Annotated in this window: 427 protein-coding genes, 4 tRNA genes, 1 other RNA gene, 3 pseudogenes, 2 riboswitches and 4 other annotated features (2 of these 441 only partly in view); of the genes and pseudogenes, 73 read left to right on the top strand and 362 right to left on the bottom strand. The window is 35.4% G+C overall.

The window, feature by feature from the left end; genetic code table 11:
* The 4 genes from AC4BB5_RS13090 to AC4BB5_RS13105 all read left to right on the top strand — a co-directional run.
* On the top strand, positions 1–327 hold the 3' end of the coding sequence (locus tag AC4BB5_RS13090; RefSeq protein ID WP_490456560.1) for a replication-associated recombination protein A. Its footprint begins 963 nt before the window's first position; 327 of the gene's 1,290 nt are visible here — the last part of the coding sequence; its start codon lies beyond the left edge, outside the window; it ends in the stop codon at positions 325–327.
* A gap of 62 nt (positions 328–389) precedes the next feature.
* A non-coding RNA gene (gene ssrS, locus AC4BB5_RS13095) (6S RNA) lies at positions 390–583 on the top strand.
* Between the two features lie 69 nt (positions 584–652).
* Positions 653–931, top strand: coding sequence for a hypothetical protein (locus AC4BB5_RS13100; RefSeq protein ID WP_490456561.1), 279 nt, complete (start codon positions 653–655; stop codon positions 929–931).
* Positions 932–1,029: 98 nt separating this feature from the next.
* The gene (locus tag AC4BB5_RS13105; protein ID WP_490456562.1) at positions 1,030–1,506 is read left to right on the top strand and encodes a universal stress protein; all 477 of its coding nucleotides are present in this window, start codon (positions 1,030–1,032) and stop codon (positions 1,504–1,506) included.
* Between the two features lie 55 nt (positions 1,507–1,561).
* Here the strand turns inward: AC4BB5_RS13105 and AC4BB5_RS13110 are convergent, their stop codons facing one another.
* From AC4BB5_RS13110 to ulaG, 17 genes are all read right to left on the bottom strand, one after another.
* Positions 1,562–2,749, bottom strand: a complete 1,188-nt coding sequence (locus AC4BB5_RS13110; protein WP_490456563.1) for an acetate kinase — start codon at positions 2,747–2,749, stop codon at positions 1,562–1,564.
* Between the two features lie 26 nt (positions 2,750–2,775).
* Entirely contained in the window at positions 2,776–3,783 is a 1,008-nt protein-coding gene (locus AC4BB5_RS13115) for a class I SAM-dependent methyltransferase (protein WP_490459070.1), read from the bottom strand.
* Between the two features lie 270 nt (positions 3,784–4,053).
* On the bottom strand, positions 4,054–4,386 hold the full coding sequence (gene comGG, locus AC4BB5_RS13120) for a competence type IV pilus minor pilin ComGG (RefSeq protein WP_490456564.1): 333 nt from the start codon (positions 4,384–4,386) through the stop codon (positions 4,054–4,056).
* Positions 4,379–4,852: a competence type IV pilus minor pilin ComGF gene (gene comGF / locus AC4BB5_RS13125; protein ID WP_490456565.1), complete on the bottom strand. Its 474-nt coding sequence runs from the start codon at positions 4,850–4,852 to the stop codon at positions 4,379–4,381. The genes comGG and comGF overlap by 8 nt, the downstream gene beginning before the upstream one ends.
* A complete protein-coding gene (comGE, locus tag AC4BB5_RS13130) occupies positions 4,818–5,141 on the bottom strand; it encodes a competence type IV pilus minor pilin ComGE (protein WP_490456566.1) in 324 nt (107 codons plus the stop codon). Before comGE ends, comGF begins: the two co-directional genes overlap by 35 nt.
* On the bottom strand, positions 5,116–5,568 hold the full coding sequence (gene comGD, locus AC4BB5_RS13135; protein WP_490456567.1) for a competence type IV pilus minor pilin ComGD: 453 nt from the start codon (positions 5,566–5,568) through the stop codon (positions 5,116–5,118). The genes comGE and comGD overlap by 26 nt, the downstream gene beginning before the upstream one ends.
* Positions 5,565–5,849, bottom strand: coding sequence for a competence type IV pilus major pilin ComGC (gene comGC / locus AC4BB5_RS13140; protein ID WP_490456568.1), 285 nt, complete (start codon positions 5,847–5,849; stop codon positions 5,565–5,567). The genes comGD and comGC overlap by 4 nt, the downstream gene beginning before the upstream one ends.
* Complete coding sequence (gene comGB, locus AC4BB5_RS13145) at positions 5,846–6,892, bottom strand: competence type IV pilus assembly protein ComGB (RefSeq protein WP_490456569.1); 1,047 nt, start codon at positions 6,890–6,892, stop codon at positions 5,846–5,848. The genes comGC and comGB overlap by 4 nt, the downstream gene beginning before the upstream one ends.
* On the bottom strand, positions 6,846–7,808 hold the full coding sequence (gene comGA / locus AC4BB5_RS13150) for a competence type IV pilus ATPase ComGA (protein WP_490456570.1): 963 nt from the start codon (positions 7,806–7,808) through the stop codon (positions 6,846–6,848). Before comGA ends, comGB begins: the two co-directional genes overlap by 47 nt.
* 560 nt (positions 7,809–8,368) lie before the next feature.
* Complete coding sequence (locus tag AC4BB5_RS13155; protein ID WP_490456571.1) at positions 8,369–9,700, bottom strand: APC family permease; 1,332 nt, start codon at positions 9,698–9,700, stop codon at positions 8,369–8,371.
* 141 nt (positions 9,701–9,841) lie between these two features.
* Complete coding sequence (locus AC4BB5_RS13160) at positions 9,842–10,552, bottom strand: L-ribulose-5-phosphate 4-epimerase (RefSeq protein WP_490456572.1); 711 nt, start codon at positions 10,550–10,552, stop codon at positions 9,842–9,844.
* On the bottom strand, positions 10,542–11,402 hold the full coding sequence (locus AC4BB5_RS13165; RefSeq protein WP_490456573.1) for an L-ribulose-5-phosphate 3-epimerase: 861 nt from the start codon (positions 11,400–11,402) through the stop codon (positions 10,542–10,544). The genes AC4BB5_RS13160 and AC4BB5_RS13165 overlap by 11 nt, the downstream gene beginning before the upstream one ends.
* A gap of 5 nt (positions 11,403–11,407) precedes the next feature.
* Entirely contained in the window at positions 11,408–12,046 is a 639-nt protein-coding gene (locus AC4BB5_RS13170) for a 3-keto-L-gulonate-6-phosphate decarboxylase UlaD (RefSeq protein WP_490456574.1), read from the bottom strand.
* Positions 12,047–12,119: 73 nt separating this feature from the next.
* On the bottom strand, positions 12,120–12,419 hold the full coding sequence (locus tag AC4BB5_RS13175) for a PTS sugar transporter subunit IIB (RefSeq protein WP_490456575.1): 300 nt from the start codon (positions 12,417–12,419) through the stop codon (positions 12,120–12,122).
* Positions 12,420–12,535: 116 nt separating this feature from the next.
* Entirely contained in the window at positions 12,536–14,014 is a 1,479-nt protein-coding gene (ulaA, locus tag AC4BB5_RS13180) for a PTS ascorbate transporter subunit IIC (RefSeq protein WP_490456576.1), read from the bottom strand.
* Positions 14,015–14,029: 15 nt separating this feature from the next.
* Entirely contained in the window at positions 14,030–14,488 is a 459-nt protein-coding gene (locus tag AC4BB5_RS13185) for a PTS sugar transporter subunit IIA (protein ID WP_490456577.1), read from the bottom strand.
* 15 nt (positions 14,489–14,503) lie between these two features.
* A complete protein-coding gene (gene ulaG, locus AC4BB5_RS13190) occupies positions 14,504–15,568 on the bottom strand; it encodes an L-ascorbate 6-phosphate lactonase (protein WP_490456578.1) in 1,065 nt (354 codons plus the stop codon).
* Positions 15,569–15,765: 197 nt separating this feature from the next.
* Here ulaG and AC4BB5_RS13195 point away from each other — a divergent pair, with 197 nt between their 5' ends.
* The 3 genes from AC4BB5_RS13195 (at position 15,766) to AC4BB5_RS13205 (ending at position 18,410) form a co-directional block, all read left to right on the top strand.
* A complete protein-coding gene (locus tag AC4BB5_RS13195) occupies positions 15,766–16,545 on the top strand; it encodes a hypothetical protein (RefSeq protein ID WP_490456579.1) in 780 nt (259 codons plus the stop codon).
* Positions 16,546–17,313, top strand: coding sequence for a DeoR/GlpR family DNA-binding transcription regulator (locus AC4BB5_RS13200; protein WP_490456580.1), 768 nt, complete (start codon positions 16,546–16,548; stop codon positions 17,311–17,313). It abuts the gene before it with no gap.
* Between the two features lie 152 nt (positions 17,314–17,465).
* Positions 17,466–18,410: a LysR family transcriptional regulator gene (locus tag AC4BB5_RS13205; RefSeq protein WP_490456581.1), complete on the top strand. Its 945-nt coding sequence runs from the start codon at positions 17,466–17,468 to the stop codon at positions 18,408–18,410.
* A gap of 146 nt (positions 18,411–18,556) precedes the next feature.
* Here the strand turns inward: AC4BB5_RS13205 and rlmN are convergent, their stop codons facing one another.
* The 8 genes from rlmN to AC4BB5_RS13245 all read right to left on the bottom strand — a co-directional run bounded on the left by rlmN (position 18,557) and on the right by AC4BB5_RS13245 (position 30,089).
* Complete coding sequence (gene rlmN / locus AC4BB5_RS13210) at positions 18,557–19,639, bottom strand: dual-specificity RNA methyltransferase RlmN (RefSeq protein ID WP_490456582.1); 1,083 nt, start codon at positions 19,637–19,639, stop codon at positions 18,557–18,559.
* 465 nt (positions 19,640–20,104) lie between these two features.
* Positions 20,105–21,928: an FtsX-like permease family protein gene (locus tag AC4BB5_RS13215; RefSeq protein WP_490456583.1), complete on the bottom strand. Its 1,824-nt coding sequence runs from the start codon at positions 21,926–21,928 to the stop codon at positions 20,105–20,107.
* On the bottom strand, positions 21,918–22,667 hold the full coding sequence (locus AC4BB5_RS13220; protein WP_490456584.1) for an ABC transporter ATP-binding protein: 750 nt from the start codon (positions 22,665–22,667) through the stop codon (positions 21,918–21,920). Before AC4BB5_RS13220 ends, AC4BB5_RS13215 begins: the two co-directional genes overlap by 11 nt.
* A gap of 108 nt (positions 22,668–22,775) precedes the next feature.
* Complete coding sequence (locus tag AC4BB5_RS13225; RefSeq protein WP_490456585.1) at positions 22,776–23,477, bottom strand: GntR family transcriptional regulator; 702 nt, start codon at positions 23,475–23,477, stop codon at positions 22,776–22,778.
* Between the two features lie 266 nt (positions 23,478–23,743).
* A complete protein-coding gene (locus AC4BB5_RS13230; RefSeq protein WP_490456586.1) occupies positions 23,744–26,113 on the bottom strand; it encodes a DNA translocase FtsK in 2,370 nt (789 codons plus the stop codon).
* Between the two features lie 111 nt (positions 26,114–26,224).
* Positions 26,225–27,613: a Na+/H+ antiporter NhaC gene (gene nhaC, locus AC4BB5_RS13235; protein ID WP_490456587.1), complete on the bottom strand. Its 1,389-nt coding sequence runs from the start codon at positions 27,611–27,613 to the stop codon at positions 26,225–26,227.
* Positions 27,614–27,942: 329 nt separating this feature from the next.
* Positions 27,943–29,154 (bottom strand): NAD(P)/FAD-dependent oxidoreductase, encoded by a 1,212-nt coding sequence (locus tag AC4BB5_RS13240; protein WP_490456588.1) that lies wholly within the window; start codon positions 29,152–29,154, stop codon positions 27,943–27,945.
* A 29-nt stretch (positions 29,155–29,183) separates the two neighbouring features.
* Positions 29,184–30,089: a prenyltransferase gene (locus tag AC4BB5_RS13245; protein WP_490456589.1), complete on the bottom strand. Its 906-nt coding sequence runs from the start codon at positions 30,087–30,089 to the stop codon at positions 29,184–29,186.
* 119 nt (positions 30,090–30,208) lie between these two features.
* Here AC4BB5_RS13245 and AC4BB5_RS13250 point away from each other — a divergent pair, with 119 nt between their 5' ends.
* Complete coding sequence (locus AC4BB5_RS13250) at positions 30,209–31,189, top strand: polyprenyl synthetase family protein (protein WP_490456590.1); 981 nt, start codon at positions 30,209–30,211, stop codon at positions 31,187–31,189.
* 94 nt (positions 31,190–31,283) lie between these two features.
* Here AC4BB5_RS13250 and cydC read toward each other — a convergent pair whose 3' ends face one another.
* The 7 genes from cydC to AC4BB5_RS13285 form a co-directional block, all read right to left on the bottom strand.
* Positions 31,284–33,044 carry a thiol reductant ABC exporter subunit CydC gene (gene cydC / locus AC4BB5_RS13255; protein ID WP_490456591.1) on the bottom strand — a complete coding sequence of 587 codons (1,761 nt, stop codon included), beginning with the start codon at positions 33,042–33,044 and terminating at the stop codon, positions 31,284–31,286.
* A complete protein-coding gene (gene cydD, locus AC4BB5_RS13260) occupies positions 33,044–34,774 on the bottom strand; it encodes a thiol reductant ABC exporter subunit CydD (RefSeq protein ID WP_490456592.1) in 1,731 nt (576 codons plus the stop codon). The genes cydC and cydD overlap by 1 nt, the downstream gene beginning before the upstream one ends.
* Positions 34,771–35,796, bottom strand: coding sequence for a cytochrome d ubiquinol oxidase subunit II (gene cydB / locus AC4BB5_RS13265; RefSeq protein WP_490456593.1), 1,026 nt, complete (start codon positions 35,794–35,796; stop codon positions 34,771–34,773). The genes cydD and cydB overlap by 4 nt, the downstream gene beginning before the upstream one ends.
* Positions 35,793–37,208: a cytochrome ubiquinol oxidase subunit I gene (locus AC4BB5_RS13270; RefSeq protein WP_490456594.1), complete on the bottom strand. Its 1,416-nt coding sequence runs from the start codon at positions 37,206–37,208 to the stop codon at positions 35,793–35,795. Before AC4BB5_RS13270 ends, cydB begins: the two co-directional genes overlap by 4 nt.
* Positions 37,209–37,593: 385 nt before the next feature.
* Positions 37,594–37,893, bottom strand: coding sequence for a nucleoside triphosphate pyrophosphohydrolase family protein (locus AC4BB5_RS13275; RefSeq protein WP_490456595.1), 300 nt, complete (start codon positions 37,891–37,893; stop codon positions 37,594–37,596).
* A 33-nt stretch (positions 37,894–37,926) separates the two neighbouring features.
* The gene (locus AC4BB5_RS13280) at positions 37,927–38,403 is read right to left on the bottom strand and encodes a nucleoside deaminase (protein ID WP_490456596.1); all 477 of its coding nucleotides are present in this window, start codon (positions 38,401–38,403) and stop codon (positions 37,927–37,929) included.
* A gap of 126 nt (positions 38,404–38,529) precedes the next feature.
* Positions 38,530–40,611, bottom strand: coding sequence for a DNA topoisomerase III (locus AC4BB5_RS13285; RefSeq protein WP_490456597.1), 2,082 nt, complete (start codon positions 40,609–40,611; stop codon positions 38,530–38,532).
* Positions 40,612–40,800: 189 nt separating this feature from the next.
* On the opposite strand from AC4BB5_RS13285, the gene AC4BB5_RS13290 reads away from it, so the two are divergent.
* Positions 40,801–41,514: a DsbA family oxidoreductase gene (locus tag AC4BB5_RS13290; protein ID WP_490456598.1), complete on the top strand. Its 714-nt coding sequence runs from the start codon at positions 40,801–40,803 to the stop codon at positions 41,512–41,514.
* Between the two features lie 59 nt (positions 41,515–41,573).
* Here AC4BB5_RS13290 and AC4BB5_RS13295 read toward each other — a convergent pair whose 3' ends face one another.
* Complete coding sequence (locus AC4BB5_RS13295) at positions 41,574–41,939, bottom strand: DUF1033 family protein (protein WP_490456599.1); 366 nt, start codon at positions 41,937–41,939, stop codon at positions 41,574–41,576.
* Between the two features lie 225 nt (positions 41,940–42,164).
* On the opposite strand from AC4BB5_RS13295, the gene AC4BB5_RS13300 reads away from it, so the two are divergent.
* On the top strand, positions 42,165–42,557 hold the full coding sequence (locus AC4BB5_RS13300; RefSeq protein ID WP_490456600.1) for a hypothetical protein: 393 nt from the start codon (positions 42,165–42,167) through the stop codon (positions 42,555–42,557).
* A 23-nt stretch (positions 42,558–42,580) separates the two neighbouring features.
* Here AC4BB5_RS13300 and mnmA read toward each other — a convergent pair whose 3' ends face one another.
* The 5 genes from mnmA to AC4BB5_RS13325 all read right to left on the bottom strand — a co-directional run bounded on the left by mnmA (position 42,581) and on the right by AC4BB5_RS13325 (position 47,705).
* A complete protein-coding gene (gene mnmA / locus AC4BB5_RS13305) occupies positions 42,581–43,705 on the bottom strand; it encodes a tRNA 2-thiouridine(34) synthase MnmA (RefSeq protein WP_490456601.1) in 1,125 nt (374 codons plus the stop codon).
* 350 nt (positions 43,706–44,055) lie between these two features.
* Positions 44,056–44,397, bottom strand: a complete 342-nt coding sequence (locus AC4BB5_RS13310) for a DUF1831 domain-containing protein (protein WP_490456602.1) — start codon at positions 44,395–44,397, stop codon at positions 44,056–44,058.
* An 82-nt stretch (positions 44,398–44,479) separates the two neighbouring features.
* Positions 44,480–45,625 carry a cysteine desulfurase family protein gene (locus AC4BB5_RS13315; protein WP_490456603.1) on the bottom strand — a complete coding sequence of 382 codons (1,146 nt, stop codon included), beginning with the start codon at positions 45,623–45,625 and terminating at the stop codon, positions 44,480–44,482.
* Positions 45,626–45,709: 84 nt separating this feature from the next.
* A complete protein-coding gene (gene rarD, locus AC4BB5_RS13320) occupies positions 45,710–46,606 on the bottom strand; it encodes an EamA family transporter RarD (protein ID WP_490456604.1) in 897 nt (298 codons plus the stop codon).
* 133 nt (positions 46,607–46,739) lie between these two features.
* Positions 46,740–47,705, bottom strand: coding sequence for a ribose-phosphate diphosphokinase (locus AC4BB5_RS13325; protein WP_490456605.1), 966 nt, complete (start codon positions 47,703–47,705; stop codon positions 46,740–46,742).
* Between the two features lie 243 nt (positions 47,706–47,948).
* Between AC4BB5_RS13325 and AC4BB5_RS13330 the strand changes: the two genes are divergently transcribed.
* From AC4BB5_RS13330 to efaA, 4 genes are all read left to right on the top strand, one after another.
* Positions 47,949–49,145 carry a serine hydrolase domain-containing protein gene (locus tag AC4BB5_RS13330; protein WP_490456606.1) on the top strand — a complete coding sequence of 399 codons (1,197 nt, stop codon included), beginning with the start codon at positions 47,949–47,951 and terminating at the stop codon, positions 49,143–49,145.
* Positions 49,146–49,285: 140 nt separating this feature from the next.
* Entirely contained in the window at positions 49,286–50,041 is a 756-nt protein-coding gene (locus AC4BB5_RS13335) for a metal ABC transporter ATP-binding protein (RefSeq protein ID WP_490456607.1), read from the top strand.
* On the top strand, positions 50,038–50,895 hold the full coding sequence (locus AC4BB5_RS13340; protein WP_490456608.1) for a metal ABC transporter permease: 858 nt from the start codon (positions 50,038–50,040) through the stop codon (positions 50,893–50,895). Before AC4BB5_RS13335 ends, AC4BB5_RS13340 begins: the two co-directional genes overlap by 4 nt.
* The gene (efaA, locus tag AC4BB5_RS13345) at positions 50,892–51,821 is read left to right on the top strand and encodes an Mn/Fe ABC transporter substrate-binding lipoprotein EfaA (protein WP_490456609.1); all 930 of its coding nucleotides are present in this window, start codon (positions 50,892–50,894) and stop codon (positions 51,819–51,821) included. The genes AC4BB5_RS13340 and efaA overlap by 4 nt, the downstream gene beginning before the upstream one ends.
* A gap of 52 nt (positions 51,822–51,873) precedes the next feature.
* Here the strand turns inward: efaA and AC4BB5_RS13350 are convergent.
* From AC4BB5_RS13350 to AC4BB5_RS13385, 8 genes and pseudogenes are all read right to left on the bottom strand, one after another.
* Positions 51,874–51,993, bottom strand: a pseudogene (locus tag AC4BB5_RS13350) (DUF3788 family protein); the annotation flags it as partial.
* A 7-nt stretch (positions 51,994–52,000) separates the two neighbouring features.
* Positions 52,001–53,539, bottom strand: a complete 1,539-nt coding sequence (locus AC4BB5_RS13355) for an ABC-F family ATP-binding cassette domain-containing protein (protein WP_490456610.1) — start codon at positions 53,537–53,539, stop codon at positions 52,001–52,003.
* A 649-nt stretch (positions 53,540–54,188) separates the two neighbouring features.
* Complete coding sequence (locus AC4BB5_RS13360) at positions 54,189–55,385, bottom strand: amidohydrolase (RefSeq protein WP_490456611.1); 1,197 nt, start codon at positions 55,383–55,385, stop codon at positions 54,189–54,191.
* Positions 55,386–55,400: 15 nt separating this feature from the next.
* A complete protein-coding gene (locus AC4BB5_RS13365) occupies positions 55,401–56,234 on the bottom strand; it encodes a MetQ/NlpA family ABC transporter substrate-binding protein (RefSeq protein ID WP_490456612.1) in 834 nt (277 codons plus the stop codon).
* 26 nt (positions 56,235–56,260) lie between these two features.
* On the bottom strand, positions 56,261–56,941 hold the full coding sequence (locus AC4BB5_RS13370; protein WP_490456613.1) for a methionine ABC transporter permease: 681 nt from the start codon (positions 56,939–56,941) through the stop codon (positions 56,261–56,263).
* Between the two features lie 16 nt (positions 56,942–56,957).
* Positions 56,958–58,028: a methionine ABC transporter ATP-binding protein gene (locus tag AC4BB5_RS13375; RefSeq protein WP_490456614.1), complete on the bottom strand. Its 1,071-nt coding sequence runs from the start codon at positions 58,026–58,028 to the stop codon at positions 56,958–56,960.
* Positions 58,025–58,873, bottom strand: a complete 849-nt coding sequence (locus AC4BB5_RS13380; protein WP_490456615.1) for a MetQ/NlpA family ABC transporter substrate-binding protein — start codon at positions 58,871–58,873, stop codon at positions 58,025–58,027. The genes AC4BB5_RS13375 and AC4BB5_RS13380 overlap by 4 nt, the downstream gene beginning before the upstream one ends.
* A gap of 68 nt (positions 58,874–58,941) precedes the next feature.
* Positions 58,942–59,193 (bottom strand) — a binding site (T-box leader).
* Positions 59,194–59,282: 89 nt separating this feature from the next.
* Positions 59,283–59,518, bottom strand: a binding site (T-box leader).
* Between the two features lie 66 nt (positions 59,519–59,584).
* Positions 59,585–59,845: a zinc-ribbon domain-containing protein gene (locus AC4BB5_RS13385; protein ID WP_490456616.1), complete on the bottom strand. Its 261-nt coding sequence runs from the start codon at positions 59,843–59,845 to the stop codon at positions 59,585–59,587.
* Positions 59,846–60,036: 191 nt separating this feature from the next.
* Here AC4BB5_RS13385 and AC4BB5_RS13390 point away from each other — a divergent pair.
* Positions 60,037–60,109 (top strand) — tRNA-Thr (locus AC4BB5_RS13390).
* A gap of 85 nt (positions 60,110–60,194) precedes the next feature.
* Entirely contained in the window at positions 60,195–60,689 is a 495-nt protein-coding gene (locus tag AC4BB5_RS13395; RefSeq protein WP_490456617.1) for a GNAT family N-acetyltransferase, read from the top strand.
* A gap of 65 nt (positions 60,690–60,754) precedes the next feature.
* Here the strand turns inward: AC4BB5_RS13395 and rpoN are convergent, their stop codons facing one another.
* A complete protein-coding gene (gene rpoN / locus AC4BB5_RS13400) occupies positions 60,755–62,077 on the bottom strand; it encodes an RNA polymerase factor sigma-54 (protein WP_490456618.1) in 1,323 nt (440 codons plus the stop codon).
* Between the two features lie 59 nt (positions 62,078–62,136).
* On the opposite strand from rpoN, the gene AC4BB5_RS13405 reads away from it, so the two are divergent.
* Positions 62,137–62,208 (top strand) — tRNA-Arg (locus AC4BB5_RS13405).
* A 1,320-nt stretch (positions 62,209–63,528) separates the two neighbouring features.
* Here AC4BB5_RS13405 and AC4BB5_RS13410 read toward each other — a convergent pair.
* The 6 genes and pseudogenes from AC4BB5_RS13410 to AC4BB5_RS13435 form a co-directional block, all read right to left on the bottom strand.
* A pseudogene (locus tag AC4BB5_RS13410) lies at positions 63,529–64,931 on the bottom strand (IS3 family transposase).
* 79 nt (positions 64,932–65,010) lie between these two features.
* Complete coding sequence (locus AC4BB5_RS13415; protein WP_490456619.1) at positions 65,011–65,988, bottom strand: tetratricopeptide repeat protein; 978 nt, start codon at positions 65,986–65,988, stop codon at positions 65,011–65,013.
* Positions 65,989–66,121: 133 nt separating this feature from the next.
* Positions 66,122–66,412 (bottom strand): hypothetical protein, encoded by a 291-nt coding sequence (locus tag AC4BB5_RS13420; RefSeq protein ID WP_490456620.1) that lies wholly within the window; start codon positions 66,410–66,412, stop codon positions 66,122–66,124.
* 269 nt (positions 66,413–66,681) lie between these two features.
* Entirely contained in the window at positions 66,682–67,353 is a 672-nt protein-coding gene (locus tag AC4BB5_RS13425; protein ID WP_490456621.1) for an ABC transporter ATP-binding protein, read from the bottom strand.
* A gap of 3 nt (positions 67,354–67,356) precedes the next feature.
* Positions 67,357–68,448, bottom strand: a complete 1,092-nt coding sequence (locus AC4BB5_RS13430) for an ABC transporter permease (RefSeq protein WP_490456622.1) — start codon at positions 68,446–68,448, stop codon at positions 67,357–67,359.
* 144 nt (positions 68,449–68,592) lie between these two features.
* Complete coding sequence (locus AC4BB5_RS13435; protein WP_490456623.1) at positions 68,593–69,174, bottom strand: TetR/AcrR family transcriptional regulator; 582 nt, start codon at positions 69,172–69,174, stop codon at positions 68,593–68,595.
* A gap of 387 nt (positions 69,175–69,561) precedes the next feature.
* Here AC4BB5_RS13435 and AC4BB5_RS13440 point away from each other — a divergent pair, with 387 nt between their 5' ends.
* The gene (locus AC4BB5_RS13440; RefSeq protein ID WP_490456624.1) at positions 69,562–70,455 is read left to right on the top strand and encodes a C40 family peptidase; all 894 of its coding nucleotides are present in this window, start codon (positions 69,562–69,564) and stop codon (positions 70,453–70,455) included.
* Positions 70,456–70,696: 241 nt separating this feature from the next.
* Here the strand turns inward: AC4BB5_RS13440 and AC4BB5_RS13445 are convergent, their stop codons facing one another.
* Positions 70,697–71,035, bottom strand: coding sequence for a hypothetical protein (locus tag AC4BB5_RS13445; RefSeq protein WP_490456625.1), 339 nt, complete (start codon positions 71,033–71,035; stop codon positions 70,697–70,699).
* Between the two features lie 127 nt (positions 71,036–71,162).
* Here AC4BB5_RS13445 and AC4BB5_RS13450 point away from each other — a divergent pair, with 127 nt between their 5' ends.
* Positions 71,163–71,861: a response regulator transcription factor gene (locus tag AC4BB5_RS13450; RefSeq protein WP_490456626.1), complete on the top strand. Its 699-nt coding sequence runs from the start codon at positions 71,163–71,165 to the stop codon at positions 71,859–71,861.
* On the top strand, positions 71,851–73,362 hold the full coding sequence (locus AC4BB5_RS13455) for a HAMP domain-containing sensor histidine kinase (protein ID WP_490456627.1): 1,512 nt from the start codon (positions 71,851–71,853) through the stop codon (positions 73,360–73,362). The genes AC4BB5_RS13450 and AC4BB5_RS13455 overlap by 11 nt, the downstream gene beginning before the upstream one ends.
* A gap of 72 nt (positions 73,363–73,434) precedes the next feature.
* On the opposite strand, the gene glmS is transcribed toward AC4BB5_RS13455, so the two are convergent.
* The 51 genes from glmS to map form a co-directional block, all read right to left on the bottom strand.
* Positions 73,435–75,246, bottom strand: a complete 1,812-nt coding sequence (gene glmS / locus AC4BB5_RS13460) for a glutamine--fructose-6-phosphate transaminase (isomerizing) (RefSeq protein WP_490456628.1) — start codon at positions 75,244–75,246, stop codon at positions 73,435–73,437.
* Between the two features lie 557 nt (positions 75,247–75,803).
* Positions 75,804–76,637 (bottom strand): energy-coupling factor transporter transmembrane component T family protein, encoded by an 834-nt coding sequence (locus AC4BB5_RS13465; protein ID WP_490456629.1) that lies wholly within the window; start codon positions 76,635–76,637, stop codon positions 75,804–75,806.
* Positions 76,634–78,343: an ABC transporter ATP-binding protein gene (locus AC4BB5_RS13470; protein WP_490456630.1), complete on the bottom strand. Its 1,710-nt coding sequence runs from the start codon at positions 78,341–78,343 to the stop codon at positions 76,634–76,636. Before AC4BB5_RS13470 ends, AC4BB5_RS13465 begins: the two co-directional genes overlap by 4 nt.
* Positions 78,344–78,475: 132 nt before the next feature.
* A complete protein-coding gene (locus AC4BB5_RS13475; protein WP_490456631.1) occupies positions 78,476–79,027 on the bottom strand; it encodes an ECF-type riboflavin transporter substrate-binding protein in 552 nt (183 codons plus the stop codon).
* Positions 79,028–79,039: 12 nt separating this feature from the next.
* Positions 79,040–79,897: an SAM hydrolase/SAM-dependent halogenase family protein gene (locus tag AC4BB5_RS13480; protein ID WP_490456632.1), complete on the bottom strand. Its 858-nt coding sequence runs from the start codon at positions 79,895–79,897 to the stop codon at positions 79,040–79,042.
* 217 nt (positions 79,898–80,114) lie between these two features.
* Entirely contained in the window at positions 80,115–81,470 is a 1,356-nt protein-coding gene (gene glmM, locus AC4BB5_RS13485; RefSeq protein WP_490459071.1) for a phosphoglucosamine mutase, read from the bottom strand.
* A gap of 86 nt (positions 81,471–81,556) precedes the next feature.
* Complete coding sequence (locus AC4BB5_RS13490) at positions 81,557–82,705, bottom strand: CdaR family protein (RefSeq protein WP_490456633.1); 1,149 nt, start codon at positions 82,703–82,705, stop codon at positions 81,557–81,559.
* Positions 82,702–83,589: a diadenylate cyclase CdaA gene (gene cdaA, locus AC4BB5_RS13495; RefSeq protein ID WP_490459072.1), complete on the bottom strand. Its 888-nt coding sequence runs from the start codon at positions 83,587–83,589 to the stop codon at positions 82,702–82,704. The genes AC4BB5_RS13490 and cdaA overlap by 4 nt, the downstream gene beginning before the upstream one ends.
* Positions 83,590–83,746: 157 nt before the next feature.
* Positions 83,747–87,424 (bottom strand): pyruvate:ferredoxin (flavodoxin) oxidoreductase, encoded by a 3,678-nt coding sequence (gene nifJ / locus AC4BB5_RS13500; protein WP_490456634.1) that lies wholly within the window; start codon positions 87,422–87,424, stop codon positions 83,747–83,749.
* Positions 87,425–87,640: 216 nt separating this feature from the next.
* On the bottom strand, positions 87,641–88,642 hold the full coding sequence (locus tag AC4BB5_RS13505) for a DUF3114 domain-containing protein (protein WP_490456635.1): 1,002 nt from the start codon (positions 88,640–88,642) through the stop codon (positions 87,641–87,643).
* A 142-nt stretch (positions 88,643–88,784) separates the two neighbouring features.
* Positions 88,785–89,093, bottom strand: coding sequence for an antibiotic biosynthesis monooxygenase family protein (locus AC4BB5_RS13510; RefSeq protein ID WP_490456636.1), 309 nt, complete (start codon positions 89,091–89,093; stop codon positions 88,785–88,787).
* Between the two features lie 128 nt (positions 89,094–89,221).
* On the bottom strand, positions 89,222–90,562 hold the full coding sequence (gene glnA / locus AC4BB5_RS13515; RefSeq protein ID WP_490456637.1) for a type I glutamate--ammonia ligase: 1,341 nt from the start codon (positions 90,560–90,562) through the stop codon (positions 89,222–89,224).
* Positions 90,563–90,606: 44 nt separating this feature from the next.
* On the bottom strand, positions 90,607–90,990 hold the full coding sequence (locus tag AC4BB5_RS13520) for a MerR family transcriptional regulator (RefSeq protein ID WP_010764139.1): 384 nt from the start codon (positions 90,988–90,990) through the stop codon (positions 90,607–90,609).
* Positions 90,991–91,248: 258 nt separating this feature from the next.
* The gene (hflX, locus tag AC4BB5_RS13525) at positions 91,249–92,490 is read right to left on the bottom strand and encodes a GTPase HflX (protein WP_490456638.1); all 1,242 of its coding nucleotides are present in this window, start codon (positions 92,488–92,490) and stop codon (positions 91,249–91,251) included.
* A 3-nt stretch (positions 92,491–92,493) separates the two neighbouring features.
* Positions 92,494–93,414 (bottom strand): tRNA (adenosine(37)-N6)-dimethylallyltransferase MiaA, encoded by a 921-nt coding sequence (gene miaA / locus AC4BB5_RS13530; RefSeq protein WP_490456639.1) that lies wholly within the window; start codon positions 93,412–93,414, stop codon positions 92,494–92,496.
* Between the two features lie 5 nt (positions 93,415–93,419).
* Complete coding sequence (locus tag AC4BB5_RS13535) at positions 93,420–94,160, bottom strand: glycerophosphodiester phosphodiesterase (protein WP_490456640.1); 741 nt, start codon at positions 94,158–94,160, stop codon at positions 93,420–93,422.
* Positions 94,161–94,296: 136 nt separating this feature from the next.
* Positions 94,297–95,271 (bottom strand): NAD-dependent epimerase/dehydratase family protein, encoded by a 975-nt coding sequence (locus tag AC4BB5_RS13540; protein ID WP_490456641.1) that lies wholly within the window; start codon positions 95,269–95,271, stop codon positions 94,297–94,299.
* Positions 95,272–95,440: 169 nt separating this feature from the next.
* Positions 95,441–95,956 (bottom strand): hypothetical protein, encoded by a 516-nt coding sequence (locus tag AC4BB5_RS13545; RefSeq protein WP_490456642.1) that lies wholly within the window; start codon positions 95,954–95,956, stop codon positions 95,441–95,443.
* A 15-nt stretch (positions 95,957–95,971) separates the two neighbouring features.
* Entirely contained in the window at positions 95,972–98,368 is a 2,397-nt protein-coding gene (locus AC4BB5_RS13550) for a C39 family peptidase (protein ID WP_490456643.1), read from the bottom strand.
* A 187-nt stretch (positions 98,369–98,555) separates the two neighbouring features.
* Positions 98,556–99,980, bottom strand: a complete 1,425-nt coding sequence (locus AC4BB5_RS13555; protein ID WP_490456644.1) for a lipopolysaccharide biosynthesis protein — start codon at positions 99,978–99,980, stop codon at positions 98,556–98,558.
* A 98-nt stretch (positions 99,981–100,078) separates the two neighbouring features.
* Positions 100,079–100,993, bottom strand: a complete 915-nt coding sequence (locus AC4BB5_RS13560) for a WaaS/CpsH family glycosyltransferase (RefSeq protein ID WP_490456645.1) — start codon at positions 100,991–100,993, stop codon at positions 100,079–100,081.
* A gap of 23 nt (positions 100,994–101,016) precedes the next feature.
* Positions 101,017–101,841: a LicD family protein gene (locus tag AC4BB5_RS13565; protein WP_490456646.1), complete on the bottom strand. Its 825-nt coding sequence runs from the start codon at positions 101,839–101,841 to the stop codon at positions 101,017–101,019.
* On the bottom strand, positions 101,822–103,207 hold the full coding sequence (locus AC4BB5_RS13570) for an O-antigen ligase family protein (RefSeq protein ID WP_490456647.1): 1,386 nt from the start codon (positions 103,205–103,207) through the stop codon (positions 101,822–101,824). The genes AC4BB5_RS13565 and AC4BB5_RS13570 overlap by 20 nt, the downstream gene beginning before the upstream one ends.
* A gap of 15 nt (positions 103,208–103,222) precedes the next feature.
* A complete protein-coding gene (locus AC4BB5_RS13575) occupies positions 103,223–104,203 on the bottom strand; it encodes a glycosyltransferase family 2 protein (RefSeq protein WP_490456648.1) in 981 nt (326 codons plus the stop codon).
* A 5-nt stretch (positions 104,204–104,208) separates the two neighbouring features.
* A complete protein-coding gene (locus tag AC4BB5_RS13580; protein ID WP_490456649.1) occupies positions 104,209–105,261 on the bottom strand; it encodes an NAD-dependent epimerase/dehydratase family protein in 1,053 nt (350 codons plus the stop codon).
* 11 nt (positions 105,262–105,272) lie between these two features.
* Positions 105,273–105,977 carry an IspD/TarI family cytidylyltransferase gene (locus tag AC4BB5_RS13585; protein WP_490456650.1) on the bottom strand — a complete coding sequence of 235 codons (705 nt, stop codon included), beginning with the start codon at positions 105,975–105,977 and terminating at the stop codon, positions 105,273–105,275.
* The gene (locus AC4BB5_RS13590; RefSeq protein ID WP_490456651.1) at positions 105,978–106,862 is read right to left on the bottom strand and encodes a LicD family protein; all 885 of its coding nucleotides are present in this window, start codon (positions 106,860–106,862) and stop codon (positions 105,978–105,980) included.
* Positions 106,863–107,157: 295 nt separating this feature from the next.
* Complete coding sequence (locus tag AC4BB5_RS13595; RefSeq protein ID WP_490456652.1) at positions 107,158–108,402, bottom strand: ArnT family glycosyltransferase; 1,245 nt, start codon at positions 108,400–108,402, stop codon at positions 107,158–107,160.
* A 548-nt stretch (positions 108,403–108,950) separates the two neighbouring features.
* Positions 108,951–111,206 carry a GW domain-containing glycosaminoglycan-binding protein gene (locus AC4BB5_RS13600; RefSeq protein ID WP_490456653.1) on the bottom strand — a complete coding sequence of 752 codons (2,256 nt, stop codon included), beginning with the start codon at positions 111,204–111,206 and terminating at the stop codon, positions 108,951–108,953.
* A gap of 487 nt (positions 111,207–111,693) precedes the next feature.
* Positions 111,694–112,518: a glycosyltransferase gene (locus AC4BB5_RS13605; RefSeq protein ID WP_490456654.1), complete on the bottom strand. Its 825-nt coding sequence runs from the start codon at positions 112,516–112,518 to the stop codon at positions 111,694–111,696.
* 14 nt (positions 112,519–112,532) lie between these two features.
* Entirely contained in the window at positions 112,533–113,927 is a 1,395-nt protein-coding gene (locus AC4BB5_RS13610; protein WP_490456655.1) for a sugar transferase, read from the bottom strand.
* 154 nt (positions 113,928–114,081) lie between these two features.
* On the bottom strand, positions 114,082–115,236 hold the full coding sequence (locus AC4BB5_RS13615; protein ID WP_490456656.1) for an EpaQ family protein: 1,155 nt from the start codon (positions 115,234–115,236) through the stop codon (positions 114,082–114,084).
* Between the two features lie 26 nt (positions 115,237–115,262).
* Positions 115,263–117,218: a DUF7657 domain-containing protein gene (locus AC4BB5_RS13620; RefSeq protein WP_490456657.1), complete on the bottom strand. Its 1,956-nt coding sequence runs from the start codon at positions 117,216–117,218 to the stop codon at positions 115,263–115,265.
* Between the two features lie 44 nt (positions 117,219–117,262).
* Positions 117,263–119,407 carry a glycosyltransferase family 2 protein gene (locus tag AC4BB5_RS13625; RefSeq protein ID WP_490456658.1) on the bottom strand — a complete coding sequence of 715 codons (2,145 nt, stop codon included), beginning with the start codon at positions 119,405–119,407 and terminating at the stop codon, positions 117,263–117,265.
* A gap of 32 nt (positions 119,408–119,439) precedes the next feature.
* Positions 119,440–122,583, bottom strand: coding sequence for a glycosyltransferase (locus AC4BB5_RS13630; RefSeq protein WP_490456659.1), 3,144 nt, complete (start codon positions 122,581–122,583; stop codon positions 119,440–119,442).
* On the bottom strand, positions 122,573–123,790 hold the full coding sequence (locus AC4BB5_RS13635) for an ABC transporter ATP-binding protein (RefSeq protein ID WP_490456660.1): 1,218 nt from the start codon (positions 123,788–123,790) through the stop codon (positions 122,573–122,575). The genes AC4BB5_RS13630 and AC4BB5_RS13635 overlap by 11 nt, the downstream gene beginning before the upstream one ends.
* Positions 123,791–123,808: 18 nt before the next feature.
* The gene (locus tag AC4BB5_RS13640) at positions 123,809–124,603 is read right to left on the bottom strand and encodes an ABC transporter permease (protein WP_490456661.1); all 795 of its coding nucleotides are present in this window, start codon (positions 124,601–124,603) and stop codon (positions 123,809–123,811) included.
* 152 nt (positions 124,604–124,755) lie between these two features.
* The gene (locus tag AC4BB5_RS13645; RefSeq protein ID WP_086313945.1) at positions 124,756–125,100 is read right to left on the bottom strand and encodes a hypothetical protein; all 345 of its coding nucleotides are present in this window, start codon (positions 125,098–125,100) and stop codon (positions 124,756–124,758) included.
* Positions 125,100–125,441 carry a DUF2304 domain-containing protein gene (locus AC4BB5_RS13650; RefSeq protein WP_490456662.1) on the bottom strand — a complete coding sequence of 114 codons (342 nt, stop codon included), beginning with the start codon at positions 125,439–125,441 and terminating at the stop codon, positions 125,100–125,102. Before AC4BB5_RS13650 ends, AC4BB5_RS13645 begins: the two co-directional genes overlap by 1 nt.
* Positions 125,441–126,169 carry a glycosyltransferase family 2 protein gene (locus AC4BB5_RS13655; protein ID WP_490456663.1) on the bottom strand — a complete coding sequence of 243 codons (729 nt, stop codon included), beginning with the start codon at positions 126,167–126,169 and terminating at the stop codon, positions 125,441–125,443. Before AC4BB5_RS13655 ends, AC4BB5_RS13650 begins: the two co-directional genes overlap by 1 nt.
* A gap of 30 nt (positions 126,170–126,199) precedes the next feature.
* Complete coding sequence (locus AC4BB5_RS13660; protein WP_490456664.1) at positions 126,200–128,083, bottom strand: DUF2142 domain-containing protein; 1,884 nt, start codon at positions 128,081–128,083, stop codon at positions 126,200–126,202.
* A 107-nt stretch (positions 128,084–128,190) separates the two neighbouring features.
* The gene (rfbD, locus tag AC4BB5_RS13665; protein ID WP_490456665.1) at positions 128,191–129,033 is read right to left on the bottom strand and encodes a dTDP-4-dehydrorhamnose reductase; all 843 of its coding nucleotides are present in this window, start codon (positions 129,031–129,033) and stop codon (positions 128,191–128,193) included.
* Positions 129,034–129,232: 199 nt separating this feature from the next.
* Complete coding sequence (gene rfbB / locus AC4BB5_RS13670) at positions 129,233–130,261, bottom strand: dTDP-glucose 4,6-dehydratase (RefSeq protein WP_490456666.1); 1,029 nt, start codon at positions 130,259–130,261, stop codon at positions 129,233–129,235.
* A 23-nt stretch (positions 130,262–130,284) separates the two neighbouring features.
* Complete coding sequence (rfbC, locus tag AC4BB5_RS13675) at positions 130,285–130,857, bottom strand: dTDP-4-dehydrorhamnose 3,5-epimerase (protein WP_490456667.1); 573 nt, start codon at positions 130,855–130,857, stop codon at positions 130,285–130,287.
* Between the two features lie 13 nt (positions 130,858–130,870).
* Positions 130,871–131,740 carry a glucose-1-phosphate thymidylyltransferase RfbA gene (gene rfbA, locus AC4BB5_RS13680; RefSeq protein WP_490456668.1) on the bottom strand — a complete coding sequence of 290 codons (870 nt, stop codon included), beginning with the start codon at positions 131,738–131,740 and terminating at the stop codon, positions 130,871–130,873.
* A gap of 123 nt (positions 131,741–131,863) precedes the next feature.
* Positions 131,864–132,577 (bottom strand): glycosyltransferase family 2 protein, encoded by a 714-nt coding sequence (locus AC4BB5_RS13685; RefSeq protein ID WP_490456669.1) that lies wholly within the window; start codon positions 132,575–132,577, stop codon positions 131,864–131,866.
* Positions 132,578–133,411 (bottom strand): glycosyltransferase, encoded by an 834-nt coding sequence (locus tag AC4BB5_RS13690; RefSeq protein ID WP_490456670.1) that lies wholly within the window; start codon positions 133,409–133,411, stop codon positions 132,578–132,580.
* Positions 133,411–134,193, bottom strand: coding sequence for a glycosyltransferase family 2 protein (locus tag AC4BB5_RS13695; RefSeq protein ID WP_490456671.1), 783 nt, complete (start codon positions 134,191–134,193; stop codon positions 133,411–133,413). Before AC4BB5_RS13695 ends, AC4BB5_RS13690 begins: the two co-directional genes overlap by 1 nt.
* 291 nt (positions 134,194–134,484) lie before the next feature.
* Complete coding sequence (locus AC4BB5_RS13700) at positions 134,485–135,621, bottom strand: glycosyltransferase family 4 protein (RefSeq protein ID WP_490456672.1); 1,137 nt, start codon at positions 135,619–135,621, stop codon at positions 134,485–134,487.
* Positions 135,622–135,752: 131 nt separating this feature from the next.
* The gene (locus AC4BB5_RS13705) at positions 135,753–136,667 is read right to left on the bottom strand and encodes a YihY/virulence factor BrkB family protein (protein WP_490456673.1); all 915 of its coding nucleotides are present in this window, start codon (positions 136,665–136,667) and stop codon (positions 135,753–135,755) included.
* An 18-nt stretch (positions 136,668–136,685) separates the two neighbouring features.
* Positions 136,686–137,450: a type I methionyl aminopeptidase gene (map, locus tag AC4BB5_RS13710; RefSeq protein WP_490456674.1), complete on the bottom strand. Its 765-nt coding sequence runs from the start codon at positions 137,448–137,450 to the stop codon at positions 136,686–136,688.
* A 485-nt stretch (positions 137,451–137,935) separates the two neighbouring features.
* On the opposite strand from map, the gene AC4BB5_RS13715 reads away from it, so the two are divergent.
* Positions 137,936–138,379, top strand: a complete 444-nt coding sequence (locus AC4BB5_RS13715) for a flavodoxin (RefSeq protein WP_490456675.1) — start codon at positions 137,936–137,938, stop codon at positions 138,377–138,379.
* Between the two features lie 69 nt (positions 138,380–138,448).
* On the opposite strand, the gene AC4BB5_RS13720 is transcribed toward AC4BB5_RS13715, so the two are convergent.
* A complete protein-coding gene (locus tag AC4BB5_RS13720; protein ID WP_490456676.1) occupies positions 138,449–139,021 on the bottom strand; it encodes a TetR/AcrR family transcriptional regulator in 573 nt (190 codons plus the stop codon).
* Between the two features lie 255 nt (positions 139,022–139,276).
* Between AC4BB5_RS13720 and AC4BB5_RS13725 the strand changes: the two genes are divergently transcribed.
* A complete protein-coding gene (locus AC4BB5_RS13725) occupies positions 139,277–140,515 on the top strand; it encodes an aminopeptidase (RefSeq protein ID WP_490456677.1) in 1,239 nt (412 codons plus the stop codon).
* 64 nt (positions 140,516–140,579) lie between these two features.
* Positions 140,580–141,239 (top strand): uracil-DNA glycosylase, encoded by a 660-nt coding sequence (locus AC4BB5_RS13730; RefSeq protein WP_490456678.1) that lies wholly within the window; start codon positions 140,580–140,582, stop codon positions 141,237–141,239.
* Positions 141,240–141,275: 36 nt separating this feature from the next.
* On the opposite strand, the gene AC4BB5_RS13735 is transcribed toward AC4BB5_RS13730, so the two are convergent.
* Complete coding sequence (locus AC4BB5_RS13735; protein ID WP_490456679.1) at positions 141,276–142,136, bottom strand: hypothetical protein; 861 nt, start codon at positions 142,134–142,136, stop codon at positions 141,276–141,278.
* A gap of 306 nt (positions 142,137–142,442) precedes the next feature.
* Between AC4BB5_RS13735 and AC4BB5_RS13740 the strand changes: the two genes are divergently transcribed.
* Positions 142,443–143,486, top strand: a complete 1,044-nt coding sequence (locus tag AC4BB5_RS13740) for an acyltransferase (protein ID WP_490456680.1) — start codon at positions 142,443–142,445, stop codon at positions 143,484–143,486.
* A 277-nt stretch (positions 143,487–143,763) separates the two neighbouring features.
* Here the strand turns inward: AC4BB5_RS13740 and AC4BB5_RS13745 are convergent.
* The 12 genes from AC4BB5_RS13745 to sfsA form a co-directional block, all read right to left on the bottom strand.
* Positions 143,764–143,837: transfer RNA gene (locus AC4BB5_RS13745), tRNA-Arg, on the bottom strand.
* 411 nt (positions 143,838–144,248) lie between these two features.
* Positions 144,249–145,439, bottom strand: coding sequence for a GNAT family N-acetyltransferase (locus tag AC4BB5_RS13750; RefSeq protein ID WP_490456681.1), 1,191 nt, complete (start codon positions 145,437–145,439; stop codon positions 144,249–144,251).
* Positions 145,440–145,663: 224 nt separating this feature from the next.
* A complete protein-coding gene (locus AC4BB5_RS13755; RefSeq protein ID WP_490456682.1) occupies positions 145,664–146,077 on the bottom strand; it encodes a DUF3284 domain-containing protein in 414 nt (137 codons plus the stop codon).
* The gene (locus AC4BB5_RS13760; protein ID WP_490456683.1) at positions 146,077–146,277 is read right to left on the bottom strand and encodes a DUF3188 domain-containing protein; all 201 of its coding nucleotides are present in this window, start codon (positions 146,275–146,277) and stop codon (positions 146,077–146,079) included. Before AC4BB5_RS13760 ends, AC4BB5_RS13755 begins: the two co-directional genes overlap by 1 nt.
* A gap of 21 nt (positions 146,278–146,298) precedes the next feature.
* Entirely contained in the window at positions 146,299–146,517 is a 219-nt protein-coding gene (locus tag AC4BB5_RS13765; protein WP_430602168.1) for a hypothetical protein, read from the bottom strand.
* Between the two features lie 73 nt (positions 146,518–146,590).
* Positions 146,591–148,045: a PTS sugar transporter subunit IIC gene (locus AC4BB5_RS13770; RefSeq protein WP_490456684.1), complete on the bottom strand. Its 1,455-nt coding sequence runs from the start codon at positions 148,043–148,045 to the stop codon at positions 146,591–146,593.
* A gap of 133 nt (positions 148,046–148,178) precedes the next feature.
* Positions 148,179–148,499, bottom strand: coding sequence for a PTS lactose/cellobiose transporter subunit IIA (locus AC4BB5_RS13775; protein WP_010764086.1), 321 nt, complete (start codon positions 148,497–148,499; stop codon positions 148,179–148,181).
* Positions 148,500–148,534: 35 nt separating this feature from the next.
* Entirely contained in the window at positions 148,535–148,855 is a 321-nt protein-coding gene (locus AC4BB5_RS13780) for a PTS sugar transporter subunit IIB (protein ID WP_010764085.1), read from the bottom strand.
* A 150-nt stretch (positions 148,856–149,005) separates the two neighbouring features.
* On the bottom strand, positions 149,006–151,720 hold the full coding sequence (locus AC4BB5_RS13785; RefSeq protein WP_490456685.1) for a sigma-54-dependent transcriptional regulator: 2,715 nt from the start codon (positions 151,718–151,720) through the stop codon (positions 149,006–149,008).
* 41 nt (positions 151,721–151,761) lie between these two features.
* Positions 151,762–153,042, bottom strand: a complete 1,281-nt coding sequence (locus AC4BB5_RS13790) for a DEAD/DEAH box helicase (RefSeq protein ID WP_490456686.1) — start codon at positions 153,040–153,042, stop codon at positions 151,762–151,764.
* Between the two features lie 16 nt (positions 153,043–153,058).
* Positions 153,059–154,069, bottom strand: coding sequence for a Gfo/Idh/MocA family protein (locus AC4BB5_RS13795; RefSeq protein WP_490456687.1), 1,011 nt, complete (start codon positions 154,067–154,069; stop codon positions 153,059–153,061).
* Positions 154,070–154,077: 8 nt separating this feature from the next.
* The gene (gene sfsA / locus AC4BB5_RS13800) at positions 154,078–154,815 is read right to left on the bottom strand and encodes a DNA/RNA nuclease SfsA (protein WP_490459073.1); all 738 of its coding nucleotides are present in this window, start codon (positions 154,813–154,815) and stop codon (positions 154,078–154,080) included.
* Positions 154,816–155,036: 221 nt separating this feature from the next.
* Between sfsA and AC4BB5_RS13805 the strand changes: the two genes are divergently transcribed.
* Positions 155,037–155,435, top strand: a complete 399-nt coding sequence (locus AC4BB5_RS13805) for a DUF4828 domain-containing protein (protein ID WP_490456688.1) — start codon at positions 155,037–155,039, stop codon at positions 155,433–155,435.
* Between the two features lie 56 nt (positions 155,436–155,491).
* Here the strand turns inward: AC4BB5_RS13805 and hisE are convergent, their stop codons facing one another.
* The 11 genes from hisE to AC4BB5_RS13860 all read right to left on the bottom strand — a co-directional run bounded on the left by hisE (position 155,492) and on the right by AC4BB5_RS13860 (position 164,104).
* Positions 155,492–155,803 carry a phosphoribosyl-ATP diphosphatase gene (gene hisE / locus AC4BB5_RS13810; protein WP_490456689.1) on the bottom strand — a complete coding sequence of 104 codons (312 nt, stop codon included), beginning with the start codon at positions 155,801–155,803 and terminating at the stop codon, positions 155,492–155,494.
* A gap of 18 nt (positions 155,804–155,821) precedes the next feature.
* A complete protein-coding gene (hisI, locus tag AC4BB5_RS13815; RefSeq protein ID WP_490456690.1) occupies positions 155,822–156,127 on the bottom strand; it encodes a phosphoribosyl-AMP cyclohydrolase in 306 nt (101 codons plus the stop codon).
* Entirely contained in the window at positions 156,124–156,879 is a 756-nt protein-coding gene (hisF, locus tag AC4BB5_RS13820) for an imidazole glycerol phosphate synthase subunit HisF (RefSeq protein WP_490456691.1), read from the bottom strand. The genes hisI and hisF overlap by 4 nt, the downstream gene beginning before the upstream one ends.
* Complete coding sequence (hisA, locus tag AC4BB5_RS13825) at positions 156,869–157,594, bottom strand: 1-(5-phosphoribosyl)-5-[(5-phosphoribosylamino)methylideneamino]imidazole-4-carboxamide isomerase (protein ID WP_490456692.1); 726 nt, start codon at positions 157,592–157,594, stop codon at positions 156,869–156,871. The genes hisF and hisA overlap by 11 nt, the downstream gene beginning before the upstream one ends.
* Positions 157,572–158,198 (bottom strand): imidazole glycerol phosphate synthase subunit HisH, encoded by a 627-nt coding sequence (gene hisH / locus AC4BB5_RS13830; RefSeq protein ID WP_490456693.1) that lies wholly within the window; start codon positions 158,196–158,198, stop codon positions 157,572–157,574. The genes hisA and hisH overlap by 23 nt, the downstream gene beginning before the upstream one ends.
* Positions 158,199–158,783, bottom strand: a complete 585-nt coding sequence (hisB, locus tag AC4BB5_RS13835; protein WP_490456694.1) for an imidazoleglycerol-phosphate dehydratase HisB — start codon at positions 158,781–158,783, stop codon at positions 158,199–158,201.
* Between the two features lie 102 nt (positions 158,784–158,885).
* Entirely contained in the window at positions 158,886–160,166 is a 1,281-nt protein-coding gene (gene hisD, locus AC4BB5_RS13840; RefSeq protein WP_490456695.1) for a histidinol dehydrogenase, read from the bottom strand.
* A 2-nt stretch (positions 160,167–160,168) separates the two neighbouring features.
* Entirely contained in the window at positions 160,169–160,804 is a 636-nt protein-coding gene (gene hisG / locus AC4BB5_RS13845; protein WP_490459074.1) for an ATP phosphoribosyltransferase, read from the bottom strand.
* Entirely contained in the window at positions 160,801–161,991 is a 1,191-nt protein-coding gene (gene hisZ / locus AC4BB5_RS13850) for an ATP phosphoribosyltransferase regulatory subunit (protein WP_490456696.1), read from the bottom strand. Before hisZ ends, hisG begins: the two co-directional genes overlap by 4 nt.
* A 71-nt stretch (positions 161,992–162,062) precedes the next feature.
* Positions 162,063–162,337 (bottom strand) — a binding site (T-box leader).
* A 290-nt stretch (positions 162,338–162,627) separates the two neighbouring features.
* Entirely contained in the window at positions 162,628–163,428 is an 801-nt protein-coding gene (locus AC4BB5_RS13855; RefSeq protein WP_490456697.1) for a MerR family transcriptional regulator, read from the bottom strand.
* Between the two features lie 208 nt (positions 163,429–163,636).
* Positions 163,637–164,104, bottom strand: a complete 468-nt coding sequence (locus AC4BB5_RS13860) for a hypothetical protein (protein ID WP_490456698.1) — start codon at positions 164,102–164,104, stop codon at positions 163,637–163,639.
* A gap of 153 nt (positions 164,105–164,257) precedes the next feature.
* On the opposite strand from AC4BB5_RS13860, the gene AC4BB5_RS13865 reads away from it, so the two are divergent.
* Positions 164,258–165,091 carry a dihydrodipicolinate synthase family protein gene (locus AC4BB5_RS13865; protein WP_490456699.1) on the top strand — a complete coding sequence of 278 codons (834 nt, stop codon included), beginning with the start codon at positions 164,258–164,260 and terminating at the stop codon, positions 165,089–165,091.
* A 254-nt stretch (positions 165,092–165,345) separates the two neighbouring features.
* Here AC4BB5_RS13865 and AC4BB5_RS13870 read toward each other — a convergent pair whose 3' ends face one another.
* The 4 genes from AC4BB5_RS13870 to glpK form a co-directional block, all read right to left on the bottom strand.
* Positions 165,346–165,708, bottom strand: coding sequence for an MmcQ/YjbR family DNA-binding protein (locus AC4BB5_RS13870; RefSeq protein ID WP_490456700.1), 363 nt, complete (start codon positions 165,706–165,708; stop codon positions 165,346–165,348).
* Positions 165,709–165,808: 100 nt separating this feature from the next.
* Positions 165,809–166,186, bottom strand: coding sequence for a VOC family protein (locus tag AC4BB5_RS13875; RefSeq protein ID WP_490456701.1), 378 nt, complete (start codon positions 166,184–166,186; stop codon positions 165,809–165,811).
* Positions 166,187–166,227: 41 nt separating this feature from the next.
* On the bottom strand, positions 166,228–167,007 hold the full coding sequence (locus AC4BB5_RS13880; RefSeq protein ID WP_490456702.1) for a DUF6597 domain-containing transcriptional factor: 780 nt from the start codon (positions 167,005–167,007) through the stop codon (positions 166,228–166,230).
* A 35-nt stretch (positions 167,008–167,042) separates the two neighbouring features.
* Complete coding sequence (gene glpK, locus AC4BB5_RS13885; protein ID WP_490456703.1) at positions 167,043–168,548, bottom strand: glycerol kinase GlpK; 1,506 nt, start codon at positions 168,546–168,548, stop codon at positions 167,043–167,045.
* A gap of 377 nt (positions 168,549–168,925) precedes the next feature.
* Between glpK and efaR the strand changes: the two genes are divergently transcribed.
* From efaR to AC4BB5_RS13900, 3 genes are all read left to right on the top strand, one after another.
* Positions 168,926–169,573 (top strand): transcriptional regulator EfaR, encoded by a 648-nt coding sequence (gene efaR / locus AC4BB5_RS13890; RefSeq protein WP_490456704.1) that lies wholly within the window; start codon positions 168,926–168,928, stop codon positions 169,571–169,573.
* A gap of 73 nt (positions 169,574–169,646) precedes the next feature.
* Complete coding sequence (gene zwf, locus AC4BB5_RS13895) at positions 169,647–171,164, top strand: glucose-6-phosphate dehydrogenase (protein WP_490456705.1); 1,518 nt, start codon at positions 169,647–169,649, stop codon at positions 171,162–171,164.
* A gap of 17 nt (positions 171,165–171,181) precedes the next feature.
* Positions 171,182–173,365, top strand: coding sequence for a GH25 family lysozyme (locus AC4BB5_RS13900; RefSeq protein WP_490456706.1), 2,184 nt, complete (start codon positions 171,182–171,184; stop codon positions 173,363–173,365).
* A 110-nt stretch (positions 173,366–173,475) separates the two neighbouring features.
* Here the strand turns inward: AC4BB5_RS13900 and ileS are convergent, their stop codons facing one another.
* The 17 genes from ileS to AC4BB5_RS13985 form a co-directional block, all read right to left on the bottom strand.
* Positions 173,476–176,265: an isoleucine--tRNA ligase gene (gene ileS, locus AC4BB5_RS13905; RefSeq protein ID WP_490456707.1), complete on the bottom strand. Its 2,790-nt coding sequence runs from the start codon at positions 176,263–176,265 to the stop codon at positions 173,476–173,478.
* A 349-nt stretch (positions 176,266–176,614) separates the two neighbouring features.
* Positions 176,615–177,319, bottom strand: coding sequence for a DivIVA domain-containing protein (locus tag AC4BB5_RS13910; RefSeq protein ID WP_490456708.1), 705 nt, complete (start codon positions 177,317–177,319; stop codon positions 176,615–176,617).
* 19 nt (positions 177,320–177,338) lie between these two features.
* Positions 177,339–178,121: a YlmH family RNA-binding protein gene (locus AC4BB5_RS13915; protein WP_490456709.1), complete on the bottom strand. Its 783-nt coding sequence runs from the start codon at positions 178,119–178,121 to the stop codon at positions 177,339–177,341.
* Between the two features lie 26 nt (positions 178,122–178,147).
* Positions 178,148–178,417, bottom strand: a complete 270-nt coding sequence (locus AC4BB5_RS13920; protein WP_490456710.1) for a YggT family protein — start codon at positions 178,415–178,417, stop codon at positions 178,148–178,150.
* 10 nt (positions 178,418–178,427) lie between these two features.
* Positions 178,428–179,036: a cell division protein SepF gene (locus tag AC4BB5_RS13925; RefSeq protein WP_490456711.1), complete on the bottom strand. Its 609-nt coding sequence runs from the start codon at positions 179,034–179,036 to the stop codon at positions 178,428–178,430.
* 13 nt (positions 179,037–179,049) lie between these two features.
* A complete protein-coding gene (locus AC4BB5_RS13930; RefSeq protein ID WP_490459075.1) occupies positions 179,050–179,727 on the bottom strand; it encodes a YggS family pyridoxal phosphate-dependent enzyme in 678 nt (225 codons plus the stop codon).
* Between the two features lie 15 nt (positions 179,728–179,742).
* Positions 179,743–180,993: a cell division protein FtsZ gene (gene ftsZ / locus AC4BB5_RS13935; RefSeq protein WP_086314004.1), complete on the bottom strand. Its 1,251-nt coding sequence runs from the start codon at positions 180,991–180,993 to the stop codon at positions 179,743–179,745.
* 26 nt (positions 180,994–181,019) lie between these two features.
* Positions 181,020–182,342 carry a cell division protein FtsA gene (ftsA, locus tag AC4BB5_RS13940; RefSeq protein WP_490456712.1) on the bottom strand — a complete coding sequence of 441 codons (1,323 nt, stop codon included), beginning with the start codon at positions 182,340–182,342 and terminating at the stop codon, positions 181,020–181,022.
* Positions 182,343–182,504: 162 nt separating this feature from the next.
* Complete coding sequence (locus AC4BB5_RS13945; RefSeq protein WP_490456713.1) at positions 182,505–183,503, bottom strand: cell division protein FtsQ/DivIB; 999 nt, start codon at positions 183,501–183,503, stop codon at positions 182,505–182,507.
* A 60-nt stretch (positions 183,504–183,563) separates the two neighbouring features.
* Positions 183,564–184,655, bottom strand: coding sequence for an undecaprenyldiphospho-muramoylpentapeptide beta-N-acetylglucosaminyltransferase (murG, locus tag AC4BB5_RS13950; RefSeq protein WP_490456714.1), 1,092 nt, complete (start codon positions 184,653–184,655; stop codon positions 183,564–183,566).
* 7 nt (positions 184,656–184,662) lie between these two features.
* A complete protein-coding gene (gene murD / locus AC4BB5_RS13955) occupies positions 184,663–186,033 on the bottom strand; it encodes a UDP-N-acetylmuramoyl-L-alanine--D-glutamate ligase (RefSeq protein ID WP_490456715.1) in 1,371 nt (456 codons plus the stop codon).
* A gap of 196 nt (positions 186,034–186,229) precedes the next feature.
* Positions 186,230–187,195 (bottom strand): phospho-N-acetylmuramoyl-pentapeptide-transferase, encoded by a 966-nt coding sequence (gene mraY / locus AC4BB5_RS13960; protein WP_490456716.1) that lies wholly within the window; start codon positions 187,193–187,195, stop codon positions 186,230–186,232.
* A gap of 44 nt (positions 187,196–187,239) precedes the next feature.
* Positions 187,240–189,111, bottom strand: a complete 1,872-nt coding sequence (locus AC4BB5_RS13965) for a peptidoglycan D,D-transpeptidase FtsI family protein (RefSeq protein ID WP_490456717.1) — start codon at positions 189,109–189,111, stop codon at positions 187,240–187,242.
* The gene (ftsL, locus tag AC4BB5_RS13970; RefSeq protein WP_490456718.1) at positions 189,112–189,513 is read right to left on the bottom strand and encodes a cell division protein FtsL; all 402 of its coding nucleotides are present in this window, start codon (positions 189,511–189,513) and stop codon (positions 189,112–189,114) included.
* A gap of 16 nt (positions 189,514–189,529) precedes the next feature.
* Complete coding sequence (gene rsmH / locus AC4BB5_RS13975; protein ID WP_490456719.1) at positions 189,530–190,489, bottom strand: 16S rRNA (cytosine(1402)-N(4))-methyltransferase RsmH; 960 nt, start codon at positions 190,487–190,489, stop codon at positions 189,530–189,532.
* A 13-nt stretch (positions 190,490–190,502) separates the two neighbouring features.
* Positions 190,503–190,934, bottom strand: coding sequence for a division/cell wall cluster transcriptional repressor MraZ (mraZ, locus tag AC4BB5_RS13980; protein ID WP_010762855.1), 432 nt, complete (start codon positions 190,932–190,934; stop codon positions 190,503–190,505).
* A gap of 281 nt (positions 190,935–191,215) precedes the next feature.
* Positions 191,216–191,587 (bottom strand): DUF3397 domain-containing protein, encoded by a 372-nt coding sequence (locus AC4BB5_RS13985; RefSeq protein ID WP_206842886.1) that lies wholly within the window; start codon positions 191,585–191,587, stop codon positions 191,216–191,218.
* Between the two features lie 183 nt (positions 191,588–191,770).
* Between AC4BB5_RS13985 and AC4BB5_RS13990 the strand changes: the two genes are divergently transcribed.
* Positions 191,771–192,727 (top strand): magnesium transporter CorA family protein, encoded by a 957-nt coding sequence (locus AC4BB5_RS13990; RefSeq protein ID WP_490456720.1) that lies wholly within the window; start codon positions 191,771–191,773, stop codon positions 192,725–192,727.
* A gap of 71 nt (positions 192,728–192,798) precedes the next feature.
* On the top strand, positions 192,799–192,912 hold the full coding sequence (locus tag AC4BB5_RS13995) for a DUF4044 domain-containing protein (protein ID WP_490456721.1): 114 nt from the start codon (positions 192,799–192,801) through the stop codon (positions 192,910–192,912).
* 143 nt (positions 192,913–193,055) lie between these two features.
* Here the strand turns inward: AC4BB5_RS13995 and recN are convergent, their stop codons facing one another.
* The 10 genes from recN to AC4BB5_RS14045 all read right to left on the bottom strand — a co-directional run bounded on the left by recN (position 193,056) and on the right by AC4BB5_RS14045 (position 202,097).
* Entirely contained in the window at positions 193,056–194,747 is a 1,692-nt protein-coding gene (recN, locus tag AC4BB5_RS14000; RefSeq protein ID WP_490456722.1) for a DNA repair protein RecN, read from the bottom strand.
* A gap of 17 nt (positions 194,748–194,764) precedes the next feature.
* Entirely contained in the window at positions 194,765–195,214 is a 450-nt protein-coding gene (locus tag AC4BB5_RS14005) for an arginine repressor (protein ID WP_490456723.1), read from the bottom strand.
* 252 nt (positions 195,215–195,466) lie between these two features.
* Positions 195,467–196,282, bottom strand: a complete 816-nt coding sequence (locus tag AC4BB5_RS14010) for a TlyA family RNA methyltransferase (protein WP_490456724.1) — start codon at positions 196,280–196,282, stop codon at positions 195,467–195,469.
* A gap of 16 nt (positions 196,283–196,298) precedes the next feature.
* The gene (locus AC4BB5_RS14015) at positions 196,299–197,186 is read right to left on the bottom strand and encodes a polyprenyl synthetase family protein (protein WP_490456725.1); all 888 of its coding nucleotides are present in this window, start codon (positions 197,184–197,186) and stop codon (positions 196,299–196,301) included.
* Positions 197,186–197,425, bottom strand: coding sequence for an exodeoxyribonuclease VII small subunit (locus tag AC4BB5_RS14020; protein ID WP_490456726.1), 240 nt, complete (start codon positions 197,423–197,425; stop codon positions 197,186–197,188). Before AC4BB5_RS14020 ends, AC4BB5_RS14015 begins: the two co-directional genes overlap by 1 nt.
* Before the next feature lie 4 nt (positions 197,426–197,429).
* Positions 197,430–198,773 (bottom strand): exodeoxyribonuclease VII large subunit, encoded by a 1,344-nt coding sequence (gene xseA / locus AC4BB5_RS14025; protein WP_490456727.1) that lies wholly within the window; start codon positions 198,771–198,773, stop codon positions 197,430–197,432.
* Between the two features lie 9 nt (positions 198,774–198,782).
* Positions 198,783–199,628, bottom strand: coding sequence for a bifunctional methylenetetrahydrofolate dehydrogenase/methenyltetrahydrofolate cyclohydrolase (locus AC4BB5_RS14030; RefSeq protein WP_490456728.1), 846 nt, complete (start codon positions 199,626–199,628; stop codon positions 198,783–198,785).
* 252 nt (positions 199,629–199,880) lie between these two features.
* Positions 199,881–200,330, bottom strand: a complete 450-nt coding sequence (nusB, locus tag AC4BB5_RS14035; protein WP_490456729.1) for a transcription antitermination factor NusB — start codon at positions 200,328–200,330, stop codon at positions 199,881–199,883.
* The gene (locus tag AC4BB5_RS14040) at positions 200,323–200,748 is read right to left on the bottom strand and encodes an Asp23/Gls24 family envelope stress response protein (protein WP_010771224.1); all 426 of its coding nucleotides are present in this window, start codon (positions 200,746–200,748) and stop codon (positions 200,323–200,325) included. Before AC4BB5_RS14040 ends, nusB begins: the two co-directional genes overlap by 8 nt.
* 284 nt (positions 200,749–201,032) lie before the next feature.
* Complete coding sequence (locus tag AC4BB5_RS14045) at positions 201,033–202,097, bottom strand: M24 family metallopeptidase (protein ID WP_490456730.1); 1,065 nt, start codon at positions 202,095–202,097, stop codon at positions 201,033–201,035.
* A 174-nt stretch (positions 202,098–202,271) separates the two neighbouring features.
* Here AC4BB5_RS14045 and AC4BB5_RS14050 point away from each other — a divergent pair, with 174 nt between their 5' ends.
* Positions 202,272–203,081 carry a metallophosphoesterase gene (locus tag AC4BB5_RS14050; protein ID WP_490456731.1) on the top strand — a complete coding sequence of 270 codons (810 nt, stop codon included), beginning with the start codon at positions 202,272–202,274 and terminating at the stop codon, positions 203,079–203,081.
* Between the two features lie 68 nt (positions 203,082–203,149).
* On the opposite strand, the gene AC4BB5_RS14055 is transcribed toward AC4BB5_RS14050, so the two are convergent.
* From AC4BB5_RS14055 to rplU, 6 genes are all read right to left on the bottom strand, one after another.
* Complete coding sequence (locus AC4BB5_RS14055) at positions 203,150–203,296, bottom strand: hypothetical protein (protein WP_490456732.1); 147 nt, start codon at positions 203,294–203,296, stop codon at positions 203,150–203,152.
* Between the two features lie 414 nt (positions 203,297–203,710).
* Positions 203,711–204,115: a pyridoxamine 5'-phosphate oxidase family protein gene (locus AC4BB5_RS14060; protein ID WP_490456733.1), complete on the bottom strand. Its 405-nt coding sequence runs from the start codon at positions 204,113–204,115 to the stop codon at positions 203,711–203,713.
* 164 nt (positions 204,116–204,279) lie between these two features.
* A complete protein-coding gene (locus AC4BB5_RS14065; protein WP_490456734.1) occupies positions 204,280–204,747 on the bottom strand; it encodes a DUF2798 domain-containing protein in 468 nt (155 codons plus the stop codon).
* A gap of 395 nt (positions 204,748–205,142) precedes the next feature.
* A complete protein-coding gene (rpmA, locus tag AC4BB5_RS14070) occupies positions 205,143–205,430 on the bottom strand; it encodes a 50S ribosomal protein L27 (RefSeq protein WP_010762831.1) in 288 nt (95 codons plus the stop codon).
* Positions 205,431–205,442: 12 nt separating this feature from the next.
* Positions 205,443–205,787: a ribosomal-processing cysteine protease Prp gene (locus AC4BB5_RS14075; RefSeq protein WP_490456735.1), complete on the bottom strand. Its 345-nt coding sequence runs from the start codon at positions 205,785–205,787 to the stop codon at positions 205,443–205,445.
* Positions 205,788–205,821: 34 nt separating this feature from the next.
* Positions 205,822–206,130, bottom strand: a complete 309-nt coding sequence (gene rplU / locus AC4BB5_RS14080) for a 50S ribosomal protein L21 (protein ID WP_069634416.1) — start codon at positions 206,128–206,130, stop codon at positions 205,822–205,824.
* 19 nt (positions 206,131–206,149) lie between these two features.
* Positions 206,150–206,227, bottom strand: a sequence feature (ribosomal protein L21 leader region).
* A gap of 172 nt (positions 206,228–206,399) precedes the next feature.
* Between rplU and AC4BB5_RS14085 the strand changes: the two genes are divergently transcribed.
* Positions 206,400–206,473: transfer RNA gene (locus AC4BB5_RS14085), tRNA-Arg, on the top strand.
* A gap of 62 nt (positions 206,474–206,535) precedes the next feature.
* On the opposite strand, the gene AC4BB5_RS14090 is transcribed toward AC4BB5_RS14085, so the two are convergent.
* The 3 genes from AC4BB5_RS14090 to AC4BB5_RS14100 are packed head-to-tail and all read right to left on the bottom strand — an operon-like array spanning position 206,536 to position 210,615.
* On the bottom strand, positions 206,536–208,425 hold the full coding sequence (locus AC4BB5_RS14090) for an ABC transporter ATP-binding protein (protein WP_490456736.1): 1,890 nt from the start codon (positions 208,423–208,425) through the stop codon (positions 206,536–206,538).
* The gene (locus AC4BB5_RS14095; RefSeq protein WP_490456737.1) at positions 208,418–210,154 is read right to left on the bottom strand and encodes an ABC transporter ATP-binding protein; all 1,737 of its coding nucleotides are present in this window, start codon (positions 210,152–210,154) and stop codon (positions 208,418–208,420) included. The genes AC4BB5_RS14090 and AC4BB5_RS14095 overlap by 8 nt, the downstream gene beginning before the upstream one ends.
* Positions 210,151–210,615 (bottom strand): MarR family winged helix-turn-helix transcriptional regulator, encoded by a 465-nt coding sequence (locus AC4BB5_RS14100; protein WP_490456738.1) that lies wholly within the window; start codon positions 210,613–210,615, stop codon positions 210,151–210,153. The genes AC4BB5_RS14095 and AC4BB5_RS14100 overlap by 4 nt, the downstream gene beginning before the upstream one ends.
* A 390-nt stretch (positions 210,616–211,005) precedes the next feature.
* Between AC4BB5_RS14100 and AC4BB5_RS14105 the strand changes: the two genes are divergently transcribed.
* Positions 211,006–211,506 (top strand): GNAT family N-acetyltransferase, encoded by a 501-nt coding sequence (locus tag AC4BB5_RS14105; protein WP_490456739.1) that lies wholly within the window; start codon positions 211,006–211,008, stop codon positions 211,504–211,506.
* 170 nt (positions 211,507–211,676) lie between these two features.
* Positions 211,677–212,429, top strand: coding sequence for a MurR/RpiR family transcriptional regulator (locus tag AC4BB5_RS14110; protein ID WP_490456740.1), 753 nt, complete (start codon positions 211,677–211,679; stop codon positions 212,427–212,429).
* 24 nt (positions 212,430–212,453) lie between these two features.
* Here the strand turns inward: AC4BB5_RS14110 and AC4BB5_RS14115 are convergent, their stop codons facing one another.
* The 4 genes from AC4BB5_RS14115 to AC4BB5_RS14130 form a co-directional block, all read right to left on the bottom strand.
* Positions 212,454–213,782: a 6-phospho-beta-glucosidase gene (locus AC4BB5_RS14115; RefSeq protein WP_490456741.1), complete on the bottom strand. Its 1,329-nt coding sequence runs from the start codon at positions 213,780–213,782 to the stop codon at positions 212,454–212,456.
* Positions 213,783–213,956: 174 nt separating this feature from the next.
* Positions 213,957–215,273, bottom strand: a complete 1,317-nt coding sequence (locus AC4BB5_RS14120) for a MucBP domain-containing protein (RefSeq protein ID WP_490456742.1) — start codon at positions 215,271–215,273, stop codon at positions 213,957–213,959.
* Between the two features lie 199 nt (positions 215,274–215,472).
* Complete coding sequence (locus AC4BB5_RS14125; RefSeq protein WP_490456743.1) at positions 215,473–217,104, bottom strand: Ig-like domain-containing protein; 1,632 nt, start codon at positions 217,102–217,104, stop codon at positions 215,473–215,475.
* Between the two features lie 24 nt (positions 217,105–217,128).
* Positions 217,129–218,886 (bottom strand): Ig-like domain-containing protein, encoded by a 1,758-nt coding sequence (locus AC4BB5_RS14130; protein ID WP_490456744.1) that lies wholly within the window; start codon positions 218,884–218,886, stop codon positions 217,129–217,131.
* A gap of 326 nt (positions 218,887–219,212) precedes the next feature.
* Between AC4BB5_RS14130 and AC4BB5_RS14135 the strand changes: the two genes are divergently transcribed.
* Positions 219,213–219,905: a Crp/Fnr family transcriptional regulator gene (locus AC4BB5_RS14135; RefSeq protein WP_490456745.1), complete on the top strand. Its 693-nt coding sequence runs from the start codon at positions 219,213–219,215 to the stop codon at positions 219,903–219,905.
* Between the two features lie 108 nt (positions 219,906–220,013).
* Here the strand turns inward: AC4BB5_RS14135 and AC4BB5_RS14140 are convergent, their stop codons facing one another.
* The 4 genes from AC4BB5_RS14140 to AC4BB5_RS14155 form a co-directional block, all read right to left on the bottom strand.
* Complete coding sequence (locus tag AC4BB5_RS14140; protein WP_490456746.1) at positions 220,014–220,538, bottom strand: GNAT family N-acetyltransferase; 525 nt, start codon at positions 220,536–220,538, stop codon at positions 220,014–220,016.
* On the bottom strand, positions 220,535–221,008 hold the full coding sequence (gene tsaE / locus AC4BB5_RS14145; protein ID WP_490456747.1) for a tRNA (adenosine(37)-N6)-threonylcarbamoyltransferase complex ATPase subunit type 1 TsaE: 474 nt from the start codon (positions 221,006–221,008) through the stop codon (positions 220,535–220,537). The genes AC4BB5_RS14140 and tsaE overlap by 4 nt, the downstream gene beginning before the upstream one ends.
* Before the next feature lie 126 nt (positions 221,009–221,134).
* Positions 221,135–222,115: a phosphate acetyltransferase gene (pta, locus tag AC4BB5_RS14150; protein WP_490456748.1), complete on the bottom strand. Its 981-nt coding sequence runs from the start codon at positions 222,113–222,115 to the stop codon at positions 221,135–221,137.
* Positions 222,116–222,267: 152 nt separating this feature from the next.
* Positions 222,268–222,951, bottom strand: a complete 684-nt coding sequence (locus AC4BB5_RS14155) for a uracil-DNA glycosylase (RefSeq protein WP_490456749.1) — start codon at positions 222,949–222,951, stop codon at positions 222,268–222,270.
* A gap of 197 nt (positions 222,952–223,148) precedes the next feature.
* Between AC4BB5_RS14155 and AC4BB5_RS14160 the strand changes: the two genes are divergently transcribed.
* Positions 223,149–224,018 carry a Cof-type HAD-IIB family hydrolase gene (locus AC4BB5_RS14160; protein WP_490456750.1) on the top strand — a complete coding sequence of 290 codons (870 nt, stop codon included), beginning with the start codon at positions 223,149–223,151 and terminating at the stop codon, positions 224,016–224,018.
* A gap of 42 nt (positions 224,019–224,060) precedes the next feature.
* Positions 224,061–224,576, top strand: a complete 516-nt coding sequence (locus tag AC4BB5_RS14165) for an LURP-one-related/scramblase family protein (RefSeq protein ID WP_490459076.1) — start codon at positions 224,061–224,063, stop codon at positions 224,574–224,576.
* Positions 224,577–224,594: 18 nt separating this feature from the next.
* On the opposite strand, the gene AC4BB5_RS14170 is transcribed toward AC4BB5_RS14165, so the two are convergent.
* From AC4BB5_RS14170 to AC4BB5_RS14180, 3 genes are all read right to left on the bottom strand, one after another.
* Positions 224,595–225,164, bottom strand: coding sequence for a GNAT family N-acetyltransferase (locus AC4BB5_RS14170; protein WP_490456751.1), 570 nt, complete (start codon positions 225,162–225,164; stop codon positions 224,595–224,597).
* 196 nt (positions 225,165–225,360) lie between these two features.
* Positions 225,361–226,530, bottom strand: a complete 1,170-nt coding sequence (locus tag AC4BB5_RS14175; protein WP_490456752.1) for a 3D domain-containing protein — start codon at positions 226,528–226,530, stop codon at positions 225,361–225,363.
* 228 nt (positions 226,531–226,758) lie between these two features.
* Positions 226,759–227,604: a putative ABC transporter permease gene (locus tag AC4BB5_RS14180; RefSeq protein WP_490456753.1), complete on the bottom strand. Its 846-nt coding sequence runs from the start codon at positions 227,602–227,604 to the stop codon at positions 226,759–226,761.
* A 207-nt stretch (positions 227,605–227,811) separates the two neighbouring features.
* Here AC4BB5_RS14180 and AC4BB5_RS14185 point away from each other — a divergent pair, with 207 nt between their 5' ends.
* Both AC4BB5_RS14185 and AC4BB5_RS14190 read left to right on the top strand, forming a co-directional pair.
* Positions 227,812–229,536, top strand: a complete 1,725-nt coding sequence (locus AC4BB5_RS14185; protein WP_490456754.1) for an ABC transporter ATP-binding protein — start codon at positions 227,812–227,814, stop codon at positions 229,534–229,536.
* Complete coding sequence (locus AC4BB5_RS14190) at positions 229,533–231,296, top strand: ABC transporter ATP-binding protein (RefSeq protein ID WP_490456755.1); 1,764 nt, start codon at positions 229,533–229,535, stop codon at positions 231,294–231,296. The genes AC4BB5_RS14185 and AC4BB5_RS14190 overlap by 4 nt, the downstream gene beginning before the upstream one ends.
* A gap of 62 nt (positions 231,297–231,358) precedes the next feature.
* Here AC4BB5_RS14190 and AC4BB5_RS14195 read toward each other — a convergent pair whose 3' ends face one another.
* Both AC4BB5_RS14195 and mgsA read right to left on the bottom strand, forming a co-directional pair.
* Positions 231,359–231,895, bottom strand: coding sequence for a folate family ECF transporter S component (locus tag AC4BB5_RS14195; protein ID WP_490456756.1), 537 nt, complete (start codon positions 231,893–231,895; stop codon positions 231,359–231,361).
* A gap of 151 nt (positions 231,896–232,046) precedes the next feature.
* Positions 232,047–232,148, bottom strand: a riboswitch (THF riboswitch).
* Between the two features lie 73 nt (positions 232,149–232,221).
* Positions 232,222–232,644 carry a methylglyoxal synthase gene (gene mgsA / locus AC4BB5_RS14200; RefSeq protein WP_490456757.1) on the bottom strand — a complete coding sequence of 141 codons (423 nt, stop codon included), beginning with the start codon at positions 232,642–232,644 and terminating at the stop codon, positions 232,222–232,224.
* A 185-nt stretch (positions 232,645–232,829) separates the two neighbouring features.
* On the opposite strand from mgsA, the gene AC4BB5_RS14205 reads away from it, so the two are divergent.
* Positions 232,830–233,939 carry an ABC transporter ATP-binding protein gene (locus AC4BB5_RS14205; protein WP_490456758.1) on the top strand — a complete coding sequence of 370 codons (1,110 nt, stop codon included), beginning with the start codon at positions 232,830–232,832 and terminating at the stop codon, positions 233,937–233,939.
* Positions 233,940–233,989: 50 nt separating this feature from the next.
* Here the strand turns inward: AC4BB5_RS14205 and AC4BB5_RS14210 are convergent, their stop codons facing one another.
* The 22 genes from AC4BB5_RS14210 to AC4BB5_RS14315 all read right to left on the bottom strand — a co-directional run bounded on the left by AC4BB5_RS14210 (position 233,990) and on the right by AC4BB5_RS14315 (position 258,928).
* Positions 233,990–234,622: a hypothetical protein gene (locus AC4BB5_RS14210; protein WP_490456759.1), complete on the bottom strand. Its 633-nt coding sequence runs from the start codon at positions 234,620–234,622 to the stop codon at positions 233,990–233,992.
* A gap of 114 nt (positions 234,623–234,736) precedes the next feature.
* Positions 234,737–235,432 (bottom strand): winged helix-turn-helix domain-containing protein, encoded by a 696-nt coding sequence (locus tag AC4BB5_RS14215; RefSeq protein WP_490456760.1) that lies wholly within the window; start codon positions 235,430–235,432, stop codon positions 234,737–234,739.
* Between the two features lie 22 nt (positions 235,433–235,454).
* On the bottom strand, positions 235,455–236,072 hold the full coding sequence (gene lepB, locus AC4BB5_RS14220; RefSeq protein ID WP_490456761.1) for a signal peptidase I: 618 nt from the start codon (positions 236,070–236,072) through the stop codon (positions 235,455–235,457).
* Between the two features lie 13 nt (positions 236,073–236,085).
* The gene (locus tag AC4BB5_RS14225; protein WP_490456762.1) at positions 236,086–236,763 is read right to left on the bottom strand and encodes a hypothetical protein; all 678 of its coding nucleotides are present in this window, start codon (positions 236,761–236,763) and stop codon (positions 236,086–236,088) included.
* Positions 236,764–236,777: 14 nt separating this feature from the next.
* Entirely contained in the window at positions 236,778–237,872 is a 1,095-nt protein-coding gene (locus AC4BB5_RS14230) for a WxLIP family cell surface protein (protein ID WP_490456763.1), read from the bottom strand.
* Between the two features lie 132 nt (positions 237,873–238,004).
* The gene (locus tag AC4BB5_RS14235; protein ID WP_490456764.1) at positions 238,005–238,841 is read right to left on the bottom strand and encodes a WxL domain-containing protein; all 837 of its coding nucleotides are present in this window, start codon (positions 238,839–238,841) and stop codon (positions 238,005–238,007) included.
* Positions 238,842–238,909: 68 nt separating this feature from the next.
* Positions 238,910–239,719 (bottom strand): WxL domain-containing protein, encoded by an 810-nt coding sequence (locus AC4BB5_RS14240; protein ID WP_490456765.1) that lies wholly within the window; start codon positions 239,717–239,719, stop codon positions 238,910–238,912.
* The gene (locus AC4BB5_RS14245) at positions 239,716–240,072 is read right to left on the bottom strand and encodes an EF2685/EF0750 family sortase-dependent surface protein (RefSeq protein ID WP_490456766.1); all 357 of its coding nucleotides are present in this window, start codon (positions 240,070–240,072) and stop codon (positions 239,716–239,718) included. The genes AC4BB5_RS14240 and AC4BB5_RS14245 overlap by 4 nt, the downstream gene beginning before the upstream one ends.
* Before the next feature lie 16 nt (positions 240,073–240,088).
* A complete protein-coding gene (locus tag AC4BB5_RS14250) occupies positions 240,089–242,551 on the bottom strand; it encodes a MucBP domain-containing protein (RefSeq protein ID WP_490456767.1) in 2,463 nt (820 codons plus the stop codon).
* Positions 242,552–243,149: 598 nt separating this feature from the next.
* Entirely contained in the window at positions 243,150–244,250 is a 1,101-nt protein-coding gene (locus tag AC4BB5_RS14255; RefSeq protein WP_490456768.1) for a tyrosine-type recombinase/integrase, read from the bottom strand.
* 633 nt (positions 244,251–244,883) lie between these two features.
* The gene (locus tag AC4BB5_RS14260; RefSeq protein WP_490456769.1) at positions 244,884–246,548 is read right to left on the bottom strand and encodes a formate--tetrahydrofolate ligase; all 1,665 of its coding nucleotides are present in this window, start codon (positions 246,546–246,548) and stop codon (positions 244,884–244,886) included.
* Positions 246,549–246,574: 26 nt separating this feature from the next.
* The gene (locus tag AC4BB5_RS14265; RefSeq protein ID WP_490456770.1) at positions 246,575–247,762 is read right to left on the bottom strand and encodes a M20 metallopeptidase family protein; all 1,188 of its coding nucleotides are present in this window, start codon (positions 247,760–247,762) and stop codon (positions 246,575–246,577) included.
* Positions 247,763–247,899: 137 nt separating this feature from the next.
* A complete protein-coding gene (lpdA, locus tag AC4BB5_RS14270) occupies positions 247,900–249,282 on the bottom strand; it encodes a dihydrolipoyl dehydrogenase (RefSeq protein ID WP_490456771.1) in 1,383 nt (460 codons plus the stop codon).
* Between the two features lie 391 nt (positions 249,283–249,673).
* Positions 249,674–251,122, bottom strand: coding sequence for an aminomethyl-transferring glycine dehydrogenase subunit GcvPB (gcvPB, locus tag AC4BB5_RS14275; RefSeq protein WP_490456772.1), 1,449 nt, complete (start codon positions 251,120–251,122; stop codon positions 249,674–249,676).
* The gene (gene gcvPA, locus AC4BB5_RS14280; protein ID WP_490456773.1) at positions 251,119–252,435 is read right to left on the bottom strand and encodes an aminomethyl-transferring glycine dehydrogenase subunit GcvPA; all 1,317 of its coding nucleotides are present in this window, start codon (positions 252,433–252,435) and stop codon (positions 251,119–251,121) included. Before gcvPA ends, gcvPB begins: the two co-directional genes overlap by 4 nt.
* A gap of 3 nt (positions 252,436–252,438) precedes the next feature.
* The gene (gene gcvH / locus AC4BB5_RS14285; RefSeq protein WP_490456774.1) at positions 252,439–252,822 is read right to left on the bottom strand and encodes a glycine cleavage system protein GcvH; all 384 of its coding nucleotides are present in this window, start codon (positions 252,820–252,822) and stop codon (positions 252,439–252,441) included.
* Between the two features lie 24 nt (positions 252,823–252,846).
* The gene (gene gcvT, locus AC4BB5_RS14290; RefSeq protein ID WP_490456775.1) at positions 252,847–253,932 is read right to left on the bottom strand and encodes a glycine cleavage system aminomethyltransferase GcvT; all 1,086 of its coding nucleotides are present in this window, start codon (positions 253,930–253,932) and stop codon (positions 252,847–252,849) included.
* A 185-nt stretch (positions 253,933–254,117) separates the two neighbouring features.
* A riboswitch (glycine riboswitch) is annotated at positions 254,118–254,221 on the bottom strand.
* Positions 254,222–254,247: 26 nt separating this feature from the next.
* Positions 254,248–255,240, bottom strand: coding sequence for a linear amide C-N hydrolase (locus tag AC4BB5_RS14295; RefSeq protein ID WP_490456776.1), 993 nt, complete (start codon positions 255,238–255,240; stop codon positions 254,248–254,250).
* 42 nt (positions 255,241–255,282) lie between these two features.
* Positions 255,283–256,476 carry an MFS transporter gene (locus AC4BB5_RS14300; protein WP_490456777.1) on the bottom strand — a complete coding sequence of 398 codons (1,194 nt, stop codon included), beginning with the start codon at positions 256,474–256,476 and terminating at the stop codon, positions 255,283–255,285.
* Between the two features lie 210 nt (positions 256,477–256,686).
* Positions 256,687–257,568 (bottom strand): 16S rRNA (adenine(1518)-N(6)/adenine(1519)-N(6))-dimethyltransferase RsmA, encoded by an 882-nt coding sequence (gene rsmA / locus AC4BB5_RS14305; RefSeq protein WP_490456778.1) that lies wholly within the window; start codon positions 257,566–257,568, stop codon positions 256,687–256,689.
* Positions 257,565–258,161, bottom strand: coding sequence for a ribonuclease M5 (rnmV, locus tag AC4BB5_RS14310; protein ID WP_490456779.1), 597 nt, complete (start codon positions 258,159–258,161; stop codon positions 257,565–257,567). The genes rsmA and rnmV overlap by 4 nt, the downstream gene beginning before the upstream one ends.
* Entirely contained in the window at positions 258,158–258,928 is a 771-nt protein-coding gene (locus tag AC4BB5_RS14315; protein WP_490456780.1) for a TatD family hydrolase, read from the bottom strand. Before AC4BB5_RS14315 ends, rnmV begins: the two co-directional genes overlap by 4 nt.
* 152 nt (positions 258,929–259,080) lie before the next feature.
* On the opposite strand from AC4BB5_RS14315, the gene AC4BB5_RS14320 reads away from it, so the two are divergent.
* Entirely contained in the window at positions 259,081–261,243 is a 2,163-nt protein-coding gene (locus AC4BB5_RS14320) for a HelD family protein (protein ID WP_490456781.1), read from the top strand.
* 175 nt (positions 261,244–261,418) lie between these two features.
* Positions 261,419–262,009 carry a hypothetical protein gene (locus AC4BB5_RS14325; RefSeq protein ID WP_490456782.1) on the top strand — a complete coding sequence of 197 codons (591 nt, stop codon included), beginning with the start codon at positions 261,419–261,421 and terminating at the stop codon, positions 262,007–262,009.
* A 71-nt stretch (positions 262,010–262,080) separates the two neighbouring features.
* Here AC4BB5_RS14325 and AC4BB5_RS14330 read toward each other — a convergent pair whose 3' ends face one another.
* From AC4BB5_RS14330 to AC4BB5_RS14375, 10 genes are all read right to left on the bottom strand, one after another.
* Positions 262,081–262,584 carry a GNAT family N-acetyltransferase gene (locus tag AC4BB5_RS14330; RefSeq protein WP_490456783.1) on the bottom strand — a complete coding sequence of 168 codons (504 nt, stop codon included), beginning with the start codon at positions 262,582–262,584 and terminating at the stop codon, positions 262,081–262,083.
* Between the two features lie 306 nt (positions 262,585–262,890).
* Positions 262,891–264,123, bottom strand: a complete 1,233-nt coding sequence (locus AC4BB5_RS14335; protein ID WP_490456784.1) for a hypothetical protein — start codon at positions 264,121–264,123, stop codon at positions 262,891–262,893.
* Positions 264,124–264,300: 177 nt separating this feature from the next.
* Positions 264,301–266,310, bottom strand: coding sequence for a methionine--tRNA ligase (metG, locus tag AC4BB5_RS14340; RefSeq protein ID WP_490456785.1), 2,010 nt, complete (start codon positions 266,308–266,310; stop codon positions 264,301–264,303).
* A 160-nt stretch (positions 266,311–266,470) separates the two neighbouring features.
* Positions 266,471–267,649: an NAD(P)-dependent malic enzyme gene (locus AC4BB5_RS14345; protein WP_490456786.1), complete on the bottom strand. Its 1,179-nt coding sequence runs from the start codon at positions 267,647–267,649 to the stop codon at positions 266,471–266,473.
* Between the two features lie 32 nt (positions 267,650–267,681).
* The gene (fumC, locus tag AC4BB5_RS14350) at positions 267,682–269,046 is read right to left on the bottom strand and encodes a class II fumarate hydratase (RefSeq protein ID WP_490456787.1); all 1,365 of its coding nucleotides are present in this window, start codon (positions 269,044–269,046) and stop codon (positions 267,682–267,684) included.
* Between the two features lie 135 nt (positions 269,047–269,181).
* On the bottom strand, positions 269,182–270,570 hold the full coding sequence (locus AC4BB5_RS14355) for an amino acid permease (protein WP_490456788.1): 1,389 nt from the start codon (positions 270,568–270,570) through the stop codon (positions 269,182–269,184).
* 83 nt (positions 270,571–270,653) lie between these two features.
* On the bottom strand, positions 270,654–271,517 hold the full coding sequence (locus AC4BB5_RS14360; protein WP_490456789.1) for a GRP family sugar transporter: 864 nt from the start codon (positions 271,515–271,517) through the stop codon (positions 270,654–270,656).
* 152 nt (positions 271,518–271,669) lie between these two features.
* Positions 271,670–271,987, bottom strand: a complete 318-nt coding sequence (locus AC4BB5_RS14365) for a hypothetical protein (protein WP_490456790.1) — start codon at positions 271,985–271,987, stop codon at positions 271,670–271,672.
* A gap of 17 nt (positions 271,988–272,004) precedes the next feature.
* The gene (locus tag AC4BB5_RS14370) at positions 272,005–272,631 is read right to left on the bottom strand and encodes a hypothetical protein (protein ID WP_490456791.1); all 627 of its coding nucleotides are present in this window, start codon (positions 272,629–272,631) and stop codon (positions 272,005–272,007) included.
* A 104-nt stretch (positions 272,632–272,735) separates the two neighbouring features.
* Positions 272,736–272,903: a hypothetical protein gene (locus AC4BB5_RS14375; RefSeq protein WP_490456792.1), complete on the bottom strand. Its 168-nt coding sequence runs from the start codon at positions 272,901–272,903 to the stop codon at positions 272,736–272,738.
* A 329-nt stretch (positions 272,904–273,232) separates the two neighbouring features.
* Here AC4BB5_RS14375 and AC4BB5_RS14380 point away from each other — a divergent pair.
* Positions 273,233–273,495 (top strand): annotated as a pseudogene (locus tag AC4BB5_RS14380) (tyrosine-type recombinase/integrase); the annotation flags it as partial.
* 114 nt (positions 273,496–273,609) lie between these two features.
* Here AC4BB5_RS14380 and AC4BB5_RS14385 read toward each other — a convergent pair.
* The 18 genes from AC4BB5_RS14385 to AC4BB5_RS14470 all read right to left on the bottom strand — a co-directional run bounded on the left by AC4BB5_RS14385 (position 273,610) and on the right by AC4BB5_RS14470 (position 289,042).
* A complete protein-coding gene (locus tag AC4BB5_RS14385) occupies positions 273,610–274,140 on the bottom strand; it encodes an amidase domain-containing protein (RefSeq protein ID WP_490456793.1) in 531 nt (176 codons plus the stop codon).
* Between the two features lie 65 nt (positions 274,141–274,205).
* A complete protein-coding gene (locus tag AC4BB5_RS14390) occupies positions 274,206–274,568 on the bottom strand; it encodes a hypothetical protein (RefSeq protein WP_490456794.1) in 363 nt (120 codons plus the stop codon).
* A gap of 27 nt (positions 274,569–274,595) precedes the next feature.
* Positions 274,596–274,871, bottom strand: a complete 276-nt coding sequence (locus AC4BB5_RS14395) for a YjcN family protein (protein WP_490456795.1) — start codon at positions 274,869–274,871, stop codon at positions 274,596–274,598.
* Between the two features lie 520 nt (positions 274,872–275,391).
* Complete coding sequence (locus AC4BB5_RS14400; RefSeq protein ID WP_490456796.1) at positions 275,392–277,107, bottom strand: AIPR family protein; 1,716 nt, start codon at positions 277,105–277,107, stop codon at positions 275,392–275,394.
* Positions 277,108–277,550: 443 nt separating this feature from the next.
* The gene (gene sapS / locus AC4BB5_RS14405; RefSeq protein WP_490456797.1) at positions 277,551–278,576 is read right to left on the bottom strand and encodes a two-component system sensor histidine kinase SapS; all 1,026 of its coding nucleotides are present in this window, start codon (positions 278,574–278,576) and stop codon (positions 277,551–277,553) included.
* 13 nt (positions 278,577–278,589) lie between these two features.
* Positions 278,590–279,264 (bottom strand): two-component system response regulator SapR, encoded by a 675-nt coding sequence (gene sapR, locus AC4BB5_RS14410; protein WP_490456798.1) that lies wholly within the window; start codon positions 279,262–279,264, stop codon positions 278,590–278,592.
* 219 nt (positions 279,265–279,483) lie between these two features.
* Positions 279,484–279,693 carry a hypothetical protein gene (locus AC4BB5_RS14415; protein ID WP_490456799.1) on the bottom strand — a complete coding sequence of 70 codons (210 nt, stop codon included), beginning with the start codon at positions 279,691–279,693 and terminating at the stop codon, positions 279,484–279,486.
* A gap of 1,074 nt (positions 279,694–280,767) precedes the next feature.
* Positions 280,768–281,256, bottom strand: a complete 489-nt coding sequence (locus AC4BB5_RS14420; RefSeq protein ID WP_490456800.1) for a MepB family protein — start codon at positions 281,254–281,256, stop codon at positions 280,768–280,770.
* A 184-nt stretch (positions 281,257–281,440) separates the two neighbouring features.
* Positions 281,441–281,860 carry a PTS sugar transporter subunit IIA gene (locus AC4BB5_RS14425; protein ID WP_490456801.1) on the bottom strand — a complete coding sequence of 140 codons (420 nt, stop codon included), beginning with the start codon at positions 281,858–281,860 and terminating at the stop codon, positions 281,441–281,443.
* A gap of 14 nt (positions 281,861–281,874) precedes the next feature.
* Positions 281,875–282,783, bottom strand: a complete 909-nt coding sequence (murQ, locus tag AC4BB5_RS14430; RefSeq protein WP_490456802.1) for an N-acetylmuramic acid 6-phosphate etherase — start codon at positions 282,781–282,783, stop codon at positions 281,875–281,877.
* A gap of 9 nt (positions 282,784–282,792) precedes the next feature.
* A complete protein-coding gene (locus AC4BB5_RS14435; RefSeq protein WP_490456803.1) occupies positions 282,793–283,644 on the bottom strand; it encodes a MurR/RpiR family transcriptional regulator in 852 nt (283 codons plus the stop codon).
* A gap of 19 nt (positions 283,645–283,663) precedes the next feature.
* Positions 283,664–284,140 carry a PTS sugar transporter subunit IIB gene (locus AC4BB5_RS14440; RefSeq protein ID WP_490456804.1) on the bottom strand — a complete coding sequence of 159 codons (477 nt, stop codon included), beginning with the start codon at positions 284,138–284,140 and terminating at the stop codon, positions 283,664–283,666.
* 32 nt (positions 284,141–284,172) lie between these two features.
* The gene (locus AC4BB5_RS14445; protein ID WP_490456805.1) at positions 284,173–284,991 is read right to left on the bottom strand and encodes a PTS system mannose/fructose/sorbose family transporter subunit IID; all 819 of its coding nucleotides are present in this window, start codon (positions 284,989–284,991) and stop codon (positions 284,173–284,175) included.
* Positions 284,984–285,787 carry a PTS mannose/fructose/sorbose/N-acetylgalactosamine transporter subunit IIC gene (locus tag AC4BB5_RS14450; protein ID WP_490456806.1) on the bottom strand — a complete coding sequence of 268 codons (804 nt, stop codon included), beginning with the start codon at positions 285,785–285,787 and terminating at the stop codon, positions 284,984–284,986. Before AC4BB5_RS14450 ends, AC4BB5_RS14445 begins: the two co-directional genes overlap by 8 nt.
* Positions 285,788–286,029: 242 nt before the next feature.
* On the bottom strand, positions 286,030–286,914 hold the full coding sequence (locus AC4BB5_RS14455; RefSeq protein WP_490459046.1) for an IS3 family transposase: 885 nt from the start codon (positions 286,912–286,914) through the stop codon (positions 286,030–286,032).
* Positions 286,911–287,441 carry a transposase gene (locus AC4BB5_RS14460; protein ID WP_490456441.1) on the bottom strand — a complete coding sequence of 177 codons (531 nt, stop codon included), beginning with the start codon at positions 287,439–287,441 and terminating at the stop codon, positions 286,911–286,913. The genes AC4BB5_RS14455 and AC4BB5_RS14460 overlap by 4 nt, the downstream gene beginning before the upstream one ends.
* A 204-nt stretch (positions 287,442–287,645) precedes the next feature.
* Positions 287,646–288,002, bottom strand: coding sequence for a DUF7006 family protein (locus AC4BB5_RS14465; protein ID WP_490456807.1), 357 nt, complete (start codon positions 288,000–288,002; stop codon positions 287,646–287,648).
* 215 nt (positions 288,003–288,217) lie between these two features.
* Positions 288,218–289,042 carry a LysR substrate-binding domain-containing protein gene (locus tag AC4BB5_RS14470; protein WP_490456808.1) on the bottom strand — a complete coding sequence of 275 codons (825 nt, stop codon included), beginning with the start codon at positions 289,040–289,042 and terminating at the stop codon, positions 288,218–288,220.
* A 161-nt stretch (positions 289,043–289,203) separates the two neighbouring features.
* Between AC4BB5_RS14470 and AC4BB5_RS14475 the strand changes: the two genes are divergently transcribed.
* Positions 289,204–290,196 (top strand): YeiH family protein, encoded by a 993-nt coding sequence (locus AC4BB5_RS14475; protein WP_490459077.1) that lies wholly within the window; start codon positions 289,204–289,206, stop codon positions 290,194–290,196.
* A 57-nt stretch (positions 290,197–290,253) separates the two neighbouring features.
* Here the strand turns inward: AC4BB5_RS14475 and psiE are convergent, their stop codons facing one another.
* Positions 290,254–290,706 (bottom strand): phosphate-starvation-inducible protein PsiE, encoded by a 453-nt coding sequence (gene psiE / locus AC4BB5_RS14480; protein WP_490456809.1) that lies wholly within the window; start codon positions 290,704–290,706, stop codon positions 290,254–290,256.
* Positions 290,707–291,108: 402 nt separating this feature from the next.
* On the opposite strand from psiE, the gene celB reads away from it, so the two are divergent.
* Positions 291,109–292,431 carry a PTS cellobiose transporter subunit IIC gene (celB, locus tag AC4BB5_RS14485; protein ID WP_490456810.1) on the top strand — a complete coding sequence of 441 codons (1,323 nt, stop codon included), beginning with the start codon at positions 291,109–291,111 and terminating at the stop codon, positions 292,429–292,431.
* Positions 292,432–292,534: 103 nt separating this feature from the next.
* Here the strand turns inward: celB and AC4BB5_RS14490 are convergent, their stop codons facing one another.
* The 18 genes from AC4BB5_RS14490 to opp1B form a co-directional block, all read right to left on the bottom strand.
* A complete protein-coding gene (locus tag AC4BB5_RS14490) occupies positions 292,535–293,545 on the bottom strand; it encodes a glycosyltransferase family 2 protein (protein ID WP_490456811.1) in 1,011 nt (336 codons plus the stop codon).
* Positions 293,546–293,547: 2 nt separating this feature from the next.
* Positions 293,548–294,057 carry a GtrA family protein gene (locus tag AC4BB5_RS14495; protein ID WP_490456812.1) on the bottom strand — a complete coding sequence of 170 codons (510 nt, stop codon included), beginning with the start codon at positions 294,055–294,057 and terminating at the stop codon, positions 293,548–293,550.
* Positions 294,041–296,494 (bottom strand): beta-glucosidase family protein, encoded by a 2,454-nt coding sequence (locus AC4BB5_RS14500; RefSeq protein WP_490456813.1) that lies wholly within the window; start codon positions 296,492–296,494, stop codon positions 294,041–294,043. The genes AC4BB5_RS14495 and AC4BB5_RS14500 overlap by 17 nt, the downstream gene beginning before the upstream one ends.
* 124 nt (positions 296,495–296,618) lie before the next feature.
* Positions 296,619–297,932 (bottom strand): ATP-binding protein, encoded by a 1,314-nt coding sequence (locus tag AC4BB5_RS14505; RefSeq protein ID WP_490456814.1) that lies wholly within the window; start codon positions 297,930–297,932, stop codon positions 296,619–296,621.
* Positions 297,929–298,636, bottom strand: coding sequence for a LytR/AlgR family response regulator transcription factor (locus tag AC4BB5_RS14510; RefSeq protein ID WP_490456815.1), 708 nt, complete (start codon positions 298,634–298,636; stop codon positions 297,929–297,931). The genes AC4BB5_RS14505 and AC4BB5_RS14510 overlap by 4 nt, the downstream gene beginning before the upstream one ends.
* 20 nt (positions 298,637–298,656) lie before the next feature.
* Positions 298,657–299,778, bottom strand: coding sequence for a UDP-galactopyranose mutase (gene glf, locus AC4BB5_RS14515; RefSeq protein WP_490456816.1), 1,122 nt, complete (start codon positions 299,776–299,778; stop codon positions 298,657–298,659).
* Between the two features lie 194 nt (positions 299,779–299,972).
* Positions 299,973–302,900 (bottom strand): glycoside hydrolase family 3 C-terminal domain-containing protein, encoded by a 2,928-nt coding sequence (locus AC4BB5_RS14520; protein WP_490456817.1) that lies wholly within the window; start codon positions 302,898–302,900, stop codon positions 299,973–299,975.
* Positions 302,901–303,132: 232 nt separating this feature from the next.
* A complete protein-coding gene (locus AC4BB5_RS14525; RefSeq protein WP_490456818.1) occupies positions 303,133–303,774 on the bottom strand; it encodes a CatA-like O-acetyltransferase in 642 nt (213 codons plus the stop codon).
* A gap of 333 nt (positions 303,775–304,107) precedes the next feature.
* A complete protein-coding gene (gene rplT / locus AC4BB5_RS14530; RefSeq protein ID WP_069639337.1) occupies positions 304,108–304,467 on the bottom strand; it encodes a 50S ribosomal protein L20 in 360 nt (119 codons plus the stop codon).
* A 78-nt stretch (positions 304,468–304,545) separates the two neighbouring features.
* Positions 304,546–304,746 carry a 50S ribosomal protein L35 gene (rpmI, locus tag AC4BB5_RS14535; RefSeq protein WP_010771140.1) on the bottom strand — a complete coding sequence of 67 codons (201 nt, stop codon included), beginning with the start codon at positions 304,744–304,746 and terminating at the stop codon, positions 304,546–304,548.
* Positions 304,747–304,857: 111 nt separating this feature from the next.
* A complete protein-coding gene (gene infC, locus AC4BB5_RS14540; RefSeq protein ID WP_010762696.1) occupies positions 304,858–305,379 on the bottom strand; it encodes a translation initiation factor IF-3 in 522 nt (173 codons plus the stop codon).
* Positions 305,380–305,688: 309 nt separating this feature from the next.
* Complete coding sequence (locus AC4BB5_RS14545; RefSeq protein WP_490456819.1) at positions 305,689–306,489, bottom strand: Cof-type HAD-IIB family hydrolase; 801 nt, start codon at positions 306,487–306,489, stop codon at positions 305,689–305,691.
* Positions 306,486–307,289 carry a Cof-type HAD-IIB family hydrolase gene (locus AC4BB5_RS14550; RefSeq protein WP_490456820.1) on the bottom strand — a complete coding sequence of 268 codons (804 nt, stop codon included), beginning with the start codon at positions 307,287–307,289 and terminating at the stop codon, positions 306,486–306,488. The genes AC4BB5_RS14545 and AC4BB5_RS14550 overlap by 4 nt, the downstream gene beginning before the upstream one ends.
* Before the next feature lie 271 nt (positions 307,290–307,560).
* Positions 307,561–308,685 carry an RNA-guided endonuclease TnpB family protein gene (locus AC4BB5_RS14555; protein WP_490456821.1) on the bottom strand — a complete coding sequence of 375 codons (1,125 nt, stop codon included), beginning with the start codon at positions 308,683–308,685 and terminating at the stop codon, positions 307,561–307,563.
* 357 nt (positions 308,686–309,042) lie between these two features.
* Positions 309,043–310,002, bottom strand: a complete 960-nt coding sequence (locus AC4BB5_RS14560) for an ABC transporter ATP-binding protein (RefSeq protein WP_490456822.1) — start codon at positions 310,000–310,002, stop codon at positions 309,043–309,045.
* Positions 310,002–311,063 (bottom strand): oligopeptide ABC transporter ATP-binding protein Opp1D, encoded by a 1,062-nt coding sequence (gene opp1D / locus AC4BB5_RS14565; protein WP_010771135.1) that lies wholly within the window; start codon positions 311,061–311,063, stop codon positions 310,002–310,004. Before opp1D ends, AC4BB5_RS14560 begins: the two co-directional genes overlap by 1 nt.
* 5 nt (positions 311,064–311,068) lie before the next feature.
* Positions 311,069–312,121, bottom strand: a complete 1,053-nt coding sequence (opp3C, locus tag AC4BB5_RS14570; protein ID WP_490456823.1) for an oligopeptide ABC transporter permease — start codon at positions 312,119–312,121, stop codon at positions 311,069–311,071.
* Positions 312,121–313,062 (bottom strand): oligopeptide ABC transporter permease Opp1B, encoded by a 942-nt coding sequence (gene opp1B / locus AC4BB5_RS14575; RefSeq protein WP_010763955.1) that lies wholly within the window; start codon positions 313,060–313,062, stop codon positions 312,121–312,123. The genes opp3C and opp1B overlap by 1 nt, the downstream gene beginning before the upstream one ends.
* 81 nt (positions 313,063–313,143) lie before the next feature.
* Between opp1B and AC4BB5_RS14580 the strand changes: the two genes are divergently transcribed.
* On the top strand, positions 313,144–313,491 hold the full coding sequence (locus tag AC4BB5_RS14580; RefSeq protein WP_490456824.1) for a DUF3899 domain-containing protein: 348 nt from the start codon (positions 313,144–313,146) through the stop codon (positions 313,489–313,491).
* 78 nt (positions 313,492–313,569) lie between these two features.
* Here the strand turns inward: AC4BB5_RS14580 and AC4BB5_RS14585 are convergent, their stop codons facing one another.
* On the bottom strand, positions 313,570–315,246 hold the full coding sequence (locus tag AC4BB5_RS14585) for a peptide ABC transporter substrate-binding protein (RefSeq protein ID WP_490456825.1): 1,677 nt from the start codon (positions 315,244–315,246) through the stop codon (positions 313,570–313,572).
* Positions 315,247–315,713: 467 nt separating this feature from the next.
* Here AC4BB5_RS14585 and AC4BB5_RS14590 point away from each other — a divergent pair, with 467 nt between their 5' ends.
* From AC4BB5_RS14590 to fni, 6 genes are all read left to right on the top strand, one after another.
* On the top strand, positions 315,714–316,772 hold the full coding sequence (locus AC4BB5_RS14590) for an FUSC family protein (RefSeq protein ID WP_490456826.1): 1,059 nt from the start codon (positions 315,714–315,716) through the stop codon (positions 316,770–316,772).
* Positions 316,773–316,803: 31 nt separating this feature from the next.
* Complete coding sequence (locus tag AC4BB5_RS14595; RefSeq protein WP_490456827.1) at positions 316,804–317,439, top strand: pentapeptide repeat-containing protein; 636 nt, start codon at positions 316,804–316,806, stop codon at positions 317,437–317,439.
* A 421-nt stretch (positions 317,440–317,860) separates the two neighbouring features.
* Entirely contained in the window at positions 317,861–318,805 is a 945-nt protein-coding gene (gene mvk / locus AC4BB5_RS14600; RefSeq protein WP_490456828.1) for a mevalonate kinase, read from the top strand.
* A complete protein-coding gene (gene mvaD / locus AC4BB5_RS14605) occupies positions 318,805–319,803 on the top strand; it encodes a diphosphomevalonate decarboxylase (RefSeq protein WP_490456829.1) in 999 nt (332 codons plus the stop codon). Before mvk ends, mvaD begins: the two co-directional genes overlap by 1 nt.
* Positions 319,800–320,897, top strand: a complete 1,098-nt coding sequence (locus AC4BB5_RS14610) for a phosphomevalonate kinase (RefSeq protein WP_490456830.1) — start codon at positions 319,800–319,802, stop codon at positions 320,895–320,897. The genes mvaD and AC4BB5_RS14610 overlap by 4 nt, the downstream gene beginning before the upstream one ends.
* Positions 320,881–321,927 carry a type 2 isopentenyl-diphosphate Delta-isomerase gene (gene fni, locus AC4BB5_RS14615; RefSeq protein ID WP_490456831.1) on the top strand — a complete coding sequence of 349 codons (1,047 nt, stop codon included), beginning with the start codon at positions 320,881–320,883 and terminating at the stop codon, positions 321,925–321,927. Before AC4BB5_RS14610 ends, fni begins: the two co-directional genes overlap by 17 nt.
* A gap of 39 nt (positions 321,928–321,966) precedes the next feature.
* Here the strand turns inward: fni and AC4BB5_RS14620 are convergent, their stop codons facing one another.
* The 10 genes from AC4BB5_RS14620 to AC4BB5_RS14665 form a co-directional block, all read right to left on the bottom strand.
* Positions 321,967–322,827 (bottom strand): VOC family protein, encoded by an 861-nt coding sequence (locus AC4BB5_RS14620; protein ID WP_490456832.1) that lies wholly within the window; start codon positions 322,825–322,827, stop codon positions 321,967–321,969.
* A gap of 103 nt (positions 322,828–322,930) precedes the next feature.
* On the bottom strand, positions 322,931–323,449 hold the full coding sequence (locus AC4BB5_RS14625) for a GNAT family N-acetyltransferase (protein WP_490456833.1): 519 nt from the start codon (positions 323,447–323,449) through the stop codon (positions 322,931–322,933).
* Positions 323,450–323,470: 21 nt separating this feature from the next.
* Positions 323,471–324,646 (bottom strand): RtcB family protein, encoded by a 1,176-nt coding sequence (locus AC4BB5_RS14630; protein WP_490456834.1) that lies wholly within the window; start codon positions 324,644–324,646, stop codon positions 323,471–323,473.
* A gap of 164 nt (positions 324,647–324,810) precedes the next feature.
* A complete protein-coding gene (locus AC4BB5_RS14635; RefSeq protein ID WP_490456835.1) occupies positions 324,811–324,939 on the bottom strand; it encodes a hypothetical protein in 129 nt (42 codons plus the stop codon).
* A 102-nt stretch (positions 324,940–325,041) separates the two neighbouring features.
* Positions 325,042–325,473, bottom strand: a complete 432-nt coding sequence (locus AC4BB5_RS14640) for a GNAT family N-acetyltransferase (protein ID WP_490456836.1) — start codon at positions 325,471–325,473, stop codon at positions 325,042–325,044.
* 90 nt (positions 325,474–325,563) lie between these two features.
* Positions 325,564–328,161, bottom strand: a complete 2,598-nt coding sequence (gene adhE, locus AC4BB5_RS14645) for a bifunctional acetaldehyde-CoA/alcohol dehydrogenase (RefSeq protein WP_490456837.1) — start codon at positions 328,159–328,161, stop codon at positions 325,564–325,566.
* Between the two features lie 190 nt (positions 328,162–328,351).
* Complete coding sequence (locus AC4BB5_RS14650; protein WP_490459078.1) at positions 328,352–328,636, bottom strand: post-transcriptional regulator; 285 nt, start codon at positions 328,634–328,636, stop codon at positions 328,352–328,354.
* Between the two features lie 78 nt (positions 328,637–328,714).
* On the bottom strand, positions 328,715–329,077 hold the full coding sequence (gene yajC / locus AC4BB5_RS14655) for a preprotein translocase subunit YajC (RefSeq protein WP_490456838.1): 363 nt from the start codon (positions 329,075–329,077) through the stop codon (positions 328,715–328,717).
* A gap of 82 nt (positions 329,078–329,159) precedes the next feature.
* Positions 329,160–330,305, bottom strand: coding sequence for a tRNA guanosine(34) transglycosylase Tgt (gene tgt / locus AC4BB5_RS14660; RefSeq protein WP_010771116.1), 1,146 nt, complete (start codon positions 330,303–330,305; stop codon positions 329,160–329,162).
* A 161-nt stretch (positions 330,306–330,466) separates the two neighbouring features.
* The gene (locus tag AC4BB5_RS14665; protein WP_490456839.1) at positions 330,467–331,555 is read right to left on the bottom strand and encodes an iron-containing alcohol dehydrogenase family protein; all 1,089 of its coding nucleotides are present in this window, start codon (positions 331,553–331,555) and stop codon (positions 330,467–330,469) included.
* A 223-nt stretch (positions 331,556–331,778) separates the two neighbouring features.
* Between AC4BB5_RS14665 and AC4BB5_RS14670 the strand changes: the two genes are divergently transcribed.
* The 3 genes from AC4BB5_RS14670 (at position 331,779) to AC4BB5_RS14680 (ending at position 335,207) form a co-directional block, all read left to right on the top strand.
* Positions 331,779–333,242 carry an ABC transporter substrate-binding protein/permease gene (locus AC4BB5_RS14670; protein WP_490456840.1) on the top strand — a complete coding sequence of 488 codons (1,464 nt, stop codon included), beginning with the start codon at positions 331,779–331,781 and terminating at the stop codon, positions 333,240–333,242.
* The gene (locus AC4BB5_RS14675; protein WP_490456841.1) at positions 333,235–333,957 is read left to right on the top strand and encodes an amino acid ABC transporter ATP-binding protein; all 723 of its coding nucleotides are present in this window, start codon (positions 333,235–333,237) and stop codon (positions 333,955–333,957) included. Before AC4BB5_RS14670 ends, AC4BB5_RS14675 begins: the two co-directional genes overlap by 8 nt.
* A gap of 98 nt (positions 333,958–334,055) precedes the next feature.
* Positions 334,056–335,207, top strand: a complete 1,152-nt coding sequence (locus AC4BB5_RS14680; RefSeq protein ID WP_490456842.1) for a pyridoxal phosphate-dependent aminotransferase — start codon at positions 334,056–334,058, stop codon at positions 335,205–335,207.
* 74 nt (positions 335,208–335,281) lie between these two features.
* On the opposite strand, the gene AC4BB5_RS14685 is transcribed toward AC4BB5_RS14680, so the two are convergent.
* The 11 genes from AC4BB5_RS14685 to AC4BB5_RS14735 all read right to left on the bottom strand — a co-directional run bounded on the left by AC4BB5_RS14685 (position 335,282) and on the right by AC4BB5_RS14735 (position 349,002).
* The gene (locus tag AC4BB5_RS14685) at positions 335,282–335,989 is read right to left on the bottom strand and encodes a recombinase family protein (protein ID WP_490456843.1); all 708 of its coding nucleotides are present in this window, start codon (positions 335,987–335,989) and stop codon (positions 335,282–335,284) included.
* Positions 335,990–336,325: 336 nt separating this feature from the next.
* On the bottom strand, positions 336,326–338,758 hold the full coding sequence (locus AC4BB5_RS14690; RefSeq protein WP_490456844.1) for a C-type lectin-like domain-containing protein: 2,433 nt from the start codon (positions 338,756–338,758) through the stop codon (positions 336,326–336,328).
* 144 nt (positions 338,759–338,902) lie between these two features.
* A complete protein-coding gene (locus AC4BB5_RS14695; RefSeq protein ID WP_490456845.1) occupies positions 338,903–339,523 on the bottom strand; it encodes a hypothetical protein in 621 nt (206 codons plus the stop codon).
* Positions 339,524–339,536: 13 nt separating this feature from the next.
* Positions 339,537–340,379 (bottom strand): BsaA family SipW-dependent biofilm matrix protein, encoded by an 843-nt coding sequence (locus AC4BB5_RS14700; RefSeq protein ID WP_490456846.1) that lies wholly within the window; start codon positions 340,377–340,379, stop codon positions 339,537–339,539.
* Positions 340,380–340,395: 16 nt separating this feature from the next.
* On the bottom strand, positions 340,396–341,130 hold the full coding sequence (locus AC4BB5_RS14705) for an LPXTG cell wall anchor domain-containing protein (protein WP_490456847.1): 735 nt from the start codon (positions 341,128–341,130) through the stop codon (positions 340,396–340,398).
* 40 nt (positions 341,131–341,170) lie between these two features.
* Positions 341,171–342,418 carry a hypothetical protein gene (locus tag AC4BB5_RS14710; RefSeq protein WP_490456848.1) on the bottom strand — a complete coding sequence of 416 codons (1,248 nt, stop codon included), beginning with the start codon at positions 342,416–342,418 and terminating at the stop codon, positions 341,171–341,173.
* Positions 342,419–342,501: 83 nt separating this feature from the next.
* Entirely contained in the window at positions 342,502–343,401 is a 900-nt protein-coding gene (locus tag AC4BB5_RS14715) for a signal peptidase I (protein WP_490456849.1), read from the bottom strand.
* Between the two features lie 622 nt (positions 343,402–344,023).
* Positions 344,024–344,887 (bottom strand): methylenetetrahydrofolate reductase [NAD(P)H], encoded by an 864-nt coding sequence (gene metF, locus AC4BB5_RS14720; RefSeq protein WP_490456850.1) that lies wholly within the window; start codon positions 344,885–344,887, stop codon positions 344,024–344,026.
* Positions 344,888–347,152 (bottom strand): 5-methyltetrahydropteroyltriglutamate--homocysteine S-methyltransferase, encoded by a 2,265-nt coding sequence (gene metE / locus AC4BB5_RS14725; RefSeq protein WP_490456851.1) that lies wholly within the window; start codon positions 347,150–347,152, stop codon positions 344,888–344,890.
* A 167-nt stretch (positions 347,153–347,319) separates the two neighbouring features.
* Complete coding sequence (locus tag AC4BB5_RS14730; RefSeq protein WP_490456852.1) at positions 347,320–348,045, bottom strand: epoxyqueuosine reductase QueH; 726 nt, start codon at positions 348,043–348,045, stop codon at positions 347,320–347,322.
* 39 nt (positions 348,046–348,084) lie between these two features.
* Positions 348,085–349,002 (bottom strand): L-lactate dehydrogenase, encoded by a 918-nt coding sequence (locus AC4BB5_RS14735; RefSeq protein ID WP_490456853.1) that lies wholly within the window; start codon positions 349,000–349,002, stop codon positions 348,085–348,087.
* A 169-nt stretch (positions 349,003–349,171) separates the two neighbouring features.
* Here AC4BB5_RS14735 and AC4BB5_RS14740 point away from each other — a divergent pair, with 169 nt between their 5' ends.
* Positions 349,172–349,747 carry an NADPH-dependent F420 reductase gene (locus AC4BB5_RS14740; RefSeq protein WP_490456854.1) on the top strand — a complete coding sequence of 192 codons (576 nt, stop codon included), beginning with the start codon at positions 349,172–349,174 and terminating at the stop codon, positions 349,745–349,747.
* Between the two features lie 102 nt (positions 349,748–349,849).
* Here the strand turns inward: AC4BB5_RS14740 and AC4BB5_RS14745 are convergent, their stop codons facing one another.
* The 9 genes from AC4BB5_RS14745 to AC4BB5_RS14785 form a co-directional block, all read right to left on the bottom strand.
* Positions 349,850–351,148 (bottom strand): hemolysin family protein, encoded by a 1,299-nt coding sequence (locus AC4BB5_RS14745; RefSeq protein WP_490456855.1) that lies wholly within the window; start codon positions 351,146–351,148, stop codon positions 349,850–349,852.
* Positions 351,149–351,527: 379 nt separating this feature from the next.
* Positions 351,528–352,022, bottom strand: coding sequence for a signal peptidase I (lepB, locus tag AC4BB5_RS14750; RefSeq protein WP_490456856.1), 495 nt, complete (start codon positions 352,020–352,022; stop codon positions 351,528–351,530).
* A 147-nt stretch (positions 352,023–352,169) separates the two neighbouring features.
* Positions 352,170–352,838 carry a hypothetical protein gene (locus AC4BB5_RS14755; protein WP_490456857.1) on the bottom strand — a complete coding sequence of 223 codons (669 nt, stop codon included), beginning with the start codon at positions 352,836–352,838 and terminating at the stop codon, positions 352,170–352,172.
* Between the two features lie 22 nt (positions 352,839–352,860).
* A complete protein-coding gene (locus AC4BB5_RS14760) occupies positions 352,861–354,009 on the bottom strand; it encodes a WxLIP family cell surface protein (protein WP_490456858.1) in 1,149 nt (382 codons plus the stop codon).
* Positions 354,010–354,097: 88 nt separating this feature from the next.
* A complete protein-coding gene (locus AC4BB5_RS14765) occupies positions 354,098–354,883 on the bottom strand; it encodes a WxL domain-containing protein (RefSeq protein ID WP_490456859.1) in 786 nt (261 codons plus the stop codon).
* Between the two features lie 31 nt (positions 354,884–354,914).
* Positions 354,915–355,721 (bottom strand): WxL domain-containing protein, encoded by an 807-nt coding sequence (locus tag AC4BB5_RS14770; protein WP_490456860.1) that lies wholly within the window; start codon positions 355,719–355,721, stop codon positions 354,915–354,917.
* Positions 355,718–356,044 (bottom strand): LPXTG cell wall anchor domain-containing protein, encoded by a 327-nt coding sequence (locus AC4BB5_RS14775; protein WP_490456861.1) that lies wholly within the window; start codon positions 356,042–356,044, stop codon positions 355,718–355,720. The genes AC4BB5_RS14770 and AC4BB5_RS14775 overlap by 4 nt, the downstream gene beginning before the upstream one ends.
* Positions 356,045–356,058: 14 nt before the next feature.
* Positions 356,059–359,751: a pectate lyase-like adhesive domain-containing protein gene (locus tag AC4BB5_RS14780; protein WP_490456862.1), complete on the bottom strand. Its 3,693-nt coding sequence runs from the start codon at positions 359,749–359,751 to the stop codon at positions 356,059–356,061.
* 108 nt (positions 359,752–359,859) lie between these two features.
* Complete coding sequence (locus tag AC4BB5_RS14785) at positions 359,860–360,555, bottom strand: response regulator transcription factor (RefSeq protein WP_490456863.1); 696 nt, start codon at positions 360,553–360,555, stop codon at positions 359,860–359,862.
* A 793-nt stretch (positions 360,556–361,348) separates the two neighbouring features.
* On the opposite strand from AC4BB5_RS14785, the gene AC4BB5_RS14790 reads away from it, so the two are divergent.
* Positions 361,349–362,851 carry a helix-turn-helix domain-containing protein gene (locus AC4BB5_RS14790; RefSeq protein WP_490456864.1) on the top strand — a complete coding sequence of 501 codons (1,503 nt, stop codon included), beginning with the start codon at positions 361,349–361,351 and terminating at the stop codon, positions 362,849–362,851.
* Positions 362,852–363,122: 271 nt separating this feature from the next.
* Here AC4BB5_RS14790 and AC4BB5_RS14795 read toward each other — a convergent pair whose 3' ends face one another.
* Positions 363,123–365,132, bottom strand: coding sequence for a KUP/HAK/KT family potassium transporter (locus AC4BB5_RS14795; protein WP_490456865.1), 2,010 nt, complete (start codon positions 365,130–365,132; stop codon positions 363,123–363,125).
* A gap of 630 nt (positions 365,133–365,762) precedes the next feature.
* Entirely contained in the window at positions 365,763–368,399 is a 2,637-nt protein-coding gene (locus tag AC4BB5_RS14800) for a cation-translocating P-type ATPase (protein ID WP_490456866.1), read from the bottom strand.
* A gap of 709 nt (positions 368,400–369,108) precedes the next feature.
* On the opposite strand from AC4BB5_RS14800, the gene AC4BB5_RS14805 reads away from it, so the two are divergent.
* Positions 369,109–369,363, top strand: coding sequence for a helix-turn-helix transcriptional regulator (locus tag AC4BB5_RS14805; protein WP_010762625.1), 255 nt, complete (start codon positions 369,109–369,111; stop codon positions 369,361–369,363).
* A 19-nt stretch (positions 369,364–369,382) separates the two neighbouring features.
* Complete coding sequence (locus tag AC4BB5_RS14810) at positions 369,383–369,715, top strand: hypothetical protein (RefSeq protein WP_490456867.1); 333 nt, start codon at positions 369,383–369,385, stop codon at positions 369,713–369,715.
* A 62-nt stretch (positions 369,716–369,777) separates the two neighbouring features.
* On the opposite strand, the gene AC4BB5_RS14815 is transcribed toward AC4BB5_RS14810, so the two are convergent.
* The 5 genes from AC4BB5_RS14815 to AC4BB5_RS14835 all read right to left on the bottom strand — a co-directional run bounded on the left by AC4BB5_RS14815 (position 369,778) and on the right by AC4BB5_RS14835 (position 375,577).
* Positions 369,778–369,951, bottom strand: a complete 174-nt coding sequence (locus AC4BB5_RS14815) for a hypothetical protein (RefSeq protein WP_490456868.1) — start codon at positions 369,949–369,951, stop codon at positions 369,778–369,780.
* An 81-nt stretch (positions 369,952–370,032) separates the two neighbouring features.
* Positions 370,033–372,927: a type 2 lanthipeptide synthetase LanM gene (lanM, locus tag AC4BB5_RS14820; RefSeq protein WP_490456869.1), complete on the bottom strand. Its 2,895-nt coding sequence runs from the start codon at positions 372,925–372,927 to the stop codon at positions 370,033–370,035.
* 287 nt (positions 372,928–373,214) lie between these two features.
* Positions 373,215–374,219, bottom strand: a complete 1,005-nt coding sequence (locus AC4BB5_RS14825) for an alpha/beta hydrolase (RefSeq protein WP_490456870.1) — start codon at positions 374,217–374,219, stop codon at positions 373,215–373,217.
* Complete coding sequence (locus AC4BB5_RS14830) at positions 374,206–374,832, bottom strand: GNAT family N-acetyltransferase (RefSeq protein ID WP_490456871.1); 627 nt, start codon at positions 374,830–374,832, stop codon at positions 374,206–374,208. The genes AC4BB5_RS14825 and AC4BB5_RS14830 overlap by 14 nt, the downstream gene beginning before the upstream one ends.
* A 7-nt stretch (positions 374,833–374,839) precedes the next feature.
* Positions 374,840–375,577 carry a MerR family transcriptional regulator gene (locus tag AC4BB5_RS14835; protein ID WP_490456872.1) on the bottom strand — a complete coding sequence of 246 codons (738 nt, stop codon included), beginning with the start codon at positions 375,575–375,577 and terminating at the stop codon, positions 374,840–374,842.
* Between the two features lie 460 nt (positions 375,578–376,037).
* Here AC4BB5_RS14835 and spxA point away from each other — a divergent pair, with 460 nt between their 5' ends.
* Positions 376,038–376,436, top strand: a complete 399-nt coding sequence (gene spxA / locus AC4BB5_RS14840) for a transcriptional regulator SpxA (protein WP_490456873.1) — start codon at positions 376,038–376,040, stop codon at positions 376,434–376,436.
* Positions 376,437–376,589: 153 nt separating this feature from the next.
* Here spxA and queA read toward each other — a convergent pair whose 3' ends face one another.
* Positions 376,590–377,621 (bottom strand): tRNA preQ1(34) S-adenosylmethionine ribosyltransferase-isomerase QueA, encoded by a 1,032-nt coding sequence (gene queA / locus AC4BB5_RS14845; protein WP_490456874.1) that lies wholly within the window; start codon positions 377,619–377,621, stop codon positions 376,590–376,592.
* Between the two features lie 161 nt (positions 377,622–377,782).
* Between queA and AC4BB5_RS14850 the strand changes: the two genes are divergently transcribed.
* The gene (locus AC4BB5_RS14850) at positions 377,783–378,673 is read left to right on the top strand and encodes a VOC family protein (protein ID WP_490456875.1); all 891 of its coding nucleotides are present in this window, start codon (positions 377,783–377,785) and stop codon (positions 378,671–378,673) included.
* Between the two features lie 883 nt (positions 378,674–379,556).
* Here the strand turns inward: AC4BB5_RS14850 and AC4BB5_RS14855 are convergent.
* From AC4BB5_RS14855 to AC4BB5_RS14880, 6 genes are all read right to left on the bottom strand, one after another.
* Positions 379,557–380,069, bottom strand: a complete 513-nt coding sequence (locus tag AC4BB5_RS14855) for a hypothetical protein (protein WP_490456876.1) — start codon at positions 380,067–380,069, stop codon at positions 379,557–379,559.
* 235 nt (positions 380,070–380,304) lie between these two features.
* The gene (locus tag AC4BB5_RS14860; RefSeq protein ID WP_490459079.1) at positions 380,305–381,852 is read right to left on the bottom strand and encodes a DUF4097 family beta strand repeat-containing protein; all 1,548 of its coding nucleotides are present in this window, start codon (positions 381,850–381,852) and stop codon (positions 380,305–380,307) included.
* 8 nt (positions 381,853–381,860) lie between these two features.
* On the bottom strand, positions 381,861–382,178 hold the full coding sequence (locus AC4BB5_RS14865; RefSeq protein ID WP_490456877.1) for a PadR family transcriptional regulator: 318 nt from the start codon (positions 382,176–382,178) through the stop codon (positions 381,861–381,863).
* Between the two features lie 196 nt (positions 382,179–382,374).
* Entirely contained in the window at positions 382,375–382,911 is a 537-nt protein-coding gene (locus tag AC4BB5_RS14870) for a hypothetical protein (protein WP_490456878.1), read from the bottom strand.
* Positions 382,912–382,949: 38 nt separating this feature from the next.
* Positions 382,950–383,639 (bottom strand): hypothetical protein, encoded by a 690-nt coding sequence (locus tag AC4BB5_RS14875; protein WP_490456879.1) that lies wholly within the window; start codon positions 383,637–383,639, stop codon positions 382,950–382,952.
* An 18-nt stretch (positions 383,640–383,657) separates the two neighbouring features.
* On the bottom strand, positions 383,658–385,646 hold the full coding sequence (locus AC4BB5_RS14880) for a glycosyltransferase family 2 protein (RefSeq protein WP_490456880.1): 1,989 nt from the start codon (positions 385,644–385,646) through the stop codon (positions 383,658–383,660).
* Between the two features lie 290 nt (positions 385,647–385,936).
* Between AC4BB5_RS14880 and AC4BB5_RS14885 the strand changes: the two genes are divergently transcribed.
* Genes AC4BB5_RS14885 through AC4BB5_RS14900 form a run of 4 tightly spaced genes read left to right on the top strand, consistent with a single transcriptional unit; the run spans position 385,937 to position 389,380 of the window.
* Entirely contained in the window at positions 385,937–387,130 is a 1,194-nt protein-coding gene (locus AC4BB5_RS14885) for a betaine/proline/choline family ABC transporter ATP-binding protein (RefSeq protein ID WP_490456881.1), read from the top strand.
* A 5-nt stretch (positions 387,131–387,135) separates the two neighbouring features.
* On the top strand, positions 387,136–387,771 hold the full coding sequence (locus AC4BB5_RS14890; protein WP_490456882.1) for an ABC transporter permease: 636 nt from the start codon (positions 387,136–387,138) through the stop codon (positions 387,769–387,771).
* Positions 387,772–387,773: 2 nt separating this feature from the next.
* A complete protein-coding gene (locus tag AC4BB5_RS14895; RefSeq protein ID WP_490456883.1) occupies positions 387,774–388,706 on the top strand; it encodes an osmoprotectant ABC transporter substrate-binding protein in 933 nt (310 codons plus the stop codon).
* Positions 388,706–389,380 (top strand): ABC transporter permease, encoded by a 675-nt coding sequence (locus AC4BB5_RS14900; RefSeq protein WP_490456884.1) that lies wholly within the window; start codon positions 388,706–388,708, stop codon positions 389,378–389,380. The genes AC4BB5_RS14895 and AC4BB5_RS14900 overlap by 1 nt, the downstream gene beginning before the upstream one ends.
* A gap of 1,030 nt (positions 389,381–390,410) precedes the next feature.
* On the opposite strand, the gene AC4BB5_RS14905 is transcribed toward AC4BB5_RS14900, so the two are convergent.
* A complete protein-coding gene (locus AC4BB5_RS14905; RefSeq protein WP_490456885.1) occupies positions 390,411–390,614 on the bottom strand; it encodes a hypothetical protein in 204 nt (67 codons plus the stop codon).
* 207 nt (positions 390,615–390,821) lie between these two features.
* Here AC4BB5_RS14905 and AC4BB5_RS14910 point away from each other — a divergent pair, with 207 nt between their 5' ends.
* Entirely contained in the window at positions 390,822–391,349 is a 528-nt protein-coding gene (locus AC4BB5_RS14910) for a helix-turn-helix domain-containing protein (RefSeq protein ID WP_490456886.1), read from the top strand.
* Here the strand turns inward: AC4BB5_RS14910 and AC4BB5_RS14915 are convergent.
* From AC4BB5_RS14915 to AC4BB5_RS14950, 8 genes are all read right to left on the bottom strand, one after another.
* Positions 391,346–391,813 (bottom strand): DUF5626 family protein, encoded by a 468-nt coding sequence (locus tag AC4BB5_RS14915; RefSeq protein WP_490456887.1) that lies wholly within the window; start codon positions 391,811–391,813, stop codon positions 391,346–391,348. The genes AC4BB5_RS14910 and AC4BB5_RS14915 overlap by 4 nt on opposite strands.
* A gap of 430 nt (positions 391,814–392,243) precedes the next feature.
* On the bottom strand, positions 392,244–392,708 hold the full coding sequence (locus AC4BB5_RS14920) for a DUF536 domain-containing protein (RefSeq protein ID WP_490456888.1): 465 nt from the start codon (positions 392,706–392,708) through the stop codon (positions 392,244–392,246).
* A complete protein-coding gene (locus AC4BB5_RS14925; RefSeq protein ID WP_490456889.1) occupies positions 392,701–393,180 on the bottom strand; it encodes a hypothetical protein in 480 nt (159 codons plus the stop codon). The genes AC4BB5_RS14920 and AC4BB5_RS14925 overlap by 8 nt, the downstream gene beginning before the upstream one ends.
* Positions 393,181–394,095: 915 nt before the next feature.
* On the bottom strand, positions 394,096–395,148 hold the full coding sequence (locus AC4BB5_RS14930; RefSeq protein WP_490456890.1) for a hypothetical protein: 1,053 nt from the start codon (positions 395,146–395,148) through the stop codon (positions 394,096–394,098).
* 303 nt (positions 395,149–395,451) lie between these two features.
* Positions 395,452–396,096 carry an ABC transporter ATP-binding protein gene (locus AC4BB5_RS14935; protein WP_490456891.1) on the bottom strand — a complete coding sequence of 215 codons (645 nt, stop codon included), beginning with the start codon at positions 396,094–396,096 and terminating at the stop codon, positions 395,452–395,454.
* Position 396,097: 1 nt separating this feature from the next.
* Entirely contained in the window at positions 396,098–397,390 is a 1,293-nt protein-coding gene (locus AC4BB5_RS14940; RefSeq protein WP_490456892.1) for a hypothetical protein, read from the bottom strand.
* The gene (locus AC4BB5_RS14945) at positions 397,374–398,303 is read right to left on the bottom strand and encodes a hypothetical protein (protein WP_490456893.1); all 930 of its coding nucleotides are present in this window, start codon (positions 398,301–398,303) and stop codon (positions 397,374–397,376) included. Before AC4BB5_RS14945 ends, AC4BB5_RS14940 begins: the two co-directional genes overlap by 17 nt.
* Before the next feature lie 88 nt (positions 398,304–398,391).
* Positions 398,392–398,790, bottom strand: a complete 399-nt coding sequence (locus tag AC4BB5_RS14950) for a hypothetical protein (RefSeq protein ID WP_490456894.1) — start codon at positions 398,788–398,790, stop codon at positions 398,392–398,394.
* A 207-nt stretch (positions 398,791–398,997) separates the two neighbouring features.
* On the opposite strand from AC4BB5_RS14950, the gene AC4BB5_RS14955 reads away from it, so the two are divergent.
* Positions 398,998–399,525 (top strand): helix-turn-helix domain-containing protein, encoded by a 528-nt coding sequence (locus AC4BB5_RS14955; protein ID WP_490456895.1) that lies wholly within the window; start codon positions 398,998–399,000, stop codon positions 399,523–399,525.
* On the opposite strand, the gene AC4BB5_RS14960 is transcribed toward AC4BB5_RS14955, so the two are convergent.
* The 5 genes from AC4BB5_RS14960 to AC4BB5_RS14980 form a co-directional block, all read right to left on the bottom strand.
* Positions 399,522–399,989 (bottom strand): DUF5626 family protein, encoded by a 468-nt coding sequence (locus tag AC4BB5_RS14960; protein WP_490456887.1) that lies wholly within the window; start codon positions 399,987–399,989, stop codon positions 399,522–399,524. The two genes, AC4BB5_RS14955 and AC4BB5_RS14960, sit on opposite strands and share 4 nt — an antisense overlap.
* A 430-nt stretch (positions 399,990–400,419) precedes the next feature.
* On the bottom strand, positions 400,420–400,740 hold the full coding sequence (locus AC4BB5_RS14965; protein ID WP_490459080.1) for a DUF536 domain-containing protein: 321 nt from the start codon (positions 400,738–400,740) through the stop codon (positions 400,420–400,422).
* 97 nt (positions 400,741–400,837) lie between these two features.
* On the bottom strand, positions 400,838–401,044 hold the full coding sequence (locus AC4BB5_RS14970) for a hypothetical protein (RefSeq protein WP_490456896.1): 207 nt from the start codon (positions 401,042–401,044) through the stop codon (positions 400,838–400,840).
* A gap of 125 nt (positions 401,045–401,169) precedes the next feature.
* Positions 401,170–401,469 (bottom strand): hypothetical protein, encoded by a 300-nt coding sequence (locus AC4BB5_RS14975; RefSeq protein ID WP_490456897.1) that lies wholly within the window; start codon positions 401,467–401,469, stop codon positions 401,170–401,172.
* Positions 401,470–401,488: 19 nt separating this feature from the next.
* Positions 401,489–402,106: a hypothetical protein gene (locus AC4BB5_RS14980; protein WP_490456898.1), complete on the bottom strand. Its 618-nt coding sequence runs from the start codon at positions 402,104–402,106 to the stop codon at positions 401,489–401,491.
* 203 nt (positions 402,107–402,309) lie between these two features.
* Between AC4BB5_RS14980 and AC4BB5_RS14985 the strand changes: the two genes are divergently transcribed.
* The gene (locus tag AC4BB5_RS14985) at positions 402,310–402,837 is read left to right on the top strand and encodes a helix-turn-helix domain-containing protein (RefSeq protein ID WP_490456899.1); all 528 of its coding nucleotides are present in this window, start codon (positions 402,310–402,312) and stop codon (positions 402,835–402,837) included.
* On the opposite strand, the gene AC4BB5_RS14990 is transcribed toward AC4BB5_RS14985, so the two are convergent.
* From AC4BB5_RS14990 to AC4BB5_RS15030, 9 genes are all read right to left on the bottom strand, one after another.
* Positions 402,834–403,382: a DUF5626 family protein gene (locus AC4BB5_RS14990; protein WP_490456900.1), complete on the bottom strand. Its 549-nt coding sequence runs from the start codon at positions 403,380–403,382 to the stop codon at positions 402,834–402,836. The two genes, AC4BB5_RS14985 and AC4BB5_RS14990, sit on opposite strands and share 4 nt — an antisense overlap.
* Before the next feature lie 48 nt (positions 403,383–403,430).
* Positions 403,431–404,330 carry a prenyltransferase gene (locus AC4BB5_RS14995; protein WP_490456901.1) on the bottom strand — a complete coding sequence of 300 codons (900 nt, stop codon included), beginning with the start codon at positions 404,328–404,330 and terminating at the stop codon, positions 403,431–403,433.
* A 177-nt stretch (positions 404,331–404,507) separates the two neighbouring features.
* Positions 404,508–406,331, bottom strand: coding sequence for an APC family permease (locus tag AC4BB5_RS15000; protein ID WP_490456902.1), 1,824 nt, complete (start codon positions 406,329–406,331; stop codon positions 404,508–404,510).
* A 252-nt stretch (positions 406,332–406,583) separates the two neighbouring features.
* A complete protein-coding gene (locus AC4BB5_RS15005; protein ID WP_490456903.1) occupies positions 406,584–408,245 on the bottom strand; it encodes a MutS-related protein in 1,662 nt (553 codons plus the stop codon).
* Between the two features lie 114 nt (positions 408,246–408,359).
* Positions 408,360–408,695: a hypothetical protein gene (locus AC4BB5_RS15010; protein WP_490456904.1), complete on the bottom strand. Its 336-nt coding sequence runs from the start codon at positions 408,693–408,695 to the stop codon at positions 408,360–408,362.
* Between the two features lie 147 nt (positions 408,696–408,842).
* Positions 408,843–410,006 (bottom strand): cation diffusion facilitator family transporter, encoded by a 1,164-nt coding sequence (locus AC4BB5_RS15015; protein ID WP_490459081.1) that lies wholly within the window; start codon positions 410,004–410,006, stop codon positions 408,843–408,845.
* Between the two features lie 667 nt (positions 410,007–410,673).
* Positions 410,674–413,340, bottom strand: a complete 2,667-nt coding sequence (locus tag AC4BB5_RS15020) for a YhgE/Pip domain-containing protein (protein WP_490456905.1) — start codon at positions 413,338–413,340, stop codon at positions 410,674–410,676.
* Positions 413,341–413,595: 255 nt separating this feature from the next.
* Positions 413,596–413,823 (bottom strand): hypothetical protein, encoded by a 228-nt coding sequence (locus tag AC4BB5_RS15025; RefSeq protein ID WP_069646395.1) that lies wholly within the window; start codon positions 413,821–413,823, stop codon positions 413,596–413,598.
* 231 nt (positions 413,824–414,054) lie between these two features.
* A complete protein-coding gene (locus AC4BB5_RS15030) occupies positions 414,055–415,398 on the bottom strand; it encodes an FAD-dependent oxidoreductase (RefSeq protein ID WP_490456906.1) in 1,344 nt (447 codons plus the stop codon).
* 181 nt (positions 415,399–415,579) lie between these two features.
* On the opposite strand from AC4BB5_RS15030, the gene AC4BB5_RS15035 reads away from it, so the two are divergent.
* Positions 415,580–417,061: an AcpB/EbpR/MafR family transcriptional regulator gene (locus AC4BB5_RS15035; RefSeq protein ID WP_490456907.1), complete on the top strand. Its 1,482-nt coding sequence runs from the start codon at positions 415,580–415,582 to the stop codon at positions 417,059–417,061.
* A 224-nt stretch (positions 417,062–417,285) separates the two neighbouring features.
* Here the strand turns inward: AC4BB5_RS15035 and lepB (AC4BB5_RS15040) are convergent, their stop codons facing one another.
* From lepB (AC4BB5_RS15040) to udk, 34 genes are all read right to left on the bottom strand, one after another.
* The gene (lepB, locus tag AC4BB5_RS15040) at positions 417,286–418,134 is read right to left on the bottom strand and encodes a signal peptidase I (RefSeq protein WP_490456908.1); all 849 of its coding nucleotides are present in this window, start codon (positions 418,132–418,134) and stop codon (positions 417,286–417,288) included.
* Between the two features lie 289 nt (positions 418,135–418,423).
* The gene (locus AC4BB5_RS15045) at positions 418,424–418,810 is read right to left on the bottom strand and encodes a LysM peptidoglycan-binding domain-containing protein (protein ID WP_490456909.1); all 387 of its coding nucleotides are present in this window, start codon (positions 418,808–418,810) and stop codon (positions 418,424–418,426) included.
* Positions 418,811–418,842: 32 nt separating this feature from the next.
* A complete protein-coding gene (locus AC4BB5_RS15050) occupies positions 418,843–420,195 on the bottom strand; it encodes a hypothetical protein (RefSeq protein ID WP_490456910.1) in 1,353 nt (450 codons plus the stop codon).
* Positions 420,196–420,227: 32 nt separating this feature from the next.
* The gene (locus tag AC4BB5_RS15055) at positions 420,228–420,929 is read right to left on the bottom strand and encodes a hypothetical protein (protein ID WP_490456911.1); all 702 of its coding nucleotides are present in this window, start codon (positions 420,927–420,929) and stop codon (positions 420,228–420,230) included.
* 409 nt (positions 420,930–421,338) lie between these two features.
* Positions 421,339–421,719 (bottom strand): type II toxin-antitoxin system PemK/MazF family toxin, encoded by a 381-nt coding sequence (locus AC4BB5_RS15060; RefSeq protein WP_010762593.1) that lies wholly within the window; start codon positions 421,717–421,719, stop codon positions 421,339–421,341.
* 15 nt (positions 421,720–421,734) lie between these two features.
* On the bottom strand, positions 421,735–422,853 hold the full coding sequence (gene alr, locus AC4BB5_RS15065) for an alanine racemase (protein ID WP_490456912.1): 1,119 nt from the start codon (positions 422,851–422,853) through the stop codon (positions 421,735–421,737).
* Positions 422,854–422,997: 144 nt separating this feature from the next.
* Positions 422,998–423,351, bottom strand: a complete 354-nt coding sequence (gene acpS, locus AC4BB5_RS15070) for a holo-ACP synthase (RefSeq protein WP_490456913.1) — start codon at positions 423,349–423,351, stop codon at positions 422,998–423,000.
* Between the two features lie 463 nt (positions 423,352–423,814).
* On the bottom strand, positions 423,815–425,356 hold the full coding sequence (cshA, locus tag AC4BB5_RS15075; protein WP_490456914.1) for a degradosome RNA helicase CshA: 1,542 nt from the start codon (positions 425,354–425,356) through the stop codon (positions 423,815–423,817).
* A 334-nt stretch (positions 425,357–425,690) separates the two neighbouring features.
* A complete protein-coding gene (locus AC4BB5_RS15080; protein WP_490456915.1) occupies positions 425,691–427,058 on the bottom strand; it encodes a UDP-N-acetylmuramoyl-tripeptide--D-alanyl-D-alanine ligase in 1,368 nt (455 codons plus the stop codon).
* A 124-nt stretch (positions 427,059–427,182) separates the two neighbouring features.
* Complete coding sequence (locus tag AC4BB5_RS15085) at positions 427,183–428,259, bottom strand: D-alanine--D-alanine ligase (protein WP_490456916.1); 1,077 nt, start codon at positions 428,257–428,259, stop codon at positions 427,183–427,185.
* Between the two features lie 400 nt (positions 428,260–428,659).
* Positions 428,660–429,124, bottom strand: a complete 465-nt coding sequence (locus AC4BB5_RS15090; RefSeq protein WP_490456917.1) for a YaiI/YqxD family protein — start codon at positions 429,122–429,124, stop codon at positions 428,660–428,662.
* A gap of 26 nt (positions 429,125–429,150) precedes the next feature.
* On the bottom strand, positions 429,151–430,161 hold the full coding sequence (locus tag AC4BB5_RS15095) for a DNA topoisomerase IV subunit B family protein (protein WP_490456918.1): 1,011 nt from the start codon (positions 430,159–430,161) through the stop codon (positions 429,151–429,153).
* A gap of 192 nt (positions 430,162–430,353) precedes the next feature.
* Positions 430,354–431,364, bottom strand: coding sequence for a sugar kinase (locus AC4BB5_RS15100; RefSeq protein ID WP_490456919.1), 1,011 nt, complete (start codon positions 431,362–431,364; stop codon positions 430,354–430,356).
* A gap of 375 nt (positions 431,365–431,739) precedes the next feature.
* A complete protein-coding gene (dagF, locus tag AC4BB5_RS15105; protein WP_490456920.1) occupies positions 431,740–432,483 on the bottom strand; it encodes a 2-dehydro-3-deoxy-phosphogluconate aldolase in 744 nt (247 codons plus the stop codon).
* Positions 432,484–432,511: 28 nt separating this feature from the next.
* Entirely contained in the window at positions 432,512–433,606 is a 1,095-nt protein-coding gene (locus AC4BB5_RS15110; RefSeq protein WP_490456921.1) for a DgaE family pyridoxal phosphate-dependent ammonia lyase, read from the bottom strand.
* Positions 433,596–434,705: an amidohydrolase/deacetylase family metallohydrolase gene (locus AC4BB5_RS15115; RefSeq protein ID WP_490456922.1), complete on the bottom strand. Its 1,110-nt coding sequence runs from the start codon at positions 434,703–434,705 to the stop codon at positions 433,596–433,598. Before AC4BB5_RS15115 ends, AC4BB5_RS15110 begins: the two co-directional genes overlap by 11 nt.
* Positions 434,706–434,713: 8 nt before the next feature.
* Complete coding sequence (locus AC4BB5_RS15120; protein WP_490456923.1) at positions 434,714–435,802, bottom strand: DUF871 domain-containing protein; 1,089 nt, start codon at positions 435,800–435,802, stop codon at positions 434,714–434,716.
* A 312-nt stretch (positions 435,803–436,114) separates the two neighbouring features.
* Positions 436,115–437,434, bottom strand: a complete 1,320-nt coding sequence (locus tag AC4BB5_RS15125; protein ID WP_490456924.1) for a PTS sugar transporter subunit IIC — start codon at positions 437,432–437,434, stop codon at positions 436,115–436,117.
* A gap of 124 nt (positions 437,435–437,558) precedes the next feature.
* A complete protein-coding gene (locus AC4BB5_RS15130) occupies positions 437,559–438,221 on the bottom strand; it encodes a DUF4310 family protein (protein ID WP_010762578.1) in 663 nt (220 codons plus the stop codon).
* Positions 438,222–438,245: 24 nt separating this feature from the next.
* On the bottom strand, positions 438,246–439,028 hold the full coding sequence (locus AC4BB5_RS15135) for a DUF4311 domain-containing protein (protein WP_490456925.1): 783 nt from the start codon (positions 439,026–439,028) through the stop codon (positions 438,246–438,248).
* A complete protein-coding gene (locus AC4BB5_RS15140; protein ID WP_490456926.1) occupies positions 439,029–439,403 on the bottom strand; it encodes a DUF4312 family protein in 375 nt (124 codons plus the stop codon). It abuts the gene before it with no gap.
* 195 nt (positions 439,404–439,598) lie between these two features.
* Complete coding sequence (locus AC4BB5_RS15145; protein WP_010771052.1) at positions 439,599–439,952, bottom strand: glycine-rich SFCGS family protein; 354 nt, start codon at positions 439,950–439,952, stop codon at positions 439,599–439,601.
* A gap of 59 nt (positions 439,953–440,011) precedes the next feature.
* A complete protein-coding gene (locus AC4BB5_RS15150) occupies positions 440,012–440,350 on the bottom strand; it encodes a PRD domain-containing protein (protein ID WP_490456927.1) in 339 nt (112 codons plus the stop codon).
* Between the two features lie 5 nt (positions 440,351–440,355).
* The gene (locus AC4BB5_RS15155; RefSeq protein ID WP_490456928.1) at positions 440,356–442,224 is read right to left on the bottom strand and encodes a BglG family transcription antiterminator; all 1,869 of its coding nucleotides are present in this window, start codon (positions 442,222–442,224) and stop codon (positions 440,356–440,358) included.
* A 659-nt stretch (positions 442,225–442,883) separates the two neighbouring features.
* A complete protein-coding gene (locus AC4BB5_RS15160) occupies positions 442,884–443,858 on the bottom strand; it encodes a Gfo/Idh/MocA family protein (protein WP_490456929.1) in 975 nt (324 codons plus the stop codon).
* A gap of 292 nt (positions 443,859–444,150) precedes the next feature.
* Positions 444,151–444,492, bottom strand: coding sequence for a type II toxin-antitoxin system PemK/MazF family toxin (locus tag AC4BB5_RS15165; RefSeq protein ID WP_025873157.1), 342 nt, complete (start codon positions 444,490–444,492; stop codon positions 444,151–444,153).
* 523 nt (positions 444,493–445,015) lie between these two features.
* Positions 445,016–446,524 carry a PASTA domain-containing protein gene (locus tag AC4BB5_RS15170; RefSeq protein WP_490456930.1) on the bottom strand — a complete coding sequence of 503 codons (1,509 nt, stop codon included), beginning with the start codon at positions 446,522–446,524 and terminating at the stop codon, positions 445,016–445,018.
* Complete coding sequence (locus AC4BB5_RS15175; protein WP_207110865.1) at positions 446,517–447,191, bottom strand: ABC transporter ATP-binding protein; 675 nt, start codon at positions 447,189–447,191, stop codon at positions 446,517–446,519. The genes AC4BB5_RS15170 and AC4BB5_RS15175 overlap by 8 nt, the downstream gene beginning before the upstream one ends.
* A gap of 12 nt (positions 447,192–447,203) precedes the next feature.
* Positions 447,204–448,688, bottom strand: coding sequence for an FtsX-like permease family protein (locus tag AC4BB5_RS15180; RefSeq protein ID WP_490456931.1), 1,485 nt, complete (start codon positions 448,686–448,688; stop codon positions 447,204–447,206).
* A gap of 94 nt (positions 448,689–448,782) precedes the next feature.
* Positions 448,783–449,460 (bottom strand): ATP-binding cassette domain-containing protein, encoded by a 678-nt coding sequence (locus AC4BB5_RS15185; RefSeq protein WP_490456932.1) that lies wholly within the window; start codon positions 449,458–449,460, stop codon positions 448,783–448,785.
* A complete protein-coding gene (locus AC4BB5_RS15190) occupies positions 449,457–450,797 on the bottom strand; it encodes an ABC transporter permease (RefSeq protein WP_490456933.1) in 1,341 nt (446 codons plus the stop codon). The genes AC4BB5_RS15185 and AC4BB5_RS15190 overlap by 4 nt, the downstream gene beginning before the upstream one ends.
* A 57-nt stretch (positions 450,798–450,854) precedes the next feature.
* Positions 450,855–451,946 carry a sensor histidine kinase gene (locus tag AC4BB5_RS15195; RefSeq protein WP_490456934.1) on the bottom strand — a complete coding sequence of 364 codons (1,092 nt, stop codon included), beginning with the start codon at positions 451,944–451,946 and terminating at the stop codon, positions 450,855–450,857.
* A complete protein-coding gene (locus AC4BB5_RS15200; protein WP_490459082.1) occupies positions 451,937–452,605 on the bottom strand; it encodes a response regulator transcription factor in 669 nt (222 codons plus the stop codon). Before AC4BB5_RS15200 ends, AC4BB5_RS15195 begins: the two co-directional genes overlap by 10 nt.
* Before the next feature lie 179 nt (positions 452,606–452,784).
* Positions 452,785–453,414 carry a uridine kinase gene (gene udk, locus AC4BB5_RS15205; RefSeq protein WP_490456935.1) on the bottom strand — a complete coding sequence of 210 codons (630 nt, stop codon included), beginning with the start codon at positions 453,412–453,414 and terminating at the stop codon, positions 452,785–452,787.
* A 145-nt stretch (positions 453,415–453,559) separates the two neighbouring features.
* On the opposite strand from udk, the gene AC4BB5_RS15210 reads away from it, so the two are divergent.
* The gene (locus AC4BB5_RS15210) at positions 453,560–454,012 is read left to right on the top strand and encodes a GNAT family N-acetyltransferase (RefSeq protein WP_490456936.1); all 453 of its coding nucleotides are present in this window, start codon (positions 453,560–453,562) and stop codon (positions 454,010–454,012) included.
* Between the two features lie 50 nt (positions 454,013–454,062).
* Here AC4BB5_RS15210 and AC4BB5_RS15215 read toward each other — a convergent pair whose 3' ends face one another.
* Entirely contained in the window at positions 454,063–454,749 is a 687-nt protein-coding gene (locus AC4BB5_RS15215; protein ID WP_490456937.1) for a YjjG family noncanonical pyrimidine nucleotidase, read from the bottom strand.
* Positions 454,739–455,494: a 16S rRNA pseudouridine(516) synthase gene (locus AC4BB5_RS15220; RefSeq protein ID WP_490456938.1), complete on the bottom strand. Its 756-nt coding sequence runs from the start codon at positions 455,492–455,494 to the stop codon at positions 454,739–454,741. Before AC4BB5_RS15220 ends, AC4BB5_RS15215 begins: the two co-directional genes overlap by 11 nt.
* A 509-nt stretch (positions 455,495–456,003) precedes the next feature.
* On the opposite strand from AC4BB5_RS15220, the gene AC4BB5_RS15225 reads away from it, so the two are divergent.
* Both AC4BB5_RS15225 and AC4BB5_RS15230 read left to right on the top strand, forming a co-directional pair.
* The gene (locus AC4BB5_RS15225) at positions 456,004–456,615 is read left to right on the top strand and encodes a 50S ribosomal protein L25/general stress protein Ctc (protein WP_490456939.1); all 612 of its coding nucleotides are present in this window, start codon (positions 456,004–456,006) and stop codon (positions 456,613–456,615) included.
* 181 nt (positions 456,616–456,796) lie between these two features.
* Positions 456,797–457,117, top strand: coding sequence for a DUF960 domain-containing protein (locus AC4BB5_RS15230; protein ID WP_490456940.1), 321 nt, complete (start codon positions 456,797–456,799; stop codon positions 457,115–457,117).
* A 67-nt stretch (positions 457,118–457,184) separates the two neighbouring features.
* On the opposite strand, the gene AC4BB5_RS15235 is transcribed toward AC4BB5_RS15230, so the two are convergent.
* The 6 genes from AC4BB5_RS15235 to AC4BB5_RS15260 form a co-directional block, all read right to left on the bottom strand.
* Positions 457,185–457,433 carry a GlsB/YeaQ/YmgE family stress response membrane protein gene (locus AC4BB5_RS15235; protein ID WP_490456941.1) on the bottom strand — a complete coding sequence of 83 codons (249 nt, stop codon included), beginning with the start codon at positions 457,431–457,433 and terminating at the stop codon, positions 457,185–457,187.
* Between the two features lie 35 nt (positions 457,434–457,468).
* Complete coding sequence (locus AC4BB5_RS15240; RefSeq protein ID WP_490456942.1) at positions 457,469–457,939, bottom strand: Asp23/Gls24 family envelope stress response protein; 471 nt, start codon at positions 457,937–457,939, stop codon at positions 457,469–457,471.
* Positions 457,940–457,977: 38 nt separating this feature from the next.
* A complete protein-coding gene (locus AC4BB5_RS15245) occupies positions 457,978–458,193 on the bottom strand; it encodes a DUF2273 domain-containing protein (RefSeq protein WP_490456943.1) in 216 nt (71 codons plus the stop codon).
* 13 nt (positions 458,194–458,206) lie between these two features.
* Positions 458,207–458,770: an alkaline shock response membrane anchor protein AmaP gene (gene amaP / locus AC4BB5_RS15250; RefSeq protein ID WP_490456944.1), complete on the bottom strand. Its 564-nt coding sequence runs from the start codon at positions 458,768–458,770 to the stop codon at positions 458,207–458,209.
* A 255-nt stretch (positions 458,771–459,025) separates the two neighbouring features.
* Positions 459,026–460,669, bottom strand: coding sequence for a peptide ABC transporter substrate-binding protein (locus AC4BB5_RS15255; protein WP_490456945.1), 1,644 nt, complete (start codon positions 460,667–460,669; stop codon positions 459,026–459,028).
* Positions 460,670–460,807: 138 nt separating this feature from the next.
* On the bottom strand, positions 460,808–461,373 hold the 3' portion of the coding sequence (locus AC4BB5_RS15260; RefSeq protein ID WP_490456946.1) for a gamma-glutamyl-gamma-aminobutyrate hydrolase family protein. 157 nt of this gene lie beyond the right edge of the window; 566 of the gene's 723 nt are visible here — the last part of the coding sequence; the start codon falls outside the window, past its right edge; the stop codon is at positions 460,808–460,810.

Here is a 461,373-nt window from a genome sequence, read left to right on the forward strand (position 1 = left end):
ATTGATTTATGCCTGTCACCAAAATCAAACTCAGCCATCAGTGCTATTGATGCGGCCTTAGCTGATATTCGTGAAGGAAAAGCTGGAGACGTTCCTGATCATTTACGTGATAGTCATTATTCTGGTGCTAAAGAGTTGAATCGTGGAATCGGCTATCAGTATCCTCATAACTTTGAAAACGCTTGGGTAGATCAGCAATATCTCCCAGATAAGATAAAAAATGCTCGTTATTATGAACCAATCGATACTGGAAAGTATGAACAAGCATTACACCAGCAATATCAGAGAATACAAGACTGGAAAAAGGGAAAGAAAAAGAAAAAATAATTCGCTTTCAAATCAAAGCGCTCTCGTTGCTGTTTGCTTTATGTTGTGCTATTATAAAGATGGTAAATCTGTGATGTACGCGTTGTCTTTTTTGTGTGTTGACCGAACATTTTATTGATATCTAGGGATCCTTCTGGTACCTAAGCTGGTAACATGCCTTATCATTTGGTAGTTCAAAGCTGTCAGTCGTGGAACCCACCTGCTTTGTTTGCGGGTTCAATACTATAGGACGAATAACGGCATCGACGGATTTTACCATTTTTATTTAGATTACCGAACAATTTGCGAAGTGCAAATTGTTTTTTATTTGATGGAGGTTCAATACATGATTCGCACACTTATTTTTGTTTCTGTAGCATTATTAGTAATAATTGGTTTTTATCTATTAAAGAAAGCAACTGTTTTTCTACCAATCATGCACAACGGTGAACCTGATGAAAACAAACAATTTTTACGACAGTTTGGTGTTTTTTATCTGATTTTAGCTGCTATTGGTATCTTGGTTGGTATCTTTAATTTAAAGTTTTTTTCATTGTTTTATATTTTTAGTTTACTTGTGATTTCTGCTGTGTTTAGCGTTATGTTTGCCAAGAAGATTCTATAACAGTATCTTCTTTTTTATTTTCCTTTTTTCCAGTTTTGTTCTACAATTAAACTATCAAGAATGATTTATTTTAACCTATTTGAAAAGGAGTGGTCACAATGTTACAAAATTATCGTAAAATCATGGTTGCTGTTGACGGGTCATCTGAGGCAGAATTAGCTTTTCAAAAAGCAATGAATGTCGCTATGAGAAATGACGCAGAATTGCTACTAGCTCACGTTATTGATACACGGGCGTTTCAATCCGTTTCTTCATTTGATGGTGTTTTGGCTGAACAAGCAACAGAAATGGCAAAACAAACACTTGATGGATACAAAAAACAAGCTAAAGAACATGGCTGTGAAAAAGTATCTAGCATCATTGAATATGGTTCTCCAAAACCGTTGATTGCAAAACAGCTGCCACAAGACCATGAAGTTGATTTGATTATGTTAGGTGCAACAGGTTTAAATGCTGTTGAACGATTATTCATTGGATCTGTTTCTGAATATGTTATCCGTAATGCCGCTTGCGATGTATTAGTCGTTCGAACCGATTTAAATAATAAAATTCCTGTTGAAAAAGAGGAACAATAACTTATTAAATAAAAAAGCAACCCGATTTTTATCGAGTTGCTTCTTTTTTTAATCTTTATTTTCTTAAACGCTCAACATCACGAGCAATCATTAATTCTTCATCCGTTGGAATTAATAATACTTTAACTTTAGAATCATCTGTAGAAATCACTGATTCTTTTCCACGAACATTATTTTTCTCATCATCTAGTTCACAACCAAACCAAGTCATGCCTTTGATTACTTCACTACGAACATGTGAGTCGTTTTCACCGATTCCGGCAGTAAAGACGATTGCATCCACACCGTTTAAAACAGTTACGTAACTACCGATGTATTTACGAATGCGGTCTGTAAAGATATCGTAAGCTACTTGAACAGCTTCTTTATCCATGTTTGCTTCTAAGTCACGCATATCACTAGAAATACCAGTTAAACCAAGTAAACCTGATTTTTTATTTAAAATGTCAATCATGTCTTTGATATCAGTTAGTTCAAGCTTTTCCATTAGGTAAGCAAGTAAAGAAGGATCAATATCTCCAGAACGAGTTCCCATTGTTACACCAGCAAGCGGTGTGAAGCCCATTGATGTATCTACAGATTTACCACCATCAACTGCTGTGATCGATGCTCCATTACCCAAATGACAAGTAATGATTTTTAATTCTTCGATTGGACGACCAAGCATTTCTGCTGCACGATCCGCAACATATTTGTGGCTTGTTCCATGTGCACCATATTTACGAGCTGCATATTTATCATAGTATTCAGTTGGGATACTATATAAAAAGTTGTGTTTTGGCATTGTTGTGTGGAAAGCTGTATCGAAAACAGCAACACTGATAATATTAGGTAAGATTTTTTTGAATGCTTTGATCCCCATTGCATTTGCTGGATTGTGTAATGGTGCAAGATCTGCTAATTTTTCGATTTTTGTTAAAACTTCGTCATCAATAACAACAGAATCTTTAAAGTCTTCTCCACCCGCAACTACACGGTGACCAACACCTGTAATTTCATCGTAAGAAGCTAAGATATTTAATTCAGTTAATTTATCTAACAACATTTTCACAGCAACATCATGATCGTTGATATCAATGATTTCTTCATATTTTTCGTCATTACCATACTTGATTGTAAAGATTGAATCATTTAAACCAATACGTTCAACGATTCCTTTAGCGATAACTTCTTCAGTTGGCATTTGATATAACTGCCATTTTAAACTTGAACTTCCAGCATTAATTGCAATTGTTTTAGACATAATACTCTCCTCTTTTATCAGTTGTTTTATTTTAAATTTGAAGACTTCCAAGCCTCAAATTGTTGAAAAAATTGTGTAACCTTCACAGGATCTTTTAATGAGCCTAATTTTGCAACAAGCACTTCTTTTGCTTGCTCACTATGCTCACCTTTATTTTGTACAAACAAGATACTTTTTCTTGACTGTACTGATTTAAACAACTCATCTGGCAACTGGATCATGCCTTGTAGATAAACATTTTTTTTCAGCCAATTTTTGAAGAACAAGCTCTGTTCTGTCTCTAAAATATTGGTTGGTATCAAAAATAGTCCATAGCCATCAGGTTGAACAAATTTCATCGCCTGTTCCATCAACAAGTGATGGGCATAACTGTGACCTTCTTCTGCTGCTGAATCAAATTCTTTGGCTTTTTCATCGTTTGGATAGTAACCAATCGGTAAATCACTGATTGCTACATCAACAGGGTCGACAAGTAAATCCTGTAATCCATCTTGATGGAATAATTGGATAGCAGCCTTAGTCCACTCGTTATTTGTGGCTGATACTGCAAGCAGTGTATCATCGATATCTACGCCAAAGCCTTGAACCGAATACTTCGCAATGTTCAAGTTAAGGACAGTTGTTAACAAAAGATTCCCCATACCTGAAGCTATATCTAATATCTTTAGCGATTGCTCTGGTCTGTATAGTTGCTCAATCAAATAAACAAATAAGAAGCCTATACTATCTGGTGTTAGTTGATGATTTGCCTGTAAGGACTCAGTCTTATTCCCTTTAAGTAAAATCAACTGTGACAAACGTCTAATTTCTTCTGGTTCCAATTCGATTGCTTGTAGTTGTTGATAAATGGTTTTAAGTTTTTGAACAGTTTGCTCATCGGGTACTCCATCTAACACACGTACTTGGTAATTATCAATAATATTTTCACCATTTTCAGTATATGCATCTAGAAAAGAAGTATCTAAAGATCGTTTAAGTAATCCGATAGCCTGCTCCATTAAACCGAAAGCCTTTTCTATTTTCTCAGGGAACAAAAGAAACACCTCAATTTCCATCTATAGTATAACAATTTTCATACCTGTTCTATTTTAACGAAAAACTAGACAATAATCAATCAATTTCCTAATAATATTTGTAAATCAATGAACGCCTCTTAGTTGCATCTAAATAATAAACTGATTATCATAATTTTTATATAAAAAACGAAGCTCTGTATTAGTTTTTTTTATTTTAGTTTGATACACGTTTCACAAATTTTTAATTATCGTTATTTTGCTTTTCAATTACTTCCATTAAATGCTCACTTAATTCTTTGTCTCTTTCTGATAGACTTCTTGAAATTTGTAAGTTGTCTGATTTACATGAACGATAAAATTTATTGTTGACTGATCATATTCATACTGTAATAAACCTGTTGAATAACTTAACTGACAATTTTTTTCAAGCGTTCGCAGTTCTTGTTTAACATCAGAAAGAAACATACTCACCATTGTTTTAGCGACATAGTAATCTCTAGTCTTTTTCGTAAATCGTTGCGTTAGTTGAAAATCTTCCAAAACTAACATAAAAATAAAACTGAATAAAAAAACAAACAGTAATGCCGTAAATAAAACTCCACCTTTATACCTTCTATTCATGTTCATGCTCCTGTGTAATAATCCATTTAGCCATAACCTTCAAGTTATTTTCAAGAGTTACATTTATTACGATAGACTTACCTTTCTCAATAAAATGGACCTGTTTTACTCCAACCAGAAGAGGATGATAGCCACCATTTTCAACTTTTACAATTTTACCTAATTTATGTTCAATCCAGACGCTTTTGTTATTCTTTTTATTTCTAAGAATAATTTTATTTTCTTGTGTTTTTTCATACTGACAATTCTTCAACTCGTTTTCTAATTGAATCACAAATACGTGCCATTCTTTTCCCCATTCATTTTTTAAATGATTGGTTACCACAGTAGCATTCTTAATTGAGGTGGAAAAAAGCATACATATCATGGATAGTAAAAATAATGCAATCAAACATTCTATTAACGTAAATCCTAAAAATTGGTTTTGTGTGTCACTCCTTTTTAATTGTAAATTTCTCTTTTCCATTTATAATTTCCACCTCAACCATCTTATTACCAATTTTATTAAAACGTAGTTGATATATCTTATTTTCAAAATGTACAGCCCTAACCACCGGCCCTCCATGATTTTCGTAATATTTCATCTCTTCATATAACACTCTTTGAAGTAATAATTGATCAGATGCTTGTTTATTTTTTTTTAATAAAAACGTGTTTAATGAAATATGACTTCCGATTACTAAACAAATAACACCTAGTGCAATAAGGCTTTCAAGCAAAATATAACCATTATAATAACTTGATTTTTTTAACATAACGACCACTCCCCAATTGAAATTGGAATTCGATCAACCGTTTTTTTTCTGCCCATGAAAAAGAAAATTTTGATAGTTTCCCATTATTTCCAGATCCATTTTTGAAGGTGATCTTATCTGGCCCAACTGCCTTTAGTGCTACCGGGATGTCCACTATTGTTTCTTCCATAATACTTTCATTTTTAGGAATCAAAAAATTGAGTTGTTGGCTATGCTCATAAAAAATGACTTGTGTATCTATCGCACTTACAACAGCCATTTGCTGTGTAAGGAGTATTTTCTTTTCAAAAGAGGCTAAAAACTGCTCAACTTCCAACATCTTTTTCCAGTTTCTTATGGTTAATGTTGGAAGCATTATAAAAATCGTACAAATAAATACAACTAGCAAAGATTCTATTAAAGTAAATCCTTTCATATTCATTATCATTTTTTACTTTCTTGATATTTGTCATATTGTTCTTGCGTAATATATTCTTCATTCAGCAATTGATCAACAGTAGGTGTTTGATTTTTTTCCATAATATAAAGATCGATTTGTGTCTCGACTATTTTTGCAATCGCATCATTTCCTTTTTTATCAACACCTTCTTTATGTTTTGAAAGATTTGGTACAAATAACAGAATTAAGACAGAAATTATCAGCAGTACGACAAGCATTTCCAGTAAGGTAAACCCATTATAATTTATTCTTTGTTTTTTCTTTTTCACAAAAATTCCTCCATTCCACCGTAAATTGGTAATAACATTGCTGCATAAATACTAACCACCAACAACGCAACCACTAAGAAAATAATTGGTTGGATCCATTGAATCATTTTTTCCATTCGCTTAAAAAAACGTTGCCAACAGAGTTCACTGTACAAAATCAGCTCTTTTCCTAAGTTCCCTTTGACTTGTCCTTGTTGAATAATCAAAGATAGCTCAGGGGAAAAGAAAGAAAACTTTGGTAATTGTTCATAAAATGTTTGTCCTAGCATCGATTGTTCCTCAATCACTTTAGCTAATTCACTTATCAATGATCGCTGACCTGTTGTCTGCATCAATTGAATGATCATTTTGATTTCCAAACCTTGAGAAAATAACTTGCCCCATTCAAGCGCAAAAAAAGCTGAATTATATTCTTTATAAAAATTCCCTAAAAAAGGTAGCCTAGCAATAAACATTGCTCTTTGTAAAAAAGTTTTTCTGCTCAGATACATACGAAGTACTACAATAGAGACTACTAAACCAACTATAAATGTCAGGATAAAATAAGGGCTTTGCTGAATAAAGCGAATACCTATATTATCTGCTTGAATCGTTCCATTTGTCATCAATTGAGGTAAAAGTATTTGGCGAATACTGATCAAAACAACCGTCAAAAAAAGTAATAGCAGTACAGGATAACTGATAACTTTGTAAAAGTTTTGCTGTTGTTTATCAACAATTTTCATGTGTTCCTTAATCTTATTTAGTGTTCCAGCTATATCTCCATGTGTTTGAGCAAATTCAATTTGAGTAATAATCGTTGTCTTAAAACCAATTTGAGCTAAACCGTCATTTAAAGACTCTCCTCTTTCCATAGCTGTAATTAAGTAGTTAATTGTTTCTTTTGAGATTGAACGAGATTTTTTCATAAATGCCAAACTTTCCTGAACTGTAAATCCGTTACTTAATAAATCTGCAAGTAATTGGATAAATAATTGTTGTTGTTGTTTTGACAGCTTAATGCTCTTTTTCTGTCTCAAATGTTTGATCGTCGATAAATCCATATGCCCAAACCTTTCTCAAATCTTTCGTCCACTTAGATGTCATTTTCTTAGAAAATATATAATCCATAAGTAGTCCATTGATTTCTTCTTCATTATTCGACCGAAACGGTAGTAATCTTTGATAAATGATCCCAGTCACACATTCAACCATTTCTCTCTGTTGAATGCCTAATTCAGCTAATCGTTCATATACTCCAGTAATACTCCTTGCATGAATAGTGGCAAATACCGTATGCCCTGTAAGTGCTGCTCTAATTGCTGCTTGCGCTGTAAGTCCGTCTCGTATTTCTCCAATAATCAAAATATCAGGTCGATGACGCAAGCAAGCCTTAATCAATGCATCATATGTTAAATCAATTTTAGTATTAGTCTGTAACTGCAAAAAAGTCTCTTCTTCGATTTCAACTGGATCTTCGATTGTGATTACTTGTTGAAATTGATCTGTTTCTTTCGCCAATTTATACATCAATGTTGTTTTTCCAGAGCCAACTGGTCCACAAAACAAATGTAAACCGCGGCGCCTAATGTAGCTTCTAACAATCGTTAATTGCTGCGGTAAAAAATAATTTTCCTGACTATTTCCAAAAACATGTAAAAAACGAATAACTAAACTCTCTCTCTGTCTAAAATCACCAACTGTAGATAACCGTAATCGTATTTCCTTTTGGTTGATTGCATACGTTGCAGCTCCAACCTGAGCTTTCCTTCTTTCACCAACATCCATACTGCCAATAAATTTAAAATGGAAAATTAATTTTTCTCCCTCATGTTCACTTAGTTCTTTAAAAATAACTCGACTTTTTCCTTTCCTTGCAAAGACCTGGATTTTATTCTTAATAGGCAAAATATAGATATCCTGTATACACTCCGCTACGCCCCATTCAATTAATTTAAGTGAAAACTCTTTAATATCCATCCATTCCCCTCCTTATAGTAATATACGCAATTAAATAAAAAATTATTGTAAAAAAAACCTAGAACAAAACATTTTAAGTTTTGTTCTAGGTTTCATAATAAAATAAAGAGTTTAATAGCTTATCTATTGAAGAATCTTTTCTAAATTCATTTAAGTTACATTAGCTTATTATTTGTTTACACTGATATACTGGTGAAAACAAATAAGCTATGTTCATTTACTTTCACTACTTTTTAGCTTTTACAGTAAAAAATAAAGCTGTAAATGTTGAAAAATCAGCACTTACAGCTTTACCAAGAGTTCTGATGCACTATCTTCCCCAAAATAGTTTATCGTTTTGATATATCCATTATACTAAAAAATTGACCAGAATAACTTTCAGAAATTGTTAATATTATTAAAATTTTTGAGAAAAAGGAACTCCTGCCTAAAAGGGTTAAGCAGGAGCACTGCTTTATCTAGTGACAAAGACTTAGATCAATACTATTATATCAAATTATTCTTGATTATTTTCTCAATCTCTTAGTATAAAGTGATAAGTTTTTGACAAAAAATAAAAATCAGTTGATTTTTGACTCATTTATTTTGCTGTTGATCATATAAACTGGAATTCCCAATAAGGTCACTCCGATACCAATACTAGCTAATAGTGTTTGTGTGAACAATGTAGTGATCAAGATGAATAGACCTCCAAAAATTGCTATAACAGGAATTATTGGATAAAAAGGAACTTTATAAGGACGAGGCAATTCAGGTTCTTTTTTTCTCAAAATAAATACTGCCAAAAAAATCAATAGACTAAATAGCCACATAACAAAAACTAACATGTCCGTTAACAAATCAAAACTGCCAAAGAACATCATAATTGCTGCGACAGTATATTGAAAGATTCCTGATACATAAGGAACAACATACTTCTTAGATAATTTCTGGAACTGCTGACTAAAAGGGACCATCCCCTCCAATGCTAACGCATAAGGAACTCTAATCCCCGTCATCGTGTAACCATTTAATGCACCATAAACAGATACCAATATACCAATTGTCACTAACTTACCGCCAACCGAACCAAATATTTGATTAGAAGCTTCGGAAGCTGCATTTAAATTTCCAGAAAGCTGTTCAATCGGTAGCGTTTTAAGGAAAACAAAATTAATTAAAACATAAACAATCGTAATGAATGTCAATCCAAAAAATATTGCTTTGGGTAAATCTTTTTCTGGTTGCTTCATTTCGCCAGCTACAGCACCAACGCCTAACCATCCATCATAAGCAAACATTGTTGCCAATAACGACCCACTAAGTGCTTGAATAAAACCATTATTTCCACCAGTTTTTACAGGAAATAGTGAAACTTCCACATCCGTTGGCACCAAGAGCCCAACTAATACAATCAAAGCTATAGGGAGCATTTTTATTATTAATGTAAATGATTGTAAATTTGCAGCCAATCTAGTTCCTAGCAAATTGACTATAGTTATACTTAAACCAGTTCCTAACGCTATCGGTATAAGAAAGTCATTAGACAAATGAAATAAGTGAATAAATTGCGTACTAAAGATAATTGATAATGCGGCAATATTTGCAGGAAAATAAATTACACTTTGTGCCCATCCTAATAAAAAACCTGGTAACTTTCCGTAGGTGTATTCAATATATTTGACTGCGCCTCCCGTTTTTGGAATAGCCGTAGCTAATTCAGCACTTGTCAAACCCGCACATACAGTTAAAATCCCCCCTAATATCCAAGCAAAAATAGTTAAACTTGATGATTGAGCAAAACTTACTACACTTGCTGTTTTAAAAAAAACACCTGCCCCAATAACAGTTCCCATAACTGTTGAAAAAGCGCCAAACAGTGAAATTTCACGCTTTAATTGATTCTCGTTCATGCTTATCCTCGTTCTCTCTTTTAAGTTATTTTCTAGTATAACTTTTTTGAATTTAAATTCAAGCAATTCACAAAAATAAAAAGTACAGATAAAGCCCATATCAGACTTATCTGTACTATTAAATGAAAACACTTTGTCCTTTTAAATTTGCCCATAATATGCATTTGAACCGTGCTTTCTAAAAAAATGTTTATCTAAAAGGTATTGGGGAATTGGTAGTACAGTATCATTTACAACTTCCGTTACGCATGCCATCTCCGCTATCTCATCTAATACAATACTATTTTCCACAGCTTTTTTAGGCGTTTGCCCCCATGTAAAGGGTCCATGACCATAAACTAGAATCCCAGGAATTGCCAGAGGATCAAAACCTCCTTCTTCAAAGGTTTCAATAATTACTTTCCCTGTTTCAACTTCATATGCAGACTCTACTTCTTCAAACGTCAATTGGCGAGTGCAAGGAACAACACCATAAAAAGTATCCGCATGAGTCGTACCGTATGCCGGTATCTCTCGACCTGCTTGTGCCCATGTTACTGCATTTTTTGAATGCGTATGTACCACCGAGTTTATTTCCTTAAAAGCCTTATATAACTCAACGTGTGTAGTTAAGTCAGATGAAGGCTTCATCCCTTCCTCTAATACATCCCCATTTAAATCAGTCACAACCATGTCTTGTACTTGCATTGTTTCGTATGGAACACCACTGGGCTTTATCACAATCAATCCCGCTTCCCGATTGATTTCACTGACATTTCCCCAAGTAAGTTTTACTAAGCCTGCTTCTGGTAAGGCTAGATTCGCAGCAAAAACTCGTTCTTTCATCTCATTGATCAATACTTTATTTGTCATTATATCCTGCCTCCTTCAAGTAAGGAAATAGAAATGCTTTTGCTTGTTCGATTTCTTTTTCAGGCGTTTGGCTATTTTCACTCCACATTTCAATTAGGAAAGGTCCATTATATTCCAATCGTTTTAAGGTCTTGAAGCAGCCTAAAAAATCAACACAACCTTCTCCAAATGGAACTTCTTTAAACTTACCAGGAAACTGTTCAGTTACAGCTAAAGTATCTTTTAAATGAATCGCAGAAATCTGATCGATTCCGATTTCTAATTCATAGCCAACATCATTTTCTGGCCATGCTGATAAATTACCAACATCAGGGTATACTTGTAAATATGGTGAACGAATCTGCTCTTTGATTTTTAAAAATTTAGAGATAGAATTAATAAACGGATCATCCATAATTTCTATTGATAAGACAATTTCTTTAGCAGCAGCCATCGCAACAGATTTTTTTAAATTCTCAATGAAGTACTCTCTAGACGTTAATGTTTTTTTTTCATAATAAACATCATAACCTGCTAATTGAATCGTCCGTACACCTAAGTCTGAGGCCAAATTTATTGCTTTTTCCATCAAAATCAATGCTTCCGTTCTTTTATTACAATCCTCTGAACCAAATGGAAAACGCCTATGTCCACTCAAACAAATCGATAATATTTTAATACCAGTCTCATGAATCGCTTCTCTTACTAATTTTCGCTCTTCTTTTGTCCAATCTAACCTTTGAAGCCGTGCATCTGTTTCGTCAATAGACATTTCGACAAAATCAAAATCTAATTTTTTTGCTAATAATAAACGCTCTTTCCAAGTTATATTTTTAGGGAGCGCTTTTTCATAGATTCCTATTGTTGCCATAAGCATTACCCCCAAATACGTTTGATTTCATCTTGAAAATCCTGTGCAGCTTTTTTAGGATCAGTAGACGCTGTGATACCGCGCCCTGTAATAAACGTGTACACATCAAGGTTTTTGAATAATTTCAAAGTTTCCACATCCAATCCGCCAGTAACAGAAACTCTAAATCCCATCTCAATTAGCTTTTTCACTTTAGTTAAATCTTTTTCTCCCCATGTTTCGCCTGCCAAAAGCGCATCTCGGCTCTGATGATAAATGGCTTGAGAAATACCTGCATCTAGCCATTTCTGTGCCTGCTCATATGTCCAGTCCCCGTACAGTTCAACTTGGACTTCTTCCACTTCCTTCGCTGCTGCTTTCATCGTTGGAATCGTTGCGCAACAAATGACTGTCATCCAGTCAGCCCCAGCTTCCCGACAATTTTTTGCCACAGTGCCACCTGCATCGGCACATTTAGTATCTGCAACTACTTTTTTATTAGGATACAACGCCCGAATACAGCGAACAGCTTCTACACCAGCTTGTAAGCAAAGGATTGTTCCAACTTCTACAATATCTACGATTTCACCTACTGCTACTACATCTTTGATTGCACTAGCTAAATCAGAATGATCTAAGGCCACCTGCAAATTAGGTCTACTCATTTATTTCTCTCCCTATCTTTAAGTTTCATTAACAGGGTGGAAAAACTACCCACCCTGACTACGTTCTCTATAATTATTTAAATTTTGAGGCCAGTTCCGTTTCTTGCACACGTTCACTAATTTCTTTAGCGGACATCACATTTCTTACACCGACAACTGTAACACCTTTCTTTTTAGCATCATCAAACATATTCAAAAAATTCATTGGACAAAAAACAACATCATACTGCCCAGCTGTACTTTTTCCTTCTGAAATCGCACAATGATGAATATTTGTAATGTTAAATCCCAACTCTTTCAACGCTTTTTCTACACTTTTTTTCATCATTAAACTTGTTCCTGATCCATTTGCACATGATACTAATACTCTCATTTTAATTTCCTCCTAAATGTAAAAACTGAATGAGCTCAGTCAGCCTTGACAGAAAAATAGGCAAATACATTTATGACCTTTTTTCCTAAAGTCTAGCCAACAAAGCAATAATATAATCAAGCTGCTTTTGCTGTCATTTTTTTCACGTACGCATCATAATCCTCAGCAATCAAGAAATAGCCTTCTGGATTTGCTCGGTATTGTAACTGTGGTATTGCTAGCAGTAAAATCACCACTAAAGCAACGCCGAAATAACCTAAATATTTCATTAGTATTGTCATCACTGGCCAAACAGTTGCCCAGTCAAACATGCCTATATATCCGCCATATTGGGATAATCCGATAAATGCAGCTATTAAAGCAGAGCCTAACACTTGAATCACACCTGAAATAAAGGGGAAGATACAAGCTGCTTTAAAACCACCACGATTATTCGCATAAACAGCGATTACCGCATTATCAAAGAATAATGGAATAAATCCTGCAATAACAATCACTGGAGATTTAAAAAGAATCAACAGGCCAATCGTAATAAATTGTCCTAATGCGCCAAATAAAAAGCCTATCGTCACAGCGTTTGGCGAACCAAAGCCAAACGTTGCTGCTACATCAATCCCTGGAACTGCCCCTGGTAATAAGGTGTTGGAGATTCCTTGAAAGGACTCTGTCAACTCTGAAACGAAAGTTCGAACACCCAACTGTAAAATCGCCAGATAAACTGCAAAGTACAACGCTGTCTGTAAAATGTAGAAGAAGAAACTTTGCCCCTCTACCATGAAACCTGCTTCAATTAAATAAGCTGGACCTAACACAACTAATATAATTCCGAAGAAAAAAAGCATTAGAATGGACGTCGCAACCATATTTTCATTAAAAATCGATAAGAAACCTGGTAATTGCACATCTTCGAGTTTTCGATTATTTTTATCTTTTTTCATTTTTTCGGATAAACGTGCAAATATATAAACGCCAAACATTTGTTGATGAGCAATTGCAAATCCTGCACCCTCAGTCAAATCCTGTGTAATATCAACAGTTAGATTCGATCCAACCGCCCAATAGCAACCTAAAATAAGTCCCATAATCAACAATATTTGAATCTGACCTAGATTAGGAAAACAGAATAATAAAATCCAAAATGCTGTTGCGGCTTGTTGAATTTGAACATTCCCTGTTGTAAAGACAGCTCGTAATTTTGTATATTTTTTAAAACGAACCAATAAAATATTCATTACAAACGCAATCAATAATAAAATCATCGTATCGCTAAATGTTCGCCCAAAAGTCTCTTCAATTCCTGCTGTGACAGCATTTTGACCAAAATAAGGATCAATGACCATTGCATCTAAATTAAATCGTTCCTTTAAACCCACTAAAATTGGTCTAAAATTATTAACTAGACCTCCTGAACCAACAGTCAATATCAAATAACCAACAGTAGCTTTTAAAAAACCAGCAATACTTTCATACAATGGTTTTTTCAGTAAAACATACCCTAATAGAACAATAAAACCAATTAAAAATGCTGGCTGTGTTAATATATTTGCAGCAAAATAATCCCAAATTCCCATCAGAAAATCTAATACTTGTGTCATTTACTCCCCTTCTTTCTATCTATCAAAAGCTGTCATCACTTTTTGGTAATCCTCCATCGTCTCTACCGACATCAAAGCATCGATTACTCCATCAGTCATCAACATTTCTGACAGTTTAGAGATATTTTCTACGTGTGCTTCACTATCTTTAGCCGCTAATGTAAAAAATAAGCGCGCATTTTTTTCAGCATTTCCTTCTTCAAAAACTACATCTTGACTCATTTTTGTAAATGAAATAGCTGTTCCTAACACACCTTGACTGTTTTCTGATGAATGTGGCATAGCAACACCTGGAACAATCACGATATATGGTCCATATTTTTGAACACATTCAATAATTTCATCCACATACTGTTTTGTTATAATATCCTTTTCCAATAATGTCTGACAGCTAAGTACCACAGCATCTTCCCAATTTGAAGGAGTTTCATCATAAAATCGAACTAAATCATTATCATAAAAATACTTTAACATTCACTTTCTCCTTTCTTATAAAAATGATGGAAATGGTGTATCATTATCGGTTGTAAAGACATCATCGAACCCTCGATAAAAATTGAATTCAAGTTTGTCTTTATCATTAGGGTAAGTAAATTTTCCTCCAACTTGCCAAATAAATGGCTTAAATTGATAGCCTAAACGATCTTTTTTGAACTTCCAAATTTCAGTGATTTCTTTTGGATCTGCCATAAAATTTGCCCAAATATCATAGTGAACTGGTATAACAACATTGGCATTTAACGATTCTGCCATTCTTAACATATCAACTGATGTGACTTTATCAGTAATTCCTCTAGGGTTTTCTCCATAGGCTCCTAAGCAGACATCTATTTTATGTTCGTTTCCGTGCTTAGCAAACATATTAGAATAGTGAGAATCGCCAGCGTGATAAATATTGCCGCCACTTGTTTCAAACAAATAATTGACAGCTATTTCATCCATATCTTGAGGTAGTTTTCCTTTTAGCGTCATTTCTGGATCTTCGCAGGTCACTAATGCCGTCCTATCAAAAGCTTCCAATGCAACGATATCCACATCCTTGATCGATACACGATCGCCAGGTTTTACAATTGTTGTCTTACTTTCTGGGATTCCCCACTTCAACCAAGTTTCAACAACTTCTTTCGGTCCGATAAAGCGTGCATTGGGACAATTTTGATAGACTGCTGCTGCCGTATTGATATCCAAATGATCCGAGTGAATATGAGTGACGACTAAGGCATCAACCTCTTTAACAGCAAAAGGATCAATAACGAATGGCTGTGTTCTAAGGTTAGGCTGCATATTTTCGCATCCACTCATCCGCATCATCTGATGGCCCTTTTTCATCTTTCCATTGCCATGCGACCTTTTCCCAGTCCCACACCATAAATCGCACAAAATATTAGTTCCTTCATGTGATTTCATCCAAATCCCAGTACATCCCAACCACCACATAGAAACGGTTCCTTCCCTAACTTCCTCTTCTTCGATTTCTTCATTCAAATACGTTCCCCATTCAGGAAAAGTACTTAAAATCCAACTTTCTTTTGTTACATCATGAATTGTTGCCATAAGATCCCTCCACATTATCTCAATCTCGATTACACTTTTCATTCTACAATATTTTAAACCGTTTTCAATCGCTTTATACGATCGTTTAAACACTTTTAAGAACGTTTCAACTAAATAAATAGTTAATAACGATAATAATATCTATTTTTATGTTCATATCTTTTTTTTTATGATATAGTTTCGTTGAGGTGAGGAAGATGAAAAAATTAGCTTGGAAAAGTATTTACTATGGGAAAAAAAGTTTGTTATGGTTTGTTTATTTATTGTTTGCTATTTATATCTGCTATCTGGTCACTAGCTCTCAAGAGTTAGGAGCAAAAATTATTTTTGGTAGTATTGGGGCTGTGATTCTAGGAATTGTCATACTTTTTGAATATTTAAAAAACCTATATGAAAAGATGATTTATGCCTTGACTGTTGATTGTGACTTAAAAGAAGCATTCGCTTTAAAACAGATGCTACAGAAAAAAGATTTGTTTAATGGCTTCAAACAGTCTATTATTATTTTTGACAGCTTATTTTTATTAGATGAAGGAAGTTATACCTCTTGTTTGGATCATTTACATAAAAATCAGCATTTCTTCCATTCCACATTGGATTACCTCTTCATCTATTATCATACGCAAATGTATTGCTATTCTTTTTTAAAGGATGAAGAAAATTTAGAAAGTTGTCTAGAAAACTTATATAAATTGAAAAATATTAAAAAAAAACAAATGAGCAACTTGTTTTCATGGAATGAAATTACAGGAATGAGATACTTCCACCAAAATAGAAATAAAAAATGTTTAAGCGAACTGAATTTGATCGATACAAACAAATTAAATAACCGAGAATTGACTTATCTGTTATATCTAAAAGGACACTGCTTACTCAAACTAAATGAAACATCGGAAGGCTATCGTTTATTAAAGAAAGCAAAGGTCCTAGGAAATACACTTGCAGTTGCCCAACAGAATGAGAGAGGAGGAATTTAAATGAAAAGCTCACATATAACAATCAAAAAACGCCGAGATAAACTACTTGAGTTATTGAAAAAAGAAACAAGTTTGTTGGTGAAAGAAATAAGTCATGAGCTAGCTGTTTCAGAGATAACCATCCGTCGTGACTTGATTGCCTTAGAAAAGATGGGTTTAGTCCAAAGAGCCCACGGAAAAGCTAAAATTGTTCAAAAAACGGGAACAGAAGATTACAATGAAGAAATCGAAGTATTAAAAAATGCGATTGCCAAAAAAGCAGCTGAATTCGTTAAAGACGGAAATACTTTATTTATCAATACTGGTTCGACCGCATTATCCTCTTTAAAAAATCTAGAGGATAAACGTGTAACGATTGTAACAAATAATGTAAAAGTTGCTAATCTAGACCATAATCCAAATTCAACGGTCATTTTATCTGGTGGCGAAATTCGCTTTCCTAAAGAAGCCTTGGTTGGTGATATTGCAATTGATTCATTTTCAAAAATGTCTTCTGATATTTCTATAATTGGCTGTTCTGGTCTTAGCATTGAAAATGGTATCACGACGCCAGTCTTACATGAATCTAAAATAAATTCACTGATTATCGAACGAACAAACGGTTTAGTGATTGTTGTTGCAGATTATCGCAAAATCGGTTTTTCATCTAATTTTACTAGTGGTAACATCAAAGATATCAATTATTTGATTACTGATACATTCGCTTCGCCTAGTGTGATTCGAGAAATCGAAAAACAAGGCGTACAAGTGATCCAAATTGAAATTTAATATATAAAGATTGTGAAAATCCTCTATCGTACTATGGAAACAGCTCTTTTTTGTAGTTTATGATATAATTTAGTCTAAAATAAATTACAACCCTTTCTTTTTTCTGAGATAAATAAGCCCACTACGCTTTTAAGTTTAAGGAGGATTGGATCATGAATATCAGACAATTGGATTATATTGTGAAAGTCGTCGAATTAGGTTCAGTCAATGAAGCTGCTAAACGTCTCTTTATTACTCAACCAAGCCTTTCAACTGCAATCAAAGAGTTAGAGCAAGAAATGAAGATTCAAATATTTCAACGAACGAAAAAAGGAATGGTTCTTACAACAGAGGGAACAGAATTTTTATCTTATGCTCGTCAAATCTTAGAACAAGTCGATTTGATGGAAGAAAAATACAAAGGTACTGAAACTCGCCGAAGACTATTTTCAGTTTCTGCTCAGCATTACGCCTTTGCCGTCCATGCCTTTGTGCAATTAATCCGATCTTACGAAAAAAATGAATACGAATTCACTTTTCGTGAAACACAAACGAATAATATTATTGAAGATGTCAGCACTTTTCAAAGTGAATTGGGCATTTTGTACTTAAATACATTCAACGAAAAAGTGATTAGAAAATTATTAAAAGAAAAACAACTGGTTTTTCATCCCTTATTTACTGCCAACCCACATGTTTTTGTCAGTAAAAGGAATCCTTTGGTTGGGAAAACGTCAGTCACGTTGACCGACTTAGAAAATTTTCCCTACCTTTCGTTTGAGCAAGGACAATTTAACTCCTTTCACTTTTCAGAAGAAATTTTAAGTACTCTATATCGTAAGAAAAGTATCCGCGTCAGCGATCGAGCAACCTTGTTTAATTTTTTGATTGGTCTTGATGGTTATACGATCAGTTCGGGCGTATTAAGTAGAGAATTGAATGATGAAAATATTGTTGCATTGCCTTTAGAGGTTGATGAAACAATGGAGATTGGCTGGATTCATCCTTCTCAAATGTCTTTATCTCCGATGGGGGAAGAATACCTACGCTATTTAAAAGAACACATTATTGACTACGGATTTACGATTTTAAATGAAGATGAAAACAAAAAGAACTGATATCACTTTTCTAGTGATGTCAGTTCTTTAAAATACCAATAAATAGTGGCAAAAAAGTAGCTACTACATTTCTATTACATTCTAACAACTAAGAGTTGAGTGAATCTGAACCAAGCTCCTGTTATTCCTACTACTTAATTTTTGAACTATCTAGCTGTTTTAACTTTTTTATCAGCTTTTTTGATTTGCTTGCTTCTCAATTGCCCACAAGCTGCATCGATATCCGTTCCATACTCTTTTCTGATGACACAATTGACACCATTTTTCTTCAGAATATCGTAGAATTTCAATACATCCGCTTTTTCACTGCGACTATATTGATCATGTTCACTGACTGGATTGTAAGGAATCAAGTTGACAAAGGTTAACTTCTTCTTATCTTTCAATAAATCAGCCAATTGTTGGGCATGTTCTGGGCGGTCATTCACATGGCTCAACATGATATATTCAAACGTAATTCGGCGATTTGTTTTTTCCAAATACTCGTCCACCGCATCCATCAACTTTTCAATTGGGAAGCTACGGTTGATTCGCATGATTGACGTTCGAACATCATTATTTGGCGCATGCAAAGAGATTGCTAAATTGACTTGTAGGCCATTATTCGCAAATTCTTTGATCTTAGGCACTAAACCACTCGTTGAAACCGTGATATGGCGCGCTCCGATAGCCAAACCTTTTGGATCGTTGATCGTATGTAGGAAATTCATTAGGTTATCATAATTATCGAACGGCTCACCGATTCCCATCACAACAATATGGCTTACACGCTCACCTTGTCCACGTTCATCAAAATAATGTTGAACGAGCATGATTTGAGCAACAATTTCTCCTGCTGTTAAATCACGTTGTTTTTTTAACAAACCACTTGCACAGAAAGTACACCCAATATTACAACCCACTTGCGTCGTCACACATACCGACATGCCGTATTCTTGACGCATCAAGACCGTTTCAATCATATTCTTATCTGGCAATTCAAAAAGATATTTTACGGTACCATCTTTTGCTTCTTGGATAATCACTTGGCGCAATGGATTGATAACAAAATTTTCCTCTAATAATTCAATGACATCTTTTGATAAATTTGTCATTTCACTAAATGCCATGACACGTTTGATATAAAGCCATTCCCATACTTGAGTAGCCCGGAACTTTCTTTCATCATGTTCGATGAACCATGCGATCAGTTCTTCTTTTGTTAAACCATAAATGGATGCTTTTTCCACTAGTTTTCTTCCTCATTTCTTCTAAACATTCGCTTCATACTATAACTTATTGTACCCGATTTGTCTATATGTTATCTAGGTTAGGCAGTAGAATTAGACATTTCTCATCACCTTGAGTTCACCTTTATCAGTCTAGCTTTTATTGTCTATTCGTTACTAGTTTTGTTGTTATACTCAAAGAAAAGAGCAGACTTTTTTATAAAACAATATATGCTTTTGAAAGACAGCCAGCGTTCTATTCAGATCCACGACGAGTGAATCCTAGTGTCTTAATAGATAAAAGAAGTGAGTGGGACATAACTCTTCGAGTCATATCCTACTCACATGGAATCCGAATAAACGGTGGGAACAGAAGTAATCCCTTCGGAAATAAGCTGAAATTCACAAAAATTTAAAGAGTAATTTTCGTGAATTCCTTCTTATTTCTCGGGATTAAACACTCCTGTCCCATCCTCTTCTTTTATACTATGCTTGAACTAAGCGGTAAACTTTTTTAAAATAAAATACACGCGCAATCAAATAATAAACAATTTGAATCAAGATAAACACCCCTAAGACTTGCCATCCCGCTAGCTGCATTCCTTGATTGAACATATGATACATCGCAGTCAATGCTACCACCCCATGGATTACAGAAACAACGATTGGTGTAAAGAACAGAATGCCAACTTGTTGATAAATCATCTTCTTCAATTCTTTTTTCGCCAATCCCATTTTATAAATCATTTTAAATTTCTCAACATCGACATCCATATCACTATATAATCTAAAATATAGGAAGCTTCCTGCTGAAACAAAAAAGACGATTCCTATAAAAATACCTACGAATAAAATTGGTGCATATTCATTGGTAATACTTTGTTGTGAATAACTTTTAGCCATTAGAAGCATATTCTTATCTTGAAATTTACCAACAGAAACTAACTCGTCATAACTAGCATTTCTAGGCTGCCAAACAGTCGTCGTTGTACTTTCAAAATTTTGTAAATTAGTAGTATCCGGTACGATGACCGTTGTTCCATATGCAGAAACAACAGTTGTTTTTTCTGATTTAATAACAGGTAAGGTCACTTCATCCGACAGTTTCACTTCATTTAGCGTTACTTCTTTCATACCCATCGCACTTGTTGGTAATAATTGAACAGCTTTTCCTTCCCCTTGGATCATTGGTTTGTCAATTAATGCTGCAAGATGATTATATTCAGACTCTTTAATCAAACTAACTTGATCTGCATTTGTATAAGTTGTCAGTTCTCCTTGATCTACTTGAATCCCTTTATCAGCCAAGAGTTTCGTGAAGTCCTGTTTGATTGACGCTGTATCTTCTGCTGTTCCTGTAACTTGAAACTCATATGGAATTTGTCTCATCCCATCTAAAATCATATTTTGAAAACCATACAACGTACCGATTGCAGCAAATGCCACAGTTGAAATAATCGATACTAAGAAAAACGAACGTGCATTATCCTTCATTCGGAAAGCAAGATCAGAAAACACCACCATATTCGTTTTTTTCCAGAAGATCGCTTGCTTCTTTTTTAGTCGTTCAATAATCGACACACTCAATTGATTGAATAAAAAACGAGTACCGGCAACGACTAAGAAAATCACAGGAATCATGACCATGGGCACCAACATCCCTTTAACTAAAAGAGCAACTGCATATCCTACACCAATCAATAAAATCGCTAAAAAAGTTTTAATACGTGAACTTTTGATCGTACCTTTTCCAAGGTCTCCTGCTTTCAGCAATTCTTGTAGACTTAATTTTGGTAAACGGAATTGAATGAAAAATGAAATTGCTAAAAATAACACAGTAAATGAAATAACTGTTAAAATAAGCGCCTGAGCTGGAAAATAAAAGCTAAAATCCACATGCATTAGTTTATTACTCAACCATAAAATCACTTGTGAAAAACCAATACCAGCAATACTTCCAATGATAGTTGCAAAAAAACCAATCACTAAGTTTTCAATAAACACCATTTTTTTTAGCTGTTTAGGACTCATTCCCTGAATCATCAGCAACCCAAATTCTTTTTTTCTAGACTGGATAAAAACATCCATTGAGTATAAAACAAAGAAAAATGCAAAGCCATAAATAATGATTGCAGCGGCTAACATACCGATGCGGGCATTTTTATTTAAGCCATCTGCCAATGCTGGATGAAAGGCAAACACTGTAAACGTGAAAAATACCATCACAGAAAATAATGTACTTAAGAAATAAGCCATATAAAGATGCTTATTCCTTAAGGTATTTCGAATAACAAATTGACTAAAACTCATTATCGACACCTTCAATCTCAGATAGTTTCACCATAATTTCATCGTAAAACCTCTTTTGATTTCCATTTTGGTGAATTTCATCAATCAATTCCCCATCTTTGATAAATACAATGCGTTTGCAATAACTTGCTGCTAGGGGATCGTGAGTAACCATCAGTATGGTTGCTCTTTCCTCTTCATTTAATTGTTGTAATAACTGCATAACATCTTTTGATGATTTTGTATCTAAATTACCTGTCGGTTCATCCGCCAATAATAGTTGTGGTTGATGAATCATTGCACGAGCCACTGCTACACGTTGCGCTTGTCCACCAGAGATTTCTGCGATCCGTTTTTTTAATAAACTTGCGATTCCTAAGCGATCTGCTAGAAGGTTCAATTGCTTTTTCATAACAGAAATTTTTTCTCCGTCTAAAGTCAATGGTAAAACGATATTCTCTTCTACGGTCAAGGTTGGCATTAAATTAAAGCTTTGAAAAATAAACCCAAGCTCTCTTCGTCTAAATTTGGCAACTTCTTCTTGATTGAGCTGATTCGGATCTTTACCATTTAATAAAACATGTCCAGATGATGGTTGATCGATCGTTGCTAGAAGGTTCAAAAAAGTACTTTTCCCACTTCCAGAAGGCCCCATGATCCCAATAAATTCACCATCTTCAACTGTTAAATTTAATCCTTTTAGTGCTTCATATTTGATTTCAGTTCCATACGTTTTAGATAGATTTTCGACTTGTAACATTATTATCGCTCCTTTTCTCTACTTTGCTAGTCTAATCCAATTACAACTAACGTACCATAGAAAAAAATAACAGATTGCTTACACTTTTGTAAGTAACCTGTTATTTCTTTATGCTTCATATTCAATTACATAAGGGTAAAGAGCTGTATTATAGATTGCTTCAGAATACTCAACCACTTTCCCAGAAATACCAATTGATTTACGAACTCTCTTTAACCCATTCTTTTCAGAAGTAGTCAAAATTTGTTGCTGTTCTGTAGTCAATTCAACTGTTTGAAAACTATCTTCAAACTTTATGATTTCTATTCCGTGCTGATCCATCAATCGATATAACGATTCCTGTTCAAAATCTTCTAATGGAACATCTCCTAATATAGTAGGTAGATAATAATTAAAATAGATGTAAGGCTGATCATCTAGTGTGTATAATCGTGAGACCTTGACTGCCTTTTCTCCAAGACACGAATAAATAAGAGAAGTAGAGTCTAACCTAACCGTCTCTAGCTTTAAAATTTTCTTTGCTACTTTTTGTCCCGAATCATTTAAATATTCTGTAAATGTACCTGCTTTTGATAATCTATTGTAGGGGCGATTACTTAAAACTGTGGTTCCTTTGCCACTTTTTTTCTCTACCAATTCTTCTGATGATAGTAACTCGATTGCACGACGAACAGTAATTTTACTCACATCAAATAATTGCTCAAGTTCTGCTTCTGTGGGTAATAGTGAACCCACAGGATATGTACCATTCATGATATCTGCTTTGATTTGCTCCGCTACATCTAAATATAATACGCTTTTTCTTCTCATTTGCTCCATCCTTATACTCTTTATTTGTCTATCGTTTCATTTAAAATTATTAGTTATTCATTTAGATTATCCTAATTCTAATCGTATTTATGATTTAATTCAACTTTCCTTCTGTCTATCTAATAGTATTTCGTACATTATACCAAAGATTCCATTTATCGAAAACCTATTTTGAGAAGTAGAACAAATATACTATATGCACTTGGCTAACCAAGCAAAAATGGAGCAGGCTTCTCAGCTTACTCCATTCCCTTTGGTAAATATTTTTATTCAGGACCTTGATCTAGAGGCATATCTTCTGATTCTGGCTCAAGAAATACTTTTCTTGGTTTACTTCCTTCAGATGGCCCTATTACACCGTGATCCTCTAATTCATCGACCAAGCGCGCCGCGCGATTATACCCAATTCTAAAACGTCTTTGTAGTAAAGAAATACTAGCTGTTTGCATTTCTACAACTAATGCTTTGGCTTCTTCATATAATTCGTCTTGCGAGGCTTCATTACTGCCACCAGTGGTTTCTTCTGTTGGCATCATATTTTCTTGATAGTCAGCTTCTTGCTGTTCTGTTACAAATGAGACGATTCGTTCGACCTCATGATCGGAAATAAAGGCACCTTGAACTCGGATTGGTTTATTCTCACCCATCGGCAAGAATAACATATCGCCACGTCCTAAAAGCTTTTCCGCTCCATTACTGTCAATAATTGTTCGTGAATCTGTTCCACTTGAAACTGCAAAGGCCATTCTTGAAGGGACGTTTGCTTTGATGATCCCAGTAATAACGTCCACACTTGGACGCTGCGTTGCTAAGATCATATGAATTCCAGCTGCTCGAGCCATTTGAGCTAAGCGAATGATCGCATCTTCTACTTCGTTACTTGCGACCATCATCAAGTCAGCTAATTCATCTACGATTACGACAATAAACGGTAAGATTGGACGATTTTCTCCATCTTCCAGATTCTTTTGAATCACTAATTCATTATAACCAGAAATATTACGAACCCCAGTTGCTGCAAATTTCTCATAACGAAATTCCATTTCTTGAACAACTTTTTGCAAAGCTTGAGCAGCTTTTCGAGGATTAGTAACCACTGGTGTCAATAAATGTGGAATACCATTATAGACATTCAGCTCCACCATTTTTGGGTCAATCATCATTAGCTTTACTTCATGAGGTTTTGCTCTCATTAAAATACTAGAAATAATCCCATTGATTGCAACAGATTTCCCACTACCAGTTGATCCGGCAATTAGTAAATGTGGCATTTTTGCTAAATCTGCTGATTGAACCATTCCAGAAATATCTCGTCCAAGCGGCACTTCCAATAATTTGTCTGGATGGCTTGGTTGTGCTTCAATAATATCTCTAAATGAAACAGTACTCACAGTGCTATTTGGTACTTCGATCCCAATCAATGATTTCCCAGGAATCGGCGCTTCCATCCGTACATCTTTGGCAGCGAGTGCTAAAGCAATATCATCGGTCAAGCTAACGACCTTGCTTACTTTCACCCCTACTGCCGGTTGAATTTCAAATTTTGTAACAGCAGGACCAAGACTTGCTTTGACTACTTTAGCGTCAACTCCAAAACTTTTGAATGTTTGTTCTAACACGCCAATATTTTTTTCGATTTTTTGATATTCTCCACTTTGATCGGCAGACGGAATCGAATCTAATAATGTTGAAGGTGGAAGTTCGTAGTCACGATCTTCCGCTTCTTCTGAAATTTCAAAGTCTAGTTCGCCGCCTTCATCCATTTCTGGTTCAGCAACTATTTTTTGTTGAACAGGTTGTGCTTCAGCTTGACTTTGAAAACTGTCGATTGGAACTAGTGTCAACTGTTCTGGTTCCTGCATTTCTTTTTCTTCTTGTTCCCATGCTTCTTGGGCTAATTTTTCGCCAGGCGTTAACTCACGTACATCGTTTTTCAAACGTTCTTGAGCCATTTGTTCCATCTGAGCTTGTTTGGCTGCACGTTTTTCTGCACGTCTCGCTTCTTTTTCTGCTTGTCGTTCACCGCTTCTAACAGTTAGATGTCCAATTTTTTCTTGAACGATCTGTAATCCATTCATCACTTGCTGGAAATCGAGCATACTCATTAAAAATACACCGACCACTATGAATAATCCAGCAATCAAATAACTACCAAACTGAGCAACTAGAAAGAAAGTAAAACTGTACAGTGCCGCACCAATCATGCCACCACCGACATTTTGAGCTACGGTACTAGCTTTTAAATCCATTCTAAGAAATTCCCATGTCGTTCCCATAATATCTGGGGTTTGTGTCCCTACATTACGAAACATGTAGGCATGTAGAAATAGCAATACACCTACGTAAGCAACTATTCCGCCGATTATCGGCCGGCTCTTTTTGATAGGAAACTCTTTCCCAAAAATAACTAAAGAAAGACCATAAAGCATAAGTAAAACAGCTGCTACTGAAAATGTATTTCCTATCACTACACGTAACCCATTGGCAATCAAAGTCCCAAGAAATCCTAATTTTAATAGTCCGAATAATCCGAAGAAGATAAAAAAGATACCGAGAAAAATGAAATTAAGATGTTCTTGTTGCTGTTGTTGTTTTTTTGTTTTTTTCTTTTTCGCACTTTTCCGTTTTTGTGCCATGTAACATCCCTCTTTTCAATCAGTATCCATTATACCTAAAAATCGAGCCGAACAAAAGTACCCCCATTGTTTCTCTTAAAATTTTAATGATTTTAAACAAAAAGCCCTCTTTTAATTGACTGTTTCACTAGGTGCTTGTCTATGGATACCAATACCTGTTATCCCTGAAAGTATCGACAATATCGGGCATAATAAGATAAAGAAGCTAAACGGCGCGTAGGCCAATGTAGAAACTTGTAGGGTACTTGCCATAAATACACCACTTACCCCCCATGGAATCAGTGAATTTAAGACAGTTCCAGAATCTTCTAGTGCTCTAGAAAGAACTTCTGGGGCAAGTTTTGCTTTGTCATAGCTCTCTTTAAAGGCACGCCCTGGAAGAATAATCGACAAATACTGCTCACCAATCATTAAATTGGCCAAAGCCCCACTAAATACTGTTGCAGCAACCAAACTTCCTGTTGATTTCAATTTATGAGCAAGCGGCGCCATTAGAACTGTGATTACATCCATTTTCATTAACAATCCGCCTAGTGACAAGGTTAGTAGAATCAGTGACACCGACCACATCATACTTTGAATACCCCCTCTAGTCAACAACGCATCGATTTGCTCCATCCCTGTCTCTGAGACAAAACCATTTTCTAAAATAGTGCTTAATTGTTTCAAATCAACATTTTGTGTTTGAATCATATACATCACACTAGAAACTAAGATTGTCACTAATAATGAAGCAATTGCCGGTACTCGTTTGATCGAACAAAAAACAAGTAATAAAATAGGTAATAACGCCCACCAACTAATAGCAAAGTTATCTTGCAACACTTCTAAAAACTGTTTCGTTTCTAAATCGGTCTGACCAGTCTTCGTTTGAAATCCAAGTACTGCGTATAAGATAAACGAAATAACAAAAGCCGGAATTGTTGTCCACATCATGTTTCTAATATGCTTAAATAAATCTGCTCCAGCAACTGCGGATGCTAAATTTGTCGTATCCGAAAGGGGGGACATTTTATCACCAAAAACAGCACCTGAAATAATTGCCCCAGCTAGTATAGCAGAGTTAAAACCCATTGAGATTCCCATCCCCATCAAAGCTAAACCAATCGTTGAAACGGTTGTAAATGCACTTCCGATCGATATCCCTACAACAGCACAACTAACAAAAGCTGAAGGTAAAAAGATTTTTATGCTGATAACTGAAAAACCTGCATACATCATCGTCGGAATAACGCCACTTGCAATCCAAACCGCAATCAAAGCACCAATCAAAATAAAAATGACCATCGGCACAATCCCAGTTTTGACCCCTTCGATGATTCCTTCATGAATTTTATCCCAAGAAGCACCACGCCACTTACTCCAACCAATCAACAAACCTAATGCACATAAGACTGGAAAAATTGGGCTCATCCCAACTCCGATTACACAAACACTAATAATCAATAATAATGACAAAAATACAAGTAACGCTTCTTTTACACTTAATTCTTTCTTCATTTACTTTCCTCATTCTTCTTATAAATTTAATGGTTAAATACAAAAAAATCCCTGACAATCAGAAAAAGACTGTCAGGGACGAATAAACGTCGGAAACAAAAAAATTATTTTGTCTCGTACGCATACATACACGCGGTACCACCCATAGTTGAAATTAAAAATAATCTCCACTCAAAAGACGCTAACGGATCTTACCCGAATAGACTATTTCGCTCCAGATTTGTAATTCAAGTAGTTATTTTGGTCAACTTCCATCAGCCGCTGACTTTCTGTCATTTCAAAATAACTCTCTACTGTGAATCTATCATAGCTCTTGCTTGTATTAATTTTTAACGGTAAAAGTCAAAACGACCTTTTGCTAACATTTCTTTGATTCCACCTGTTTCAAATAATGAGCGATCCATGATCACTTTTTTAATAACAGAAGCTGGGTAGCCTTTAACTTCCATTTTTCCAACTTCACCAAAGGCATGACTGTTACCGATTGAAGCAACAGAACCTAATGATTTAAAGGTAAATTCTTTCGTTGATTCCCCTTTTAATTGCGCTTTGATATTTTTACCTGCATGCTCACCCATTTTAAGTGAAATTTGTGCAGTTGTTGGATAAGGGCGATTTGACTCTTTATCCATCACAGCAGAGCAGTCTCCAATAATATAAACATTACTGTGATCTGCATCTGTTAAATCAGGGTTAACCATCACACGTCCGCGTTTAGCTGCAAAACCAGAATCGCCAACAACGTGACTACCACTAACACCAGTTGTCCAAATAATTGTTTTAGCTTTCAATTCATTTAATTCATTCGTTTCTTGATTATCTAAATAAACAACTGTATCTTGTTTGATCTCTTTGATTGGTTTACCAACTAAGAAATTGACACCCCATTTTTTCAAATGATCAATACCGTAACTACCAAGTTTCTCACTAAACATTGGCAATAAACGAGTCACCGCTTCAACACAGTATAATTGGATTTTTTCAGGTTCAACACCTGCAATCGCAGCAAGTTTTTTCTTTCCTTCATGTAGCGAACCTAATAATTCAATTCCAGTAAAACCAGCTCCGCAAACAACGATTTTCAGACAATTTTCGTCTTTCGTTTCTTTATAGGCTTCCATCTGTTCTGTTAGATGTTGATAAACTTTTTCTGATGTCGGGATATCGACCATTTTTAATGAAAACTCTTCAACACCAGGTATGCCAAACGATTCTGACTCGTACCCTAATGCAACGATCAAATAATCATAAGAAATCGCTTCTTGATCTTTCAAATGAACCCGTTGGTTTTCACTATCGATTTTTTCCACTCTACCTTGTACAAAAGTCGTACATGCTGATTTTACAACATCTTTGATCGGATACGTGATTCTTTCCGATGTTTGGATGCCCGCTGCAACTTCATGGATATCTGTTGCTTCAAAGTGATAATCATTTTGATCGACCAATGTAATTTTCAACTCATTGTTGCCTCTTTGTAACTCATGGAGCGCTCTTAAACCGGCATAGCCAGCGCCCAAAATAACGACGTGCTTACTCATTTAAATCCCCTCTTAACCTTTTTATTTTATTATTTAAGCCACAATCCTATGGCAAAAAATACAACTTGTGCCAGTGCGCCCACTGCTAAAATTCTTATGGCGCAAATAAATGTTTTTGTCTTGACTTGTTCCTGTAAAAATAGCTTTGTTTGCTTCCAAATAAAGGGCACAATCAAAAGAGTCAAGAGCATCGTAATCGGTGTTAAACCTAAAAAAACACCCAAAATAACTGCTGTAAAGGCAGTCACGATCAATCCGACAAACAGAGCAATTGAGGTTTTCTTCCCTAAATAATGAACCAATGTAAAACGATGATTCTTCTCGTCTTCTTCTAAATCACAAATATTATTGGCCAACATTAAATTAGCGATCAGACAAGTATTAGGCAATGACACTAAAAAGATACTGCCCAGATTACTCATTGTCCACTGAAAAGAGTCAAACGTATTGATATAAACGCAGATTAGCATAATCATAAAACCCATCGTAAATCCAGAAAAAACTTCCCCCAAAGGCAAACTTGATAATGGTTTAGGTCCAGAAGAGTAAAAGATTCCAATTAAGTAACAGTATAAACCCATCCATAATAATGGCCAACCAACAATCGTAGCTAGACCAATGCCCATCAATGCGGAAATTGCCACCATCCAAATGATCCAACGACGAATCATTTTAAGTGATAAGTTTTCTCGCCCAATAATATTAGTTTTTTCTTTGTAATCATGCCCTTCTTTAGCATGATGGTAATCATTATAATTATCTAAAATATCAACAGCCATATTAAAAATAAACATCGCAATAAAATAAATAAGGACATAAAACAACTGTAATTTCCCATAATGATACCAACTAAAACAAATCCCTAAAAGAAAGGGTAAAACACTGGCTGTCTTAGCTTTTAGTTCGACTAATTCAAAAAAAATTTCTCTACTCAAATTATACTCTTCTCTCCTGACAATATTTAGTTTTATGCTCACAGAATAATTTGCTTGTATTTCTTTACCAATATCGTATACAATCAATAGTATTGAACTATTGAAAGGACTATTATGTTATGAATGATTTTTGGAAAGAATTTCCCATTATCCAACAACAATTAAATGAAACTTGTGAATTGATCCGACATCAAGTTAAAATACGAAACAAAGAAATTGAAGCCGCTTTGATCGAGCTCACGGATTCAGGTGGGAAATTACTACGCCCAGCATTCTTTTTTTTGTTTGCACAAATTGGTGATGAACAAAAACAAGACCCTAAACAACTAATCAAGATTGCCGCTTCAATTGAAATCTTGCATATGGCAACTCTTGTACATGATGATATCATTGATGATTCACCTCTTCGCAGAGGTAATATAACGATCCAATCTCGCTATGGTAAAGATATCGCTGTTTATACAGGTGACCTATTATTCACTGAATTTTTTGAATTACTCGCAGATACAATGAACGGCTCTGATTTCTTACATACAAATGCTCAAGCAATGAAACGATTATTACTTGGCGAATTAGATCAAATGCATACACGCTATAAAAAAGACATGACGGTTTCTGATTATCTCCGCAGCGTCAATGGAAAAACGGCTGAATTATTTTCTTTAAGCTGTCTTGAAGGAGCCCATTTTGGTTTTGCTTCTTCTGAGGCACAACGTTTAGCAAGACGCATTGGTCGGCACATCGGGATCGCTTTTCAAGTTTATGATGACATCCTAGATTATACAGCTGATGTAAAAACGTTGAAAAAACCTGTTTTAGAAGACTTAGCACAAGGCGTCTACACCTTGCCTTTGATCTTTGCGATGCAAAAAGCACCTGAACGTTTTTCTGTTTATCTAGAAAAAGGCGCTGATATTACAGCGGAACAAGCGATTGAAACTTCTCAACTTGTTCATGAATTAGACGGTGTCAATGATGCTAAAACTTTTGCTAAACGAGTAACTGAAAAAGCCTTAGTAGATATTGAAAAACTTCCGGATTGTTTAGGTAAAGAACAATTAACCTTATTGACAGAATTATTACTGCAACGATCCTTCTAACAATCAATTCAATTTTTAAAGCTTGAGGCAAAGTTCATGGAATTTTGCCTCAGCTTTTTTATTTTATTCAATACGTAATACTTTCGTCAAATAATCAAACCTTATTCATGCCTCGATCGATTGCATAGAGTTGTTGATAATGTAGATTGCTTGCTAATAACTCTTCTGGTGAGCCACTCATTTCCAACTGACCATCTTCAATAAAAATCACTCGATCCATCATATGGACTCCTTGTAAGTGGTGCGTGATCCAGATAATCGTTTTCTCTTCAAGTGTTTCAAAAAAGGTATCGAGTAGTTGCTGCTCCGTGATAGGATCAAGTCCTGTCGTTGGTTCATCCAGTAACACAATTGGCGTATCTTGAAGTAAAATACGTGCCAATGCCAAACGATGACGTTCGCCGCCAGAAAAACGCAATCCAGCTTCATCTACCATTGTCAACAAACCTTCTGGTAAACCTTCAATCATTTCTTTTAAACCAACTTTATCCAACACTTGCCAAACTTCTTCTTCAGATGCTTCTTCTCGCCCAATTCGAACATTATTTAGAATCGTTGTTCTAAACAGATAAGGTGCTTGATGGATCACACCGATTGAATTCGTGATTTGATCGCCAAATTCATAAGTTGGAATCCCGCCTAAAGTAATGATTCCTTCATCAGGACGCAAGTCACCACGAATCAGTGTTGCCAGTGTACTTTTACCCGAACCACTACGACCTAAAATTGCTAATTTTTCTTTTGGACGGATCGTCAGATTCAGCTCTTCCAAAACATGCTTAGATGTTCCTTCATAAGAAAATGATACATCACTAATATTGATTTGTGTATCTGTAATCGTTAATTTTTTCGACGTACCTTTTATTTCTTCTGGTTCTGGTAGATCATTTAACCGTTTGATAGAATCTTTGTAAATATTTGTTTCCTGTGCCGCATCAGGTAGCGGCGCAAAAGCATCGATTAATGGAAAAACTGTGAGAGTAAATGCAGCGATCCAGTTAGCTGCACCACCGTGATTCCCTGGGAAACGAACACTCGTCCATGCCAAAATCGCTACAGTAATAACACCAAAAGCTACTTGCAATACAAAATCACGGACACGATTAAACCGTTTGATTTGTTCATCCAATCGACGTAATTTTGCTTCTTCTTCTTCATATGAATGAACAAATTCTTGTCCACGTTGACTAAACACCCAATCAGAAACACCTAAAATATTATCTGTCAATGTTTTATATAATTCGTTTTTAGAAACTTTTTGCTTCTCTTGTCTGGCACCATTTACTAAAACTGAGAGCAATGGTAATAGGAATATCACGACACCTAGCATCAATAACATACATAAACCAAACCACCACGAAAACAAACCAAGTCCAATAATGATAAAGATGTATAGCAACCAAGCAATCACCGTTGGGAAAATCGTCCGCAGATACAAATTCTGCAAGTGATTGATATCTTCTGACAACAAGCCTAAAATATCGCCTGTTTGGTATTTTGATTTAAAGAAAATTGCATCTTTTTCTAAAACCATATAAAGTTTCAAACGTAAGTCTGATGTCATTTTCAAAACCCAGTTATGACTAACTAAACGCTCAATATATCGGAAAACTGGACGACTGATCCCAAACGCACGAGTTAAAACGATTGGGATATAGATCATCAAAATATTTTCAGGAAGCGACGCTGCTCGGCTAATTAAATAACCTGAGTTAAACATCAACGCTCCCGCACTGAAAAAAGTCAAAAAACCTAAAATCAACGCTAGATACAATAAGCCTTTATACTTTTTCAAGAATGGTTTGACCCATTGATCTTTTTCATATAATTCTTTATTTGTTGGGGTATTTTCCATTATTCTGTCCCCCTCATCTGATTCACTAATTTTACATAGTAACCATTTTTCTCGGTCAACTCGGCTAGGGTTCCAGCTTCAACTAGCCGGCCTTTATCCATCACTAGAATATAGTCCATTTCTGCCATCCAGTGTAATCTGTGAGTTGCAAAAAAGACAAGATGATCTTCCATCAACGGAAGCATTCTCTCTTTTAACTCTACTTCTGTTTCAATATCTAAGTGAGCAGTCGGTTCATCAAATAGCAAAATCCGACGGTCTTGATCTAAAAAGGCTCTAGCAAGCGCCACACGCTGTGCTTGTCCGCCGCTTAACATTCTCCCACTTTCACCAATCACTGTGTTTATACCGTCTCTTAGGCCCGCTATGAGCGTTTCTAATCCTACTAACTGAACAGCAGCCATTACTTGTTCATCTGTTGCTTCTGGCGTATAAAAACGAACATTATTTGCTAGGGTGTCTTGGAATATATACGGAGACTGCGGAATATAGAGTACTTGTTTTTGCCAATCTGTTTGTAAAAAGTGGGGGATTGATTGCCCATCAACTTCGATCTCTGTCATCTCAGTGTTTGGCTCTAAAAATCCGCTCAATACATTGATCAAGGTTGATTTTCCTGAACCACTAGCGCCAATGATCCCGATTTTTTGGTACCCTTTTGCTTTAAAATCCAATCCTTTTAATGCGGATTGCGTTGCTTCTTCATATTGGAATGTCAATTGTTCAGCAGATAATTCACTCAATGATGTCCAATCGCCTAAAGTAAGACGGTCCGTGTCAGACATTTCTGGTAAATCTAAAACGGCTTGGATTGCCTGAAATGAATTTTTGCCATCTAATGTCGCATGGTAGTCACTCGCAAAATCGCGAACTGGTAAGAAAAACTCGGGGGCCAAAATCAAGGTCGTCAACGCAGGAAATAGTAAAATCCCACCTTCTAACAAACTCAACCCCAAAAACACCGCTACGACAGCAACTGATAATGTTGTGAAAAAGTCTAATGCAAATGTGGATAAAATCGCAATTTTCAGCGTACTCATCGTTGCTTCTCTAAAACGTTCACTTGTGTTATAAATACTGCCCGCATACTTTTTACTCAATCCAAATAATTTCAATGTATCTAAGCCTCGTAAAGAGTCGATAAAGTGATTTGATAATATCTGAAATGCTTTATATTGTTTATCTGCTTTACTTTGAGCCGCATACCCTAAAATGATCATAAAAATAATAATCATGGGAAATACAACTAGTAAAACGATGCCAGAACGAATATCTAATGTAAAAACAAAAAGCAAAATGATCCATGGAATGATCATCATATTCATGATTTTCATCAAAATCAAGTGAAGATAATTTTCCGTTTGACTGATTCCTTCCAGTGCCATCGTGATCATATTGCCTGTTCCGTTTTTTTGAACCACAGTTGGTCCTAAGCGGAAAACTTTTTGTAACAAAGCCTCTCTTAATTCACGAGAACGATCATAACTAAAGCTATCTAACATTCTCTCACGAAGATACGTCACCACATGTCTGCCAATGTAAAACAAAAAGAACACCAAAATATTCAATAGCTGATCACGTAAATGACCACCTTCCCATAACCCAACAACGGCTTTAGATAAATAAAATGCTTGTCCTATAATAAATACTGCTTGCAGGAAAGAAAAACCTGCAAGCAAGATCATAATATTTTTGATTTTCGGCATTTTTAAGATGGCTTTATCGATCATCCTTCATACCCCGCAGCTGCAATAGCCGGATGTTTGATACGTTTTCTAAAGACATAATAAGACCAACCTGTATAGGCTAATACAAACGGTAAGATCGTTAACGATAACCATGTCATTGTTTTCAGTGTATAAGGAGAACTTGAAGCATCTTTGATCAAGATATCATAATAACCCTCACTACCGATCATCACACGTGGGAATAAACCACTGAATAGTAAAGCAACTAAAAGAATCAATGTCAACCCGCTAGCGATAAATGCCAACATTTCTTTTTTCTTAAAGACACTTACATTAGCAACCACTGTCAATGCAACGATCCCTACTACCAATAATAATGTTACTACGAAGTGATTATCAAAGAAATCAGTTTTAAAGTACAACAATGCGGCAAACACAACTAAGCCGACATATAAAACCCAATAGAAGAATGATGCATAATTACGTGCACGCTCTCTTACTGGACCTTCTGTTTTAAGCGTAATGTAGTTTAATCCATGCAAATAACACAATAATGTCAATGCCACTCCACCTACAACAGAAAATACGTTAATGTAATCTGTAAATGAAGCCATCATGTTGCCATCTTTATCAAGCGGCATTCCTTGTACCATGCTGATGAATAAGACACCAAAGAAAAATGGTACGATAAAGCTACCGATCGATAATGTCCAGTTCCACATTCTGCGACGTTTGCCATCTGGCATACGGTGACGGAATTCAAACGAAACACCACGAATGATCAAACCCACTAAAATAATAAACAAAATCAAGTAAAAACCACTAAACAATGAAGCATACCAGTATGGGAAAGAAGCAAACATCGCTCCACCCGCTGTTAATAACCATACTTCATTACCATCCCAAACCGGTCCAATCGTCTGGATGATTTGTTCTTTTTCTTCTTCATCATGAGCTAATGTTTGAACCGACATACCCACGCCAAAGTCAAAACCTTCTAAGAAGAAGAAGCCTGAGAATAAAATACCAATCAGTACAAACCAAAGTAATTGTAACGTACTCATTCGCCAAAGACCTCCTTATCAAATGGATCTACATCAGTAGAGTTCGCCTCTGCTAATTTCTTTTCCTCATAATCTGGTCCTTTTTTAAGTTCGACAGTAACTAAGTAAACCATCACTGACCCAAGACCCGCAAATAAAATAAAGTAAATAATATTCGATGTTAATAACGAAGCCACAGATACATTTGGAGACACGCTATCTTCAATTGTGAATAAACCGTAAACAGTCCAAGGATAACGGCCAAGCTCTGTGATCAACCAACCTGTTGTATTCGCTATAAATGGAGCAAATGTACATAACGCTACGATCCAAACCATCCAGCGTTTTTCATAAAGCGATGGTTTTTTCTTACGAGTAAAGAACAATCCTAATGCGGCTACTAATAACATTAATACGCCAAATCCAGCCATTATTCTAAAACTCCAGAATAAAGTATTTACTGGTGGGAAATAGTTTCTATCTCCATATTTTTCAATCAACTCTTTATTCGCTGTCTCCATTCCATCAACAGAACCAGAAAGGCTATTGTACGATAGAATACTTAATACGTATGGTATTTGAATACCAAAAACTTGTTTATGCTCTGCTTCATCAGCCCAAGCAATCAAAGTCCATGCAGCCGGATCACCAGAATCCTCATAAGAACCTTCCATTGCTGCAAATTTCATCGGTTGACCTTCGATTAAAGCTTTCATTTGTAAATCTCCAGCAAGTAACACGCCTAAAGATCCAAATAGCGCAACCCACAATCCAATACGCATAGAAACTTTATGGAAGCTAATATCACGTTTTTTCAAGATTTGGAACGCTGCTAGCCCAGCTACGATCATACCACCCATTACGATTGCACCCGCTAACACGTGAGTAAATTCGTACCATACTTTCGGATTGGCAATAACTGCACCAAAGTCGATCAACTCTGCACGACCATTGTTCAGCGTATAACCAACTGGATGTTGCATAAAGCTATTTGCTGCTAAGATCCAAAAAGCAGACATCATTGAACCAAATACGACCAACCAAATAAATGTTAAATGTAGTTTAGGACTTACTTTATCCCAAGTAAAAATCCACAAACCTAAGAACGTTGATTCTAAAAAGAATGCAAGTAAAGCCTCAATTGCCAGTGGAGCACCAAAAATATCTCCAACAAAGCGTGAATAATCTGACCAGTTCATCCCGAACTGGAATTCTTGAATAATTCCTGTTACGACTCCTACTGCAAAACTTAATAGAAAAATGTTGCCCCAAAATTTCGCCATTTTGCGATAACGTTCATCTTTTTTCACGACATACATCGTTTCCATGATTGCGACAACAAGTGCTAATCCTATTGAAAACGGTACGAAGAAGTAATGAAAGACTGTCGTCATGGCAAATTGGAATCTTGCTAATGTTACAATATCAAACATCAATAATCCCCCTTGTTTTTACTGTTTCCACAAAAAGAATAAGCTGATTTTATCCAAAATAATTATTCATTTGCACAGTTGGTTGGTGCTGCCAAAATGAATCAAAACCCAGAATAAAATAAACCTAAATACAATATGTGTGTGGAAACTCTTTTTATTAAATTTAGAATGATTCCAATTTAGAGTATACTCCTTTTATTGTAAATTACAAATGTTTCTCCCGTTTTTTCATCAAAATATTGCTTTGTTCTTGCGGAAAAATAAGAAAAGTTGATTTAAACGATGGATTACGAAAAAAATACTTTGACGAAAGTGTTTTCTTAACTTTCTCAACAACCACCTGTAACCATCATAAATTAGCACCTAGAGTATTAAGAGTAGTTCATTATTCTAACAATCCATTTTCCTTTGAGTATTCCATATATTTATAAACTTTCTCTATTTTATTTTGCTTCACTTTTTCTATTTTTTCTTGAGTAAATCCTTCAATAATTCCGTGTTTCTGTAATTCTTCGATCATCGCAGTCAGTTGGTAGAACTCTGTCAGCATTTGTTCTTCATTCGTTTCATCTGCTCTAGAAGGATGGTGATCATCAAAACCAAACCTGATTGCTTTTGACAAAGCTTGTTGGATTTCCGCACATTCTTCCATCGCAACTAAAGCTAAATATTCATTTTTCCTCATCTTTATATCTCTTCCATTTCTTATTCTTACTTATTATTTTTGAAAATAATCGACATAAACAGGAACTGCTGCTTCTTTTAATACCCCCTTAGCAACCTCTGGTCTATTCGGACTTTTTGAAAAAATCTCTTCACTACCGATCATAATGTTAAAACCAGCAATTTCAGCTAACTCATCATGTCCTAAACTATAAACCATTCTCCCCAAACTACTCCAAACCATTGCTCCTGCACACATACAGCATGGTTCACAACTCGTATAAAGTGTATATTCAGATAAATCTGTTATCTTTTGACTTGAGCAAAAATCACGAATGATGCCTAATTCGGCATGATAGGTTGGATCACTTTCTGTATGAATCTGATTTTCTCCAGTTAAAACAACTTTATTGTCTTTTACGAGTAATGCGCCAAATGGTTCATTTCCTTTTTTAGCAGCTTCTTTAGCGAGTTCTAGCGCTTGCTTCATGAACTTTTCATCTAATTGTTCTTGTACATTGTTGACAACCATATGTTTTCCACTCTTCTCTATTTAGTATTTGTTTAAATTATAGCATGAAATCAAACGGTTTCATGATAGATTACATAAAAACACCAATCATCACGTTGCTTGATGACTAGTGTTCATGTTTAAAAATTAATCTTGTTTCATTGCAGCTTTAAGCGCTTGTGCCAAGGCACTTTCTTCTGGTTCTTCTTTTTGTGAATATTTCTTCATCAACTTACGCTCTTCATGTTTGGTAAGTTTCTTGTTGCGCTCTTTTTTATCTTGCATTTTTTCAGTGATCGAGCAGTATTTACATTTGAAATATGCCCCATTCTTTCCATCAATGATTTCCATTTTACGGTGGCATTGTGAACAACGGTGATTGGAAACTTTTGGATCTTTTCTACGGCGATAGCTGCAATCTTGGTTGGAACAAACATAGATTTTACCGTCTTTGGTATTTTTCTCTCGTAAATTTGAGCCACATTCTGGGCATTTTTTTTGTGTGATGGAAAAATCTTGGTATTTGCTTTCGCTTTGTTTGATTTCGTTGACTAATTTTTTAGTGTCTTGTTCGATTTCTTTTAGGAAAACGGTACTACTTTGTTTCCCTTTCGCGATAGCTTCTAATGTTTTTTCCCATTTTTCTGTTAGTTCTGGCGTTACTAAAGAGGGATTGACCAATTCAAGCAATTGCTTGCCCTTTGGTGAAACACTTAAGCCATTTGTTGTGCGTTCCATCAATTCTGATTTAATTAGCTTTTCAATGATTTCAGCGCGTGTTGCTGGCGTTCCTAAGCTATGTTTTTCCATTAAACCTAGCAGTGTTCCTTCGGTCAACGGTTTTGGTGGTGCTGTTAGCTCTTTATTGATAGTGAAATTTGGTGGTAGGATCATCCCTAATTTCCAGTCAACGCTTGGCGTCACTTCTTCTTTTTCTTGTTTCCATCCTGCAACTTCCACTTTGCTTTGACGGAAAATAAATTGTTCTTTGCCAAAATTCACGGTTACTTTTGTTTGTTTTGTACGATGAGGTTCAGCAAACATTCCCAAGAAACGAGTAACGATCATGTTGTAGATTTTTTGTTCATCCCCACTTAACTTCTCATAACGTGGACGTTGTTCAGTTGGGATCAAGGCATGGTGATCTGTTACTTTCTCGTTTTGGAAAACTTTTGTCAACTTGACTTGTCCTCCCTCTTTGATATAGGTTTTAACTTCTGGCGCAAAATCGCTGACAGCTTGTAAACGTTCTTTCATCGTTGCTTTCATATCTGTCGTTAAATATTTACTATCCGTTCTTGGATAGGTCACGATTTTATGGAATTCATAGAGACTTTGAACCAATGATAAGGTTTTCTTTGCTGAAAATTGATAGCGTTGGTTGGCTTCTCTTTGGATTTCAGTTAAATCATATGGGAGTGGCGCTTGTTCTGTTTTTGATTTTTCTTGAATATCAGTTACTTTCCCCTTACCCTCACTTAGTTTTTTTACGAAAACTTCTACATCATTTCGTTCTTTAAATGCATAGGGATTACTTTGAACCAGCTTCGCTTTTTCTTTTTGAACTTGTAATTCTACTGAAAAATACGTTTGTGGTCTAAAGCTTTCAATTTTCTTTTCTTGTTGACGAACGAGTGATAGTGTTGGCGTTTGTACCCGTCCAGCCGATAAGCTGTCTTGATATTTCACAGTCAACGCTCTAGTGACGTTCAAACCGACTAGCCAGTCTGCCTTTGCACGAGCCAAAGCTGAATAATATAAGTTGTCATATTCTTTAGCAGGTCTTAATTTTTTAAAACCGTCTTTAATGGCTTTATCTGTTTGAGAGGAGATCCAAAGACGCTTAACTGGCTTGTTAAAATGGACATATTCTAAAATCCAACGAGCAACTAGCTCCCCTTCACGTCCCGCATCGGTTGCAATGACCGCTTCTGTAACATCTTTTCTATTCGCTAATTGTTTGATGGCTTTTAATTGGTGCCCAGTTTTTGGCAATGGTTTGATTCCTAGATTTTTTGGCACCATCGGTAGAGTCTCCATTTGCCAAGACTGCCATTCTTTATTGATATCCTCTGGCATTTTTAAGCCTAACAGATGTCCTAAGGCCCAAGTTACAATTACATTTGGACCTTCGTAGTAGCTTTTATTTTTTTGATTTGCCCCTAGTACTTTACTTAAATCTTTTGCAACACTAGGTTTTTCGGCAATAATTAGTTGTTTGTTTGCCATTCGTTTCACTCACTTTCTGCATTTCATATGTAAATTGAATTATTCGTTAAAATGTCAATATGTTGATTTTACCACACTCGGCTTGTTCTTTTCGCCTCTTATTTAAGCTTTTTAATTGAAATGTAAATAGAAGAACTATATACTTACTAATTGTAAGTATATAAAAATAATGATTATCAAGGAGATACTATGATCACAATTGAATTTTTTCACGATGTTATTTGCAGTTTTTGCTTTCCAATGTCATACAGAATGAGACAAGTTCAAAAAGAAATACCTGAAATAAAGATCATTCACCGCTCTTTTGCCTTGGCTAGAGATGAAAAAGATCATGAGCAGATGTTTGGTTCTAGGGAGAATGCTAAAAATGAAATCCTTTCTCATTGGGTTCATGCCAATCAAAATGATGACCTTCATCGATTTAACATCGAAGGAATGAAAGAAGCGGATTTCCTTTTCCCAACTTCTATGAATGGTTTATTAGCTGCAAAAGCGGCAGGAGTCGTGGGCGGAGAAACTGCTTATTGGGATATCTTTGATGCTTTGCAAGAAGGATTATTCGTCGATAGTCAAAACATTGATGACTCGATCGTGATTGAATCGATCGTCAAAAATAGCTCGATTGATTTTGAAAAATGGCAGCAAGCTTTTGCCGACCCGAAAACTTTATCCTTAGTTGAAGATGATTTTCGTTTAGCAAATGCCTATCAACTTACAGGAGTTCCGGCATTGATCGTTAACGGAAAATATCTGATCAATGGTGCACAGCCAATGGATCAAATCATCCAAGCAATTCAAACGATCAAGGAAAAAGAAGCACCGGTTATTGAAATTATCGAAAATGACAATACAGAAAATGGCTCTTGTAATATGGAAGATGGAAAATGGGTTTGCAGAGATTAATTAAGAAAACGAAAATATAGAGAGTAAGATACTAAGGTAGTATCTTACTCTCTATATTTCTAAACTAAACTTGATTTACAACATTTTGGCTTCGCACAATCATTGTGACGTTCATGAAAATCATCGCTACTTTCAAACGTAACAGCTTGCAGATCTTTCAACAAAGCTAACCCTTTATATTGCTGTAGATCTTCATCACATTCTTCACACCAGCGCTCATCACCAGCATTCCAAAACGCTGCTAAATAATTAACTTTTGTATTTATGTACCCATATGTTGAAGAAAGTTCTTGCCATTGTTTTATGTAGTAACGTTCTGCATCTTCTAAAGAGTCAAATGTTCTATTTTCTTCGATATCTTCCTGCCAGTCCTCAAAAAACCACCAAGGCTCATTATCGCCATACATGGTAACCACTTGGTACATTGATCGATCACTCCAATTCTTTCTACAAGTGCTATTCTAGTCACTTAGAGTGAAACTTTCAACTTAAGTGCTTGTGAAATAGTTTTTTGTTTAAACGTTCATTATTTAATTTTACCAAAAATTGGAATAGACGTAAGAATAAACTTGTTTTTTCGCCCTCTATCATTGCGAATGGAAGCCCCTTTTGCTAAAATATGGAAAGAATAGAAAGGAACGTTTCTGATTATGAAAAAACCGGTATTTTGGAACTCTATTGCTATTTATTTATTATTATATAATAATATTTTGCTTATCATATCATTGATCATGGCTTTAAAAGTTATGGTTGATGGACACGGAAGCTTTGGATCAGATGTTTGGTATCAGATAGTTGTTTTTCTTATTTATATTATTGAGATTGCTGTATTGATTATTGGGGGGAAAAAAGGGTATATTTTCTCCATACTCTTCATTCCATTTATTTTTTTAATGTACTTTTACCCGCCTATGATGGTCAGTATGTTTCCCAAAATGATTATGTTGGCATTTCGTGTTGTTGAATTCGTTTCAATGGTTTATCTCATTATTTCACCAGAATCAAGAAACTATTTTCGCAATTATAATCAAAAAAGCGAGTAGGAAAAATTCCTACTCGTTTTTGATTAGATATATTGCAATACTTTTTCTTCTTGATACGCTTGATCGATCAAGCCCCCACCAAGACATTCCATCCCATCATAAAATACGACTGCTTGTCCTGGAGTGATTGCACGAACAGGTTCAGAAAAAATCACTTTAGCTGTCGTTCCGTCACCAGTTAATACAACTTTAACAGGTATATCATCTTGACGATAACGGAATTTAGCCGTACATTCAAATTCCCTTGGCATTTCTGTATCAACGGTAAAATGAATGTCACTAGCATCTAAATGCGTTGCATATAATTGTTCATGATGAAACCCTTGTCCAACATACAATGTATTCGTTGCTAGGTCTTTCCCCACTACAAACCAAGGTTCTTGTGAGCCTTTGCCACCGCCAATCCCTAAGCCTTGACGTTGACCAATCGTATAATACATCAACCCATCATGTTGTCCCTTGATTTCCCCATCTAAAGTAACCATATTCCCTTTGTTAGCAGGTAAATAGGTACTTAAAAATTGTTTGAAGTTCTTTTCTCCAATAAAACAAATACCTGTTGAATCTTTTTTCTTCGCCGTTGCTAAATCAGCGCGCTCTGCTATTGCTCGAACCTCTGATTTTTCCATGCCGCCTAAAGGAAACATCGTTTTAGCTAATTGAGCTTGTGATAATTGACTCAAAAAATAGGTTTGGTCTTTATTATTATCCACACCACGTAACATACGTACGGTGCCGTCTTCTTTTCGTTCTACTTGAGCATAATGTCCAGTTGCGACATAATCTGCACCTAGTTGCATTGCGTATTCCAAAAAGGCTTTGAATTTGATTTCTTTATTACACATCACATCAGGATTTGGCGTCCGTCCCAAGCGGTATTCTTTAAGGAAATACTCAAATACGCGATCCCAATATTCCTTCTCAAAGTTTACAGAATAATAAGGTATACCAATTTGGTCGGCAACTTTTGCTACATCTTTGTAGTCTTCGGTGGCAGTACACACACCATTTTCATCCGTGTCATCCCAATTTTTCATAAAGATTCCCACGACATCGTAGCCTTGCTCTTTTAAAAGCAGTGCTGTAACAGAAGAATCTACACCTCCGCTCATGCCAACAACGACACGAGTTTTGCTGTTATCTGTCATTTGATCACCATCATTTCAATTTAGATTCTGAATGCATCTACGATTTGAAGGTCGTAACTTTTCAGTGATACTTATTATACTAGTATTTTAGAAGATGTAAAGGTATTAAGAGTATGCAGCGTACTTCTTCACATTTTTTTTCATTTTGAAAGTAAAAAAAATGTGAGTGGGACATAACTCTTCGAGTCATATCCCACTCACATGGAAACCGAATAAACGGTGGGAGCAGAAGCAATCCCTTCGGAAATAAGCTGAAATTCACAAAAATTTAAAGAGCAATTTTCGTGAATTCCTTCTTATTTCTCGGGATTAAACACTCCTGTCCCATCCTCATTCTCAGAATTTAAAAATCAAGCTTTCTCAAAAACCCCACGACTGATCATACCATCCATCAAGAAATAAAACTTCTCTTGACTCATTGCATGAGAATCGCTTTTGAAAATATTCATTGATTTTAAACCGTTAGCTGTTGTAACAGACATTTTCAATGTTTTCAAATCTTCAGCAATCGTGATTTTTAATTTAAAACCTTCTTTACTTTGGGGTGTTGCATCCAATGGACGGATCAACTGGAAATTGCCTGAATTTGTTTCAGTGAAGCCATTATCTTTCAATGTGTATTTTTTTGCTTGTTCATTTACTTTATAAAATACCGCACAACCTTCTACTGTTGCTTTTTCTTTAAATGCCATTTTTCCACCTCTTTATTTATTGTCTCTTTTATTATAGTTGGTACGCTTTCTTTTTGCTAGTTCTAATCCAACTTTTCTTCAATTACTGTTTTATTTTTTTGATTATGTCAATCATTATAGCCGTTAACCGTTGGATTTGAGCTTTATCGTTTCCTAACCCAAAGCTGATTCGCACAGATTCTTCGATGGCTGGGTCATTTTCCCCATACATCGCTTGTAAAACATGAGAAGGGTCTACTGTTCCTGCCGTACAAGCTGAACCTGTTGATATCGCCACACCTTGCAAATCTAAGTGCATCAACAATAAATCACTGGCCACCCCTTTAAATTGTAAGTTTAAAATATGAGCTAACTTGTTTTCAGGATTGCCATTGATCCGATAATCGATCTGGGCCTTATCTAATTCGTTCAAAATAATTCGTTCAAATTCAATATATTTTTCATGCCGCTTTTCTTTTTCAGCGTCTGTCAAAAGCGAAACTGCTTTGCCCATTCCGGCTATACCAGCTAAATTTTCTGTTCCTGCGCGGCGCTTTTCTTCCTGTTCCCCACCATGTAAAAATGACGGCAAAGAAATTGCATCGTTTTTAAATAAGAAGCCTACACCTTTTGGTCCATTGATTTTATGAGCAGAAATACTCAATAAATCAATGCCCATTTCATGAGGCGAAATTCTTTCAGAACCATATGCTTGGACAGCATCTGTATGAAAAATTGCTGGATGTTCTTTTAGTAATTCTCCGATTTCTTTGATTGGCATCAAATTACCGATTTCATTATTGCCATACATCACAGAAACCAGCATTGTATCATCCCGCAAAGCAGCTTCAAAATCTGTGATAGCCAGATTGCCATCTGTGTCGACAGGTAAATATGTCACTTCAAATCCCAATTCTTCCAAATACTTCATGGTTTCTAAAACAGCTGGATGCTCAATCGCCGTTGTAATCAGATGCATTCCCTGATCTTTTCTAGAAAGTGCCGTTTCAATGATTGCGGTGTTATCCCCTTCTGTTCCACCGCTATTAAAGATAATTTCGTGCGGTTTCACTTCAAGACTTGCCGCAATAACTTGGCGGATATCTTCTAGCTTACGATGTGCTTGTCTGCCAAATGTATGGATGCTAGACGGATTGCCAAATGTATTGGTCATTTCACTGGCCATTATCTCAATAACTGCTGGATGTGCAGGCGTTGTTGCTGCATGATCTAAATAAATGGGTTCCACTGAACTCGTCCTTTCTGAATCCTTTTTAATGGGATTAGTTTAACATAACTGAAAATGTTCCTCAAAGAATGATTCTTTTATTGATTATTTGGCAAAGCGTTTTTCCTTCCGATACGTATAGATATTGCCATACGTAAAAACCGCTATGCCCGCCCAAATAAAACCAAATGCGATAAATTGATCTGCTGAATAAGGCTCATGATATAAAAATAATGCAGATATCAGCATTAATGTTGGCCCTACATATTGAATAAATCCTAAAATAATATAGGAAATTAGTTTTGCTGCTTGCGCAAAAAGCAGTAACGGAATTGCTGTAACGATACCTGCCCCCATCAGCAATAAATTAGTGGATAACTCATAGTTCATAAACCCTTGATGTGAAAAGAAGAGTAAATAAATCAAAGCCACTGGCAAAATAACAAACGTTTCAATTGTTAAACCAGTATATGAGCTTACCGATACACCCTTTTTGATCAAACCATAGAAACTAAACGTCACAGCCATAATCAGTGGTGCCAAAGGAATAGCACCTGTTTGAATCGTTAATAAAATGACCCCGAGCAAAGCTAATCCACATGCAATCATTCCTGAACGACTTAATTTCTCTTTCAAAACCAAGGTTGCTAGCAACACATTCACTAACGGATTCATATAATACCCCAGACTAGCTTGCGTTACATGACCTTGACTGACTGTATAAATAAAAGTAAACCAATTTACTGAAATCAAAATCGCCGCACAAATAATGGCAAATAATTTTTTCTTATCTTGGATGACAGTTTTGACCTCCGTCAGAAATAATGACCATCTTTTAGTAACTAAAATATAAACGATCATAAATAAAAAAGACCAAACAATGCGATAACACAATATATCCAATGGATCAACGGTAGGTAACAACTTCCAATAAATTGGAATGATCCCCCAAAATACATATGCAATAAATCCTAATAAAACACCTTTTTTCTGTTCTTTCACTCGTATAGCCCCTCTCTATTACTTGTACTATTACCATTTTTCAGGAATACTTTTAAATGACCAAATAAATACTAAAAAGAAGTCCAGTCTAAAGCAGTAGCTGAACTTCTTTCTTGATTTAAACAGATTATTATTATTTTTCTTCTAAACGAAATAGCGGACTCATTGGTGTGTTTTCATGAATCCGTTTCACAGCTTCACCCATCAGCTCAGCACAAGAAACAATATTTAAAGCGACTGGTTTACGGTCTTCAGAAATAAAAACTGAATCAGTCACACAAATCTGTTCGATCGGCGATGCATCTAAGGTTTCTTTAGCTCCTTTTGAAAGTAATCCATGAGAAGCACAAGCATAGATACATTTTGCGCCATTTTCTTTTAAAATCTCAGCTGCTGTCGCCATCGTACCACCGGAATTTAAAATATCATCTACTAAAATACAGGTCTTACCTTCAACCTCACCAATAACATAACCAGAGCGTACACCATCAACTTCATCTTGATCGACGATTGCTAATGTTGCATCTAAGTACTCAGATAAGCTTCTCGCACGCTGAACACCACTATTTTTAGGAGAAACCACAACGATATCTTCTCCTATTAATTGCTGTTTACGATAATTATGGGCAAATAAAGGCATCGTGAATAGGTTATCTACTGGAATATCAAAGAATCCTTGGACTTGGACCGTATGTAGATCTAATGTCAAGACACGAGTTGCTCCAGCTTCTTCTAGTAAATTAGCAACTAATTTTGCGGTGATCGGCTCTCTTGGCTTTGCAGTCCGATCTTGTCTAGCATACCCGTAATAAGGTAATACCACATTAATTGTCTTAGCACTTGCTCGTTTTAATGCATCAATCATAATCAACAATTCCATCAAGTTGTCATTGACAGGAAGATTGGTTGACTGAACAAGAAAAACATGGTCCCCACGAATACTCTCTTCAATATTGATTTGAATCTCTCCATCACTAAATTGGCGCACCGTACTTTTTCCAAGTTCGGTTCCGACAACTTCAGCAATCTTCTCTGCTAAAGGCCGATTGGCATTCAAACTAAAGATTCGTAATGTTTTATCCTGGTATTTTTGGGTCATGATTTCCTCCGTGATCTAGATATTTTTCTATTCTTATAATTAAAAGCTTCAATTTCTATTTTACCATTGATTCCATAAAAAATCATGGATCTTTTTCTTTCTTGTGACAAAAATATGAAAATCAATCGACTTTTAATCGAATTAAATTTGTGCTTACAAAAATGTTCGTTAAAACCTATACGATCATCTTGCGTTTATATATTGTACAGGTAAAATAAATAATAATCGGAGGTGGTTAGAGCCATGCACTACAAGAAACATCATAAAAAAAGAAGCCCTTATACACCCATACTAATTATTTTGCTCTTGATCGCTCTGGTAGGAGTGGAACTTTATCTTTTGTTTTTTCAGAATCAAACTGAACCTGTTTCTCAAACTAGTTCAAGTGAAATCATAACAGAGACAACGCAACCCTCTACATCCCGTACGCCAAATGAACAACAACCTAAAAATTTTGATAAAGCAGTCCAGCCGACTTCTGATTTTGCCAATCAAATAAATCAACAGCTAGAAGATAAACAATTTATCGGTACAGCTCTCGTTGTTCACAATGGACAGATTATTTTGCAGAAAGGTTTCGGCTACGCCAATTTTTCGGAAAGTCAGCCCAATACTTACGAATCTACCTTCCAAATTGGCTCAATTCAAAAAGCCTTTACTGCTTCTCTTGTTTTACAGCAAATACAAGCTCAAAAACTCTCATTAGATGACACTTTGGACCGTTTCTATCCAACTATTCAAGATAGTCAAAAAATCACGATTCGGCAGTTACTTTCGATGACTTCTGGATTATATCAAAAAATAAAACCCACGATCATGATGTCTGAAGATGCTTTTCTTCAATTTTCAATTTCTAATGCAGCGATGGGCGTCTACGGAAAATACAAATATGAAGCAGTTAATTACTCTATTTTAGTCGGTATTCTAGAACAATTAACAGGATCTTCTTACCGAACTCTATTTACTCAAACATTTATTCAAGGACTTAAATTATCTCATACTTGTTTTTATAATGACTTTATTAAATCAAGCAATCGGACCTATGCTTACGAAAAAGTCGATGGTAGAAATTTTGGCACTGAAATACGTGATGATACTTTAACTTTTGATCAAGAAGTGGGTACTGGAAATGTTAGTATGACTGCTGGAGACCTTTACTTATTTTATTCAAGTTTATTCGAAGGAAAAATAGTAGATCAACAAATAATCGACGAACTTTTGACACCTGAAACTGAGACAAAATATATAGGCGGTCTTTACAATTTCCCTAATTATATTAAAGGCCATGGAACCGAAGGAGGCTTTGAATCAAATGCAATGGTTTCAAAAGATCGACAAGATGCAGTGATTCTCTTATCTAATCAATATCCTAGAGATAAAACACATTCCGAATTAGCAAGTTCCATTTTCAATTTACTTGGTCCTTATCAAAGCAAATAATATTGTATAAAAAGCTAAAAGACAGAAATGATCTTTTAGCTTTTTCTTTTCATTTTTAGGCTACCCTAAAAAATGGATTGATTTTAATTTAAGTTTATCTTATACTGATTTTAAGGCAAACCTAAAAAGGAGGTTTTTTTATGTCTATAAATAATAATAATCTTACAATCGAGCATTTAACGGTTAGTTATCAAGGTCAGAAGGCCTTAATCGATATTTCTTTACAAATTCCGGCTGGAAAAATTACAGGAATTATTGGTCCAAACGGTGCGGGAAAATCAACCTTTCTAAAAGGGATGTTGGGATTGCTTAAAACAGATTCCAGAACAGTATTATTAGGCGATCAGCTTCTTGATACCCAAAAGAAACGGATAGCTTATGTAGAACAACGCAGTGCTTTGGATCTTTCTTTTCCAATCAATGTTTTGGAGGTCGTTCTTTTAGGAACATATCCAAAACTAGGATTGATGAAACGTCCTACAAAACAAGAAAAAGAACAAGCTTTAGCAGCCCTTAAAACAGTGCAGTTAGAAGAATTTGCTAAGCGTCAGATTGGTGCGTTGTCTGGCGGACAGTTGCAGCGGGTATTCATTGCCAGAGTTCTTGCTCAAGAAGCAGATATTATTGTCTTGGATGAACCTTTCGTCGGAATTGATATGACAAGTGAGAAAGTCATTATGGATATTCTAAAACAATTAAAAGAAGCTGGAAAAACCATTGTGATCGTTCATCACGATCTTCATAAGGTCGCTCATTATTTTGACGATGTCATTATTTTAAAGAAAAAACTGGTTGCGTGCGGACCTGTTTCAACAACTTTTACTAACAAAAATATCCAATTAGCCTACGGTGAAACAATGGGCGATATTATTATCAAAGGAGTGGCTGATGCATGATTGCAAATTTTATTGATGGTTTGGTTCGATACCAATTTTTACAAAACGCTTTGATCACGTCAATCATCGTTGGATTGGTCTCAGGAATCATTGGGTCATTTATCGTGTTACGAGGAATGTCTTTGATGGGTGATGCCATTTCTCACGCTGTCTTACCTGGGGTTGCAGCATCGTATATGTTTGGTGTCAATTATATTTTTGGTGCTTCGATTTTTGGTATTTTAGCTGCTCTATTGATCGGGTTTATCACTCAAAAAAGTCAGCTAAAAAATGATACAGCAATCGGTGTTGTCTTCAGTTCGTTTTTTGCTTTAGGAATTATTATGATTTCGTTTGCAAAAAGCTCGACCGACCTTTATCATATCCTCTTTGGAAATGTTTTAGCTGTTCGAGATTCGGATATTCTAATTACTGCGGTCGTCGGAATCATCGTGTTGATTTTTGTCGGATTATTCTATAAAGAACTGCAAATCACTTCTTTTGATCCTACAATGGCACAAGCTTATGGTTTGAACGTTCAATTTTTCCATTACGCTTTGATGTTTTTATTAACATTAGTAGCTGTTTCATCTTTACAAACAGTTGGTACAATTTTAGTGATTGCTATGTTGATCACACCTGCTGCTACTGCTTACTTACTAACAAATCACTTGCCTACAATGATTGCTTTAGCTTCTATTTTTGGGATACTAAGTTCGATCATAGGCTTATTCTTTAGTTATTCATATAACTTAGCATCAGGGGCTACGATCGTTTTAACAGCGGCAGCATTTTTCGTTATTGCCTTTCTATTTTCACCCCAAAAGGGACTATTTTTTGTTAATAAACAGAAAACGGAGGAATTTACATTATGAGAAAAAAAATACTTTTTATCGCAGCATTAGCTAGCCTGTTTTTACTAGCAGCTTGTCAACCTAAGTCTTCAGATAAATCAAGCAATGAAAAACTTAACGTTGTTGCAACCAACTCGATCCTTGCTGACATGGTCGATAATGTAGGAAAAGATTTAGTCAATTTACACAGTATCGTTCCCGTTGGTACAGATCCACATGAATATGAACCACTACCAGAAGATGTTGCGAAAGCTTCTGAAGCCGATGTTCTATTTTTCAATGGATTAAACTTAGAAACAGGTGGTAATGGCTGGTTCAATAAGCTGATGGAAACAGCTAAGAAAAAAGAAAATCAAGATTTTTTCTCAGTCAGCAAAAAAGTTGAACCGATGTACCTAACTAGTGCTGGACAAGAGAACGAACAAGATCCCCACGCGTGGTTAGATATTCAAAATGGGATTGCTTATGTCGAATCGATTAGAGATACATTAAGTGAAAAAGACCCTAAAAATAAAGAAACTTACGAAAAAAATGCTAATGAGTACATTGAAAAGCTCGCTGCTTTAGACACAGAAGCCAAAGAAAAATTTGCAGATATTCCAGAAAATAAAAAGTTACTAGTCACAAGTGAAGGTGCGTTTAAATACTTCTCTAAAGCTTATGGATTGACTGCTGCCTACATTTGGGAAATCAACACAGAAAGTCAAGGAACACCTGATCAAATGAAACAAATCATCGATAAAATTCACAAAACAAAAGTCCCTTCTCTCTTTGTTGAAACAAGTGTAGATAAACGAAGTATGGAACGCGTTTCAAAAGAAACAGATTTGCCGATTTACAGCACAATTTTTACTGATTCTATTGCAAAAAAAGGTGAAGATGGTGACAGTTATTATGCCATGATGAAATGGAATTTGGACAAAATCCATGATGGATTAATGAAATAAACAAAAGTGAGTGGGACATAACTCTTCGAGTCATATCCCACTCACATGGAAACCGAATAAACGGTGGGATCAGAAGCAATCCCTTCGGAAATAAGCTGAAATTCACAAAAATTTAAAGAGCAATTTTCGTGAATTCCTTCTTATTTCTCGGGATTAAACACTCCTGTCCCATCCTCTTTTTATCTAATCATTTCTTCAATATTGATCACACGATCTGTGATATCATTATAAAATTCTTCCTCATGAGACACGATTACGATCGTACCTTGAAATTGTTGAATCGCTTGACGTAAGCTTTCTTTGGCAGCTACATCAATATGATTCGTTGGTTCATCTAAGAAAATAATATTACTAGAATCCATCGTTAACTTACATAGTTTAACTTTTGTTTGTTCTCCTCCACTCAGTAAACGTAATTGTTGATTCACTAATTTGTCAGGTAATCCACATTTAGCTAAATACGTACGAATTTCTTTCACTGTTTTTTTAGGAAAACAGTCACTTAAATAAGCTAACGGAGTCAAATAGTCATTTTCCCACGTCAAATCTTGTGAAAAATAAGCAATTTTAGTATTCGCTGGATATTGATACTCGCCACTAATCGGTTGAATAATACCCGTTAAGGTTTTGATCAACGTTGATTTACCAATACCATTAAAGCCTTTAATCGCTACTTTTTCCCCGCTATGCACAGATAAATTGATTGGCGCTAATAATGGTTCACTATATCCGATGACTAATTCATCTGTGATCAATGCTAAACTTGCAACAATTGGCTGATAAGGAAATTGAATTTGCGGTTTCATCAAACTTCCTGGAGGTGCCATTCGCTCTACTCGGTCTAATTGCTTTTGACGACTTTTCGCCATAGTCGCACGGTTTCCTGCCTTGTATTTACGAATATAGGCTTCGGCTTTTTCTATTTTCGCTTGTTGGGCGTGGTATTGTTTTAAATAACTTTCTTTGTTTTGTTCTTTTTGAGCAAATGATTTTTCTACATTTCCCGTATATCTAGTCAACTTGCCAAATTCAATATCGCAAATGCAATTTGTTACAGCATTTAGAAAATGGTAATCATGGGAAACTAGAATAAACGTTCCGTTAAAATTGTTTAAATAATTGATCAACCACTGGATGTGGGTATCATCTAAATAATTCGTCGGCTCATCCAACAGTAAAACATCAGGTTCTTCTAAAAGTAACTTCGCCAAAATGACTTTAGAACGCTGCCCACCACTTAATTTGTTCATTGGGCGATCTAATCCGATTGCTTCAATTCCAAGTCCATTAGCAAGGTCATTGATGATTGTATCGATTTGATAAAAATCACTTTCATCTAGCTGTGTTTGCAAGTTTCCTGCTCGTTCCAATAATTTAGCTTCACCAGTTTCACCATATTCTGTGTATAGCTCATTTATCTTCTCTTCGATTTCATATAGCGGCTTATATGCCTGATGTAAAAATTCATTGATCGTACTATTTCCAATCACCTCGACGTATTGATCCAAGTAACCGATTTTCGTGTTATTTTGCCAAGTAATGCTACCATCATCTGCCAAAATTTCACCAGTTAAAATCTTGACCAAGGTAGATTTTCCCACGCCATTTTGCCCAGTTAATCCCATATGGTCTCCTTTATTGACACGAAGAGATGCATCTTCATACAGAATTTTTTCACCAAAACGTTGGGTTAGATGTTCGATTGTTAATAAACTCATGTCTTTCTTCCTCTTTTCGATTCTTGCAAAGATTTCTTTAAATCACTTTGCTCTTCATTAATTGTAAATTGTAGTAACCATCTGTTTTTATCTACTCAAAATTAAAGTTGCTTTGTACAACGCTTTCGTACGTTTAGCCTAAAGGTCATTTGTTGTTTTTTCAGACAAAAAAACAAGCGATCAAATAGATTCTCCTATCTTATCCCTTGCCAATATCAACAAAGGACAACGCACGAAACACGTTGTCCTTTGATCAGCGCTATAAAAATCAAGGTCATCGTCAAACTCAACACTAAATAAGACTACCGTTTAGCCTCAAAAATTCAGTATTTATTTTGACGATGAAGCGTTCATTTTATTAGGCTCCACAACAATGCTTCATCACATTCATATGTTGGGAGCTGCTTCTTTTCACAAATTTATCTGAAAGAAAAAACATTCTTAATCACCTTTCTTTACAAAAATAGTTTAACATAATTGTTTTGAAAAGCAAGAATATTGATGAGCAATGCTTTTCTCCTTTGTACGATAAATTGAATTATTATGCTCATATCTCTAGTCGATTCTTTTAATAATGCTAGTCTTATATAATGAAAAAGCATACGTATTGAAGCCTTGCACGCCTCAATGCTTATGCTTTTTCATATTACTATTCAAATGAATTTAGATAAGTTAGTGCATAGCGCACATGAAATTCCGTTGCCAACGCTAATCCAGCTTCATCAATATCAAATTTTTCATGATGATGACCATACTGAGTGTCAGGATTATCTATATTTCTAGTACCCACTCTTCCATAAACACCAGGTGCTTTAAGTAAAAAGTCAGCAAAATCATCAGCACCTAAACTCTTAGTCTGGTTGGTTACGACATTTTCACTTCCAACAATTTCAGCCGCTACTTTTTGAGCTAATTCAGTTGCTGTGTCATCATTTATCAGTGGACCTGCCGCATCATGAATATGGAAAGACGAAATTTTTGTTCGATGTGCTTCAGCAATTTGATTCGCTATTTCTTCTACACGTTTTAACACAAATGCTCGTGTTTCATGGCTGAACGCTCGAACTGTTCCTTCAATTCTTGCTTGATTAGCGACAATATTATATCTGGTTCCAGCATCGAGTACACCGATACCCACGACAACAGGATCTAAAGGACTGACTTCTCTTGCAGCAATCTTCTGTAACTCAACAACGATACTAGCTGCAGATAACACAGCATCTCGTCCAACATTTGGTTGTGCCACATGGCTACTTAGTCCTTCAACCTCAATTTTAAAAATATCACAAGATGCATTAGTCGCACCTTTAGTCGCTACTAATTTTCCTACTGGAACGCTAGAATCTAAATGAATCCCGAAAACTTGATCAATATTTTCTACAAAACCACCCTCAACAAATTGGCAAGCACCCGCTCCGATTTCTTCTGCTGGCTGAAAGGCTAATTTGATGGTTCCAGCAAAATCGTCTTCATGATTTTTTAAAATTTTTGCAGCGCCTAATAAAGCTGCTGCATGGCCGTCATGCCCACATGCATGATTTAGTCCAGGATTTTTAGATTGGTATTCTTTTCCTGTGGCATCTGCTAATTCTAACGCATCGATATCGGCTCTTAGAATGATTGTTTTACCCGTTTTTTTACCATTTATCGTTGCTAAAACACCTGTGTCTCCTACTTGTTCAAAAGGTATATCCAACTTATTTAGCTCTTCTTTGATTCGTTTGATCGTTTCAAACTCTTTCAAACTCGCTTCTGGATATTGATGGAAATGTCTTCTAAGTGCGATCACTTCCTCTGCGTTTAGCTGTATTTCTTCTTGAATCGACTGTTTTGTCAATGTGGTCATCTGCTCGTCCTCCTTTTATTTTCTGCCAAATGTTTCCCAAGCTGGAATACTAGAACCTTTTGATGTTTCTTCAATAACTTTTTTGGTTGCTTCTTGTTGGTATGTGTCTACTACTTTATTGTATGTTTTATTGTCTTCGTCTTCTTTACGCGCAACGATGATATTCACATAAGGCTTAGACGTTTCATCCACAGGCTCTAAAAAAATGGCATCTTTTGCTGGAACAAAACCAGCATCAACGGCCATTCCACTATTGATTACAGAAGCATCAATATCTTGAAGCGCTCTAGCTGTTTGTGAAGCATCTAATTCTGTAATTTTTAAGTTTAATTTATTTTCAGTAATATCACTTACAGTAGGTGTTTGCTTCTTAGCAGGATCAACTTTGATCAATCCAGCACTTTGTAACAATAGTAATGCACGTCCGCCATTTGTCGCATCATTTGGAATCGCGATCTCAGCACCTTCCTTTAATTCTTTAACGTCTTTGATTTTTGAAGAATATATTCCTAGTGGTGCACTAACTGTATTCCCAATAGATACTAGGTTCGTTTTATGTTCTGCATTATAGTTATCTAAGAAAATTTGATGCTGGAAGGAATTCAAATCGATTTCTTTTTCAGCTAAAGCTGCATTTGGTTGCGTGTAATCTGAAAACTCAACAAGTTGAAGGTCAATTCCGTCATCTTTAAGACGTTCTTTTACGGATTCTAATACTTCATTGTTGGCCCCAACAACACCTAATTTTATGACATCATTCTTTTCACTTTTAGCACTTCCTGCTGAGCATCCTGCTAATACAAAACCGATTGTTAATGCTAATCCGATAATTTTAATTGTTTTTTTCATGTAATTTTCCTCTTTTCGTTTATTTTTTAATGTGATGTTCTTTTGATTAATGTGTTACTAATAAACTGGCTAGCAAAAACCAATACCAAAATGATCAGCGTTGCAACAACTGTCACATCTGTTTGAAATCGATTATATCCTCTAGTGATTGCTAGATTCCCTAGCCCGCCAGCTCCAATCGCGCCAGCCATTGCCGTTAACCCTATCAGGTTTATGATCGTAACCGATGAAACTCGAATAATACTTGGTAAACCTTCCACTAAATACACTCTAAAAATAATTCCCAAAGGGCTAGTTCCCATTGATTCTGCCGCTTCTATCACCCCTGGATCAACTTCTAATAAGGCATTTTCAATCTGACGGGCAAAAAATGGAATCACCCCTATCACCAGCGGCACTAACGCAGCCGTTGTTCCAATCGTTGTTCCTGTTAAAAAACGAGTGATTGGCTGAATCAATGCCAGCATGATGATAAAGGGAATGGATCTACAGACGTTAATAATTTTTTCTAAAATATTATATAGAACACTATTCTTTAAAATTCCTTCTGGACCTGTCGCAACTAGAACAACGCCAAGTAACGTCCCTAAAATACCAGCGATAATCGCCGTCCAAAAGACCATATATAGTGTTTCAACCGTACTATCGATAAACTCTTGTTTTAGTAACAAAACATTGGGAAAATATTGTTGTAAAAATGACTGCATTTTGCTCACTCCTTTTTTAGATAACATGTAATGGGATAACACTTTGTTTTGGTTCACTTTTTTTCAAAACTTTGATTTTTACACCTTGTTTTTGCAGAAAATTCAACGCTCTATCTCGCTGAGTTTCTTCTCCCGAAAGAATGACGATCAAATTGCCAATCGGTACCTGCTGTAAAATCTCTACATTTCCATATAAAATATTCGTCACTACATGATATTTACTGTAAAGCTGGGCAATCAGCGGTTCACTTGTTTGTTCTCCTACATAAGAAAATTCTACCAACACTTCATTTCCACTCAAATCAGTCAAACTAGGATGTTGAATAATTGTTTCCAATGCTTGATCGATATGTGTTGCGGTTCGGATAAAGTCCTTCGTCAAGGCTTCTTGTGGTTGACTGAAAATCGATACAATATCATTTTCTTCAATCACCTGTCCATCTTCCATCACCGCAACTTTGTTACAAATTTCTTTAACTACTTGCATCTCATGCGTGATCAAAACAATCGTTAAGCCTAATTCTTTATTTAATTTCTTTAATAGCTCTAAAATCTGAATTGTTGTTTTAGGATCTAAGGCACTAGTTGCTTCATCACACAATAATATTTCTGGGTCATTCGCTAATGCTCTGGCAATCGCTACTCGTTGTTTCTGCCCTCCAGATAATTGGCTAGGATAAGCCTCTTTCTTGTCTGAAAGTCCTACTAGTTCAAGTAGTCGCTCGATTTTTTCTTTCCGTTGCTCTTTTGACAACCCAGAATACTTTAAAGAAAAATCAACATTGGCAAAAATCGTTCGTTCCTTCATTAAATTAAAATGTTGAAAGATCATTCCGATTTTTTTACGCTGTGCTCTTAATTCTTTCGGCGAAAAGCCAAGAATATTTTGATTATTGATCAGAACTTCCCCTGTTGTTGGTCGTTGCAGTAAATTGATCACTCGAACTAAAGTACTTTTTCCAGCTCCTGAATAACCCACAATCCCAAAGACATCTTCTTTTTCAATCGTTAAGGAAACATTTTTTACTGCATCGATCTGTTGTTTCTTCTGATAAAAGGTGACGTCTATATTTTTTAATTCAATCATTTTTCTTCCTCCTGTAATTCTTTTGGTATAAACCAGTAGTTTCCTTGGTTATGTTCTTTTAGATATTTTTTGAACGTATCGGAATGATAGGCTTTGATCACAGCTTTTGCCCAATCATTCTCTGAATTTTTTCCATCAACCGTTGCGACTAATTCGTAATCTTTTAACACATCTTCTGAAAGTAAACTGTCTTTTGGATCAAGTTTAGCGCTGTAAACGATACTTCCTGGAATCACTGCAAAATCTAAGTCTGCTAAACTTCTAGGAATTTGAGCGGATGACATTTGGATGAGTTCTAGATTTTTTGAATTACTCACGATATCTTCTTTTGTCGCTTTTACTGGGTCAATCTCTTCTTTTAACTTGATCCAACCAGCTTTTTGTAAAAGATTGAAGGCTCTTGCGGTATTTGAGGCATCATCAGGTATACCGATTTTATCTCCATCTTGCACTTCTTTTAGCGCACTTCTTTTTCCAGAAAACAGCCCTGCTGGCACAGTTGGAATTGGTGTGATACCAACTAAGTGAGTTCCTTTATTTTCATTAAAATTGTTTAGATAAGCTGTATGTTGGTCAACATTTAAATCAATTGCTCCTTCTGATAGCGCCACATCAGCTTGGATCAGCTCTGTAAATTCCGTTTGTTCTATTTGATAGCCTTCATTTTCTAATATAGGTTTGACTGCTTCTAAAAATAATTCACTATATGGCCCAGGGGATGTACCAACTCTAATGGTTTTTGTTTCTTTTTCTTTGTTTGATACGTCCTTTTCAGTATTCCCACATGCTGCAATTCCAACAATTCCAGTTACTATCAATGCAATACTCAATAACTTTTTCTTCATGTTATCGTCCCTCCATTATGGTTATTTATAAAAAGAAAAAAGCGTCCTCAAATGTATAAAATTATACATTTGAGGACGCTTTTGCGTGCTACCACCTCTATTCGATACCTATTCACATAGATATCCTCATCAAGTACGGCGATCAATGATCGATTATACTCTAGTACTATAACGGGTACATCCGTCGCTGTCTTATGAATAATTCACTCGAAGCGCTGCTCAATGGCCATTTTCAAGATTTCGTTTATCGCTTGTTTTCAGCTACCCAAGCTCTCTGTTAGATATCGGTTCATCTGTACTTTCCATCTCATTGCTTTGTTTATTTAGTTGTTTGAAAAATCAAATACACTTTACTCATTATTTTTAAATTCATGAGAATATAAAAATAGCCCTCTACTAGCCTATGCTAATAAAGGGCGAATAATCGCGGTACCACCTTTGTTTTAAAGTAATTCATGATTACTTTTCTTAAACCAAGTCTTATAACTTGTCGCTTTGATAACGGGGGCTTTCCCGAAGCTGCTTACCTATCAACAGCTTGTCCTCACGAGACCATCTTCAACTCTTATGTGCCTATCTCTTTTCACCAACTGAGACTCTCTAGTAAAGCACGTCCAAATTTACTCTTCTCTTCAACGGACTGTTATTCATTTGTTGTTACGTTGTATTCTACTGGAAAATAAATGCCCTGTCAAATCTTTTTTTAATTATTTACTCCGCAATTGTTTCAGCAGAACTAATCAAATATTGTTCCAAGACCTCTTTAGACAATTCTTTTCCGTATCCACAAATCGGACATAATAAGTAATGACTCGATGATGTGGTAAAAAGTGGAATCCAAAATAACGTAAACTTTCGTCCTATTTGTTTCCCTTGCATAGTTACTTCGTTGTTACAGTGACTACAGTCACATTGGATTACTGTATCACCTAAATCTTTCTCAAAACCTGTACTACCCCAAACAATAAACATAATTATTTTCTCCCCTTTGTTTCAGTTTAGCAACATTTGTTGACTAGTATCAATATAATATTGAAATATCCAGTAAAATCGATGTTTCATTATATAACATTTATGGAAAATTTGTGCTCCTGTTTAGTAAGCGGAAACTTATTGACAAACCTTAGTATCTAAGGTAATCTGTTATTTGTATTATTAATAGCGCCGCCTTAGCTCAGCTGGTAGAGCACCACCATGGTAAGGTGGGGGTCGACGGTTCGAATCCGTCAGGTGGCTTACTTAAAAAGCTGTAGCCAGTAATAATGGATATAGTTTTTTTACTATATCCATCACCAAAATACCAAAGAAAATAGGTGAAAAAATGACCACTTATAAAAATTTAACATTCGATTTCTATCAAGAAACAGATCAAGAGCTTTATTCCATTCTCACAAAAGATATTCGTGTTATGCGTTATATCACAGAAAAAGCAGAACCAGAAATTGAAGCTGAAGAAAACTTCCAAAAAATTATAACCTACAACACCACTCATCATGATCAAACAGGCTATTACAAATTCTTTGATCAGAGTCAATATATTGGTTTTGGTAAATTATCTTGGGATCAAGAAAATAAAATAGAGATTGGTTACATGCTTTTGCCGGAACACTGGGGACAAGGATATGCCACTCAAATTATTGCAGCACTATTAGACCTGATAAAACAATCAGAATCATTATCGCAGAGTACTCTTTATGCCATTATCGACCCTAAGAATGGTGCATCAAAACATTTATTAGAGAAATATCACTTTGTCTCCGTTTGGCAAGGAATTGAAGATGGGTTACCTTCTGAACATTTAGTTTGGCAACCTTAAACCGTAAATAACAAGTGCCCAACTTCAGAAATCGGAGTTGGACACTTGTTATTTACTTTATTCTATTAATCGTATCTTTTTCGTTTAGACGACGCAGGGATGCCCATCGCTTCCCGATACTTTGTAACTGTTCGACGGGAGATTTCAATTTCTTGTTCCTTTAACAAGTCTACTAGCTTCTGATCTGAAAATGGTTTAGCTTTATTTTCATTCTCCACTAAATATTGTAATTGCTTTTTTATACTTCTCGTTGAAGTTTCTTCCCCTGTACTATCATTAGATAAGCCGTTAGAAAAAAAAGAACGCAATTCGAAAACACCAAAGTCTGTTTCTAAATACTTACCATTGACTGTCCGACTAACCGTTGATTCATGAATATTCAATGATTCCGCGATTTCTTTTAAAGTCATAGGCTTTAGCGGTCGATCTTCTTTTAAAAAAAACTCCTGTTGCCGCTGAACGATCTCGGTTCCAACCCTTAAAATTGTATCCCCTCGTTGAATGATCGTTTTTTCTAACCATTCAAACTCATTTTTCTTTTCCTTGATGTACTCTTGAACTTCCTTGTCATCCGTGGCTTCCATTCGTTCAAAATAGGCTTTTTGGAACTGAATCGTTGGAGTACCCGTTTTGTTTGAAATAACAGTAAGTTGGTCGCCATTGATTCGTAAGGTTAAATCAGGGCGGATATACAATCCGGAGGTGGATTCAAAAATACTTCCAGGCGCGGGGGTTAAGGTTTGAATATAGTCAAAAATCGATTGGATCTCTGATAATGCTACATCAAACTTTTTAGCAATCAGAGCCCACTTGCGATTTGCTAAGTGATCGAACTCTTCTTCAATCACAATATAGGCTAATTCTGGTGCAGTATCATCCCGTTCAACCTGCAGCATCAAACATTCTCTTAAATCTCTTGCCCCAACACCTGCCGGATCTAGCTGTTGAATCAATGTCAAAGCATCTAACATCTCAATTGATTTCGCTCCTGTTTTTAGGACAGCTTCATCTAAATCGATCATCAAGTAACCGTTTAAATCAATAGATTCAACTAGAAATAATACTAGTGTACGCAGATAAGTATCACGATAATTCAAGTGAATTTGATCGATCAAATATTCAAAAAGCGATGTATGATTATCAGGTATTTGATTTAAATAGTTGTTTTCTTCATTCGTATAAGTCCGACTACCTGAACTTGGAAAATCACCAAAGTTTGTCTCTGTTTGAATATCAATCAAAGGATTTTCTAATGATTTCGCTTCTATGTATGCATATAGTTCTTCTGAATTGTATTGTAAAATCTGGATGGATTGTTGTAATTGTTGAGTCATTGCAAGTTTTTGGACTTGTTTTTGTTGTTGCGATAAATGTTGTTCGAATTTCAATTTCTTGGTCCTCCCCCTTGTAATTTATCAAAATATCAGCTAAACTAGTAGACGTGCTTGCGCCCTTAGTGTAGTGGATATCACGTAAGATTCCGGTTCTTGAGACGGGGGTTCGATTCCCTCAGGGCGCGTTCTATAATTAGTACCCCTTTAATCTAAAGTGGGTATTTTTTTTATTCAAATTCAATCTTTTTTCCTCCTCTATTGTATCATAAAAAAACACCATTATGTTTTTCAATTTCTAGCTACTGATTACTTATTAATCAACTGGTTCTTGCTCAGATACATTCTTGATTGTTTTTCAGAAAAGAAAAAGTCTAGGTTTTTATCCCCAGACTAAACTTCTAAGTTCTCATTAAATTTTTTGTTATAAATTTAAATCCAGTTAAATCATGTAAAAACTACTCAATTGCTTCTAAGAGTATGATTGGTGTATTGTACATCACCACTCTAGCGTCATCTGTATATATCTTTTTTTGTCCCCTCTTTCCTCCATAACAATATCATAACAAGCAGACAAACATTCTATTGTAAATAACAGGTTGCCTTTTTCTTGTATACTATTTATTTTCACCCTATCATTGATAGCTATTTTCCCTACTAGATTAGAGAGGATTAGTCTATGTCCACATAAAAATAATCTAACATAGCTAATGGCGAATTCATTTTCTTTATTTATTCGTTGTTCAACTTCATTTTTACTCCTTTTTATCACTATTAAAAATAGTGGTACTCCCCCAAACTTTCTTCTAGAAAATACTTATTAAATTTCTCTTACTTTAGGATTATCTTGCTTAGTTGAACAATTATTTTTAAATGAAAAAAATGAAATAATAGCCAATATACATAAACAGTTAACTAAAACAAAAGAATTTATGCTCCCTAATTAATATATTCTATCTCTTTTATATTTTTTCACAAAATATCTTTACATCTGACCGCCTAATACGGAAAAGCTAAGTAAGATAAAAGTATTATCTTACTCAGCTTTTCTTCATTTTTGAATTCTATTCTTCTTCCTAGTCACACTGACAATATTTTTCTCAAATATCTATTGATATTACTTAAATTATGGAAAAATAAAACTTTTTTATATGTTATTATATATCTTTATTATAATATTTTAGTTAGGTAGTTGATAGTATTGAGTCAGCGTCATACAAGGCTATTAGTAATATCACTTCTTTTAGCTCTCACAGAATTTATTATTGGTCGTTATTTTAATCAATTTACGAATATCGATTATCAGCTTTTATTTTTAGTCATTGCTTTTATCCAAGGAGGTATTCTTTTATATTTCCTGCTTTCGTTTCTTTTGCTATTATTCATAAATCATAGGACTAGAAAGTAAACTTGCATCAGCAGTTTTATCTAAAAAAGAGTAAAGAGACGTTTTGTAGTGACCCCAAAAAGTTAGACTTTTTATAGAGTGGATTTTTTCACTCTATTTTTTATGCAGTTTGTTGATTAAATTGTCGAAACTCGACTGGACTTTTCCAGTTAAGTTTTTCTTTAATCCGATGATGATTATAATAATAAATGTAGTTCTCAATTGCTTGTCTTAACTCATTTTGACTTTGATAGACTTTACCGTAATACAATTCTTGCTTTAGAATGCTGAAGAAATTCTCCATAGGAGAATTATCCAAACAGGTTCCTTTTCGAGACATACTTTGAAAGATACTGTTGTCCTTTAATGTTTGTATATAGGCGTTCATTTGATACGCCCACCCTTGATCAGAGTGGAAGGTGCGACGATAGGGACAATCATTTGTTTGAGTGATAGCTTCTTCTAGACCGCTCATAATCGTTTTACCGTTTGGTTGATTAGACAGACTGTAACTTAAAATTTCACGGTTATACATATCCATAAATGGATCTAAATAGAGTTTTTTCTGACGAAGAATACCTGCTTTATCTGCTTCAAAGTACTTAAATTCAGTTGTATCTGTTGTGATTTTTTGGTGAGGAACAGAGGTGTTGAATCGGCGATGAATCAAATTTCTAGCGATCTTACCAACGGTTCCTTTATATGAATTGTATTTCCTTGATTTCTTAGTGAAAGCATTGACTTGTAACTGTAGCTTTTGAATTAATCGCTGCACTTTCTTTTTATTTACTTGAAATCCACGTCTCTTCAATTCTTGTGTTATTCTTCTATAGCCATAATGTTGATGTTCCTTACGGATCGCTTGAATTTCTTCTTCAATCATTTGTGTTGAATTTATTCTGTCTAAACGTTTTTGCCAGTACATGTAAGTGGCTTTTGGAAACCTTAAGGTTTCCAGAATATCTTTTAATTGAAAGTGTCCTCGGAGGCTGTGAATGATTCGGGCGATTCGTTCATTTTTTGTTCGTCCTCTAAACGTAGCCTCCTCAATTCTTTTAAATAGGCATTCTCAATTTTTAACATTCTATTTTCTTTTTCTAGTTTATCTAATTGAGATTGTTCACTTGGTAATGGTTGGGCTTCATTTAATTCCTTCTTAGGCATTCTAGGTGGACGTCCTTTCTGTTTAGAAAGTCCATCTATACCAAACTGACGATATGTTTTAAGCCAATTCGCAATCAATGGTGGATTGTTCATTTTGAGAAGATTGGCTACTTTTTGATAGGACAACTCTGTAGTTAAATACAACTCTATCGCATCTAACTTAAATTGAACAGAGTAATTCTTATTTTCCCGACTACGAAGTAATCCTTCTTCACCAAATTCTTTATAGCTATTAATCCATTTACTTATTTGAGAATTATTTTTAAACCCATACTTTTTTGCGAGAAACGGTGTGCCTCCTTGACCAGATAAGTAGTCATGGACAATTTTAAGTTTAAATTCAAAACTGTATTTTGCCATACAAAAAAACCTCCAAAAGTTAGATTTTCAGGTCTAACTTTTGGGGGTCGGTACATTTCATCTCTTTACTCTTTTTTTACTATAAAATCATTGTTTCCAGTTCAAAACGAATCTTACTTTGAATCTTTTGGATTTTTTCGATCTCTGATCGTTCTTCATCTAACTGGTACTTTTGAGCAATAGAATGGTTATATGAAATAATATAACTCACAGCCCATAACCTTGGATTTTCAATAATTTCATCCGCCAAAGGATACAGCAATGCAAAATGCAACCTTATTTCTTCCATGACATCTACTAATAAAATAGGATCATCATTGATCAATTCTTTTTCTAAGAATAAAAGAATCCTTTGATAAGCCGCACTGTCCAAAGGTGTTCCCACAGAAGCTGGAACAACGGTATATTTCTTGTTATCTCTCCACAAAAATTCAACTTCTTCCTTAACATGGAGTCTTACAAGCTCTTCAAGTATCCATGAACGAACCAAATTATGTACCCGTACGTCCAACAAAATCTTTTTCCCAATCTCAATAAATTCATCTTGAGGCAGTTGACCAGCTTTTTTCACAATTGCCAATTGTTCATAGTAATTATGCGTATTTAAACGATCCAACTCTTCCTTTAATTCTTTGATTTTTCCAACTTCAAACTGTTGATACATTAGTTCAACATGACGAATTTTCTTCTTTAAAGAAATCAATTTCCTCATTTCTCCACTTTGTTCTATCAAAATTCGTTCATTGATAATGCTATGTGCTTGAATAAACATATGATTTTGGATCAAAATTTGAATGTACAGCTCCAAATAATCTAAGTATGAAAAATACTTTTCTTTCATTTCTGAAGCTAACGATAATGCTTGCTCATTCTCACCTGTTTCTAAATACATATTTACCAGTACTAAATTCAACGGAAAGTCCTGCTTGATTGCATAAGCTTGCTCATAATAGTCCACTGCTTCAATCAAATTATTTTGCTTTACTGCTTCTTGTCCCAACTCAATAAACCGTTCATAATTCTTTGGAAATGGAATTTGATTTGTCAAAAGAAACACCACCTTCCTAATGATTATTTCCCATATTTTAGTATCTATTTTTATAAATGATACGCAAAAGGGAAATAGTGTGTATCCTTTAAAAAGGAAAGACTTTTGTTTGAAACTAAATATCTATATAACTCAGTGATTGCTAATATAGATTTCTAATAATGACAGCTGCTTCAGCTTGACCCTCTGCCTGCATTCGTTCTGCCTTTTCTATCAATGTATAACCAACATAGAATTCTTTGGTCAACTCATCTTGCACTTTAAATTCCACAACATCTTCTACATGAAAAGCGTCTGGTTCAACTTCTTGAACACTGTCCCACCCAGTATCAATAAATACTTTGGTATTATCATTGATGGCGCTGTTTGCTTCTAGTTCTTCCACAATTTTTTTTAGTTGTGAAAAGGTCATTACTTCTACTCGATTATCCACTGTACTGCCTCACTTTCTGTTATTTGATTCTTTTTATCTTTTATACCAACTACATATATACCTAACTGTTTACTTTTCTCCACTATCATCATAACCTAAAATCGTTTTTTATAACACTTAAAATTAAAAAGAAATGACTAGAACATAACTCTACGAGTCATATCCTAGTCATATAAGATCTAATTAATCATTTGAATATGCATACGTTCAAACACATTACTATATAAAGTGACTATATAGTACGCAATCTATTCTTGAGTTATTTTTGACTACTCTTTTGTCAATTCGCCATCTTCAATACGATAGACATTGTCACTCCATTCAATCATTCTTGGATCGTGAGTAACCATGATCGTTGCTTTTTGTTTTTCATGTGCTTCTTTTGCAAGAATTTTTACCACTTCATAAGCATGTTCTGTATCTAAGCTAGCAGTTGGTTCATCCGCCAAAATCAAACTAGGCTCATTAAACAATGCACGAGCAATAGCTACCCGTTGACGTTCCCCGCCAGATAGATCTCTTGGAAATTTATGGATCAAATCTGCAATATCTAAAGAAGATAGTAACTCATTGATTCGTTGAGATTCTGTTTTTTTCTTTTCAATTTTGTCTACTAATTTGAACTGATTTTCTACTGTTAGAAAAGGAATTAGATTCGATGCTTGTAAAATAAATCCAATTTCTTCAAAGCGTAATCTCGAACGTTTTTTTTCATTTAAATTGGTAAAATCTTTTCCATTGATCACAATAGAACCTGATGTAGGGGTTTGCAAGCCTCCAGCAATTGTTAAAAATGTACTTTTACCTGAACCGGAAGGTCCAATAATGCTGACAAATTCTCCTGCTTTAACTTTTAGGTCAATTCCTTTTAATGCTTCAACTTCTGCATGCCCTTTACCAAATGTTTTTCGAATATTATTCATTAATAAAATATCAGTCATTTTTTACCCTCCTATTGCTTTCATCGGATCGACATGAGTCACTGTACGTATTGAGAAAACGCCACCTAATACAGCAACTATGATCAACACTAGACTATAGATCAGCAAGTTAGTATTGTCTAATTCAAACGGCATAGCAGAAGGTAAAACAAGGTTGGTCAACAATGTTAACACCACACCTATCGCAACACCAATCACCCCTAAGATAAAGGTTTGAGCAATGATTGATTTGATAATATACCCATTAGAGATCCCTTGTGCTTTCATTACTCCGAATAAACTTGTTTTTTGCAAAGTCATCACATAGATGAAAATCCCGATAATCGCAGCAGTAATTACGAACAAGAAATAAATCATTGCATTTAATGTAAGATTTTGTTCACTATAGCCAGGAAGTTTTTCAATAAACTCTTCAATTTTATATTTCGCCAAATGCTCATCTTCGTTCTTGAATTTAATGTCATTTATTTGGGTAGAGCGGACGACAATTCCGTTGATTGGTGCTTTGGCCCCTTCTGTAATTGAACCAAATTTAAGTTCTTGCCATTGGTCAATCGATGTATAGATCAGCGGAACAATGCTAAAACTATTTTGTTTTGTAACACCCACAACTTTTAATTCTTTGTCCAGTTTTCCAATTTTTACAGTATCACCCAACTTGATACCTTTATCTACTAAGTTTTGCGGGATAATGATTTCTCCTAAATCTTCAAAATATCGTCCTTCAATTAATTCAGGTTTGATTGAACTATTTTCAGTCACACCAAAAAGCGAAATATTCATTTTATCAGTATCTTTGTTGTGTCCCACTTTATTAAGTGCTCCGGCATACTGCCCAAGTGGCTCTTTGTATTTGGCTTCAACCTGATTTAAATCATCCATGACCAAACTTGAAGCATTCAAGCTCTTATTTGCATCTTCAGATAAAACTATACTCGTAGCATCCCACTGATCAACACCTTGTCTTACGCCTTGAGCTAATCCATTTGCTAAACCAGACAACATAAAGGCAACATATGCAACCAATACAATCACACCAATTACTAATGTATACCTCAGTTTAAAAAACTTCATCTCTTCCAATCCTAAAAACATTAATTCCACCTCTTTTTTATCAATTGATAAAAAAATGCTTAAAAAAATAATCCAAACACTTTTTATCGGTTGATAAAAAGTTTACCATGAAAAAAAGAATTAAACAACTCTTTTTTATCATACGATAAAAAACAATGTAATTCTTTAAGGCAGTACACCATGTAAAACCATGTCCATCAGTTCAGCAATCTGCTCCGAACGTTCTTTTTCTGTAGAAAGTTGGTGAATCGTTGCAAATAATAATGACAAACTCATTAAATAAAACTGTGCTGCTTTTTTTGATGGAACTTTACTGTTTAGTGGACTAGAACTTGCTTCAAAAATCCCCTGTAATGGTTTTAAATAGTAATCATCCAAGATATAAAACAACTGCTGTTTATTTTCTTGCTCCATTTCAGCAGCACTTTGATGAATGAAGGAAAAAATATCTCTATGATAAACATTCAACAATGCATTCGTACATTTGATCAATTGATTTTCAAGTGAATCTGGTTCTTTTTGTATTTGTTCTATTTCGTGCTTTAGCTGAACACCAATCTGTTTATTGATCTCAATAAATAAAACTTCTTTATTAGAAAAATGGTAATATAAAGCCGGTTGCGTGATTTTTACAGCTTTGGCAATATCACGAGTAGAAGTATTTCTATAGCCGTTGGTTAGAAAAAGTTCCTTCGCAATTTCTAAAATCGATTGGTGGGTTACTTCAAACACTTTTTCTTTTTTCATTCTCCTACCCCCTAATTCTACATACAATCATAATCATTTACTGTATGAACTATTTTAAATCAAAATCAGAAAAAAAGATAGTCAATAAAGACGAACAAGTGAGTGACTTAGCATTATGCTTTTAAAAATCTGCTAATCTTAGCTAGCAAAAACACTCGTTATTGAAATCTAACCCTCTTTATATTACAGTAGTTTATCACTTTGAAATAAAAGATCCTTTTTTGTAAACCAAGAAACAAACATTTAACCTACCTTTTACATACTTTTTGAACCTATTGTGGTTAAATGTTAACTGGCTTTAAAATATTAGAACCGTGATCAACTATTCTATTTTAAATATTCTAAAGAATTCAATAAAGAAAATTTGAACATTTAAGGAGAGTCTTTTTGAAAACAAATAAATTCATTACTAAATTTTTTCTCAGCAGTTTAGCCCTTTCTTTTAGTCTACTATTAAGCGACAATGCATTCGCAACGTCCCCAGAATCTACCTCAGAACCAGAGCAGCTCATTATAGAATCGTCACAAAAATTAGCACAATTAAAAGAGAGTAAGCAACAATTTTCAAAACAACAACAAGAGAAAGTCAATCAACTTTCAAATATAGAGAAAAAAATTCGAAAAACCAAAATTGACCTTGATCAGTTGGAGAAACTTAAGTCTAATGGAACTATTTCTAAAGTATCAGAACTTGGTGATAGCCAGAAAACAACACTCATAGGTTCTCTTTTACCTATCACAGCTAGTGAAAACTCATCCGCTGAAAAAAAAGAACAATTAACACATTTGAAACAACAACAGATCTCATTAGAAACAGATACAAAAACCATTTCCAAACAACAATCTGAAATAATTAAGCAAGAAGCTCAGTTATCAGAAAAAATCATTCAAGTGAAAAAACAAAAAGAAGAACAAGTAAAACAAACCGACACACGGTCGGCTGTTGTTACTGCTGCAAAAACACATTTAGGTAAGCCGTATGTATACGGTGCTGCTGGTCCTGATTCATTTGATTGCTCTGGTTTGGTTCAAGTTGCTTTTGCTTCTGCTGGACGAACTTTAGGTCGGACTACTATTGACCAAGAAACAGCTGGAACTACAATTTCAGTATCAGAAGCTCAAGCTGGTGATTTAGTTTTTTGGGGAAGTCATGGTGGAACATATCATGTGGGAATCTCCACGGGAGATGGTTCATATATTCATGCGCCTGTTCCAGGAGATGTTGTACAAATCGCAACAGTCGCTTCTTATTCTCCTGATTTTGCTGTGAGAGTTTTATAAATCGATCCCACAGCAATCTTTTTATCCATTTCTGTAAATTTCATATAGATTTAACAATGAAAACCAAAATAAATTTAGTAAAATACTCTTTTTCTCCAAAAACATTCTCATTTTTTTGTATAAAAACCGAAATTGTTGAGAATTATGAGGAAGTATGGTATTTTATGGTTGTGTGTAATTTGATTTGTGTTCCCTCCATCTCTCCGATGGGGGAATGCTTTTTTTTTGACTTCTTTTCGTTCTACCAACAAGAATTGTTCATTCTACTATGATGCCTTTGCCTTAGGCCTGCCATATCATTCCACTCTTTATTTTCTCTTCTATTATATGAATGATTATTTTCTTTTTCCCAATTTTTTTCTATTTCTTTAGCTTCTTCCTTTTTCAATTCATCAGAATCATTTTTGTTATCTAAATCAGTTTCTTCATTATATCTAGTTCTTTGATGCCACCTATTTCTCATTTCACTGCTGTTCGTCCGATTATTTTCCATGCTTCCAACGGCTTCACTAACAGCCGCAAATCCTAATGCCCCTAAACAAGACACTACTAGTAATCCGCTAATTATTTTTTTCTTCATCACTTGATTCCTCCTTCATGACTTTACTTTAGTTTAATGAATACATGTGTCAAATATGTGTCGAAAATAAATTCCCTAAACAGGCAATTATTGACTATAATAAAAGAAGAGACTAGGAGGATATCTCATGAAAAATATTTTGATTGTTGATGATCATTTACAAATTACAGAAGTTTTAAAAGAGTATGTTATAAAAGAAGGATTCGATCCCATCATCTCTTCTGATGGACAAGCAGCACTAGATGCTTTTTTTAGTCATTCAATCGAACTAATTTTACTGGATGTCATGCTTCCAAAAATCGATGGATTTGGAGTTTGCAAAAAAATACGCGAAACATCCAATGTCCCAATCATCATGGTCACGGCCAAAGGTGAAGACTATCATCGAATCATGGGGTTAGACATTGGTGCAGACGATTATATCGTTAAACCTTTTTCACCAAGCGAGGTTATGGCACGAGTCAGAGCGATTCTAAGAAGAATTGAGCGTACAGAGGAAAACCAACATACAATGAAACAACTGGTCTATGATAACTTGATCGTCTACTTAGAAGAAAAAAGAATCACCATCTCGCAGCAAGAAATTTTTTTGACCAAAAGAGAACTAGAGCTTCTTTGGCTACTTTTAGCCCACCGAGAAAAAGTATTTTCTAGAGATAACTTGTTAGATAGTTTGTGGGGCATTGATTATTTTGGAGATGCCCGAACTGTTGATACCCATATCAAACGATTACGAGCAAAACTAGATGAAGCAGATCACCCAAACTGGGAAATCGCTACTGTTTGGGGACAAGGCTATAAATTTGAGGGAAAACATGAAAAATAAACTAACCAGAAAACTCATCCTTTACTTTTCACTTACATTACTTCTTTTTTCTTTAGTGATCGGTATTGCATTCAGCACCTTATTTTCCAGACAAACTGTTACTATCCACACAGAAGAAATGACTCGACGTGCAACAGTTATCGCAGATACATTGAATGACTATTTTACAGACCAAGAAGAAACGGCCAACGATAATCGTTCTTCCATGCATGGTATGATGGGATCTGGCTCTTCGATGAAGATGGGCATGGGGTATTCTTCATTCATTAAATTTATGGATCAATTTGCAATGGATGATATTTGGATCGTTGATGAAAATGCTGACACCATTACAGTTGGTCACGGTATGCATAGTAAAGAGTATAATGAATTACCTGATAACGCTCGAGACGTTATCAAAAAAGTCTACACTGGTAAAACGACTAAAAGTGATGCATTCAGTAATTTTATTGGTGAACCCACTGTGACAGTTGGAGCACCAATAAAAACTAGTGGTGGTGATGTCTTAGCAGTGGTTTTACTTCATTCAGCCATTTCTAACGTGCATAAGGAAGAAAAACAAGGATATTTATTGCTTTTGGTCAGTATTTTAATGGCTTGGATCATTGGACTCTTGCTGTCGATTTTATTATCAAAAAAATTCATCGCTCCAATCAATAAGATGAGCCACTTTACTGAAGAGCTTGTTGTAGAAAATTATGATAAGTCATTAGATATCCATACCAAAGATGAGATGGGACAACTAGGAGAAAAATTAACGATCTTAAAAAATCGTCTTGCCGAAGCAAAATTCCACAGGGAGAACCGTGAACAAGCTCAGAAAAATTTTTTATCTACAATTTCCCATGAATTGCGAACGCCAGTAACTGTTATTAGGGGTTCCCTTGAATCATTAAATGACGGCTTAATTAATCACCCCGAAAAAATCAAACAATATCATCAACAACTTTTAACAGAATCAATTGTTTTGGAACGATTGATCAATGATTTACTAGAACTATCTAGACTGGAAAATCCTGAGTTTACAATTGCAATAGAACCTGTTTCAATCAATGATATTTTGTCAGATAGCCTGAGGAGTCTACGATTAAAATCGTCTGAAAAAGAGCAACAGTTACTATTGGAGATTCCATTAGAGCAACCGGTGGTTATCAATGGCGATTACGGTAGGATTCGGCAACTTTTTGTTATCTTGATTGAAAATGCAATAAAGTTTGCTCCAAAACGAGCAACGATTACCGTTCGATCTAATCTAAACACAAAAGATTTAATCATTAGTATTCATAATCCTGATTCTTATATTTCTCCAGCAGAACAAAAGGATATTTTCCAACGTTTTCACCAAGCACACTCAAAAGAGCAATTGGATGGTACAGGACTAGGTTTAGCGATCGCCAAAGAAATTGCTGACCGTCACCATTTTGATTTAAATGTTAGTAGTGATAAAAAAACAGGCACAACTTTTTATGTTAAAATACCAATTATAAAACAAGAAAAGTGAAGACAATATAAATATCGAATTTAAAGCTTTGGACAAAACTAATTTTTAGTTTTATCCAAAGCTCTTCTTTTCTTATTCGACTGTGACACTCTTCGCTAAATTACGTGGTTTATCTACATCATAGCCTCTTTGTAGCGTCGCAAAGTAAGCAATCAATTGTGTTGGAATGATACTAACCAAAGGTGTTAATAATGGATGTACATCTGGTATGATCAATTGATCCGTTTCCTTGGCAAAAGATGTCAAGGAAATCACAAAATTATGCGCCCCCCGGCTCTCAACCTCTTTTAGATTTCCACGAGTATGGGCTGCTGTTTTCTCTTCTGTAATCACTCCGAAAACAGGTGTTCCTTCTTCAATCAAAGCAATCGTGCCATGTTTTAGCTCTCCAGCTGCGAAGCCTTCAGCTTGAATATAAGAAATTTCTTTTAGTTTCAGCGAAGCTTCCATCGACACATAATAATCTACACCACGACCGATATAAAAGGCATTTCTCGTATCTGATAAATAGTCTTCTACTAACTGACTAATTAGCATTTTTTCATCGATGATTGTCTCCATAACAGCCGCAATTACACTTAGCTCATGAGCAATATCAAAATCTAGTGATGATTGATTTTTTTTATTATCCCCCACAGCCTTAGCTAGAACTGCTATAACAGCAATTTGCGCAGTGTACGCTTTAGTTGAAGCAACAGCAATTTCTGGTCCAGCATGAAGAAGTAATGTGTAATCGGCTTCTCTGGATAAAGTAGACCCTGCTACATTGGTTAGCGTCAATGATGGTAATCCCATTTTATTCGTCTGCACCAATACTTGACGACTATCCGCCGTTTCTCCACTTTGACTCAAGAAAATGAAGAATGGTTTTTCTGATAGTAACGGTATATTGTAGCCAAATTCGCTTGAAAGATGGACCTCAACTGGAATATTAGTCATCTTTTCAATAATCGCTTTTCCTACCCATCCCGCATTATAACTAGTCCCGCAAGCAACAATATAAATACGATCACTCGTAGTCATTTTTTCAATAATCTGCTTGTTGATTATAGTAGTACCAAATGTATCTGTGTATTCCTGAATAATTCGACGCATAACGGTCGGCTGATCATCGATTTCTTTTAACATATAGTAAGGATATGTGCCTTTTTCGATATCACTTAAATCTAATTGGGCTTCATAAGACTCGCGATATACCAGATTGCCTTTTTCATCTTCGATTTCTATTTTATCCGCTTTGACAATGACCATCTCACCATCAGTAATTTCGACAAAATGATTTGTTTCAGCAAGCATCGCCATTGCATCACTACATATTACATTGAAACTATCGCCTAGCCCAATCAGCAATGGACTTTTATTTTTAGCTACATAAATGGTATCTGGATCTTTTTGATCAATCAAAGCAAAGGCATATGACCCCTTGATCACAGTTAAAGCTTTCTTGAATGCCTCTTTTGTTGTCATTCCAGTTGCTGCAAAATACGCAATCAAATGAACTGTGATTTCAGTATCAGTCTCACCTTCTAGTTGCTTATTTTGAAGAAATTCCTGTTTTATTTCTTCAAAATTTTCGATCACGCCATTGTGGACTAAAACAAACTGATGATTACTTGATGTATGGGGGTGGGCATTTCTTTCACTTGGCTTTCCATGCGTTGCCCAGCGCGTGTGCCCAATTCCCACAGTTCCTTGTACTTCTGGGCCAATTTTACTTTGTAGATCAGCGATTCTTCCAAGGGATTTTACTAAATGATCTTGCTTGTTTTTCCCTGTCACAAAAATTCCTGCTGAATCATATCCTCTATACTCCAATTTTTCCAAACCTTGAACTAAAATATCCGTTGCGTTCTCTTTTCCAATAATTCCTACAATTCCACACATATATCCATATCCTACTTTCTCGATTGTCTTAAATCATTGATCAAGAAAAAAGACGCTAACGCTAAAAAAATCATCTTAAATCATTACCTGTTGAACTTAGTTCAGATTTTCTTATGTCAGTACGTTTGATTTTCTTGATACTCCATCATACGTTTCTATTCTGCGTAGTTGGCGTTTTGTTATAATTTTACAATTAATTTTTCTCTCCAACTTTTAGAGTGCAGTCCCTAGAGCTATCCGCCGAATCTTTCGATAAACTCTTTCCTCGTCACCTGATTGCTCAGGCCTGGCGCTATCCCAATATTGGTCTACCTAACCTCCTTTTATTAAAATGAAATAGAAACTGCTATAATAATAACTCAAAACAAATATATCTGTCAACTTTTTATTTTAAACAAAAATTGGTATACACAAAAATAACCATCCTGACAATCGATAAAAAATTAGACCTTTCACATTCTAGATTCACTAAAAACCGCACAATGTATGGAACGCATCGTGCGGTTTTTAATTTACATCATAGAATCTGAAAAGTTTTTACCATAATCTTAAAGTGATTAAATAAACGGATTATAAAACCGTCCCCCGTTGACTTTGAATAAAGTAAAGCTAATAACGGTCAGTAAAACAGCTAATCCCATAACAAGAAAATCAGAAATATGAAAAGATTTTTGTGCGTACCACGTTCTGTTTTTCTTCTCCCCAAAACGACGCAGCTCCATCGCTGTACTGATAGTCTCAATCCTATCCAAGCTTGAAAGAATCAATGGAAAAACAATTTGTGCAGTCCCTTTTACTCGTTGAGTTAGTTTGCCTTTTTTAGACATTTCAAAACCGCGTGCTTGTTGAGCTAAAGAGATGTTGATAAAATCTTCTTGAATATCTGGAATATATCGAATGGCCAATGCCACAGCATAGCTTATTTTATAGCTAACACCGATTCGATTTAAACTAGAGGCAAATTCACTTGGATTCGTCGTTAATAGAAAAATCAACACTAATGGAATCGTACAAAAATACTTTAAAACTAAATTAAATTCATAAAATAATTGCTCCTGGGTAAGTGTAAATCGACCGATTCCGTCCCAAATCACAGTCCTAGACTGATATAGTTCTACACCATATTCTGGTGCAAACAGATATACTGCGATAATATTTAATAATGAAAATACAAAAATAAATTTTACAACAAATGAAATCTGATGCCATTTAATATTTGAAACTTTAAATAAAACCAATGAGAATATTGTCATGCCTATCAAAAAACGAGTATCATAGGTTGTCATACAAGAAATCGATAACAGAATCAAAAATATTAACTTAGCTGTTCCGTTTAATTTGTGAATCACTGTATGATCAGGAATATATCCTAACATTTGATGCTCATTCATTTCAAACGCACCTCCTGATCATAGGATATAAAGTTTTCTGTAAATAAAAATGGATCAGCTAGTCCCAAATGCTGAGCAAAAGTAAATAAACTCGTTTCTTTCAAAGAAGCTTGCCCCACTAATTCAGAATCAGTTAAAACCTTTACTGGTGTTGTATCAGCTATAATTTTGCCGTCATACAGTACCAAAGCTCGATCTGTATACTCCAACATCAGATGCATGTCATGTGTAATCATCGCAATCGTCACACCCATCTTATTCAGCTCTTCTAAAAAGGTCATCATTTCAGTATAATGCTTGAAATCTTGTCCTGCAGTTGGCTCATCTAATATGATCATTTCAGGCTCTAAAACTAAAATCGATGCAATCGTAACTCGCTTCTTCTGCCCAAAACTAAGGGCTGAAATCGGCCAATGACGAAATGCATATAATCCGCAAATTCTTAACACGTTTTCAACTCGTACATTGATTTCTTCTTCTGAAAAGCCCTTCAAAATCAACCCTAAAGCTACTTCTTCAAAAATCATTTTTTTTGAAATCATTTGATTTGGATTTTGCATGACAAACCCAATTTTATCGGCACGTTCTTTGATGGAAAAATAGGTGAAATCTTCTCCTAACCAACTCATTTTCCCAGACTGTGGTGTAACAAAGCCACATATAGCTTTGCTCAATGTCGATTTGCCAGCTCCATTTTCTCCAACAATACTGATCATTTCGCCACGATTAAATGTAACAGAAACATCATTTAAAACATACCGATCATTCCGGTTATATTGGTACGTAATATTTTTTAGCTCTAATAAAGCCGATGATGCTTGTTGTTTTGAGGTCTGCGTTTGATTTTTCGTCCATTTTTCCATTTTCTCTTTTAGATTCGGAGCTTGAACTTTTTGAATATTAGATAAATGTGCAACTGTTTCTAAATCAACACCAGCATATTTCATTGCCATTACATACAGAGGTTCCCTAATCCCTTGCTCTGTTAGGATATCGCTTTTTAATAATTCATCCGCAGGTAAATCTGCAACAACTCGGCCATCATTAAAAACAATCACACGGTCGACAGAACGATATAAAACATCTTCTAAGCGATGCTCAATGATTAAAATAGTAGTTTCAGTTTTTTGATGGATTTCTTCAATCAGCGCAATGGTTTCTTTTCCAGCTTTGGGATCTAGATTAGCTAATGGTTCATCAAATAATAAAATCGGTGCCTCGTCGATCAAAACCCCTGCCATTGACACCCGTTGTTTTTGTCCACCAGACAAATCCTGCGGCCGATGCTGTAAAAAACCACTCAAACCAACAATTTTGGTCCAATGTTCAACTTCTTCCTTCATCTTCATTTGTGGAACTTCATCATTTTCCAAAGCAAATGCGACATCTTCACCCACTGTTAACCCAATGAACTGCCCATCTGTATCTTGTAAAACAGTTCCAACATCAAAGGATAAATCAAATAGACTTGTCTCTGTTAATTCTTTATTACCAATTTTTACTTCTCCAGTTATTTCCCCCTCATAGCTATAGGGGATCAAGCCATTGATGCACTGAGCAAAAGTCGATTTACCACTACCGCTTGGACCAACAATCAAGACTTTTTCTCCTTCATAAATCGTTAAGTCAATATTATGTAATGTAGGTTCAGCCTGACTGTGATACTGAAAAGTAAAATCATTAAAAGTTATCAGTGGTTTTTTCATCGATGCCGCTCCTTTATTCTATGTAAAAAAGGACAAGAAAAGGCTGTTAAGCTTTAAAATCAAGCTTGCTTTTTCTCGCCCTTAATTTTATTTCAGAAATGATATTTATACTAAGTTCATTTTACTACATAATCAATCTTTTGTTAAACTGCCTTTTTTAGTCCTCGTTGCAGCATAAGCTATCATCAACAATGTACCAATGATTCCTACCGCAATGATGTTCAATATAACAGCAATCACACCTTGAGTATATACTTTGCTAGCTGGTTCACTATAAATCAACACATCCAATGTCGGTGCAATTAAACCCCAAACTACAGCATTTCCAATTACTTGATAAATATTAAACTGAATAATGTCTTTTTTATTGAACTCACCATGTTTCAGATCAATTTTTCTGCCAGCAAAACCGTAGACCACTCCTATAATACCAGAACAAACAATCCAACTCCACCATGCGCTGCCATAAGTTGTAAAATCTTTTAATGTATGACCAATCAAACCGATTAAACCACCAGCAACTGGTCCAAATATAACAGAAATCAATGCTAAAAACGGATAGGCTGTTTCTAAATTTGTGTTAGGAAATCCTGTTGGAATCACTACAAACCGCCCTAAAATAACAAATACCGCAGATCCAATGCCAATTGCCACGATTGTTTTTACTGAAAATTCTTTTTTCATTTTTCCCCACTCCTATTCAAAAATTATTTTTGGTGCTTTTCTTAATTGGATCATCCAGTCCGTTCCTGTTCCGATATGATACAATTTGGAAAATGAATCTTGATTAATCGCTACACCAATATTCACCAAAGAGTTAACATAAACTAAAGGTTCCCCAATATTTACATCTGCAAAAGATTTAGCAAACTTCATAATGTTCTGGTAAACTTTTTTTCCTTGGTGATAGATCGTTACTTGTAATTGATCGTCATGAACAATCTTTTCTTCTTTCATAAAAGCCAAAGGAATATTTGTCCACAAAGAACCAAAACGAATATCTAAAACATCGATACTGCCTTCTAAGATATGTTCATTATGCTTAGCTTCAATCAAAGGTAATGCTTCAATAGAATCAATTGCAACTGTAGTGCCCAGATCTTCAAAAGAAATTTCTCCACTAGCCAACCGCGCGCCATTATAGGCATAAATATCTCGACCATGAAATGTATGACTTTCCTCCGAATGAGGCAAACGGCTCGTAACCTCATTGATTGATCGAATCTCTTCAATTCCTTGATAGTGGGAAATATGTGTTAAGGATCCATTGTCTGGCGTAATAATAAAATGACCAGAATTTGTTTTTGCTACAACACTTCGCCTTGTACTACCTACACCTGGATCGACAACTGATACAAAAACAGTATCTTTTGGCCAATATTTCACAGTTTGATACAAACGATAAGAGGCAGCCCAAATATCATAGGGAGGAATTTCGTGGGTCAAATCACCTATGATGATTTCATCACTCACCATATGTGCTACACCATACATTGCACTTACTGCTCCATCACCGAGTCCAAAATCTGTTTGTAAAACTAAGTAATTCCCCATCACAATACTCCTCTCTAACATACTTCTATATTTTTTGAAAAATGAATTGATAGTGATCATTTTCCCTATCAATTCTCAAACATAGTACCTTTTTCTGTTTATTCTGTCAATAAACTTATCGAACGATTACTAAAATAATTCTGTGATTATTCGTCATTTATGTAGCCAGAAAAATAACCTGCTACATGATTTCATGTACACAGGTTATTCTACTTTTTTAGCCTACACCAATTTCTGCTTTCACAACATCAGCAATTTTATCAACATAGTAATCTACTTTTTCTTGTGTTGGCGCTTCAGCCATCACGCGCAACAGCGGTTCAGTACCGGAAGGTCGAACCAATATTCGCCCATCGCCATTCATTTCTGTCTCCATCAATTCAACTATTTCTTTGATTGCAGGAACATCCATTGCACCATGCTTGTCTGTCACCCGAATATTAACTAATTTTTGTGGATAAACCGTTAATTCAGAAGCAAGTTCCGATAGTTTTTTTCCTGTTTGTTTCATTACGTTCAATAACTGAATACCAGAAAGCATTCCGTCACCAGTTGTATTATAGTCAAGGAAAATCATATGGCCTGATTGCTCTCCGCCAAAATTATAGTCATTTTTGCGCATTTCTTCAACAACATAGCGGTCACCAACTTGAGTGATTACATCTTTCATTCCAGCTGCTTCCACAGCTTTACGGAAACCTAAATTACTCATGACTGTTGTAACGATCGTGTCTTTTTTCAAACGATTTTTTTCAGCAAGATACTTCGCGCAGATAAACATGATCTTATCCCCATCAACAATATTCCCTAACTCATCAACTGCAATGATTCGGTCACCATCACCATCGAAAGCAAGACCCACATCTGCCCCTTTTTCAACAACCATTTCGGCTAGTTTTTCAGGATGGGTAGACCCGACACCATCATTGATATTTAATCCATTGGGACTTGTACCCATTGTGTAAAAATCAGTTTCTAAGTCTGCAAACAAGCGGTTGACCGATGTTGCCGTCGCACCGTTTGCTGCATCTATGCAAACGGTTAAACCAGATAAATCACCTGGAATTGTTTGTACTAAGAATTGTGAATACTTCAATAAACCTTCTGGAAATTCATCAAGAGATCCTAATCCTTCTGCTGAAGGACGTGGTAAAATGTCTTCTTCTGCATCCAATAATGCTTCAATTTCAAGTTCTTGATCATCTACTAATTTAAACCCATCCGAACCAAAAAATTTAATACCATTATCTTCTGCTGGATTATGAGATGCCGAAATCATGACACCAGCTGACGCTTTTTGCAATCTTGTTAAATAAGCAACTCCTGGCGTTGAAATAACCCCTAATTGAAATACTTCGATTCCGACAGATAATAGTCCTGAAATCAAAGCTTGTTCTAATAACTGACCTGAGATACGTGTATCACGGCCAACTAATACTCTAGGGCGACGTGTAGAATCTTCATGTTGACTTAATACATAACCGCCAAAACGACCTAATTTAAATGCTAATTCTGGTGTTAATTCCTTATTGGCAATTCCTCTAACACCATCTGTTCCAAAATATTTACCCATCATAACTCTCCTTCTACTTACTAAGGTAGCAACAGCTACTTCTATTTAGCAAAAATCAAAACAGCTGATTACCTCAGTCAATCAACTTAATTTGCAGGAACTGAACTACTCCCATTACTTATCTCATCTTCGACAGTACTCTCAACGCTTGACGAACTTGACGAGCTTGAGGTACTGGAAGAACTTATTGTTTTTTCACTGGACGGTACAGGGTTTGGCGAAACTTGACTTGAATAAGTTGTTGTTGTACTTTGTCCCCCAGATCCAGAAAAACTATTATTAGTTTCTGCAAAGATTGGATTGATCGTCACTTCTACTTCCTCTGGTAAAACAATGTATTCTGCATTCGTTGGAATTTTTATTTTCTTTTTAGTCGATGATTTTATATTGCTCACATCAACAGGCAACTCTATCGTGTCAATTGCATCTAACACTGATTTTGTTCCTCTAATTTCGACTTTTTGCTCTGAAAGGTTAAACGTATAATGCTCAACGCCTGCAGGTGGTGAACCAGTTGGGCTAATTGTCAATCCAACTTCTTTTGACGGCAACGTTAACCCCACGACAACTTTTACTTGAGGCGCTGGATTTTCAATGCTCAATACTTGCCCTTTGCTATCAATAGCTTGAACATTGACCGTTTGTTTGATTGTATCAACTGATTGTTTAACATTTGATAGTGGAGCGATTACTCGAGTGATTGCCTTAGCCGTCTCTTCACCAGTTGTAATTTTCACAGTTTTAGGACTGACAGTAACTTTATCTACTTTATAGCCCTCAGTTTCTATAACATCTGGCAATTGAGCTTCTACATCAAATTCTTTCGTCACTTTTTTCTCTATCGTCACAGTTATCGTCTTAGGTTCAATTTCAGCTGTCACAGCCGTACTTAATCCTTTAACCCTCAATTGAATTTCTGTAGTTCCAAGCGGTGTTTTAGTTAAATCTGCTACCACTTGAAAATTTCTAGTATCTTCATTCGCTTCTAAATTTAATTGAATTCGATTTGCACTGCTCAAATGAACATTCACGGTTTCTTCATAACCAGATACAAAATACTTGGCTTGATCGTACTCTACTTGAACCGGAATGTTATAAAGCATTTCGTCATAAACTTGGTTTGTGCCAGACATATTGGAGATATTTCCAGATGAATTGGCATTGAAAAATAGTAACAAAGCAAAAAGCAATGCTAATAATCCTGAGAACCAATTACTTTGGGAGGGCTTTTTCATTTCTTTTTCGCCCCTTTCGACACACCTTCAATAAAGTGTTGCAAAAGATTCCTTTTGTCCTTACTTTCTTCGTCTGGTACTAATTCTGCTCTGAGAATTTTTAAATACTCTTCCTGCGTTAATCTAGGAATCAAGTCATTATTCAACGTCAGACTAACATCACCTGTTTCTTCAGATACAATGATCGTCACAGCATCACTAACTTCACTAATTCCAACAGCTGCTCTGTGCCGAGTACCGAATTCTTTTGGAATCAAGTTACTTTCTGATAGAGGAAGATAAGCACTTGCCACAGCGATTTTCCCTTGTTTTACAATTACTGCCCCATCATGTAGTGGCGTATTGGGAATAAAGATATTGATCAGCAATTCTCCAGTAATATCGGCATCTAAAGGAATACCCGTCTCAATGTATTCGTCTAATCCAGTATTTCTTTCTACTGTGATCAAGGCTCCGATTTTCCGTTTTGACATGTATTGAATCGCTTTATCAAAAGCGAGAATCATTTTTTCATCCTCTTGTTGCTCTGACCTAGTCGTACGGAAAAATGAGCTTCTGCCGAGATGCTCTAAGCCTCGCCGGACTTCTGGTTGAAAAATGACGACAGCTGCGATCACACCATACATAATCACTTGATTCATCAGCCAGGACAATGTATGCAATCCAATAATTTCACTTAATATTCGGATAACAATAAACACTGCGACCCCTTTTAACAGTTGGACAGCTTTTGTGCCTCTAACGAGCATGATCAATTTGTAGACCAGGTACCATACTACCAGAATATCTATGACATTAATAATATAATCACGGGACAAGAAATCAGATGAGATCAATTGCCGCCAATAATTTAAATCAAATAATTGACTAAGTTGAAAAGACATCATAAACCTCACCTCTCTCTGAAGATTTCTAAATAAGTATACCATAATCTTTTACTTGGTTACAGGATGAGTGCAAACTCTAGAAAAATTTAAGTAAAAAAATGAAAGAAGTAGAGTTGAGTATCTAACTTCTTTCATTCCAAATCAAAAAGATGTTTTATTCTTCTGTTTTTCCACGTTTTGCTGCTCGCTCAGCTCGTCTAGCTGCTCTTCTTGCATCAGCTTCTGGATCTGTCACTCGCTCTTTTTTCACGCGGGGAGCTTTTTCACTCTTTATTTCTGTCGTCGTTTTTTCTAGTTTTGCACGAATTTTTTCTTCCTGACCCGCCATGCGCGCATAGTTATAAAAACGATTTTTCGCATCATCGACTGTTTTTTCAAAAAGTTTACCCGCGAACTCAGGTTGCATCGATTCTAATGAAGAAAAACGAACTTGTTTACGCATAAATTCTTGCATTGCTTCAAAATTCGGTTTTTTATAATCTAAAGTCATTGGATTTTTGCCAGATTCTCTTAATTCTGGATTATAACGGTACAATGACCAATAACCTGAATTAACAGCTTCCTTGGCTTCTTCCAACGTTTTGCTCATTCCACCAGCTAAACCATGTGTAATACAAGGCGTATATGCGATAATGATCGACGGTCCAGGGAAGCGTTCTGCTTCTTCAAAGGCTTTAATTGTCTGCATTTGATTAGCGCCCGATGCAATTTGAGCCACATAAACGTTGCCATAGGTCATTGCCATCATGCCCAAATCTTTTTTAGAAACATATTTCCCACTGGCAGAGAATTTTGCAATTGCAGACGCAGGGGTTGCTTTTGATGTTTGGCCCCCAGTATTGGAATATACTTCATTATCTAAAACTAACATATTAACATCCGCACCACTAGCGAGAACATGATCGATTCCGCCATAACCAATGTCATAAGCCCAGCCATCTCCACCAATCATCCATTGGCTATTTTTCACAAACAGATCATGATCTGTATAAATTGCCTCTAACAATGGTTGATCATTTTTTTCATCAAGCAAAGCAGCTTTCAGTTTAACAGCACGTTGTTGTGTCCCTTCCCCAGTATGCATATGGTGAATCCAATCATCCATCAATAATTTTAATTCTGGAGAAGCAACATTCATTGCTTCACTCATTTTCATCGCTAAATGTTCCCGACGTGTTTGACTAGCTAACAGCATGCCATAACCATATTCCGCATTATCTTCTAGTAATGAGTTTGACCAGGCAGGACCTTGACCCTGGTCATTCGTTGTATAAGGAGATACTGGAGCTGCGCCGCCCCATATAGAAGAACAACCAGTAGCATTTGCAATCATCATCCGATCACCAAACATTTGGGTCAAGAGTTTCACATAAGGAGTCTCACCACAGCCAGAACAAGCTCCTGAAAATTCTAATAGCGGTTTGTTGAATTGTGTTCCTAAGACAGTATTTGGTTTAGCTGGATTTTCTTTTTGCTTCAAGGTCATAGAAAATGCCCAGTTCATTGCTTGTTCTTTTTGTTCTTCATATGGTTTCATAACTAAAGCTTTGCCTTTAGCCGGACAAGCATCCACACAAAGTCCACAACCAGTACAATCTTCTATAGAAACTTGAATTCGATATTTTAGTCCATCAGCTCCACGCATTTCTCTAACAATATATCCTTCTGGTGCTTCTGCCATTTCCTCATCATCTGCCAAAAATGGACGAATCGCGGCATGTGGACAAACAAAAGCACATTCATTACACATCGTACAGCGATCGCTATTCCACTCTGGCACTTCAACAGCGATTCCACGTTTTTCCACAGCTGTTGTACCAAGCGGCATCCGACCATCTGTCATATCATTTTTGATAAAGGCACTAACCGCAAGATCATTTCCTTCTTGTCGATTGATTGGTTCTACAATTTCATGAACATAATCAGTGACGTTTGCCTTACGGACTTTTGGCTTTACTTCAATTGTTTTCCATGTAGTAGGGACTTCTACCTTATGCAGAAGCTCAACAGTACGTTCAATTGCCTGAATATTTTTTTCAACAACGGACATTGATTTTCTAGCGTAACTTTTGAACGCTTCTTCTTTTAAGATTGGCAACACTTCATCAAATGGCATGATATCTGCCAATTTGAAAAAAGCCGTTTCCATCGCTGTATTGATCCGTCCACCTAAACCAACTTCACTCGCTAATTTAACAGCATTGATCGTATAAAAATTAATGTCATTTTCAGCTAAGTAACGTTTTAATTTACTTGGTAAGAAGCGTTCTAATTGTTCATCATTCCAGACCGTATTTAACAAAAAAGTACCGCCCTTTTTCAAGCCTTTAACCAAATCATACGTATTTAAATACGCCGCAGTATGACACGCAACGAAATCCGCATGCTCAATCAAATAAGTCGAACGAATCGGTGTCTCACCAAAACGTAAATGAGAAACTGTTAGCCCACCAGATTTTTTTGAATCGTAATAGAAAAATCCTTGAGCATACTTATCAGTATGATCTCCAATAATCTTGATAGCTGATTTATTGGCTCCCACTGTACCATCTGAACCAAAGCCCCAGAATTTTGCTTGATAGGTATTTGGATTGGTCAGATCAAGAGCTTCCCCACAATCAAGTGAGGTATATGTCACATCATCTACGATTCCAATCGTAAAACGAGATTTTGCCTCTTTTTTATTCTTTAATAGCTCATCATAAATCGCAACGATTTGGTTTGGTAAAACATCTTTTGATCCCAATCCATAACGTCCGCCAATGATCATTGGACGCAAATCAGATTCATACATCGCACTTTGAACATCCAAAAGCAACGGCTCCCCACCTGCTCCTGGCTCTTTTGTACGATCCATCACACCGATTGCTTTGACCGTCTTAGGCATTTTTTCTAAAAAGTTTCCAATAGGAAATGGGCGATACAAATGAATATTCAAGAATCCCACTTTCCTACCTTGTTTCGTTAAGTAATCAATTGTCTGCTCGATTGCTTGAGCAGCTGATCCCATGGAGACAATCACTTCCTCAGCATCTTCAGCTCCATAGTAAGTAACTAAATCGTAGTTCGTCCCTCTTAATTCATTGATTTCATCCATATATTTTTTCACAACAGCTGGAATTTGTTCATAATAGCTATTGATCGTTTCACGTTGTTGGAAATGGATATCTGGATTTTGATTTGTACCGCTAACGGAAGGATGATTTGGATTCATACTTCTGCTACGGAAATCGTCTAATTTTTTTCGATTCATTAGTGGTGCCAATTCATCATATTCCAACATCTCAATTTTTTGAATTTCATGACTTGTCCGAAAACCATCAAAAAAATTAATAAATGGCACACTGGATTCAATCGATGCTAGGTGAGCGACCGCTGATAAATCCATCACTTCTTGAACACTACTCTCACATAACATGGCAAAACCAGTCTGACGAGCAGCCATTACATCTCCATGATCACCAAAAATGTTCAATGCATTCGTGGTTAGTGCTCGACTCGCTACATGGAAAACTGACGGAAGTAGTTCTCCTGCAATCTTATACATATTTGGAATCATTAATAGTAAACCTTGCGAAGCAGTATATGTAGTTGTTAACGCCCCTGTTTTCAATGATCCATGAACCACACCGGCAGCACCTGCTTCTGATTGCATTTCAACAATTTTAACCGGCTGTCCAAAGATATTTTGCTTTCCTTCGGCCGACCACTGATCAACAAGTTCAGCCATCGTTGAACTTGGTGTGATTGGATAAATAGCGGCTAATTCAGTAAACGCATATGAGATGTATGCAGCGGCTGTATTTCCATCCATCGTCTTCATTTTTCGCATTATATATTCATCATCCTTCTATCTAAAAGTAGAATAGTTGCACGCATATTCTTCTCCATTATAACGGAAGCCACCCAATTTTGGAACAGTTTGTGAAAAAATTTCACAAACTTATTGATTATTTAGCTTTCTGCCATTTGTGATAATATGAATTTTTGTGAAAAAAGTCTGGACCAAACGACTCCTGACTTTAGTTATTCTTGCTTCGGTTTTTCGTTATCTTTTTTTATACCTTATTCCTTTTTCTCCCAACCTTCGGACTAGCTGATAAAATACATTATCTGTAGGAGAAAGCCATTTTTGTTTGAGTTTACTTCGTGCATTGGTATCGAAATATCTAGGCGGATTACCGTCTAATTTATCATGTGTATGACAATGATCCAATCTTGGTTGCTCTCCATAGTTAAATGATTCACCATTTACGATTGCACATTCTAAGTCCTCTTTTGTCAGAACTCGCTCACTCCATTGGCTAATCATTTGACCTTTTTCATCTAAAATAAATTCACTATGATAATCTCCAGATAAAATTTTCCGATAGAAACCACGTTTTCTGATTTTCTTTATTAGACCTTTATTTGTAAGAGTTCTAGCTCCTTTTTTAAAATCCTCTACTGATATATCTGTATCTAAATAAGCACGATTATGATACTGAGGATCAGCATAAAACCAATCACTGCCAAGAATCATTTTTATTGCCGCTTCATCATTTTTCAACCCGTGTCTTTTTTTATATTTTTCCACATACTTTATATTACATTTATCCAATTGATTTCTAAATTGATGAATTTTGGTTTCTTCTTCGTATTTTTTCTTGAGAGCTATTTTCGCTATTTTTTTGTCTTCCCTTGCTATCGCTAAGCCATCAGGATATGCTTGTCGTACTGCTTCTGCATAGCTAGCAAAAAATGGGGCGCCTGGCGGCATTTGACTACAGAATTGATACTCTGATTTCGATAACTGCAAATCACCAAACTCATCTAAGTAACCACCTAAATGATTGATGACTAACATCACCTTTTCTTTGTCTGAAAGCTGACTGCTTTTAAACATGTTTGTGTATATTTCAGAACCTACTAAAAACGTCGATCGATCAATGCTTTTATCATGTTCATCTCTATTATTTATGTAGACCACAAGAGCAGCATTGTCCCACCCTTGTTGTTTAAGTATTTCTATTTTTTTAAGGATCATTGAAGAAAAATTCGCTTCTTTCATGTCTTTTTCCCCTTAACGTTTGTTTGACTTCTACTATACCTGCTTTTTTGTTAAATTTACACTCATTTGAACGAACAAAAAGAAAGAAGAGGCTAGGGCATAACTCTACGAGTTACATCCTAACCTCTTATAATCTACATTTTTATGCAGAAACTTCATAACTCTTTCTAATTTTGTCTATGACAAAAGATGGTTTAGTATCTTTATTCTTGTGGGCATCTCGATGTTCTTGTAAATGTTCTGGTCGTTTCAGCCAATTTTGGAAATCTTTTTTACTTTGCCATTTAGAAACTAACATGAACTCACAGGTATCCTTATTCTCCGAAAACCAACATTCACTTGACAAACAACCAGAAAATCCTATCATTGAAGCAACATCTTTACTTGTCTTAGTTTCAAACCTTTCTTTTCCTTCTTTTTTTATAACAAAAGTTACAGTCTGAACGTTCATGAATTTATCTCCCTCTTGATTCAATTGATAATGGTTCTCAATTAAATTATAGCATATTTCTTTAGGATTAACTGAATGAATTTATAAAAAAAGTGGATAAACCCTACTTCGGTTTATCCACACAACTATTAATATAATTCTAAATATTGCTCTCTTTCCCATTCAGAAACTGTTTGGCGGAAAGCAGCCCATTCCATACGTTTCGCTTCAACAAAGTTTGCATAGATATGACTACCCAAGGCATCAATCATTACTTCATCTTTACGCAATTCTTTGATTGCGTTGTGAATTGTTGAAGGTAAATCATGGATTTGTGCTTCTTTTCGTTCCTCTTCGTTCATCACATAAATGTTGCGATCAACTGCTTCTGGCGGAACAATTTCGTTTTTGATTCCATCTAGACCCGCTTGTAAAAGGACAGCCATTGTTAAATACGGATTGGCAGAAGGATCGACTGAGCGTAACTCTAAGCGAGTAGATAAGCCCCGTGATTCAGGTACTCGTACCAATGGCGAACGATTGCGACCACTCCATGCAACATAAACAGGCGCTTCATATCCTGGTACTAAACGTTTATACGAATTAACCGTTGGATTACAAACAGCAGTATACGCACGAGCATGTTTCAGTAAACCGCCAAGGAAATGGTAAGCTGTTTGACTTAATTGCATCGGACCATTTTCATCGTAAAAGACATTTTCTTCACCTTTAAACAACGACATATTACAATGCATCCCTGAACCACTGATTCCATATAGTGGTTTTGGCATAAATGTTGCGTGCAACCCGTGTTTTCTGGCAATCGTTTTAACAACTAACTTAAATGTTTGGATATTATCACAGGCTTCTATAACATCAGCATATTTAAAATCAATCTCATGTTGTCCTGGTGCAACTTCATGATGAGACGCTTCTACTTCGAAACCAAGGCTTTCTAACTCCAGAACAATATCTCGACGACAGTTTTCACCCAAATCTGTTGGTGCAAAATCAAAGTAACCACCGCGATCATTTAGATCTGTCGTGATCTTACCATCTTCATCTAATTTGAATAGGAAAAACTCTGGCTCAGGTCCAAGATTGAAAGAGGTAAAACCTAGCGCTTCCATATCCGCCAATGCGCGCTTTAAATTCCCTCGAGGATCTCCTGCAAAAGGTGTTCCATCCGGATTGTAAATATCACAAATCAAGCGGGCAACTTTCCCGTGTGTGCTCTCCCAAGGAAAAATCATCCAGGTTGATACGTCTGGATATAAATACATATCGCTCTCTTCAATCCTCACAAAACCTTCAATAGAAGACCCATCAAACATCATTTTATTACTTAATACTTTGTCTAATTGGCTTACTGGAACTTCCACATTTTTGATTGTCCCCATAATGTCTGTAAACATTAATCGTAAAAATCGAACATTTTCTTCATCTGCTATTCGTTTGATATCTTCTACTGTGTTTTGTTTCTTCGTCATTGTCTTCCTTCACGTCCTTCATTTTTTTGTATAGAACTTAGCTGTTACAATTTTGGTCCTCTGGATTGGAATGGATTTTGTTGAGTAAGTCCGCCTTGAGAAATAAGTTCATCATATAAAATTTTCCGAACATCTTCGTCAGTCAACGGTTTGTTTGATTCTTGCGCATGCATTTGTTCTTCCAGCTTCATTTCATAGACACGCTTGATCCCTGCCATGTTTAGACCATCTGATAAATAATCCTTGATTTCAAGCAATACATCAATGTCATTTAGTGAATACATGCGGCGGTTCCCTTCGCTTCTTTCAGGATGAATCAGATCTTGCTCTTCATAATAACGAATTTGACGTGCTGATAAATCAGTCAGTTTCATAACTGTACCAATTGGAAAAACTGACATCGATCTTCTCAGTTCCTTCTCTCTCATATCCACCCCCCTCTCTTAGATAGGTATAGGATATCAATACTTTTTTCTATTGTCAATGATTTATGTTAGGTTTTCTGACATAAAAATAAATAATCTAGTAAAAGCCTTATATATCAATGATTACATACAAGTTTCACTGCTAAATAAAAAAAGGCATCTTGAAAGATACCTTTTTGATTTATTTTACTCTATAAAAACTATCTGCTCCTAACTTGTTGCATTCTCTAAGTGTCTCGACCTCAGAGGAACTCTCCTACGTCAGACCTCATAATCTCGGATCCATCTAGAATTTTTTTTAGCAAATCCTTTAACATGATATACATTTTCAGTTTCTTCAAATGACTCAGACAAAAGTAAGGTATGACGAGTCATTTCACTTAACCTATATCCTTGGGTTGCAGGAATATCAAACTGATATGGCACTAACAACTCCATCATTGTCTCTCTAACAGCTTTTGTAAGTTCTTCTTTCCCTACCGTACTTTTAGCTGAAACCAATACGTTCGGAAATAACGTTGGAACAAAATCAGTGTCCTCGATTTGATCACTTTTATTATAAACAGTTAAAACAGGAATCTGCTCTAGGTCCAAATCATTCAATAGTTCGACAACAGTTTGTTCATGTTGTAAGCGCTCAGGAGCACTTGCGTCTACTACATGTAATAATAAATCCATCCCTCGGCTTTCTTCTAATGTTGATTGGAAAGCCTCGATCAACTGAGTTGGTAAATCTTGAATAAACCCTACAGTATCTGTCAGAGTGACGATCATGCCTTGCGGAAGTTGCCACTTTTTCGTTAAGGGATCTAATGTAGCAAACAATTGATCTTCTGAGTATGTTCCAGCTGTTGTTAGTAAGTTTAAAATCGTTGATTTTCCTGCATTTGTGTAACCAATCAACCCAATTTGAAAAATATCCGAAGATTGACGTTTCTGTCTACTTCGTTCACGATGAGCTGTAACTTCTTTTAGTTCCCGTTTAATTGTTATAATCTTATCTCGAATATGCCGACGATCAGACTCAAGCTTTGTTTCCCCAGGTCCTCTGGTACCGATCCCTCCACCTAAACGAGATAATTGCTTTCCTTGCCCAATCAACCTCGGCAGTAAATAATTCAATTGAGCCAATTCAACTTGTAATTTACCTTCTTTGGAACGAGCCCGCATCGCGAAAATGTCTAAAATCAATTGCACTCGATCAATCACTTTCACTCCTACTGCTTCAACAATCAACTGGTTTTGTCTCGGTGTCAATTCATGGTTGAAAATAACAATATCTGCTTCATAAGCATCAACTAATTGGACTAATTCTTCTACTTTTCCTTTACCGATCACAGTCTTCGAATCTACACGAGGACGTTTTTGCGTTAGACAAAATACAACTTCCCCTTGTGCTGTTTTAGTCAAATTCTTTAATTCCTTCATAGAACCTTCAAAACGAGAATAATTTTCCTCAGTTTCTACTCCTACTAAAATGACTTTTTCTGCTATTTTATCCATATTTTATCCTTCCGAAGAATCCAGCCAGTCCGTTATCTCCTTTTCTAACGCAAAAACCGTAGTAGGAGCTTGCACTAAATCCCACCAGCTAGCATTCATGCGATTTTTAAACCAGGTTAATTGCCTTTTCGCATATCTTCTTGAATTTTGCTTTACTTGTTCTGTTGCTTCAACTAATGGTTCATTGCCTTCAAAATAAGGAAAAAATTCTTTATAACCAATCCCTTGAATCGATTGTTGCGGTTGTGTCTTATAAAGTAGCTCCGCCTCTTCCAAGAGTCCTTGGGTGATCATCATATCCACTCGTTGATTAATCCGTTCATAAAGCTTGCTGCGATCAGTTTCCAGTCCCACTAGAAAATAATCATATAACTTCTTTGGTGCCTCTTTCGGCGTTAGAATGCTGTAGCCAGTTTTATCAAATACTTCCAACGCTCGAATTACTTTTTTACGATTATTAAAATGAATACTTTCAGCTGCTAACTTATCTTTTTCTTGTAATAATTCCCATAAACGCTGATTACCATGTACCTCAGCGAACTGCTGATATTTCTCACGGATTTCTGTTGATTCATCTTTGGCTCCTAATTCAAAATCATAAAGTAGCGCTTGAACATAAAGTCCAGTTCCACCGACAACGATTGGCAGCTTCCCTTTTGCCACGATTGCATCAATCGCTTGACGCCCTTCCTTTTGAAAATCTGCTACAGAATAGGTTTCATCTAATTCTCTGCAGTCAATTAGATGATGTACAACCCCTTCACGTTCATCTTTCGTTGCTTTCGCTGTCCCAATATCTAACTGCTTATAGACTTGCATTGAATCACCACTAATAATTTCTCCATTTAACTTTTTTGCTAGTTCAATACTTAAAGAGGTTTTTCCAACTGCTGTTGGTCCTACAATCACTAATACTTTTTTCAATCGATTCATCCTTTATTTTGTATCAATTCACGTACTTTTATTGCTAATTCAGGAAAATCCGTATGAATTCCTGCTAGCTGGTGAACAAAGCAAAGTTTCATTTTTTCTTCCTCGTTAACAGTCCAAGGTCGAATTGCTTTGGGAAAATCTGTTAAATCATCCACATGTTTAACTACCCACTCAATGTTAGGATGAATTCCTTCAATAAACTCTGATTGAAGTGCTCGTTTTTCATCTTTATTTGAGATAGAAAATATTGATGCAATTTTTTGATGTTTTTCTAATTCCCGAATTTTTTCCAAAGTTTTGAAGTAAAAACTTGAATACATATATTCAAAGGGCCAGTGTTGAGATTTCAGGAGCTGGACAATTATCTGTTCAATCCCTTCATAATGTATCTTATCTGTTTTGATCTCAATATTCAATAGACCACAAAATTTCTCTTTTTTAAGTAACATCAACACTTCGTTTAATGTAGGAACTTCTTGAAACATTGGATTTTTTTTAAACCAATTACCGGCATCTAACTGTTTTAATTCTGCTAGTGTTAACTGACCAACTTCTCCATGTCCATTTGTGGTACGATCAATCGTTTCATCATGAATCACAATCAGTTGGTTATCTTTTGATAACTGAACATCCAGCTCAATTCCATCAGATCCAACACGAACAGCTTCTTTAAAAGCTGCTAAAGTATTTTCCGGATGGGTTCCTTTGCTCCCACGGTGGGCGATTATTTTTGTCACAGTTCTCCCTCCAATCGAAATCATTGTATCATTCATAAGATACAGTATCAAACAATTAAAAAGATCCTATTATTCAAAAAAAACAGACGAGAATCGCTCATCCCGCCTGTTTCGTTATTCTATTTGGAATATATGCTTAGTTTCCTATATCTTCTCCATCAATGCTAGCAAGTTCGTAAGAAACATACTTTTCCAGTCCTGCTTTAATATTGTAGTTAGGCTTATACCCTAAAGCTTTTACCTTAGAAATGTCTGCAAGCGAATGCTTGATATCTCCAGAACGTTCTTCTTCATAACGAATCGGTAAAGCAACTTCTAACAAACCATCTACAGTAGAAACTAATTTATTTAGGTCAATCGCTTCACCCGTACCAATATTATACACTTCTCCTAATGAATTTTGTGACTCTACAATAAGATTTAGTGCTTGTATGACATCTTCGATGAACACAAAATCTCTCGACTGAGTCCCATCACCAAACATAGTAAAAGTTGCCTCTTCTTTATTCAATACCTTTTTATAACGATCCATCATAATAGATATCACACCAGAATATGGAGATTCTGGATTTTGTTTTGGACCATACACATTAAAGAAGCGAACAGCACTTGTTGGAATATCATACAAATGATAATAATCAACCACATATTTTTCTGCAGCAAATTTATCAATTGCATACGGTGTTAATGGTCGGATAACTGATTCTTCTTGTTTAGGTAAAGTTGGTTCATCTCCATATACTGCAGCAGACGAAGCAAATAACAAACGTTTCAAACCAAATTGGTTATTTCTAACTAATTCTAACAATTGAAAAACACTATCAAAATTTATCTGATGCGTCTCCAATGGCCGTTCCACAGAGTCAGCTACACTTGCAATTGCAGCTAAATGAAAAATGTAGTCAAACTGCGTTTGTGTTAACACTTCTTTCATCAACTCACTGTCTGTAACGCTACCTTCTATAAAGTAAAGATTGGCAGACGGTTCCAAATTGCTCTTGCTTCCCATTGATAAATCATCAATGACGGTAACTTTATGGTTCTTACTATAAAAATTGGCTAAGGTAGAGCCGATAAACCCTGCACCACCGGTAATTAATATATTATTCATATAGTTGTAACTCCTAGTTTTTAGATAGAATAAAAAAATAACATTCTTAACTTCTTTAGTTTATCATGGATATTCAAAGAGGTCTACTTTAATTAAAAAACTAGTTGCCCTTAGGGACAACTAGTTAGTTACTCAATTGCTTAATCAGTCAATAGAATTGAATTCAACATCATTTTTCTTTTACAACGTCTACTACTGATTTTTTTTCTTTCTTCGCTTGTTTTATCAAATCAACGATCTCATTGGTATGCATCTTATTAGGATCGATTTTAGCAGCTTTTAATTCCTCACGAGCTTTGTCTATTTCAGCTTCATCAATCATTTTATTAGGTTGATCTTTTAAATAATCAGAAATAGATTGTCCGTTTTTCTTTATTTCAGACTGCATTACTTGAATTTCTTGATCTGTAAATAATGTGCTGTCAAAACCTGCCTGTTCAATCTCTTCTCTATATTTTTTTATTTCTTCAATGCTAAGAGTCACTTCTTCGTAGCTATAAGATACTTCCGTTTCACTAGAATAATTTATAACTTTCGACTTATCAAAAATGTCTGTACTTTGAGATGAACTTGTCTCTATATCTTGATTTTTCGTACTTTTTTTATCATTCATTCTAACAAAGAAAACAACAGCTATTACCAAAATGATGAGACAAAATAAAAACAAAAGTTTCTTATTTTTCATTGTTAATCCTCTATTCTATTTATCGATTGAAACAGCCATTTTATTTGGACTATAAGAAAGTGCTACAGTTCCTTCGCTAACCCACATCGTTCCATAAATTGGATCTGTCACATGGAAACTATTCCCATCAAATCCAGTTACTAACCAGACATGTAAATTTGCAACTTTCCAAGATCCATAGTAAGTGCCATCAATGATAGGCGGCGCTAAATAAGGATATGTTCCCCATACTACTATAGGATTTCCTTTCATCAATTCCTCTTTAAATTGATTTGTGTCAACACCACTGATGTCCCTTGAGTTAGGCGCATATCTTTTTGCATACGGTGTAAATGCTCTTGGATAAATTGTATGGAATCCACCTATATCCGTTGGACTCCCATTGAATCCTTCATGCGGATTTCCCCAAGAAGGAACTTTTGGAACTGCATTTGTCACTTGGTGAACATTTTGTCCATGCGTAGCTCCTAGATACTCTAAAGCCATGTATAAAGAAAACTCTTCACAGCCGTTTGGATAACCCATACTCATTTGATTGTAATATGGAACATCCATAAATGTTTTTTGTGCTTTATTAGTTGCTGCTACAATATTTTTACCACCAGTAACATATCCATAAGGCGTTTCTAGGATTGGATAACCATTTTTGTCTAATACTCTTCGCTTAACATTGATTACTGTTCCAACAGATATATCATTGCCTCTTTGTAACGATCGATTCGTATAATAGTGATTCGTTTTCAATTCTATTCTTTTCGGAGCATCCATGTAATAGCTACCAATTCCAGGAGGTGCTTTTTTGTAATTATTTGAAATTGCCGGTCCTTTAGACATTTTTTTGACTACGATTATATCAAAGGCTTCCATTCGAAAGCGATAGCCGGAGGTTCCACTAATACCTGCATTTTTATTCCAACCTAGCCAGCCAAAATATTCTGAATGTGTTCTATAGTATACATCAAAATGCTTAGCCATCTCTCCTGTTAAACGAACATCATATGCTTCAATTCGCTTTGATCTTCCAGTCGTTCCACTTAACTGATTATTAGAAACATAATTTTGCCAGCCGATATCTTGCACATGACTTCTGTATTCGATGCCGCCTGTAACAGGCGCATTCTCAATTCTGATTTTCATGGCTTCTACTCTTTTGCTTTGCCCCATTGATCCATTTGTTTGACCATTCTTACTGGGCGCTTGCCAACCTTTATCTTGTACATGGCTTTGATATATAATATCGGGTTGTTTGAACTGTACAAAGTATCTTTTTTTAGCTCCTGGTACCACTGCATTTTTTTTAACTAATTTGATTTCTACTGATTCTAACTGATAGCTAAAACCTGCAGTCCCTGCATTTTGACCGTTGCTTGCCCAATCCAACCAACCAAAATTTTTAGCATGAACACGATAATAAACATCAAAATGCTTGGACAGTTCACCAGTCAAACGAATGCTTAATGCTTCCATTCGTTTAGATTGCTTCATCGTTCCAGTCATTGCATTATTCGATACGTAGTTTTGCCAACCAATATCTTGCACATGACTTCTGTATTCGATGCCGCCCGACACTGGTAAATTATTAACTGCGATTTTCATCGCTTCCATTCGTTTAGATTTACCGACTGTGCCACTAGTTTGTCCATTTGATTTTGCAGCTTGCCAGCCGATATCTTGAATGTGACTTTGGTAATTTACATTAGGCTTTTTATATTGTACTGATGGACGCTTCGTTGCTCCTGGTACTGGTTGATCTTTTTCTTTTAATTGAATTTGAACGCCTTCAATCTGATAAGAAAAAGCCATTGTCCCAGCAACTTGTCCATTTGCTGCCCAATCTAACCAGCCAAAATTCTGAACTTTAACTCGATAATAAATGTCATATTTAGATTTTACGACATCTGTTAATTGAATTTGAATTGCTTCTAATCGCTTACCTGAAACACCACTGATTTCATTGGCGTTAACATAGTTTTGCCAGCCAACATCTGCCACATGTGCACGGTATTGAATAGCATTTACTTCAGGATCTAATCCGTCGATTGCAATTTTTATTGCTTCTATTCTGTTGTTTGGAAACGAACTACCATCGCCGTTTTCTTGCCCTACTTGCCAACCTAATTTTTCATTATAGATTGAGTAGTTTAGTTTTGGCTGCTCAGTCTGAGTTTCTGTTGTTTGTGTTGTTTCCCTTTTTTCAGCGCTTTCATTTTCTGTAGTACTTTCACTTGTTTGAGTTCCTTGTGTTTCAGATGACCCAGTACTTTCTAACTCTTGACTAGTACTTTGTTCAGCAGTTTGACTTTCAACGATGCTTTGAGATTCGCTCCCTTTCTCTTCTGACAAAGCTACTGATGGCACAACCATGAAGCTTGCCATAATACCAACCAATAAATAACCAAATTTCTTTTTCAAATTTTCCACCCCTTATTGTTCAATAGTTTAATTGTAGCAAAGTTGTTTCTCCTTGTCCACGTAACAAAAACAGTCATTTCGGCAACTATTTTAATCAAAAAAATAAACATAGACACAAAACCAAAAATTAGTTTTATTCTCTATGTTTATTAAATATAGCTGAGCACTTTTTAGTATAAAATTATCGCTAATTTCCTTTTAGTAATCCTCGAAACTCATTGAAACTTCTCACTATTTTTTTCTGATTGAGTAAAAGATAAGCAGCATAACATACAGCATAAACACCGGTACTAATAAAGCTGCCTCCAAAAAATAAATTACTTAATATAAATAAAATCGTTAAGATCGTTTCAAAAATCATCGTTTTTTCAATATGAATATTCATTGATCTACATAAGAAAAATTCTGCTAAATTGCAGCGGAAAGCTAAACTTAACAAAATAAGTCCAACCGCCCAAGTTAAGTTCCCTAATCCGAAAATAATGAAGATTGATAAAATCAAAGATAAAGATAACGTCATTACGTTGACAAATAGAATCGTTTTTTCTTTTCGTAATGTTTTTAAATACGTATTGATCAATAAGGACATTCTGCCTTCATAAATGATGATTGGAAACAATATTCCCATAAACTTCAGACTTTCTGCATAATCAGGAAGCCATAACGAAAGGACATATTTAGCTGGAACATAAAATAACAGAATCGCATAAGTGATCGGTACAAACAAGTCTCTTAATGTTACAAATAAAGCAGGTAATTTTTTTTGATTTGTTCTTCTCAATAGTGGAAACATAACGACTCCCACAGCATTGACAAAAGTCAAAAACATATTGGAGATACTTAAAGTAAATGACAGCTTACCAAAGGTTTCAATCGTCCATTTTCTTTCTACAAAGAAACGAATCGTTCCAATAATAAGCATACTTGCTACACTACTAAGCATCAATTTACTACCAATATTGATATTATCCAATATTTCAGGCAATACTTTCTTTAAACTCACTAATCTCAAGTTCAACATATCTTTGATTCGATACATCCCCCAAAGGGTTAGGATCAATCTAGAAAGAATATCCATAACAATCAGCCAGAAAAAATTACGTCCACCTAAAAGAAAATAGCCCCCAATCAACATTACGTATAGATAGCGGTCACTCCTAGATAATTGCGCATACTCTTTAATGCGATTTGTAGATTGGAAAATGTATAAAATAAAGGTCTTAGCTATGGTCACTAATGAAACAACTGCAGTAAGTAATAAGATCATCGTTTTATTTCCTGGTGGCATGAAAAATAGTGCCCAGATAATCACTAGAGATGAAACAAGACACTCAAAAATCCCTAAGTACCAAAATTGAGAGCCTAGATTTTTCTTATCTAAATCATCATATTCTTCTCCACCAATTTTTAAATAAATACCATCAATCCAACCTAGATGAAAGAAACCAACATAAGAAGAATAGAATACGTACAACTGCCAGTAACCATACTCAGCTACTCCGAGTAACTTGGGTACAAATAGATTTAAAAGAATTGAGATGCCTAACGTAGCAAAATTAGCCGCAACTGTATAGTATAAATTTTTTATGACCGATTTAGCTTTTCCATTCATGATAGGTTCCTCTTATTTCATCATTTATTTTAAATTGTTTTTTAACAAAAAAATTGTTAGATTTCCTCTAACTAACTTGTTCACGACATACGGTTACTCTAAAAAAAATTACTAAACCAGCCTTTAAATTCATATTTTTGACGTATCGCTCGTGGGATATCCACAGTAGGCACTTTCAAGAAGTTAAGAATTTCATGTTGATTGTTTTCATTTAGGATTAGAATATTTTCAGGTCTATAAAAATCCATATTTTGAACACTGGGATTGTTTGTTATTAATTTTTTGCCTAAAAAAATTGCTTCAAGTGGTCTAAGTGATATACCATACTGGTTACTTTGAACGATATCTAAGATTGCTTTTGTATTTCCTTCATAGTTGATCAACTCACTATAAGAAAGTGCAGGTTGATATTCATAATCAGAACGAGAGTTTTTAGACGAATCTACGACATAAATCAATGGACTTAAGTTTTGACTAATAAAATACTGCTTTAACTCCATTAAAATACTCAGTCGGTTTTTATCCACACCTATGAAACAAATATCAGATTGATATTTTGCCCCTTCTTTAGTAACGATCAGCCTAGAATGATCAATAAACTGATTATTTTGTTTTAAATCATATTTCTTACAGTCACTTTCATCAAATGACCAAATCTCGCAATTCAATCCTTTAAAAAATTGTACGGGAGTATCTTTAGACACAGGGTTACTATACCAGACAATAATACGAACCGTTGGAAAATTCCGATTCAAGTACTTGATCACAGGACGTGAGAAAAAATGAGAGTTTAATAGAACAAAGTCTATTTCTTTCATTTTATTCTTCCAATCACCGTAAAAGAAAGAAGCCAATTGTAGATTCATTTTTTTATCAATAATATTTAGTATTTTTACCCATATTGGACGTTTATTAAAATATTTTTCCACATGAATGCCTAATTTTTGTGCATCTTTTGAAAACAGGACTGATTTTTCGTCCAAGGTAATGATCATTGTCCGTTCATAGTTCACTATTATAAGCTCCCTTATTTAACTTATTTCCAATAAAAAGTGTACGGATGGTGGGTCACTCTTTCATTTTCTGGTGGAAGTTGCATATAATCTCCATATCGTAAAGTCAAAAACTTTTTTCGGTCTTTTATTGTACGAACTGTTTCACCAGCAAATATTATATCTTCATAATGTTCAAACCATTCAGCCGGAAAGACTCCCCATTCCTCATCAAAAAACTCAATATATCCACACAGTGACGTTTCAGCAATAGGATATTTAATCGTTTCTTTCATAAATAAATTTTTCCAATAAGTGTAATCACCTTGTTTAAGTAATTTAAGATATTTTGGGTAAAAAAGAATTCGTTTAGTATATGCCTTCCACCAAGTCCTTGAGATTGCGTACGAAGCATTTAGCGTTGCTAACATGTTATAGCGATACATTTCACATTGCTCGCCAAACTTTTCGCGTGAAAAGTCATCAACAGGAAAACCATCTATTGGAAAAATATCGACAAATACACCTAGATTAGGATCTTCACTATGATAATATTGCGTTGTTTTAACACAGGTTCTGCTATCTACTAACTTTGCATAAGTATAACGATAATTTTCCGTTGTCTCTAAACTCAATAATAAGTACTTTGTTTCTTTTGATAAAATGCTGATTAAACGATCATAATTTGGTCGAGTCAATACAATATCTAAATCATCATCCCAAGGAATATAACCTTGATGTCGTTCAGCACCAATTAAGCTACCATAAAAAACTGAATATTCGATATTATTTTTCCGGCAAATATCATCAATATATACTAGTATCTTCGTACTAACTTCTTGTATTTCTTCAATCGTTAATATTTTCATCATTCTCTCCAACCAAATTTTTCTTTTCTATTGCAACAGAGACAGCTCCTAAATAAAGCCAAAATAAAAATGTACCAATTTTATTAACTAAAATAAGTTCTGTTAAAAATAAAGCAGATACTAATATAGTTAAGGAGACTAAAACATCTCGTAATAAAAAATTATCAAAAATTGCTACTTTATTTGAAAACAATGCTTTTACAGCTAAGAAAATCTTATTGACTAAAAATAATACCATTGGGATTGTCCCAGCCAAACCTGTAGTTGCTAATAAATAAAACAAAAAATTATGCGAGGTTTGTCGTTTAATGGCAATCAGTGTATCAGGTAACACATTTTGCGCATATGTAACTAAATTTCTTGGTGATGTTCCAAACCACATACTAGTTTTAAATATATCATAAGAACTTTCCCATAAACCAAAGCGATTATTGGATATATCTGATTTGTTTTCCACATCTGGACGATCTAGTGAAACATCAGGAGTGCCTCTTGCTTTTAATTCTCTAACTAAATCCAATGTATAAAGCATTCCTTTTTCAATAAGCAAGGTAGCTAGATAAATACCAAGTACAAATAGAACACCAGATAATGCAGAATAGATCAAACGTATAAAAAGATTTGTTTTATCAAATCTTTTATAAGCTATGAAAAATACACCTACAAAAGTAACAATGAAAAGCTCAACATACGCAGTTCTTGAACCAGATAACACAATGTAAATCCATTGTAAGGCAATATTTATAATTAACAATATTGCCCATTTTCTTGCGACTTTTCTATATAATAAACTAATGGACAAAACAATGGTCACTACTGAGATAGTTGCTGCAAAGTTTGGATCTGCAAATAACCCGTATAATCGATTTTCAAAAAAACCTACACGTAGTCCATTGTATATTTTATCCAAAGGAGCAGAATAAGTATATTGCATGAAAAACATTCCTATACCTATAACAACTAATAAAAACCACGCAACTAACAAAATCGTTTCTAATAAGGCAAATGTTTTTCTATTTCTCTCTTTCCCAATTTGGTAAATTACTAGAAGATATATAGCCTGCCAAATCAAAAGCTTCATGTTTGCAACAAGATAGGTCTGATAATGTAGTAATGTAGATAAAAAAATCATTACTAAAAAAAAGATTAGTAAGGGATCAAAATAGGTAAATTGCCTCTTCTTAATGCTAAAGAATAATTGATTTGCTAAATATAAAACCGCCCAAACCGACAATATTCCAAAAATCAAACTATCCAAGATACTTGGTAATAAACTATAGATATTGATAGTTCTTAATATCAACATAACTTCAAATATCACTAAAAAAGGTAATTTTGTTATTTCAAAAAATTTATTTAACCCCATGCTTTTACTCCTAAACTATTCATTTTTTATTTTCCTATGATTTTCTTCTAAAACAGATATTTTTCTATATAAAGGAACTGAAAATTTTAATGCAAGCGCAGAAATTTTTCTGTTTCTCGTAAAGTATATGTTTTTCATTACAAAGCTAAAGTTCTCACGTAAAAATTTTACAATCTTTTCTTGTATCTTTTTGTCTTCATACTCTACTTGACTCTTCATTAGTTTGTCTAAAACTGTAAAATAAGCCCAACAAACACGGGTGTGTGCAACATAAGCAAGATCAGGATATTTTTTCAAAATGTGTGTTTCGTTATCTTCCCAAGCTTTGATTGTATCTAAATCCTTTTTAGAATAATGATTGCTAGAGATACTATTCGCTCGATGATAGTAATAATATTTTTGTCGAGTATCAATAACTATTTTTTTTGTCTTTTCAAGTACATTTAAAATTATAGCTGCATCCTCTGTAATCATTCCGACTGGGTAACGAACTTCCTCAAATATTTCTCGTTTATATAATTTGTTATAGGCGTTTACAGAAACTAATTTCCCCTCCAATATTATTTTCATAGCCCCAAGCATATCTGTAACAATGTATTTTTGTTCTTTTATAACAGGAGTTTTACCTGCATAAAGATCAAAAATCCCAACAATTGATAAGTCTGCCTCTTCTTTTTGTATGTTGTCATAAAGCAACTCGTACATATCATTTTCGATATAATCATCGCTATCAACAAAACCAATAAAACGCCCCTTGGCAACATCCAATCCAGCATTTCTAGCTGCACTTAATCCACCATTTTCTTTATGAATAACAATTACTCTTTCATCTTCAGTTGCATAGACATCGCACATTGCTCCACAATTATCTGGAGATCCATCATCTACAAGAATTAGTTCAAAATCTTTAAAGGTCTGATTTAAGATAGATTTCACACATTTATCTAAGTACTTTTCAACACCATACACTGGCACTATAATACTTATTTTAGGCACTAGTTTCACCTCTCAGTTTTCATAATTTTAATGACTTGTTTCAAACCTTCTTCTAAGGAATAAAGAGGTTTCCAACCTAATTTTTCTATTTTTTCCGTACTTAAGATCGCTTGGGTAGCTTTAGAGTAACCTATAGCTTCACTTTGATCTGGATTCTCAAAAATCACTTTTGTTCCAACAATATTAGCTAACTTATAAGCAAATTCTTTTAATGTCAAATCAAATTGACTGTTTGCTATATTATATGCCTCACCTTTTTTACCATTGATCAACAAATAGAATAAACCAAAAACTGCATCAGCCATATAACAATATGAATAATACTGTGTTCCTTCACTCTTTAATATGATGTTTTCATTATTGACAGCATTCATTATAAACTGAGAAGACGCCTTTGAATCATTTTTTAACATTGTAGGTCCAAAAACTCGAGAAAGTCTAGGAATCACGATATCTAGGTCATATTGTTTTATATATGCTTGGCAAAGAGCTTCACTTGCGCGCTTCCCTTCTGGATAGCCTGCTCTTAAAGTATTACAATCAATATATCCACAATAGCTCTCATCGAATTTTTCAACATCGCCTCTATTCTCTCCATATACTTCAACTGTTGACAGAAAGAGAACACGCTCAACTTTATTTTCTACAGCATAATTAAGAACTTGCTCAGTACCTTTAATGCTAGTCATTATTGTATTGATTGGATCACTTGCATAAGCTCTTGGATGTGTATTACTTGCCCCATGTATAATAAAATCATATTTTATAGCAGAAGATATAGGGGCTAGCACATTGCCTAAGACTAAATGAAAATTAAGATCTGATTGATACTTAATAAATCTTGATTCTAACTTATCTTTATCTCTCCCCATTGCATAAACAGAAAGATTAAGACTATATTTTACATTTAAAGTCATTAGACAGTCTACAAAAAAGGTCCCTATCATGCCCGAGGCACCAATTATCAATATAGATTTATTTTTTAGTTTCTCCCAGTCCAACTTTTCTTGAGCAACTTTTTCAATATCTCTTTGATAGTCCAGATTATTCAGAAACATTTTAAATTCTCCTATTCTTCCTTCATTCGAAGATAGCCTTTAAATAGTTGAAGATCATCTTGTGTAGTCAACTTGATATTTTTATCCGATCCCACAGCAAAATAAAGCGTCTCTCCTAAATCTACCATCATAGTATTTGTATATGATGATTCTGAAATACCGATTCCTTCTTTAAAGGCTTTCTCATAAGCCCAGACAAGCTTGTCGAATTGGTACGCCTGTGGTGTAGACACTCTTCTCAATGTTTCTCTATTAATGTATTGTTTTGTTGTTTCTTCTGTTTCTTTGACAAAAATTTGTTCATTATACGGCAACGAAGTCACAGCATTACCAAATTCTTTACATTTTACGATGACATCTGATAACACGATTTCATCCACCAATGGCCGAATACCATCATGGATAACAACAGTATCTTCTTCTGTCGAATGAGCTTTCAGAAAGTCAACACCATTTCTAATTGACTCTTGTCCGCTATTACCACCTTCAATGATCCAAGCTAATTTGTCAATATGGTACTCCTTTGCATAGGCCTGTAGTGTATCTTCCCAACCCTTTTTGCAGACAACTAAAATTCTATCGATCATAGGGTGCTTTTGGAAAGACTCCAAAGTATAAATAATAATTGGTTTATCTTCCACCATAATGAATTGTTTTGGGATGTCTTGTCCCATTCTTTTGCCAACTCCGCCGGCAATAATAAGTGCTGTAATCATTTATTTTTCCTCCTTCAAACTTTCCACACAATAATAGGTTCCTTTGTATTCTTTATACGTATGTTCAGTGTCTATCAAGACTGCTTCATGATGAGAAACTCGATCTTTTTCATCTGGTAACTCCATATAGTTACCAAAGACTTGAGTCAAATAATGATCATACCCTACTGGTACGGGCATATATGTATCTTCAAAAGGGAGGTACTCTGCCTTTTCAAAATCTTTTTTCTTGTATATGTTTCCCATGTATCTTGGTCCAACACATAGTTCAGTCACATTTTCACAAGTATCAAAGTCATACTTAGACATTTGTTTACTCGCGAAAGACCAAATAATGAAACGACCTTTTTTGGTAGGGACTAGCTTCAATAATACTCTGCTACCTAAAGCCATTATGCCGCCATGTTTTTCTGGTACGACTTGTGAACAAAACAATGCATAAATCAGTGCCCATCCTTTTTGAATTTTTCTTTTGAACGTTGAATTTGGTGCACCGTCTAAGGGAAAAATATCAATAGGTAATCCATGTGGAATATCTAAATGTTTTTGATAGGGTTTAATAAAGGTTGTGTCATTTGCCCTAATCGTTGTAAAAGAATTATGGTCAATAAAGGTCTCGGAGGGTTTCAGTATCGAATATTTTTCTAAATCCGCATGTTCTGTCCATAAATCATAAAGTTTTTCATACTGTTTACGTGGCATAAAAAAATCCAAGTCATCATCCCATGGTATGAATCCTTCATTTCTAACAGTACCTATACATCCACCACCACAAAAATAACAAAGTAATTGATATTTTTCACAAAAGCTAACAAAGTATTTGGCCATTTCTAAATTGATTTTTTGAATCTTTTTAATCTGCTCTGTATTTTCTATATCATTCATGGTTTACTACTAAACTCCTCAAAACACTTAATTTTTTCAAAAATACACCTTTTCCATTCTCTCATATCTAATAAAAACTTTCAATAACTTGCCTAATATCTTAATCTAACTGTAAAACACAGACCGAGCCGGTTGGATTTATTTGCTAGAAATATCCCCTTATCTCAAACAAAACGCTGAGATAAGTATCAAAATTTCTTTGATAACTACCTCAGCATTTTAACTATTAACTTTTTTATACTTGGTAGTATCTATAACTCTAACTTATCTTTAATATTATAAAGCGTCGTTCGACCTATTCAACCTTCCCTATATCCGGCTTCGATTTTTGTAACAACAAACCAATTGATAAAATAGTTGGTATAAAAATCCCCATAGCATACCGTGGGCTTGCTTCCCACATCAACAGAAACACAAAATAACCAGTTATATAAATGCTATTAAAAAATATAAAAGGATTCATACTTTTGAAAAATTTGAAGCTAGACAAAATAATCCCTAAATAAATAAGATACTGAATAACCATCATGATTGAGTAGAGAATCAAACCACTGAAATTATTTTTAAATACCCACATTTTTTCTTCATTTTTGCCCGTACCTAAAAAAATCTCAAACGAAGACTTTAAATCTCCCGAACTCCAAGTTACGGATACTTTATTATTGAGCGCCTCAATAAGTTGACCAAAGCTCATGTTACGCACTCTTTCTTTGATAACCTTCATATGTTCTTCTTGAATTTTCTTCTTTGAAATTCGTTTATCTAAAAACATATCCCAAGTAAATCGTTGATCTTCGCTAGAATATGCGCCAACACTCCATGTATACTTGTCTTTATCCGATAAATCTTTAGGAATAGGTGTATTGTTTAACCCCATCATAATGTAGTGCGTATTTGGTTGACCATAATTGTTATCTGGAAAGAGCTTTTGTGAGTCAATAAATTGACTCCATAAAAAGTTACCAAAAAATAAAAATAAAAATGGCATTAAACCGATCAATTTTCGATTTCCTTTATTATACAATACCAAAAATAAAGATAAGGCGATCACCAATATAAGCATAGTTCCCTTACTAATAAAGCCGAATACACAAAAAAAGGATGCCAGTGTAATATAGATATAGCTAAATTTATTTGTTCCTTTATCTGCCGATTTTAAATAGCCCGTGAAGAAAAACAGCGTTACTGACATAAAAAATATCGACAATATATCTGTATAAGCAACGGGAACATGTAAATTAATTTGAATAGCAAAAATAAGTATCTGAATAGAAACTAAAGAAACTAAGTTACTCAGTTTTAAATTTTTCAGCGCTAAAAAAGTTAGCAAAATAGTTACTACATGTAATAAACTAAAAATTACAATAATTGAACTATAATTAGTTCCTAAAAAAACTCTTACCGCTGAAAAAATGTACATAAGCATGAGATTTTGAGGATTAGAATACATATAATTGTATCCCCACTTCTCTCCCTGAGATAACTGATCCAGAAATTTTAGCGTAATTGCTGCATCATCAACTGGTTGCTTAAAATCCATGAATCGAAGAAACAATAATAAAGAAACAAAATAAATGACTAACTCCACTATTAGAAAAATATACGTGAAATTATTGCTCAGTTTCCATTTTTTTATCCCTTTACTAAGAAATCGTGCCATTGTAGGATACATAAGTAATGTAAAAATGAAACAAAGAATATTAATCAAAATAATACTTTTAGGCGAATGGACATTTCTAAACAAGGAAAATATTTCGCCAATTCTAGGTGAATAAATCGTCGAAAAAACAGCCCATACCATTGCAAAAATAGATGTTATCAAGAAAAACTTGTAAATATAATTCAAATACTTATTCATTCGCTACCTCTTTGTAATAATTTTTTTATATCTCTTTCATTTATGAGTCGTATCTACTCAATCACTATTGATCAGATAACGTATCTTCAAATGTACAGCATAAACCATCTCTAACAAAAGTAAATTTGCTAGAGATGGTCACTAATCGAAAATTGACTATAAATTTTTTGTAAAAAGGCAATTAAAAAAATTCTCTACCCTGTTATTCAAATTTTGAATAACAACTCTGCTTAAACACCTATGTCATATAATTCAAACCCTTTGGCATCCATCCAACCCATTACTTTACCATCTAGTTTGAATTGATACCATGTTGCTTTTGATGTTTTCGCTTCTTTTAGGATCTCTACGTCTTTTCCTGCATACGTTGGGCTGCTGCCTACTCTTGGATTATTGCCTTCAGTGTAGTAGATTTTAGTGTAAATCCCGTGGTTTTGACCCGTTGCTACTTTCCCTTTGAAACTTACTGCTTTTTCGTATTCTATTTCGTCATACTTATCAAATCCTTTGGCATCCATCCAACCCATTACTTTACCATCTAGTTTGAATTGATACCATGTTGCTTTTGATGTTTTCGCTTCTTTTAGAATCTCTACATCTTTTCCTGCATACGTTGGGCTGCTGCCTACTCTTGGATTATTGCCTTCAGTGTAGTAGATTTTAGTGTAAATCCCGTGGTTTTGACCCGTTGCTACTTTTCCTTTGAAACTCACGGCTGTTTCATATTCAATTTGATCATAGCTATCAAAACCTTTGGCATCCATCCAACCCATTACTTTACCATCTAGTTTGAATTGATACCATGTTGCTTTTGATGTTTTCGCTTCTTTTAGGATCTCTACATCTTTTCCTGCATACGTTGGGCTGCTGCCTACTCTTGGATTATTGCCTTCAGTGTAGTAGATTTTAGTGTAAATCCCGTGGTTTTGATCAGATTTTACTTTTCCTTTAAAACTCACGGCTGTTTCATACTCGATTTGATCATAAGTGTCAATCCCTTTGGCATCCATCCAACCAACTACATTACCGTCTATTGTAAATTGGTACCATGTTGCTTTCGATGTTTTCGCTTCACTGATGATCCCTACATCTTTTCCTGCATACGTTGGGCTGCTGCCTACTCTTGGATTATTGCCTTCAGTATAGTAGATTTTAGTGTAAATCCCGTGGTTTTGATCAGATTTTACTTTTCCTTTAAAATTCACGGCTGTTTCATACTCGATTTGATCATACGCATCAAACCCTTTGGCATCCATCCAACCAACTACATTACCATCTACTGTAAATTGGTACCACGTTGCTTTTGATGTTTTTGCTTCACTGATGATTTCTACATCTTTTTCTGCATAGGTTGGACTGCTGCCTATTCTGGGATTGTCTCCTTCAGTGTTGTAAATTTTATTATAAATCCCATGATTTTGACCAGATTTTACTTTCCCTTTAAAGTTCACTACTTTCTCATATTCAATAACATCATAAGAATCACCTGAAGTTAAAAATAAATTATTATACGAAACGTTCACATCAAATCTTCCGCCTATTCCAGTGTTAACGTTTGGGAATGTTACTTCAGAAGACCACTGCCACGCAGCATAATCAGTATGAAGTAGATTACTATTTAACGGATTATATGGATACTGTGCTACCCAACTATTTTGCAAACCTAAAATATTTGTATCTAATATTTTTCTATTAAACCAATCAAACATTGAATAATGTGCCACTTTATTATAACCCAGAGCATTTAATCTATTTCTAAACACTACTGAGTTGGCTGTTACATTTCCTGTCGTCATCTCAACTTGCTCAGCATCATTCACCATAACTGTATTCTTAGAAAGACCTAATGCAGCTGCTTGACTAGCAAAAAAATCTGCTTCTGCTTCTGCCATTGCGGCATTAGAAAACCAACTATAGTGATATACAGACACTGATAATCCTGCTTTTTTTGCGTTTTCAATCTGAGCTTGCGCATATGGATTCACATATGTTGTGAATTCAGTTAGTTTGACAACCACTCCTGTTACGCCATATTGTTTCATTATATTATAATCATTTACTGATATATTGCCGTTGTGTGATGAGATGTCAATAAAATTTATCGCAGGTCTATTAGATTCTGTTGCCACAAAGTAAGTATCTTCAAAAGCATACGAACGAGGTTGGATGCTTACTGCTAAATCAGATCGTTTATTCGGATCTATTTTTAAGAACTCTGAGCTTTTTTGCGCTTGTTTCCCCATAGGAGAATTATTATCCTCAGTTATTTCTATATCTTTTTCTGCATTAGATTCATCCGTTTTAGTTTGATCACTATTTTCTGTTTTTGCTGTATTTTCTGACTCAATAGTCTCATTACTAGTGATTGTTTGTTCACTTATCTGCTCGCTAGAATTTGAACCCCCCTCACTTTCCTCAGCTAATACCGTTGAGTTATAACACCCTAGAGCTGCGAATACTCCAATTAAAATAATACTTTTTTTCATCCAATTTCCCTCTCTTAATTATTTAACATTCCTATCAACTTATTTAACATTTACGTTCTGAAAATCGTATTCTTAAATTTAGTTGTATCCAATAGCTTTGTCCAATCGAATATTAGGTTCATTAAACATAGTGTAGCTAATGAAAAATCTACTTTCTTCAATGATTATTGATAGAAAGACCACAGATTTCTATATAAGCCCCTTCTATAAATCATAATACACATTCTTTGTTACAGTTTTTTTAAAATTTAGTATTCATATGTAAACAAATTATTATTTAAACATTTTTATGTAAAAATTAGCCTTGCTCTATGCAGTGCATAACTTTATAGTTGTGGTTCTTATATTGAACTTCCAATTAATTACTGAAAACGAGTCAGGGATCCTTACAAATATATTGTTCATAAGGAATACCCTCTAATAAAAATGACTTGTTTTACATAAAAGCAAGTTCGCTGTTATGAATAATTTTATTCTAACTAATTTTTTAATTTCTAAGTTGTTTTTGATAAAATGATCCTCTTAATTTGTTCGGCATCAAACTTATAACGATATGCACTAGTGAAACAAATACTAAATCATTGATTCTACCCAAACCGCTTTTGTAAATAATCCGCCTAGCTTTTAGTCCGGGTACCAGATAAGATAACCCACCTCTTCTAGAGTACATCTCTGCTCCTGTTCTTGCCAACACAAGTGTTTGTTGCAAATTAAAACTTACAAAGTTCTCTTTTAAAAGTCTCACCCATAAGTAGTAATCCTCAAAGCCAGGTAAAGGCTGGTAATTCCCAACCTGTATCACAGCAGCCTTTTTGAACATTACTGTCATGTGATTAAATGGATTTCTTCGTTTTGAATAGGATCTAATGGCTTCATTACTTTCAGGCATACGTTTTCTTGCAAGTATATTATCCGGACTTCCTTCAAATTCAATGATATTTGATCCTAAGATTGTTAAATCTTTATTTGACAAAAACTCTTGATATTGTACTTCTAATCGATTTTCTGCCATGATGTCATCTGTATCCATTCGAGCAATCAGAGAATTTCTGCACTTTTCTACCCCGATAGCCAATGCCGTCCCAAGACCTTGATTTTCATCTAAAGAAATCACGGTCAGTTGGTCACCCAACTTTGCTTGGTATTGTTGAATAACTTCATCTAACTCTACCGTTAATGGACCATCTTCAACCAGAAGGATTTCATCTGGTTGAACCGTCTGATTGATTGTACTCTCCATAGCTTGAATAAAGTATTCTGGTTTCTCTTTAAAGTAGATCGACATTAATACGCTGACAGCTATTGTTTGCATTTTTTTCACTCGTTTCATTTAAATAAATCGATGTTATTTTCACTTAGAAAAGAAAGATCTTTTTCGCTACGTTCAACCTCTTCTACGCCTTGTGAAGACACTTTATCAAATAAAATTTTGATTGTTTGAAGTAGTATTTTCAAATCCAGCATCAAAGAATAATTTTTAATATATAATAAATCAAAATTCAATTTACTATTATAATCAGATGCATACTTGCCATACACCTGTGCATAGCCTGTGATACCCGCTCTTACATTGTGTCTCAAGTAGTACTGCGGATTTTCACTATTGAATTGATCAACGAAAAATGGTCGTTCTGGTCTAGGTCCAACGATAGCCATATCCCCACGGATCACATTGATCAATTGAGGCAATTCATCTATTCTTAATGCTCTTAAGTATTTACCTACACCAGTGACTCGGCTATCATTACTTGTAGATAGCACTGGACCTGACTTCGCTTCTGCTGTTGCAGACATCGTTCTAAATTTTAAAATAGGAAATTCTTTTTGGTTTAACGTAATTCTCGTTTGCTTATAAATAATTGGTCCCGGAGACGTTACTTTTACAAGAATCGCCGCTACTAGCATCAAAGGAGACGCAATCACTAATAAAACAAAAGATAGCATAATATCAAATAATCGTTTAATGAAATTATCTTCACCTTTGATTCTGAAGTCCGAAACTTCAATAATACTTTCATCCTCAAAATTCATCATATTTGGTTTCAACATAATTAAATTCTCAAAACTAGTATTCAAGAACAGTTTCTTTTCTGCTTTTGTAACAAGCTTATAAATCTTGAATTTTTCATTCTCATCAATATGACTGGAAATATAGACAATGTCAATTTGATCCAATAGCTTTACTAGATTTTCATAATAATGATCTACGATAACCGTTGTAACTTGGTGTTTTTTATTCTTGTGACTAACAAAATTTTGAGTTGCTGAGACCACACTGTCTTCTGTTCCAAGTATCACAACTTTTTTTATCGAACTGACTTTCAAATATAAAAAATAAACCAGTATTCTCCAAAGACTTAACAATAAAATACTGACAATGAATGTATAAACTAATACCGATCTTGGAAAAGTAAACCACCGACCTGCAAAAGTAATAGTCATGATAAATAAAATTGTTAAAAACTGTCCTATAACCGTTACAAAAACAATGTCATTGATCGTTCGATTATAAAAAACATACGCCCCTAATAGTAAATTCAAAAAGATAAAAAATAGCGAAATGTAAATAGCAGACTTTTCATATGAGACAAAATTATATGAAGGAATGTTAAATCCAAATTTAATCCAAAATCCAACCAATACAGAAAAATTGAAGACTAAAACATCTACAATAATAATCGCAATTCGTTTTGCATTATTCCATTCATTTTTAGTTGACATTTTTACCTTCCTTCCTAATTATATGATGTATTATTACTAAAAATATCTTTAGTAAAAACTTCAAATTTCATGTTACCATACTAAGGCTTGAAAAAAAATAGCAACCTGATAATTCACTCAACTAGCTCAGTTGAGACCGTAACAAAAACTCTCTCTATCTTTGAGAAACTTCATCTGTCTTTTGCAAAACAATCCCCACAAAAGAATAAACAATTGGTATCCATTGAGTTGCAAGTAACGTTTCTTCCATCGTAGATTGAACACAAATAGCTAAAAAGCCCAGTAATAGACTAATTTGGAAAAATGAAAGGTTTGTTTTCTTAAATGTATTTGAACCTAAAAAGTAGATTAGTGCTCCAAAAAAGGAAATGTACCCTAAAATACCATAGCTTCCTAAAGTATAAATATAACTATTATGAGTACCTAAAGCCTTCCAAGATGCACTAAACGGTTCCATCCCAATCAACATATTTTGAATGCTAGAAAACCATTTTTCAAAAAATTCTGCCCAAATCCTTTCTCTTCCGGTAAACAAATTAAGCGTATCAGATTTTGAAAATGCGTAAAATACAACGGGACCTAAAATAAATATCAAGCTAAAACCTATCAATAGTAAATAATTATTCTGTAATATTTTTTTAGGTACAATGTTATCAATGATAATAAAAAGAACTAATGCCCCTAATGAAGCTTTCGATTGACATACCCAAATCGACATTAGACCAACAATATAGATCGGAATAACAAGCAATTTAAAATAGCCAATATCAAAGGATTTTATTAAAATCGTTAACATCATCGTAGATAAAAACAATGCCATCCCGATAGTATTCGTATTGATCCAAATTTCTTCTAGTTTATTGCCGCTTTTCCAAATGGCATCTGCAGGTACCAATTTAGGTAACTCTGTATAAATTCTATAGACGGTTGCACCTAAAGCAACACCTGATATTCCTGCCAACAAACCTAAATCTAACTTTGTAAATTTAGTCTTTTTAAAACAAAGAAGGAAAAGAATTATCAAAGGGATTGCTGCGTTGATAAATCGATTACTATGTCTTATGGAAGAAGTAATTGTAAAAAATACGAAAATAGCACCTGCCAAAAGAATGAGTTTAAAATCACTTCGTGTTAATTCTTTCATTTTTAATATTAGTATCAACACAAGGGCTGCTGCTAAAAAGTACATACTGTTTTCATAAATAAATAAAGTCATTTTTGTTCCAACACCGACTACCCACATTAAATACGAAATAGCAATAGTAACCAATAGGATTAGATTACTCAATTTATCCTGCACTTTCCCCATTTCATCTCTCCATTCATGAATTTCGTTTAGTAAATAGCCTTATAGATATATGCACCGTCTTTATCAGGTCCATAAAGCCGATCAAATTTTACAGTTGTAGTTGAAAGATTTTGTATTTCTTTATACGTTACTAAATACTTTATGCCATACTCTTTGATTACTTGGGGACTCAATCTTACAACAATAGAATCTGCTTGAAGCAGTTGAAGTGATGGTTCATCGTTGCTGATTTCTACATTAATATGAGCATAACGATTATAAACATCCTCATACTTCTTGTCAGGATCCAAAATTTTCCAAGAGTCTAAATTAGGTGTAAAAGAAATACCATTGAACGTATGCACACCTAACATAGGGAGGTAGCCGTACATTAGGCGCTCACCTGCCCAAAGTTGTCCTGGATCATTTTTTTCAATCCCTTGAATCTCATGAGCAATTTTCTTCTCGTAAACAGGCGCTACACCTTGCGCTAACGGATTGACAGGAACACCTGTCAGCAATACGATACCTGCCAAAACAATACAGAAACTTACTTTCCATTTCTTGAAAAGTGCCACAATCAAAAAGACAACTACAAGTAAAATAATTACAATTGCCCACTTACTTATATACAAACGTAAATTCCCCGTATAAAGAGCAAAGAAATACAAGCCTAAATTAAAGAACAACACAATTCCCACTACCAAAGATTTAAACGCTTCTCTCTCCCAAAGATATTGTATAAACCATAAACTTAACAATACTGAAGCAAATCCAAAAGAGACAGTTACTCTCACCGTGGGAATATAAGACCATAAAGTGATTTTAGCAATGATTGTAGGAAAACTAAAACTCATCCATAATAAACTAAATGAGCAATAGACAAAAAGTAGAAAACCGTAAAGATTTTCTCTTATTTTTTTAAAGAAAATAAGCGGTGCCAGCGGCAATATAACAAAAAACAAGTGATAAAAACTACTTAATTCTGAATTATTTGTGTATGTGACATCCATAAACGGCATTTTCCAATTCGTCAAAAATAGTAAAATATCCTTTCTAGGAAACTCTCCACCAACACTCACCCTTTTTCCGGGATAAACAGTGTTCATCACTAGAAGCAAAGATTCCCATGAGGAATAGATTGAAACGCCTAGTATCACAAAGGTTGCTAACACAGCACCTCCTATAAACAGTCCATCAAATTTATCCAACTTAATTTTCTTATGAAACTCAAAAAAGAAACCAATCAAAAACAATACAATCAAATAGCCTAATGGAACTTGCAAAGCGGGGTACAAAACAAGTACAAACCCTGAAATAGAAATTGCTGCGAGCGTCGAAAAGAAGAATCGTCTGCCCTTACTTTCATGATAGTAAAAGTAATTATACATTCCCACTAAAAAGCCTAAAGTGAAAAAGATTAAATCTCCAACAGGAGAAACAAACCACCATTGGATTGCTGAAGAAAAAGGAATCCAAACACTTGCAAGTAAAGCTAGATACTTATTTCTTTTAGTCAAAATCAAGCCAATTTCAAAAGAAAGTAACATCATTCCAATTAGTTTAATTCCCCAGACCCATGAAAGTCCGTATTCTTTTCCTAACAATACGTATCCCCATGAAAATGGTTTGGCAATTGTTGCGATATCAAGTGCCGCAGAATTATACCCAACAATCATATCTTGACCATCGACCGTAATCACTTCATTATGTTGTTTCAATCCTGTTTGCGTTTGAGATAAACTGAAAGGAGTTTGAACCAACCATTCATCAGATCTGACTCCTCTTGGCTTTCCTAATATCAATCCGCTCTTTTCACCTGGATTTTCATATTCAGAAACGTAAGCGTCCCACATATTCAGCGAGCTACCGTGAAGTTTAAAAACAAGCATACAAATGAAGACAACCGCTGCAATCCAAAACCTAACTTGAATAATTTTATCTACAGCTGTACCGAACTTTCCACGGATGCTGTCTTTTTGACTTTCTATATGTCTTTCCATAATTAACTCCATTCAAAATATCACAAGAGATTGGTTACTTTTACCTAGTCTCTATATGAAAAATTAGGTATTTCTCTTGTCAGATTAGGATTATAAAATGGATCATCTTCAATTAAGTTCGACCATTTTTGTTCCATCATCGCTTTTTCTTTTTCAAAGCGTTTTTTCTTCTTCCCTTTATCATCATATCCTCTTGTTTGAGATTCAAAATGATAAAGTTCCGCTTCATGAAGCCATACATTATCTCTGCCTAATTCTTTTACTTTTAAGCATAGATCAACGTCATTGAACGCCACCGTAAAATCTTCATCAAATCCCGAAACTGCGTCAAAATCTTGTTTTTTCATCAACAGACATGCTGCTGTAACTGCTAAATAATCTACATTTAGTGCCAATTTACCAAAATAGCCTAAATCACCATGCGGGTAACCATAGTGTCCATGCCCTGCAATTCCCCCTAAGCCTAGAATCACACCAGCATGCTGGATTGTATTGTTGGGATATAATAATTTTGCCCCAACACAACCGATTCGCTCTTGCTGACCAAAAGAAATCATTAATTTTAGCCAGTCAGCATTGATCACTTCAGTATCATTATTTAAAAACAACAGATATTTACCATTGGCTTCTTTCGCCGCCATATTATTTATTTTAGAAAAATTAAACGGAATATCGATTACGACTACACGAAAACGTTCATCCAGTTCTTGCTTATATGAATCATAAAGTTCTTTCATTTTCTCATCTGTACTGCCGTTATCAGCAATAATGATTTCATAGTTTGCATATGTTGTTTTTTCAATGATTGAAGAAACACAACGTTTCACATCTTTGTACCCATTTTTTGTAGGAATAATGATCGAAACTAGATCTTCTGATTCAATATCATAATAGACATCATATAATCCATTTGCCTGGCCATGAGTTGCATGACCTTTGATCCCTCTACGAACTAATGCATCTTGTACTGATCTTAGACCCGCTTCAAAAGCATACCCTTTTGAAGATTGGTCAACTGCTGTTGATGTTGGCAACATACGCCAATGATACAAAACTTTAGGAATATGTTTGATTCGCTCACTCGTTATTTTTTCAGTGAATCGAAGAACTAAATCATAATCTTGGGAGCCTTCATACCCTTTTCTAAAACCGCCAATCTCTTCAAGAATTGTTCTACGGTAAACACCAAGATGAGAAATGTAATTTGTTCCTAATAATAAATCTGGCGACCAATCTGGTTTAAATGAGGGATCCGAGCGATTGCCTTCCATATCGATTTTATCTTCATCGCTATAAAGTAAATCCAATTCAGGATTTTCATTTAAAGCTTTGATAACTTCATAAAAAGCAATTCTTGGCAACTCATCGTCATTGTCTAATAATGCAACGAATTCTCCTGTAGCTAAGGCTAGGGCAGAATTTGTTGCTTCACTAATATGTCCATTTTCTGGTCTAAAAACAACTTTAATTCGTTCATCTGAGTCATTATAAGCAGTTAATAGTTCTTTCACTTTAGGATCTGTGGAAGCATCATCCGCCATGCAAAGTTCCCAATTTGAATAGTCTTGAATCAAAATAGAATCAATACAACGACGCAACCACTTTTCCTCTACATTATAAACAGGCATAGCGATCGAAATTTTAGGTTGATATTTAAATGTGCTGATTTCAGCTTTGATTTGCTCAAAGTCAAAATGCTCAGTTCTTTCCAACCAACTTGGATAAGATGACTGATTTCTGATTTTTTCTATTCTTACACGTTGGATCGTACTTTTGATCCCGTTTCTTTTTAGATAATTGATGCCTTTATGTACTTTTATCATCAATCTTGCCATTTTATCTTCAGTACCAGGAATTAGAGGATGTTTTTTTGCTAAATCAATCCATTCTATTTTGCTAGATTGTGACTCTTCTGAGACAAAACGAACTTCTAATTTATTTTTCTTTTGAATACCTTCTAGTTTTATTTCAAACCCTGCTAAAACGTTTGGTTCTACCTCGTAGATTTGGTTGACATCTTCTCGTAAAACACGTTTGATGTCAAAAGATATTACTTGCTCTTGATTGTTGATTGAAATAACTGGGGAGGACTTTGAATCTGTATCCAAAGCCCAGCCAGTTATTGTTAAGTTATTTGTTTGTTTCTCTCGATAGATACTATCAATAATGATCTTTATCTCATCGTTCATGTTTAGCTCTCCTTATAATTAAAGGTCTGATCTTATTGACGTTTTGGGTTTTTATAAATGTCGACTAAGTCCTGTTCAGACCACTTATCTGTTAATGCCTTAAAATTGCCTTTTTTATCAAGCGTCTGATGCTTTTCTTCTGCTTTGAAAATAGCATAAGAACAATAGATAATTTTTTTATCTAATTCTTTAGCAAACTTCAATGATAAATCCACACCCATAATATCCTTACCTAGCTCTTCGTTGATACCTGAAACGGCTAGATAATCCGCTTTTCTGAAAATCATGCATGTTTCAGATACAGCCTGCACGTTTCTTGGTAAAGCAATACGATAGTAATAGCCTAAACTCTTACCAGGAGTACCTTGTTCAGGATAGATCAGGCGTTTTTTCTCTGTATCGATAGAAATACCGATATTTTCAATGCGATAACGTTGATCCACGACCCTGCCTGTTACAATTCCTGCTGTCGGTTGTTGTGCCATGTTCATCAGTTCAACAAGCCAATTACTTTTCGTTGGTACCAATCCTGCATCTAAAAGAACAATGTATTCTCCTGTACTTGATTGAACCAATTCATCTCTTGTTTGACCTTCACTATAGATAAGCTTATTACTAGATGATTTGACTTTTTCTTTCAATGATTTTGGTAAAACGATATCATAGTTTTCGTAAATTGTTTTTTCCAATAATTTTTTTAAATAGTCATTGATATCATCTGTATCATTCGTAATCACAATAGACACTTTTGGCACTGTTTCATAGATATAGTTTATTTTATATGAACCATAAAACTCAGCAATTTCAACATTTGCTTTGATATCGCGACGATCCATTGCAGCTTGCACTGCACGTTGACCAGCAACATATGCGTAACCTTTACTTTCAGGATTCAAAGCAGTAGATGACTCAATTGCCCGCCAATGATACATCATACCTGGAATGTGCGCGATATTTTCTGCATTTTCAGTAGCACGTAAAACAAAATCATAGTCTTGAGCACCATTAAATTCAGTTTTTAAACCGCCTGTTTTTTCTAATAGAGACCGTTTTACTACAACAAAGTGCGTAATATAATTATGGTTTAAAATCAACTCAGAATTCCATTTTGATTTATAGAATGCGTTGAAACGTTTGCCACTTTCAGTGACTTTATCTTCATCGGTATAAATAAAATCAATCGTTTGATCTTCATTTAACGCTTTTACAACTTCATACAACGCTTGTGGAGCTAGTTCATCATCATTGTCCATAAAACCGATGTAATCACCTGTTGCAATCGTTAATGCTGAGTTTGTTGCTTCAGATATATGACCATTTTCTTCACGATAAATGACTTTTATGCGATCATCTGCATCCGCATATTTTTTAAGTAATGGTTTAATGTAATCACTTGGTGAAGCGTCATCTGCTAAACATAGCTCCCAATTTTCATAATATTGATTCTGAAGAGAGGATACACAAGCATCTAACCATTTTTCTTCCACGTTATACACAGGAACAGCTACAGAAATTTTCGGTTGATATTTAAATGTTTTGATTTCTTCCAAAATAGCCGACGGATCAACAGGTGTTTCTTGTTGTTCTTGGCGTTTGAAATACCACTTCACAGAGCCGATTAAACCTCGTGTTTGTATGGAACGCATTGCTCGTTGTATTTTATTACCTGGCTGTACCATATTTGGTTTTTCTAAACGGTATTGTAATTTACGGCCATTATCAGCTGAAACATTCAATGTATAGGTTGGTTGATCGTCAGGATCGATCACGTCGATCACAAATCCATACTCTTGATCTCCTTTTAGCTCAAACATATCAATAACGTCTCTACGATATTCTTTTGTTACAGAATATTCAACAGTCGCTTCAGCGGCTACTTTAAAGGAAACTGGTAATTTATCTTCTTTAGAATACGCCCAACCACGAATCACAGTCTTTTTCTCCTCAACATGACGAACAATATCATCGATGTTAAGTGAAACGAGCGAATCAAATTTACTGATTGATACTTTTTTATAACTTGCCATTTGTCTTTCACTCACCATTAATTCTGAATTTTTTGACTGATTATTTTCTGTTTTCTGCGTGATTGCATATTCAATCAACCCATGAACTGTGTCTGAAAAATTGCCTTCGTATTTATAATCTGCCGTGATCGTCATGGTTTTACCGGCGATTTTTTTGTCAGCTATTTCCATGACAGGAACTTGATCATCAGAAAAGAAATAATATGATTCCTTATTGTAGACAGCATTCGTCGCACTAGGTTGTACTGTTGCCCCTTCAACTGCCAATTCTATGTCTACTACCACTCCTGTCAAGCTAGGGAAAATTTTTAATAACTTAATGTTTTCCGGTACCTCGATTGTAAATGTTTTATTTTCACCCGACACATTATTAAGCTGAACATCAAATTCTTTTTGATCTTCTTCACCACAGTCATATAAAAAATGGATATTCTTTCTATAACTTGAATTTTCGGGTATTACCCGGGTTGGATGTTCCACAGTTTCAGCAGAAAGTGCGTAGAAATACTGATAGACTTCCCCAAATGGACGCGCTTTAAAAGCAGCACGAACTTCCACTGGCAAGTCTTCATAATTGGATTCTAGTTCATTATAACCAACTTCGTTGATCGTAAAATCTTCTTTGGCGATAAATAAACCAATTTCATTAAAAAGTTTTTCAAAACCACTTTGAACGAAGAATGACTTGTGTGTTGCATCAAGCAACCCTGTTTCACGCCAATCTAATTTATTATTAAATAGGTCGATCAAAACAGAGTTATGTGCAATATTTGGGAAAGTGATTAGGATTTGACCTTCAGCACTTAAAAAAGGTTTGACTTTCATAAGTGCATTTTTAGGATTCATCAAATGCTCTAAGACATCCGCAAAAATAATGTAGTCAAAGGTTTGACCTTCAAAGTGTTTTGTCCAAGCTTCTTCATCGATATTCCCATAGAATCCGTCGTTGGAGAACTCACTAACATGATCATATAACTCTTTGTCCAACTCAACAATTGCAACATAGCAATTTTTTTCTTCCATCAAATATTTTGTCATTCGGCCATTTCCTGGTCCAAATTCTAATACCCGACTATTCTCTTTAATTTGGGCAACGATTTTACCAACACTAGTACTCTCGTCAACTTCCATTTCAAAATCATATTTCATTTTTAATAGTATCCTTCCATTCATGATCTAAAATGACAATGCCTTCGCCTGCATAGCGACCGCTAATAAACATGGTCAGGTATTTCGTTTTATAAACCAAAGGTACTGTGGCGTGTTCTTCAAAGAAAGCAATATCAAAATAATATTCCCCAGTTAAAAGAGACATTTTTCCATATTCTAGATAAAAGACATTTTTACCTTTTTTCCAAGGAATTTCAACACCATCTAACAACGTGTTTAGCCCGCACACGTAATTATTATCAACTGTACGAATGGCTACTCCGCACACAGGTGATTTTATTGTATCGTCTTTAACAGTGTACTCTAGTTTTACGATAACCTTCTCATCTTGAGTAACGATTTCTAAAGGTTCTAGAGCATAATTTAGCAAGGTCGCTTTATCGACTTCAATAATATCAGGAACCGTTTCTTCATTTTGAATTGTTTTTTCACGATCAACTGTTTTGATTGATTTTTTCTTTAAGAAGTTTTCGTAGTTCGTTGTCACGTCCATAGTGTCACCGTATTCAACAACTTCTCCATTTTTCAACCAGAATGTTCGGTCACAAAAGCGACGAACGGAGTTTACATCATGTGAGACAAAAAGAATCGTCTTACCTGAATTTTTGATTTCGGTAAATTTCTCCATACATTTCAATTGAAACTCTAAATCCCCTACTGCTAAGGCTTCATCTACGATCAAAATATCAGGATCAACATTGATTGCTACAGCAAAAGCCAAGCGAACAAACATCCCACTAGAATAAGTTTTTACAGGTTGATATAAGTGATCGCCAATATCAGCAAACTTGATAACATCATCCACTCGTTCTTCCATTTCTTCTCTAGAAAAACCAAGAACCATTCCATTTAAAAAAATATTTTCATAGCCAGAATACTCAGGATTAAAACCAGAGCCCAGTTCTAATAACGCTGAGATTTTCCCATCAATCGTCATAGAACCAGAAGTTGGCGTTAAGACACCTGTAATTATTTTAAGAATCGTTGATTTTCCAGAGCCATTTTCTCCAACAAATCCAATCATCTCACCTTTTTCAATTTGCATTGTGACATCTTTTAATGCATAGAAAAGATCATGATACGTTTTTTTCATTGGATTCAACGCTTCTTTAAAACGATCAGACGGTTTTTTATACATGTTATATGTTTTTGTTATATTCTGTATATCGATTGCATATTCTGACATTTTTTACTCTCCTATACTTTATAATACATCTGAAAAATGAGGTTTCAAACGTCTAAATACAGTTGATCCAATTAACAAAAGAACAATCGTAAAGCCCCAGAAATACAAGCCATATTGCCAATGTTCCCAGAACCACGCTTTACCTGTAAATGAATCACGATATCCTTGTATGATGTAGTAAAGTGGATTCAATTTCAGTACTTTTTCGATCCAACCGGTAGGCGACCATAAAATGGGGAGTGTCCACATAATTGTTTGCATCGCTACATTGATAAATTGCATGATATCTGGTAAAAATGGTTGTGTTGAAGCTGTTAACCAAGTAACTCCTGTTAAGAAGATAATCAAACAGAATAGATAATAAATCAATTGTAACGCATGTAACGTTGGATAAATGCCAGTCAATGAAGTGATACCAAAACCAATCACAATAAAAAATAGATGCGTATATAGGTTTGATAAAATTTTCGATGTTGGCAAAATTTGTACGTTAAAGACTACTTTTTTTACAAGATAACTGTACTCTTTAAAAACATTTGTCGCAGACATCAATGAATCTGAGAAAAAGAACCATGGGATTAATCCTGTAACTAAATAAACGATAAAGGGATATTCCTCATTTGCTCCTCGCTCACGAATCTGAGAAAAAACAAACCAGTAAGTAAGTACGGTAACCAGAGGGGTAATAAACGCCCAGATGATTCCCAAAGCAGAACCTGCATATTTTGATTTAAAATCGTTAAATGAAAACTGTAATAACAGTTTTCTATTTTCAAAAATATTTTTAAAAATAGATAGTGTTTCTCGTATCATTGACTCTGTTCCTTTCCTATTTCCATCGCTCTTATCATTCCACTAAAAATAAGCTGCATAACATTACTAGTTTAAAGAATATACGCACTTTTTTCAAGTTATGTAAGTATTTTCTTAAGATTTAGTGACTGAAAGCTGATTTTAAAGGCTTTTTACTTAGCTAATTGAATGATAACGATCCCTAAAATAATCACACATGTCCCAATAACTGTCCCAAGTGAAACTTGTTCTTGTAAAATAAGTTTTGACCCTATTAAAACAGCGATATTTGTAAATGCAACCCCCATAGGAACAATATAAGAAACTTCTGACTTACTAATAATGACCATCCACAAAACAAAACTAAACATGTAGCATAAAAAACCTATGATGGTTGTAAAAGACATTGAAAAAGAAAAAATAGCATTCGTGATCTGAATTGAATTGGCTTGTGAACCTAGCTTCACTAAGATCAGACCTGAAGTGGATAAAACGACATATATTAAGAATAAGAACATTATTTTTTCTCCTTTTTATCTTTCAATATTGAAAGTTCTTGGATTAACAGTTTTATTTGGTTTTGCTGTTTTGACACCAAAGCGGAATTTTTGATTTCAATAAATAGTAAGACAAATATCGCCGCGATCAATAAGAAATTAGACGTTGTTTCAAATCCTAGATGCTTACCTAACCACTCTGGTAATTTAGGAAAGATAGCGAAAACCACTAATCCAGCAGATATAAACAGCCATCCGATAGCATTTTTCAACAAGAAAATATTCTTATTGATCGAACGAATAATATAAACAAAAAAGAGTATCGAGAATATCAGCATTTCTATTCTTAAAATCGGACTCATTAGTCTCCCTCCCGCATAAATCCTGAAACAATGATCGCAATGCTTACCTCAAACATGTATTTGATTGAAGTAAATGAGCGAATCGATGATTGTCCACCAGAACGTTCCATCATATTAACAGCAACTTCTTTGATTTTAAATTTCTTTTTCAATAAGTGTACAGTGGATTCTGGTTCAGGGTAACTCGTCGGATATTTTTTTGAAAAATATCCGATGATTTTTTTGTTACAAGCTCGATAGCCAGAAGTGACATCATATATTTTTTTCCCGGATGAGAGATAAATCAAAAAAGAAAGAATTTTGATTCCAACACGACGCATAAAGGTTGTTTGAAAATCCGCTTTTTGATTTGGTAAAAACCTCGAGCCTATAACGAAATCTGATTCATTTTTGATTATTGGTTGTACTACAACATCCAAACTATGGATATCATGTTGCCCATCCCCATCAAACTGCACAGCAATATCATAATCATTTTCTTCTGCGTATCGATACCCTGTTTGGACAGCTCCACCAATCCCCAAATTCATCACCAAGTGAACCGCATTAATTTTATTTTCTTCTAAAATCTCTTGGGTTTTATCTGTTGAACCGTCATTGATGACCACGTAATCGATTGTGTAAGAATAATTATGACTATTCTTTTTTTTGAAATTTTCAATCGACATAATTGTATTTAAAATATTTTCTTCTTCATTATATGCAGGAATAACTAAAAGAACGCGCAAAGTAACTCCTCCTTTACCAATTAGTAACTATTAAAAATAGTATTTTATTAAAATTTGAACAAAAACAAATATAAGGAGTAACGAACTACTGAAGAATGTTACTTTATCCATTGTTTTTTCACTATATTTAGATTCTAATTTTTTTGATGTTAAAATGTACATCCCTAAAATTGCCATTGGCGTTAGATACCGAGCTTGATAGCCATCGACTTTAAGTTCGCCTACAGGTGTGAACGTGATATAAAGGGCTGTAGCACTCAAAATAATCATACTTATAACAGAAAATCCAACTATTGTTTTTTCTTTTATATTAAAATAAACGTTCTCTTTTGTTTGAGCTTCTTGATAATCAAATAGACATAGGAACACTGTTACACAAATATTTAAAATAGTAACTAACGGATTGATAACTAATACATAGCCCATTAAACCAAACGTTGAAGATAAATACCCAATACTATTTGTTGAAAAGAAAACAATCAGCATTTTTAGATAGCTTATTGGATTTTTTATAATATTTGCCATTTGCTCATCCGAGTCAACATTCGGTAATTTCCACTGATTAATGCCCATATCAGATGAGTATTTATAAACTAAAAGAGCGACAACAAAGAGTAATAGTGATAAGGTGCTATATAATATCCACTGCGCTTTTTTATTCTTAAAGTTATCACTTCCCAATAAGAAAAACAGAACCAACACTGGTGCATAAACTACCTTAATAATGATTGCCATACTAAAACAGGCAGCAATCAAGATAAATTCAGATAGTTTTATATGAGACTTCTGATAACGAATTCGCATAATTTGCGCAAATCCCAACATGACCACACCTACTAGTAGCGCATCTACCCCAACTGATGCTGCAAGGTACAACATTACAGGTTGAGCCGCAAAAAATGCCATTACCCTTTTACCATATGGCATTTTTTTGATTGCGAAAAATGCTAATAATCCGTAAGCTAAGACATTAAATATTCTAGCAAACCATACATAAAAAATCATCGGTAAGTGGAATAACATTGCTACTTTTACTCCTATTCCACTAAAAATATAAGAGAAAAATGGATACGTAACCGCAGAAGTTTCTTTTTTTTCTTCGATCGGTACTGATTTTCCTTTAGCACTATTTTTATTGTACATGTCTCTAAATTCTTCATAAGCGGTATATGGTTCCTCTACATACATCGTTTCAAAACCAGCAGGTAATTGTAACTTATCTCCATTTTCAAAGAATAGGTTTCCTTCCGCTACCGAAATACTTTTTAGAATATGAGCACGTTCGTCCATCGTTTGTCCGACGGGCATGAGTACAGATAATAAAGAACCAAATAAAATAATAGCAAAAATAGTAAAATACTCATAACGTCCTTTAAATATCCCGCTAGCAATCAAAACAACGAAGATAGCTAACGATAATAAAACAAAAAATCGAATCAAGTTAAAATGAAACTTATTCGTTCGTTTTACATCAGCTATTTGAAACTCACGATCACCAATATTTTGAAACGTTAATGTCACTGGATTCTTTTTATCAATGATTTTGATTACTTCTAATGAATCCTGAATCTTTCTTTCACCATAATTCGTGCCTGGACTTGTTATCTTTACTATAGCATCAGGGCCTGGAACAACTGATGATATGAATGATAGTCTGGTTGCTCCACTTTTAGTGTTTGGAATAACCATTTTACCTTCTTTATCTTTGTCAATCAGCTTATAGGAATTTTCTCCTGTTTTTTCAACATTATCAAGTGTTATATTTGTCATATTTTCACTAACACTTCCGTATCTAAAATAGGAAAAATTAAACACCAACAGTTCAATCAATAATACAAAAATTACACAACCGACAAGTAACGTCAGAAGCTTATACAAATTTTTCTTTTTATCTGCAGAAATGACAACCATCATACACCATACCTTTTCATTATTTTTCTCCACTAAATAAAGGGCAGACGTAACAAAGTTGATAAGGAATAGAAACGCCCTAACCCTTTCTATTCCTTAAATAATCTTCGTTATTTTGTAATAGATGTCAACATAGATTCCAACGCTTTTTCCCAAGTTGGAATTTCAAATCCTAGCTCTTTCGTCTTGCTAAGATCCATTACAGAATATTTAGGTCGAATCGCTTTTTGCGGAAATTTACTTGAGTCTACTGGTAAAACTTCTACATCTGTATTTTTCAAAATTTCTTTAGCAAACTCATACCAATTACAGCTATTATCATTAGATAGATGATATATGCCGTAAGGAACATTCTCTTTTATAACAAAAACCATAAATTCAGCCAATGTTCTAGTCCAAGTAGGTCGACCAAATTGATCGTCAACCACGGTCAGTTGATCCCGAGTTTCTGCTAATTTTTGCATGGTGAACACGAAGTTATGTCCGTATTGCCCAAATACCCAAGAAGTACGGATAATAAAATATTTTTCCATAATTTCTTGAACAATTTGTTCGCCCAATAATTTTGTACGACCGTATTCGTTTTGAGGATTTGTTTGGTCATCCGTCTTGTACATATCCTCTTTTTTAGTCCCATCAAAAACATAATCTGTACTAATATAAACTAATGTAGCATCCACAGCTTTAGCTGCAGCAGCTATGTTACGTGTGCCGTCTACATTGATTTTTTCGTCTAATTCTTTTCCTTCATCTTCAGCTTTATCTACAGCCGTATACGCTGCACAATGATAAATCACTTCTGGCTTTAAATTTGTGATGTAGGCCATTGTTTTATCTGCATCCGTAATATCTAATTGCTTTGAACCTGTGGAAACGAATTCCACACCTTGTTCATCTAGCAAATGACGCAACTCTGTTCCTAATTGTCCATTACCGCCAGTTAAAAGTATCATCTTATATCCTCCTTCAAAAAAAAAACGATGACAAAATTCATTGTTGGAAACTATTTCATTCTGCTGTCTCGCTATCGCTTCGTATTTAGAGCGCGGATCAAAACCATTTTTTAGTTTTGTTCCACGCTCAACAACTCATTATTTTAATCATACTCGGTTAAAATCTGATGTAAGAAATCGTTGGAAATATGATACCGATTTATTGACCGTTTTTCGCATAATTGGCTTCTACAGCAGCTTTATCTGCTTCCCACCAATCAGAATTTTCTTTATACCATTGAATCGTATCTGCTAAACCATCACGGAAATTAGTGAATTCAGGCGTCCAACCTAATTCTTCACGTAGTTTTGAAGAATCGATAGCATAACGAAGATCATGACCCGGACGATCATTTACGTGCTCATACGCATCTTTTGGTTGACCCATCAACTCTAAAATCAATTCCATTACCGTTTTATTATCTTCTTCCCCGTCAGCTCCGATTAAGTATGTTTCCCCAAGTTTACCTTTGGTTAAAATCGTCCAAACAGCAGAAGAATGATCATTTGTATGAATCCAGTCTCTAACGTTTTTACCAGCACCATATAATTTAGGGGTAATTCCACTTAACACGTTGGTAATTTGGCGTGGAATAAATTTTTCAATATGTTGATATGGCCCATAATTATTAGAACAGTTGGAAATTGTTGCTTTTAGACCGAAGGAACGATCCCAAGCTTTTACCAACAAGTCCGAACCTGCTTTTGTAGAAGAATACGGGCTTGATGGATTGTAAGGTGTTTCAGCTGTGAATTTCTCGCCTTCACCTTCACCATGTCCCGGTAAATCCTCACGTAATGGCAAATCACCATAAACTTCATCTGTTGAAACATGATGGTAACGTACATCATGTTTACGACAGGCTTCAATCAATGTATAGGTCCCAATAATATTTGTTTGTACAAATGGAAATGGATCATTCAATGAATTATCATTGTGAGATTCCGCTGCATAGTGAACAACCGCATCTGTCTCTTTGACTAAACGATCAACTAATTCAGCATCCGCAATATCACCGACAACTAGTTCAACACGATCTGTTGGTAATCCTTCAAGATTTTTTTTATTTCCCGCATATGTTAACTTATCTAATACAGTCACATGAACTTCTGGATGATTGTTCACTACATAATGAACAAAGTTTGATCCGATGAATCCAGCTCCACCAGTAACAATGATGTTTTTCATCTTCAAGATCTCTCCTAATTTTTTTAGATTTCACCATAAACAAAAGGATTTTCTGGTTCAAACTCCTTTAATGTTGGGTGATTTTTATCTTTTTCAGACGTAATTGCTTTTTGAATATCGATAGGCCAATCAATTGCTAGATTAGGATCATCAAAAGCAATCCCACCGTCTGCAGCTGCATTATAATAATTATCACACTTATACATGAAGTTAACATTTGGTGTCAACGTCACAAATCCATGTGCATAACCTTTAGGAACTAATAGTTGACGATGGTTATGCTCAGATAAAATATACCCTTCCCATTGTCCATATGTGGGGCTGCCTTTACGGATATCAACGATTACATCTAATACCGCACCGGTCACAACACGAATCAACTTTGTTTGAGCCGCTTCACCTTTTTGAAAATGTAACCCACGTAGTACGCCCGCTTCACTTGAAAGAGAATGATTATCTTGTACAAAATCAAAATCTAATCCTTGCTCAGCAAATTTTTCTTTGGAATAACTTTCAGTAAAAAAACCACGATGATCGCCAAAAACGTCCATTTCAATGATTTTTACATCTTGTAATTTTGTGTCAATAACTTTCATTCTCTATTCGCTCCTAATCTGTTTCTGCCAATCTTAATAAATATTGTCCATAACCATTTTTCTTTAATGGTTGTGCTAGTTCGATCAGTTGCTCTTTTGTAATATAGCTCATTCGATAAGCTATTTCTTCTAAACAAGCCACTTTTAAATTTTGACGTTTCTCAATTGTCTCAATAAAAGTCGATGCTTCTAATAATGATTCATGGGTTCCAGTATCTAACCATGCGTAACCCCGTCCCATCACTTCAACAGATAATTTATTCTTTTCTAAATAAACTTTATTTACATCTGTGATTTCTAATTCTCCACGATCCGATGGTTTGATATTTTTGGCAATCTCGATTACATCGTTATCATAAAAATACAAACCAGTCACAGCATAATTAGACTTTGGCTTCTCAGGTTTTTCTTCGATTGAAAGAGCTTGCATTTGGTCATCAAACTCAACTACACCAAACCGTTCTGGATCATTCACATGATAACCAAAAACAGTAGCTCCGTTTTCTTTTGATGCTGCACGTTGCAACATATTAGATAAGCCGCCGCCATAATAAATATTATCACCTAAAACTAAACATACGCTATCATCACCAATGAATTTCTCGCCAATAATAAATGCTTGCGCTAAACCATCTGGACTTTCTTGAACTGCGTATTCAATATGGATTCCTAAATCTTTTCCGTCACCAAATAAACTTTCAAAACGAGGTGTGTCATCTGGTGTAGAAATAATTAGAATTTCCTTGATACCTGCCAACATCAATGTAGACATTGGGTAATAGATCATCGGTTTGTCATAGATAGGCATCAATTGTTTTGATGTGGCTTTAGTTAATGGATATAGCCTGGTTCCACTTCCGCCAGCTAAGATAATCCCTTTCATGAAAAAAACTCCTTATACTAATTTATTTTATTTACTAACATCACTAAATGCTATTATTACATTATTAACCATGATTGTCATTCGTTTTAAGAATATTTTATAAAACTGTAAAGTAGCTATTTTCTATGAATTAAAAAATATTCTTTTGAGTAATACATAGCTAATTGCACAGCGCCATTTCAATTGCTGGAAAAAGCTAGCTTTCGTATTGATCTCACTCGCATTGTTATTGTGCCTGCGGTATAGAGTGAGTTTTTGTGGAATCAAAGCACTTTTATTCCGATAAGCTGCAATCAACCCAATCCACATATCATGCATAGGAACTTTAGCAGGAATCGGTAATATTCTTGCCTTCAATCTACTACGAAAAGCCATTCCTGCACCAATATACTTATTTTTCACGATATTATGAAAAAAGCCGATTGTCACATTTCGATACTCGAAATAGGAAGGTTGGATTACTTCCAAATGTTCATCCACGATTACTAAATCGCTGATCACTAAATCTATTTTGGGATGGGAACGAAAAAACTCTAATGTTGTTTGAACTTTTTCTGGTAGCCAGACATCGTCTTGATCTGCTAGGAAAATAAATTCTCCCTGACTTTGGTTGATAGCAAACTCAAAATTTGCAATCACACCTTTGCCTGGCCCCTCAAACTTCTTTACCCGCTGATCTTTTTCAGCATAGCGTTTGATTATCTCCAAGGTCCCATCTTTAGAGCCATCGTCTGAAATAATCAGTTCATCATGACAGGCTAACTGGGGTAAGATACTTTCAAGCTGTTCTTCTAAATATTTTTCTCCATTATATGTCGCAATACAAACTGAGATCATTTATTTTCCTTTCATTAGTGATCGATACTCCAAAAAAGTTCTGCGCCAAATTCCGCGATTCTTAACACGTAAAAATTGTTTGATTGTTCTAAAAAGCAGATGCCTTCTATGGCTATAAAACTTCTCTTGATCATATTTCTTATAGAAAAGCGTTTCCCCACGAATAATCGATTCATATCGCTCACTACTAACCGTTCGGTAATCTAACACAGATAGGTCATGTGCTAGTTGATGATCTAAAACACTGATTTTTTTATCTAATTGATGAATCTTCCAAAAAAGCCAATGATCTAAAAAGTCTAAAGGAAACTCTAAGTTAAATGAGCCAATGCTATTCAGTGTGGCAAAAGGAATCACTGTTCCAGAATTAATGCCCATCAGTCTTTTAGAATAGAGACCAACTTTTGGCAACTCAGACTTTCGTCCAACGTATTCATCAGAAAACACTGGAGATATTTGTCTACCATGGGAATTGACAATTGGAACGTATGCTCCGACCTCTTCGTCTAATGACAAACTAAAAAGCGTTTCAAGATAATGATCATCAAGCACAGTATCTTGATCCAGTAACAACAGCAAGTCTCCTTGAACGTCCATAAGATACTGAGCACCAGCATTATATGCTTTAGCCAATCCTGGATTCGAACCGTCATGAATATAGTGAACATTTTTCAGATGAAATAATTCATCCTTTTGCGCTTTTGGACTGTTATCGTAAATAAATAGATACATTGTTGTTTTTTCCATGATCATTTTTTTTATATAATCATAACTAGATGTTTGCGAGAATTCAGTCTGATATAAAACGATCGTAACAACCAACTTATTCTCCACTAGAAAAACCTCCAGCCCCATTTGTTGAAAAATTTAATCATAGAATGTAAAAATATTTTAAATAATTTTATGTTTTTATGCGCACCTTTTTCATATAAATGAATCACAGTTTCAAACGGTGTATATAAAATTTTATAACCCGATTTTCCTAAACTCAAACACAGATCATTATCTTCAAAATACATGAAAAACCGTTCATCGAAACCGCTAATCTCTTTAAATTTATCGATATCAATAACCATGAAACAACCTGAGCCCATTTTTATATATGTTGTTTGATCATTAGGTAAATCTCTGCATTCATAATAACTTAAACGTTTATCGAATAACTTTTTGATTGATTGAGATGGAACGAATCGCAACATATAATCAAATACATCTAATTTTTGACGGACTAAATATTGCGTTGTACCATCTGAATTCAATACTTTGGGACACACTGCCCCTAATTGCTTATCTTCTTGTATTCGTTGAATCATTTTATCCAATGCTTCTTTTGTTATCAAAACATCTGGATTGAAAATCACCGCATAACGCGTGTCAACATTTTTCAATACTTGATTATGACCATAACCAAAACCTTTATTTTCTTCAGATTTATGCAAGAAGATAAATGAGCCGTAGCCTTCAAGTTTATTTATATAACTTTGCTCAGACGCGTTGTCAAATATATGTATATCATAATTTGATTTTAACCCTAATTCAATTTTTAAATTATCAAGCACATCAAAAATATGACGGCTATTGTGAGTAACAATGGAAATCGTTATTCTATCATTCATATTTTTGCTCCTCATTAAAATAAGATGAGTCAAGCCAGTAATTATCCATCTAGCTCATCTCTACCAAAAGTAAAGTAGCAACCGCACCTAGGTCTTTGCCATTATAAAATTTATCTGCCAAGAAGCTTTTTCCTATGAATAAAACCTCTTACACCTTGTATTCACTTATTATTTAGTTGAATTTTAGGAGAGCGGAGCAAAACTTGCAGTGTTTTGTCCCGCTCTCTCATTTTACTCAATCAATAAATTATAACACAGCTTAAAATTCCAGCAAAGATTCTCATTTATTATTTACTTTTTTTTAGAATGTTTGCCTAAGCGTTTTTCTAATTGTTGATGACGAAATTCGCGATTTCCAAACATACGTAAAATATACATCAACGGCTGATGATTTTCACCAACAAGTCCAATCATTTCAATAAATAACTCTAGCCCGATTGCACTAAAAACAATCAGCAGAATAGACGCAACATTGCTTGCGTAGCTGAACAACAACGCCACAAAAGAAAAGACCAATGCTAAACCATAAATCGTCATGACCGCACCTTTATGAGTAAAACCAAGCGACAGCAGACGATGGTGTAAATGCATCTTATCAGCAGAAGAAATTGGGCGCTTATTCATTAACCGACGAATAATCGCATAGACAGTATCTGTGATTGGTACACCTAAAATAATCATTGGTGTAATAACTGTAATGAATGTAGCATTCTTCAACCCTTGTAAAGACATAACAGCAATCATAAAACCTAAAAATAAAGCTCCTGTATCTCCTAAAAAAATCTTGGCTGGATAGAAATTATAAGGAAAAAAACCTGCGATACTAGCGACTAGAACGAAAATCACAATTGGAATATACACTGTTTTAGCATGAAGGAAAAAATAACCAATGACTCCAATAGTTGCTAAGCTGATAATCGATACTCCTGAAGCCAGGCCATCCAAACCATCAATCAAGTTGATTGCATTTGTAATAGCCAATATCCAAAATAAAGTCAATGGTAAACTAACCCAACGTAAATCGATATGTCCAAAAAATGGCAATGTTACGGCATCGATTCGAATCTCCGCTATAAAATAAACGACCAATGCACCTAATAGAATCCCAAGTGTTTTTTTCTTCGGTGATAATTCATAAATATCATCTATTAGCCCGGTCGCAACAACGATCCCCGCACCTAAAATAATTGGCCATATATAATCAACTGGTATAATCGATTGAAACATAACTAGACAAGAAAATGAAAAGACAAAATAAATACCCAATCCACCAGCTGTTGGCATATTTTTAGTATTTACCCTTCTTTCTCCTGGAGCATCATATGCCCCTATTCTAAAAGCCAATAATTTAATAATCGGCGTTGTAATCAACGATAAAATAAACGTCAGAAATAGACGGATAACAATTTCATAAATAAACATCGACATGATGAACCTACTTTCTTAATGTACATCGTATATTATACCGAATCATTCAGCATTTACAAGTTGGAACAAGTGTTTCCACCGAATATGAAACCCAAACATCAACTCGTTTATTTGAATCAAGAGCATTCGGTCTATTTCTTTAATTTTTCTTTTATTTTATCGACTAGTCTGTTGATCAATCCATAACGATGCTGAATTTTTTCATTTGATATATACTCTTTGACAACAGCATTGATGATACCACCTAGAATAATAATCGTTGCTGCAAAATTCAACCACAACATCAATATGATGAAACTTCCTATGATTTGATAACTAGCAATTTTTGAGCTGAAATACTTAATATATAAGCCAAACGCCTGTGACAACAGCATCCAACCACCAGTTGCAAACACCGCACCTGGTATGATGGAACGGAAGCTCAGTTTTGCATTTGGTACAACACGATAAATCAAACACATAATAACCAATAGAACCAAAGAAGTAATCGGCCATTTTAAAGCTTGGAAAGTATCAATGAAGTCAGTTGAGAAGTGAAATATCGGTTGTAGTAAGTCTAGAATAGTTTTACCTAAACCTAAAACTCCGACCACACCCACGATTGCTATCATAAACAAGAGAATCACAAGCAAGGACATAATGCGGACAATAATAAAATTTTTACGTTGTTCAACGCCAAATGCTTTGTTCATCGCAGTTTGTAAAGCATTGATACTTTGGCTAGCACTCCATAAAGCAGCTAATGCAGAGATTGACAGCAACCCACCTGAACGTTGGGTCAACAGTGATTGAATGGCTGGCTTTAAATCATCAAAAATGGCTTTGGGAATGGCTTCAGCAATATAAGGTAACACTTCATTCGGGTCAATATGTAAATACGGTAGAAGATTCCCTACCGCAATCAGTAGAGGAAACAGGGACAAAAGTAAATAGTACGCCACAACGACTGACGTATTTCCAATCTCTGAATCAATCATACGATGTTGTGTTGTTTCAATGAAACGCATTAACTTTTCATTGCTTTTTACTTTGTCCAACAGTTTCATAAAATGCTCCTCTAATAATTAATAAGTCAATTCTTCTCCTTGAGAAGTTAAAATTTTTGGTCCATCTTTAGTTATAGCTAATGTATGTTCAAATTGACAACTGATACCACCATCTAAAGTATACGCTGTCCAGCCGTTCGGATCCATTTTCATACGCCAAGTCCCTGTATTGACCATTGGTTCGATCGTGATTACCATTCCTTCTTTTAGGCGTAATCCTTTACCTGCTTCGCCATAATGAGGAATAACTGGACTTTCATGGATAGTCGGGCCAATTCCGTGTCCTACAAAGTCTCTTACAACTGACAAGTTTTCGCTTTCAACGTACGTTTGGATTGCATGCCCAATATCTCCAATACGATTACCAACTTGTGCTTGTTCGATACCAAGGTACAACGCTTTTCGAGTGACTTCCATTAAATGATCCAATTCAGGTGTTGATTTTCCTACGACATAGGCCCAACAAGAATCTGATACTGCTCCTTTTAAATCAATACACATATCAACTTTGATCAAATCGCCATCTTTCAATGGTTTTTTCCGAGGAAAACCATGGCAAATTTCATCATTGATACTACAGCACGTCGCATATTTATAATCTTCAAAACCAATTTGTGCGGCAATCCCGCCGTGGCTTTCAATAAAATCTCTTACAAATACTTCAATGTCCCAACTCGTAATTCCTGGTTTAATAAAGGTACGTAAATGACGATGAACATCGGCCAACAGTTCTCCAGACTCATCCATCATTTCAATCTCTCTTGGTGATTTTAGTGTAATCATTCAATATCGTCCTCCTAAAATTTAAAAGCTGAAAGAGCTTGGTCAACCTTGACAGGATAATAGGAAAAAATAAACGTGGTGCGCGTTACCAAAATTATTTTTTATCTTTTTCCTAAAACCTTCAATCCTTAGAACTTTAGCTCTTAAGCTAGATACTATAAAAGCGCAGCAGGCTCGTTCAATCTCATAGAAAAATAGGAAAATACGTTTGTGATGCTTTCTGTCATCGACATATTTTATCTTTCTTCATTGAGACTAGCCCACAGAGCTAGATAATCTTTATATAAGTGTATTTTATCATAATTTATGAAAATTTCACTGAAAAGTAGTTGTAAAAAATAGATTTCATTGCTTTTTCTCCCTATCAGCATCCTTAAACGTTGTTGCAAAAGCAATTTCTTAGGTTTCAACCTCAATTTTGTAATTTACACAACCTTCATTCTTCTGATATAATCAAAGTTGTATTACTTGAAGGAGGAATTCCAATGACCTTAGCTAAAATCGTTTATGCAAGCATGACTGGAAATACAGAAGAAATCGCAGACATTGTTGCTGAAGCTCTTGAAAATTTAAATATTGAAGTTGAAATCAACGAATGTACACAAGTTGATCCAGAAGATTTTGACGATGCGGACATATGTGTTGTTGCCACTTACACATATGGTGATGGCGAACTACCTGATGAAATCGTTGACTTCTATGAAGAATTACAAGAAATCGATTTATCTGGAAAAACGTATGGTGTATGTGGTTCTGGGGATACTTTTTACGATGATTTCTGTAAATCAGTAGATGATTTTGATGAAGTTTTCACAAAAATTGGTGCTACAAAAGGTGCAGATAGTGTAAAAGTCGATCTAGCAGCTGAAGAAGAAGATATTCAAAATCTTGAAGCCTTTGCTAAAAAATTGGCAGAAGCTGTAAAATAGTCATTGGCATAACAGGAGGCTGTCGTAAAACTCATTGAGTTTTACGACAGCCTCCTGTTTTAATTGAATTTAACTATCGATATCGATTGGTTCATCTCGTTCTAATATCTGGTCGATTGCTTCTTTCATCAAATGTTCAATTTGTTGATCACTTGGATGAATAATACCAGAAGTCATTAGCGCTGCAATTCCAGTAGCAACAATCCAGGTTCCCATATGAAGAGAATTAATTTCTGTGTCATTTAAATTCTCATAATCTGGATCTTGCTTAACTGCATTAGAAAAATAACTATACGAAAATTCCTGCATTCTTTTTCCGCCACCATATTCTTCTAAATATAACGCACGGTATAATTTACTTTCGTTTTTAGCAAAATGAATATAGTTCAAAGCTAAATCCACAATAGTATTCCCTGTATGGTTCACCGGAAATACTTCTTTTGCTAAATACTGATGAATCTTTTCAAATAATTCTTCTTTCAAATCATCCATATTTTTGAATTCTAAATAAATAGGCTGTGTTGAGCATTTCATTTTGGTTGCAATGTTTCGTGCGGTGAATTTCGAAAAGCCTTCAGTGGCCACTACTTCGTATGCAGCATTTAAAATCTGATCTTTAGTAATTGTTTTTTTTCTTGCCATAATCTTTCAATCCCCTCTACCTATCCTTTACAACGCTTCCATATAAATACTACAGTTATTGTAACACGATTTGTTTATTCTGCAAAATACTAGTCCTTCGATTTATATTATTTTATTTATTTGATTAGACGGGACTTTCAAGAGCTTTTTTTCAGAATTAAATAAGACGTTAAACCTATTTGATTGTTTGAGTTCACAGGCTTTACGTGTTATGATATTGTCGATTACACGAATGAAAAACTAGGAGGTTATTCTATGACATTACCAAATTTTAATGATACATTAAAAAAATATGCTAGACTTATTGCTGAAACAGGTGTCAACGTTCAAAAAGGGCAGAGCATCGTTTTACAAATCAGCGTTGATCAAGCACCTCTAGCACGATTGATTACAGAAGAGGCATATAGATTAGGCGCTGGTGAAGTAATTGTTCAATGGGCTGACGATATCGTTCAACGTGAATTCTTACTACATGCAGATGAAAAATATTTGGAAAATATTCCTCAGCATAAAATAGATCAAACAGATGACTGGATCAATAAAGGCGCTAGTCGAATCAGTGTTGTTTCATCTAATCCTGACGCTTTAGCAGGGGTAGATTCAGATCGTGTAGCAGCTTTTCAATCAGCTTCTGGTAAAGCTTTAGTCAACCTAAGAAAAGCAACACAAGCCAACAAGGTTAGCTGGACTGTTGTAGCAGCGGCTGGCAAAGAATGGGCAGCTAAAGTTTTTCCTAACTTAGAAAATTCAGAGCAACAAGTCGATGCTCTTTGGGATGAAATCTTTAAAACAACTCGTGTTTACGAAGCAGATCCCGTTGCTGCATGGGAAGCGCATGACAACAAATTGGCTACAAAAGCCGATGAATTAAACAAAGAACAATTTAAAGCTTTACACTACACAGCACCGGGTACAGACTTAGTAATTGGTTTGCCGAAAAATCATTTATGGGAAGGTGCTGGCAGCGACAATGTTCGTGGCGAAAAATTCATGGCAAATATGCCGACAGAAGAAGTCTTTACAGCGCCTGACAGTCGTCATGTGGATGGTGTTGTTTCCAGCACAAAACCATTAAGTTACGCTGGTACAACTATTTCTGGTATGAAATTTACCTTTAAAGACGGTAAAGTCATTGATTTTTCTGCTGAACAAGGGGAAGATGTATTAGCAAAATTACTTGAAACAGACGAAGGCGCCCGTCATTTAGGTGAGGTCGCTTTAGTGCCAGACCCTTCACCGATTTCTCAATCTGGAATCATTTTCTACAATACTTTATTCGATGAAAATGCTTCAAATCATCTAGCTTTTGGTTCTGCTTATGCTTTTAATCTACAAGGTGGAACTGAAATGAGTGAAGAAGAATTACAAAATGCTGGTCTAAACCGCAGCCATACTCACGTTGATTTCATGGTTGGATCAGACCAAATGGACATCGACGGAATTAGAGAAGACGGCACACGTGTTCCAATCTTCCGTAATGGTGATTGGGCTTAAAAAGAACAAAAACGTGCTGATTGAATCTGATCAGCACGCTTTTTTAGAGAGAAGATGTTCGCACATGAACTATCCAAAAAAATTAGTTGACGTAGTCCAAAGAGAAATGACGGGACATAACTTAGAAGGTTTCCTTTCCGGAAAAGGTCCTAAAAATGCCGTACTGATGCTAGTAGGAGAAGCTCCTGGTGAAACTGAGGTAAAAACAGCTATTCCTTTTAGCGGTCGATCAGGTAAAAAGCTCGATGGCTGGTTAGCCAAATCAGGTTTGAACCGAGAAAACATTTATATTACAAGCGCCGTCAGAAGCAGGCCTTTCAGCATAAAAAAACAACTCAATAAAAGAACTGGGATCGTCGAAACAAAGTATCCTAATCGAACGCCCACTAAAACCGAAGTCTTGGCTTACGCCCCATTATTAGATTATGAAATCCAAATGATCCGCCCAAAGATACTTGTTCCAATGGGCAATATTGGTTTACAACGACTATTGGGCAATAACTATACGATTTCGTCCTCTCATGGTAAGTTGCTTCATTTACCAATCTTGGTATATTCAAACGAGGCAAATACACTTACTAAGACAAGTGACAGCTTTACAGTATTTCCAATCTATCATCCTGCAGCTGTTTTTTATAATCAAAAACTTGAATCTACTATTGCGTCTGATTGGTTGACTCTAGCATCAATTATTAAGAATATACAAAAAAAGAACTGTAACTAGCATTATCTAATGTTAGCTACAGTTCTTTTTCAATTATTAATAAGGATAGTAAAACTCAACTGTATATCCTACTTTTTTAAAATTCTTTCTTAATTCATACGTTTGATAAGCGATTGTCTTACGATTAGCATCGTACAGTTCTTTGTCAGCAAATTTTACAACTGAATTAGAATCTTTGAAAAGCTTTAAGCCATTCTCTAAATATTTATTTGGAACACCTAATTTTTTAGCATCCAATTCGCCAGCGACTTTTCTATTGTCTCTGTATGAAGTCTTAGCTGAGGGATTTATTGTGAAATAATTTTTCTTTGGTACAAGCTTTACTTCAATAGCTTCTAGACGATAAGAATATTTTGATGTTCCAGCAGGAATTCCGCCTTTTTCCCAGCCCATCCAGCCAAATTCTTGGGCATGGACACGATAAAATACATCATATACTTGAGCCATTTGACCAGTTAATTTGATTTGGATTGCTTCTAAGCGTTTCTTTTGACCTGAAGTTCCTGATACTTGACCGTTCTTTTTCCAGCCTTGCCATCCAATATCTTGAACATGGGTACGGTATTGGATGTCCCCGCTATAAGGAGTATTCAATTTTAACTGGATTGCTTCTAGACGTTTCTTCTTACCAGAAGTTCCTGATACTTGACCATTACTCTTCCAACCTTGCCATCCAACATCTTGAACATGGGTACGATAAGAAACTTGTGGTACTCCTACACGTTCATTTTGCGCAAATGTTTCTGCTGTTTCCGACTCTTCATTTTGCAAGCCTTCCACACTTTGCATCTCCCCATAAGGTACAGCAGTGATTTCCTCTTCTGCAGCATTAGCACTGGCTGAGCCTAGAGCAAAAGACGCTGATAAAACTAACAACAATAAACTAACCTTTTTCATTTTCTCACTATCCTTTCTTTGTAACATAATAATTATATAATATATGTCCCTTGGATTACAATAGTTATTAAAACAATTTCCCCGAGATGTGAGGGTTTTTTAGATCTAACGAGAGACACCTATAATTAATATCAAAAAATTTAAAATGACTGTCTCATATTTTTTCTTATAATCATTAAAAATAACGTATCATTCCAGCTTATATCAGAATAATTTCAAATTTTTTATTAAATTATCTTAATTATTATTAATGTATGTTGAGAATATGTTAAAATAACATAGTTTGTCATACCATTGGAGGAAAAAATGAAAAGAAAAGCAAATATTGAGTTGTTAAGAATCATCAGTATGCTGATGATTGTGTACCATCACTACAGTGTCCATAGTAAATGGATATTTCCTGAACAATTTTCTAATAGACAATATTTTATAGAGCTTATAGGGAGTTTTGGAAAAATTGGCGTTGTCCTTTTTGTACTAATTACCGGTTATTTTTTAAAAGACTCTACCTTGAAGCGAAGTAAACTTATTACGCTTTGGAAACAAGTTACTTTTTATTCTATTACTATTTATCTAATTTTTCTATTTCTGGGAGAAATTGGAATCAGCAAGTATATCTGGGTTTACATCTTCCCGATCCCACTATCCTTATATTGGTTTCCCACAGTTTACTTCTTTTTGTATTTGTTACTTCCCATGTTAAAAAATTTTGTAACAACAGTTGAAAAGAACAAATTACTAAAATTTCTTGTAATGTTTATTATTGCTACACGAATACCTACAGTGCTTAAAAACATTACAAATCTTGATGCCAGCTTTCAACTTAGCCATCTAGCATTACTAATCGTATTTACTCTTATTGGCTATCTTATTAAGGAATTTGAAACTGAGTTAACTGGAATATATAAACGATTAGTATTGATTATTTTTATGTTTTCGCTAATATGTATTATAATTGGTCCAATTCTAATCAACTTCATAAATAAGACATTTTCTTTAAACTTTTCACATTATTTTTTTGCTGAATTATCTAGCATCAACACAATAATCTTCTCAATTTGTCTATTTGCTTTATTCTTAAGATTTAATATCAATAGTAAGTTAATAGTCTCTTTAGGATCTTGTATTTTTGCAGTATTGCTAATTCATGATAACCCAATCATCAGAGATTTTTTATGGATTACAACATTTAAAAATGCCGCTCACTTTTCTGATCCATGGCCTATGTTCATACTAAGAACGCTCATTCAGCCTTTACTAGTTTTTATTCTTTGCATAGGGATAGAATTGATTCGGAAAACGTTTATGAATCTATTAGTTATGCTAAAATCAAGAGTTCTACAGAAATGAAGCCATTGCCAAGATGAACTTATTACTAATTTTTACTTAGCAAAAAACAATTGCTATCACTAATTGGAATATTTTTTATCACGACACAAAAACATTCATAAATAAAAATTACTCTTAGATCGTTATGTATGACCAAGAAAAACAATTCTATGTCCAATCATTCTATAAATATCTGTAATAAAAAAATAACATTGAATACAATTTAAAATATTTATAACTCATTTGGCACAAATAAAATAAAACACCTATCAAATCAACATTTGACAGGTGTTTTTTACGTTCCCGACTGGAATCGAACCAGCGGCCTATCGCTTAGGAGGCGATTGCTCTATCCTACTGAGCTACGAGAACACTTCATTATTTATTTTAGAAGTCTTTTCAGTCAGTGTCAATGAAAAATAAAAAGAAAGTGATCCTAATTTAAACTCAGCATCACTTTCCCTCTAACTTTTTATTTACTATTGTTTTTTTTTACCTTTCAGCATTTTGACTAAATAAAGTCCACCTATAACTACAGCCAATGCTTTGCCGATTTTACCGTTCCTTGTAACTTTTTCTTCTTTGGTTTTACTCATGCTCTTCACTGCCTTTCATTTTCAGACTTTTATAGGTTTCTATATTATGTATTATAAAGTCTTTCAGAAAGTCCTGCTAATCATTTGCTTATACATAAAAAGCTCCTGAAGTCTTACTAATATCAAAATAAGGCATTCATACCTGTAAGCTAAGTGAGCACTTAAATCACTAACTCACCCAATCTTTTTAAAAGTAATCAGCTAAACTTGGCACACCTTTTACTAAGCGTGCATCTAATGACTGGATTTGTTGTTTATTCCCTGTAATTTTCTCATAGAAACTCAACTCAACACCTGTTCGATACCCCATGAAAATCTGAGTCAGTGCTTGAATCGAACTTACAATCACTTCCTCTGTTAATCGTTCAGGGATTTGATCAAATTTTGTTACAATACTTTCCCCCGTCTCGCTTACTTCTAGTTTCCAAAGCCCATTGTTCCACGGACCATACTCATCTTCAACTTGAAAATAATAAATTTCTTTATTTCCTGCTTTAAAAGGATATTTAACCAAAAAATTTCTCAAATCAACAATTCGTGCCATCATAAATGGAGTGATTTTCATTTCTACTAATGGAGATGGGGTTAAATAACTTAGATTTTTACCATCAAATCCTGTTTCTAAACGAAATCCTTGTGAGGAACCACTATGAGAACCGATAAAGCGGATGATTGATTGAAACGCCTGATTGGTCAAATACCCCCATTCTTTAATAACAAAACACTCTGCGCTTGATTGATAGATCAAGTACCCTTGCACCTTTCCCAGATTATCTTCATATAAAGCAAACTGGTTCTTCTGATCCATCCCAAATGTATAGTCCAACCACCAAGATTCTCTAATTAACGCTCCTCTTTGATTTTTCGGAGAAGCAGAATAAATCATTTGGCAGAAACCTTTCGCCTCGTTATACCCTACACGTTTCATCACACCAGGTTGAGATTTGACATTTGGCCAATCCGCCGCTTTGATTGTATAACTAATTTGCTCAAATACTTGCTCAAAACCATATTTTCTATAAAATGGATACGAAAATGGCGCTAAGTATGAAAGTTCAACTTTATTTTCAGCTAATTCTGCTAGCACCTGCTTCATAATAGCAGAAATACCGCCTTTTCCGCGATATTCAGGATACGATGAAACACAACCGATTCCAGCCATTTGATAACTCGCACCATGAAATGCGACTGTAAATGGTGTAGAAATAACTTGACTTGTTAAGTTATCCTCATGAAAGAAACCATAGTTCCAAGAATGTTTTACGATCTTTTTGAACCGTTCTTTTCGTTTCTCTGTAGTTTCTGAATTGAATGCATAGACAGCTAATTGAAACATTTCTTCTGCTTGTTCTTCATTCATTCTCTTAACTCCATTCATTGCACTCACTCCTTATCTTTTGTAGATAAGGATAACGCAAATAAGGAATAGTTTAAATAGATTTGACTTTTTTTATGGTTTAACAATCAATAGACAGTTGATTAGTCTAAAAAAGAGGAAAGTAGTTTATAAGGATTTTTTTGCGAGTAACAATACTTGATGTTCTTTGATCACCTTAACTTTAGTTAAAGAAAAACGTAGAGAGAGTGCCTCTCGACACTCTCTCAATAAGATTCTTCTATCATCTGAAGCATTTTACTAAACTGACGTTTTTTAAAGTACATTAAAATTGTCCCTAGAACTGCATCATTTATTTTTTGTAGAAATCCGAACGATTCCATTTTTTCTGTATAGTGAACCTCACACGATTTATCATCGATTGGTACAATTTCGTAGCCCACCGAAAAATTATTCTTAGTTGTTGAAGTTTTAAAATGATAAGATGAGTTATCAACGATTTTTTCAACTTTGATTTTTGCTCGGCTGTTTTTAGAAAATGATTTTACATATTCAAAATTGTTCAATTGTTTCTTTGTTAAACTTTTCCCAGTGTGCTTGCGAATATCAAAAAGAACAGAATCAATCACTTTTTCATAAAAGTAAGGCGCTGGAATATTTAATTTTTTTGTAATCTCCATTATTTCTTCACCTCATTATGTTGTTTCTTTGCTTTAGATTCTTCAATCTTTCTCCCTTTAAAAAAGAAATAACCGCCAACAACTACTAAGAAAATCCCTGTTGCCATGCTTAACAAATCATATTTCATTGAAGCAGGATTTAACGTATATAAAATTATTATAAAACCGATACTGCACATAAATAAGCCGTTTCTAACCATCTTTCATCCGTCCAATCTTTTTTAAACTGCAGCTGCTTGGAAGAACAAGACACCGCCCCAAGGCTGTGCTTTGATTAATTCTTTTGCTTTTTTAGCAGCTTCTTCCTTATCACCAGTTACATCAAATGCTAATTTGATTCCTTTTTTTTCTTTGAATGTGTATGTAAAATCGCCACCATCATAGTTTTCTAATAACTTTTTGATTTCTTCTTGTTGCATTGCACTCGCAATTGTGATCATTTTATTCTCTCCTTAACAATAAAGCAGTTACTTTCACCTCATGTTAGAAGTGAAAGCAACATACTATTTAATTTTATTCGAAATCTGTTGGTTCCATTCTATTTGCCGCAATAACAAACGGTGTCCAGATAAGGAATGTTACAACCATACATACAATTGTTACGATTGGCGCTCTCCAGTCAGCTCCTGTCGCTAAGAATGATAGCAAGATTGGAGGAACAACCCATGTTACTTGTTGTGAAACTGGCGCAACTAATCCGAAGTATGTTGCTAACCATCCAATTGTTGTTGCAACTACTGGTGCAACTAAGAATGGTACAAACATGATTGCATTTAATACGATTGGTAAACCAAACATGATTGGTTCATTAATGTTAAAGATACCAGGACCTAATGATAATTTACCAACAGTTAGGTAATCTGCACGTTTAGAGAATAACAAAATAGCAACAATCAGAACGATTGTACCACCTGATCCACCAAACCATGCAAATGCATCAAATGAACCACGAACCCACATATACGCTTTTCCATCATCAATGGCTTTCAAGACAGCTGGCGTACCAGTCAAACCTTTATACCCTTTTTGGAAAATATCGATATTGATCAATTGTGCTTGTCCCCAGATACCTTCTAAAACTGGTGCCAATACGTTTGGACCATGGATACCGAAGAACCAGAAAATTTGAACGAAAATCGTTACGATCAATACAGCACCTAAACCTTGAGATAGTCCCAAGAATGGTTCTGCGATATATTTTTGAACAAGATCGATGATCAATTGTCCATCTGTTAATTTTCCTACTACAAAGTTAATAATTGCAATAACATATAATGCGATCGTTGCAGGTAAAATCGCAGCGAAAGCTTTTGATACTGCTGGCGGAACTGAATCAGGCATTTTGATTGTGATATTCGCCAACATTAATTTACAGAAAATGATAACAGATATAGCACCCATGATCATTACTGTGAAGTATGCATTACCATTTAAGTGATCTAATTTTAACCAACCCCAACCGCCGGCTGTTAAGCCTTCAGCTGTTGCTGACCAACCACTTGTTGCTGAGTTTTCATTGATTGTATTCATCAATTGTTTTGGAACCGCTGTTTCTAATGTATTAGAATAAGAAAAAGCAATCCCTTGAATCAATGTTGCCAAACCAACGATACCACCAGCTAAGTCGTTTACTTTATATGCTCTTGCTAGATTATATCCCCAAGAAAAGGCAAAAATCAAACCAGCAATCGCCAAAGTACCGTTCCAAACAAATCCGTTGATCCCAATAATAACATTAATAACTGCAAAGAAACCTTTGTCCGCAGCAAGATTTGCTGCATAGTCAGAGAAAAATTGTTGCGGTAAATCACGAATTATCGCGTTGATCATTACGGCAATCGACCCTGCCATTGTTGCTGGCATTGTTCCGATAAAAGCATCACGTAGTGCAACTAAGTGTTTTTGTGCACCAATTTTACCGGCCACAGGTAGAATGTACTTCTCCATCCAGGCTGTTAATCCATCCATTTTTTAATTCCTCCTATAAATAATATTTATTCAAAGAGCGATCAAACTCTTTAAAACAATGTAAGTTGTTAAAGTCCCGTTCAAAAAACTTTAACTTCTATTTTCTTCCGTTCAAAAAAGAAAATAACACAGATTACTCGTTGTCCATGCGACGATACAAATCAATGATCTCTTTTGCTAAATCAGTAAAAGCAATCGATGTCATTAAATGATCTTGACTGTGAACTGTCAATAAAGTCACTTGAATATGATTTCCTTGTGCTTCTTGCGTTAGCATTCCTGTTTGAGAATGATGTGCTTGAACTAAAGATTCCTCGGCATCAGCGATTTTTTGATCGGCTAATTCAAAGTCTCCTGCTTTAGCTGCGGCAATCGCTTCCATTGCATCGCTTTTAGCATTTCCTCCATACATAATCAATCCCATTACTGCTTCTAAGTTTTGTTGATCTTCCACGTTTTGTAACTCCGTTCATTTTTTATTTTTACTTTTTATTTGTCCATCAAAGCAATTGCTTGATCTAACACTTTCTCGCCGTTCATCATGCCGTAATCTGACATATTGATTACATCAAAAGGAATTCCTTTAGGTGCTAATTTTTGCTCAAACTGAGATTTCATGAAACGTACTTGCGGACCTAAAAGTAATACGTTTACATCTTTAGCCTCTAGATTATTATCTGCATCTGATGCGGATACTGCAAAGATATCTGCTTCCATTCCACGATCTTCTGCTGCTTTTTGCATTTTCGTTACTAATAGACTTGTACTCATTCCTGCTGAACAAACTAACATAATTGTTTTTTTAGCCATTTTTTACACTCCTTCTAAATTTTGTTGTACTTACACTTTTATATAAAGCAAGAAGCGTGCCAAAAAAATGTATAGACCAAACCCATTGATTCCGTGGTTTTGGTCTATACATCTTGTGTACACACTAACAGAAATTCAATTACACACTGACTAATTGTGTGTGTATTCTGTTGTTGTTTTTATTTTATTTTCTAAAAATAATAGTGTCAAATGTGCAATATCCGACTCGGTAAACGCTATACGATAGGCTTTTTCGATCACCATAAGGTTGGTTCTAGTCACATCTGTTTCTAGGCGATTTTTTTTCATAAATTCAGCAAGGTTCTCGAATTCTTTTGATTTCTCACCTTTCAAAATAGCATCTACTAAGAACGCAAGATGGATGACGACACCTGCATCAACACCTGGTTCTACTATAATATGCATATCCGTTTGAATTTGATGAACTGTTTTTTGTAGCATAACAATTAATTTTTGCAATGAGTCAACTGCTGTGATCGTTCCACCTAATGATTTCACGATTTTCTCCGTTGGTACCTCATCACCCGCAATCCGTTTCAAAACGTTTAATTTTTCATCATCAAAGATATCATATGCTGAAAAGAATGGAATGTTTTGATATTCCACATCAACGGTTCCAGCTATTGCTTTAATTTCATATTCTTCCATTAAACTATCAATATGTTTTTTAAACGCTTCACGTTCTAAAAATTGCATTTGAATGATTTCTACTTTGTTTTCATCGATCACAGGTAAAATTCGTTGATATAATTTTGCCGCAACTCCTTCGCCAGTAAAACAAGTAACAACCACAGCTTTTTTAACATCCTCACGATTTTGCGGACTACTACGAAACTGTTCTCTAATAATACTTTCAAACGACATCTGGATATTTTGATAAATATCCTCCAAACTTCTTCCCACACTTGCCATCCGGATTGCTTCTAAAACAATCATTGTACTAGTCATTGTGATTGCTTTTGTCCGAATACCAGTCTCTTCAAAAATCAGGTTTCCAAAAGAATTCAGTGAACCCATATCTGTTAAAAGAAGCATTCCGTTCACTAGTTTTTCACGATGGCTCAATACGAAACTTTTTAACTGTTCATACATTGTCTGAACTTCCATCGTTAGCGGCATGTTCATTGCGACACCTGTTTCTGTTCCAAGTAATTCCTGCGCTGTTTTCAACATACTTGAAGCAGTTGAATCACCATGCATCAATACTACAACGCCAACATTATTTTCATGGACTCTTTCTCTGCTACCCACATTGATCGATAAAAACATACTGATAAATCCTATCTCATCAAAAGGAATTTCAATATTGTTCTCTTCTTCAATGATAGCAGATAAATCCATAGCTACTTGAAATTCCTTTTTCATTTTCTTGCGAACATTATTTAAATTGGGATGAACTATCACATGACCTTCTCTCACTCGATCAATTGTACTTTGTAAGTGTAAGGCGAAAGCAAAGCGGGCTTTTTCGTTGTATGTGCGCTCCAGTCTTTTTTCTGCGATATCATACAAATGATCCGTCAGCTTCCAAATTGGTTCGGGTAATAATTCTTTATGCACAGGGTTTTGCGTAAGCTCATCCACATAGGTTTGAAAATAAGCATCCATATCGCTGGAAATTAACTGCTCTAAATCGACATTTTCCAGTTCATTCGCTGATAAAGTCGCAACTTTTTCTTCTATTTCGTTATATACTTGCATATCACGAGCAGGATCTTGCGACCAAACGACTTCATTCGTGCCTGGCTCAAAACTTAGATAATTACTTTTGCTGTCAACAAAACGATCTAAACGATCAGAAACTTCTTTGATTTTTAATAAGCCTTTTTGTACTTGAAGAGGTAGATCCCGTTTTTGGATTACTAAACTGGATTCGTTATGCGTACGATAGTGTAGAAAGGATTTTGCGCAAACAAGTTTCAAATCTCGTTTAACCTGTCCGATATTTCCTTCTGCATCATAGAGCATAAAAGCCAAGATTGCTTCTCTTTTTATATCAATCCGCTGATTTAAACGATTTGCTTCTTGTTTGATAAACAATGAGATAATATCGTATCGTTCATCAAACGAACGTGCATCTAAAGATGGTAAAGTGATTGCCATCGGAATTCTACGATTAAAAGTCGTCAAAAAGCTTTCAGAAGATTCTGTCGTTGCGCCAATAATTTGAACAGATGCTTCATACGTTTGACCACTTTCGCCAAGTGGACGATAGACGCCTTTATCAATAAATGTAAATAGCATTTCTTGACCTTCTGGTGGTAAGCGATGGATTTCATCAAGGAAAAGAATTCCACCATCTGCCTTTGACATTAAACCTGGGCTATCTTCATTAGCACCAGTATAAGCACCTTTTTTCACACCAAAAATATGTCCAAAAAGTAATTGAGGATTTTGTGCATAATCCGCACAGTTAAACGAAACAAAAGGAGCATCGGTTGCTAAGGTCTTAGAATCAACTGCAAAATGGTACATACATTCTGCGAACAACGATTTTCCGGTTCCTGTTTCACCAAAAATAATGGTATGTAAGCCGCGGGGCGGATACAAAATTGCGGCTTTTGCTTGTTGGATACTGACCTTTAATGAATCCTGTGCACCAACTAAGTTATCAAATGTTACTTCACTAGAATTATCCACATGAACTTTTTCTTCTTCAGTTTTCACTGAATAAATGACTGGGCGTCCATCACTTTTACTGATTTTTTGTTCCTTGAATAATTCACTTAAATAGCGGCTAGCATTACTTCGATCGATTGCTAACTCGCTTGCGACATCTGCCGCCGTCATGCCTTGCTTTTTTAATTCTAAAACTGCTAAAATCTCGTCTTTTCTAGATTTCATGGATAGCCTCCTTAAATCATGACGTTCTTACTTATACGCTATTACTCAGAATTAGACGATTTCCGCCTAGCCCCTTTATTTTTATTATTTTTCGGGCGATTTTTAGGTTTGGCCGTCTTTTTGGTTGGCACTTGTTTTGTCGTCTGCTCTTTTTTGGTCGTCCCATTTGAACTTGTTATTTTTTCTTCAGTTGAACTTTTTTCTTTCCTAATTAAATGGATTGCACCATCATAAAGAAAAATTTCCTTTGAAGGGAGCTCTATTTTTTTCATTAATCTCTGATAATCTCTTTTAGTTGCATCATTAACAAACGTAATGACAGAACCTGCTGCACCCATTCGCCCAACACGTCCAGCCCGGTGAATATAACTTTCTTCAGACAATGGCACTTCAGCATTAACTACGAAGGGTATCGCTTCAAAATCCAAACCTCTGGCAGCAATATCCGTCGTTAAAAGCATAACTGCTCTTTTTTTGGAAAATTGATCAATCGCTAATTTACGCAGTGTTTTATTTTGATCCGAAGCAAGACCAACAACTGTTAATCCTTCGTATATCAATTTTTCTTCGACCGAACCTAAATCAGCTACTTGATTGAAGAACACCATCGCTCGAAAATTAGATGTATAAGCTAAGCTTCTTAAATAATCACTTTTCTTTCTCGGAGATAAACTCATAAAATAATGATTCACCACTCCGCCAGATTGATCTTCATCGGTTACATCAATAATCGTCAACTGATCTGTTAATCTTTCTGCCTCTTCTGCCACTCTATCAGCAGTTGCTGAGTAAAAGACTAGTTGAAACTCTGTTGGTGCACTGGCTAGAATTTGTTTCGTTAAATTCAGTTCTTTTTCATGAAACAACTGATCTACTTCGTCCATTACAATAGTTTGTAGCAAATGACTTTTGATTTTTTTTGTTTTGATCAGTTCCAATACACGCCCAGGTGTTCCAACCAAAATTTCTGGTTTCTTTTTTAACTTTTCGATTTGGCGTCCAACATTTGCTCCACCAATCAAACTTTGGGTTTTCAATTGAAGTAATGCAGCCCAATCACGTACAACTTGACTGATTTGCACCGCTAATTCTTGTGACGGTGCTAAAATCAATAGCTGACTGCCTTGATCTTTTTTCACATTCAAAAGTAGCGGCAAAACATAAGCCAACGTTTTCCCTGATCCTGTTGGAGAAATCCCCAATACATTTTCATTTTCTTTCAAAAGTTGAAAACTTTTTTCTTGTATCATTGATGGCTCGCTAAAACCAGAAGCCTGCCAATGTTCTTGCCAAGCTTCTGGTAAATTTTTGATAAATGTCATAATAGTCCTTTCCTCATTAAAACAGGTTTTCTTTGTCCGCATCAAACTCGATACCGGCACTTTTTCTCAAATTTGTTACTACTTTATTTACATTACGTGATAGTTCTATCCATTCCTCGTAGCGTGCACCCATCGTTGGATCGTTAGGATTTTCAAGCACATCAGCAAAATCATGGGCTTCTTCGATCATTGGATTTTCTTCTGTTGTAAGCTCAATGATATCTCGTTCTTGGTGGTTTCGATCGTGAAATTCTGCTTTAGAGATAGCATTTACACTATCTAAAATTAACGTTCCACCATCAAAATAAATCTCAGAACCTAGAAAAGAGTCGGCATTTTTTCCAGTCTGTAACGTTACATCAAACAAATCATAGCGCAAAATCGCTGTTCCGATTCCGTCGACATCTGTCGGAATCTTTCTTGCAAAATAATGGCTTTCATTCGGCATCCCAAACCAGCCGACAGCAGCATAAACTAAGTAAACACCCAGGTCTGCCATTGCACCACCTGAAAAATGTGGTGAAAAAATATTTGGTTCTTGACCATCAAGCACTTGGTCGTAGCGTGACGAATATTTCATATAAGTAAAGTTTGCACCAACTATTTGATTTTTAAGCGGTAGTAAATCACTAATTTTTTTGAAACTTTTCTCATGAATATTGCGGGCTGCTTCAAAAAAGAATACTTTTTGCTGATTTGCTAGCTCAATGATTTCTGTCATTTCAGCAGGCGTTGAGAAGGCTGGTTTTTCTACAATAATATTTTTTCCTGCTAAAATCCCTTGTTTTGCTTGTTCAAAGTGTAGAGAATTAGGTGACGCAATATAAACCGTATCCATATGTGCAATACCAAAAAAGGTCTTTAAATCCGTTGCATACTCAACATCGCCATATTCCTCACCAAATTTTTGAGCTGTTTCCAGCTTTCGTGAATAAACGGCTGTTAAATCATAACGATTTGTTTCCAATGCCGCCTTAACAAATTGATGACTAATCCAGTTTGTTCCAATAATACCTAAGTGAATCATGTTTACCCTCACCTTTCTGAATTTGGATCTTCAAACGTTTTTGTGACATCAAATGGTACCTGATGCTCTATTGCTATTGTATCAGGAGTAACAGAACAATTGTAAGCAATCACACTCAGCCCTTGTTTCTGTCCTGATAAAATCATTTTTGCTAAAGCTGGTTGCATGTCTGTATGGATCGTTGCTGCTGTTACATTCTCAAATTGGACGACAAACAACACATAGCTTTGATACCCCTCTTTCATCGCTTCGATCAACTCAGTCACATGCTTCAAGCCACGTAATGTTGGTGCATCTGGAAATGCGCCTAAAGTATGATTTTCTAATGTCATTCCTTTAACTTCTACAAATGCCTTACTTCCAGTATCAGTTTCCACCAATATATCGAATTGTGACTGGGCAAAACGTTTTTCTCTTTTTACGGAAACGATTTTCCCATTCAATCCTGATAAAGTGATCGTACCATCTTGAATTGATTGAGCGGCTAATGCATTAGGTACTTGGCTATCGATGTTAAACCAAGCAGTACCTTTCTTAACTGCAATCAGATCATAATCCGTTTTTCGCTGTGGTGAAGGCTGGTATGATAACGCAACCTCAACGTTCGGAAGAAATAGTTCTTTACATCGACCAGTATTTTTCACGTGAACCGTTACCATTTCACCGTTTTTTTGTAAACGACACTGTGCAATAAAACGATTTGGCCTCTCAATAAAATGTGCTAAATGCACGTTAGGATATGTAATCATTGTAACACCCTTTCTTCAAAACAATACCATATTTCGGATGAAAAAGCATCGTCAAACTTTTCAGACAAACCTTTGGGTAATTAACATGAATTTGAACAGAAAAATCCACTCCAATGTAACAATAATTACGACTTCATTAAGTTTTTTTATAAGAAGAGATTTTCGAATAGTTTGTTTTTTAATTTCATGCTATGATTGTTTTAGAGGAGAATGATAGTATGAAAAAACATTGGTCATTATTTTTAGGTGCATCACTTATTACAGGCATCGCTGGCTCATTATTCTTGAAAAAGAAACAAGAGAATCAGCAGTCTGACTCAGATATTCCTAATTTATATAAAAGTTATTTAGGCAGTTGGTGGTTTGTCAACAAACAAAAAGCCACACAACATACGTTGAAAATCGAAGAAGATTTACAGATTATTATTGACGGTAAAAAATTAAGCTATATGCTAGTAGAATTAACGAGCAAACGGCTAGTAGCCCAAGATGAGTATGGGTATCATCTAATTGTCCAATGTCTAAATGACAAACCCGCTTCATTATATGATGAAGCAGATGATGCTACGTATGTTTTGGAAGCTACTGATTCTTTAGAGTGTCCAAATGAAAATTAAAAGAAGCGATCCCCGTAATTGTTTTATGGGAACGCTTCTTTTAGTTTTCAGTTATTTTAAAGTTCATCGATTTGTTTGCGTTCTTTTGTTTTGCTTAATTTTCCTTCTCGTTTCACTAATTCAGTTTTGATGTCTTCTAAAGTAACACCTTGCTCAACTAGTAACACTAACATATGATAAATCAAGTCAGAGGTCTCAGAGATTAGTTCTGCTTGATTATTTTTAGCTGCAATTATTACCTCCGTCGCTTCCTCTCCAACTTTTTTGAGAATTTTATCTAAACCTTGGTCGAATAAATAATTGGTGTATGAACCTTCTTTAGGCTCTTTTTTACGTGCAAGTATTTCTTTGTAAAGTACATCAAGCATTTTTTTACCTCCTTTAAGCTAGACGATCACATTGAAAAAACAACTGTGTTGACCGGTGTGACAAGCAGGTCCTGTTTGCTCAACTGTAATAAGCAACGTGTCTTTATCGCAATCAAGGACAATACTTTTTACTTCCTGAATGTGGCCACTTGTTTCCCCTTTGTTCCACAATTGTTGCCGAGATCGCGAGTAAAACCAAGTCTTCCCAGTTTCAAGCGTTTTTTCATAACTTTTCTCATCCATGTAAGCAAGCATCAAAACTTCCTTCGTTTTGTCTTCTATTATAATTGCTGGGATTAATCCTTTACTAAAATCTGGTTTCATCTGCGTACCTCCATTCCGTTAGATGCTAGTATTTCTTTCACCGCAGGGATACTTACCTCTCCATAATGAAAAATGCTTGCAGCCAAAGCTGCTGATACCTTTGTTTGTTCAAACACGTTCACAATGTCCATCGCACTGCCACAGCCTCCTGAAGCGATCACGGGAACATTTACAGCTTTACAAATAGCTTGATTCAACTTAAGATCGTATCCTTCTTTGGTTCCATCTGCATCCATACTGGTCAGTAAAATTTCACCTGCTCCTAAGGCAACTGCTTTTTTAGCCCACTCTACTACATCTAATCCTGTATCTTCACGACCTCCTTTGACAAATACATGCCAAGAGTCACCCATTCGTTTTGCATCGATTGCTACAACGATACATTGCGAACCAAATTTTTCTGCACCAGCTTTGATTAATTCTGGTTGTTGGATTGCTGCTGAGTTAAGAGAGATTTTATCAGCGCCAGCTTGCAGTATTTTTTTCATATCTGAAATAGTACGAATGCCTCCGCCAACAGTCAAGGGAATAAATACTTCTGCTGCTGTTTGTTTAACTACTTCAATCATAGTCTCACGACCATCGCTAGTAGCAGTGATGTCTAAAAAAACCAGCTCATCGGCACCTTGTTCATTGTATGCTTTAGCGATAGCCACTGGATCACCAACGTCTTGTAAACTGACGAAGTTAACTCCTTTGACCACTCGACCATCGGTTACGTCTAGACAAGGAATAATTCGCTTAGTCAACATATTGTTCAACCTCCAACATATCTGTCAACGTGATGTCCCCATTATAAAAGGCTTTTCCTACGATTGCTCCATATAAACCTAACTCAGCTAGCTTCACTAAGTCCTCTTTATTACTAACGCCACCAGACGCAATGATTTTTACACCTGGTATCGCTTTTAACAACAAAGCATAATCTTCAAACGTCGGTCCTGTTAAAGTGCCATCCTTCGCTATATCTGTATAAATGATTGTTTTGACACCTATTTTCGCCATCTCTTTCGCCATTTGTAGATAATTGGTTTCACTAACATCCAACCAACCACTGATAGCAACCTTACCATTTTTAGCATCGATCCCTACTGCGATTTTGTCCCCGTATTTTCTAACAGCTTCTTGAACCAATTCTGGATTACTTAAAGCTGCTGAGCCGATAATGATACGATCGATGCCAAGCGTTATATAGTCATCAATTTGAGCCAAAGTGCGAATGCCTCCGCCAACTTCAATTGTTAATCCAGTTGCTTTTTTCATTTGTTCAATTAAAGATGCATTGGCAGCTTTTCCCATCAAAGCACCATCTAAATCAACGACATGCATCGTTTGGATACCTGCTTCTTTAAACTCTTTCGCTTGAGCCACTGGATTGTGATTCACAATCGTTTTTTGTAAGAAATCCCCTTGAACTAATCGAACGGCTTTTCCTTCTCTAATATCAATTGCTGGTATGACGTGCATGTTCTACAACCTCCTTAAATCCTCTTAAAATCATCAGGCCTGCTTCACTGCTTTTTTCAGGATGAAACTGTGTTCCGTATACATTTTCTTTAGAGATCATTGCAGGAACTTTAATTGAGTATTGTACTAAAGCATCCATCACATCAGGCTCACAATCTGCATAATAAGAATGAACAAAATAGACATACTGTCCGTCTATTTCTTTTGTAAGTCTAGTTTCATTCGTCACTATTAGTTTATTCCACCCCATATGTGGAACAGGTAAATCAGGATCGTCTGGCAATTTTTCACAAATTCCTTCGATCAATCCTAACCCTTCTGTAAACCCATTTTCCATGCTTCCTTCTAAAAGTAGCTGCATTCCTAAGCAAACACCTAGAATCGGGGTTCCTGTTTGTGCAACTTCTTTTATCACCTCAACTAGCCCTCGTTGTTTTAGCTCCTTCATCGCTAATGAAAAAGCACCTACTCCTGGTAAAATCAACCCATCTGCCTTTCGAATTTCATTAGAATCAGCGGAAATTTTATTTTCTAAACCAACATAGTCTAAGGCTTTTTGAACATTTCGAGTATTGCCTGTATCGTAATCAATGATAATAATCATCTACAAGATTCCTTTCGTGGAGTTGACCCCTTGAATATCTGGATTTTCAGTAATTGCTTCCCTTAACGCTCGACCTGTTGCTTTAAATAGGGCTTCTATTTTATGATGACTATTTTTCCCGTGTAAAATTTTTAAATGGAGATTCATTTGAGTATTGAACGCAAACGCTTGAAAAAATTCTTCCGTCAATTCTGTATCAAAATCACCCAGTTTAGGATTATCAAAGGTTGCATCAAAAACTAAATACGATCGACCACTTAAATCCAAGGAAGCCATCGCCAAAGACTCATCCATTGGTACAAAACTAGTCCCATAACGATTGATCCCTGCCTTATCACCTAAAGCTTCTCGGATACATTGACCTAAAACAATACCAACATCTTCTACAGTATGATGACTGTCTACCTCTAGATCACCATCAACTTTTATTTCTAAAGAAATCCGACTATGACGAGCAAATAAAATCAACATGTGATCAAAAAATCCAACACCGGTTTGAATACTGACTGGCTCTTGACGATCTAAATCAAGTGTCAACTCAATTTTTGTTTCTGCAGTTTCTCTTTTTAAAGTAGCTGTTCTCATGACTTTCTCCTCTCAATATAACAAGACAATAGGTTCCAAAAGGACTGTAGTATGTTTTATCCTCAGCCGTAATTTTTACCAAATCATAAACGAATGACAAGATTAATCAAAACGATATTCAACGGCTCTAGCATGTGCTTCCAGTCCTTCTTTTCTAGCTAGAAGCGCAATTGCATCTTTGACATCTTCAAGTGCTTCTTTCGTATAATAAGTCACTTGACTATACTTAACAAAATCATAGACTCCTAGTGGTGAATAGAACTTTGCTGTGCCACTTGTCGGCAAAACATGGTTCGTTCCTGAAAAATAGTCTCCTACAGGTTCTGACGCATACTCTCCTAAAAAAATCGATCCAGCGTTTTTTATTTCATGTAGATAACTGATTGCATCAACCAACTGCACTTCTAAGTGTTCTGGGGCAATCTCGTTCATGATAGTAAACATTGCTTCCAGGTTTTGGGCAATAATGATCATCCCATGATTTTCAATCGCTTCTTTCGCGATTTCTTTACGAGGTAAGGTTTCTAATTGTTGATAGAGTTCTTTTTCCACCTGTTTAGCAAGCGCCACAGAATCAGTCACTAAGATTGCTCTGGCAAGCGTATCATGTTCTGCTTGAGACAGCAAATCAGCGGCAATGTATGTAGGATTTGCTGTTTCATCTGCTAAAATTCCTATTTCAGATGGTCCTGCAATCATATCGATCCCAACTGTACCGAAGACTTGCTTTTTAGCCGTAGCCACATAGATATTGCCAGGTCCTACGATTTTGTCTACCTTTGGCACAGTTTCCGTTCCATAAGCAAGTGCAGCAATTCCATGTGCTCCGCCAATTTGAAAAATTTTGTCCACTCCTGCAATTTTTGCTGCTGCTAAAATCACATCAGAAATTCCATTAGCAGAAGGCGGTGTAACCATGACGACTTCTTGAACACCTGCGATTTTTGCTGGGAGAACATTCATTAATACAGAAGAAGGATACGCCGCCGTTCCTCCTGGTACGTATACTCCTACTCGTGCTAACGGCAATACTAATTGCCCTCTTAAAACACCTGATTTTTCCATATCCATAAAATCGTATTGTTTTTGCTTTTTATGATAACTGATAATATTTTCTTTCGCTGCTTCTAAAGCTGCAATTACTTCTTTTTCCACTCTTTGAAAACCTAGATCAATTGTTTCCTTTGATATAGATAAGTCTTGTAGTTCAACTTTATCAAATTTTTTAGAATACATCTTTAATGCCTGATCCCCATTTTTGATTACTTGCTGGATGATTTGACGAACTTGTTCTTCTACTTGCTGATTGTCTTCTTGCGTCAGCTGTGCGTTGTTATTAAGTGCAGTCAAAATATCTGTGGTCGTTCCAGTTAACCATTTCATGTTTATGCTCCTCCTTCAATTACAGATTCCAATTCATCAAACAATTGAAATATTGCTTGGCGTTTGCGTTTCAACGCGGCTTTATTGACGATCACGCGAGCCGAAATAGAACAAATATCTTCAAAAATCTCTAAGCCATTTTCTTTCAATGTCGTTCCTGTTTCTACAATATCGACAATTGCATCTGCCAATCCTAAAACAGGCGCAATTTCCACTGACCCTTCAATTTTGATGATTTCAACATCCTCGCCTTTTTCACGGAAATGTTCAGAAGCCACAGTTGGGTATTTCGTTGCGATCCGTTTTCGTTTATAATCATCGGGTTGATAATTTTTGGTAGAGGCGACAGAAAACTTACAGATACCAATCTTTAAATCCAACATTTCATAATAGCCAAATGGATGTTCTATCAAGACGTCTTTACCAACAATGCCTATATCTGCAACACCGTGGCGCACATAGGTTGTCACGTCAGCTGCCTTTACTAAGAGAAACGTGATTCGTTGATCAGGACTAGTGAAAATCAACTTTCTTTGCTTGTTCTGCATAAATGAAACATCGATACCCGCTTGTTCAAATAATACTAACGTTTGTTTTTCTAACCGTCCTTTTGTCAATGCAATGGTCAATTGTGTCAATTTCCAGTCCCCACCTTTATCACCTGTATTTTCTCTTCCGTTACCTCGATAACTTGTTGATATTGCCATTTTTCCCCGTATTCCAGCGCTTCTTCCAATGTTTCAAACAAAGATAGCTGATAATCAGGATTTTCTTTTACAAGTGCTTCTGATTGAGCTAATTGTGCTAGAGAACTATGGACTAATGTTTTAGGTTGTTCTAAAGAGGCTAGTTCGTCAATTTGATATTGCAAAGCAACCAATGTATCTAAATTAATTCCTAACCCAACTGCTGGGATTGCCGAGTGTCCAAATTGTTCTGCTAAATGATCATAACGTCCACCACGTAAAAAAATATCTGGTATTAAATCAGCATAGCCACTAAATAAAACACCAGTGTAATAATCCATCAATGTAACTAAACCTAAATCCACTGTTAATGAAATCTTTCGATGATATATCTTGATACTATTTATTAATGTCTCTAATTCATCAATGACGTTCATAACGGGGGATTCTTTTGGCAATACGTTTTTAGCAAGCGGTAAAACCTCAACTGCCTCACCAAATAGCCTTGGAATTGCACAAATAAATTCATCTAATTCGCTCGGATGCATCGCTACAAATCGTTTAAGATCCGTTAAGCTTTTATTACTAAAATAAATTTGGAGCTCTGATTTTTCTGTTTCATTTAAACCTAACGAAATCACTATAGAACGAAAAATTTGCGCATGGCCTAATTCAAAATGGAAGTTGGGTACCTTTAATGCTTCTAAAATTTCGACGGCACAAGTGATACATTCGACTTCTGCTTTTAAAGAAGAGTAACCGATCAGCTCGATTCCGGCTTGGGTCAATTCATTTTGTTCTCCTAGCATATCATCATTTGAGCGAAATACTTTCCCGCTATAGGATAATTTAAGTGGTGGCTGAATGCCTGTGGTTGCAATCACACGACCAATCGGCATCGTCATATCTGGACGCAAAACAAGTAAACGACCTTGTTTATCGAAAAAACGATAAAATTCTTTTTCATTTTTTTCCTCACCGTAAAATACATCTTCAAACTCGATCACCGGCGTATCGATTCGTTGATATCCTCTTTTTTTCACAATATCATTCACTTTTTTTTCTAATTGATAAGCCCCATTGGCTTCTCGAAATAACTTATCTTTCGTTCCAGCTGGTAAACTACGATTCCACTTCATTAGGTTCCCTCCTTCATTTTTTTAATCCTCATATTATCTGAATAAAAAAATCGCCCCCTTGGCAAATAAGCCAAGAGGACGAGAAATTTTTCACGTGGTCCCACCTCAGATTTGTTTTTACTTCACAGTAAAAACCTCTGTTAGTTTGATAAACTATGGAGTGATAACGGACTCTCCGATTTTTCCTACTTACTTTAGAAAACGAAAGAATTTTCGTTAAACTAAATCTGTTATTTCAGAAAAATAACTTACAGGCGTGTTCAATGATGTTTCGTTATTTCCTTGCAGCACCCGGAAACTCTCTAAAACGAATCAATTCATCTACTATTCTGATCATCGTTCTTTCATTTTATTCTCATTTATTTCTAAACAATTTATCACGAAATACAAATATAGTCAATAGCTTTTACTAAAAATTTTACATTACCAGTTCTCCATTGGAATCATCTGTGATTGATTTTAGCTAATTGATTGGTACGCAAAACTCGCAATAACTTGCAGCAACCAAGCTTCCAGTATATCTTTCCAAACTTTTTTAAACCTTTTTTAAGTTGAACGTTTAAAACCAAACACAACAACCCAACAGAAAATCATCTGTCAGATTGTTGTGTATTATTACTGCTGATATATTTTTACTCAAAGAGCTACTGGAAAATAGATTTCAACCACATTTTTATCAGGATCCGTAGTATGGGGATCTGTTTGATAAATTTCAAATGGTGCCCCATTCATTTTATAGCCTTGTTCTTCGATCCATTTCACTATTTTACTATAGACTGCGGACATCTCTGTGTAGGCTCCAACATGGGTTGACGTTGCGCATAAACTTGCAGGTAACATCCTCGTTTGTTCATTTTTTTCAGCGATCGGTATCGCTAATTCCATATCGCTGCTTTCCGGGTCAAAATCTAGACTATGATAAATCGTCAATGGTGGTCCTGTTGGAGTAAATTTTTCTGCGGCAAGACGGCCAAATAGTTCCCCTATATATTTTCCATATTCTTTTACGTTCATTTGTTTCCTAAGATATAAAATATTCATCTCTGGTACTTCAGTTAGTTTGACTTCAATTGAATTTAAATAAGACATCAGTTTTTTTCCCCTTTCTAATACCGTTAGATCATCAACTATCCGATCCAACAACAGAGAGTAATTCTGCATCTTTTGGTTGATTTCTTTTTTCTTCTTAATGATGGATTTTTGCAGCAACTCTTGATCTTGGTCACTTTCAATGACCTGTCTGATTTCGTCTAATGAAAACATGTATTCTTTCAATCGCTTGATCAAAAGAATCGTCTCAAGCTGATTGACATCATAATAACGGTACCCACTTTTTGCATCTGTATAATTTGGGTTCAATAAATTGATTTCATCATAATAACGAAGTGTTTTAGGTGAAACTTGTGATACCTTTGAAAAATCACCAATTGATAACATAATTACCTCCTAATTTAAAAGTATAGCGGGCTCTTTCAGCTCTGCCTAAACATAATAAAAATCGACTGAGGTGCTTATTACCTCATTCTGTTTTTATTTTTTTACGAAGACCTAGCCTTTGCAGCCGGATAAATAGTTTCTTGTCTCGAGACATTCTTATCATATAGGTTCCAGTTAGGGGAGAGTCAACACTATTTTCAAACTTTTTTTATTTTCTTTTTTCTAATGTTACAACAGCATAATTGATCAACTCGAGCACCCTTGAAATAAGTAACGCTTTTGAAAATGGTTTTGCTGTTTCAAAAACACTGAATGCTTCTTTAAATCGTTTGTCGATTGCTTTATAATGTGGAGAAGCAACCTGGAAATGACCGTTTTTTTCAAAAATTGTATGATATTCAACCTCAAAATCCAGTATACTAGATAATTTCACTAATTCTTCAGCTGAAATCATGATTGTACTATGAGTCAATTCCGTATCCACCTCTTCAACTGAATAACTTTGCTTAGCGTCTATGAAATATAAATCGCCATAAACAATCGGATAGCTTATTTCACCGATCTTCATAAGACCATTTTCTACAAAGAGCTGGATGATTTTGACTTTATCTTGGTGCTTCTCTACTGAAACCACAGATGAACTTACCATATATTCACACAAGACGTTATCCGTCATAAAAACACGCTTCTTTCTTGGTTTATTTATTGTCTAATTAATAGCATATAGTTTTTATATAGGCAATTGTAATAGAAAAAATTGGAGAATAGAATTGTAAAAGTAGCTTTTTTTTTGGTAAGCTAGTATTAAATAAAAAAAAGAAGGTGCATTATGAACTATAACTTAGTAAATGATTATCACGTTGCAGTACCTACCGCTTTTTACCATGACGAAACCCTAAACATAAATGATACGATCGAACATATCCTCTATTTGCAAAATATAGGAATCGGTTCCGTTTTAGTTTGCGGCTCAACTGGAGAACAACATAGTTTGTCTTTACAAGAAAAAATTTCAATTTTGAATGCGATAGAAAAAGAAACAAGAATAAATAATAACTTGGAAATCCTCTTTGGAGTATCGAGTATTCGCCAAAAAGAAGCTGTACTTTTAGCCAAAGCGATTAACTCTTTAAACAAAGTTTCAGGCGTTTTGTTAGGATTTCCTCCTTATGTTCTACCAAGTCAAAAAGAAGCCCTCATTTATGTAAAGCAAATTTCTCAAGTCCTTCAAAAACCAATTATTATCTATAATAATCCTAAACGAACTGGGTTTGATATAGCGATGGATACGCTTATTGCTATTTTCCAAGAAGCTAATATTATTGGTATCAAAGAAGCTGGGGATAGCACTCGCATTCGTGATTTAAAAGCTGCAATTAGTAAAAACATCTACATCTATGCGGGCGGAGAGATTGGTATCAAAGAAAAAATTGACCTAGGATTCAATAGGTTATCTTCTATAACTGGAAATTTATATCCATTAGAAATAAAAGAATGGTTCCACGCATTATTAAATGGCTCTAATCAAAATTTTGCTCGACAAAACGAATTGGATAAACTATTTGAAGATAGTCCGCTCGTCTATTTAAAAAAGGAAATATCAAAAAAAGAAAACATATCAATGGGTATTACGAGAGCACCTTTAGGGAATCTATCCATTTAGTGAACTTGGTTAACTCTAGGTTCAAAGTTTAAATCCATCTATTATAATAGATTTTTTGTATTTGATCACATCAGGAGAAATAAATTTTCCAGCTATTTTCTCTATGTATTTAGGAGTAATTCCTTAGTTACTAGGTATTTATAACTAACAACTAGAAAAGAGGAAATGTTGTTTTGACCATTCCCCAAGGGTAAAATAAAAAAACGCCAAAGTGAAACAGAATCAAACACTCTTTGGCGTTTTTATTCAGTTACTTATTGGTATTTTCCTTGCACTTTCTTAGGTAATTTACCAAGAACTAACTCATAGGATTTTCTTAAAAAAACTGCTAACTGTTCCTTTGTAAAGGACGATTGTTCCAACAAAAAAGAATTCCAATGCGTTTTATTTGCATAATAGCCTGGAACAACATCTGAGTATTGTTCACGCAACAATTCATTTGCTTCTGGATCCCCTTTAACGGTCATTACCCAATTGCCTTCTTTATTCGTCCCAAGCATACAAAAACATTTCTTCTCGATCCCAAAATAATCACAGTCCCAATCTTCCCGATAGGCAACCGTTGCACCAGGCCATGCTTTTGCTGACTCTTTTAAATACGCAATCGTCTCCTTCATCAATTTATTCCTCCTAAGTTTTAACATTAAAATCGGCAACTACAGTCGAGTTGAGGAGTATCTCCCCTCATACAGATTTTTGTTTTTTTTCGAACCCTTTCTAATCATTATTGCTAAAAAAACTCAACAGATTTCCATCTGGATCTTTGATGATCGCATAATATTGACCCCAAAAGGCCTGCCAAGGTTCACGAAAAAGCTCATAGCCAAACCCTTTCATTTTCTCACATAACTGATCGATTTCTGTCGGAGAATCGCAAAGAAAAGCTAGTTCGATTTTATCCCCTTCACTTTTAGGCGGATAACCATAAATTCCTTCAATCATTTTTTTCGTATTTAGTGAAATTCTCATCCCTTCATTATTAAGTTCTACGTAATCAGCATCATTCTCCCCGGCCGCTTCAAATCCTAAGCGTTCGTAAAATAAAATTGCTTGGTCCATTGACTCGACAATGATTCCTACCATATCTAATTTCATCTGAATAGCCTCCATTTCTTTTACTAATTATAATATGCTACTTAAATCTTGTCTTGTAAAATACCGACATGGCGGCAAATCTCTTGTGGTGTTAAACCAGTCATTTTTTTCATTTTCCGACTATAATGAGCTTGATCAAAAAAATCATATTTTTCAACTAAATCTAAATGATTGATCTGAGAGTATGTCATTAACTCTTGATAAATTTTTTGAAAACGTAAAACATCAAATGCTTCATAAGGAGACAATCCTGTTTCCTCTCTAAACAAACGTTGTAAACTTCGTTCGGAAATCCCCATTTTAATCGGGCGACAGTGGTTATCAATAAATTCATGAACGGGGGGTGAAAGAAGCTTAAATTCTAAACGATTCAATTGATTTATAAAGTACAGATCCAAACTTTTAACAAGTTCATCGAACGATTTTTTTCCTGATAACTTCTCCTTCATGTCATTTGCCATGTTTTTTTCAACTATATCTAATTCCACTAATTGGTTTTTTAATCCTTTGCATGAGCTGTTAAGAAAAGGATACATACCTCCTAAAAAATATCGAATTCCAAAATAAACAGTAGGTTGTTCGACACGAGAATAAAAGAATCCTGTATTTGGACCACAAATTTTAATTGATAAGAGATCAAGCTCTGGACTTAGTTGCACAATTAAATCGGAACATAAATCTGGAATGATCCGAGTGGGTCCACTTAATTTATCAGAATAACTAAGCCAATAGGTTTGAATATATGCGCGTAAACGAACATCAGGGGTTATTTCTTGATACTCGCTATTCAGTTCTTGCCAAACTTTAGGTTTATAGTTCATCCCAATCTTTCCCACCTTTACTCAATTAGCCAACTCTATTCTTTCTTTTTATACGCCATCGTTGCATATACAGCTCGCTGCCACCCTTCATACAACTCAGTACGTTTTTCTTCTGTAATTTTTGCAACAAATCGTTTACTATTATTAGCCAATTTTTTTATTGTGCCTAAATCGGCCCAAAACCCTACTGCCAAACCAGCCATATAAGCCACACCTAAAGCTGTTGTTTCAGAAAAATCAGCTGCTTCAACGGGACGATCAATTATGTCGGCTTGAAATTGCATCAATAAATCATTTTTTGACGCACCACCATCTGCTCTTAACAACTTAATTTCAATAGTAGATTCGTTCTCCATTGTTTTGATCACATCTGCACTCTGATAAGCAATCGATTCTAGTGTTGCACGAATCAAATGCTCCTTTGTTGTCCCTCTTGTAAGACCAAAGATGGCACCGCGTGCTTCTTGATCCCAATAAGGGGCGCCTAAACCAGTGAAGGCCGGAACAACATAAACGCCATCAGAATCTACAACTTGGTTAGCCAAGGTTTCAGATTCACCTGCCAATTCAATAATTTTTAGTCCGTCACGTAACCATTGAACTGCTGAGCCTGCTACAAAGATACTACCTTCTAATGCATAAGTAATCCTTCCATCAACGGCATATCCGATGGTCGTCAACAACCCTTTTTCAGAGATAATCGCACTTTCACCTGTATTCATCACAATGAATGCACCTGTGCCATAAGTGTTTTTGACCATTCCTTTTTCAAAGGCTGCTTGTCCAAACAAAGCTGCTTGCTGGTCACCCGCCATTGCAGCAATAGGAATATTTTCTCCATAAAAATGATAGTCTTCTGTATATCCATATATTTCTGCATTTGAACAAACTTCGGGCAACATCATTCTAGGCACTTCTAAGATATCTAAAATTTCTTGATCCCACTCTAATGTATGAATATTAAATAACATCGTTCTACTAGCGTTTGTATAGTCTGTTTTGTGAACTTTGCCCCCCGTAAGCTTCCACAATAACCATGTATCGATCGTTCCGAATAACAATTGTCCTGATTCAGCCTTCTTTTCTGCTCCTGTGACATTTTCTAAAAGCCATTTAACTTTGGTTGCTGAAAAATAAGAATCAATGATCAACCCTGTTCGTTTTTGAAAAAATGATTGATAGCCTTGCTCTTTCAGTTCATTCGCAATTTCGTTGGTTTGTTTCGATTGCCAGACAATCGCTCGATGAATTGGCTCACCAGTTACTTTATCCCAAACAATTGTTGTTTCTCGTTGATTTGTAATACCGATAGCCTTTATTTGAGCTGGTTTTAATTTAGATTCGATCAACACATCCGCTATGACGGATTGAACCGAATTCCAGATTTCATTCGCATCATGCTCAACCCAACCTGGAGCTGGAAAATATTGTGTTATCTCTTTTTGTGCTTTGGCCACTGCTTTTCCCTCTTGATCAAAAATAATCGCACGAGAACTCGTTGTTCCTTGATCAATCGATAAAATATATTTTTTTGGTTCCATCGTAGTCTCTCCTTAAAAATGATATCTCTATTATAAAACAAAGAAAAGTAGAAAACTGGTAAATCTTCCCATTTTTTATAAAAAGCTGACTGAAGTATGTACCAGGAGCATCAGATATTGGCAAGAAGTAAGTTCTATCTCCGCATTCTAATCATATTCTAATATACTATCAAATAGTAAACGGTTTTCGTGAAAAAAATTACTTCATCACAGAAGAAAAATCGCTAGAAAACGTTATCATTCCTATGTTTACTCACTACTTTTATGATAAAAGATTAAAACCTTCTTTTTTTTTTAGATTAACATATTATTAAATGGTCAAAAAATCAATTTTCTGATAAACTTATCGTGATGGCTTTTTTGAAAGGATGAAATATATGACCCCAAATCGCGAAGACTACCTAAAACTGATTTTTGAATTAGGTGGCGATGAAAATAAAATCAACAACAAGCAAATTGTCTCTGGTTTGGATGTCTCAGCGGCATCTGTCAGTGAGATGATTTCAAAACTAGTGAAAGAAAAATTAGTGGAACATTCACCTTATCAGGGGGTTCAACTAACAGATTTAGGACTCAAAAAAGCAAGTACTCTTATTCGAAAACATCGATTATGGGAAGTGTTTTTAGTTGAACATTTAAACTATTCATGGAATGAAGTTCACGATGAAGCAGAAGTGCTGGAACACGTCACCTCACAAACACTAGCAAATCGTTTGTCTGCTTACTTGAATCAACCAAAATTTTGTCCTCATGGCGGTGTCATCCCGGGAGATGATCAGCCTGTCCACGAAGAAAAGCGTCAAACGTTAGTAGATTATCCTATTGGCACTAGGATCCGTATCGCTCGAGTGTTAGATGAGAAAGAATTACTTGATTATCTAGTAGCGATCGACTTGCAGATCCACGAAGAATACACAATCGATAAAATCGCTGCTTATGAAGGCCCAATCAGTATTAGTAACAATAAAAAAGAACTAGCGATCAGCTACAAAGCGGCAAGTACGATTTTTGTTGATCGACTATAAATAAACAAGATTTATAAATGGCAGGAACAGAAACATTTTCTGTCCAGCCTATATTAGAAAGCGGGGAAATGAAATGAATGAAAAAATAGCTTTGTTTACTATATTTGGCGGCACTGGCGATTTGGCAAAAAGAAAGCTTTACCCTTCTTTATTCCGTTTATATCGTAAAGGAATTTTGGCTAAACACTTTGCTGTCATTGGCACGGCAAGAAGAGATTGGTCTGATGAACACTACCGTGAGATTGTACGTGAAACAATCAAGGATCTTAATCCAACAGTTGAAGAGGCGAAAACCTTTTCAAGTCACTTTTACTATCAATCCCATAATGTTAATGATTCCGAGCATTACGATACCTTAAAAAAATTATCTGATACATTAAATGATAAATATCAATTAGGTGGCAATCATATCTACTATTTAGCAATGGCTCCACAATTTTTTGGTACTATCGTCCAACACTTAAAATCTCAAGAAATACTAACTGATAATGGTTTTGATCGTTTAGTCATTGAAAAACCTTTTGGCTCTGATTACACTTCTGCTTACCAACTGAATGAAGAAATTCGTGCAGTTTTTCCTGAAAAAGATATTTTTAGAATCGATCACTACTTAGGAAAAGAAATGATCCAAAATATTTCTGCGATTCGCTTTGCTAATAACATTTTTGAATCACAATGGAACAATCGCTATATCGATAACGTCCAAATCACCTTTGCAGAAAGCCTTGGCGTTGAAGATCGTGGCGGTTATTATGAACACAGCGGTGCTTTAAAAGACATGGTTCAAAACCACATCTTACAAGTCGTAGCATTATTAGCGATGGAACCTCCCGTTGCTTTTTCAGAAGCTGAAATTCGTGCAGAAAAAGTCAAAGCTTTACAAGCAATTCGTCTATATTCAGAAGAAGAAGCTTTGGAAAACTTCGTTCGTGGTCAATACGGTTCTGGAAAACTGGATGGTCAAGAATTTATTAGCTACCGAGATGAGCCAAATGTTGATGAACACTCTCAAACAGAAACTTTTGTTGCTGGCAAGTTTTTAATTGATAACTTCCGTTGGTCAGGCGTTCCTTTTTATATCCGTACAGGAAAACGTCTAACTGAAAAAGGAACACGTATCAATATTGTCTTCAAACAAGTCCCTGTCAATGTCTTCAAAGATGATATTGATAAATGCGGTGAAAAAACTGATTTACCGCCAAATGTGTTAACGATTTATATTCAACCAACTGAAGGTTTCTCAATGACACTAAATGGAAAAGAAATCGGTCAAGGTTTTACGACTACACCTGTAAAATTAGATTATCGTCATAGTGCAGAAACAACAGGAAATAGTCCTGAAGCCTATGAGAAATTATTATTGGATAGTTTGAATGGTGATGGTACAAACTTCTCTCACTGGGACGAAGTTGCTCAATCTTGGCGTATTGTCGATATTATTCGTCAAGCTTGGGATAAGACATCTGTGGACTTTCCTAATTATGCCGCAGGATCAATGGGACCTGAAGCTGCAGTTGATTTACTAGAGCAAGATAGTTTCACTTGGGATTGGCAACCAGATGTTTGGTACCGAGAACGTGGAAAACTTTAAGATTCTTGGAGGAAAAAATGAAAAAAATAAAACTTAATGGGGTACTTTTAAGTGTTTTAATAGCTCTGTCACTGGGAATGAACGTACACTCATACGCTGAGGAAGTTTCCACATCAGACAGTTCAGTTGAATCAACTACGAGTGATGTGATTGAGACAACTAATACCACAGTAGAATCAGAGACTCCAGTACATTCAGTCACCTCTGATTCTAGTGAAATTAGTTATTCTGAAACTGATTCGAGTGAAACAATTGAACCTAGAGAACAATTATATTTTGATGACTATTATCTTCCATCCAATCGCTCAGATTTGAATCCTCTAGCTCGAAGTAATAATCTTCTCCGTAGCTCAATGGATATCGTTCATGCAGGTGAAGCCAATAGACCCAAATCTCATTTTATTGATATATCGTCTCATAATAGTTCAATTTCAGTTGCGAATTTTAAAAAAATGAAAACATATGGCATTAACGGAGTTGTTGTTAAACTCACGGAAGGCGATTATTATATTAATCCATATGCTCAAGAGCAAATCAATAATGCTACGGCTGCGGGCCTTAAGGTTTCTGCTTATCACTATGCTCATTATACGACAAGTAGTAGTTCTACCAAAGAAGCCACATATTTTGTTTCACTAGCTAATCGATTCAAGTTACCAAAATCTACAGTTATGGTGATTGACATCGAAGAAGGAAAAATGTTGAATACCAATTTAACACCTAATACTACAACGTTCGTTAACACGTTAAAGTCCAAAGGCTTCTCTAACACTATGTATTATATGAATAGATCTTATGCCACAAGCGGCTATTTTTCTGTAAGTAAATTTGGTGCTAAAAATATGTGGGTTGCGCAATATCCTTATACACCAACTGCGAATATGAAATGGAATAACGAATTCTCAGCTTGGCAATGGTCTTCTCAATACTATATTCCTGGTATAGCACATCCATTTGATATTTCTATGGATTACACTGGTTATCTTGAAAATGGTGCACAAGGAAAATGGCTCAGCGCCAATCAATACGTAACAATTACTAAAAAGAATTATTCAGTCTGGTCAAACTTTAATTTCAATTCAACAACGAACTCTACAACAAGTCTCTATAATCAGACATTTAAAGTAAGTGGTAAGTATCAACATATGAATGGCGCTACCTACTATTCACTCTATGATAATAACGGCAAATGGAAAGGATACCTAAATGCCTCTGCAACAACAAAGGCCTCTGGTCCTCAAGGAATATGGCAAAATGAAAACAAGTATGTCACTCTCACTAAAAAAGGGCAAACTCTTTGGGGTGATATTAACAAATTCTCTAGTAAAAAGGGCAATTCAACAAATCTTTTTCAACAAACGTTTCAAGTCAAAGGGAAATATCGTCATGTTTCTGGTGCCACTTACTTCTCACTCTACGATAATAAAGGGACATGGCGAGGCTATTTAAATGCTGCGGGAGCTACCAGTGCAACCGGACCACAAGGTGCTTGGCTAAACGAAAACAAATATGTCACTTTGACTAAGAAGGGACAAACTCTTTGGGGTGATATCAACAAATTCTCTAGTAAAAAAGGCAATTCAACGAATCTTTTTCAACAAACTTTCCAAGTCAAAGGGAAATATCAGCATCTTTCAGGTGCAGTTTACTATTCACTTTATGATGGAAAAGGCAACTGGAAAGGCTATTTGAATGCTGCTGGTGCTAGTTTAGCAAGTGGCCCTCAAGGCTCTTGGTTAAAAGAAAACAAGTATGTCACTTTGACTAAAAAAGGGCAAACTCTTTGGGGCGATATCAATAAATTTTCTAGTAAAAAAGGCAATTCAACAACTCTTTTTCAACAAACACTTCAAGTCAAAGGGAAATATCATCATGTTTCTGGCCCCACTTACTTTTCACTCTATGATAGTAAAGGTACATGGAAAGGCTATCTAAATGCTAACGGTGGGACTCCGGCTTCGGGAGCACAAGGGGCTTGGCTAAAATATGATAAAAATGTAACTATTGAACGAAAAGGATATACGCTTTGGGCAGATCTTGATAAATTTTCTAGAAAAAAAGGTAATACAACTAGCCATTATAAAAAAAATTATCATGCTCAAGGAAAATATAATCACTTTTCTGGGGCTATCTACTATTCAATTTATGACAACAAAGGCTCTTGGATTGGTTATCTAAATTCTGATGCAACAAAAAAATAGCTGATTATCTTTTCGTTAGCTGAATGTTTGAAAGTATTGTTGAACGGTCAGCAAAAAAAGAGTATTAAACAGAGAATGTTTAATACTCTTTTTTACTTACTTAACTGTTCTTATTCTTCAAATCCTTCAGCTACAGCTTCTGGATAATTTTCTTCAACAATTGTAGCACAACGTCCGCATAAATGTGGTAGTTTTTCATCTTCTCCAACATCTGTACGTACCGCACGACAACGATCACAAGTTTCGCCGTCTGCCTTTTCTACAAGAATTGACATATCATCGAATTTTTCTACATTTTCAGGAGTTTCAGCAGTTCTAGATGCTACCTCAAAATCAGAAACAATCAACAATTGGGCGATATCTGCATCCACAGCTGTTAACAACTCATGAATTTGCTCATTCGGGTAAACTGTCACTTTTGCTTCTAAAGATTTACCAATCAATTTAGAATTACGTGCTTCTTCTAAAGCTTTTAAAACATTATCTCTAAAGCTCATAAATGCTGCCCAAGTGTCTAATAACTCTTGTTGATTTGTGAACTCTTCATACCCTGGGAATTCAGCTAACTGAACATAGTCTTCCTCTTCTTTTAAGAAGCTCCAGATTTCCTCAGAAGTATGTGGAATGATTGGTGTCAATAGTTTTGTTAGTGCAACAGCTGTTTGATAAAATACTGTTTGCATGCAACGACGTTGATAATTATCTTCAGCTTCGATATACACTACATCTTTAGCAAAATCTAAATAGAATGAAGATAGGTCAACTGTTAAGAAGTTCATCACAGAACGATAAATTTGCATGAAATTGTATTTTTCATAGCCTTTTTCACGAATTTCTTTGATTACTTGATTTAGTCGAATAACCATATATTTATCCACAGAACGTAAATCTTCATATGCAACAGTATGTTCTTTAGGTTCAAAATCATTCGTATTTGCCAACAAGAAACGCATTGTATTACGAATTTTTCGATATACTTCGGAAACTTGGTTTAAGATATCCATTGATACACGTACATCTGCTTCATAATCCACACTACTTACCCACAGACGCAAAATATCTGCACCCATTTGCTTGATTACTTTATCCGGTAAAATTGTGTTGCCTAATGATTTGCTCATTTTACGACCTTCGCCATCCAATGTGAACCCTTGAGATAAAACAGCTTTGTAAGGAGTTACACCGTTAATAGCCACACTTGTCGTAATACTTGAATTAAACCAACCACGATACTGATCTGAACCTTCTAGATACATATCAGCTGGAAAAGTTAGTTCTGGACGCTGACGTAATACCGCCTCATGAGATGAACCCGAATCGAACCAAACGTCCATAATATCCGTTTCTTTCGTAAATTCACCATTTGGAGAACCTGGATGTGTAAATCCTTCTGGTAATAAGTCCTTCGCTTCACGTTTGAACCAAACGTTTGAGCCATGTTCAGCAAATAAATTTGCTACATGTTCGATTGTTTCTGGTGTAATGATTGCTTCACCATTTTCTGCATAAAAAATTGGTAATGGAACTCCCCAAGCACGTTGACGGGAAATTACCCAGTCGCCACGGTCACGAATCATATTATAAAGACGTGTTTTTCCCCAAGGTAGAATCCAATCGACTTTTTCTACTTCATCTAAAATGTTTTCGCGGAACTTATCAATTGATGCAAACCATTGAGGTGTTGCACGATAGATGACAGGTTTTTTCGTACGCCAATCATGTGGGTAACTGTGTGTAAAGAAATCTAATTTCAATAATGCATCTTTTTCATCCAATAATGCTGTGATCATTGGATTCGCTTTATCATAGAAAATCCCTTCAAAACCAGGTGCTTCATCCGTAAATACACCACGATTATCCAAAGGCGAGAGTACATCTAGATTATATTTTTTACCAACGATATAGTCATCTTCACCATGTCCAGGTGCGGTGTGTACTAACCCAGTACCAGCATCCAATGTTACATGATCCCCTAACATAACTAATGATGTACGATCATAAAAAGGATGTTGGGCTGTTATATATTCCATGTCTTTACCAGAAATTGTTTCAAGAACTTCAACATCGTCCCAACCAATTGCTTCTTTAACCGTTTCTAAAAGATCTTTAGCAACAACATATTTTTTACCATAGGCATTAACTACGACGTATTGATAATCAGAATTCACAGAAATTCCTAAGTTTGCAGGAAGTGTCCAAGGTGTCGTTGTCCAGATTACAAGTGATGTGTCTGTGTCTAAAATACCTTTACCATCAACGACTTTAAATGCTACGTAGATAGATGGTGATTTAACATCTTTATATTCGATTTCTGCTTCTGCCAGTGAAGACTCACTAGAAGGAGACCAGTAAATAGGTTTCAATCCTTTATAGATATAGCCTTTTTCAGCCATTTTCCCAAATACGCGGATTTCAGCTGCTTCATAAGAAGGATCTAATGTAATGTAAGGATGTTCCCAATCACCAGCAACACCTAAACGTTTGAAATCAGCGCGTTGAGTATCTACTTGTGAGCGTGCATACTCTTCGCATTTTTCTCGGTATTCAGCTAATGTCATTTCTTTTCTTTTGATGCCTTTATTAGTCAGAACTTGCTCGATTGGTAACCCATGTGTATCCCAACCAGGGACATACGGCGAACGAAATCCAGACATAGATTTTGAACGGATGATGATGTCTTTACTGATTTTATTTAATGAATGCCCCAAATGAATATTTCCATTGGCATATGGTGGTCCATCGTGAAGGACAAATGTTGGCTTGCCTTCATTTAATTCTTGACGTTTTTCGTAGATTTTTTGTTCTTCCCAATCTTTTTGCCATTCTACCTCACGATTTGGCAAATTCCCTCGCATTGGAAAAGCTGTTTTTCCCAATTGTAAAGTTTCTTTCATTTTCACTTTTAGTTCCTCGCTTTCTTTTGTAGGTCTTTATTAATAAGTCTAATTTCATATAAAATAAGCTCTTATTTTATTTTTTTTAGCAGGCATATTAGTGATTCACAGCAAAATAAAAAGTACTTTCATCCCAAGGGACGAAAGTACTCGTGTTACCACCCAAATTTAAAATAATCGATACATTCAATTATTTCCTCTGTTGATTGTTAACGAAATCACTCGTCAAATTCTACTTAATTCAAATTTGAGTAAAATAGAGGATCTTTTCAATACCAGGGTCTGTCAAACTTTCACTATCATTGACTCGCTAAAAGAATGGTTATTGTCTTTTCTGTTCTATTTATTTACGAAATTATTTAGGATCTTTGTTTAATAAGTCAAGCATTGCTTTTGGATCCATCGCCGCCTGCTCAAGAGTTGGTTCTTCTACTGCCGCAACTGGCTCTTCTGCGACATCATCACTTTTATCAAGTTCTTCTGCTAATACTTCTTTGATCACTGTATGTGAATCACTTACGTAACTTGAGAATGGTTTTAATAATTCATTCCATTCTTCGCTCTTCACTTGTTCTAATTGTGCTTCTAACATTAAGCTCAAACGTTGGTGGAAGACACGTGTTTTCTTCTTCAAATCATCTGTTTCAGCAGCTAATTGACGTGCGCGATCAGTTGCATCTGTTAGAATTTCTTTAGCTTTTTCTTCTGCAGATGTAACAAGATTACTTGAGCGTTTTTCAGCTGATGAAATCATTTCATTTGCTGTATTTTCAGCAGATGTAACAATCACTTCGGATTCTTTATTTGCACTAGTTTTTACTTTATCTGCAGTATCTTGAGCTACAATAATAGATTGATTCAACGCATCTTTCAATTCATTGAAATATTGTAGTTTTTCTTCCGCATGCTTTAATGATTTCTCAAGTTCACGTGTTTTTTGAAGAGAATCTTCATAATCTTTCGTTACTTGATCTAAGAAATCATCGACATCGTCTTGGTTATACCCTCTCATTTTTGTAGAGAAGTTCTTATTTTGAATATCTAATGGAGTTAATGCCATATTCCTTCACCTCTTTGGATTATTTTCGTAGAACTCCCAGTAACAAACGAAACTTGTCCTTTTTCGTCTTCCCCTCTAACTCTTGAATTTGGATTCGGCCAAAACCTCTAATAGATACAATATCTAATAAATCTACTAAAAAATCTGGTCTTGTATTTTCCGTCCAATTCACTTTGACTTTTCCAGATTCAATCAATTGTTTTGATCTCTGTCTAGATATATTATATACGCTAGAGATTAAATTATCCAGACGTAAAGAACTTATTGTTGTCCTTTCATGCATCCAGTCATCTTTTGGACGAATCATCTCTGTATATTTTCTTTTTTCTAATCTTACTGATATTTTCCCAATTTTGTCTACTTGCGTTTCAACAAAATTAGCTATTTCTTTTGCGACAAATACTTGCCACCTATCGCTGTCAGAGATAATATCGCCAAAATATTCTCGCTTTATTCCTGTGTTGACTAGGGTACCCAACACCTTGCCATGTGATAATGTAGAAAATTTTACAGGATAAACGATTTCAAGTAATTCAACTTCAAAATCCGCTTCTTTTGGTAGATAGTAATCCGGATAAATCAGGCAACGTTTTCGTTCAGCTTGTTCATACCCACCGTAAAACTGAAATTCAAGCTCACTATTTTGGCGGATCAATGTTTCTAAAATATAAGCCTGTCTAGGATCTAAAAAATCTGATAAGTAAGGAGCATACTGACTTTCAACTTGTTCTAGCCAATCACCCACAGAATCAATAAAAGGATGCTCATCTTTTCGAAAATGTTGATACACATTTGCGTTCATAGATAAACCATCCTTTCTTTTATTAATTACAAGATTGATTGTAAAATCCGACCCAAACCACTCGCAGCTAAGTTCAACACAATGATTGCAATCATTACATTAAAACCAATCATGCCTATGTTCAAGTTTAATCGGTCAAATAAGCTTAAATAAGGTTCAGAAATCCTTGAAATCAAACGACCAAACATAGAGTCATATGCTCCTGGAAACCAAGATAATAAAGCATATATGATTAAAACGCCTGAATAGATTCGAACACCTGTATATAATAGAAATATAAATAGAGCGATACTCATTACCTCCTAACTAAAAATCAAACATTTGTTTCTTAGCTAACGATTGTGCAGTAGCACTATCGATTTCTATGTTTGATGGTGTGCAAAGAAAAATTTCATCGCCTACACGTTGAATGTCTCCATCTAATGCATAAACAGTTCCTGTAAGAAAGTCCACAATTCTTCTTGCTTGATTTTCTTCCACTAAATGAAAATTAATCAACACAGCATCACTTGCAATAATATGTTTTGCAATATTCATTGCTTCAGAATAAACACGTGGCTCTATTATAGTAATTTTACCTGGTTTATTTGAATTATGTGTATCTTGCGAACGTTTAGAATTTGAGTTATTAGAACTACGCATGGAGACAACCTTTTGTTCATTAAATGCTGTTTCCTGACGGCTTTCTTTCTTATCTTGATGCGTTTCTGTTGAACGATAACGAGCAGATGGCTTTTCGGTTAAAGGCTCAGTTGCAGTCGGTCTTGGTGGTACCTGTGCTTGTGTTTGTCGAACCGTCTGTCTTGGCTGTTGATTAACTACCTTTTGCTCTTCGTATTCATCATAATTATCATATTCATCTTCACCAGATAATCCAAAAAAGCTCGATAACGCATTTTTACTAAAAATTGACATAGATTCCCCTCCTTTACGCACCTCTGAAAATTGCTGTTCCGATTCGTACAAAAGTTGCACCTTCTTCAATAGCAATTGGGAAATCATTACTCATTCCCATGCTAAGCTCTGTACATGGTGCATATGACAGATGCTGATTATTTATTGCTGTTTGTAGTTTTTTTAACTGAGAAAACACCTCATGAAGTACTTGCTCAGAAGCATCCAACGGAGCCATAGTCATTAATCCTACAACTTTTATTCTATCAAAATCCGCTAATTGCTGAATAAAATCAATTACTTCATCTGATTTGAACCCGTGTTTACTTTCCTCACCAGTGATATTCACTTCAACAAAACAGGAAATTTGCTTCTCTGCTCGTTTCTGGATTTCCTCTGCTAATTTCAAACTATCCAAAGCGTGAAAATAATCTATCTCATTTATTATTGATTTTACCTTTCTACGCTGTAAATTACCAATCAAATGCCACTTAATAGATGAAAAATTTTTCAGTGCCACTTTTTTATCAAGTAATTTATCGACTCGGTTCTCAGCCATATTCTCAATACCAAGTTCAGCAAGCTTCTTGGCAGTGTCTTTTTCCACTGATTTAGTCACGGCAATCATCGTTACATCAGTGTCTGATCGCTCTGCTTTTTGGCACGCTAGCTGAATATCTTGATTTATTTTTTCTAAGTTATCAACTAGCATGATCAAAAATCGCTCCTATCTTTTTCTGCGGAAAAATGGTGGTGTGTTTAACTCATCGTCATTGTTTTGTGATGGTTCTTCACGATGAAATGTTTCAAAGTCTTTTTTCTCAACATTCTCAAATGTTGTATCCTCGACTTTAGGTCGTACGTTTTGCTCACGACGGATATCCCAGTCACCAAAAGCACTTGTTTCTTCTTGAGGTTGCGGTTGTGATGGTTTTGATTGTTCCATATCCAATACTGGTGCTTGTTGAACAGTTTGGATTTGAGTAGGTCTATTTTGACGCTGAGGTTTACGATCTTTTTTAGAAGGATCGATTCCTGTCGCAATAACAGTGACACGGATTTCATCGCCTAAATCTTCATTGATTGATGTACCTAAAATAATATTTACATCACCTGTTGCAGCACTTGTTACGATATCAGAAGCATCTTGTGCTTCAAATAATGTCATATCTAAGCCACCAGTGATATTTAATAAGACTTGTTCTGCGCCATCAATAGATGTTTCTAATAACGGAGAAGAAATAGCTTTTTTAGTTGCTTCGATTACACGGTCTTCCCCACTAGCAACACCGATTCCCATTAATGCAGTTCCTTGATTTTCCATAACTGTCTTCACATCAGCGAAGTCCAAGTTAACATATCCTGGAGCTGTAATCAAATCTGAAATACCTTGTACTCCTTGACGTAATACATTGTCTGCTTCACGGAATGCTTCAAGCATCGGTGTCTTTTTATCAACAACCTCTAATAAACGGTTGTTTGAAATAATCAATAATGTGTCGACATTTTCTTTTAAAAGAGCAATGCCTTCTGCTGCAAAACGTCCTCGTTTTGGTCCTTCAAAGCTGAATGGTCTTGTAACCACTCCAACGGTTAAAGCGCCTAACTCTTTGGCAATTTTTGCAACTACAGGAGCAGCACCAGTTCCTGTTCCGCCCCCCATACCAGCAGTTATAAAGATCATATCTGCTCCTTGTAAGGCGTCTGAAATTACTTGTTCACTTTCTTCTGCAGCTTTTTGGCCAACTTCTGGTTGAGAACCCGCCCCTAAACCACGAGTATATTTAGGTCCAAGTTGGATTACTGTCTCAGCTTTTGAGTTTTTAAGAGCTTGTACATCTGTATTTGCAGCAATGAATTCAACGCCTTTGACGTTTTCATCGATCATGCGGTTAACAGCATTGCCACCGCCACCGCCTACACCGATAACTTTGATGACAGCGCCATTGTTAATGTTATTATCTAAAGAAAATTCCATAGTATCGTTTCCTCCTGTTTTAATTGTTAGTCAAAAATGTTCGAGAAGAAGTCTTTGATCTTGCCAGTAACTTTTTCGCCAGATTCGTGTATTTCAGAATCGTCGTAATTATCTTGTGCTGTTTCCGCATAATTATCGTATTGTACTTCTTGCTGAATTGCAATTGGCTGTGATGATTTGATCTTTTCACCTGGAATTGCACCTTTAGCAATATGGTAAATGTCATTTAGCTGCGCAGAATATTCTACGATGCTAATCACATTTGTAAATACTGGGTTACGTAGCCCCATATGATTAGGCACGTATAATTTTACACTTGCATCAAAGATTTCTTGTGCTAAATCAACAACACCTGGAAGGCTTGCTCCGCCGCCAGTCAAGATCACTCCACCTGGAAGCTCTAAAGCATCAATTTCGTCCAATACTTCTTTAGATTTTTTAAAGATTTGTTCTACTCTAGCTTCGATTACTTCTGATAGATAACGTTCATCAACTTTCACAGGTTCAGACTTACCAATCACATCAACAGGAAACTCTTCACTGACTGATGTTCTTTCTGGATAAGCATCACCATAGTTGATTTTCAACGCTTCAGCGTTATTAAAGGATGTATTTAATACAATCGAAACATCTTTAGTGACAAACTCGCCACCTTCTTGATTCACATGAGTAAACTTCAATTGTTTATCATGCATCACTGAGGTTGTTGTTTGTCCGCCACCCATATCGATAACGATCGTACCAAAATCTTTTTCACCATCTGAAAGAACTGTTTCAGTTAGCGCCAATGGCATAATAACTAACTCATTTACTGTTAATCCAGCTTTTTCAACACATTTTCTGGTATTGTGAATAATTGTTTTGGGTCCAGTGAAAACTACTCCAAACATTTCTAAACGAACGCCAATCATTCCTCTAGGATCTTTTATTCCTTCGAACCCATCTACTGTGAATTCTTGGGGTAAGATTGCTACGATTTGACGTTCAGGAGGAGTTGAACGAACCAGTGCTGCCGATGCTACGTTTCGTACATCTTCATCAGTGATTTCTTTTGACTCACTACTTACAGCGATCATTCCTTGGCAACTTTCAACTTCAAGTAAGTTTGCTGGTAACCCCACATTCACACTTTTAATTTGAATTCCCGCTTTTTCTTCTGCTTGTCTTACTGCTCTTTGAATCGCATTTACTGTTTTATCGATATCGACAATGATCCCTCGATTTAATCCATCAGATTTTGCGTTTCCTACGCCGATGATATTCATTTGACCTTCGATAAACTCAGCTACTACAACTTTTACTGATGTTGTACCGATATCAAGGCCTACATACATTCCTGTCTTTGCCATGAATGGGGTTCCTCCTCCTATTAATTCCAATATGTAAGCGGGCATTAAACACCCGTTTAAATATATATTTTTTTATGAATACTCACTTCTTTCAATTTTACCATAAACATAGGCTTTTTAGAAAGCAGATTCTACTATTTTATTCTTTTATTTTTCTTAACGTTATTCTAATACTTGTGAAGATTCTTCCACGCTTTCCTCAGTCTCCTCATTATTAAAAGGATATGAGAAAATCCCGACTTCCATATCGATGATTCCTGACTTCTCCATTTGACTTGCAACCTTACTATAATACGCCATTTTCTCCTCTAATTGAGAAATATTGACAATCACTTCGTTGGCATCTTTCATATGGAGATTAATCAATTCTTTATTTGCCTTAGATGGCGCATAACGAATTTCTGAGATATTTTGTTTTAAATCATTTGGAAGTTTATTATAAGAATTCATTAAGTTTTTAATGATCGACTGATCTTTAAAATTTTTGAACACCGGCATGCCGCTCACTGGCGCATTCATTTCTTCTGGTAAAATTTTTCCATTTTCTAAGATAGGATGAAAAATATTATTTACAGATTCTAAGGCAACCACCTTGTATTCTTCTATCTTGATATTGAATGAATTGATACCATTTAATGAAATGTTTGCTTTTTTTACACGTGGCAATTGGCGCTTAATTTTTTCTTCATAAATCTTTCTATCACCAAACTGCTCCCATAAACTCTTCCCTTTTTCTAGTTTAGATTGTGCAATAATTTTTTCACTATCAACAGATTTACTTCCTGTTACGCTGATATTTCCTAGCTTACTAAGTGGTGAAACAAAATAAAGTACAATCAAAATTGCAATAAAAAAAACGGAGACAATCAAAGTCAATCGACGATATAATCGTTTATTTCGTACTTTTTTTATCTTTGGTAAGCGGTCTGCAAAAGATTCGTAAGTTTTCTTTTGTTTTTCTTCTGTTTCAACTTCTTCAGAAAGCGGCTCTTCTGTTTCAGCTTCTCCATCTTTATCAGAGGTTGCTTCTTTCTCTTTGCTTTCGTTAGGTAATACAGAAGGATTCCATACAGGCTGATCACCTTGTGTTTTTAAATATTCTAAATTTTCTTTTTGCCATGGGGTCAAATTTTGTTCATCTATTTGTGCATCTACATCCACTTTTTGGTCTTCTTGACCCCCTGAATCATCCTTTTTCTTACTAATCTTCTACACCCCCCATCAAGTTATTTCTTTTACCACTTTGTAAAGTCGTTCACCAGCATCTGGAATACCTTCTTTTTTAGACGCTTCAGCCATTGACTGACGACGAGTTTCATCCAGTAAAATCGCATCGATCTCAGTTACTAACTTAAGACCAGTAAGCTCTTGGTCAGTAATCATTTCAACTGCTCCGGACTTAACTAAACTTTGAGCATTCTTTGTTTGATGATCGTTTGTGACATAAGGGCTTGGAATTAAAATCGCCGGTAAGCCTAATGCAGTAAACTCCGCAATTGAGGTTGCTCCAGCCCGACCAACCATTAGATCAACAGCTGCTAGAACCTCTGCCATTTTATCAATATAAGGCTGAATACTTACATTTGTCAATTTCTTTTCGGAAAGATTTAAAGTTTCTTGTAATTCTTCATAATAGCGCGCTCCTGATGCATAAAGAACCTGATAGTCCCTCTGTTCAAAAAGAGGTAATGCCTCAATGAAAGCTTGATTTATTTTCAGCGCACCACGACTTCCGCCGAAAATTACGACTGTTTTCTTTTTAGGATCTAATCCATATTCTTTTAAAATATCCGATTTTTCAATCATTACAACTTCTTGAGCTCGTGGATTTCCTGTCAAGACTACTTTATCTTCTGGGAAATAATCAGCAACATCTGGAAAACAAATCGCTACTTTTGTCGCATATTTGCTTAAAAACTTATTCGTCATCCCAGGAATACTATTTTGCTCATGGACAATGGTTGGTATCTTCAACTGCTTGGCAGCATAGACAACTGACCCGGATACATAGCCACCTGTTCCAATGACAACATCTGGTTGAAATTCTTTAATAATTTTTTTAGCTTTTCCAATACTATTCAGGAAAAGATAAACTGTTTTAATATTCTGTGGGCTAAGCGACCGACGAAATCCTTGGATTTTAATCGTCTTAAATGGAATATTGTATCTTGGAACAATTTGACTCTCCAGACCGATTTGTGTTCCTACATACATGAATTCTGTACTAGGATCTACTTGTTTTACATAGTTAACAAAGGCTAGGGCTGGATAAATATGCCCACCTGTTCCGCCGCCAGTTATTAATATTTTCATAATTATCTCACTTTTCTATGTCTTTTAGCTGGTGCATCGCTTGGATAAATGCCTCTCCACGCAATTCAAAATTAGGATATTGGTCCCAACTTGCGCATGCAGGCGATAATAGAATAGTATCATTTTTTTCGGAAAAAGCATAGGCATCCCTTACAGCAGTCTGGACATTTTCTGTCAATTGAATGGTTTTGACTCCCGCTTCAACGGCTGCTTTGTGCAGTTTATCTTTTGTTTCCCCAAAAAGAACGACTGCTTTGATTCCTTTTAGTGAAGAAACTAACTCATCAAAACTATTTCCACGATCTAAACCACCCGCTAGTAAAATAAGGGAAGCATGATCGAAACCACCTAGAGCCATCTCCGTTGCCAGAATATTCGTTGCCTTTGAATCATTGTAAAATCTTCTGCCTGCTACTTCCCCTACATATTGCGTACGATGAGGAACTCCAGTAAAAACTAGCAATGTTTTTCTAATTGTATCTGTTGAAATACCCTTTAATTTAGCAACTGAAATTGCAGCTAATGCATTTTCAATATTGTGATTGCCCGGCACGCCTAGTTCCGTTGCCAACATGATATATTCATCTTTGTAGTAGATTTTCCCATCTGCAACATAAGCACCCGCAACCTTTTCTTTCGTTGAAAATGGAATAATTGTAGCATTGGTTGTTTTGCTTAGTTCCTGCAATTCTTGTTGGTTCCAATTTAGAATAAGAAAATCATTTTCTCGCATGTTTTCTTGTATTGCCCATTTAGCTTTTACGTATTCTTTTCTTGATCCATGGTAATCAATATGTGCTTCGTAAATGTTAGTGATCACAGCAATTTTTGGTCTGAATGTTGTGATTCCCATCAATTGGAAACTTGATAACTCCATAACAATATCATCAGTTGCGCTAGCCTCTTCCGCAACCTCGCTGGCCGGGTAACCGATATTCCCAGCTAAACGTGCAGCCCCACTTTTACGATCTGCATTTAATAGTAACCCAATCATAGTCGTTGTAGTAGTTTTACCATTTGTCCCCGTAATACCAATAATTGGACACTCAGCAATTTGATAGGCTAATTCCACTTCCGTAAGAATAGGTAATTTCATACTTAGTGCTTTCTCTAACAATGGATTCGTATAGGGGATTCCCGGATTTTTTACGATCAAAGAAAAATCTTCATCTAAAAGTTCAATGGGATGTCCACCTGTAACAACACGAATACCCAAGGTTAATAAATCTTGGGCTTCCGGGTTTTGATCAAATTGTTTAAAGTCATTGACTGTCACTAATGCACCTAGCTCATGTAGCAATTTCGCAGCACTAACACCACTTTTAGCAAGTCCAAGAACAAGGACTTTTTTGTTTTCATAATCTGTAATTTTTTTCATTATAAATTCTCCTTATCTTTAGAAAAGCTAGAAGAAGCGATTAGGCTTGTAGAAAATTAGGAATCGGAAATTGGAACGTTCCTTGTTCCTGTTAAAGATTCACTATTTTCCTACAGACTGCTTCTTGATGCTAGACACTTTAGAAAAGCTGAAAGAAGTGTTTAGTCTTATAGAAATTAGACATCTAATTTCTTTTTTAAAAGATAATCCACAATGTAATTGCTGAACAAATTGCTCCAGTCAACCAAAAAACAATATCGATCTTCCATTCAGACCAGCCACACATCTCAAAATGATGATGAATCGGTGACATTTTAAAAATTCGTTTACCGAATAATTTAAATGAAGCAACTTGTAAAATAACACTAGCTGTTTCACATACATAAACAAGCCCAATCAATAATAATGTCCACTCTTGACGCAATATAATAGAAATAGCTGCTAACAGCCCGCCTAAAGCGAGTGAACCAACATCTCCCATAAAGATTTTAGCTGGTTTTTTATTGTAAGGAAAGAAGCCAAGTAGTCCGCCAATCACACTTAAACATATAATAACTACATCAAATTGTTGCTGTTTCCACGCAATGATTGCATAAGTACCAAATGATATTGTTCCTAAACCTGCAACTAATCCATCGATTCCGTCAGTCAAATTTACTGCATTAGAAAATCCGACTAACCAAAAAATAACGAATACACCATAAAAAATACCTAAAGGCAACGTAACAACACCAAATAAGTCTAATGTGTCAGGTAACCCTTCGGAACGATAAACAAAATAAAAAACCAAACCGCCAATAATTTGACCAATCAATTTTTGACGAGAATTTAACCCCATATTTCTTTTTTTAAATACTTTGATAAAGTCATCTAAAAATCCTAATAATCCATAAAGAACTAAGATGAATAAAATAATTAGTAAAGAAGGAGTAAGTTCTTGCTTCCATAATCCCACTAATAATGAGGTGATAAAACTTGCAACTAGAAAAACCAAGCCACCCATAGTTGGGGTACCTGTTTTTACATTATGCCAAGTTGGGCCATCTTCACGCGTTGTTTGTCCTTGTTTTTTCATTTGGAAGTACCCGATAAACATCGGCATCACCGCCACCGTTATAGCAAAACTACATACTATGGGAATAAAAATTTGTGTCCACTCCATGATATCTCTCCTAATTATTCAACTCGTATTCTTTACTTCTCTACTTATTTAGCTGGTTCTACTGCTGCATTTGAATCACTATCCATTGACTCCATTACAAGTTTCATCAACGGGTTAGCAATTTTCGCAAGAGCATCTCTTGTATAAGTTTGAGGTTTTTTCATTGTAAGATATAAAATATATTCTGGATTATCAGCTGGTAACATCTCTACTACTGAATAAGTGTAGTCTGTTAAGCCAACCATGTATCCATTTTCACCAGTAATTTGAGCTGTTCCTGTCTTAGCCGCTATATGATAACCAGAAACAGTATATACATCATGAGCAATACCATAATTCGGGTCTTCCACTGTATCGATCATATATGTCCGAATATCGCTTGCTGCTTGCGGTGTTATGATTGGTTGTCCTACTTTTTCTGTCTTAGTAACTTTTTCTTCACCAGTTTCTTTGTCAACAACTTTACTAATATATTGCGGTTTCAGCATAGAGCCATCATTTGCGATAGCAGTATATGCCTGCATCATTTGAAAGTTTGTTACAGAAATCGCCTGACCAAATGAAGACATTGCGATATCGACCCAGTTATCTCCAGGTAGTTCTCCAGCAGATTCACCTGCTAAACCTGAATCTGTCGATTTTCCAAAACCAAACTTCTCTAAATAACTTTTCCAAACTTGACCCGTTGGATCCATCAATTGTTCTAACGTAAGCATCCCAACATTACTGGACCAAGAAATGGCTTGTCGGAATGTTAGTGGTCCCACTGCACCATAATCATGATCGTTTACTTTTCGATCATCTAATGTGTAGCCACCAGCTGGATAAGGGAATGTTGCATTTGGATTAAATTTCCCTTCCTGCATCGCTGCAGCAGAAGTAAATAATTTCATAGTCGAACCTGGTTCAAATCGATCTTCTACTAAAAGATTACGCCATTCTTTTATTCCTTCTTTTGTTTCAGGATTAAATGAAGGTCGTTGTGACATGGCAATTATTTCACCAGTTTTTGCTTTCATCAACATTGCTGTCATGTTTTCTGGTTTATACTCTTCCATAACTGGATCCAATAACGTTTCTAACTGACTTTGGATACGGCTATCTAAAGTTGTGTAGATATCTTTACCATCAACAGCTTTCTTTTCACTAGCAATAGTTCCTGGTAGTGGGTTGCCGTAAACATCTTTTTCATAATCGATCTTACCATCTTGCCCTTTTAAAACATCGTTATACGATTCTTCTAAGCCCATTTTACCCACTAAACCTTTTGAATCATCTTCTTTATCAACAGAATCTGTATAGCCAATAAAATGTGAGGCAAAAACACCATTTGGATAAATCCTTGCTGGATGACCTTCAAAATAAAGTCCTGAAACTTTATTTCTCTTTAAATCATCTTCAATTTTTTGTCTTTTTTCCAAGGTGATATTTTTCCCTTTAGAACCAAACTCGACTTGGAATTTCACCGTACCATCTTCGTTCACACCATTATTTAAATACTTTAAAGCTTCATCTTTGGTCAACTCTGTGTTTCTGTCTAAAATTTCAGCTAATGTTTGGAAATCTTTTTTCTGTGCATACAATTTTTTGTTATCTTCACCCAAATAAGTTTCTGATAAAATCGCATATACAGAATACGAAGTCGCATCTTCAGCAATCACGGCTCCATTACGGTCTAAAATCGCCCCTCTTTTAGCTTTGACAATACTGCTTCCTTGATAAAGATTAGCTGTTTTTTCTGGTAAAGATACGCCGGCAACTTTTCCCACAGCAACAATATACGTTAATCTAAAAGCAAATAAAAAGAACAATCCAATACTCGTAGCAAATAAAATAATGCCTACTTTTTTACGATTGTTCATTGGATTTAAGTTCTTCTTTTTGACAAAATTCTTTATTTTATTTTTTATGCTCATCTATTTCACTTTCCTTATATTTTCAATGTTATCAGAAAGACCTTCTTTTTTTGCAACTTCCCTGATGCGATCCGCTTTTGATAATTCATTTTTTTGCTGTTCTAATTTCAAAGCAGCTTCTTCTTTTTCTTGGATCGTTGATTGCGTCTCAGTAATTTGATTTGTCATTTGTGTAATTGATGTACGTACTTGAATGGTGAGAATCGCTATTCCAATAATCGCTACTAACAATAAAAAGCCGATAGTCTTTTCTAAAAGTGAGATATTTCTCAACTTCCTTTTCGGGGATTGGGGTAGGTCTATATTTCTTTGAACTTTACGTTCATTTTCTGGACCAATGACTGGTTCATCCATTACTGGAACATCGTATTGAAAATCTTCCACTTTTTTTAACTCAGCCATGTCGTTGCCCCTCTCTTTATAAATTTAATTTAACTTTTTCGGCAATTCTTAATTTTGCACTTCGCGAGCGATTATTCTCAGCCAACTCAGTCTCACCTGGTAAAATTGGCTTTCTAGTAATTACTTTTAATTCTGGTTGAAACTCTTCTGGAACTACAGGTAGCCCAGGTGGTAAATCTTGTATCGTACTGTATTCTTTAAACATGCTTTTTACAATTCGATCTTCCAATGAATGAAAAGTAATCACACTGATACGACCATTTTTATTTAATAAGGAAATAGCTTGTTCTAAAGATTCTTCCACAACACCTAGTTCATCATTCACAGCAATTCTAATTGCTTGAAAAATCCGTTTTGCAGGATGTCCACCTTTGCGTCTAGCAGGCGCTGGAATTGCTGTTTTAATGATTTCTACTAATTCTCCCGTTGTCTCGATTGGCGCTTTCGCACGTACTCGCTCGATTTCTCTAGCAACTTGCTTGGAGAATTTTTCTTCACCGTAACGAAAGAAAATTTTCACTAATTCATGATAACTATAATTATTCACTACATCGTAAGCAGATAATTCTGCCTCTTGATCCATCCGCATATCTAACGGTGCATCTTGGTGATAGCTAAATCCACGCTCAGCTTCATCCAGCTGAGGAGAAGAAACACCTAAGTCGTATAAAATGCCATCGACATGATAAATCTCCTGATTTGCTAATTCTTGTTTCAAGTGTCGAAAATTCGACTTGATAAAGGTCACCATACCCTGATCAATATATTTTTTTAGTCGTTGTGCTGCGAAATCCAATGCTTTTTGGTCTTGATCGAACGCATACAAATGACCTTGTTCGCCAAGTTTCGAGAGTAGATACTCACTATGACCTGCGCCGCCCAATGTGCAATCGACGTAAATACCATCTTTTTTCACATGTAAGCCGTCAACTGTCTCTTTTAATAAAACAGTATAGTGCTGAAAATCTTCCGTCATAATGCTCCTCTTTCTAAAAACCAAAATCAATCATTGTTTCTGCAATTTCATCAAAATTCTCTTCAGCTTCTGTAGAAAACTCTTGCCAACGAGCTTCGTCCCAAATCTCAATTCGATTTGAAACACCGATGATTACACAAGCTTTCTCCAAGCTACCATGTGTTCTAAGCGCAGCAGGAATATTGATTCTGCCTTGTTTATCAATCTCACATTCTGTAGCAGCCGAGTAAAAAAAGCGGACGAACGTACGGGCATCCTTCTTGGCTAGAGGCATTTCTTTTAATTTTTCCTCTAGTTGTTCCCATTCGGACATTGGATAACCAAATAAACAGCCATCCATTCCTCTAGTCACTACAAACTTCTCACCTAATTGGTCACGAAATTTAGCAGGTACGATGAGTCGGCCTTTGGCATCTATATTATGTTGAAATTCACCCATAAACATAGCCAATTTTCCCCACTTTTCCACTTGATAGAAACAGTCTACCACATCCCGCCACTTTCTACCACCAAAAACAGTAAATCTTCCCTCTTTTAATGGTTATTTAAAAAGTTTGTAATATTTCAAGAAGTCTCTCTTTTTCAAAAAAAGCGGTATCAATACCTATGTAAGTGATTTTCAAAGGGATTTTCTCTTTAATTTTTATGTTGAAATTCTCATAAAATATTACAGACTAAAATGGTGGGATAAAGTGGAGGTCATCCTCCACCACCACCATTTCAATTTTATGAAAAGTAATGAACAATGTTTAATAAAATAAGTACTGCATATAAAACTAAGCTTAGAAGAAATACTAAGCGCCAAAACATCTTAAAATATCTGCCATATAAAATCTCTCCGTAATAATATGCTTGAAAGACTGCTACACAAATACCTAAAAGTAAAACTGAAATGACCATATACGGAACAATAGATTGTCCATAACTATCTTTAGACAATTCATTTAACCCTATGAACAAAAATGGAATTGAAATATCCGGCGCTTTCACCTTAAAACGCTCTGTCAACGAAAACGTTGAGATAATAAAATTACATGCAAATAAGACAATTACCGGAAAAACATACCAAAAAAGCATAATGACTGAAAACGACACCATTTCCTAACAATTCCTTTCGTAACACATTGTGTTAACTATACTTTATTTTCTTTACACTGATGTTTCATTTCGTTTAAAAGTTCGTGCCTAAATAATACCAAACAAAAAGAACTTTCCTTCCCAAAAACACTCCAACTCTATTATAATAGGATTGAATAGCTTTATAAAAAACGAGGTGGCATTTTGATTAATTATTTAAAAATAGAAAATGGTCAGTTAGTTCCTTCTCAGTCTGATACAAATGAAACCGTTTGGCTTTCTGTGGAAAAACCAACTGAAGAAGAAATCAAGCAATTAGTCACGACCTATAAACTCCCTAAAGATTATATCACAGGTGTACTGGATGATAACGAAAATTCTCGATTTGAAGGATTACATCAAAATACTTTAGAAGAACCTGCTTTGATGCTCCTTCAATATCCTCACGCAACAATCAGCCCAAGTGGATATACTCAGCTAGATACATTTCCATTCGCTATTATTTTAACGACAGATGGCAAAGTGATCACCGTGATCAATAACTCAGCTGATTTTTTGAAACAAGCCTTTACTCAACCGGTCCCTGACAGTGACTTACCGATCCAAGAAACGTTGATTCTATACTTATCATGGCAAATATCGACCTGTTATAATCGCTTTTTAAAAGAATTGATCAAACAAACAAATAAGCTCGAAGGCGAATTAAAAGTTTCAACTGAAAATAGCCAACTTTATCAAATGATGGATATTCAAAAAAGTTTAGTCTATTTTGAAGCTGCCATAAATTCTAATTTAGAGGTTCTAAATATGCTTTACAACGCCAGGATTTTTATCGATCCTAGGGCTCACCTACCGCGGCTTCATGATATTTTAGTAGAAACAAAACAAGCCGCTACGACTACTAAAATTCAACTTAAACTTGTTGATAAAGTTAGCGATACCTTCTCAGCCATTGTTTCTAATAATCTGAATAATGTAATGAAAATTTTAACTTCCCTAACGATTGTCCTAACAATCCCTACGATCATTGGCGGAATCTTTGGGATGAATGTAAAATTACCGTTTGCTAATCGAGAAGATGCTTTTTTCTGGATCTTTATTGTAACGACTGTGACCTGTATTTTTGTGATTCGACGGCTAAAAAAACGAAACCTTTTGTAAAATTTCTTGTTGCTGATTTTAGTAAAAGGATGTAGAATGGAGAAAGTAAAGAATAAGGATGTGTATAATCAATGAACGATAAGAAGACAAGCGCCTTTTCAAAAGTCACAAAAGTCGTTGTTTGGTTGATGCTAATCGCCATTGCCGGCTCAACAATATTGACTGCTATAGTCAGTTTAAGATAATCAACCAAATAAACTATGGGGGAGAAATCCGGATGCGTAGCATCACTTTCTTCTCCTTTTTTAACACTTTTAGCACAACAAAAAAACTCTTTATTGAACCACTTTTCTTAGTGTGCTCAATAAAGAGTTTTTTGTTGAAATCGCTAGCCTCTCCGTTCATTTCCAGCCATATTCAATAATTCCTTTGCATGTTCAATCGTCAACTTAGTAATCTCACTACCTGAAAGCATACGAGCTATTTCTGCTACTCGCTCATCTTCTTTCAGCCTTCTAACTTTCGTTTCTGTTCGTTCACCAATAATTTCTTTTTCAATAAAATATTGATAATCTGCTACAGCAGCTACTTGAGGAAGATGTGTGATACACAATACTTGTGAATTTTCAGAAATTTGATAGATTTTATCTGCTATTGCTTGCGCCACACGTCCACTAACACCTGTGTCAACTTCATCAAAAACAATACTAGTAATTCCTTGCGATTTAGAAAAAATTGTTTTCAACGCTAGCATCACACGAGATAGTTCTCCCCCTGAAGCCACCCTCACAAGCGGTTTTAGCGGTTCTCCTGGATTCGTTGTGATATAAAATTCAGCATGCTCCAATCCCTCTTCTGTGAATTGTTCATCTGGTAACTCTGTAAAACGGATATCAAACACCGTTCGTTCCATATATAATTCTTTTAATTCTTTTAAAATATTTTTTTCTAGTTTTTTGGCAATTTTTTTCCTAATATCTCTTAATTTCAATCCGTTTTCAATCACTTGATTTTTCTTTTCGACTAATAGTGTTTCCAACTCACCCGTTCGACCTTCTAAAAAATCTGCATCTGCTAATTCTTGCGTGATTTCCTGATAATATTCAAGAATAGATTCAATTGATTCGCCATATTTTCTTTTCATCTGCCGAATGAGTTCTAGTCTAGTTTCTACTTCATTCAATCGATTTTCGTCCAATTCTAAACTATCTATATGTCGAGATAAATCACCACTGGCTTCTTGTAACAGATAATAACTGTTTTGAACAGCTTCCGATATTGCTTTATACTCTAGATCAAGTGTCTCGATTGACAACAATTCATTCATCGCATAACCAATCTTATCTAAACTACTGTCGCCATCCCCATTGACTGCTTCGTAACTTGCAGCTAAGGCATCCGCAATTTTCTGAAAATTTCCTAACTTATTTCGCTCTTCTATCAATTGTTCTTCTTCACCTAAAACAAGTTCAGCAGTGGCGATTTCATCACTTTGAAACTGCAGCATATCCATTCGTTGAGCGAATTCTTTTTCGTTTTTTTGTCTGTTTCTAACTTTCTTTTCGATCAAGCGATATTCTGAATAAGCCCCTTCGTATTGTTCTTTTACCTTAAACAATTCTTTGCCGCCAAAATCATCCAGCATACCTAAATGCTTTTCACTTTGCATCAATTCTTGGTGTTCATTTTGACCGTGGATATCAACTAAAAATTCACCGATTTTTCGTAAATTTGCGATATTGATGATTCTACCATTAACTCGACAAACATTTTTACCCGAAGTCGAGATATCCCGCTGAATCACGATCGATTCTTCATCCGTCTCGATTCCTAATTCCTCTAGAAGCTCCACTAGTTCTTGGTTTTTCGGCATCGTAAATAGGCCTTCCAATGTACATTTAGAAGCTCCTTGACGAATGTAATCACTTGAGCCTCGACCACCGGTCAACAACCCCATCGCATCGATAATAATTGATTTTCCAGCGCCTGTTTCTCCAGTTAAAACGGTCATTCCCATCTGAAATTCTAATTGCAAAGAAGATATGATCGCAAAATTATTGACAGAAAGTTCTTGCAGCATCCTTATTCACCTCGATTTTATAAATAGCGAAAAAATTCATTTTTTAAAAATTCAGCATCTTTTTCAGTCCTAGCAATGATCAATACACTATCATCGTCATTGAGTGCTGCAAAGACGATTTCTTTATAGTGCTTCTCTATTAAATTAGATGCTGCCGCAGCGTTCCCTGGTATAGTACGCAAAATAACTTGCTTTTCCATTTGATCAACTGAAACAAAAGCATCTTTCATTAATTTTTCTAATTTTATAGACGTGTCTTCTTTTGTTTCTGCTGGGATGCTATAACGATAACCACCATCTATTGATGGTACTTTGATCAACTTCATCTCTTTGATATCCCGAGAAATCGTTGCTTGAGTCACTTCTATGCCTTTCTCTTGTAGATAGGAAACAAAGTCTTCTTGTTTTTGAATATTTTTATCAGCTAATAAACGAGTAATCAGGCGATGCCGATCTTTTTTCCTCATAATAGTTTCTCCTTCTCCTAATGATCCGTTTTTCAACTCTTTGTCTTTCAGTACTAGAGTCCTAGGGCAGTGTCAGCTTTTCTACATCGTTACGCTGTCATGAGCGAAAACACTTCTATCGATTCATTTCCATTTTATCATAGCGTATTTTTATTCATTTTGGAAGTATAAAAAATAAGACTGAAATAAAACGCTAGACGCTTCTCTCAGCCTTATCAATTAAACCTTTTATTTACTGACTCACCTAATAAACTAGCCTTTCAATTTCTTATGCGCGGCTTCAACAACAGCAGCAATCTCAGTTGAAAGTTCTTTAACCTCTGAACCTTCACTAGAAGTTAAATAAGCTAAAAATTCAATATTTCCTTCTCCCCCAGTGATTGGAGAGTAATCCAAGCCACTGATTGAATAACCATGTTCTTGAGCAAACGAAAGAATATCATTTAAAACCAATTTATGCGTTTCAGGTTCACGAACAATGCCTTTTTTTCCGACTAATTCTTTACCCGCTTCAAACTGCGGTTTGATTAAAGCAACTACTTTACCCCCAGCCTTCAAAATAGCGTGTAGTGGAGGCAATATTAATTTAAGGGAGATAAATGATACATCGATGGTTGCAATATCCGGTACACCTTCTTTGAAGTCTTCTGGCTTACTGTAACGAAAATTGGTCCGTTCCATGACAACTACTCGTTCATCTTGACGAATTTTCCACGCCAATTGATTGTAACCGACGTCTAATGCATAGCTCAGTCGAGCACCATTTTGCAAGGCAACATCGGTAAATCCCCCAGTAGATGCGCCAATATCCAACATCGTTTTACCTGTTACATTGATGTCAAAGACCGCCAAGGCCTTCTCTAATTTCAGCCCACCTCGAGAAACGTAAGGCAGAGTTTGCCCTTTCACTTGAAGTGGAGTCTCAATCAGAATTTTCTCACCAGGTTTATCTAATCGTTCATTTTTATCGTTGTAAACTAGTCCAGCCATCACTGCACGTTTGGCTTTTTCTCTTGTTTCAAATAATCCTTGGGTAAACGCTAAAGTATCTACGCGCTCTTTTTTCATAAGTGCCTTCTTTCTGTCATAACCGCAGTTGTTCTAATAATTCTTGTAATAATTCTAAATGAAATTCCGAACTTGTTTGTTTGATTGCTTCTAAGGTGCTGTTTCCTGATCTTAATTGTTCTTCTAGTGCTGCCTTTGCGCCATTTAAACCAAGCAAGCTTGGATAAGTACTTTTATTTAACACTTCGTCACGTCCAACATGCTTACCTAATTCTTCTTCTGAACTCGTCGCATCTAATAAATCATCTTTGATTTGGAAAGCTAGTCCCAAATGGTAGGCAAAGTTACCTAATAAGTCGATGATTTCTTTGGGTTGCTGTGCCAAAATACCGCCAGTTAAAAGAGCAAATTCAATCAAGGCACCTGTTTTCTTTTCATGCACATCAGCCAACTCATTGAGTGACAATGAACGATTTTCTCCTTGTAAGTCTCCTGCCTGACCTGCAACCATTCCTTGGGTACCAGCTGCTTTACTCAACAGTTGAATCAGCAGAACTTTTTGATTCGGTTCTATTTGACTGAGTGCTAATAATTGAAAAGCTGCAGTCAGCAAACCATCTCCAGCTAAAATTGCGTGTGCTTCCCCAAATACTTTATGGTTTGTTGGTTTGCCACGCCGCAAATCATCGTCGTCCATGGCTGGTAGATCGTCATGAATCAATGAATAAGTGTGAATCATTTCTAATGCTGCTGCAACTTGATAATCTTGCGTCTTCACTTCTTTATTAAAGGAACGGATCGTAGCGATTACCAAAAGAGGTCGGAATCGTTTGCCTCCTGCATGGATTGAGTACAACATCGCTTCTTTTAATTGCTCGTTTGTTGTGTATTCGTTGATGAAATTTTCCATTTCCTTTTCAATAAGCGGTAGACTTTGCTTACGAAAAACATTGAAATTTTCCATCAATTTTCCTCACTTTCTTCAAACGAAACTTCTTCATTGTTTTCCGTCATAACTTTTGTTAATGTCTTTTCAGCTTTTTCTAACGTATCTTGACACTGCTTGCTTAAAACCATCCCTTCTTGAAAAGCAGCTAATGCTTCTTCTAGGGGCACATCACCACGCTCTAAGCGTTGAACGATTTCTTCTAATTCAGTTAATGATTCTTCAAATGTTTTTTCGATTGCTTTTTCTTTGGCCATCTTTTTACTCCTCTTCAACAGGTGATATTTTTTCGATCACCGTATCTACCACACCATCTACATAATGGATTTGAATTTTTTCTTTTACTTGCAGTTCGTTGACTGACTTGATTACTTGTTGCTCTTTGGTTGTGTAACTATAACCTCGGCCCATGATTTTTAAAGGACTTAACAAATCTAATTGCTGGACAGCAGAAGTAAATTGTTTCTCCTTATCCTTCATATATCGTTCGATTCGATCATGAAGCGATTGGTTCAAAAATTTTAGTTGCTGCTGCCCTTCTCTGATTTGTCCTTGAGGCGTTTGTTGTCTAAATTGAGCAATGATTTCCTGAGCTGTTCGTTGTTTTTGATGATAAACAGTTTCCATAGATTGAATCAAGCGTTGGTTGATTCGATCTAATTTGATCGTTTGCCCTTCGTATAGACGATCTGGTTGTTTGAATACATAAGAATTTTTCAAACGCTGATAACGATCATTTTTCTGTTGTAATTGGTATAGAAAACTTTGCTCTAAACGAGTTTGCCGTTCTTTGATTTTTAGTAATTCTTCATTCAGTACAGGAACTGCTAATTCAGCTGCTGCAGTCGGTGTCGCCGCCCTTACATCAGCCACCATATCAGCAATCGTTACATCTGTTTCATGACCCACCGAAGAAATAACGGGTGTTTGAGCTTGATAAATTGCACGAGCCACTTTTTCTTCATTAAATGGCCATAAATCCTCTATCGAACCTCCACCACGACCAATAATCATGGTATCAAAAGAACCTAATTCTTCGATACGCTGAATGTTACGTACAATATCATCAGCTGCTTGATCTCCTTGAACTAGCGTAGGGAATAAAACAAGCTGGGCAATTGGATATCTTCGTTTTACTGTCGTAATAATATCGCGAATAACAGCGCCGCTTGGACTTGTAACCACAGCAATTCTTTTGGGGTATCTTGGTAATATTTTTTTAGGTCCTTCAAACAAGCCTTCTTTACCTAATTTTTCACGTAATTCGGCTAATGCTTGATATAAGGCACCAACGCCGTCTGGTTCCATATGCTCCACATAGATTTGATAGGAACCTCCACTTTCGTATAATGAAATACGACCGACCAAAAGGACTTTCATCCCTTCTTTCGGTTGGAATTTCAGCTTTTGAAAGGCTGATTTAAACATGATTGCAGAAATCTTCGCACCATCATCTTTTAAGCTAAAATACTGATGGGCATTAGGACGCAGACGAAAGTTAGAAATTTCTCCTGTTAAATAAACCCGTTCCAAGTATGGATCAGCATCAAATTTACGTTTTAAATATTTGGTTAAGGCAGTAACTGTTAAATATTGCTGCTCCATCTTCTCACCTTACTTTTGTTTTTTAGCGGCCTCGACTGTTTGGTACATCAACATTGTGATCGTCATTGGCCCAACACCTTTTGGTACTGGCGTGATAAAGCTTGCAACAGGTGCAACCTCATCAAATTTCACATCGCCGATCAACTTGCCATTTTCATCTCGGTTCATACCAACATCGATTACAACTGCACCTGGTTTGACAAATTCTTTGGTTACAAAGTGGCCTCGACCGATTGCAACAACTAAAATATCTGCTTCTTTAGCAACTGCCGGTAAGTCTGAGGTTTTCGAGTGTGCAATCGTAACTGTAGCATTTTTCATCATCATAAGTTGTGCCATTGGTTTCCCAACGATATTACTTCGTCCAATCACTACTGCCCGTTTTCCTTCCAAATCGATACCATAGGCTTCAAACATTTTCATAATGCCATAAGGAGTACATGGAATCATTGTCGGCTCGCCAATAAATAATTGTCCCATGTTCATCGGATGAAAACCATCAACATCTTTTTTAGGATCAACAGCCAATAACACTTTTTCTTCATCAATATGTTTTGGTAATGGTAATTGAACTAATATTCCATGATAGTCCGGATCTTGATTGTATTGTTCGATCACCGCTAAAAGATCTGCTTCTGAAATCGTTTCAGGTAGACGTTCGATTTTCGAGCGAATACCAATTTTAGCAGCAGCTAAATCTTTGTTTTTTACGTACGTTTGACTTGCTTGATTCTCGCCAACCAATAAAACAACTAAACCTGGACGAATGCCTTTTTTTTCAAGTTCTTGCACTTCTTCTTTGATTTGCGCCTGCATTTTATCTGCAAGTTCGCGGCCGTTGATTAACTCTCCCATTAAGATCACTCCTCATTTTTGTTTGTATTCTTTTATTTTAGCATAATTTAGCTAGTCTTAACACTCTATAATCCCTATCTCCTTGAATTGTATATCAATGAAACTTCTCTCCCTTTGCACGCCTTGTATTGTTCATCATCTACTCTGGCTGAGCCAATCGTAGTCCTTCAACTCTTAGAGCTTTAGCTCTTAGAGTTTGATGGGATCGAAACGTAGTGGAGTGATTCACAACAAAAAAGATTCAAAGTATTTCTACTTTGAATCTATGTCTTTCATCACATTCGCTAAAACACCGTTTACGAACTTTCTTGAACGGTCATCACTATATTTTTTCGCCAACTCGATTGCTTCATCTAATGCAACCGTATTTGGAACATCTCCAACGTAAAGCATTTCAAATATAGCCATACGTAAAATAACTAGGTCCATCTTAGCAATACGTGAAATCGACCAGTTGTTTCCTAAATGTTTTTTGATAATCTCGTCAAGTTCTGCTTTTCGATCACAAACGCCACCTACCAATAAATCTAAGTAAGTCGGAACAAATTCTTCTCCATCTTCACTAATGATTTCTTGGTTATCTAACTCCAATGCATAAGAAATCGCATCTTGTTTGGTTAAGTCAACATTAAAATCTAAAGGAAATAGCGCTTGAAGCGCCTTTTCACGAATTTCGTGACGAGTGAAACTCGGCTTACTCATTTTCTCCCTCATCTTCCGGGAATAATTCATCAAAATCTGGTTCAGGTAGTTTCTCTGGAACTACTGCAACTACATGAATATTTACTTCTACTAAATCAATATCGGTCATAAACAACACTTGCTGTTTCACACGATCTTGCATCTCTAACGCTACTTTAGGTACTGAAATACCATAATTTAAGTAACAATAAATATCGACTTTTAAGCCTTCTTCTTCGGCTCTTAAGTAAACACCTTTACCGTGAGCAGCACGCCCAAGAAATTCCGTTACATTATTAGCAAATGTTCCACGCATGCCATATACGCCGTCTACTTTAGATGCTGCAATACCAATAATGACTTCAATTACTTCTGGTGCGATAACGATTTCACCCAAAGAATCTTTTGTATTGATCACTAGATTTTTTTCTTCAGTCATTTTAATCCTCCTTATAATAAAAGCGTAGCGGGCTCATTTAGATTTTATCTTTCTCCCAAAGAGCTAGTCCGCGAAGCTAGATAGCACTGGAAACTTTCCTGTGTTCATCAAAACTTCTGCTCATTTACTTATCTATGTTTACATTCACACCTAGTTTATCATTAATTGGCATGTTTCGCTACCAAAAAAACTATGAGAAATTGAGTCGAAAACGGTTTATATATAAATAATTGTATTCCTCTAGACTAGCCACTGTTTTTTTCTTCACAGGTGTCGTAACTTTTTTATAATATGATCAATTCTTTAGGGGAGTGAGTTAAAACACGGTTCCCATCTTTGGTAATCAATAAATCATCTTCGATTCTGACACCACCAAGACCGGCAAGATAAATTCCAGGTTCATCTGTAATCACATTTCCAGCGACAAATTGTTTATCAGCTCTAAAGGAAACATTTGGTCCTTCGTGAATTTCTAAGCCGATACCATGACCTGTACTATGACCAAAAGCTTCACCGTATCCATAAGAAGCAATATGATCGCGCGCAATCGCATCTAACTGAATCCCAGTTAGGCCTGGTTTTGCTTCATCTAGTACTTTTAATTGGGCTTCTAAAACGATTTGATAAATGTCTTTTAATTTACTATTCGGTTCACCGATTGCAAACGTCCGAGTCATATCTGAAACATATCCTTGGTAATAACAACCGAAATCCAACGTAATCAAATCACCTTTTTCGATGACTTTTTCACTAGCAACACCATGAGGCATCGCAGAACGCACACCACTTGCCACAATTGTTTCAAAAGATACGCCAGAAGCACCTAAAGAGCGCATATAAAAATCTAATTGGTTGGCAATTTCAATTTCCGTCATTCCAGGTTTGATCACCGTTAAAATATGTTTAAACCCAAGATCAGCAATACTGCAGGCTTTTTCAATAATCGCAATTTCTTCTTCATCTTTGACTTCACGTAACTCCTCGATCAATCCTGCTACTGGAACCAAGTCACATGGCGTGATTTCTTCTAATAAGCTATATTCAGCAAAGCTCACAAAGGTTTCTTCAAAGGCAATATTAGCTAATTGTTCTTTTTCCGCAATCGCCACTACTTCATCATAGATTGGACCTGTATTTTGAACGATTTCAAAGCCTTGCGCTTGTTCTGCTGCTTGTTCTGTATAGCGAAAATCAGTTACAAAAAAAGCTTTATCTAAAGTAATCACTGCAAGTCCCGTCGTTCCAGTAAAATTCGTTAAATAGCGTAAATTGTACGGACTTGTAATCAGAAAACCTGAAAGATCATTTTTTTTCATTAACTCTCTTAATTTATTGACTCTTAACATCATCTTTTTCATCCTTCTTTCCAAATTAGGTTCCTCTCTATTATAGCAAATAATGTTTTTGAAAAACACAGAAGACGCACAACCTCTAAATTATTCTAAAGATTCTTTGATATCTACCTGTTTTTACCTTTTTTTAATTTCTTTCCGTTATAGTTGATGTTGAAAGTGAGGTCACCAATGAAAAAAAGATACTTTTTCTATTTATTTTTATTAGCCACTATTGGCATTGTTCTCTATGCCTTTTTTATAGAGCCGAAAAGAATTGTCACGCATAACTATACTGTAGGAAACAACGACGGTCAAAAGCCAGTTAAAGTCGTTCAACTTTCTGACATCCATATCCAAGAAAAATATCCAGTGTCACAATTAGAAAAAATCGTAACAAAAGTTAATAATGAAAAACCGGATATTATTTTATTTACTGGTGATCTATTTGATAACTATGCCGAATATGGCCCAACTGAAGAGGTCATTGCAGCACTTGGTCGACTAACAGCTCCTTTAGGAAAATATGCCGTTTGGGGTAACCATGATTATGGGGGCGGAGCTGTTCGTATTTACCCTGAAGTTCTAGCAGCAGCAAATTTTCAACTACTTGAAAACTCTGGCGTAAATGTTCCAATCTCTAAAGAAAAATCAATCTATATTGGCGGTTTAGACGACTCAATGCTAGGAAATTCGTTGATTGATGATACCCTAGCCGCCCGTCAAAGTGACTACACAATTTTACTAAGCCACGAACCTGATAAAGCAGACGAGGTGCTTGATCACAATATCCAGCTGATCTTATCCGGTCACAGCCATGGTGGACAAATAAGGTTACCTTTCTTTACGATCAAAAATGTAATGGCAGAAAAATACTTTGAAAGATTTTACCATTTAGCAAATGATACCACTTTATACGTGAATACTGGTTTAGGTACAACAAAAATACCCGCACGTTTTATGGTTCCGCCAGAAATCGCTGTGTTTGACCTTTATATCTAGTTTTTACTACAAACGAGTAGCCTCAAATACAATTATTTGAGGCTACTCGTTTCCTGTTAGTTGTCTATTTATCCAAGTACTTTAACTCGACCACCGATTTTATCAGCGAATTTTTCTGCATAATTTTTATTTAGAAAGAGCCGAACCTGTTTTTTATCTCTTGTACGTTGCCCGTCTTTACCAATATACCCATGTAATACTTTTACAGCGTACATTATGATTCCTCCTCTCTTCTTGCATAGACCCTAATGACTCATCTTGGCTCTAGCAATTGCCGATAACTAACTATACTTATCAAAACTTAATTCAAACGTAAAAATATTCGAAGAAATGATGAACGATTATTAAGAAAAATACCAGGATGCTTATTTTTAATTAAGAATAGTTATACTAGTTGAAAATACAAAAAGAGGCTAGGACATAACTCCATGAGTTACATCACAGCCTCAAGGAATCCGAATAAACGGTGGGTGTAGAAGCAACTCCTTCGAAAATAAGCTTAAATTCACAAAAATTTGAAAAACAATTTTCGTGAATTCCTTCTTATTTCTCGGAGTTAAACACTTCTGTCCTAACCTCCTTTTTATATAGAAATTATTTATATAAATGACAGTGCCTTCCCTTTTCTCTTACACAATAATATCTTTCGTTTTTTTATCCATATGTATTCTGGCCGTCCAGGTTTCAAAATTAACTAAAACTGGTTCGGAATGATTCAACTCTCTTTGATAACTTGATAACTTAGGTTCTATCGCTTCTAATGATTCGATTTGTTCAATTGTAAATTTACCTTTCAAAAGTAGGCTTTCATGTTCAATTTCTTCATAACAACAAACTGATCCATTTGGATTAGATTGAATATTTTTGACAGTTTCGCCATTACCATCCAAATAAAATTGCAATTTTAACAACCCCTCTCTCCATAATGGTTCAGAAACAGTAATAACCGTTGGAAAATTTCGTTTATCTATTGTTGAAATCAAAAATACTGTACTTGAATTTAATAACCTGACAATTCGCTCATGTATTTCCATCGTTGAAGGCCCCCCTGTTAATCAAGATTCTACTAATTATAACAACTTTATATCATTTTTGGAAAGCTATACCCTCTTTTGAATAGCCTTTCTCTTAATAATCAAAAATTTAAGGTTAGGACAAAATGATAACCACTTTGACCTAACCTCTTCTATTGAGTCATTTAATCATTTGCTTCTTTTAACCAACTACTTTTTCGGGACACTCTTAAAACCATTCTACAAATCGGACCAACTAGCAACAATTGTAAAGGTAATGCCATAATAAAATTTTTAGCAAATCCATCAATATAGTAACTTAAGAAGTTCTCTGTAAAGCCAAATTGCATAAAAACGCCATACATTGACATAAAAAAGACCATCCCTAAAACCATACAGCTAGAAACAGCAATGATCATATGAATTTTTTTCTCTTTATTGATAGGTAAGGCAAAGGCGATTTTCTTAGCTGGTAGTGAAACCACTAAAATATCGAATAAAAAGGCAACAATAAATCCTGGTACAAGTCCACCAAATAAATTACTTAATGAAAACTGCCCATGTAGTAAAAGATTATAAGCACTCATTGAAATTACCATAGAAAAACAGACAATCGTTGTGAAAAATATTCCTTCTTTTTTGTTTTGTGGCATAAAACACTCTCCTTTAATTTTTGTAACAGAGTTTATGCTATCATAAAAAAAAAATTCTCGTAAGTTAAATTTTTTTAATACTACTGATACAAACTAGATCTTTGCACTTAACATACTAAAAATAAATCGACTCGTTTTATTTCAGCTATTTTAATTTTAGTATTGTTTTCATTTTTTGGGGGCAAGTCCAAAAAAGTTACTTATAGTTGGGATAAGAAAAAGGAGCAAATACTTTGTAATTTTGATGATTTATACTTTTATTTCAACGTTCAATGGTTCGGTTATATTTTTTTTATTCTATGTACAAGCCCCTATTTAAAGGTTTTTTTATTCCTTTCTTTACAAAAAAACTCTATCCCTTAGTATAAAAAGGATAGAGTCAATCAGTTCAATTCTTATTGAGCTACTGGGTAAACAGACACTTGTTTTTTGTCGCGGCCTTTACGTTCAAAACGTACTACGCCGTCTACTTTAGCAAATAAAGTGTCATCTCCGCCAATACCTACGTTAGCACCTGGGTAAATTTTAGTTCCGCGTTGACGGTATAAAATTGATCCACCAGTTACTGTTTGTCCATCAGCACTTTTAGCACCTAGGCGTTTAGATTCTGAATCACGTCCGTTGGAAGTAGAACCTCCACCTTTTTTGTGGGCGAATAATTGTAAATTCATGTTTAATAACATAGTCTGCACCTCCTATTTTTCATTTATGGTCTTGACTTGAATAAATTCAAGATTTTCTTGCTCGACTGCTTGTAGACCTAATAAAAGGTTTTCCAAGAGTATTTGGGCAATGTTGGTTTGTTCCTGATTGGCAGTTGAAATCACTTCAACATAAAGGTAACCACCTTCATCTTCATTGGTTTCGACAATCGGTTCAAATCCAGCTAATGCATCGATACCATTAACGGTGCTGATCGTTAATGCAGACACTGCTGCACAAACAATATCACTACCATAAGGTCCTGATTCTGCATGCCCTGAGACTTCAAAAGAAACGATTTGGCCTGCGCCATTTCGTTTAAAAGAACTTTTAATCATTGATAGGCCTTCTTTCCTATGCAACTTAAAAGAATTATGCGTTGATTGCGTTGATTACAACTTTTGTATACGGTTGACGGTGACCTTGTTTGCGGTGAGTGTGTTTTTTAGGTTTGTATTTGAAAGTCACGACTTTCTTTTGTTTGCCGTGTTTTTCTACAGTTCCTTCGACAGTTGCACCTTTAACAGTTGGAGCTCCTACTTTCGTAGATTCGCCACCCACTAAGATAACTTCGTCAAAAACAACTTTTTCGCCAGCTTCTACGTCTAATTTTTCAACGTAAATTGCTTGACCTACCTCAACTTTTACTTGTTTACCACCAGTTTTGATAATTGCGTACATGCTATACAGCACCTCCTTCTTCTAGACTTAGACTCGCCATCCCAAGTGACGACTAGTGTCATACTTAAAAACTTGTTCTGTGCGGTTGTAGCTGTGGAGTCCACAATTACAACATTAGTATTGTATCAAAATAAGGAAAGCGAGTCAATAAAAACTTAGTGATTTAGCGATATAAACTACTTTTCAAAAAAACTTTGTTGTTATTTCTAATTTATGATTGACTTTGTTTTCTATGTTCATTATAATAAACTCTGTTGCGTTAATATTTTGCGCCAATAGCTCAGCTGGATAGAGCACTCGCCTTCTAAGCGAGCGGTCGGGAGTTCGAATCTCTCTTGGCGTATTAATTTAAACGTTTATATCGAAAAACACCAACTATTACTAGTTGGTGTTTTTTTATACTTCTTATGAAAGTTCTACTTTTCCTGTATATAGCTGATGATAAATTCCTTTTTCTTTAAGCAAATCTTCGTGACTGCCTCGTTCAATGATACGGCCATGATCCATTACCATGATCGCATCCGAGTTCTGGATAGTCGATAATCTGTGCGCAATAACAAATACGGTTCTACCTTTCATCAAACGATCCATCCCCGCTTGTACATGTTTTTCTGTCCTCGTATCAATACTAGAAGTTGCTTCGTCTAAAATCATTACAGGCGGATCTGCAATCGCAGCCCGTGCTATCGACAATAATTGTCTCTGCCCTTGAGATAATCCTTCACCATCTCCAGTGATCACTGTATCATATTTCTCAGGTAAATTATTGATAAAGTCTTCTGCATTCGCCAACTGAGCGGCTTTGATCACGTCATCATCAGATGCACTTAATTTTCCATAACGAATATTCTCACGAATCGTTCCAGTAAACAAATGAGTATCTTGTAAAACAATACCTAACGATTTTCTTAAAGAACTTTTTTTGATTTTTTTTACGTTGATTCCGTCATAGCGTATTTTACCTTCTTGAATATCGTAAAAACGATTTATCAAGTTAGTGATCGTCGTTTTACCTGCACCTGTTGCTCCTACAAAAGCGACTTTTTGGCCTGGTTCTGCGTAGAGATTGATATCTTTTAATACACGATTTTTATCTGTATAACCAAAAGACACATCTTCAAAACGTACGTCCCCAGTTAATTCCGTATAAGTCACAGTGCCATCGTTATGAGGATGCTTCCAAGCCCACAAGCCAGTTCTTGCCTCACTTTCAACAAGTCTTCCTGATTCGCGCCTCACATTAACTAGCGTTACGTAACCATCATCAATTTCTGATTTTTCATCAATCAAATTAAAGATCCGATTCGCTCCTGCTAAAGCCATGATCACAAAATTGATTTGTTGGGAAACTTGACTGATTGGCATATTCAACGAACGGCTTAATTGAAGAAAAGACGCAATCATTCCAATCGTTAATCCAGAAACACCATATACTGAAAAAATCCCTCCAATCACCGCTAAGAGTACATACTGAATATTTAATAAATTCATCATGATCGGCATTAGGCTATTAGCGTACTTATTGGCTTGAGTAGCGCTTTGTCGTAATTCTTCGTTCATCCCTTCAAACCGTTTGATTGTTTGCGGCTCATGGTTAAAAATCTTCACTACTTTTTGTCCATGCATGATTTCTTCGATATAACCATTCACACTTCCTAAATCACGTTGTTGTTTCCCAAAATACCGACTACTACGTCCTGCAATTAGGCGAATCGTAATGATCATCACAGATACAGAAACAATCACAACAAGCGTCAGCGGGACACTGATGGTAAACATTGCGATAAACACACTGATAAAACTAACAACAGCCATCACCAGATTCGGAATACTTTGAGAAATCATTTGTCGTAAAGTATCTGTATCATTCGTAAAATGGCTCATGATATCTCCGTCAGAATTTGAATCGAAATAACGAATCGGCAATGTTTCAAGATGAGTAAACATTTCATCTCGAATCGTTTTTTGTGTTCCCTCACTAATTCTTACCATAATTAAGTTAGACAGCAAATTCGAAATAATTCCTACTCCGTATATCAATGCCATTGTAGTGATCGCCTTTAATAGTCCAGAAAAGTTAGGGTTCGTTTGTCCGAGTAGCGGTGTAATATAATCATCAATCACCACTTGTAAAAATAGCGAACCGCGAACATTAGCGAAAGTACTAAGTAAGATAAGAATCAGTACTAATACAAGCTGTAACTTGTATTTTTTAAACATATATGAAAACAATCGCTTCAACGTTTTCAAAGGATCTTGATTTTTAGGAATCCCTTTCGTTTGTTCATCACGCATCCTCTTCACCAAATCCTTTCTCTTGAGACTCATAGACTTCTTGATAAATTTGATTAGTAGCAAGTAATTCGTCATGGGTTCCAATGGCATTAATCAACCCTTTATCCATCACGATAATCCGGTCAGAATCTTGAACAGAAGAAACACGTTGTCCAATGATGAAAGTGGTTGTACCTGGAATCTCTTGCCGCATTCCTTCGCGAATCAAGCGATCTGTTTTTGTATCTACTGCACTTGTCGAATCATCTAAAATCAAAATTTTAGGTTTCTTCAGCAATGCACGAGCAATACATAAACGTTGCTTTTGCCCACCAGAAACATTGTTCCCACCTTGGGAAAGCAGCGTATCATATTTGTCAGGAAATTCTTCAATAAAACTATCCGCTTGCGCAATCTTACAGACTCTTATCAAGTCTTCATCTGTCGCGTCTTCATTTCCCCAGCGCAGATTTTCTTTGATTGTTCCCGAAAATAATACGTTATTTTGTAAAACCACACTTACTTGATCTCGTAAAGATTTCAAATCATAATTTCGAACATCATGTCCGCCAACTTCGACCGATCCTTGTGTCACATCATACAATCTTGGAATCAACTGAACTAGTGTTGATTTAGAACTCCCTGTTCCACCAACGATTCCAATAACTTCACCTGATTTAATTTCCATATTTGCATGCATCAACGCCAATTTTTCAAGATCATTGGCATAGCTAAAACAAACATCATTAAAGCGAACAGCTCCATCCGGAATTTCATAAAGCGGATCCGCGTTGTTTTTTAAATCACTTTCCTCAGACAATACTTCTGTGATTCGTTCAGCAGAAGTTCGCGCAATCAATACTATTACAAAAACCATTGATAACATGTTTAAACTCATTAAAATCTGCATCGTATAGGTAAACATGCTGACTAATTCTCCCGTAGTCAACGTGCTCCCTACTACGAATTTTGCTCCTAGCCACGAAATCAGCAACATACAAGTATATACTGCAAACTGCAAGATAGGGTTATTGAATGCCACAATACTTTGCGCTTTTGAGAATGTTTTGTAAATATCTTTAGAAACTGTTTTGAACTTTTCATCTTCATGTTTCTCTCTCACATAAGATTTCACTACCCGAATTCCTTGCAAGTTTTCTTGTACAACATTATTTAATTTATCGTAAATACGAAAAACTTTATTAAAATTAGGATGAGCAAAATAAATCACTGCTGCTAAACCGATCATCAAAAACGGTACGACGCCTAAATAAATCAAGGACAGATCCTTGTTGATACTGTACGCCATCGCTAATGAAAAAATCATGATCAATGGGCTACGGACTAAAAGCCGAATAATCATTTGGTAAGCATTTTGAACATTGGTCACGTCCGTTGTCATCCGTGTGATCAAGCTGGATGTGGAAAAACGATCAATGTTTGAAAATGAAAATCCTTGGATACGAACAAATAATTGATCTCTTAAGTTTTTTGCAAAACCAGCTGAAGCAACAGCGGCATAACGACCTGACATCGCACCAAAAAATAACGCAATGATTGCACAAACAAATAAAATCGCTCCATACATTAAAATAGCCTTGGTATCTCCTTTTTCGATGCCGTTATCGATCATCATGGCCATAACTAAAGGAATAATGATATCTAAAATGACTTCCCCTGTTACGTAGAGTGGTGTAATGATACTTTCTTTTTTATAAACGCCAATATTAGCGATCAGTTTTTTGATCATGTAATCCGTTCACCTTCCTTATTTATTTTTTTGCTATTCTCAGATAGTTTATCCATTAGTTTAAAGAAAATAATCAAATCATCTTCCGAGATTCCCTGAAGAAGCAATTCGTCGAATTTATGTAACTTCACGATGTTTTCTTTGACTTTCTGTTCTCCTAACTCCGTTAAAACAATTGTTTTGTAGCGGTTATCTTTTTCAAAACATTTTCTTTCGATAAATAAACGTTTCTCCATTGTTTGTAAAACACCGGTTGCAGTGGATCGACGAATATCAAATTCTTGTTCTATGTCTTTTTGATAGACTGGTACTTGTTGACTATTACGCCGATGGATAAAGTTGAGGATCCGCATTTGAATACTTGATGATGCCTCACCATCTTCTTCTTTTAAAATTTCTGCTGCTTTTCGATTTAATTCGTTCGCTAAAATCCTTATTTTTAATCCGATTTTTCTGTCCATGATTTACCTCCTCGCAATATAGTTCGGCTCCTAACTATATTACGATAAGTTTTCAGAAAAGGTCAAGGAGTTTTTCATATTTCTAGCTTATATAAATTATCATCTAAACATTGTAGAAGAAAACCTAATCTAAATTTCTCTCTACAGTTTGAACTATTCATTTAAAATCACGGCGACTGTAATTTTTGAATTTTTACAGCTGTTATTACTTGATGAACTTAGTATAGGTCGGAAATATTGCTCACAAACTCCCAGTTTTTTTTATTTTTCTTTCACAAATCAGTTTCTTCGAACTTATTTTTTTCAATCTTAACCAGTTCCTATGGTAAAATAAGAAAAGCTCTTCTTGTCTTAATACAGGAATATTACATATGAAAGGATGTGCCAAACATGCTTTTACAAAGGTATACGGACGATTTTTCAAGTATGATCCAGGACTATCACTTAAACACTGAACAGTTACTTTTTACTGGAACTCCTGAAATGCCCATAAAAATTTCTGAGACAAACTCTTTTATCCACCCCATTTTAGGGATAGAAAATAACAAACTAACGAATTTTTTTGTTTTAGATGAAAAAAAAGATATTGCTTTATATACAAGAAATGAACAAGCAATTTTACTAAGAACCTTCTCTACAGATGCACGCTACCAAGGGCATGGTCACGCAAAAGAGGTCTTACAAGTGTTGCCTGATTTTGTTCGCCGACATTTCACAGATGCTACTGAGATCATTCTTGCAGTAAACCAAAAGAATATTGCGGCACAAACACTCTATAAAAAAACAGGTTTTCAGCTCCTAGATAAAATTGTCCAAGGAGAATTTGGGCCACTTTATGTTATGAGCATGAAGTTAGCCTATGATAAAAAGAAAGAAATGAATGATGTCTAAAAAAATAATCGAAAATAAACAGCTCTATTTAAGAGAATTTACGCCCGATGATTTTAATGATTTATGTTTAATTTTACAAGATGAAGAAACGATGTATGCCTATGAATCAGTATTTACAGAGGAGAAAGTTATTGATTGATTTAAATTAAATAAAGAAAGTAGTGGATAGGTTGTTATTTTTAGATCATAGTCCTGATTTAAGTCCCATCGATTTAGAAATTTATAAATATATTGCGTCTCATATCGATAAAGTCGTTTATATGAGAATTCGTGAATTAGCTATAGAAACTCACAGTAGCACAGCCAGTATTTTACGTTTTTGCCGAAAATTTGGTTGTGAAGGTTTTTCTGAATTTAAAATCAAATTAAATTTATATCGAAAATCATTAGCTGAGCCTGTAAACACTCACGCTGTAGATGAAACATCTTTTACTCATTTTATCCAACGTTCCACTGAATCTTTTTATCAAGAACGCATCCAAGCAGCTGCGAAATTATTATCAGAAAAAGATCTTGTTTTATTTATTGGAACAGGATCATCAAATATTATTGCCGAATATGGGGCGTTGTATTTTTCTTCTATTTTTAGTATGGCTTTTCATATTGAAGATCCGATCAATCACCCTGTGAATTTTTTTAATAAGAGTATCGCAAAAAATGTGTGTGTGATCGCCCTCTCTGTTAGTGGCGAGAATGAAGCAATCATCAATTATCTGAATCATTTTATTACAAATGATAGCTCCATCATATCAATCACAAATAGTGAAAAATCACCGATTGCAGCTCTTTCTGATGTAAATATCCCATATTACATTTCAACGGAAAGAATCGGAGACAGCGATATTACTTCTCAAGTCCCCGCACTTTATACAGTGGAGTATTTGGCAAAAGAAGTCCAAAAGCAAAAACAAGAGCACTCATAAAAATGAGTGCTCTTGTTTTTTAGTTTATTTACCTTCTTTAAAAAAAGCTGGTAAATATTGTTTATGTGCTTCCAATAATTCATCCATAACTTCTTTGGCAACATCGCCACTTGTGATCAATGGATTCATTGTAAATGCTTGTAACAACGTACCATAATCACCTGTAACTGCAGCTTCGATGGTTAATTCTTCCATTGATTTCATTACTTGCAACAAGCCACGTTCTTGGGGTTTAAAGCTACCAAAATTATAAGGAACTGGCCCTTTCCCTGTGATCGTACATGTTACTTCTACTGCACTTTCAGCAGGTAAGTCTGTGATTGTTCCATTATTTCTAGTGCTGACAGTCATGGTTGTGCGTTTATCGTTATGAATAGAGTTGATGATTTCACACGCTGCATCACTATAGCGAGCGCCACCACGTTCTGCTAATTGTTTTGGTTTATAGTCTAAGTTTGGATCTTTATATAATTCAAACAATTCATGCTCAATTTCCTTTACTTTTTCAGCACGTGTTCCATTGTTTTTGAAATCTTCTAATTCTTCTGCCAACATTTTATCTGTATAGTAGTAATAGTTGTGGTATGGACAAGGAACCATATGCAGATTTTCGACTTGCTCCCAAATCAAATTGTTGTCTTTGATATTTGCTACGATCGACTTCGCATCATCTTGACCATACATCACTTTGATTAGCTCGTCTGTGCGATCATTCCCATTTTTATCTGTGATTGTGTGCCAATGTAAGTGATTGATCCCAGCAAATTGGAAGAATAAATCACGGTTATTTTCACCTAATAATTCAGCTTCTTCAAAAACCGCGTTAACTGGAATGTTACATAAACCGACAACTTTATCCCAATTTCCATAACGTAATACGGCTTCTGTTACCATTCCTGCTGGATTTGTAAAGTTGATCAACCAAGCATTTGGGCAAAGTTCTTTCATATCTTCTACAATATCTAAAATCACAGGAACAGTTCTCAACGCTTTGAAAATACCACCAGCACCGTTCGTTTCTTGTCCGATCAAACCATGACTTAATGGAATCCGTTCATCTAAAATACGAGCATCTAAAAGTCCTACACGCAATTGTGTGGTAACAAAATCAGCATCTTTCAATGCTTCCCGACGATCTAACGTTAAGTGAACTTCGCAATCTACACCAGCAGCTTTGACCATACGTTTTGCCATTGCACCAACGATTTCTAATTTTTCTTTCCCTGCTTCTATATCAACTAGCCACAACTCACGTACAGGCAATTCAGCATAACGTTTAATAAATCCTTCAACTAATTCTGGTGTGTAACTTGATCCTCCACCGATCGTAACGATTTTAATTCCTTTTGACATTTGTTTTTCCTCCTATGAACTTTTCTTTGACTTAAGTATAGCGACTTGTCGTCTTATTGTATATGGATTGTTCATAGGCTGTTACGTATTAAAAAAAATGTAACTCGTTTCAAAAAAGTTACACCTTGTTACAATCGGTTATGTTAAACCATTATCGTGCTACCCTCTATTTTCTTATTTTTTTACAAAAAAGAAAATAAGTACACTACCTAAAATCACGGTCCCAATTACTTGTAATAGAACTTTGTTATTGTCTCCAAGCGCTGGCATTTGTTTAATATTTTTAACTGATGCTTGATTTATTGAATTATCTATTTCTTTTTTTATATAAACACATCTAACAACTTGTTCTTTTTCTAAATATTCACCAAAATGTTCATCCTTTATTTCCTTCAACTCATAACCTGGTATTTCTTTGATATCAACATTATACAATTGTCCTACTACATTTTTTTTAATAACTTGTTCCGCTAGTTCATTTCCGTTTTCATCTTGGTAGTAAATTGTAACTGTTGAATCAGATACTTTGTTTTCAACTTTCTCATATATATAAATGATTGATTGCTTTTCTGTTTTAAATGTTCCTGTCGGTTCTCCTTGGACTTCTTTTAATATGTATCCATCGATTTCTTTTTCTTTCACTTCATATTTAGTAGCAATCACTCCTCTTTTAATCATAGGTTCCTCTAGGTCATTCCCTGCTTCATCACGAAAATAAGCAGTTATCATTCCATTTTCCTCTGGATTTTTAGCATAGATCAGTGTTACCTCTTGCGGCTCAATGGCAAAATATCCAGACAGTTCTCCCTGTATCTCTTTAAGAAAATATCCTTTCATTTCCTTTTTAGAAACTGAGTAACTCTCTCCAACTTTCCCTTTAATAACTTCATCTTTGATTAATGGTTCTCCATTTTCTTCTAGGTATCGGACCGTTACTGCAGAATCAATAGGCTCAGGTCTCATCTCAATTCCCTCGTTATCCATCGAATAGCCTAATTTCAAATAACCATTTTCCATTTTTTTTACTTCATAATGAATCGTAATTGTATAAACAAAATCTTCTTCTGGAACAATCTTTTTTTGATATTTTTTGTCTGACGGATAGGTTTCTATTTCTGAATAAACTTTGTCACCATTAAAATCAATCCAGCCTCTTTGAGCTTCTTCAAATTGCATCGCATAAATTAAATTTATAGTGTATTCATATCCCTTTTTCATAGGAATTGATTTTTTAGCAGTCAATTCTGCATCTCCTATATTAGCAAAATTATTGATGAGCATTTTTTGCTTCAGAGATTGATTTATGTGATTTTGAATGAATACTTGATCTTTTTCAATGTTAGGGAAACTTGTGCTAAAATCAATGGTCCAACCACTTGAAACATCGAATTCTTCATTGCTTGACTTTTCTTCAGCATAACTTACTGAACTTGCGAATAAAAAAAAGAAAAAGGGTACCAGCAAAAGAAAAGAGTATCTTCTTTTTTCCATTTAACCTATCTCCTATCTAGAATATTTCGATTATTCTCTGTCATTTATTTAACTTTAAGTGACTGGGACATCACTTTGTAAGTCACATCCCTGTCACATGAATTCCGGATAAATGGTGAAAACAAAAGCAACAACTACGCTTTTATCCCAACCTTTAAAGAGTCAAATCTTATGTCGTTCACAGCTGATTTACTTTTGTTTAAAAAGAGAAAATCCCTTGATATATTGTTTCTGATTCCATACCTAAATCTTCAAATACGGACTTGATTTCTACTGAATCACCAATTTTCAATTTAAGCGGATTATCTTTATCATCTTTCAATTCAACAGTGTAATTGCCTTCTTGATCTGCTAGTACACTAAATTGATAATCTTGTTCACCATGATGAACAATGGTTTCGATTTTAGCATTAGGATCAGCTTTACCTGTAATCAACTGATCTCCTTCTCGAAGACTTGTAATTGAAGGGGGTCTAGGTGTTACAATTGTATCTGCTGTTTTACTTTGACCGTATTCATCAATGACCTTAGCAGTTATTTTCGTCCCCACAGGATACGTACGTGGCAATGATAATACAAATTTTCCGTTTCCATCTGATGTTACTTTAAAAATTCTAGAATTGATTTTGATTTCAACTTCTACATTTTTTCTTGTTGTTTCACCCGTTAGTTCTGTATCAGCACTTGAAATAGTGTCATCAAGTTTTACATTCAGCTCTGTCGCATAAACAACGAACATCTCAGTAGTTTTACTCACATTTCCTGCTAAATCAGTAGCAGTTGCAGATACTTTTGTACCAAAATCGTAATTTTTTTCTAAATAAATTGTAAAATCCCCATTGCCGTCTGCCTGTTCTTGATACGTGTCAGAACCCATAGTTAAATTTACTAACGCATTAGCTTCAGTCTTTCCATGAACTTCTTTGCTTTCATTCGTTACTTTTTCTAAAATTGGAGCTTCTGGTGCAATCGTATCAATTACTTTTATTTCTGTTTCTTTACTGCGGGTACCTTCTTCATTGATTTGTACACCTTTTATGGTTTCGTTATATACAAACGCACGCTTGGCAGTTACAGAAAAACTACCATTTGTGTTTATTTTACTTATACCCAAGACAGTTGCAGAGGCATCTTGAATTTCTATCGTATTTCCTGCCTGACCTTTCCCTGTAACAATTGTTTGATTTGCTTGAGGTGCTTCAAGGACAGGAGCTTCCAAGTTCCCTTTTTCTACAATTCCACCGTCACCTTCTGTATCAAAAGCCAATTTTAAATAAACATTTGAAACTTTCGGAATCTTGTAATCAATCGTGATAACATAATCCATATCTTTTTCAGCAGTAACTGTTTTTGTGTACAAATGATCTTTTGCATCATTTCCATTAGGATCAGTATTGGAAACCTTATCGCCATTAAAATCAATAGAACCCGTTCCCGTTTTATTAAATTGCATAGCATAGATTAAATTGATTTTATATTCATGTCCCTTTTTCATGGGAATTTTTTTTGTTGCATGTAGTTTTGCTTCCCCAATATTTGCAGCATTATTGATTATCATCTTTTGCTTCAATGTTGAATTTTCTTTGCCTTCAAGAAACACATCTTCTACATGTATATTTGGCAAGCTACTTTCAAATTCAATATTCCAGCCGATAGTTACATCGAATGGATCACCCATTTTATTTAGAGGCGTATACTTTTGTAACTGACTATTCGTAAATGGCATATCTTTCAATTGATTTTCGTTTGCTGAAACCTCAGCTGCATTTAGCAGCAATGTTCCTAAAAGTATTCCCATCAGGCTTGTAGATCGTATTACTTGTCTTTTCATAAAACACCTCTTCTTTTATATTTATTATTGTACTGTAACAGTGATTGTCTCACTATCTATTCCGTTACTTGTTTGATACACAGACAAAATATTTCCTTGTTTTAATCCACTAACTGGAATCCTAAAATTACCAGCCAAATCTGCTTCTCCTTCAAAAGATAATCCATTACTTGAAGAAACCTTAATAGAAGCATTAGAATCTGCGCTTCCCGTTAATTCTCTAGAAAGCTCATTAATTGTATTTACTGAAGGAATTTTGGGATAAACAATCACCTTTTTACTTTTCTTTGTACCATCAGAAAGAAAAACTGTTACTTCCACTTGAGTTGCAGCAGGATAGGTTTTTCCCTTCATATCTATAATAAAATTACCATTAGAATCTGATGTTCCTTCATAGATTCGTGCCCGTAAATTTTCAATGCTAACTTCTATTTTAGCGTTAGGAATTGTTTTACCCGTTATGATTGAGTCTGATGTATAGATTGGGTTAACGCCTATTTGATCATTTGCTGATTTTACAACTGCTTTAGTACTTTCGCTTTTATTTCCTTCTTCATCAGTAATAAATGCTTCTACTCCAGTCCCAGCTGGGTATGTCTGATCCAAAGTAATGGAGAAGGTTCCATCATTTTTGACATCTTCACGATATTTTTCAACACCCATACTCAAATCAATTTGAGTATTTGGTTGAGCACTTCCTGTCACCACGGTATCCTTATCTGTTATTTCATTTAATGTAGGTTTTTCTAATTCCATATGCGCTGGTAGAACTGTGCCAAAAGCAGATTCACTCCTGTCTCCTTGTTGATTCTCTACAAACGCTTCAATCTGAGTTCCCTTTGGGTAAGTCTGCTCCAAGTTGATAGAAAATTTTCCTGATTGAGAAACTGCATTTCGATATTTTTCTTGACCAATAATTACCGTTATTGATGTATTTGGAACAGCAGTCCCCGTAATCAAAGTGTCCTCATCAGTCACTATATCCAATGTTGGCTTCTCTAGATATTCAGGTTCAGGTTTAAATACGGTTACATTAATCGATTTGTCTGTCGTTAAATTATTTTTATCTGTCACTGAGTAAGTAACTAAATAATTTCCTTCCTGTGCCGTGTTGACCATTCCAGAATAACTAATCAAATGAGAAATGTCTTTGCCATCTTCATCATAAGCAGAAACACCTTCCAAATAATCAAACATCGTATTCAAAGGAACTCTACGATCGGATGCTTCAATTTTTGGTGGTGTATGTGTTTCGCCAGAAGAAACATTAAAGTAGCCTAGAGGATAGCTATCCGCGATAATTCCTGTAAGTAACCAACGCTCATTTACTCCAAGCAAATAGGTTGTGTTCGGTTTTAAAGTTCCTGGTTTTACTGAAATATAGGTTTCTTTACCATGTACAGCAATTCGCCCACTGACGTATTTAGTTTTTCCACTCTCATCTAAAACAATTATGTCTACATAACGATCCCAGTAACTATTTTGTTTTGTCACATGAATAGTAGTTGTTCTAGTCGATATTTGACCTTCATTTAAAAGATCTCCCTCAAATACACCGTACTTATATTTATTCCAATTTGCTGATTTCTGAATTTGTGCCTCTGAAATAGTCGACATTTTAGGTATTTCTGTCTTTAATTTTGATTCAATCTCACTGTTAAACATATCTTGTTTTTTAATCACTTCAGCTCTTGCTTCATCTGCAATACCAGCAGCTCCGATAAAACAAACAAATAAAAAACTTAAAACAACTTTTTTGGTTTTATTTTTTTTCACAAACATTTTACTATTTCCTCCTAAGTGTTTTTTTAAAGTCTCTCTCCTTCGTAAATACCATTTTCCACCTTTCATATTTTATATAATAATTGGGGATGTGAACCTATTGAAAAAAAAGATAATGCATAACAGTAACGCTACTACACGTTATATTAATATAAATAAAATAAGATTTATGTTCCCTAGTAACATTATGCTACTTTTTTAATCCTATTTAAATCATCTGTTAATTTTGTGTTCTTTTTTGTAAAAAATAGCAATTAAATAAACTAAAATGTGTTATCTTATTCTGTGAGATTGAATCATCAAATTAATTATCTAGGGAGCTAAATATGTTTATAGACGATTTATTTAATTATCACACTTATCTTAAAGGGTTAAATGCAACATTAGTTTCACGCTTATCTGAAAAAGAAACTATTACCACGATATTTATCAGTGAACATACAAATTTCACTAATAAAATTTTACCGAATCACTTATACTATATAAAATCTGGTTATATAAAATCTTCCATAATAGATAAGCAAGGAACACTTAAATCATTTGACATATTAGGCCCATCAGAGTTTTTAGGACTAAATACATTATTTTCTATTTCTAAACCAGACAACCCTTGGTTATTTATCTCACTTGAAAAAGTCACTTTAGTAATGATTCCTTCCTACGAACTGGAATCAAAAGATCAAGAAGTCTTTGATATACTTTATAAAAATCTTTATCATCAGGCACGAAAAATACAACTTTCTTGGTATCTGTCATCATTATCAGGTTCTGAACGTGTTTTTACCTCTCTCATTTTACTCGTTCAGTACTTAGGGAAAAAATCTAAAAATTATTTTGTATTGCCTAAATTCGTAACCCACTCACTTCTAGCAGAATTTTCCAATGTTTCACGTCCTTATGCTACAAAAGTATTGTTAAAGCTTGAAAATAAACAATTAGTTCGTTATCGAAACCATATCATTAAATTTTGTAACTCTGATGAGATACTATCTAAATATTTGAACGACTTTCTTTTTTAATAAGTATAAATTGAACAGAAGCTACTCAAAAAAAAATCCCCAAAAGCTGTAGGCTTTAGCAACAACTTTTGGGGATTATTATTATTAAATTAAAAATATACTTACAGTTTATTCATCAATCATCATACTCATCAACTGTACATCTAAAAATTCACCATCATCGGTTTTCGCACCTCGAGGCATGATTGCTTCTGTTTTAAAGCCGATTTTTTCATAGACATGGACAGCGCGCTGATTACGATGCTGTACAGTTAATTCTAAACGGCGAATCACTTCGCTTTCTTTCGCCCATAAAATCAACTCTTCCATCATCAAACTCCCCAATCCAAAGCCCCAAAAGTCTTTTAAGATACTGATCCCGATCTCACCAATATGTTCCATACGCTTTTTCGATGACGCTTTAACAGAAGCCGTACCAATGACTTTATCATCTGCTAAAGCAACCATCAACACGTTATTCGGTGATTCATATAGATTTGCTAAGTTTTCACTCATCTCAACTGGGGTCATTTCCATTCCTTTTTCATCCATTACAAGATAAGGTGTCTCACTGCCAATAACCTTTAATGCATGTAAAATCTCTGCTGCATCATCTGGAATAGCTTCCCGAATCGTAAATTCAACTTCTGTCATGCATGTTCCTCCATTTTTTTCTGAATACGTTCTAAAAACCTTTCAGCTTTTGATCCAATTGTTTGGATCGATACTATTCTTTTTTCAAGATTTTCTGGATCTTTTACAATTGTAATATCTAAGTAGTCTCCTGGTAAAAATTCGCCCAACAATTTTCCCCACTCAACAACAGATAAGCCGTCACCTTCAAAGTATTCATCTAATCCAAGATCATCTGCGCCATTTTCGATACGGTATACATCCATATGGTAAAGCGGCAGATGTCCTGATTGATACTCTCGAATAATCGTATAGGTAGGGCTTTTGATCATTTTCGTGATTCCTAAGCCTAAAGCAATCCCTTTAGTCATCGTGGTTTTGCCTGCACCTAAATCTCCAGAAAGAACGATCGTGTCACCAGGTGTTGCGACAGAGCCAATAATTTTCGCTATAGCTTCCATTTCTCCTAAATCGTTGATTTGTAAATCCATTTCTTCACCTGCCTATCTAAACAATTCATGTTTCTATGTAGTGTAGTATACCGAATTATGACCAAAAAAACTAGAGAACTAGAATAAAACGCTAAACGTCTGATTCCAGTTCTCTAGTAAATATAATTAGCTCATCAATGTTTGTGCCGCAGTAATAATTGATAATTTGTAAATATCTTCTTCGTTTGCTCCACGAGACAAATCTGAAACAGGTTTGTTCAATCCTTGTAAGATTGGACCGATTGCTTCAAAGTTACCTAAACGTTGCGCAATCTTGTAGCCGATATTTCCTGATTGTAACTCTGGGAAAACAAAGACAGTTGCTTGGCCAGCTACAGGTGAATTAGGTGCTTTTAATTGTGCAACAGATGCAACATAAGATGCATCGAATTGTAATTCACCATCAATTTCAAGCTCAGGTGCTAAGCTTTTAGCAATTTTAGTTGCTTCAACAACTTTATCTACTTCGGGTGCTTTAGCAGAACCTTTTGTTGAGAAGCTCATCATTGCAACTTTTGGCTCGATATCGAATAATTCGGCTGTTTTGGCACTATCAACAGCAATCTCAGCTAGTTCTTGTGCTGTTGGATTTACATTAATTGCACAATCTGCAAAGATGTATTTTTCTTGATCGCGACCACGAACCATGATCATCGCACCACTCGTACGGCTAACCCCTGGTTTTGTTTTGATGATTTGTAAAGCTGGACGAACAGTATCTCCAGTCGAGTGGATCGCACCACTGACCATACCATCAGCAAGACCCATGTAAGTAAGCATTGTACCAAAATAGTTCACATCTTTTAAAATCTTACGAGCATCTTCATCTGTTACTTTTCCATTACGACGTTCAACAAACGCTTGAACCATCTCTTCCCATCCATCATAATTATCTGGATCGATGATCGTAAAGTTAGAAGCCTTGATTCCGCGAGCATGTGCTGCTTCTACGATTGCTTCTTGCTTGCCGATCAAGATCGGTTCCATTAACTCTTCTGCTTTCAAACGAGCTGCAGCCCCTAGAATACGAGGATCTGTTGCTTCTGGGAAAACAATTTTGATGTTACGGCGAATGACTTTAAATTTTAAGCTATCGAATAATTCCACGATATACCCTCCAATGATTATTTATACAATCTCATCATACACCATTATCCAAGAAAATAACAGTTATTTATAGCTGTATTAGTGGAAAAAATGCTGATTCTGATCTCATTTTCACAAACTTATCTTACTGCACTATAACAGAGCAAGCTGTTTTAAGACACTGTATCAGGCAATTTCCAGTTGATTGGTGTCTCACCTAATTGCTCCAAAGCTTGATTAGTTTTTGAGAAAGGTTTTGATCCAAAAAAACCTCGATGAGCTGCTAAAGGACTCGGGTGTGGAGACTTGATGATGATGTGTTTATTCGTATCGATCATTTTGATTTTCTCCTGAGCCGGTTTGCCCCATAAGATAAATACAATAGGCTTATCACGTTCATTCAACTTTTTAATGATTGCATCTGTCAAATTTTCCCAACCTTGTCCTCGATGAGAAAAGGCTTGACCATTACGAACAGTCAAAACAGTGTTTAATAAAAGAACTCCCTGCTTGGCCCAGCTCTCTAGAAACCCATGTGAGACTGGAGGATAACCCAAATCATCTTGCAGTTCTTTATAGATGTTCATTAAAGATGGTGGCGTTTTGACACCTGGTTGAACGGAAAAACTTAATCCGTGAGCTTGATTGGGACCATGATAAGGATCTTGGCCTAATATCACAACTTTTACTTCTTCGTATGGCGTTAACTCTAAAGCAGAATAAATGTGATACATATCTGGATATATAGTTTGATCGTTATACTCCTGTTTTAAAAATTCTCTTAGATTTAAATAATACTCTTTTGTAAATTCTTCTTCCAAAACTTCCTGCCAACTATTATGAATAATTTCCTTCATTAGTCGCCCTCCTTTGATTTGATTGATTCCACTGTTTTTTAACTATTAATAACTAAAGCTTCTATTCTGACAGCTTTCTTTTACACTTTTAGCATAGCGGATTTATTAAGAAGTGACAAGAGAATTTTTTCTGCACTGAAATAGAAAAAACATGGTAAACTATATATAAGATAAATAAACGAGGTGTAGAAAATTTTATGATTAAACTGATTGCTTCAGACATGGATGGAACACTACTGGATTCAAAAATGGGCATTTCAAAGGACAATATTTCTGCTATTAAAGAAGCAGAGCGTCTAGGTATCGAATTTATGGTTGCCACAGGAAGAGCGTACACAGAAGCCAAACCTGCGTTAGAAGAAGCCGGTATCGAGTGTGCCATGATTACTTTGAATGGTGCTAAAGTATTTGATAAGGCGGGAAATTCTCTTTTTACTGCGGGTATCGAAAAGAAAACAACAAATGACATCCTAGATATTTTAGATGCCAACAATATTTATTTTGAAGTCTCGACGAATAAAGGAATTTATTCTGAACAACAAGAAAAAAGAATCGAAAACTTTGCTTCTCATATTGCAACAACAATGCCTCATTTAACTTATAAAGTTGCAATTGCAATGGCTGCAGCCCATTTATCTTTGCTGGATATCACTTATATTGAAGATATGCGTGCGTTGATTCAGCAAAATGACATCGAAGTTTTAAAGATTATTGGTTTCAGTATGGACGGGCCAAAAGTATTGGCTCCCGCAAGTACTAAAATCAGAGAATTAGCAGATTTAGTTGTCACTTCATCTGCTCAAAACAATATAGAAGTCAATCATAAAAATGCCCAAAAAGGAATCGCAGTGGCGCACGTTGCAAAAGATCGTGGAATTTCTGAAAAGGAAGTCATGACTATTGGCGATAATTTTAATGACGTGAGTATGCTACAATGGGCTGACGTAAGTTTTGCTATGGGAAATGCTGAGTTAGAAGTCAAAGATCATGCTAAATATATCACATCTACTAATCTAGAAAATGGCGTAGGTGAAGCTATTTTACGAGCAATTAGAGAAAATTTATAACTACCTAGGCTACTAAACAATTAGGAAGAGAGGTGAGATATGGTGTCTGAGTTTTTTATCCAAGAACAACAATTGAGCAAGGTCACGAGAACCCTTGTCAAAGACGAAGACGGCAAGTCCATTTTCTTACTTGTTGGCCGCTGGGGAACGCGTGGCGACGCACTTTCTTTATACACGATGAACGGTGAATTGGTCGCCAGTATCAGACAAACATCGTTTGCCTTTGGATCACGATTTGAATTGTACAAAGGATTTGAAAAAGTTGGTGTTTTAAGAAAAATCCTAAATTTAAATGCTGATTTTTATTATATCCAACGTATGCATTGGACCGTTTTAGGCGATATAAAAAATCACCATTATTCTATCTATCAAGTCAACCATAAAATCATGGAAATGAGTAAAGCTACACTTTTCTCAGGTGATTATTTTAGTTTGAATGTTACAGATGAAGAGGATGCACCATTATGCATTTGCATTGCTGCCGTATTAGACTATTGGTTGTATAATAAGAAAAATAGTCAAAATCACAAACCAATCATGGGTTGGGGAACTTGTTAAAGAAAAAATCAGCGAACTTTATTCGCTGATTTTTTTCTGCATATGATCGTATAAATGTCCACTGATCATCATCTCAGCGACATCTTTAAAGCCTTTTCGGTCATACAATTTTTTTGCCTTCGGATTTCCTTTATCTACGCTTAAACCAATAATTTCCTTACCATCTCTTTTAGCCATTTTTGGTAACGCATCTAATAATTTAGACCCAATACCTGATCCTCTATACTTTTCATCAACAGAAATCGAATCTAGATACCATTCATTAGGTAATGTTTCAGGATCAACAAATATTCTAATCTCTTCATCCAAATTATACTTACGTAAGACTTTCTTTAATGGCTCATCAATTATGGGCTCATCTTCATTTGGATAGCCAAATGCAATTCCAGCTACCTCTCCATCTTCTTCGTAAACTAATCCTCGTTTGTAACCATAGCGATAAGTCGGATCTGCTACAGCTTCAGCTAAAACTGCTAAAAGCGTTTCTTCTGAAATAATTTCTAATAATGGTAATTCCATATCTTTTAAAATAACTAAAATTAACGGAGCAATAGCTTCTCCGTCTTCTTTTGTTGCAAAACGAATCATTGTTATTCCTCACTTTCTTTATTGAAGTGTAACATTTATTTACCTCTGATGCATTACATTCACTTTTTTTTTTAATTTGTTTTAATAAATAAACATAAAATATTAAAGCTACTCCACACTTCCTATTGTAGTAAACTTTGATATTGATGAAAAAGCGGAGAAACAAAAAAAAAGACACTCAATGAGTGTCTTCGTTTTATTGAATCGTGACTTTAACATTATTTCTACGTCCCCAAATTAAACATTGGTCAACAGTTGGGAAATGTACATCAATAATGTTACCCTTGATTGCACCACCAGTATCTCCAGCAACTGCAAATCCATATCCTTCTACTTCGACAAATGATCCTAACGGAATCACACTTGGGTCAACTGCGATTACACTGCTTTGTGAACGAAGATCAATTCCAGTTGCCGTGATGAAACCAGAACCAGCTTCTCTCCATGAATACGCTGTTGATTGCATGTAAAGTACCCGGCCATTAGCGCCTCCATTACCAGTCTCTCCACCAGTGTTTGGTATTTCTTCTGGTTGTGATGGTGGCGTAATAACAGGCTGTTCTTCACTGCTAGAACTTGAAGAGCTGCTACTTGAATCACTGCTTGATGCGTTACTGCTTGAACTTGATGAAGCAGTAGCGTCAGCTTTTCTTTGAGATTCTTCCGCAATAGCTTGCTTTTTACGAGCTGCAGCGGCTTTCTTCTCATCACTGATACGTTTTTCTTCTGTCTGTTTTTCACCAGCAATTTGTTGTAATGCTGCTTGATTATCAGATAATTGCTGTTTTAACGCTACAACTTGTTCATCCATTGCTGATGCTTCATTCTGTAGTTTTGATTCGTTGGTTTGTAATTCTGCTTGTTTACTTTTTACAGTTTCTTGAAGCTCAGACAATTTTTCTTTATCTTTAGAAAGTCGATCGATTTTTTCTTTTTCTGCATTTTGTAAAATAGTCATCGCATACGCTTTATTAAAGAAATCTGATACACTTTCAGCATCTAATAATACTTGCCATGTACGCTGTTCCCCACTTAGTTGGACATCTTTCATACGATTTCCAACAACTTCTTTACGGCGCGCAATGCTCTCTTCTGTCACTGTAATTTCAGCTTCAGAGTTCTTGATTGTTTCTTCAGCTTTTGAAATATCTACTTTGAGTTTTTCAATTTCAGCGTATTTTTCATTAACATCATTCAAAGCTGTATTGATATCTTCGCTAAGTGATTCTCCCGTTTGTGTAGCTTGCGCTTCTTTATCCTTCAGCTCGTCTAATGACTCTGCTGCGGCACCAATTGGAAGAGCGACATTTACTAGCATGATAGCAGCTAAAAATGGTATCAATTTTTTTACTTTCACTGAATCCAACACCTTTCCTAACTAAATCCAACTCCACCTATTATACTAATCTATAGAGCTTATTTTATTTCAATAGTGTTACAATTTGTTACGTTTTAGCGAAAACACACCTTTTCCTGTAACATTGTTAGCGTTTATCTATTCTCTTTCATTTCTAAAATGTTCAAACAATCCCATATATATAAAGGATTATTATCATTATAGAACACACAAATATACTGTTATACTGAACATGACTTATTTAATATTATTTTTGCTTTTATTGATGATTTCTTGAACTTCGGAGGGATTTTTCACCTTTTTTAACTTCAAATTAGGATAATTTCGCACCCAACGTTTCTGATTGAAGCTCATACGGGTTACTATTTTTTTGATCACCGGGCTGTCTTTAAATTCTTCTAGCCAAGATATGTGCTCAGCTGTTTTTGAATGTTTCTTATCATTGATTTCTTCTGATATGGATTGTTTCAGCTCAGTAAAATTAGCTGAGAGTTCATCACGCTTTTCATTCAGCGCCGTAGCTAGTTCTTGCTTGCGATTTTCTACTGCTAAGCTGATTTGCGCTGTGACTTTTTTAAATGATTGCATATTAACAAGCGTATAGATAAAGTCGCTTATAATAAGGAACAATAAAATAATTGGCAGAACTATACCAAATTTTTCAGACAATTCCCCCTCCAACACCATTATCTTCGGGTGGATGACACGTACTATTAGAACACAACCGATTCCCCAAAAAAGTGATACTGGTAATGCAACCCTTCCGTTTATATTCAATGGAACATCTTTATAATCCCACCAAGACGCATGAAATAGCTTTTCCAACCCATAACTCGTCATATACTCTAAAATAGTTACCAGAATTGTTGATAGTAAGTATAGCACCACAATATTTTGTTTTAGCGGCTCTAAAAAATAAAGAACACTTAAAATACCAAAACCATAAATCGGGCAATAAGGTCCAATCAAAAAACCTCGATATACAAATTTCCCTGCCTTCACTGAGCAATAAACGGTCTCCCAGAGCCAGCCAATAAATGAGTAGATAAAAAATAATAAAACGATTTTGATAAATTCATTCATATATTTTCTCCTTAAAAATAGCATTTACTAGTTATTGTATCAAATAACCACGGTTTTATGCGAGCAACTTTATTCTCAGTTAAGATTGATATACAATAGAAGAGAAAACTTATTTGTACGAATATCATCGTTTATGTGTTCGTTTTTCTACAGGTCTGTTACGTTTTAATCATATCTAGCTATGCTTTTAAATTTAGGAGGAAAACAATGTTTAGTTTACTCACACATGCAAAAAAATACCGCAAGCAAATTATTCTCGGACCATTTTTCAAGTTTTTAGAAGCTTGCTTTGAATTAGTTTTGCCATTATTTATGGCTCGTTTAGTTGATCAGGGAATTAGAAATAACGACCGATCCTATGTGATTCAAATGGCAGGATGGATGCTTTTAATGTCAGTTATCGGGTTGATCTGTGTCATGATCTGTCAATATTATTCTTCTATTGCATCTCAAGGCTTCGGAACAGAATTAAGGAATCAACTGATGAAAAAAATCAATCAACTTTCCCACGCTGAGTTAAACAGTTTTGGAACAGATACCTTAATTACACGCATGACAAATGATATCAATCAGTTACAATTAGCTTTGGCAATGTTGATTCGACTTGTGATTCGCGCACCATTTTTAAGTATTGGTTCTGTTATTATGGCTTTTTATATCAATATAGAAATGGGTCTGATTTTTCTTCTTATGTTACCGATATTTTGTCTAATTCTTTATTTCATTATAAAGACTACAGTCCCTTTGTATAAAAAAGTTCAAGAAAAACTGGATTTGTTAAACCGACAAATCAACCAAAATTTAAGTGGTGTTCGGGTCATTAGAGCCTTCGCTAGAAAACAAACAGAAGAAAAACATGTCAATGATGTCACAGACGATCTTTCTTCTATTTATATTCGTGTTTCCAACATTTCAGCTTTGCTTACACCTGCTACTACCTTAGTGATGAACCTTGGTATTTTAGCTCTGCTTTACCTTGGCGGAATCAAAGTAGAATTTGGCGGATTACAACAAGGTGAAGTACTGGCATTGATCAATTATATGAATCAAATGCTGTTAGCTTTAATTGTTGTTTCGAATTTAGTGATCATTTTCACTCGGGCCTCAGCATCTGCTTCAAGAGTTAGCGAAGTTTTTGCTATTGTTCCAAGTATCCAATCAGAAAATTCAGAGATTACTGTTACTGAACCAGCAAAAGGGATTTTATTTGATCACGTCTCCTTCCGTTATCAAGCTGCTGCTGGGTTAACTTTGACAGATATTTCTTTGCAGATTCCAGCAAATTCAGTCTTAGGTATCACTGGCCCCACGGGTAGTGGAAAAAGTACTTTGACTCAGTTGATCCCCCGTTTTTATGATACAAGCAAAGGTAATCTCTTTGTTGATGGGGTCAATGTCCGTGACTGGCCTATAGATAAACTACGCAAAAAAATTGCGATCACACCTCAAACTGCAATTTTATTTACAGGAACAATTCGTGAAAATCTTCAATGGGGCAAAGAAAATGCTACGGATGAAGAATGTTGGCAAGCATTAGAAATTGCTCAATGTAAAGATTTTGTTAAAAACTTAAGCGAGGGCTTAGATACACAAGTATACGAAGGCGGGAAAAATTTTTCTGGCGGTCAAAAGCAACGTTTGACGATTGCCCGCGCCTTGATCCATAAACCAGATGTTTTGATCTTAGATGATTCTTTAAGTGCCTTAGATTACCAAACAGATTTAAATTTACGAACTGCTTTACGTCAAAATTTAAAAGAAACGACACTCATTCTAATATCTCAACGTATCAGCTCAATACAACATGCTGATCAAATTTTAGTTTTATCTAGTGGTAAACAAGTCGGTTTAGGGACACATGAAGAATTATTGGACCATTCCGAAGCTTATCGAGAAATAGTTGCTTCACAAGAGGAGGAAAGCAAATCGTGACATCGAAAAAAACATTTACCAATTCTTTTAATCGGTTCATGCCATATTTGCTCCGATACCCTAAAGAAATGATTACAGCGGTTTTTCTTGGTATTCTTAGTGGATTAACTACGGTTTTAATGACTTATTATATGGGGAAATCCGTTGATACAATGATTGCAGAAGGAAATGTTGACTTCATGAGGCTCTTACGATTACTCACTATATTAGCCGGTATTCTAGTTATTACAGTTGTTAGCCAATGGTTGATTCAGCGTTTAGGTAACCGAGTTTCTTATCTTTCTGTTGCAGAATTACGAAAAGATGCCTTCGCTCATTTAAATCGACTTCCGCTAAATTATTACGATCAGACTTCTCACGGAAATATTGTCAGCCGCTTCACTAATGATATGGATAATATTTCAGTAGCTTGTTCTGCTGTGTTTAATCAATTATTCTCAGGTTTATCTGTCGTGATCATCGCATTTTTCTTTATGCTTAAATTAAGTCCAGTTCTTACAGCTGTCGTTTTGGTTGCGACACCGATTATTTTTCTAGTCAATTGGTTAGTCGCAAAATCATCTCAGAAAAACTTTTCTGCTCAACAACAAATCGTAGGTGAAATATCTGGTTTTGTTTCTGAGATGGTTGGAAACCAAAAAATAGTTAAAGCTTTTCAACAAGAAAACGTTTCTCAGCAACGCTTTGAATCATTGAATCAAACATTATATGTACGGGGTCAAAAGGCGCAGTTCTCTTCTTCTTTGACTAATCCGTTATCTCGTTTTATTGATCATCTAGCCTATTTATCTATTGGTCTGGTCGGTGGCTTGTTATTATTAAGTGGTAACCAAGCAATCACCATCGGCGTAATTTCGAGTTTCACGATTTATTCCAGCCAATTTTCTAAACCATTTATTGAACTATCTGGTATCACGACACAAATCCAAACTGCCTTAGCTGGTTTAGATCGCACATTTGAAATCATCAACCAAACAGAGGAAAAACCAGATACTAAACATGCTTTTGTGCTAAACGACGTCGTTGGAAAAGTAATATTTGAACAGGTGGATTTCTCTTATACACCCTCAAAACGATTGATCCAAAATTTTAATCTAACTGCCTTACCTGGTGAAACAATTGCCATTGTTGGAAAAACTGGAGCTGGCAAATCAACCTTAGTTAATTTACTGATGCGTTTTTATGAAGTAGATAGCGGTCAAATTTCAATCGATGGTCATAAAATTACTCAAGTCACAAGAGACAGTTTACGAAAAAGTTTTGGGATGGTTTTACAAGATACTTGGTTATTTGATAGTACAATCCGTGATAATCTAACGTATGGAAACCCTACAGCAACAGATGACCAAATCGAAACTGCCATGAAAAAAGCTTATATTTTTGATTTTGTCAGCCACTTACCTAAAGGGTTAGACACACTGATCGGTGCAAGCGGTATTAAAATTTCCGAAGGGCAAAGACAATTGATGACGATTGCCCGAACAATGATCAGTGATCCCCCAATGTTGATTTTAGATGAGGCCACAAGTTCCGTAGATACATTGACAGAAAAAAACATACAAGATGCCTTTTTGCAAATGATGGATGGCCGTACAAGTTTTGTAATTGCTCATCGCCTTTCAACCATCAAAAATGCGAATAAAATTTTAGTGATGGAACAAGGTTCTGTAGTCGAGATAGGCAGTCATGATGAGTTGATTCATAAAAAAGATGGTTATTATCATGCCTTGTATGAAGCGCAATTCAAGAATCAATTGTGAGATGAATAAATAGTAAAAAACCTCAAACTTCCTTGGGATGTAGGATTGTTTGAGGTCTTTTTTTATTTAAAATTCGTTAATGATTTACTCAAAAATTGCTTATAAGGAACTTTATTCCCTAGATAGTAGGTGACAAAAACCTGTATCGGGAAAAAGATAATGTTTTTCACGATTCGAGGTGCCCACCAAGCTAAATTGGAAATATTTACACCATACATCAATCCAAGCCATAAAGGCGTTAGAAACATATGAATAATCAAAGTAACAGATAAAGTCGCCATAATCACCCGTTTCCAAGTTAGGTCTTTCTTATAATAGAAGAATCCATAAATTGCGCCGGAAATAAAGGCGTTCAATGTAAATCCGGGAAAATAAGGTCCTTTTGGAAATAACAACATACCGACTGTGTCCGCTACGGCACTGCCGATCCCTGTCCAAAATGGCCCAAAAAGAATGGCCATCAGTGATTCTGGAATAAAGGTCAAACTAATTCGTAAAAATTGGGTTTCAAACGAAATAAATCGGGTAAAAACCACCATTAACGCAATTAATAAACTCATCAACGTAATGGTTCGTGTATCAATTTTTCTTTTCTTCATTTCTAGCATCTCCTCTAAGAGCTGCTACACAAAATATGCAGCGAATGCGAAAACAAAACCGCGAATACAGAAAAATAGAACGAACTGGGTATCTCTTTTGAAAATTAGGAATGTGACGCTGTCTGTCACACTCATATTTATCTTTTTTCCAAGAAGCTAGTTCGTACAGCTAAACCACTGTTCTCATATATTCTTCGTCCGAAAGGCAACATCCCATCCTTCCAGCACTTAACGCTTTATTTCCTACTCTGTTTTATTTAGGCCTAAGCCTAAAGGCAATATAGCATATTCCCTACATTGCTGCAACTAACTTTGAATAAAAATAGTTAGAAAGACAATGGCTTATTATCTATTTCATGAACCACATTTCTAAAATCAGCAAATCCTGCCTGCAATCCTCTTAATAATATTTCAGCCGTCCCAATATTTGTGGCTAATGGAATCTCATAAACATCACTCAAGCGTATCAACGCTGTAACATCTGGTTCATGAGGTTGGGCAGCTAATGGGTCGCGTAAAAATATCACCATATCCAACTTATCCTCTGAAATCATTGCCCCAATTTGCTGATCACCACCTAAAGGCCCAGACTTAAATCGATGAACAGGCAGCCCAGTCGCTTCCGAGATTCTCAAACCAGTTGTCCCAGTAGCGAATAGTTCATGTTCTTTTAAAATCAGCTGATACGCTAACGTTAATTTGACCATTAAATCTTTTTTTCGATCATGTGCTATCAATGCAATTTTCATTGTCGACCCCTCAATTCAGTTCTTTTCCTCATTATAACAAAGTCTTCCACTATAAAGTTAAAGGAACGATTGCTGTTTTGTCACTTTGACGAATAAATGTATTTTTTCTTGTGCAATGTTCCGTTGAGGTTGTGTAGCGCTTTCATTTATACTTACGATATAAAATAAAGAAAAGAGTGACGACAATGGTAGAAATGGCGCTAAAACATGTCTATAAAAAATATGATAATGCAGAAAATTATTCTGTAACAGATTTTAATTTAGAAATTGCAGACCGTGAGTTTATTGTTTTTGTCGGTCCTTCTGGCTGCGGTAAATCAACAACATTACGCATGATCGCAGGGTTAGAAGATATCACTGAAGGTGAACTTACTATTGGTGATAAAGTAATGAATGATGTAGCACCAAAAGATCGTGATATCGCAATGGTTTTTCAAAACTATGCATTGTATCCTCATATGACTGTTTTTGATAATATGGCATTTGGTTTGAAACTACGTAAATATGACAAAGCTGAAATCAAGAAACGTGTTGAAAATGCCGGAGAAATTCTAGGTTTGACTGACTATTTACAGCGTAAACCTGCGGCTTTATCAGGTGGACAACGCCAACGTGTCGCATTAGGTCGAGCAATTGTCCGTGATGCAAAAGTATTCTTGATGGATGAACCTCTATCAAACTTAGATGCAAAATTACGTGTTGCGATGCGTGCAGAAATCGCTAAATTACATCGTCGTCTAGAAACAACGACCGTTTACGTTACCCATGATCAAACAGAAGCTATGACCATGGCAGATCGAATCGTCATCATGAAAGACGGCTTTATCCAACAAATCGGGTCACCAAAAGAAGTCTACAATACGCCTAACAATATCTTTGTTGCAGGATTTATTGGCTCACCTGCTATGAACTTCTTTAATGTTACGCTAAACAAAGGTGTAATCCGTGATGGTCATGGATTAGAACTAATCATTCCAGAAGGTAAAAATAAATTATTAGTTGAAAAAGGCTACGAAGGAAAATCTGTTATTTTTGGAATCAGACCAGAAGATATCCACAGTGAACAAGTTGCCTTAGATACAATGAATGACGCTGTCGTTCGCTCTGAAGTTGTCGTATCTGAACTATTGGGTGCTGAGACAATGCTTTATACAAAATTAGGTGATACAGAATTCATCTCAAAAGTTGATGCTCGTGATTTCCACAAACCTGAAGAAATGGTCGATTTAGCATTCAATATCAACAAGGCTCACTTCTTTGACCCTGAAACTGAGCAAGTGATTAAATTACCGTAAATCCTATACGCAAAAAGATGAGTAGCGAATTTGTACGCTACTCATCTTTTTTATACAACTGTTTCAGCCTCTTGGGGAAGACTGTCTACTCTTGCTTGCTCCAATTTTTTAGCCTGACTAAATATTGGAATATTAAATTGTTTACTTAATGCATTTGCTACAAAATAAGCAATGTTGTAATCAATCAAACTATGGATCAATCCACCAATCCCCATCAACAGAAAGATCGAGTACATATACCCTTGAGTATAGTACGTCTCTGGCATATTTCCCATCGTATAAAAAACACTTACTACAGCTAATTCTGCGGCAGAATGTATTAAGCCAATCACAAAGTTAAAAAGTTGGAAGCGACCATTGAATAACACAAACTTGTTTTTAGATAGAACGGTTGTAGGATTTTTCTGTAAATAAGTTGCTCCTATAACTGCAAAAATCAAATGAGAAAGTGCTCTCAATGCAATGATCGGTGTTGCCGATAGAAAGAAACCAAAGCCAGTACCTAAACTAACTGCAATCGCTACACTTGGCGAAAAAAACATCGCTAAAAATAGCGGCACATGACTTGCTAATGTAAACGAGGCTGGACCTATCGTAATTCTTGGCATAACCATAGGAATAATAATACCCATAGCGACCAGTAATGCTGCAATTGTCAAATGCCTAACTGAATTTTTTTTCATGTTATCCTCCAATGTGTCTTGACATATATGATACTACCTATTTTACGAAAAAACCACAGATGTGTCAAGACACATCTGTGGTTTTTCTATTTTTAGTTTTCTAAGCTTATCACTTTAAACATTATCCAGCCAATAACCTTTAGAACGTACAGTTTTAATCACTTCTGGCTGTTTGATATCTCGTTCAAGCTTACTTCGCAAGTGGAAAACGATATTACTGACTCGATACGTATTAGAGGTGTCTTCTCCCTCTTGTTGCCATATTTCATCCCATATCTCTTCATATGTCACCACTTGTCCCGCATTTCTATATAACAAATCCATCACTTGATACTCCAAACGCGTCAAGCGGATCGCTTTTTGCTCTCCTATTTTTACGGTACTGTTTCTTGCATTTAGCTGAATCAGTCCTTCTCTTTCTTCAACGAAAGGAGAATCAACTTCTTTGCTTTTCAGGTCTGTCTTAAACCGTTTTAAATGATTGGTTAGGGTCAAGAGCCACTCTTCCATCGTCAATTGATTGGTCACTACTCCATCGGCACCCAAACTTCGGTAAACTTTTCGCGTACTTTCGCTTTCTAATGTGGTCCAAACCCATAATAATGCGTTCGTTACTTTTCGTGCATGCAATAAATATTCACAAATTCCCGCAATCTGCTCCAGTGATTGCTCATAAATCAGAAGTAAATCATATGGCTTTTCTTCTAACTGTTCTTGTGAACCAATCACGCCCACTTGCCATTCTCTTGGCCATTGCACGTCACTTTTCACGCTATTTTCTTCAAACGTAACGATTCCTACTTTGTACATCCTATTCTCCTCTCTACCGCTCTCATCGATGATTTAGGTTCACTACACCGATGATTTCTTCTTTTTTTATCACACCATACTCTCGGCTATCTGTTGAATACAAACGATTATCTCCCATCACAAAATAAGAATCGTCTGGTAATTCTTGTTTTCCCGTTAGTTCATATAAGCTAAACGCCTTGGTATACACAAAGCCATTCTCAAAGGCTGCTTTTTTTTCTGAAGCGATAAAGGGTTCTGATCGTTCTTCTTCATTAATAAACAATTGATCCTTTGTATACGCTATTTTCTCTGTGGGTAACCCGATCACACGTCTTAACTCAGGTTTCTGTGCATTTTTACGCTGGATCAACACTATCGTATGGCGCTGGATCCGTTGTTGTTTTTCAACCAACACATACTCCCCGGGCTTCAAGGTTGGGCTCATTGCGTAACTGTCTACTTTCGCTACACTAAAAAAGAAAAAGGATTGCGCATAGAGCAGGAATAACGTGAGGATTAAGCCGCAAATGAGTTCTATTCGTAGCTGTTTTTGCTTTTTACGCCGGGCTTTTTTCTTAAGTTCCTGCTTTCGCTTTTTGGACTTCCCACGTTGAGGTTGCTTATTACGTGAAGGGGGGAGTTGTTTTTTTCTGCTCATGATCAGATCCTACTTAAGACTTGCTTTTGGCTTTTTTTAACGCTGCTTCATCGACCTTGTACAACTCAAATACTTTCTTTTGATACCCGCGGATACGTTTGACATCTGCTTGATACTCTGTGACCACTTCGTCATTTCCATAAAAACCATCGGTCATACGCATCGCATTCGTCCCGAGATCCAACATTGCTTTATAATAACGATTCAAGGTCAACTGCCCTTCTTCTGTGTTCAACTCACTCGCTTTATTGGCGCCATAACTAGTGATGGCCCCCGCTAAATAACGGATATTCCCATTTAGTTTTTCCTTGCTTTCACTTTCCATTTTCGCCTTTTCCAACTGCTCCTCAAAATCATTCAATAAAAAGTAACTTTTTACTACCGAATCTTCATCTTTATGACTTAAGCTCATTGCTTGGTAATACGACACCCCTTGACTACCGCCAAAGAATAGAAGGGTTAGGATGCAATACAGGATGGTTCGACGCTTGTTTTTCTTCTTTTGCCCCTGTAAGTATTTCCGCTTTCGAGCAAGTTGTCGTTTCCGTTTTGCCCCTTTTCCTCGCTTTTTTGCAAGGCGTTTGGTTTCTTTTGTCGTTTTGATGAAGAAAAAGAAGGCCAAAAGGAAAAGTAATCCGCTAAGGATCGTCAATGTTAGAAGCACGAGTATAGTGATTTCCAATACAGTCATTTCTGTCCCCTACCTTACTTCGTGCTCTTTTTTTCTTTTTTTCTGTTCTTTCTGTCTTTTTCCTTCTTTTTAGTATTCATGAAGCGAATGCCGCCTAAAAGACCCACCACAACGACGAATATTCCCACTGCTACCCCAATGATCAAGGGCCAATTTACGCCTTTTTCTCGTACTAAGTCGACGTCTTCTTGGTTAAATTTATCTGCTTCTTCATCCGTGATCGTAAAGTCTTCCTGCCATGTCCATTTTTGATCCCCAGCTGTCGCTAGGATATTCGCTGTATACTTCCCTGGCACCATTTTTTCCCCATTCATCGTAACCGGGAAATGGAAAAAGGTATTGGGCGCGACATTCACGCTTGATTTCTTCGTTTCGTATAACACTTCTGCTTTTCCTTTTGGTGTGACTTGCACTTCCATTGATAGCTTTCGTAAAAAAGCGGCCTTCGTATTAGAGACATTCACAAAAATGGTATTGCGATAATTGAATTGCCCCACTTCTACTTTGTTCAAGGCGAGTTCGGGTTTGACTTCTTTGTCTGTTTCTTGAAGTACCATCGCAATCACATACGCATATTTATTGGCAATATTTGCCCCTTCTTTTACGGGTTTCTCTTCTTTTGTCTCTTCTTCAATCGTTTTTAATTGAATTCCCCCAACGATGATCCCATCATATGACGTTTCTGGCATTGTAATCGTAATAGGGACTGTTTTTTCTTCTTTAGGGGCTAAGGTGACTGTTTCCTGTGCCTTTACTAAATCTACAAAATCAAATTTTAAGGACGCATCTTTTTCAATTTGGCTAGGTCCATACTCAATCACACCGTTAGAGTTCGTTCTCGTGCCATTCAGACTGATCCCAATCGTTAATTCTTCCTCGCCTAGATTTTTCATCAAGAGACTGACTTCTTGTTTTTGTCCGGGGCTCATCTTTAAATCAAAATACCCATTTTCTTCTTTTTGGTTCTCTGGATAATTGAGTTCATAATAAAAACCTGTCGCGCCTTGCGCGTCTTCGGCTGAGGGGGCTTTGGCATATGTATTGACTGGGGCATTGATGAGTCCGATCATCATCATCAAGAATAAAATGTATGTGTTCTTTTTTGTCATTTGGCTCGTCATCCTTTACTTAATAATGAACAGAGGCTGACAGTTAGTATCTGCCAACCTCTTGTTCTTGCTATTCTCACGTAAGGGCTATCCTTAGTGAAGAAACGTGTTCTCTATTGTCTCGTGAAACGACTATGGTGCTGGTGTGTATTCAATTGACCAAGTGATATCTGCTTGGTAAGTGCCTAATTCAATTGTTTGAGCAGGGACTTTTAAAGTAACTGAACTAGCTGATTCACCGATTCCTGTAATAGGTGCGCCTGGACGTAAAACATTCGTTGCTTCAAAGTCAGCTGATTGTCCAAATTCTGCAGAATACGTTCCTAAACCAACCGCTCCTGTAGACTTTGTATTATCAAAGACTAACTGCTGCCCTGAATTTGCATTAGCTGGGTCAGCCATACTTAAGATGAAGTTCCCTGGTTCACCCGCTGGCCAGTAGCTAACATTTTCTTGTGTTGAATTTAATAAACCATTTTTATACGAAATCGTTGCTTTTTCTAATGTTTTGTCTGCTTTTGTTGTGTGTGTAAATTGTTTTGTCATTTCTGCTTTGATTGCGTACTTGTGGTCATCTCCCGCACGTTTGTCTGTCCATTGTACGTAAGGGCCACGTACTTTTCCTGCTGTTTCTGTGCCATCTGGGGCAACTTCTGTCACTGGAATTTCTGCCGCTGTGTACGTTTCTGTTTTTGTAGATACTTTTTGTTGCCCAAAATTCAATACGGCTATACGGTCAATCGTAATCGGACCAAAGTTTGGGTTTTTGTCTACAGTATCTGGGTTTTCAGGTTTGATTGTCCCTGGTTTCTCTGGATCGATATCTTCATTGTCGCCATTGTCTTCAATGATTTCGATGATCCCTTTTCCTTTTAATGAATGCTCATCCGCAAAAGCCGTTGCGCTTCCTGCTAGTGATGCTGAAACGATGGCTGCTAAGGCAACCGTACATAGTGTTCTTGTTTTCATTGTGTTTTCCTCCTAAAAATGTGTGTGTTTTTTTTATATAGTTACTTGCTTGCACAAGTGAACTCCAATTAAGTTGGCAAAGCTGCCAAGATCCAGGTCAATTCTGTTTCATATTGCACTGGCTTGATGACTGTTCTCTCTGGAACAGTTAAGAAAATTGCTTTGTTTCCATAAACTTGTTGCTGCTCAAAGTCTGGGTCTACAATCGCCTCACCAGATGGCGTTGTTTTTGGAAACAGAGTGTTTTCTTGTTGATTATGGTTGTGTTCGGATGCCCCGAACTCGATCGTCCACTGGCCTTTCCCGCTGCCTATTTCGGCAATCGCAACATTTTGAGTGGTGGCCAGTTCTGAAATCTCGATCGTGTCTTTGGTGACAAGGGGCGCTGTCTCCCACGTGTAGACACTATTGGCCCATCCATGGTCTAAAGACAAGGTCGCTCCTTTTAATTCTTGGGCTTCTTTTTCTTGAATGATTGTGTTTCTAAATTGATATTCTTGTCGTACTTGTAACGTCCAACCCTTTTTATCTGAGCGTTCATCCGTAATTTGGATATAACTCCCTCTGGGCGTTGTGCCATCGTGAAACAATTGGGCATTGGCGAAGAACTGTCGGTTCTGTTTCTCGATTTTGTTCTGTCCAAAATTAAAAGAGGAAACAAAATCAATACGCAATGGCCCATCTGTTGACGGACTTGGTCCAGGGTCTACTGGATTTTCTGGGTTTTCTGGATCGATCGGCTGTTTCGGGATCCCCCCAATCATTTCGATGTTTCCCGTCCCAGCTAAGTCATTTCTTTCGGCATAACCTGCAGTTGGCAAGCCTAGTGCTAACAGAGTCAAGCAAGAAAGAGGAAGGATTGTTTTTAAGTAGTTCATTGATCCTCCTCCTTCACTGACCGATTTTTCTTCACTCGTAAAAACAGAAGTACGGCCCCTAGAGCCAGCAACACACCGATCCATGTAAATGGACTTTGGATGATTTCACCCGTACTCGGCAATTTGCCTTTTGGTTTTGTGCTTGGGAGTTCTTTAGAAGAACTGATTTCCATTGGTTTTGGCGGTTCACTGGTGCTAGAGCTTATCGGCTCAGTGCTTGATTCTTCATAGAAACCAACTACGCCATTGGTCGTTACTTGACCGCCCTCTGCGGAGGCCTTTTGTGTATTCGCCGTCCCCATTCCAATGAGAAGCAACAGAGCGAAAACTAGTCGTTTATAGCTTTTTTTCATATCTCTCCTCCTTCTCTTATGGATCAGGCGTCGCGGCTAATTCCCACAGAATTTCGCCTTGGTAACTGCCCAACTTTTTGACATCGCCTGGGTCGACTTCTAACTTGAAGCCATCTCCTGCTTTGGTTTTTTTCCATGTTTTACTGATATTAACAGGTTGATTATCAATGCTAGAATGAACCATAATCGGTTGTGCTTCTTTTGTTAATATCATCTCTTTTCCCTGATAGACATAACGAATAGCATCTTTCAAAATAACAGTGGCTTCAGCTGTATTCGACATCTCATCTGTTAGTTTAGCGTTTAATGTCCATTTTGTTTTAACAGGTCGACTATCTTGAACGACTAAATCAACATCATAATCTGGATCATCCACTCTTATATTCTGAGCTTTATATGAATGTGTTCGAAAATTAAGTACAGGAGGCGCTGAAACAAGGACTAATTTCCCTGCTTTACGATAAATCAAAGTGATTGTTTTCAACTCTTTTTCATAGTTCCCGCTTAACGGTGCTCCTTCAGATCGGAGATATTCATATCCATCAACCATTTCATTCGTAGGATCAAGAACATATTTTTCACCAACAATACCATTTAAAGATTTATCATCTTTTATTGGTGTACCAGCTTCATCTTTATATTGAACAATTATTTGCCCAAGATTAGATTCTGCATACACTTTATAAACATTTTTAGCTGCATCAAATGTGATTTTTTGAGAGCTTTCAGTCAAGTTACCGCTAAAATCCCATTTATTGTATTCCTCTTGGCCTAAAGTTTCCTTAACAATTCCTAACGCATCTGCTTTGCTCAATGTCTCACCATATTTTATAGAAGAAAGTTTTGCATTTATTGACGAATACGTAACCGTACCATTGTGGGCATTAAAGTGATTCCCTACAATCGTCTGCTTCTTCTCGTAGTTATTAGCATCTGCCTTATCTCCTGCCCCTTTGTAATGGTAAAGCTCAATTGCAGCTTCTGTGACAGGTGAAAACAATTGTGGTATCCCCTTGGTTACTTTATTAAATTCTTCGAATTCTGAGTTGACAAAATTTAGCTTTGACTCCGCGTAGGAAGGAAGCAGATCACCCATCTTCTTATTCACAACTGCTGAATCGAGAGAATTAACTTTAAACCGTCCAGTGTCATTCTCAGTATTACTAAGATTTATACTGGCAGGTCTAGGGACTGTTACCGATGTGGAGCCTTTGTCAGAAATCAATGAATTAGGAACAAATTCAAAATCTGTTCCGATATTTTCCAGATTATAGAGAGTTGATGGTCTAACTGGAAGAGCATCGACCAGTAACTTTTGAATGAGTGCACCTGAGCTAGCTGCATTATCTTTATTAATGGTCATATATGCCCATCTATCACGACCTACGATATTATCTGTTTGCCATTTATTTGCTGTTGTACCACTAGCACCAGCAAGAGCATTCTGAGAATGGTCATATCGAACTGCCAGATAAATAGGCCTTTTTTGCGGATCAGCTAATGCTGCTGGTTTCTGCCTAAAGAGATTCCAATATGATCTTAATGACATACCATATCTCTGAACTGTAGTAGTGGGCTTTGGTTGAGAGTCATTCAATTGAAAATCTGACATCGTCACAATAACTGGAATTGAATCAGTATCATAGGTTGTATTCATTAGATTCGTTGCGTCTGCAATAAATGCCGGCACATCGTCATTGTTATATTGTGGCTCAGCTTGGTAAGCGCTACTAATTATTCCCATATAATTACTTTCTTTTCCGAAGAAACCTGTATTTATCTGGCGGTTAAATCCCCCAATATTGTTTCTTTCGGAATTGTACCCTAACAAGGAAACTTTACTTCCTTCATAGTTTTCTATGACATATTTAGATAGAGCCTCAACATCTTTTTTCGCACGCAATCGAGCATTTGGAGATGTTCCTATAGAGTTATTCATAGAACCTGACCAATCCAAAACAAACATAATATTATACTTCAGAGATCTTTGATCTTCTGGTACTGAAGGTATACCATATTCCAATTCATATTCCCCAGCATCATTAGGATAATTACTCAAAGATAAAATACTTGGATCCATCGCATCAAATACAGTTCGTTCTTCTAATTTTCTAACCGTTTCAATCAACAACATTCTTGCTAGATCTGAACTAACACCATCAATTGCTTCTAAACTAGATTTATAGGCTTTTTCAATTGCCATTAATGAACCTTCTGTCCATTGAGCATTATCCTTATAAACACGATCTGGATTTACGCCTTTTTGCTTTTCTAGAAAAGCCTCAACCTCTTTTTGTGCGGTTTCTAAATCAGCGGATTCCCAAGTCCTGTAGCTACTATCTATGGAGAATGATCCTCCTGCTTTCTTTTGGGCTTTAATAGGTATTGCTGTACTAAAAGATGTTACTATTCCCAAAAGCAAGATTCCCAGTAACAACAGAACCTGTCTATATCTTTTTTTATTTAATTTATTCCCCATATTTTTCCTCCTTTCACAATTTAATATATATTTCATTTTTTATATCAGCCTACATTCAAAGTAAACTTGCCGACCATAAAAAGAACTCTGCTCTGTATGTTTTAGCTTCTATCTGAACGAGGGTTGGTATAAAAATTGAAAACAAAGATGATTGTATTCGAAATATTTTTTTATTTTTCCGGCTTATAGTATTATTAAATAAACCATTCTCAATAAATCTATTTATAATAATTAATTTACATAAAAATCATTTTCTTTATATTTCAAGTTTACTACAGTATCAATTGAACAAATTTCAATTGATACTGAAAAAAAAGAAATAAACAAATGTATAACGTTAATTAAAAATTTTAGAATAGGTTGAACGAAAGCTTCATTTTAATTTCTTGTTTTTTCACAAAACAGGAAACAGCACCTTAAAATCCTTATATATAGCTATTTTACTTTCTGATTTGACGATGAAATTGACGGCTGATAATAAAAAAATAAGCCCTACTCATATGAGTAAAGCTAATCATAAAGATAATGTTATCAAAATAAAATAACTGCAGACACAAAAATAAACAAAAAGATATTATTTATATATTTAACAAATAAATCAAACGAGTGATAGTTTTTTTATTGCAGCTCGTTGTTCTTCTAAGAATGAGTTAGTATAAGTATCTAGCGTCAACTTTATAGATGAGTGACCTAGCAATGAACTAATGGCGGCTATATTCACTCCTAATTCTACACAACGTGTGGCGAAAGTATGACGAAGCGCGTGAAAAGGTATGTTAAATAACCCCAGTTTTTGTTTAATTTTTTCAAAGCGATAACTAACTGTCCGAGGCTCGATTGAATGATTGTCACTTGTTACAACATACTCAGATATAGACTGATTTTTCCAACGTAGTAATATTTTTTTTATTTTTTCCGTTAACGGAATAATTCGAGTCGAATTTACCGTTTTCGGCGCTGTTTCCACAATTTTTGACCGTTGTCCAGTACCACTAGGCAAATAAATTCGTTGCTTTGTCCGTTCAACTCTTAATAAAGACGTCTCAAAATCGATATCTGTCCATTTCAATGCACAGATTTCACCAATGCGCATACCTGTTTCTAGTGCTAATAAAATAGGCAGTCCTTTCTCATCATTTAGACTTTCTGTTTCTACAGCTTTCTGTTGAGCACGAGTCAAAGCTTGTATCTTTTTTTTCGAATTTTTAGGTAAGGCGGTATTCTCGCAGGGGTTTAAATAAATGTATCCTCGTTCTCTCGCAGCTTCAAAACAACTTTTGACAATCCGAAATACAATTCTTATTGAGCTCGATGCCAATGACTTGGCTAACAATTGAACGAATCGATCAATCGTTAATGGAGTAATCTTTTTTAGCGGATAGCTTTCTAAAAAAGGTAAAATATGTATTTGTAATTTATTACTATAACTGGCAAAAGTGCTCTCTTTGATTTTATGTGCCATGATTTCTGTCAACCAAAGGTTTGCCCAATTGCCAAAAGTCCCTTGAAATTCTTTTGCTCTATTCGTATAAAAAGCGGTTACTTGTACTTTTTTCTCAATCATCTTTTCTTTCACTGCACGATAAGTACGTCCATAGACATAGCCATAATAAATAGACCCATCTGCTTTTCTAGCCTTAGGGTAGCGCCCTTCCCAACGACCATCTTTTCGTTTATAAATATTTTCACCTTTAGCCAAAATATATCAAATCCTTTCTACTTGTATTGACGGCGGAACTGACGGCGGAAAAAAACGAATCGTCTCTTGTAGACTTCCACACTATTTTTCTTGATGAAATCACTATCGGATTTCTTCTTTTAGGAAAAGTCAGTCCGAATTCCTACTTTTTTCTTTCTCTCAAAACTCGATTTAAATATATGAATTCTCATTTTTTTACATATTTAACAAAAATATTGAAAATAATTATGAGATATTTCTAGCTTAGCTACTTGATTTCTATCAAACACTCGAATAGAATTAGGTATGTTATTAAGATAACCATTTATAATTTAAATAAAAGACGTTTCCTGTTTTGTGAAAAAACAAGAAACGTTTTTCATTTAAACAAATTATACAATACATATAAATGATATATATTTCTTGTTTTACTGAGAAAACAGTAAATTTTATTTTTAAACCAGTTCTTTATAACCCCTAGTTCCAATCTATAAATTAACTACCTCTGTAATCAGTTCTTCATTACAGTTCTTAAAACCAAGAAAAAACTGGCTAATATAGTGAATTAGTATCTTTATTTACTCTTTTCAAAAAAAAGAGCAAAACAAAACTATTAGTTAGTTTTGTTTTGCTCTTGCAATTTCCGATAAATGACTAGAATAAGCCTATAATCTTCCCGTCAGAATCGACATCGATTTTTTCATATGCTGCTTTTTTAGGTAATCCAGGCATAGTCATCACAGTCCCAGTGTATGCAACAATAAATCCTGCCCCCGCAGATATCTTGATATTACTGATTGTTATCGTAAAATCAGTTGGTCTTCCCAATTTTGTCTGATCATCTGAAAATGAATATTGTGTTTTAGCCATACAAATAGGTAAATGGCCAAATCCAAGTTTTTCCAGTTTAGCTATTTCTCTTTCAGCAATCGGTTCATACCGAACTGCATTTCCGCCATAAACTTTCTCCACGATAGCACTGATTTTTCCCTTGATCGGTAATTCATCTGGATAAGCAAATGAAAAATGATTTTCTTGTTCAGTTAAACGAACAACTTCTCTTGCCAATTCTTCACCGCCAGCACCACCATGCGCCCAAACATCTGAAAGAACAACATTTACATTGCGTTTTTGACATTCTTCCTTAACAAGCTCAAGTTCTGCATCTGTATCTGTAGGAAACTTATTGATTGCAACAACTGTCGGTAAGCCAAATACAGTTGTTGTATTTTCAATATGTTTTAAAAGATTTGGTAATCCGTCTGTTAATGCCGCAATATTTTCGACGCCAAGTTGATCTTTTGGAACACCTCCATGCATTTTTAGTGCACGAACAGTTGCTACAACAACAACGGCAGAAGGACGAATACCTGATTTTCGACATTTAATATCTATGAATTTTTCTGCTCCTAAGTCAGCACCAAAGCCACCTTCTGTCACAACATAATCCGCTAATTTTCTAGCTGTATTTGTTGCTATCACACTATTACAACCATGTGCAATATTTGCAAATGGTCCACCATGGATCAAAGCAGGATTATTTTCTAATGTTTGTACTAAATTAGGTTTGATGGCCTCTTTCAATAAAGCTGTCATTGCACCTTGAGCATTCAATTCTCTGGCGGTAACTGGTTGATTATCGTACGTATAACCAATTATGATATTTCCTAGATTCTCTTTTAAATCTTCAATATCATTAGATAAACACAATACAGCCATAATTTCTGACGCTACTGTGATTTCAAAGCCATCTTCTCTGGGAACACCATTAACTCGAGCACCTAAACCATCAACGATGTGTCTTAGTTGTCGATCATTCATATCCACAGCTCGTTTCCAAGTGATTCGGCGATTATCAATCCCTAACTCATTTCCTTGGAAAATATGATTGTCAATAACTGCAGCCAACAAATTATTCGCTGCGCCGATTGCATGGAAATCACCAGTAAAATGAAGATTGATATCTTCCATAGGGACAACTTGCGCATATCCGCCCCCTGCTGCTCCTCCTTTAATTCCAAAAACTGGACCTAAAGAAGGCTCTCTTAAAGCAATGATTGCATTTTTCCCAATTTTGTTTAAACCATCACCTAATCCAACAACAGTTGTTGTTTTTCCTTCTCCTGCAGGTGTTGGAGTAATTGCGGTGACTAAAATGACTTTCCCTTCTTTATTTGTTTTGATTTTTTCAACTTCAACTTTTGCTTTATATTTTCCATATAATTCAAATTCTTCTTCAGCTAAACCAATTTTTTCTGCAATTTTTGTAATTGGTAACATTGTTGCTTCTTGAGCTATTTCAATATCCGATTTGCTCATTTTTCCCCCTCCATTTCTCCCTAGCTTTACTCTTTATTTAACCAAGATATTGCTGTATTTACATAAACTTTTGTCCCTTCGATCAAGACCGATTCATCAAAAACAATAGCTGGATTATGAAGATTGATATCTTCTTCTGATGCAACTAATAGAACCGTTGTTGTTGGAATCAGCTGACTGATTTCACCAAAATCCTCACTGCCCATAAGAGGAGTTGATGTAGGAATTGACACGATTCGCTCGACTCCAAATGTTTCTGTCAAAGATTCTTTGATAAATGTTGTTAAATCTGGATCATTTACATTCGTCGTACAACCATTCGTGAAAATTACTTCTGCTTCCGCACGAAAAGCTTTCGCAATGTTTTCAGCCATTGCTGTCATCCGCTCTTTAACTTGAGTACGGACATCTTCTTTTAAGGTTCGTAAGGTTCCTTTCATCACTGTTGTTTCTGGGATAATATTTGAAGCCCCGGGAGTTCCACCAGTAAATTCACCGATAGTTAGAACAAAACGTTCTTCTGAACCAATCTCTCTTGCAGAAAGCTCTTGTAAAGCTGTATAAATATGAACCGCTACGTTAATCGGATCAATCGACGTCTCAGGTTGAGAACCGTGTCCACCTCGTCCTTTAATATTGATCTCAAACCAATCAGCACTAGCCATAAAAGTTCCAGCTGGAGTTGGCATAATTTGCCCTGCTTTAAGTCCTTTAAAAGGGAAAACATGGATCATCATACCCGCGTCAACTTTAGGGTTTTCTAATACATGATTCTCGATACAAACTTTCGATCCTGAGAGAATTTCTTCACCTGGTTGAAATAGTAATTTTACTTGACCATTTAGCTCGTCTTCAAATTCTTTTAATAATTTAGCCGCTCCCAGCAGCATGGTTGTATGCATATCATGACCGCATGCGTGCATATAACCATTTTCAGATTTAAATGGTAGTTCAGTCAGCTCTCTAATCGGTAACGCATCCATATCTCCACGTAATAAGAATGTTTTGCCACTTTTTTTACCGGCAACTACTGTGATACCTGATTCTCCGCAAGATTGCGGCTCATAACCATATTCAGTTAGTTTCTCTTTTACAAAAGCAACCGTATTTGGTAGATCCATCCCAATTTCTGGATTCTGATGAAGATGTCTTCTAATTTGAACCAGTTCCGCTTCTAAATTATTGGCAAAACTTTTTTGTTTTTCTGTCAGCATTATTTTTTCTCCTTTTCTTTTTAAAACAAAGTGACTTTTGATGGCTTTGTAAAAACCAATAATACACCCAAAACTAACGAACAAGATCCTTCTCTTATCATAGTACCAAACATTTCAGTTTATTTGCCAATTTTCTGTTATTTTTTAGGCATTGTGTGGATTCCAAGTCCTTGAAGATTTTCATAAGCCTCGCCTATTCCTTCATTATATGTTGGATGGGGATGAACAATTGACATTACTTTGTCGATAGTCAAACCATTAACAATTGCTGTCGTAAATTCACTAATCATATCTGTGGCCCGATCACACATTAGCTGAGCACCAATGATTTTGTCACTCTGTCCATCAGCAATAACTTTGATAAATCCTAATGAACTTCCTGCAATCATTGTTTTTCCGTTTCCAGCCATATTGTATTTGCCGACTGTCACAGAGATTCCTTTATTTTGAGCCTCACCCTCAGTCATCCCCACAGAAGCGATTTCAGGCGTAGTATAAACACAAGAAGGAATAACCTCTAAATCATACTCCATTGCTTTTTTATTCATCGCCAAAACAGCATTCACTCCTTGAGCAGAAGCTACGTGGGCCAACTGTGTGCCACGGCTTGCTACATCTCCAACAGCATAAATACCTTTAATAGACGTTTCAAAAGAGTCATCGACCCAAATACTTTGATTCTCTATTTCTATAGCTAGCTCAGATGAAAACAAGCCTTCAAAGCTTGCCTTTCGACCAGTAGCGATCAAAACTGCATCACTCGTAACAGAATTTTCTTTTCCTTTAGTCGTATAGGTACATGTCAGCTGCGGCTCATTTGAAATGCTCGTTACGATTGATTTTGTCGCTACTTTGATTCCTTGTTTTTTTAGAATCATTGCTAATTTTTTTGAAATTTCATTATCAAAATTCGGTAACAACGTATTAGCTGTTTCAATAATCGTTACGTCACAACCTAACTCGTTAAAGATCGTAGCAAATTCTACGCCAATCACGCCACCACCGATAATGGTCATTTTTTCATAAGTATTCGAGTGTTCTAAAAGCTCGTTACTTGTTACTATCTCTGGGAGATCACTGCCTGGAATTGGTGGAATTGCTGGTTTTGAACCTGATGCAATCAAGATTTTTTCGGTCTCGTATGTTGAACCCTCAACTTCTATTATACCTGCCTTAATAATTCGAGCTGTACCAAAGATCAATTCGATGCTATTTGCTTTAACCAAACCTTCGATTCCTTGAACAAGATTATCAACAACTTTATTTTTTTTAGCGTAAATTTCTTCCATGTTAATTTGAATATCCTTAACATGAACACCACTTTCGCTCGCATTTTTTATTTCACGAACCGTTTCAGCTGAATGCAATAATGCTTTCGTTGGAATACACCCTCGGTTCAAACAAGTTCCACCAACACGGTCCCGTTCAACAAGAGCAACTTTCATGCCCAGTTGAGCTGCTTTGATTGCCGCAACATACCCACCGGGACCCGCCCCGATTATGATTAGATCATACCGCATACTTTTCCTCCTTACTATAAAAGCGTAGCAGGCTCGTTCAGCTCTGACAGGAAAATAGGAAAAATTAACTGTGATGTTCTTTATCACATTGAATTTTTATCTTTTTCCCGAAGAGCTAGCCTGCATAGCTAGATAACATATAGGTAACAACGTTACGCTTCGCTTCACCTTGTACTTTTCAACATCAATTCACTTTATTCATTGTGTTTCAAAGCAAAAGCGTAGCAGGCTCGTTCAGCTCTGACAGGAAAATAGGAAAAATTAACTGTGATGTTCTTTATCACATTGAATTTTTATCTTTTTCCCGAAGAGCTAGCCTGCATAGCTAGATAACATGTAGGTAACAACGTTACGCTTTACTTCACCTTGTACTTTTCAACATCCGCTGACTTTATTCACTGTGTTTCAAAGTAAAATCATATCGAACAATCGGATGCCTAGCAGCTCTTACTTCATCTACGCGGTGGATTTGAGCGTGAAGAGGATATTCATGAAAAGCTTCTGGATTTTTATGAGCGTCTTCATAAAGCTTACGGTAAACGGCAATCGCATCATCCATCCGTTCTTTCGATTCTGTTTCAGGTGGTTCGACCATTAATGCTTCTGGCACAGTTAATGGGAAATACATTGTTGGTGGATACATATTGTGATCTAAAATCCCTTTAGCTATGTCTAGCGCTGTAACACCTGTTTCTTTCTTCAATTTGTCCAAGCTGATCACAAATTCATGCATACATGAGTCGCCATACGGTACTTCAAAAATATCTTTTAATTCATGAAGCATATAATTGGCATTCAGCACCGCACTTTTAGAAGCAGATGAAATTCCTTCTGATCCTAAAAATAAAATATATGTCAACGCACGCAAGAAGACTGAAAATTGACCATAAAACCCTTTCACTAATCCAATCGAATTCTCAGGCCTCGTAAAGCTTATTTTAGAGCCTTCATTGACTGGATAATAATCAGGTAAAAATGGTTTTAATAATGATTTACATCCTACAGCACCAGAACCTGGACCGCCACCACCATGGGGCGTTGAGAAAGTTTTGTGTAGATTTAGATGAATAATATCAAAGCCCATATCTCCTGGACGAGCAACCCCCATAATGGCATTTAAATTAGCACCATCATAATAATTCAACCCACCAGCGTCGTGGACGATTTTCGTGATTTCTAAAATATTTTTATCAAATATCCCTGCTGTATTTGGGTTGGTCAACATCAAACCGGCTGTATCTTCGCCAACGGCATCTCTCAAAGCTTCGATGTCAACACATCCATATTTATCGGATGGAATATTAACTGTGATCATCCCTGTCATTGCCACACTCGCAGGGTTTGTTCCATGAGCAGAATCGGGTACAATGATTTTGTTCCTTTGCGGTTGACCATTTTTTTCGTGATAGGCTTTAATCATCAATAAGCTAGTAAATTCACCATGTGCTCCTGCTGCGGGTTGAAACGTTATTGCATTCATCCCAGTGATTTCTTTCAACAACATTTCTGCCATAGTAAACACTTCTAACGAACCTTGAACTGTATGTTCTGGCTGTAAAGGATGGATATTGGCAAAAGCAGGATATGCGGCCATTTCATCATTGATTTTAGGATTATATTTCATCGTACAAGATCCTAAAGGATAAAAGCCGTTGTTGATGCCAAATGTTGCATCAGCCAGTTCTGTATAATGACGACTGATTTCAGGTTGAGGAAGTGATGGCAAATGAAGTTCTTTTTGACGCTTCATTTCATCTGGAAGAGCTGCGGTGGGTACATCACAAGGAGAAATCATTTCGTTATAATACCCTTTTACACTACGTTCAAAAATCAACTTCATTGTTCACACGCCTCCTTCACCAATGCGACTACTTCATCTATTTGTTCTTTCGTATTCATTTCTGTCACACACCATAGTAAGCCTTGCTCCATAGGATAACCACCCAAGATATCATGTTCTTCTAATTTAGCTAAAACCACTTCATTTGATACTGGAAAAGTTGTCACAAATTCGTGGAAAAACGGACTATCATCGGTTCGTTTTACCCCTTGGATTTGAGTTAATTGATCCAAAAGATAATGAGCTTTACTATAACACTGCTGCGCTACTTCTTGAATGCCTCGGGCACCCATCGTACTCATATAGACTGCATTTGTTAAGGCGCAAAGCGCTTGATTCGAACAGATATTAGAGGCCGCTTTCTCTCTTCGAATATGTTGTTCACGAGCTTGCAGCGTTAAGACAAAGGCTCGATCGCCCGCTTCGTCCACGGTTTCACCAGCAATCCGTCCAGGTAGTTTACGAATCATTTTTTCCTTTGTCGCAATAAAACCAATATAGGGTCCGCCAAAAGCTAACGGTATTCCAAATGGTTGTGAATCACCAACGGCAATATCTGCATTGACTTCGCCAGCAGTTTTCAATACCGTACTAGCCACAGGATTAACACTCATAATAAATTTGGCTTTTGCTTCATGAACTATTTCAGCTATTGTTTCAACTGGTTCAATTCCGCCATAATAATTTGGCTGTTGGACAATGAAACACGCACTCGTATCATCTAGTTTTTCTTTTAAAACAGATAAATCTGTCAATCCATCTTTTTCAGGAATCATGACAAATTCGATTTCTCTTGAACTAAAATAAGTCAAAGCCGTTTGAATCGTCATTGGGTTAGTTGTTTCAGAAATCAAGACTTTTAAGCGTTTTTTTTCTAAACACATATTGATTGCCTCAGCAGCAGCCGTTGCACCATCGTAAACAGAAGCATTTGTTGCATCCATTCCTGTAATTTCGCAAATCATTGTTTGATATTCAAAAATCGACTGTAACAGCCCTTGACTGATTTCAGGTTGATAAGGAGTATAAGAGGTCATGAATTCTTCTTTTGCTGAAATTTGCTTCACAATGGCCGGGATGTAGTGATTGTAGGCACCCGCACCACGGAAAATACTTGAGAAGACTTTGTTTTTCTTGCCCATATTTTCCAAAATACGACGTACTTCAAACTCCGATTTTCCCGCTGGAATATCCAAATTTTCTACAATCATTTCTTTAGGGATATCTTGATAAAGATCACTCATATTTTTTAAACCGATTGTTTTTAGCATTTCTTGTTGTTGTTGTTCCGTTGAGCCAAGATAGTTACCCATTCATTATGCCTCCTCAGATTCTTCGCAGAATTTTTTATATTCATCAGCACTCAACAGTTCTTCGATTTCCTCTACTCCTTCCACTTCGATCAACCATGAATCTAAAGGCGCTGAATTGATTAGTTCAGGACTGTCCAAAAGCTCTTCATTAACTGCCGTAACTGTTGCTGTGATTGGAGAATACGCTTCTGAAACAGCTTTAACTGATTCAATATCTGCAAATGATTCACCTTTTGTAACATCGTCACCTTCATCTGGCAAATCAATAAAAACAATATCTCCTAATTGATCTTGCGCATAATCCGAAAGACCGATTTTCACTTTGTCTCCCTCAAAAAGTACCCACTCATGTGATTTTGAAAATTTCAATTCCGTAGCATTTGTCATAATAAACGACTCCTTCTTTTCTAATTATTTTTTTACAAATGGTATTGTTACCACTTCCGCTTTAATTTTTTTACCTCTAACTTCAACTTCTATGAGAGAACCAACTTCTACAATGTTTTCCTCAACCAAAGCCATTGCACATGCTTTATTAATGAATGGACACATTGTGCCAGAGGTTGTTTGTCCAATTTTCTTATCATTAAAATATACATCTGCACCTTCACGAACAATCCCTCGATCCGTCAACTGTAGACCAATTCGAGTGATTTTAGGTTCTCCTTTATCAATAAGAGCTTTTTTTCCGATAAAATCTTCTTTTTTCATCTTGACTGCAAAACTTAAATCTGTTTCAAACGGTGTAATCTCTTCAGTCATTTCATGACCGTAAAGTGGCATTCCCGCTTCTAATCGTAACGTATCACGAGCGCCTAAACCACATGGAATGATGCCATATTCTTTACCTGTTTCCAATAATAAATTCCATAATTTGATCCCGTCTTCTGGTTTGCAGTACAGTTCGTAACCAAATTCTCCTGTGTAGCCTGTTCGTGATAACAAGCAAGGTACACCGCCAACATTAGCATTTTCAGTGAAACTATAATATTTTTTAGGAATTTCTGCTTCCTTGGTTAATTTTGCAATGATTTCTTTAGCAAATGATCCTTGTAACGCAATTTGAACAAATTGATCCGATTGATCAGAAAACTCGACTTCACCAAATAAGTGCTCTTTCATCCTTGCAACATCTTTTGCTCTATTTGCTGCATTGACCACCAATAAATATTTATTATCGCTGCATTTATAAACAAGTAGATCATCGATCACACCGCCGTTTTCATTGCACATCATAGTATATCTAACGCGACCTACTTCTAGATTACTAAAATCATTTGTTAATACATATTGCAAATTCGCTAAAGCATCTTTTCCTTCATAAACAACTTCCCCCATATGGGAAACATCGAATAATCCTACTTGATTTCGAACAGCTAAATGTTCTTTGATCACACCGCTATCTTTGTATTGAACAGGCAGCGTGTAGCCAGCAAATGAAACCATCTTTCCACCTGCTTCAAGATGAGCGTCATATAAAGGTGTTTTTAAATCCATCTTTTCTACTCCTTTGCTTCTTTGTATTTTTAGTACTTAACTTATGCCACCTCCAAGCTACATAAACTATATAAAAACAGAGGAACAGGCATGTTAAAAAAATGCCTGTTCCTCTGTACAAAACCTGAGAGATTCGTCTTCCTTTTGAAGAGTTGCTCCTTCGGTGCTTCCGCTTTCCAGAGTGATGTCCAATTACGGTCCTTTTACCTGAGATCTTCATGACCAATGGTTTGCGCCAGCGATCATTTATTCCTTCGGTGCTATGACTAGTCTCTCCCGTAATTCTCTTCCATCTACTTTATTTTATGCCTACATTTAATTTTTTTTAGGCATTGAATAATACTGTTGTTCGGTTTTTAATTCAAAATACTGAGGTGCTGAGCTATCTAATATCCCCGCTTTTAAAGACAATGTTTGGATCATACGATTCTCATACAAATGAATGTACATTTGTTTTTCTTTACTGTCATAAGCACTAGTATATTGTGTATACTGCACATCTGTGTCTGAACTAACTTTCACAACACCTTTTGGAATATCAAAGCTATCTAAAATATGGAAAATTTGTTCTACTGCGTGTTTGTCGTCTATTGGCTCTGAAAAATGTTTTAAATACGCTGCACGAACAAATCGTGACTGTGGGGTGAAATCACCTGGAATCCCTCGTAAACCAGACCCTTTCCCATTTGAAAATACATGAAAATCGTCCATCTGAATATCGGGTGCTATCGTATCACTAAGTCCCACATAATTCTGTAGATTAGTCAAATGCCAGTCAAATTTAGGACTGTTTGTAAAAACACCGACAGGATTATCATAAATTTCATACCCGCCATCGATCGAAGGTTCAACGACAACGGAGGCACCAGACTCATCTTGAAACACATAATGTTGAGGAATCCCCATTGGATTATCAACAATTGCAATTGCGGTATCTTGATTTACCCGCGCTTTAATTTCTTCGACTGAAGCATAGTTCGTTAACGCATAGGTTACAAATTCAGCACCTGCTAATGGTAATTTTCCCATCGCACGAATTTTATCTGATTCGATATACCGATTATAATTCCCAAAGTAAAAAGAACCACCCATCAACCCTTTTTCGTTAACACCATCCACTAATAACGGTTGACCTGCAATTGCGACACCCATCGCAGCATAACGTGTTAAGAAATGATCTAACGACACAGACAAATCATAATTTTTCGGAATAATTGCACCATCATATTCCAACAACAAATTAAATTCCTGAGTTCTCCCCCAGTAACTATTGCCTTTGATTGATTTAATTGTAATTCCTGTACACATTTTCTCACACCCTTTTCATTTTTTCAAAATTCTGAACTAAGATTAGTCACTTTTTTTCACCAGTAACGTGATTCCTCCAGCAACAATAAACGAAATTCCTATAAATAAAAATGAACTAAAGAAAGCACCATTAGACAGTTGAATCAGCGCACCAATAATCGTCGGTGCTACAAATCCACCTGAAACACCTATCGCATTGATTGTTGCATATTTTGCAGATACTTCATCTGTTGGAAATATTTTTAATGGGATACTCATTAAAGTAGCAAATGCTAAACTAGCAAATGCTACAGCACAAGTCAATGCAACCATGCTCATGACAAATGTTCCCACAACCGAAACCAAAATAGCAAAAACACCTCCACCTATAGTGGCCGTGAAAATCACATTTTTTTCTTTCCCAACGAAATACTTATTTACCACAACACCACCCAACATAGCAGCCACCATCGTGAAAAAACCAATAATAGCCGTTACGTATGCCGTTTGAGTTAAAGCCAGTCCATGAGCCTCCACCAAATAAGTTGCCATCCAACCATTCAGTCCGTATATCGCAGCGTTGATAAAGAATGCTGCAAAAATCAAAATCCAAACATTCCGATCCTTCAATACTTCTCGAAATGAAATCACATTTTTATTCTTTAGATGCTCCTTCACACCACCAAATTCTTTAGGAATCACAAAATACATTAGAACGGCTATCAAAAGAACTGCAACCCCTAAAAAATAATAAGTTTTATGCCAACCAATTTGAAGTAAAAGTGGTGCTATCAATAACGGTCCTACAATCGCTGCAAAACCAGAAGAAGCGATCATTGTCGATTGTGCAGGTCCTCGTTTTTCTATTGGCAGTTCTTGTGAAATAAAGGTACTAACAGAAGATGGATAACCAGAATGAGCCACAGCCCCTGTCATAAATCGGATCAAAATCAAATACAATAAAGAAAAGCCGAAACCAAATAAAAATAGAAAAATTCCTACTAAAAAAACAGAGGTGATCATCATTTTTCTCGTCCCGATCTTACTGGATAAGTAGCCAAATGGAATTTGAAAAATCGTATAGCCTAGAAAAAAAGCACTCAGTATCAACCCTTTTTGTTGCGGATCAAACCCTAAATCATTTGCAATCGTCACCAGTGACATCCCAATTGTCGTCTTATCAACATAAATACAGGTGTATCCTAGAAAAATAGCTGTAAGCATCCATGTAACATTTCTTGTTTTCTTATTCTCCACTGTATCACTCCTTACTGAAGAAAGCGCTTTCTAGTTATAATTATGCTTGATATTTGAAAAAAGTCAATATCTCAATCCAATTATTTTACATAAAGTCAAAAGAAATTATTTTCACCTTATTTTATGAAGGCTTTGTATATCCTTTGACACAGTATTTTCTATAACAAAAAGAGATTGAGAAAAATAAATCACTTTTTCTCAATCCGCTTTTTAACGATTTTTTTCTAACGTATTACTTAAACGACCAAACTCAGTCAATGACAAGGTCTCTCCACGACGTGAAGGATCGATTTCAGCTTCCGTCAAACTCTTGGTTAACCACGCTTTTGTTTCATCATCTTTACCGTAAAAGTGAATCAAATTATTCCATAGTGTTTTACGACGCAACTGGAATGAGGCTTTGGTTAATTTGAAAAATTCTTTTTCATTGGTTACCTCAACGGCTGGTTTATCACGTTTCGTTAATTTGATGATAGCAGAATCAACATTGGGTTGCGGGATAAACACCGTTTTCGGCACGATAAACGCGATACTAGCTTCCATAAAGTATTGAACTGCGATTGATAACGAACCATATGCTTTTGTTCCTGGTTTCGCTGAGATTCGATCTGCGACTTCTTTTTGCATCATAACGATCATTTCTTCTACAGCTAAATCTGATTCTAAAAAGTGCATCATGATCGGTGTCGTAATATAATAAGGTAAATTAGCAACGACTTTGATCGAAAGTTCTTCTTTAAATACTTCTTTTGTTGTGCCAACTAAATCAGCTTTTAATACATCATTATGCACAACTGTAACATTTTTATAAGGACTCATTGTATCTTCTAAAACAGGAATCAAGCGATCATCGATTTCAAATGCCAAAACTTGCGCAGCATTTTTAGCTAACTGCTCTGTTAAAGCGCCAATACCAGGACCTACTTCCACTACATTCGTTTGGCTATCGATCCCTGCCGTTTCGACGATTTTACGTAAGATATTCGGTTCTGTTAAAAAGTTTTGTCCTAAACTTTTTTTGAATGAAAAGCCATGTTTCTTCAAAATTTCTTGGGTTCTTGAAGGAGTGGCGATTTCTTTATACTCTGTCAAATTGATTCCTCCGATTTTTCACTAGGTAGTTCGTTTATGTTATTCATTGCATCTATCAGTTCTATTTCTGTGATGCGAAACATTTTCAAGCGTTTGGTCAATTGTTTACTGTTGGTATAGCCAATGCGTAATTCGTCCCCTAATTTTTCACGACGTTCTTTTGCACGAGCTCCCGCTATTAAACCATATTCTATCAAGGTTTGTCTAGGGATTTCTTGGTAACCATCTGCTTCATTGACAGGAGTCACAACTTTTTCCAGTGCTTCTATAATTGCTTCATCACTGGCATGTTCCACACCTAAACTATTTCCTCTTTTCTTAGGAGTAGCAAGCTGGCGTGAGAGAAATGCGTGTTTAGCATCAGGCACAACTTCCATGATTGTTTTACGGATTTTTTCCCCTGAAAAATCTGGATCAGTAAAAATGATAACGCCTCGTGTTTCTTGTGCATGCTCGATTTGTTCTAAAATATCCTCATTGATTGCGGAACCGATCGTTTCGATCGTATCGGCATCTACAACTTCTTGGATTCGTCTGGTATCGTCTTTTCCTTCAACGACAATGATTTCTTCAATTCTCAACTTGTCTATCATTCGGTTAACCTGAACAAGCGATGAGCATTCGTTGTTGTTTGCTTTGCGATTTCTTCAAAGGGAACTTCTCGCAGTTCTGCAATTTTTTCCACTACATAACGAGTATAGCCTGGTTCGTTACGTTTGCCTCTATATGGAACAGGAGCTAAGTAAGGTGCGTCAGTCTCCACTAATAACCGATCTAATGGAACAGCTTTTGCTACTTCTTGCACTTCTAAAGCTTTCTTGAACGTTACAACACCACTTAAAGAAATATGCATGCCCATCTCTAAGAATTTTGCCATCCATTCAGGATCACCGCTAAAGCTGTGCATAATTCCACCGATATCTCGAATGTCTTCCTCTTTTAGAATTTTATACGTATCTTCCATCGCATCTCGTGTATGGATACTAATTGGTAGATTCATTTCTTTGGCAATCGCAATTTGGCGACGGAACACACGATCTTGTACCTCTTTTGGATCTTCCATCCAATAATAGTCTAAGCCGATTTCGCCAAGTGCCACTACTTTTGGTGTCGTTAATAACTGCTGAAGTTTTTTTTCGATTTCAGGCGTATAGCTGCCAGCTTCGGTTGGATGCCAGCCGATAATACTTTGGATTTCTTTATATTGTTGGCTAAGTTCTAGAGACTTTTCGATCGTTGGTGTATCAAATCCAACCACCGCCATCTCCGTTACACCTAACTCTTTAGCACGTTTAATTGTTTCTGGAATATCTTCGTTAAATTGTTCTGCGTTTAAATGGGTATGAGAATCAAAAATCAAGTAAACCCCTCCTCTATCTTCTATACTTTATCACATTTTAACCAAAAGCTGAATGGACAGCACCGATAAATTATCAGCTTCTTATAATTGCTTTATTCAAAAAAATAGCTTATACTATTCGGTCACGGCAATTCATGTCAGGAGGAACCAATATGTCAAACGACCGCACACAAGAAACCCAACATCTGCACCAGGTTTACGAAGAATTAAGCCAAGCAAAAGACACCTATCAAACTGCTATCGATGACGTCAGCACTACAGGAAAATCAGTGTTAGAACAATTTGGTGGTGATACAAAACTCAATTTTGATAGTTACTCTGACAACTTGGAGACGTTTGCCATGATGGAAATGAAAAATAGAGAAATCGATCAACTAAATATCCAAAATGCGACAGCTGCTAAACAACTGGAAAAAGTCCAACGATTACTGAAAGTACCTTATTTCGGTAAAATCGATGTCACCTTCTTAGATGCAGATTCTGATCGAGAAGTTTTTTATATCGGGATGAATGACTTTACCAACTTAGAGGGTGAATCACGAATCTATGACTGGCGTTCACCTATTGCTTCACTTTTTTACAATAATGTTTTAGGTGACAGTAGTTATCTTGTCAATAAAACCGAGATTCCTGTTACATTGAATCTAAAAAGACAATTGATCATTGAAGAAGATCGGTTGCTTAACTTTTTCGATACCAGTCTAGCGATCCAAGATGATATTTTACTTCATTCTCTAGAAGCAGATTCTTCTCAATACATGAAAGATATCACAACAACAATCCAACAAGAACAAAATGAGATCATTCGAGATGAGAGCCATCCATTGCTTTTGGTCAATGGAATTGCTGGAAGTGGGAAAACGTCTGCGATCATGCAACGAATTGCTTATTTACTTTATAATCATCGGACCAAAATTACTGCCGATGATATTTTACTACTTTCACCAAATTCAACCTTTATCGATTATATTTCTCAGGTACTACCGAATTTAGGCGAGCGGAATCCATTGAATTTGACTTTGTTACAATTCCTTAAATTTACCTTTCGTGAAAAAGCACCGATCGAAAGTGAATCTGACTATTTTAAACGAATCACGGCCGACAAAGTCAATGCCCAACAAAGAGTCATTCAATCAGAAAAATTCGTGGATTTCATTCAAGCTTTCGAAGATGCATCATTGATTCAACAATCATTATTTAAACCTATTTTATTTAAACGGAAACCTATATTTTCTGCTGAATTGATTTTTAATTTATATCAAGAAACACCGACTACTTTAGCGATCAGAGATCGACTTTCGGCAACCAAAGAAAAACTATCAAGTTTGTGGAATCGTTATTTGATCAAACAATCAAAATCAAAACAAATGATCGATCAGATGCAAGATTTGACTGAAGCTGAGCAATTGCGCTACTTTGATACAACTTTTGATGCAGAAGATGAGGAACAATTAGTAGAGTATGCACTTCAACGACTACAGCAAAAATACCGCAAAGTGGTAGACGAGATTGCTGATTTTGCTTGGTTCGATCAATGGTTGCTTTTTGAAGCTTTATATCAGCATGCCCAACAAGAGACGTATCAAAGAACAACGTCCGTTTATACTGCAGATGAAGTCGTCATTTTGTTATTGCTCAAAGATAAATTTATTGAGGACTTATCAAATCGACAGATGGCGTTTATTTTGGTGGATGAAGTGCAAGACTATACTGAAGCTCAAGTTCTTTTGCTCCTTAAATTATTCCCGCAAGCGAACTTTACGCTGGCAGGAGATGAAAATCAGGCGATTTTTAATACATCAGTCAGCTTTATTGGTCTAAAAGAATTATTATCGGCTTCCAATCGTTCGGTTAGGTCTTATCAATTGTTGAATAGTTACCGTTCGAGTAAAGAAATCACTCAGCTATTTCAGACTTTGGTGACTAATCATGAGAAACTCACCATTGTCTCGATTCGAAAAGATGGTGAAAAACCTGCCTTTATTTCTTGTAAAGATGAAGTAAGTTATTTAGATGAAGTAACTTTACTTTTAAAATCATTAACTCCTGAAGAAGATACTGTGGTTATTACAAAAACAGCTGCAGAAGCGAAACGATTGGAACAGCAACTTTCCCATGTAGATGTTCAAATTCTGTCGATTGATATGGCTAAAGGGCTCGAGTTTGATAATGTGATCATTCATAATCCGTCAAAAAGCCATTATGGAACGACTGAAAGAGAGAAGAAGATTCTTTATACTGCAATTTCTCGTGGGATGAAACAAGTCTTTCTGCCTTATATCAAGGAGTTGTCTGAATTATTTAAAACAGAATAATCATGCCCTTCAATAACATGGAAAAAATGTGAAATAGCAAAATCTATCCGTTTTACTTAATAAATCCTTAAAAACATCGGACTAAAAACACAGACTTTAGCCCGATGTTTTTTTATCGCCTTCGCAGTAAACTTAATTCCAGTCTGATTTTCAATTTGATAGGAGTGAGTGCTGTTTGAAAAATTTCTTCGAAGAATCTGACTTTTTAAAATCAACGATCCAAAAAAACGTAACGATTCAAAGAAAACCTCAAGTCAATACAATCTGGCATTGGTTATTACTGATTTTATTTGGTCTGTTGGCTTATGGAACGATGACACAGCAATTTTTGTTGATTGCGGTATTCGTTATGATTGCAGCTATTGTAAAAGGACCTATGATGCTTTTGTGGGGAGCTATTTATTCAGCACTGCTTGCTTTTTTCCCGCCGCTTGGCATCCTTTTATCTATCGTTTTTTTCGTGATCAACCTGGGGACTATCGCAAAAAGTTGGCGTATCTCATTGACGAGTGCTTATTTTTATCTAGTCCCCCTAATTGGTGGAATCCTCCGTGCTATTGTCAAAAATGAACCTGATTATGCAGTGTTGATTTTTGTTACACTTAGTATGGTTGGGCTACATTTTTTACTTAATTGGTTGTACAAAAACAATAGTTTGAGTAGAACGTTAACTTGGTCGATCATTAGCGTACCTTATGCGCTATTTATCATGCTTTTACCGACTCGTTTTCGCAGATTTAAATCAAATAAGAATTTAAAATTTTAGTAGTATATCGTATAGCGAACGAAAGAGAGACAAAAGTGATGGATACTTTTGTCTCTCTTTCGTTTTATACATCATAAATTAATCCAATAGCGCTGAATCATTTCTCCTCCAACCAAGTATTCATCTGACAAAATACCACCATTTTTTTTGATTGTTTTTTGCGATCCCATATTCTTTTTATCACACGTAAGCATAACTTTAGAGAAGCCACGTTTTTGAAAAATAAGTAAAGCTTGTTCTAGTAGCCAATTCGCGTATCCCTTCCCTCTTTCAGAAGGAACGACACCATAGCCAATGTTCCCGCCGATTCGTAGAAGCTGATCGGTTAATTCGTATCTTAATTGAACAGCACCAAGCAGCTTCCCTTCCTCTTCAAGAAACAGTGTCTCTGCAGGAACAAAATCATTATTCCGACTATTTTTATCTTTTTGCAGTTTATCCAGCCAATCCGAAAAAGTCAGTCCGTTTAAATTAGCCGAGGTTGGGGTTATTTTAGGCTCCCCCATAGAGCGCCACTCTTTTACAAAAGCTATATAGTTTTGCTCATCTGCTACTGTTAATTCTTTCAACATCATTGATATCACCGCTTTTTAATAATTTTATTTTGAGGGAATCATGGCTCGTACGCCAGCTTTTGGATTTTTCATATCGCTACTATATCTCTATGCTAACGGGAAATCTATCATAAAAAAAACAGCCCACTCATTTTCTACAATAAAGTCAGTTGCTTCACAACACACATACTGACCATCCTTTATCATAGGGTTCTTAATATAAACTAATTTATCACATCTGAACATACTCAGAAAAAGCAATGTTCTCTGCATCAGCCAAATTCATGATTTAGCTACAGAAAACATTGTTTTTTTATTATTTTTCTTTTAAACTGTTCCAGCTTGTAACGCTTTATCCAAAGCGTCATTTAATTTTTTCATTTGTTCTTCATTAAAAATTGCTTTTGCACCGTCACGCGCTTCTTTTGCATTTTCTTCTGTTACTGCACTTGGATTTGCTTCAATTTGTTTAATCATTTCATTTAATTGTTCATCCATCATTTTTTGAATCTCTGGATCGTCTTTTAAATCGCTATAATCAACCGAATCATCCTCTAAATCTAAATCCTTATCGTCTGAAGTTGTTCCAGTAACATTGGCTAAAATATTTTCTAACTCCTCTTGGCTAATGATTTCTTTTTTACTTGGCATCTTGATTTTCTCACTATTTTTTTCTGGCGTAACAGCAATCGTCATCACGATGCTCATTTTAGCATCATCTTCATCTTTCGCCGCTAAAGACATTTCCATATCAAACGCTTTTGTTTTTTGATTGATACTGATTTTTATATCCATCTTATCCAAATCTTTTTTCAATGATTTGATTGCATCTTGCATTTCTTTTTGGTCACCTGATTTTTTATAGTCTTTATTTTCTTCGGCAACTTCATCGATTTTTTCTAATATTTGGATGATTTCTTTTTTAGTAAAGGTATGTGTCACGACATCTTTGTCTTTGGTAAAGGTCTTTTTATCGAAGCTTTCGATCAACTTTTTCACTTCTCTACCCATTTTAGAATTTTCAGCATTCGTAAATGTTTTATTCTTGATTGGATTAGTTTTCTTATCTAATTCTCCTGAAGTTAGCGTGTCACCCGCTTTAGCAAGATCAATATATTTCCCTTTTAATTTGTTCAGATCACTCTTGCTAAGTTCCACTGGAGAGCCAAAAGAATTAGCCAAATCCATCAGACCTGAAACAAAACTAGTGGACATGTAATATTTATCCGCATTTCCAACAAATTCGAATGGTAGTTTTTCACCAAATAGATTGGCTGTGATCTCCATTTTCATCGTATCTTTTTTATCATCAATCACGTATTTCCCATCGATGCTCATGTCTTTTAATTGGCTGGCAATCATTTTGACATATGCCCCGCCGTCATCACCATCATAAGTCAAATCTTTGACCTTCATCTTAAAGCTCGAAGCTTTATAATCATCACCTTTAAAGCTCAATAACTCTTTTGTAAAATCTTTTCTTGGATCCGATCCACAAGCTGCTAATAAAAAAATTGCAATCCCCGTGATGATCCCCAACAAATACTTCTTCATTTTCATTTAACATTCTCCTTATTTTTAACTCAAATTTTTTTGACCCTATCATAATGATACATTAAAATATATTCTTTTGATATGAATTTTAACTATATTTTTCAAATTATTCGGCTTTACAAAAAAACAACGTGTTTGTCTAAATTAGATTAGACTGACACGTTGTTTTTTATTTTGCTTTAGTTATGCGATTATTGCACCATTTGGCATTTCTTTAGGTGCATCAAGGATTTGGAGTTTACCTTCTGGTGATTCAGCAGAAAGAATCATTCCTTGACTGATCTGACCACGCATTTTTCTTGGTTTCAAATTCGCTACGATCACAACTTTTTTACCAATCAACGCACTAGGATCTGGATAAAACTCGGCGACGCCTGAAAGAATTTGACGATCTTGTGCATCTCCCGCATCTAAGCGGAATTGTAATAATTTATCAGCACCTTTAACTTTTTTACAGTCAATGACTTCGGCTACTTTTAGCTCTACTTTATCGAAATCTTCGTATTTGATTTCTTTTTCTTTTATGGAAACAAGTTCTGTTTCTTCTGGATCCCATTTGATTTCTTCAGTTGTTGTTTGCGCATTTTGAGACATTTTCTTTTGAATATAAAGTACTTCTGTATCGATCTCTAAGCGTGGGAAAATCGGCGTTCCCTTCGCAACAACTTTGACCTCAGTTGGAAATTCACCAAAATGAATCTCTTCCATATTCATTGTATCAGGATCTAACCCTAGTTGTTCAAAGATTTTTTTCGGTGTCTCGGTCATCACTGGTTGCAGCAGAATAGCTACGATACGTAAGCTTTCAGCTAGGTGAACCATGACACTATCTAATTCATTTTTCTTCTCTTCATCTTTGGCCAAAACCCAAGGTTGCGTTTCATCAATGTATTTATTAGCACGTGAAATTAGAGTCCAAACTTCGGCAATCGCCGTATTGAATTCCATTTTTTCCATTGCTTCATGGTATTTTCCAATCACATTTGCAGCCGTTGTGGATAATTCGCTGTCAAATGGTGTGACTTTTGAGGCATATGTCGGAACATGTCCATCACAATATTTGTTGATCATCGCAATAGTCCGATTTAATAAGTTGCCTAAATCATTCGCCAAATCATAATTTAAACGAGAAACGAAATCTTCTGGTGTAAAGACACCGTCACTACCAAATGGAATCGCACGCAATAAGTAATAACGTAGCGCATCTAAGCCGTAGCGATCCACTAATATTTCTGGGTAAACGACATTTCCTTTAGATTTAGACATTTTACCGTCTTTCATCAATAACCAGCCATGACCAAAAATTTTCTTAGGTAATGGTAACTCTAACGCCATCAACATAATTGGCCAATAAATCGTATGGAAACGAACAATTTCTTTTCCAACCATATGAACATCTGCCGGCCAATATTTTTTAAATAGGCTGTCATCTTCTGATCCATAACCAAGCGCTGTGATATAGTTTGACAACGCATCGATCCAAACATAAACTACGTGTTTTGGATCATTCGACAATGGAATCCCCCATGAGAATGTCGTACGTGATACAGCTAAATCTTCTAAGCCTGGTTTGATGAAGTTATTGATCATTTCATTTTTACGTGACTCAGGTTGAATAAATTCTGGATGTTCATTATAGTAAGCCAATAAACGATCGGCGTATTTACTCATACGGAAGAAATAAGATTCTTCTTTGACTAATTCCACTTCATGACCACTAGGTGCTTTACCACCGATTACTTTGCCTTCTTCATCACGATAAACTTCTGCTAATTGTGTCTCAGTAAAGTATTCTTCGTCTGAAACAGAGTACCAGCCTTCGTATTCGCCAAGGTAGATATCACCTTGTTCTAATAAGCGATCAAAAATTTGCTGAACCGCTTTTTTATGGTAATCATCCGTTGTGCGGATGAATTTATCGTAACTGATATCAAGTGTTTTCCATAATTTTTGGACATCTGCTGCCATTTTATCAACATACTCTTTCGGTGTAACGCCTAATTCTGAGGCTTTGTTTTCAATTTTTTGTCCGTGCTCATCCACACCTGTTAAGTAAAATACGTCAAAGCCCATCAAACGTTTGTAACGGGCCATCGCATCACAAGCAATCGTAGTATATGAATTGCCGATATGTAGTTGTCCGCTTGGATAATAAATCGGGGTGGTGATATAAAATGTTTCTTTTTCTGACATGTAGAAACATCCTCCTTCTAGCATTCTCTTGAATTTACTCCTAAATAGTATACCACACTTGCCTTTATTGAACTAGAAATCCTTGTGTTTTCTCCATATAAAAAAGCCCTGCCAGTTCCTTCTGAAGGAAAACCGGCAGAAACCCTTAATTGTTTGGTCTTTACACTCTTACAACACCATCTTGAACAGCAGATTCAGCGACTTCTCGTATGATAACGTCCACTAATTCTTGATTAAAAGGTGAGGGAATAATATACTCACTGTTCAACTCTGATTCTGGAATGATCTCTGCAATCGCCTTTGCTGCGGCTAACTTCATGTTTTCAGTGATTTTCGTTGCCCCAGAGACAAACGCGCCTTTGAATAAACCCGGGAATGCTAAAACATTATTGATTTGATTCGGATGATCCGAACGACCCGTTCCTACGACTGCGGCACCTGCGTCGATGGCATCTTGATAATCAATCTCTGATTCAGGATTAGCCATTGGAAATACGATGGCATCTGAATTCATTGAAGCAACCATTTCTTTTGAAACTAATTTAGGCGCAGAAACGCCAATAAAGACATCCGCTCCAACCATCGCGTCTCCTAAAGTACCTTGGAAATTTTCCGGATTCGTGATCTCTGCAATTTCTTTTTCTAAAAAATCCATGGATCTTCCCATTGTTTTAGACAATGCTCCATTGATATTAAACGCAATGATATTCTTCACCCCAAAATGATGCAACATTTTTATGATTGCACTACCTGCTGCACCCGTTCCCGATACAACCACTTTGATTTCATCGACTGTTTTACGAACGATTTTTAGTGCATTTATTAATGCTGCAATCGTAACGATGGCCGTTCCATGCTGATCATCATGAAATACAGGAATATCCAACTCTTCCATTAATGTACGTTCAATTTCTACGCACCGAGGAGCAGAGATATCTTCTAAATTGATACCGCCAAATGTCGGTGCCATCGCTTTGATAATGTTGATGATCTCTTTTGGATCTTTGGTATCTAAGCAAATCGGAATTGCATCAATATCAGCAAATTCTTTAAACAATAAAGCCTTACCTTCCATAACAGGTAAAGCTGCTTTAGGACCAATATCTCCTAATCCAAGAACGGCTGTGCCATCTGTCACAACTGCTACCGTGTTTCCTTTCCATGTATAATCATAAACTGAATTTGGATTTTCATAGATTTTTCTACATGGTTCAGCCACTCCTGGTGTGTATGCTAACGACAAATCCTCTTTTGTTTTTACTTTGGCTTTTGAATGAATGTCGATTTTTCCCCGCCATTGCTCGTGGGCTTTCAATGCTTCTTCATAAATATCTGTCATGTTTTTTCATATCCTTTCCAAGATTGATTCGATTATTTCCCCAGCATCTGTTCTGGTTTGACCCAGCTGTCATACTCTGCTTCTGTCATTAAACCTAAAGTTAATGCTGCCTGTTTTAGTGTTGTATTTTCTACAAAAGCTTTTTTAGCGATCTTCGCCCCATTATCATACCCGATATGAGGATTTAAGGCTGTGACAAGCATCAAAGATTGCTCTACATATTGATTCATCTTTTCTTGATCAGCCTTGATTCCAACTAAACAATTTTGATTGAAAGAACGTAATCCATCAGTTAATAATTCAATACTCTGGATCAAATTATACGCCATCACCGGCATATAGACATTAAGTTCAAAGTTTCCTTGCGAAGCACCGATTCCAATCGTCGTATCATTTCCCATAACTTGGATGGCAATCATCGTCAATGCTTCACATTGAGTTGGATTGATTTTCCCTGGCATGATAGAACTCCCTGGTTCGTTGGCCGGAATCGTGATTTCACCTAATCCACTTCGTGGACCACTTGCCATCCAGCGAATATCATTGGCCATTTTCATTACGTTGGCAGCTAGCGCTTTTAAAGCACCTGAAGTGAAAACAACTGCGTCTTTGCTGGCTAGTCCATGGAATTTATTTGGATCTTCTAAAAATTGATTATTGGTCTCTTGATTCAAATGAGTATAGAATGATGAAATATAGTCTTTTGATGCATTCAGACCCGTTCCTACAGCTGTGCCGCCAAGCGCCAATTGCTTAAGCTCATTCAATGTCAAATCTAGCATTCGGTGACTATGTTCAAGACCAGAACGCCAGCCACTGATTTCTTGTGAAAAAGTTATTGGCGTTGCATCTTGCAAATGAGTTCGACCAATTTTTATGATTTTTTCATTCTCTTTTTCAAGTTGCCTCAAGGTTTGAATCATTTGTTTTATCACAGGAAATAGTTCTTGTTCAAGCAACTGAACAGCCGCTACATGAATCGCTGTCGGAAAAACGTCGTTTGAACTCTGAGACATATTAACATGATCATTAGGATGGACTATCACGCTAGCATTAGCCGCTAAATGAGCAATGACTTCGTTAACATTCATATTCGTCTGTGTTCCGCTTCCAGTTTGCCATAAAGACAAAGGAAAATGTTCATCCACCTCACCTTTAATGACCTGATCTGCTGCTTGCTGAATCGCTTGACTGATCGATGTTTCCAATCTCCCAGTTTCTTCATTTGCTTTAGCTGCATTCTTTTTTACCAGTGCTAATGCTTGAATAAGTGCCGTGGGCATTTTCTCTATACCGATATTGAAATTTTGCCGACTCCGTTCGGTTTGTGCTCCCCAAAGCGCTGCTTCTGGTACATTGATTTCTCCCATAGAATCTCGTTCGATACGATATGACATTCTTTTGCGTCTCCTCTTTTCTTCTCTACTTACTATCACTATACTGTAAACGAATCAGGATTTACAGTGAAATTCTTTTTTTCGTAAAAAGAAACATAAAAAAACAGCGACCGCTATGATCACTGATTTCTTACTTTAATTTTTAACTTTACCTTCATTACTATGCTGATAACCATAAGCAAAATAAATGACAAACCCTAAAACCAATGCTATTGCAAAAGCTTTCCAAGTTGCTGCTTGTAATTGCAACATCAAACCAATGCTAACAATGACTAATAATATTGGAACAAACGGGACAAAAGGAATTTTAAATTCCCCTGGTTTAGGATCGCCCGCTACTTTTCTTAAACGAATAATACCGATCGCCATCACGATCAAGTACATCAAGGTCACAATATTCGTCAACTCAGCTAATAGCTCCATCGGTACTAATCCTGCAAAAATCATAGTACAAATCCCAGCTACATAAGTTGCATTTTTGGGTGTGCGATTTTTTTCATCGATTTTACTCATAAATTTTGGCAATAAACCATCTTTGCTGATAGCATAAATGATTCTAGCTAAACTGTACATCATAGAAATCGTTACCGTCAAAAGTGTTAGAATCGCCCCAACAGATATCATACCAGCTACACCATCACGCTGTACAAAGCGCATCGCAAACGCGACAGGATCTTTCACACCCAGCGCATCAAACGGCACGATTCCTGTTAAAACTAAGGTAACAATCACATATAAAACAGTAGCTATGATGATTGATCCAATAATTCCTTTCGGGATATCCTTTTGTGGATTTTTTACTTCTTCTGCGGTCATACTCACTGCATCAAATCCCAAAAAGGCAAAGAAAACGACAGCTGCTCCACTGACAACTCCAGAAAAACCAAACGGCATAAAAGGGTGCCAATTACTTGGTTTTACATAAAAAATACCAACAACTAGAAAGAGCGCAATGATCCCAAACTTCACAAAAACCATCACGTTATTTAAACGTAAAGCTGTTTTAGCTTCTAATGATACCCAAAAAGTAACAGCTAAAAGAACCAGCATTGCAATCAAATCAATATAAGTACCATTAGCTGGATTGTATGCTCCACTCAACGCTTTCGGTAAATCTACACCAAAGCTGTTCAAAAAACCGTGAACATAACCCGACCAGCCTGAAGCCACAGAAGAAACTGCTAGAAAGAATTCACAAATCACTAACCAGCCTGTCATCCAAGCCACCAGTTCCCCAAACACAACATACATATAAGCGTATGGTCCGCCAATCGCTGGAATTCTTGAAGCAAATTCCGCATAACATAACCCTGCTAAAATAATCGCACCTGCTGCAACTAAAAATGAAAGCGACAACGCTGGCCCCGCATATTGTTCAGCCGCAACTCCTGTTACTACAAAAATTCCTGTTCCAACAATCGCACCGATCCCAAGCATGATCAGATCCATTGTTTTTAAATCCTTTTTCATTGAGCTTGGCTCACTTGAGACAGCGGTCAGCTCTTTTTTCCTAAACATCGACATTACTTTTCCTCCAATAAATCTAGCCTTTTTCTAATCTTAATAATTGCAAAATCTCCTCATAAAAATAAGCGTAAATAGCATATTTACGCTTTCATATACCCTAAAAGAATACCACCTAAAATAACGAATAAGCAACCAATAATGACATATCTCATTTCTTTTTTAGACTTGTGCTCCCCTAATAGATAGATTCCACCTAATGTTGAGATAATAATGCCCATTTGAGACAATGAGAAACTGATTGCTAAACCAATTTGGCGCATCGTCAGTAACATACAGATATTTCCTAAGCCCCATAAAAGCCCGCAACTCATATTTCGCCAAACATAACGATCCAGTTTGACCTTTTTAAAGGCAAAGAAACTAGCACCAACTACCATACCAATACTTTGAGGCAAAATAATCCCCATCGGATCAAGACCAGCTGCATTGATAATGATTGTGTACGCACCATAACCAACCGTTGAAACGACCAGTGCCCGCAAGCCTTTGTTAAAATCTAGCATCTTATTCGTTGTTTTCACACCACTGTCATCATCTTGTCGAGCTGTTAAATAAGCGCCCAACACCAATAACCCAAGTGCAATAAATCCTAAAAGAAAATCCCTGCTGCCTTTCCATTCATGAAAAAACACCGCACCTGCAATCGTATTGACGATCAACTGCATTCCAGTTGAAACTGGTAACCCTACAGACACACCTAAATATTTCATGCCATGAAACTGCTGATTCTGACCAACACTCCAGAACAATCCCGATAAAATACCGATTACGATCATTTGAATAGTGATCACGGGCTGAACAATAAAAAAGATGATTGCCGAAAAAAATAATGCGCCAATGGTCATACCAAGAGTTTGTTGATTGGCGCTACCACCGATTTTGCCACTGACAAGACCAATACTGCCCCAGGCAAACATTGGAATCAAAGCCACTAATATTTCCATAATATACTCCTATCAAAAGTGTGATGAGTTAAGTCTAACAATAAAAGCGCTCTCTATACAACTATAAGATTAAAAAAAGTTCAATAGAATTTCTCTCATTATTTGGAGATACACCGCTTTAATTATATGGATATTCGACTTGAACACGTTTATTATAAAATCGATTTATTTGAATAATATCTTATATTTTTATTGTTTAGCTTCGCATACTCAATTTCTTTTTTTGTACTTTCTCCAATGTATCCATCAATATCAATTACAAAAATTTCATCCGCTATCGCTATTTTTTTATAATGTATCTTTCCTAATAACTGCGCTTCTTCTTTTGTGATTTTAACTTCTTCATCTTGTTCAACAAAAACTGGACTTATTACTGCAAACCCCATTCGCGTTAACATTGCTTCTGTTTGTCTAAATTCTTTCATAAACTTTATCGAACCGCATAGCGTTATTACTTTTATGTTATTCATTCTTATCTATTCTCTTTCTAATCGTTTTTGAGAAGGTCAGAAATGACCTTAAGGTATTTTCTTTTTGCTTCTCCATATACATTATTTATTTTTATTTCCTTTGACAAATTGTCCTCTTGAATAATCGACATAGATAACTGCATGAGGTAAATTTTTTTTGTTTGCTTTTTAATATAATTCAATATTGAATCTCTGTACAAAGCCTTCTCATTTTTCATTATTAAGTCGAAACTATCCGGTATTGTTTTTACATCATAATTTTTAAAGTGATGATCAATTTTTTTTATTTTATTTACTGTCATGCTTACAGTGTTTGGATTTGTAAATAAAAGTACTTTTTCTTCAGGATCATTTGAAAATTTTTCTATTATTGGGTCTTCAATTTTTAGAATAGGTATCCCACAAAATTTCTCTTCACGAACTATGCTGCAATGTTCTGTGCATGTTAAAATATAAGCAACTGTATCATGATCAAAAAAAACAGCCATTTCTTCCCTTAACATAACCTTGTTGTCAATAGTTTTATTAGTCAAAGAAACTATTTTATGTTCAATAGTACAAGGAAGAGATTTAAACATTTTATTTATATAATAAATATTGCTCTCATGAGCATGAATACATAAAATTTTTTTTGTTCTATTCATTTCCATTCTCCCCTAATTTTATCCTTTTTGATAGAAATTATTAGATCTGTTCACCAGTCACCCCCACCGAGTAACCTAATGTGTTTATCCGTTACAACATTTTCTTACACTGCATAACCATACTCATTATGAGCGAAACCATCCATAAGATACAAACTATCACTAACTACATATAAATTTACTTCTGGGTTATACTTTTTGATTCTTTGCACAAGGTTATCAAGCCATTGCGCTAGTTGTGTAAAGTCTTCTACATCTTTTTTCTTAATCATTATTTTTCCTCCTTCAGTTGTGATCCTTTTTAAAATTGACAATATTGCATCATTCATTTAACATCAAAATAAAGATAACTCTTTGTTCTACCAAAAACGAGCGTTTTTGATAACTTGACTACTTTAGAGTTTAACTGACATAAAAGTAGAGTATCACTTGAAGTTTTCCTAGTTTTGGGACAGCTTTTTTATTTTGCCAATAACGCCGTTTCTGAGAATCGTTAAATCATCTGTTTAAGACCAACTGTGCAGTTTAATTATTGAAAACAGTTTAGAAACTCTCTCTCATTAACGTAGTTTATTGATATTTTGATTTTATTGTAAGTTTGTTGTTTCCGAGTCGAAAGCAAACAGATCACCTTCAACCAAAAGCTGTCTACAAGATTTTTCAAAAGGTTGCTGCTGGATTAGACAGAGACGATATTGGAACTCATACTTTGCGCAAGACATTTGGTTACTACTATGTATAAAGGATATTGTCTTTTTAATGGAAATATTCGGTCACTCAAAACAACAGATCACTAAGCGATACATTGGAATCACGCAAGGCGAAATAAGCGATTCTCTTAAAAATTTCCGTTTAGGATTTTAATTGAATCCCCACTAAAAAATCTTTACTTATTTTACAAATAACGTTGATAAATTCCATTAAAAAAGGACGTCTAGAAAATCCAAACGATCTTTTTAAACGGTTCTACTATTATATTCAGAATCTTAGAACTACAAAAGAATTCCATCCACTTGTATCAATCGAATTCCAAAGATCATCTCTTCTATCCTGTGTATGTTGTGTAATATAAATATTTGATCCTGATTTTTTACTTACATATGCAATGTGTGTAAATTGATAAGTATTATTTTTAAAATAACCAATAAAATCTCCTTCTCGGGCATAAGATTGCGCTTGCGCTTTAGAAGTAAATTTGCGTGTAGTCATCCCATCTGCAGTCCAAAAAGTCATAAATCCGTGGGCTAAAGTCCACGCACGTGTAGCATTAACACTAGCGTTATGATTCCAGTTCAAGCCACTTCCATTTGCATTAGGACGAAGTTGTTTTCCTCCGTAATAAGCAATCTGTGAGGCAAAGTTGGTACAATCACTTGAATAACTTGGAAATAACATATTTCTTCTATGTGACCAATTCCTAGCATAGCTAGTGGCTTTAGCAACATTAAATCCAGCTCTAAAATTTTGATAATTAGGTTTTGAATTTTCAGTAGAAAGAATCAAATTCATATTTTCTTGTTTTATTTCATCGAAAGATTTACTTAATAATGTCTGTTTTTCTTGAGTAACAAAATCTAAATCTTGCTCATCAGATATATCGAAGCAAATTCACTATATTTTAAATTTTCCTCTTCTACAGAGCTCAAAGTTAAATCGCCGAATTCTATAATTTGTAAAAATTCAAAATATTCCTGTTCTAATTGTGTTTCAAATTTTTTATTGAATTGATTTTCAAATAATACTAATAGCTCCGCTTGTACCTGTCCTAAATTTTGATCTAGATCAATCTCACTATTTTCATTTTTGATATCTTCTTTTACAACTTCTGATATTTTCATACCTTCTGATTCATCAGCGTTCGCTTGAAATCCAGTCAAAATAGCCGTACTTAATACTGCACATGTAGTTACCACAATTTTTAACGTCGTCTTTTTCATAATTTTAAATCTCCCCCAATTATTTTTTTATGCTTCTCCATAGTATTCTGCAAAATAAAAAATATAGTTTTTACTTACATGATACGTTTTCAATTCTGAATTAGTTGCCCTTTCAACAGGAGCTGGAGTAATCGTATACAATTCGTCATCAATTTTCTCGATTTTTGAATTGTTAGCTATACTAAAATATCCCTCTGAAAAAACTGCTGTCCTTACAGATACTTCCGGGCTCCTGTGAGTGTACCAAAAGAAACAAAAAAATACTGTTCCACCCACTAAAATCCATTTGAATTTATTTGACAAACTTTTCTTCCCTCCTCTAGGAAAGCTCCAGAACACAAAGAAAACACTTACAAAAAAATCATGTAACATAATTCAATTCAATAGTAATTAAAATTTTTTTAGCAATCAATCAATTTTCCAACCAATTAAATATATAAACCGACTTATTTGTTTGAATTGATATTTATAAATTTTTTAATCGACTAAATTCATCATCTTTTATCCATCAAAAACGACTGTTTTTGGAAATTGAACATCTGAGAGAAACTGAATAAACGGTGGGAGCAGAAGCAATCCCTTCGGAAATAAGCTGAAATTCACAAAAATTTAAAGAGCAATTTTCGTGAATTCCTTCTTATTTCTCGGGATTAAACACTCATGTCCCATCCTCCTCTATTATTATTCAAATTATGATCGTAACTTTTGATAGTCAACATCGAAGAAAAAAATATACATAATTTACGCTTTCTTCATACACTCTGTTTATTGAACTTATTCTTGTGTTTGTTCTTTTACTTTTTTAACAGCAAATCCCACTTCTTCAATCAATGTTTATATTTCTGCTATCATGCATATTTTTTAAAATTCCACTTCTAAATACAGAAGATATAGTTCTACCATCAATTCTAGAAAAAGGTAAATCTTCTTCTTCCATAATAGTATTTAACTGCTTTCTTAATAATTCAACTGAAATACTTTCAGCTTCTTCATGGAGCACATCTAAATTTGCTTCCAACCAGCTTTCAATTTCATAAAAGTTGTTATGAGTTAAATCTTTTAATTCAATTTTAAAGTGTTTAAGTAACAAGTCTCCCATTATCATAGCAATAAAATAATTACTAAATTTTCTAGCTATATTAATGTCTTGATCTTCGTTATATCTCTTCCTCATTGAATCGCTAAACCTAAATATTTTAACCGCAGTAATCATTTGTGCTGCGTTTAATTCCTCGAATACTTCGGTGTAATATGTTGAAAAAAGTTCTCCCTTTTTAGATTTAGCCAATGATGGTTGTCGTCTCCATACTGTGAATACTGACTCTGCACTAACTTGAATAGGAATTATATTGGAACCACTATTGCTTAAAGTTAAATCTCTTTTTCGTCTAAATGTATAACCTAAATTTTTTGAACCTTGTTCTAAATTCATTTGATAAACATCATTAGATTTTAAATCTTTTAAATCTATAGCATTTTGATTATTAGTAGCAAATGCTATCTCAGATAATAGACTTTCATTTCCATCAATCTCATATATCCTAACTAATACATTTGAATACAAATAATTAACATTAGGATTAGTGGAGATGGTTTCATAAATAGTTCTACACGTTTGTCCTCCATTTATAATTTGTAAATTTTCAACATTAATTTTCCAATCATTTTCTTGAAGATAATTTGCTGTCATTTTGTCACAGGTAAATGTAATTCCATTATTATAAAAGAAAAAATTTGTATTATCATCTTCATTCAACAAAGTTTTAGATATTTGTTCATTTACAGAGGTATTTCCTAAATATTTCCTTACATTTTTCTCTAATAATTTATCTTTATGACGATCTATTAACGAATGAATTTCTGTTACAGGTATTTTTCCAATAATTACACTTTTGTAATTATAGTCATCTTTTAAAGCTTTTCCTTGTAAACTTAGTGTAGCATTTACTTTTTCTTGATAACTGGATTTATTTATAATGTCATCATGGTTATATAACATAAAATTAACTTGATCTGAGTTTCCAAAGTTATTAGTAATCATATCATTTGCACTATCTTGCCAAGTATTTCCATTAAACAACATTATAAAATGAATTTTAGGAATTAACCCATTATTGATATTATCACGAATTTCATCCACAAAAGATTTACTAAATGGGTTTAGTTCAATTTTTTTATTTGGATCGAATATTGTTTTTATTGTATTTATAGATTTTTCTATAGAGTTTGCAGGAAAATTGCTATCATTTTCTAAATCTCTCTTATATTTAGATTGGAATAAAAATACGTTTAGAACGTTTTCGTCTGTTTCAAAATACCCCGCATCAAATCCACCATCATTTCCACCGTCTGTAATATAAGTTTGTGCCTCTTCTATTTCTATTTCAAAAAAACTAGCCACTCCATAAACTAAAAAAGATAAAGATAATATTTTTTCTTCGCTATATCTACTTCCTTTGTTATCTTTAAAAATATCTAAATCTAATTCTGCTACTTTTTTTAAATTAGAATCTACTAATTGTTTGTTTATATTAAACATTTTGTATTTCCTCCTTAATATTTTGTTGTCAATACTAATTATATCTTAAAGAATGTTTTTTTGAAATATAAAGTTAACAAGAACAATGTTTATAACAGAAATTAGTCCGTAAAATCTGTATCCTCTATCCACTTAACTAATGATTTCTGTTGAACGGAATAGGACAGAGAAACCTTCTATCTTAAATTTATATTTTAAGTAACTCTATTCAACTATTTAGTTCTAATTCATTTTAAATATACTTTCCAAAACTTGTATTCAAAGAAAGCTTTCTAATTAAAGTATCTTTCAATCAATGTTCAACCGGTAACTTGATTATCAAAAAATCCTCTTCAAAATAGGTTCCTCTTAATATACTTTGAGGATAATAATATTTAGTGGTTTTCTTATGACATTAATAAAAAAATAGTGTTGAGAAATAGGCGGTCTATTCCTCAACACTATTATCTTCGCTCATTAAAGTAACTCAAAAACGGAAACATCAGCTTCATCGTTGTGCCTTCTCCTTCAACGGATTCCATCGTCAGTTGATGCCCCAACTTATCGGCAAGACTTTTCGCCAAATATAAGCCTAACCCTGTTGAATGTTGCTCACTCGTTCGACCATTTTCACCTGTAAATCCTTTGTCAAAAATTCGACGTTGATCTTCTCTAGGAATTCCAATCCCAGTATCTGTTAAAGATAACCAAGCTCCTTCTTTAGTACGGGACAGTGTAACAGTAATTTCACCGCCAGCAGGTGTATATTTAATTGCGTTACTGACCAATTGCTTAAAAATAAATGCTACCCATTTGGCATCTGTCAACACCATTTGGTCGTTTCCTTCAATCGAAAAATGTAAGTTTTTTTGAATAAAATAATTTCCCTGAGTACGAATCACGGATTGAACGATTTCTTTCAATGAATATTCTTGAATCAAGTAATCTCTGGAAAAGCTATCTAGTCTAGCATAGTAGAGAACCTGTTCTACATACTCATCGATTTTGCTTAATTCATTTTCAACTAAATAATATTTTTTTTCTGGAATATCATCTTCGATCGATTGCAAAATCAAATTCACTGCCGCCAAAGGAACCTTGATTTCATGGACCCAAGAATCAATATAATCTTTTTGATCCTGCTGATTATTGATCGCTTGCTGCATGATTTGCTGATGCTCTACTAACAAACCATTGATATAGTTTTGAACTAATGTTTCTTCTCCCTTAGACGCTTCTCCTAAATAATGCTCCAAAGAAGGAGGGTGTTCTGAGATATCTAAGGAGTGCCACCATCGTTTTTTCATTGAATAATCAATTGTTAAAAAAAGAAGTAAAAATAACCCTTGTAATAATATCAAATAACCAATTACCGATAGATTCACAACCATATCTGGAGAAAGCCATAAAATAAAGCACGTCACTCCGATAAAAAACAACCAACCAATCAATAGAAGCCAATGATCTTTTAAATACTTCCGAATTGTCATTTTTTCTCCTATTCTATGGCACAATGTACCCTTGTCCCACCTTTGTCTCGATATATCCTTCAAGACCAGCCTGTTCGATTTTTTTTCTCAAACGATTGATGTTAACGGTCAAGGTATTATCATCTACAAATCGCTCATCTTCCCACAAGGCACGTAACAGTTTCTCCCTCGTCAAGATTTTCCCGTGTTTTTTGATCAAAATATACAATAAACGATATTCATTTTTACTTAGATCGATCACTTCCCCATTAATCTCCATGCTACCATTATCAACATTTAATGTGATGCCGTTATGTGACATAATCTCACTACCGACTTCAGAATAGTTATATGATCGTCTTAAAAGTGCATTGATTTTTGCGATCAATACATCAATTTGAAATGGCTTTGTGACAAAATCATCCGCCCCCATATTCATCGCCATGATCATATCCATATTGGTATTGCGACTGGAAATAAAAATGATTGGGATTTTAGAAATTTCACGGATTTTCTGACACCAATAGTAACCGTCAAACACTGGAAGATTGATATCCAATAAAACCAGTTGAGGCTCTTCACGTTGAAAATCTTCTAAAACATTATTAAAATCTGTCGTTCCAAATGTGTCAAATTGCCACTTCTGCAATTCTTCACTGATCAGTTCACGAATCGTTGTCTCATCTTCTATAATCATGATTTTTGCCATCATTTACCCTCCAGTTGTTTCTTTCTATTGTACCTTATCAGAAAATCTTCGTCATTCATATAGGACTTTTAGCCGAATTTTCAACAGAAAAAAGAATGGCGTACCGACTCTACTCCATCCTCTTTCAACTTTAATAAGCTTTTCTATTCAAAATTAAACACACTCGACCAATCAAAGTCACTAGATGTTTCAAGATTTTCCAGCATTTCTTTGCAATGTTCATTCCAGCACAGCAACACCACTATCAGATATCGCTTTTCCTATAAACAAAAAGACCCCATCTAAAAGTAAAATCGTCATATTCACACCAAAAAAGATTGACAGTTTTTCAATCCCTTGGATTTTTTCTTTTGTCCGAAGAATCAGATATAAAATAAAATTACTACCATATGTGAAAATCGTCAATACAATCACTAGTTCTATCAACATTTTTTTGCTCCTTATAATTCCATTCACTTTTTTGTATCCACTTACATTTTACGCTAATACGGTCTTTTTTGAAAGAACATAATTCATGATATAAGAATAGCTTCTATGCTAAACTAAAGAAAATATATAATAGCTAAGGAAATTGAGATGAACGGAACTGTCATCTGATTTAAAATTAGATATCCCTCAAATATCCGCGAAAAAATGAAGAACAAGATCTTGAATACCCTGTGGATCAAAATAAAAGTTCCGATTATTAAACAAAACTATGAGAATAATCAAGTAGGCAATATTTACGATATCCCCTATCTCATTCTACTATTGTTTTACCTTTTTAACCTAAAACGACTATAGACAGTTTTTTTTCTTTAGTGAAAGAGATAATTTACATCAAAAAAAGGAAATAATCTAGTTACTCGTGTAATTTTTTTCCAACCCTTTATTGACCCTAAAAGGGTTTTCCTATAAAATGGATGTTAGATAGAAACGAATAGGATAAAAAAAAGCACTTCATAATTTAGCTACCAACTAAATCATGAAGCCCTGAAAAGTCAGTGAATACCTGACCAATCAAGTTGCTTAAGCCAATATTTATACATTGACATCTTCCATTTTACTCAATTTTGACAGAAATTTCTAGAGGTTTATACTAGTTTTTTCTGTCATGGAGATGTTTATGCTTATTTATTGAACTTACAATGGCGTTGGATGTGTATCCAACGTCATTTTTTTATGTATTCGTTTCTATCTTGAAAGAACGTTTGCTTACTTTTTAGATCATACCATATAACAGTCAACCAACCATTGGCTAGATTAAAAGCTGATCCCAACCAGTCTTTTACCCATTCTCCTAGATGATTTAACTAGTAAGCAACGATTCTTTAAACTAATAGTCATATACTACTCCCAAGTATTATTTAAGAAAACACAATGATAAAAAATCAACGTAACCTTTTTCGATACTTCCTTTTATACGAATATCATTGTTTGCATTTTCTTGATCAATGACTATTACGACTAGAAATGAGCTTTGTTGCTTATTTCTAGTCTATTTTATTTAAACATTAAATCAGCTTAATCTATGTAAAGCGTTTCTAGTTTTTCAACATCAAGTCCATCAGTCAAATCAATAAAAAACGGACTTTGCCACTTTTGAGTTGCGGTAGCTGTTTTATTTAAGTCACTAACCCAATCAGGATAAACACGCATCGCCATCTTCCCTTTTACTTCTCCATGACTTAAAATACCTTGTTTTATTAGCGTTTCTTTCGAAAATACAAACTGCCCCTGTCTTTCTCGATCAAGCACTGTAATCACTAATTTATCTGGAGCATTTATAGCGTTATATGGTTGATTTTGGTTTTGACTATCTTTCTCCCAAAAAACAACAAAATATCCTGCTTTTTTCGGTGTTATTTTTGCCTTTCTACTTCTGAAAGTTTGTTTTCCTATTGAAAAAGTTGCCCCTTCATATTCTTTATTTTGTTCTTCATTTTGGTAATCTGCTAGTGGAAAAATATTGATTTCACCTAATATCCTTGTTAAATACTCTATTGATTTCATCGTACCCTTCCTTTCCAGAAGACTTCATTTTATTGTATCCTGTCGGTCTGATGAAGATAAAATATTATAACATTAAACAGTTTCTTCCGTTGATAAAGAGATATTAAGCCAAAAGTATTTATTTTGATTTTAAGGGACCGAAACTTAACTCTGAGAGTTAGGTTTCAGTCCCCCTTGATTATGTTTACTCTTCATACTCCTCTTCATCATCTAATTCTGGAAGTTCTATTTTTTCTACGGCATTTTTACCTATACCGCGCAAATAATCCGTTAGCTCATCGATCTGTTCAATTTGAGAAACAGCCGCTTCGATCACCATAGCTAGATTCAAACCAGATAACACACGTAGATTTGGGTGCTCACTCATTTGCATCATTCCTACATTACATGGCGTTCCTCCCTTTAAATCAGCCAGTATCAGTACTGGGCGATTTCCTTGTGAATCAAGTATTTGCATCAATTTTTCTCTTGTACCAGACATTCCCTCAGATTCGGTCATTGAAACAACCTCTGCTTCTATTAACTCTCCAACGATCATTTTCGCTGAATTTAACGTTTCTGCAGCCATTTTTCCATGACTCATCAAAATCAATTTTGGTTTCATTTTTGTTCCTCCACTTACTTATCCTTTTTTAAATCATTGAGGACATCTGAGATACGTCGATTGTTTCGATCCAATAGCTCTTTGGCTTCAGCCAATCCAACTTGTCCTTTGATCATGACAATTGCTTCTGCGACATGATTTTGGGCTTTTTCTAGATATTCTTTTGCAGTTGCTAAACCAACTCCTGTTGCGTCATGGATGATATGAATTGAGCGTTGTATCAGTTTTTCATTCGTTGGCTGAACATTGACCATTAAATTTTGATACACATTTCCGACTTTGACCATAACACCCGTTGAAAACATATTTAAAACCATTTTTTGTGCTGTTCCTGCTTTCATGCGTGTTGATCCAGTGATTACTTCTGGTCCAACCACTGGTGCGATACCAAAAGCTGCAACTCTATTCATTTCACTCGCTTCATTACAGGTGATGGCAATTGTCAGTGCACCAACCTTTTCAGCATATTCGATAGCTCCCAGTGCGTATGGTGTTCTACCGCTAGCTGCAACAGAGATAAGCACATCGGCAGCCGTTAATTGATGCGTTTTTAAATCCGATTCTGCCAGTTCTTTTGAATCTTCAGCGCCTTCTACTGCGTGAAACATCGCCTCTTTTCCCCCAGCAATAAGACCAAAAGCTTTATCTGGTGAAACACTGTATGTTGGCGTCAGCTCTATTGCATCTAATGTTCCTAAACGTCCCGATGTTCCTGCACCACAATAAATCAAACGCCCGCCTTTTTTATAATACTCGGCAGCTCGGTCAATCGCCTCAGCTAATTCAGGTAGAACTTTCTCTACTGCCAATGCAACTTTTTGATCTTCTTGATTGATGATAGTTATCATATCGATCGTTGATAACTGATCGATATTCATGCTTTCTGTATTCCGAGTTTCAGTAGTCAATTCATCTAACTTCATCGTTCATCCCTACTTTTCTTTCAGTTTCTCTACTAATTTTCTTGTATCTTTCATATTCTTTTCAATCGTCGTCTCTAAATCATCTTGAATAGAGCCTAAATACAACACATCCCCCACTGCCATAGTAGAAGCAATCGAAGCAATTGCGCCAACTCTTAGTAAATGTTCATTGGCGGGTACCAGCAAGACCTCATCGCTTAACTCAATGATTCGATCGCTTTCATTTCTAGTGATAAAGATGATTTTGGTTCTATTTTGCCGAGCAATTTCACAAGCAATCAAGACTTCCTTAGACAATCCGCTATAGGAAATTGCAATCAAAACATCATCAGGCTTGGAATAATTTAAAAATTCAAATTGCATATGAACATCATAATTAAATACTGCTTTTTTTCCAGCTCGATTAAATTTATGATATAAATCATATGCTGTTAAAGAGGAAGAACCGATCCCAATCAGATAAATAGTCTCTGCTTGCTTGACTCCCTCAATTGATTGTTTTAAAGCTTGTTTATCGACCAGATCAAATAAATCTTCGATTGTTGTATTAAGTAACGACTCGACTTTAGCGCATAAGGTATCAATAGAATCTTCCCTCGATACGATGGGATCAATCATTTTTGATCCATGCTCTGCTCCTTGTTTAGCTGCAATTGCTAGTTTTAACTCTTCCCAGCTGTCAAACGTCAATAATTTAGAAAAACGAGTCACGGAAGCTGGAGAAGTCTCACTATTGGATGCAATTTCATTAGCTGTTAATGAAAGAACCAGTGTGGGATCTTTCAAAATATAATCAGCGATTTTTCGATTGACCTTAGAAAAGTCTTTGTATTTTTGTCGGATAATTTTAATTGCATCCATCTAGTTCAGCTCCTACTTCTTATTTAATAAAATTTAAAATCGTTTCGTCCGATTCAGACGGAATCATCTGTGCTGTGATTTTTATTCCTTGTTCATCTAAACGTTTGATTGTTTGGATATCCGTCTCAGTTACTGCCACAGATTTTTTGATTGGTTTGCTGCCTTCTTTTTGAGAAATATTCCCAACGTTAAAGGCTTTTAACGGTACACCGCCATCGATCAAGTCGGCCATATCTTGTATGTCTTTCGTAATGAGAAACACATTTTCATCATCATAATTGCCAGCTAAGATTTTTTCAATTGCTTTTCGTTTAGATAAAATAGACAACTTCACACCTGCTGGTTTTGCCATCTTCAAAGCACCAATTTGCATTTGATCCTTGACGGCTAAATCGTTTACTACCATAATTCTTTGAGCACCTAAGGTATTTGTCCAAACAGTCGCAACTTGACCATGGATCAAGCGTTCATCTACACGTGCATTTTTTATTGACATTATTCATCATCCTTTTTTTCAAAATTTGCTATCTAAAAGAGATTTCCAATCCAAGATGTGATTCCTTGTAAATTACCTAAAATCATCCCAAGTAAAATTAAAACGAAAATCAAACGAGTTGAATTCATTTTCTTCTTACCTAGTAACCAGTAAGACATCATTACGATTGAAAGTGGGATCAAAGCTGGCAAAATTTTATCCAACATTTCTTGAATGGATAAGGTCACTTCCCCCATTTTATAGGTCAATTCTAGTTTATAAGTTATAACAGATGGAATCAATCCCCCAACAACTGTTAATCCAAGAATTGCTGCAGCTTGTGTTAATAATTTCATCTTGTCAGCAAATTCAGTCGCAATTTTTTTTCCTTGATGATAACCGATCCATGTAAACTTATAACGCACCCATAGAACCGCTACCCCTGCAATGAGTGGAATCATTAAACCAAAAGCTTGTCCACCTTGTGCCATATATGCAGCAATTGAGAAGACAATTGCACGATAGATTGCTATAAATAGTGTATCTCCCACACCAGCAAAAGGACCCATCAAACCTGTTTTTAATCCAGTGATTGCTTGATCGTCTTCAATCCCTATCTCTTCTTCTAAAGCCATATCGGCACCAATAATCAAATGCGACATAGCAGGTGTTGTGTTAAAAAAGCCCATTTGCGTTTTAAGTGCCTTCTTCATTTTTTCAGGATCATCGCTGTACAAGCGTTTCAATGCTGGCATAATCACATATGAATAACCCAGTCCTTGCATTTTTTCGTAATTCCATCCCCATTGCAGACTAAATAGATTTCTCCAATAGACTTTCTTAATATCTTTTTTCGTTAATTTGTTAGTCATCGATTTCTACCTCCTCATCATCTTCATAGACTACCGAACCAGCAGATGTTGCAGTTCCTTTATTATTTTGATTCATAACATAGATAGCAGCCAATGCTAAACCAACTAATGCCACACCTAAAACAGAGAAGAATGCTGCACCATAAGCTAACAATACAAATCCAATGATAAAGTATGGCCAATATGTTTTAATAGGAAGGTAACGCATCAAAATGGCAATTCCCATCGCAGGTAAAATTGCCCCAGCTGCTTTTAGCCCATTCATGACCCAGACTGGAATCCATTCATTAATAACGGTAACAACTTGTTCACCGAAAGTTAATCCGATAAAAACTGGAATCACTCGTGAAAGCGTCCATGGGAAAATCCCCAACACATTACAACGCTCAACACCTTTGTAATTCCCTTCTTCTGCGTATTTATCTGCTTTATGTTGGAAGAACGTATTCGTCATTCTGCCAAGAATGTCCAATTGCGTTAATAGTAATCCAATTGGTACTGCGACACCGATTCCATATTCAGCTCCTTGTCCAGAAATAATTGCATAAGCTGTTCCCATCACTGCACCAGAAAGAAAATCTGGAACTGTTGCCCCACCATAAGTTGCCACGCCCAGCGTCATCAATTGTAGGGTTGCCCCAATCATCAAACCTGTTTGAACATCTCCTAAAATCAGACCTGTGAATGTTGCTGCAAATAATGGCGTATATGGACCAATTTGTATAGAAATTTGATCTAATACACCTACTGCCGTGTAGATACATAAAATAAGAATAATACCGATAGAAATCTCCATTTTTAACTCCTCCTCGTAGATGATAATCCTGTTCCATTTCATTTTTTTGCTATTCCCTAACCTATTCACAAAAAAGAATGCGCTTTCTTTCTTTAAGGGAATAATACCATTAAAGAAATTTGATTTCAAGTTCAATACCAGTTAAACTCAAAAAGAAATTCAATTTCATTGAAAATAGATACAAAAAGCGTGGGACAAAACTGATTTTCGTTTTGATGTGCGCCCTAAAAGTTGTACGTAGATTAACCTGTCATTCGACTGGTATGAATTCGGTATTGAACCGGACTCATACCAGTCAATTTTGCTTTTATCCGATGATGATTGTAATAATCAATATAATTTGTAACTGCTCGTTTTAATTCCTCAAAGCTAGAAAAACTACGACCATAATACATTTCTTGTTTCATTAGACCAAAGAAATTTTCCATTAATGCATTGTCCAAACAATTTCCTTTTCTTGACATACTCTGGTATAGCCTTGCTTGCTTCAATTGTCTGACATACTGTTGATTTTGGTAATGCCACCCTTGATCGGAATGGATGGTTGTTCGAAAGTGGGTCTTTTTACTTTCTTTAATGGCTATTTTTAAAGGAATCAATACACAATCCAACGTTGGTTTTTGCTGAAATTGATAGGCAATGATTTCTCCATTAAAACCATCAAGAAAAGGACTGAGATACGCTTTTCTTTTTAGTTTAATTCCTTCGGAATTTCGTTCAGTATAGTGGAATTCTGAAATATCTGTAAAGATTTTTTGTTTTGGAATCCTGCTGGAAAAGCGGCGATTCATCTTGTTTTTAGCCAAGGTTCCCACTAAACCTTTGTAAGATCGATAACTTCTTGAACGACGAGTAAAGCTTATACATACTAAGTTATATTTCTTCATAATCCGTTGGATTTTCTTATGATTGATTTGATAGCCCATATTCAGTAAAGCCAGCTTGATTCGACGATAGCCATAATTGTGATCATTCTCTTCAAAAATTGTTTGGATCAGTTTCTCCAAGGGAGTCATTTTTTCTTCGCTTATTATCTGTTTTTTCCAGTAATTGAAGGTAGAACGCGGTAGCTTAATCGCTTGTAACACATGATCTTGACGGTACTTTCCAATAAGTTCTATGGCTATTCTGGTTTGAACTCGTCTTTTCGCTTCGCCATAATAGTCTGTTGGAAAGTCCGTAGCTTTTTTAAATACTCAACCTCGATTCGTAAACGTTCATTCTCACGTTCTAATTCTTTTTCACGAGATCGTTTGCTTGTTTTTTGCAGTTTTTTTGTTGGTTTGTTCATCTTTTTTTTTGGTCTCCCTTTTTGAGTAGACAGAGCAGTTTGACCACCAGCGATGTAGTTTTTTTGCCAACGAGAAATCATCGACCCACTAGGCAGCTTGAATTGTCTTGCTGCTTCACCGAAAGAAGCACCTGTCGTTTCTATAAAGTGTAATACATCTCGCTTAAATTCACTAGTATATTTTGTTGGTGAACGGTGTATTTTGAGCCCTTCTTTCCCAAATAATTGATAGGAGTGTTTCCAATTGTAAATTAAGGCATTTGATGGGAGTCCGTATTTTTTAGCCAACGCTCGTCCGCCCAGAGGGCCTTCTAAGTACTCTTTCACTAGCTTTAATTTGAATTCTACCTCATAATAACTCATAAAAAATAACCTCCAAAAATTGTATTTTCACGTACAACTTTTGGGGGTCACATCATTTTGTCCCACGCTTTTTATTTAAATGAGTAGAGAGAAATGAACGTCTCTATTTCAACTTTATCCCCCAACTATGTTGTATCATTAAGAAACATCAAGAATAATTTTATGTCTATCCACTGACTTCTTATGTAATTGACATTATATAGATCAATGAATCCTTTGAGAAATCGACCATGTTTCGTATTCAGGCATATCAAAAATATATTTTTCCCTATGTGTTTTTTTATACTCTTTTTCAATCAATCGGATCGTATCTCTTGCCGTATCATTTTCTAAAGCGTATCCATTAAAAATATAAAAAATAACCAACGTACATTTTTCATCTATAGCCATCAATTTGGGTAAGTTTACAGCCAAAGTCATCGGATTTATCTTTCCAACTAGTTGATTCGCTTCTTCTTCTAAACATTGGTAATAATCGAGAAATTCTTGATCGATTTTGATTGTTTGATCTACTGATGCGACATATTCTTTTAGCGGGATATTCCATATAAATGTTTCCACAATTTTCACTCCCATCTTACGTTTATTTGATTAATGTTTCCTAGCAAACTCCTAAAGCAAAAAAATAGGATAGACGTTGTTAGTTTTTTTCTCTAATAAATATCTCCTACTAAGATAGCACAAGGTAGCCATTTTTTTCCATTAAAACGTCTATTTTACCAACATAAATAAAAGATATTATTCTTTTTCTCCTTTTTTTCACTAAATTCAATGCATTATAATTTATTTTGTTCATAGTAATGACTAATATACAACTCTATTTCCTGTAATTGAACAGAGTCAATATGTTGCCTTTTTATAAAATAAAAATTCCTCTGATACTCTTCCCCTAAAGAATGCCATTTTATTTTTTCAGTCAACGCTTTCTTTGACAAGATCGATTGGCCTATTCCTTGTTCCAAACATCTGACGATCATTTCATTATTTTTAATTATCATTTTCTGTGGAGACAGATTATGCTCTAAAAAATAGCGATCTGTGTAATGAAAAACACCAGAATTTTCTTCTCTAACTAGCCATAAATCTTGAGAAAAATCACCTGCATGCACTAGTTCATCGGATATAATTTGTTGCCGTATAATCAAATTTGTTACTAACGGCTTTTCAATAAATCCAAAGTGCGCTTGGTGTTTTTCAATCTTATCCAATACTTGCTCTGAATTATCCATATCTAAAATAAACGAAACTGTAGGAAATTGTTGGTTTAATTGTTTCATTAGTTCTGGTAGATAATAAACAGCAAATGTATTTGAGGCAACAATTCTGCATGTTTCTCTAGGAATCGTTTGGATCCTTAAAGCATGTAAAGTATCCTCCCAATCATCCGATAAATTAAGTAGATGATGGTATAAGATATCCGCTTGCTTAGTCGTGTTGATTTCTTGACGCCCATTTCTAACAAACAACTGAATATTTAACTCTTCTTCTAGTTGCTTGATTTGATTAGAAACTGCTGGTTGGGAAATAAATAAGTTTTCTGCAGTCTTTGAAAAATTCTTTGTTTCATAAACAGAGCGAAATGTTTTCAGTAATTTAAACATAGAGACCCTTTCCATTCGTTTTAGTTATAGATATTATTTTAACTATTTATTTCTCAAATGCAAATTATTTCGTTATACTAGATTTATAAGTTAAACAAGGAAAGAAGATGAATGATTTAGTGGAAAACAATGATACAAAATATTCTTACTTAACAAAGGCAATGCTCATTTTCCCTGGACTAATGACTGCTTTTATCGTGGCTATTATCAGTAAGGTTGTAGCTATCTGGCTACCAACCTTAGGTGCTGCGACTATTGCTATTTTACTGGGGATCTTACTAGGAAATACTTTTTTAAAAAATCCTGTTTTAGAAAAAGGAACCAAAATAGCTGAAGGTAAGCTCCTAGAGTTCTCAGTTGTATTATTAGGAGCAACGGTTACCTTTCAGACTATCGCTCAAATTGGCTTCAAAGGCGGAATTTTCATTCTTTTACAAATGGCTTTGACGATCATTGCATCTTATGTGCTCGGTAAAAAGATGCAGTTTTCAGATAATATGTCCTTATTGATGGCTGGCGGAAATGCTGTCTGTGGCTCTTCTGCAGTTGCTTCGATTGCACCCGCTATTCATGCTAAAGAAGAAGAAAAAGGCCAGATCATTACACTGGTTAATTTATTGGGAACTATATTGATGCTACTATTGCCCATCATCGGTTCACTTATATATGGCAGTGATATTTTAACTAAGAGTGCCTTGATTGGCGGTATCTTACAATCTGTAGGACAAGTTGTTGCGAGTGCTAGCATGGTTAATGGTCAAGTCGTAGAACTTGCTATGCTGTTTAAAATTATGCGAATCATGTTACTTGTAGTGGTTGTTTATCTTTTTGGCAAATTCAAACATCAACGATCTGAAATATCAACAACTTCAGAAACACCTTCTAAAAAAAGAAAAAGTGCTTTGCCGTGGTACGTTGTGGGATTTGTTTTATTTTGTATTATCAATAGTCTGATTCACCTGCCAACAGGACTCAGTGAAACAGCCCATTTTTTTAGTGGCTGGTTTGAAATCATTGCCTTAGCAGCAATCGGATTACGTTTGGATTTCCAAAAATTCTTCAAAGAAGGAAAACGTTTTTTAATTTATGGTTTATCCGTTGGGTTAATTCAAGTGGTTTTGGCAATCGCTTTAATTTCATTACTAAGTATTTAGTTTGAATAAATAGAATATAAAAGGCAACTCATCTGTCGATGAGTTGCCTTTTATATTCTATTTGCTCGATTCATGCTTGTCATCTGAGTGATTTTTAAACCCAACATAGGATTTATTTCCACTCAAATTAAGTACGAACAACACAATTACTAGCGATAATATCGATACTGATAATAATAAAGTCTGAACAGCATCGCCATGTAAGACCATTAACTGTCTTAATATAGCCGTAATACAAATCAAGATCAAATATCTAATTGGAATATGATGTCCTTCTTGAATATAGCGAATCACCATCATGATAAACTCAAATAACATGAAAAATGCCACAACCTCTTGCATCACAATCGATAAATTCTTAGGTGTCATTGGTTTTGTAATAAATGTACTGATATCGAACAACTGACGAATCATAAAAATCAAAATAAGTAGGGCAAGGGCGCCTAAAACAACATCCAAAACCAAATTGACATATTTTTTCATTATTCCAAATCTCTGTTCTTCTTTCATTTTCGTCCTCCTTTTATTTCTAGCGCTAACCATAAGCTAGATAAAAAAATTTAGTTTCATCAATCTTCTTAAAGACGATCACTACTCTTTTCTTATAAGAATAATATAACATTTTTTTTATATGATGTAAAAATCTAAATCTGAAAGAAAACCATACATGCCAATCATTTAGATAGCAGATGGACGTTTGCTCAAACCCTTTTAAAATTTTTGACTATTCAATGGCAAGTTAAAGTATCTCAGTCTTTTTATCTAAATAAAACAACTTTAATATATTGATTTTGGTATGATCATACTATAGAATAAATTTATACATGTTTTCTTGATCTGGAATGTAAGGGGTTACATTTTAAGTCAAACATCCACTTATCTTTATAAAAAAATAATACAAGGAGGAATAACATGAATACATTTCTAGATAAACTTCAAGAAAAGCTAGGTCCGGTTGCTTATAAACTTGATTCTAATCGCTACCTTTCTGCAATTAAAAATGGATTTTTTGTCGCCATGCCTTTATTGATCATTGGTTCTATGTTTTTACTAGTTACACAATTACCAATTGAAGCTTATACTAGTTTTATGGAATCTGTTTTAGGCAAAGATTGGATGACCCTATTTCTGCAAGTCAACGATATGACTATGAATGCAATGACTTTATTTGTTATTTTAGGAATCGCTAGTGAGATGGCAAAGTATTATTCTGTGGACCGAGGTTCTACTCAAGCAATTTCTCTTGTTGCTTTTCTAGTCTTAACACCGATTACGGCAACGGATGATGGTTCATTTTTACCTTTAGGAAACTTTGGTGCATCAGGTTTATTTGTCGGTATGATCACAGCCATTCTAGCCGCTGAAATTTTTCGCTGGGTGGTACAAAAAGGTTGGACGATCAAAATGCCTGAATCTGTTCCCTCTAATGTTGCAAAATCTTTTTCAGCATTGATTCCAGGATTTTTCGTGGTAATCGTATTTAATTTGATTCGGATCGGCTTTACCTTTACTGCATACGAAACAGCTCAAAATTTTATTTTTGAGGTCTTACAAACGCCACTTCTAGCTCTGGGTAGCTCATTGCCAGCAACATTGATTATATTATTATTTGAAGCCTTACTATGGTCTTTTGGTATTCATGGTTCAAACATCGTTGGTGCTGTGATGCAGCCGATTTGGATTGCTCTAACTGTAGAAAATTCACAAGCTTTTGCTACTGGAGAAAAACTACCAAATATTGTTAATTATCAATTCTATAGTAATTTTGTCAAACTGGGAGGCTCTAGTGCAACTATCGGTTTAGCCATCGCTTGTTTATTTTTCGCAAAATCCTCTCAATTTAAAACGTTAGGAAAACTCTCATTTGCGCCTGCGATTTTCAATATCAATGAACCTTTAGTTTTTGGTATTCCGATTGTCTTAAATCCAATGATGCTGATTCCTTTTGTTATCGCACCACTTTTGATGTGTATCGTAGCCTATATTGCGATGGCAACCGGGATTGTTCCTTTAGCTAATGGAGTTAACTTACCGTGGACCATGCCGCCGATTATTGCAGGCTTGATGGTCAGTGGTTGGCGAGGAGCTTTGTTGCAAGTTGTACAAATATTGTTAAGCTTTGGGTTATATTATCCATTCTTTAAGATGGAGGATGCAAAAGCATATAGGATCGAAGTGGAAGATGAAGCCACATATGATGAAGAGATTGAAATAGAAATTGCAGAGAAAGCATAACCAAATAAGCAATCTCTTTACAAATAAAAAGCGAAAAATCGATAGCTGATTTTTCGCTTTTTACTTACTTTTATTGATCGGATCATTCCAAAAGCAATCATGTCTAATTAAATCCATAAATTCTTTGGCAGGTTTTATAAATCCTTAAAACAAAATAGCGAATACCAAATCCTTTTCTTGAAAGCAGTGCACCTAAAAATCGTTTTCTCATCTGCGCATATAAATTGGGATCAACAGTTTCAATAAATTGCCATAATTGTTCTTTTTTCCAAAGGTCTTCTTTTGTATTACTCTTTAAAGCTAGAACCGAAGAGACCGTCGTGATGATTTCTAAATATTGGAAAAGATATTGCCTACATGATTCGTCTTCAGCCTGATTTGTAGTATACAATTCGATCATTTTTTTATTCACGAACAATTGTTGATCGATCTGTTCGATCATTTTTTTTTCGTTAACTGATTGATCTTCTCTCCCAATAAAATAACGATAAAAATCAACGTTTAAATAATAGATTTTTCTAACATACTGCATCGGTTCAAAAACAAATAAATTATCTACATAAAATGTATGCCTAGGTAAGCGAAGATTGATTTGTTTTAATAACGCGGTGTTGAATATGATTGAGTGCATCAATAAGTAGTTTCCTTGACGAAATTTTGTCTCACTCCAGCTAGCTATTTTATTTTCTGGAATAGCTCGTTTATAGGTTACACGTTTTTTATGGAAAGCTCCAACTTTTTCATAAACATAGTTCGTTATCAACATATCAACTTTTTGATCATTTGTTAACCCCTTTAATTGTTGTATGACGCGTTGATAGGCCGTTCTTTCAACCCAATCATCACTATCTACCACTTTAAAATAGCTCCCTGTAGCAGCTTGTAATCCCGTTGTTACAGCATCACCATGTCCGCCATTTTTCTGATGGATAACTTTGATTGTATCTGGATAGGTTTGTTTATATTGGTCAGCAATTTCTCCAGTGTCATCTGTTGATCCATCATTTACAATAATAATTTCTACATTGGCTTTTTCACTTAATAAAGAGTCAACAGCACGAGAAAGATACTCTTCTGAATTATAGGCTGGGACAACTACACTTAATATTTTCATTCTTAGTCCTTCTTCATTATCACAAATTTCATCATTGGGTAATTGATTACCACTTGGATGATGATATTCACAAAATTAGCAATGGTTGGTGCAAAATTTCCTGTCGTAGATTTTATCAATCCAATCACATGAGGAGGTAGCCATATAGAAATAACTCCAGCTACAACAACTGTCAAAATATACCACGGTAAAGCTTTTCCAATTTTATTCGTTGAACCAAAAACAACTTTTCTTTGCACCACAAAATTCACAACTTGTGCGCAAATATACGCGATTAAAAAACTGACAAAGCCAACTCGTCCACCTTCAGAAGTTGGATAATCAAAAATAAACCACCGAAAAGTTGTATTTTCAATAAACATTGGTAAAAGTCCTGAACTTGCCCATAATACAAGAAAATTCGTGATAGTCGCAACATTGCTCATTACATTGAACAAGAGGAACTCATAAATTTCAGGATGTTTTTCCTTCCAATGTTTAAATGCTTGCACTACTTTATTTTCTTTTCTCACCTTTAAAATTCCTTTCAAGCTTGGTTAGATCTTGGAGTTTTTTTACTTTGTTATTTAGAATAAAACCTTTCACCAACCTATTTGTTCCTTTAAAAAAATGCCCATTTACAATCATTAGAATTCCTGTTACCATCGATCGACTAATATTGCCTCCTGTCATTTTAGCCATCGCACGAAAAGGCATATTGTAATTGAATAAGATATTTAAATTCGGTTCCCCTTTTTCAATGCTTTTATCTTTTATTCTAGTTAAAATTTTATAAATTCCTCTTGCTAACAAACTTTTCGCGTAAAACATTTGGCTAAGCGTGTCATTCATCCTTAACTCTTTTTCCCTATTCCATGAACCTCCTGTAATTTCATGTTGGTAGAGAATTTCAAAATCTGCTTTAGATAAACGATTTACTTCACCACTAAAATAAGGCGCTAATTTATCTTTGTCATAATTCGTTTTTAGGGTCGTCCCTTCTTGATTGAGGCTTGTTTCAAATTGTATCTCCTGACTACTCGTCCCAATAAAAACCGAATACTCTCCTGCTTCAATTTCCCATTGATTCGACTCAGGATTGAAAAATCTGAAGGTGTACGCATCAAAAGGAATCGTTACTGTAGCCTTTTCTCCCTGTTTCAAAAATACTTTTTTAAACCCTTTTAACTCTTTGCTTGGTCGAAAAATCGCCGAATCTTTTTTCCCTATATAAAGCTGTAATACCTCTGCTCCATCCCGCTTCCCACTATTTTCTATAGAACAAGAAATACCTTGTTGTGTTACAAGGAAATCAGTAAAGGAAAAATTCGTGTAGCTTAGACCATAACCAAAAGGAAATAACACTTCTTTCTGTACCTTATCATAGTAACGATAACCAACAAAAATAGATTCTCTGTACTCAGCATCATATTCTTTCCCTGGATAATAATACGCAGCTGGTGTATCTGAATAACTGATCGGATAAGACTCATTCAATTTCCCAGACGGATTTACCTTTCCTGTCAATATATCTAATGCACCATGTGCACCTGCTTGTCCGCCTAAATAACAATGAATCACTGCATCGACTTTTTCTAACCAAGGTATTTCAATAGCTGATCCTCCAGATAAAACCACAACGATTTTTTTGTTCAGTTTTGCCAATTCATGGAGTAAGATTTCTTGGTTTTTGGGAAGCTTCATGTGCTCCCGATCAAGTCCTTCTACTTCACTGATTTCTGTTAAGCCCATAAAAAGTAAAATCACATCAGATTTAGACGCAACTGCTACAGCCTCGGTCACTAGTACATTATCCATTTTGTTCTTACGGTCATAACCTTGGGCAAATCCTACACTTTCTATATCATATTCTTCAATGGCATCAACTATCGTATCTACTTCTGTCGGATTCACTAACGAAGATCCTGCGCCTTGATATCTTGAAACTCTGGCAAAATCACCAATAATCGCTACTTTTTCCAGCTCTTTTAATGGCAATGTTTCTTGCTTATTTTTAAGTAATACAACGCTTTGCGCTGCAGCTGTTCGAGCAAAAGCATTGCGTTCTTTGGCAGTTGTTTTTACTTTTTGTGACTGTTTTTGATTCTGGATAGCCAAAGTGGCTGTTAATAACTCATCTACCCGCTCATCAAGAATGTTTTCCCTTAGCAAGCCTGATTCCACCGCTTCAACAATTTCTAAAGCCCCGGCATTCCCTGTTCCCGGCATTTCTAAGTGGCTGCCATTTTTTACACCTTCCACATGATCGTTACTACCTCCCCAATCTGAAACGACAAACCCATCAAAATTCCATTCGTCTTTCAAGATTTCTCGAAGTAAATAGTGACTTTCATTAGCATAAGCGCCATTCAATCGATTATACGCGGTCATAATGCTTTTTGGTTTTGCCTCTTTAACAGCTATTTCAAATCCTGTTAAATAAATTTCTCGTAAAGCCCTTTCATCTACGACCGAATTATTGGCCATACGCCTAAGCTCTTGACTATTGGCAGCAAAATGTTTGGGACAAGCCGCCACACCATTTTCCTGTATTCCTTTAATATAGGCGGCAGCCATTTTACCTGATAAATAAGGGTCTTCACTGAAATACTCAAAATTACGTCCGCATAACGGACTACGTTTTGTATTTAGTCCTGGACCTAAGATAACATCGATTTCTTGTTCCAACGCCTCGTCACCAAGAAATCTACCGATAGTTTCAGCTAGCTCTAGATCCCAACTATTGGCAATCGTTGCAGCGGTCGGATAACAAGTTGAAGGGACACTAGCATTTAAGCCAAGGTGATCACCAGAACCACTTTGTTTCCTTAATCCAGTTGGACCATCTGAAAGAAAAAGTGCTGGAATATTCAAATGGGGTAGTCCTACTGTCTTCCAAATTGAGGCTCCAGACATCAGTTTAGCTTTTTCTGTTAAAGTCATTTTTTCAATGCGTTCACGGTTTTTCATAGTTTCTCCTTTCAGAATAGGTATTCCTCTTCCTTTTGCCCATTCTAGCAAGGTTTACAAAAGATAAAAATAGATTCTTCACAGATTGTTTTGATTCATACGTAATTTGTAAGCCCGTTTTTTATTAATTGAATCTTTTGTTAGGTAATAAAATCTTTAAAACAAACCAATTTTCTTTCGTGGAAATTGTCATAGTTCCTTCGTAAACTGCAACCGTTTGCGAAATACTTTTTAGCCCGTAGCCATGTCGTATTTTGTCTTTTTTTGTGGTTTCTGGTAAACCTTCTGCGACATCTATTTGATTGATGGAATAGTTATTCAGCTTGATGATCACAAAGCCATTTTTTTCATCTACTCGTAAATGAATCAAACGCTGTTCTTTATTGGTCAATTTCTGAACAGACTCAATTGCATTATCCAGTGCATTACCGAATAAGCTGCAGATATCCATCACGTTCATAAAAGACAATAATTGTCCATCCACAAAGCAAGATAACTTGATTCCGTTCTCTAAACAAAACTGATTTTTCCTTGTCAAAATAGTATCTAATACTGGATGTCCTGTTTCTACTGGTGAATCGAAATCAATAAGTTCTTTTTCCATTTCTTCTAAATATTTTTCTCTTCTAACTGGGTCTTCTTCTGCTCGAATAACATCTATTTGATGTTTTAAATCATGACACATCCGATTCACAATATCGCTATTTTCTTTATAAGCAACATATTGTTGATACTGTGTTTGGAATACGTTATTAATCGACAGTAACTCTTTCTTTAAATAATCCTCATTTCGCTGTGTCTCTTGAAGATATAATAAACAAATACCAGAAAGATTTACAAACGAGCGTAAAGAAAAAATGCCTACTGCATTGCCGAAAAAAACGCGTGTATCAGATAACCAGTAGCCGCTGTTACTTAAAATAAAGATAATCAATGCTGTCAAAATTGCCATTAAGGTTTCTTTATTGCGAATGTTTATTGGTATTTCTTGTTGGTTCATTCGAAGTTCCACGATTAAAAAGACACAAAAGATAATAATTAGTCCTGTGATCATATAAGGAAATGAATTCCCTTTTTCTACATCCTGACCCATTGAAAATTGATAGAATAATTGCCAGCAAATCGCTGCTGAGAATTCAGCAAGTATAAATGCTTTGCAGCATAAAAAGATCGTTGTCTTAAAGTTTTGTCTTGTAAAGTACTTTAAAGAAACATACATCCACAGAACATTAACAATCATTCCAGGAATCCAGAAAACAATTGGTAGCACGCCTGCTCCGATTTGAAAAAAAATCTGAACAGTTAATGTGCCAAACAGTGTGAGTGCTTTAGATAATGTCCATCTTTTCCTTAAAAAAGGTAAAATGATAATCAAGCAGGCAAGCCATTCGGACAATGCGGTATAAATTCTGGGAATACCAGGAATATTTTCAATCATAATAAATCATCTCCAATATAATCAGTTAACGCTTCCATAAATAACTTCTTTCTGGGGCGACTGATCTGTAATAAATGACCACCTACATCAACAATATTTTTATCCACACTTCGTACATATTTTAAATTAACAATATAGCCATTGTTACAGCGAAAAAAACCTTTATCTAATAATCGCTTTTCCATATTTTTCATTGTGTCTAGAACAGTAAAGATATCTGCTTTTAAATTTAAATATAGATAGTGCCCTTGGCTTTCTACAAATAAAATTTGATCCACATCGATACGTTTCATTTCATTGTTGGTTTTTACTGAGATAAACACTTCTTTCTTTTTCTCAAATCGATGCATGACTTTTTTAAAATGTTCTTCAAAGCTAAAGTAAGTCAATGGTTTCAATAAAAAATCCGCTGCATTCACTGAATAACCGCGAATCGCATACTGCACATAATTTGTCACAAAAACAATCATGACATTTTCATCATGCTTCCGCAGTTTCTCAGCTGCTGCCATACCATCCATCATTTCCATCTCAATATCTAAATAAACAATATCGAAAAGCTTGTTATAATTATCAATCAGTTCAATTCCATCAGTGTATTCATCGATGTTGACCAATAGGTTCTTTTCTTCACTGTATTGGAGAATAAATTCTTTTAATCTTTTTCGGTCTTGTTGATTATCTTCACAAATAGCTATTTTCATCTTTTCCCCCAAGTATTCGTTTAAAATTTTGCTCGTGACGATACTAATTCTCGCTTGACTAATAATAAAGCCTGCTCAATGGTATCATCCATATCAAGATAGCGATACATGCCTAATCTTCCACCAAAAATAATGGTCGATTCAGTTTCTGCCAATCTTTTATACTTTTTATATAAAAGTGAATTTGCTGGATTATTAACTGGATAATAGGGTTCTAAACCTTTTTTAAAAGTAGCAGGGTACTCTTTGGTGATCACTGATTTTTTCTGTTTACCAAAGTCAAAATGTTTATGCTCAATCACTCTGGTAAAGGGAATTTCTTTATCGATATAGTTTACTACAGCATTCCCTTGAACATTTTCTTGGTCTATTACTTCATGTTCAAAGTGCAATGAACGATAGTCTAAATTGCCAAAACAATACTCGTAATATTCATCGATCATTCCAGTATAAATAATTTTATCTGAGCTTTCTTTCCATTTTTGTTTGTTCTCTAAAAAATCTTCATTTAAATAAACAGTTATGTTTGGGTGATCGAGCATTTGTTCAATTATCGAAGTATAACCTTCTTTAGGAATCCCTTGATACTTGTCATTAAAATAGTTATTGTCATAAACAAAACGAACAGGCAATCTATTGATAATAAATGGAGGTAAATTCTTACAACTTTCCCCCCATTGTTTTTCTGTATATTCTTTGATCAACGTTGCATACACATCATACCCAACAAGAGAAATAGCTTGCTCTTCTAAATTGCTAGGCTTTTTCCCAAATAAGTATTGCCTTTGTTCATTAATTTTTTTCTGTGCTTCTTTTGGTGTCGTGATTCCCCAAATTTGCGAAAAAGTATTCATGTTAAAAGGTAAATTATAGATTTTCCCTTTAGCATTGGCGATTGGTCGATTGATAAAGTGATTAAATGTTGCAAACTGATTGATGTACGTCCAGATTTTTTCTTTTGAGGTATGAAAAATATGCGCACCGTATTGATGAACCTTGATTCCTTCAACTTCTTTTGTATAGATATTTCCAGCTATGTGATTTCTTTTTTCTAAAACGGTTACGTTATGCCCTTTTATTGCTGCTTCATGGGCAAATACAGAACCAAAAAGTCCTGCCCCTACAACTAAGTAATGTGTCAATCCAATCCGCCTTTCATGCTATATGATTTTAAATAGTAAAGGATATAATCTTTTATATCAAGCGCATTCGTCCACTAATAAATAACTTCCATGACTCCTCTTATCTAATTTTTTGAAAGAACTGATTTGACTAAATAGAAACCGAGAAAATCCTTTAAAGTGATTTCTCAGTTTCTATTAAAAAAACTAATTATTTATTGTTTTTTCTTCTTAAAGAAATGAAATTTTCTTACTGCACTTTTTCTATGTGTTGTTTTTGTAAAACAAAAGATCAAGAAAGTGAACACAGTGATATTAATAGTCACAAGCAGGTAAATCCAGTTTGGAACATTGGTTTCAGCTACCTCATAAGCATGGCTGTTGACCACCGTGTAAAGAATGTTATGGCTAGCCTTACGCATATTTTGCTGACCCCAATCAGTTCCAGTTGTAACTTTGTTTAATTTTGTTGGCAACAAGTACAGTACTAAATCATTCCCTGCACTTAGACCTTGATCCACATTCATATATTGTGGTTTATAGAAATCTGAGATAACGGTTCCCTTAAAGCCCCATTCATCTCTCAATACAGTTTGTAAAAGAGCATCACTTTCACCAACCCATTTTGGCCCAATTCGGTTGTAAGAAGACATAATTCCTGTGATACCAGAATCTTTCACAGCAATTTCAAATGGTTTTAAGAACACTTCTCTCATAGCCTGTTCTGTCGACCAAGTAGCTGCTCCTGTAGGGAATTCGTATCTTCTTGTTTCTTGATCATACATCGCAAAATGTTTCATAAAGACATAACTGCCTTGATTCATTGCGCCTTTAGATAAACTAGAGCCAATTTTCCCAGATAATAATGCGTCTTCAGAATAGTATTCAAAGTTTCGTCCGCCAAACGGAGAGCGATGAATATTTACACCAGGTAGATATAAACCGGTAATATTTGAAGCCTTTGCTTCCTTGCCAAGACTTTCGCCCATTTCTTCCACTAATTTTGTATTCCAAGTAGAAGCGACAACCACCTCACTAGTATATTGATTCCCATGAGCTTGACTGACTAAATGATTGATTCCAGCAGGTCCATCTGCATCTATCGTTGCCGGCTTTTTCACTGAATTGATGGCTGGTGTTTGAAAGCCGCCATACGTAATTAAATTCTCCATATCTTTTACAGATAATTGTTCTAATAACTGATCCCATTTTGGATCATTATAATCAACACCTTTTAGATCATACAATTCTAATCCGTATTTTTTGAATTTGATTGGATCTGCTTTTCCTTCTTTCACACGTTGATCTTTCAACGCTTTTAAGAGCTCTTTAGATGCAACTTTTGGTTTTGCCATTTCTTTAGGAATTGTTCCTTCCCAATCCCAGCGAGATACATATTGGACATCGCCTTTGGCATCCACAAATTGATTTGTTGCTGAACGTTGATCACTTTCACGTTTGTTTTCTTTATTAAAGACAATATCTTTTGGTACTTCATACGCTTTTGATTCAATGACATCATGGGCATTATTCATCAAATGAATGTTGTACGTTCCTCTTTCAAGAACATAGGCTTTATGTCCCTTTTCATCATAACTTGCCATGTCTTCCACATCAAAAGAAAGCTTAACTTCTTCTGACTCATTTGGTTTTAATTCCTTCGTTTTTGCAAATCCCGATAATACAACATGAGATTTTTCAAGTCCACCAATTGTATAAGGCGGTGTATAGTACAATTGGACAACATCTTTTCCTGCACGTTTTCCAGTATTTGTGACATTGACTGTCATCTTAACTTTTTTCCCATCTACTTTAAAATCTGAGATTTCTTGTTTGAAGTCTGTATAGGACAAGCCATAGCCAAATGGATATTGCACCGCTTTTTCGTAGGCATTTTCATCCATTTTTCCAGTCTCATTATTGATGTAACGTGTTTCATAGTAACGATAGCCCACATAAATAGATTCTGCATAGTTTACATATTTATAATGCCAAGTATCTTTTTCGTAATCGAATTCTGAATTGGAATATGGAAATTCTCCAATATTATTAAAAGATGGTGCACTTGTTTCATCATAGGCATAAGTGTCGACTAATCGACCGGATGGATTGATTTCTCCAGCAAGAATTTCTCCTACTGCATTAAATCCAGTTGAACCAGGGCCACCGATCCAAAGGGCTCCGTCAACTTTTTCGTCTTCTAAAAAGCCAAGTTCCATTGGAAAAGAAGAATTTAAAATCACGACAACTTTATCAAAATTCTCTTTTGCTAAATCAAGGATAGCCGTTTCATCATCCGAAAGTTCTAGGTAATGTTTACCTTTTGTTCCACCAGTATAATCCTTCATTTCATTTGTAATATCGGCACCTTCACCACTATTTCTGGAAAAAACGACTAAGGCTGTATCGCTAAATTCTTTTGCTGATTCCATTAATGACTCACTGTACTCACTTATTTTTGGTTCGTGAATATTGAAATCACCACCGACTAATTTATGAATGTTGATCTTTTCTCTAGGAACATATCGCTCATCATAAAATTTGGTTAGCTGATTGTTCACTTTAAATCCAGCATTTTCCAGCCCTTTTTGTAAGTCAATATTGCTATCTTCTTTTCCACCACCAGAACCCGTTCCTCCATAAACAATATTTCTTGAAGCATAGCCGAATATATTGACATTTTTTTCTTGTAAAGGCAATGTTTCGTTTTTGTTTTCTAAAAGAACAGAACCTTCCCCTTCTATCTTTTCAGTTAAGGCCATGGCTTGTTCTTTTGTTTTCATTACTTCGGATTGATCGATTTGTGAAGCTGAAAAATAAGTATTGATGATCATTGCATACTGATTCACCGCAACATTGAAGATGACTAGTATTGCTAATAATAAACATGATAGAACATACAAAATCTTTCTTGTTTTGCGAATTTTGACAATTCTATAGATAGAGTAGACAACTAAAAAAATAGCCAATACGATCAGGATCTTTGTTATCGAACCAACTAAAAATTGTACATTGATCCCAAATGATGGATTGTTTCCACTCGCTTTCCCATAGTTAAATAAATAAAGATAAATAAGTGCCACAATCACAAGCCAACCACCTAGTATTGCCAGTTTCTTTTTAGTCATTTTTAGCTTTTTCACATTTTTTCCTCCTTGCTCTTTAGAGAATATTGATTTTAGCGTCAATCGATTCTCTATTTACAACAAGATTATATACAGTGAAAAGACCTATGAAAACGTTTCCTGCGCAAACTGTAGTATTTCATTCATAACTTGTTTATTCGAACAATGGCAACAAATACGAGAAAAGTCTCGATTACGGGAACTTTCTATAATCGAGACAATGCCCATTTTGGTTATTTCTTGCTATCTATTATTTTATCCCCTTATCCATTTCTTCTTGAATTTGATCAAAAAACATTGAAATATGGTAACCATCTAAAGTCGCATGATGTACTTTCAGCTTTACAGGCATCATTATTTTATCTCCCACATATTGATATTTTCCAGTAGAAATCATTGGATGTAACGTAACAGGACTCAATTTGTTATTCGCTACGATACTATCAAAATGTAGCCATGGAATAGAAGAAATACTAAAAAGATTCTTTGGTTCATTTCCCATTGGGCTTATGTGATTACAATATTTATAATGTGCAACAAGTTTTTTAAATTGCTTATCAAAATTCTGATAATTGCCTTTACATTCTATCCACAAAGCATGAAATTGCTTTGTTTTATCGTTAAAGCTGGTAAAGCTAGGCGTAATACTCTCCCATAAAATAAGTTTATTATCTAATAAATCATATCTCATATTTTCAATCGAATTGACTACTTTAGTTAAACAATAAATAGAGTAGCCGTAGAAACTCAGGTTTTCTTTTTTACACTTTTTTAATGCTTGGCTCACATCAATTTTTGCAGTTACATCTAAAGTCGTTCCAACAGTCATAAAATACTCGTAATACATTCTTCTTTCAAAATGCTCCATATTTACTATTTTGTAATTTGTCATTTACCCTACACCTTTACATTTATTTTGTATAAACAACACTATAATAAATATCTGGATGAATAACATTAAAAACAAATGAAGTGTTTTTTCGACCTTTAGAGTCTTTGCCTCAACAAATTTTTTTTAAACTCCTTATATTGATCGTGTGAGACATAAAAACCGTCTTTTTTTAATCAAAATTTTATTATCTCAAAAAATTCAATAGCTCAAACCTTTATGTAAAGCCACTTTATAAGCACGTATCTTAAATTTATTTGAACAATAGAATTAGAGCAAAAAAATACCCACTCTAATTGAGTGGGTAGAAATGTTGATAAATCAACAAGAATTTAATTATTTAGCTAAAGCACCTTTAGCTTGATCAGCTAAAGCTGTGAATGCTGCTGCATCGTTTACTGCTAATTCAGCTAACATTTTACGGTTGATATCAATCTCTGCCAATTTCAAACCGTGCATTAATTTAGAATAGCTCAAGCCATTCATACGAGCCGCTGCGTTGATACGCGCAATCCATAATTTACGGAAATCACGTTTCTTTTGACGACGATCTCTGTATGCATAACTATAAGATTTCATTACTTGTTCTTTTGCTGTTTTAAATAAAGTATGTTTTGATCCGTAATAGCCTTTCGCTAACTTAAGGATCTTTTTACGACGTTTACGGCTTACTACGCCACCTTTAACACGTGCCATGGTTAATTCCTCCTAAATATCTGTTATCTCTATGAGTTATTTTAATTGCTAGGTTAGTACAAGAATTTTTCAGCTTGCTTATTTCATTCTTGCTAATTGTTGACGAATACGTTTGAAATCGCCTGCTGATACCATTCCTGCTTTACGCAATTGACGACGTTGTTTTTTTGTTTTACCGTGGAAACGGTGACTTGTAAACGCACGGAATCTTTTTAACCCGCCGTTACCAGTACGTTTGAAACGTTTTGCTGATCCGCGGTGTGTTTTTTGTTTTGGCATGACTAATTTTCCTCCTACATTTTCATTTCGCATACAGTTCAACTAAATTAGTTGAAAAAGTTGAACTAGCATCCTAAAAAAATTTGATTAACTAGTTATCAGCTTGTTAGCTTAATTTTCATTCTTCGGTGCCAGCGTTAGAAACATGCTGCGTCCGTCCATTTTCGCTTTTTGTTCCACTGTAGCAATATCTGCAGTTTCTTCCGCTAAGCGATCAAGAACTTTCTGACCAATTTCTTTGTGGGTAATGGCACGGCCTTTGAAACGGATCGAAGCTTTCACTTTATCGCCTTTTTCTAAGAATTTACGTGCATTACGAAGTTTTGTATTAAAGTCATTTAAATCAATTGTTGGACTTAAACGCACTTCTTTTACGTTGATCACTTTTTGTTTCTTACGAGCTTCACGCTCTTTCTTTTGCGTTTCGAAACGGAATTTCCCGTAATCCATAATTCGCGCAACAGGCGGTTTTGCCGTAGGTGCTACTAGAACTAAATCCAGATTGGCTGTTTCAGCAATTTGTAATGCTTCCACTTTTGTTTTTACACCTAGTTGTTCGCCATCTTGTCCGATCAAACGTAACTCGCGTGCACGAATGCCGTCGTTCACCATCATATCCTTTGCTATGGTCATTCACCTCCAAGTTTTTTAAGAGAAAATCGTTGCTGAAACTCTTTTTCCAAAAGTCTGTTATCGTATAAAAACACAATAAAAAACAGGCTCTGTATACAGATCCCGCGATTTTCGGACTCATATCGATTGATATAAGAATCCAATATCTAGCCCAGTGACACTGTCAGCTAAGGCGAGAAGCGGGTGCTTCTGCTTTCATTTCTCAACTCTAATAGTATATGATATTTATCAACCCTTGTCAACATTTTTTTAGTTAAGACAGAAACCATGAATTTTAGACCCCTCGGTTTCTGTCTTGACTTCTATTCTTTAGTTCCCAAGTAATTCTGCTATTTTCACGAGAACGCCATTTTCATCGTTTGATAAAATAATTTCTTTAGCAGCTACCTTGACATTTGGTTGTCCGTTGCTCATGACATAACTGTACTCTGCATGTTTCAGCATCTCTAGATCATTCCCACTATCCCCAAACGCAGCCACCTCATGATTTTTTATGCCCCATAACTCTTGTAGCTTCATCAATCCATGAGCTTTATGAATCCCTGGAATGATCAAATCAACATCACCATGTCCACTAGAAACGGGAATCACCTTATCTCCTACAGCCTCCTGTAACTGCCCTAACACTTCTGCTACTTGCTCAACAGGAAAACTTAAAGCAAACTTGAACAGTGTATCACCCGTCACTTCCCCTAAATTAGGTACTTTTTTCAATCGGTGATAATATTTTTGACCATGTTCAATAAAAGAATCCGGCTCTGTTTCGGAAACATAAGCACTGTTTTTTCCACAAAGAATCGTATGTCCTTGTTTGAATTCAGCCAAGATCGTTAGAACTTCATGAATAACTTCTGGATCGATTTCACCCGTGAATATTTCTTCGCCTTCACTAACAACATAGGCACCGTTCTCTGCTACAAACGATAATTCTTTTTCAATTTCTGGAAAAAAAGATTTAAGTTGATAATATTGGTTCCCACTAGCCACAACAAAACGAATACCTTGTTGCTTCATTAGTTGATATAATTGATTAAATTTTTCCCGATCATAGTCCTGTTGACTGTTCAAAAACGTACCATCCATGTCTACTGCAATCATTTTTACTGTCATTTTTCTACTTCCTCTCTGTTTAGTAAACCAAAATAATTTAATCCAAATCGAATTCCATCATCCATATGCGATGTTGTAATGTAATCAGCCTGTTTTTTCACATGTTCTGCTGCATTCGCCATAGCAATGGCAGTGTCAACTACTTCAAACATTCCTATATCATTATTTCCATCCCCAAATGCATACGTTGGTACATGAACCAACCCTAACGCTTTGACAACTTCTTTTATACCAGCTTGTTTCGATTGTTCTTTTAGCACAACGGCCATTGAATAGGGACTATCTCTAAAAAAAGTGAATAGTTCAGAAAATCGTTCTATGTATAATCGATCTTTATCTTCTTCCTCTGAAAAAAGATAAACCATGTAGATTTCATTATTTTTATAAAAATCACTAGCTATTTTAGGCAACGGCGCATTATCTAGCTGATATAATTTTGTCATACTGTCATTTGTATAACTCGTCGCATAGTCTTCTGCTGTGTAATAGGCTAGTGAATGAGCAAATGATTTAGAGAACGCTATCAATTCTTGAATCGCACTAATCGGTATTGCATGTTTAGAAACAACTTCATTTTCGACCACATTGTACTGCCCGTTCAAACTTATAAATGAATCAACAAGCGTCCCCGCAGTAATTTCCATAATTTCTTTTGGAGAACGGCCACTTGCAATCAATGGTAAAACATTGTTCTTTTTCAAATCAGCAATCGCTTGACGGTTTTCTTGAGAAATTTTTGAATCCGTATCTAGCAACGTACCATCTAAATCAAAAAAAACCAGTGCTTTATACTCTTTCATTATTGGCCCCCTCTTTTATTGTTTCACTTATTAATATTGTACTATACTTTTTATCTTGTCGAACAAAAAACTTCGTTCCATTTTATTCAAGTAATTGCATACTTAAATTTTGAGAACGAAGTTCAATTTTTTTATTGTTCATAAACTAATAATTAGTGAACTATTTCTATTCCGCTAGAAACTTCCTAGAAAAAGATAAATGATCGAATAAACGCTATATCTATCTTATATGCCCTAGGCTATCCCTGTAGTCCCTACAGTTCTTCATTTTTTATTTGGTTTTTGTATCTTTCAATCCTTGAATCAACACTTGGATACTAGCCGCAGTCTCTGGATCACGCAGACCTTTCTTCTCATTGATGTCTTTTACAAATATCTGACTTAGCATAGTATTATCTGAATGTTCAGAACTTTTCCCGCAAGCTGAAACCTTGATCAATCTTTTCTTATACCAAATTGCTTTATATTCAAGCTTTGAAACAAACAATGCCCATGAGACATCTGAAACGCCCCGATGCAACTTGCTATTTCTAAAAAAGTCTTTTTGATGAATATCTTCTATACAAATCAAATCATATTTTCTAACAATTTCTGTAGTGATCTTATTCAGAAAATCAATGCGTTGATTCATTAATTTTTCCCGCATTTTTGCCACTTTTAGTTTTTGTTTCTGATAGTTTTTTTGTTGGGAAAGCTCGTTCCCTTTTAATTTAGCAATTTCCTTACGCCGCAATAATTTTCTTTCTTCTCTAGTGATGCGCTGTTCAAATTCTTTCGTAAATTTATCATTATCGATACGTCTACCATTTGATAATACAGCAAATTCTGAAGCGCCTAAAGTAATTCCAATTGCCGAATACGTCTTTTCAACAGTCAGAATTTCTTCTTCACAAAGAATTGAAACAAAATACTTATTACTCGGAGTCAAAGAAATTGTCGCTGACTTTATTTTCCCTATTACCGGACGATGCATTTTCATTTTAATCAACGATTTCAGTTTAGGTACTTTTAAATATTTTTCATCAATAATTTTAATTGTGCCATTTTGATTATTCGTTGTATAAGAACTAACAGCGTTTTTCTTTTGTTTTAATTTAGGAAAACCAACCGACTTTTCTCTATAAAAATTTTTAAATGCTCGATCCAAGTAAACCTGCGCATTTGATAATGCTAAGCTGTCCACTTCCTTTAAACAAGGATGCTCTTTTTTAAATTGAGCTGGTGTCGGTAACTTTACTTTTAAATCAGGTTTTTTTTTCAGTTCCTTATACAACTGAATTCTTTCCTGTAATAAAAGATTATGCACAAGCCGAACGCAAGAAAAAGTTTTTTTTATGAACTCTTCTTGTAATAAAGTAGGGTAAAGTCTGTACTTATACGCCTTTAATACCTTCATTTGAATACCACCCTACCAATAAAAAGCTGAATGGGCTCGTTAAATCTCAACTGAAAAATAGGAAAATCTAACTGAGGCGCTTTTGTCTCATTTAGATTTTATCTTTTTTCCGAGGAGTTAGCCCATAAAGCTAGATTGAATAAAAAGCTGAATGGGCTCGTTAAGTCTCGACTGAAAATAGAAAAATATGATTAAGGCGCTTTTGACCACAATCACATTTTATTTTTCCCCGAAAGGCTAGCCCATGTAGCAATTCTAAAATGATTACGCCACAAAGAAAAAAGATTCATTCATCTTAGGTTTAAAAATGCTAGCTAAGAAAAACAATTTCTTAGCTAGTATTTCAATTCAAAACGACTACTCGTGATTCGCTCTGGCTTTTTTCTCTTCAATTTTTTTACGGTAAACATCAACTTCATCTTCAGAACAATAGACATAATGTTCTGGCGTGATTTCTCTCAGTTTACGTTCTTTGTTATCTTCTGGTTGTGGTTTATAAACAATACGTTTACGTGTCCGTTCATAATCTGGATCCGGTAACGGGATAGCAGATAGTAAACTTTCAGTATACGGATGTACACCAAAGTTATATACATCATCACTTGAACCCATTTCCAACAATCTACCACTGTGCATAACACCAATACGGTCGCTGATATGTTTAACCATGGATAAATCATGGGCAATAAACAAATAAGTCAGTCCAGCATCTTTTTGTAAGTCTTGCAATAAATTGACTACTTGCGCTTGGATCGATACATCCAGTGCTGAAATCGGCTCATCACAGATGATGAAACGAGGGTCAACAGCCAAAGCTCTCGCAATTCCGATTCGTTGACGTTGGCCGCCTGAAAACTCATGTGGATAACGTGTACCGTGACTTGGATCAAGTCCAACAACTTTCAATAACTCGTTAACTTTAGCTTCACGTTCAGCAGCATCTTTTGCTAAATGATTAATGTCGATTCCTTCTGCAATGATATCATTGACCTTCATTCTCGGATTCAATGACGCATAAGGATCTTGAAAGATCATTTGAACTTCACGACGGAATGCTTGCATTCCTGATTTTGAACGAATTTTACTGATATCATCACCATTGAAAATGATTTCTCCACCAGTCGGATCATACAAACGAATCACACTTCGCCCAGTTGTTGATTTACCACTACCTGATTCTCCAACCAATCCGAAAGTCTCACCTTCGTAGATATGGAAACTGATGTCGTCGACTGCTCTAACTTCGTCAGGGCGTCCAACGTTAAAATATTGCTTTAGTCCTTTAACATCTAAAAGTACTTTTCTTTTTTCACTCATTATTTAACGCCTCCTGCAGTCGTATTATGGCGTTCAGCATAAATCGCCCAACGTCTTACAATTTCAGCTGGAGGGGTGATTTTTGGTGCTTGTGGAGCTAATAACCACGTTGCAGCTTTATGAGTTGGTGATACTTCAAAATACGGTGGTGCTTCTTCTGCGTCGATCTTCATCGCAAATTCATTACGCGGATAAAAAGCATCGCCTTTTGGCGGATCTAACAAATCGGGAGGTGAGCCAGGAATTGCGTATAGCTTGTCTTCTGTCCCTTCCATTGTTGGCATTGAGCCAAGTAAGCCCCATGTATATGGATGTTGTGGGTTATAGAAGATTTCTTCTGATGTTCCCACTTCCACTAAACGTCCACCATACATAACAGCTACACGATCAGCTACATTTGCTACTACCCCTAAATCATGGGTGATAAAGATGATCGATGTGCTGATTTTTTGTTGTAAATCTTTTAATAGTTCTAAAATTTGTGCTTGGATCGTAACATCCAAGGCGGTTGTCGGCTCATCTGCAATCAGAACCTCTGGATAACAAATCAAAGCAATCGCAATAACGATTCGTTGACGTTGTCCACCTGAGAATTGGTGAGGGTAGTTTTTCAAACGTTTTTCAGCATTTGGAATCCCTACTAATTTCAATAGTTCTAACGCTTGATCTAAGCCTTCTTTTTTCGACACTTTATTGTGTTTGATCAACGATTCAGCTACCTGTTTGCCAATTGGCATTGTTGGGTCCAATGAAGTCATTGGATCTTGGAAAATCATTGCAATTTCTTTCCCACGAATGGTTTGCATTTGTTTTTCCGTTTTGTGTACGATATCTTCACCTTTAAACAGAATTTCTCCATTGTCGATGTTTGCATTGCTGCTCAATAATCGCATGATACTTCTAGTAGTAACAGATTTACCACTACCAGATTCCCCTACGATCGCAAGAGTTTCCCCTTTGAACAGCTCAAAGCTAACACCACGAATAGCATTTACTTTTCCAGCAAACGTATCAAAAGAAATCTGTAAGTCTTTTACTTCTAATACTTTTTCCATAGTCATTCACTCTACTCTTTCATCTTAGGATCGAAGGCATCACGTAGTCCGTCAGCTAGTAAGTTGAAACAAATCATCACGACTGACAAAGTTACGGCAGGAATCCACATCAAATATGGAAGGAAACGGAACGTTTTATATCCTTCATTTAATAATGTTCCAAGAGAAGCGGTCGGCGGTCTTAATCCTAAACCGATGAAACTTAGAAACGCTTCGAAGAAAATTGCCGATGGGATACTGAACATCATTTGAACGATGATCACACTTGAGATATTCGGCAAAATATGTTTTACGGCAATCTTCAAGCGAGATTCACCTAATGTTTGGGCTGCTAAAACAAACTCTTGATCTTTTAGTTTCAAGGTCTGAGCCCGAACGATTCTAGCCATTGAAATCCAGTTGGTAATCACCATTGCTAACACGATTGATAAAATACCTGGATCAAAAACAGTCAGCATCAAAATCATCACAACAAGGTTAGGAATTCCAGAAAGAACTTCCAAAATACGTTGCATTACTGTATCCACACGTCCGCCTAGTAAGCCTGAAATCAACCCGTAAGTTACACCGATTGTAATATCAAGTAATGCAGCAATAAACGCAATCAGCAATGAGATACGTGTTCCCATGAATAAACGGCTCAATACATCACGGCCTAATCCATCCGTTCCAAGATAAAAATTCACGTTATCAGGAACATTGGCTTGGGCGTATTTGTCTACCATCTTGCCCGCAACATTGGCGGTGCCGTTAAATCCATTAATACTGTCTAAAAATGGAATACGCGGTGGTAAATTGATATACGCAACATTTTGCTGTGTAGGGTCATGAGGTGAAACCCAAATAGTAATAATTGAAATAAAGATGATGATTCCTAAAAGAACCAAGGAAATCACAGCAGCTTTATTCTTCTTTAAACGACGCCAAGAGTCTTGTAAAAAACTTAGTGACGGTGTTGCAATTCGTTCACGTTCCTTTGTTGTTGATGTATCCAAAGGCTGGAATTCTTTTGCAGGTATTTCTTTGATTTTCTCTGGGACATTGTTTAAGTCAATTGTTTCCATTAACCTTTGGCACCTCCTGAAACACGAATTCTTGGATCGATCAATCCATAAAGTAAATCAACGATCAAAATAACAAATACTAGTAAAGCAGAATATAAAATCGTTACTGCCATAATCGTTGGATAGTCATTGGTCATGATTGATTTTACGAACTGCTCCCCAATACCTGGAATAGCGAAAATATTTTCAACAACTAAAGATCCTGTCATCAAACCAACGGCTAATGGGCCGAGTAATGTAATCAAAGGAATCAAACTGTTTCTAAGTCCGTGTCTCACAGCTACTTGCCAACGGCTCAAGCCTTTGGCGCGAGCTAACTCTACATAGTCACTATGTAAAACTTCAACCATTTCGGTTCGTATAAACCTGGCGGAATCGGCCATAGGGCTCATAGCTAATGCTATTGTCGGTAAAATTGTATAAGCAAAACCATTCCACATTGCAATTGGCAACACTTTTAATTTCATAGCAAAGATATATTGCAATAATACCGCAAAGACGAAGTTAGGAATGGAACGTCCCAAAATTGCCATTAATGTCGCTAATGTATCTACCCATGTATTTTGGCGCATTGCAGCTATGATCCCTAGTAAAATACCTACTAAGGTACCAAAGATGATTGCTTGTCCTCCTAATTGGACAGATGGTCCAATACGACCTGCTAAAAGTTTTGCTACTGGTTGATTTTTAAATTGGAATGAAATACCAAAATCCCCAACTAGCAGATTTTTTAAGTAAATTCCATACTGAACGATTACAGGCTTATCTAACCCAGACTGCTTGTTCAACATAGCAATGGTTTCTGGACTAAGCTTTTCTTGGTTGGTATAAGGAGTACCTGGTAATAATTGCATTAAGAAAAACGTAATCGTTGCGATCAGCCACAATGTGATGATCATAAAAAAGACCCGTTTAAGAAAATATTTTCCAAAACTGTTCAAGAATGACACCTCCGAGATTATTTTGACTTCATCAGTTTTTTTCGATAAAGTAAGGATAGAAAATTAAGTAAGGATGAGCACATGAAAAACTTTAAATGGCCCTTGATCACCTCAGCGGTCTCAAGCATCGGTATTTTCACTTACCTATTAATAAAACAGTCACTGACTATCCGTTCTGTATCTGATACCTTCTTCATCGTTTCATTATTCTTTCTGATTATCGGCTTAGCCATGTGGATTATGTCCTCAGGATTTTTTGATAATTTCCAACGTTTTATGAAAATGCATTTTCGTTTTAGAAAGAAAAATGAACCGAAAGAATTCATTCCATTTTCAGAAATCGGCAAAGCACATCAGCTTTACTGGCTTGAAACTGGAGGTATTTTACTGATTGTCTCTATTGTTTCTTTATTATTTTACTTTTTATGAGCAAAGATAGCAAGAGGACCGTTGCCTTTTTATTCAAAGAGGGCAAAGGTCCTTTTTGCTATTGACTATCATCTTACATTATTCTGAGATATAAGCCCATTTGTAATCAAATTTTGGTCCAGCTGGGTGGAACGCGATTCCCTTAACTTTTTCAGAACGCATACGAGCTTGTGCTCTTTGGTAAAGAGGTACTACACCCATATCATCCATAATAATCTTTTCCGCATCGACCATATTATCCCAACGTTTTTCTGGTTCATTGGCATTTGTTGTCGCTGCAGCTTGAATATTTTTATCATATTCAGGATTACTATAGTGACCACGGTTATAAGAATTGCCTGTTTCAAATAGATTCAAGAAACTACTTGGATCAGCATAGTCTGCTCCCCAACCACCGATTGTTGTTGTAAAATCACCTTTGTTTGAACGATCTAAACGTACAGAAAATGGTACAGGACTAACTGTAACTTTTACGCCATCTAAAGTATCTTGAATAGCACCTTGTAAATACTCAACTGTTTTCTTAGAAGAATCAGTATCTGAAGAAAGGATATCCATGTCTAGTTTAGTGATGCCCAATTCTTTTTTCGCTTTTTCCCAATACTCTTTTGCTTTTTTCTCGTCATGAGCAATCACATTCCCTGCTTCATCTGCAAAGTCTTTATCCCCTTTAGGGCTTGTTGACATATCCGCTGGCACAAGACCTTTTGGTTCTACTGAACCATCACCTAAGATTGAGTCAACTAAAGATTTACGATCGATTGCATATGAAATTGCTTTTCTTAGATTTTCATTTTTAAATGGTGAACTATCTTCACGTTGATTTAATTCCATATATTGAGTTGATGCTTCTTTTTCAATAACGAATTCTGGATCGCTAGCCATTTGTTGTGCTAACTCCCCACTCAACACAACTTCATCTACTTGTCCGTCTTGGAAAAGGTTTAGTGAAGTTGGTGCTTCTTTAACCACACTTACTTTTACTTCATCTAATTTAACTGTTTTATTGTCCCAATATTCTTTGTTCTTTTTAAGAGACCATTCAGTATCTGTTCCAGGTCCATCAAAGTCAGCTAAAGTGAACGGTCCGTTATAAACAGCATTGTCACTATTAGCAGCGAATTTATCCGCATATTTTTCTACAATATCTTTTCTTTGTGGGAAGAATGAAGGGAATGCAAATAAGTAATCCATAAATGGTGTTACTTGCTCTAATGTAACTTCTAACTCATAGTCCCCTACAGCTTTGATTCCAAGTTCAGCTTTATCTTTCTTACCATCCATAATAGCTTGACCATTTTTAATTGCGCTATAAAGGGAAGCATATTCTGAAGCTGTTGCTGGATCAACTGTACGTTGCCATCCATAAACATAGTCTTCTGCTTTTACAGGTTTTCCGTCAGACCATTTTGCATCTTCATTTAATTTAATTTTGTACACAAGACCGTCGTCGCTCATTTCTGCTTTTTCAGCCGCTCCCGCTGGTTGTGGTTTATTTTTTTCGTCTAAACGATAAATTCCTTCATAAACATTATTCAATGCCGTAAAACTTACTTCATCAGTAGCTAAAGATGGATCTGCACTTGGCATTTCTTGTTGTTCATTGATACGGAATACTTGCTCTCCGCTAGGTTCGGCATCTGCCGCTTTTGAACTGCCTGTATCGTCTGTTTTTCCGCCACCGTTACCGCACGCTGCGAGTGTTAAACTAAATAAAGTGATGAATCCAAACGCAAATGATTTCTTTAACTTCATTCTTATTTCCTCCCTAATAAAGACCCTAAGTATTTTCTGAAAAATCAGAATTTAATAATTATTTACTGTACTGAGGTATAGTTTACAGTTTTTAAATTAAAAAATCAAGAATAATCTTATTTTTTCTTAATACTCACATCATTAAATTATATCTTCATTAGAAGTGATTTCTTAGAAATGGCTATAAAAAGCTGAACAAGCTTGTTTAGACTTGACTGAAAAATAGGTCACCATGAGCGCGGTGTTTTTTGTCACAATCAGGTTTTCTCTTTTTTCCGAAAGGCTAGTCCGTGAAGTTAAATTAGATAAAAAGCGATTGTCTTCTTATAAAAAAGTATGTTAGATTAGTATATAGAAGAAACATATTAGGGCATCAATTGATCTTTTGTTATTCAAGATCCGTCTCATCTTCAATTGAGTTACAGAATATTTGCCCTATTTCATATTAATAGATAAGGAGTGATCAGATGCATCGTTCATCATTTTTCAAAGAATTAACTACGTTTCACAAACCTCAAAAAGCACCTTTTCGCTTGATTGGTGCTGGTATTTGTATGGCCGTACCACTTTTTATAGGTTATTTTTCAAATAATTTATTGATCGGCAGTTTCGGCTCACTTGGAATTTTTACATTTCTTTATTATCAATCTCTTCCACTAAAAGAACTGTTGGTTCGTTTAAGTTCAGTTGGCGGATTTTTACTTTTCGGAAATTTAGTGGGGGTCTTAAGTACTCATATTCCTTGGCTTATCCCAATCGCTATAGCATTGATTGCATTTTTAGCTAGAATTATATTTAGGTTATACAGGATTGCTAAGCCGGGGGCTTTTTTTATTGTCATGGTAACCGCCATGGGAAGTGGAACGAAGATTCCATTGGAAAAAGTTCCGATTATGATGAGTTATGTATTACTAGGTGTGTTAACCTCTCTTGTCGTAGCAATTCTTTTGTACTATATTGAAGGGGAAACTGGCACACCTCAAAGAAAAATGTCATTACAAGAACGCTTGTACACAGATCCGGCAGCGCTACTTGATGCACTGCATTATGCGGCTATTTTATTTTTAGCAACCTATATCAGTCAGTCTTTACATTTGACCAATGCTTATTGGATGATTGTCTCTTGTGCAGCTGTTTTACAGGGGGATAATTTAAGGGCGATTATGCACCGCAATGTTCAAAGAATTCTAGGAACAATGATTGGATTATTGATCGCAGCTCTTTTATTGAGCATTTCTTTCACTTCGTTAGAAACCATTTTTCTGATTTGTTTTTTCTTTGTAACGGTGGAATTCTTTATTAAAAGAAACTATACGATCGCCAATTTTTTTACCACGCCTATGTCTTTATTGCTTGCAAACTTAGCTCGCCATCAATATTTAGTAAGCTTGTTGAATTACCGTTTGATCGGCATCGTTTTAGGTAGCCTTTTAGGTTTATTAGGAGCTTATGTGCTGACCATGTGTTTAAAATTTTACAATCGTGCCTATCAACTAAATGAAAATTTAGATAAAGAAACAGAGTAATGCTAGTATATTTAATTTGGAGGTTTTATTCATGAAAATCAAGAAACCTATTGCTCCTTTATTGCCAAAACTCACTGAAACAGATTTTATCTCTATAGATGATGAAATTATTATTGAAGGACTGTCCGTGAAAGAGCAAGACTTGAGTTATCAAGATGCCCGCAATTTAGTTTTCAGAGAGTGTCGCTTTGAAAAATTGACTATGAATCGAAATCATTTAGAACGTTTTGAATGCAGTAATGTCGTCTTTGACCATTGCGATCTTTCCAACACAGAATGGATTGGTGCTAGTTTTCATCAAGTTCATTTTCGTCAATGTAAATTAACTGGCACGAACTTTGCCGAGAGTTATTTGCGGGATTGTCTTTTTGAAGATTGTTTAGCAGACTATACCTCTTTTAGCGCTACGAATCAAAAAGTGGTCCAATTTAAACAAACTAGTTTGGCTGATACAGAATTTGTAGAAGTCACTTGGAATAATATCCTATTTGACAACTGTTCATTAACTGGAAGTAACTGGTTCCACACCAAACTGGCGGGTCTAGATCTAACAAAAAGTACGTTTGAAAAAATTGCTTTTTCTCAAGAATTGCTCAAAGGATTAAAAGTAACACAAGAACAAGCAATTACGATTGCCGCAGGTTTGGGCTTATTGATTGAAGAATAGTAAGAAGAAAAAATAGAGCTCAGATCGGTACTTGTGCTCTATTCTTTCTTTTTTTTGCTTACAGAGATATTAATAAGAAATTAATTTTTTCCTTAATATAGAAACTAAAAATTTTACTTCATAGGCTTTTTTGGTAAACTAGTGTAGGTTGAAAACTGTTCTCAGCATAGGAGTACTCCTTCTGATACTAGAAAAGAAGCTTCTTCATGAAGCACTATTTAAAGTTTATTGATTACTTTTGTTCTATTATTAACTTATAAAGATGCTGGTACGATCAATATTTCAAGTGTTTTGCTAGCAGGAATCGCTTGTGGTAATCTTAATAGGATACCTGTCACTTATGGTGTTCGTTCTATGTCTTTATATCACACCTTAAATCACCACACAGCTGATATTTTAAATAAAAGGACTGTTTATTAAAATGAATATAGAAAAAATCGGTCATGGACAAGCCTCTGGAAAAATTATATTGATGGGCGAGCATTCTGTCGTTTATGGTGAACCAGCGATTGCTTTCCCTTTTCAAGAGACCTTCGTTTCAACAACCATTGAACCTGACACTACCATGAACATAGATTGTCATTATTTTTCAGGGAAATTGTCAGAAGTTCCTCAGCAGTTAAAAAGTATCAGAGAAGCCATCAACCAAACGTTGTTGACACTTCATCAAGAAACTGCGACTTTAAAAATCACGATTACCAGCACGATCCCCTCAGAACGTGGCATGGGTTCAAGTGCTGCAACTGCTGTCGCAATCGTTCGTGGCTTATTTGATTATTTTAACGTTCTCTGTACACCAGACACATTGCTCCACTTAGTCAATCGCGCGGAAAAAATTGCACATGGTAATCCGAGCGGAATCGACGCAGCCGCTACCAGTGGAAATGAACCTCTATTTTTCATAAAAGGTCATCCATTAGAAACATTTCCTATGAATGTTTCCAATGCTTTTTTGATCGTTGCTGATACTGGCATCAAAGGTCAAACGAGAGCAGCTGTCCGTGACGTTGCCCATCTTTTTGAACAAAACAAACAAACAGTCTCGCAACATATCACTGAGTTAGGCCACTTGACTAAACTAGCCAAACAGGTTATTTTAGCAGATGATGTTCTTACATTAGGAAACGTTATGAATCAAGCACATGAACAACTTAAAGCATTGACCGTTAGCAATGACCAATTAGATCGATTGGTCGCAGCAGCTTTAGAAAACGGAGCTTTAGGAGCAAAATTAACAGGTGGCGGCCGTGGCGGTTGTATGATCGCTTTAGCTGATTCTCAGATGCAAGCAGTCAAAATCGCTGCAGCATTAGAGCAAACCGGCGCTAATGCCACTTGGATCCAATCATTAGGAGTGAAAAATTAATGTACGCTGGAAAAGCACGAGCCTATACAAACATTGCCTTAATTAAGTATTGGGGCAAAAAAGATGAACAGCTGATACTACCGATGAATAGTAGCCTTTCTTTAACTTTAGATGCCTTTTATACTGAAACAACTGTACATTTTGATGAAACATTAACAGAAGATGTGTTCTTTTTAGATGGAAACAAACAAGATCCTAAACAAACCGCTAAAATCTCTAAATTCTTAGATCTTGTTCGCAAACAACAAAATCTAACATTATTCGCAAAAGTAGATAGTCAAAATTTTGTTCCCACGGCAGCAGGACTCGCTTCTTCTGCTAGTGGTTTAGCAGCTTTGGCTGGGGCTTGTAGTCAAGCATTGGATTTACAATTGACTGAAACCGAACTATCTCGCTTAGCTCGTCGCGGCTCAGGATCTGCCTGCCGTAGTATTTTCGGTGGGTTTGCTGAATGGCAAAAAGGAGATTCTGATAAAACCTCATTTGCCCAAGTAATTCCTTCCAATGATTGGGAAGACGAATTAGCTATGTTATTCGTTTTAGTAGATGATGGTATAAAAGATATATCTAGTCGTGATGGCATGAAAAGAACCGTTGAAACCTCAAGCTTTTATTCTGGTTGGTTAGAAAATGTAGAACCTGATTTAGCAACTGCTAAACAAGCAATTAGAGAAAAAGATTTTGTTAAACTAGGAGAAGTCACCGAGGCTAACGGATTGCGCATGCACGGAACAACATTAGCTGCTGTTCCACCGTTTACTTACTGGTCACCTGAAAGTTTGAACGTTATGCAGTTAGTACGCTTAGCTCGAAAACAAGGTCTGCCTTGTTACTTTACAATGGATGCTGGACCAAATGTTAAAATCTTGGTCGAAAAGAAAAATTTGACTGCTTTAAAGAATTTTTTAGCAGATCATTTGTCTGAAGAAAAGCTGATTACAGCATACGCAGGACCAGGAATCACCTTGATGCCTGTAGAAAGGTCGGAAGAATTATGATAGAAGTTTCCACACCGGGCAAATTGTTTATTGCTGGTGAATATGCTGTTGTTGAACCTGGACATCCAGCTATTATCGTGGCAGTGGATCAATTTGTGACTGTTAATCTTGAATCAGCAGAAAATGTCGGTAGCATTCAATCTGCTCAGTACAGTTCCCTTCCTGTACGTTGGACAAGAAGAAACAACGAGCTTGTGTTAGATATTCGTGAAAATCCGTTTCACTATGTACTGGCAGCGATTCGTTTAACGGAAAAATACGCCCAAGAACAACAACAAGAACTATCTTTTTATCATTTAAAAGTAACGAGTGAATTAGATAATTCAAATGGTCGAAAATATGGTTTAGGCTCTAGCGGTGCTGTAACTGTTGCAACTGTAAAAGCACTCAGTCTCTTTTATGGTTTAGAGTTGACGGAAGAAGAGATTTTTAAACTTTCGGCACTAGCTCACTTAGAAGTTCAAGGAAATGGTTCTTGTGGAGATATCGCAGCTAGCTGTTACGGCGGTTGGATCGCTTTTTCAACCTTTGATCATCAATGGGTCAACGATCAAACTCAAAAACTAACTTTAACAGCGCTACTTCAAGCAGCATGGCCAAAGCTAATGATCAAACCACTCACTGTTCCTAAAAAATTACGTTTATTGATTGGCTGGACAGGAAGCCCTGCTTCTACTTCTGATTTAGTCGATCAAGTCAATCAATCAAAAGAAGTACAAGAAACAGCTTATCAACAATTTCTTAATGACAGCAAGGCGTGCGTTGAGACAATGATTGCAGGTTTCAACGCAGAAAATATCTCTTTGATTCAAGCACAAATACGAAAAAACCGGAAATTACTCCAACAATTAACATCGATCACAGGCGTTACGATCGAAACACCTGCCCTAAAGAAATTATGTAATTTAGCGCAAACTTGCGGCGGTGCGGCGAAATCTTCTGGTGCAGGTGGCGGCGATTGCGGCATCGTCTTATTCAAACAAAAATCTGGTATTTTACCTTTGATGAGTTCTTGGGAAAAAGAAGGAATCACGCCTTTACCATTACATGTATATTTTTACGGAAAGCAGGAGAAAAATGAACCGAAAAGATGAACATATCTCTTTGGCGAAAGCCTTTCATAAAGAAAAAGCTAATGACTTTGATCAACTTCGTTTTGTCCATCATTCATTTTCAGAAACTGCTATGGATGACGTCGATATTTCAACCTCTTTTCTTGATTTTTCCTTGAATCAACCCTTTTATATCAATGCTATGACAGGTGGCAGCGAGCGTGCGAAAGACATTAATCAGAAGCTCGGCATCATCGCTAGAGAAACGGGTGTGATGGTAGCCACCGGATCAGTCAATGCGGCGTTAAAAGCTCCTGAGTTAGCAGATACTTATCAAATCATGCGTCAAGAAAATCCAAACGGCCTGATGTTAGCTAACATTGGCGCAGGCCTTTCATTAGAAGAGGCCAAAAGAGCGGTCGATCTTTTTCATGCTGATGGATTACAAATTCACGTAAATGTCCCGCAAGAGTTAGTCATGCCTGAAGGAGATCGTGATTTCCATGGTTGGCTGGATAATATTGAAGAAATTGTTTCTCACCTGTCTGTTCCTGTTATTGTAAAAGAAGTTGGTTTTGGTATGAGCAGTGAGACAATCGAACAATTAATCGATCGCGGTGTGAAAGCTGTCGATGTCAGTGGTCAAGGTGGAACAAGTTTTACACAAATCGAAAATGCCCGTCGTAAAAAACGAGAGTTAGGCTTTTTAACTGACTGGGGACAATCGACCGTCCTTTCCCTTTTAGAATCGACGAACTGGCAACGTGACTTAGCTGTTTTAGCTTCTGGTGGTGTTCGTCAGTCGTTGGATATTGTTAAAGCACTCAGCTTAGGCGCTAAAAGTGTTGGTGTTGCTGGAACGATTTTGAATCAACTGATGACAAATAGTGTTGATGAGACAATCGAACTTGTCCAACAATGGGAAGATGAACTTAAAATGATGTATACGTTACTTGGAAAGAAAAACACTACTGAACTTACAACAACAGATATTATTTTTTCTAGTGAGATCATTCATTGGTGTGAAAGTCGTGGTATCGCTTATCAACCGTTTGCTAAGAGAAGTAAATAAAAAAGAAGATTGAGCTTAAATGCCCAATCTTCTTTTATTTTATCCTTCGTATGCGCTTCTCAATAACGCTATATCGATGCGTTTCATTTTATACAATTCCTGCATTACCCGATACGCTCTGTCTGGGTCAGAACTATCAAATAATTCATCCATATCCTTCGTAACGGTCTGCCAACAAACACCATACTCATCTTCCATCCAGCCACATGGCCATTCTTTTCCTTTGGTAGTCACAGCACTCCATAACCGATCGATCTCTGCTTGGTCTTTACAGTAAACGTAAAACGACGTTGCCATCGTAAAGGTAAAATCATGTGCCTCACCACTATCCATCACTCGAAATGGTTGACCGTGCATTGTAAATAACGCTTGAGCAATAGTCCCATCCGGATTTTTTTGGACATACTCTACCTTACCTTCACCGAAAATATTGATCCATTGATTCATTGCTTCTTCCGCTTTACCAAACTCTTCCCCAGCAAACAAGAAACTTGGTGTGATCGACTGCGGCGCTTCAGATAAGACTAATTGCCAAGAAACACCATATTGATCTTTCAGCCACCCATATTTCTTGCTGAACGGATATGACCCAAATGCCATCAAAACCTCGCCATTATGACTTAACGTTTCCCATAACTTGTCAATTTGTGCTTCCGTCTCACATTCTACAAAAAATGAAATTGCAGGTGTAAACGTAAATTCCGGTCCGCCGTTCAACAAAATAACTTCTTGTCCGGAAAGGGTCAACGCGATGGTCAGCACTGATCCTTTAGGTTGGTGTTCACTATCCACATAATAATCAACTTTATTGATTTCCCCTTGCTCAAATGCATTCACATAAAACTCAGCTGCTTCTTCTACTTTTCCATCAAACCATAAACATGGAGAAAATTTTGACATCTCAATCATCCTTTCTTAATAGAATTACCTATTTAAGTAAATACTGATTCTTTGACTCCATTATATACAGCAAATGATTTATTTGAAAAAGCAACGCTCTGGATCATGACGATCCTAGAAGCTCATCCCAATTTGTTCCGACTACCTCAAATCCTAACTGTTTATAAATTATTTCTGCTGGTAGATTGCCTGGTGTTACAACTAAATAAACTTTTTGATAGGTTGAACCATGAAATGAACCTAACATTTTCTTTAACAATTTTTTAGCAAGTCCACGACCTCTGTCTCTAGGGTCAACTGCAACATAAATAACTAAGGGAACGCCCCGAAACAAGGCAACAACGGTACTGGCAATAATCCTCCCTTCTTCTTTCATATAAAAAGAGTGTTCTTCCATAATGGGTCCATATTTCCCTTGAAAAGCTTCCCTAACTTCGATCAGCCAATCCGTCAAAGTCTCCCCCTCATCATCAATCGTTCCTTTAAATGCTTTTAAAAAGTGTTGCGCAAAATGTTTGTTCCATTCAACTTTATTTTCAGAACTATTTAAGAAGCTAGAAGCTGTACAATCAGCTGTTGCTAATTTCTGAATTTTTTTAGACATAATCATTCTTTCACTCATACTATTTTTTCTCCTAACAACCTATCCCTTAAAATTATATAGCGGGCGGATCACTTCCTGAATTTCCATCGTGTCTTTCATATCTGCCATTAATTGTTTCATCGGTTTATACGCTTTTGGCGCTTCGTCGATCGTTTTCTTTGAAACAGACGTTGTCCATACATGTTTCATAGCATGTTGATAACTTTCTAAACTAATTTTTGCTTTTGCCTGTGAACGGCTTAACAGGCGCCCCGCACCATGGGGACCTGATTGATTCCAGTTAGGATTACCTAATCCTGTTGCTAGAATACTTCCATCTTTCATATTTAAAGGAACGATGATCTTTTCACCGAACTTCGCTGAAACAGCTCCTTTTCTTAAAAGCTTCTGTTCTAAATCAATATAATTATGAGGACAATCAAACGATTCGATCACAGCCTTTTTCCACTTCATTCCTTTGATAATAACCTCAGCCATAAGTTTACGATTCATAGCGGCATAGGCTTGAGCGATTTTCATGTCACTTAAATAGTCTGTTAAATGCTCTCCTGTAACATAAGACAACTCATACGGAATTTTTACTGATTCCCGCATCCTTTCTAACTCTGAAGCTTTTTCAAAATCCCCATTATTTTTGGCGGTTGCCCCTTGGCTCTTTAGTTCTTTTCGCAGTTGAGATAACGTTTGATACGCAACTTCTTGATGGTATTCAGCAATCTCTTTACCTAAAATCCGACTACCACTATGAATCACTAAATACAAGCCATCTTTGCCTTCATTGACTTCAATAAAATGGTTTCCTCCACCAAGGGTACCTAAACTTCTCAAAGCCCAGCCTTTATGAATCGGTGCCGACACATTTAAAAGTTCAAACATATACTGACTTTTATCATGTGATTGAGAACCACTTGGAATTCTTGTTCGAATAATCCGATCTAGTTTATCAAAATTTGTTTTGATCGATTTATTTAATTTAACCACATACAAGCCACACCCAATATCTACGCCAACTAAATTGGGAACAACCTTATCTTTGATTGTCATCGTTGTTCCAATCACACAGCCTGAGCCGCTATGCGTATCTGGCATAATCCTGATTTGACTTTCTTTCGCAAACTCTTGATTGCATAAAGACATAATTTGTCCAATCGTACTATCCTCTAACATGTCTGTAAAAACTTGTGCTTCGTTATATTTCCCTTTAATTGTTAACATTCTGATTCCTCGTTCTTTTTTATTATTCGGAATGCAAAATGACGGCCGCATTCCTCAGCCGGTTTGATTTTTTCCTTTTCTTCCACTCATTGGATTCACCTCCATAAAATTTCAGCAAAAAAAACGTCGATCAAAAATGATCGACGGCTTATCTATCCAAGCACTTAGCTTAAATACATGTATATACTGATAGAGAGAGCAAAAAAATATGATTTTTGCCATTGTTTCAATATATGATAACGCTCTACAACCCATTTCTGACTGTTACTTGTTTTGAATTGATTCATTTTCATTTTGCTCCCTCCTTTCTTCTTCGTTATTTTCTATGGTATCATTTTACATTTTCATTTGTCAATATGCAATTTCATTCTTTACGACTGATATTTTTATCTCATTTAGTCAAATAACTTTCTGAAATTCACTTGATTCTTCACTCTTACATAGCCTTGATGTTCATAAAATTTGTGTGCTTCGGTTCTTTCTACACCTGAATTTAGTCGGATGCCTTTCGCAGTATTTTCTTTTGCCCATAGTTCTGCATGATTGAGCAAAGATTTCCCGATTCCTTGACCATGTATCGTTTCATCTACTACTAGCGCCATTACATTCATCAGCTTCGGTCCGTAAGTACAGACATACTCACTTAGTTGAATGTAGCCAACCACTTGTTCATCTATGGTCTTTACAAATACTTTATTCACTGGTGAAGACAGTATATAGTTCAGCTGTTTTTTGGTATCTTCTAATGGATATTCGTGATTCAACGGAGAAGTATTTAACTGATTGATCACTTCTGCATCTTCTAACTTCGCTTCTCGGATAGTCATTTTACATCACTCCTACTTATTTTGACTTTATTATACCTCTAAATAAAAAAAGAAGAACAGCTTTTAAGCCGCTCTTCTCAATTTATTCAATTATCCATTATAAGCATCAATAATTATTTGTTTCAATTCACTGATCAATGGTTCTTTTGGATTTGCTGTTGTACATTGGTCTTCATAAGCTAGTTCAGCCATGTGATCAACTGTAGAATCAAGAATTTCTTGTGTGACACCTTGCGCTTTCAAGTTCATATCGATTCCAACAGATACACCTAAATCGTATACAGCTGTTGCTAATGCATCCACTAATTCTGCAGTATTTTTCCCTTTAAGACCTAAGAATTTCGCGATATCAGCATAATCAGTGTCTGCACGGAAGTAGTCATATTTAGGGAACATTGCATGTTTTGAAGGATCTTTAGCATTGTAACGGATGATATGCGGCAATAAAATCGCATTTGTACGCCCGTGTGGAATCCCGTATTCTCCACCAATCTTATGTGCTACTGAGTGACAAATTCCCAAGAATGCATTGGCAAAAGCCATACCAGCCATTGTTGATGCATTATGCATTTTTTCACGACTTTCAGCATCTGGACGTTTCACTGAATTTTCTAAGTGTTCAAAGACTAATTTGATTGCTTGTAAACTTAATCCGCGCGTATAATCAGAAGCCATTACTGAAACGTAAGACTCGATTGCGTGTGTTAAAACATCCATTCCAGTATCAGCTGTTACAGAAGCTGGAACTGACATCACAAATTGTGGGTCAATGATTGCAACATCTGGTGTTAATGCGTAATCAGCTAATGGATATTTCACATGAGTATCACTATCTGTGATAACGGCAAATGGTGTTACTTCTGATCCTGTACCTGATGTTGTTGGGATACATACAAATTGCGTTTTAACTGCTTTGTCGATTTTATACGTACGTTTACGAATATCTAAGAATTTTTGTTTAGCACCAAAGAATTCTGTATCTGGGTGTTCATAGAACATCCACATACCTTTAGCCGCGTCCATTGCAGATCCGCCACCTAAAGCAATAATTGTATCAGGTTCAAAATCAACCATCACTTTTGTTCCAGCGTACACTGTGTTTGTAGATGGATTTGGTTCTACTGCTGAAAAGACTTCAATTTGAACGTCGTTTTTACGTTTTTGCAATTCTTTACGAACTGTGTCAGCATAGCCAAATTGAACCATTCCTGGATCACAAACGATCATCACACGTTCAACATTTTCCATTTTTTGTAGATATTGTAATGAATTTTTTTCAAAGAAAATTTTTGGCGGTAATTTAAACCATTGCATATTATTTCTCCGTTTCGCTACAGTTTTGACGTTGATCAAGTTGACAGCAGATACGTTTTTAGACACTGAATTTTTACCATATGATCCGCAACCTAATGTTAATGAAGGAATCATTTCGTTATAGATATTACCGATTCCGCCTTCTGCTGACGGAGAGTTTACCAAGATACGACAAGCTTTCATGCGTAAACCAAATTTCACTTGTAGATCTTCGTCTTCTGTATGAATCACAGCAGTATGTCCCAATCCACCTAACTCAAGCATCGCTTCACATAGATCAAAAGCATGCGCGGTATTTTTTGCTTTCATCATAGCTAGAACTGGAGATAATTTTTCACGTGAAAGTGGATATTCAGCACCTGCTCCTTCAAGTTCAGCAATTAAGATTTTCGTACCTTTTGGTACTTTGATACCAGCAAGTTCTGCGATATGTTCAGCTGAGTACCCAACGATTGCTGGGTTAACCGCATATTTTCCTTCGTTCATCACAGCATCTTCTAGTTTTTGTAATTCGTTTGGTTTAACGAAGTACACTTGATGCGCTTCAAATTCGGCTTTTACAGCTGCATAAACTTCTTTATCGACAATCACCGCTTGTTCAGAAGCACAGATCATACCGTTATCGAATGATTTAGACACGATCAAATCGTTCACTGCCCGTTTGATCTTCGCTGTTTTTTCAATATATGAAGGAACATTACCTGGTCCAACACCTAAAGCTGGTTTACCAGTTGAATATGCTGATTTCACCATAGCACTACCACCAGTGGCTAAAACAATGGCAATTCCAGGGTGGTTCATCAAACCTGAAGTAGCTTCTAATGAAGGTTGTTCGATCCATTGAACACAGTTTTCAGGAGCACCTGCCTTGATAGCGGCATCACGAACGATACGAGCTGCTTCTGCAGAACATTTTTGTGCACTTGGATGGAAAGCAAATACGATTGGGTTTCTTGTTTTGATAGAAATCAACGCTTTAAAAATTGTAGTTGATGTTGGATTCGTTGTTGGTGTAACACCACAAACTACACCAACTGGTTCAGCGATTTCAATTAAACCTGTTTGGTCGTCTTGATTGATAACACCTACAGTTTTATCATGTTTGATACTATTCCAAATATATTCTGAAGCGTACATGTTTTTGATTGCTTTATCTTCGTAAATTCCACGGCCAGTTTCTTCAACTGCCATTTTTGCTAAAGGCATATGTTGGTCTAATGCGGCCATTGCCATTTGGTGCACAATGTGGTCAACTTTTTCTTGATCGAAGTCTTCCATTTCTTTTAAAGCAACATTTGCTTTTTTTGCTAACTCGTCAATCATTGCTGATACATCAGTTTTTTTGGTATCTTCTTTCTTCATTGTTTTAGCCATTGTGATCCTCCTAGAAAAATAAATGATTTATTTTTGTTTGTTAACTATTTCACATACACATCATACAACAATATTTTTTTCTTGTAAATAGTTTTATTGTGATTTTTTTCACATTCAAACAAGTTTTTTTATCCGCCGAAAAAGCAAGCGTTTTCTATCTTACAAAAAGAAAAAAAGAACCTATTCTTCTTTAGAATAGGTCCGTTAAATCGTGCCAGTCTTTGATCTTTAAACTACTTGTTTGAGCAAGCAATTGTTGATAATCAAAAAATTCGTTTGGTTCAATATGTAAAATGTCTTCCTTACAATCCTTAATTGATGATGGAGATTGTTTTTTCCAACGATAAGAAACAAGATAATTCATCAATTCAGTTTCATTGACAGATGAATATCCCAGTTGCTGAAAAGAACGGCATTTGGTTTTTAACTCTTTTTTTAATAAGAATTTTTGATGCCACGACAGCTTTTCGATGATTCTCCCCTTCTTTCTGAAGAATAGTCTATGTGTATTTTCCTAATATGTTAGAAAGAAAAAATCCCAGCAAGCTGGAATTTATTCTTTCGTTTCATCGTTTTCAGAAGTCGTTGTTGGTTCTTCAACAACTGTTTCCTCAGTTTCAATAGTCGTTACGTCGCTGTCATTTGTAACAACAGTACCTGGCTTCACTGTTTTGATTGCTGCACGATCAAATTCAAGGATAATTCCTTCACAATCGATCAATACAGTTCTTTTATCAGTATCGATTTCAGAAATCACACCATGTAATCCGCCGATCGTTACAACTTCATCGCCCACTTTCATTGCATCTAAAAGTGTTTGACGTTCATTTTGTTGTTTCTTTTGCGAACGTGTCATAAAAAACATCATTCCCGCTAAAAGAATTAATGGTAAAATAAACGAAAGTCCTCCGCCCATTATCTATTCACCTCTCTATCATATAATCACTAGTTCACTGTACCAAAATTTCTTCTTCAACACTAGTCTTTTGATCGATTTTTTAGAAACTTTTCGCATTCTCTTTGTTGAATCCATATTCTTCAAAAAAGGCTTGTCTAAATTCTAATAGGTTATCATCCATGATTGCTTGACGAACTTGTTTCATCAAATTCAATAGGAAGTACAAATTATGGTAAGACGTTAAACGAATCCCAAATGTTTCATCCGCTTTAATTAGGTGACGGATATAGGCTCGCGTATAGTTTTTACAAGTGTAGCAATCACATTTCTCATCCAACGGACGGAAGTCTCTTGCATACTGTGCATTTTTAACGACAAGACGGCCTTTAGATGTCATACAAGTTCCGTTTCTAGCGATTCGAGTCGGCAATACACAATCAAACATATCAATGCCACGAATCACACCATCGATTAATGAATCAGCTGTTCCCACACCCATTAGATATCTTGGTTTGTTATCTGGGATCAATGGTGTTGTAAAATCTAACACGCGATTCATCTCAGCTTTAGGTTCACCTACAGATAGACCACCGATCGAATAACCTGGAAAGTCCATGCTGATCAAATCTTTTGCACTTTGACGACGTAAGTCTTCAAATCCTGCGCCTTGGATGATTCCAAATAAACCTTGACGATCTGGATTAGCATGAGCTTTCAAGCCGCGCTCTGCCCAGCGTGATGTACGTTCGATCGATTTTTTTACATAGTCGTAACTTTCGTCAAATGGCGGACATTCATCAAAACTCATCATAATATCAGAGCCTAGATTATTTTGAATGTTGATTGCCTTTTCTGGTGAAAGGAATAATTTAGATCCATTCAAATGGTGTCTAAAATGAACCCCTTCTTCTGTGATTTTACGCATATCGCTTAACGAGAACACCTGAAAACCGCCAGAATCTGTCAAAATCGGTTGATCCCAATTCATAAATTTATGTAAGCCGCCTGCTTCTGCAATCAAATCATCTCCAGGACGAAGCCATAAATGATATGTATTGCTCAAAATCACTCCTGCGCCCATCTCTTTCAAGTCTTCTGGTGACATTGTTTTTACTGTCGCTAACGTTCCTACAGGCATAAACATCGGTGTTGGGAAAGTGCCATGAGGCGTGATGATTTCTCCTAAACGAGCACCTGTATGTTTTTCTTTCTTTATTAAACGATAACGAATGGCTGGTTCTGTCATTCATTCTCCTACTTTCTTTTGTAAATTTACACTTTCCTCATCATACTTTTTTTTGTTCGTATTTGCAAGGTTTTACAGGCTTTCTTTAGTATATCCTTAGAGATTAAAAACTGAGAACAAGATATAAACTCTTGTCCCCAGTTCTCTATTGTAACATCTACTTATTTGTTGCTCATTGCCTCTTCCAGTTTAATCATTGCCGCTTTCACAAGCTCAGGTGTAATCTCTTCCTTCATATAGTGAATGGTTTCATGAGGCTCTGCAGCACGCTCTGCAACTCGCTGATAATCAGCTTCTGATAAATTCATATTCATCTCTTTTAAAGAAATGGGTAAATCTAGACTATGGTAAAACGGAATAAGTTGTTCAATTTCAGACCATTTATTTTCAATCACTAACTGAACCAAAACACCATATGCCACTTTATTGCCATGCAGCTGTTGGTGACTCTCTGGTAAGATAGTCAACGCATCATGAATCGAATGGGCACCTGCAGTCCGACCATAATCATCACCAAAACCACCAACCATTCCACCAAGTAAAATATTGGTTTCCACGACATTTAAAAAGGCTTGGTTGATTTCTTTTTTTCTCATAGCACTAAGAGCTTCTTGACTATCTGCAAGTAAAACATCTCGGCATTTTTTGGCTGCGAATGCCGATACTTGGATTTCAATCGGCTGTACCTCTAATTGAGAGATCATCGCATCTGCTTCGTACCACTTAGCCACAGTATCTCCAATTCCGGCAATCATCAACTCGATTGGTGAATCTAAAATTACTTTGGGCTCGATCAAAACTAGAGCATTGCTATTTGCAAACACATCATAACGATCCATAGAACCATCTGCTTTATAAATCACGCTTAGCGGTGTATATGCAGCACAAGTTGCAGCTAATGTTGGCAAAACCAAGATTGGTGTGTTGCATTGATTCGCTACAGCTTTCCCTAGATCTGCAATTTTCCCACCGCCGACAGCGACGATTCCTTCTAATTGTTTTTGTTCAAATAATTGTTTTAATTCCATCGTTTTCTCATCCGTGCATTCTCCGCCGTAAGAAACAAAATGCGCATCTATATCAGAAAATGTCGGAAAATAAGGTTTAGCCGCTTCCCATGACTCTTTTCCATGTAAAATCATGACATGTTTGATCTTTCTTCTATTTAAATGTTCTTCTAAATCATTCCAAGCGCCAACTCTACATTCATATTCTTGCGGCGCTCCTCTTACTATCAACGACTGATTCATTCTTCTCGACCTTTCATTTTTTACTAATTTTTATGCAAAAGTGAACTTTCGTAAATTCTTTGATAAAATTCACTTTTCCTTTCCCTTAATCTATGATATGATAAAACACATCCAAAAACAATAAATTTTTATACATTTATTCACGTTTTTTAGAATATTTATTGAAAACTAAGCGGTTATATTTATCAGACTGCTATCACTCTATTACAAAGGAGAAGAACAAATGAAATTATGTAAAAAAGCCTTAGCACTTATCATCCCTATATTGCTGGTACTACTTACTTTTATTCCTGTAACTACAGCAATCGCCGAAGAACCAGATCCTGTCTATGACAGTATTATGAAACGAGGAGAACTGATTGTTGGTTTATCTGCTGATTATGCACCGTATGAATTTCATGCGGACGTTGACGGTAAGGACCAAGTCGTTGGTTTTGACATCTCGATTGCACAAAAAATTGCAGATGATCTCGGTGTTAAATTAAAAATCGAAGAATTGGGTTTTGATGCATTATTAGGCGCACTGAAAACAGGCAAAATCGATTTGATCATTTCAGGGATGGCGCCAACTCCTGAACGACTGAAAGAAGTTAATTTTTCAACGCCTTACATGACAGTCCAACAAAAAGTCGTTGTTAGAAAATCGGACAAAGATCAATTCCAATCAACAAAAGATTTTAATGATGTAAAAGTCGGTGTTCAAAAACAAACAACACAGGAAGAATTGGCAAAAACGGAACTTGTCGGTTCAATTCCAACATCTTTACAAAAAGTGCCCGATATCATCATGAACTTAAAAAATAAAAAAGTTGATGCTGCTGTTTTGGAAGGTCCTGTCGCGGAAGCTTATGTTGACCGTGATAAGGAATTAACGTTTGCTGATGTCACTTTTGAACAAGGTGAAAAAGATGCAGCCGTTGCGATCCCTAAAAATGCACCTGTTTTAGAGCAGAAGGTCAATGCTTCAATCAAAACAATCAATGACAATAACTTACTAGATGGCTATAAAAAAGAAGCTGGTAAATTGATGTTTACTGATGACGAAAGCTTCCTTGGGAAATACGGGAAATTCTACATCAGCGGTGCTGGTTATACGATTTTCTTAGCCTTTATGGGTGTGTTATTCGGTGCGCTTCTTGGTGGTTTACTTGCCTTGATGAAATTGTCTAAATCAAAAATTTTACGTGGGATTGCCATTTGCTATATTGAATATGTTCGCGGTACTCCTTTATTAGTACAAATCTTTATTGTTTATTTTGGTACAGGTGTTTTAGGTCTTGATCTATCGAAGATTGCCGCTGGTTGTATCGCTCTTGCATTAAACAGTGGTGCTTATGTTGCTGAAATCGTTCGTGCCGGGATCAATGCGGTCAACAAAGGACAATTAGAAGCAGCACGTTCTCTTGGTATGAATCAACCGCAAGCAATGCGTTATATCATTTTACCCCAAGCAATCAAAAATATCTTACCTGCTTTAGGAAATGAATTTGTAACAGTCATCAAAGAATCCTCTGTCGTTTCCGTTATCGGTGTTTCAGAATTGATTTTCCAAGCTGGTAATGTTCAAGGAGCCAGCTTTAAACCATTCTTACCATACCTTGTGGTATCATTGATTTACTTTGTCTTAACCTTTACCATTTCCCGCCTACTAGGTGTGGCTGAAAGGAGAATGAGCACTAGTGATTAATATTAAAAACTTACACAAAACTTTTGGAAAAAATGACGTCTTAAAAGGAATCGATCTAGATGTAAACGCTGGTGAAGTGGTCGTGATCATCGGCCCTTCCGGTAGCGGGAAAAGTACTTTTCTACGTTGCTTGAACTTATTAGAGCAACCAACAGACGGCGCGATCGAATTTGAAGGGAAAAATTTATTGGATAAAGATACAGATATCGATACTCTTCGTCAAAAAATGGGTATGGTCTTCCAAAATTTCAATTTATTTCCTCATAAAACAGTGCTAGATAATTTAACGATTAGTCCAATCAAAGTAAAAAAAGAAACGCCTGAAGCTGCAAAAGATAAAGCATTAGCTCTTTTAGAACAAGTTGGCCTAAAAGATAAAGCTACAAGCTATCCTTCAAGTCTGTCTGGTGGGCAACAACAACGGGTAGCGATTGCTCGTGCATTAGCAATGAATCCTGATGTGATGCTGTTTGATGAACCGACTTCTGCACTTGATCCAGAAATGGTTGGTGAAGTATTAGCGGTTATGAAGGCTTTAGCGGTTGAAGGTATGACCATGGTCGTTGTAACGCATGAGATGGGCTTCGCTCGTGAAGTGGCTGATCGTGTGATTTTCATGGATGCTGGAATCATTCAAGAAGAAGGCACACCAGAAGAAATTTTTGGTCAACCCAAAAATCCAAGAACACAAGATTTTTTGAGAAAAGTCTTGTAAAAAATTTAAGAGGGCAAAGCAAGTAAAAAAACTTGCTTTGCCCTCTTAAAAAAATAGTATAGAATGAATATAGTAACAAATTATTGGAGGTAAAAAGAATGGATCGCTCAACTATTGCGAAAAAGCATCAGCAACCTGCTGAAAATATTTTAATGGATATTGCTACATTAGCTAAACAAGTACCTGACTTACTGGACCTGTCAATCGGTGATCCAGATTTGATTACAGATGAACGAATTATTGATGCAGCCTTTACAGATGTAAAAAATGGTCATACAAAGTACACTGCTTCTGGCGGTAGCCAAGAATTTATTGAGACTGTCGTTGCATTCTATCAAAAACAATACGGTTTAGCCTTTGATCCAAGCCAAGTTCGTGCTACAGTCGGAGCTTTGCACGGGATGTATTTAACATTACAAGTTTTATTAGATCCAGAAGATGAAGTCATTATTCATGAGCCTTATTTTTCTCCGTACAAAGACCAAGTTATTTTCGCTGGTGGCAAACCAGTGTTTATTCCCACTTACGAAGAGGATGGCTTTCAGATCAATATTGATGTTTTGAAAACAGCGATTACAGATAAAACCAAAGCGATTATTATCAATTCACCAAATAATCCGACTGGAGCGGTTTTTTCTCCTGATACATTCAAAGCAATCGCTGATTTGGCTATTGAACATGACTTCTATATCCTCTCTGATGAAGTTTATGAAGCATTCTGCTTCTATGATGATTTTGTACCAATGGCCACTTTTGCTCCTGAAAATACGATTACCTTCAGTAGTTTCTCAAAAGCATTTGCGATGACTGGTTGGCGAATTGGTTATATGATCGCTCCTGATTATATCAATGAAGCAGCAAAGCTGATCAATGAAAGTATTACTTATTCTGCACCAAGCCCTTCTCAACAAGCGGGTATTTATGCTTTAAATCATGCTGAAACATTGGTACCAAAAGTAGTTTCCGTTTTTAAAGAACGACTAGAATATCTGGAACAAAGAATCTCAACTATTCCGTTTCTCACATTACACCCTGTTAAAGGGAGTATGTACGCTTTCATCAACATCTCTAAAACAGGACTCACATCAGTGCCTTTTGTTGAAAAAGTCTTGAAAGAAACCAATGTATTAATGATTCCTGGAAAAGCCTTTGGCGAAACAACTGGCGATGATTATGTGCGTTTGGCGGCAACACAAGATATTGAGGTCTTAAAAGAAGCCTTTGATCGAATCCAAGCAATGAGCTTTTAAATAAAAATATGGTTACTTTTTCTGTCAAGCAACGGAAAAAGTAACCTTTTATTATTTCTGTTTTTATTTTTTTGTTACTGAGGTTCGCTATCTGATAAGGTGTTATAGAGAATAACCAAAGTTGAAACAACACATACTACAATTTGAATCAGTAAATTATCAGAAAAGTTCTCAGTTATTTTGATTGTCGCAATTGCTAAGAAAAAACATAGTGCTAAAATCGCTGCTAGCTTCAATCGCTTAAACTCTTGCTGTATTCGATAAATCGTCTCAACTGGAACACCTTTTTGTTTGGCTATTTTCCGTAGTTTCTGTTTGCCAATCAATTGCCATATAACATCTCGGTATAGTTGTTTAGCTTCTGGCTCTCTGCTAAATACAGAATATATTTCCTTGTTTTGATTTTTTTTCTGCTTCAATTTTATTTTAATCAAACGAGGATGTAATAGTTGATCATTGCGCCCAACCCATGAAAGTACTTCACGCCAATCTGTCAAAGTTAATTCTGGTGAAGTTAATACTACTAAATCTAGCCCTAAATCTTCCAATTCATCCAAAAATCGAAGCAACTCTTGATAATCCCTTGAAATGACTTCTAAAAATGCAATGACCAAACAATCTCCTGGTTCTGTATAATCTAACAATCTTTGATACCCACTCTCAGGATCTTGGAGCACTTCATAACTATGGTCCGCATCTGAAAAAATATCTTCTAGTTCATAAGCTTCTAAAAAATCAAATTGCTGATTTAGTTTAGTTCCATGAGCATAGCCTAAATTCATCGTTATCTATTTCCTCGTTTCATTGGTTTAATCTTTCGCTTTCCTAACGTGTGATCAGAATTTCTTAGTTCTTCTTTTGGTGAACTCTGTCGCTGTATATTGAGGCTTACAGTCGAAAAATTTTTTTCTAGTTGATCCATTTTATTTGTTAACTCCGTATTTTTTTGTACGATAAAAATAAATAGTAAGCTATGAATAAAAATAACGAGACCCAAAGCAACTAATAATAAATACAATCTGCATCATCCTTGTTATTCAATTTAGAGGGGCTAATTTTCAATATATTCTCCATCATTTAAGTTATAAAACGACCCAACATAAAGTTTTACACCTTCCTTACTTTACCTTGATCTCACCCAAACTATTAGGCTCATATTCCCAATGATGTAAGCTAGGTTGCTCAGTTGATGGTGTTATATACGTCGTTAGCCAAAATTCTGAGTTTTTTGATACATCAACTTGTATTGGTATTTTAGAACTAGCCTCCGGGAGATGCTGTTGCTTTTTAGTTGTTAATACATAGCCAATCAATTCATAATTCATTGGAACTTTGGACACAAACGTATAAAACGGCTCATTGAATTGATAACGAATTACATATGAGTCAAAAAGAGCTGTGTTATCACTAGTTGAAACGATAGTTAATCCGATTTCATCCTTCTTTATCCCTAATTGTGTGCTACTTTCTAATACACCATATCCCTTTTTAGGAAAAACAATTTGATTATTTTTATTAATGACTACTTGTCGAGCATTGACTGTCAGCTTTCGAGAACTGTAAATCAATTTTCCTTCTTGAAAAGTACTACTGATAGTATATTCAAGAGGATCAATTTGATTTCCAGCTACAGTTGTCAATTTAATAAAGTCGTACATATCAATATTTTTTGGGTTAATAGTTTCTTTTTTTCCAATTCTTAACTTTTGATCAAATATGATATCACCGGAAAGCAATGGGTTGTTTTTATCATCGAACGCTTTGACAGAAACTTTTTGAGGAATCTCACTACTCCCTAAAACATCTGTTTCTTCCTCGGTTTCTTTCTGAGAGCCATATTCAGAGAACTCAATATAGTAACCCGTTTTGTAGCTTGTTCGGTTATACGTTAAATCATTCCATAGTTTTGTTGGAGCCCCCGCACTAGCTTGAGCAAATTCTAAAATATATTCGCCTCCAGAATTATTCGGTTCCACACCAGCACCACTAGCCGCAGGATTATTAAACCCTTGGTAAACTCCTGCTGGTGCTTTCCCTCCCTCTTTATACGTTGGTTTGTCAAAAAATATCAAGCCTTTTTCAGGACCATCGACCCAATACCATCGTTGGGATAGAACACCAGTAGTGATATAATCAGCAATTCTTTCCGAAATCACTGCCTCATCATTGATTTTTTGGCCATTAGTTTTTACTAGTCTTCCCCCTCCAAGCCAACCAGACTGTTTTGCAATATTTGTATATACAAAATTATGTTCTGTCGAGGAGGTTAATGTTGCTAAATACCCAGTCAACCCTCTATACTTCATTTTCTTAGCTAAATTATACGCTTGTAGCCATGTTTTTTGTGTCGGAATAAATGTGTAATAATGGGTTTTACCGTCTGGCGCTTCCCATGATGTATACACCAACTCATGAAAGATTATTTGAATATTCCCTTTTTCATTAGTCGGATTTTTAATGATAAACCGTAGCGCTTCTAAAAATATCTTAATTGTACTTAAATTATTATTCTCATTCATTGCTAAAGTAAATGATTTATAATTCTCATCGTCACTATTTTGAAATTTATACCAAGAAGTCGGTAGATTCAATGTATCATAATCTTTAATTTCTGCGTTTTTTGGTATTTTTATTTCTAGGGACTTCATTTTATTTTCCATTGAACTGCCTAAAGCAATATCAACTAATTTGGCTGTATCAGCTGTTCTTTCAACATTAAATGTAACATAGCGATTCACATCTTTTAATTCAGCCGTTTTCATATCCTTTTTCAGTTCAATATGTTCAACATCACTCACATTGTTTGCTCGATCAACCGCCACTACATGCATCCAGCTACTATTTCCTCCAAAAGTCCCCGAGACTGTAGCAGTATTTTCAGATTGTCCTGTGTGAACATCAACATTCGTTATCTCTCCTGAGGAATTACGCTCAACTACTGGAATCGTGTTAGGTGAACTATCCGTCACATAAATATACCCTTGAAGCTCACTAGTCACTTCCTTCTTTATGACATCTGATTTTTTTATCCCACTTTTTTTAGTATCTGCCAGGACATACCATTGATACCCTTTACCTCTATCTTCAGAAGATAACTTTACGGTAAACTGATCAGCTTCTCCATATTCCAACTCTGCACTTGGAGTTTTAGGGGGGACGTCATCTTTGACCGAATTATCTTGGGCTTTGTTTTCTAACAATGTTTGTTCACGTTGGGATTCACTTGAACTAGACGACTCTAAGAAATCGCTTGATGTCTTAAATACTTTGTTCTCATTTGATAACACTTTCTTCCAGCTTGCGCCATCTTCACGTCGGTATAGTTGATAACCTAAATCCGATATATCATCCCATACCAAATCGATATAACTACTTTCCTTTTCATCACTCCATTCATTAGATGCTGTTAATCGAAAATCCTGTTGAATGAAAGCTTCTGAAGACGCCTTTATCGCACTCTGTCCCTTTATTCTATCGCTAGACAACCACCCAACAATACCTAATAAAACTAATAAGAGAAATACCCCAACTATCTTTACATTTTTATTCACTTTTACACCTCAGTTCTAGTAATATTTAACTATCCTGTTATCTCAATACTCATCAAATCAATAATTTCTTTATCGAAAACACTCATTTCATGAGTGTTGAATCAGGAAAGGCAAACATGGAATGCTTATCCCATGCGCCTATCTTTAATCCGCTTTTTCAGCTAGCTGTTTGTCGACTTCTAGTAACGCTTCGTTACTAGGTATTCCCCCTTGCCACCAAGCATCACGATAAGCATATTTTGCACAGTTAATAGCTTCAACTTTTATCAATAAGCTAAAGGTCGCGTTATGATATTCCTGTCCTAATCCACTCTTTAATTTAACTTGTGTAAACAAACTTTCTGTAACACTAGAGTTACCTGACTTTAACGTTTTTAAGTAGTAATAATAACCATCTTCACCTAATTTCCAATTCGTACTATTCAAGTCTAATAAAACCTCTTCACCAATTTTTGAAGGCAATAATCGGATACTTTTTCCATTTTCTATACGAATCTCAGGATGAAGCATCACTCGAACAAATTGGTCTACGGTCCCTATATTTGCTACAGTCACTTTCTTCTCAACTGAACTATTTGGTAAAATCGTTGTTGGTTCCGTGAAAACTTCTTCAACTTTCGTTTGAAGGTTACCAATCTGAAAAAAGTTCACTTTTTCATCTCTCACCATCATTGCAGCATATGCAGCTACACTTCCAATTGCCAGACATACGATAAGTAAAGGGAGCACCCACAAAAAATGGATAAATTTTTTCTTTTTTTTCATCTCAAATCTCCTCTTAATGGACTTTCTCTCGATACATTTCTTCTAAATATGAACCAGAATCAATTTTCCAATTCGTTATCAAAGACTTTGTAGTATCATGAGCATCCATAACTGGAATTAATTGATATAAAGAACTTTTATACTTATTTGGTAAGTTTTTATCTAAAGTAACATTTTGAATCAGTTGTTTCGTTTGTTCTTTTGGCTGAAGGACTTCTGAATAATAAAAATATCCACTCGAATAATACCAATAATTCTGTAGTCCAGACATTGGTTTATTATTTTCATCATAGATATCACCATCATTAAATTGAATGTTCAAATATTTAAGACTATCAACTGGCCTAATTCCTTTATAAACATAGGCTGTATTTGGGTTTGTCTTATCCCCTTTGTAAACTTCTGACACTATAAAATACTTTCCAGTTGCAATTTTATATGTACTGCCTTTTATCCATGTCTCAGCGTCTTCCATTACAAGATCAGATCCGCTTGAATTTATTGCGATTTTTTGACTACCATTGCCAATTCCATCCGTCATATCAAGTTCAAAATGAACAAGAAATTCATATAAAGAGATTCTAACAATAGCTGGTATTTGTCCGTCATTTTTTACTAATAGTTTTTTTTCTGTTGTCTTGCCAGGTACCCACTGCAGATTAGGTGTGAAGACCTCATCAATCACTGCAGAAAGATTTTTAGTATTCGGCTTATTTCGATTGATTTGTTCATCACTATAGGTGATCCATGAATAAGTACTTCCTACTACAAGCAACAGACTCAAAAATACAGAAAACATAGCCAAAAAAGGTTTATTTTGATTGATTGTTTTCAACAGCTTATTCCCTCGACTCATGTGCCTTCCCCTTCCTCTAATCTACTTTTACTCGTTCTTCTTTACGTTTTTTCCATAATAAGATTGCAATTAAGACTAACAATAATCCTGCCAATGTTTTATAAATCAAATTCTTTATTTCTTCACCCGTCATTGGAAAAAATCCCTTAGATTTTTGTTTATCTGATAATGGTACCTTGCTATCCGTAGTATCTGAAGATTTAGGTTGATTTTTGGTTGCAATAAAAGTCCAATGATACAACAACTGACTTTCTTCTTTGTAATCTGCAACAGTCAAGTCTTTATCAACTTCAAAAACTGCAGTTAAAATTTGATCTTTTCCATATTCACAAGTTCCTATTATCAATGGTTGAATGGACCAATCAAATTCTCCATTTCCCAATAAAGGTCCTCGATATAATTTTTTACCGTCTATGGATAAAGTCAATGTAATCTGTTTATCAAAATCAATGGCACCTTTAGCTGACTTTGGAGTGACTAAGATTCCTAACTCAAATGGCTCTTTTATATCCATTCCACGAATCGTAATCGTTTTTTCATAACTTTCTCCAGGTAAAACATTTGGCAAATCAACATAATATTCTCCTTCAGAAGAAGCAGATATCCCTGTCTCATCGCCAATGATCACCCCTGGAGGAAGGGTCTGACTGGCAACAGCTAATAGCGTTCCACTGGTAAAAGTGATAAAAACACTCAATAAACTGTATAAAACCAGAAATGGTAGACGTGTTCGCATTGATTGTTGCTGCATCGTTTTTCCCCTTCCTTTTCTCTGATTTCTTAGCTAAAAATTAGCTTGCTGCCTGTCCATCTAGATAAGTCGTAATTTTTTTCGTTTCTGAACCATCTGCTCCATTTAATCCCCAACCAGTAGTATCAGTTAAGGCTTCTTTAGTTGCTTGAATAGCTTCCATCTTCACAACCAAATCATATGTTGCATTTGTAAATTCTGTCCCCACACTATTTGTGAATACTAGTTTTTTCAATAGATGAGGTGTTGTAGCACCTGAAACGACAGGACTTGTGAAGTAGAAGTAGCCATCTTCTTTGTTATATGTCCACTTATCATCAGCAAGTGATGCAGTCGTAATCATATCAGTACCATACTCTATATTAATTCCACTAATACCTAAAGCTGCTTTATCTGTTTGTACTCCTTTTTTCTCTGAATTAGCTACTGGAATTTGATCAGCTGCTCCTGCAGGAGTTGGCGCGGGAAGCGCACTTAAACCTAAAGTTGCAATTGTGTAATCATAATTCATATCGTATTTTTGACCAGCACTACCTAATAAAGAGGCTTTAGCATTTGTTGCTTCTGCCGAAGCACCTTCTAAAGAAGAAGCTGCCCAGTTCGATACAGCATGGCTATAGCCACCTTTATAAACTGAATATTCAGCTTTAGACATCTCAAATTCCCAAGTTTCAACAGCTGTTCCTTCTGTGTTTCCTGCTTGTACTGCTACTTCCGTTTCCATCGCTTGGTATTTACCTGGAGCATATTCAAAAAATGCTGAATAACTAAAGGTAGTATTTTCGTCCCCAGTTACAGGATCCTTAATAACAGAACCTTTTGCATAAACTTTTACACCCGCCGGTAAAGCTGCTTTTGAGGCATCTTTAACCTTACTTGTAATGTCTGTATAACCACTGTTTGCGTCTACATATTTTTCTCCATCATACTCAACAGGCACATCATCTAATAGCCCTGGCGTTGCACTGGCCTTCCAGCCTGAAGTTCGTTTAGTTACTGCACCTTTTTCGGTTAAGTGTTTCAAAACTTCTTCATAAGATACACGAACAAATACCGGTGTATTCCCTGAATTTGTTACAGCAACTTCTTTCGTAGCTTCTGTTCCTGGAACAATGGGTTTAGGATTCCAATTTTCTTCTACGCTGACACTACCATCTTTAATTGCAGCAGATTTCACACGGTTAATTCGTTGATCTTGTGAATTGATCCATGCAAAAGTACCTGCAGCGGCTGCTAACAATGCTAGACATGCGGATGCTACCAACTTTTTCTTTTTGTTCTTCTTCATTCTTAATGATCCTCCTATAAAAAATATTATATATATTCTCACTCGCTTGATCTTTGCATTGATAAAGCGAAGTGATAATATCATTACTCATACGCTGGGCGTCTTTTATTTCTTCCTTTTCCAACAACTTCTTCTTTCGCTGAAAATAGGTAGGCTTTCAATACTAGGAAAAAGCCATACAATGACAAAATACACACTAAGCAAGCCCAAAACTCTTCTCGAACAAACTCTATGACACTACCTATTTTGGGAACTGCAACAATCACTTTGCCCAATACACGATCCGCTGTTATCGGCGGATCATTATTTTTATTGGCATCTCCTTTGGTAACCAGATAATCTCCTTTTTCTCCATTTAATTCATCTTTACGTTCTACCATCCTATGTGTTAGATAACGAGAACCATCTCCAACTGCGAAGGTGACAATATCATCTTTTTTGACTTTTTTACCATCTGTCAATTTAACAATGACAATATCACCGGCATAAAAACCACCTTTTGGTCCATTTTCCTGTGGCACCATAGAATTAGTCAAAACTGTATAAAATCGATAACCAAAAATCGATGCTGTCGACTTCGAACTAAATGAAAACATTATAGCCATCAAGATGATTCCAATGGTAATGCCATAAAACATCAAATTACCTACAAAAGAAAATACCAAGATACCTGGGCTTTTAGTAACTGGTTGTTGAACATGCCTTTTATGTCCCTCCTCCACTCTCCGTTCCTGTACTGGTCGACGACGTCTTACCCGCCCCTGAGCATAGCTAGAACGATCAGTTGTATCGGAAAATTCATCACGAGAGCTTCTCTCCATTCGCCGTGGTCTTGTTTTTACAGCGTGTCGTTCATATCTTTCAGTTTCTGAATAAAGCCTTTTAGACTCTCTATAACCACGTGAACGCTTTTTTGGAGTTCCTCGCCTAACCTTGTCGTCTTTAGAAAGATCACTCTTTCGGACAGGCGCTTTTCTTGGCATATACAATCTCCTTTCGTTTCATTAAAAGTTTATTAGTCTCTGACTATTTCTATATATCGTATGTAAAATAGTACTAATCTACATACGATATATAATCAAATCAAACACAACGTAAAAAAGTATATAAAAAATAAATTTAATCCAAATAATTTATTTCAAACTTATACATAAAACTATATCTCTTGTTATTTTTCATGTCAATGAATTTTCGTAACTTTATTACTAATATTTTTTACTAAAATATCCCTTTTCCTAACCACTACTTTTTATTCAAAAAAAAGAATAAAAAACCTTTAAAATAGAGGTTTTTATCATAAATTAAAGTTTAATAAAAACAACACAATTAAACCTTCAATAAAAAACTCTTAAAACAAAGTAATATTAACTTTACAAATAAATATACACAAAAATTCGAAGTTTGTTATTTTATAAAAACAAAAAAATGAATAAAATATTGATTGTTTTCTCGTAAGTCTATTAAAAAATACAAAAAACTCGATACAAAACCAAAAACAGGTTTTGTATCGAGCTCTAACTCAAAATAAAAGTCATCCAAAAAGTAGCTAAATTAGAAATAAAATTTTCCATTTTAGACCTTCTATCTCAATTTTATATTTTTTAGCTATGCATTAAATAAACTACGTGTTGCTTCTCTAATTTTTTGTGCTACATAAGGATTGTTCATCGTATACAAATGAATACCATCAGCCCCTTGAGCAACCAAATCGACAATTTGATTGATTGCATAAGCAATCCCAGCGTCCCGAATCGCTTCTGGGTTGTGCTCATAACGTTCCATCATTTTTAAAAACTTTGTTGGCAAGGTTACATTAGACATCTTTACCATACGCTCAATCTGCTTTTTATTCACTACAGGCATGATGCCCGCTTGGATCGGTACATTGATATTAGCGATATCACACTTCTCTTTAAATGTATAGAAATAATTATTGTCAAAAAACAATTGGGTGATTAATTGATTTGTGCCTGAGTCAACTTTTCTTTTCAGGTTCTTAATATCTTCAACTGAGCTTATTGCATCACCGTGTGTTTCGGGATAACAAGCACCAATGATGTTAAAATCTCCTTGTTCTTGAATAAAAGCGACTAGATCATTCGCATAAGAGAAATCTTTTTTTGGTTCCTTATCTGGTAGAATATCTCCTCTTAAAGCCAAAATATTTTCTACTTTTTTTTGTTTTAGCTCTTCTAAAATAACAATGATCTCATCTTTTGAGAAATTTACCGCTGGTAAGTGTGCTACACTTGGCAGAAACTGTTCATCTTGAATTTTTTGAGCAATATCTGCTGTACTTAAATTCGCTCCAGTTCCTCCCGCCCCTAAAGTCACACTGATAAAATCAGGTTGCTGCCCTTTCAAACGATCCAATGTATGATAAATCGTATCGATAGGAGCTGTTCTTCTAGGCGGAAAAATTTCATAAGAAAAGACAGTCTTTTCTTTGAACAAGGTATCTGTTCTCATTTACACCCCTCCACGCACCTTTTTTGCTGCCAGTGCTAAGTTTTTGAGACTTGCTTCAGTTTCTGGTACTCCTCGTGTTTTCAAACCACAATCAGGGTTGACCCAGACTTTTTCGATGGGTAATTTTTTCAAAATATTGTGAATTGTTTGTTCGATTTCTTCTACCGATGGGACACGTGGTGAATGAATGTCATAAACACCTGGTCCAACTTGAGTTTGAAAATCAATTGCTTTTAAAGCATCCAAAATATCTAAATTAGAACGAGATGCTTCAAATGATATAACATCAGCATCCATGTTATCGATATCTTGAATAATATCTGCAAATTCGCTATAACACATATGTGTATGAATTTGAGTTGTAGGCTGTACTTTACTATGGACAAGGCGGAAAGCTGGTATTGCCCAATCCAAGTACTCAGAATGCCAGTCAGTTTGACGCAGTGGCAATTTTTCGCGCAAAGCTGCTTCGTCAATTTGAATAATTTCAATTCCGTTAGCTTCTAAGTCTAAAACTTCTTCTTGGATAGCCAATGCCAACTGAAGTGTGGATTCTCTTAAACTAATATCTTCACGAGGAAATGACCAGTTTAAAATCGTTACAGGACCCGTTAACATTCCTTTCATTGGTTTGTTCGTCAAAGTTTGGGCATATTTAGAGTATGCCACTGTAATTGGTTTTGAACGTGATATATCTCCCCAAATAATTGGTGGTTTTACACAACGAGTCCCGTATGATTGAACCCAGGCTTTTTCAGTAAACAAATACCCCTCTAAGCTCTCTCCAAAATATTCCACCATATCATTACGTTCAAATTCACCATGAACTAAAACATCTAAGCCAATATCTTCTTGAAACGCAACGCATTCAGCTATTTTTTCTTTGTTAAATGCCGTATATTCTTGTTCATTGATCTCACCCTTTTTAAATTTCGCACGATTTTGCTTAACTTCTTTTGTCTGTGGAAAAGAACCAATCGTAGTCGTTGGTAAAATCGGTAAGTTTAATTTTTCTTTTTGGATAGCTGCGCGTTCAGCTAAGACTGGTAAACGGATAAAATCTTCCTCAGTCAATGCCGCAACATGTTTCGCGACGTGCTCGTTCCTAGAAAAACGCTCTTGCTTGAATAACGCTTTATTCGAACTCAATAAGTCGTTGTTCTCATTTTTATCTGCAACTATTTTCTTTAAATCATTTAATTCAGCTATTTTTTCTACAGCAAAAGCAAAATAATTGATCACTTCGTTAGGTAATGCTGCTTCGTTGGCTAATGTAAATGGCACATGCAGTAATGAACATGATGTATTTAACACAACATGGTCAACAGCTCGAAGTTTTTCAAGTAATGTTAATGTTTCTTGATAATTATTTTTCCAGATGTTTTTCCCATTTACAATTCCTGCAAAAAGTACTTTTTCTTTTGGAAAGCCATATTTTTCAAGTAAACTTAATGTTTTTCTACCTTCAATGAAATCCAACCCAATACCATCAAAAGGCAGATCAACTAATTCTTGATAAGTATCTCGAACGTCTCCGAAATAGGTTTGTGCCAAGACCTTTAAATTTCCTTTTTCAACTAATAGTTTTTGATATAAAGTTGTAAATTGTTGAACTTCAGCTGGAGATAAATCTAAAACTAAAGCTGGTTCATCGATTTGAAGCCATTCACAGCCAAGTTCAGTGAGCTTATCAAAGATTTGAGCATAGGCTATGATCGCTGCTTCATAAAAATCTTCTGCACGTTTGTTTCCATGATACGTAGCTAATTTCAATAAAGTAAATGGACCTAATATCGTAGGACGAGTAATAATTCCGTATTCTTTTGCTTCATTAAATGTTGTGAAAATGTTATCTCCAACAAGTCTAAGTTCCGTGCTATCATCGATTTCAGGGACCATATAATGATAATTAGTATTGAACCACTTTTTCATGGCTAATGCTGTAACATCTCCAGCTTCTCCTTGATACCCTCTGGCTAAGGCAAAATAAGTTTCTAGAGGTGGTAATTTTAACGCTTGGTATTTAGTAGGTACAATATTCAATAAAACAGCGGCATCCAAAGTTGTATCAAAAAAAGAAAAGTCACCACTTGGGATAAAATCGATTCCCTGATCAACTAATAACTGCCAATGTTTTTTTCGCAGTTCTTTTCCATTTGCTTCTAATTCTTCCGAGGTGATTTCTTTTCTAAAATACTTCTCTGTTGCAAATTTTAATTCTCTCAATTCTCCCACTCTTGGGAACCCGATAATTGATGTCTTCATACTTTTCCTCCTCCAATAAGGTATTTCAACTACTGTACCACGAGAAACAAATATAGGATAACACTTAATTACTATCATTATATATAGTTTAAAACTATACATAATCGTAATAAAATTTTCAAAAAAAAAGAGGATAACTTCCTAACTCCAGAAATCATCCTCTTCTTCTATTTTTCTTGATTCAGTAAAAATTCCTTTGCTTCTTTGTTCACTGTTTTTAAATCAACACCTTGCTTCGTCGCCGCAAACATACACCCACAATAACATTGGCGATACACATCATATTCCTTACACAGTTCGATCGAACGCTTATAGCCATTATTTTTCTTAAAATCACTTGGTAAATAATTCGTTGCATAAAACTTCTGAATATCGATTCCGATCTCATTAATCAGTTGACTATTTTTCTTTGGCGATAACGTTAATGCACTTCCAAAATAATCATAACCTAGTTCCTGTGCTTTTTCCGCAACAATATCTAAACGCATTTGGAAACAAGCAGAACAGCGCTTCCCACCTTCTGGTTCTTCAGTCAATTCTTTTTCCTGTACCATTTGAATAAATCTATTGGGTTCATACGGTGCAGCTAAGAATTTAACTTGATTCTTTGTCTGCCTATTAAAGTCTTCTACAAATTTCTGCTGCACGATTTCTCGACGCTGATATTCTGCTTTTGGATGAATATTGGAGTTTGCAAAAAAAATCGTAACATCCGCATATTGTGTTAGGTATTCAAGTGAATAGGTACTACAAGGTGCACAACAGCTATGTAGTAAAATAGTTGGACGAATGGCTGTTTTTTCCCACTCAGCAATCACTCTTTGTAATACTCGATCATAATTGATTTTTTGATTTGGAGACATCTTCTCCGTTATTTCTGTTAAGTTTATCAATGAATTGCCTCCAGATTTAATAAAATGATATGCCGTATTTCACAGCTTAAACGGTAACTTAGCTAATCCATTTTTGATGATCTCAATGGAACTATTTAGAGAATCGCTTTCTTTTTCAGTCAGCGGGCAATCGACAAATGATTCTATGCCACTTTTTCCAATCACAACTGGTTGCCCATAATAAACATCTGCTTGTTTATTATATGCTGAAACAGGCACTATCGTTTTTGAATCATTAAAAATCATTCGGATGATCCTAGAGGCGCATGTTGCAATTCCATAGCTTGTATACCCTTTCCCAGCAAAAGCATTCCAACCACCTGCCCGAACAGCTTCATCTAGCTCTTCTAAATCAAGTTCATTGTTCCACTCTAAAAGAGCACGGTCACCAACAGTCACTGTCGACCAAGCAACAAATTGAGAGTCCCCATGTTCACCATAGACATAACCGCCCACATTACGACTATCAATTGATACGTTACGACTCACTGCTTGTTTCATTCGTGCGGTATCCAGCATCGTACCTGTTCCAAACACTCTACTAGTATCGAATCCTGTTAACTTTTGCATATAAGTTGCAATCACATCACATGGATTTGTAATTGTTAAGATAATACCAGAAAAGCCAGATTGTTTGATTTTCGGTGCTACTTCTTCTACGATTTTACTTGTGATTTCAAGTTCTTTAAAACGGTCCCCATCATCACCCAACGCACTGATTTGACCTGCACAAAAAACAACTATCGACGCATCTTTTAATGCTTGATAGTCTTGAATAATAATTTTGGTCTTGCCTATTGAAAAGACTTCCGCATCCAATAAATCATATTCTTCTGATATAGCTAGATTCTCATTTTTATCGATCAAAACAAGTTCATCCACTACATTTTCTGAGACCAAAGTATACGCAAGTGTTGCACCAACATGTCCCAATCCAATGATTCCTACTTTACGCATTCGAACACTCCCTATTCCGCTTTTTTCTTAATCCTAGCTGAATAATCGGTTTCCGTCAATATTATTTGAACTACATTCAAAAGAACAAATTTTTTCACTTATTTTTAGTAAGTGTTATAATAAATTTATAGATCAATTCTATAACTAAAAATGTAAGGGAGTTTTTCAAATGGCAACTATTAGTATCTTTGGTAAAGGAAATATGGGAACATCCATTGGTAACAATTTTAAAGATGCCGGTAACGACGTAACCTACATCACAAAAGATAGTCTAGTGAATCAATTAGGAGATATTGTTGTTTTAGCTGTTCCTTATCCAGCTGTTGCAACTATTTTGGATTTTTACAAAAACTTATTATCAGATAAAATCGTAATTGATATTACTAATCCTGTTGATTTTGACACATTTGATGATCTAGTTGTACCAGCCAATAGTTCTGCTGCAGCAGAAATTGCAAAAAAATTACCTAACTCGATAGTTATCAAGGCTTTTAATACAACTTTTGCGGCTACCTTAGCTAGTAAAAAAGTTGCTGGCGAACATCAAACAACTGTTTTAATCGCATCAGATGATCAACAATCAAAAGATCAACTGATCAATGTACTAGATGGTAGTGGCCTAGCTGTTATAGATGCAGGTTCATTAAAACGCGCACGAGAACTTGAAGCAATGGGCTTTTTGCAAATTTCCTTAGCTTCTGCTGAAAAAATCAGTTGGGCTGGTGGATTTGCTATCTTTAAATAATAACTTCTATCGTTACAGGTTATTGGATTCTATAAAAAAGTAAAATGAGGTTGGGATGTAACCCTACGAGTTACATCCCAACCTCATTTTACTTTTATCTTTTTATTCAGCCGATTTTATCACTTTGAAGTAGTCGATGTGTGCATGCTCATAATCCATAACTTCAAAAGTAAAAACATCGATCTTGATTTGATCGCCTACCATGATTTGATTGTTCTTTTGCTCGACAATAAAGCCAGCTAATGTAGACATTTCAGAAGCTTCAAACATTGGAACTTTCACTTTAAAATAACGTTCAAAATCATCAAGCGTAATTTTCCCAGAAACGATATACGTATTATCCGATTTTTTAGCGATCAAAGCATCCTCTAAGTCTGTTTCATCTCGGATATCTCCTACCAATTCTTCTAGAATATCTTCGATCGTAACCATTCCTGTAGTTCCACCATATTCATCTTTTAAAATCGCAATATGTTTTCTTTCTTTTCGCATCATGGTTAGCAAACTTTTGATTGGGATAGTAGCTAAAGCAATGATTGGCTCTTCTACTAATTCACTGACTTTTCTTTGATCGTTGATAAATGACTCCTTGATCAAAGATGGTAATGTGACATACCCTAAGACATTGTCTTTGGATTCTTCAATTACTGGATAGCGTGTATGTCCACGCTTTAACGAATGTTTGATTGCTTGTTGCACTGTTTCATCTGCTTCAAATACTTCCATCGAAGTTCGGTCGACTTGAATTTCTTTGGCAAGAGTATCATCGAATTCAAAAACATTTTCCATATAGTGATATTCTTCCTTCGTTAATTCACCTTTTTTGTATGAATCAACAGCAACAAATAACAGCTCTTCTTGTGTTAACGTTTCTTCCCCTTCAGACACTAATTTTATTCCTAATAATTTTCCAAGTTTTGCTGCTGAATGGTTCAATAGCCAAATAAAGGGATACATTACCTTATAAAAATAGTGCAACGGTTTAACAATAGCTAACACAACTTTCTCAGTTTGAGCAATACTGTAGCTTTTCGGTAATAATTCTCCTACAACCACATCCACATACGTTACAATAGCAAAACCTAAAATAACTGAGATCGTACGGCTCAGTGCAGCACTGATGGGTAAATTTCCTATAAGCGGATGAAGTAGTGTCGCTACCGATCCTTCGCCAACCCACCCAATGATCAGTCCTGTTAACGTAATCCCTAATTGACTAGCAGATAGATAGGCATCTAAATGATGAGTCACATGAATCGCCAGTTCTGCATTTTTGACATTATCTTTTTTTAATTGCTCTAATCTAGACATACGAATTTTCACTAAAGCAAATTCACTGGCTACAAAAAAGGCCGTAATCGCAATCATTAAAAATAATATGAAAAAATTTATCGCAAGCATATTTTACACCTCATTTTCTTCTATCTATTTATTATACTTGTCCTTTTGAAATAGAGCGAATAGGAACTATTGAAATTAAAAAGTATGCTTGCGACAAATCTACTTATTTACTCCTGAGATTAATCATCGTACGAAAAAATCTACACTAATCATTAGGTCTAAAAACCTAGATATCAAAATAAATTGTTTCTAGTAAGAAGAATTGCTACTTCTGTTCTTTTTCAAGAGAGTCTTCTGAAAATGGAAGATGTACACCGGCCTTCTTATGTCGTAGGTTTATCTATTTGAGACATTTTTAGGCAAAACGTATTCTGACTAATTTTAATTTTTTATCAAATTAGATTAGTATTTTTTAATCACATATTTTATATCGACTAGTTTAAAATGACTTAACTTCGTTAAAAGGAAAAATCTGAGCAGTCACTTTTCCAAAAATATTTTTTTTTGCTACTAAACCATAATGTCGACTGTCTGTCGCATAAGGTCGATTGTCTCCTAATACAAAGTAATAATCCTTTGGAATTACTACTGCCTTTTTCACAAAATCCTCCGTGTAGTTACGGCCATTTTTTTGACTTTCATTGATAGCTGCCACCAAAAACTTCTCATCCACGGGCTGATCATTAACGTATAAAGTATCCGCCATATAACGAATCGTTTCCCCCGGCAAACCAATTATACGTCGAACTTGTGGAGTTCCTCCCCCCAAGGTAAAACTCGCCAAATCAAATCGACGCAACTTACTATTTTTTTGAATTAATACCTTATCGCCTTCTCGCAATGTTGGTACCATACTAAAACCGCGTACCGTTAAGAATGTTACGAATGCTAAACTGAGCCCCACAGCCAAAATACTTCCTCCTGCCAAAGCCAAAAACAACTCCTTAAGGAACCGACTCCGCTGTTTGCGTCGTCTCTTTTTCTTTGAAGTAATTGATTTTTTTTTGCCCTGCCTAAATTTAGCCGCAGGCTTTTGCGACATTCGAGATGACTGTATCTTCTTCAAAGCTTCTCACTCCGCTTATTTTTCTTCTGAAAAGGCTGATTCATCGACCTTATAATAGGTGAAAGCGGCTTTTTCGTATGTTTGTACCTTCTTGATGTCCGCTAAAAAACTATCGACCACTTGGGCATTACCATAGAAGTTTTTGGTTTGGGTACTTGCGTTCATCCCTACCTGTTTGATCGCATTATAATAACGATTCAACGTCAGCTGGCCTTCCTCAGAATTGGTTATACTAGCCGTTTTAGTGCCGTAACTAGCCATCGCTGTAGCTAGATAGCGGATGTTTTTCTGCAACTTTTCTTCCTCTTCACCTTTCTCTTTGGCAATTATTAGCTGTTGCTCAAAATCGCGTAAAAGATAATAACCTTTCACTACAGAATCTGAATCATTCGTCGTCAGGTTCATCGTTTGATAATAAGAAAGATAGCCTGCTACTCCACCAAATACACCAGTCACAAGCAACAGGATCAAGCACTGTCGAATAGTCTTTTTTCTCTTTTTTATAAGCATCTGGCGTTTACGTGCCATTGCTCGTCGTTTTTTCTTGTTTTTGATTCGTCTTCCTGACACTCTTCTGATCTGTTTCCCTACTCGTAAGACCTGTCCAAAAAAATAGCCTGACCCCAGGAGTGCAACGATCGTTAATGCAACACCTATAACGAAAATCCAATCTACGATAGACACTCACTTCAGCTCCTATACTCTACTAATTCTTTGGTTTTTCTTGCTTATTATTTTTATTCCCTTTTGCTTGATTTTTCTTTTGTTGCCGCACTTTCTTAACTGCAGCTTCTTTCTCTTGCTTCTTCTTTCTAAAAGAACGAAGAATAAAAAAGAGAATGAAAATGCATACAAGAAAAATGCCCGCAATCAATAAGATCAAATTCCAGTCTAAGCCTTTTTTTTGAACTAAACCTACATCTCTCTCATTGAATTTACTGGCGTCTTTGTCTGTAATTTTAAAGGCTTGTTTCCAGGCCCATTTTTTATCCCCAGAAGTGACAAGAATATCTGCATCATAGTCTCCTGAAACCATTCGTTCACCATTCATGCTTACAGGAAAATTAATAAAGGAATTCGGAGCCATCCGCATAGCTGTTTGTTTTCGTTCATACAACACTGTCTCTTTTCCCTTTTCAGTAATTTGTACCTCGATAGTCATATTGTCTAAATACGCAGCCATAACATTGGAGAAATTAATAAAGATTGCATTACGATAATTGCTTTGCCCAGCTTTCACACTGTTTAATGACAAATCTGGCGCTATCTTCTTTTCTGTTTCTTGCAAAACTACTCCGATAACGTATGCATATTGATTAATAATTTTTGACCCACCACTATTGGTTGTTGCTTCGTCTTGTCCAACACGCATTAATTGTATACCACCTGCGATTACACCATCGTAGGTGGTTTCCGGCATTTCAACCGTCAATTCCAGATTTTTAGTTTCTCCTGGTAACAATTCAACCGACTCCGGTCCTTTCACAAGATCGGTAAAATTAAATTTCAATGAAGCATCATTTTTAATCGTGGACTCACCATATTCAATCACACCGTTTTGATTCGTTTTTGCACCGTTTAATTTCACATCAACCTTAACTTTTTTTGTGCTTGGATTGCTTAACGCAATGTTTAATTGTTGGTGCTGACCAGCAGTCATATTTAATTTAAAATAGCCAATTTCTTTGTCTACCTGATTATCTGGAAAAATAATACTATAGGTAAACCCTGTTGCACCTGCTGGATTCTCTTCCTCAGCATGGCCGAAAGCAGGTTGACAAAAGAGTAGGAGCCCTGCGAGTAAACTACAAAAGAGTAGGGTATGCTTCCATGTAAAAGTAATATATGTTTTCATAATTAACCTCGTTTATTCTAAAGTATTTTTCTATGTACACATGCCAACAAGAATTCCTTGTTGGCATGAAAAAAGCTAATAGAACGACTTATTCTGCTGCAGTGATTTTCCAAGTTACTGTTGCTGTATAATCTGTCGCTGCCATATTTGAAGCTGTTACTGCTGGCACTGTCAATTTCACAGAGTTAGCATCTGTACTTTTTTCTCCTACAGATGAATCTTTACTTTGACCAAATTCCATAATGTAACGGCCTTTCCCTTCTTTTTTATCTTTATCTGCCTTTACAACTGGTTGTGCATCATCAGGTGCTTCTGTCAAGTGGAATGCAGTATTCGCAATTGATGGTACAATATTTTCATTATCTCCTTGTGCAGCCATAATTCCGTTAGTAAAATCGATTGTTGATCCTTTTAGTACATTTGTTCCTGTACTATCTGCAAACTGTTTTGTTAATTGAGCGGTTACGCTGTACCCGTATGTCCCTCCAGAACGAACATCTGCCCATTGCATATAAGCACCACGAGTTTTTGCCCCACTTTCAAAGCTCATTGGTTTAGCAAAACTTGTTACGGCATTGGCTGATGTTTGGATTGTTCCAAAATCTAAATCTGTTGTTTTTTCAATTACTAGCGAACCTGTATCTTTATTTGTATTTTCGCCTGGACCCTCTGGATCAGGATCTGGCAATAGTTTGTTTGGATCTTCTGGATCCACTGTACCCGTGTCTCCACCACCGGCTGTTCCTTCTTCAACTTTTACAGTCCCTTTTGAATCTAATTCTGTTGGTGCAGCAAAGGCTGGTGAAGCAGTTCCTAATACCGTTACTCCTAAAATTGCTACTAATGTTGTTGCACAAAGACTTCTTGCTTTCATAGTTTTTTTCCTCCTAATAGTGTGTAATTTATTAAGGCAACTTGGCTAAAATCCAAGTTATCTCCGTTTGATATTCGACCGGATGTATCACCGTTGTTTTCGGTACGGTCAAGGTGATCGCTGAATTACTATAGACTGGTTTATTGTAAGTTTGGTCTATGATCGGCTCGCCTGAAGTGTCTAGCACCGGGTTCAAGGTAGGGGTCTGATTGTTCTTATTGGTATCTGAAGCACCGAAAGCGATAGTCCAAACCCCTTTCCCACTCCCAGTTTTGGCGATTGCGACTTCATAAGCTGAACCGATAGAATTCAAGGCGATTGTTTCACGTGTCACTGTTGGTGCTTCACTCGTACTGTTTGAGCTCGCCCAGCCTTTATCTAAAGAAAGAACGGCTCCTTTGAGTTCTTGTTCTCCTGCTTCTTGAATGATAGTGTTAGTAAACTGCTTCTCTTGCTTAATCTGCAAAGTCCAACCTGATGAGTTAGCTTGTTGATCTGTGATCTGGATATAACTACCTCTTGGTCCAGTATCTCCGAAAAACTGTTGGGCTAGCGCTTTGTATTCACGGCTCTCTTTACTGATCTTACTTTCACCAAAATCAAGTGCTGACACATAATCTATCCGCAACGGCCCTTTAGTAGACGGTCCTTGTCCTGGATCAATCACATTTCCTGGATTTTCAGGGTCGATCGGATTGGTCACTACGCTTCCTTTTACAGAAACGGCGTCAGGTTCATCTAACAGATTTGGAGCTGCATGTGCGGTCAAACCGTTGGTACTGATGAAGAACAATAAACCGGCGGTTATGAGCCAAAAAGGTATACGTATAACTCTCACTTCTGTTCCTCCTTTCTACGTTTCCGTAAAAAGAACACAAGGACTATCAAGAAAATCAAAACGCCTCCAACTAAGCCATACTTTTGTATCTGTTCTCCAGTATTTGGAAGAGGCTTTCCACTTGGTTTGCTTGGTGTCTCTGAAAGAGGTTCTCTGTCAGTAGGAATGTCGGATTCAGCCGATTCTTCATAAAATGAAATTTTGCCATTCGTGCTGACTTGACCACCGATTCCTTCACTCGCTAGGACAATGGGGCCTATATACACAGTGCCCAGCCAAAAAATCAGAGAGCAGCAGAACAAGATGATTCGCGTTGGTTTCATTTTCCTCTCTCCTTTTATGGTTGTCCTGTCATTACTTTCCACGTAATGACACCAACATAATCTCCGGTATATACAGTATCCGAGGAGTTGATTTGAAGTTTGATTCCGTCTGTATTGGCAGTGGTTCCCCACTCATTGCTGATAACATAACTACCTGAGACTCCTTTAGCATTGGTATAAACGACTTGCGCATTTTGATTTAGGATTGTTTCTTTCCCTTGATTCACATAACGCAAGGCATTGACCAGCTCCTGCCCACTATTGTTACGCATTGGTGTTGACAAAGAAGCAGTCATCCGCCAACCATTGGTTGCATCAACCCGTGTATCCGTCACGACCAATTGATTGTCAAAGTGTGGATCATCCACTCGCTTAGTCGTTGCATTGTAAGTTAATGTTCCAAAATCCAATACACTTGGAACTGAGGTTAGACTTAGTACGCCTTGTAGTTTGTACTGTACAGTGACAGTAGTATTATCAATTTTCACTGCGGTTTCATTTATTGGACGTTTAGCGATTTCATATCCTGCCGCTGTCACATTTCCCACTTGGGTTTTAACCGCTTCATTTTCCATTAAATTCACCGTATTCCCTACTTGCGTATTAATCGTTACTGTATAACCTGGAAGTACTTGGTTCGATTCATTCACAAATTCTACCTTTAATACCGCGTCCACATCGACAACCGTTACATTGATTATTGTAGAAATATCTGTTGGTAGGCCTGAATCTGCTGCTTTCACAGTCAAGGTCACAGGATATGCTTTCGGTTGAATATTTGCGATATCATTCAATCCACCAAAATCAGTAACGGTCACAAATGAACTAAGATCTTTTTTTTGCCCATCGACAAGTTTATACGCCGTTGGTTTACTCTGCATAAGGATATAGCTTTTTAATTGGTCGGCAGATAAATTGCGAATATCAATATACGGTGCATCAAAATCAGAACCCTCAATTACTTCTTTTGCTTCGTTAACAGTCAGCGTTGATGTAATTGTCGTCGTATTACCCGCTTCATCAAATAGATCAACTTTTACTATATGTTCGCCTATTTGACTCATAAAACCATCAACCATTGATTGTGGTGTTTCTGCGTTGAATGCGTACGTAAAATTCTGTGGTGCTGGATTCGAATCAATCGGATTTTTAACAAATTTTTCTGGCATTGGTGTTGAATCATTCAATGCAACATGATAATTAACAGTTTCTCCTTCTGGTGCTGTTTTATCTGCAACGGTTTGAATCATATAACTGTCTTTACCATTTAGCCAAGCGTACGCTTTTATTTTCTGACCAGCTCTTAACACTACACTTTTTGGTACTTCAAATGTAAACTTCCCATTACTGTCAGCAATCGTATGGAATTTGCGTGTATCCCCTTCTACGGGAGATGTAATGGTAGGTGTTGTCAATAATACGTCTGTACTTGGATCATTTTCATCAGTTACAAGATAAAAGAGCATATAAGCACCATTATTGACTACTCCAGTGAGTTTTTGCCCACTTTCTAGTGTTCTATTATCGCTAGGCTTATCAAACCCTACGACAACATCTGGGATGTAGTCGTAAACAACTCTTGAAAATCTTTCAGTTCGATAATTATCTAAAAAACTTTTCTGAATAGCATTAGTAACACTATTTCCCGCTACGCTTGTAGTATTGATACCATTGTATTTGATTGACATACCATACATTGGCATCCAATTGAAAGTCGGTGTTATTTGATTAAAATCTTCTTTACTCCAAGCAGAAACCTCTTGAATATCGGCTGTAAACGTACCTGGATTAGTCATATTAATTAGATTAGCACTCGTATTTTTGCGTGCATCTAAATCAATTTTTTGAGCATTTGAGAATTGGAAGATAGCATTGCTTCCAAAGTCCAGCATGTTTCTTACACCAGTACCATCAGTTATCACTGACTCAAATATCCCCTTATCGCCGATAATAAATGATGACCCGCTTCCTCCATAAATCATTGAACTTTTAGAGGCTCCTTCGTTAGTAGAAACAAACTTGGCAGCACCTTGATCACTTACTTTAAATTTTGAACCTGTTGAAAGATCCAAAAGGCGACCTGTTCCTCCATTTTTATTCAAGACAAGTTTTCCTTTTTCAGCTACATCAAATTGAGCGTCTTGTCCCATGGAAATAACCGGTGCACCAGCGGTCATTTGATTAGCATTAATGGTCATCTCTGCACTATTTCCCACATCAATTGCAGAATTTTGTTGAAGCATAAAGCCTGCACGAGAACCAGTAGTGCTGATTGGCCCATTGATATCTACAGTGAATTTACTATTGTCCGCAAGATGAATACCTGTGATCCATTTTGATGTTGTTGACTGATATCCTAAACGTATAGGCACACGTGTAGTTCCATCCGCTGTTTCGACATTTAGATTAGCATTTTTCCCAACATCGATTTTTCCATTTCGTTGAACACTAATAACAGACGGTATATTTCCTCCAGATGTTTGCCAAGAGTTAGTTTCTCCTGTATTCCCCAACGTACGAATCGTGGCAGTAGCATTATCTTCTAATGTCAAAGACGGTTGAATCGTTGCCACAGTATCATAGTTAGAATACCAACTACCTAGAATTACTCCATCACCATTTTCTACTTCAATCGTTGTATCTGTATTAGAGGCAAAAACAAGTGTATGTGACTCTAATCCAGATTGATTTTTGTCTGCCATAGTACGTACTGTCCCGTCATAAGAAGTGTATTGAGTCCCTTTAGATTTAATCACATTCTTTCCTTCAAAACGCAGAACAGCTTGGAAAGAGGCAGTCACTTGTGCTCCAGTATAATTCATATTTCGATACGTGATACTCGAACCATAAGCATTTCGATCCCACATTGTTATAGGACCGTAATAGTGTCCACCGTACATATCAACGTTATCAACTACTGCTTTGTGCACAATAGATGTATTTGTTCCCCATCTATATGAATATCCAATAAAATCTAGTGAATAGCCATTTCCTAGTAATACATAGTTTGGACGGTTGTCCGAAAGATTTCGGTCTGATCTATTCGTTGCTGTATTTGTCATAGAGTTTTGGACATCAATGATCGTTACCGTATTGCTCATCAACGCAGCATCTAATTGACTCCAATCAGTTACCTTTGTGACATTTCCAATATAAACAATAACTTCACTACTCAACTCACTGCCTGTTCCAGACACATTCGCTGGCACTGTTAATGTTAAATGAAATTCTTGTAAATCATTGGAATTAACTGTATCAAGTCCATTCAAGTCAGATATTTGAATTTTATCTGTCACATCAACAACTGATCCTCCAGATATCCCATACGCTTTTGCGCCAGAATCATTTAGAATCATTTGTTTGATTGCTGCTGTATCGCCATTATATCCTTGGATATCCATCATTGTTTTTGCTATATTCTTAACAACTATTCCTGTTCCATCTGCTGTAAGTTCATACGCTTCGTTATTCGTCATTTTTGGTGGAATTACCTCTGAAATAGCATGTCCTGAGTCTTGCGTACCTTTAATCCCCTTAAATACATCTAAATCAGATTCATTCGTCGTTGTAGACAATTCCTTACTAGGCTCAACTGCGCTCAACTGGGTAGACTCTTCTGCTTTTATAAATGGTGTATCACTATACAGATAAATACTTGCTGTCGCAATCAAACCCACAAGTAAAAATATAATTTGTTTTCTTTTCATTTTATTCCTCCTCTCTTCCATGACATGATTATTCCTCTAAAAATAAATTCACCCCCTTTAATTGCAGGTAACATCCGTCACACTTTAAAGAGAACAATTAATGTACGCTTATACAAAAAAGGAATTGTTTCTCTCCTGTTCATCATTTTTCATTTTCAGCATATATCCTTTAGAACGTATAGTTTTTATCTCGATGTCTTCCCTTTTTTTCACCTTATTACGCAAATGAAATATTACGTTCGACACCAAAAAAATATTCTCTTTTGATTGATCTGCCCATAAGTTTTCCAATAATTTTTCATAACGAACGGTTGTATTCTTGTGCTTATATAAAAAATGTAAAACATTAAATTCTTTTCTTGTTAACAAAAGTTCTTCTCCGTTGATATATACTGTTTGATTTTCCTCGTTTAATAGCTTCGTGGACGAAGTTTCTTGTTTTTCTGATATTAAATTTTTCAGCCGAAAAAATGTATTTTTTATAACGATTGATAAATGAGGTAAGTTAGCTGCCGATGTCACCACAGCATTAGCTCCAAGACTCATCATAATCGTCTCTTCACTTTCCAATAAAACTTCTGAAAAAATCCAAACAAAGACATTTGGCATTGTTTGACAAACAAGTAACCAGTCAATTATGTTGGGAAAATCTTGTTTTGTTTTCATTACAATTACTAATCCGTCCAGTTGTTGGATTTGTTCTTTTTTATCCACAATGGATACATAATAGTTTTCTGATTTCAACAACCCTTCCAATGTCGCATCCAGATTATTTTCGTTATCTACTATCCCCAGGCTCAACATATAGCGTATCTTCCTTTCAGCTTTAGTACCTTTTTGATTCGTGTACTCTATTCTTTAACAACTTTTTTAAATATATATAAAAGGTAATTCTTGCATATCTACTATGTTTTTTCACTTATAATAGCGACAATAAGTGATACTGCTTTTTTATCACGTATCTTAGATTATAGAATTCCAAGAAAAACAAATTCCTATGATTATCAATCAGTCAAAAACTCTTCATTAACAATTACAAAGATTAACTCATTGATAAAGGAACGCTCCTTGAATACACCTGAAATAAAGAACTACTCCACTCATTTGCCAGTTTTTACATTACAAGCAAAAATTGAGTACCCATGATCTCTTCCTTTCTTTTTATTAACGTATTCTAAAAATAAACAAGTATGGTACTAAACTCAGAATAAGTCTTGCTCCACACCGCAAATTCAAATACTCATTTTTTATTAGAAATCCGCCTGCAGTTTATCTCATTCATCATTATTTTTTATTATCTTCTGAAAGCTTAAATGCTTTATTTTCCTCAGTTACTCTCTCTATGTAGTACTTTTTCATAAAATTGTAAATTAACTATGTATAACATTTTCTATGTCTCTCTCTTCTATTATAAAGTTGAGTATAATTTTTTTATTTCTAGATAATTGTAATGTATACTACTATTAAGAATTATTTACTTTAATTTGTTATAAATTTAGTATAAACTATTTTTTTTACCTTTTTTTTCAAAAAAAACATTTCCAACTGTCGTTTCTGAAATCACCTTTTCATTACAATCTATCTAGGAGGTCTTTACATGCAAGAGTTATTTATGAAAAAAAATGAGCAGCTCCGCTTTGAATTATTAAAATTACTTATTTATTCAAAAAAAGGCTTATCGACAAACGAAGTTTCTCAAAAATTAAGCATTCCAAACCATTCTTTCTATATCTATCGCTCACAATTAGAAGAGGATTTAACTTTCGCTTTTAAAGACCATTCTGTCATTTTAGAAAAAAAGGAAACACACTATTTGATTACATCTGCTCTAAATCCTAGCTATATCATTGATACAATGAGGCTTTACTATATAAAAATTTCTCAAACGTTTTCCATACTAAATGCTTTATCCTACCGTTACTATGATAGTGCAGAAGAATTATCTCAAAACTTAAATTTGAGCCTCTCTCACACATATAAGTTTTTAGGTTTTTTTAATAAACTATTAGAACCTTTCGATGTATCTATCAATTTCTCATCTAAAAAGAAACAATCAAATATAATAGGAAACGAGCAAAATAGACGCCTAGTTATGTTTTACGTTTATTGGAGTGTTTATAAGGGAATAGAGTGGCCTTTTAATTTTTTGCCAACCTCTTTACAAACGCTTCCTGTACCAATCAATTCACAGTTACTTTCTCCATCCCAAAAAGCTCGATTAAACTATTTTCAAGCGATTACCTATTGGCATCTATCGTATAAATTGGAACTTATCTCTTTATCAAAAGATTTTTTACCTTATTTGGAAATTTTCCAACAAGTATCTCCCACATCGTTTGCGGACATTATTAAAGAATCCTTACGTAAACGCTATGTATCTGATGAACACATCTATGAAGAAGAACTATTTTTTGGTTTTTTAGCTCGTTTTTTTATTTCGAATATCGATTCTCAAACCGACAAAATGCGTATCACTGCTTTGTTTATCGAATCTTCTCTTCCAATTACTACATTTACGTCTAAATTTTTAAACGACTTTTTAGAAAAATACAATATTAGTTTGACTCAAGAGAACTATTCAACTAGTTACTATTTAATAATTATCCATTTGTTTTATGTAAAATTTTTTTATATAGATAGTCCATTTTCAGAAATCAGCGATGATGTTCCTCTTACAACAGAAACATCAGATGGATTATTTCACATTCATGAAGCTGACTTAACAACATTTATCCATAAAAATTGGAATAGCGAACTATTTCCTCCTGTGTCCACTATTCCATCATTAGTTACATACTTAGCTAAGCTACTCTATTTAGTTTTGATCACTTCAAACAAACATCGCCCCTTGAATGTACTTATCCAACATTCAAAATCGATTTATGGGTATGATTTAATAAAAAATAAACTTCTCATTTTTTTTAAAGATACAACCCTTAAAATCACTTTTGATATAAATGAAGCAGATATAATTATCTCGGATTCTTTTGAAAAAAATAATGATAAACCCTTTTTTTATTTCGAGCATCCAGAAGATCCTGAGGCTTGGAAAAACATGATATCTTTTATCAGTAAAGAACTTTATTCCCTTTTAAAATGAATTTTGTATACAGATATCTTGTATGCATAGTTGCACTTTGTTTCGCTCTCACTCATACACATAGAAGCATTTTAGTAATTTGTTTACCATAAACTACGGTCGCAACCTCATCCTTTTTGGATAGAGGTTGCCTTTTGATTTGTAAAGGCGTTGCCCAAACCAGTTTTTTTGATTGCTTTTCCTTTCACTTCTTAATTTATGAATCTAAAAACCAGAGGGGGAAACTCATCAATTGATAAGTTTCCCCCTCTGGTCTTAGTATGCTTCATTTTTAAGATAAAACTTTTCGTTCTCTTAATCGTGTCTTTCTTGTATCACCAATAATCAACGGAACAGATTCATATTTCACTTCACTATATTCTAAGCCAAACCAGTTTTCTGGAGTTGTTGTTCTTTTTTTGATTGCTAATTTAAGTTGCATAATCTGACGATCCCATTTCTTCAATTCCGTTACTTTTGATAACTCTTCACGGATGATAATAAATTGGAAATCGCCTACTTCACGCCCAGGTGTCAATGAATATTTCTGCGGTTGTTTAGGCAGACGTCCTTCTTTCATTAAATCATAAACGATTTGGCGGATATAGACGTTTACTTCTTGTGCTACATGGAAACCAAGATATAGTTGGACTTGAACAATAAAATCTGTGCCCATCATATCTACAGAATATTCTTTTGTAAATGGTTCGTCAGTTACTTCAACATTGACAAACCAGTAAACGTTCGCCCGTTTAGGTTGTTTATCTAAGATTGAATAAATAATTTGACGCCCAATCTCGTCTCCAATCGTATCTGGTGTCATAAACACAACATTGGTTTGAGATTTTGGAACAGTCGTATCATCTTTTAGCATCCTTAACTGTTCTACATATTGGTTAAGTGGAACCGTATCAGATGTTTTCTCTTTGATGATATTCCCCCACTCCCAAATCGTCATAACAGACAAGATCAACAAGGCAATCCCTACTGCAACATAACCGCCATGGAAGAATTTTGCAATACTTGAGACAAAGAATATCGATTCGATACTACCAAAAAACAAAGTAACAAGATACGCAACCCATTTTGGTGCGCCCTTTTGTAATAGATAAAACATCAATAAAATCGTTGTCATCAGCATTGTCACAGTGATTGAAAGACCATATGCTGCTTCCATATGTGTAGACGTTCTAAACGTGATTACAATCAGTGAACACACGATCCACAACATCATGTTGACTGCTGGAATATACATTTGGCCAATGTTCGCACCTGGATAAATAATCTTCAATCTTGGTAATAACTTTAATTTGATTGCTTCGGACACTAGTGTAAATGAGCCGGAAATCAACGCTTGAGAAGCAATTACTGCCGCAACTGTAGCGAAAACAACCCCGATTAACATAATGCTATTTGGCATCATTTGGAAAAATGGGTTTAGGTTTTCAATTGCTAAAATAGACGGATCATTTTTTGCACTCAAAATCCAAGCCGCTTGTCCTAAATAATTGAGAATCAAACAAATTTTGATATACGGCCAACTAGCACGAATATTATGTTTACCAACGTGACCTAAGTCAGAATACAAAGCTTCTGCACCAGTAGTTGCTAAAAAGACATTCCCTAAAACAAAAATTCCTAATTTGTTTTCGGGACTAAGTAACAGATGGATCGCATAATACGGATTCAGCGCACGCAGAACTGTCCAGTCTTGTCCAAAATTGATTAAACCCATCACACCTAGAAATGTAAACCAAGCAAACATGATTGGTCCAAACGCTTTTCCTACCGCATCTGTCCCAAAACGTTGAACAGAAAATAAAATAAGAATGATAGCTAAAGTAATCATAACAATAATATTTTGGTCACTACCAAATCGATCAAAGAAAACCGGAATCCCCCGTAACCCTTCAATCGCTGTTGTAACTGTTACTGCTGGCGTCAACACACCATCCGCTAACAATGCTGCCCCACCGATCATCGCTGGGATGATCAAGTATTTTCCTTTTTTACGTACAAGAGTGTATAAAGAAAAAATCCCACCTTCACCGTGGTTGTCCGCATTCAAAGCAATCACAACATATTTGATCGTTGTTAAAATTGTCAATGTCCAAAAAATCAACGATACCGCACCAATAATGAAATTCTCTGAAACATTTTGAAGACCTCCATTATCTCCAACGATCGCTTTCATTACATAAAGCGGGCTTGTTCCGATATCTCCATAAACGACACCCATTGCTACTAAAAGACCAGCAGCGGTCAATTTCTGATGATGGGAAATTTTTGACTTCTCTACCACAAGATTCTCCTCCTAAATTTAAAAGCGTAGTGGGCTCGTTCAGCTCTGACTGAAAAATAGGAAAATCTGTTTGTGACATCTTTTGTCACAGACTGATTTTATCTTTTTTCCGAAGAGCTAGCCCATAAAGCTAGATAATGCTAAAAGCGTAGTGGGCTCATTCAGCTCTGACTGAAGTAAGAGAGTTCATCATCTCATCTAACTCCTCTCCCATGTCACCCTAAACCCAATTTTTAAGTAAAACAAGAGACCTAAGTGAAACGACACTTGGCCCTTACACTTAGGTCTCGCAATTTCATTCTTAGACCAGTGTTATCACACTTGCTGTTGATCTAAAAACATAGATATACTATGCTGCTACTCCCCTAAGATTCTTATTTGAATGCCCAAATAAAAATATCGGTTACGATTTATAATTAATTTTAAAAAAAGATCAGCAAAAAAATAAAACAACTGATTTCGATAACAACTATAATACTCCTTTAACATTTTAGCAAGCCTTTTATGTAAATAATTTCAATAGTATTTTCAAAGTAATCTTTCACACAATTAGATTTTTATAAAAAGAACGCTTGAGTGGTTGGTTTCCGTTAAGAAATCAATCCCTCAAGCGTTTCGTTTAGTCCATTTCTATTCTTCGTCTTCTTCTGGTGAGTAATGGAACTTAATCATTTCATTTACAAAAATCGGTACGATCGATAACCCCATTACTAGTAACCAATGATTGATTCCAATCGGAACTAATCCGAACAACTCTTGTGTGAATGGTAATAAAGCAATAACAGACGTGATAATCACTGCTAACACAGCCATTTCAAAAAGTGATTTGTTCGTCGATAATTTTACTCTAAATATTGATTCTGTGCTTCTAACATTGAATACATGTAAAATTGACGAGTAGGCTAAAATCAAGAATGCTACCGTTTGACCAATTTCATGACTTGCTTCAAAAAAGTAGGAAACTGAATCAACATTTGCACCCAAATAAAAGCCAAACAAAGTAATGACAGTGAAAACAAAAGCGTTGATTCCAATTTTTTGCCACAATCCACGTGCAAAAATCCCTTCATTTCTAGGAATCGGCGCTTCATCCATAATTCCTTTTTCAGCAGGTTCTTTCCCTAATGCAAAGCCCGGAAGACCATCTGCTACAACATTTACGAATAATAATTGAACAGCCGTGAACGGTGCACCCCAGCCTAAAAGCATGGCAATCAAGACAATGAATATCTCAGAAATATTACAGCTTAATAAGAAGTTTACCGCTTTACGAATGTTTCGATACACTGCACGACCTTGGGCTACTGCATCAACGATCGTTGCAAAATTATCATCAGTCAAAATCATATCTGCCGCACCTTGAGCTACATCGGTTCCAGTGATTCCCATAGCACAGCCAACATCACTCGCCTTTAAAGCAGGAGCATCATTGACTCCATCGCCTGTCATAGCAACAACGGCTCCTGTTCGCTGCCATGATTTAACAATACGAATCTTATCTTCTGGTGTTACACGCGCATAGACAGATAATGATTTCACTCGTGAATCTAATTCTTCATCAGACATTTTTTGCAGCTCAGATCCTGTCAAAGCTTCACTTTTATCCGCTAATATACCTAATTCTTTCGCAATTGCACCTGCTGTTACCACATGATCTCCAGTAATCATAACAGTCTTGATTCCAGCTTTTTTCGCTCGAGCGATAGCTCCTTTACTTTCTGGTCTTGGCGGATCAATCATGCCAATCAATCCTAACAGGCGTAGATTCTTCTCTAAAGCCTCTGAGGTGATGTCTGCGGGTTCTTCATCATAGATAGCATAACCAACTGCAATCACGCGTAAAGCACGTTTTCCAAAGCGATCATTTACTACTGCTGCTTGTTCAACATCTCCAAATCGGAAACGAGTCAACAAGACATCAAAGGCTCCTTTCGTCACAGAAATATACTTCTTCCCCATTTTGTGGACGGTCGTCATCATTTTACGCTCGGAATCAAAAGGAATTTCACCAATTCTTGGGTATTTTTCTTCTAGTTCCGCTTTTGTATGATAGTTTTCCTCCACTGCACGTACAATGGCTGCTTCTGTGGGATTACCTTGGATAACTAGATCGTCTCCATCTTTATCTACGATAACGTCAGTACAAAGAGAGGCCATTTTTAATACTTCCATTGCTTCATCTGTCATCGCATCTTCAGTGTCGGTTACTTCATCTCCACGAGACCAAACACGTCTGACCCGCATTTTATTTTGTGTTAAAGTCCCAGTTTTATCAGAACAAATAACATTAGCCGTTCCTAGTGTTTCAACAGCCGGTAAACGACGAATGATGGCGTGCTTTTTAGCCATTTTTTGGACACCATAAGCAAGCGTCAATGTAACGATTACCATCAATGTTTCAGGAACCGCAGCGACAGCAAGTGATACTGCTGTCATAAACATTTCGAGCATCGGTTCACCTTGTAATTCACCAATAATAAATACTAAAGCAGCCGCACCTAAAGCAATTAAACTAATACGTTTGCCTAATTGATTCAACCGTTTTTGTAATGGTGTCTGTTGTGTCACGTCATCATTTAACAAACCAGCAATTTTACCCATCTCACTTTGCATGCCGGTTGCTGTAACAATCGCTCTACCACGACCATTTGATACAGTACAACCTTTAAAGACCATATTGATCTGATCGCCAATCGGTGCATCTTGTTTCACTATGTACTCCGAATTTTTTTCAATTGGTTCGCTTTCCCCAGTAAGGGCAGACTCTTCTACTCTAAGTTGTGACGCTTGGATCAAACGAGCATCTGCTGTAATCATCGATCCTGACTCTAACACTAATATATCTCCAACAACAACATCTTCTGCATCGATGGTCTCAACTTTACCATCACGTAAAACGGAACTGCTTTGTTTATTCATGTTTTGCAGTGCAGCTAACGATTTTTCAGCATTTCCTTCTTGGACGATTGCAAGTACTGCATTGATTATCACAATTGCGATAATCAAAATCCCTTCAAAATAATCTCCATGATCTGTCGCAATCGCTGTGTAAAATGAAATGGCTGCCGCAACCAATAAAATCATTGTTGTGAAATCAGATAAACTATGAAGAAACTTTTTTACTACAGAATCTTTTTTTGCTTCTTGAAAGGCATTGGCACCCTGTTCAGCCAACCGCTTTTTTACCTCTTGTTCCGTTAATCCTTGTTCTTTATTTGTATTCACTTCTTTGATAATTGTCTCGATAGGTTGTGTGTATGCTTCCATCCTATCCCCCCATTCCTAATTTTTTCCTTCTATTAATATAGTATCTATATTCACTATACCATGTTTTTTTTTCAAACTTCAATAAATATGGCTAATTTTTCATTTTTTCTTTTCACTCTTTCTTAATCCACAAACTAATTATCAACTTCAAACCGATACTTAATCAAAAGTCATTAAACTTGAAAACGCTTACCTTTTATGCTATTATAATTGTAGAAGGAAGGAGGATATATCAGTTGTATTGAAGAATTTCTCGAAGCATGAATAAGTAAACACAAAATTGTTAGCAGAACACGATTCACCTTTCATCAAAAACATATATGTAGAGTATAAGAATCATAAAAACATCTTTACAAATAGTGAATATGTGTAAAAAATTGGAAAATCAATCCAAATAAAGTAAAAAACACGTATAAAGATAGTTTGATTAAAAAAAATTTAATTAAAGAAATGTAGAAAATGTAATGAAGACAAGATTTGGTTTATGAACAAGAAATTCAACTAATTACTTTGCATATATAACGAAAAGTAAAAAAAAAATCATTCAATACTCTGATTCCTTCCGGAAACAAGAGCCAAGCTAGTCGAGAAGCTTGGCTTTTTTCTTTATATTATACCTGCAAGATATTTGTAAGTGAAAGTAAGATATGGTATATTGACTATGCGCTTTTTATTTAATACATAAATTAGACTATTGGAGGGATTTGCATTGCCAAAAAAGAAGAACTCATCTTTCGAGAGTTCCATTCACGTCTACAGAGCCATGAAACGCATGACCCAACAGGAACTTGCTGACAAGGTGGGAGTATCTAGACAAACTATTATCCAGTTAGAAAGAAATAGGTACAATCCTTCCCTTTTACTGGCTCACGACATAGCGGACGTTTTCGAAGTGCCGATTGAACAAATCTTCACTTTCAAAAAATTAACAGAAGACGAGCAAACAAACGAAGAAACCGACTAACGGAAGGAAAGGATAAATTATGACTGAATCACTTAAATCTTTTTTTGATAACTTGCCTGTAAATCATTGGAGTAGTTTATTAATATTTGCCCTATCCATTGTATTTATTGTTTATTCTATTTACTTTTTCTTTAGTAAAGAAGGCAAGGATGAGCGTGGGAAGAAGATTCTCTCTACAGCAAGCTTCATTGCATTTTTGCTTACAATGATTCTTTTGATTATTTTAAATAACTTCTTTTATGATCTTGCTGTATACAATACAGTTGCATATTCTTGGATTTTAAATTTTGTTGTTTTACTTATCTCTGGAACAGAAGCAATATCCATTTTTATTTTAAAGAAAACAATTTAACTTAAAACAAAAAGGAGACTTTTTTACAAATAGTCTCCTTTTTGTTTTAGATATACCAATTTTTATGGAATACAAATAATACGAGAGAACCCACCTAATGTATTTGCAACGATCGTTTCTGATCTATCCACAGTGTCCTCAGAATTTTTACTTCTTTCAAATGAAGCTCCTACAACTGCATCTACTTTTTTCAAATCTTTTGCTGCTTCCATTTTTTCAATCGATAATTTTCTCATGATAATATTTCTCCCCCTTGTGTTAATACTTAGATTATAAAGCGTTCTCCCACATAAGTAAAGTTCTTTTTTCAGATTGTTTCACTTTATAAATAACAAGGATTGAACAGCGAACGGTTCGTACGCTCTTAACATCTGATAACCCACTCCAGCTAACCCACAGAACAGACTAACTGGTACACTTGACGGATCAGATTTTAGTTTAATAACGCTATTCAATAATAAATTAATATCACCTAAATAATTATCCTTATTTCCATACGTGCCATGACATAAACAATCGTCTTCTTTATTCAGTTCAGCTAGTGTATCACATTTTTCTTTAGGTAATGTACTATTCAACAATCGGCAAACTTCTTCGATTCCTGTTTTCCCTCGACACCAAGAATTATTTAACCCTTCATCTTTTTCTAGATTTTTTTCAAATCTTTCTTGATACCATTCAAGTTTTTCTTTAATATTCGTTTCTTTTAGGATCTGATTTGCCTGACTTAAACCATAACATACGCCTCCATACCCATGAGCAAAACTATTATCTTCCATTTCTTGGCACGTCACTGCTTGTGCATAGTATAAAAGTAGTTCATAAGCTTCTTTATTGTGGAAAGTTTGGTATACAGCCGCTAAAACTGCTAATAAACTAGCTTTGCCATACAACCATTCATTCAATTGATTTTCCTCTGCTATTTGACTCACTTTTAAAGCCTGCAAACTGTTTTCCAGATAAGAACGATGTTTTGCATCATTAAGTAGTCTCACCACATAGAACGCAACCGTTACGCGCATTCCTTCATTAAAAAAAGCACTCTCGTAACTAGTTTCTTCCTGCTCCGTTTGAAAAATTTCTTTTTCCAATAAAGCAATCACTACTTGATAACTCTTTTTGGGAACAAAATAATTCAAATAGACGAAAAATAGATAGACTCCTGCACTCCCTTCGTACAGATCTGTGTCTGGATAAACAATCCCTATCTCAGCTCCCAGTTCTGGAAGTACATTCATAAAATCAAGCTCACCTAGCTCTTGGTTCACCACAATCTGTTCAAGAATCTCATCTCCAATATCAGCTGCTTTTTGTAATAATGGTTGCTCAATTGAACTGTTTTTTTTAGGAATTACTATTTCCCGCGTACTATATTCTAGAGTCCCTAAACTTTCTTTTAATAAGAGATAGGAAAATTGACTCGTTTTCTCTGTTATATGCTCCATATGCTCCACAGTATCTTGTAATGGAGTTTTTGCTAGCATATGAGATAATTCGCAATTATTAGTATAGACGTTAGTTAAAGACGTGTTTGCAGTGAACAGAGGAACATCATGTTCCATCATTGCTTGAACTTCAAAAGGAATCAACGCTTCTGGAATAATTTGGCTAGCCCATAAATTTTCAATGATTTTTTCCCGATCACTATAATTGGACATGCTTTCTGTGTGCAAGGTAAAATTCAATAAATTTCCATAGTCTTGTGTGTCTCTATAAATCAATCGAATCGTGGTTCCTGAAAATAACTCTTTGACTTTATCAATAAATTCAGGCTTATTCTTTAATATTAGCTGATTCATCTCTTTAAATGTTGTCTCAATTACATGACGGTAAACTAGATAATCCACTTCTTTACCTGCTAATCGCGGAATATTTTGTGCCCCATCCATATAAGCTTCTTCCAATTGAAAACTGATATCACTAGAATGATCATTCCTTAGCCTTCTAACTTTTTTTGGTAGCTTTTGTTTAGTACCAGATAATGCATCCATTTCTAGTTCACGTTTCCATTGTTTTTTTTGTGGCAACAAACCTGAAACAATGACAGAATGCTTTTCTATTCGTGTTTGTCTTGATAATTTTTTAGTCAGCTTAAACATTTCCGGACGAATCAAGGTCTCTACATCAATCAAAACAGGATACGGACCGCTAGCAATCAAATTTTCCATATGTAAATCCGTTGCGCCTAACCAGTAAACAATTGCTAATAATTGGCCATATTTTTGATAAAATTCAGTGACTTCGCTTTCATCTTTGCATTCTCGATACACAACTTTTTCCTCAATAGAAAATGTTGGTTGAGTAATTCTCTTGATTTTATAGAAATCCAAGGCTGAATTTAGCCCTTCGAGATAGTTCAATAAGCTGTTGAAACGCTCCCCTATTTCTAGATTCTTAAATTTAAAGATCAGTGATTTTTCCTGTACCTGGAACTGAATCACTGTTTTCCCACGATCGTGACTGTCCCCTTGTCCTAGCTCTATTTTAGTGAGGTTCATTGGTGTTGAGATAGCAAAAGTCTCAGCCAATTGTTCTACAGAAATAGTTAAGTCAGAGACAAACTCCTCAATCACCTCACACGCAAATGTTAATCTGACCGAAAGAAGTCTTGCCAGCGTAGGGTACTCGCCAAAGAAAAGGTAAGTTCGCTGTTTATCACCGAGAAACTCTTCAATATACTTAGTGAACTCTTCTTCTTTTGACTCAGCTTTCAGCTGATATTCTTCAATCATTTGGTGAACATCCCAAACCAGCGTTTTTTGAGCAATAAAAAAGAATTCATCTGATAATTGATCGACTAACTCCGCTATTTCTTTTTCTGATATATGAATCAACGGAAATCTTTCTGACACATTTCGGATATGTTTCTCATAATAATGTAGATGGAAACGCAATGCAGCTTTTAAAGACATTTCTTTTATGGGTATCTCGGCTAAAAATAAGCCCCTGTGTAATTGGAACCATTCACTATTTTCAACTGTCGGCAACAATAACTTCGCTCGTTCTTCAGTAAATGGTAGCAGTCCGATGCTAAACGCTTGCTCATTCAAGTGATAATTTTGAAACATTTTTTTATAATCCGTCATGTTCAATAAGCTTTTACGTGCTTGCCATTGTTTTAAATAAGCATTAGTTTCTATATTTAAGTCTTTCCAACACTGAATTCTTTCTAATATTGTTGTAGCATAACTATACGTCAGCTCTTCGCTCATCGTTCCTTCTCCTTTAATAGTCTCTATCTCTTTATAATAATAATAAAAAAGTAGGAAAAATACTATGGTAATTTTATTTTTAGAAAAAGAAAATGATTGAGACGTAACTCTTTAAGTCACATCTCAATCACAGAGGATCTGTATATTCTGTAAAAACGTGAGTAGCCGCTACGCTTCGATCATCTCAAATTCAATAGCTATTGTTATAAAATTAGTACTAAAAACTTTAACTATCTACGTTTCCTGTTCATTTACAGACACTTATCGTAAACTCAATTTTGCTCTTATCAATATCCAGCTACAGACAAATAGCATTGGTGTAAAAAATCTTTATTGACTAAAAAATCTTTGGGAGCCACTAAATAAGCCAGAGCCGTTAACCACTCAGACTGAGAAATATTTGAATACATCATGCTATGAGCCGCATTTTTAATAGTAGAAACTGTCAATAATTCTTTAGATAATTTTTTCAGATATGTTTTTTTAGTCTCTTTAGTATCAATATTTTGATCATGATCAGCCAGTAATAAATCAACAGGAATATCCATGTTTTCCAGATCTAATTGGACATCTGAGTCTATATTTTTTTTGACAAAATTCCAACGATCTTTGGACATTGGTTGTTGTTCAGGTGTATTAGCTAAATATTCTTTGTAAGAACTATTCTTTTTCAATAGCGCAATAATTTGTTCTTCTTTTTGCAGCCCTTGTTTGATTTGTTTTTGTGTTTTGCCTTCTTGTTTTAATTTTTGAGTTGTATAATACGTATTTTGGTTCAGCCAATTAACTGCTGGAGAAACCAAGATTGCTTTTGTAATCGGCACTTTCTTTTGAGCCGCAACTTTTGGAACGACCCATCCACCTTGGCTGACTCCCCATAAAATGATTTTTTCTGTATTTAATTCCGGCTGTCCCATTGCCCAACGAATCACCTCTGTGACTTCATCAGCTCGATCATCCATGGATTGAAGCAGCCAATTTCCAGTCGATCCAGCAACTCCTGGTTTTGCCCAGGAAATGGTAGTAAAACCGGCTTTAGCAAATTGTTCCATCATCGGTCTGTATCCGCCCTCATTAGTAGCATCAACTGGCGCATCCCCATGGATCAACACAACGATTCCTTTCGATTGATTTTTTACTGGCCGTGTCAATACAGCAGATAACTTGCCTTGATCTATCGAGATCCACTTACGCTCTTCAATCATCTCATAAGTATGTTCATACCAAACGAAGATACCCAAAATAACAATCAAACCAAGCAAAAAAAACAGGCTCTTTCTACAATAGTTCATTTTCTCTACTCCATTCCATAAAATACCAATCTGGCTCATTGGCTAAAAGCCCCAGCATAAAGTTTCTTTTCTTTTTAACAATTGAAAAACCACAAGCTACGTACAAATTCAAAGCTTGTTTATTTTTCATCGAAACGATTAAAGATAACCGATTTCCATTTTTTACTTTGGTCTGTGCAGCTAAGATCAATGCTTTGGCAATCCCTTGCTTTCGGTAACTTTCATGAACAGCGATATTTTCTATATACTCCTCATTTTCTCTTGGACAATACTCTAAAGCACTCAGTAAGAACACATATTTTAAAATAGTCAAAAAACCATATCTTTTAGATAATTCAAAAGGGTAACTAAGTTTTTTTGACGTTGTACTTTTTCTTGAACCAGTTAAAACACCGATTATTTCATCTTTATCTTTCACGATATAATCAACTGACTGCTTATTTTTTGAAGAGTAATTTTGCTCAAAATAAAGCAAAACATCCAGCTTCTCTTTTGAAGTTAAATGAAAACAAGCGAACTTTGCTGAAAAAGAAACCAATAGCAAACGAAAAATCCCTCTTTTTTCTTTAGTATTTAATTGGTCGTGTTCAACGAAATAAATTTTTTTATCCATACAGACTTCATCCTTCCATCGAAATACAATACTGTAGTTCATATAACAGTTTATTATTCATTAAAACCGAAGAATAAGTTGCTTCTTTAACAACAATTTCTGAGGATTTCCAAAAAGGCTGTTTCACTTCTTTACTAAAATCATCAATTGCTTTTAATAATTCTTGTTCTGCTTCTATCCAAACCCTCTTCACCAGATAATCCCCTGCTGGTAAAATTTTTTCAGTTGAAGAAACATCTGACATATATACGTTAACTTGATCCTCGCTGAACAAATAATAAAGCGATTCAGAAAATAACGACTGGCTCCTCTGATTATTCTTCAAGGACTTGAAAAAATCAGCTAGATTTATAGATTCCCTCAGTGGGTACGAATAAATTTTACTCAAACTTCTCTGAGGTATCCTTAAATAAGCTTCTTCCTTTTGGTTGATTTCCGGTAGTAAGTTTTCTATTTTCTTTTTAGCAAAAACTAGTTGCTGAATTTTCTCTTCTGTTGCTTTCAACGTTTCTTTCAAGGTCTTTTCAGCCCAAACAGTATCCTTATTACTCATAAACTGATCAATTTGTACTGTCGAAACACCTAGACTTCTCAATAAAAGGATATTCGCTAGCTGATAGACTTGATCCATTCCGTATCTATGATAACCATTACTATCTACAAAAGCTGGTGACAATAGACCTTTCTCTTCGTTATAACGAATTTGATGCTTAGATATAGCCATCAGCTCCGCCAGTTGTCCCATTGTTAAATAGGTTTCTATTTTGATCTCCTCCTAAGTCCTATGATTGTCGTATTTTAGGGTATAACTTATATTTCATCTTTCATAAGCATAAACTATGAGGTCACCCTACAGTCAAGTATTTTTTCTACAAATAAAAAGACCCTTACTAACAGGTCTCTAAACAATGATACAAGTAAACAGTATAACCATATGTTTTTTTGAAAACGCTTGTAATCTATATTAAAATCTTTACTTATTTGACTAAAAACCTTACATAACAACGTCAACTCGCGAACAATACAGCTAACATTGTAATTTGTTTGAAAAAAATAACAATAGTTTGTGAATTTTAAGTTATTTCAACCTTTTGATAGAAATAAACAGCTATTTTGTAAGCATTTATTTTGTGAATTCTTTACTTTTCGTATATTATAGTTATTAAGAGGTATGTACCAATATTTTCGAAAGGATATGAAAGAATATGTTAAAATTATATACGACAAATAGCTGTACATCATGTAGAAAAGCACGGAGATGGCTAATCGATCATGATATTCCATTTGAAGAAAAGAATTTTGGCACTACTCCTATTACATTAGACGAACTAAAAAATATATTAATTCTTACAGAAGAAGGCACAGAAGATATTATTTCTATTCGTTCCAAAGTCTTCCAAAAATTAGATATAGATATTAACGAATTACCACTACATTCATTATTAGAGTTGGTCAAAGATAATCCCGGACTACTACGCCGTCCAATTATGATCGATGAAAAAAGATTACAAATCGGCTTTAACGAAGATGAAATTCGATGCTTCTTACCAAGATCAGTCCGTAAAAGAGAACTATCACAAACGTTACTTTTAAGCGGCTTATAAATGTTACTACCTCGAATCTAAGAAACAGTAAAAACTCATTTTTCTTTTAACTTGAACAAGTACTAGAAATGCCTTCTGCTACTCACGCAGCTCATTTCTCCCTTGCTTAACTCAGTTAAAAGTAAAATGAGTTTTTTTCCCTTATATTTTATCTTACTTTACAAACATCGCATCACCAAAGCTAAAGAAACGGTAGTGCTCCTCAATTGCATGATGATATGCTGCAAGTGTTAAATCTCTACCTGCAAATGCACTGACTAGCATTACCAATGTTGATTTGGGCAAATGGAAGTTAGTAGAAAAAGCTTGCACTATTTTAAACTCATAGCCGGGTGTGATAAAAATATCTGTCCAGCCACTATCTGCTTTGATTTTCCCATTGAACTTTGTTCCAATTGTTTCTAATGTACGAATAGATGTTGTCCCAACTGCAACGATTTTCCCCCCAGTTTCACGAACATCATTTAGTTGCGCCGCTGCTGCTTCTGTTAGACGATAAAACTCACTATGCATTTCATGCTCTGCAATATTGTCCACACTGACAGGACGGAATGTTCCTAAACCAACGTGTAAGGTCAAATAAACGAGCTTCACGCCCTTAGACTGGATTTCAGCTAATAGTTCTTGGGTAAAGTGTAATCCTGCTGTTGGAGCTGCTGCAGAGCCATTTTCTTTAGCATAAACCGTTTGATAGCGTTCTGGATCTTCTAAGCGTTCTTTGATATAAGGTGGCAATGGCATTTCACCAAATGATTCTAAGATTTCCAAGAAAATCCCATCGTAATGAAACGTTACAATTCGTCCGCCATGCTCCAATTCTTCCACAACAGTTGCTGTTAGTCGCCCATCGCCAAAACTAATTTTTGTGCCAACCTTTGCTCGCTTGGCTGGTTTGATTAAAGTCTCCCAAGTGTCACCTTCTGTGTTAGTCAAAAGTAATACTTCCAAATGTCCACCAGTCTCAGGCTTCTCACCATATAATCTAGCCGGCAGCACTCGCGTATCATTCATGACTAATGCATCCCCTGGGTTCAATTCATCAATGATGTCGTGAAAATGTCTATCTTCCATTTCTTTTGTCTCCCGATTTAAAACTAAAAGCTTCGAACTCGTTCGATCTTTCAACGGTGTTTGAGCAATCAGTTCTTCCGGTAAATCAAAATCAAAATCTTCTGTACTAAGCATATTTTTCACTCTTTCTACTTGATTTGTCTTGGCTATTCTACCATTTTTTATGCCATCTGGCTATGAAGAAAGCACGCATCCTAAAGGCAAAATACTTGTCGTGACAATTGACAACAGGTATACTTACTTTTAGTAAGTGTTTGTATTGAGGAGGTTTTATAATGTTTGCATCTATCCATCATGTTTCATTGTTAACGAGATTTGCCGAGGAGAATCTATCTTTTTATACCCATACTCTTGGATTACGTCTCGTAAAAAAAACAGTCAATCAAGAGAACCAGCACATGCTTCCTTACTATTATGGAGATTATGAAGGAACACCTGGTTCTGTCATAACTTTTTTCGTTGTTCCTTCATTGGCCCAACGCTATGATAATAATCATTTTTTAAGTACCATTGCGTTAAAAGTCCCTAAAGGAAGTCTATCTTTTTGGAAGCAGCATTTGAGTTCTCTGAGCGTTCCTTTTATTGAAGAACAAAATGCACTTCGTTTTGTAGATAAAGATCAAGTTACTCTTCTTCTGGTTGAAGTAGAGCAAGATCCTTTAAAAAAAGAGCTACAAGTAAAAAACTCTATCCCTGGAAACAAACAGATTCTCGGACTTTTATCTACTGAGTTTCACGTTACAGAACCAGAAAAAACAGCTGATTTTTTCCACCAATTGTTGGGTTGGAAAAATAAGGATGGGCTGATTAAATTAAATGAAACTGACTTTATTCGTCTCTTACCAACATCCACAACTGAGAAAATGCGAATGGGCCGAGGAAGTATGGATCATGTCGCTTTTTCAATCAAAGATGAGGAAACTTTAGAAATTTTATATGAAAAAGCAAAAAAACAAGGGTGGGACATTGAACAAATCGTTCATCGCGGATATTTTAAAAGCTTGTATATCAGAGAACCTGGGGGTAATCGGGTGGAATTTGCTACCTTAACACCTGGATTTACGATCGATGAGCCTTTAATCACTTTAGGAGAACAACTTGCTCTGCCTGATTTTTTAGAACCCGATCGAGCAGAAATTGAAGCAAATATTTATAAAGAAAAATAACTTAGCCTAGTAAAAAACGGAAATAAAACACCCCCTGATTGATTGTAATGAGAATCACTCCCTATTCCGTTTTAATCCAGATCTCTCATTAGCACACTCTGTTCTCTATCATTAACTAGATGTATTTATTCAAGTCTAAATTTTTATCAAATGAAAAGGTACAAACAGCGAGACAAGATAAAAACAAAACTGATTTATCTAGAATACACCAATTTTCGTCTTATTCAGATCTCTCTGCTCATACCCTAAAAACATCAAAGACTACTTTTTACCAAACAGAACATTACCACTTCAACGATTCTATCAGCACTTGTTGGTCTTTGATTCTTTCGAAATCGTAAAAATAAACTTTGCTAAAACTCAAGTTTGTCGGCTTCAATCATGAGTCTTTCGCATTGTCGCACTTTACTTTTTCTAGATAGAAACAAAATAAAAAATGGTATTGGTCAACTACACCAATACCATTGCATGTTCAATAAACAGACATCTACCGTTCCATCTTACATTCTGGAAAAGAAAGTTCTAGATATTTCTCCAAAAATTGAGTAAAATGGAATATGTTGATGTTACGCATTGACACGGGCAACTTGATTGGTCAGGTTTCTCTGACTTCTCAGGGCTTCATAAGTCAGCGCCAACTGATTTATGAAGTGCCTTTTTTTATTATTTTTGTTTCTATCTATTATTCATTTTAAAGAAAAACATTTTCATAGTCAACAAAGTGTCAGAAATTTTTTTATTTAGCTGATTTTATTATGAAAATAAAATTTTTTAGAAACCTACGCAATTTTTTTCTCAGCTAAAACAAATAAACAAAAAGAGGCCCAAGTACTCTAAAAACAGCTTTACTTTGAACCTCATCTTCTATATATTGATTTATGAATTACATATTCGGCGTATCCAGACAATCCTCATAAGACCAGAAAGAATCTCCTTTGATTTCTTCCTGCTCAGTGGGATTTATTTTTTTTGAAGAGACCATCGTCTGATAACTGGTTGCTTCTTCTTCAACTAAGAAAAACCAATTTTTACCATCTTTTGCTTGAATGATATCAGTAAAATCGATCATATTTTTTTTCAACCATTTTTTTCTACTTACTTGATAGTTTGAATCGTCATGAGCTATTTCATTTTTCAGTAAAATAAACTTCGCTGAAAAATCGATGCCTGCAGCCATACGGTACAGTTGATCTGCTTCTTCGAAACACATTTCCTTGTTATAAATATCTCCAAGTAAAACAAACGAATTGAAACACTCATTTAATTGAATACCACCATTTTTGATACTTGTTTCAATGACTAGTTTTAAAAAATATACCGCTTGCTGGATATCTTTTTCATTTAAAGCTTGTTCACCTTGTCTAAACCACTTTTTAATTTTCCTTTTATTAAACATTATCTTCTCCTTAAATCTTTTTCCAAAAAAATCGAGATAGAAGCATTCTATTCTAGTAAATATCTAGAATCTCTTCACTCGCTGTTTACCCATTATTAAGGAGAGCAAAGCAAAACACACAGCATTTTGCTCGACTCCCCTGCTAACTTTTTATTGATTGCGAACTTCTCCCGTTAATAACATCTGTCAGAAGATAATCGATTAGCACAGTTCTAACAATTATATCTGCCCGATTTTACTCAACTTTTTCTAAAATTTTGACATCTCCCGTTTTGGATTTCACATTAATTTTATATTTTCCACTACCTGGTATATCTAAAAAATCATTTCTCAATTCACCAGCTTCGGTCCTGGCGATGACTTCAACTGTTTGACTAGGATCTTGCAGCCATTTGATAAACCCAGATTCACTGGAGACATTCGCGTTTACCTTGCTCTCTTGAATGGCAATCGTCGGACCAGATCCATTTTTAAGTTCTAATGTTCCTTGATTTTCTTCTGAAACTATTTTTCCGCTTTCATTGACCATCAAAAGATTTCCTTTTGTTCGTTTAACGATTACTTGACCATCTGTTGCAGTCGTTGTCAGATTCTTTGTTTCAGAATCTTCTAAAATCATACGTCCCGAATGATTGTTTAAGACAACATTATCCGAACGTAAAAATTTTAAAATAGACAGTCCTTTATCCCCTTCGATCGTTAGATTTCCAAGCATACCTGTAATCACCGTTTTCCCAGAAACACTATTAACCTTTAAATTCATTGCAGATTCTTCTATGATCACATCACCATAGTCACTATCTACGTTGCCTTCGTCTGCAATAATATTTTTCGCATAAACATCACCAGCAATTAAGTCCAAGTCAAAATTCTTTGTTTGAATATCTAATAAGCGTAAATCTCCACGACTTAATCCTAAATGAAAATCATCAAGAATCGTTCCTTTTGGTATGAAGAAAATCACTTCTGAACGTCCTGTTCGAGTAAATGTATCAAAGATATTTTCTTCATCCAAGGTTAAGTTTATTTTGTTATCGTAAGAGCCTGTTTCAATTTTCTTGATATCACTTTCTTTAAAGCGACCTTTGACCATCAAGCTTGGCTTTTCAGTACTAGACACTTCTACAGTCGTAATCTCCACATCTGCATCTGAATCAAAACTAAATGCAGCATGATTATTCGAAGCCAGACTAATCTCTTTATAATATTGTCTACCTGAATACATCAACTGTCCCGTAACTAAAAAGAACAACAGCATCAGCACCCCAAGACTCGATAAAACAATTGATCCCCCATTGATTAGTTTCCGCTTTGGAACGATCCAACCCTTTACTAATTGTAAAATGATTGCTAGTAATAATAAGCATAGAATCGTTGGGATTCCAGCAAGGTTGTGTTCTTCAATCAATTCTTTAACTATGTAGATCAGAAAAAACGTAAACACTGCAAAAAGCAACAGTAATACTAACGGTTTTAGTACCTTGAACACTGTTTTTATAGATTTCTGCATTCTTTTTTTCTGCGTTTGAATAAACACATCTTGAATTTCTTCTCTAGGTACGACGGAAGTTTTAGCATTGATAGCTGCATCTAAACTTAAGTCTGCATAATAATCAGCTGCTATCTCTTCTGGTGGCGCAAGTCTGGCTACAACTTCCTCTTCCGTCTGTCCCTCTTCCAAACAAATAGCTAACTGCTCCAGTAAATCTTCCTTTAACTCATTAAAATCGTCTATATCTTCTTCAGCAAAAGCAGCCTTTAGTTGGTTTAAATATTCTTCCATTGTATTCACTAATCTGCCTCCCTCAGTTTACTCACTTGTTCAACGAATTCATCCCAATCACGCTCTAAAGTTTCCAAATATTCTATCCCCTTATCAGTCATTTGGTAATACTTTCTGGAAGGACCATCTGGCGATTCTTTGGTATAAATGACACAATACTCTTCCTTGACTAATCGACGCAAAACTGGGTAAAGCGCCCCTTCGGTAATCGGTATAAACTGATTCACTCGTTGTGTTAATTCATAACCATATCGATCTTCTTTTTGAATAAAATGAAGCACACACATCTCTAAAGCACCTTTTTTAAATTGGCTAGAAGCCCTCATCGCTCAATCCCCTTATCACAGTTTTGATTGACAAATTACCCGCTATTTCCATAACTGTCCACTGAAATAAATTGACTATGAAAAAAGCAATTATGATTAAGCTAACTTGCTGCTCTCTTAGAAAAGAGCGCTCTAGTACATATATTAATCAACTTTCTAAGAGCTATTAGAATCAGCCTTGCTTCAAAGTGCTTTGTCAGTGGTTATTGCGGTTGTAATTCTTTTTCTCTTGAATGATACCTTGACGCTCTTCTGGTGTCAAATTAGGATCACCCAACTGTTCGCCCCACTCTCTATTTTTTTGCCCTCTTTCTCTTCCACTTTCTGAAGCGCCAGAAACAGCCTCTACATCTTCTACATTTTCTGGTACAGGTGATACTGGTGTGTCTTCTATCGGTTGCTGCGCTGCTGCTTGCTCTTTTTCCATCTCTTGGGCCGCAACTTGATTATCCGCTTTTTCTTCTTCGGCTTTTTTTAGTGCCGCTTTTTTTTCTATCTCTTCCTTTTGTTTTTTAACTTTTTTTGCTTCTTGTTCTTTCAATTTTTTTTTGATTGATTTTTCAACATGAGCGATCTTTTTGGATACGACTTCGGCTAACCGTTCTCTTTTCAAGGCAAATCGCACTCTGACTGCCTCATCTTTGGAAAATGCAGCATCTGCGGTATTTACTGTCTGAGTGGTCCCGATACCTATCATCAAAAGAGCTATGCAAAATACTATAAATTTTTTCATTTTAACTTCTCCTTAATCAACATATTTCTTTACTAATGTTATCCTTGGAAAGCATCTAGCAATTCATTAAAACGTTTTTCTTCATCTACAATAGTCCAATATTTTTTTTCTTTCTGATCTGGTTCTAATTCTAAACGAATCGTTTTTGGTTTTCCTGATGCTTTCAATTCTTTAAATGCTTTTTTTAGTGCTTCAAATTGAATTTGATTAAGGTCTTTGTCGTTTAATGCATTTAATTCGTTTAAAATTCCTTTTAATTGCTTTTCATCGGAAATATTATCGATATCATCTAACTTTTTAATCTTATCATAGCCTTTGTTCTTTAACCATTGTACTAATTCTTCATCCGTTTTTTGATCCACGTTTTGATCAAATTGGGGTTGATCTAACCCCGTAACCGTCACTATCGCTTCTGGTTTCTTTGATTTACTGTCATTCATTGTTATAGAAAAACTAGTTTCTTTCTCTAGTCGTTCTTGATAAATTTTTACTAATTCCTCTGCCTGTTCCTTTGAAAGATCAAATAATTCAGAAAAGTCCTGACTCAAATCGGCTTCATTTGGTGCATCTAATCGATAAAAATACTTCTCTGCATCTTCCTTATCTTTACCATAAATTACATTATTGATAAAAGCTGTAGCAACATCTTTAGGATCAGCATTCTTTGCGCATCCAGTCAAAACAACAACTATAAAAGCTAATATAATAATTATTCTCTTTTTTTTCATACGTCTAATTGGCTCCTTTTATGACAATAACTGTTGATTTTTTTGTGCATCTTTTCTATTTTTGAATATATATTTAAAAATAGAGTAAAATTTAACTCTAATGGAGTGGATATCTCCAACTCCAGACTTTGGATCTGAATAAATCAGACCTAACCAACGATAATGATTCTTGCGTGAAAATTTTTGGATCTTAAAGGTAATTTCAACTTGTCCACCTAGATTAATCATACGCGAACGAATCATTTTTACATTTTTTATTTTTTGAAAAGAAAGAAAACCTTCTTCTTGATGTAGCAAAATACTCAAGTAAGGATCTTTTTGAGAGACGGTGATACTTACACTTTTTTCACCTAAATAATTGATTTGAACTGGAATCACTTGATCTTCTTTCACTAATTCCCCTTGATAATCAACAGGGATAATCATTGGCAAACGCGGACGCTCATAAGCTACAGAAACAGCAACAGTCAAACTGACAATATTATAAAGTAACCAATAAATATTGATAGTAAAAACATTCCACCACTGTAAATGAGCTAAATCTAATTGTAAAATATAATAAATCAACGCAAAACAATTCATTGCTAATAATAAAATCTGTACTTTACAATTACGCCAATCAAAATACCCCTTTTCTCCCTGAACTCCTTTAATCGTCACGTGAAACTTTTTATTCTTCTTAGGACTAAATAACGTTTCTTTCCAAACTGCCCAAGAAACTTGAGGTGCGGTAACTAACTCATAAATATTACTTATGAAAGAGTTGTATTTTTTTCTGGCTACAGATTTATACATCAAGCTTCCAGACAGAAATGCAGGCAACCAGAATACTATCAGCCGCGGCAAAGTCGTTTTTAAACTTGCAATATCAAAGACCAGATATAAAAATGGACAAAGTAAATAAATCAATTTATACATCCCTGAATACCAATACAATACACCATCAAGATAAAACCATTTTTGAATAAACGATAAATTTTTTAATTTCTTTAAGGTATATTTTTTTGAAACTTGGACATTACCTCGTCCCCAACGATCACGTTGTTTTACATAATCAGCTAAAGTTTCTGGTGAAAGACCAGAGGCAAGTGCTTCATTGACAAATACACCTCTCCAACCATTATTTTGCAATAGTAAACCTGTCGCCATATCCTCTGTGATCACGCCCGTCGTAAATCCGCCAATCGAGTCAAGTGCACTACGTTTGAATAAGGCATTACTACCTACATAAAGAACTGCATTAAATTGATCTTTCCCTTCTTCTAAACTACGCATAAAAAAGTCTTGTTCATTGTTGATTTCACTGTCTAAATACAAATTATGTTGAAAAATATCTGAATTAAAAAAAGTCTGAGGTGTTTGGATAAACCCAACTTGCTCCTCAGAAAAATATCCCAACGTCCGTTGTAAAAACTCTCGTTTAGGTACCATATCGGCATCTTGTGTCACGATGATTTCTCCATTCGTTTTTGTCAAAGCATAATTTAAATTTCCTGCTTTGGCATGCTCATGTGTGGGACGAGCAATAAATTCTATTCGATGTTTTTCCGCTAATTTTTTCACGATTGGACGATTTCCGTCATCGCAAAGATAGATTTTCAACAGTTCTTTCGGGTAATCAATCGATAAACATCCAACAACCGTTCTCTCTAAAATTTCAATATTCTCATTATATGTAGCGATCAAAATATCAACTGTGGGCAAAGTTTCCAATTCATCCAAGGATTTTTCAGAGCGCTTATAAGGTTTCCAAAACAAGATAACCAAAGTAAATGCTTGAACAAACCCCATAAATTCTGCCAAGTATAGCAGACTTCCAGCAATCGTTTCGATAATATTTCCACTTGGAATTGTATAAAGAAAACGCCAAACTAAATAGATAAACTGAATAATTACGAAACCAGTCAATACAAATTTTCGATAATTTACATCTTTCTTAGAAACAAGATAAAACAACAACAAATAACTTAAACTAAATACCAAATATCCTAACCCAAATTTTTCCATATACTTCCTTTTCCCCTCCTATTATTCATAAAACAGTAGTAGCTAATCAACAATATACTAAGGTTTCCTACTATTGTCAATAGAATAATAGTTAATAAGAAGACCTTATTTTAATTTTCTAGCTAACTATCTTTCCACACACTCCCTTTTTACCCTAAAAAGTATGAAAAAAAACATCTGATTTGTCCAAATCGTTGTTTTGTAGCATACTAGTAGTAGAAACGTTTGTTAGGAAACACTGAAATCAGTTAGGAAACGAGACAAAAGAAAAAGAATTTGGGGTGAGAAAGTTGATCGAATTTCAACATGTTTCAAAAATTTACAAAGGCGGTAAAATTGCTGTAGATGACATCAATCTGTCTTTTGATAAAGGTGAATTTATCTGCTTTATCGGAACCAGTGGTAGCGGAAAAACAACTTCTATGCGGATGATCAATCGGATGACTGATCCATCAAAAGGAAAAATCTTGATCAATGGTGAGGATATTCAAACGATCAATCCGGTAGAATTACGCAGAAAAATCGGTTATGTCATTCAAAATATCGGTTTAATGCCACACATGACAATCAGAGAAAACATCGTACTTGTACCTAAGTTATTAAAAGTCGACCTAGAAGAACGGAACAAAATCGCAGAAAAAATGATCGATTTAGTTGAACTACCTAGAGAAATGCTTGATCGTTATCCAAATGAACTTTCTGGTGGTCAACAACAACGAATCGGTGTCGTTCGTGCTCTTGCCGCTAATCAAGATATTATTTTGATGGACGAACCGTTTGGCGCTTTAGATCCTATTACAAGAGATTCTTTGCAAGATTTAGTCAAAGACTTGCAAGAACGTTTAGGAAAAACCATTGTTTTTGTTACCCATGATATGGATGAGGCGCTGAAATTATCCAACCGAATCGCGATCATGAGCGAAGGAAAAGTCATTCAATTTGACACACCCGACAATATTTTACGTCATCCGGTCAATGAATTTGTTGAAGAATTGATTGGTGAAGATCGCTTGATCCAAGCCAAACCAGATATTACTACAGTTGGTGAAGTAATGCTAAACAACGCGATCACGATCACACCAGAAAAATCATTATCAGAAGCAATCAAACTTATGAGAGAAAAACGAGTTGATACACTCTTAGTTGTTGATGGTGCTGGCGTATTAAAAGGCTTTATCGATGTTGAAACACTTGACCGTCGTAGAAATACTGCTACTAGTGTGAGTGATATCATGAATCCAAAGGTATTCTTTGTAAAAAAATCGTCATTACTACGCGATACATTACAACGAATCTTAAAACGCGGTTTAAAATATGTTCCTGTTGTGGATGACCAACAAAAAGTAGTTGGAATCTTAACAAGAGCCTCACTCGTAGATATCGTATACGATGTTATCTGGGGTGAAGAAGAAACAGAAGATGTGACTCCTGCTTCAAGTGAAACGGGATCAACTGATGTCAAACAACCTCAAGCGGAGGTGTAAAAAAAATGAATCAGTTTCTTTTAGAAAGAGGAAATGAACTTGTCACTAAAATTGGTGAACATATTTTTATTTCAGGTGTGGCACTCCTTTTAGGTATTTTATTCGCAGTACCAATTGGGATTTTATTAACCAGAACCAAAAGGACAGCAGCTATTGTCATTGGCTTAACGAGTGCGCTACAAACCGTCCCTTCATTGGCGTTACTTGCACTTATGATTCCAATTTTTGGTGTTGGTAAGATTCCAGCAATCATTGCTTTGTTTATCTACTCCTTACTCCCAATTTTAAGAAATACGTATATTGGGATCAAAGAAGTAAGTTCTGATTATAAAGATGCTGCCAAAGGGATGGGTATGACCAATGTACAATCGATCTTTATGGTTGAATTGCCGATAGCAATGCCCACTATTATGGCTGGAATTCGGCTAGCTGCTGTGTATGTGATTGCATGGGCAACACTTGCTTCATACATTGGTGCTGGTGGTCTTGGGGACTTTATTTTCAGCGGATTAAATAATTATCAACCTGATTTGATTTTTGCCGGGACCATTCCTGTTACTATTTTAGCATTAGCAGCAGACTTACTACTAGGTCTGCTAGAGAAGAAATTAACGCCTAAAGCATTAAGGGAGGCGGAATAGCAATGAAACAAAAACTAAAATTATTGCTCGTTACATTTTGCAGTGCCTTGTTATTATCAGGTTGTTCTTTACCAGGGCTTGCTTCTAACTCTGATGATTCAACGATTTCCATTACCGGTGGTATCACATCAGAAGCACAAATACTAGCAAGTTTAGTTGCTGGCATGATCGAACATTACACCGATGAAAAAACAACGATCATCAATAATTTAGCAACAACAACAATCAATCATCAAGCAATGATGAATGGCGATGCACAAATTTCAGCTGCTCGTTATACAGGAACTGATTTAACAACTACACTAAATTTAGAACCAATCAAAGATCCTAAAAAAGCTTTTGATGTTGTACAATCTGAGTTTCAAAAAAGGTTTCAGCAAAAATGGTTTAATTCTTATGGATTTGCTAATACCTACGCCTTTATGGTCACGCAAGAAACTGCTAAGAAATATAATTTAAAAACCATTAGTGACCTCAAAAAAGTTGGCGATCAATTAACAGCAGGTGTTGATACCTCTTGGATCGATCGTAAAGGGGATGGCTACAAAGGATTTACAGAAACTTATGGCTTTGATTTTAAACGTGTTTTTCCAATGCAGATTGGTTTAGTTTACGATGCTGTTGCAGCGAATAAGATGGATGTTGTTTTAGGTTATTCAACAGATGGTCGAATCGGTAGTTATGACCTAGTTATTCTAGAAGACGATCTTCATTTCTTCCCACCTTATGACGCTTGTGCAGTTGCAACGGATGCTGTTCTAAAAAAACATCCTGAATTAAATGACATTTTAGCTAAATTATCTGGACAAATTTCAACAGAAACGATGCAAAAACTAAATTATCAAGCAGACAATGATCTGATGGAACCTGCTACTGTCGCTGATAACTTCTTAAAAGAACACCATTTCTTCGAATCTGAAGGAGGTGGAAAATAATGCAGAATCTACAAGATATGAATTTACTACAGCAGTTTATCTATTACTTTGAACAAAACGGTAGCTATGTCTTGAGTCAATTTGTCCGACATTTTTTGATTTCTATTTACGGTGTATTATTTGCCGCTATTGTTGGAATACCGATTGGGATTTTCATTGCCCGCAGAAGAAAAATGGCTGGTTGGATCGTGAGCATCGCAAACTTGATTCAAACGGTTCCCTCCTTGGCGATGCTTTCAATTTTGATGCTAGGTCTTGGACTTGGTGTAAATACAGTTATCGTCACTGTCTTTCTTTATTCGCTTTTACCAATCATTAAAAACACTTATACCGGGATGATCCAAGTCGATCGAAATATTTTAGATGTGGGTAAAGGAATGGGCATGACAAAATGGCAACGACTTTATATGGTAGAATTACCACTCTCTGTTTCCGTGATTATGGCTGGTATTCGTAATGCTTTAGTTGTGGCGATCGGAATCACAGCGATCGGAGCTTTTGTGGGCGCTGGTGGTCTTGGTGATATCATCATCCGCGGAACAAATGCAACAGACGGGACAGCGATCATCCTTGTTGGTGCGTTACCAACTGCTCTAATGGCGATCATTACAGACTGGGTATTAGGCATGATCGAACGTCGTTTAGATCCGGCGAGTAAACATTCAGCAAACTAATCGTTAGACACCTTACCAGCTTCTATTGTTAGTAAATTGGATAATAAAAAATGACCTTCACTACTATTTTGCAATTAGTTTGCAGAAAAGTAGTGAAGGTCGTCTTTTTATTCAATTTTTTCGTTTTGTTATTAAATTAAAACTTCTAATTACTTGTCTTTCCTTATTACCAGATACTAAAGTAATGTATACCCAATAATAAAGCCTAACAAACCAGAGAATTCACAATTCAAAAAATAGGATAAGTTTAGATTATTTTTTCTAAACAAAATAATAATACTAGCTAATACATAAGCAACCACAACAACATAATAATTTTTAAGCTTAATTTTGTTCATCACCTTCGTATTAGCTTTCTTAATATTAGAACAGTACTATTTTTTGTTGATTAATTGAACTCCAATTATAGTTGAAATAAGTAGACTAGTAATTATAAATAACGTTTTTGATATCATATATCCAGTATCTAAAGGGTCACCATCCACAAGGATTTTATCCGGGTTAAAGCTAAATATAAGTGATATTAGTATTGATGCAAATATGATGACATAACCTATCACTTTAGCAAACTTTATATTCATATATTGAAGTCCTTTCTTTTTAATTTAGTATAACATTTTTTTATTTAATAGTTAATTAAAGCATATTCTCCATATTTTGGTCTTTTAACAGTATATTTATTACTAGAATGTAATTTTCCACTTGCTGTTCTATAAACTTCTCTAGTTCCCGTTTCTACAGCATATCTTACTCTATACCCTAAATAGACGCGCTTATTGGCACCAATATTTAAAATATAGCCTTTTGCGCTAGATACTGATCCAGAAGCATTTACTTTAATCCCTTTTATATCGCCAGATATACTCGTACCGAAGGTAGCCGTCTTAGTAGCTGTTATTGATCCACCTTTGCTTCCTGTGGCAATATTATCAGATATTCTTTTATAACCTGACCACTCATCAAATGTCTTTACATTTTTTTTACGGGTGGATAGAGTATATCTAGGTGCAATCTCTAACTGATTATCGTCTTAAATTTCAGAATCTTCAGTGTAAAAAATGATATCTTTTTCATTTACTTCTTTTACTATGTTACCAAAAGAATCCATTAGTTCAGAAGAATTGGCTACATCTAATGAATTCAAAGTATTTTCAACATTGTCATCAGCATAAGTAATAGTATTCCCTAAAAACAATGAGCATCCAACAATAGAGACAAATAAAACTTTTTTCATAAAATAAAACCTTCTTTTCTTTTTAATATAAAATCATCATCACACGAAAAGATTATTTTAGTAAGCACCTGTTGGTTTACATCGTGACACCCCTTAGTTGTCACGCTAGTAGCAACCATAAGTTGCTACTAAGTAAACAAAGAAATGATAGTTTTTTCGTTCAAAATGACGTATGATTAAGTATAAAAATCAAAAGGAGGGAAACACATGGCTTTAGCTGATCAGTTACGTGCACACCGAGAAAATAGAGGTCTTTCACAAGCTGCTGTTGCAGATCAATTGAATGTTTCTCGTCAGTCCGTCTCTAAATGGGAAACAGGAAAAGGTTATCCAGATATTGATAATTTAATTTTACTGAGTAAAATTTATGAAGTTTCCATAGATGAACTTGTTCAAGAAAATAAAGAATTGAAAAAGAAAATTGATGAAAATAACCAAACCATTGAAGAGCATCGGAAAAAATTAGATTGGATTCATCATCAGAGAATTGGTGAAACTGATGAAGGTTTACTTTTGTTGATTGCCGTAATTGCCTTATCCGTCGCTGCTCCTTTGGGTCTACTCCTTGCTCCTATTATCATGAAACGAAATAAAAAAAGCAACACATTTTACACGCTCATTAACGTTGTAAGTGTGTGTTGCCTTCTAATAAATTTGTATTTTACATTTATTATGGTTGGTGACTATCTCTTGTGGGATCAAAGAATCGAGGTAAACTATACACCTGATTCTTAAGTCAAAACAGAAACATTGAGTTTAGAACCATTTATTTTTGCTCGAAGATTAATAGTAGCTGTAGACGTGCCTACTTTACGCTTTAAATAGTAAGTTGCTTGTTTTGAGTTGTCGATTCGTAAAGATTTGCTAGTAAATGAACCAGAAATAGCGGTAGCACTTGCGTTCTTTGTACCAGTAATTGAATTGTTTTTTACCGTTACCTGATAACTAGCTTTCCATGAACCTCTTCTTTCTGTTGAAACGGTATATGTACCATTTCCTAATGCCCGAGAAAGAGAAGGTTCTCTTTCTATAGTGATAATTATTTCTTCACCTTCATCTGTAACAACACTAGAAGTTTGTTTTGTAGTATCGGATAATGAATAAGTAACGGACTCTTGATTCTCTTCAGCGTGACTAAGGGATCCCTTACCAAAAATACCAAAAAATATTACTGCTTCTAAGATTAATGCCTTTTTCATATTGATCACTCCTTTTTTTGTAATTAAATCGTACAAAAAAAGAGATAGAAAAGAAAGCACCATTCTGTTTGCAGCGTGTCAACTTATAGTTGCACATCAGTAGTAATAAGAATATCAAGCGGATAAACCTTTCTAAATTTTAAATGATCATTCAAATCATTTAAAATTTAGAAAGAGCATAAGGGAAATCTGTACCCAAATGTGTGGGTATCCTAGCAGTGCTAGGTTATTTACGTGGGTACATGAAAAGAGGACTGGGGACATAGTAGCGACCGTATGAAGTCCGTAGTTGGGACATAAGAAGTGCACAAAAAGGGCGTAAATATTTTCTACTAACATATCCACTAGAAGTCATATTGCCCAATTATACCCACCTTTTGAAAAGGTGGGATTTTTGCGTGTAGCGGCTTTCCATCGATCAAACCAAAAATCAGGAATCTTTTCGGAGAAAATGCCACCACTTTTTGTCCGGTATTGAATCAGGATCAGTTTTTGGTTCTTCAGCTGAAGGCTGTTCTTCTTTAGGAGATTGAGATCCAATTTGTAATTGAGCTTCTAGCTGCTCGATTCGTTTATTTGATTGAAGGGTGAGTTGTTGTTGTTGATCCAGTAGCCGCTGCATAGTATTCATTTCTTCATTTTTAATCTGTAATTGTTCACGTAAAAAATTAACTTCAGCGCTTGAATTAGTTGTTGAATTAGTATGTGATTCTGTTGTTGATTTTTCGTTAGAAATCCTTGATTTTATTATGTTTTCTTGCCTTTTTGAAATCACATATTTATTGCCTACTTTATTAAGTTTGGTATGCAGTTGTAGTGTGCGAATTATTTTATCAACATATGATTTGCTTACTCTCAATTCGTCAGCAAGTTCTTTTATTGTTTTATCAGCCATTTTCTTCATCTTCAGACTGAGCTTTTTGTAAAATAGGATCCCAATAGGTTTTTAAGTCAAACGCCATCAAAGTGGCTAAAGTATCTAAAAATTGTGTAGCATTCGGCATTCTGTAGGTATCAACTTCTCTGGCTTCAGAGAAAAGTTTTGCTTGTTCTTCAAAAGGGTGATTACGCAGTTGCATTGCTTTTTGAAAGAATTCTTCCTGAAGCTTTTTCTTTCTTTCTTGATCTTCTTTTTCAGCAGCAAGGATAGTATCAGGTATAGATTCTGAACGGATAGGCTTCTTTTTACCAGTCCTATTTATGCTATTAAAATCTTTCCATTCGCTCGTTTGTTCAGCTTGCCATGTAAATTCATATCCAATTATAGGATTTCCACGAGAGTTAGATTTTAATGGTGTAATTTTAAGACCTTTAAAATAGGCTGATAGCTCTTTTTGTATTGGTTCTAAGACCCGTTTGGCAACCATACCAGCTTTAAATATTCTTTGGATATGGTGGAAGGTGGGGTTTTAATGATCACAACAGCAGTTGTAGCAGCAATTTCTTTATTTATTTGGGTAAATGGGTAAGTAGGTAAATTTGAATTAAGGAGTACCAGGAGTCGAAAAATTTTTTTGATTTCTGGTTTTTCTAAGTAAGCGACTGAGTACATAGTTGATTTCTAAAAAGGCAAGCATCGGTTTTGGGCGCCTGGAGAAAAAATAGCTTTTGTTTTTTTCTTGTCGCCAGGCTCGAATAAAAGTAGTTTCTTTTGCGAGCATAGTAACATGGGTACATGTTACGAAATTTTAAATGAATGTTTCTCAATTTTTCTTTTTGCAAGCGGAGCAACATGGGACCATGTTGCGAAATAAAAAAAGAGTTCAGCCAAAATTTGGGTTGAACTTTTTTCATTTTTTGAAATTTTCAGGTTCACTCTTTTTAAATTTTTATGTACTTATTGGGGCTCAAAAAAATTTATTTTTGAAAAACGCAGCGGACGAAAAATGAAAAAGTGTTAGCTAGAAAAAGACGATTTTAAAAAAGGGGGATTGGGGAAATTTCCCAAAAACTAAAAAATGAAATGAACAAAAAAGCAAAATCGAAAATTTCAATGTAGCTACTTTTTTATTTTTTACGTAAGGTGGGGACACCTTGCTATGCTTGCCAGAGCGAGAAATGACCTCTCTTTTTATCTGTGGCAAGCATAGCAAGTGTATATACACTTTGCGAAATTTACAAAAAGCAATCGACGACTATTTTCCAATTTTCGTTTTGGTTCTCATGAGCAAAATCAAAAATTAGAAGAAATAGAAATGTCTTTCGTAAAAAATTTTTAGAATTATTTTTGAAGAACTGAAGAAAACAGGTAGGGATCAATAGGGTAAATTTATATAAATTTGCTATCTCAAGTTTTCCTTATGCGAAGTTTTTCTACGGTAGTTTTTGTTATCTCTATATCTATATTTCCTGTTATCGTATGGAACTATCCATTTTGAGAACACTTTAGTATTCGGTTTGCTTAGTATCATTTTAGAAATTATTGTTAAAAACAGAAGAACAAACAGTGCAATGATAAATATAATCATTTTTTTATCAGGGCTTTCAGGCTTAAAAATATATATTGAGATTGACCATGAAAAAATAAATTCATAATAGAACAGTTTTAAAGTATCAAATGTCCGTAAAATTTCTTCTGATATTACAATATGATCAATATTTTTATAGTTGGAAAATAATCGTAATATTACTTTTGGTGTACACATAAAAGTAAATAAGGTTGTAAATATAGTTATAGAGCTAAAATTACTTTCATCAATAACTGAAAATATAATCGAGAGACCAACTACCAAAGATAAGAAAACTACTTTTAAAAATAGACGTATGATTTTCTTCTTCATGGAAACTTCTTTGGTTTGTAGTGAACCAGGTAAAAGGAAATTAAGAGCATAAGATATAGATAAAGGGGTATATATCACCATCATATTTGAGAAACTTACAGATAAGGCTTTGGAAATGTTCTCTAGATTGTTATAAGGGTATATCAACGGTAGATCAACGTATAACAATAATACTAATATATTAGAGATTACAGCTAAACCACTAAACAGCCAATTCAGTGTAATTGTTATAGATACTAAAAATAAATACAACGTTAATAAAGAATAAAATCTATATTTTATTTTGAAATTTTTTAAACACTGTTTCAGAAAAAAATAAGAAATATATGCACTTAAAGTAAAAAATAAAATGACCAAGACTAATTCAACAAAAATATATAGAATACCCATGTTAAGTTTACTTAAAAATGATAAAGTAATAATTTCAAAGAAAAAAGGTAAAATCAGGAGTAATGGAGAAAGGCAATACAATAAACCTTTTAAATGATATGAATCCATACTTCCATCAGATAATTTATTTTTTGTTTTTCTATAGAGTGAGGTACGTATCTTCAAAAGTTGCTCATCTCCGATCTTCAATTTAGAAAATTTGTTATTTAATCATGTAGTTAACGTAATAAAGAATTATACCAAGTAGCAATAATACCAACCCTTCCACCAACCCAAAACACCAAAATCAATTGGTCTATCTCTAAATTAAAACAGAAACCTTATTAAATCAAGGTTTCTGTTTCTTACACTTTTTAAATATAATTTATTGCTATTTCGGGGATTTGTTATTAAATTATGCATTTGAGTAGTTTACTTAAGATTGCTTATACCCTTGTGAGAATAGAACAGAACTATTTTTTAATGTATCTATTTATTTGATAGCAAAAGTTTCTTTTTTGTGAGTGTGTATTTTGTATCACAAATGTCAGCTACTAAATCACTATGTGTTACAATAATGAGTTTTGTACCTAATTGTTTTAGGCTTTGAAATAGATTTAAAATTTCCAATTCTGTATTTTCATCGAGCGCTCCCGTGGGCTCATCTGCCAGTAATATTTTTGGTTTTTTTAACAATGAACGGGCAATGGCTACGCGCTGCGCTTCTCCACCAGAAAGCAGTGATACTTTTTTTGAGGCATAATGCTCAAGACCAACTAAAAATAAAATTTTTTCAATTTCATTCTTTTTTTTTTTCGAAATAGAAATTTGAAGATTTGCTTCAACACTTCTATCTTGTAAAAGATTATAATTTTGAGTAATGATACCGATATTATTTTTTCTGAATGAAAGTAAAGTGCGCGGATTTTTAGATATTAAAACATTATTAAACTCATAGGTGCCAGTATACTGAGTATCCAAACCAGCCATTATTTTTAATAAGGTTGATTTACCAGATCCACTGCGACCTTTAATAGCTACTGACTGGGAGGTACCTAATGAAAAACTTAAATTATCAAAAATTCTATGGTCAGATTGTGGAAATTTTTTATTAATATTATTTAGTGTAATCACATTATTCGCCCCTTTGTTGGATACTATTGAAATTAGAAAAAATATCTTTTCTTAGCAGATAATATAATAATAAATTGTCTATTAAGATAAAGACTAATATAAGCAATAAAACACTCAAAAAACTAAATATGTCTCGATTAGGAACGATGAAAAATAATAAAATGTATAAGAGTACTATTAATGAATCTCCTAAAACGAGGTCTTTTAAGCCTAGTACATAAATCTTTTTAAAACTGTCTCCATTTAAGTATGATATAAAGTATCGTAAGCTTCTTCTGTTATATATTTTGAAATTTAGAAAGAGAATAATAAATAAAGTACAAAAAAACATACAAATGAAAACTGAAATAATTAGCTTTTGATTGTAATTTATTAGTTCATACATAGTATTATATTGGATTGAAAAAGTAGAAACACCCAGTATAGTGTAGTCATAAAAGTTAGTTTCTTTTGCTGCAATAGCTAACTGCTTCTGGAGATAAGATAGTCCTTCTTCTTTCGAAACAATTAGATCTCCTGCTATCATAGAAAAAGAAATCATTCCTATAAACTCTTTATTTGATGTAGATATATTGAATTGTGTAGGGTAAGGAATAAGTATGTAATCATCCAAATATTTGTTAATATCATTTTTATAAAAAACAGAAGTATTTTCTTTTATAAATCCGATTACTTCAAAGTCAAATTCTCGAAAATACAAACTCCCTTTTAAGATATCACCCTTTTTATATATACCTTTGTAATTGGATCCTAAAATTATGGGAAACATTTTGTTTTCAAAGCTGATATCATTCCAATTTAAACGAGTGTTTTCTTCTAATTCAATAGCGTAATAATCATAAAAATTCCTATTCATCTGAATGCTTTTAGCATCAAATACCTCTTTTTTTGATATGTCATCAACATATGTACCTAGAGTATCAATATCTGAACCATTTCCATAAGCTTCATTAAATGTATTGTCACCTTTAAAGTTTTCAATCTGTACTGGTTGGTCAAATGCGGATAAAAATTTAATAGTTGAATGACTGTTTAAATGGTCATAAAATTTTTTAACATTTTGCAACTTTTGTTCTGATTGTCTGAAATTATAAAAATCATCTGGATTTGTAAGAGTATCTGTTATAGAAAACATATCTTTATTTTTACTTTCAATTAGATTATTACTCATTTGAATATCCATATTTTTAGAGAATGAAAGAAAAGTATAAGTAAGAAAAAAAAAGCCAAGGACAAGAATTATTTTAAAAAAAATAAGAAAGAAATTCTTTTTTAAATTATAAACAAATTCCAAAAAACATCTTCCTTTCTTCTTTAAAGAATAAGATACTAAAAGTTAGTATAAATAATATGAATTGAATGATTAGAAGTTTATATAAAAGTACATAATTACTTATATTTGTATTTGTTATTAATAAGAATGCAACAAAGGATAGTATAAAAATATGTATTAAATATGTCATATTTGATACGTATCTATTAATAATTGCTTCTCCTAAAATAAACTTGATCCGATTTTCTTTTTTTAATTCTAAAAATAGGAGGTATGCTATTAAGATAGTACTAATAGTTATTATTATTCCTGATAGACTATAAATAATAGGAGAAAAAAAGTCACTATCAATTTTTCTATCAAGCCCAATATTTTTTTGATAATTTTTTTTATCATTGAAGATAGAAGGAGATATTCCCGATCCATCAATAACTAAGTTTGATTTATTATTAGAAAATAAGTCTGTATCATTTATTAAAACAGTGTGATCTAGAAAACTTGGATTTATTAGTCCCAAAGTACCAACAACTCGGTAATTTTCCCCATTGAACTGATAATACTTGTCAGAGTTAGTCATAGTCGTGGTCACATTTTTTCCAACAATAGCTTCTTTAGAATTTTTTGTTAAAAAAAATCGGCCATTTTTTAGTGGAAATTGATTTTTAGAATAGTTATTGGAATAATAGCCTTTTATTTTTTCATCGTTACTACTTTCCAAAGGGATAAAAATTCTCAAGTCTGATATATTATTGATCTTTTTATTATCCATAAGATTTTCTAAAGTACTATCAACAAACAGATGTTTAGAAGAATACAAATCATTACTTTCAAACGCTAATTTTATTTGTTGATTATGGTATTCAGTTACAAAGAAAGTTAACATATACAGAAAAACTAATACCAAGCTTGCGACTAATATAGAACTTTTTTTCATTAACAGATAACCTCCTCAGATAATCTTTATTAGTTGCTAAGAGGATTACAACAACTAATAAAGATTAATAAAATAATTAATCAGCTAATTATCTTCCATAATAAGTTTTGGCAGCAGCTGTATCTTCTCCATATGCTGGTTTAAACCAAGGTGAGATTGCTTCGGTTCCACTAGTGCCATATTTTCGCCCAGAAGTTGTTACTACTTTTCCTGTATAATAACGTTCCATCTGTGCAGTAGTATAATGTCTAACTCCTTGCCAAGTTGTCCAACCATGAGCTCTAGAATTGGTTGTTCCAGAAATAACTTTGTTTTCTCTTTTGCCAGTATGCTTTACTGAAGCACGAGGTAAAATGATATTTGGGTTAAGATAATTACCATCAGTTTCTGACCATCCACCAACTTCTTCAGCACTTGCAGTAGTAGGTATACTTAACGCTACTACTGATAAACCCAAAACAAAACAACTAATAAATATTTTTTTCATAAACAAAACCTTCTTTCTTTTTAACATGCCATTATCATTGCATGGGAAGGTTATTTTAGTAAGCACCTATTGGTTTACATTGTGACAACTTATAGTTGCTCCGCTAGTTGCAACCATAAGTTGCTGCTATGTAAACCAATAACTGATAGTTTTTCCATTCAAAATGTCGTATGATTAAGTATAAAAATTTAAGGTGGGGGGATAAGAATGGTTTTAGCTGATCGATTACGTGTACATAGAGAAAATAAAGGTCTTTCACAAGCAGCCGTCGCAGATCAATTGAATGTTTCTCGTCAATCTGTTTCAAAATGGGAAACGGGAAAAGGCTATCCAGATATTGATAATTTAGTATTACTTAGTAAAATTTATGAAGTTTCAATTGACGAACTTGTCCAAGAAAACGAAGTCTTAAAGAGAAAAATTGAAGAAAATAATCAAACGATAGACGATCATCGCAGAAAACTAGATTGGATTTATAATCAGGGAATTGGTGATAAAGACGAAGGGTTACTTTTATTAATTGCTGTTATTGGCTTGTCTGTAGCAACACCGCTAGGTCTGTTTCTGGCACCTATTATTATGAAACGAAATAAAAAAAGCAACACATTTTACATGCTAATTAACATTGTAAGTGTATGCTGCATTTTAATTAATTTGTATTTCACATTTATTATGGTTGGTGACTATCTATTATGGGATCAAAGAATCGAGGTAAACTATACACCTGATTCTTAAGTCAAAACAGAAACATTGAGTTTAGAACCATTTATTTTTGCTCGAAGATTAATAGTAGCTGTAGACGTGCCTACTTTACGCTTTAAATAGTAAGTTGCTTGTTTTGAGTTGTCGATTCGTAAAGATTTGCTAGTAAATGAACCAGAAATAGCGGTAGCACTTGCGTTCTTTGTACCAGTAATTGAATTGTTTTTTACCGTTACCTGATAACTAGCTTTCCATGAACCTCTTCTTTCTGTTGAAACGGTATATGTACCATTTCCTAATGCCCGAGAAAGAGAAGGTTCTCTTTCTATAGTGATAATTATTTCTTCACCTTCATCTGTAACAACACTAGAAGTTTGTTTTGTAGTATCGGATAATGAATAAGTAACGGACTCTTGATTCTCTTCAGCGTGACTAAGGGATCCCTTACCAAAAATACCAAAAAATATTACTGCTTCTAAGATTAATGCCTTTTTCATATTGATCACTCCTTTTTTTGTAATTAAATCGTACAAAAAAAGAGATAGAAAAGAAAGCACCATTCTGTTTGCAGCGTGTCAACTTATAGTTGCACATCAGTAGTAATAAGAATATCAAGCGGATAAACCTTTCTAAATTTTAAATGATCATTCAAATCATTTAAAATTTAGAAAGAGCATAAGGGAAATCTGTACCCAAATGTGTGGGTATCCTAGCAGTGCTAGGTTATTTACGTGGGTACATGAAAAGAGGACTGGGGACATAGTAGCGACCGTATGAAGTCCGTAGTTGGGACATAAGAAGTGCACAAAAAGGGCGTAAATATTTTCTACTAACATATCCACTAGAAGTCATATTGCCCAATTATACCCACCTTTTGAAAAGGTGGGATTTTTGCGTGTAGCGGCTTTCCATCGATCAAACCAAAAATCAGGAATCTTTTCGGAGAAAATGCCACCACTTTTTGTCCGGTATTGAATCAGGATCAGTTTTTGGTTCTTCAGCTGAAGGCTGTTCTTCTTTAGGAGATTGAGATCCAATTTGTAATTGAGCTTCTAGCTGCTCGATTCGTTTATTTGATTGAAGGGTGAGTTGTTGTTGTTGATCCAGTAGCCGCTGCATAGTATTCATTTCTTCATTTTTAATCTGTAATTGTTCACGTAAAAAATTAACTTCAGCGCTTGAATTAGTTGTTGAATTAGTATGTGATTCTGTTGTTGATTTTTCGTTAGAAATCCTTGATTTTATTATGTTTTATTGCCTTTTTGAAATCACATATTTATTGCCTACTTTATTAAGTGAGGAAGTTTTCTTTGTGAAAATAGAACTTCAGGATTGCTCAGCATAGTTATTTTTTATTGATTAAATGAACTCCAATAATTGTTAAAATGAGCAAAGTAGTAATTATAAAAAGAGTTTTTGATATCATGTAACCTGTATCTAATGGGTTACCATCAACAAGAATCATATCAGGTTTAAAACTAAATATTAATGCATCTAATAATGAGACAAGTAAAAGAGAATAACCCAATATCTTTTTATAATTTGATCTCATAGTTGAGTCTCCTATTTTATATCTAATTTTACCATTTTCCTGATGCTCCATTACCAGAAGAGTGTCCACCACCGAAATTTAACCACCAAAAGAATAACATGAAATACACCTCCATTCTAAATTAGTTATTTAAATATTAAATTACTTGAAAAACCTATTATTGCGACTATTATTTCTAATGTTAAAAATAAATACTTATGATTACTGTATTTCCCAGATTTCTCAAAAGCTGTTAAAACAGTTATTAAAATAACTGTTAAGATACCCATAATATAGTTTTTTGGATTAAATGATATATAAATCAAAATACTAGAAAATAATGCTATTCCGATAATATTCAAATAAAGAGAGTATTCTTTAAAAATAGGAATACTTTCCAAATTTATCAAAATAAGAGAAAGTACAAGTAAAATACCAAATATCATTTCAATCCCTCCAATCAGACTATCTGTAAGCGTTAATTCCTTTATTAGTTATGTCTAAAGTTTCTGTAACAGTAATTCGAGCTCCTGCTTTAGTTGTTTTCTTTCTAACAATGCCACGAGCATCATAAAATCTTTTTGTTACTAATCCGCCAATACCTGCAACAACTGAAGCCGCAACTTTAGTTGAAATACCTGGTGCGAACTTAGCAATTAATCCAGCAATAGCAGTTGCGCCACCAGTTGCAGTTGCACAAGTTCCTAAGCTATTAGCTAATTTATTAACTCCTTCTTTATTATAAGCAAAGAAATTAATTCCACCGTTAACAATTTTAGCATTTGTAGACGCAGCTGCTCTACTCATAATTCCTGTTTGTTCACCAAAATAAAATTCTTGACCTTCTGCTTCAGCTAATGTTTTAGCAATTTCTTCATTTCTTTGCTGATCTGGTAAGCTATTTAAACGTTGTACTTCTTTTTCAATTTCCTCAGCTTTTTTTTCTTGTGCTCCAGTTAAATGTAATTCTTCAGAAACTTGTTGAATACTAAGATCTTCAGCCGCCATAACACTAGTAACTGGAATTACAGCTGATCCAAACAAAAAACTACTACATACGATACCAATTAAAACTTTTTTCATAAATAAAACCTTCTTTCTTTTTAACATGCCATTATCATTGCATGGAAAGGTTATTTTAGTAAGCACCTATTGGTTTACATTGTGACAACTTATAGTTGCTCCACTAGTTGCAACCATAAGTTGCTGCTATGTAAACCAATAACTGATAGTTTTTCCATTCAAAATGTCGTATGATTAAGTATAAAATTTTAGGGGGGATAAGAATGGTTTTAGCTGATCGCTTACGTGTACATAGAGAAAATAAAGGTCTTTCACAAACAGCCGTCGCAGATCAATTGAATGTTTCTCGTCAATCTGTTTCAAAATGGGAAACGGGAAAAGGCTATCCAGATATTGATAATTTAGTATTACTTAGTAAAATTTATGAAGTTTCAATTGACGAACTTGTCCAAGAAAACGAAGTCTTAAAGAGAAAAATTGAAGAAAATAATCAAACGATAGACGATCATCGCAGAAAACTAGATTGGATTTATAATCAGGGAATTGGTGATAAAGACGAAGGGTTACTTTTATTAATTGCTGTTATTGGCTTGTCTGTAGCAACACCGCTAGGTCTGTTTCTGGCACCTATTATTATGAAACGAAATAAAAAAAGCAACACATTTTACATGCTAATTAACATTGTAAGTGTATGCTGCATTTTAATTAATTTGTATTTCACATTTATTATGGTTGGTGACTATCTATTATGGGATCAAAGAATCGAGGTAAACTATACACCTGATTCTTAAGTCAAAACAGAAACATTGAGTTTAGAACCATTTATTTTTGCTCGAAGATTAATAGTAGCTGTAGACGTGCCTACTTTACGCTTTAAATAGTAAGTTGCTTGTTTTGAGTTGTCGATTCGTAAAGATTTGCTAGTAAATGAACCCGAAATAGCGGTAGCACTTGCGTTCTTTGTACCAGTAATTGAATTGTTTTTTACCGTTACCTGATAACTAGCTTTCCAGGAACCTCTTCTTTCTGTTGAAACGGTATATGTACCATTTCCTAATGCCCGAGAAAGAGAAGGTTCTTTTTCTATAGTGATAATTAGTTCTTCGCCTTCTTTTGTAACAATGCTAGAAGTTTGTTTTGTAGTGTCGGATAATGAATAAGTAACGGACTCTTGATTCTCTTCAGCGTGACTAAGGGATCCCTTACCAAAAATACCAAAAATATTACTGCTTCTAAGATTAATGCCTTTTTCATATTGATCACTCCTTTTTTTGTAATTAAATCGTACAAAAAAAGAGATAGAAAAGAAAGCACCATTCTGTTTGCAACGTGTCAACTTCTAGTTGCAATACAGTATCTATAGGCTTTTTGACGACTTTATTCACTAAATAATACAACCAATCAAATAAACAATTGGAAAACCAAACATAATCATCGACATGCCTTTCAAAACTAGCGGAAAGGTTTGTTTTTTTATTTGTTGATTAAAATAAGGGCGCATCACCTTTAAGGTTACTGGAAACAGCAACAACATCACCAAGGTCAAAGGCGGCGCTTGATTAACATAAACAGCCAGAATAATCGCAAGATAGCTTAAACATGTCAGGATAAGCAGCAACCAAACACTCTTTTGTTTGCCAAGATAATAGACTAGCGTTTTACGTCCATTTTTGATGTCTTCTTCAAGGTCACAGGTATTATTTGCCAACAAGTTGTTATACATACATAAAAACATCGGCATAAAACTAATCGACATAGTACCTAACGAGGAAAAATTTATCCCCCCACTTTCATAAGTTGCTAAATAAGCACTTAACAACGGAATCATAAAACCACTCAACACAGCTGGAATAAGTTCTGCGATTGGTAAACTATTGATCGGCCTTCTCCCATACGAATAACCAAAACCCATATAATACCCTAAAATACCCAAAACTAGCACCAAACTATCTGTACTAAAAACTAAAATAGCACCAAAAAACAACGAAATGAACAAAAAAAATAAGAAAGTCCTTTTGACTGTTTTTAAAGAAAGATTCCATTTACTGATCGTACTGGTTACCTTCTTATAGTTTTCATCTTTAGCATTTCGATAATCCATGTAATTATTAAATATGTTCATAGTAATGTGATAGAGAAATAAAACAACTAAAAAAATAAGAATACGCCAATTAAAAAAATGACCGTGTATGTAACCACTATAGACCATTCCCAGTAATACCAAAAACCAATCTAACGGAGTTGTGTAGATTTCTCCTAACTCCCATAACATTTTAAATGACATTTCTGCTCCAATCTGAACTTTTTTCATTAACAACTTACAAATGATTATACCTTCTTTCAAGATAGAAGAATAACATTACCCTTTCAGAAACAAAAAAGGGACTAAGTCATCACTCTTCAAGCCATGCCTCAGCCACTTTCAAACCAAATAAATGCTTCTGTCCCAACCTTTTGTCTACTATTTTTTCAAATGATAACTATAGGTGGCAACGACAATATTTTCCCGCCAAGATAACCGTAAACGTAGTCGCAAGCTAGTCTGGTTATGGAGAATATTTTGCCAGCGTCGATTTGGAACAAATTGGGGAATCAAAACGGTCGTTGTATAATTTCGTTTCGCTGAATTTTTACTGACGATATCTACATATCGGAGAATTGGATTGGTGATCGACCGATAAGAAGAATGAACCACAGAAAATCGTATGTCTGGAAAATGTTTTTTAAATTCTGTTTCAATTTCCTGCTCTTTTTCTATATTTTCATCTAATGATACATGCATTGCAACCACATAATCTCCGATTGAACGAGCATAATTTACCGCTCCAACATTGGCTTGCGTCGCATTTCCTACTAAAACAATAACAGTATTCCCATAAAATTCCTGCTGCTTTGTCGTCTCTTCTACACGTAATTGTTCGGCTACATTTTTATAATGAGTATGGATACTGTAAAAAACAAAAATCAAAACGGGCATTATAATAAAGAACGGCCAGATATCCCCTAAACGATACATAAATAAAATAATGATAATTCCATAAGAAATCAAAGCACCCACAATATTGGCAATTGATTTTGACAACCATTTTTTAGTTTCTTTTCGCCATTTAAGCACCATCCCAGTCTGTGATAATGCAAATGGAATGAATACACCGATTGAATATAGCGGAATCAATCGTTCAGTCGAGCCTTGGAAAATCAATAACAACACAACAGAACCAGCTGCTAAGGTCAATATCCCATTTGAATAACCTAAACGATCCCCACGATCCATGTACATGTGCGGCATAAATTTATCTTTTGCTAAATTATAAGCTAACACTGGAAAGGCCGAAAATCCTGTGTTAGCAGCTACAGCTAAAATCAGCGCCGTTGCAAACTGTAGTACATAATAAAGGATATTCTGTCCAAAGACTGCCTTTCCAATTTGGGCAAGCACAGTCACTTCTGTCTGAGGAACAATCCCATACCAATAATTGATAAACGTGATTCCAACAAAGAAAAAGCCTAAAATTGCGGCCATCAACGTTAATGTCCCAGCTGCATTTTTTGCTCTAGGTTTTTTAAAAAAAGGAACCGCATTACTAATTGCTTCAACCCCAGTCAAAGATGATGAACCAGAAGAAAATGCACGTAAAATCAAAGCAATCGTGATTCCAGGAACCACAGTGCCAGGGATTGCTGTAGCATGCAAGGGCACCGCTCCAGTAATAATTTTGAATAAACCTGTTGCAATCAGCAATGTAATAACAGCAATAAAACTATACACAGGAAACATCAAAAAACTAGCTGATTCTCTTAACCCACGCAGATTCATCAACATGATCAGCAAAACTATGACGATCGAAATTGCTACTTGGTGACCATATAATTCAGGCACTGCTGATATAATCGCCTCAGCCCCTGCCGAAACTGAAACCGCAACTGTCAACATATAATCAACTAATAACGATCCGCCAGCCACTAAACCTGCATTCTTTCCTAAATTCTCACTACTGACAACATAAGCTCCGCCACCATGAGGGTAAGCGTGAATGATTTGCCGATAAGATAAAGTTAATGAAATAAGTAAAATAATAACAAAAGCAGCAATCGGCAATGAATACCATATAGCAGCAGCGGATAACGTAACGAGTACGACCACGATTTGTTCTGTACCATAAGCAATTGAAGATAAAGCATCCGATGACAATAAGGCCAGCGCTGCCAATCGACTTAATTTATGCTCATCATTCTCAGTAGATTTTAAAGGTTTTCCGATAAATAATCGTTTTAAATAGTCCACTTGGTCAATCTCTCCTTCTCTGATTTTTTTCTCATCTTTTTTCAGAAAAAAACATGGTTTTTCCATAAACAATCACATATGCTACGCTCATAAATTACGATTGTCAATTATTTACTTGTTAAACTCTTGAAATATTCATTCCTTCCTCTTTTTTTATTAAAGTAATTCTTAGGTCTTTATTTTTCTTTCTCTTATCAAGACTATCTTCCGAAAAAAAAAGGACCTGCTTAAGAGCTGTCCTTGTCTTGATCCTTATTTTAATGTTTGCCAAGTGCGATGTTTATCAAAATAATCTGCTTCTCTTTTTGCTTGCTCAACGACGCTTTTGGGATAATTCAATACATGTAACAATTGAATGGCATTTCTGGTTGTGGCAGGACCTTGTTTCAAACAGTAATCGAAGGTCACCCCTTGTTCTTTCGTTACTTGTTCTTCAAAATGAACATTATCGCATGATTCTTTTAATATTTCTGTCAGCTCGATATCATGAGTGGCAACAAAAGCTAGCGATGGGTAATTACCTAGCCAATGAATCATACTGGATGAGGCAGAAATTCGTTCGATTGTATTTGTTCCTTTTAATATTTCATCAATAAAACACAGGCAAGGGACTTTCGTTTCGGCAAGATCTAACACTCGTTTGACGGACTTCGTTTCTGCTACAAAATAACTGTCTCCTTCAAAAATATCATCTTCAACCGCCATTGAGGTCAAGATATGGCCAAATGGCAATTGAAACTTAGTTGCTAAGGCTGTGTGGATCGTCGCAGAAAGGATACAGCTGATTGCTACACTTTTGACATAGGTTGACTTACCTGAAGCATTAGAACCTGTTACAAGGGTGTTTTTTGCCCAATTCACCTCATTTGGTACAGGTGTTGCTAGTAAAGGATGGTAAACTTCTGTTCCAGTCACTACAACCTCATCCGAAAATACTGGCTGACTTGTATCAGGCATTATCGTTCGAAAATTTAGAACAGCTGCTGCAACTTCTAATTCTCCAAGTAAACGCCACATCTCTTTTGCTTGAATCTCATTATTTGCTAGCTTCTTCAATACAAAATTATACGAAATAAATGGCAACATAAAAACCATTGCTAAATAATCAAACATCATTTCAGCTTCACTATTTGACTTCATTCTAAAAGAAATACCAAATTTAGTCATTGAGGCAAGTGGTTTAAGATTTTTTGCTAGCGCTTCTTGAAACGGCGTTTTTATCTTCTCTAGCTTTTTTGCGCAAGCAACCGTTTGAACCAGATACCCCATACAGATTAATTCTCTCTGTAATTTTTCTTTCTTTATCAGATAATAGACAACATTAAATATGATGGATCCTAAAAGTAATACAACTGACAACGTCATTGGGAATATTAGCACAATTAGTAAAGCAGCTATCGGCAATAACCCACAGAATAAATAGAATGCTGTATTTGGTAACTTCTGATCTTTTGTTTCGCTTAAATAACTTTCAACATGATTATTATCTTGTTTCCCTAGACAGGCAAACTGAAATTGAATTTCTTCTCGGGTAGTCGGTTTTTGCTTATAATATGCAATCAATGTTTCTAAACGATCATGACTTTTTTCAGAGAAGTTAAAATTACGTAATCGTTGGTATAGAGCTTCCGATCCTACACTTGAATAGGTTCCATTAATACGTTCAAATAAAGCAAATCCTTCTAGATCATACCAAGTAATGTCATCGATCTCACTATCGTAACTTCTATATTTTTTTGCCTTGCGCCATGCTTCTTTTAAACTCTCTTCTTTATCAAAAAAACGTGCGCTAGGAAATGTCCCCCATTTGCTTTTGACCATTGCCTTTAATTTGAAACGATTATACATTTCCATAGCAATAATGATCAAAATAATGAGTCCAACAAATCCTACTACGAGCAACCGAGCTTCCATTCAACCTCCCCCTTTTCATTTTTAGTATAGGAGTTTGTAGTCTTACATACAAGAAAAAGATTAATATCCATTGCTTTTCGCGTAAAAAAAAGAATGAGTTAGCTCTCATTCTTTTTATTGAAAATACTCTCGATTCATGCTTTCATATTCATCCAGGTTCCATTCTTGAATTTCTGGTGTCTCTACAACATTTCGTTTTGAATAGTCAAGACCTATAGGTTTAGAGTACTGAGCATTTGAAGTCAACATGTGAGAAATTGTTTCATCCTGCATTTTTATAATATGTTTTAAACGGACTTTCTCCAACTTTAAATCCGTGATTTCTTCTTGCTGCAACTCTTTTTTTCCTAATAAACCCCTTAAAAATTGTTTGTCCCTAACAATAACCAATGTTAAAACAACGATTACAACAACCAAAAAATATAGCACCAATAATAAATTAGTATCCATTTTTATAATTCCTCCTAACAGTCCATTCCTATGTTACCACGTTAAAAGTTTATATTTTCTCATTTTTTTAGTAAAAACAACTGTTTTTATATATTTTTTTGAGAAAACAAATGGATTAATATCTTTTTTTTATAATTCTTAATAAATTTAAAGTAGATAATTGTGATCAAAGGTAACTTCTACTGTATAATCACCAATTTTTCTATAAACCTGTTCTTGCAAACGAATTTTTAATTCCTGATCTGTCGCTTTAAAATGATTGGGCACAACTAAATCAAATAAAATGCGCGGCTTTCCACCATGATCCACCAAACGAATATCATGTCCTCTAAGCTCGGTATTGATTCCTTTAATAATTTTCTTCAGCTCTTGATGAATAAATTGTTGTCTTTGATCATGTAAATTTACTGGATCGATATGGCAAACAAGGTCAACACCTAGTTGCTCTTCGAATTTCTTTTCAATCTCGTCGATTGTTTCGTGAGCTTGTGTTAAATCCCACCGATCGTCGATTTCAATATGCACTGATGCAAATGTTTTATTCGGTCCATACTGATGGATCAATAAGTCATGATAGCCTACAATTCCTGAAACCGATGATAAATATAACTTCATTTCATCAATAGCAGCTTGATTCGGTCGTAATCCCATCAACTCATTCACAAATTCCCGAATCAACTGTAACCCGCTAAAAATAATATAGCAGGCAATCACTAATCCGACAATTCCATCTATTTTCAGCCCAGTGATACCTTCAACTGTTGCTGATACTAGGACTGCAATCGTTGTAAACACATCATTCAAACTGTCTTTAGCTGTTGCAATCAACGTATTTGAATCAATTTTCTTAGCAACACGCTTATAAAAAACACTTTGCCAGACTTTGATCACAATAGACAATAGCAACACAATCAAAATCACAGGACTTACTTTGATACTCTGCGGATCTTTGATTCGATCGATCGACGTCATGAAAAACTGAAACCCAACAAATGTAATCAACAATGAAACCAACATGCCACTGATATACTCAAATCGTTCGTGTCCATATGGATGTTCTTCATCTGCCGGTTTACCAGAAATATAAAAGCCGACCAACGTTAGAACGGATGATACTGTATCTGATAAGTTGTTCATTGCATCTGCCATAATCGATACACTACCTGAAATCAAGCCAATTAATAATTTAGCTACAAAAAGCAGCAAATTGGATATTAAACCGACAATCCCAGAAAAAATCCCAAATGCTGTTCGAATATCTGAACTTTTTTGTTGTCTTTTTTCAAAACGATCTATTAAAAAATTTATCATCATAACCCCTACCTCGTTTTTAGCATATCTTAAAACTATAAAATGATTTTAGGAATTTGTATAGTAAAATACTACTTTTATTAGTGACTTTTTATTGTTTAGAACACCCCAAGTTGATTGATGGGTAGTCTTTGTTTTTTTGTTAGGGATGCCTTGAAAGGCTATTATAAAATTTTGGATACTTTCTTATCGTTTTTTTACCAATATACACCACGTAGTGTACCTAAATGGATTGATTTCCCAGAACTTTTCTACTTTTGAAACGTAGTTTACGACTTGTTCAGCCAATATAATGACTTCCCATTTATCTGTTGGAAACAGTTTTTTGATTTCTTCCTCGTCAAAATAATGGTGGATAACCCCTTGTTCTTGCCCTTTGTTTAAGGAAATTCTTTTTTTATAAGCTCTGCAAATTTAATCACTTCTGGTTCAGGCATCAATTCAATATTGCTTTTATCATAAAATAAAGTATTCCAATCCGGCATTTTTTCTTCCACCTTCCTCAATACATACTTTCTATCTGTCTCATTCAAAGATACCATTAGTCAATTTCGATATCCATTTAATCCTAATCATATCTAGCGTAAACCTCTTATAGAAACAAAACTCTGCAGATAAAAAACTGTGGAGAAAATAAATATTTCTCCACAGTTTCATTTTGTTCTCTTTAATGGAAGATATGACTCTCATGAGAGACCTTCGCTAATTTCTTCGTTTTTTCCTCGATATAAGGATATAGGAAAATCCCTAGTGCGCAGAAAACGATCGTAATACCACTTAAGATGATGATTGCCTTCCAAGCATTTGGCCAATAAATTCCGCCAGCCGATTCTCTCAATAAATTCACCGCATGAGTAAATGGTAAAAACGGATTAATAAATTGGAAGAACTTCCCAGAAACTTGTATTGGATAATTTCCCCCACCGCCAGAAATAGACAGTACTAAGATAATGATTGCAGCTCCTTTTCCGACATTACCAAAAAGTGCCACTAACACGTACACCATCATCATAAAGGCCAAGGCAATCAATAATGCAAACAAGACACTATAAAATGGTTGTCTAACATCTACGCCTAATACGAAATAATTTCCTAATGTAACAATCATTGCTTGCGCTAAGCCCATCACTAAGAAGGTTAACATTCTTGCAGAAAATTGTTCTCGTTTAGAAAATTTACCACGGTCTTTTTCCTCTAAATAGAAATCAGTTGTCGCAACACTTGAAAATAAAACAGCTCCGACCCATAAACACAATGCCGTATAAAATGGTGTGCTTGATGAACCATTATTCGCAATCGGATAAATTTTATTTTCAGATACCTCAACTGGTTTCGCAAAGAAGTCACTTTCAGCATTGGCATCCAGTTTAAGCAATTTTATTACTTGACCAAGGTCAACATCCTTTTCACCTTTTCGGATTGCTTCAGCCGCTTTATGCAGGCCAGTTTTGATGTTTGGCCAATCATTTTGAACTAAGTCATTGGCTTTATCTAAAGCAGACTCCAAATCCGGCATTTTGTCATTGACTGTTTTTAACGTATCTGTGATATTGTTTCTGATTCCTGGGTAATCATTTTGAATGAAGTTTGCTGCTAACCCAAGTTTGTCTTCTATAACAGGTAATTCATTATTGTAAAGTTCTGCCCCTTTATTGATACCATTTACAATCGTGTCCATATGACCATTCAACAAAACGTTGGCATCATGGACTTCCTGTTTGATTGCAGGTAGCTCTGCTTGGTATTTTTCTAAGATGCCAATTGCATTTGAGACGGTAGCTTGTGTTGAGTTAAGTAATGAAGCAAAATCAATTTGTTTCGCTTGATTAAGTAAACCTTGAGCGGTACTGATCGTTGCGATCAATTTCGTTAAAATATCATTGACCATCGTTGAAACTGCATCAACATCAATACTTAAGGCTGTCGTAGCAATTTCATTTGCTGCATTTTGAATAGCTTCCAAGTCAGCATCCGTAATGGCATTTACATCTAAACTATCAACTTTAGATTTTAAAACTGAAATCAAGTTGCTAACTGTTGTTAACTTATCAATAGTGGGCTGTAAATCTTGGTTTCCAGCTGCTTCTTGGATTTGAGTCAACGTTTGGATCAATTGTTGAATGACTGCTTGCTGTTGTCCTAGACTAGTTGATAGCTGTTGTTTCAACATTTCGCGTTCCTCTGGTGTCAAACGGTTGTCTCTAAATTGCTCGACAACGGATGCAACACTGGAACTAATTGTTCCAATTGCTTGTAAAGTTACTTTCATACTGCTAGTGATGCCTGGCAATGCTTCTTGTAATTTCGCTGCACCGTCACTTGTTGCAGTTGCTAATTGATCGGCTTGATTTCCAAGATTTTCAATATCCGGTAGAGCCGTTTGAACTTGTTCAATAATGGTTAAACCTTGTTTAGCTTCATTGATTCCTTCGGTCATTGTTTGCTCTACGGAAGCGAAATCTTCATCGATCATCGCTAATTGTTTTCCCGCATTTTGAATTTCAGGAATTTTTTGCTGTAATGTTAAAATAACTTTAGCCTGCTCTTTGATCGTTGGCATCTTGTTATTTAAATCAACTAATTTCGCTCCTAATGCATCCACTTCAGGCAAGTATTCAACAAATTCGTTTGCTTTTGCTAGTTTTGTTTTTAATTCTGGCATTTTCCCATGCAATGCCACAACTTCTTGCGTATACTTATCGATTTGCGCAATATTCTCATCTGTCGAAAGGATCATATTTTTCACTTTTGTAATGCTAACTAAATTGGAATCTAAATTATACCCAATATCATTAAACACATTAACTAGCGTACCACTAGCTGTCTTAGTAAATTCATCTGTGATTTGCGCTTGTAAAGAAGATGCACCCTTTTCTGCGATCTTTGGGGCAATCGCATTGATTTTTTCATTGATCGAATAGTCTATTTTAGGCTTTGTGATTTCTCCTGTCGTAAAACTTAATAAGTCTTTAGAGAAGTCTTTGGGCAAATAAATACCAGCATAATATTTACCTGATCGTACTCCTTTATCTAATTCCTGTTTGGAGTCAACAAATCGCCAACCTAATTGCTTATTTTCATGAAGATTTTTCAGAACTTCCTCACCAATATTCACTTTTTTGTCTTTGAAAGTCGCAGCTTGATCATCACTATAGACTGCAATCGGCAACTCTCCTGTGTTTGCATAAGGATCCCATAATGCTTTAATATTGAACCATGCATAAAGTGATGGAATAATCATCAGTGCAATAATCAAAAATGTAGCGATCGGGTTTTTAAAAATGCGTTGCCAATCTAGTTTAAATAACTTCAATGTATTTTTTATATGTTTCATCCTGCTCACCTACTCTTTTTAATGACTGATATACTTTAGCATAATCATTTTATCAATAACAAATGAAAAATCCATTTTTTGTCCATTTCTACGACAGGTTTCTAAAACTGTCGTAGAGATTACCTATTTATATCTATTTCTACAACTCGCCTAACTGATTTTTCGAGCTTTACTTCTATTATTATGAAACTTTCTGACACCTAAAAAAAAGACAAACTCATCCGAATGAATCAGCTTGCCCTTAATTTGTACTGCTTATAGTTTTGCTGAAAACTCTGATACCACTTTCTTTACTTCATTCACTGAATCAGGATCTAAATAAGAAAGCGCTCTAGGAACCACACTCATAAGATACATCTTATCGAGCTTATCCGTTGATCTTCTCTCCATCAATTCTGCCAGCAAATGTTTCATGTCTTCTTGATGATCCGCTTTTGTCCGATCCATAATGAAGTCATAAAATTTCTTTTCGTCTGCTTTCATCGACTATGCCTCCTAGAATTTTATTCTATTATAAACTTAAATAATAATAAGTAGAAGTAATTTGCTTTTTTTTATAAAAATAAAATGACAAAAAACAGCAATAACAAAAATCATTTTGTCTTGCTGTCTCTAGAATTAACAGGAAAAACTCTGCTTGCCTTCTATTATTTTACATTTCTTCCTATGTCTAAGCGATAATTCGATCATATAATAACCTATGTTATCTACCAATCACACTTTATACTTTTCAATTAAAAATTCATACGCTGCACGGCTAATAATTCCCATCGGTTGATTGATTCCTGGATTAAAGTAAAAATCCATTGTAACTAGCTCTTCTAATGTTGTTTCTTTATCGATTGCTAATGATAAGGTATTTATTGATTGCGTAATATCTTTTTCAGACATCAACTGCCCGCCAATTAATTTGTGCGATCCTTTTTCGAAGACCATCTTGATATGTACTTCTTCCTGTAATTTAAGGTATGGCAACTGACATGGTAATGTTAAAAAGATACTCTCAACTTCAATTCCTTCAAACTTCGCTTCTATTTCGGTTAAGCCTGTACTAGCAATATAGCTATTGAAAATTTTTGTTGCAGTTGTTTTTTGCGTCATATTGTATTTCATATGATGTCCTAGTACATTCATTGCAGCAACTGTTGCACTACGTACAACATTATTTACTAAAGGAATAAACGACTTGCGATAACTATTACGAACAGGGTAAGAAATAACATCACCTAAAGCAAAAATATCTGGATCACTGGTTTGCATATGTTCATTGACGCGAACAGTTCCATTTGCATTTAAATCTAAAAACTCTTTCACTAATGTAGTATCTGGACGAGCGTTAACTGCCACAATCACGTAATCATTTCTAATTTCTTCATTTGTTGTTTGCGTGATAAATATCTCTTCATCTATATCTGAAAATCCAATAACACTTTCATTTAAATGAAGGTTCACTCCGGAAGCTTGAATTTTTTGTTCAATTAAAGAAGACAATTCCTTATCTAAATAACGAAAAAGGACGGAGTCCGAACTTTCAATCAAATGAACTTCTTTCCCATGATCTTTCAAAGCATCACATAATTCTACACCAATGTATCCACCTCCAACAATCGAGATAGATTTTGCTTCTTCCAATCTTTCTAATACTTCTACAGAACTTGGATAACTTTTAAACACAGTTACTTTATCCTTGCTTGGTAATGTTAAATTTGTTGAAAACTGATTTGAACCTGTTGCAAGGATTAATTTGTCATAATTTATTTCTGTTATTTTCTTATTAATATCTTCATAAATAATAGTTTTCTTATCTGAATTGATACTAGTCACTGTAGCATTGAGTAAAATGTCCACATCTTTTTTTTCCAACTCTTCTGAGGTAAGATACCTCACATTATCCAATTCATCCACTAACTGATTCATTCTCAATATGATTCCGCTTGAAACAAAACTGATTTCACTTCTTTTTTCAATTAGAACAACCTCAGTTTGAGGATTTAATTTCTTTAAGGTCAATGCTGCTTGAAGCCCACCGTGAGAGGCTCCTATGATTACTACTTTCACTAAGGTTATCTCCTTTCAATCAAACAAACCCTTATTATTTGTATAAATATGAATTGCACTATATTCCATTATATATAAAATTTCAATTTTTTTATATAATAATAAACAGGAAATTTCTTTTTATAAGTTGCGTATTGCCATTTTGTTATGAATCAAGTATCCTTAAAGTGAGGTGTCTATTATGCTAAAACGAGATTTTTTAGAAAAGCCCTTCGATTATATGAATGATATATTATTATTTTTATACAACAATCAAGGCAAAGCGACAAAAAATGAGCTAGTTAGTGAATTCCAAATTAGCTTACCAACATTAAATGAATATTTGTCTTTTCTACAAAGTTTTCTTGAAGAAAATCAAGTAAGTGAATACGTAGAAATAACATTAAAAGGTGAAAATATTTCTTTAAAAAAGCAACCAACTTTTCCATTAAAAAAAGTTGTTGTCCTTTTTCTAGAAAAATCAATTAAATTTCAAATGGTCAATCAGTTATTCACAAAAGGTGAATTGACATGTGATTATTTCCAGTTGAATTATGCAATCAGTTCTGCCACTTACTATCGTAAAATTACTGAGCTTAATGACCTTTTAAAAGAATTCCGACTGCAAATCAAACGCGGCAAACTCATCGGAGAAGAAAAACAGATTCGCTATTTTTTCTTTAGCTTTTTTTGGTTTCTTTTTGAAGATAAGTCAAGTTTGGAAAAAGAGACGGCTAATCAATATCTTGGTTTTGTAGATATTTTAAAAGAATCTCTTAATCTGGTGTTTGATCCAACCGAAGTGTTGCAAATTAAATTGTGGATGAAAATATCTTTTAGGCGACTGACAACGGAATACAATCCTGTCATCAGCCCAAATTATGATTATCCCGATCGTCCGCTATTTGAAGAAATCAATTTGGCCTTACATACATATATGAAAAAAATCGACCGTCCATATACTATTTATGAAGCATACATGTTTTATGACTTCTTTTGTTCTATGCATAATTTTTCCCCCAATTCTTCTTTTGCTTTTAGATTGGCTGAAAAACAACGCAGGGAAAGTTCTTACTTAAACTATATGAATAAAGTTATCTTAAAATATCTAAAGCAACAGGGATATTTATCGAGCTATGCTTCATCCGCTCGATTACTGTATATTGAAAATCTTTTGTTCCAGCTGCATTCCCAACTTTATTATTTTGATGGTTTTATCTTGGCTTTTGATAGCTGGACTGTAAAATCTATCGTCAATGCTCACCGCCATCCGTTTTCGGGTAACGAAGTTTTTGAGTTGATGGATATTGCCACTAAGAAATTTGATCAAGATGGTGAAAAAGGCAGTTATAAAAATAAATTCACTGAAATTCACTATACGATCATCTTAAATCATATTGCTGAATTAAATGAAGAAAAAATCTCAATTGGCGTCTATCATTCACTGAATCCCTTTATTGGTGAATTAGTTATTCAACATTTAACGAATGTTTTAGGTCACAAATATCCAATAAAAGCCGAAGCCTTCAAGGAAGAAAGTCATTATGATATATTACTTTCCAATATTTATAGTGAAGTCATATCTGAAAAACAAGAATTAGTCTATATCTTTTCTGACATTGGTAATAGCTATGATATGACCGAAATTGAAAAACTGATTCTTCAATTGATTGACACAAGATAAAACACTTTTTAATTCTATGTCCTATTAATTGAAATTATAACAGAGAACACTGACTTGATGTTCTCCGTTTTCTTGATACCTATTAAATTTAATGAGAATAATCGCAAATTTGAAGCAAAATAATTTGTTTTTTCATTTAATATTATTTTCGGAGTCCCCTTGAAAGTTAATGTTTTTTCATTTATTAATAAAAATAAAAAAAACGATATAAACTTATCGTTTTTTTATTTTATCCAACCAATATTATCGAATGGAGCAAATCTAAAGGAAACAACCCCCTCAATAGCTTGACCATCAACTAATCCAAAAGCTCTACTATCGCTAGAGTTATTTCGATTATCTCCTAATACAAAATAATATCCTTTAGGAATTTTCTTTAATTGAGACATTTGATCTAAACACTCTTCTGACACACTTACTTTAATTGTTCCATCTGGAAGTTCACTAGCAGCAGATAATTCTGAAGCTTTTGGTAATGATTCCGCTTGATGGTTGATAAATAAGTCACTACCTTCTGTCCAAACAAGATCTCCAGGCATCCCTATGACTCGTTTTACATACTGAAAATCACTTTTGACTGGTGGCTTAAATGTAATAACCTCATATCTTTTGGGTTCTTTCGTTCGTCGAACAATAACCCGATCTTTATTTAACAGAGTTGGTTTCATTGAGTCTCCATCCACCATATGCGGAGATGTATTTAAGATAAAGAAAAACACAAAAATTGCGAATAATACCACTGGGAGCATGAATTTAACAATTTCAATAATGTTTTCTTTTCTTTTTTTCTTCTTTCTTCTTTCAAATTCTTCTTTGGTTATTTTTTTCTTTTTTCTCTTTTTATTAGCTGGCACATTTTTTCTTATTTGCTCTTCTTTTGGTCTTGATTTAACTTTAAGTTCTTCATTTATTGATTCGATCCGCTCTCTAGATTGTATCTGTTTCTTTCTAGGTTCAGTTTTCGGATGTCTTTTTTTCTTATTTTTGGTTCTATTTTGGGATTTTTTGTTTTTATTGAGTTTTCTTTTTAGTTGTCGTTTTAGTCGTTCAAAACGTTCTTTTATCTCATCCATGATACACCTCAATCATACCGATTAATACTCTTAATTAAGAATAACAGACTGCTGTATATTTTTCCATACAAAACTAGCTAGGCTTGAAAAGCACCTCAGGATTTAACTTCTCTACTATTAACAAAACTAACTTCTTTTTGTCATCGGATAGCTACAACATCTCCCAATTCTTTTACTACGATAGTTTTCTTACATTTAAAAAAGTGAGTGAGGCAAAACTTTGAAAGTTTTACTCCACCCACCTAAATTCAGTCAATCCTTTTTGATATCAAGTAATACTAGTTTACTATCACTCTAACACTAATTCCTGTCCTTCAACAATCACACTGTTACTTAGTTGATTTTTATTCATTAATGTTTGGATCGACAGACCTGAATCTTGAGCAATTTCCCATAACGTCTGACCTGTTTTTACAAGATAGACTTCTTTAGGAACTTCTTTTTCTTCAGTGACGGTATTTTCTGTTGTTTCTTTCTGTTGTTCTGGTTCTGGAGTTGAAGGAGTTGGAGCTGGTGTTGCTGCAGGTTCTCCCCCCGCAGTTGCTGGTGTAGATATAGCTCCTCCTACCGATGCTCCTAAGATCAATGAACTAGACATAAAGTATATCGCAGTACTAAACAATATTGTAGAAAAAATCAACAGTATAGCATGTTTTTTATTGATTCGTTTTTTCATATTGTTCTTCCCTTCATTTGTTCTTTAATTGGTTAGTTACCAGATTTATCCAAACGTGATAATTTGTTCAAACGTTCTTCTAATTCACGATAGATCGTCATTACTTCATTTTTAGATTCTTCTACCTCATTAGAGATATTTTTCGCACGGTTCCCAATGTTCAACATTTCAAGTTCCGCTGAATTGACCATATGTTTAGCTTCAACTTGAGCTTCACTGATGATCCGATTCGCTTCTTTCTTAGCAGAAACCATTACTTCACCAATTTCTTGTTGTGATTTCAAGGCTTCTTCTTGTAATGATTGATTTTTCAATAATAGGTCGTTGATTTGTTGTTTTGCTTGTAATAATTCAGCTAGTTGATTTCCTGTAGCTTCACCAGTTGCAGACATGCTGCGCATTGTTTCCAGTTCAGCGTTCAAGTTTTCTAATTCTTCTTCTTTTTCTTTATAGATACTTCTCAAACCAGCTAATTCAGATTCAAATACATTCTTTTGAATAGAATATTTATCATTTAAGCCTTGAATACGACCTAGATTTGTTTCTAATTCGCTTTTTTCTTTAAGAACTGTTTCTAATTCTTTTTTCAATTCATCGACACGGCTGTTATCGACAGAAACATCGCTATTTGATGTTAAAGTGACTTCTTTGTCTTTTAATTCTTGGTTTTCTTGTTGTAAGCGGTGCATTTGCTCTTGAAGATCAGCAAGTTTTTGTGTCAATTGTTGATTTTCTTTATCAGTAGTTTGAAGTTTTTCATTCAATGATTCTAATTCCATCTTCACCGTCTCCAATGCTTCTTGTTTTTCTCCGATTGTTCCTCGGGCAGCTAAATCAGCTTGTAATCGTTGTATTTCCTTCTCTTTTTCAAGAATTTGGGTTTCTAAAGCTTTGTCTTTTTCAACAAGTGCTGTCTCAAGATAAGCAATTTGTTCTTGCCCACTGATATTTTCCTTTTTCAGTTCTGCAATTTGTGCATTTAAACGATTGATTTCTTCTGAAGAATCAGCTGCTTCTGTCGCATCTTCCAATTCGAAAATTTCTGTTTCTTTTTGATTAAGTTGCGTTGCTAATTCATCATTCTTCTCTTTTAATAATTCAAGTTCATCTTGATTACTCTCAACCTTGATGACTAATTGTTTATTTTGTTGAGATAAACGGAAATTTTCTTCTTTATTTTGTTCAAATTCAGATTCTTGCATTCTATATTCTTCGATTAGTTCTCTTAATCGTGTAATCTCTTGCTCTTGTTCAGCCAATAAACTGCTATTATTTGTTGTTACAGGAGCAGGTCGTTGTTCACTTTCCGAATTAAAGTCTACATCTTGTGTTAATTCTTCTTCGGAAACCTCGTTAATTTTCTTAATTAACCGTCTCTTTGCCATGTGTTTTACACCCCGTCTTTTATTTCTCTACTCTATTTTTCTAATACTACTTTTTCTAAGTTACTGTCTTTTGGTTCTCTAGTATAAGCGAATGATTGTTTAGATAATTTGTTCGTCTTGTCTCGATATGTAAAGTGAAAATCAATCATTGTGATTTCTTTTACCGGTTGTAACTCTTTTATAAATGTTCCAATATTTTTTTCAGCTGTTTGAAAATCACTATATGTCAAAGCTGTTGGAAAAACTGAAATTGTCAATGTTTCCGTTTTTTGACCAATCATGATTGCTACATTCGCTTCTCCAAAAAAGGGTTGCCAATCTCTCAAAAATTGAAGCTCATAATTATCTAGTGTTTTCGCATCTCTGCTTTCTACGACTTTTTTCCAAGGGAATTCAGTCAATTTCAATGTATTTTCTTTATAGCTCTCAATTTCGGCACCAGAAGCTCCGCCTCTGGCATCCTTAATCTCTTCTATCTTCAATTCTAAATCTTTATTATCTTTTCTTAAAGCATCTTGATTGTAAAGTATCCCAAAAAGTATTAAGCAAAAAATAATTGCTGCAATCATCAAAAATAATAATGATCTATTATTCTCTTGATACTTATAAAAATTGATCTTGCGTTTCATTTTTGGACTATCAGAATCTAGACTCTCTAATTGGAATCGAACATACAACTGATAACTGAAAAAAAGAAACAGTATTACGACTAATACAAACATGAAAATTGTCATCAAATATAAACTCCTTTATCCCTTAATAAAAAAACACTAAATATATCTATTTTTTTGAAAGTTATCCACTTTCCACCCAATTATACATAGTTTATTGTAACATTACGTTACGTTATTGCCAACTTTTTTTTATAAATGCGGACAAAAGTCAATAAAAACAACTAGGCGATCCATAAAATTTAGTATTTTTTTATCATTTCAATTAAGGGAATTTGTTCATATATGATTAATTTACAATTTTATGCACTTGATTTCAGTATTTTTGGTATTCAATACTAAACAATAAAAAATAACAATGTATAAGTAACGAACAATGTAATCCTATTTAGAATTATGTTGTTGCAAACGACTATCCTACGACTATTAAAAAAGGATATGTCTTATGTTCTCCATTAAAATATCCGATACTTTAACGATATGTACCAAGATTTTCTTCTTCTAGTTCTGCTTCAAAAATTCCAACGCTAACACCTAAGGCACGATCAACAGAATCCATGATTTCTATTCCTAAATGGCAAACTTTTTCTTTTAAACGAATTTTGTCAATGGTGCGGATCTGCTCCAATAAAATGACTGAATCTCGTTCAATGCCCGTTTCTTCTGAATTAATTCCTATATGTGTTGGCAATTTTGGCTTAGCCATCTTCGCTGTGATCGCAGCGACAATGATGGTTGGGCTAAAATGATTGCCTAAATTATTTTGTATGACTAGTACTGGACGTACTCCCCCTTGTTCTGATCCTACAACAGGGGATAAGTCTGCAAAATATATGTCACCCCTTTTGACCATTTGAAGCCTCCTATTCTATTTATACTCCCTTGGCATACGTTCAGAAAACGTACACGCTACTTCATAGTGGATCGTCTCTAATTTATCTGCGACCATCTGCATGGTAATTTCATTACCATGATCATGTCCAATCAGTGTGACTTGTGTCCCTACTGCCGCTTTTTTAGGCAAACGAATCATGCATTGATCCATACAGATTCTTCCAACGATTTCACATCTTTCACCATTAACTAGTACTGAAAACCCTTGTAAATGACGCAACCATCCATCAGCATAACCAATTGGTACAGTGCCGATCCATTCATTTTCAGTTGTCGTATAAGTATTACCATAACCAATTCCTTCTCCAACTGAAAGTTCTTTCACTTGAATCAACGTTGATACCAAGCTCAACGCAGGTTTCAACGGATAGACCTCTGGTAATACATGTCCAGATGGATTCAATCCATACATAGCTATACCAAAACGAACCATGTTCCCAACATTATCAGGATGCCAAAGCGCGGTTGCACTGTTGCTTACGTGAACATATTTTGGTAATTCCAGAAGCACTGATAATATTGCTTGAAAACGTTGCGTTTGCTTTTCAAAATAGCTTGCATCTTTTTCATCAGCGGTAGAAAAATGAGTGAATATTCCTTCCCAAACAAGCAGTTGTGACGATGAGATTGATTTAACAGCTTGTTTTACTTCTTCTGGCGTAATAAATCCAATACGCCCCATACCTGTATCGACTTTTATATGTATTTTCAATAGCGCTTGAGTTTCTATATGGTTTAGTTGTTCAATTGCTTGTTCCAGCCATTCTTGAGTTGCTACAGTAACAGATAAATCGTACTTCAGTAGCAATTCTATGTAAGAAACATCCACGACGCTTAAAATGAGTATCGGCTCTGTAATACCGGCTTCTCGTAGTTCTATGGCTTCATCTAAGATTGCTACGCAAAAACCTGTAGCGCCTCCTTCAATAGCTGCTTTAGCCGTTTGAACAGCTCCATGTCCATAACCGTTTGCCTTGACCACCGCAAACAATTCTGTCCCTTGCGGCATTCGCTTTACTTCATTGCAAACATTTTCTTTAATTGCCTGTGTATCGATTACTAGTTTTGTGGGACGGTGCCATCCTACAGCCATATATGTCCTTCTTTCTTTTACAGTCGAATCAAACTAGTCAAGCGATTCGTTTCACGTCTCACATTGAAAGAATCAAGTGATATCTAATCAAAAGCTTTTGTTTCGACCTTTATTCAACTTTTAGTAAATAAAACAAATCCCCTTTTAAGCTGTTTCTAGAATAATTTGAGCGACTGCATAAGTGTCTGTATGTGAGATAGACACAAATACATTTCCTTCATGAGGCGACTTTGTAACTTTAGGAGCGCCATTCCCTTCTTTTAAAATCTCAACATCCCGCAAGCCTAAACTTCCGATCCCTGTCCCCCAAGCTTTAGAAAACGCCTCTTTACACGCAAAACGCCCCGCTAAAAATTCTACTTGACGTTTATGTGGTAATTTTTTGAAAAGTGCGTATTCATCATCAGTGAGAACACGTTGTACAAAAGAAGATTTATTTCCAATAATTTTTTCGATTCTTGAAAGTTCTACCATATCTATACCAATTCCTCTTATCATTCTTTCAAGCCCTCTTTTTTTATTTTATAAATTACTCTTATTCTATCAAATTTTAGCAATTTTTCCACATAATAATGTAAAAATTAATAAAAAGCTCAATGAGTTCGTCTAGCTTCAGCTAAAATACAAAAAAAATACGTGATTATAAGACTACTCTTTGAGTAAAATCCTAATCATACTATTGGAACTCACAAAGACCAACATGGTTCAACAATGTATATTCCTCGCTTAGTTCCCCTCACAGAATTACTGACAGCCCCTTCCAACTAAGTCTTAAAGCAGGGGGCACTCCATGTTTCTTGCCAGCTTTTTTTATTATCTCCCATTGAAAGATTGGATAAAGCAATTAGAGTAAAAATAAAAGAGGAAGAAACAAAGCAGTTATGCTTTGTTTCTTCCTCCCAAAATTCAATAAGTGACAAGATAGAAACAGACAAGTTCTTATTTCTTTCTTATGGATTCATTAATTTGAGTTGTCTCTAATAACAAAGCTGCGTTTTTTATCGTTATGACGTTTTGCTGAACGATTATCTTTGCTCTTATTGTAGCCGCCGCCATTTCCAGTGCCGCCTGTTCCTTTGTTATTCTTGTTGCCACGATAGCCGCCACCACCGTTTTTATTGCGATTACGGCTGTTTCCGCCGCCACCGCTGCGATTATTTTTGTTGAAACCTTTTTTATTTGATGGTAATGGACGTTCTGGTGTAATTTTAACTGGAACAGCATCTGATGGATCTTTAGAAATAGTTTTTAACAACAATGCTGCTAAATCTTCAGCAGAATATTTTTCTAAAAGATTCTCAGCAGAAGGTAAGTAATTTTCTAGACCATTTTCCGCTAGTTTTTCTTCAACAGTTTCAATTGCTGCACCTAATTGTCCTTTGAACGCTTCTTTTTCACTTGGTGGACGTAGTGGTGTCATACGTTTTTTAGTTAGTTCTTCAATGACATGTAAATAGCCCATTTCGTTTGGTGTAACGAACGTCACAGACATTCCGCCTTTACCCGCACGACCAGTACGACCAATACGGTGAACATAGCTTTCTGGATCTTGTGGGATGTCATAGTTGTAGACATGTGTCACGCCTGAGATATCTAAACCACGAGCCGCAACGTCTGTCGCAACTAATATATCTAGATTACCATTTTTGAATGAACGTAAAACGCTCATACGCTTTTGTTGTGACAAGTCACCATGAATTCCTTCAGCTTTATAACCGCGTGCTTCTAAACCGCGTGCTAATTCATCTACACGACGCTTCGTACGACCAAAGACAATCGTTAATTCTGGTGTTTGAACATCTAATAAACGTGTCATGATATCGAATTTTTCGAAATCTTTTGAACGTACGTAGTATTGATCGATCAAATCAGCCGTCATTTCTTTTGCTTTGATTTTCACGTGTTCTGGATCTTTCATGAACTTCACGCCGATATTTTTGATTGCTGGCGGCATTGTTGCTGAGAATAATAATGTTTGACGTGCTGCTGGAATTTTAGAAATAATTTTTTCGATATCTTCTAAGAATCCCATATTCAACATTTCATCTGCTTCATCTAAAACTAACGTTTCGATCGTATCTAGTTTTAAAGTGCGACGATTGATGTGGTCTAATAAACGTCCAGGTGTTCCTACAACGATATGTGGATTTTCTTTAAGTCCACGAATTTGGCGACCGATATCAGCTCCACCATAAACTGCTTGTACACGAATTTTTTTATCGCGACCTAAACGGTATAGCTCTTCTTGCGTTTGGATTGCTAACTCACGAGTTGGTGCAATCACGATTCCTTGCAATACACGGTTTGATGTGTCAATTTTTTGCAACATTGGAAGACCAAAAGCAGCTGTTTTACCAGTTCCTGTTTGTGCTTGTCCAATTACGTCTTTTCCTTGTAATGCTAGAGGGATTGTTTCCTCCTGAATCGGTGTTGCTTCTTCAAATCCTGAGCGCTCGATTGCTGCCAATAAGTCTGTTTCTAAGCCAAGTTCTTTAAATTTCAAATGATATCCTCCTAAATAGTGTTTGTTGCAGAAGAAATAAATTCTTCTAAAATTGGTGTTACAGGTGATTTGACTTTCACTAACTTCGAAAATGTTCATGGAGATAGTAAACCTTCAACATAGGTTTAATTTATTTTCTGATTAGTGTTACCGAAAAATCCACCTTATGAAGCTACAGGCACTAGAAAAGCCAAACGAGTTCGTTCAGCTTTTTTAATCTTTATATGATAGAAAAGTATCTTCAATAGGTACTTTCGTTTTATCTACTTCGATCTTTCGGCAATAGGTTATTTTAGCATAGTTTTACATTTTCAGCAAGTTTTATGAAAGCTCATTAAATTTCAAGAAGTTTTGTCACGACTTCATTTAACCCCATCCCATTACTCGCTTTTAAAACAACCATGTCCTCTGGTTTAAGAATTGATTTTAATGTATCGATCAAGGCAGCTTTTTCTTCTTTTTTAAAGTAATGAATTTGTTTTTCTTGATATTTACTTTTAAGTGCATTATATAAACCTTGCATTTCTGCACCGTAAAGAACAACTTCTGCGATTTCCGCTGGATTTAGGTGCTCACTTACCGAAGCATGCATATTGGCAGAATCGGGACCCAACTCAAGCATGTCCCCTAAAACAGCCACTCGAGTTCCTTGTGTAGGCATCTGGCTAAAACTATCAAGCACCAAGTTCATCGCCGTTGGATTTGCATTGTAAACATCACTGAGAATCTCAATACCAGTGCTGCTTTTTAGCCATTCTGTTCGATTTTTGGTTAATTTAAAATCAGCTAATCCGGCCTTGATTTTCTCTTCTGACATCTCAAACCATTTACCAATACTGATAGCGATCAAGGCATTTCCTATGTTATATTTCCCTGGAACAGGGATAGTAAATAACGTGTTTGAATCATTCATTTTGAAAGTTGTATACTCTTTTTGTGCTTCTATGATCTCTGCTTGGTAATCGGCTTGCTCTAAACCAAATGTTTGGACGGTTTGCGGCAAGTTTTTGCCCAATGGCCTTAATAAGGGTTCATCTGTTGGAATGATCAACAAACCATTCGCCGCAAGGCCCGCAGTAATTTCCATTTTAGCTTGGGCAATCCCTGCTCTTGAACCAAGATTTTCAATATGCGCCTCACCAATCATCGTAATTGCCGCAACGTCAGGATGCGCTAATCTTGATAGAAAATCGATTTCTCTTGCATGATCCATGCCCATTTCTAAAATTAGTTTTTCTGTTTCATTAGGCATATGTAAAATAGTGTAGGGCAAACCAATATCATTATTATAGTTACCTTGCGTTTTATATGTCTTGAATTGTTGGGCTAAAACAGCTTCAGTCATGTCTTTTGTAGTTGTCTTGCCATTGCTTCCTGTAATCGCAATGACAGTTGGTGTCATTTTTCTTAAATAATACACAGCGAGATTCTGCATAGCAGTTAGAGTATCTTCAACTTGTAGAACAGGAAAATTATCAGGAGATGGCTCCGTCGAACTCCAAAATGCTGCACCTGCACCATTTTCTATTGCGCTGTTAATAAACGAATGTCCATCATTTTCACCCTTTAGCGGCACAAATAGATTGTTTTTTTGAATCAAACGACTATCAAACTCAAGTCCAGTCAAATCAAAATCCGGCCATTTTCTCCAATTATTGGTCGCTTTTGTCGCTTGAGCGGCTTCCCAAAAAGTTAACTTCATTATATTTTCTCCTCCTCAATTGTATGATTGTTGTCAACGCTAGCAGATACATTTTTTTCGTATCCATAACCATAAAAGGGCTGAGACAAAACTTTCAACGTTTTATCCCCTCCCTTTTCATTTTTTATCTTTCAAAAAAACTTTGTCTTTGTTTGAAACGATTTAGTCCTAACTGAATTAATTCTTCAATCAAATCACTATACTTCAAGCCCATATTTTCCCATAGCAATGGATACATACTAAACTGGGTAAAACCTGGCATCGTATTCAGTTCATTTAAGAACAATTCATTCTTGCTTGTTAAAAAGAAGTCGCAACGGCTAAGACCACTTCCGTCTAATAACGTGTACGCTTTTTTAGCGTATTCTTGTGCCTTTTGATGAACTTCATCTGGCACCTCAGCTGGAATCTGCATCGTAATTTGATTGTCGATATATTTGGAATTGTAATCATAAAATTCAACATCTTTTACAATCTCACCAGGTTGAGTCGTCCGAACATCTTCATTTCCTAAAATCGCCACCTCGATCTCACGTGCTTCGATTCCTTGTTCAACAATCGCTCGAGAGTCATAACGATACGCTTCTTCCAAAGCATTTTGTAATTCTTCACGGTTTTCAGCTTTACTGATCCCTACGCTTGAGCCCATGTTAGCTGGTTTAACAAATACTGGGTAAATCAAAGATCCTTCACATTGCTCAAAGACCTTTTTAGGATTTTCCTTCCAATTGCTTCTTAAAACAGGAACATATGGCACTTGAGGAATACCCGCTGTTTGAAGCAGATATTTAGTCATTATTTTATCCATAGCATTAGCACTAGCTAACACACCAGCTCCAACATATGGCATTCCAATCGTTTCCAAAAAGCCTTGGATCGTTCCATCTTCACCATTTGGTCCGTGTAATACAGGGAAAACAATCGTATCTTCCTCCTGAATATCACAAGGTTGAATCACTTTACCTGTAAATTCACCCCATTTATCTACTTCTCCATCATCAGACCAAGTCAGATTAAGAACATCTTTACTTTCCGGTTTTTCTGATAAGAGCGGCCCTTTCACCCATTGACCATCTTTACTAATAAAAACTAGCTGGACTTGATAGTAATTATAATAGATCGCATTTAAAACGGAATAGGCAGATAATATAGAAACATCATGTTCTTCACTTCTCCCACCATATAGCAAAGTAATCTTCAAATGCTTTTCCTCCTAATTTTTAAAGCTGAAAGAGTTCATCTAGCCTTGACAGGACTATTGAAAAAAGAACAAATTGTTTTTTGCCTCATTTACTTTTTGTCCTTTGCCCAAATGACTAACTCTTAAAGCTCAATAATTTTTAAAATGTAACAGACTCAATCTCCATTTGTTTTTTAGAAGCCAGTCCATAAAACGAGATACCACAAATGCTATTATTGTTGTATACAACAAAAAAACTCAAAATAGCTCCTTCATATTTTAGCATAAAAGCGCTAGTCCGAATAGAAACAAATCATCAAATCGAAGATTTTTTTTAGCTATGATATTCTTCTAAACAAAAACAGCCCTTTAATTTACTTATAAATATGAATAAAAAATAAGGCATTCATTTAAGTCTACCTTATTTTCCGTGTACATTCTCTTTTTTTGCTTCTATTACTTCAATCAGTTTTTCTTTAAACATTTCACGATTTTCTGCTGTAAATGCTTTAGGTCCTTTTGTATGTCCACCACTTTTTCTAATTTTTGCACTAAAATAACGTTGCTCCAATAAGCCATCGATAGTTGCAGCCGTGTATTGATACCCTAGCTGATGAAGTACGCAAACACCCTTAGGCAAAACTAATGATGCTAACCCATAATCTTGTGTCACTAAAATATCCTCACCTTTAATGAGTTGAACAATTTTATAGTCCGCTGCGTCAGCCCCTTTATCAACATAAACAAAAGAAACGTTTTTAGGATACACCTTTAAAGAGTAGTGATCAATACTCGTCACAATCACCACTTCAAGAGAATACGCTGCTGCAACTTCAATTGTTGTATCTTTTACTGGCGAGCCATCACCATCTATAAAAATTTTCATAATCGTTCCCTTCCAGCTTTCTATACTTAATTTAAATACCAAGCAGGATGTCGTTTCAGAAAAGTGGAAACTTCAGTAAACACAGCTTCCTTCACAATTTTATACAGCTCAGGATTTCTAATTTTCTTCTTGACTGCGCCAGTATATCTTGGACGCTTTACCTTGATTGATAGAACTACATCAAAGCGTTCAGAAAAATTATCTATTGTTAAATACTTCAAACGATTCGTTTCTTCTAAAAATTGATTGATGGCATCTACTGTTCCTTGAATAAATCCATCTAAGTGTGTTCCTCCATCAGAAGGTAAATGCCCGTTGACAAAACTGTCCTTGATACTCGTCGAACCATTCTTTGAGATGACCGCTTGAATTGTCACACCTTCACTAACTGTGTTGATGATCAATGGTTGGCCGCTTCGAGTAATACTATCATCTTTTTGAAAAATATACTCAACCAGTCCTTGCTCATAATAAAAATAATTTTTTTGTTTTTTTCCGTCAGTAAGTGAAATCGTCAATCCACTGTTTAGCATCGCCAACTCTTGACAACGATTAAATAAAATAAAATAGGATAATGGTTTATTACCAAATAATGTTTCATCTGGTGTGAAAGCCAACTCGATTCTTTGTCCTTCATCTTCTGAGGGAATCAATGCTTTTTTATTTAATTGTCCGTTTTGATAGATTTGAATGGTTCGTTTTCCTAATTTTTCTACACCAAAGCCTAATTGTTCTGACAATGCATTGACAATCGATAGAAAAAGATAAGGCGGTGTATATTGTTCTTCTGGTATTTTATCTAAAAATAATCCTTTTTTACTGAAAAAAGAAAAAATAAATTGTCTCTCTGAAAGTTCGATTGAAAGTTCTGTCTGCTTTAGATCAACTGCCAGTTGTAGTAAATGATCAATCACTTGCAATACCATACTTTCTAAGCCCGTCGGACCAATCCCACCAATGTACATACCTGGTCGTTTTCGAATACTATCTTTCAAAACATCATCGTCTAGTGCTTTCCAAATATTTTCATCGGTCATGTCGATCTCCTCCTATAAACAGACTTTTCTTTATGCTCAATAAAATAATAGCTACGCTTCCTAAGCATACCAATTTATCTTCGCTACGTAAATGGTTTCGCTAAATTCCCCACTTCTACTCATTATAATGAAAAAAAGAATAGAACGAAAGTAGTATAAACGCATTTACACTATTTCATTCTATTCTTTCATTTAACGGATCAGATCTACTGTTGGATGCTCCATGATATGCCTAACTTGTTTGCGCGTCGTTAGAGGTACATCACCTTGGATCGTATGAGCTAAAACGCCATTAGCTGTTGCAAATTCTACGGTTTCCATTAATGACCACTTCTCACTTACTCCAAGTAAAACACCCGCTGCATAGCCGTCACCTGCACCGATTCTATCTAGATTAATAATTTCGCGCGGTACAGCTTGAACATAATGCTCTGAATCAAATAGAAAACCTCTTAAATAATGTCTATCCTCTTCACCTTGACGAACCGTTCCTGCAAAATGCACAATGTGGTATTTCACCATAAAGCGGCGGACTAATTCTTCAAATTGTTCAGACGAATCTAACGTTTCATTCAATTCCATCCCTAATAAGTCCGTTAAATCGCGTTGGCTACCAAAAACTAAATCGCAATATGGTAATATTTTTTCATATTGTGCCTTCATAAATGACACCCCATGCGCTTCATTCAGGCTAGGACGAAAATTGAAATCAAAACAAACTTGTTTCCCCAGAGCATGCGCTTTTTCAGCTAAAACAAAAGCTGCTTCACGCGTTTTTTCGGTCAAGCTTAATGAGATTCCACAAATATGCACTAAATCAGTTTCAGCTAAAAATGAATCAAAATCATAATCAGAAACACTACTCATACCAAACGAACTGTTTCGACGGTTTTGATAGGTTACTTGGGTAGGCCTTGGGCCAAATCCCATTTCTGCAAAATATGAACCAATGTGATCACCAGAAGACCCTATCCAACGGTCTTGAATACCTAATTGACGGACACTTGCTTTAGCCGCTTCCCCCAAACGATTATCTGGTAAGTTCGTCAATAAACTTGTTTGACAGCCAAAATGAGCGAGATTACTTAAAATATTGACTCCTGTACCTGTAAAATCTAATCGTAATTCTTTGGTTTGTTCCAACATCAGATATTCTGGTGGCGTCAAACGCATCATTATTTCACCAAATGCTGCAATTCTCATGTCGATCCCTGCCTATTTCCTAGCTTGATGAACTAGCGCTTCAGAAAAAAGATAAAATCCGATTGAGGCATATTGCGCCTCAGTCATATTTTCCTATTTTTCTGTCAGTGCTGAACGAGCTCATTCTGCTTTTATTTTTATCTAGCGTTGTGAGCTAGCACTTCGGAAAAAAGATAAAATCCGATTGAGGCATATTGCGCCTCAATCATATTTTCCTATTTTTCTGTCAGTGCTGAACGAGCTCATTCTGCTTTTATTTTTATCTAGCGTTGTGAGCTAGCACTTCGGAAAAAAGATAAAATCCGATTGAGGCATATTGCGCCTCAGTCATATTTTCCTATTTTTCTGTCAGTGCTGAACGAGCTCATTCTGCTTTTATTTTTTCAAGGTATTTTTGATCATGCCCAACAAGGTTTTCACATCTTCTGGTCTTGTATCTCCTGTTGTGGAGTCGATGATCGAGCTATACACATGTGGAATAATTTTTTTCACGCCTGCATCTACTGCGATTTGCACGATTTCTTCAAAGTTTTCTAAATCGATCCCACCTGTGGGTTCTAGATAAAAGTCATATTTCGCACAAGCTTGCGCAACTGCTTTGTATTCTTCTATGTGTGCTAAGCCTTTCATTGGGAAGAATTTGATTGAACTGCCGCCCATGTCTTGTAGTAAACGAATCGCTGTTTCAATCGTTACTTCGCCAGCTGGGGTTTGCGAGCTTAATGGACCTGTGGCGATATTGACGATGCCCACTTTACCTGTTGGTGAGACTAAGCCGTTGACGATCGTTTCATCTTGACCGAGTAAAGCACGAGATGTTCCCACCCCTGTGAAGACTTGGTTGACGTGTTGCGGTTGTAACTCTTTTGAAAGTCTTGATACCATTTGGCTTTGGTTTGGATCGCCTGCACCTAGCCCTACAGATAAGGCGTTGTTGGTTTCTGCGGCGTATTTTTTCATGTCTTCGATTGCCGCTTCATCTGTTGGATAGTTTTTAGAGAGGACACCTAAAACGATATGGCCTTCTGCGGCTTCATAACAGTCTTTGGCGTTTTGTACGGAATTGGCTAAAACGTTTAGGCAAATACGGTCTTCTAAATAGTTTGGTGTTAATGTCATGGTTGATTCACTCCTGTTATTAGTTTTTTTAGTTCATGATTTCAGTTAAACGAATCACGATTTTCTTCATTTCTTCTTCATTGACCGAACGGATATCGAATTCGATAATGCCGTTGTTGGCTTGGTATTCACGGGTATAGATTGCAGGACTTTCAGCTCTTAGCTCTTGAATCACTGCTTTGGCTGATTTTTCCCCACTGATTTTAATACTCGCACGATAGATCTCTCGACCTGCACCGTCTTGCACGACTTTGGCTTCGATATTTGGGATGGCATTCAGACCCTCGATAAACGGCGCTAATCTCGCTTGCATCGAATTGCCTGCTTCACTGCCGTTTTTCACATAGTCTTCCACCGCTTGGGTAAAACCTAAAATGTTGTCTTTCCCGATTTTCATTGCACGGCCAATACCTTTTCCTTGTAGGCGAATCCATTCAATATACTCTTTTTTCCCGATCACAAGCCCAGCACTTGGTCCTTCAATCGCTTTTGCACCGCTATAGATCACCAGGTCCGCGCCTGCTTCGATGTACTTGAATAAGTCTTCTTCCGCTGCGGCATCTACGATCAACGGGAGTTTGTATTTTTTGGCTACAAGTGCGGTCTCTTCTACACTTAACATACTTTTTTGAACCGTGTGATGGCTCTTGATGTAAAGAATCGCCGCCGTTTGATCAGTGACCATCATGTCGATGTGTTCTGGTGTACACATATTGGCATAACCTGCTTCCACAACTTGTCCACCACCTTGTTCCACCATTACTTCAACTGGTGTACCGTAGTCGACATTATGGCCTTTGGGTAAGATGATCTCACGTTTTACTACTTTATCTGTGTAAGGATGATAGGCATGATAAACGGAGCCTTCGCCTATTAGAGCAGCCACACTTTGCGCGATACCAGCAGATGCGGAAGAAACGACTTGCGCGTCTTCAACCTTTAACAGTTTAGCTAAATATGCTCCTGTTTGAATACTTAATTCACTCATCTCAAAGAAATGTTCACCGCCAAATTTTTGCGCTGATAAGACATTCTCAGAAACTTTTGATACGCCTAAAATCGTCATTCTGCCTGAGGCATTGATGACTTCTTTTAGGTTGAATTTTTCATAGCTAATTGTCATAAACTGTTCCTCCAATAATGGTTTTTACAGGTTTGATCAATTCTTTTGCTTCTCTAGTAAATCCGTTTGAATCAGTCAATGTCTTTTGACCGTCTTCAATCTTAAAGATTGTGATATCGCCGTCATATCCTTCTTTTAAATGACCTTTTCTATTGAAACGGAAGTTTTCAGCAGGAGCTGCTGTTACTTTTTCAATAATCTCTGGCCATTCATAGCCTACCACACGTAATTTTTCCATCGTAGTAGCTAAATCATGTACTGGGCCATTTTCACGATTACGAATATAAATATCGGTACTGATCGATGTTGCTTTCATGCCTTCTGCTAACGCTGTTTCAGCAACACTGAAGTTGAAACTATCGGTTCCATGACCAATATCAAACACAACACCTTTATTATATGCGGTCCAAACAAAGTCTTTAATTTTATTCGTTGATTGATTCAAAATACCATTTGGTTTTCCATTGAAGCAATGAGTTAAAACATCACCTTTCGTCATATGAGCTAAGATTTCGTCTAGCTCTGGGGGCGCTGATCCAATGTGCACCATAAGCGGCAAATCATTGTTTGCTTTTTGGATGTTCTTAGCCATTTCTAAAGGGGTGATTCCGTTGTCACCAATCACGGTTTTACTCATACGAGCCTTGATTCCTACAACAAAATCAGGTAGTTCAGTCAGCGCTTTATGAACGAGCTCTTCTTTTACCTTACTAAGATCCGCCAATTCATCTTGTTCAACAATACCCCATTTCGAAATATTTACTAAAGCATACACATTAGTTTTTGCTTGTTTGGCTAAATCATAAAACTCATGAATATTTTCAGCACCTGTCGTTCCTGCATCAATCACTGTTGTTACGCCTTTTTTCACACCAATTTCATCTGGAAAATCATAATACAACGTCATTTTTTCAAAGCAGTGAACATGATCATCGATCCAACCAGCTGATAGATAGGTATCAGCTGACAGTTCAATCAATTCTTTTCCATCCGCTTCGATTTTATCCGCAACTTTTGCGATTCTCCCAGCATTGATTGCTATTTCTATTGGTTTACCTTCAATGGTTCTCCCGTTTTTTATAATTAAGTCGTAACTCATTTTATCCCCTACTTTTCTTTAAATCTAAATTTTGTCCAGGGTTTTACAAAATCCAACAACAACAATTCTTTCTCTGTTATTTGACCTACTTTGTTTTTACGATTATCTGAATGCGGCTGTAAAACAATTTGTAGCTCATTTTTGTATTTCCCGAATGCATCATTGCCGATCACAACATCACCCACTTGAAATTCTTGTGTATTGTCATGCGCTGGATTGGCTTCACCTTTGTATTTTTTACGAACTTCAGTTGAACGAACCACTTGGTCAGTGATATCTCCACGACGGAAGTGTTGTTCCGTCAACACGATTTCTTTTTCAACTTTGCTTGCCTGTTCAGTAAATTCAACTGCTAGTTCAAGTTGGTAGCGATTTAAGCTTCCTAATAATTCTAACTCTTCATCTGATGCATATGCATTCCCAATAATCACGTCATCAATCAAACCCGTTGCAAATAAATGTTTTGTTTGAACATCAACTGGTAAATGACGATGCATTTCAAGCGTTGGCAGACCATCATTAACATCCCAAGGACCAATCTTGCCCGATTGCGAATTGATAAATGCTGCTGTCCGAATCCCATGTTTTTTAAATCGAATACTGCAACGCTCAAAGAAATCATATGGTAATGCTGTTCCTTCTTGTGGATAAAAATTATGACATCCATAAAGAAACGGAACATTTGCTTCATAAGTTAAAATGTTATCCAGATACGCCACATCATTACTCATATTTAATTCAATCGCTAACTCGAATGGATTAAAGGTCAACTTCGCTTCTTTATTCCCATCAAACCCAACATCTAAACGAATCCCGTCTGCTCCCGTCTCATAAAAGAATGTTAAGTCATCATATGAGATTTGTAATTCATCAAAAATGTTCGGTGCTACATCTAAAATCGTTTCATAACCTAAGTCTTTCGCATAAGAAATCAATGATTTGAATTTTTCTTTGACTACTTCCTTACCTTCTGTTACTTCTAGCATACTCATAAAAATTCGTGAAAATCCACATTCACTAGCCTTTTTTAGATACGCTTTATCTTTTTCTATATCACTATGATCTGGATAAACAGATACACCTAATGCTCTTTTCATTGATTTTACCCTCGCTTTATATGGTCGAATTTATTACGATATTTAAAAGACAGTATTGAACTGCAAAAAATAGTTACGGTCCCCACTATGAATAGAGGTTGTTTAACTACAATCCCCATCACAATCGATAAGAAAATCAACCCAATCGAAGCAAAACAGAGATGTAGTAATCGTAACTCCATAAATTTTGCAGGCAGCCACTTTCTTTCAATCATTACTTGACTAAAAATAAAAAATACAATGAACCAAATTATCATGATCTTAATCACCAAAGAGGGGCAGTAAATCTACTCCCCTCCCTCTCTATCTCAATTAAGCAGCTGCTTTTGCTTTTTGCTCAGCTGCCAACTCCTCAGCTTCTTTGTCTAGTTGTTGTTTTTCATATACTTTGAAGAATGGGTAATAAATCGCCAAAGTAATCGCGAAATTGACACAGACAAGTAGTGCTGCTGGAACGCTCCAGTTTGTACTCATCCAAGCAGCTATCGGTGCTGGTATGGCAAATGGTAAGCGCGCGGCCATCATCGGAATTACATTCGTAACAGTTAAGAAGTAAGAAAACGTTGTTGTGATCAATGGCGCCACGATAAAAGGAATTCCCAATATTGGGTTCATTACAATCGGTGTACCAAAAATCACAGGTTCATTAATATTAAATAATCCTGGCAAGAAGGACAAACGTCCTAAACTTTTCAAGTATGTTGATTTAGAGAACATCATTAAAACGACTAAAGCTAAAGTAGTACCTGCGCCGCCAATCCAAATAAACCATTGTAAAAATTGTTCAGTGAAAATATTTGGTAAATTATGAACTGAAGCACCTTCTTGAAAAGCAAGTGTGTTTTCAGCAATTGACATATCCCAAAACGGTCTGATAACAGGACCCATAATGGCCGGTCCGTGAATCCCCAAAACCCAGAAGAAACAAATCAAGAAGACTGTAAGCAATCCGCCAAACAAGCTGTTTCCTGCTAAAGTATCTTTCAATGGCATTAACAATGTACTTAAAAATCCATTTAAATCAAAGCCAATAACATGGCGAATCACCCAGAATAATAACAAAATCACAGCTCCTGGAATCAAAGCGATGAACGAGTTAGACACTTCTGGTGGAACACCATCAGGCATTTTTATCGTAATATCTTTTTGAATAAAGAAACGGTAGATTTCGACAGAAACAAGCGCTGTCACAATCGCTCCAAATAATGAAGCAGAACCAATATTAGCTAAATTAATATAACGACCCGCACCAATAACATCGTTCACATCTTCAAAAACACGTGTTGGGGGTGCTGCTGTTACTAAAAAAGCCATAACTGCTAAAATCCCACAAGTTAATGAATCTAACTTATAACTTGTAGCTAATGAAGAAGCGATACCAAATGTTGCATAAAGAGCTAAGATCCCCATTGTATATCGCGATGGAATATCCAAAACAGCTTGATACGGCTCAATAAATTTCATGTACGCATCAATTGGAATATTCTGAAATACTGTAAAAAAGGCTCCCACGATCGTCAAAGGCATCGTTGCGATAAGACCCTTTCTAATTGCTGTCATATGCCGTTGCGAACCAAATTTATTCGCAATAGGCATCAATTTTACTTCCATCCACTGCACAAAACCATTCATTTCTTTTGTCCTCCGTTCAAAAATTATTATGAATAAAAAATCAAAATTATTTCCCACTCATAATAACATGGTAACATTATAATGTAAACGGTTTTCAAAAAGAAAAGTGCAATTTCAAGAAACTTTAACTAGGTAAATCAACTGGGAATATTGCACCAAAGATCATTGCGCCTAAAATCGCACCACCAGCAATTGGTTTTTTCCATACATAAAAAATCACGGCACCAATAATTGAACCAATACCTATAGGTGCAGAAGCGCCACATGCACTAATGATAATCAGAGGACCTAAGAAACGACCAGAGGCATTTCCTGCTCCCATCATGACATCTGCCCCAAAAGTAGAATTTGACTGATTGATTGTAAATTTACGAATCATAATAATAATTCCGCCAATGATCAGACCAAGAACCATTCCTGTTAACAATGAAAGACCAAAATTTTCAACCGGAGCCGTAATGCCCATACTTAAAAGAATCGCGGGAACACCAATCCCAACCCCAGTTAAAATCGCACCACCAATATCCAAAATCCCTACGAGTGAACCTTCTAAAATACGTGCAAATAAAAAACTTGCACCAAATGCAGCAGCCGCACCATATGAACCACCGTCCATTCCAGCTTTCAACATTGCAACAATTGCCACTTCATTAAATGCTCCAACACCATGTTCAATATACATATGTGTTCCCGCAAAGACACCTGCAGACAATAAGCCAACTAAAATCGGAAATGACCAGTCAGCAAACCAAAAATTCTTTTTTTCTAACTCTACTATTTCATCCATTACAGATCCTCACTTTCTATTTAACTATTTGCCAATGCTGAAAACATCATGCATATTTTGTAGCCAACCTGGAATTTGCAATCGGAAGCTTTCGATCATTTGTAAATCAAAGCCACGGAAAAAGGCACTAAATACAAATAATAAAATAACTGCTGCCATCATACTTTTAGTCACTTTATTCCAGCCGATTTCATCCACGCCTTTACCAATTAAAATCCCTAGCACAACACCTGGAACTGCATTTCCCATGATCATTGTTGCAAGTCCTCCAAAAATCGTTGCCCATAGTCCTGAACGTTTTCCTGCATCGATTGCCGCCAACCAAAATAGTACTGGCATCACAGTGTTGATCAATAAATTTGCTGCTGGTACTAAAACAGCTATAGCCGTTACTTGTAATGACTCTGGAATGGCTGAAGCGGTCGTATTTAAGAAAGCGACGACTAGCATTCCTACAATCGCACCTGAAATCCCCATTTTTTTAGGATTATGCATGGTTTCAGCAACGTTTTTATTTTTTACTAATAATGCAGCTGCAGCCCAGTTAGGAATGACGCGGTGATCCACATCTTGCGTAAAAGCCCCTGCTCCAACTGTTGAGGCCCAAGCATTAAAGAAGAACCCTAATCCAAACGAAAAGTGACTTGCCGCATCTCCTTCACAAGCATTCATTTCACCTAGTGTTCTAAAAGCACCTAGACCTTGTGTACTTGGTGCGTGGAACATTCTTGCAGCTCCTGCTCCTGCTGCAAATCCAACAACTCCCCCAATCAATAGTGACTTGAGTAAAACAACTAAAACGTCCATTTAATTTGCCTCCTTATGCATTCTTTTTTTCTTTCCAAAAGGAAGAGGAAGACCATTTGGATCGGTAACTCTTTTTTCCACAAATGGGATCGTCTCCATTTCAATCAGCGTGATCTCTACTTCAACATCTAACAACACACGATAATCTGCACGTGTACGAGGTAAGAAGAAAAATAAAAATCGTTCTGTGAATGTTTCTTGCTCTGCTTTAACAATCTGGATATCTAGAGGTTCAATCCGCACAATCACATCACTTTTTTCTTTCAACACACGATTATGGATTTGATTCAATGCATTAGCAAACGCCAGATTTTTTTCTTTCCCAGTTCCTTCAACTTGAATGATCTGACGTTGTTTCTTCGTTACTTTTTCCAATGGACTTTCCTCCCCGTAATGTAAAATCTGAGCGGGCTTGATTAGCTCTGACTGAAAAATCTGGAAATATGACTGTGACACTTTTGATTGCTGACATATTCAATCTTTTTCCGAATCCCTTCAATCCTTAGCGTTTTTGCTCTGTATGAATCGATGCAATTATATATAGCCCGTAAAGCTAGGTAGTTCTATTGATTAGCCATTCTTTTTCATATAAGCTTCCACAATACGTTTACCTAATTCCTCTTGATCCATAAAACCAAAACCTAAAACCGTTTTACCATCATTGATAGCTGTCACACCTTCATCGATTGAACGCATACCATGACGTTCTGGATAACCATATTTTGTAGCAGCCGTTAATGCACCTGCACCACCGCTTCCACAAAATGAAATCCCTAAATCAGCATTTTCTTGTTGCATCACATCTCCTAAACGCATGTCTGCGCCCATTCCAGGAACAACAACAGCTTTTCCTCCTGCGGCCTCTACTCCTTTTGCAACGTTTTGTCCTTTCCCTAAACGATCTGCGATTACTACTGTTATCATGTATAATTCCTCCAATTTTTTATTTAAAAGTTGATAATTAATACTTCAACTCTTTCTTCCTACACTTCGTTTTGTCTTGCCGCTTCAAAATGAATAGATAAAACATACATTTCATCTTTTGGCAGATTTCCAATATGCTGAACGACCTTATCAGCAATCATTAATGCTTCTTTAGAAACTTCTTCAAACATCACTGGATCAACACCAGCCATTTTTTCATCAGCTTTTGATCGCTTGATCATTTCATTGACATGATTAATCAAAATCGTCCATTGTAATTCCGTTGGTTGAATCGATTGCGCCACTAATAATTCGCTGATTTTCCCCAGTGATGCTTCTAACTCAACTTTGTTAGGACTCTCATCAATTATTTTTTGAGCATCGTCATTTAACTTCATACGTGCTACTCCTCCCTTATATAATTCAATAGAGCAGTTATTTCTGCTTGATTGACCATTAAATCATTTTTGGCAAAAATTCGTTCGATTTGTTCTACTAATTCCTGCTGAGCTAATAATGTTTCTTTTACAATATTGCCCTCGTTTTCGTACTGACTATCAAAAGTAATTCGGTGAACCATCAACATAACATGTAGTAAGAAAGCCTCTCTATATTCTTGCGTCAATTTCCCCGCAAAGGCTTTGAGTAGCTCTTCATAAATCACATATGTCCGTACGATTATCTCTCGACTTTCAGCTTCGATCCCTTGCTTTTCCTTGATTTGCTGACGAGGAATCAAACGAGGAACTTTACCCGACTGAGTATGAGTCAAAATTTTATTGACCTCTTCTTGGATACTATGAATATCAGCTGTTGTCGGCAAAGGGTTTACTTTGATGAACGGTCGATTAATAATTTCAATAGGAAAAATACTCAAAACCAAATCCGGATTTTTTTCTTCTATCACATCTACTGCATTCAACACTGACGCAAATCCTGCGATTTCAACATTTGACACTTCTTCCAGAATTTTTTGTTCGATCAAACTTGTTACGCCTAATCCAGTTGAACAAACATAAACAATTCGTACCACATTGACTTCATGGAGATTTTTTTCGTAAGCAACTAGAAAGTGCAGCGCAATGTATGCAATAAAAGAATCATTAATCAACAATGCAGATCCAACAATGTCACTCTGACTAGCAAGCTGGATAGCTGAAAATAATTGTGGATACTTTGCCTTGATATCATCAACAAAAGGATTATATTCATTAATAAAAAGATGCTTTTTGGTTAAACGTAAAGATAAATGAGCAAACAAATTCGTAAACAATTGTCGATCTCGATAAAAAGGAAAATTGATTTCTTCCGATACATCTTTAATCAATTCCTCTGTCAAACCAACAATGTCTTGTTGATTATTTGCCACAAATACATCACTGTAAATGTAAAGATACTCATCTGCCAAAAGTGGCAACTCATAGTGATCAAATACTTTTTTCATTAATAAAAACGGTAATTCCTGTTTTTGCTGAAGTACCTTTTGATTTGTCAGCATCTTATAACCGCCAACAGTATGATGCAATTGCATTCTAGAAGCTGCGATTGCAACGCGCAAAGTAATCGAAAGAATCTCAGCATAATTAAATTGATCAAATAATGATGGATCTAAGAGGTTCGTCATTTCTTTTAAAGCAACTTGATAAATTTTTTGAAAAATCGTATTGACTCCAACATGAACTTCTTGCATTTTCTTCTGTTGCCCTGATTGAACAAAGTAGCTCATGATTTGATACATATCATATTCAGTTATTTCTTTTTGCGTAATGTATTCCATCAACAAACGAATCTTACTTTCTTCTCCTGTGATTGAAAATCCTTGACGGCTTTGACGTGTTAAGGCAAGACTATAAACTTGAATCAATTCTTCCACACGATCTAAGTCACTGACGATTGTATTTCGACTAACTTGCAAATCATCTGCTAACTCCTGCGACGTTAATGACTTCTCTGCTAAAAGTAAACGAAAAATCAATTGATTTACTCGCAGCTCTTGATCAGGATACGTTTCAAACCGCTCTACTTCAATAATTTCATTTTTCAAAGTTAATCGTTCCGAATCAGGTATCTCTAACCAAATGCCTTTGTTACGACGTGTTTGCAATACAACATTTTGTTCTTTAAACCAATCCCGAACATTATCTAAATCGTATTTGATCGTCCGAACACTAACATGGAAGGTTTCAGCCAATTCTTTTGTTGTCACACTGTCTTCTAAATCTAAAAGCAATAACAAAATTTTTATTTCTCTTTTTGATAAGTGCAGTGACATCCTACTCACCAACTTTCTTTCCCTTACACTTGAACTATAGCTTGATTTTTATTGCATAACAACACAAAAAAGTTGCACTTACACAAGTGCAACTTTATTAGTATACTATTTTATTTGGAAAATTTGTAATCAAAAAAACGTTATTTTATGCACTTATTCTACTCGAAATACAGGAGTTCTTGGGCATTCCCCCTTAGTGCAATAAAAAGTATCCATTATTGAATACTTTTTGCACCAAAGAACGTTTCAATTTTATCAAATAGGAATAGATAACAGAATCCCCATATCGGCTTCCAGCTAAAAAGATTCATTTGGAACAACTACCTCTACATGAAAGTATCTGTTCATTTCGTCTCTATACTTCTTGGTATATTATGTTTTGAAACAATATAGCAAGATATTTTCCTTTGATTCAAAACAAAAAAGAAGACCGAAGTCTTCTTTTTTGCCGCAGTATTTATAAAAATAAATAGATAAAATCTTCTCCACAAAAATATTTATCCGACACGCCTACATCCGGTAGGTATGATTTAACATATGTGCCTCTGCTGTTTTGTCAACCACTAGCCGTCAAAACGGAACAGCCGAAGCTATCTGATTGAGTCAACTCGTCGCATGAGGATTACTTTAACATAGATCAACGTTGATTGCAACTTCTTCTATAACTTATCATCCTCTTTTAGCCATTCAGCATAAAGTTGATTCACTATTCGGACAGTATCTAATGTCATTTTTTTCGTCATAACAGGACTTTCTCCCAACTGTTTTTTGAGACAATCATTGACATGATCTACTTCAAAAACAAATTCACTGTCAAACGAGCCATTCAATATTTCATGCCTCCCATCATCATAGTAAATAGTTGCCTGCTTGGTCTTCCAGAAAACTGGAATCTCGATATGTCCTTTTTCACCATAAATGATCATTTTACTTGGTATATCCATCTTTACTGAAATAAAAATATTTGCTAAAACTTGACTGTGAAACTTCAATGAAAGATTTACTTGGTCGTCCGTTTCACCTTTTTTTCTCGTAGAACTACCATGATATTCTTCAATTGACTGATCTAATACAAACTGCATGTATTGTAATGGATAACTCCCTGATCCGTGTAACGTACCTCCTCCAGCTTCTAATGAATGAAACCAAGAAATATGGTCAACATTAGGATAAGAGGTCACAGATTGAACCCAATGGATCTTGCCAATTTTATTCTGCTGTATCGCTTTTTTTATTTGCAAACTGATCGGTAAAAAAACAGCCTTTTGTGCTTCCATCAAGAAACAACCGTTTTTTTCTGCTAGATCAAAAAGTTCTTCTGCTTGTTTCAGTTGTAGCGTAAATGGCTTTTCAACTAAAACATGTTTGTGATAGGTCAAAGCCATTTTCGCTGCTTCATAATGTCCTTGATTATAGGTTGCTACATAGATGATATCTATTCCCTCATCTTTACACAATTCTTCATAACTGCCATATGCTTGAGGTATATTCAATTCTTTTGCCATTTGCTCTGCTTTATCTAAGCTTCTTGAAGCAATTGCTGAAGCTTCCCCTATACTACTTTTTTTGATTCCTTCTACAAAACGGGGAACGATTTGAGCTGTACTTAAAATTCCATAACGGATTTTTTGCACCTTCATCAACTCCTTTATTTATACTATAGCGAGTAAACCTAAAAACTTCAAAAGGATTCTCCTTTCTTTCTACCCACTAAACTAGAATAAAAAGAAATAGTGATTGGGATATAACTCTTCGAGTCATATCTCAATCACTTAGAATCCGTATTAACGATAGGATCAGAAGCGGCTTATACTTCATCGTCAAAAAAGCATACTCGCTAATCAATTTGGCCTAATTACTACCCTAATTTTTCAATCCGATGTTACGAATATTTATGTATATCTTTACCTATGTACTACTCCCCAATTAACGAATACCAATACTTATTTTCAGTGCTTGGTTGACTTTTAGCATATCGTCTTCTTGCAACTGACAAATTTTGTGAAGAATTCGTTCTTTATCCAGTGTTCGGATTTGTTCTAGTAATACCAACGACGGTGTCATTCGATCGTCATGGGGTATATCCACCTTGACTTGTGTTGGCTGCATCTTCTTATTTACATTCCTAGTAATAGGCGCAACAATCAACGTCGGACTAAATAAATTTCCTTTGTTATTTTGAATAATCAATACTGGTCTAATTCCTCCTTGCTCTGAACCAACAACTGGTGAGAGATTTGCATAAAAGATTTCTCCCCTTCGCATCATAATACTTTAATCACCCCTAACTCACAAAAACTTCTTCTTTGTAAATTATATCATGCTTTTATAGTAAAATTTTTCAATATTTTGTGCCAACCCTTGAAAACTTTGATAAACTCTTAAAAAAAGTGGATTTCATGAGAGAAAAAAATGAAATGCCTATTTCTAATAAAACATATATTATCCATTAAATCACATTTTAAATAGGCTCCATTTATCTTGAAAATAGCACAAATATACATTTATATAACTAATAATTGAACTAAAAGTTATTCAATACAATGTTTTTTTAGCATTTCAACTGAAATTAATAATAAATTTTTACACAAAAAAATTTTTTTATATTTTTATGTTTCTATAAAATAAAAAATTTACATCCGAATAAACCAATCTAAAAAAAATATTCTCTTTATCCATCTATTCTCTTAACAAAAAAACCTCATTGTTTTTTTACTTATTTCTCATCCTCATTTTACTAAAAAAGAAACCAGGATACGTTGCTTTCCTGATTTCTCTAGTTTTTACTATTTTATTGTGGCGCATCTTTTGTGTTAGTTTCATTATCAGAATTCTTTTCTGAGGATTTTGGAGTGTAGTTTGATGCTCCTGATAAATTACCTAAGCTGATATCCAACGTTACAGTATAATCCAATGGGACATATAAATTATACGCACTCATGCCCACAACTGTTCCTTTTGTCTCAGCAGAATCGACATATCTAACTGTGTATTGAATATTCGCGCCTTTTGATTGAAACTCATCATAAAACTGTTTTTGTAAGTCTCCCTCTAATGTATTCCCTCTTAAATCTTTAATATAGGGCTGACCTGCAGAGTAATAGACTTTTACTTTTAAATCATCTTTACTTGTCAGTTGAGTTCCCGCTTCAACGCTTTGAGAGATCAACTGACCGTATGGTATGTTATTTGTAAAAACACTTTTAGCTTGGACAGTTAATCCATCAACAGCGGTTCCCGCTTCTTCTTGTGTATAGTCGGAAAAATTTGGGACACTATACCCTTTACCTAACGATACTCTCACAGTCAAACTGTCTTTTTTAGCAACTTTTTGATCTTTAGCAATACTTTGAGAAATAATGCTTTCTGCTGGAATTTCTGCCGAACTAGCTTCTTCATATGTTACTTTTATATCATTGGTTTTGGCCCAACTCTCAACTTCCGACTTCATTTTTTTCGTAAAATCAGGAACCGAAATATTTTTTTCAAAGGTTTCTTTGCCCTTAGAGTAGTACATGTTGGCTTTATCTTTGCGTTTGTAATTTTCTTTTGTTACTTCTTTATTGACGATTTCAAAGCGAGCGGGCTTCCCTTTTTCTAAGGTATCACTATATTCATCTATAAGAGATACATTATCTGCTTTGTTATCCTTAATCCATTTTTCCACGTCTGCTTTTTTCATTGTCATAAAATCAGGCAAGTTCAATTTTTCTTCGGGATCTGCGCCTATACTTGATTCAACTGTTAATTCAGCACCTTTTTTGATTTTGCTGCCTTTTTTTACTTTTTGCGAAATTACTTTATTCGCTTCTATCTTCTCACTGTATGTTTGATCCACTTTTAATTTCACTTTATTTTCAGTTGCCCAAGTTCGCACTTCGGCTAAATCCTTTCCAGAAAAATCTGGAAGCGCAACATGTGTTATTTGATAGTAACCAAAGTACAGAATACAAATTGCTACAACAGTCCCCATTCCTATCAGTAAAAATTTTTGTCTCCTTTTCTTATGATAGGTCGGGTCTATTTCTGTTCCATCATCTAGCTGATTTCTTCTCGTTTGAGAAGTTGCTTCTTGTTCAGTTTCAAAAGAAGAAGACGAGTTAGCAGCTTTCAGATCAGCCGCATCGACTGGTCCAATCTTGGTTTGCGGTCCACTCGTTCCTTCAGTGAACGATTTATCTAATGAAGATTCTGTTGATTCCTGTTTTGTTTGTTCTTCTTTGTCAGTTTCTGCCCGAAACTTTTTTTCTTTCGTATCATCGTAATTCGATTTATTGAAATTAGATAAAAAATCACTCATTCAACATCAACTCACCTTGCTTAAGAAAATAAGTTTTATCTGATTGTTTTGCTATTTCATTAGAATGGGTAACGACAATCACACATTTATTATGCGTTTCAGCCAAATCTTTAAAGATATCTACGATTTCTTGCTCCATTCCTTCATCCAGATTCCCTGTCGGTTCATCAGCCAGAATAATATCGACATTCGTTGCTAAGGCTCTTGCAATCGCCACACGTTGCTGTTCCCCACCTGATAATTGTCCTACCAAGCGATCTGCTTTCGCTTTATTGATACCAATATAATCCAATAAATTATACGCTACTTCACGATTATCTTTAGGCATATCATTATCCGTGATTGACATCGCCACTAGAACATTTTCTAAAGCCGTTAAATAAGGAACCAAATTGTAACTTTGAAAGATGATACTGATATCATCTCTGCGATACTTTTCCAATCCAATTTTTTTGATGTTCTGACCTTTGTATAAAACTTCGCCAGATTTTGGTTCATCTAACGCACTGATTAAAGAAAGAAAAGTTGTTTTTCCTGAACCAGATTGGCCTAAGATCGTATAAAATTGCCCTTGTTCAAAATTGATCGATGTATCTTGTAAAATCATTCGTCGCTTGTCTCCATCTTGATAAAAGTAGCTGACGTTTTTTGTTTGTAATATTGTCATATTGGTTTCCTCCTACATCATGATTTTCTTTGGATTCAACCGTAAGACATAGGTCAAAGGCAAAATCGCAGATAATAGAACCGTGCTCAATCCTGCAATCAAGAATGTCACGATATAGCTAATTGAGAATTTCACTTCATACGCACTAGTAACGTCTTCTGTTGTTAACGTTGGCATACTCGCTCCAGTACCTCCGAGCATCATCGCACTACCATTACTTGCCGTATCTCCAGTTTGCGAAAATGCATCGCTGGCAATCAAAGACTCTGAGACCATTTTCCCAAGAATATTCCCTGTAATCAAAGATAAGCACATCGCCACTAGACTGATCAACAACAATTCAATTAGGATCTGTTGCATGACCTTTGCTCTTGTTTCCCCCAACGATAGATAAATACCCAGTTCATGCTTGCGGTCACGTAAAAAGAGAATAACTACCAATGAAATGATTAATAGAGTTGCACCAATTGCTAAAAATACTACATAACCAGAAATTTGTGACATTTTTTTGAATGTACCGCCAACTTGATCATACTGATCGGTTGAAGCTGTTAACTTATATCCTTCTGGTATCATCGATTTTGCTTCTTCTTTGAACGCTTCGACATCTTCTGGAGTCTTCAACACATATACAGGCGTGATTTGATTCATGTCTTCTTGCGTCATATCTGTTCCATCGGATTTTTTATAACGATCTGGTAACACTGATTTTCCTTTTTCAAATTCTACTTTATTAATATTCATCACTGCATCATTTGGCATATAAACCGTATTGAATTGCTCGGTTTCCATAAATTGCTCTTGGACCCCTTTTTGATCTTTTCCATCCGACTTTTTCTTTTCAATACTTGTCGGTTCGAATATGCCAATAATCTCTACTGGATGGTCTAGACTCGCTAACTCTTCCATCGAGCCATCTTGTTTATAATCCATAATTGAGCTATCTAAGACAACTTTGTCCCCAACGTTGAAACCATTTGCTTCCGCTAGTTTTTTGGAAATGATCGCAACATCTTTACCATTATTAATTTCATCTTGCTTGAATGTTCGCCCTTCAACCAAATTGACTTTTTTATCTTTGAAATCCAATGGTTCTAGTAAATTGTTCCCTTTAAGGCTCAGCATTTCAGGCATTCCGCCCATTGTTGCACTGTTCTCCATTTCATAGGTTTTGATTTTTTTTACAAAAAAATTGGTTTGCACATTATAGTCAAATTCTTTCACGTACGTTGACTTACCCAATTTTTTAACGTCATCAACTTTTAATGCGGAGGGTGAAAAAGATTGTCCCTCATCCATCATCTTTTGATAATCTAACTCGACACTCACTGTAGCTCCTAAGTCATGTTTGATTTTCTTTTCAACATTTGCAGTCGATTGCTGAATTGCGATAGACCCTGCAATCACATTTCCTAATATAAAAATAACAGCAAATAAAATAATTGATTTCCCTTTTCTCCTTGTAACACTGCACAATGCTCGATTCCAATAGTTCATAAACTCTTCCTTCCTACTTAAAAACAATGAAAAAAATTCTTAAGAAGCCATCATTACACTATTCCATCGAGTCTGCAACAACCCTTGATTTACTCTAAAGTTTTTTATTTTCAACATTGTCTTTGATAAATGATAGTTTCCCACCATTCAATCCCCATAATTCATCAACGTATTCAGCAATCACTTTTGATTGTGAGCTGATGATGATACACTTTTTTTCATTTTTTGCGTATATACGTATGTACTCCATGACCATTTTTAGTGAAAGTTCACTTAATGACGCCACAGGCTCGTCAATTATGACAATCTCTGGATCATTAATTATTGCTTTGGCTAAATAAACACGTTGTTGATTAGAATTAGATAATTTTTTTATTTTTTGGTTTGACAGTTTTTTATCGATTCCCACTTTTTTCAAAGCTTCATATAAATGGTCATTTCCTTGTCTACGAGAATTGAGTGTAGACAATTTTAGAGTCGTCAAAGCTGTTTCATTTGGGAGTAGATTATACTGTTGAAAAATTGTTCCTACTTCCTGTTGACGATAATTATCTCGATCGATTTTATCAAGGTTTTTATTTTTAAAAAGGATTTCACCTGAATCAACTGAATCTATTCCAGCACTCAATGCAAGTAATGCGGTTTTTCCTACTCCGCTTTTTCCTAAAATGCCATAAACCCTCCCCAATGAAAAATCAATCGTCACATCATCTAATACAGTCACTTTGGTTTTTTTATGCGTATATACTATATTTTTAAGAGAGAGAATCATGATTCGCTTATGTTCCTTTCTAACAAAAATTCAATTGGTTCAAATTTGAAAATCTTATAACTTTCGACGGATGTGATTGTAATCAAGAATAGACAGGCAATTCCAATCATCATAATCAGAGAGTGATTGTTGATCGTCATCGGAATCGATGTAATAGCTTCTGCTTCTCCAGTTCCCATGATGCTAAACAGTTGGTCAACATTTCCCAGCAGTAGTTTTTGACTTTTTAGTTGCCAATCAGCGATTGGTTGTACGATCCGACTTGCCATCACGAAAGATAAACTAAAACTAACGATTGTCACAGCAAACATTTCGATCAATCGACTACTGATCAACTGCTTTTTGGTGATTCCAATATTCCGCATCACACAAACTTCTGTTTGTTTTTGTTTAAACGTTCGAATTGAGAATAATACCAACCCAAAATTACCGAATATCAGTAACCCTAGCAAAATGGTGCCAGCTAAAGCTCCTAGTCCGTTAACTGGATTTAAGAGTATATTCATGTTTGCTTCATTTGTCATGACCTGATACTCACTAGGCAGACCTTTTGCTTGAATTTCTTTAAGAAAAGCATCAAAATTGTCCATGTTTGCTAATTCATACGTTACACTGCTGTATCCTAAACGATTAAAATTTTCTACAGTCTGCAACGTTTCCCAGGTTGTAAAAACATCATTTTCCTGCATTATCGGTTCACTAGCCCCACTGGATTTGGTTTTATTCTTAGGCTGGTACATCCCAGCAATAACCAACGTTTCCTTCTTCATTTGATTATTTCCTACCACTGTTACTTGAATTGAATCGCCTATTTTAAGCTGGTTCAGCTGAGCAAACTCATTGCTGATCAAACATTCATTTATTTTAAGATCTGTGCTCCCTGCACTGATTTCCATGCTACTTTTTGAAAGTTCTTCAGCAAGGTCTTCAATCCCTAACCAATTAGCGACCGATTCATAATAACTTTTCTCAAACTCGTCGCCTTCCAATTTTTGAAATTGAAGTGGACTTGGCGTTTTTAATGTTTTTAATGTTTCAAATGAAATTGGAGCACCTGCTACCATCTGTATGCCATTTACATACTTCGATTCTTCAAATTTGAGATACTGTTCTTTTGTTATTTTTTTTTCATGCGGTAAATTACTTAAATCTGGTTCAAGAATCGTTACTAGTGTCGTAAACTGCTTACTGTAATTTTTTACGAACAGTTTAGCAGAGAGATACATGGTATTTGTCACCATTGAACCTAAAAACAAAAGAAATAAAATGATACCAACTAGTAAATAATTCCAAAAATGACTTCTAAGATTTAAGAAAGCATGTTTAAAGACGAACATGTTCTTACTCTCCTCCTTTCTTGCTCCTACAATACCAAATCAATTGTTAACTGAATGTTAACTTTCAGCAATTTGTGGAAATGATAGATAGAAAGTAGACCCTTGATCCTTTTTACTTTCAACATACACAAACCCTTTACATAAGTCACAAACATGAGAAACGACGGATAAACCAATACCGTAGCCATCTTGTTTTAACCCGTTGATTCGATAATTATGATTAAAAATAGTGGCATGAACTGCAGGATCAATTCCTTTGCCATGGTCTTTGATCTCAACGATGATACTGCCTTTTTGATTATTGACCGAAACTTCAATAGGCTTGCTGTCGCCATATTTGATTGCATTATCCACTAAATTTGAGACTGCGCGATAAATCCAGCGGTTTTTACCTAAAATCAGAGTTGACTCGATTTCGTCAAAAGAAAAAGTCAAATTAGGATAAGTTTTACGATATGTATCGCAAACTTCTGCACAAATCAATGAAACATCTACCCTTTCACTCATCACTTCTTCCGTACTGTTTGAAAGTGTTAAAATATCATCGATACTATCCGTCAAACGATCTAGTATATGCAGATTGCCCGTTTCATTTTGCTTTAGTTCTAAATCAGCTCTTAAAATGGCGATAGCATTTTTTTGTTCGTGCGTTAGGTAACTACTAAGTCTCTTATAATCATTTAGATTTCCATCAAGTTTATCCTTTAGTTGTTTAAATGCTTTAGCAACAGACTTATCTTCGACTTTTTCTTCTGAAAAATTTTCTAAAAACTGCAAATCATGAATGATTGAAACCATTTGCTTCGTATAAATCCGTCGTAAAACAACCCACAAAGTCATTGTCAGAACTAAAATAGCCGAACAAACCACTAAAATAATCATCGGTAAATACTTCAATAAGCTGTTTAAATAAATATCGTCTAATGCTTGTGTACTGACCAATTCAGATGCTTTAAGTTCAACTGTTGCTGTTGGTTGAGTTATCGTCTTATTTGCATCATTCACTACATAAACAGCAGAGCCGATCGACTGACCTACATTTAATGAACTCCAGTTACTTTTCAATACAAAAAAACCACCACTGATAATCAAAATAACAAAAAATGCAAACGTCAAGACGGTTAAACTAATTTTTAAATTTATTCGCATATTTGATATCCTTTCGCTCTAATCGTTTTTAGTAATTCTTTTCCGGAGGCTTTGGCAAGCTGTTTTTTTAATCGTGCAAGATGAACTCTTAACACAGAAGAAAATGGATCAAAATTTTCATCATACACATGTTCAGCTATCTCCTCTGTCGAAACAACGGCTGGATACTGTTGCGCGATGCACAATAAAATGTCAAATTCTTTTGGTTTTAATACTACTTCTATATCTTTATAGCAAACAAAACGCTTCACTGGATCGATCATCAATTGATTGATTTGGATATGGGGTTGCGAACGACCATGAAAACGCCGAATAACCGCACGAATGCGGGCAACTAATTCTATTAATTCAAAAGGCTTTACTAAATAATCATCTGCGCCAAAATCAAGTCCTTTTGCTCTTTCTTCGATTTCATCTCTGGCTGTAATAATAATGATTGGACTGTTTATACTTGATTCTCTTAAAAAGTTTAAAATAGAGAGTCCATCCTTATCGGGTAAATTCAAATCCAATAAAATGGCATCGTATGAGTTTACATACGCTTTTTCTTCTCCCTCAATACCAGAAAAAGCTAGATCCACTGAGAAACTTTCCTGTTCTAATCCCTTTTTTACCGAGGCAGCTAATTCGCGATTGTCTTCAATAATCAAAATTCTCATCCACATACGTTCCTTCCAAAGTTTCTGATTTTCTTGTCAATAGTTATCTCATAAGATACTATACCTAAGAATGATTTGTCTATGTTTCCTTTTCAACAACTAAGATAAAATAACAAAAAAAGCACCCGAGGAACTTGATAAAACCAAGTCCAGTGGGTGTTTTTTAATCTTCTATCTACCTATATTTCATGTAAAATACTTGCCACTTTAGTCGTAATCAAATCAATTGCTACATGATTTTCTCCACCTTCTGGAACAATCACATCCGCATATCGTTTCGTTGGCTCAATAAATTGATGGTACATCGGTTTGACCACAGTCAAATACTGTTCAATAACAGAATCCAAGGTTCTTCCGCGCTCTTCCATATCACGTTTGATTCTTCTGATGATACGGATATCATCATCTGTATCCACATATAATTTAATATCCATCAATTCTCTTAAACGGGCATCTTCCAAAATCAGAATTCCTTCTAAGATAATAACTTCTTTCGGTTCTTGAATAATAATGTCCGAACTCCGTGTATGTGCGACATAATCATAGACTGGTTTTTCAATCGTCTCATAATTAATCAGTTGTTGTAAATGTTTGATCAGCAAGTCTGTATCAAATGCAAAGGGATGATCGTAATTAGTTGCTAACCTTTCTTCAAAACTTAAATGACTTTGATCTTTGTAATAAGAATCTTGTTCTAGCATCATGATAGAATGGTTGGGAAAATGATTGAAGATTGCTCGACTGACACTAGTTTTCCCACTGCCGGAACCACCAGTAACACCAATCACGATTGGTTGAGTATTTTTCATTCAATGAAACCTCTCTCTTATGTGTAATAGTCATAATAACCTTTTTCTATTATAATAGAAACGAGCCAGAAAGCTACAATTTTATCTATTTATTTTTTAAACTTATTCATTTATTTGCTAGGTTTATTAGAAAGGAAAAAATAGTATGACAATTAGAGAAATTCAAAACCTCCAGACAACTCACTATGACTTATTATTATCAGCGGATCCAGCTAAACATTTAGTAGACGATTATGTAAAACGGGGCTTGTGTTTTGACATTCTGTTCAATAAATCTGTAGCAGGTATCTTAGTCTTACTTCCTACTAGACCAGAAACACTGGAAATCGTCAATATTGCAGTCGCTGAAAACTACCAAGGTCAAGGGTTTGGTAAAAAATTGATCCAATTTGCCTTAGCTTACGCCACAAATAATCATTACAAAACCGTAGAAATCGGCACTGGCAGTACTAGTTTTGGACAATTATATCTTTATCAAAAATGCGGATTTCGACTGACGAGTATTGATCGTGACTTTTTCCTTCGTCATTATCAGGAAGAAATTGTCGAAAATAAACTTGTTTTAAAAGACATGGTTCGCTTAAGTATCGATCTATAACCATAAAACAGCGACCACGAGAACTGTTCAAAACTCGTAATCGCTGTTTCTTATTGTTCTAATACATTAAAAATCTCGTCTAGCCGACTGATTTCATATGTTGGCTGGATATCAGGTATCACTGGCTGTTTCGATGGATTCAACCAAAGTGTCTGAATGTTTGATAAGTTCCCACCTTTGATATCCGATGCAAGTGAATCTCCAATGATCAGTGTCTTTTCTCGATCAAAACTAGGAATTCGTTCAAAAACATAATCAAAATATTCCTTCATCGGTTTTTGATAACCAACTTCTTCTGAAACAAAGATATCCTTGAAAAATGAAGTCATTTTTGAATCATTTAATCGTTGATATTGTGTTTTGGCGACACCATTTGTCACAATATATAGGTCATAATCTGGTTGAAGCCGTTCAATAATTTTTTTACTGTTCCCTAACAGATCATGGCCTTGACTTAAATGATAGCGATATTGTTCGCCCATTTTTTCCCCATCAACATTTTTATTCAACTGAGCAAATAGCAAACTAAAACGTGTATCGGTAACTGTCTTTTTATCTGTTTTGCCTTGCTCAAATTCGCGCCATAACTGACTATTGATTTTTTTATAAGTCGCTTCTATTTCATCTGTTAAGAAAAGTCCTTCTTCTTGAAAAAGTGCTTGTAAGGCTTTTTTTTCTGTTAATTGAAAATCTAATAATGTATCATCGACATCAAATAATAACGTTTTAAATTTCATGTTCCACGCTCTTTTCTTTTTTATGAATAGTAAAATAAGGCAATAGTGTCTGTAATTCTTCTTGATTTAAAGGACGGTATTCCCCTAAGCTAAGTGTAGGATCTAAATGGATTGGTCCCATTGATAACCGTTTTAAATAAATCACTTTTTTCCCTACAGCTAAAAACATTTTCTTGACTTGATGGAACTTCCCTTCGGTGATGTCTAAATAGGCACGACCCTCATTTTTCTCTGAGGATAGAATCACCAGTTCTGCTGATTTACATTTTTTTCCATCAGAAAAAACGATTCCTTCATCAAATGCCTGACAATCACACTGTGTCAGTGGTTCATTCACGATAACTTCATACCGCTTTGACACTTTTTTATGTGGCAATAGTAATTGGTATCCCAACTGGCCATTATCGGTCAGCAGCAACAATCCTTCTGTATCACGATCTAATCGGCCGATAGGATATAAGCCTGATCTTTGATCGCTTGTACTAATTAAATCAATGACCGTTTGATGCAAGGCATCTTTGACGGCCGTTACAACACCTTGAGGCTTATTCAACATGTAATAAACATGTGTGGTTTTCTGAATTTTTTTATCACCAACAAAAATGTCTTGTAGGACAGCATCTACATTTAGGCTTCCATTCAAAATGATCTGTCCATCTACAGTCACTTGTTTACTACGAATCAAGGTTTTGACTTTTCTTCTAGAGCCAATTTTTTCTTGTTCCAATAATTTATCCAAACGCATTTTTTCTCCTCATTTCAATTAATAGTTTAGTACAAACTTACTCGAATGAAAAGTAAACAAGATAGTAAACGCGGTTGATATTTTTCTAGAGTACACTTTAAGTAAAAATTAAAAGACTCCACTTCCCTTGACTTAACTTGGGATTCGCGTTATGGTTGATATAGAAAGTGAATAAGGTTTCTCAAAAACAGCGTAATGACCTGGGAGAGAATAAGATATCATATGAAATTTTCCCCTGGATAATTGTGCACAATTATTCGGGATTTTTTGTCTTTGCTGTCCTTTTTTTGTTGAAGCTGCTTGTTCGTTTCATAGACGAACAAGAGAACTTTAGCTAAGTTACGGCTTTTACAAGTTTAAACGAAGCATCAGCGAAACTCCTTTTTTACATTATTTTGCTTTTTGTAGATAACCAAATATAAATTCATTTTGATTTATCAAGCTATATGGGTTAGTTCTTCAGAACTAAATGAACCCATTACGCTTTAAATTTAAGGAGGATTTTGGTTATGTCAGTATCGTTAGAAGTTAAAGAAAGAGCTGTCCGTCCACGTTCCCTAAGAAATCAACTACGTCACACTGGTCAAGTTCCTGCCGTTGTTTATGGGTTTGAAATGGAAAGTACCCCTGTTTCCGTTGATGAAAAAGAATTAACAAAAGTTTTGCGCGATAATGGTGTTAACGCTGTTATTACAATGAATGTTGGTGGTAAAAAAATCAATACGCTGATGTATAAAGCGCAATTAGATACGTTTACAAGTAAAATTAAACATGTTGAATTTTTAGCTGTAAACATGAAAGAAGCAACAGAAGTAGAAGCTGAAATCGTTCTTGTTGGTGAGTCTGAAGGAGTTAAAGTTGGTGGTGAGTTAACACAAAACTTATATAATGTTTTAGTTTCAGCTACACCAGATAAATTACCAGAACGTGTGGAAGTTGACATTACTAAACTTGCGATTGGTGATGCAGTTACGGTCGCTGATTTACCCAAAAATAAAGATTATGACATCATTACTGATGGTGAAGAACAAATCGTAGCAGTTACAGAAGCAAAAGCAGCTACTGAAGAAAGTTCTGAAGAAGCAGCTGAACCTACAGTAATTGGTGAAAAACCAGAATAATTGCCTGATTGACATAGATGAAAAAAGACAAGGACTTTTTACCTTGTCTTTTTTTTAATTACAAATAAATAAACAGTTTTTTGAGCGTTACTGTTGCTTTTTTTTATGAAACATCACAGAAGCGAGTTTTGACTAAATAAGGTATACTATTGATATTAGATAGATAAAGGGGGTCAAAAAAATGGTTGAAAGTTTTGATAGTGAACGTAGCCGTTATGCTTCTTTAGGTGTGGTTGAAAGCCTGCCTAGCGCCTTAATTGACAGTATCTGGTTAATTATTGATTTGGATCTAAAAGGAGTTATTCCACTTACAAACATGCTGTATTTTGATTTGATAGATAATGGCGGGAAAGTAACTGTCCATTTTTCACAAGAAATCAGTGATGTTCAAATGGCCGTTGACTTACCTTTCCCTTATTCTGAAGAGTATCCATCTCAAATTTTTGCTTTTGATGATGGGAATAAAGAGACTATTTTATTGCCCGCCGAAATGTTGGAATAGTAAACATAACTCAATTAAATAAAAAATAGTTCTGATAGGTTTAAATAACCTTTCAGAACTATTTTTATTAAGCCATTCGCTTAGCAATAAACGAATAAATAGCAATACAGATTATAGCACCAATCAAAGCAGAAATAATTGGAAATCCACCAATGACTGGTCCAAAGTCTCCTAGAATCATTGTTCCAACCCAGCTGCCGATAAACCCGACAATGATGTTACCAATCACACCACCTGGGACATCTTTACCTAAAATCGCTCCTGCAATGGCACCTAGTACACCACCGACAATTAATGACCAGATAAAACTTAACATAGTTATTTCCTCCTCTATTTTGATTTATTTCATCACTATTCTAAAATACGAGTGCCATTTTCTTTATTTTTATCCTCTTCATTCTCATCTTTTTTCTTAGTTTCAAATTTTTCTGCGTATTGTTCTTTCGTCATGATATCATCAACGTTCATATTAAACTCAATAACATCCAGCCCTGTCATATTTTTCACTTCTTCTGCAACTTTTTTAGTTGCTGTATCAAATACCTGAGCAATATTTTTTCCATATTCCCCAATCACATCTAAATCAATGGCAACTTGTTTTGTTCCAACTTCCGCACTGATTCCTTTAGTTGGATTGTTTCCATTTGTAAATTTGTCGGTCAAGTTTGTAATGGCATTTCCGCTCAATCCTAAAATACCAGGAATTTCTGATACAGCGATACCAGCAATTTTTTTCACGACTTGATCGTCAAATGTTAATTTAGTTTTGATGCCACTTGCATTTGTTCCTTCAGTTGTGTTTCCATTTGCTTTGTTATCCATTTTCTTCTCAACCTTTCTGAATTTGATTTAATATATTTTTATCTTTCAAAAAAAGCTTGTATAGAAGCTATAATTGAAGAGATAGAGCGTTTTTCATCTTGCATTTTACCAATCAAATAACCGATCCCTATTAAAACAACTAGTAAAACTGTTTTCCAAAAACCGATTGTCATAAACAAGATACCAATTACGATGAATAAACCTGTAAAAATCACTTGATTGAGGTAAGGAGCTAAGATCATTCTTTTTTTCATTATACTTCCTCCTTTAAACCACACGAGATTCTTTATTCCCGCTTGGCAATAAGGTTGAATCTACCTTTTTCTTTTTGAAAATAAGTTTCGTTTTATTCGTCTCGATCATTGCCATATTTTGTAAAGCTTGAGGAATCAATTCTTGAATTTGTTTTCCTCTACTTAAAAACTGTTGTTGTTTTTCATCTGCTACCATGACTTCTACATCTGCTGTCTGTTTCTTTGTCAACCTTACTTTTACCTGTGTATTATCAATAGTGACAATTTTCTGCAATGAAGACTTCGCAATTGACTCTAAAGTATTCAAGGGCACGTTCACCTGACCTATGCTCTTTTTTATGCGTATTTGTTTTTTAGCAATCGGCTTGAATACAACTATCAAAAATGTTAAAAATAATACAGCCAAAAGAACAAAAAGGACAACTTGATAAAAATAAAACAACCAATCGTATTGAACTAGTAAATGACTAAAAAATGTACTTACAACACCTAAATCTACCATCTGAGAATACAAACCAGCGATCCCAAAAATACCAGCTATCAACAATAAAGCAACAAAACCTTTGATCAATCGCATCGTTTTCCCCTCCAACATTCCTTACTCTTTTGTAAAAGTTTCTTCCTGTCTATACATTTTATGTTAAACGCATCATCGAACAATTACAAAAGATACGCATGCTCTTTCACAGAACCCTAAAATTGTTCCAGACATCTTGTACTCTATAAAGACTCGTATGAATACAATCAGAACATTATTTTAACTAGAAAAATCAAGAGGACTTGTAAGGAAATTTCCTTACAAGTCCTCTTGATTTTCTCTTTTCTTCATAAGTTATTCAACATAAGCCAAACGATAAGACACGGTTCTTCCAAAAGGAAAAACTTGTAGCTCTTTTAATCTATCTGATTTTAAATAACCAATTGCCCCTTGATATAGAGGCAATACAGCTGCATCTTTTTCAATCAGTGTTTCTTCTAGCTCTTTTAATTTATCCCAGCGTTTTTCTGGTTCATTTGCTAAAGTGATTCTAGCGTCGTTTAATCCTTTATCATATTCAGGATTGTTATAACCAGCTGTATTCAAACCACTTTTAGAATCATAAAACTCTAGAAAATTGATTGGATCAGCGTAATCAGGTGTCCATGTACCAAAAACTAGGTCGAAGTTACTAGCTGTTTGCAAGTCTAAACGGTTTTGCAATGGAACTGATTTTAACGTAATTTTTAACCCAGGTAAATTTTGTTGCAACTGCCCTTGAACATACTCAATCGTCTTTTTCGCAAGCGCGGAATCGGCTGAAAGTAATTCTAATTCAATTTCATCTTTGCCTAACTCTTTCTTAGCAGTCTCCCAGTTTTTTTGAGCTGCTTTTAAATCAAATGATAGAAAATCTCCATTTTCTTTACGGAAATCTTCCCCTGTTTTAGGATCTTTCGCAAAATCCTTTGGCACAAAACCATTGATTGCAGTTGAACCATCACCTAAAATATCTTTTGCGAACGTCTCTTTATCAATTGCTTGTAAAATAGCTTTACGAGCGTTAACATTTCCTGTGACTTCTCTTTTATGGTTAGGACTTAAATAACCCACCATTGCTTTAGGTGTAAAATGTGCTTGTGGGGAATCTTTATATTGCAATGCATACGTATCAGCTAAAACAGTATAATCTAGATCCCCCGCATCAAACAGATTGGTTCCAGTTCCAATTTCTTTGACCACTTGAACATCAATCGTATCTAGTTTGACATTTTTTTGATCCCAATAATCTTTATTTTTCGTTAGTTTCCAATTTTCTTTATTACCATCCCAACCAGAAATCACAAATGGGCCATTTCCAACAAAGTTGTCTGCCGAAGTTCCGTAGGCCTCGCCTTTTTCTTTGACAAATTTTTCATTTTTAGGCATAAATGGTGTTCCTACCAACACTTGTGCTAAATAGGGAATTGGATATTCCAACGTCATTTCTAACGTTTGATCATCGATAGCTTTTACTCCAAGCTCATCTAGTTTAGCTTGACCTTCGCGGATTTTACGCCCATTTTTGAAAACATCCATTTGGTTACTGCTACTTGATCCAAAGCTTGGGTCAACAACATTTCTAAAAGAAGAAACAAAATCGCCTGCTACTACAGGATCACCATTGCTCCATTTTGTCTCTTTTAATTTGAATGTATAAACTAATCCATCTTCACTGACAGTTGGTTGACTAGCTGCAACTGCTAGTTCTGGATCATGATTTTTGTCCATGCGATAAAGTCCTTCGACAACCTGACCAATCATATCTGAACTGTATACGTCCGTATAATGAGCACTGTCCAATGTGGATAACTCCCCACCAGAAGCGACTTTAATCACTTGTTGTACATTCTTATCATTGTCTTTTTTTTCACCCGATGAACTTGTTCCTTTACCTCCACTACAAGCAGTCAATAATAAACTTGCCGCCAAAACAAAAACACCAAACTTTTTCTTCATTCTCTAATTCCTCCTCTTTTTTAAAGTTAAACAGAACACATAATTCCAAAGCATTTTAGAAAATCAACTACAGTCTTTTTTTGACTTTCAATTAATTTATCTAGTTTTCGAGAAAATAGTTCTGTAAAGTTAAATAATTTATAATTCTTCCACGACATAACGAAATACAGCCATTTCTTGTTCCAAATGATCGTAAGCAAAATCAGGATGCCACTGTACCCCTAAAAATGTTAAGCTTGGATCTTCACTTTCCACCCCTTCAATAATCCCATCTTCACTGACTGCTGTGACTCTTAGCTTATCAGCTAATTTTTTTATGGCTTGAAAATGAAATGAATTGACGGTTGTTTTTTCACCATAGAGATTACGCAGAATACTCCTATTCTCTGTACGAATCTGATGAGTAGGAATTTCTCTAGACACAGGCACCTGCATATGGGAAATTTGCGTATTATTTATGTGACTGATATCTTGGTACAGACTGCCGCCAAATGCCACATTGACCAGTTGCAAACCACGGCAAACTGCAAAGATTGGTTTCTTTTGCCTAACAGCTTCTTTAATCAACGCTAACTCAAATTGATCTCTTTCATCAGATAGTGAAGCTTCTTCAACTTGGTTTTTTTCTCCATATAGTCTGGGTGATACATTTTGCCCGCCTGCTAAAATCAACTTATCGATTTGGGCAATGTACTGCTTCGCTA

The sequence above is a fragment of the Enterococcus sp. AMC1252 genome (assembly GCF_058216515.1).

What these genes read in the sequence shown, in the direction of transcription:
- AC4BB5_RS13100 (WP_490456561.1), top strand. Translation starts at nt 653, where the DNA reads ATGATTCGCACACTTATTTTTGTTTCTGTAGCATTATTAGTAATAATT.
- AC4BB5_RS13105 (WP_490456562.1), top strand. Translation starts at nt 1,030, where the DNA reads ATGTTACAAAATTATCGTAAAATCATGGTTGCTGTTGACGGGTCATCT.
- AC4BB5_RS13110 (WP_490456563.1), bottom strand. Translation starts at nt 2,749, where the DNA reads ATGTCTAAAACAATTGCAATTAATGCTGGAAGTTCAAGTTTAAAATGG.
- comGG (WP_490456564.1), bottom strand. Translation starts at nt 4,386, where the DNA reads ATGAATAGAAGGTATAAAGGTGGAGTTTTATTTACGGCATTACTGTTT.
- comGF (WP_490456565.1), bottom strand. Translation starts at nt 4,852, where the DNA reads ATGGAAAAGAGAAATTTACAATTAAAAAGGAGTGACACACAAAACCAA.
- comGE (WP_490456566.1), bottom strand. Translation starts at nt 5,141, where the DNA reads ATGTTAAAAAAATCAAGTTATTATAATGGTTATATTTTGCTTGAAAGC.
- comGD (WP_490456567.1), bottom strand. Translation starts at nt 5,568, where the DNA reads ATGATAATGAATATGAAAGGATTTACTTTAATAGAATCTTTGCTAGTT.
- comGB (WP_490456569.1), bottom strand. Translation starts at nt 6,892, where the DNA reads ATGGATTTATCGACGATCAAACATTTGAGACAGAAAAAGAGCATTAAG.
- comGA (WP_490456570.1), bottom strand. Translation starts at nt 7,808, where the DNA reads ATGGATATTAAAGAGTTTTCACTTAAATTAATTGAATGGGGCGTAGCG.
- AC4BB5_RS13155 (WP_490456571.1), bottom strand. Translation starts at nt 9,700, where the DNA reads ATGAACGAGAATCAATTAAAGCGTGAAATTTCACTGTTTGGCGCTTTT.
- AC4BB5_RS13160 (WP_490456572.1), bottom strand. Translation starts at nt 10,552, where the DNA reads ATGACAAATAAAGTATTGATCAATGAGATGAAAGAACGAGTTTTTGCT.
- AC4BB5_RS13165 (WP_490456573.1), bottom strand. Translation starts at nt 11,402, where the DNA reads ATGGCAACAATAGGAATCTATGAAAAAGCGCTCCCTAAAAATATAACT.
- AC4BB5_RS13170 (WP_490456574.1), bottom strand. Translation starts at nt 12,046, where the DNA reads ATGAGTAGACCTAATTTGCAGGTGGCCTTAGATCATTCTGATTTAGCT.
- AC4BB5_RS13175 (WP_490456575.1), bottom strand. Translation starts at nt 12,419, where the DNA reads ATGAGAGTATTAGTATCATGTGCAAATGGATCAGGAACAAGTTTAATG.
- ulaA (WP_490456576.1), bottom strand. Translation starts at nt 14,014, where the DNA reads ATGACACAAGTATTAGATTTTCTGATGGGAATTTGGGATTATTTTGCT.
- AC4BB5_RS13185 (WP_490456577.1), bottom strand. Translation starts at nt 14,488, where the DNA reads ATGTTAAAGTATTTTTATGATAATGATTTAGTTCGATTTTATGATGAA.
- ulaG (WP_490456578.1), bottom strand. Translation starts at nt 15,568, where the DNA reads ATGGCAACAATTCATGATGTAACAAAAGAAAGTTGGATTTTAAGTACT.
- AC4BB5_RS13195 (WP_490456579.1), top strand. Translation starts at nt 15,766, where the DNA reads ATGAAAAAATTAGCTTGGAAAAGTATTTACTATGGGAAAAAAAGTTTG.
- AC4BB5_RS13200 (WP_490456580.1), top strand. Translation starts at nt 16,546, where the DNA reads ATGAAAAGCTCACATATAACAATCAAAAAACGCCGAGATAAACTACTT.
- AC4BB5_RS13205 (WP_490456581.1), top strand. Translation starts at nt 17,466, where the DNA reads ATGAATATCAGACAATTGGATTATATTGTGAAAGTCGTCGAATTAGGT.
- AC4BB5_RS13215 (WP_490456583.1), bottom strand. Translation starts at nt 21,928, where the DNA reads ATGAGTTTTAGTCAATTTGTTATTCGAAATACCTTAAGGAATAAGCAT.
- AC4BB5_RS13220 (WP_490456584.1), bottom strand. Translation starts at nt 22,667, where the DNA reads ATGTTACAAGTCGAAAATCTATCTAAAACGTATGGAACTGAAATCAAA.
- AC4BB5_RS13225 (WP_490456585.1), bottom strand. Translation starts at nt 23,477, where the DNA reads ATGAGAAGAAAAAGCGTATTATATTTAGATGTAGCGGAGCAAATCAAA.
- AC4BB5_RS13230 (WP_490456586.1), bottom strand. Translation starts at nt 26,113, where the DNA reads ATGGCACAAAAACGGAAAAGTGCGAAAAAGAAAAAAACAAAAAAACAA.
- nhaC (WP_490456587.1), bottom strand. Translation starts at nt 27,613, where the DNA reads ATGAAGAAAGAATTAAGTGTAAAAGAAGCGTTACTTGTATTTTTGTCA.
- AC4BB5_RS13240 (WP_490456588.1), bottom strand. Translation starts at nt 29,154, where the DNA reads ATGAGTAAGCACGTCGTTATTTTGGGCGCTGGCTATGCCGGTTTAAGA.
- AC4BB5_RS13250 (WP_490456590.1), top strand. Translation starts at nt 30,209, where the DNA reads ATGAATGATTTTTGGAAAGAATTTCCCATTATCCAACAACAATTAAAT.
- cydC (WP_490456591.1), bottom strand. Translation starts at nt 33,044, where the DNA reads ATGGAAAATACCCCAACAAATAAAGAATTATATGAAAAAGATCAATGG.
- cydD (WP_490456592.1), bottom strand. Translation starts at nt 34,774, where the DNA reads ATGATCGATAAAGCCATCTTAAAAATGCCGAAAATCAAAAATATTATG.
- cydB (WP_490456593.1), bottom strand. Translation starts at nt 35,796, where the DNA reads ATGAGTACGTTACAATTACTTTGGTTTGTACTGATTGGTATTTTATTC.
- AC4BB5_RS13270 (WP_490456594.1), bottom strand. Translation starts at nt 37,208, where the DNA reads ATGTTTGATATTGTAACATTAGCAAGATTCCAATTTGCCATGACGACA.
- AC4BB5_RS13275 (WP_490456595.1), bottom strand. Translation starts at nt 37,893, where the DNA reads ATGAGGAAAAATGAATATTTAGCTTTAGTTGCGATGGAAGAATGTGCG.
- AC4BB5_RS13280 (WP_490456596.1), bottom strand. Translation starts at nt 38,403, where the DNA reads ATGGTTGTCAACAATGTACAAGAACAATTAGATGAAAAGTTCATGAAG.
- AC4BB5_RS13285 (WP_490456597.1), bottom strand. Translation starts at nt 40,611, where the DNA reads ATGGCAAACAAACAACTAATTATTGCCGAAAAACCTAGTGTTGCAAAA.
- AC4BB5_RS13290 (WP_490456598.1), top strand. Translation starts at nt 40,801, where the DNA reads ATGATCACAATTGAATTTTTTCACGATGTTATTTGCAGTTTTTGCTTT.
- AC4BB5_RS13295 (WP_490456599.1), bottom strand. Translation starts at nt 41,939, where the DNA reads ATGTACCAAGTGGTTACCATGTATGGCGATAATGAGCCTTGGTGGTTT.
- AC4BB5_RS13300 (WP_490456600.1), top strand. Translation starts at nt 42,165, where the DNA reads ATGAAAAAACCGGTATTTTGGAACTCTATTGCTATTTATTTATTATTA.
- mnmA (WP_490456601.1), bottom strand. Translation starts at nt 43,705, where the DNA reads ATGACAGATAACAGCAAAACTCGTGTCGTTGTTGGCATGAGCGGAGGT.
- AC4BB5_RS13310 (WP_490456602.1), bottom strand. Translation starts at nt 44,397, where the DNA reads ATGGCATTTAAAGAAAAAGCAACAGTAGAAGGTTGTGCGGTATTTTAT.
- AC4BB5_RS13325 (WP_490456605.1), bottom strand. Translation starts at nt 47,705, where the DNA reads ATGACCCAAAAATACCAGGATAAAACATTACGAATCTTTAGTTTGAAT.
- AC4BB5_RS13330 (WP_490456606.1), top strand. Translation starts at nt 47,949, where the DNA reads ATGCACTACAAGAAACATCATAAAAAAAGAAGCCCTTATACACCCATA.
- AC4BB5_RS13335 (WP_490456607.1), top strand. Translation starts at nt 49,286, where the DNA reads ATGTCTATAAATAATAATAATCTTACAATCGAGCATTTAACGGTTAGT.
- AC4BB5_RS13340 (WP_490456608.1), top strand. Translation starts at nt 50,038, where the DNA reads ATGATTGCAAATTTTATTGATGGTTTGGTTCGATACCAATTTTTACAA.
- efaA (WP_490456609.1), top strand. Translation starts at nt 50,892, where the DNA reads ATGAGAAAAAAAATACTTTTTATCGCAGCATTAGCTAGCCTGTTTTTA.
- AC4BB5_RS13355 (WP_490456610.1), bottom strand. Translation starts at nt 53,539, where the DNA reads ATGAGTTTATTAACAATCGAACATCTAACCCAACGTTTTGGTGAAAAA.
- AC4BB5_RS13360 (WP_490456611.1), bottom strand. Translation starts at nt 55,385, where the DNA reads ATGACCACATTGACAAAACAGTCGATTCAAGAAGAAATACAGCTAAAC.
- AC4BB5_RS13365 (WP_490456612.1), bottom strand. Translation starts at nt 56,234, where the DNA reads ATGAAAAAAACAATTAAAATTATCGGATTAGCATTAACAATCGGTTTT.
- AC4BB5_RS13370 (WP_490456613.1), bottom strand. Translation starts at nt 56,941, where the DNA reads ATGCAGTCATTTTTACAACAATATTTTCCCAATGTTTTGTTACTAAAA.
- AC4BB5_RS13375 (WP_490456614.1), bottom strand. Translation starts at nt 58,028, where the DNA reads ATGATTGAATTAAAAAATATAGACGTCACCTTTTATCAGAAGAAACAA.
- AC4BB5_RS13380 (WP_490456615.1), bottom strand. Translation starts at nt 58,873, where the DNA reads ATGAAGAAAAAGTTATTGAGTATTGCATTGATAGTAACTGGAATTGTT.
- AC4BB5_RS13385 (WP_490456616.1), bottom strand. Translation starts at nt 59,845, where the DNA reads ATGTTTATTGTTTGGGGTAGTACAGGTTTTGAGAAAGATTTAGGTGAT.
- AC4BB5_RS13395 (WP_490456617.1), top strand. Translation starts at nt 60,195, where the DNA reads ATGACCACTTATAAAAATTTAACATTCGATTTCTATCAAGAAACAGAT.
- AC4BB5_RS13425 (WP_490456621.1), bottom strand. Translation starts at nt 67,353, where the DNA reads ATGACTGATATTTTATTAATGAATAATATTCGAAAAACATTTGGTAAA.
- AC4BB5_RS13430 (WP_490456622.1), bottom strand. Translation starts at nt 68,448, where the DNA reads ATGTTTTTAGGATTGGAAGAGATGAAGTTTTTTAAACTGAGGTATACA.
- AC4BB5_RS13435 (WP_490456623.1), bottom strand. Translation starts at nt 69,174, where the DNA reads ATGAAAAAAGAAAAAGTGTTTGAAGTAACCCACCAATCGATTTTAGAA.
- AC4BB5_RS13445 (WP_490456625.1), bottom strand. Translation starts at nt 71,035, where the DNA reads ATGAAGAAAAAAATAATTAGCGGATTACTAGTAGTGTCTTGTTTAGGG.
- AC4BB5_RS13450 (WP_490456626.1), top strand. Translation starts at nt 71,163, where the DNA reads ATGAAAAATATTTTGATTGTTGATGATCATTTACAAATTACAGAAGTT.
- AC4BB5_RS13455 (WP_490456627.1), top strand. Translation starts at nt 71,851, where the DNA reads ATGAAAAATAAACTAACCAGAAAACTCATCCTTTACTTTTCACTTACA.
- glmS (WP_490456628.1), bottom strand. Translation starts at nt 75,246, where the DNA reads ATGTGTGGAATTGTAGGAATTATTGGAAAAGAGAACGCAACGGATATT.
- AC4BB5_RS13465 (WP_490456629.1), bottom strand. Translation starts at nt 76,637, where the DNA reads ATGAATGAGCATCAAATGTTAGGATATATTCCTGATCATACAGTGATT.
- AC4BB5_RS13470 (WP_490456630.1), bottom strand. Translation starts at nt 78,343, where the DNA reads ATGAAAAAACCACTGATAACTTTTAATGATTTTACTTTTCAGTATCAC.
- AC4BB5_RS13475 (WP_490456631.1), bottom strand. Translation starts at nt 79,027, where the DNA reads ATGAAAAAAGAATTTTCAGTAAAAACAATCGTGGCAATTGGCATTGGA.
- AC4BB5_RS13480 (WP_490456632.1), bottom strand. Translation starts at nt 79,897, where the DNA reads ATGGGGAATTACTTAGTTTTACAAACAGATTTTGGACTCGGTGATGGA.
- glmM (WP_490459071.1), bottom strand. Translation starts at nt 81,470, where the DNA reads ATGGGTAAATATTTTGGAACAGATGGTGTTAGAGGAATTGCCAATAAG.
- AC4BB5_RS13490 (WP_490456633.1), bottom strand. Translation starts at nt 82,705, where the DNA reads ATGAAAAAGCCCTCCCAAAGTAATTGGTTCTCAGGATTATTAGCATTG.
- cdaA (WP_490459072.1), bottom strand. Translation starts at nt 83,589, where the DNA reads ATGTCTTTTCAACTTAGTCAATTATTTGATTTAAATTATTGGCGGCAA.
- nifJ (WP_490456634.1), bottom strand. Translation starts at nt 87,424, where the DNA reads ATGCGAAAAATGAAGACGATGGATGGAAATACAGCCGCTGCATACATC.
- AC4BB5_RS13505 (WP_490456635.1), bottom strand. Translation starts at nt 88,642, where the DNA reads ATGAAAGAAGCGAATTTTTCTTCAATGATCCTTAAAAAAATAGAAATA.
- AC4BB5_RS13510 (WP_490456636.1), bottom strand. Translation starts at nt 89,093, where the DNA reads ATGAACGTTCAGACTGTAACTTTTGTTATAAAAAAAGAAGGAAAAGAA.
- glnA (WP_490456637.1), bottom strand. Translation starts at nt 90,562, where the DNA reads ATGACGAAGAAACAAAACACAGTAGAAGATATCAAACGAATAGCAGAT.
- AC4BB5_RS13520 (WP_010764139.1), bottom strand. Translation starts at nt 90,990, where the DNA reads ATGAGAGAGAAGGAACTGAGAAGATCGATGTCAGTTTTTCCAATTGGT.
- hflX (WP_490456638.1), bottom strand. Translation starts at nt 92,490, where the DNA reads ATGGATAAAATAGCAGAAAAAGTCATTTTAGTAGGAGTAGAAACTGAG.
- AC4BB5_RS13540 (WP_490456641.1), bottom strand. Translation starts at nt 95,271, where the DNA reads ATGAATAATATATTAATTACCGGTGGTGCAGGGTTTATCGGCTCTACC.
- AC4BB5_RS13545 (WP_490456642.1), bottom strand. Translation starts at nt 95,956, where the DNA reads ATGAAAAATAAGAAACTTTTGTTTTTATTTTGTCTCATCATTTTGGTA.
- AC4BB5_RS13555 (WP_490456644.1), bottom strand. Translation starts at nt 99,980, where the DNA reads ATGAATGGAAAAGCTAAATCGGTCATAAAAAATTTATACTATACAGTT.
- AC4BB5_RS13565 (WP_490456646.1), bottom strand. Translation starts at nt 101,841, where the DNA reads ATGAAAATATTAACGATTGAAGAAATACAAGAAGTTAGTACGAAGATA.
- AC4BB5_RS13570 (WP_490456647.1), bottom strand. Translation starts at nt 103,207, where the DNA reads ATGGGGTTAAATAAATTTTTTGAAATAACAAAATTACCTTTTTTAGTG.
- AC4BB5_RS13580 (WP_490456649.1), bottom strand. Translation starts at nt 105,261, where the DNA reads ATGTTTCTGAATAATCTGGACTATCAAAGAGATATTGAAAAAGTTGCT.
- AC4BB5_RS13585 (WP_490456650.1), bottom strand. Translation starts at nt 105,977, where the DNA reads ATGATTACAGCACTTATTATTGCCGGCGGAGTTGGCAAAAGAATGGGA.
- AC4BB5_RS13590 (WP_490456651.1), bottom strand. Translation starts at nt 106,862, where the DNA reads ATGAATGATATAGAAAATACAGAGCAGATTAAAAAGATTCAAAAAATC.
- AC4BB5_RS13595 (WP_490456652.1), bottom strand. Translation starts at nt 108,402, where the DNA reads ATGGATTTTAAGCAACCAGTTGATGATGCAGCAATTACGCTAAAATTT.
- AC4BB5_RS13600 (WP_490456653.1), bottom strand. Translation starts at nt 111,206, where the DNA reads ATGAAAAAAAGTATTATTTTAATTGGAGTATTCGCAGCTCTAGGGTGT.
- AC4BB5_RS13605 (WP_490456654.1), bottom strand. Translation starts at nt 112,518, where the DNA reads ATGCAAACAATAGCTGTCAGCGTATTAATGTCGATCTACTTTAAAGAG.
- AC4BB5_RS13610 (WP_490456655.1), bottom strand. Translation starts at nt 113,927, where the DNA reads ATGTCAACTAAAAATGAATGGAATAATGCAAAACGAATTGCGATTATT.
- AC4BB5_RS13615 (WP_490456656.1), bottom strand. Translation starts at nt 115,236, where the DNA reads ATGGGGAAAGTGCAGGATAAATTGAGTAATCTAATCCTATTGGTTACT.
- AC4BB5_RS13620 (WP_490456657.1), bottom strand. Translation starts at nt 117,218, where the DNA reads ATGGAAAGACATATAGAAAGTCAAAAAGACAGCATCCGTGGAAAGTTC.
- AC4BB5_RS13625 (WP_490456658.1), bottom strand. Translation starts at nt 119,407, where the DNA reads ATGAACGATGAGATAAAGATCATTATTGATAGTATCTATCGAGAGAAA.
- AC4BB5_RS13630 (WP_490456659.1), bottom strand. Translation starts at nt 122,583, where the DNA reads ATGAAATATGATTTTGAAATGGAAGTTGACGAGAGTACTAGTGTTGGT.
- AC4BB5_RS13635 (WP_490456660.1), bottom strand. Translation starts at nt 123,790, where the DNA reads ATGTCAGAATATGCAATCGATATACAGAATATAACAAAAACATATAAC.
- AC4BB5_RS13640 (WP_490456661.1), bottom strand. Translation starts at nt 124,603, where the DNA reads ATGATACGAGAAACACTATCTATTTTTAAAAATATTTTTGAAAATAGA.
- AC4BB5_RS13645 (WP_086313945.1), bottom strand. Translation starts at nt 125,100, where the DNA reads ATGTTCTTATTCTTAATATATGTCGTTTTATCCACTTCAGGTCTGATC.
- AC4BB5_RS13650 (WP_490456662.1), bottom strand. Translation starts at nt 125,441, where the DNA reads ATGAGTCCGATTTTAAGAATAGAAATGCTGATATTCTCGATACTCTTT.
- AC4BB5_RS13660 (WP_490456664.1), bottom strand. Translation starts at nt 128,083, where the DNA reads ATGATGGTTGTCATTTCTGCAGATAAAAAGAAAAATTTGTATAAGCTT.
- rfbD (WP_490456665.1), bottom strand. Translation starts at nt 129,033, where the DNA reads ATGATACTTTTAACTGGCGGTAATGGACAATTAGGAACAGAGTTGCGT.
- rfbB (WP_490456666.1), bottom strand. Translation starts at nt 130,261, where the DNA reads ATGAAAAACATCATTGTTACTGGTGGAGCTGGATTCATCGGATCAAAC.
- rfbC (WP_490456667.1), bottom strand. Translation starts at nt 130,857, where the DNA reads ATGAAAGTTATTGACACAAAATTACAAGATGTAAAAATCATTGAAATG.
- rfbA (WP_490456668.1), bottom strand. Translation starts at nt 131,740, where the DNA reads ATGAAAGGGATTATCTTAGCTGGCGGAAGTGGAACCAGGCTATATCCA.
- AC4BB5_RS13685 (WP_490456669.1), bottom strand. Translation starts at nt 132,577, where the DNA reads ATGATCTCAGTTTGTATTGCGACATATAATGGAGAAAAATATTTAGAA.
- AC4BB5_RS13695 (WP_490456671.1), bottom strand. Translation starts at nt 134,193, where the DNA reads ATGAATGATAGAATAACGATTTCCATTGTTACTCACAATAGCCGTCAT.
- AC4BB5_RS13700 (WP_490456672.1), bottom strand. Translation starts at nt 135,621, where the DNA reads ATGTCGATGTTTATTTATGAAATTGTTATCCGTCTATTTCTGACGTTT.
- AC4BB5_RS13705 (WP_490456673.1), bottom strand. Translation starts at nt 136,667, where the DNA reads ATGAAACTGTTGGACAAAGTAAAAAGCAATGAAAAGTTAATGCGTTTC.
- map (WP_490456674.1), bottom strand. Translation starts at nt 137,450, where the DNA reads ATGATTACACTAAAATCACCAAGAGAGATTGAAATGATGGATGAGTCT.
- AC4BB5_RS13715 (WP_490456675.1), top strand. Translation starts at nt 137,936, where the DNA reads ATGACCTTAGCTAAAATCGTTTATGCAAGCATGACTGGAAATACAGAA.
- AC4BB5_RS13720 (WP_490456676.1), bottom strand. Translation starts at nt 139,021, where the DNA reads ATGGCAAGAAAAAAAACAATTACTAAAGATCAGATTTTAAATGCTGCA.
- AC4BB5_RS13725 (WP_490456677.1), top strand. Translation starts at nt 139,277, where the DNA reads ATGACATTACCAAATTTTAATGATACATTAAAAAAATATGCTAGACTT.
- AC4BB5_RS13730 (WP_490456678.1), top strand. Translation starts at nt 140,580, where the DNA reads ATGAACTATCCAAAAAAATTAGTTGACGTAGTCCAAAGAGAAATGACG.
- AC4BB5_RS13735 (WP_490456679.1), bottom strand. Translation starts at nt 142,136, where the DNA reads ATGAAAAAGGTTAGTTTATTGTTGTTAGTTTTATCAGCGTCTTTTGCT.
- AC4BB5_RS13740 (WP_490456680.1), top strand. Translation starts at nt 142,443, where the DNA reads ATGAAAAGAAAAGCAAATATTGAGTTGTTAAGAATCATCAGTATGCTG.
- AC4BB5_RS13750 (WP_490456681.1), bottom strand. Translation starts at nt 145,439, where the DNA reads ATGAATGGAGTTAAGAGAATGAATGAAGAACAAGCAGAAGAAATGTTT.
- AC4BB5_RS13755 (WP_490456682.1), bottom strand. Translation starts at nt 146,077, where the DNA reads ATGGAGATTACAAAAAAATTAAATATTCCAGCGCCTTACTTTTATGAA.
- AC4BB5_RS13760 (WP_490456683.1), bottom strand. Translation starts at nt 146,277, where the DNA reads ATGGTTAGAAACGGCTTATTTATGTGCAGTATCGGTTTTATAATAATT.
- AC4BB5_RS13765 (WP_430602168.1), bottom strand. Translation starts at nt 146,517, where the DNA reads ATGATCACAATTGCGAGTGCAATGCAACAAGAAGAAATCAAAAAGTTA.
- AC4BB5_RS13770 (WP_490456684.1), bottom strand. Translation starts at nt 148,045, where the DNA reads ATGGATGGATTAACAGCCTGGATGGAGAAGTACATTCTACCTGTGGCC.
- AC4BB5_RS13780 (WP_010764085.1), bottom strand. Translation starts at nt 148,855, where the DNA reads ATGGCTAAAAAAACAATTATGTTAGTTTGTTCAGCAGGAATGAGTACA.
- AC4BB5_RS13785 (WP_490456685.1), bottom strand. Translation starts at nt 151,720, where the DNA reads ATGAAATCTAGAAAAGACGAGATTTTAGCAGTTTTAGAATTAAAAAAG.
- AC4BB5_RS13790 (WP_490456686.1), bottom strand. Translation starts at nt 153,042, where the DNA reads ATGACATTTATCAAAAATTTACCAGAAGCTTGGCAAGAACATTGGCAG.
- AC4BB5_RS13795 (WP_490456687.1), bottom strand. Translation starts at nt 154,069, where the DNA reads ATGATTCACTTAGGTATTATTGGAACAAACTGGATTAGTCATCAATTT.
- AC4BB5_RS13805 (WP_490456688.1), top strand. Translation starts at nt 155,037, where the DNA reads ATGAAAAAACATTGGTCATTATTTTTAGGTGCATCACTTATTACAGGC.
- hisE (WP_490456689.1), bottom strand. Translation starts at nt 155,803, where the DNA reads ATGCTTGATGTACTTTACAAAGAAATACTTGCACGTAAAAAAGAGCCT.
- hisI (WP_490456690.1), bottom strand. Translation starts at nt 156,127, where the DNA reads ATGAAACCAGATTTTAGTAAAGGATTAATCCCAGCAATTATAATAGAA.
- hisF (WP_490456691.1), bottom strand. Translation starts at nt 156,879, where the DNA reads ATGTTGACTAAGCGAATTATTCCTTGTCTAGACGTAACCGATGGTCGA.
- hisA (WP_490456692.1), bottom strand. Translation starts at nt 157,594, where the DNA reads ATGCACGTCATACCAGCAATTGATATTAGAGAAGGAAAAGCCGTTCGA.
- hisH (WP_490456693.1), bottom strand. Translation starts at nt 158,198, where the DNA reads ATGATTATTATCATTGATTACGATACAGGCAATACTCGAAATGTTCAA.
- hisB (WP_490456694.1), bottom strand. Translation starts at nt 158,783, where the DNA reads ATGAGAACAGCTACTTTAAAAAGAGAAACTGCAGAAACAAAAATTGAG.
- hisD (WP_490456695.1), bottom strand. Translation starts at nt 160,166, where the DNA reads ATGAAATGGTTAACTGGAACGACCACAGATATTTTGACTGCACTTAAT.
- hisZ (WP_490456696.1), bottom strand. Translation starts at nt 161,991, where the DNA reads ATGAAGTGGAATCGTAGTTTACCAGCTGGAACGAAAGATAAGTTATTT.
- AC4BB5_RS13855 (WP_490456697.1), bottom strand. Translation starts at nt 163,428, where the DNA reads ATGTTATCAATTGGTGATTTTTCAAAGGTATCACAAGTTTCACCTAAA.
- AC4BB5_RS13860 (WP_490456698.1), bottom strand. Translation starts at nt 164,104, where the DNA reads ATGACGGATAACGTCTTGTGTGAATATATGGTAAGTTCATCTGTGGTT.
- AC4BB5_RS13865 (WP_490456699.1), top strand. Translation starts at nt 164,258, where the DNA reads ATGAACTATAACTTAGTAAATGATTATCACGTTGCAGTACCTACCGCT.
- AC4BB5_RS13870 (WP_490456700.1), bottom strand. Translation starts at nt 165,708, where the DNA reads ATGAAGGAGACGATTGCGTATTTAAAAGAGTCAGCAAAAGCATGGCCT.
- AC4BB5_RS13875 (WP_490456701.1), bottom strand. Translation starts at nt 166,186, where the DNA reads ATGAAATTAGATATGGTAGGAATCATTGTCGAGTCAATGGACCAAGCA.
- AC4BB5_RS13880 (WP_490456702.1), bottom strand. Translation starts at nt 167,007, where the DNA reads ATGAACTATAAACCTAAAGTTTGGCAAGAACTGAATAGCGAGTATCAA.
- glpK (WP_490456703.1), bottom strand. Translation starts at nt 168,548, where the DNA reads ATGGAACCAAAAAAATATATTTTATCGATTGATCAAGGAACAACGAGT.
- efaR (WP_490456704.1), top strand. Translation starts at nt 168,926, where the DNA reads ATGACCCCAAATCGCGAAGACTACCTAAAACTGATTTTTGAATTAGGT.
- zwf (WP_490456705.1), top strand. Translation starts at nt 169,647, where the DNA reads ATGAATGAAAAAATAGCTTTGTTTACTATATTTGGCGGCACTGGCGAT.
- AC4BB5_RS13900 (WP_490456706.1), top strand. Translation starts at nt 171,182, where the DNA reads ATGAAAAAAATAAAACTTAATGGGGTACTTTTAAGTGTTTTAATAGCT.
- AC4BB5_RS13910 (WP_490456708.1), bottom strand. Translation starts at nt 177,319, where the DNA reads ATGGCATTAACTCCATTAGATATTCAAAATAAGAACTTCTCTACAAAA.
- AC4BB5_RS13915 (WP_490456709.1), bottom strand. Translation starts at nt 178,121, where the DNA reads ATGAACGCAAATGTGTATCAACATTTTCGAAAAGATGAGCATCCTTTT.
- AC4BB5_RS13920 (WP_490456710.1), bottom strand. Translation starts at nt 178,417, where the DNA reads ATGAGTATCGCTCTATTTATATTTCTATTATATACAGGTGTTCGAATC.
- AC4BB5_RS13925 (WP_490456711.1), bottom strand. Translation starts at nt 179,036, where the DNA reads ATGTCAATTTTTAGTAAAAATGCGTTATCGAGCTTTTTTGGATTATCT.
- AC4BB5_RS13930 (WP_490459075.1), bottom strand. Translation starts at nt 179,727, where the DNA reads ATGCTAGTTGATAACTTAGAAAAAATAAATCAAGATATTCAGCTAGCG.
- ftsZ (WP_086314004.1), bottom strand. Translation starts at nt 180,993, where the DNA reads ATGGAATTTTCTTTAGATAATAACATTAACAATGGCGCTGTCATCAAA.
- ftsA (WP_490456712.1), bottom strand. Translation starts at nt 182,342, where the DNA reads ATGGCAAAGACAGGAATGTATGTAGGCCTTGATATCGGTACAACATCA.
- murG (WP_490456714.1), bottom strand. Translation starts at nt 184,655, where the DNA reads ATGAAAATATTAATAACTGGCGGCGGAACAGGTGGGCATATTTATCCA.
- murD (WP_490456715.1), bottom strand. Translation starts at nt 186,033, where the DNA reads ATGAAAAAAATTACAGATTATGAAAACAAAAAAGTCCTTGTTCTTGGA.
- mraY (WP_490456716.1), bottom strand. Translation starts at nt 187,195, where the DNA reads ATGGAGTGGACACAAATTTTTATTCCCATAGTATGTAGTTTTGCTATA.
- AC4BB5_RS13965 (WP_490456717.1), bottom strand. Translation starts at nt 189,111, where the DNA reads ATGAGCATAAAAAATAAAATAAAGAATTTTGTCAAAAAGAAGAACTTA.
- ftsL (WP_490456718.1), bottom strand. Translation starts at nt 189,513, where the DNA reads ATGGCTGAGTTAAAAAAAGTGGAAGATTTTCAATACGATGTTCCAGTA.
- rsmH (WP_490456719.1), bottom strand. Translation starts at nt 190,489, where the DNA reads ATGACGGAAGATTTTCAGCACTATACTGTTTTATTAAAAGAGACAGTT.
- mraZ (WP_010762855.1), bottom strand. Translation starts at nt 190,934, where the DNA reads ATGTTTATGGGTGAATTTCAACATAATATAGATGCCAAAGGCCGACTC.
- AC4BB5_RS13985 (WP_206842886.1), bottom strand. Translation starts at nt 191,587, where the DNA reads ATGGTGTCGTTTTCAGTCATTATGCTTTTTTGGTATGTTTTTCCGGTA.
- AC4BB5_RS13995 (WP_490456721.1), top strand. Translation starts at nt 192,799, where the DNA reads ATGAACGATAAGAAGACAAGCGCCTTTTCAAAAGTCACAAAAGTCGTT.
- recN (WP_490456722.1), bottom strand. Translation starts at nt 194,747, where the DNA reads ATGCTGCAAGAACTTTCTGTCAATAATTTTGCGATCATATCTTCTTTG.
- AC4BB5_RS14005 (WP_490456723.1), bottom strand. Translation starts at nt 195,214, where the DNA reads ATGAGGAAAAAAGATCGGCATCGCCTGATTACTCGTTTATTAGCTGAT.
- AC4BB5_RS14010 (WP_490456724.1), bottom strand. Translation starts at nt 196,282, where the DNA reads ATGAAAAAAGAGCGCGTAGATACTTTAGCGTTTACCCAAGGATTATTT.
- AC4BB5_RS14015 (WP_490456725.1), bottom strand. Translation starts at nt 197,186, where the DNA reads ATGGAAAATTTCAATGTTTTTCGTAAGCAAAGTCTACCGCTTATTGAA.
- AC4BB5_RS14020 (WP_490456726.1), bottom strand. Translation starts at nt 197,425, where the DNA reads ATGGCCAAAGAAAAAGCAATCGAAAAAACATTTGAAGAATCATTAACT.
- xseA (WP_490456727.1), bottom strand. Translation starts at nt 198,773, where the DNA reads ATGGAGCAGCAATATTTAACAGTTACTGCCTTAACCAAATATTTAAAA.
- AC4BB5_RS14030 (WP_490456728.1), bottom strand. Translation starts at nt 199,628, where the DNA reads ATGGGAGAGTTAATCAACGGCCGCGAACTTGCAGATAAAATGCAGGCG.
- nusB (WP_490456729.1), bottom strand. Translation starts at nt 200,330, where the DNA reads ATGAGTAAGCCGAGTTTCACTCGTCACGAAATTCGTGAAAAGGCGCTT.
- AC4BB5_RS14040 (WP_010771224.1), bottom strand. Translation starts at nt 200,748, where the DNA reads ATGACTGAAGAAAAAAATCTAGTGATCAATACAAAAGATTCTTTGGGT.
- AC4BB5_RS14045 (WP_490456730.1), bottom strand. Translation starts at nt 202,097, where the DNA reads ATGATGTTAAGAGTCAATAAATTAAGAGAGTTAATGAAAAAAAATGAT.
- AC4BB5_RS14050 (WP_490456731.1), top strand. Translation starts at nt 202,272, where the DNA reads ATGAAAAAAAGATACTTTTTCTATTTATTTTTATTAGCCACTATTGGC.
- AC4BB5_RS14055 (WP_490456732.1), bottom strand. Translation starts at nt 203,296, where the DNA reads ATGTACGCTGTAAAAGTATTACATGGGTATATTGGTAAAGACGGGCAA.
- AC4BB5_RS14060 (WP_490456733.1), bottom strand. Translation starts at nt 204,115, where the DNA reads ATGGAAATACATGAGCGAATTGTCAGGTTATTAAATTCAAGTACAGTA.
- AC4BB5_RS14065 (WP_490456734.1), bottom strand. Translation starts at nt 204,747, where the DNA reads ATGCCACAAAACAAAAAAGAAGGAATATTTTTCACAACGATTGTCTGT.
- rpmA (WP_010762831.1), bottom strand. Translation starts at nt 205,430, where the DNA reads ATGTTATTAAACATGAATTTACAATTATTCGCCCACAAAAAAGGTGGA.
- AC4BB5_RS14075 (WP_490456735.1), bottom strand. Translation starts at nt 205,787, where the DNA reads ATGATTAAAAGTTCTTTTAAACGAAATGGCGCAGGCCAAATCGTTTCT.
- rplU (WP_069634416.1), bottom strand. Translation starts at nt 206,130, where the DNA reads ATGTACGCAATTATCAAAACTGGTGGTAAACAAGTAAAAGTTGAGGTA.
- AC4BB5_RS14090 (WP_490456736.1), bottom strand. Translation starts at nt 208,425, where the DNA reads ATGCGTGATGAACAAACGAAAGGGATTCCTAAAAATCAAGATCCTTTG.
- AC4BB5_RS14095 (WP_490456737.1), bottom strand. Translation starts at nt 210,154, where the DNA reads ATGATCAAAAAACTGATCGCTAATATTGGCGTTTATAAAAAAGAAAGT.
- AC4BB5_RS14100 (WP_490456738.1), bottom strand. Translation starts at nt 210,615, where the DNA reads ATGGACAGAAAAATCGGATTAAAAATAAGGATTTTAGCGAACGAATTA.
- AC4BB5_RS14105 (WP_490456739.1), top strand. Translation starts at nt 211,006, where the DNA reads ATGCTTTTACAAAGGTATACGGACGATTTTTCAAGTATGATCCAGGAC.
- AC4BB5_RS14115 (WP_490456741.1), bottom strand. Translation starts at nt 213,782, where the DNA reads ATGTCAAAAGGAATTAAAATCGTTACGATCGGTGGAGGATCAAGTTAC.
- AC4BB5_RS14120 (WP_490456742.1), bottom strand. Translation starts at nt 215,273, where the DNA reads ATGGAAAAAAGAAGATACTCTTTTCTTTTGCTGGTACCCTTTTTCTTT.
- AC4BB5_RS14125 (WP_490456743.1), bottom strand. Translation starts at nt 217,104, where the DNA reads ATGAAAAGACAAGTAATACGATCTACAAGCCTGATGGGAATACTTTTA.
- AC4BB5_RS14130 (WP_490456744.1), bottom strand. Translation starts at nt 218,886, where the DNA reads ATGTTTGTGAAAAAAAATAAAACCAAAAAAGTTGTTTTAAGTTTTTTA.
- AC4BB5_RS14135 (WP_490456745.1), top strand. Translation starts at nt 219,213, where the DNA reads ATGTTTATAGACGATTTATTTAATTATCACACTTATCTTAAAGGGTTA.
- AC4BB5_RS14140 (WP_490456746.1), bottom strand. Translation starts at nt 220,538, where the DNA reads ATGACAGAAGTTGAATTTACGATTCGGGAAGCTATTCCAGATGATGCA.
- tsaE (WP_490456747.1), bottom strand. Translation starts at nt 221,008, where the DNA reads ATGGATTTACAAATCAACGATTTAGGAGAAATGGAAGCTATAGCGAAA.
- AC4BB5_RS14155 (WP_490456749.1), bottom strand. Translation starts at nt 222,951, where the DNA reads ATGAAGGAAATTATTCATAATAGTTGGCAGGAAGTTTTGGAAGAAGAA.
- AC4BB5_RS14160 (WP_490456750.1), top strand. Translation starts at nt 223,149, where the DNA reads ATGATTAAACTGATTGCTTCAGACATGGATGGAACACTACTGGATTCA.
- AC4BB5_RS14170 (WP_490456751.1), bottom strand. Translation starts at nt 225,164, where the DNA reads ATGATTCGTTTTGCAACAAAAGAAGACGGAGAAGCTATTGCTCCGTTA.
- AC4BB5_RS14180 (WP_490456753.1), bottom strand. Translation starts at nt 227,604, where the DNA reads ATGAATGAATTTATCAAAATCGTTTTATTATTTTTTATCTACTCATTT.
- AC4BB5_RS14185 (WP_490456754.1), top strand. Translation starts at nt 227,812, where the DNA reads ATGTTTAGTTTACTCACACATGCAAAAAAATACCGCAAGCAAATTATT.
- AC4BB5_RS14195 (WP_490456756.1), bottom strand. Translation starts at nt 231,895, where the DNA reads ATGAAGAAAAGAAAAATTGATACACGAACCATTACGTTGATGAGTTTA.
- mgsA (WP_490456757.1), bottom strand. Translation starts at nt 232,644, where the DNA reads ATGAAAATTGCATTGATAGCACATGATCGAAAAAAAGATTTAATGGTC.
- AC4BB5_RS14205 (WP_490456758.1), top strand. Translation starts at nt 232,830, where the DNA reads ATGGTAGAAATGGCGCTAAAACATGTCTATAAAAAATATGATAATGCA.
- AC4BB5_RS14210 (WP_490456759.1), bottom strand. Translation starts at nt 234,622, where the DNA reads ATGAAAAAAAATTCAGTTAGGCATTTGACAATTGCAGCATTACTGGTC.
- AC4BB5_RS14215 (WP_490456760.1), bottom strand. Translation starts at nt 235,432, where the DNA reads ATGTACAAAGTAGGAATCGTTACGTTTGAAGAAAATAGCGTGAAAAGT.
- lepB (WP_490456761.1), bottom strand. Translation starts at nt 236,072, where the DNA reads ATGAGCAGAAAAAAACAACTCCCCCCTTCACGTAATAAGCAACCTCAA.
- AC4BB5_RS14225 (WP_490456762.1), bottom strand. Translation starts at nt 236,763, where the DNA reads ATGACTGTATTGGAAATCACTATACTCGTGCTTCTAACATTGACGATC.
- AC4BB5_RS14230 (WP_490456763.1), bottom strand. Translation starts at nt 237,872, where the DNA reads ATGACAAAAAAGAACACATACATTTTATTCTTGATGATGATGATCGGA.
- AC4BB5_RS14235 (WP_490456764.1), bottom strand. Translation starts at nt 238,841, where the DNA reads ATGAAAACAAGAACACTATGTACGGTTGCCTTAGCAGCCATCGTTTCA.
- AC4BB5_RS14240 (WP_490456765.1), bottom strand. Translation starts at nt 239,719, where the DNA reads ATGAACTACTTAAAAACAATCCTTCCTCTTTCTTGCTTGACTCTGTTA.
- AC4BB5_RS14245 (WP_490456766.1), bottom strand. Translation starts at nt 240,072, where the DNA reads ATGAAAAAAAGCTATAAACGACTAGTTTTCGCTCTGTTGCTTCTCATT.
- AC4BB5_RS14250 (WP_490456767.1), bottom strand. Translation starts at nt 242,551, where the DNA reads ATGGGGAATAAATTAAATAAAAAAAGATATAGACAGGTTCTGTTGTTA.
- AC4BB5_RS14260 (WP_490456769.1), bottom strand. Translation starts at nt 246,548, where the DNA reads ATGAGCAAATCGGATATTGAAATAGCTCAAGAAGCAACAATGTTACCA.
- AC4BB5_RS14265 (WP_490456770.1), bottom strand. Translation starts at nt 247,762, where the DNA reads ATGCTGACAGAAAAACAAAAAAGTTTTGCCAATAATTTAGAAGCGGAA.
- lpdA (WP_490456771.1), bottom strand. Translation starts at nt 249,282, where the DNA reads ATGCGGTATGATCTAATCATAATCGGGGCGGGTCCCGGTGGGTATGTT.
- gcvPB (WP_490456772.1), bottom strand. Translation starts at nt 251,122, where the DNA reads ATGAAGTTGATTTTTGAACGTAGTGTAAAAGGGTATTATAACGAAATG.
- gcvPA (WP_490456773.1), bottom strand. Translation starts at nt 252,435, where the DNA reads ATGGGTAACTATCTTGGCTCAACGGAACAACAACAACAAGAAATGCTA.
- gcvH (WP_490456774.1), bottom strand. Translation starts at nt 252,822, where the DNA reads ATGACAAATGCTACGGAATTGAAATTTTCAAAATCACATGAGTGGGTA.
- gcvT (WP_490456775.1), bottom strand. Translation starts at nt 253,932, where the DNA reads ATGGATTTAAAAACACCTTTATATGACGCTCATCTTGAAGCAGGTGGA.
- AC4BB5_RS14295 (WP_490456776.1), bottom strand. Translation starts at nt 255,240, where the DNA reads ATGTGTACAGGAATTACAATTAAATCAATCAAAGGCAATAGTTACTGG.
- rnmV (WP_490456779.1), bottom strand. Translation starts at nt 258,161, where the DNA reads ATGATAGACAAGTTGAGAATTGAAGAAATCATTGTCGTTGAAGGAAAA.
- AC4BB5_RS14320 (WP_490456781.1), top strand. Translation starts at nt 259,081, where the DNA reads ATGTCAAACGACCGCACACAAGAAACCCAACATCTGCACCAGGTTTAC.
- AC4BB5_RS14330 (WP_490456783.1), bottom strand. Translation starts at nt 262,584, where the DNA reads ATGATGTTGAAAGAATTAACAGTAGCAGATGAGCAAAACTATATAGCT.
- AC4BB5_RS14335 (WP_490456784.1), bottom strand. Translation starts at nt 264,123, where the DNA reads ATGAAAATGAAGAAGTATTTGTTGGGGATCATCACGGGGATTGCAATT.
- metG (WP_490456785.1), bottom strand. Translation starts at nt 266,310, where the DNA reads ATGTCAGAAAAAGAAACATTTTATATCACCACCCCGATTTATTATCCA.
- AC4BB5_RS14345 (WP_490456786.1), bottom strand. Translation starts at nt 267,649, where the DNA reads ATGACAGATATTTATGAAGAAGCATTGAAAGCCCACGAGCAATGGCGG.
- fumC (WP_490456787.1), bottom strand. Translation starts at nt 269,046, where the DNA reads ATGTCATATCGTATCGAACGAGATTCTATGGGAGAAATCAATGTACCA.
- AC4BB5_RS14355 (WP_490456788.1), bottom strand. Translation starts at nt 270,570, where the DNA reads ATGTCGATGTTTAGGAAAAAAGAGCTGACCGCTGTCTCAAGTGAGCCA.
- AC4BB5_RS14360 (WP_490456789.1), bottom strand. Translation starts at nt 271,517, where the DNA reads ATGGAAATATTAGTGGCTTTGATTCCAATGTTTGCCTGGGGCAGTATT.
- AC4BB5_RS14365 (WP_490456790.1), bottom strand. Translation starts at nt 271,987, where the DNA reads ATGAATAACATAAAAGTAATAACGCTATGCGGTTCGATAAAGTTTATG.
- AC4BB5_RS14370 (WP_490456791.1), bottom strand. Translation starts at nt 272,631, where the DNA reads ATGAATAGAACAAAAAAAATTTTATGTATTCATGCTCATGAGAGCAAT.
- AC4BB5_RS14375 (WP_490456792.1), bottom strand. Translation starts at nt 272,903, where the DNA reads ATGATTAAGAAAAAAGATGTAGAAGACTTTACACAACTAGCGCAATGG.
- AC4BB5_RS14385 (WP_490456793.1), bottom strand. Translation starts at nt 274,140, where the DNA reads ATGAATTTGATTCTTTCTACTGAAAATTCAAAACCTAATTATCAAAAT.
- AC4BB5_RS14390 (WP_490456794.1), bottom strand. Translation starts at nt 274,568, where the DNA reads ATGAAAAAGACGACGTTAAAAATTGTGGTAACTACATGTGCAGTATTA.
- AC4BB5_RS14400 (WP_490456796.1), bottom strand. Translation starts at nt 277,107, where the DNA reads ATGTTTAATATAAACAAACAATTAGTAGATTCTAATTTAAAAAAAGTA.
- sapS (WP_490456797.1), bottom strand. Translation starts at nt 278,576, where the DNA reads ATGACAATTCGGAAGTATTTAAAAGATCATTGGCTTCTATTGATTGGT.
- sapR (WP_490456798.1), bottom strand. Translation starts at nt 279,264, where the DNA reads ATGGCAAAAATCATGATTATAGAAGATGAGACAACGATTCGTGAACTG.
- AC4BB5_RS14415 (WP_490456799.1), bottom strand. Translation starts at nt 279,693, where the DNA reads ATGTTGATAGAACTAGTGATTGTATTGACGATTTTCACATATGGTAGT.
- AC4BB5_RS14420 (WP_490456800.1), bottom strand. Translation starts at nt 281,256, where the DNA reads ATGAAATCAATAGAGTATTTAACAAGGATATTAGGTGAAATCAATATT.
- AC4BB5_RS14425 (WP_490456801.1), bottom strand. Translation starts at nt 281,860, where the DNA reads ATGAAACCAAAATTGATTTTGATGAGTCATGGAAAAATGGCTGCAGAA.
- murQ (WP_490456802.1), bottom strand. Translation starts at nt 282,783, where the DNA reads ATGAAGTTAGATGAATTGACTACTGAAACTCGGAATACAGAAAGCATG.
- AC4BB5_RS14435 (WP_490456803.1), bottom strand. Translation starts at nt 283,644, where the DNA reads ATGGATGCAATTAAAATTATCCGACAAAAATACAAAGACTTTTCTAAG.
- AC4BB5_RS14440 (WP_490456804.1), bottom strand. Translation starts at nt 284,140, where the DNA reads ATGTCAATAAAAAATGCACGTGTAGATGAACGCTTGATCCATGGTCAA.
- AC4BB5_RS14445 (WP_490456805.1), bottom strand. Translation starts at nt 284,991, where the DNA reads ATGACTAACAAATTAACGAAAAAAGATATTAAGAAAGTCTATTGGAGA.
- AC4BB5_RS14450 (WP_490456806.1), bottom strand. Translation starts at nt 285,787, where the DNA reads ATGGAGATTTCTATCGGTATTATTCTTATTTTATGTATCTACACGGCA.
- AC4BB5_RS14460 (WP_490456441.1), bottom strand. Translation starts at nt 287,441, where the DNA reads ATGAGTTATTATGAGGTAGAATTCAAATTAAAGCTAGTGAAAGAGTAC.
- AC4BB5_RS14470 (WP_490456808.1), bottom strand. Translation starts at nt 289,042, where the DNA reads ATGTTTAAATTACTGAAAACATTTCGCTCTGTTTATGAAACAAAGAAT.
- AC4BB5_RS14475 (WP_490459077.1), top strand. Translation starts at nt 289,204, where the DNA reads ATGCTCATTTTCCCTGGACTAATGACTGCTTTTATCGTGGCTATTATC.
- psiE (WP_490456809.1), bottom strand. Translation starts at nt 290,706, where the DNA reads ATGAAAGAAGAACAGAGATTTGGAATAATGAAAAAATATGTCAATTTG.
- celB (WP_490456810.1), top strand. Translation starts at nt 291,109, where the DNA reads ATGAATACATTTCTAGATAAACTTCAAGAAAAGCTAGGTCCGGTTGCT.
- AC4BB5_RS14490 (WP_490456811.1), bottom strand. Translation starts at nt 293,545, where the DNA reads ATGAAAATATTAAGTGTAGTTGTCCCAGCCTATAATTCAGAAGAGTAT.
- AC4BB5_RS14500 (WP_490456813.1), bottom strand. Translation starts at nt 296,494, where the DNA reads ATGAAAAACCGTGAACGCATTGAAAAAATGACTTTAACAGAAAAAGCT.
- AC4BB5_RS14505 (WP_490456814.1), bottom strand. Translation starts at nt 297,932, where the DNA reads ATGATTGAAAATATTCCTGGTATTCCCAGAATTTATACCGCATTGTCC.
- AC4BB5_RS14510 (WP_490456815.1), bottom strand. Translation starts at nt 298,636, where the DNA reads ATGAAAATAGCTATTTGTGAAGATAATCAACAAGACCGAAAAAGATTA.
- AC4BB5_RS14525 (WP_490456818.1), bottom strand. Translation starts at nt 303,774, where the DNA reads ATGACAAATTACAAAATAGTAAATATGGAGCATTTTGAAAGAAGAATG.
- rplT (WP_069639337.1), bottom strand. Translation starts at nt 304,467, where the DNA reads ATGGCACGTGTTAAAGGTGGCGTAGTAAGCCGTAAACGTCGTAAAAAG.
- rpmI (WP_010771140.1), bottom strand. Translation starts at nt 304,746, where the DNA reads ATGCCAAAACAAAAAACACACCGCGGATCAGCAAAACGTTTCAAACGT.
- infC (WP_010762696.1), bottom strand. Translation starts at nt 305,379, where the DNA reads ATGACCATAGCAAAGGATATGATGGTGAACGACGGCATTCGTGCACGC.
- AC4BB5_RS14545 (WP_490456819.1), bottom strand. Translation starts at nt 306,489, where the DNA reads ATGACAGTAAAAATGATTGCAGTAGACATGGATGGTACGTTTTTGAAC.
- AC4BB5_RS14550 (WP_490456820.1), bottom strand. Translation starts at nt 307,289, where the DNA reads ATGAAAGAGTATAAAGCACTGGTTTTTTTTGATTTAGATGGTACGTTG.
- AC4BB5_RS14555 (WP_490456821.1), bottom strand. Translation starts at nt 308,685, where the DNA reads ATGAAGGTATTAAAGGCGTATAAGTACAGACTTTACCCTACTTTATTA.
- AC4BB5_RS14560 (WP_490456822.1), bottom strand. Translation starts at nt 310,002, where the DNA reads ATGAGTGAAAAAAGAAAAGTACTTTTAGATGTTAAAGGACTAAAGCAA.
- opp1D (WP_010771135.1), bottom strand. Translation starts at nt 311,063, where the DNA reads ATGACTATGGAAAAAGTATTAGAAGTAAAAGACTTACAGATTTCTTTT.
- opp3C (WP_490456823.1), bottom strand. Translation starts at nt 312,121, where the DNA reads ATGGAAACAATTGACTTAAACAATGTCCCAGAGAAAATCAAAGAAATA.
- AC4BB5_RS14580 (WP_490456824.1), top strand. Translation starts at nt 313,144, where the DNA reads ATGAAAAACTTTAAATGGCCCTTGATCACCTCAGCGGTCTCAAGCATC.
- AC4BB5_RS14585 (WP_490456825.1), bottom strand. Translation starts at nt 315,246, where the DNA reads ATGAAGTTAAAGAAATCATTTGCGTTTGGATTCATCACTTTATTTAGT.
- AC4BB5_RS14590 (WP_490456826.1), top strand. Translation starts at nt 315,714, where the DNA reads ATGCATCGTTCATCATTTTTCAAAGAATTAACTACGTTTCACAAACCT.
- AC4BB5_RS14595 (WP_490456827.1), top strand. Translation starts at nt 316,804, where the DNA reads ATGAAAATCAAGAAACCTATTGCTCCTTTATTGCCAAAACTCACTGAA.
- mvk (WP_490456828.1), top strand. Translation starts at nt 317,861, where the DNA reads ATGAATATAGAAAAAATCGGTCATGGACAAGCCTCTGGAAAAATTATA.
- mvaD (WP_490456829.1), top strand. Translation starts at nt 318,805, where the DNA reads ATGTACGCTGGAAAAGCACGAGCCTATACAAACATTGCCTTAATTAAG.
- AC4BB5_RS14610 (WP_490456830.1), top strand. Translation starts at nt 319,800, where the DNA reads ATGATAGAAGTTTCCACACCGGGCAAATTGTTTATTGCTGGTGAATAT.
- fni (WP_490456831.1), top strand. Translation starts at nt 320,881, where the DNA reads ATGAACCGAAAAGATGAACATATCTCTTTGGCGAAAGCCTTTCATAAA.
- AC4BB5_RS14620 (WP_490456832.1), bottom strand. Translation starts at nt 322,827, where the DNA reads ATGTCAAAATTTTCTCCATGTTTATGGTTTGATGGAAAAGTAGAAGAA.
- AC4BB5_RS14625 (WP_490456833.1), bottom strand. Translation starts at nt 323,449, where the DNA reads ATGAGTGAAAGAATGATTATGTCTAAAAAAATTCAGAAATTAGCAACA.
- AC4BB5_RS14630 (WP_490456834.1), bottom strand. Translation starts at nt 324,646, where the DNA reads ATGTTAACAATTAAAGGGAAATATAACGAAGCACAAGTTTTTACAGAC.
- AC4BB5_RS14635 (WP_490456835.1), bottom strand. Translation starts at nt 324,939, where the DNA reads ATGAAAATGAATCAATTCAAAACAAGTAACAGTCAGAAATGGGTTGTA.
- AC4BB5_RS14640 (WP_490456836.1), bottom strand. Translation starts at nt 325,473, where the DNA reads ATGACTATCCGAGAAGCGAAGTTAGAAGATGCAGAAGTGATCAATCAG.
- adhE (WP_490456837.1), bottom strand. Translation starts at nt 328,161, where the DNA reads ATGGCTAAAACAATGAAGAAAGAAGATACCAAAAAAACTGATGTATCA.
- yajC (WP_490456838.1), bottom strand. Translation starts at nt 329,077, where the DNA reads ATGGGCGGAGGACTTTCGTTTATTTTACCATTAATTCTTTTAGCGGGA.
- tgt (WP_010771116.1), bottom strand. Translation starts at nt 330,305, where the DNA reads ATGACAGAACCAGCCATTCGTTATCGTTTAATAAAGAAAGAAAAACAT.
- AC4BB5_RS14665 (WP_490456839.1), bottom strand. Translation starts at nt 331,555, where the DNA reads ATGAATCAGTCGTTGATAGTAAGAGGAGCGCCGCAAGAATATGAATGT.
- AC4BB5_RS14670 (WP_490456840.1), top strand. Translation starts at nt 331,779, where the DNA reads ATGAAATTATGTAAAAAAGCCTTAGCACTTATCATCCCTATATTGCTG.
- AC4BB5_RS14680 (WP_490456842.1), top strand. Translation starts at nt 334,056, where the DNA reads ATGGATCGCTCAACTATTGCGAAAAAGCATCAGCAACCTGCTGAAAAT.
- AC4BB5_RS14685 (WP_490456843.1), bottom strand. Translation starts at nt 335,989, where the DNA reads ATGAATTTAGGCTATGCTCATGGAACTAAACTAAATCAGCAATTTGAT.
- AC4BB5_RS14695 (WP_490456845.1), bottom strand. Translation starts at nt 339,523, where the DNA reads ATGAAAAAAAAGAAAAAATTTATCCATTTTTTGTGGGTGCTCCCTTTA.
- AC4BB5_RS14700 (WP_490456846.1), bottom strand. Translation starts at nt 340,379, where the DNA reads ATGAGTCGAGGGAATAAGCTGTTGAAAACAATCAATCAAAATAAACCT.
- AC4BB5_RS14705 (WP_490456847.1), bottom strand. Translation starts at nt 341,130, where the DNA reads ATGCAGCAACAATCAATGCGAACACGTCTACCATTTCTGGTTTTATAC.
- AC4BB5_RS14710 (WP_490456848.1), bottom strand. Translation starts at nt 342,418, where the DNA reads ATGAAGAAGAACAAAAAGAAAAAGTTGGTAGCATCCGCATGTCTAGCA.
- AC4BB5_RS14715 (WP_490456849.1), bottom strand. Translation starts at nt 343,401, where the DNA reads ATGCCAAGAAAAGCGCCTGTCCGAAAGAGTGATCTTTCTAAAGACGAC.
- metF (WP_490456850.1), bottom strand. Translation starts at nt 344,887, where the DNA reads ATGAGAACAGATACCTTGTTCAAAGAAAAGACTGTCTTTTCTTATGAA.
- metE (WP_490456851.1), bottom strand. Translation starts at nt 347,152, where the DNA reads ATGAAGACATCAATTATCGGGTTCCCAAGAGTGGGAGAATTGAGAGAA.
- AC4BB5_RS14735 (WP_490456853.1), bottom strand. Translation starts at nt 349,002, where the DNA reads ATGCGTAAAGTAGGAATCATTGGATTGGGACATGTTGGTGCAACACTT.
- AC4BB5_RS14740 (WP_490456854.1), top strand. Translation starts at nt 349,172, where the DNA reads ATGGCAACTATTAGTATCTTTGGTAAAGGAAATATGGGAACATCCATT.
- AC4BB5_RS14745 (WP_490456855.1), bottom strand. Translation starts at nt 351,148, where the DNA reads ATGCTTGCGATAAATTTTTTCATATTATTTTTAATGATTGCGATTACG.
- AC4BB5_RS14760 (WP_490456858.1), bottom strand. Translation starts at nt 354,009, where the DNA reads ATGAAAACATATATTACTTTTACATGGAAGCATACCCTACTCTTTTGT.
- AC4BB5_RS14765 (WP_490456859.1), bottom strand. Translation starts at nt 354,883, where the DNA reads ATGAAAGCAAGAAGTCTTTGTGCAACAACATTAGTAGCAATTTTAGGA.
- AC4BB5_RS14775 (WP_490456861.1), bottom strand. Translation starts at nt 356,044, where the DNA reads ATGAAACCAACGCGAATCATCTTGTTCTGCTGCTCTCTGATTTTTTGG.
- AC4BB5_RS14780 (WP_490456862.1), bottom strand. Translation starts at nt 359,751, where the DNA reads ATGAAAAGAAAACAAATTATATTTTTACTTGTGGGTTTGATTGCGACA.
- AC4BB5_RS14785 (WP_490456863.1), bottom strand. Translation starts at nt 360,555, where the DNA reads ATGTTGAGCCTGGGGATAGTAGATAACGAAAATAATCTGGATGCGACA.
- AC4BB5_RS14790 (WP_490456864.1), top strand. Translation starts at nt 361,349, where the DNA reads ATGCAAGAGTTATTTATGAAAAAAAATGAGCAGCTCCGCTTTGAATTA.
- AC4BB5_RS14800 (WP_490456866.1), bottom strand. Translation starts at nt 368,399, where the DNA reads ATGGAAGCATACACACAACCTATCGAGACAATTATCAAAGAAGTGAAT.
- AC4BB5_RS14810 (WP_490456867.1), top strand. Translation starts at nt 369,383, where the DNA reads ATGACTGAATCACTTAAATCTTTTTTTGATAACTTGCCTGTAAATCAT.
- AC4BB5_RS14815 (WP_490456868.1), bottom strand. Translation starts at nt 369,951, where the DNA reads ATGAGAAAATTATCGATTGAAAAAATGGAAGCAGCAAAAGATTTGAAA.
- lanM (WP_490456869.1), bottom strand. Translation starts at nt 372,927, where the DNA reads ATGAGCGAAGAGCTGACGTATAGTTATGCTACAACAATATTAGAAAGA.
- AC4BB5_RS14825 (WP_490456870.1), bottom strand. Translation starts at nt 374,219, where the DNA reads ATGAACTATTGTAGAAAGAGCCTGTTTTTTTTGCTTGGTTTGATTGTT.
- AC4BB5_RS14830 (WP_490456871.1), bottom strand. Translation starts at nt 374,832, where the DNA reads ATGGATAAAAAAATTTATTTCGTTGAACACGACCAATTAAATACTAAA.
- AC4BB5_RS14835 (WP_490456872.1), bottom strand. Translation starts at nt 375,577, where the DNA reads ATGGGACAACTGGCGGAGCTGATGGCTATATCTAAGCATCAAATTCGT.
- spxA (WP_490456873.1), top strand. Translation starts at nt 376,038, where the DNA reads ATGTTAAAATTATATACGACAAATAGCTGTACATCATGTAGAAAAGCA.
- queA (WP_490456874.1), bottom strand. Translation starts at nt 377,621, where the DNA reads ATGCTTAGTACAGAAGATTTTGATTTTGATTTACCGGAAGAACTGATT.
- AC4BB5_RS14850 (WP_490456875.1), top strand. Translation starts at nt 377,783, where the DNA reads ATGTTTGCATCTATCCATCATGTTTCATTGTTAACGAGATTTGCCGAG.
- AC4BB5_RS14855 (WP_490456876.1), bottom strand. Translation starts at nt 380,069, where the DNA reads ATGTTTAATAAAAGGAAAATTAAAAAGTGGTTTAGACAAGGTGAACAA.
- AC4BB5_RS14860 (WP_490459079.1), bottom strand. Translation starts at nt 381,852, where the DNA reads ATGGAAGAATATTTAAACCAACTAAAGGCTGCTTTTGCTGAAGAAGAT.
- AC4BB5_RS14865 (WP_490456877.1), bottom strand. Translation starts at nt 382,178, where the DNA reads ATGAGGGCTTCTAGCCAATTTAAAAAAGGTGCTTTAGAGATGTGTGTG.
- AC4BB5_RS14870 (WP_490456878.1), bottom strand. Translation starts at nt 382,911, where the DNA reads ATGAAAAAATTTATAGTATTTTGCATAGCTCTTTTGATGATAGGTATC.
- AC4BB5_RS14875 (WP_490456879.1), bottom strand. Translation starts at nt 383,639, where the DNA reads ATGAAAAAAAAGAGAATAATTATTATATTAGCTTTTATAGTTGTTGTT.
- AC4BB5_RS14880 (WP_490456880.1), bottom strand. Translation starts at nt 385,646, where the DNA reads ATGGAAAAATTTGGGTTAGGATATTTGGTATTTAGTTTAAGTTATTTG.
- AC4BB5_RS14890 (WP_490456882.1), top strand. Translation starts at nt 387,136, where the DNA reads ATGAATCAGTTTCTTTTAGAAAGAGGAAATGAACTTGTCACTAAAATT.
- AC4BB5_RS14895 (WP_490456883.1), top strand. Translation starts at nt 387,774, where the DNA reads ATGAAACAAAAACTAAAATTATTGCTCGTTACATTTTGCAGTGCCTTG.
- AC4BB5_RS14900 (WP_490456884.1), top strand. Translation starts at nt 388,706, where the DNA reads ATGCAGAATCTACAAGATATGAATTTACTACAGCAGTTTATCTATTAC.
- AC4BB5_RS14905 (WP_490456885.1), bottom strand. Translation starts at nt 390,614, where the DNA reads ATGAAAAAAGTTTTATTTGTCTCTATTGTTGGATGCTCATTGTTTTTA.
- AC4BB5_RS14910 (WP_490456886.1), top strand. Translation starts at nt 390,822, where the DNA reads ATGGCTTTAGCTGATCAGTTACGTGCACACCGAGAAAATAGAGGTCTT.
- AC4BB5_RS14915 (WP_490456887.1), bottom strand. Translation starts at nt 391,813, where the DNA reads ATGAAAAAGGCATTAATCTTAGAAGCAGTAATATTTTTTGGTATTTTT.
- AC4BB5_RS14920 (WP_490456888.1), bottom strand. Translation starts at nt 392,708, where the DNA reads ATGGCTGATAAAACAATAAAAGAACTTGCTGACGAATTGAGAGTAAGC.
- AC4BB5_RS14925 (WP_490456889.1), bottom strand. Translation starts at nt 393,180, where the DNA reads ATGGTTGCCAAACGGGTCTTAGAACCAATACAAAAAGAGCTATCAGCC.
- AC4BB5_RS14945 (WP_490456893.1), bottom strand. Translation starts at nt 398,303, where the DNA reads ATGAAAAAAAGTTCTATATTAGTCGCAAGCTTGGTATTAGTTTTTCTG.
- AC4BB5_RS14950 (WP_490456894.1), bottom strand. Translation starts at nt 398,790, where the DNA reads ATGAAAAAAATATTTATTAGTTGTTTTGTTTTGGGTTTATCAGTAGTA.
- AC4BB5_RS14955 (WP_490456895.1), top strand. Translation starts at nt 398,998, where the DNA reads ATGGTTTTAGCTGATCGATTACGTGTACATAGAGAAAATAAAGGTCTT.
- AC4BB5_RS14960 (WP_490456887.1), bottom strand. Translation starts at nt 399,989, where the DNA reads ATGAAAAAGGCATTAATCTTAGAAGCAGTAATATTTTTTGGTATTTTT.
- AC4BB5_RS14970 (WP_490456896.1), bottom strand. Translation starts at nt 401,044, where the DNA reads ATGAGATCAAATTATAAAAAGATATTGGGTTATTCTCTTTTACTTGTC.
- AC4BB5_RS14975 (WP_490456897.1), bottom strand. Translation starts at nt 401,469, where the DNA reads ATGATATTTGGTATTTTACTTGTACTTTCTCTTATTTTGATAAATTTG.
- AC4BB5_RS14980 (WP_490456898.1), bottom strand. Translation starts at nt 402,106, where the DNA reads ATGAAAAAAGTTTTAATTGGTATCGTATGTAGTAGTTTTTTGTTTGGA.
- AC4BB5_RS14985 (WP_490456899.1), top strand. Translation starts at nt 402,310, where the DNA reads ATGGTTTTAGCTGATCGCTTACGTGTACATAGAGAAAATAAAGGTCTT.
- AC4BB5_RS14995 (WP_490456901.1), bottom strand. Translation starts at nt 404,330, where the DNA reads ATGTCATTTAAAATGTTATGGGAGTTAGGAGAAATCTACACAACTCCG.
- AC4BB5_RS15005 (WP_490456903.1), bottom strand. Translation starts at nt 408,245, where the DNA reads ATGGAAGCTCGGTTGCTCGTAGTAGGATTTGTTGGACTCATTATTTTG.
- AC4BB5_RS15010 (WP_490456904.1), bottom strand. Translation starts at nt 408,695, where the DNA reads ATGGATACTAATTTATTATTGGTGCTATATTTTTTGGTTGTTGTAATC.
- AC4BB5_RS15015 (WP_490459081.1), bottom strand. Translation starts at nt 410,006, where the DNA reads ATGATAAATTTTTTAATAGATCGTTTTGAAAAAAGACAACAAAAAAGT.
- AC4BB5_RS15020 (WP_490456905.1), bottom strand. Translation starts at nt 413,340, where the DNA reads ATGAAACATATAAAAAATACATTGAAGTTATTTAAACTAGATTGGCAA.
- AC4BB5_RS15025 (WP_069646395.1), bottom strand. Translation starts at nt 413,823, where the DNA reads ATGAAAGCAGACGAAAAGAAATTTTATGACTTCATTATGGATCGGACA.
- AC4BB5_RS15035 (WP_490456907.1), top strand. Translation starts at nt 415,580, where the DNA reads ATGCTAAAACGAGATTTTTTAGAAAAGCCCTTCGATTATATGAATGAT.
- lepB (WP_490456908.1), bottom strand. Translation starts at nt 418,134, where the DNA reads ATGGATGAGATAAAAGAACGTTTTGAACGACTAAAACGACAACTAAAA.
- AC4BB5_RS15045 (WP_490456909.1), bottom strand. Translation starts at nt 418,810, where the DNA reads ATGAAAAAACGAATCAATAAAAAACATGCTATACTGTTGATTTTTTCT.
- AC4BB5_RS15050 (WP_490456910.1), bottom strand. Translation starts at nt 420,195, where the DNA reads ATGGCAAAGAGACGGTTAATTAAGAAAATTAACGAGGTTTCCGAAGAA.
- AC4BB5_RS15055 (WP_490456911.1), bottom strand. Translation starts at nt 420,929, where the DNA reads ATGACAATTTTCATGTTTGTATTAGTCGTAATACTGTTTCTTTTTTTC.
- AC4BB5_RS15060 (WP_010762593.1), bottom strand. Translation starts at nt 421,719, where the DNA reads ATGGTCAAAAGGGGTGACATATATTTTGCAGACTTATCCCCTGTTGTA.
- alr (WP_490456912.1), bottom strand. Translation starts at nt 422,853, where the DNA reads ATGGCTGTAGGATGGCACCGTCCCACAAAACTAGTAATCGATACACAG.
- acpS (WP_490456913.1), bottom strand. Translation starts at nt 423,351, where the DNA reads ATGATAAGAGGAATTGGTATAGATATGGTAGAACTTTCAAGAATCGAA.
- AC4BB5_RS15080 (WP_490456915.1), bottom strand. Translation starts at nt 427,058, where the DNA reads ATGAAGTTAACTTTTTGGGAAGCCGCTCAAGCGACAAAAGCGACCAAT.
- AC4BB5_RS15090 (WP_490456917.1), bottom strand. Translation starts at nt 429,124, where the DNA reads ATGAAAATTTTTATAGATGGTGATGGCTCGCCAGTAAAAGATACAACA.
- AC4BB5_RS15095 (WP_490456918.1), bottom strand. Translation starts at nt 430,161, where the DNA reads ATGACCGATGAAAATATTTGGAAAGCACTAGACGATGATGTTTTGAAA.
- AC4BB5_RS15100 (WP_490456919.1), bottom strand. Translation starts at nt 431,364, where the DNA reads ATGAGAATTGCAGCATTTGGTGAAATAATGATGCGTTTGACGCCACCA.
- dagF (WP_490456920.1), bottom strand. Translation starts at nt 432,483, where the DNA reads ATGACATTAACACCAAACTATTTAGAAGACCGTATTTGCCTAAACGTT.
- AC4BB5_RS15110 (WP_490456921.1), bottom strand. Translation starts at nt 433,606, where the DNA reads ATGACAATTAGCTATGAAAAATTCAACCTAAAAGAAGTCATCAATGCC.
- AC4BB5_RS15115 (WP_490456922.1), bottom strand. Translation starts at nt 434,705, where the DNA reads ATGAGTTACGACTTAATTATAAAAAACGGGAGAACCATTGAAGGTAAA.
- AC4BB5_RS15120 (WP_490456923.1), bottom strand. Translation starts at nt 435,802, where the DNA reads ATGAAAAGAGCATTAGGTGTATCTGTTTATCCAGATCATAGTGATATA.
- AC4BB5_RS15125 (WP_490456924.1), bottom strand. Translation starts at nt 437,434, where the DNA reads ATGAATGGTTTTGTGCAGTGGATGGAAGTAAAATTGATGCCTATTGCG.
- AC4BB5_RS15130 (WP_010762578.1), bottom strand. Translation starts at nt 438,221, where the DNA reads ATGGATGAAATAGTAGAGTTAGAAAAAAAGAATTTTTGGTTTGCTGAC.
- AC4BB5_RS15135 (WP_490456925.1), bottom strand. Translation starts at nt 439,028, where the DNA reads ATGGACGTTTTAGTTGTTTTACTCAAGTCACTATTGATTGGGGGAGTT.
- AC4BB5_RS15145 (WP_010771052.1), bottom strand. Translation starts at nt 439,952, where the DNA reads ATGATAACAGTAGTAATCGCAGATCGTTTAGGGAAAGGACAAAACGTT.
- AC4BB5_RS15150 (WP_490456927.1), bottom strand. Translation starts at nt 440,350, where the DNA reads ATGAAGTTAAATGACGATGCTCAAAAAATAATTGATGAGAGTCCTAAC.
- AC4BB5_RS15155 (WP_490456928.1), bottom strand. Translation starts at nt 442,224, where the DNA reads ATGTCACTGCACTTATCAAAAAGAGAAATAAAAATTTTGTTATTGCTT.
- AC4BB5_RS15165 (WP_025873157.1), bottom strand. Translation starts at nt 444,492, where the DNA reads ATGATGCGAAGGGGAGAAATCTTTTATGCAAATCTCTCACCAGTTGTT.
- AC4BB5_RS15170 (WP_490456930.1), bottom strand. Translation starts at nt 446,524, where the DNA reads ATGAGTGATTTTTTATCTAATTTCAATAAATCGAATTACGATGATACG.
- AC4BB5_RS15175 (WP_207110865.1), bottom strand. Translation starts at nt 447,191, where the DNA reads ATGACAATATTACAAACAAAAAACGTCAGCTACTTTTATCAAGATGGA.
- AC4BB5_RS15180 (WP_490456931.1), bottom strand. Translation starts at nt 448,688, where the DNA reads ATGAACTATTGGAATCGAGCATTGTGCAGTGTTACAAGGAGAAAAGGG.
- AC4BB5_RS15185 (WP_490456932.1), bottom strand. Translation starts at nt 449,460, where the DNA reads ATGATTCTCTCTCTTAAAAATATAGTATATACGCATAAAAAAACCAAA.
- AC4BB5_RS15190 (WP_490456933.1), bottom strand. Translation starts at nt 450,797, where the DNA reads ATGTTCGTCTTTAAACATGCTTTCTTAAATCTTAGAAGTCATTTTTGG.
- AC4BB5_RS15195 (WP_490456934.1), bottom strand. Translation starts at nt 451,946, where the DNA reads ATGCGAATAAATTTAAAAATTAGTTTAACCGTCTTGACGTTTGCATTT.
- AC4BB5_RS15200 (WP_490459082.1), bottom strand. Translation starts at nt 452,605, where the DNA reads ATGAGAATTTTGATTATTGAAGACAATCGCGAATTAGCTGCCTCGGTA.
- udk (WP_490456935.1), bottom strand. Translation starts at nt 453,414, where the DNA reads ATGAAAAATACTCAACCAATCGTGATTGGTGTTACTGGTGGTTCCGGC.
- AC4BB5_RS15210 (WP_490456936.1), top strand. Translation starts at nt 453,560, where the DNA reads ATGACAATTAGAGAAATTCAAAACCTCCAGACAACTCACTATGACTTA.
- AC4BB5_RS15215 (WP_490456937.1), bottom strand. Translation starts at nt 454,749, where the DNA reads ATGAAATTTAAAACGTTATTATTTGATGTCGATGATACATTATTAGAT.
- AC4BB5_RS15220 (WP_490456938.1), bottom strand. Translation starts at nt 455,494, where the DNA reads ATGCGTTTGGATAAATTATTGGAACAAGAAAAAATTGGCTCTAGAAGA.
- AC4BB5_RS15225 (WP_490456939.1), top strand. Translation starts at nt 456,004, where the DNA reads ATGTCAGTATCGTTAGAAGTTAAAGAAAGAGCTGTCCGTCCACGTTCC.
- AC4BB5_RS15230 (WP_490456940.1), top strand. Translation starts at nt 456,797, where the DNA reads ATGGTTGAAAGTTTTGATAGTGAACGTAGCCGTTATGCTTCTTTAGGT.
- AC4BB5_RS15235 (WP_490456941.1), bottom strand. Translation starts at nt 457,433, where the DNA reads ATGTTAAGTTTTATCTGGTCATTAATTGTCGGTGGTGTACTAGGTGCC.
- AC4BB5_RS15240 (WP_490456942.1), bottom strand. Translation starts at nt 457,939, where the DNA reads ATGGATAACAAAGCAAATGGAAACACAACTGAAGGAACAAATGCAAGT.
- AC4BB5_RS15245 (WP_490456943.1), bottom strand. Translation starts at nt 458,193, where the DNA reads ATGAAAAAAAGAATGATCTTAGCTCCTTACCTCAATCAAGTGATTTTT.
- amaP (WP_490456944.1), bottom strand. Translation starts at nt 458,770, where the DNA reads ATGCGATTGATCAAAGGTTTTGTTGCTTTATTGTTGATAGCTGGTATT.
- AC4BB5_RS15255 (WP_490456945.1), bottom strand. Translation starts at nt 460,669, where the DNA reads ATGAAGAAAAAGTTTGGTGTTTTTGTTTTGGCGGCAAGTTTATTATTG.